Annotated in this window: 421 protein-coding genes, 2 tRNA genes, 1 other RNA gene and 3 pseudogenes (2 of these 427 running past the window's edge); 172 read left to right on the top strand and 255 right to left on the bottom strand. The window is 60.4% G+C overall.

All coding sequences use genetic code 11. The features are described 5' to 3' along the window. Nucleotides 1–1,772: the 5' portion of a DNA topoisomerase IV subunit A gene (gene parC / locus ACJO2E_RS11920; RefSeq protein WP_406964094.1), read on the bottom strand. It extends 526 nt beyond the left edge of the window; only the first 1,772 of its 2,298 coding nucleotides appear in the window; the start codon lies at nt 1,770–1,772; the stop codon falls past the left edge of the window. A 252-nt stretch (nt 1,773–2,024) separates the two neighbouring features. Here parC and ACJO2E_RS11915 point away from each other — a divergent pair, with 252 nt between their 5' ends. Next, nucleotides 2,025–2,255: a hypothetical protein gene (locus ACJO2E_RS11915; RefSeq protein WP_406964093.1), complete on the top strand. Its 231-nt coding sequence runs from the start codon at nt 2,025–2,027 to the stop codon at nt 2,253–2,255. Nucleotides 2,256–2,287: 32 nt separating this feature from the next. Here ACJO2E_RS11915 and ACJO2E_RS11910 read toward each other — a convergent pair whose 3' ends face one another. Then, nucleotides 2,288–2,872 (bottom strand): YceI family protein, encoded by a 585-nt coding sequence (locus ACJO2E_RS11910; protein WP_406964092.1) that lies wholly within the window; start codon nt 2,870–2,872, stop codon nt 2,288–2,290. A gap of 47 nt (nt 2,873–2,919) precedes the next feature. After that, complete coding sequence (locus tag ACJO2E_RS11905; protein WP_406964091.1) at nt 2,920–3,480, bottom strand: cytochrome b; 561 nt, start codon at nt 3,478–3,480, stop codon at nt 2,920–2,922. A gap of 515 nt (nt 3,481–3,995) precedes the next feature. On the opposite strand from ACJO2E_RS11905, the gene ACJO2E_RS11900 reads away from it, so the two are divergent. Beyond that, nucleotides 3,996–5,282 (top strand): EAL domain-containing protein, encoded by a 1,287-nt coding sequence (locus tag ACJO2E_RS11900; protein ID WP_406964090.1) that lies wholly within the window; start codon nt 3,996–3,998, stop codon nt 5,280–5,282. 19 nt (nt 5,283–5,301) lie between these two features. Here ACJO2E_RS11900 and parE read toward each other — a convergent pair whose 3' ends face one another. From parE to ACJO2E_RS11880, 4 genes are all read right to left on the bottom strand, one after another. Beyond that, nucleotides 5,302–7,197 (bottom strand): DNA topoisomerase IV subunit B, encoded by a 1,896-nt coding sequence (gene parE, locus ACJO2E_RS11895; RefSeq protein WP_406964089.1) that lies wholly within the window; start codon nt 7,195–7,197, stop codon nt 5,302–5,304. A 103-nt stretch (nt 7,198–7,300) separates the two neighbouring features. Further along, on the bottom strand, nt 7,301–7,792 hold the full coding sequence (locus tag ACJO2E_RS11890; protein WP_406964088.1) for a protease complex subunit PrcB family protein: 492 nt from the start codon (nt 7,790–7,792) through the stop codon (nt 7,301–7,303). A gap of 23 nt (nt 7,793–7,815) precedes the next feature. Continuing rightward, complete coding sequence (locus ACJO2E_RS11885) at nt 7,816–10,347, bottom strand: S8 family serine peptidase (RefSeq protein WP_406964087.1); 2,532 nt, start codon at nt 10,345–10,347, stop codon at nt 7,816–7,818. A gap of 355 nt (nt 10,348–10,702) precedes the next feature. Continuing rightward, nucleotides 10,703–11,689, bottom strand: a complete 987-nt coding sequence (locus ACJO2E_RS11880; protein WP_406964086.1) for an NADPH:quinone oxidoreductase family protein — start codon at nt 11,687–11,689, stop codon at nt 10,703–10,705. A gap of 251 nt (nt 11,690–11,940) precedes the next feature. Here ACJO2E_RS11880 and ACJO2E_RS11875 point away from each other — a divergent pair, with 251 nt between their 5' ends. From ACJO2E_RS11875 to ACJO2E_RS11855, 5 genes are all read left to right on the top strand, one after another. Next, the gene (locus ACJO2E_RS11875; RefSeq protein WP_406964085.1) at nt 11,941–12,555 is read left to right on the top strand and encodes a trimeric intracellular cation channel family protein; all 615 of its coding nucleotides are present in this window, start codon (nt 11,941–11,943) and stop codon (nt 12,553–12,555) included. A 98-nt stretch (nt 12,556–12,653) separates the two neighbouring features. Then, entirely contained in the window at nt 12,654–13,949 is a 1,296-nt protein-coding gene (locus ACJO2E_RS11870; protein ID WP_406964084.1) for an NCS2 family permease, read from the top strand. 22 nt (nt 13,950–13,971) lie between these two features. Beyond that, nucleotides 13,972–14,514 (top strand): adenine phosphoribosyltransferase, encoded by a 543-nt coding sequence (locus ACJO2E_RS11865; RefSeq protein WP_406964083.1) that lies wholly within the window; start codon nt 13,972–13,974, stop codon nt 14,512–14,514. A 49-nt stretch (nt 14,515–14,563) separates the two neighbouring features. After that, complete coding sequence (locus tag ACJO2E_RS11860; RefSeq protein WP_406964082.1) at nt 14,564–15,226, top strand: fumarylacetoacetate hydrolase family protein; 663 nt, start codon at nt 14,564–14,566, stop codon at nt 15,224–15,226. Nucleotides 15,227–15,277: 51 nt separating this feature from the next. Beyond that, a complete protein-coding gene (locus ACJO2E_RS11855) occupies nt 15,278–16,579 on the top strand; it encodes an ABC1 kinase family protein (protein WP_406964081.1) in 1,302 nt (433 codons plus the stop codon). 16 nt (nt 16,580–16,595) lie between these two features. Here the strand turns inward: ACJO2E_RS11855 and ACJO2E_RS11850 are convergent, their stop codons facing one another. From ACJO2E_RS11850 to ACJO2E_RS11840, 3 genes are all read right to left on the bottom strand, one after another. Next, a complete protein-coding gene (locus ACJO2E_RS11850) occupies nt 16,596–17,129 on the bottom strand; it encodes a hypothetical protein (RefSeq protein WP_406964080.1) in 534 nt (177 codons plus the stop codon). A gap of 150 nt (nt 17,130–17,279) precedes the next feature. Further along, nucleotides 17,280–17,963 carry an SIR2 family NAD-dependent protein deacylase gene (locus tag ACJO2E_RS11845; protein ID WP_406964079.1) on the bottom strand — a complete coding sequence of 228 codons (684 nt, stop codon included), beginning with the start codon at nt 17,961–17,963 and terminating at the stop codon, nt 17,280–17,282. Nucleotides 17,964–18,018: 55 nt separating this feature from the next. Then, nucleotides 18,019–19,416, bottom strand: coding sequence for a D-2-hydroxyglutarate dehydrogenase (locus ACJO2E_RS11840; protein ID WP_406964078.1), 1,398 nt, complete (start codon nt 19,414–19,416; stop codon nt 18,019–18,021). Nucleotides 19,417–19,643: 227 nt separating this feature from the next. Here ACJO2E_RS11840 and serA point away from each other — a divergent pair, with 227 nt between their 5' ends. Beyond that, a complete protein-coding gene (gene serA, locus ACJO2E_RS11835; protein ID WP_406964077.1) occupies nt 19,644–20,873 on the top strand; it encodes a phosphoglycerate dehydrogenase in 1,230 nt (409 codons plus the stop codon). 72 nt (nt 20,874–20,945) lie between these two features. Here the strand turns inward: serA and ACJO2E_RS11830 are convergent, their stop codons facing one another. From ACJO2E_RS11830 to ACJO2E_RS11805, 6 genes are all read right to left on the bottom strand, one after another. Further along, a complete protein-coding gene (locus ACJO2E_RS11830; protein WP_406964076.1) occupies nt 20,946–21,605 on the bottom strand; it encodes a YiaD family glycine zipper/OmpA-like lipoprotein in 660 nt (219 codons plus the stop codon). Nucleotides 21,606–21,607: 2 nt separating this feature from the next. Then, nucleotides 21,608–22,657, bottom strand: a complete 1,050-nt coding sequence (locus tag ACJO2E_RS11825) for an alpha/beta hydrolase (protein WP_406964075.1) — start codon at nt 22,655–22,657, stop codon at nt 21,608–21,610. 93 nt (nt 22,658–22,750) lie between these two features. After that, on the bottom strand, nt 22,751–23,041 hold the full coding sequence (locus ACJO2E_RS11820) for a GIY-YIG nuclease family protein (protein WP_406964074.1): 291 nt from the start codon (nt 23,039–23,041) through the stop codon (nt 22,751–22,753). Beyond that, nucleotides 23,034–23,942, bottom strand: coding sequence for a DMT family transporter (locus ACJO2E_RS11815; protein ID WP_406964073.1), 909 nt, complete (start codon nt 23,940–23,942; stop codon nt 23,034–23,036). Before ACJO2E_RS11815 ends, ACJO2E_RS11820 begins: the two co-directional genes overlap by 8 nt. Further along, nucleotides 23,939–25,321, bottom strand: a complete 1,383-nt coding sequence (locus ACJO2E_RS11810) for a sigma-54-dependent transcriptional regulator (protein WP_406964072.1) — start codon at nt 25,319–25,321, stop codon at nt 23,939–23,941. The genes ACJO2E_RS11815 and ACJO2E_RS11810 overlap by 4 nt, the downstream gene beginning before the upstream one ends. After that, a complete protein-coding gene (locus ACJO2E_RS11805; RefSeq protein WP_406964071.1) occupies nt 25,318–26,814 on the bottom strand; it encodes a sensor histidine kinase in 1,497 nt (498 codons plus the stop codon). Before ACJO2E_RS11805 ends, ACJO2E_RS11810 begins: the two co-directional genes overlap by 4 nt. A 237-nt stretch (nt 26,815–27,051) precedes the next feature. Here ACJO2E_RS11805 and ACJO2E_RS11800 point away from each other — a divergent pair, with 237 nt between their 5' ends. The 3 genes from ACJO2E_RS11800 (at nt 27,052) to ACJO2E_RS11790 (ending at nt 30,059) form a co-directional block, all read left to right on the top strand. After that, complete coding sequence (locus ACJO2E_RS11800) at nt 27,052–27,450, top strand: DUF4168 domain-containing protein (protein WP_406964070.1); 399 nt, start codon at nt 27,052–27,054, stop codon at nt 27,448–27,450. A 171-nt stretch (nt 27,451–27,621) separates the two neighbouring features. Further along, entirely contained in the window at nt 27,622–28,680 is a 1,059-nt protein-coding gene (dctP, locus tag ACJO2E_RS11795) for a TRAP transporter substrate-binding protein DctP (protein ID WP_406964069.1), read from the top strand. A gap of 68 nt (nt 28,681–28,748) precedes the next feature. After that, nucleotides 28,749–30,059 (top strand): MFS transporter, encoded by a 1,311-nt coding sequence (locus tag ACJO2E_RS11790; protein ID WP_406964068.1) that lies wholly within the window; start codon nt 28,749–28,751, stop codon nt 30,057–30,059. A gap of 68 nt (nt 30,060–30,127) precedes the next feature. On the opposite strand, the gene ACJO2E_RS11785 is transcribed toward ACJO2E_RS11790, so the two are convergent. The 4 genes from ACJO2E_RS11785 to ACJO2E_RS11770 form a co-directional block, all read right to left on the bottom strand. Next, entirely contained in the window at nt 30,128–30,490 is a 363-nt protein-coding gene (locus ACJO2E_RS11785) for a DUF4870 family protein (RefSeq protein WP_406964067.1), read from the bottom strand. Nucleotides 30,491–30,608: 118 nt separating this feature from the next. Continuing rightward, nucleotides 30,609–32,255 (bottom strand): methyl-accepting chemotaxis protein, encoded by a 1,647-nt coding sequence (locus ACJO2E_RS11780; protein WP_406964066.1) that lies wholly within the window; start codon nt 32,253–32,255, stop codon nt 30,609–30,611. A 179-nt stretch (nt 32,256–32,434) separates the two neighbouring features. Next, nucleotides 32,435–32,728, bottom strand: coding sequence for a hypothetical protein (locus ACJO2E_RS11775; RefSeq protein WP_406964065.1), 294 nt, complete (start codon nt 32,726–32,728; stop codon nt 32,435–32,437). A 133-nt stretch (nt 32,729–32,861) separates the two neighbouring features. After that, entirely contained in the window at nt 32,862–33,104 is a 243-nt protein-coding gene (locus tag ACJO2E_RS11770) for a hypothetical protein (RefSeq protein ID WP_406964064.1), read from the bottom strand. Between the two features lie 238 nt (nt 33,105–33,342). Between ACJO2E_RS11770 and ACJO2E_RS11765 the strand changes: the two genes are divergently transcribed. Then, on the top strand, nt 33,343–34,140 hold the full coding sequence (locus ACJO2E_RS11765) for an undecaprenyl-diphosphate phosphatase (protein ID WP_406964063.1): 798 nt from the start codon (nt 33,343–33,345) through the stop codon (nt 34,138–34,140). Nucleotides 34,141–34,150: 10 nt separating this feature from the next. On the opposite strand, the gene ACJO2E_RS11760 is transcribed toward ACJO2E_RS11765, so the two are convergent. After that, nucleotides 34,151–35,257, bottom strand: a complete 1,107-nt coding sequence (locus ACJO2E_RS11760; protein ID WP_406964062.1) for an acyl-CoA dehydrogenase C-terminal domain-containing protein — start codon at nt 35,255–35,257, stop codon at nt 34,151–34,153. 212 nt (nt 35,258–35,469) lie between these two features. Here ACJO2E_RS11760 and ACJO2E_RS11755 point away from each other — a divergent pair, with 212 nt between their 5' ends. Then, on the top strand, nt 35,470–38,352 hold the full coding sequence (locus ACJO2E_RS11755; protein ID WP_406964061.1) for an HD domain-containing phosphohydrolase: 2,883 nt from the start codon (nt 35,470–35,472) through the stop codon (nt 38,350–38,352). Nucleotides 38,353–38,365: 13 nt separating this feature from the next. Here ACJO2E_RS11755 and cfa read toward each other — a convergent pair whose 3' ends face one another. Then, complete coding sequence (gene cfa / locus ACJO2E_RS11750) at nt 38,366–39,520, bottom strand: cyclopropane fatty acyl phospholipid synthase (protein WP_406964060.1); 1,155 nt, start codon at nt 39,518–39,520, stop codon at nt 38,366–38,368. Between the two features lie 188 nt (nt 39,521–39,708). Further along, nucleotides 39,709–40,101 (bottom strand): hypothetical protein, encoded by a 393-nt coding sequence (locus ACJO2E_RS11745; protein WP_406964059.1) that lies wholly within the window; start codon nt 40,099–40,101, stop codon nt 39,709–39,711. Nucleotides 40,102–40,519: 418 nt separating this feature from the next. Between ACJO2E_RS11745 and ACJO2E_RS11740 the strand changes: the two genes are divergently transcribed. Together ACJO2E_RS11740 and ACJO2E_RS11735 are read left to right on the top strand one after the other, a co-directional pair. Continuing rightward, entirely contained in the window at nt 40,520–41,461 is a 942-nt protein-coding gene (locus tag ACJO2E_RS11740) for a hypothetical protein (RefSeq protein WP_406964058.1), read from the top strand. Continuing rightward, nucleotides 41,461–43,239 (top strand): GMC family oxidoreductase N-terminal domain-containing protein, encoded by a 1,779-nt coding sequence (locus tag ACJO2E_RS11735; protein ID WP_406964057.1) that lies wholly within the window; start codon nt 41,461–41,463, stop codon nt 43,237–43,239. Before ACJO2E_RS11740 ends, ACJO2E_RS11735 begins: the two co-directional genes overlap by 1 nt. Nucleotides 43,240–43,417: 178 nt before the next feature. Here ACJO2E_RS11735 and ACJO2E_RS11730 read toward each other — a convergent pair whose 3' ends face one another. Then, nucleotides 43,418–44,284, bottom strand: coding sequence for an NAD-dependent protein deacetylase (locus ACJO2E_RS11730; RefSeq protein ID WP_406964140.1), 867 nt, complete (start codon nt 44,282–44,284; stop codon nt 43,418–43,420). A gap of 35 nt (nt 44,285–44,319) precedes the next feature. Next, nucleotides 44,320–45,225, bottom strand: a complete 906-nt coding sequence (locus ACJO2E_RS11725; protein ID WP_406964056.1) for a LysR family transcriptional regulator — start codon at nt 45,223–45,225, stop codon at nt 44,320–44,322. A gap of 197 nt (nt 45,226–45,422) precedes the next feature. Between ACJO2E_RS11725 and ACJO2E_RS11720 the strand changes: the two genes are divergently transcribed. Both ACJO2E_RS11720 and ACJO2E_RS11715 read left to right on the top strand, forming a co-directional pair. After that, the gene (locus ACJO2E_RS11720; RefSeq protein WP_406964055.1) at nt 45,423–45,605 is read left to right on the top strand and encodes a hypothetical protein; all 183 of its coding nucleotides are present in this window, start codon (nt 45,423–45,425) and stop codon (nt 45,603–45,605) included. 137 nt (nt 45,606–45,742) lie between these two features. After that, nucleotides 45,743–46,021 carry a peptidylprolyl isomerase gene (locus ACJO2E_RS11715; protein WP_406964054.1) on the top strand — a complete coding sequence of 93 codons (279 nt, stop codon included), beginning with the start codon at nt 45,743–45,745 and terminating at the stop codon, nt 46,019–46,021. Nucleotides 46,022–46,045: 24 nt separating this feature from the next. Here the strand turns inward: ACJO2E_RS11715 and alkB are convergent, their stop codons facing one another. Further along, on the bottom strand, nt 46,046–46,711 hold the full coding sequence (alkB, locus tag ACJO2E_RS11710) for a DNA oxidative demethylase AlkB (protein ID WP_406964053.1): 666 nt from the start codon (nt 46,709–46,711) through the stop codon (nt 46,046–46,048). Nucleotides 46,712–46,932: 221 nt separating this feature from the next. Here alkB and ACJO2E_RS11705 point away from each other — a divergent pair, with 221 nt between their 5' ends. The 6 genes from ACJO2E_RS11705 to ACJO2E_RS11680 all read left to right on the top strand — a co-directional run bounded on the left by ACJO2E_RS11705 (nt 46,933) and on the right by ACJO2E_RS11680 (nt 52,518). Then, complete coding sequence (locus ACJO2E_RS11705; protein WP_328185820.1) at nt 46,933–47,103, top strand: hypothetical protein; 171 nt, start codon at nt 46,933–46,935, stop codon at nt 47,101–47,103. Nucleotides 47,104–47,188: 85 nt separating this feature from the next. Continuing rightward, complete coding sequence (locus ACJO2E_RS11700) at nt 47,189–47,953, top strand: DUF3750 domain-containing protein (RefSeq protein WP_406964052.1); 765 nt, start codon at nt 47,189–47,191, stop codon at nt 47,951–47,953. A 383-nt stretch (nt 47,954–48,336) separates the two neighbouring features. Beyond that, complete coding sequence (locus ACJO2E_RS11695; RefSeq protein ID WP_406964051.1) at nt 48,337–49,269, top strand: hypothetical protein; 933 nt, start codon at nt 48,337–48,339, stop codon at nt 49,267–49,269. Beyond that, nucleotides 49,262–51,040, top strand: coding sequence for a GMC oxidoreductase (locus ACJO2E_RS11690; RefSeq protein ID WP_406964050.1), 1,779 nt, complete (start codon nt 49,262–49,264; stop codon nt 51,038–51,040). The genes ACJO2E_RS11695 and ACJO2E_RS11690 overlap by 8 nt, the downstream gene beginning before the upstream one ends. Before the next feature lie 331 nt (nt 51,041–51,371). Further along, the gene (locus ACJO2E_RS11685) at nt 51,372–51,926 is read left to right on the top strand and encodes a porin family protein (RefSeq protein WP_406964049.1); all 555 of its coding nucleotides are present in this window, start codon (nt 51,372–51,374) and stop codon (nt 51,924–51,926) included. Nucleotides 51,927–52,065: 139 nt separating this feature from the next. Beyond that, nucleotides 52,066–52,518 (top strand): MgtC/SapB family protein, encoded by a 453-nt coding sequence (locus ACJO2E_RS11680; RefSeq protein ID WP_406964048.1) that lies wholly within the window; start codon nt 52,066–52,068, stop codon nt 52,516–52,518. 6 nt (nt 52,519–52,524) lie between these two features. Here ACJO2E_RS11680 and mtgA read toward each other — a convergent pair whose 3' ends face one another. The 10 genes from mtgA to gabT all read right to left on the bottom strand — a co-directional run bounded on the left by mtgA (nt 52,525) and on the right by gabT (nt 63,022). Then, on the bottom strand, nt 52,525–53,217 hold the full coding sequence (gene mtgA, locus ACJO2E_RS11675; protein WP_406964047.1) for a monofunctional biosynthetic peptidoglycan transglycosylase: 693 nt from the start codon (nt 53,215–53,217) through the stop codon (nt 52,525–52,527). After that, entirely contained in the window at nt 53,214–54,038 is an 825-nt protein-coding gene (locus ACJO2E_RS11670; RefSeq protein WP_406964046.1) for a DUF2059 domain-containing protein, read from the bottom strand. The genes mtgA and ACJO2E_RS11670 overlap by 4 nt, the downstream gene beginning before the upstream one ends. Before the next feature lie 113 nt (nt 54,039–54,151). Then, entirely contained in the window at nt 54,152–54,949 is a 798-nt protein-coding gene (locus ACJO2E_RS11665) for a thioesterase family protein (RefSeq protein ID WP_406964045.1), read from the bottom strand. A 100-nt stretch (nt 54,950–55,049) separates the two neighbouring features. Beyond that, nucleotides 55,050–56,477, bottom strand: coding sequence for a gamma-aminobutyraldehyde dehydrogenase (locus ACJO2E_RS11660; RefSeq protein ID WP_406964139.1), 1,428 nt, complete (start codon nt 56,475–56,477; stop codon nt 55,050–55,052). A 68-nt stretch (nt 56,478–56,545) separates the two neighbouring features. Then, nucleotides 56,546–57,364, bottom strand: a complete 819-nt coding sequence (locus tag ACJO2E_RS11655) for an ABC transporter permease (RefSeq protein WP_406964044.1) — start codon at nt 57,362–57,364, stop codon at nt 56,546–56,548. Further along, nucleotides 57,354–58,301, bottom strand: coding sequence for an ABC transporter permease (locus ACJO2E_RS11650; RefSeq protein ID WP_406964138.1), 948 nt, complete (start codon nt 58,299–58,301; stop codon nt 57,354–57,356). The genes ACJO2E_RS11655 and ACJO2E_RS11650 overlap by 11 nt, the downstream gene beginning before the upstream one ends. After that, nucleotides 58,301–59,353: an ABC transporter ATP-binding protein gene (locus ACJO2E_RS11645; protein WP_406964137.1), complete on the bottom strand. Its 1,053-nt coding sequence runs from the start codon at nt 59,351–59,353 to the stop codon at nt 58,301–58,303. Before ACJO2E_RS11645 ends, ACJO2E_RS11650 begins: the two co-directional genes overlap by 1 nt. Before the next feature lie 86 nt (nt 59,354–59,439). Then, nucleotides 59,440–60,594 (bottom strand): ABC transporter substrate-binding protein, encoded by a 1,155-nt coding sequence (locus ACJO2E_RS11640; protein ID WP_406964043.1) that lies wholly within the window; start codon nt 60,592–60,594, stop codon nt 59,440–59,442. A 220-nt stretch (nt 60,595–60,814) separates the two neighbouring features. Then, nucleotides 60,815–61,720, bottom strand: a complete 906-nt coding sequence (locus tag ACJO2E_RS11635; protein ID WP_406964042.1) for a LysR family transcriptional regulator — start codon at nt 61,718–61,720, stop codon at nt 60,815–60,817. Between the two features lie 27 nt (nt 61,721–61,747). After that, a complete protein-coding gene (gabT, locus tag ACJO2E_RS11630; protein ID WP_406964041.1) occupies nt 61,748–63,022 on the bottom strand; it encodes a 4-aminobutyrate--2-oxoglutarate transaminase in 1,275 nt (424 codons plus the stop codon). A 253-nt stretch (nt 63,023–63,275) separates the two neighbouring features. Here gabT and ACJO2E_RS11625 point away from each other — a divergent pair, with 253 nt between their 5' ends. Continuing rightward, a complete protein-coding gene (locus ACJO2E_RS11625) occupies nt 63,276–64,493 on the top strand; it encodes an acyl-CoA dehydrogenase family protein (protein ID WP_406964040.1) in 1,218 nt (405 codons plus the stop codon). A 256-nt stretch (nt 64,494–64,749) separates the two neighbouring features. Continuing rightward, nucleotides 64,750–65,577 (top strand): hypothetical protein, encoded by an 828-nt coding sequence (locus ACJO2E_RS11620; protein ID WP_406964039.1) that lies wholly within the window; start codon nt 64,750–64,752, stop codon nt 65,575–65,577. Nucleotides 65,578–65,600: 23 nt separating this feature from the next. Here ACJO2E_RS11620 and ACJO2E_RS11615 read toward each other — a convergent pair whose 3' ends face one another. Then, on the bottom strand, nt 65,601–66,470 hold the full coding sequence (locus tag ACJO2E_RS11615) for a diacylglycerol/lipid kinase family protein (protein ID WP_406964038.1): 870 nt from the start codon (nt 66,468–66,470) through the stop codon (nt 65,601–65,603). Nucleotides 66,471–66,629: 159 nt separating this feature from the next. Beyond that, a complete protein-coding gene (locus ACJO2E_RS11610) occupies nt 66,630–67,484 on the bottom strand; it encodes a response regulator (RefSeq protein WP_406964037.1) in 855 nt (284 codons plus the stop codon). Nucleotides 67,485–68,018: 534 nt separating this feature from the next. Here ACJO2E_RS11610 and ACJO2E_RS11605 point away from each other — a divergent pair. Then, the gene (locus ACJO2E_RS11605) at nt 68,019–68,684 is read left to right on the top strand and encodes an AbiTii domain-containing protein (protein WP_406964036.1); all 666 of its coding nucleotides are present in this window, start codon (nt 68,019–68,021) and stop codon (nt 68,682–68,684) included. A gap of 75 nt (nt 68,685–68,759) precedes the next feature. On the opposite strand, the gene ACJO2E_RS11600 is transcribed toward ACJO2E_RS11605, so the two are convergent. After that, nucleotides 68,760–69,974, bottom strand: a complete 1,215-nt coding sequence (locus tag ACJO2E_RS11600) for a serine hydrolase domain-containing protein (RefSeq protein WP_406964035.1) — start codon at nt 69,972–69,974, stop codon at nt 68,760–68,762. Between the two features lie 120 nt (nt 69,975–70,094). On the opposite strand from ACJO2E_RS11600, the gene ACJO2E_RS11595 reads away from it, so the two are divergent. Beyond that, nucleotides 70,095–70,367: a hypothetical protein gene (locus tag ACJO2E_RS11595; protein WP_406964034.1), complete on the top strand. Its 273-nt coding sequence runs from the start codon at nt 70,095–70,097 to the stop codon at nt 70,365–70,367. 73 nt (nt 70,368–70,440) lie between these two features. Beyond that, entirely contained in the window at nt 70,441–71,502 is a 1,062-nt protein-coding gene (locus ACJO2E_RS11590; RefSeq protein WP_406964033.1) for a PA0069 family radical SAM protein, read from the top strand. Between the two features lie 48 nt (nt 71,503–71,550). On the opposite strand, the gene ACJO2E_RS11585 is transcribed toward ACJO2E_RS11590, so the two are convergent. Together ACJO2E_RS11585 and ACJO2E_RS11580 are read right to left on the bottom strand one after the other, a co-directional pair. Then, entirely contained in the window at nt 71,551–73,596 is a 2,046-nt protein-coding gene (locus tag ACJO2E_RS11585) for a TonB-dependent siderophore receptor (protein ID WP_406964032.1), read from the bottom strand. Between the two features lie 167 nt (nt 73,597–73,763). Continuing rightward, nucleotides 73,764–74,537 carry a TSUP family transporter gene (locus ACJO2E_RS11580; RefSeq protein ID WP_406964031.1) on the bottom strand — a complete coding sequence of 258 codons (774 nt, stop codon included), beginning with the start codon at nt 74,535–74,537 and terminating at the stop codon, nt 73,764–73,766. 184 nt (nt 74,538–74,721) lie between these two features. On the opposite strand from ACJO2E_RS11580, the gene ACJO2E_RS11575 reads away from it, so the two are divergent. The 4 genes from ACJO2E_RS11575 (at nt 74,722) to ACJO2E_RS11560 (ending at nt 76,957) form a co-directional block, all read left to right on the top strand. Continuing rightward, nucleotides 74,722–75,159 carry an ankyrin repeat domain-containing protein gene (locus ACJO2E_RS11575; RefSeq protein ID WP_406964030.1) on the top strand — a complete coding sequence of 146 codons (438 nt, stop codon included), beginning with the start codon at nt 74,722–74,724 and terminating at the stop codon, nt 75,157–75,159. Between the two features lie 200 nt (nt 75,160–75,359). Next, the gene (locus ACJO2E_RS11570) at nt 75,360–75,788 is read left to right on the top strand and encodes an organic hydroperoxide resistance protein (RefSeq protein ID WP_406964029.1); all 429 of its coding nucleotides are present in this window, start codon (nt 75,360–75,362) and stop codon (nt 75,786–75,788) included. A 126-nt stretch (nt 75,789–75,914) separates the two neighbouring features. Beyond that, entirely contained in the window at nt 75,915–76,343 is a 429-nt protein-coding gene (locus ACJO2E_RS11565) for a hypothetical protein (protein WP_406964028.1), read from the top strand. After that, a complete protein-coding gene (locus ACJO2E_RS11560; protein ID WP_406964027.1) occupies nt 76,340–76,957 on the top strand; it encodes a LysE family translocator in 618 nt (205 codons plus the stop codon). The genes ACJO2E_RS11565 and ACJO2E_RS11560 overlap by 4 nt, the downstream gene beginning before the upstream one ends. A gap of 9 nt (nt 76,958–76,966) precedes the next feature. Here ACJO2E_RS11560 and ACJO2E_RS11555 read toward each other — a convergent pair whose 3' ends face one another. Together ACJO2E_RS11555 and ACJO2E_RS11550 are read right to left on the bottom strand one after the other, a co-directional pair. After that, nucleotides 76,967–77,314: a DUF488 domain-containing protein gene (locus ACJO2E_RS11555; RefSeq protein WP_406964026.1), complete on the bottom strand. Its 348-nt coding sequence runs from the start codon at nt 77,312–77,314 to the stop codon at nt 76,967–76,969. Nucleotides 77,315–77,327: 13 nt separating this feature from the next. Further along, on the bottom strand, nt 77,328–78,080 hold the full coding sequence (locus ACJO2E_RS11550; protein ID WP_406964025.1) for a spermidine synthase: 753 nt from the start codon (nt 78,078–78,080) through the stop codon (nt 77,328–77,330). Between the two features lie 198 nt (nt 78,081–78,278). Between ACJO2E_RS11550 and ACJO2E_RS11545 the strand changes: the two genes are divergently transcribed. The 3 genes from ACJO2E_RS11545 (at nt 78,279) to ACJO2E_RS11535 (ending at nt 80,421) form a co-directional block, all read left to right on the top strand. Next, nucleotides 78,279–78,437 (top strand): YqaE/Pmp3 family membrane protein, encoded by a 159-nt coding sequence (locus ACJO2E_RS11545; RefSeq protein ID WP_328185865.1) that lies wholly within the window; start codon nt 78,279–78,281, stop codon nt 78,435–78,437. Nucleotides 78,438–78,593: 156 nt separating this feature from the next. Next, nucleotides 78,594–79,250 (top strand): DsbA family oxidoreductase, encoded by a 657-nt coding sequence (locus ACJO2E_RS11540; protein ID WP_406964024.1) that lies wholly within the window; start codon nt 78,594–78,596, stop codon nt 79,248–79,250. A 175-nt stretch (nt 79,251–79,425) separates the two neighbouring features. After that, on the top strand, nt 79,426–80,421 hold the full coding sequence (locus tag ACJO2E_RS11535) for an NAD(P)H-dependent flavin oxidoreductase (RefSeq protein WP_406964023.1): 996 nt from the start codon (nt 79,426–79,428) through the stop codon (nt 80,419–80,421). 115 nt (nt 80,422–80,536) lie between these two features. On the opposite strand, the gene ACJO2E_RS11530 is transcribed toward ACJO2E_RS11535, so the two are convergent. Then, nucleotides 80,537–81,079, bottom strand: coding sequence for a PadR family transcriptional regulator (locus ACJO2E_RS11530; RefSeq protein WP_406964022.1), 543 nt, complete (start codon nt 81,077–81,079; stop codon nt 80,537–80,539). Nucleotides 81,080–81,599: 520 nt separating this feature from the next. Here ACJO2E_RS11530 and ACJO2E_RS11525 point away from each other — a divergent pair. Further along, a complete protein-coding gene (locus ACJO2E_RS11525) occupies nt 81,600–82,466 on the top strand; it encodes a helix-turn-helix domain-containing protein (RefSeq protein ID WP_406964021.1) in 867 nt (288 codons plus the stop codon). A 72-nt stretch (nt 82,467–82,538) separates the two neighbouring features. Here ACJO2E_RS11525 and ACJO2E_RS11520 read toward each other — a convergent pair whose 3' ends face one another. Then, entirely contained in the window at nt 82,539–83,201 is a 663-nt protein-coding gene (locus tag ACJO2E_RS11520) for an SDR family oxidoreductase (RefSeq protein ID WP_406964020.1), read from the bottom strand. A 59-nt stretch (nt 83,202–83,260) separates the two neighbouring features. Here ACJO2E_RS11520 and nfi point away from each other — a divergent pair, with 59 nt between their 5' ends. Continuing rightward, on the top strand, nt 83,261–83,968 hold the full coding sequence (gene nfi, locus ACJO2E_RS11515; RefSeq protein WP_406964019.1) for a deoxyribonuclease V: 708 nt from the start codon (nt 83,261–83,263) through the stop codon (nt 83,966–83,968). A gap of 3 nt (nt 83,969–83,971) precedes the next feature. Here the strand turns inward: nfi and ACJO2E_RS11510 are convergent, their stop codons facing one another. Further along, on the bottom strand, nt 83,972–84,460 hold the full coding sequence (locus ACJO2E_RS11510; protein ID WP_406964018.1) for an acyl-CoA thioesterase: 489 nt from the start codon (nt 84,458–84,460) through the stop codon (nt 83,972–83,974). A 312-nt stretch (nt 84,461–84,772) separates the two neighbouring features. Between ACJO2E_RS11510 and ACJO2E_RS11505 the strand changes: the two genes are divergently transcribed. Then, complete coding sequence (locus ACJO2E_RS11505) at nt 84,773–85,696, top strand: alpha/beta hydrolase family protein (protein ID WP_406964017.1); 924 nt, start codon at nt 84,773–84,775, stop codon at nt 85,694–85,696. Nucleotides 85,697–86,065: 369 nt separating this feature from the next. Further along, nucleotides 86,066–87,007 (top strand): alpha/beta hydrolase family protein, encoded by a 942-nt coding sequence (locus ACJO2E_RS11500; protein ID WP_406964016.1) that lies wholly within the window; start codon nt 86,066–86,068, stop codon nt 87,005–87,007. A gap of 112 nt (nt 87,008–87,119) precedes the next feature. Here ACJO2E_RS11500 and ACJO2E_RS11495 read toward each other — a convergent pair whose 3' ends face one another. Further along, nucleotides 87,120–87,866, bottom strand: coding sequence for an NAD(P)H-dependent oxidoreductase (locus ACJO2E_RS11495; RefSeq protein ID WP_406964015.1), 747 nt, complete (start codon nt 87,864–87,866; stop codon nt 87,120–87,122). 613 nt (nt 87,867–88,479) lie between these two features. Here ACJO2E_RS11495 and ACJO2E_RS11490 point away from each other — a divergent pair. Continuing rightward, nucleotides 88,480–89,190 carry a DUF4114 domain-containing protein gene (locus tag ACJO2E_RS11490; RefSeq protein ID WP_406964014.1) on the top strand — a complete coding sequence of 237 codons (711 nt, stop codon included), beginning with the start codon at nt 88,480–88,482 and terminating at the stop codon, nt 89,188–89,190. A 264-nt stretch (nt 89,191–89,454) separates the two neighbouring features. Then, on the top strand, nt 89,455–90,543 hold the full coding sequence (locus ACJO2E_RS11485; RefSeq protein ID WP_406964013.1) for a BamA/TamA family outer membrane protein: 1,089 nt from the start codon (nt 89,455–89,457) through the stop codon (nt 90,541–90,543). On the opposite strand, the gene ACJO2E_RS11480 is transcribed toward ACJO2E_RS11485, so the two are convergent. Beyond that, on the bottom strand, nt 90,540–91,649 hold the full coding sequence (locus ACJO2E_RS11480; protein WP_406964012.1) for a mechanosensitive ion channel family protein: 1,110 nt from the start codon (nt 91,647–91,649) through the stop codon (nt 90,540–90,542). The genes ACJO2E_RS11485 and ACJO2E_RS11480 overlap by 4 nt on opposite strands. 275 nt (nt 91,650–91,924) lie before the next feature. Between ACJO2E_RS11480 and sodN the strand changes: the two genes are divergently transcribed. The 6 genes from sodN to ACJO2E_RS11450 all read left to right on the top strand — a co-directional run bounded on the left by sodN (nt 91,925) and on the right by ACJO2E_RS11450 (nt 95,832). Further along, on the top strand, nt 91,925–92,425 hold the full coding sequence (sodN, locus tag ACJO2E_RS11475) for a superoxide dismutase, Ni (protein ID WP_406964011.1): 501 nt from the start codon (nt 91,925–91,927) through the stop codon (nt 92,423–92,425). Further along, nucleotides 92,425–92,754 carry a S24/S26 family peptidase gene (locus tag ACJO2E_RS11470; RefSeq protein ID WP_406964010.1) on the top strand — a complete coding sequence of 110 codons (330 nt, stop codon included), beginning with the start codon at nt 92,425–92,427 and terminating at the stop codon, nt 92,752–92,754. The genes sodN and ACJO2E_RS11470 overlap by 1 nt, the downstream gene beginning before the upstream one ends. A 66-nt stretch (nt 92,755–92,820) precedes the next feature. Beyond that, nucleotides 92,821–93,393: a HupE/UreJ family protein gene (locus ACJO2E_RS11465; protein WP_406964009.1), complete on the top strand. Its 573-nt coding sequence runs from the start codon at nt 92,821–92,823 to the stop codon at nt 93,391–93,393. Between the two features lie 218 nt (nt 93,394–93,611). Further along, complete coding sequence (locus ACJO2E_RS11460) at nt 93,612–93,995, top strand: encapsulin-associated ferritin-like protein (RefSeq protein ID WP_406964008.1); 384 nt, start codon at nt 93,612–93,614, stop codon at nt 93,993–93,995. 5 nt (nt 93,996–94,000) lie between these two features. Continuing rightward, complete coding sequence (locus ACJO2E_RS11455) at nt 94,001–94,807, top strand: family 1 encapsulin nanocompartment shell protein (RefSeq protein WP_406964007.1); 807 nt, start codon at nt 94,001–94,003, stop codon at nt 94,805–94,807. A 5-nt stretch (nt 94,808–94,812) separates the two neighbouring features. Next, on the top strand, nt 94,813–95,832 hold the full coding sequence (locus ACJO2E_RS11450; protein WP_406964006.1) for an FAD-binding oxidoreductase: 1,020 nt from the start codon (nt 94,813–94,815) through the stop codon (nt 95,830–95,832). A gap of 17 nt (nt 95,833–95,849) precedes the next feature. Here ACJO2E_RS11450 and dgt read toward each other — a convergent pair whose 3' ends face one another. Beyond that, nucleotides 95,850–97,376, bottom strand: coding sequence for a dGTPase (dgt, locus tag ACJO2E_RS11445; protein ID WP_406964005.1), 1,527 nt, complete (start codon nt 97,374–97,376; stop codon nt 95,850–95,852). Between the two features lie 145 nt (nt 97,377–97,521). Beyond that, nucleotides 97,522–97,662 carry a hypothetical protein gene (locus tag ACJO2E_RS11440; RefSeq protein ID WP_406964004.1) on the bottom strand — a complete coding sequence of 47 codons (141 nt, stop codon included), beginning with the start codon at nt 97,660–97,662 and terminating at the stop codon, nt 97,522–97,524. Between the two features lie 307 nt (nt 97,663–97,969). Between ACJO2E_RS11440 and ACJO2E_RS11435 the strand changes: the two genes are divergently transcribed. After that, a complete protein-coding gene (locus ACJO2E_RS11435) occupies nt 97,970–98,533 on the top strand; it encodes an NADPH-dependent FMN reductase (protein WP_406964003.1) in 564 nt (187 codons plus the stop codon). Nucleotides 98,534–98,577: 44 nt separating this feature from the next. Here ACJO2E_RS11435 and ACJO2E_RS11430 read toward each other — a convergent pair whose 3' ends face one another. Both ACJO2E_RS11430 and ACJO2E_RS11425 read right to left on the bottom strand, forming a co-directional pair. Continuing rightward, nucleotides 98,578–98,892 (bottom strand): AzlD family protein, encoded by a 315-nt coding sequence (locus ACJO2E_RS11430; RefSeq protein ID WP_406964002.1) that lies wholly within the window; start codon nt 98,890–98,892, stop codon nt 98,578–98,580. Next, on the bottom strand, nt 98,889–99,629 hold the full coding sequence (locus ACJO2E_RS11425) for an AzlC family ABC transporter permease (protein WP_406964001.1): 741 nt from the start codon (nt 99,627–99,629) through the stop codon (nt 98,889–98,891). The genes ACJO2E_RS11430 and ACJO2E_RS11425 overlap by 4 nt, the downstream gene beginning before the upstream one ends. Nucleotides 99,630–99,800: 171 nt before the next feature. Here ACJO2E_RS11425 and ACJO2E_RS11420 point away from each other — a divergent pair, with 171 nt between their 5' ends. Both ACJO2E_RS11420 and ACJO2E_RS11415 read left to right on the top strand, forming a co-directional pair. After that, nucleotides 99,801–100,256, top strand: a complete 456-nt coding sequence (locus ACJO2E_RS11420; protein WP_406964000.1) for an aminoacyl-tRNA deacylase — start codon at nt 99,801–99,803, stop codon at nt 100,254–100,256. A gap of 175 nt (nt 100,257–100,431) precedes the next feature. Beyond that, entirely contained in the window at nt 100,432–101,793 is a 1,362-nt protein-coding gene (locus ACJO2E_RS11415; RefSeq protein WP_406963999.1) for an MBL fold metallo-hydrolase RNA specificity domain-containing protein, read from the top strand. A 3-nt stretch (nt 101,794–101,796) separates the two neighbouring features. Here the strand turns inward: ACJO2E_RS11415 and ACJO2E_RS11410 are convergent, their stop codons facing one another. The 3 genes from ACJO2E_RS11410 to ACJO2E_RS11400 form a co-directional block, all read right to left on the bottom strand. Beyond that, nucleotides 101,797–103,407, bottom strand: coding sequence for a BCCT family transporter (locus tag ACJO2E_RS11410; RefSeq protein WP_406963998.1), 1,611 nt, complete (start codon nt 103,405–103,407; stop codon nt 101,797–101,799). Between the two features lie 106 nt (nt 103,408–103,513). Further along, the gene (locus tag ACJO2E_RS11405; RefSeq protein WP_406963997.1) at nt 103,514–104,614 is read right to left on the bottom strand and encodes an ABC transporter substrate-binding protein; all 1,101 of its coding nucleotides are present in this window, start codon (nt 104,612–104,614) and stop codon (nt 103,514–103,516) included. Next, on the bottom strand, nt 104,601–106,331 hold the full coding sequence (locus tag ACJO2E_RS11400) for a chloride channel protein (protein ID WP_406963996.1): 1,731 nt from the start codon (nt 106,329–106,331) through the stop codon (nt 104,601–104,603). The genes ACJO2E_RS11405 and ACJO2E_RS11400 overlap by 14 nt, the downstream gene beginning before the upstream one ends. Before the next feature lie 269 nt (nt 106,332–106,600). On the opposite strand from ACJO2E_RS11400, the gene ACJO2E_RS11395 reads away from it, so the two are divergent. Both ACJO2E_RS11395 and ACJO2E_RS11390 read left to right on the top strand, forming a co-directional pair. Beyond that, nucleotides 106,601–107,014: a MarR family winged helix-turn-helix transcriptional regulator gene (locus ACJO2E_RS11395; RefSeq protein WP_406963995.1), complete on the top strand. Its 414-nt coding sequence runs from the start codon at nt 106,601–106,603 to the stop codon at nt 107,012–107,014. A 21-nt stretch (nt 107,015–107,035) separates the two neighbouring features. After that, nucleotides 107,036–107,914, top strand: a complete 879-nt coding sequence (locus ACJO2E_RS11390; protein ID WP_406963994.1) for an alpha/beta hydrolase family protein — start codon at nt 107,036–107,038, stop codon at nt 107,912–107,914. Nucleotides 107,915–107,918: 4 nt separating this feature from the next. Here ACJO2E_RS11390 and ACJO2E_RS11385 read toward each other — a convergent pair whose 3' ends face one another. Then, the gene (locus ACJO2E_RS11385) at nt 107,919–108,815 is read right to left on the bottom strand and encodes a DMT family transporter (protein WP_406963993.1); all 897 of its coding nucleotides are present in this window, start codon (nt 108,813–108,815) and stop codon (nt 107,919–107,921) included. Between the two features lie 130 nt (nt 108,816–108,945). Between ACJO2E_RS11385 and ACJO2E_RS11380 the strand changes: the two genes are divergently transcribed. Further along, nucleotides 108,946–109,830, top strand: coding sequence for a LysR family transcriptional regulator (locus tag ACJO2E_RS11380; protein WP_406963992.1), 885 nt, complete (start codon nt 108,946–108,948; stop codon nt 109,828–109,830). Nucleotides 109,831–109,983: 153 nt separating this feature from the next. Beyond that, complete coding sequence (locus ACJO2E_RS11375) at nt 109,984–110,619, top strand: nitroreductase family protein (protein WP_406963991.1); 636 nt, start codon at nt 109,984–109,986, stop codon at nt 110,617–110,619. A 12-nt stretch (nt 110,620–110,631) separates the two neighbouring features. On the opposite strand, the gene ACJO2E_RS11370 is transcribed toward ACJO2E_RS11375, so the two are convergent. Further along, complete coding sequence (locus ACJO2E_RS11370; RefSeq protein WP_406963990.1) at nt 110,632–111,528, bottom strand: LysR family transcriptional regulator; 897 nt, start codon at nt 111,526–111,528, stop codon at nt 110,632–110,634. A gap of 155 nt (nt 111,529–111,683) precedes the next feature. Between ACJO2E_RS11370 and fghA the strand changes: the two genes are divergently transcribed. Both fghA and ACJO2E_RS11360 read left to right on the top strand, forming a co-directional pair. Further along, nucleotides 111,684–112,538, top strand: coding sequence for an S-formylglutathione hydrolase (gene fghA / locus ACJO2E_RS11365; protein WP_406963989.1), 855 nt, complete (start codon nt 111,684–111,686; stop codon nt 112,536–112,538). Nucleotides 112,539–112,552: 14 nt separating this feature from the next. Then, nucleotides 112,553–113,665, top strand: a complete 1,113-nt coding sequence (locus tag ACJO2E_RS11360; RefSeq protein ID WP_406963988.1) for an S-(hydroxymethyl)glutathione dehydrogenase/class III alcohol dehydrogenase — start codon at nt 112,553–112,555, stop codon at nt 113,663–113,665. Nucleotides 113,666–113,736: 71 nt separating this feature from the next. Here ACJO2E_RS11360 and ACJO2E_RS11355 read toward each other — a convergent pair whose 3' ends face one another. From ACJO2E_RS11355 to cysP, 7 genes are all read right to left on the bottom strand, one after another. Beyond that, nucleotides 113,737–115,740, bottom strand: coding sequence for a TRAP transporter permease (locus tag ACJO2E_RS11355; RefSeq protein WP_406963987.1), 2,004 nt, complete (start codon nt 115,738–115,740; stop codon nt 113,737–113,739). A gap of 124 nt (nt 115,741–115,864) precedes the next feature. Beyond that, nucleotides 115,865–117,019 carry a TAXI family TRAP transporter solute-binding subunit gene (locus ACJO2E_RS11350; protein ID WP_406963986.1) on the bottom strand — a complete coding sequence of 385 codons (1,155 nt, stop codon included), beginning with the start codon at nt 117,017–117,019 and terminating at the stop codon, nt 115,865–115,867. 145 nt (nt 117,020–117,164) lie between these two features. After that, complete coding sequence (locus ACJO2E_RS11345; protein WP_406963985.1) at nt 117,165–117,677, bottom strand: shikimate kinase; 513 nt, start codon at nt 117,675–117,677, stop codon at nt 117,165–117,167. Nucleotides 117,678–117,680: 3 nt separating this feature from the next. Further along, the gene (locus ACJO2E_RS11340) at nt 117,681–118,772 is read right to left on the bottom strand and encodes a sulfate/molybdate ABC transporter ATP-binding protein (protein ID WP_406963984.1); all 1,092 of its coding nucleotides are present in this window, start codon (nt 118,770–118,772) and stop codon (nt 117,681–117,683) included. Nucleotides 118,773–118,781: 9 nt separating this feature from the next. After that, complete coding sequence (gene cysW / locus ACJO2E_RS11335; protein WP_406963983.1) at nt 118,782–119,609, bottom strand: sulfate ABC transporter permease subunit CysW; 828 nt, start codon at nt 119,607–119,609, stop codon at nt 118,782–118,784. A 3-nt stretch (nt 119,610–119,612) separates the two neighbouring features. Next, a complete protein-coding gene (gene cysT, locus ACJO2E_RS11330) occupies nt 119,613–120,485 on the bottom strand; it encodes a sulfate/thiosulfate ABC transporter permease CysT (protein ID WP_406963982.1) in 873 nt (290 codons plus the stop codon). Nucleotides 120,486–120,502: 17 nt separating this feature from the next. Continuing rightward, nucleotides 120,503–121,546 carry a thiosulfate ABC transporter substrate-binding protein CysP gene (cysP, locus tag ACJO2E_RS11325; RefSeq protein ID WP_406963981.1) on the bottom strand — a complete coding sequence of 348 codons (1,044 nt, stop codon included), beginning with the start codon at nt 121,544–121,546 and terminating at the stop codon, nt 120,503–120,505. A 341-nt stretch (nt 121,547–121,887) separates the two neighbouring features. Between cysP and ACJO2E_RS11320 the strand changes: the two genes are divergently transcribed. After that, complete coding sequence (locus ACJO2E_RS11320) at nt 121,888–123,183, top strand: MHYT domain-containing protein (protein ID WP_406963980.1); 1,296 nt, start codon at nt 121,888–121,890, stop codon at nt 123,181–123,183. A 35-nt stretch (nt 123,184–123,218) separates the two neighbouring features. Here the strand turns inward: ACJO2E_RS11320 and ACJO2E_RS11315 are convergent, their stop codons facing one another. Together ACJO2E_RS11315 and ACJO2E_RS11310 are read right to left on the bottom strand one after the other, a co-directional pair. Next, complete coding sequence (locus ACJO2E_RS11315; protein ID WP_406963979.1) at nt 123,219–125,180, bottom strand: aconitate hydratase; 1,962 nt, start codon at nt 125,178–125,180, stop codon at nt 123,219–123,221. 158 nt (nt 125,181–125,338) lie between these two features. Further along, the gene (locus ACJO2E_RS11310; protein ID WP_406963978.1) at nt 125,339–126,691 is read right to left on the bottom strand and encodes an aminotransferase-like domain-containing protein; all 1,353 of its coding nucleotides are present in this window, start codon (nt 126,689–126,691) and stop codon (nt 125,339–125,341) included. 189 nt (nt 126,692–126,880) lie between these two features. Between ACJO2E_RS11310 and ACJO2E_RS11305 the strand changes: the two genes are divergently transcribed. From ACJO2E_RS11305 to ACJO2E_RS11285, 5 genes are read left to right on the top strand one after another with little or no spacing between them, the layout of a single operon-like run. Then, complete coding sequence (locus ACJO2E_RS11305) at nt 126,881–127,609, top strand: serine O-acetyltransferase (protein ID WP_406963977.1); 729 nt, start codon at nt 126,881–126,883, stop codon at nt 127,607–127,609. A gap of 10 nt (nt 127,610–127,619) precedes the next feature. After that, entirely contained in the window at nt 127,620–128,390 is a 771-nt protein-coding gene (locus ACJO2E_RS11300; protein ID WP_406963976.1) for an alanyl-tRNA editing protein, read from the top strand. Further along, nucleotides 128,387–129,610 carry an MFS transporter gene (locus ACJO2E_RS11295; protein WP_406963975.1) on the top strand — a complete coding sequence of 408 codons (1,224 nt, stop codon included), beginning with the start codon at nt 128,387–128,389 and terminating at the stop codon, nt 129,608–129,610. Before ACJO2E_RS11300 ends, ACJO2E_RS11295 begins: the two co-directional genes overlap by 4 nt. Further along, complete coding sequence (locus tag ACJO2E_RS11290; protein WP_406963974.1) at nt 129,607–130,515, top strand: PLP-dependent cysteine synthase family protein; 909 nt, start codon at nt 129,607–129,609, stop codon at nt 130,513–130,515. The genes ACJO2E_RS11295 and ACJO2E_RS11290 overlap by 4 nt, the downstream gene beginning before the upstream one ends. A 15-nt stretch (nt 130,516–130,530) precedes the next feature. Then, nucleotides 130,531–131,997 carry a DUF3336 domain-containing protein gene (locus ACJO2E_RS11285; RefSeq protein WP_406963973.1) on the top strand — a complete coding sequence of 489 codons (1,467 nt, stop codon included), beginning with the start codon at nt 130,531–130,533 and terminating at the stop codon, nt 131,995–131,997. Nucleotides 131,998–132,141: 144 nt separating this feature from the next. Here ACJO2E_RS11285 and ACJO2E_RS11280 read toward each other — a convergent pair whose 3' ends face one another. Both ACJO2E_RS11280 and ACJO2E_RS11275 read right to left on the bottom strand, forming a co-directional pair. Further along, nucleotides 132,142–133,041 (bottom strand): sigma-70 family RNA polymerase sigma factor, encoded by a 900-nt coding sequence (locus ACJO2E_RS11280; protein WP_406963972.1) that lies wholly within the window; start codon nt 133,039–133,041, stop codon nt 132,142–132,144. Between the two features lie 26 nt (nt 133,042–133,067). Beyond that, nucleotides 133,068–133,526 carry a carboxymuconolactone decarboxylase family protein gene (locus ACJO2E_RS11275; RefSeq protein WP_406963971.1) on the bottom strand — a complete coding sequence of 153 codons (459 nt, stop codon included), beginning with the start codon at nt 133,524–133,526 and terminating at the stop codon, nt 133,068–133,070. Nucleotides 133,527–133,990: 464 nt separating this feature from the next. Between ACJO2E_RS11275 and choxAB the strand changes: the two genes are divergently transcribed. The 8 genes from choxAB to ACJO2E_RS11235 all read left to right on the top strand — a co-directional run bounded on the left by choxAB (nt 133,991) and on the right by ACJO2E_RS11235 (nt 146,230). Continuing rightward, nucleotides 133,991–135,691 carry a cholesterol oxidase gene (choxAB, locus tag ACJO2E_RS11270; RefSeq protein ID WP_406963970.1) on the top strand — a complete coding sequence of 567 codons (1,701 nt, stop codon included), beginning with the start codon at nt 133,991–133,993 and terminating at the stop codon, nt 135,689–135,691. After that, nucleotides 135,688–137,415, top strand: coding sequence for an aldehyde dehydrogenase family protein (locus ACJO2E_RS11265; RefSeq protein WP_406963969.1), 1,728 nt, complete (start codon nt 135,688–135,690; stop codon nt 137,413–137,415). Before choxAB ends, ACJO2E_RS11265 begins: the two co-directional genes overlap by 4 nt. Before the next feature lie 66 nt (nt 137,416–137,481). Then, nucleotides 137,482–138,096, top strand: a complete 615-nt coding sequence (locus tag ACJO2E_RS11260; protein WP_406963968.1) for a TetR/AcrR family transcriptional regulator — start codon at nt 137,482–137,484, stop codon at nt 138,094–138,096. A gap of 57 nt (nt 138,097–138,153) precedes the next feature. Beyond that, nucleotides 138,154–140,136 carry an alkyl/aryl-sulfatase gene (locus ACJO2E_RS11255; RefSeq protein ID WP_406963967.1) on the top strand — a complete coding sequence of 661 codons (1,983 nt, stop codon included), beginning with the start codon at nt 138,154–138,156 and terminating at the stop codon, nt 140,134–140,136. Between the two features lie 219 nt (nt 140,137–140,355). After that, nucleotides 140,356–142,737, top strand: coding sequence for a putative bifunctional diguanylate cyclase/phosphodiesterase (locus tag ACJO2E_RS11250; protein ID WP_406963966.1), 2,382 nt, complete (start codon nt 140,356–140,358; stop codon nt 142,735–142,737). Nucleotides 142,738–142,785: 48 nt separating this feature from the next. Next, the gene (locus ACJO2E_RS11245) at nt 142,786–143,790 is read left to right on the top strand and encodes a CobW family GTP-binding protein (protein ID WP_406963965.1); all 1,005 of its coding nucleotides are present in this window, start codon (nt 142,786–142,788) and stop codon (nt 143,788–143,790) included. A gap of 245 nt (nt 143,791–144,035) precedes the next feature. Further along, on the top strand, nt 144,036–144,635 hold the full coding sequence (locus ACJO2E_RS11240) for a DUF6436 domain-containing protein (RefSeq protein ID WP_406963964.1): 600 nt from the start codon (nt 144,036–144,038) through the stop codon (nt 144,633–144,635). Between the two features lie 26 nt (nt 144,636–144,661). Beyond that, the gene (locus tag ACJO2E_RS11235) at nt 144,662–146,230 is read left to right on the top strand and encodes a methyl-accepting chemotaxis protein (protein ID WP_406963963.1); all 1,569 of its coding nucleotides are present in this window, start codon (nt 144,662–144,664) and stop codon (nt 146,228–146,230) included. 123 nt (nt 146,231–146,353) lie between these two features. Here ACJO2E_RS11235 and ACJO2E_RS11230 read toward each other — a convergent pair whose 3' ends face one another. Continuing rightward, nucleotides 146,354–147,220: an OmpA family protein gene (locus tag ACJO2E_RS11230; protein WP_406963962.1), complete on the bottom strand. Its 867-nt coding sequence runs from the start codon at nt 147,218–147,220 to the stop codon at nt 146,354–146,356. Then, nucleotides 147,217–147,618 (bottom strand): DUF4398 domain-containing protein, encoded by a 402-nt coding sequence (locus ACJO2E_RS11225; RefSeq protein WP_406963961.1) that lies wholly within the window; start codon nt 147,616–147,618, stop codon nt 147,217–147,219. The genes ACJO2E_RS11230 and ACJO2E_RS11225 overlap by 4 nt, the downstream gene beginning before the upstream one ends. 313 nt (nt 147,619–147,931) lie before the next feature. Here ACJO2E_RS11225 and ACJO2E_RS11220 point away from each other — a divergent pair, with 313 nt between their 5' ends. The 8 genes from ACJO2E_RS11220 (at nt 147,932) to ACJO2E_RS11185 (ending at nt 155,093) form a co-directional block, all read left to right on the top strand. Continuing rightward, nucleotides 147,932–148,636 (top strand): Crp/Fnr family transcriptional regulator, encoded by a 705-nt coding sequence (locus ACJO2E_RS11220; protein ID WP_406963960.1) that lies wholly within the window; start codon nt 147,932–147,934, stop codon nt 148,634–148,636. 124 nt (nt 148,637–148,760) lie between these two features. Next, on the top strand, nt 148,761–149,480 hold the full coding sequence (locus ACJO2E_RS11215; RefSeq protein WP_406963959.1) for a Crp/Fnr family transcriptional regulator: 720 nt from the start codon (nt 148,761–148,763) through the stop codon (nt 149,478–149,480). 80 nt (nt 149,481–149,560) lie between these two features. Further along, nucleotides 149,561–150,127, top strand: coding sequence for an MgtC/SapB family protein (locus tag ACJO2E_RS11210; protein WP_406963958.1), 567 nt, complete (start codon nt 149,561–149,563; stop codon nt 150,125–150,127). A gap of 85 nt (nt 150,128–150,212) precedes the next feature. After that, the gene (locus ACJO2E_RS11205) at nt 150,213–151,298 is read left to right on the top strand and encodes a diguanylate cyclase domain-containing protein (protein WP_406963957.1); all 1,086 of its coding nucleotides are present in this window, start codon (nt 150,213–150,215) and stop codon (nt 151,296–151,298) included. A 115-nt stretch (nt 151,299–151,413) separates the two neighbouring features. Beyond that, nucleotides 151,414–152,259 carry a DUF72 domain-containing protein gene (locus ACJO2E_RS11200; RefSeq protein WP_406963956.1) on the top strand — a complete coding sequence of 282 codons (846 nt, stop codon included), beginning with the start codon at nt 151,414–151,416 and terminating at the stop codon, nt 152,257–152,259. 200 nt (nt 152,260–152,459) lie between these two features. After that, on the top strand, nt 152,460–152,975 hold the full coding sequence (locus ACJO2E_RS11195; RefSeq protein ID WP_406963955.1) for a MarR family transcriptional regulator: 516 nt from the start codon (nt 152,460–152,462) through the stop codon (nt 152,973–152,975). After that, nucleotides 152,972–154,036, top strand: a complete 1,065-nt coding sequence (locus tag ACJO2E_RS11190) for an HlyD family secretion protein (RefSeq protein ID WP_406963954.1) — start codon at nt 152,972–152,974, stop codon at nt 154,034–154,036. Before ACJO2E_RS11195 ends, ACJO2E_RS11190 begins: the two co-directional genes overlap by 4 nt. Nucleotides 154,037–154,043: 7 nt before the next feature. After that, nucleotides 154,044–155,093 (top strand): DUF2955 domain-containing protein, encoded by a 1,050-nt coding sequence (locus ACJO2E_RS11185; protein ID WP_406963953.1) that lies wholly within the window; start codon nt 154,044–154,046, stop codon nt 155,091–155,093. Nucleotides 155,094–155,199: 106 nt separating this feature from the next. On the opposite strand, the gene ACJO2E_RS11180 is transcribed toward ACJO2E_RS11185, so the two are convergent. From ACJO2E_RS11180 to ACJO2E_RS11145, 8 genes are all read right to left on the bottom strand, one after another. Beyond that, nucleotides 155,200–155,799, bottom strand: coding sequence for a hypothetical protein (locus ACJO2E_RS11180; protein ID WP_406963952.1), 600 nt, complete (start codon nt 155,797–155,799; stop codon nt 155,200–155,202). A 333-nt stretch (nt 155,800–156,132) separates the two neighbouring features. Beyond that, nucleotides 156,133–156,516, bottom strand: coding sequence for a DUF2750 domain-containing protein (locus tag ACJO2E_RS11175; protein ID WP_406963951.1), 384 nt, complete (start codon nt 156,514–156,516; stop codon nt 156,133–156,135). A gap of 103 nt (nt 156,517–156,619) precedes the next feature. After that, nucleotides 156,620–158,233, bottom strand: coding sequence for an ABC-F family ATP-binding cassette domain-containing protein (locus ACJO2E_RS11170; protein WP_406963950.1), 1,614 nt, complete (start codon nt 158,231–158,233; stop codon nt 156,620–156,622). A 225-nt stretch (nt 158,234–158,458) separates the two neighbouring features. Beyond that, nucleotides 158,459–158,890, bottom strand: coding sequence for a DUF3010 family protein (locus ACJO2E_RS11165; RefSeq protein WP_406963949.1), 432 nt, complete (start codon nt 158,888–158,890; stop codon nt 158,459–158,461). Between the two features lie 19 nt (nt 158,891–158,909). Then, nucleotides 158,910–159,254: a PBPRA1643 family SWIM/SEC-C metal-binding motif protein gene (locus tag ACJO2E_RS11160; protein ID WP_406963948.1), complete on the bottom strand. Its 345-nt coding sequence runs from the start codon at nt 159,252–159,254 to the stop codon at nt 158,910–158,912. 122 nt (nt 159,255–159,376) lie between these two features. Then, entirely contained in the window at nt 159,377–160,273 is an 897-nt protein-coding gene (locus tag ACJO2E_RS11155) for a DMT family transporter (RefSeq protein WP_406963947.1), read from the bottom strand. Between the two features lie 114 nt (nt 160,274–160,387). Beyond that, complete coding sequence (locus ACJO2E_RS11150) at nt 160,388–160,798, bottom strand: hypothetical protein (protein ID WP_406963946.1); 411 nt, start codon at nt 160,796–160,798, stop codon at nt 160,388–160,390. A 59-nt stretch (nt 160,799–160,857) separates the two neighbouring features. Next, nucleotides 160,858–161,280, bottom strand: coding sequence for an Rrf2 family transcriptional regulator (locus tag ACJO2E_RS11145; protein WP_406963945.1), 423 nt, complete (start codon nt 161,278–161,280; stop codon nt 160,858–160,860). Nucleotides 161,281–161,420: 140 nt separating this feature from the next. Between ACJO2E_RS11145 and ACJO2E_RS11140 the strand changes: the two genes are divergently transcribed. The 3 genes from ACJO2E_RS11140 to tenA all read left to right on the top strand — a co-directional run bounded on the left by ACJO2E_RS11140 (nt 161,421) and on the right by tenA (nt 163,425). After that, nucleotides 161,421–162,320 (top strand): NAD(P)/FAD-dependent oxidoreductase, encoded by a 900-nt coding sequence (locus tag ACJO2E_RS11140; RefSeq protein WP_406963944.1) that lies wholly within the window; start codon nt 161,421–161,423, stop codon nt 162,318–162,320. A 191-nt stretch (nt 162,321–162,511) separates the two neighbouring features. Then, nucleotides 162,512–162,724, top strand: coding sequence for a penicillin-binding protein (locus ACJO2E_RS11135; RefSeq protein ID WP_406963943.1), 213 nt, complete (start codon nt 162,512–162,514; stop codon nt 162,722–162,724). A 32-nt stretch (nt 162,725–162,756) separates the two neighbouring features. Continuing rightward, nucleotides 162,757–163,425, top strand: coding sequence for a thiaminase II (gene tenA, locus ACJO2E_RS11130; RefSeq protein ID WP_406963942.1), 669 nt, complete (start codon nt 162,757–162,759; stop codon nt 163,423–163,425). Nucleotides 163,426–163,443: 18 nt separating this feature from the next. Here tenA and ACJO2E_RS11125 read toward each other — a convergent pair whose 3' ends face one another. Both ACJO2E_RS11125 and ACJO2E_RS11120 read right to left on the bottom strand, forming a co-directional pair. Then, complete coding sequence (locus ACJO2E_RS11125; RefSeq protein WP_406963941.1) at nt 163,444–164,052, bottom strand: class I SAM-dependent methyltransferase; 609 nt, start codon at nt 164,050–164,052, stop codon at nt 163,444–163,446. Nucleotides 164,053–164,601: 549 nt separating this feature from the next. Next, nucleotides 164,602–164,805, bottom strand: a complete 204-nt coding sequence (locus ACJO2E_RS11120) for a CsbD family protein (protein WP_406963940.1) — start codon at nt 164,803–164,805, stop codon at nt 164,602–164,604. 284 nt (nt 164,806–165,089) lie between these two features. Here ACJO2E_RS11120 and ACJO2E_RS11115 point away from each other — a divergent pair, with 284 nt between their 5' ends. Next, nucleotides 165,090–165,296, top strand: coding sequence for a hypothetical protein (locus tag ACJO2E_RS11115; protein ID WP_406963939.1), 207 nt, complete (start codon nt 165,090–165,092; stop codon nt 165,294–165,296). Nucleotides 165,297–165,745: 449 nt separating this feature from the next. Next, nucleotides 165,746–166,201, top strand: coding sequence for a GatB/YqeY domain-containing protein (locus tag ACJO2E_RS11110; protein WP_406963938.1), 456 nt, complete (start codon nt 165,746–165,748; stop codon nt 166,199–166,201). Between the two features lie 132 nt (nt 166,202–166,333). On the opposite strand, the gene ACJO2E_RS11105 is transcribed toward ACJO2E_RS11110, so the two are convergent. The 4 genes from ACJO2E_RS11105 to ACJO2E_RS11090 form a co-directional block, all read right to left on the bottom strand. Then, nucleotides 166,334–166,675, bottom strand: a complete 342-nt coding sequence (locus tag ACJO2E_RS11105; protein WP_406963937.1) for a zinc ribbon domain-containing protein YjdM — start codon at nt 166,673–166,675, stop codon at nt 166,334–166,336. 126 nt (nt 166,676–166,801) lie between these two features. Beyond that, nucleotides 166,802–166,999 (bottom strand): hypothetical protein, encoded by a 198-nt coding sequence (locus ACJO2E_RS11100; protein WP_406963936.1) that lies wholly within the window; start codon nt 166,997–166,999, stop codon nt 166,802–166,804. Nucleotides 167,000–167,081: 82 nt separating this feature from the next. After that, entirely contained in the window at nt 167,082–167,858 is a 777-nt protein-coding gene (locus tag ACJO2E_RS11095; protein ID WP_406963935.1) for a hypothetical protein, read from the bottom strand. Between the two features lie 13 nt (nt 167,859–167,871). Then, entirely contained in the window at nt 167,872–168,462 is a 591-nt protein-coding gene (locus tag ACJO2E_RS11090; protein ID WP_406963934.1) for a glycoside hydrolase family protein, read from the bottom strand. Nucleotides 168,463–169,123: 661 nt separating this feature from the next. Here ACJO2E_RS11090 and ACJO2E_RS11085 point away from each other — a divergent pair. Together ACJO2E_RS11085 and ACJO2E_RS11080 are read left to right on the top strand one after the other, a co-directional pair. After that, the gene (locus tag ACJO2E_RS11085; RefSeq protein ID WP_406963933.1) at nt 169,124–169,975 is read left to right on the top strand and encodes a protein NO VEIN domain-containing protein; all 852 of its coding nucleotides are present in this window, start codon (nt 169,124–169,126) and stop codon (nt 169,973–169,975) included. A gap of 201 nt (nt 169,976–170,176) precedes the next feature. Then, entirely contained in the window at nt 170,177–170,620 is a 444-nt protein-coding gene (locus ACJO2E_RS11080; RefSeq protein WP_406963932.1) for a lysozyme inhibitor LprI family protein, read from the top strand. A gap of 40 nt (nt 170,621–170,660) precedes the next feature. Here the strand turns inward: ACJO2E_RS11080 and ACJO2E_RS11075 are convergent, their stop codons facing one another. From ACJO2E_RS11075 to ACJO2E_RS11055, 5 genes are all read right to left on the bottom strand, one after another. Beyond that, nucleotides 170,661–171,146, bottom strand: coding sequence for a DUF6644 family protein (locus tag ACJO2E_RS11075; RefSeq protein ID WP_406963931.1), 486 nt, complete (start codon nt 171,144–171,146; stop codon nt 170,661–170,663). An 8-nt stretch (nt 171,147–171,154) separates the two neighbouring features. Next, a complete protein-coding gene (locus tag ACJO2E_RS11070) occupies nt 171,155–171,535 on the bottom strand; it encodes a DUF6152 family protein (RefSeq protein ID WP_406963930.1) in 381 nt (126 codons plus the stop codon). Between the two features lie 206 nt (nt 171,536–171,741). Next, entirely contained in the window at nt 171,742–172,197 is a 456-nt protein-coding gene (locus tag ACJO2E_RS11065; protein WP_406963929.1) for a CopD family protein, read from the bottom strand. Nucleotides 172,198–172,287: 90 nt separating this feature from the next. Next, nucleotides 172,288–172,743, bottom strand: coding sequence for a metallophosphoesterase family protein (locus ACJO2E_RS11060; RefSeq protein ID WP_406963928.1), 456 nt, complete (start codon nt 172,741–172,743; stop codon nt 172,288–172,290). A gap of 3 nt (nt 172,744–172,746) precedes the next feature. Then, nucleotides 172,747–173,529, bottom strand: coding sequence for a helix-turn-helix domain-containing protein (locus tag ACJO2E_RS11055; RefSeq protein ID WP_406963927.1), 783 nt, complete (start codon nt 173,527–173,529; stop codon nt 172,747–172,749). Between the two features lie 150 nt (nt 173,530–173,679). Between ACJO2E_RS11055 and ACJO2E_RS11050 the strand changes: the two genes are divergently transcribed. After that, complete coding sequence (locus ACJO2E_RS11050) at nt 173,680–174,087, top strand: hypothetical protein (protein WP_406963926.1); 408 nt, start codon at nt 173,680–173,682, stop codon at nt 174,085–174,087. Nucleotides 174,088–174,189: 102 nt separating this feature from the next. Here the strand turns inward: ACJO2E_RS11050 and ACJO2E_RS11045 are convergent, their stop codons facing one another. The 4 genes from ACJO2E_RS11045 to ACJO2E_RS11030 all read right to left on the bottom strand — a co-directional run bounded on the left by ACJO2E_RS11045 (nt 174,190) and on the right by ACJO2E_RS11030 (nt 178,640). After that, nucleotides 174,190–176,922 (bottom strand): AAA domain-containing protein, encoded by a 2,733-nt coding sequence (locus tag ACJO2E_RS11045; RefSeq protein ID WP_406963925.1) that lies wholly within the window; start codon nt 176,920–176,922, stop codon nt 174,190–174,192. A 42-nt stretch (nt 176,923–176,964) separates the two neighbouring features. Beyond that, a complete protein-coding gene (locus ACJO2E_RS11040) occupies nt 176,965–177,393 on the bottom strand; it encodes a hypothetical protein (RefSeq protein ID WP_406963924.1) in 429 nt (142 codons plus the stop codon). After that, on the bottom strand, nt 177,386–177,988 hold the full coding sequence (locus tag ACJO2E_RS11035; RefSeq protein ID WP_406963923.1) for a transcriptional regulator: 603 nt from the start codon (nt 177,986–177,988) through the stop codon (nt 177,386–177,388). Before ACJO2E_RS11035 ends, ACJO2E_RS11040 begins: the two co-directional genes overlap by 8 nt. A 172-nt stretch (nt 177,989–178,160) precedes the next feature. Next, nucleotides 178,161–178,640 (bottom strand): FKBP-type peptidyl-prolyl cis-trans isomerase, encoded by a 480-nt coding sequence (locus ACJO2E_RS11030; protein ID WP_406963922.1) that lies wholly within the window; start codon nt 178,638–178,640, stop codon nt 178,161–178,163. A gap of 418 nt (nt 178,641–179,058) precedes the next feature. On the opposite strand from ACJO2E_RS11030, the gene ACJO2E_RS11025 reads away from it, so the two are divergent. Next, nucleotides 179,059–179,829 carry an isochorismatase family protein gene (locus ACJO2E_RS11025; RefSeq protein WP_406963921.1) on the top strand — a complete coding sequence of 257 codons (771 nt, stop codon included), beginning with the start codon at nt 179,059–179,061 and terminating at the stop codon, nt 179,827–179,829. A gap of 209 nt (nt 179,830–180,038) precedes the next feature. On the opposite strand, the gene ACJO2E_RS11020 is transcribed toward ACJO2E_RS11025, so the two are convergent. Then, entirely contained in the window at nt 180,039–180,434 is a 396-nt protein-coding gene (locus tag ACJO2E_RS11020) for a glutaredoxin family protein (protein WP_406963920.1), read from the bottom strand. A gap of 199 nt (nt 180,435–180,633) precedes the next feature. Beyond that, nucleotides 180,634–181,629: an NADP-dependent oxidoreductase gene (locus ACJO2E_RS11015; RefSeq protein ID WP_406963919.1), complete on the bottom strand. Its 996-nt coding sequence runs from the start codon at nt 181,627–181,629 to the stop codon at nt 180,634–180,636. On the opposite strand from ACJO2E_RS11015, the gene ACJO2E_RS11010 reads away from it, so the two are divergent. Continuing rightward, nucleotides 181,622–181,957 (top strand): hypothetical protein, encoded by a 336-nt coding sequence (locus ACJO2E_RS11010; protein ID WP_406963918.1) that lies wholly within the window; start codon nt 181,622–181,624, stop codon nt 181,955–181,957. The two genes, ACJO2E_RS11015 and ACJO2E_RS11010, sit on opposite strands and share 8 nt — an antisense overlap. Before the next feature lie 428 nt (nt 181,958–182,385). On the opposite strand, the gene ACJO2E_RS11005 is transcribed toward ACJO2E_RS11010, so the two are convergent. The 20 genes from ACJO2E_RS11005 to urtA form a co-directional block, all read right to left on the bottom strand. After that, on the bottom strand, nt 182,386–182,952 hold the full coding sequence (locus ACJO2E_RS11005) for a hypothetical protein (RefSeq protein ID WP_406963917.1): 567 nt from the start codon (nt 182,950–182,952) through the stop codon (nt 182,386–182,388). Nucleotides 182,953–183,971: 1,019 nt separating this feature from the next. Next, nucleotides 183,972–184,694 (bottom strand): SLATT domain-containing protein, encoded by a 723-nt coding sequence (locus ACJO2E_RS11000; RefSeq protein ID WP_406963916.1) that lies wholly within the window; start codon nt 184,692–184,694, stop codon nt 183,972–183,974. A gap of 56 nt (nt 184,695–184,750) precedes the next feature. Beyond that, the gene (locus tag ACJO2E_RS10995; RefSeq protein ID WP_406963915.1) at nt 184,751–186,070 is read right to left on the bottom strand and encodes a hypothetical protein; all 1,320 of its coding nucleotides are present in this window, start codon (nt 186,068–186,070) and stop codon (nt 184,751–184,753) included. Beyond that, on the bottom strand, nt 186,063–187,088 hold the full coding sequence (locus ACJO2E_RS10990; RefSeq protein WP_406963914.1) for a hypothetical protein: 1,026 nt from the start codon (nt 187,086–187,088) through the stop codon (nt 186,063–186,065). Before ACJO2E_RS10990 ends, ACJO2E_RS10995 begins: the two co-directional genes overlap by 8 nt. 105 nt (nt 187,089–187,193) lie before the next feature. After that, the gene (locus ACJO2E_RS10985; protein WP_406963913.1) at nt 187,194–188,060 is read right to left on the bottom strand and encodes a hypothetical protein; all 867 of its coding nucleotides are present in this window, start codon (nt 188,058–188,060) and stop codon (nt 187,194–187,196) included. A gap of 135 nt (nt 188,061–188,195) precedes the next feature. After that, nucleotides 188,196–188,840, bottom strand: coding sequence for a nuclease-related domain-containing protein (locus ACJO2E_RS10980; RefSeq protein WP_406964136.1), 645 nt, complete (start codon nt 188,838–188,840; stop codon nt 188,196–188,198). Between the two features lie 336 nt (nt 188,841–189,176). Further along, the gene (locus tag ACJO2E_RS10975) at nt 189,177–190,070 is read right to left on the bottom strand and encodes a hypothetical protein (RefSeq protein WP_406963912.1); all 894 of its coding nucleotides are present in this window, start codon (nt 190,068–190,070) and stop codon (nt 189,177–189,179) included. Nucleotides 190,071–190,292: 222 nt separating this feature from the next. Further along, nucleotides 190,293–190,874 carry a HupE/UreJ family protein gene (locus tag ACJO2E_RS10970; RefSeq protein ID WP_406963911.1) on the bottom strand — a complete coding sequence of 194 codons (582 nt, stop codon included), beginning with the start codon at nt 190,872–190,874 and terminating at the stop codon, nt 190,293–190,295. Between the two features lie 40 nt (nt 190,875–190,914). Continuing rightward, on the bottom strand, nt 190,915–191,553 hold the full coding sequence (gene ureG / locus ACJO2E_RS10965) for an urease accessory protein UreG (RefSeq protein WP_406963910.1): 639 nt from the start codon (nt 191,551–191,553) through the stop codon (nt 190,915–190,917). A 171-nt stretch (nt 191,554–191,724) separates the two neighbouring features. Beyond that, nucleotides 191,725–192,432, bottom strand: coding sequence for an urease accessory protein UreF (locus tag ACJO2E_RS10960; protein ID WP_406963909.1), 708 nt, complete (start codon nt 192,430–192,432; stop codon nt 191,725–191,727). Next, nucleotides 192,404–192,931: an urease accessory protein UreE gene (gene ureE / locus ACJO2E_RS10955; protein WP_406963908.1), complete on the bottom strand. Its 528-nt coding sequence runs from the start codon at nt 192,929–192,931 to the stop codon at nt 192,404–192,406. Before ureE ends, ACJO2E_RS10960 begins: the two co-directional genes overlap by 29 nt. 11 nt (nt 192,932–192,942) lie before the next feature. After that, nucleotides 192,943–194,646, bottom strand: coding sequence for an urease subunit alpha (gene ureC, locus ACJO2E_RS10950; RefSeq protein WP_406963907.1), 1,704 nt, complete (start codon nt 194,644–194,646; stop codon nt 192,943–192,945). Between the two features lie 162 nt (nt 194,647–194,808). After that, complete coding sequence (locus tag ACJO2E_RS10945) at nt 194,809–195,114, bottom strand: urease subunit beta (RefSeq protein WP_406963906.1); 306 nt, start codon at nt 195,112–195,114, stop codon at nt 194,809–194,811. Nucleotides 195,115–195,124: 10 nt separating this feature from the next. Then, entirely contained in the window at nt 195,125–195,427 is a 303-nt protein-coding gene (gene ureA, locus ACJO2E_RS10940; RefSeq protein WP_406963905.1) for an urease subunit gamma, read from the bottom strand. Nucleotides 195,428–195,621: 194 nt separating this feature from the next. After that, nucleotides 195,622–196,518, bottom strand: coding sequence for an urease accessory protein UreD (locus ACJO2E_RS10935; RefSeq protein ID WP_406963904.1), 897 nt, complete (start codon nt 196,516–196,518; stop codon nt 195,622–195,624). Beyond that, entirely contained in the window at nt 196,515–197,213 is a 699-nt protein-coding gene (urtE, locus tag ACJO2E_RS10930; RefSeq protein WP_406963903.1) for an urea ABC transporter ATP-binding subunit UrtE, read from the bottom strand. Before urtE ends, ACJO2E_RS10935 begins: the two co-directional genes overlap by 4 nt. Continuing rightward, nucleotides 197,214–198,038 carry an urea ABC transporter ATP-binding protein UrtD gene (gene urtD / locus ACJO2E_RS10925; protein WP_406963902.1) on the bottom strand — a complete coding sequence of 275 codons (825 nt, stop codon included), beginning with the start codon at nt 198,036–198,038 and terminating at the stop codon, nt 197,214–197,216. Further along, entirely contained in the window at nt 198,035–199,162 is a 1,128-nt protein-coding gene (gene urtC / locus ACJO2E_RS10920) for an urea ABC transporter permease subunit UrtC (RefSeq protein WP_406963901.1), read from the bottom strand. Before urtC ends, urtD begins: the two co-directional genes overlap by 4 nt. A gap of 4 nt (nt 199,163–199,166) precedes the next feature. After that, complete coding sequence (urtB, locus tag ACJO2E_RS10915) at nt 199,167–200,768, bottom strand: urea ABC transporter permease subunit UrtB (RefSeq protein WP_406963900.1); 1,602 nt, start codon at nt 200,766–200,768, stop codon at nt 199,167–199,169. A gap of 84 nt (nt 200,769–200,852) precedes the next feature. After that, the gene (gene urtA / locus ACJO2E_RS10910; protein WP_406964135.1) at nt 200,853–202,103 is read right to left on the bottom strand and encodes an urea ABC transporter substrate-binding protein; all 1,251 of its coding nucleotides are present in this window, start codon (nt 202,101–202,103) and stop codon (nt 200,853–200,855) included. A gap of 713 nt (nt 202,104–202,816) precedes the next feature. Between urtA and ACJO2E_RS10905 the strand changes: the two genes are divergently transcribed. The 6 genes from ACJO2E_RS10905 to ACJO2E_RS10880 are packed head-to-tail and all read left to right on the top strand — an operon-like array spanning nt 202,817 to nt 208,635. Further along, nucleotides 202,817–205,624 (top strand): monovalent cation/H+ antiporter subunit A, encoded by a 2,808-nt coding sequence (locus ACJO2E_RS10905; RefSeq protein WP_406963899.1) that lies wholly within the window; start codon nt 202,817–202,819, stop codon nt 205,622–205,624. A gap of 3 nt (nt 205,625–205,627) precedes the next feature. Continuing rightward, nucleotides 205,628–206,005 (top strand): Na+/H+ antiporter subunit C, encoded by a 378-nt coding sequence (locus ACJO2E_RS10900; RefSeq protein ID WP_406963898.1) that lies wholly within the window; start codon nt 205,628–205,630, stop codon nt 206,003–206,005. Continuing rightward, entirely contained in the window at nt 206,002–207,522 is a 1,521-nt protein-coding gene (locus tag ACJO2E_RS10895; protein ID WP_406963897.1) for a monovalent cation/H+ antiporter subunit D, read from the top strand. Before ACJO2E_RS10900 ends, ACJO2E_RS10895 begins: the two co-directional genes overlap by 4 nt. Beyond that, entirely contained in the window at nt 207,519–208,010 is a 492-nt protein-coding gene (locus ACJO2E_RS10890; protein WP_406963896.1) for a Na+/H+ antiporter subunit E, read from the top strand. Before ACJO2E_RS10895 ends, ACJO2E_RS10890 begins: the two co-directional genes overlap by 4 nt. Next, entirely contained in the window at nt 208,007–208,276 is a 270-nt protein-coding gene (locus ACJO2E_RS10885) for a K+/H+ antiporter subunit F (RefSeq protein ID WP_406963895.1), read from the top strand. Before ACJO2E_RS10890 ends, ACJO2E_RS10885 begins: the two co-directional genes overlap by 4 nt. 26 nt (nt 208,277–208,302) lie before the next feature. Continuing rightward, a complete protein-coding gene (locus ACJO2E_RS10880) occupies nt 208,303–208,635 on the top strand; it encodes a Na+/H+ antiporter subunit G (protein ID WP_406964134.1) in 333 nt (110 codons plus the stop codon). Between the two features lie 178 nt (nt 208,636–208,813). On the opposite strand, the gene ACJO2E_RS10875 is transcribed toward ACJO2E_RS10880, so the two are convergent. The 6 genes from ACJO2E_RS10875 to ACJO2E_RS10850 all read right to left on the bottom strand — a co-directional run bounded on the left by ACJO2E_RS10875 (nt 208,814) and on the right by ACJO2E_RS10850 (nt 213,899). Further along, the gene (locus ACJO2E_RS10875) at nt 208,814–210,070 is read right to left on the bottom strand and encodes a D-amino acid dehydrogenase (protein WP_406963894.1); all 1,257 of its coding nucleotides are present in this window, start codon (nt 210,068–210,070) and stop codon (nt 208,814–208,816) included. A 91-nt stretch (nt 210,071–210,161) separates the two neighbouring features. Continuing rightward, the gene (locus ACJO2E_RS10870) at nt 210,162–210,518 is read right to left on the bottom strand and encodes a translation initiation factor Sui1 (protein WP_406963893.1); all 357 of its coding nucleotides are present in this window, start codon (nt 210,516–210,518) and stop codon (nt 210,162–210,164) included. Nucleotides 210,519–210,585: 67 nt separating this feature from the next. Then, nucleotides 210,586–211,125, bottom strand: coding sequence for a DUF4136 domain-containing protein (locus tag ACJO2E_RS10865; protein WP_406963892.1), 540 nt, complete (start codon nt 211,123–211,125; stop codon nt 210,586–210,588). Nucleotides 211,126–211,191: 66 nt separating this feature from the next. Beyond that, a complete protein-coding gene (locus ACJO2E_RS10860; protein WP_406963891.1) occupies nt 211,192–211,806 on the bottom strand; it encodes an IMPACT family protein in 615 nt (204 codons plus the stop codon). Beyond that, nucleotides 211,803–213,176: a sensor histidine kinase gene (locus ACJO2E_RS10855; protein ID WP_406963890.1), complete on the bottom strand. Its 1,374-nt coding sequence runs from the start codon at nt 213,174–213,176 to the stop codon at nt 211,803–211,805. Before ACJO2E_RS10855 ends, ACJO2E_RS10860 begins: the two co-directional genes overlap by 4 nt. 15 nt (nt 213,177–213,191) lie before the next feature. Then, complete coding sequence (locus ACJO2E_RS10850; RefSeq protein ID WP_406963889.1) at nt 213,192–213,899, bottom strand: response regulator transcription factor; 708 nt, start codon at nt 213,897–213,899, stop codon at nt 213,192–213,194. Between the two features lie 186 nt (nt 213,900–214,085). Here ACJO2E_RS10850 and ACJO2E_RS10845 point away from each other — a divergent pair, with 186 nt between their 5' ends. Together ACJO2E_RS10845 and ACJO2E_RS10840 are read left to right on the top strand one after the other, a co-directional pair. Next, nucleotides 214,086–214,424: a hypothetical protein gene (locus tag ACJO2E_RS10845; RefSeq protein WP_406963888.1), complete on the top strand. Its 339-nt coding sequence runs from the start codon at nt 214,086–214,088 to the stop codon at nt 214,422–214,424. An 82-nt stretch (nt 214,425–214,506) separates the two neighbouring features. Next, complete coding sequence (locus tag ACJO2E_RS10840) at nt 214,507–215,700, top strand: GNAT family N-acetyltransferase (RefSeq protein WP_406963887.1); 1,194 nt, start codon at nt 214,507–214,509, stop codon at nt 215,698–215,700. Here ACJO2E_RS10840 and ACJO2E_RS10835 read toward each other — a convergent pair. Next, nucleotides 215,688–217,079 carry a nicotinate phosphoribosyltransferase gene (locus tag ACJO2E_RS10835; RefSeq protein WP_406963886.1) on the bottom strand — a complete coding sequence of 464 codons (1,392 nt, stop codon included), beginning with the start codon at nt 217,077–217,079 and terminating at the stop codon, nt 215,688–215,690. The genes ACJO2E_RS10840 and ACJO2E_RS10835 overlap by 13 nt on opposite strands. A 79-nt stretch (nt 217,080–217,158) precedes the next feature. Next, entirely contained in the window at nt 217,159–217,713 is a 555-nt protein-coding gene (locus ACJO2E_RS10830) for an isochorismatase family protein (RefSeq protein WP_406963885.1), read from the bottom strand. 849 nt (nt 217,714–218,562) lie between these two features. Here ACJO2E_RS10830 and ACJO2E_RS10825 point away from each other — a divergent pair. From ACJO2E_RS10825 to ACJO2E_RS10800, 6 genes are all read left to right on the top strand, one after another. Then, nucleotides 218,563–218,859 (top strand): ComEA family DNA-binding protein, encoded by a 297-nt coding sequence (locus ACJO2E_RS10825; RefSeq protein WP_406963884.1) that lies wholly within the window; start codon nt 218,563–218,565, stop codon nt 218,857–218,859. A 161-nt stretch (nt 218,860–219,020) separates the two neighbouring features. After that, entirely contained in the window at nt 219,021–219,800 is a 780-nt protein-coding gene (locus tag ACJO2E_RS10820; RefSeq protein ID WP_406963883.1) for a (Fe-S)-binding protein, read from the top strand. Then, a complete protein-coding gene (locus tag ACJO2E_RS10815) occupies nt 219,797–221,227 on the top strand; it encodes a LutB/LldF family L-lactate oxidation iron-sulfur protein (protein WP_406963882.1) in 1,431 nt (476 codons plus the stop codon). Before ACJO2E_RS10820 ends, ACJO2E_RS10815 begins: the two co-directional genes overlap by 4 nt. Then, complete coding sequence (locus ACJO2E_RS10810; protein ID WP_406963881.1) at nt 221,224–221,874, top strand: LutC/YkgG family protein; 651 nt, start codon at nt 221,224–221,226, stop codon at nt 221,872–221,874. Before ACJO2E_RS10815 ends, ACJO2E_RS10810 begins: the two co-directional genes overlap by 4 nt. Then, the gene (locus ACJO2E_RS10805; protein WP_406963880.1) at nt 221,871–222,812 is read left to right on the top strand and encodes a DMT family transporter; all 942 of its coding nucleotides are present in this window, start codon (nt 221,871–221,873) and stop codon (nt 222,810–222,812) included. Before ACJO2E_RS10810 ends, ACJO2E_RS10805 begins: the two co-directional genes overlap by 4 nt. A gap of 2 nt (nt 222,813–222,814) precedes the next feature. Beyond that, complete coding sequence (locus ACJO2E_RS10800; protein ID WP_406963879.1) at nt 222,815–224,353, top strand: hypothetical protein; 1,539 nt, start codon at nt 222,815–222,817, stop codon at nt 224,351–224,353. A gap of 30 nt (nt 224,354–224,383) precedes the next feature. On the opposite strand, the gene gloA is transcribed toward ACJO2E_RS10800, so the two are convergent. Further along, nucleotides 224,384–224,932: a lactoylglutathione lyase gene (gloA, locus tag ACJO2E_RS10795; protein WP_406963878.1), complete on the bottom strand. Its 549-nt coding sequence runs from the start codon at nt 224,930–224,932 to the stop codon at nt 224,384–224,386. 214 nt (nt 224,933–225,146) lie between these two features. Here gloA and ACJO2E_RS10790 point away from each other — a divergent pair, with 214 nt between their 5' ends. The 4 genes from ACJO2E_RS10790 to ACJO2E_RS10775 all read left to right on the top strand — a co-directional run bounded on the left by ACJO2E_RS10790 (nt 225,147) and on the right by ACJO2E_RS10775 (nt 230,334). Next, nucleotides 225,147–226,187, top strand: a complete 1,041-nt coding sequence (locus tag ACJO2E_RS10790; protein ID WP_406963877.1) for a lysylphosphatidylglycerol synthase transmembrane domain-containing protein — start codon at nt 225,147–225,149, stop codon at nt 226,185–226,187. Then, a complete protein-coding gene (locus ACJO2E_RS10785; protein WP_406963876.1) occupies nt 226,184–228,433 on the top strand; it encodes a glycosyltransferase in 2,250 nt (749 codons plus the stop codon). Before ACJO2E_RS10790 ends, ACJO2E_RS10785 begins: the two co-directional genes overlap by 4 nt. 96 nt (nt 228,434–228,529) lie before the next feature. Continuing rightward, on the top strand, nt 228,530–229,465 hold the full coding sequence (locus ACJO2E_RS10780) for a YbgA family protein (protein ID WP_406963875.1): 936 nt from the start codon (nt 228,530–228,532) through the stop codon (nt 229,463–229,465). 155 nt (nt 229,466–229,620) lie between these two features. After that, nucleotides 229,621–230,334: a substrate-binding periplasmic protein gene (locus tag ACJO2E_RS10775; protein WP_406963874.1), complete on the top strand. Its 714-nt coding sequence runs from the start codon at nt 229,621–229,623 to the stop codon at nt 230,332–230,334. 28 nt (nt 230,335–230,362) lie between these two features. Here the strand turns inward: ACJO2E_RS10775 and ACJO2E_RS10770 are convergent, their stop codons facing one another. The 11 genes from ACJO2E_RS10770 to glnE all read right to left on the bottom strand — a co-directional run bounded on the left by ACJO2E_RS10770 (nt 230,363) and on the right by glnE (nt 243,529). Further along, nucleotides 230,363–231,094, bottom strand: a complete 732-nt coding sequence (locus ACJO2E_RS10770; protein WP_406963873.1) for a DUF481 domain-containing protein — start codon at nt 231,092–231,094, stop codon at nt 230,363–230,365. A gap of 95 nt (nt 231,095–231,189) precedes the next feature. Continuing rightward, nucleotides 231,190–232,188 (bottom strand): oxygen-dependent tRNA uridine(34) hydroxylase TrhO, encoded by a 999-nt coding sequence (trhO, locus tag ACJO2E_RS10765; RefSeq protein WP_406963872.1) that lies wholly within the window; start codon nt 232,186–232,188, stop codon nt 231,190–231,192. Nucleotides 232,189–232,338: 150 nt separating this feature from the next. Then, nucleotides 232,339–233,064, bottom strand: coding sequence for a DsbA family protein (locus tag ACJO2E_RS10760; RefSeq protein WP_406963871.1), 726 nt, complete (start codon nt 233,062–233,064; stop codon nt 232,339–232,341). Between the two features lie 135 nt (nt 233,065–233,199). Further along, nucleotides 233,200–234,672 carry a DUF5666 domain-containing protein gene (locus ACJO2E_RS10755; RefSeq protein WP_406963870.1) on the bottom strand — a complete coding sequence of 491 codons (1,473 nt, stop codon included), beginning with the start codon at nt 234,670–234,672 and terminating at the stop codon, nt 233,200–233,202. Between the two features lie 166 nt (nt 234,673–234,838). Next, nucleotides 234,839–235,699 carry a DUF6502 family protein gene (locus tag ACJO2E_RS10750; RefSeq protein WP_406963869.1) on the bottom strand — a complete coding sequence of 287 codons (861 nt, stop codon included), beginning with the start codon at nt 235,697–235,699 and terminating at the stop codon, nt 234,839–234,841. Nucleotides 235,700–235,775: 76 nt separating this feature from the next. Next, a complete protein-coding gene (locus tag ACJO2E_RS10745) occupies nt 235,776–237,254 on the bottom strand; it encodes a DUF5666 domain-containing protein (RefSeq protein WP_406963868.1) in 1,479 nt (492 codons plus the stop codon). A 390-nt stretch (nt 237,255–237,644) separates the two neighbouring features. Further along, a complete protein-coding gene (locus tag ACJO2E_RS10740; RefSeq protein ID WP_406963867.1) occupies nt 237,645–237,986 on the bottom strand; it encodes a chaperone modulator CbpM in 342 nt (113 codons plus the stop codon). Nucleotides 237,987–237,998: 12 nt separating this feature from the next. Next, the gene (locus tag ACJO2E_RS10735; RefSeq protein WP_406963866.1) at nt 237,999–238,949 is read right to left on the bottom strand and encodes a DnaJ C-terminal domain-containing protein; all 951 of its coding nucleotides are present in this window, start codon (nt 238,947–238,949) and stop codon (nt 237,999–238,001) included. Nucleotides 238,950–239,118: 169 nt separating this feature from the next. Beyond that, nucleotides 239,119–239,523 carry a DUF6165 family protein gene (locus ACJO2E_RS10730; RefSeq protein ID WP_406963865.1) on the bottom strand — a complete coding sequence of 135 codons (405 nt, stop codon included), beginning with the start codon at nt 239,521–239,523 and terminating at the stop codon, nt 239,119–239,121. A gap of 89 nt (nt 239,524–239,612) precedes the next feature. After that, complete coding sequence (locus ACJO2E_RS10725) at nt 239,613–240,539, bottom strand: branched-chain amino acid transaminase (protein ID WP_406963864.1); 927 nt, start codon at nt 240,537–240,539, stop codon at nt 239,613–239,615. A gap of 77 nt (nt 240,540–240,616) precedes the next feature. Then, the gene (gene glnE / locus ACJO2E_RS10720) at nt 240,617–243,529 is read right to left on the bottom strand and encodes a bifunctional [glutamate--ammonia ligase]-adenylyl-L-tyrosine phosphorylase/[glutamate--ammonia-ligase] adenylyltransferase (RefSeq protein ID WP_406963863.1); all 2,913 of its coding nucleotides are present in this window, start codon (nt 243,527–243,529) and stop codon (nt 240,617–240,619) included. Nucleotides 243,530–243,723: 194 nt separating this feature from the next. On the opposite strand from glnE, the gene ACJO2E_RS10715 reads away from it, so the two are divergent. Then, nucleotides 243,724–244,875 carry an ion channel gene (locus tag ACJO2E_RS10715; RefSeq protein ID WP_406963862.1) on the top strand — a complete coding sequence of 384 codons (1,152 nt, stop codon included), beginning with the start codon at nt 243,724–243,726 and terminating at the stop codon, nt 244,873–244,875. 66 nt (nt 244,876–244,941) lie between these two features. Next, a complete protein-coding gene (mgtE, locus tag ACJO2E_RS10710; RefSeq protein ID WP_406963861.1) occupies nt 244,942–246,300 on the top strand; it encodes a magnesium transporter in 1,359 nt (452 codons plus the stop codon). Here mgtE and ACJO2E_RS10705 read toward each other — a convergent pair. The 5 genes from ACJO2E_RS10705 to typA form a co-directional block, all read right to left on the bottom strand. Then, nucleotides 246,297–247,151 carry a CYTH domain-containing protein gene (locus tag ACJO2E_RS10705; RefSeq protein ID WP_406963860.1) on the bottom strand — a complete coding sequence of 285 codons (855 nt, stop codon included), beginning with the start codon at nt 247,149–247,151 and terminating at the stop codon, nt 246,297–246,299. The genes mgtE and ACJO2E_RS10705 overlap by 4 nt on opposite strands. Before the next feature lie 103 nt (nt 247,152–247,254). Then, nucleotides 247,255–248,235, bottom strand: a complete 981-nt coding sequence (locus tag ACJO2E_RS10700; RefSeq protein ID WP_406963859.1) for a porin — start codon at nt 248,233–248,235, stop codon at nt 247,255–247,257. A 495-nt stretch (nt 248,236–248,730) separates the two neighbouring features. Further along, nucleotides 248,731–249,174, bottom strand: coding sequence for a D-aminoacyl-tRNA deacylase (dtd, locus tag ACJO2E_RS10695; RefSeq protein ID WP_406963858.1), 444 nt, complete (start codon nt 249,172–249,174; stop codon nt 248,731–248,733). 128 nt (nt 249,175–249,302) lie between these two features. Next, the gene (gene pip / locus ACJO2E_RS10690) at nt 249,303–250,265 is read right to left on the bottom strand and encodes a prolyl aminopeptidase (protein ID WP_406963857.1); all 963 of its coding nucleotides are present in this window, start codon (nt 250,263–250,265) and stop codon (nt 249,303–249,305) included. Between the two features lie 119 nt (nt 250,266–250,384). Continuing rightward, nucleotides 250,385–252,199 carry a translational GTPase TypA gene (gene typA, locus ACJO2E_RS10685; protein WP_406963856.1) on the bottom strand — a complete coding sequence of 605 codons (1,815 nt, stop codon included), beginning with the start codon at nt 252,197–252,199 and terminating at the stop codon, nt 250,385–250,387. 547 nt (nt 252,200–252,746) lie between these two features. Between typA and glnA the strand changes: the two genes are divergently transcribed. The 4 genes from glnA (at nt 252,747) to ntrC (ending at nt 257,670) form a co-directional block, all read left to right on the top strand. After that, nucleotides 252,747–254,150, top strand: a complete 1,404-nt coding sequence (gene glnA / locus ACJO2E_RS10680) for a glutamate--ammonia ligase (RefSeq protein ID WP_406963855.1) — start codon at nt 252,747–252,749, stop codon at nt 254,148–254,150. A 157-nt stretch (nt 254,151–254,307) separates the two neighbouring features. Beyond that, entirely contained in the window at nt 254,308–254,832 is a 525-nt protein-coding gene (locus ACJO2E_RS10675) for a DUF4124 domain-containing protein (protein WP_406963854.1), read from the top strand. Between the two features lie 328 nt (nt 254,833–255,160). After that, the gene (gene glnL, locus ACJO2E_RS10670; RefSeq protein WP_406963853.1) at nt 255,161–256,246 is read left to right on the top strand and encodes a nitrogen regulation protein NR(II); all 1,086 of its coding nucleotides are present in this window, start codon (nt 255,161–255,163) and stop codon (nt 256,244–256,246) included. Beyond that, a complete protein-coding gene (gene ntrC / locus ACJO2E_RS10665) occupies nt 256,243–257,670 on the top strand; it encodes a nitrogen regulation protein NR(I) (protein WP_406963852.1) in 1,428 nt (475 codons plus the stop codon). Before glnL ends, ntrC begins: the two co-directional genes overlap by 4 nt. 28 nt (nt 257,671–257,698) lie before the next feature. Here ntrC and ACJO2E_RS10660 read toward each other — a convergent pair whose 3' ends face one another. From ACJO2E_RS10660 to ACJO2E_RS10570, 19 genes are all read right to left on the bottom strand, one after another. Next, entirely contained in the window at nt 257,699–261,343 is a 3,645-nt protein-coding gene (locus ACJO2E_RS10660) for a DUF6701 domain-containing protein (RefSeq protein ID WP_406963851.1), read from the bottom strand. A gap of 5 nt (nt 261,344–261,348) precedes the next feature. After that, nucleotides 261,349–261,771 (bottom strand): hypothetical protein, encoded by a 423-nt coding sequence (locus tag ACJO2E_RS10655; protein WP_406963850.1) that lies wholly within the window; start codon nt 261,769–261,771, stop codon nt 261,349–261,351. Then, the gene (locus ACJO2E_RS10650) at nt 261,761–262,540 is read right to left on the bottom strand and encodes a type II secretion system protein (protein WP_406963849.1); all 780 of its coding nucleotides are present in this window, start codon (nt 262,538–262,540) and stop codon (nt 261,761–261,763) included. Before ACJO2E_RS10650 ends, ACJO2E_RS10655 begins: the two co-directional genes overlap by 11 nt. Next, on the bottom strand, nt 262,540–263,052 hold the full coding sequence (locus tag ACJO2E_RS10645; RefSeq protein WP_406963848.1) for a type IV pilus modification PilV family protein: 513 nt from the start codon (nt 263,050–263,052) through the stop codon (nt 262,540–262,542). Before ACJO2E_RS10645 ends, ACJO2E_RS10650 begins: the two co-directional genes overlap by 1 nt. After that, complete coding sequence (locus ACJO2E_RS10640; protein WP_406963847.1) at nt 263,046–263,486, bottom strand: pilus assembly FimT family protein; 441 nt, start codon at nt 263,484–263,486, stop codon at nt 263,046–263,048. Before ACJO2E_RS10640 ends, ACJO2E_RS10645 begins: the two co-directional genes overlap by 7 nt. Before the next feature lie 84 nt (nt 263,487–263,570). After that, nucleotides 263,571–264,074 carry a prepilin-type N-terminal cleavage/methylation domain-containing protein gene (locus tag ACJO2E_RS10635; RefSeq protein WP_406963846.1) on the bottom strand — a complete coding sequence of 168 codons (504 nt, stop codon included), beginning with the start codon at nt 264,072–264,074 and terminating at the stop codon, nt 263,571–263,573. Nucleotides 264,075–264,122: 48 nt separating this feature from the next. After that, nucleotides 264,123–264,629 carry a prepilin-type N-terminal cleavage/methylation domain-containing protein gene (locus ACJO2E_RS10630; RefSeq protein ID WP_406963845.1) on the bottom strand — a complete coding sequence of 169 codons (507 nt, stop codon included), beginning with the start codon at nt 264,627–264,629 and terminating at the stop codon, nt 264,123–264,125. Nucleotides 264,630–264,690: 61 nt separating this feature from the next. Further along, nucleotides 264,691–265,203, bottom strand: coding sequence for a hypothetical protein (locus tag ACJO2E_RS10625; RefSeq protein WP_406963844.1), 513 nt, complete (start codon nt 265,201–265,203; stop codon nt 264,691–264,693). A gap of 27 nt (nt 265,204–265,230) precedes the next feature. Next, the gene (locus ACJO2E_RS10620; protein ID WP_406963843.1) at nt 265,231–266,460 is read right to left on the bottom strand and encodes a type II secretion system F family protein; all 1,230 of its coding nucleotides are present in this window, start codon (nt 266,458–266,460) and stop codon (nt 265,231–265,233) included. After that, a complete protein-coding gene (locus tag ACJO2E_RS10615; protein WP_406963842.1) occupies nt 266,460–268,247 on the bottom strand; it encodes a GspE/PulE family protein in 1,788 nt (595 codons plus the stop codon). Before ACJO2E_RS10615 ends, ACJO2E_RS10620 begins: the two co-directional genes overlap by 1 nt. A 1-nt stretch (nt 268,248) precedes the next feature. Further along, nucleotides 268,249–269,472, bottom strand: a complete 1,224-nt coding sequence (locus ACJO2E_RS10610) for a hypothetical protein (RefSeq protein ID WP_406963841.1) — start codon at nt 269,470–269,472, stop codon at nt 268,249–268,251. Continuing rightward, nucleotides 269,469–270,308, bottom strand: a complete 840-nt coding sequence (locus tag ACJO2E_RS10605; protein ID WP_406963840.1) for an ExeA family protein — start codon at nt 270,306–270,308, stop codon at nt 269,469–269,471. Before ACJO2E_RS10605 ends, ACJO2E_RS10610 begins: the two co-directional genes overlap by 4 nt. A 1-nt stretch (nt 270,309) precedes the next feature. After that, nucleotides 270,310–272,007, bottom strand: a complete 1,698-nt coding sequence (gene mshL / locus ACJO2E_RS10600; RefSeq protein WP_406963839.1) for a pilus (MSHA type) biogenesis protein MshL — start codon at nt 272,005–272,007, stop codon at nt 270,310–270,312. 16 nt (nt 272,008–272,023) lie between these two features. After that, nucleotides 272,024–272,311, bottom strand: coding sequence for a hypothetical protein (locus ACJO2E_RS10595; protein ID WP_406963838.1), 288 nt, complete (start codon nt 272,309–272,311; stop codon nt 272,024–272,026). 31 nt (nt 272,312–272,342) lie between these two features. Then, nucleotides 272,343–273,017: a type II secretion system protein GspM gene (locus ACJO2E_RS10590; protein ID WP_406963837.1), complete on the bottom strand. Its 675-nt coding sequence runs from the start codon at nt 273,015–273,017 to the stop codon at nt 272,343–272,345. Beyond that, the gene (locus ACJO2E_RS10585; RefSeq protein ID WP_406963836.1) at nt 273,014–273,616 is read right to left on the bottom strand and encodes a PilN domain-containing protein; all 603 of its coding nucleotides are present in this window, start codon (nt 273,614–273,616) and stop codon (nt 273,014–273,016) included. The genes ACJO2E_RS10590 and ACJO2E_RS10585 overlap by 4 nt, the downstream gene beginning before the upstream one ends. Further along, complete coding sequence (locus ACJO2E_RS10580; protein ID WP_406963835.1) at nt 273,613–274,518, bottom strand: biogenesis protein MshI; 906 nt, start codon at nt 274,516–274,518, stop codon at nt 273,613–273,615. The genes ACJO2E_RS10585 and ACJO2E_RS10580 overlap by 4 nt, the downstream gene beginning before the upstream one ends. Before the next feature lie 196 nt (nt 274,519–274,714). Continuing rightward, nucleotides 274,715–275,260, bottom strand: a complete 546-nt coding sequence (gene ssb / locus ACJO2E_RS10575; protein ID WP_406963834.1) for a single-stranded DNA-binding protein — start codon at nt 275,258–275,260, stop codon at nt 274,715–274,717. Then, nucleotides 275,244–276,524: an MFS transporter gene (locus ACJO2E_RS10570; protein WP_406963833.1), complete on the bottom strand. Its 1,281-nt coding sequence runs from the start codon at nt 276,522–276,524 to the stop codon at nt 275,244–275,246. The genes ssb and ACJO2E_RS10570 overlap by 17 nt, the downstream gene beginning before the upstream one ends. Nucleotides 276,525–276,723: 199 nt before the next feature. Here ACJO2E_RS10570 and pomA point away from each other — a divergent pair, with 199 nt between their 5' ends. From pomA to uvrA, 3 genes are all read left to right on the top strand, one after another. Next, nucleotides 276,724–277,488 carry a flagellar motor protein PomA gene (gene pomA, locus ACJO2E_RS10565; protein ID WP_406963832.1) on the top strand — a complete coding sequence of 255 codons (765 nt, stop codon included), beginning with the start codon at nt 276,724–276,726 and terminating at the stop codon, nt 277,486–277,488. Nucleotides 277,489–277,493: 5 nt separating this feature from the next. After that, a complete protein-coding gene (locus ACJO2E_RS10560; RefSeq protein WP_406963831.1) occupies nt 277,494–278,408 on the top strand; it encodes a MotB family protein in 915 nt (304 codons plus the stop codon). Nucleotides 278,409–278,502: 94 nt separating this feature from the next. Next, a complete protein-coding gene (gene uvrA, locus ACJO2E_RS10555; protein ID WP_406963830.1) occupies nt 278,503–281,322 on the top strand; it encodes an excinuclease ABC subunit UvrA in 2,820 nt (939 codons plus the stop codon). Between the two features lie 20 nt (nt 281,323–281,342). Here uvrA and ACJO2E_RS10550 read toward each other — a convergent pair whose 3' ends face one another. Both ACJO2E_RS10550 and ACJO2E_RS10545 read right to left on the bottom strand, forming a co-directional pair. Then, nucleotides 281,343–283,364, bottom strand: a complete 2,022-nt coding sequence (locus ACJO2E_RS10550; protein WP_406963829.1) for an LTA synthase family protein — start codon at nt 283,362–283,364, stop codon at nt 281,343–281,345. A 403-nt stretch (nt 283,365–283,767) separates the two neighbouring features. Further along, nucleotides 283,768–284,637: a tetratricopeptide repeat protein gene (locus ACJO2E_RS10545; RefSeq protein ID WP_406963828.1), complete on the bottom strand. Its 870-nt coding sequence runs from the start codon at nt 284,635–284,637 to the stop codon at nt 283,768–283,770. Nucleotides 284,638–284,834: 197 nt separating this feature from the next. On the opposite strand from ACJO2E_RS10545, the gene lon reads away from it, so the two are divergent. Next, entirely contained in the window at nt 284,835–287,279 is a 2,445-nt protein-coding gene (gene lon / locus ACJO2E_RS10540) for an endopeptidase La (protein ID WP_406964133.1), read from the top strand. 164 nt (nt 287,280–287,443) lie between these two features. On the opposite strand, the gene ACJO2E_RS10535 is transcribed toward lon, so the two are convergent. Both ACJO2E_RS10535 and ACJO2E_RS10530 read right to left on the bottom strand, forming a co-directional pair. Next, nucleotides 287,444–288,646, bottom strand: coding sequence for a flagellar assembly protein T N-terminal domain-containing protein (locus ACJO2E_RS10535; RefSeq protein WP_406963827.1), 1,203 nt, complete (start codon nt 288,644–288,646; stop codon nt 287,444–287,446). A gap of 11 nt (nt 288,647–288,657) precedes the next feature. Then, a complete protein-coding gene (locus ACJO2E_RS10530; protein ID WP_406963826.1) occupies nt 288,658–289,194 on the bottom strand; it encodes an LPP20 family lipoprotein in 537 nt (178 codons plus the stop codon). A gap of 270 nt (nt 289,195–289,464) precedes the next feature. Here ACJO2E_RS10530 and ACJO2E_RS10525 point away from each other — a divergent pair, with 270 nt between their 5' ends. The 3 genes from ACJO2E_RS10525 (at nt 289,465) to trmL (ending at nt 292,627) form a co-directional block, all read left to right on the top strand. After that, nucleotides 289,465–290,568 carry a tRNA nucleotidyltransferase/poly(A) polymerase-related protein gene (locus ACJO2E_RS10525; protein ID WP_406963825.1) on the top strand — a complete coding sequence of 368 codons (1,104 nt, stop codon included), beginning with the start codon at nt 289,465–289,467 and terminating at the stop codon, nt 290,566–290,568. Between the two features lie 416 nt (nt 290,569–290,984). Then, nucleotides 290,985–292,163 (top strand): acetyl-CoA C-acetyltransferase, encoded by a 1,179-nt coding sequence (locus tag ACJO2E_RS10520; protein ID WP_406963824.1) that lies wholly within the window; start codon nt 290,985–290,987, stop codon nt 292,161–292,163. Further along, nucleotides 292,163–292,627, top strand: coding sequence for a tRNA (uridine(34)/cytosine(34)/5-carboxymethylaminomethyluridine(34)-2'-O)-methyltransferase TrmL (gene trmL, locus ACJO2E_RS10515; RefSeq protein WP_406963823.1), 465 nt, complete (start codon nt 292,163–292,165; stop codon nt 292,625–292,627). The genes ACJO2E_RS10520 and trmL overlap by 1 nt, the downstream gene beginning before the upstream one ends. Here the strand turns inward: trmL and ACJO2E_RS10510 are convergent. The 8 genes from ACJO2E_RS10510 to ACJO2E_RS10475 form a co-directional block, all read right to left on the bottom strand. Next, nucleotides 292,585–293,409, bottom strand: a complete 825-nt coding sequence (locus ACJO2E_RS10510; RefSeq protein ID WP_406963822.1) for a heme ABC transporter ATP-binding protein — start codon at nt 293,407–293,409, stop codon at nt 292,585–292,587. The genes trmL and ACJO2E_RS10510 overlap by 43 nt on opposite strands. Then, complete coding sequence (locus tag ACJO2E_RS10505; RefSeq protein ID WP_406963821.1) at nt 293,409–294,446, bottom strand: FecCD family ABC transporter permease; 1,038 nt, start codon at nt 294,444–294,446, stop codon at nt 293,409–293,411. The genes ACJO2E_RS10510 and ACJO2E_RS10505 overlap by 1 nt, the downstream gene beginning before the upstream one ends. Continuing rightward, nucleotides 294,436–295,281 (bottom strand): heme/hemin ABC transporter substrate-binding protein, encoded by an 846-nt coding sequence (locus tag ACJO2E_RS10500; protein ID WP_406963820.1) that lies wholly within the window; start codon nt 295,279–295,281, stop codon nt 294,436–294,438. The genes ACJO2E_RS10505 and ACJO2E_RS10500 overlap by 11 nt, the downstream gene beginning before the upstream one ends. Continuing rightward, complete coding sequence (locus tag ACJO2E_RS10495; protein WP_406963819.1) at nt 295,272–296,354, bottom strand: hemin-degrading factor; 1,083 nt, start codon at nt 296,352–296,354, stop codon at nt 295,272–295,274. The genes ACJO2E_RS10500 and ACJO2E_RS10495 overlap by 10 nt, the downstream gene beginning before the upstream one ends. Further along, a complete protein-coding gene (locus ACJO2E_RS10490) occupies nt 296,354–297,484 on the bottom strand; it encodes an HmuY family protein (protein ID WP_406963818.1) in 1,131 nt (376 codons plus the stop codon). The genes ACJO2E_RS10495 and ACJO2E_RS10490 overlap by 1 nt, the downstream gene beginning before the upstream one ends. Nucleotides 297,485–297,528: 44 nt before the next feature. Then, nucleotides 297,529–299,490: a TonB-dependent receptor plug domain-containing protein gene (locus ACJO2E_RS10485; protein WP_406963817.1), complete on the bottom strand. Its 1,962-nt coding sequence runs from the start codon at nt 299,488–299,490 to the stop codon at nt 297,529–297,531. A 231-nt stretch (nt 299,491–299,721) separates the two neighbouring features. Continuing rightward, complete coding sequence (secB, locus tag ACJO2E_RS10480) at nt 299,722–300,243, bottom strand: protein-export chaperone SecB (RefSeq protein ID WP_406963816.1); 522 nt, start codon at nt 300,241–300,243, stop codon at nt 299,722–299,724. A gap of 40 nt (nt 300,244–300,283) precedes the next feature. After that, nucleotides 300,284–300,700: a rhodanese-like domain-containing protein gene (locus tag ACJO2E_RS10475; protein ID WP_406963815.1), complete on the bottom strand. Its 417-nt coding sequence runs from the start codon at nt 300,698–300,700 to the stop codon at nt 300,284–300,286. Nucleotides 300,701–300,888: 188 nt separating this feature from the next. Here ACJO2E_RS10475 and gpmI point away from each other — a divergent pair, with 188 nt between their 5' ends. The 4 genes from gpmI (at nt 300,889) to ACJO2E_RS10455 (ending at nt 305,925) form a co-directional block, all read left to right on the top strand. Beyond that, a complete protein-coding gene (gpmI, locus tag ACJO2E_RS10470; protein ID WP_406963814.1) occupies nt 300,889–302,442 on the top strand; it encodes a 2,3-bisphosphoglycerate-independent phosphoglycerate mutase in 1,554 nt (517 codons plus the stop codon). Nucleotides 302,443–302,465: 23 nt separating this feature from the next. After that, on the top strand, nt 302,466–303,644 hold the full coding sequence (locus ACJO2E_RS10465) for a murein hydrolase activator EnvC family protein (protein ID WP_406963813.1): 1,179 nt from the start codon (nt 302,466–302,468) through the stop codon (nt 303,642–303,644). A 92-nt stretch (nt 303,645–303,736) separates the two neighbouring features. Further along, on the top strand, nt 303,737–305,089 hold the full coding sequence (locus tag ACJO2E_RS10460; protein WP_406963812.1) for a S41 family peptidase: 1,353 nt from the start codon (nt 303,737–303,739) through the stop codon (nt 305,087–305,089). Further along, the gene (locus ACJO2E_RS10455) at nt 305,086–305,925 is read left to right on the top strand and encodes a divergent polysaccharide deacetylase family protein (RefSeq protein ID WP_406963811.1); all 840 of its coding nucleotides are present in this window, start codon (nt 305,086–305,088) and stop codon (nt 305,923–305,925) included. The genes ACJO2E_RS10460 and ACJO2E_RS10455 overlap by 4 nt, the downstream gene beginning before the upstream one ends. A 193-nt stretch (nt 305,926–306,118) precedes the next feature. Here the strand turns inward: ACJO2E_RS10455 and hisF are convergent, their stop codons facing one another. The 5 genes from hisF to ACJO2E_RS10430 all read right to left on the bottom strand — a co-directional run bounded on the left by hisF (nt 306,119) and on the right by ACJO2E_RS10430 (nt 309,690). After that, nucleotides 306,119–306,892 carry an imidazole glycerol phosphate synthase subunit HisF gene (hisF, locus tag ACJO2E_RS10450; protein WP_406963810.1) on the bottom strand — a complete coding sequence of 258 codons (774 nt, stop codon included), beginning with the start codon at nt 306,890–306,892 and terminating at the stop codon, nt 306,119–306,121. Nucleotides 306,893–306,902: 10 nt separating this feature from the next. Then, entirely contained in the window at nt 306,903–307,643 is a 741-nt protein-coding gene (gene hisA / locus ACJO2E_RS10445) for a 1-(5-phosphoribosyl)-5-[(5-phosphoribosylamino)methylideneamino]imidazole-4-carboxamide isomerase (protein ID WP_406963809.1), read from the bottom strand. Between the two features lie 197 nt (nt 307,644–307,840). Continuing rightward, complete coding sequence (gene hisH, locus ACJO2E_RS10440; RefSeq protein WP_406963808.1) at nt 307,841–308,479, bottom strand: imidazole glycerol phosphate synthase subunit HisH; 639 nt, start codon at nt 308,477–308,479, stop codon at nt 307,841–307,843. A gap of 37 nt (nt 308,480–308,516) precedes the next feature. Then, complete coding sequence (gene hisB / locus ACJO2E_RS10435) at nt 308,517–309,110, bottom strand: imidazoleglycerol-phosphate dehydratase HisB (protein WP_328190300.1); 594 nt, start codon at nt 309,108–309,110, stop codon at nt 308,517–308,519. 118 nt (nt 309,111–309,228) lie between these two features. Next, nucleotides 309,229–309,690: an SRPBCC family protein gene (locus tag ACJO2E_RS10430; RefSeq protein ID WP_406963807.1), complete on the bottom strand. Its 462-nt coding sequence runs from the start codon at nt 309,688–309,690 to the stop codon at nt 309,229–309,231. Between the two features lie 224 nt (nt 309,691–309,914). Here ACJO2E_RS10430 and ACJO2E_RS10425 point away from each other — a divergent pair, with 224 nt between their 5' ends. The 5 genes from ACJO2E_RS10425 (at nt 309,915) to ACJO2E_RS10405 (ending at nt 314,548) form a co-directional block, all read left to right on the top strand. Beyond that, a complete protein-coding gene (locus tag ACJO2E_RS10425; RefSeq protein ID WP_406963806.1) occupies nt 309,915–312,074 on the top strand; it encodes an AsmA family protein in 2,160 nt (719 codons plus the stop codon). Continuing rightward, nucleotides 312,071–313,135, top strand: coding sequence for an A/G-specific adenine glycosylase (gene mutY, locus ACJO2E_RS10420; RefSeq protein ID WP_406963805.1), 1,065 nt, complete (start codon nt 312,071–312,073; stop codon nt 313,133–313,135). Before ACJO2E_RS10425 ends, mutY begins: the two co-directional genes overlap by 4 nt. A 63-nt stretch (nt 313,136–313,198) precedes the next feature. Beyond that, a complete protein-coding gene (locus ACJO2E_RS10415) occupies nt 313,199–313,471 on the top strand; it encodes an oxidative damage protection protein (RefSeq protein WP_406963804.1) in 273 nt (90 codons plus the stop codon). Nucleotides 313,472–313,590: 119 nt separating this feature from the next. Beyond that, nucleotides 313,591–313,666 (top strand) — tRNA-Phe (locus ACJO2E_RS10410). Nucleotides 313,667–313,843: 177 nt separating this feature from the next. Beyond that, complete coding sequence (locus tag ACJO2E_RS10405; RefSeq protein WP_406963803.1) at nt 313,844–314,548, top strand: hypothetical protein; 705 nt, start codon at nt 313,844–313,846, stop codon at nt 314,546–314,548. A gap of 124 nt (nt 314,549–314,672) precedes the next feature. Here the strand turns inward: ACJO2E_RS10405 and ACJO2E_RS10400 are convergent, their stop codons facing one another. The 3 genes from ACJO2E_RS10400 to ACJO2E_RS10390 all read right to left on the bottom strand — a co-directional run bounded on the left by ACJO2E_RS10400 (nt 314,673) and on the right by ACJO2E_RS10390 (nt 316,638). Further along, nucleotides 314,673–315,527 (bottom strand): Nmad3 family putative nucleotide modification protein, encoded by an 855-nt coding sequence (locus ACJO2E_RS10400; RefSeq protein ID WP_406963802.1) that lies wholly within the window; start codon nt 315,525–315,527, stop codon nt 314,673–314,675. 4 nt (nt 315,528–315,531) lie between these two features. Then, nucleotides 315,532–315,921: a diacylglycerol kinase gene (locus ACJO2E_RS10395; RefSeq protein ID WP_406963801.1), complete on the bottom strand. Its 390-nt coding sequence runs from the start codon at nt 315,919–315,921 to the stop codon at nt 315,532–315,534. 123 nt (nt 315,922–316,044) lie between these two features. Then, nucleotides 316,045–316,638: a PEP-CTERM sorting domain-containing protein gene (locus ACJO2E_RS10390; RefSeq protein WP_406963800.1), complete on the bottom strand. Its 594-nt coding sequence runs from the start codon at nt 316,636–316,638 to the stop codon at nt 316,045–316,047. A 318-nt stretch (nt 316,639–316,956) separates the two neighbouring features. Between ACJO2E_RS10390 and ACJO2E_RS10385 the strand changes: the two genes are divergently transcribed. Continuing rightward, complete coding sequence (locus ACJO2E_RS10385; protein ID WP_406963799.1) at nt 316,957–317,838, top strand: hypothetical protein; 882 nt, start codon at nt 316,957–316,959, stop codon at nt 317,836–317,838. A 28-nt stretch (nt 317,839–317,866) separates the two neighbouring features. On the opposite strand, the gene ACJO2E_RS10380 is transcribed toward ACJO2E_RS10385, so the two are convergent. Then, nucleotides 317,867–318,022, bottom strand: a complete 156-nt coding sequence (locus ACJO2E_RS10380) for a hypothetical protein (RefSeq protein WP_328190315.1) — start codon at nt 318,020–318,022, stop codon at nt 317,867–317,869. Between the two features lie 71 nt (nt 318,023–318,093). Here ACJO2E_RS10380 and rhtB point away from each other — a divergent pair, with 71 nt between their 5' ends. Then, the gene (rhtB, locus tag ACJO2E_RS10375; RefSeq protein ID WP_406963798.1) at nt 318,094–318,714 is read left to right on the top strand and encodes a homoserine/homoserine lactone efflux protein; all 621 of its coding nucleotides are present in this window, start codon (nt 318,094–318,096) and stop codon (nt 318,712–318,714) included. A 106-nt stretch (nt 318,715–318,820) separates the two neighbouring features. Further along, complete coding sequence (locus ACJO2E_RS10370) at nt 318,821–319,912, top strand: alpha/beta hydrolase fold domain-containing protein (RefSeq protein WP_406963797.1); 1,092 nt, start codon at nt 318,821–318,823, stop codon at nt 319,910–319,912. Nucleotides 319,913–319,919: 7 nt separating this feature from the next. On the opposite strand, the gene ACJO2E_RS10365 is transcribed toward ACJO2E_RS10370, so the two are convergent. The 6 genes from ACJO2E_RS10365 to ACJO2E_RS10340 form a co-directional block, all read right to left on the bottom strand. Next, entirely contained in the window at nt 319,920–320,339 is a 420-nt protein-coding gene (locus tag ACJO2E_RS10365) for a DUF4124 domain-containing protein (protein ID WP_406963796.1), read from the bottom strand. Nucleotides 320,340–320,849: 510 nt separating this feature from the next. Beyond that, nucleotides 320,850–321,353 carry a hypothetical protein gene (locus ACJO2E_RS10360; protein ID WP_406963795.1) on the bottom strand — a complete coding sequence of 168 codons (504 nt, stop codon included), beginning with the start codon at nt 321,351–321,353 and terminating at the stop codon, nt 320,850–320,852. Between the two features lie 2 nt (nt 321,354–321,355). Next, nucleotides 321,356–321,661, bottom strand: a complete 306-nt coding sequence (locus tag ACJO2E_RS10355; protein WP_406963794.1) for an ElaB/YgaM/YqjD family protein — start codon at nt 321,659–321,661, stop codon at nt 321,356–321,358. Between the two features lie 91 nt (nt 321,662–321,752). Then, nucleotides 321,753–322,979: a glycolate oxidase subunit GlcF gene (glcF, locus tag ACJO2E_RS10350; RefSeq protein ID WP_406963793.1), complete on the bottom strand. Its 1,227-nt coding sequence runs from the start codon at nt 322,977–322,979 to the stop codon at nt 321,753–321,755. 1 nt (nt 322,980) lies between these two features. Continuing rightward, nucleotides 322,981–324,057 (bottom strand): glycolate oxidase subunit GlcE, encoded by a 1,077-nt coding sequence (glcE, locus tag ACJO2E_RS10345; RefSeq protein ID WP_406964132.1) that lies wholly within the window; start codon nt 324,055–324,057, stop codon nt 322,981–322,983. After that, nucleotides 324,050–325,585, bottom strand: coding sequence for an FAD-linked oxidase C-terminal domain-containing protein (locus ACJO2E_RS10340; RefSeq protein ID WP_406963792.1), 1,536 nt, complete (start codon nt 325,583–325,585; stop codon nt 324,050–324,052). Before ACJO2E_RS10340 ends, glcE begins: the two co-directional genes overlap by 8 nt. 223 nt (nt 325,586–325,808) lie before the next feature. On the opposite strand from ACJO2E_RS10340, the gene ACJO2E_RS10335 reads away from it, so the two are divergent. The 5 genes from ACJO2E_RS10335 to astE all read left to right on the top strand — a co-directional run bounded on the left by ACJO2E_RS10335 (nt 325,809) and on the right by astE (nt 329,931). Further along, on the top strand, nt 325,809–326,579 hold the full coding sequence (locus tag ACJO2E_RS10335) for an ABC transporter ATP-binding protein (RefSeq protein WP_406963791.1): 771 nt from the start codon (nt 325,809–325,811) through the stop codon (nt 326,577–326,579). Nucleotides 326,580–326,636: 57 nt separating this feature from the next. Continuing rightward, nucleotides 326,637–327,392 (top strand): transporter substrate-binding domain-containing protein, encoded by a 756-nt coding sequence (locus ACJO2E_RS10330; protein ID WP_406963790.1) that lies wholly within the window; start codon nt 326,637–326,639, stop codon nt 327,390–327,392. An 84-nt stretch (nt 327,393–327,476) separates the two neighbouring features. Then, the gene (locus ACJO2E_RS10325; RefSeq protein WP_406963789.1) at nt 327,477–328,184 is read left to right on the top strand and encodes an ABC transporter permease; all 708 of its coding nucleotides are present in this window, start codon (nt 327,477–327,479) and stop codon (nt 328,182–328,184) included. A 1-nt stretch (nt 328,185) separates the two neighbouring features. Beyond that, the gene (locus tag ACJO2E_RS10320; RefSeq protein WP_406963788.1) at nt 328,186–328,908 is read left to right on the top strand and encodes an ABC transporter permease; all 723 of its coding nucleotides are present in this window, start codon (nt 328,186–328,188) and stop codon (nt 328,906–328,908) included. 3 nt (nt 328,909–328,911) lie between these two features. Next, nucleotides 328,912–329,931, top strand: a complete 1,020-nt coding sequence (astE, locus tag ACJO2E_RS10315) for a succinylglutamate desuccinylase (protein WP_406963787.1) — start codon at nt 328,912–328,914, stop codon at nt 329,929–329,931. A 31-nt stretch (nt 329,932–329,962) separates the two neighbouring features. Here astE and astB read toward each other — a convergent pair whose 3' ends face one another. The 5 genes from astB to ACJO2E_RS10290 all read right to left on the bottom strand — a co-directional run bounded on the left by astB (nt 329,963) and on the right by ACJO2E_RS10290 (nt 337,009). Continuing rightward, nucleotides 329,963–331,345 carry an N-succinylarginine dihydrolase gene (gene astB / locus ACJO2E_RS10310; protein ID WP_406963786.1) on the bottom strand — a complete coding sequence of 461 codons (1,383 nt, stop codon included), beginning with the start codon at nt 331,343–331,345 and terminating at the stop codon, nt 329,963–329,965. 132 nt (nt 331,346–331,477) lie between these two features. Continuing rightward, nucleotides 331,478–332,950, bottom strand: coding sequence for a succinylglutamate-semialdehyde dehydrogenase (astD, locus tag ACJO2E_RS10305; protein ID WP_406963785.1), 1,473 nt, complete (start codon nt 332,948–332,950; stop codon nt 331,478–331,480). 61 nt (nt 332,951–333,011) lie between these two features. After that, nucleotides 333,012–334,055 (bottom strand): arginine N-succinyltransferase, encoded by a 1,044-nt coding sequence (gene astA / locus ACJO2E_RS10300; protein ID WP_406963784.1) that lies wholly within the window; start codon nt 334,053–334,055, stop codon nt 333,012–333,014. A gap of 174 nt (nt 334,056–334,229) precedes the next feature. Beyond that, the gene (locus ACJO2E_RS10295; protein WP_406963783.1) at nt 334,230–335,444 is read right to left on the bottom strand and encodes an aspartate aminotransferase family protein; all 1,215 of its coding nucleotides are present in this window, start codon (nt 335,442–335,444) and stop codon (nt 334,230–334,232) included. A gap of 86 nt (nt 335,445–335,530) precedes the next feature. Continuing rightward, nucleotides 335,531–337,009 carry an exonuclease domain-containing protein gene (locus tag ACJO2E_RS10290; protein WP_406963782.1) on the bottom strand — a complete coding sequence of 493 codons (1,479 nt, stop codon included), beginning with the start codon at nt 337,007–337,009 and terminating at the stop codon, nt 335,531–335,533. Nucleotides 337,010–337,254: 245 nt separating this feature from the next. Between ACJO2E_RS10290 and ACJO2E_RS10285 the strand changes: the two genes are divergently transcribed. Then, nucleotides 337,255–338,361 carry a DcaP family trimeric outer membrane transporter gene (locus ACJO2E_RS10285; RefSeq protein ID WP_406963781.1) on the top strand — a complete coding sequence of 369 codons (1,107 nt, stop codon included), beginning with the start codon at nt 337,255–337,257 and terminating at the stop codon, nt 338,359–338,361. A 79-nt stretch (nt 338,362–338,440) separates the two neighbouring features. On the opposite strand, the gene aceF is transcribed toward ACJO2E_RS10285, so the two are convergent. Beyond that, complete coding sequence (gene aceF / locus ACJO2E_RS10280; RefSeq protein WP_406963780.1) at nt 338,441–340,165, bottom strand: dihydrolipoyllysine-residue acetyltransferase; 1,725 nt, start codon at nt 340,163–340,165, stop codon at nt 338,441–338,443. A gap of 10 nt (nt 340,166–340,175) precedes the next feature. Beyond that, nucleotides 340,176–342,845, bottom strand: coding sequence for a pyruvate dehydrogenase (acetyl-transferring), homodimeric type (gene aceE / locus ACJO2E_RS10275; RefSeq protein ID WP_406963779.1), 2,670 nt, complete (start codon nt 342,843–342,845; stop codon nt 340,176–340,178). 590 nt (nt 342,846–343,435) lie between these two features. Between aceE and ACJO2E_RS10270 the strand changes: the two genes are divergently transcribed. Next, complete coding sequence (locus ACJO2E_RS10270; protein ID WP_406963778.1) at nt 343,436–344,800, top strand: KamA family radical SAM protein; 1,365 nt, start codon at nt 343,436–343,438, stop codon at nt 344,798–344,800. Nucleotides 344,801–344,930: 130 nt separating this feature from the next. On the opposite strand, the gene pnp is transcribed toward ACJO2E_RS10270, so the two are convergent. The 14 genes from pnp to rlmE form a co-directional block, all read right to left on the bottom strand. After that, nucleotides 344,931–347,048 carry a polyribonucleotide nucleotidyltransferase gene (gene pnp / locus ACJO2E_RS10265; protein WP_406963777.1) on the bottom strand — a complete coding sequence of 706 codons (2,118 nt, stop codon included), beginning with the start codon at nt 347,046–347,048 and terminating at the stop codon, nt 344,931–344,933. 306 nt (nt 347,049–347,354) lie between these two features. Beyond that, nucleotides 347,355–347,624 carry a 30S ribosomal protein S15 gene (gene rpsO / locus ACJO2E_RS10260; protein WP_406963776.1) on the bottom strand — a complete coding sequence of 90 codons (270 nt, stop codon included), beginning with the start codon at nt 347,622–347,624 and terminating at the stop codon, nt 347,355–347,357. 86 nt (nt 347,625–347,710) lie between these two features. Beyond that, the gene (gene truB, locus ACJO2E_RS10255; RefSeq protein ID WP_406963775.1) at nt 347,711–348,637 is read right to left on the bottom strand and encodes a tRNA pseudouridine(55) synthase TruB; all 927 of its coding nucleotides are present in this window, start codon (nt 348,635–348,637) and stop codon (nt 347,711–347,713) included. Nucleotides 348,638–348,640: 3 nt separating this feature from the next. Then, nucleotides 348,641–349,051, bottom strand: coding sequence for a 30S ribosome-binding factor RbfA (gene rbfA / locus ACJO2E_RS10250; RefSeq protein ID WP_406963774.1), 411 nt, complete (start codon nt 349,049–349,051; stop codon nt 348,641–348,643). Continuing rightward, nucleotides 349,052–351,628 (bottom strand): translation initiation factor IF-2, encoded by a 2,577-nt coding sequence (gene infB / locus ACJO2E_RS10245; protein WP_406963773.1) that lies wholly within the window; start codon nt 351,626–351,628, stop codon nt 349,052–349,054. 17 nt (nt 351,629–351,645) lie between these two features. Beyond that, on the bottom strand, nt 351,646–353,139 hold the full coding sequence (nusA, locus tag ACJO2E_RS10240; protein WP_406963772.1) for a transcription termination factor NusA: 1,494 nt from the start codon (nt 353,137–353,139) through the stop codon (nt 351,646–351,648). Between the two features lie 46 nt (nt 353,140–353,185). Then, nucleotides 353,186–353,647: a ribosome maturation factor RimP gene (rimP, locus tag ACJO2E_RS10235; RefSeq protein WP_406963771.1), complete on the bottom strand. Its 462-nt coding sequence runs from the start codon at nt 353,645–353,647 to the stop codon at nt 353,186–353,188. Between the two features lie 390 nt (nt 353,648–354,037). Further along, nucleotides 354,038–354,122 (bottom strand) — tRNA-Leu (locus ACJO2E_RS10230). Nucleotides 354,123–354,128: 6 nt separating this feature from the next. Beyond that, nucleotides 354,129–354,530 (bottom strand): preprotein translocase subunit SecG, encoded by a 402-nt coding sequence (gene secG, locus ACJO2E_RS10225; protein WP_406963770.1) that lies wholly within the window; start codon nt 354,528–354,530, stop codon nt 354,129–354,131. Between the two features lie 65 nt (nt 354,531–354,595). Further along, nucleotides 354,596–355,351, bottom strand: a complete 756-nt coding sequence (gene tpiA, locus ACJO2E_RS10220; protein ID WP_406963769.1) for a triose-phosphate isomerase — start codon at nt 355,349–355,351, stop codon at nt 354,596–354,598. 99 nt (nt 355,352–355,450) lie between these two features. Next, nucleotides 355,451–356,794: a phosphoglucosamine mutase gene (gene glmM / locus ACJO2E_RS10215; RefSeq protein WP_406964131.1), complete on the bottom strand. Its 1,344-nt coding sequence runs from the start codon at nt 356,792–356,794 to the stop codon at nt 355,451–355,453. A 68-nt stretch (nt 356,795–356,862) separates the two neighbouring features. Further along, nucleotides 356,863–357,702, bottom strand: coding sequence for a dihydropteroate synthase (folP, locus tag ACJO2E_RS10210; protein ID WP_406963768.1), 840 nt, complete (start codon nt 357,700–357,702; stop codon nt 356,863–356,865). Nucleotides 357,703–357,823: 121 nt separating this feature from the next. Further along, on the bottom strand, nt 357,824–359,767 hold the full coding sequence (gene ftsH / locus ACJO2E_RS10205; protein WP_406963767.1) for an ATP-dependent zinc metalloprotease FtsH: 1,944 nt from the start codon (nt 359,765–359,767) through the stop codon (nt 357,824–357,826). 101 nt (nt 359,768–359,868) lie between these two features. Continuing rightward, nucleotides 359,869–360,489 (bottom strand): 23S rRNA (uridine(2552)-2'-O)-methyltransferase RlmE, encoded by a 621-nt coding sequence (gene rlmE, locus ACJO2E_RS10200; RefSeq protein ID WP_406963766.1) that lies wholly within the window; start codon nt 360,487–360,489, stop codon nt 359,869–359,871. Between the two features lie 159 nt (nt 360,490–360,648). Here rlmE and yhbY point away from each other — a divergent pair, with 159 nt between their 5' ends. The 11 genes and pseudogenes from yhbY to ACJO2E_RS10145 all read left to right on the top strand — a co-directional run bounded on the left by yhbY (nt 360,649) and on the right by ACJO2E_RS10145 (nt 374,469). Beyond that, nucleotides 360,649–360,951 carry a ribosome assembly RNA-binding protein YhbY gene (gene yhbY / locus ACJO2E_RS10195; protein ID WP_406963765.1) on the top strand — a complete coding sequence of 101 codons (303 nt, stop codon included), beginning with the start codon at nt 360,649–360,651 and terminating at the stop codon, nt 360,949–360,951. A 188-nt stretch (nt 360,952–361,139) separates the two neighbouring features. Then, nucleotides 361,140–363,761: a tetratricopeptide repeat protein gene (locus ACJO2E_RS10190; protein WP_406963764.1), complete on the top strand. Its 2,622-nt coding sequence runs from the start codon at nt 361,140–361,142 to the stop codon at nt 363,759–363,761. A gap of 822 nt (nt 363,762–364,583) precedes the next feature. Then, a pseudogene (locus ACJO2E_RS10185) lies at nt 364,584–364,667 on the top strand (PEP-CTERM sorting domain-containing protein); the annotation flags it as partial. A 634-nt stretch (nt 364,668–365,301) separates the two neighbouring features. Beyond that, a pseudogene (locus tag ACJO2E_RS10180) lies at nt 365,302–365,385 on the top strand (PEP-CTERM sorting domain-containing protein); the annotation flags it as partial. A 159-nt stretch (nt 365,386–365,544) separates the two neighbouring features. After that, nucleotides 365,545–366,978 carry an exosortase/archaeosortase family protein gene (locus ACJO2E_RS10175; protein ID WP_406963763.1) on the top strand — a complete coding sequence of 478 codons (1,434 nt, stop codon included), beginning with the start codon at nt 365,545–365,547 and terminating at the stop codon, nt 366,976–366,978. Next, nucleotides 366,978–367,613 (top strand): GDSL-type esterase/lipase family protein, encoded by a 636-nt coding sequence (locus ACJO2E_RS10170; RefSeq protein ID WP_406963762.1) that lies wholly within the window; start codon nt 366,978–366,980, stop codon nt 367,611–367,613. Before ACJO2E_RS10175 ends, ACJO2E_RS10170 begins: the two co-directional genes overlap by 1 nt. Next, on the top strand, nt 367,607–368,758 hold the full coding sequence (locus tag ACJO2E_RS10165; protein ID WP_406963761.1) for an acyltransferase family protein: 1,152 nt from the start codon (nt 367,607–367,609) through the stop codon (nt 368,756–368,758). Before ACJO2E_RS10170 ends, ACJO2E_RS10165 begins: the two co-directional genes overlap by 7 nt. A gap of 115 nt (nt 368,759–368,873) precedes the next feature. Beyond that, nucleotides 368,874–371,492 (top strand): RIFT barrel domain-containing protein, encoded by a 2,619-nt coding sequence (locus ACJO2E_RS10160; RefSeq protein WP_406963760.1) that lies wholly within the window; start codon nt 368,874–368,876, stop codon nt 371,490–371,492. Next, nucleotides 371,489–372,124, top strand: a complete 636-nt coding sequence (locus ACJO2E_RS10155) for an acyltransferase (RefSeq protein WP_406963759.1) — start codon at nt 371,489–371,491, stop codon at nt 372,122–372,124. Before ACJO2E_RS10160 ends, ACJO2E_RS10155 begins: the two co-directional genes overlap by 4 nt. A 3-nt stretch (nt 372,125–372,127) precedes the next feature. Then, a complete protein-coding gene (locus tag ACJO2E_RS10150) occupies nt 372,128–373,507 on the top strand; it encodes a phenylacetate--CoA ligase family protein (protein ID WP_406963758.1) in 1,380 nt (459 codons plus the stop codon). Further along, complete coding sequence (locus tag ACJO2E_RS10145) at nt 373,495–374,469, top strand: glycosyltransferase (RefSeq protein WP_406963757.1); 975 nt, start codon at nt 373,495–373,497, stop codon at nt 374,467–374,469. The genes ACJO2E_RS10150 and ACJO2E_RS10145 overlap by 13 nt, the downstream gene beginning before the upstream one ends. Here the strand turns inward: ACJO2E_RS10145 and ACJO2E_RS10140 are convergent. The 7 genes from ACJO2E_RS10140 to ACJO2E_RS10110 form a co-directional block, all read right to left on the bottom strand. Then, on the bottom strand, nt 374,466–375,770 hold the full coding sequence (locus ACJO2E_RS10140) for an MBOAT family O-acyltransferase (RefSeq protein ID WP_406963756.1): 1,305 nt from the start codon (nt 375,768–375,770) through the stop codon (nt 374,466–374,468). The two genes, ACJO2E_RS10145 and ACJO2E_RS10140, sit on opposite strands and share 4 nt — an antisense overlap. Before the next feature lie 101 nt (nt 375,771–375,871). Beyond that, nucleotides 375,872–376,759: an SGNH/GDSL hydrolase family protein gene (locus ACJO2E_RS10135; protein WP_406963755.1), complete on the bottom strand. Its 888-nt coding sequence runs from the start codon at nt 376,757–376,759 to the stop codon at nt 375,872–375,874. A gap of 403 nt (nt 376,760–377,162) precedes the next feature. Continuing rightward, on the bottom strand, nt 377,163–378,323 hold the full coding sequence (locus ACJO2E_RS10130) for a hypothetical protein (protein ID WP_406963754.1): 1,161 nt from the start codon (nt 378,321–378,323) through the stop codon (nt 377,163–377,165). A gap of 146 nt (nt 378,324–378,469) precedes the next feature. Further along, nucleotides 378,470–380,428: a PA14 domain-containing protein gene (locus ACJO2E_RS10125; protein WP_406963753.1), complete on the bottom strand. Its 1,959-nt coding sequence runs from the start codon at nt 380,426–380,428 to the stop codon at nt 378,470–378,472. A gap of 133 nt (nt 380,429–380,561) precedes the next feature. Beyond that, nucleotides 380,562–381,794, bottom strand: coding sequence for a cytochrome-c peroxidase (locus ACJO2E_RS10120; protein ID WP_406963752.1), 1,233 nt, complete (start codon nt 381,792–381,794; stop codon nt 380,562–380,564). Continuing rightward, on the bottom strand, nt 381,794–382,240 hold the full coding sequence (locus ACJO2E_RS10115; RefSeq protein WP_406963751.1) for a FixH family protein: 447 nt from the start codon (nt 382,238–382,240) through the stop codon (nt 381,794–381,796). The genes ACJO2E_RS10120 and ACJO2E_RS10115 overlap by 1 nt, the downstream gene beginning before the upstream one ends. Before the next feature lie 55 nt (nt 382,241–382,295). Further along, nucleotides 382,296–390,941, bottom strand: coding sequence for a malectin domain-containing carbohydrate-binding protein (locus tag ACJO2E_RS10110; RefSeq protein WP_406963750.1), 8,646 nt, complete (start codon nt 390,939–390,941; stop codon nt 382,296–382,298). Between the two features lie 284 nt (nt 390,942–391,225). Here ACJO2E_RS10110 and ACJO2E_RS10105 point away from each other — a divergent pair, with 284 nt between their 5' ends. After that, a complete protein-coding gene (locus tag ACJO2E_RS10105) occupies nt 391,226–392,188 on the top strand; it encodes a glycosyltransferase family 2 protein (RefSeq protein ID WP_406963749.1) in 963 nt (320 codons plus the stop codon). A gap of 82 nt (nt 392,189–392,270) precedes the next feature. After that, nucleotides 392,271–393,758, top strand: a complete 1,488-nt coding sequence (locus tag ACJO2E_RS10100) for an oligosaccharide flippase family protein (RefSeq protein WP_406963748.1) — start codon at nt 392,271–392,273, stop codon at nt 393,756–393,758. Between the two features lie 13 nt (nt 393,759–393,771). Here the strand turns inward: ACJO2E_RS10100 and ACJO2E_RS10095 are convergent, their stop codons facing one another. The 19 genes from ACJO2E_RS10095 to ACJO2E_RS10005 form a co-directional block, all read right to left on the bottom strand. Further along, nucleotides 393,772–395,160 carry a glycosyltransferase gene (locus ACJO2E_RS10095; RefSeq protein ID WP_406963747.1) on the bottom strand — a complete coding sequence of 463 codons (1,389 nt, stop codon included), beginning with the start codon at nt 395,158–395,160 and terminating at the stop codon, nt 393,772–393,774. Between the two features lie 140 nt (nt 395,161–395,300). Beyond that, nucleotides 395,301–396,188, bottom strand: a complete 888-nt coding sequence (locus tag ACJO2E_RS10090; RefSeq protein WP_406963746.1) for a glycosyltransferase family A protein — start codon at nt 396,186–396,188, stop codon at nt 395,301–395,303. Continuing rightward, the gene (locus ACJO2E_RS10085) at nt 396,182–397,336 is read right to left on the bottom strand and encodes a glycosyltransferase family 4 protein (protein ID WP_406963745.1); all 1,155 of its coding nucleotides are present in this window, start codon (nt 397,334–397,336) and stop codon (nt 396,182–396,184) included. The genes ACJO2E_RS10090 and ACJO2E_RS10085 overlap by 7 nt, the downstream gene beginning before the upstream one ends. Next, nucleotides 397,333–398,466, bottom strand: coding sequence for a glycosyltransferase (locus ACJO2E_RS10080; RefSeq protein WP_406963744.1), 1,134 nt, complete (start codon nt 398,464–398,466; stop codon nt 397,333–397,335). The genes ACJO2E_RS10085 and ACJO2E_RS10080 overlap by 4 nt, the downstream gene beginning before the upstream one ends. A gap of 19 nt (nt 398,467–398,485) precedes the next feature. Next, on the bottom strand, nt 398,486–399,349 hold the full coding sequence (locus tag ACJO2E_RS10075) for a hypothetical protein (RefSeq protein ID WP_406963743.1): 864 nt from the start codon (nt 399,347–399,349) through the stop codon (nt 398,486–398,488). 30 nt (nt 399,350–399,379) lie between these two features. Next, complete coding sequence (locus ACJO2E_RS10070; protein WP_406963742.1) at nt 399,380–400,372, bottom strand: acyltransferase family protein; 993 nt, start codon at nt 400,370–400,372, stop codon at nt 399,380–399,382. 23 nt (nt 400,373–400,395) lie between these two features. After that, complete coding sequence (asnB, locus tag ACJO2E_RS10065) at nt 400,396–402,288, bottom strand: asparagine synthase (glutamine-hydrolyzing) (RefSeq protein ID WP_406964130.1); 1,893 nt, start codon at nt 402,286–402,288, stop codon at nt 400,396–400,398. A gap of 1 nt (nt 402,289) precedes the next feature. Further along, complete coding sequence (locus tag ACJO2E_RS10060) at nt 402,290–403,444, bottom strand: glycosyltransferase family 4 protein (protein ID WP_406963741.1); 1,155 nt, start codon at nt 403,442–403,444, stop codon at nt 402,290–402,292. A 1-nt stretch (nt 403,445) separates the two neighbouring features. Then, nucleotides 403,446–404,795 (bottom strand): O-antigen ligase family protein, encoded by a 1,350-nt coding sequence (locus ACJO2E_RS10055; RefSeq protein WP_406963740.1) that lies wholly within the window; start codon nt 404,793–404,795, stop codon nt 403,446–403,448. After that, a complete protein-coding gene (locus ACJO2E_RS10050) occupies nt 404,795–405,967 on the bottom strand; it encodes a glycosyltransferase family 2 protein (RefSeq protein ID WP_406963739.1) in 1,173 nt (390 codons plus the stop codon). Before ACJO2E_RS10050 ends, ACJO2E_RS10055 begins: the two co-directional genes overlap by 1 nt. Continuing rightward, nucleotides 405,964–407,037 (bottom strand): FemAB family XrtA/PEP-CTERM system-associated protein, encoded by a 1,074-nt coding sequence (locus tag ACJO2E_RS10045; protein WP_406963738.1) that lies wholly within the window; start codon nt 407,035–407,037, stop codon nt 405,964–405,966. Before ACJO2E_RS10045 ends, ACJO2E_RS10050 begins: the two co-directional genes overlap by 4 nt. Before the next feature lie 10 nt (nt 407,038–407,047). Then, complete coding sequence (locus ACJO2E_RS10040; protein ID WP_406963737.1) at nt 407,048–408,175, bottom strand: GNAT family N-acetyltransferase; 1,128 nt, start codon at nt 408,173–408,175, stop codon at nt 407,048–407,050. Between the two features lie 30 nt (nt 408,176–408,205). Beyond that, the gene (locus ACJO2E_RS10035) at nt 408,206–410,032 is read right to left on the bottom strand and encodes a carbamoyltransferase family protein (protein WP_406963736.1); all 1,827 of its coding nucleotides are present in this window, start codon (nt 410,030–410,032) and stop codon (nt 408,206–408,208) included. Further along, nucleotides 410,029–411,024 (bottom strand): polysaccharide deacetylase family protein, encoded by a 996-nt coding sequence (locus ACJO2E_RS10030; RefSeq protein WP_406963735.1) that lies wholly within the window; start codon nt 411,022–411,024, stop codon nt 410,029–410,031. The genes ACJO2E_RS10035 and ACJO2E_RS10030 overlap by 4 nt, the downstream gene beginning before the upstream one ends. A gap of 39 nt (nt 411,025–411,063) precedes the next feature. Beyond that, nucleotides 411,064–412,389, bottom strand: coding sequence for a hypothetical protein (locus tag ACJO2E_RS10025; RefSeq protein ID WP_406963734.1), 1,326 nt, complete (start codon nt 412,387–412,389; stop codon nt 411,064–411,066). Between the two features lie 8 nt (nt 412,390–412,397). Then, complete coding sequence (locus ACJO2E_RS10020) at nt 412,398–413,345, bottom strand: P-loop NTPase family protein (RefSeq protein ID WP_406963733.1); 948 nt, start codon at nt 413,343–413,345, stop codon at nt 412,398–412,400. 5 nt (nt 413,346–413,350) lie between these two features. Next, nucleotides 413,351–414,922: an XrtA system polysaccharide chain length determinant gene (locus ACJO2E_RS10015; protein ID WP_406963732.1), complete on the bottom strand. Its 1,572-nt coding sequence runs from the start codon at nt 414,920–414,922 to the stop codon at nt 413,351–413,353. After that, nucleotides 414,922–415,572: an XrtA/PEP-CTERM system exopolysaccharide export protein gene (locus ACJO2E_RS10010; protein WP_406963731.1), complete on the bottom strand. Its 651-nt coding sequence runs from the start codon at nt 415,570–415,572 to the stop codon at nt 414,922–414,924. The genes ACJO2E_RS10015 and ACJO2E_RS10010 overlap by 1 nt, the downstream gene beginning before the upstream one ends. A gap of 5 nt (nt 415,573–415,577) precedes the next feature. Continuing rightward, nucleotides 415,578–416,993 (bottom strand): TIGR03013 family XrtA/PEP-CTERM system glycosyltransferase, encoded by a 1,416-nt coding sequence (locus ACJO2E_RS10005; protein WP_406963730.1) that lies wholly within the window; start codon nt 416,991–416,993, stop codon nt 415,578–415,580. Nucleotides 416,994–417,322: 329 nt separating this feature from the next. Here ACJO2E_RS10005 and ACJO2E_RS10000 point away from each other — a divergent pair, with 329 nt between their 5' ends. Together ACJO2E_RS10000 and ACJO2E_RS09995 are read left to right on the top strand one after the other, a co-directional pair. Beyond that, the gene (locus ACJO2E_RS10000) at nt 417,323–418,258 is read left to right on the top strand and encodes an XrtA system polysaccharide deacetylase (protein WP_406963729.1); all 936 of its coding nucleotides are present in this window, start codon (nt 417,323–417,325) and stop codon (nt 418,256–418,258) included. An 18-nt stretch (nt 418,259–418,276) separates the two neighbouring features. Further along, nucleotides 418,277–419,326 carry an ExeA family protein gene (locus ACJO2E_RS09995; protein ID WP_406963728.1) on the top strand — a complete coding sequence of 350 codons (1,050 nt, stop codon included), beginning with the start codon at nt 418,277–418,279 and terminating at the stop codon, nt 419,324–419,326. Nucleotides 419,327–419,438: 112 nt separating this feature from the next. Here ACJO2E_RS09995 and greA read toward each other — a convergent pair whose 3' ends face one another. From greA to grpE, 7 genes are all read right to left on the bottom strand, one after another. Next, entirely contained in the window at nt 419,439–419,918 is a 480-nt protein-coding gene (greA, locus tag ACJO2E_RS09990; protein ID WP_406963727.1) for a transcription elongation factor GreA, read from the bottom strand. Nucleotides 419,919–419,920: 2 nt separating this feature from the next. Further along, nucleotides 419,921–423,136, bottom strand: coding sequence for a carbamoyl-phosphate synthase large subunit (gene carB, locus ACJO2E_RS09985; protein WP_406963726.1), 3,216 nt, complete (start codon nt 423,134–423,136; stop codon nt 419,921–419,923). A 69-nt stretch (nt 423,137–423,205) separates the two neighbouring features. Next, nucleotides 423,206–424,336, bottom strand: a complete 1,131-nt coding sequence (gene carA, locus ACJO2E_RS09980; protein ID WP_406963725.1) for a glutamine-hydrolyzing carbamoyl-phosphate synthase small subunit — start codon at nt 424,334–424,336, stop codon at nt 423,206–423,208. A 214-nt stretch (nt 424,337–424,550) separates the two neighbouring features. Further along, nucleotides 424,551–425,357, bottom strand: a complete 807-nt coding sequence (dapB, locus tag ACJO2E_RS09975) for a 4-hydroxy-tetrahydrodipicolinate reductase (protein WP_406963724.1) — start codon at nt 425,355–425,357, stop codon at nt 424,551–424,553. Nucleotides 425,358–425,365: 8 nt separating this feature from the next. Next, complete coding sequence (gene dnaJ / locus ACJO2E_RS09970) at nt 425,366–426,493, bottom strand: molecular chaperone DnaJ (RefSeq protein ID WP_406963723.1); 1,128 nt, start codon at nt 426,491–426,493, stop codon at nt 425,366–425,368. A 133-nt stretch (nt 426,494–426,626) separates the two neighbouring features. Beyond that, the gene (dnaK, locus tag ACJO2E_RS09965) at nt 426,627–428,549 is read right to left on the bottom strand and encodes a molecular chaperone DnaK (RefSeq protein ID WP_406963722.1); all 1,923 of its coding nucleotides are present in this window, start codon (nt 428,547–428,549) and stop codon (nt 426,627–426,629) included. Between the two features lie 125 nt (nt 428,550–428,674). Beyond that, nucleotides 428,675–429,277, bottom strand: a complete 603-nt coding sequence (grpE, locus tag ACJO2E_RS09960; protein ID WP_406963721.1) for a nucleotide exchange factor GrpE — start codon at nt 429,275–429,277, stop codon at nt 428,675–428,677. A 211-nt stretch (nt 429,278–429,488) separates the two neighbouring features. On the opposite strand from grpE, the gene recN reads away from it, so the two are divergent. Continuing rightward, complete coding sequence (recN, locus tag ACJO2E_RS09955; RefSeq protein ID WP_406963720.1) at nt 429,489–431,165, top strand: DNA repair protein RecN; 1,677 nt, start codon at nt 429,489–429,491, stop codon at nt 431,163–431,165. A 160-nt stretch (nt 431,166–431,325) separates the two neighbouring features. Here recN and fur read toward each other — a convergent pair whose 3' ends face one another. Then, on the bottom strand, nt 431,326–431,739 hold the full coding sequence (gene fur, locus ACJO2E_RS09950; protein WP_328184861.1) for a ferric iron uptake transcriptional regulator: 414 nt from the start codon (nt 431,737–431,739) through the stop codon (nt 431,326–431,328). 102 nt (nt 431,740–431,841) lie between these two features. Between fur and ACJO2E_RS09945 the strand changes: the two genes are divergently transcribed. Further along, entirely contained in the window at nt 431,842–432,177 is a 336-nt protein-coding gene (locus tag ACJO2E_RS09945; RefSeq protein WP_406963719.1) for an outer membrane protein assembly factor BamE, read from the top strand. 11 nt (nt 432,178–432,188) lie between these two features. Here ACJO2E_RS09945 and ACJO2E_RS09940 read toward each other — a convergent pair whose 3' ends face one another. From ACJO2E_RS09940 to ACJO2E_RS09930, 3 genes are all read right to left on the bottom strand, one after another. After that, complete coding sequence (locus ACJO2E_RS09940; RefSeq protein WP_406963718.1) at nt 432,189–432,473, bottom strand: RnfH family protein; 285 nt, start codon at nt 432,471–432,473, stop codon at nt 432,189–432,191. Then, nucleotides 432,473–432,922 (bottom strand): type II toxin-antitoxin system RatA family toxin, encoded by a 450-nt coding sequence (locus ACJO2E_RS09935; protein WP_406963717.1) that lies wholly within the window; start codon nt 432,920–432,922, stop codon nt 432,473–432,475. Before ACJO2E_RS09935 ends, ACJO2E_RS09940 begins: the two co-directional genes overlap by 1 nt. A gap of 75 nt (nt 432,923–432,997) precedes the next feature. Further along, nucleotides 432,998–434,509, bottom strand: coding sequence for a sodium-dependent transporter (locus ACJO2E_RS09930; protein WP_406963716.1), 1,512 nt, complete (start codon nt 434,507–434,509; stop codon nt 432,998–433,000). Between the two features lie 159 nt (nt 434,510–434,668). On the opposite strand from ACJO2E_RS09930, the gene smpB reads away from it, so the two are divergent. The 3 genes from smpB (at nt 434,669) to ACJO2E_RS09915 (ending at nt 437,709) form a co-directional block, all read left to right on the top strand. After that, the gene (gene smpB / locus ACJO2E_RS09925; RefSeq protein ID WP_406963715.1) at nt 434,669–435,151 is read left to right on the top strand and encodes an SsrA-binding protein SmpB; all 483 of its coding nucleotides are present in this window, start codon (nt 434,669–434,671) and stop codon (nt 435,149–435,151) included. Nucleotides 435,152–435,208: 57 nt separating this feature from the next. After that, nucleotides 435,209–435,567, top strand: a transfer-messenger RNA (tmRNA) gene (gene ssrA / locus ACJO2E_RS09920). Between the two features lie 258 nt (nt 435,568–435,825). After that, nucleotides 435,826–437,709 (top strand): methyl-accepting chemotaxis protein, encoded by a 1,884-nt coding sequence (locus ACJO2E_RS09915; protein ID WP_406964129.1) that lies wholly within the window; start codon nt 435,826–435,828, stop codon nt 437,707–437,709. Nucleotides 437,710–437,733: 24 nt separating this feature from the next. Here ACJO2E_RS09915 and ACJO2E_RS09910 read toward each other — a convergent pair whose 3' ends face one another. From ACJO2E_RS09910 to mqo, 3 genes are all read right to left on the bottom strand, one after another. Then, complete coding sequence (locus ACJO2E_RS09910) at nt 437,734–439,713, bottom strand: hypothetical protein (RefSeq protein WP_406964128.1); 1,980 nt, start codon at nt 439,711–439,713, stop codon at nt 437,734–437,736. Nucleotides 439,714–439,812: 99 nt separating this feature from the next. Continuing rightward, on the bottom strand, nt 439,813–441,051 hold the full coding sequence (locus ACJO2E_RS09905) for an ATP-grasp domain-containing protein (protein ID WP_406963714.1): 1,239 nt from the start codon (nt 441,049–441,051) through the stop codon (nt 439,813–439,815). Between the two features lie 243 nt (nt 441,052–441,294). Then, nucleotides 441,295–442,782 (bottom strand): malate dehydrogenase (quinone), encoded by a 1,488-nt coding sequence (gene mqo / locus ACJO2E_RS09900; RefSeq protein ID WP_406963713.1) that lies wholly within the window; start codon nt 442,780–442,782, stop codon nt 441,295–441,297. A 535-nt stretch (nt 442,783–443,317) separates the two neighbouring features. On the opposite strand from mqo, the gene ACJO2E_RS09895 reads away from it, so the two are divergent. Further along, complete coding sequence (locus tag ACJO2E_RS09895; protein WP_406963712.1) at nt 443,318–444,319, top strand: calcium/sodium antiporter; 1,002 nt, start codon at nt 443,318–443,320, stop codon at nt 444,317–444,319. Nucleotides 444,320–444,334: 15 nt separating this feature from the next. Here the strand turns inward: ACJO2E_RS09895 and ACJO2E_RS09890 are convergent, their stop codons facing one another. Beyond that, nucleotides 444,335–445,099: a lysophospholipid acyltransferase family protein gene (locus ACJO2E_RS09890; RefSeq protein WP_406963711.1), complete on the bottom strand. Its 765-nt coding sequence runs from the start codon at nt 445,097–445,099 to the stop codon at nt 444,335–444,337. A 204-nt stretch (nt 445,100–445,303) separates the two neighbouring features. Here ACJO2E_RS09890 and sorT point away from each other — a divergent pair, with 204 nt between their 5' ends. Both sorT and sorU read left to right on the top strand, forming a co-directional pair. Continuing rightward, nucleotides 445,304–446,533, top strand: a complete 1,230-nt coding sequence (gene sorT / locus ACJO2E_RS09885; RefSeq protein ID WP_406963710.1) for a SorT family sulfite dehydrogenase catalytic subunit — start codon at nt 445,304–445,306, stop codon at nt 446,531–446,533. 1 nt (nt 446,534) lies between these two features. Continuing rightward, nucleotides 446,535–446,849, top strand: a complete 315-nt coding sequence (sorU, locus tag ACJO2E_RS09880; RefSeq protein WP_406963709.1) for a SorU family sulfite dehydrogenase c-type cytochrome subunit — start codon at nt 446,535–446,537, stop codon at nt 446,847–446,849. A 10-nt stretch (nt 446,850–446,859) separates the two neighbouring features. Here sorU and msrB read toward each other — a convergent pair whose 3' ends face one another. The 3 genes from msrB to chrA all read right to left on the bottom strand — a co-directional run bounded on the left by msrB (nt 446,860) and on the right by chrA (nt 449,301). Then, nucleotides 446,860–447,282, bottom strand: coding sequence for a peptide-methionine (R)-S-oxide reductase MsrB (gene msrB, locus ACJO2E_RS09875; RefSeq protein WP_406963708.1), 423 nt, complete (start codon nt 447,280–447,282; stop codon nt 446,860–446,862). Between the two features lie 56 nt (nt 447,283–447,338). Then, nucleotides 447,339–447,965 carry a peptide-methionine (S)-S-oxide reductase MsrA gene (gene msrA / locus ACJO2E_RS09870; protein WP_406963707.1) on the bottom strand — a complete coding sequence of 209 codons (627 nt, stop codon included), beginning with the start codon at nt 447,963–447,965 and terminating at the stop codon, nt 447,339–447,341. A gap of 181 nt (nt 447,966–448,146) precedes the next feature. Further along, the gene (chrA, locus tag ACJO2E_RS09865) at nt 448,147–449,301 is read right to left on the bottom strand and encodes a chromate efflux transporter (RefSeq protein ID WP_406964127.1); all 1,155 of its coding nucleotides are present in this window, start codon (nt 449,299–449,301) and stop codon (nt 448,147–448,149) included. Between the two features lie 125 nt (nt 449,302–449,426). Between chrA and ACJO2E_RS09860 the strand changes: the two genes are divergently transcribed. After that, the gene (locus tag ACJO2E_RS09860; RefSeq protein ID WP_406963706.1) at nt 449,427–450,398 is read left to right on the top strand and encodes a metallophosphoesterase; all 972 of its coding nucleotides are present in this window, start codon (nt 449,427–449,429) and stop codon (nt 450,396–450,398) included. 73 nt (nt 450,399–450,471) lie between these two features. On the opposite strand, the gene ACJO2E_RS09855 is transcribed toward ACJO2E_RS09860, so the two are convergent. From ACJO2E_RS09855 to ACJO2E_RS09845, 3 genes are all read right to left on the bottom strand, one after another. Continuing rightward, nucleotides 450,472–450,951 carry a CDP-archaeol synthase gene (locus ACJO2E_RS09855; RefSeq protein WP_406963705.1) on the bottom strand — a complete coding sequence of 160 codons (480 nt, stop codon included), beginning with the start codon at nt 450,949–450,951 and terminating at the stop codon, nt 450,472–450,474. A 132-nt stretch (nt 450,952–451,083) separates the two neighbouring features. Then, complete coding sequence (locus ACJO2E_RS09850; RefSeq protein WP_406963704.1) at nt 451,084–452,457, bottom strand: class II fumarate hydratase; 1,374 nt, start codon at nt 452,455–452,457, stop codon at nt 451,084–451,086. A gap of 173 nt (nt 452,458–452,630) precedes the next feature. Then, on the bottom strand, nt 452,631–454,073 hold the full coding sequence (locus ACJO2E_RS09845) for a WSD1 family O-acyltransferase (RefSeq protein WP_406963703.1): 1,443 nt from the start codon (nt 454,071–454,073) through the stop codon (nt 452,631–452,633). Between the two features lie 213 nt (nt 454,074–454,286). On the opposite strand from ACJO2E_RS09845, the gene ACJO2E_RS09840 reads away from it, so the two are divergent. Next, nucleotides 454,287–455,225: an alpha/beta fold hydrolase gene (locus tag ACJO2E_RS09840; RefSeq protein ID WP_406963702.1), complete on the top strand. Its 939-nt coding sequence runs from the start codon at nt 454,287–454,289 to the stop codon at nt 455,223–455,225. 15 nt (nt 455,226–455,240) lie between these two features. On the opposite strand, the gene ACJO2E_RS09835 is transcribed toward ACJO2E_RS09840, so the two are convergent. Continuing rightward, entirely contained in the window at nt 455,241–455,516 is a 276-nt protein-coding gene (locus ACJO2E_RS09835; RefSeq protein WP_406963701.1) for a polyhydroxyalkanoic acid system family protein, read from the bottom strand. Between the two features lie 210 nt (nt 455,517–455,726). On the opposite strand from ACJO2E_RS09835, the gene ubiE reads away from it, so the two are divergent. The 9 genes and pseudogenes from ubiE to ACJO2E_RS09790 all read left to right on the top strand — a co-directional run. Next, nucleotides 455,727–456,518, top strand: coding sequence for a bifunctional demethylmenaquinone methyltransferase/2-methoxy-6-polyprenyl-1,4-benzoquinol methylase UbiE (ubiE, locus tag ACJO2E_RS09830; protein ID WP_406963700.1), 792 nt, complete (start codon nt 455,727–455,729; stop codon nt 456,516–456,518). Beyond that, nucleotides 456,518–457,162, top strand: a complete 645-nt coding sequence (locus ACJO2E_RS09825) for a ubiquinone biosynthesis accessory factor UbiJ (protein WP_406963699.1) — start codon at nt 456,518–456,520, stop codon at nt 457,160–457,162. Before ubiE ends, ACJO2E_RS09825 begins: the two co-directional genes overlap by 1 nt. Next, complete coding sequence (ubiB, locus tag ACJO2E_RS09820; RefSeq protein ID WP_406963698.1) at nt 457,159–458,802, top strand: ubiquinone biosynthesis regulatory protein kinase UbiB; 1,644 nt, start codon at nt 457,159–457,161, stop codon at nt 458,800–458,802. The genes ACJO2E_RS09825 and ubiB overlap by 4 nt, the downstream gene beginning before the upstream one ends. Before the next feature lie 26 nt (nt 458,803–458,828). Continuing rightward, nucleotides 458,829–459,260 (top strand): phosphoribosyl-AMP cyclohydrolase, encoded by a 432-nt coding sequence (gene hisI / locus ACJO2E_RS09815; protein WP_406963697.1) that lies wholly within the window; start codon nt 458,829–458,831, stop codon nt 459,258–459,260. Then, nucleotides 459,253–459,585 (top strand): phosphoribosyl-ATP diphosphatase, encoded by a 333-nt coding sequence (locus ACJO2E_RS09810; protein WP_406963696.1) that lies wholly within the window; start codon nt 459,253–459,255, stop codon nt 459,583–459,585. Before hisI ends, ACJO2E_RS09810 begins: the two co-directional genes overlap by 8 nt. 114 nt (nt 459,586–459,699) lie before the next feature. Further along, nucleotides 459,700–459,945: a Sec-independent protein translocase subunit TatA gene (tatA, locus tag ACJO2E_RS09805; RefSeq protein ID WP_406963695.1), complete on the top strand. Its 246-nt coding sequence runs from the start codon at nt 459,700–459,702 to the stop codon at nt 459,943–459,945. A gap of 11 nt (nt 459,946–459,956) precedes the next feature. Continuing rightward, nucleotides 459,957–460,232, top strand: a pseudogene (tatB, locus tag ACJO2E_RS09800) (Sec-independent protein translocase protein TatB); the annotation flags it as partial. 326 nt (nt 460,233–460,558) lie between these two features. Beyond that, a complete protein-coding gene (tatC, locus tag ACJO2E_RS09795; protein WP_406963694.1) occupies nt 460,559–461,335 on the top strand; it encodes a twin-arginine translocase subunit TatC in 777 nt (258 codons plus the stop codon). Then, nucleotides 461,332–461,373, top strand: the 5' end (the start) of a protein-coding gene (locus ACJO2E_RS09790) for a 16S rRNA (uracil(1498)-N(3))-methyltransferase (protein ID WP_406963693.1). Its footprint extends 678 nt past the window's final position; the window shows 42 of its 720 coding nt (coding positions 1–42); its start codon is at nt 461,332–461,334; its stop codon lies off the right edge, out of view. The genes tatC and ACJO2E_RS09790 overlap by 4 nt, the downstream gene beginning before the upstream one ends.

The raw sequence follows: 461,373 nt of genomic DNA, 5'->3' as shown, positions 1-461,373 counted from the left end.
AGGCCCGCGAAGGTGGCTCCGGAGGGCGGGTTGATGCGGCCGGTGAGCGGCTCCCCCTGCCCCCGGGCCGACGGCAGGCTGTGGGCCATCAGGGAATAGGCCCGACCGGTGGAATCCAGGAACACCGCATTCTGGTTGTTGCGGCCTTTCGAGGCCAGGGCGAATTTGTCACCGGCCTTGTAGTTTAGCCCGGCAGGGTCGATGTCGTGCCCCTTCGCGGCCCGTACCCAGCCTTTCTCGGACAGCACCACGGTGACCGGGTCGTTGGAGACCAGATCGGCCTCGGAGAAGGCCCGGGCCTCCTCCCGTTCCACAATGGGGGAACACCGGTCGTCGCCGTAAGTTTCGGCGTCCGCCTGCAGTTCCTGCTTGATCAGCTCCCGCAGCCGGTCCTCCGACCCCAGGATGGACTGGAGCTCGTCCCGTTCGGCGGACAGCTCGTCCTGCTCGCCGCGGATCTTCATTTCCTCCAGCTTGGCCAGGTGGCGCAGTTTCAGCTCAAGGATGGCTTCCGCCTGCTCGGCGGACAGTCCGAACCGCTTGATCAGCTCCGCCTTGGGCTCGTCCTCGTAACGGATGATGTTGATCACCTCGTCAATGTTGAGATAAGCAATCAACAGGCCTTCGAGGATATGCAGGCGCGCCAGTACCTTGTCCAGGCGGTACTGGAGCCGACGGGTAACGGTGGTCCGGCGGTAAGCCAGCCACTCGGTGAGCATGGTATGCAGGTTCTTCACCGCCGGGCGACCATCGTTGCCGATGACATTGAGGTTGACCCGGTAGGTCTTCTCCAGGTCGGTACTGGCGAACAGGTGGGCCATCAGGCCATCCACATCCACCCGGGAGGAACGGGGCACGATCACCAGGCGAGTGGGGTTCTCGTGGTCCGACTCGTCCCGCAGGTCCGCCACCATGGGCAGCTTGCGGGTCTGCATCTGATGGGCAATCTGCTCCAGTACCCGGTTGCCGGACACCTGGTGCGGCAGGTCGGTGATTACCACCTCGCCGTTCTCACGAATCCAGCGGGCCCGCATGCGCAGGCTGCCGCGACCGGTGTGGTACATCTGCCGCAGGTCCCGGCGGGGCGTGATGACCTCGGCGCCGGTGGGAAAATCCGGTCCCTTGATGTGTTCGCAGAGTTCGTCAACGTCGGTATCCGGTTTGTCCAGCAGCCGGATGCAGGCGGCGGTGACCTCACGCACGTTGTGGGGCGGAATGTCCGTCGCCATGCCCACGGCGATACCGGTAGTACCATTGAGCAGCACGTGGGGCAGTCGCGCCGGCAGGGTGGAAGGCTCGTCCATGGTGCCGTCGAAGTTCGGCACCCAGTCAACGGTGCCCTGCCCCAGCTCGCTGAGCAGGACCTCAGAGAATTTCGACAACCGCGACTCGGTATACCGCATGGCGGCGAAAGACTTGGGATCATCCGGTGACCCCCAGTTACCCTGGCCGTCCACCAGCGGGTAGCGGTAAGAGAAGGGCTGGGCCATGAGCACCATGGCCTCGTAACAGGCACTGTCACCATGGGGATGGAACTTGCCGAGCACGTCGCCAACGGTGCGGGCGGACTTCTTGTACTTGCTGGTGGACTTCAGCCCCAGCTCGGACATGGCGTAGATAATACGCCGCTGGACCGGCTTTAGCCCGTCTCCCACATTGGGCAGGGCCCGGTCGAGAATGACGTACATGGAATAATCCAGGTAGGCCTTCTCGGTGTAGTCCCGCAATGAAACCCGCTCAAAGCCCTCGTCGGTCGTTTCAAACTCTGGCATGGATGCCCCTTGCTCCAGGAATGTATTCACACGAATCCCCTGCCCGGGGGAATTCAAGACTGCTGTAAGGCTGGGACATTATATGGAGGGAGGGCGCAATAGACCAATGCCGCGGAAGAAATCCCCGGAGGATTTTTCCAATAGCGGAATTCCCGCATGTTTCCACAAACCCGCGCACCGTATTCTGCTTCCCGTTCAAGGAACCAAAGACAGTCCTCAAGGATTTCCGGGTTTCCAATCAGAGCGAACATTATGAAACTGACTCTCAAGGCGTGCCGTCAGGCGGTTTTCACCGCACTGATCAACGGTGCACTCGCCCTGGCGCTGATGCTCCTGGTGGAGTTCTCGCTCAGTGGCAGCCTGGCGATGACAAGGCCGTTCCTGATAGCTGGCCTGCTGGTAGCACTGGTAATTTTCGTGGCCCAGTTCTTTCGCCAGCTCAGACTCTGTCGTTGTAACGAAAACGGGGCCGCCAACAAATAGGGGCCCGCTTTCGTTCTTCCTTCCGCCGCTGGTTACTGGCGAATACCTTCCACGGAAATTTCCAGCTTCACAGTCTCCGAGGCCTTGCCCAGATTGGTGGGAATGCCAAAGTCCGCCAACCTGATCTCGGTTTCCGCATCAAAGCCCATGCGGTAGCCGCCCCAGGGGTCCTCACCGTGCCCCTGCATCTCGACATCAAGGGTCACTTCACGGGTGACACCGCGCAGGGTCAGCTCACCAACCACATCGGCTTCGTCGCCATCGTCATCCAGCTCAACACGGGTGCTCTTGAAGATTGCCTCGGGATACTCATCCACGTACAGGAAGTCTTCGCTGCGCAGGTGCTTGTCGCGCTCGGCGTGGTTGGTATCGACACTGGAGGTATCAATGGTGACTTCAACACTGCTGTTCTCTGGATTTTCCTCATCGAACACAAACTGGCCATCGAAGTCGTTGAAACGCCCGAAAAGCGTGCTGTAGCCCAAATGGGAGATCTCGAAGGTGATGAACTGGTGCGAGCCCTCGGTATCGAACGCATAGGTGCCGCCGTGCTGGTCTGCCTGAACCGCGCCAGCCATGGCCAGGGATACCGCTGAGGCAATGATCGTCTTCTTCATGTGGTCTGTCTCCTTGCTTGATGATCACATCTTCGGATGGGTGGGAATCACCGGTGTTTCAGCCGCACGGGAAGCATGCGGCGAAGCGTATCGTCACGGTCAATGAGGTGGTGCTTGATGGCCGCCAGGCCGTGGAGGGCAGCCAGGACCACCAGGGCCCAGGTCACCCAGTAATGCACGTCTCCGGCAACGTCCTCCATGCCCCGGATCCGCCCGGTCACCGACGGCACCTCGAACCAGTCGAACACCTGGATGGCCGAGCCGTCTGCCGTGGAAATCAGGTACCCGCTGACCATGGCGGTCAGCATCAGCAGATACAGCAGCCAGTGAGCAGCATGGGCTGACCGTACCTCGAAACGGGAATGGGTGGACAGTGGTGACGGCGCCAGCTCAACGACTCGCCAGAGCAGCCGCAGCACCACCGCTATCAACAGCAGTATGCCGATGCTCCGGTGGATATGGGGCACCAGCCGGTACCACTGATCATAGTAGCTCAGGTCGACCATGTAGTAGCCAAGCCCGAACAGGCCAAACACCGCCAATGCCACCAGCCAGTGCAGGCCGGCACTCACCGCGCCATAGCGCCCCCTGGAATTCCTCAACTGCATGTGCACCGCGCTCCCTGACTGTCACCAACGTCTGTGCCGTGAGAGTAAGCCGTTATGGGTATCAGGCCAACCGCAATATTCTGCTCACCCTGTTCAGTTTTTCTGATGATGACCTATCGCTCCCGGACCTACCCTGAGCCATTGGTCGAATACGGGTATTACGGATTCAGGAAAACCATCAGATCCATATAATTGCTCTATAACTTTTCAGGCTGACCGCCGTAACCCCAGGGAGCAGAACCATGGAACTCGAATTCGACGAATCCGTTGTCGTACCCAGTAATAACTGAGTCAGGACCAAGATATTACCTGCCTCACACCATATGTAGCCGGAGATACCAGATCACCGTTTAATGACATCACTCAGGTCACCAGGTAACAAAGTTTGACATAAGCGACTGGCACCGCCTAAAAAGTTCTGGCATGCTCCGGTTCATACACCCGTTTATGACCGCAACTTAATGGTTTGCGAGGCAGTCTTCCGGGTTCTTGTCAGCAGTCAGAATTGCGGATCCATGACCTATCTGTCAGACCACCTTACGGGCGCCGACCTGGAACTACTTGATCCCCTGCTCCACCGGCAGGATGATCAGTGGACGGGCCTGTTCCACGGCCTGACCCTGAAGACCGCGCTTCAACCCATCTTTTCAATTTCCCACAAACGCATTATTGGCTACGAAGCCCTGATTCGCGCATTCGATCCCGATAATGCCAGTGTACCCCCTTACCAGCTTTTTGCACTGCCGGACTCGGAACAGGAGAACGTACTGCTGGACCGCCTGTGCCGGCTGCTGCATATACGCAACTACGCCGGCTTCCAGGACGAGGTGAACTGGCTGTTCCTGAACGTGTCCCCCCAGGTGGTGGCCTCCGGCTACCGCTGCGATTCCTTCTTCGGTGAGCTGCTACGCCAGACCGGGCTACCGCCCCACCGCATCGTGGTGGAAATTGTCGAGCAGCCCACGGACGACTCCGAACGCCTGCGGGAAACCGTGAACTACTACAAGGACCTGGGATGCCTGACCGCCATCGACGACTTCGGTGCCGGCCATTCCAATTTCGAACGGATCTGGAACCTGTCCCCGGACATCGTCAAGCTGGACCGGACCCTCACCCTGCGGGCCGGCAAAGACCCCAAGGCCCGCCAGATCCTCAACGGCATTGTCACCCTGCTGCACCAGTCGAGCTGCCTGGTATTGCTGGAAGGGGTGGAAACCCATGACCAGGCCATGATCGCCATTGATGCCGGTGTGGACTTTGTGCAGGGGTATTATTTCTGCCACCCCAGGGTGGAACTCGGCTGCATCCAGCGGGACGCGCCGGACTTCGAGACCCTGCTGTCGGACTACAAGAACCGCAACCGCATCCGGCTGGACCCCACCCAGCAACTGGCGGAGTTCTTCACCAGTCACTTCCAGCGGGCGATCCAGCGACTGCAGGACGACAACCACCTGAGGGAAGCCTGCGCCGAGATCATGGCCCACCACACGGTGTCCCGGTGTTACCTGATCGACCAGCGGGGGGTGCAGATCGACGACACCCAGGTATCCGCCACCGGCGCCATCCAGCTCGACCCCCGGTACAGGCCGCTGGAGAACACCAGCAGCGCCGACTGGTACCGGCAGCATTACCTCAAGCAGGCCCTGGCCCAGCCCAATCGTATGCAGGTGACCAGTCCCTACCTCTCCATTACCGGGGTCTACATGTGCGTGACCCTGTCACTGGGTTTCCGATTCCGGGGTGAATTGCGGGTGCTCTGTTGCGATATCCTGGCGGAACAGGGGCCACTGGCCAGCGCCTAGGGCCCGTGTTCCGTTCCAGTCAGACGGCGACGTCGGCCATATTGCCGTAGGTCTCCAGCCAGTTCCGGCGGTCCCCCGCCCGCTTCTTGCCCAGTAGCATGTCCATCCGTTCGATAGTGTCGTCCCCGTCCTCCAGGGTCAGCATCACCAGGCGACGGGTGTCCGGAGCCATGGTGGTCTCCCGGAGCTGCAGCGGGTTCATCTCACCCAGCCCCTTGAAGCGGGTGACCTGAATCTTGCCCTTGCGCTTCTCGGCGGCGATCCGGTCGATGATGCCCTGTTTCTCGTGTTCGTCGAGGGCGTAGAAGGTCTCCTTGCCCAGATCCACCCGGTACAGCGGAGGCATGGCCACGAACACGTGCCCCGCCTGCACCACGGGGCGGAAGTGCTGGACAAACAGCGCACACAGCAGGGTCGCGATATGCAGGCCATCGGAGTCCGCATCCGCCAGGATACAGACCTTGTTGTAGCGCAGGCCGTCCAGCCTGTCGGAACCAGGGTCCACGCCGATGGCCACTGCGATGTCATGCACTTCCTGGGATGCCAGAATTTCGGACGAATCCACTTCCCAGGTATTGAGGATCTTGCCCCGCAGCGGCATCACCGCCTGGAACTCCCGGTCACGGGCCTGCTTGGCGGAACCGCCCGCCGAGTCCCCTTCCACCAGGAACAGTTCGGAGCGACTGGCGTCGGCACCGGAACAGTCCGCCAGCTTGCCCGGCAGGGCCGGGCCGGAGGTTACCTTCTTGCGGGCCACCTTGCGGCTCGCCCGCAGGCGGCGCTGGGCGTTGCTGATAAACACATCCGCCAGGGCTTCCGCCACGCTGGTATGCTGGTTCAGCCAAAGGCTGAACGCGTCCTTGACCACCCCGGAGATAAACGCCGCCGCCTCGCGGGACGACAGGCGCTCCTTGGTCTGACCGGAGAACTGGGGGTCCTGCATCTTGAACGAGAGCACGTAGGCGCAGCGCTCCCAGATATCCTCCGGCGTCAGCTTCACACCCCGGGGCAGCAGGTTGCGGAACTCGCAGAACTCCCGCATGGCCTCCAGCAGCCCGGTGCGGAACCCGTTGACGTGGGTGCCCCCCTGGACGGTGGGGATCAGGTTCACGTAGCTTTCGGTGACCGACTCACCACCTTCCGGCAGCCACTGTACCGCCCAGTCCACTTCCTCGCTGTTGCCGGCAAAGCGACCGGTGAAGGGCTCCAGGGGCACGGCTTCCAGGTCCGCCAGCTCACTGCGCAGGTAGTCCCGCAGGCCGTCCTCGTAGAACCACTCGTCCTTCTCGCCGGAGGCTTCCTGCAGGAAGGTCACGTTCAGCCCCGGACACAGTACCGCCTTGGCCCGCAGGTTGTGGCGCAGGCGGCTGACGGAGAACTTGGGGGAATCAAAGTACTTCGGGTCCGGCATGAAATGCAGGCGGGTACCGGTATTGCGCTTGCCCACGGTGTCCACCACGGCCAGATCACTGGCCTTCTCACCATCGGCGAAGGTCATGCGGTAGAGGTTGCCGTCCCGTTTGATGGTCACTTCCAGGTGGGTGGACAGGGCGTTCACCACCGATACCCCCACCCCGTGCAGGCCACCGGAGAAACTGTAGTTGCCCTGGGAGAACTTGCCCCCGGCATGCAGCCGGCTGAGGATCAACTCCACCCCGGACAGACCTTCCTCCTTGTGCATGTCCACCGGCATACCACGACCGTCGTCCTCCACCGACAGGGAACCGTCGGCATGCAGGATGACGTCCATACGCCGGGCGTGGCCGGCCAGCGCCTCATCCACGCTGTTGTCGATGACTTCCTGGGCCAGATGGTTGGGCCGACTGGTGTCGGTGTACATACCCGGACGCTTACGCACCGGGTCCAGACCGCTGAGGACTTCAATGGAGTCGGCGTTGTAGGTTTTCTGGCTCATAGGGAGGGTACAGCTCCGGATCTGCGGGGATGGGTTGTGGCCCCATAGCTTAGGGAATCTGGTGCAAAGATCAATGTCCCGACGGCGCTGAATGCGCGGCAGGTCACCGCTGGAACGACAGTTCGTCGAACCCGGGGCCGGACACCGTCGCCCGGCTCCAGCCCTCGGCGGTGACCGCCAGCAGGGCGCAGGGGCTGGTCAGGGCCATGGTCACCGCCTGGTCGGGGGCCGGGCTGCGCACCTGCACGGTGATCGCCAGCACGCCTTCGCGGATACGGGACTCCTCCAGGGCGACGCCATAGCCACCACTGGGCTTGCGGCCTGCGGCCACCAGCAGCAGGTGCTCCCGCTCGAAGTCATGGTTCTCCACCGCCACCAGATTCACCCCACGGGCCTCAGACAGGGCGTCCAGGCGCTCCCGGGAATCCATGTAGACCAGCCCAGGAGCGGTGAAGCCACACTGGCCGGAGGCGGTGATCTGCCGGGCCAGGGGCGCACCGTCGGAGGTGGTGTCACGGTTCATGGCACAGGCGGACAACACCGACAACAGGAGGACGCCGGCGACAACGGAACATCGGTGTTTCCAGAACCCCATGGGACTCTCCTCAGGTTACCGTACTACTTCAACTGCCGGTCCACGGACGTATCGCCCGTGGACCGATCGGGCACGGGGTACCCCTCGAACCCGTAACGCGGCAGCCCCATCTCGGCGATGGTCGGCCGCCGGAAGCTGGTGGTCATATCCAGCCGCAGCGTCTCACCCTCACTGATGGAGATCACCTCACGGGAACCGGCACTGGGGTACTCGGCGCAGGCTTCGCCGTTTTCGCAGATAAAGCCGTTGCTGTCCAGGTCGGTACCGGCCACCAGGATGTAGTCACCCGGTGTCACACCGTCCATAGAGTACTCATACTCGCCGTTGTCTTCCCGGGCAACCACCTGCATGGATCGGGACGAGTTGAAATCGTCGGCATCCAGCAGCAGGACATAGTGACGCCCGGCACTGCGATCTTCCTGCTCGTCCGTGGACTGGACGTAGACCGGAACGATCAATGTACGAGTGCTGCCGTTTTCGGCGGTGTGTTCTATCTCGATATTTCCGGAAACCTCCCGGCTGGGGGGCAAGGCGTCCGGATCAACGCGAATGCGCAACGACTCCGGAATCGGATCATTATTGCCAATAGCTTGACCGTCACCATCCGTCATCTCAAAGGAGTCGGGTATCATGGGCTCACCGCTGACGACCGGGACGTTCTCGGCGTCATCCTTCAGGATCTCCAGCAACACGGTCGACTCGTTACCGGATGAACTGATCTCCAGAACCCGGGGCCAGGCGCTGACTACCGTGGGGAAAGCTGTCGGGTCCTGGAGCGCCGCATCAGCATCCAGCAGCCCTGCACCATGAGAAGCATAGCTGTAGTTAACAGCCTCACTGTTATAGGTATACATCATTGTCGTCAGGTTCCTGGCAATCATCTGGGCCCGGAACTGGTCCGGGGTCAGGCCAGGGTTGACGCCCTTCACCAGGGCATACACCCCACTCAGGTGCGGCACAGCCATGGACGTGCCAGCCAGGTAGCCGTAGATCTCACCGTCGACTTCCCCATAGGCGTTCAGGATACCGTCATCCAGTGCCCCGCCAGGGGCCAGCAGGTCAACGGACTGTCCGTAGTTGGAGTAACTCGCCAGTTCCCCGCTACGGTTGGTGGCACCAACACCCACCACACGTCGGTTGGCAGCCGGGTAGACAGCGGACGCATCGCCACTATTACCGCCAGCGGCCACCACCAGGATGCCATCATCGTACGCCCGGTCGGTGGCTGTCTGCACCGGGAGCAGCGGCGGCAGCCCCCCGAGGCTGAGGTTGATCACATCCACATCGTCACCACCCTCGGCATTACCGTTTCGATCCACCGCATTGTTGATCGCATCAATCAGGTCGGATACGGCCCCTGTGCCGTCATCGCCGGTCACCGGATCCACCCCCAGTACCCGGTAGGGCAGGATGGTAGCTTGATGGGCAATCCCGACGGTACCCAGTGAGTTGTCCTCAGCAGCGACTATTCCGGCTACATGAGTGCCGTGGTAGCTGGTGCTCTCCGCCCCGGGTGTCGGCGGCGTGGCGGGGTTACCGTCACGACCAGTATCGTCATCCACGTCATAGTCAGCGCTGACGAAATCCAGCAAGCCACCCTCAACCACGACATTGGCGGCCAAGTCCTCGTGCCAACTGCCATAATTGTCCATATCGGTGCTGTACAAGCCGGTATCCATAATGGCAACGCCCACGTCTTGGCCCCAGGTTCCAATCTGAGTCCACGCCGTGTCCACCTTAATCTGCTTGAGATTCCAGTTGTCATCCAGACCGGTATCATCATTGGTAGTGTTGTAATAAGGATCGTTTCCAGGAACCGTCGCAGTGTTAAGCAGATAGTTCGGGTCCACCTCCAGCCCGAAATCCTCCCGCATGCCCCGGATCCACTCGATGGTCTCCGCCCGGGGATCGCTGGCGCCGGTGGACCGGGCCGACAGGGCATTGACGCCCTCGTCCCGGCGCACATGCCAGGTATCCGGCCCGATGGAGCGTCCCACTTCCATCACGGAACTGGCCCGGAGGCCGGAGGAAGACAGGGTGCTGGCGAAGGCCACGGGGCCGGTCACAATGGCCTCATCCACTCGCAGGTCTGGCTCCGGCCAGCGCACATCGAAGGTACTCAGGGAGCCCTGGGGAACAATGGTCAGCACATAGCGCAGGGGGCCACTGTCACTGTTGGTGGACACCGTGACCTGGACATTTCCGCTTCCGCCGTCATAGATGCCTCCGGAGCCGCAGGCATCTGAATTGTCGTCAGTGCCGTCCAGCGCCAGGGTCACATCCAGTCCGTCCTCGTCCAGGCCAAGGGACGAAAAGCATTGGAGTACGTAGCGGTCACCGTTCACCATCGGAGCCACGTAGGTGTCGGTATTGTCTTCCGGGTAAAGGCGTCCCGAGCTATCGGATCCACTGGCATGGCTCAGGTAGCCGCCCACGGTGGCGGGCACCGGCAACGTGACAATACCGTCACTGCCGGCTGGCCAGTTACCGTCGTTTACCCGCCACAGGTCGGCATAATCCCGGTCCACCCGGCTGCCGGCGGCGATATCAATCACGCCCTGGATCCCCGTTGAGCCGCGACCAAGGTCGTCGTCTCCGGAGCCTCCACCACCGCCGCCGCAGCTTGCAAGCAGACCACTCAGTGCCAACGTGATGAAGGAAAGTGTGCTTTTCCGACCGAAAGACAATCTGGTATCCATATAGCCTGATATCTCTATCGTTCAGCACCGGCATTAACCGGTGACGGCCTATACACCCGATGCACCTGCGTCCTGTGACCGGCGAACCGATGAAAAGTTACTGCTTATTACGGAAGGGTAGCAGGTAGGGATCGTAAAAAACGAGAAACGGAGCGCCAAAGTGGCGCTCCGTACTCAGGAAGGACAGGTTTTTATCCGCAATAACCGGGACTCAGTCGCCGACCTTCAGCACCACCTTGCCGGTGGCGGTCCGTCCGGTGAGGGCGTCGAGGGCCTTCACATAGTCCTCGAAGGCGAATACTTCGCTGACCTTGGGCTTGATCTTGCCTTCCGCGTGCATCTGGAACAGCTCTTTCATGTTCTGCACGTGGTTCTGCGGCTCTTTCTGGGTGAAGGCACCCCAGAACACACCGACCACGGAACAGCTCTTGAGCAGGGTCAGGTTGGCGGGAATCTTGGGGATGTCGCCGGCGGCGAAGCCGATGATCAGGTGGCGGCCGTTCCAGGCCATGGCCCGCAGCGACTGCTCGGTGAAGTCGCCGCCCACGGGATCGTAGATCACGTCGACGCCCTTGCCGCCGGTCATTTCCTTGATCACGTCCTTCAGGGGCTTGTCGGTGTTGCTGTAGTTGAGCAGTTCGTCGGCACCGGCTTCCTTCGCCACCTGCAGCTTGGCATCGGTGCTGGCCGCCGCGATCACATGGGCGCCCATGGCCTTGCCCAGTTCCACCGCCGCCAGGCCCACGCCGCCACTGGCGCCCAGTACCAGCAGGGTCTCGCCCGGCTGGATGTCGGCCCGCTGCTTGAGGGCGTGGTAGGAGGTGCCGTACACCATGGTGAACGCCGCGCCTTCCTCGTTGCTCATGCCCTCGGCCAGGGGCAGCAGGCGGTTCTCGTCCACCAGCATTTCCTCGGCAAAGGCGCCGTAACCGGTCATGCCGATCACCCGGTCACCGGGCTTGAAGCGGCTGACCTTGTCGCCCACGGATACCACCTCGCCAGCCATTTCGCCACCGGGGGAGAACGGCATCTCGGGCTTGATCTGGTACTTGCCTTCAATGATCAGGGTATCCGGGAAGTTCAGCCCCGCGGCCTTGACGCGAACCTTGACCTGGCCGCCGGTGGGCTCCGGGCATTCGATATCCTCGATCACCAGCTTTTCCGCCGGGCCGTACTCCTTGCAGAGAATTGCACGCATTCTGTTGCTCCGATCCTGTATCAGGGTATTGATGTTGTTGATGGGTCCCCGTGGCCAGCTTCCCTCGGCGGGACGCCGGGACGGGGACACCCGGGATAACGGTTCAAGCTAACCCGACGCAAGTCATGAATCAAATAAGGATAGCTTATGGATTGGCATCACTGTTATTGATCAGCCTTCACCTTCGGATGATACCGGCCCGGAAATCGGCTATCCTTCGCGCACCGTTCACAGCCTGCCTGACCTGCCCTATGCCTGACATCATCTATGTGCTGGAAATGATCGGCGTGGTCGCCTTTGCGATTTCCGGCATGATCGTCGCCCAGCAGAAAAACATGGACCCGGTGGGGGTGTTCACCATCGGTTTTGTCACCGCCCTGGGCGGCGGTACGTTGCGTGACCTGATGATGGACAATCACCCCCTGTACTGGATCAAGCACCAGGAGCAGCCTATCCTGATCCTGGCCATGGCGGTGGTGTTCAGCTATGCCGGACTGGGGCGCCGTATCCGGGAATCCCGTATCGTGTTTCCGGATGCCATCGGGCTGGGGATCTTCTCCATCCTGGGCGCACAACTGGCCCTGGACCTGGGGCATTCCTGGTTTATCGCCTCGCTTCTGGGGGTGATGACCGGCACCTTCGGGGGTGCCCTGCGGGATACCCTCTGCAATGAGGTGCCCTTTATCTTTCGCAAGGACCAGATCTACGCGTCCATCTCCTTTGCCGGCTGCTGGCTCTACTTTGCCTGCCAGTGGCTGCTGGAGAGCGAAACCCTGGCCCTGACCATCGGCCTGCTTTTTATCGTCATCGTCAGGATGGCCGCCGTGCGATTTGATATCCGGTTGCAACGGGACAGCCACCACTGACAGGCTTGGCACTGTCATGGTCTGGCTCCGTCGCCTGAGGTATCATTACGCCCCTTTAACGTTTGCCCACAATCCGAACGCATCGAGGCTTCCCCCCCATGCTCGAAAAGCTCTTCCAGTTGCAGGCCCATGGCACCACTGTCAAACGTGAGGTCATCGCCGGCATTACCACCTTCCTGACCATGGCCTACATCGTGGTGGTCAACCCGTCCATCCTCTCTGCCACCGGTATGGATTTCGGGGCCGTGTTCGTGGCCACGTGCATTGCCGCCGTCATCGGCACCCTGATCATGGGCCTGTGGGCCAACTACCCCATCGCCCTGGCCCCGGGCATGGGCCTGAACGCCTTCTTCTCGTTCACCGTGGTGGGCAACATGGGCTATAGCTGGCAAGTGGCCCTGGGCGCAGTGTTCATGTCGGGCCTGATCTTCTTCCTGCTGAGCATTTTCAAGGTGCGGGAATGGATCATCAACAGCATCCCCCTGTCCCTGCGCTTCGGCATCTCCGCCGGTATCGGCTTCTTCCTGGCCTTCATCGCCCTCAAGAACGCCGGCATCGTGGTGGACAACCCCGCCACCCTGGTGACCATGGGCGACATCAAGACACCGGAGGCCCTGCTGTTCTTTGCCGGTTTCGCCGCCATCTGTGCCATGGCCTATCGCCGCGTTACCGGCGCGGTGATGATCGGCATCCTGGCCATCACCGGCATCGCCATGGCCATGGGACTGGTGGAATACGAAGGGCTGGTCTCCGCCCCGCCCAGCCTGGCACCCACCTTCCTGGAGCTGGACATTGCCGGCGCCCTGAACGTGGGCATGATCTCGGTGATCTTCGCGTTCCTGTTCGTGGACCTGTTTGATACCTCCGGCACCCTGATCGGCGCCGCCCAGCGTGGCGGCCTGCTGGACAAGGACGGCAAGCTGCCGCGACTGGGCCGGGCGCTGATGTCCGACTCCGTGGCCACCATGTCCGGGGCTGCCCTGGGCACCTCCACCACCACCAGCTATGTGGAGTCCACCGCCGGTATCACCGCCGGCGGCCGTACCGGCCTGACCGCCGTGGTGGTGGCCGCGCTGTTCCTGGCCTGCCTGCTGTTCGCCCCCATTGCCAGCGTGATCCCGGCCTACGCCACCGCCCCCGCCCTGCTCTACGTGGCGGTGCTGATGACCAGCGGCCTCAAGCTGATCGACTGGGAGGACGTGACCGACGCCGCGCCCGCCGTCGCCACCGCACTGATCATGCCGCTGACCTTCTCCATTGCCGATGGCATCGCCGCCGGCTTTATCACCTATGCCGCCCTCAAGGCCCTGAGCGGTCGCTGGTCAGACCTGAACCCCAGCGTGGCGATCATTGCCATCGTGTTCGTACTCAAGTTCATTTTCCTCGACGCCTGACCGGCACCGGAGAACCAACGCCATGGACTACTTTGCCGACAGCATCAAGAAAGCCATTCGTACGGTCCCGGACTGGCCCAAACCCGGCGTGGCTTTCCGTGACATCACCACCGTACTGCAGGACCGCACTTCCTTCCGCAAGCTGGTGGACGCCTTTGTCCACCGCTACCACGACCAGCAGATCGACGTTGTTGCCGCCATCGATGCCCGGGGTTTCATCATCGGCTCGCCCCTGGCCTACGAACTGAACGCCGGCCTGGTACTGGTGCGCAAGAAGGGCAAGCTCCCCTTCGACACCCTGGTGGAAGACTATGAACTGGAGTACGGCACCGCCTCCGTGGAGTTGCACAAGGATGCCTTCAGACCGGGGGACAAGGTGGTGCTGGTGGATGATCTCATCGCCACCGGCGGCACCATGCTGGCCGCCAGCCGCCTGATCCGTCAGATCGGCGCGGAAATCGTGGAGGTGTCCGCCATGATCGATCTGCCGGACCTGGGCGGCTCCCGCAAGCTGCGCGACGAAGGATTGAACGTCTATACTGTGTGCGAGTTCGAAGGCAACTAGTGTGCCTGTAACGGTAAACCAGCGTTGAAGGGATAATCGGGGGGTAACCATGAACTATCGGCACCAGTGGCAGGATGGCCGTCCCATTGACTGGCCCCTTGGCAAGGTGGTCTGCGTGGGCCGCAACTACGCCCAGCACGCGGCCGAGCTCAACAACCCGATTCCCGAGCAGCCGCTGCTGTTCATGAAGCCAGCCACAGCCGTGGTACCGCTGACCGACCCCATACGCCTGCCCACGGACCAGGGCGAGGTGCACTACGAGGCGGAACTGGCCGTGCTGATCGGCGCCCCCCTGCGACACGCCAGCGAGAGCGAGGTCCGGGAAGCCAGCGTGGGCATCGGCCTGGCCCTGGACCTGACCCTGCGGGAGCTGCAGTCGGAACTCAAGGCCAAGGGCCATCCATGGGAACGCGCCAAGGCTTTCGATGGCGCCTGCCCGTTGTCGTCCTTCATACCGCTGCACCAGGGGGATAACTTCGGCAACCTGTCGTTTTCCCTGGCCATCGATGGCAACATCCGACAGCGGGGCGACACCAGCGACATGATTACCCCGGTACTCACCCTTATTGCCTACGCCTCCGAAACCTTCACTCTCCTGCCCGGGGATGTGGTTCTCACCGGCACCCCCGCGGGCGTGGGTGAATTGTCCCCCGGACAGCGCCTGGAGCTGGAGCTGGACGGTAGGCTTCACGTGGAAACCAGCGTAGAGTAGGCAACCAACATTCTTCTGGTGCCGCTCACCCTGGTGTCCCTTAACACAAATATGGCCAAGAAACCCGTAACCTCCCGCAGCGGACGCTTCCTGAAACTCGCCGGCATGACCGCCTCCGTGGCCGGTCAGTTCGCCGGCCACCGGGCCCGCCGTTTCCTGGGCCGTGAATCGGATGAGGAACGCTCCCTCCAGTATGCCCGCATGGCGGACGAAATCGTCGACACCCTGGGGGAACTCAAGGGTGCGGTGATGAAGGTGGGCCAGGTTGCCTCCCAGACCCAGGATTTCCTGCCCAAGGAGTTCTCCCAGGCCCTGCAGCGACTGCAGAAGGAAGCTCCGCCCATGCCCTTCGAGGTGATCCGCCAGCAGGTGGAAGCGGAGTTGGGTGCTTCGGTGGACGAACTGTTTGACGAGCTCCAGGAAAAACCCTACGCCGCCGCGTCCATCGGCCAGGTCCACCGGGCCCGGCTGAAGGACGGCACCGAGGTCATCGTGAAGGTCCAGTATCCGGGGGTCGATGAATCCTGCGATTCGGACCTGAAACAGCTTCGCATGGCGCTACGGCTGGGTGGACTGCTGCGGATGCCCAAGGAAAGCGCCGACCGGCTGTTCGAGGAGATCCGGGTACGCCTGAAGGAAGAACTGGACTACGAGAACGAGGCCACCAATATCCGCCGGTTCCGGGACTATCACCAGCGCCACCCCTGGGTGCTGATCCCCCGGGTCATCGACAGCCACTCCACCCGGCATATCCTGACCCTGGAGCTGGCCGAGGGCGATCACCTGCAACAGATCACACCGGACCGGTACAGTCAGGCGACCATCAACCGTCTGGGCGAACACCTGTTCATTACCATGGCCGATGAGCTGTTCGACTTCCAGTGCATCCATGGCGACCCCCATGCCGGCAACTTTGCCTTCCGGCCGGACGGTACGCTGATCCTCTATGATTTCGGCTGTGTCAAGTCACTGCGCCCGTCGGTGGTGGCCTACTACCGACAGGCACTGATAGCGGCACTGGACGAGGATTACGAGGCCCTGGACCGGCACCTGATTGACCTGGGGGCAAGGGTGGCGGAAAAACCGGCCATCAATCCGGATTACTACGCCATGTGGCGCAACATGCTGATCGAGCCCTTCGATGGCGACGAACCCTACGATTTCGGCCGGTCAGATCTGCACCGGCAGATTGCGGCCCGAACCCACACCGTATTCCGCTACCTGGACCGTTTCCAGCCAGCCGTGGACAGCATGTTCATCGACCGCATGGTGGCGGGGCACTACTGGATACTGAAGCAGCTTGGTGTGCAGGCAGCCTTCCGGGGCAACCTGGACAGCTACTTGCGGGACTAGCGCCGCAAACGGTGCGCTAAAAACTCCGCACCGTATGAATATGACGGGCTTTCAGATAACGCTGTGCCTCACCGACCTGGTCCCGGTCGCGGGCATGTATGGTAACCATGTAGTGGCCCTTGTCCAGCGCTGACGCCGAACGGGAGACATACACCGTATGGTCTGGACGCAGGGTGTAGACCCCGCCGAGCAGCAGGCCTGCCACACCGCCGAATACCGCAAACAGGGCACCGGCCCAGATCAGGTTCTGGGCCACGAAGGGCAGGCCCGCGGCCGCCAGTACCGAGAACAGCAACAGCCCCCCGGCAACGCCCGCCAACCCCAGCCATATGTGGGACCGGATGGCCGTGTGCATGATGCCCTGATCCTCGGGCTCCAGCTTCGACCCCTTATGGTCATCGCCAGGGTGGATAATTCGAACCTGCCCCCGACTCAGGCTGGTCGCCGTGCACAGGTCATCGGCAATCTTCTCCGCCTCCGTAGCAGTGCCACACCTGGCGGCCAGCTTGTGGTCCAGGGTTTCTCCGGATACATGCATGGTCATCTTCATTTCAGCCTCCCCGAGCCACTACCCTTACTAGTGGATGTAGGCCAGTCTAGCCAAGTACAACCGGCTCTGTCCGGGGACTAACAATGTTTAATGTCACGGCCATGAAAGCCGGACGGAAGGACGATCAAACATCCTTGTCAGGCGACAGTCTCAACCCCCAGTCAGCGCCCTTACCCACCGGGGGACTCCAACGCTGGCAGGTTCCCGGAGCACCCGGGCCCGGGTCATGGCCGGCACCTCGCCGGGATCGATCACCGTCACCGGCACATCGAAGCCGGCCAGCTCCACCAGCCCGGCCGCCGGATAGACCTGCAGGGACGTGCCCACGATCAGCAGGTGATCCGCCATGGGAACGATTTCGGCGGCCGCCTCGATCATCGGCACCGCCTCACCGAACCAGACCACATGGGGACGAAGCTGGCTGCCCTGCTCGCAGGTGTCGCCCAGGCGAATCTCATCGTAGCCAAGGTGGTAGATCAGTTCCGGCACTTTCGAACTACGCACCTTGGTCAGTTCGCCGTGCAGGTGCACCACATTGCTGGAGCCGGCCCGTTCGTGCAGGTCATCCACATTCTGGGTGATCACGGTGACCTGGTGCGTCTGCTCCAGCTCCGCAAGGGCGCGATGGGCGGCATTGGGTTCAACGCTGCCCAACTGCCTGCGACGCTGATTGTAGAAATCCAGTACCCGTTCCGGGTTGCGGGCAAAGGCCTCCGGGGTGGCCACCTCCTCGATGCTATGCTTTTCCCAGAGACCGCCGCTGTCACGGAAGGTGGACAGGCCACTTTCGGCACTGATGCCGGCCCCTGTCAGTACGACCACGTGGTCTTTCATGGCACCTCCTGCCACTCGGGTGGTGTCTGGTGTCCGGTCTGGTTCATTCGCAGCCCTACTGCGGGTCGAAGATCTTGCCGGGATTCATAATGCCGTTGGGATCGAAAACCTGCTTGATGCCCCGGAGGTAGGCGATCTCCGTGGGCGAACGGGTATATTGCAGGTAGTCCTTCTTGACCAGGCCCACCCCGTGTTCGGCGGAGACACTGCCCCGGTGCCGCTGCACGATATCGAACACCCATTTGTTCACCTGCTGGCACTTGTCGAAGAACTCCTCCTTCGCCATGTCTTCGGGCTTGAGGATGTTCAGGTGCAGGTTGCCGTCACCGATATGGCCGAACCAGATGATCTCGAAGTCCGGGTAGTGCTCGGTTACCACCTGGTCGATTTCGGTGAGGAATTCCGGCACCTTGGAGACCACCACGGAAATATCGTTCTTGTAGGGGGTACGCGGGGCGATAGACTCGGAAATCCGCTCACGCAGTTGCCACAGGTTGCTGGCCTGGGTCTCACTCTGACTGATCACACCATCCAGCACCCAGCCATTCTCGACACACTGTTCGAACAGTGCCATGGCATCGTCCATGACCTGGTCGGAGACCGCCTCGAATTCCAGCAGGGCATAGTAAGGCGCTTCCGTTTCGAACGGCGCCTGCACCTGGCCGTGGGCCAGCACATGCCCCATGGCCTGGTAGGAGAAGAACTCGTAGGCGGTCAGGTCCACCGTCTTCAGGAACGTCTGCAGCACATCCATGGTGTTGGTGAGGTCCGCCAGGCCCAGCACCATCACCGTCAGGTTGGTGGGCTGCCGGGTCAGTTTCATGGTGGCCTCGGTGATAAAGCCCAGGGTGCCCTCGGCACCGATAAACAGGTGGCGCAGGTCGTAGCCGGTGTTGTTCTTCTCCAGGTCCAGGTTCAGCTCAAGGATATCACCCTTGCCGGTAACCACCTTGAGGCCGGCCACCCAGTCACGGCTCATGCCGTAGCGGATGACCTTGATGCCACCTGCGTTGGTGGACAGGTTGCCGCCAAGCTGGCTGGAGCCCGCCGACGCGAAATCCACGGGATAGAACAGGCCGTTGTCGTCGGCGAAGGTCTGCAACTGTTCGGTCACCACCCCGGCCTGGCAACGGACCGTGCGGTCACTGGGGCTGAAGTCCAGGATCCGGTTCATGTTGTCAAACGCCACCACGACTTCGCCGTTGGCGGCCACCGCACCGGCACTGAGCCCGGTGCGCCCGCCGGAGGGCACCAGCGCCACCTGGTTGTCGTTGGCAAACCGCACCACCGCCTGTACCTGTTCGGTGGTCTTGGGCAGCACAATCGCCAGCGGGCGGGGTGCATACTGCCTGGTCCAGTCCTTGCCGTAGGCGTCCAGGTCGGCCGGTTCCGTCAGGACCTTGCCATCATCCACCAGGGTTTTCAGGGACGCGATGATCTGTTCCGGGTTCATGGGTCGCGGGATCTCTCGGATAGTGGGGCCCGCCCCCGACACGGGTTGATTCAGGTTAACGGGCCGGCTGTGAAAATTTGCCGTTATGGTATCATACCGCCCCTGTTCTGTGAGCCCGCGCCAGAACCGGTCGCGGAAGGCCCCGGGCTTGCAGGTGTTTTCTGGTCCAGGGAGCCCGGACACCCCGGCGCTTCACACCACGCAATAGAAGGTCTGGAAGCTTACCCATGTCAGAAACGTCTCTTGAAAAGAGCAAGATCCGCATCCTGCTGCTGGAAGGGGTTCACCAGTCTGCGCTGGATACCCTGCACGCAGCCGGTTACACCAACATCGAATACCTCACACACTCCCTGGCGGAGGATGAGCTGATCGAGAAGATTGCCGACGCCCATTTCATCGGCATCCGCTCCCGTACCCAGCTCACCGAGAAGGTGTTCGAAGCCGCGAAAAAGCTGGTTGCGGTAGGCTGTTTCTGCATCGGTACCAACCAGGTGGACCTGCAGGCGGCCACCCGCCGCGGTGTCGCCGTGTTCAACGCCCCCTTCTCCAATACCCGCAGCGTGGCGGAACTGGTGCTGGCCCAGGCCATCCTGCTGCTGCGCGGCATTCCCGAGAAGAACGCCCGCGCCCATCGCGGCGGCTGGCTGAAGTCCGCCAAGGACAGCTACGAGATTCGTGGCAAGAAGCTGGGCATCATCGGTTACGGCAACATCGGTACCCAGTTCTCGGTACTGGCGGAATCCCTGGGTATGGAAGTCTATTTCTATGACGTGGTTTCCAAGCTGCCCATCGGCAACGCCAGGCAGGTAGGCTCCCTGAAGGAACTGCTGAACCTGGCGGACGTGGTCAGCCTCCATGTGCCGGCAACCCAGGCGACCCACTACATGTTCGGCGCCGAACAGTTCGCCCAGATGAAACCGGGCAGCATCCTGATGAATGCCTCCCGTGGCACCGTGGTGGATATCGACGCCCTGGCCGAGGCCATCAGCAGTGGCAAGCTGCTGGGTGCCGCCATCGACGTGTTCCCGGTGGAGCCCAAGTCCAACGACGAGGAATTCGTGTCTCCGCTGCGGGAGTTCGACAATGTGATCCTGACCCCGCACGTCGGTGGCTCCACCATGGAAGCCCAGGAGAACATCGGCAAGGAAGTGGCCGAGAAGCTGGCCATGTACAGCGACAACGGCACCTCCGTGTCCTCCGTCAACTTCCCGGAGGTGGCACTGCCGTCCCACCCCAACCAGCACCGCCTGCTGCATATCCACGAGAATGTGCCGGGGGTGATGTCGGAGATCAACCAGGTCTTCTCCGAGAACGGCATCAACGTCTGCGGCCAGTACCTGCAGACCAAGGAGGAGATCGGCTACGTGGTGATCGACGTGGACAAGGCCTATGGCGAGCTGGCGCTGGAGAAACTGCGCAAGGTCAAGGGCACCATCCGCTGCCGCGTGCTGTTCTGATCCGTCGTCATGACGTAACGAAAAAAGGGGTGCCGGCCGGCACCCCTTTTTTGTGGCTGGATATCCGTCCCGTTACTGCTGGGTGGGCACCAGTGTCAGCTCCACGCGGCGGTTCTGCTCGCGGCCGGCGGGGGTGTCGTTGGTGGCCACCGGGTAGCGCTCGCCATAACCGGTGGCGCGGGTGCGCGCTGGCGCAATGCCCTGGTTGAGCAGGAAATCCCGTACCGAGCTGGCACGGCGTTCCGAGAGCATCTGGTTGTAGCTGTCGGAACCGGTGCTGTCGGTATGGCCGTCGATCTGGATAACGGTCTTGTCGAACTCCTGCAGCACCAGCCCCACGGACTCCAGCACGCCGGTGAAGGACGACTTGATGGAGGCCTGGTCAGTATCGAAGGTGATATTGCCGGGCATGATCAGTTCGATCTGGTCGCCGTTACGTACCACCCGCACGCCGGTGCCTTCCAGCTTGCGGCGCAGTTCCGCCTCCTGCTTGTCCATGTAATAACCGATACCACCACCAACGGCAGCACCACCGGCGGCCCCGATCAGGGCGCCCTTGCCACGGTCACTGTCACTGGAGGTGGCGGCACCGATTGCGGCACCGCCGATCGCCCCGATGATGCTGCCCTTGGTAGCGTTGGAGGTTTTCTCCTCGCCGGTGTAGGGGTCATAGGTCATACAGCCTGACAGGCCGACTGAGGCCACGGTGATTGCCATCAGAGTTTTTTTCACGGTCAGATCTCCTGTGTTGGTAACCGTTTTTGTCGATGCCGGGCAACCCCGTCTTCAGTGACGGCGCGATCAAAGGTATCGATGATGCCATTGAACACGATTGCCTGCAGATCCTGTGCTTCGTTGACCAGATGATGCCGCCCGGTGGGCAGCCTGATCTCGTCCACCGAAGAAAACTTGTTCCTGATAATGCGAAGGTTGTGCCGCCAGTCCACCGTCTGGTCCTTTTCCCCCTGGATCACCGTCACCGGGAAATCCACCGGGCGGGCGGCTTCAATGTGCGGCACCCACTGACGCAATGCCGATACCCAGTCCACATGCACGGCCCTGGCCTGCAACGGGTCATGTTCCCGCAGGAACTCCAGAAAGCGGGTGTTGGTACTGTTGGCGGTAAAGGCCCGTTTCCAGCGTTTCAGAAAGGGCTTCGCCACACTGTGCAGCGCCCGGGCACCCAACCAGCCCACCGGGCGCACCAGTGGCGCCAGAAGCACTACGGAGCGGAAGGCGGAGGTGTTCACGCTATGGTGGTTGGACAGCAGGTAATCGATCAGTATGCCGCTGCCGGTGCTCTGCCCCACGGCGTGCCAGGGCCCGGGGGCATGACGACGGACCCTGGCCATCAGGTCGCTCAGTACGGCCTGATATTCCATGAAACTGCCGATGGCAGCCGGTGCACCACTGGACAGGCCATGGCCGGGCTGATCCCACGCCAGCACGTGATAACCGGCAGACAGGCAGCGTTCAATCAACTGGCTGTAGAGTCCGACGTGGTCGAAATAGCCGTGCAGGATGAAAACGGTGCCCTTGGTGTGCCGTTGCTCGGGCAGCCGATAGAAGTGCACCGCCACCTGGTGCCCCCCGGCTTCCACCAGGCCCGGTGAATAGCGCACCTCCGGGTACTCCACCCAGAGATCCAGGCCATAGTAGCGACAGTAGGCCTGCATGTCCGGGCTCAGGTCCTGCCCCTCTTGCGGGGAAAACGGCCTGAGGTCACCCCGGACCGCGTCGCTCTCCCACTGGGGAATACCGATCTTGTCTTTTTTCCAGTACACGTATACCTACACGTCTGTTTATTGGATCGCGTTCCATCGGGAACACCGCGAGAATAACACAGTCATTTTCGCCATCCGCCCCCGGAGCGGAATTTACGGCTTCTTTACCTGGCAAAGCGGTGGAATGACACGATCGCCACGGATCAGCGCATCCTTGTGCCGTCGGGGCCATCGCTTGATGTGCCACTCCAGGCTCAGGGCCCTGGACCGGTCCCCCACCGGATGACTGAACACCAGCTCCAGGGGCCCCCTGCCCCGCAGGCTTCGGGCACATCGGGGACCACCTGACTGATGTTCGGACAGGCGCCGCTGCACATCCGTGGTCACGCCGGTATAGAGACTGCCACTGGCCGTCCGGAGGATGTACAGGTGCCAGTCAGCCATGGCCGTCGGTTTCCCCGGCGGACGGTCGGGCGCCCACCTGTTGCAGCCACAGCCCGGCCACGATCAGCACCAGCCCGACCCAGGTGGAAGCCAGTATCACCTCCCCGAGGATCAGGTAGATGAAGACCAGGGACAGGAAGGGCGAAATGAAGATCAGGTTGCTGACCCGCGAGGTATTGGTGGCCAGCTTCATGGCCCGTGACCAGAGCACGAAGGCCAGCCCCATCTCGAACACGCCCACATAGAGACTGCCGGCAAAGCCACCACTGGTCAGGGACGGCAGGCCGTCCTGCCACCAGGTCAGCAGGGCGATGAACGGCAGCGCGAACAGAAAGTTGAGCAACAATCCGGTCACCGGCTCCCTGCGGTCACGGGTGGCCAGTATCCAGTAGCTGGCCCAGACCAGGGTACTGGCGATGGCCAGCGTGACCCCGAGCGGATCCGAGAATGACAGATCGGCAAAGTTGCCACGGGTAGCGATCACCACCACCCCGCCATAACAGACCAGCCCCGCCAGGATATCCATGCCCCGCAGCCGATGCCCCAGGAAGGGCACCGACAGGTAGGCAAGGACCAGGGCCCAGGTGTAGTTGATGGGCTGGGCCTCCTGGGCCGGCAGGCGGTCGAATGCCCCGAACAGCAGCAGGTAGTACAGGCACGGGTTGATCAGGCCCAGCCCCAGGGATTGCAGGTACTGCCAGCGGGAAAGCTGCAGCACCCCACCCAGTCGACCCTGGAATGCCAGCAGCACGGCCATGACCACAACCGAGGTGAGGCTGGCCATCAGCATCATCTGCAGGGGGGTGTAGTGTTGCAGGGTCAGCTTGAACGCGGTGGCCACGGTGGACCAGAGCAGGACGGCACCCAGCCCGGACAACATGGCAAGGCGCTGGTTCTTCATTCGTTTCCTCCCGTACTGTCGAGCCACCGGTAGAGCGTGCGCCGGTTGATCCCCAGGATCTGGGCAGCACGGCGCTTGTTTCCGCCGACGGCCTTCATCACCTTGCCGACATAGTCCTGCTGAAGGGCATCCAGTGTCGGCCAGTGGGCGATACTGCCATCATCCGCTTCACTCTCCACGGGCGAGGTCATGCCCCCCGCCTGGCGTTTGCGGATGCGGGCCGGCAAATGTTCCGGCTGGACCACATCCCCCTCGCAGAAGGTCACCGCCCGCTCCATGGCACTGGACAGCTCACGGACGTTGCCGGGAAACGGATAGTCCCCCAGAGTCTGCAGGGTCGCCTCCCCCAGCCGCAGGAAACCCCTGCCGTGGCGATCCGCTGACTGCCGCAGGAAGTGCATGGCCAGCAGCTCCACGTCATCCCCCCTTTGCCGCAGGGGCGGCACCGACAGCGCCAGGGTTTCCAGGCGATAGTAGAGGTCTTCGCGGAATTCCCCCCGTGCCACGGCGTCCAGCAGGTCCACATGGGTTGCGGCAATCACCCGCACATCCACCGCTTCTTCCCGCTCGGCGCCCACCGGCTTGACCCGGCCTTCCTGCAGCACCCGCAACAGTTTGGCCTGGAGCGCCAGGGGCATCTCCCCCACCTCGTCCAACAACAGGGTGCCGCCACTGGCCTCGGCGAACAGCCCCTTGCGGGACTGGCGGGCGCCAGTGAAGGCGCCGGCCTCATGACCAAAGAACTCGCTTTCCATCAGCTCATGGGGAATACCGGCGCAGTTCACCGGAATGAATGGCTGGTCCCGGCGCCCGCTTTCCTGGTGTATGGCCCTGGCCACCAGTTCCTTGCCGGTGCCGCTTTCACCGTTGACGAGCACCGCCGCCTGGCTGCGGGCCACCTGGCGTATTTCCTGTCGCAGCCGGTCCATGGCCGCACTCTCTCCCACCAGCCCCAGGTTGGCGGGCTGGCCCGAGGTGGACCGATAGCGGGCCAGCTCGTGGCTCAGGGCGGCATGGGCCAGCAGCCGCTTCACTTTCAGGCGCAGGTGTTCGGTGGACAGGGGTTTGGTGAGGAAGTCGTCCGCTCCGGCCTGGAGGGCATCCACCGCCTGATCCACGGTGCCAAAGGCGGTGATGATGACAAAAGGCACCATGCGGCCTTCCGCCTGGAGTTTTCGCAACACATCCAGCCCATCCCCGTCCGGCAGTCGAAGGTCGGATATCACCAGATCCGGCGACCGCTCCAGGACCATGGCCATGCCCTCCGCCGAGGTGGAAGCGACCAGCACCCGATAGCCGTCCAGGGCCAGTTCCTCCTGTAACAGGGTTCTCAGGCTGGCGTCGTCCTCGATCAACAGCAGTGTTTCCCGGGTTGTCATACCGTTTGCTCCTGTCCTTCAGCCGGTGGCGAAGCAACGGGCCAGAACAGGCCCATGCGACAGCCACCCAGGGGACTGTCCGTCACCGTCAGGCGGCCCCGATGCTCCTTGATCACACTCTTGACCATGGCCAGGCCAAGGCCCGTCCCCTCGCCGGCGGGTCGTGTACTGAAAAAGGGCTCGAAGATCCGCTCCCGCTGCGCTTCCGGGATGCCCGGCCCGTCGTCGTCCACCCGAACCTGCCAGTAGTCCCCGGACGGTTCGACGGTTACCGTCACCTGATCGTGGCCGGCCTCACAGGCATTGCGAATAACGTTGACACAGGCCAGCTCCAGTCGCGTCGGCTCGGCCTCGACAAAGACCGGCTCATCCGGCATGGACAGTGTTATCGATTTGCCGCTGGCCGAGGATTCCTCACCCACCTGGGCCACCAGTTCCCGCAGGAGGGGGGCCAGGTCCACCGGGCGGCGGGCATCCGGCACATGCCGGAAACAGTCCAGCAACTGCTCAATAATCCGTGTCATACGCTGCACCTGGTGACGGATATCGTCCAGTTGCCGGAGTTCCTCCGGCCCCAGCTCCCCCCGGGCCAGGATCGATGCCCTGCCCTGGATAACGTTCAGGGGTGCCCCCAGTTCGTGGGCCACCCCGCCCGCCACGCGGCCAATCATGGCCACCTTTTCCTGGTACTCAAGCTGTTCCCCCAGTTCCTGTTCCCGCTGGACCCGCTGGCGGATTTCCTCCTCCGCCTGGGCCATGCGGTCCCCCAGGTGACACAGGCCTTCATGTAACTGCCGTATCTCCCGGGGGCCGGAGGCGTCGGACCGGATCTGCCAGTGCCCCGGGGCCATCCCGCCCATGGCCTCCAGCAGCCGGTTGACGTATCGGCCCACCGCCCCGTAATGCCCCAGCACCACCACCAGGCTGACCACCACCAGGACCAGGCACCACAGGGCCACCGCCCAGGTCCGGGCCGATGCCACCTGGCGATGGAAATCGCTGCGCTTGCGGGTCACCTGCAGCAATCCGATGATACGGCCATCCCCGGACACCAGGGGGGTGAACTGGGAGAACACCGGCACGCCATCCACCCGGCGGAAGGTTCCGCCCCGTTCCCCGCTCTGGATCACCTCGTTGGCACTGCGACTGGTGCGCACGCTGGTGTCCGCCACCCCCAGGCTGGCGACCTGGGTTCCATCGGCATCGAAAATCGACGCGCCATAGACACGACCGATACGGAAAATCGACTTGAGGGCCTGATCCAGCACGATTTCGTTGCCATCCTCCACGGCCCGGGCTAATGGGCCACTGGCGGCACGGGCCACCAGTTCCAGGTCTTCCCGGAGCCGCTGATCGAGGTTGTCCTCAATCGCATTGACCGCCAGCACAATACCGGCACCCACCACCAGCATCAGCGGTACCACGATACTTAGGAACAGGGTCAGCCTTACGGAATGGAAGACCTGGCCGGCACTACCGAGAAGTCGGCTCATGGTTGATATCCTGAACAGAGTGAGTCACAGGTGGATGAAAGGCCTATGGGTGTTGACCGACATAAATGTCACAGCAGGATGTCACATGTGGCATATTGCCTCAATCCAGATTACCGTTTCGTCACCGAGAAGCTATCATAACCGATTGATTAAATTGAACTTTATTAAAATCTTAGCATTGGCACGACAATTGACTCACTGGCCAGTGAACCGTAAACAAGCACGAGGACTTCAACCATGAAACACCTTCTGACTTCCGCCGCCGTTGCCATCACACTGGTCGCCGGTGCACCGGCTGTGTTCGCGCAGTCCCAGGCCCAGGAGCCCACGCAGACCGACCAGGGCAGCTACAGCAATCCATCCGCCGCCGGTGAGGCAAAGACCGACTACAACGACGAGGAACTGCGCAAGTTTGTCGAGGCCCAGGACGGCATCAACGATATCCGCGACGAGTACATGGCCAAGATCGAGGAAGCCGGTTCCCAGGACGAAGCCCGTGAACTCCAGATGGAAGCCAACGACGAGATGGTGACTGTCATTGAGGACGCCGGACTGGACATCCCCACCTACAACGCCATTGCCACGGCTTACAACAGCGAGCCCAGCGTCCGGAACCGGGTCGATGCCCTGATGTAAACGTTGTCACGATAGCTCCTGCCTCAGCTTGCCCCGTCTCATGACGGGGCTTTTTTTTTATCCGGTGGTCTCCCCGGGGCCGGGGCCGGTACCGCATTCGGGCCAACTCGTCTAGGATAGGGCTTTTGGGATACGATCCGCCGCTATTTGTGCAAGGAGATATCACCACCCATGAAAGCCAGGCAAAACGGCGCCCTGGTACTGGCCATGGTCAGTTGCCTTTTTCTTTCCGCCTGCAGCGACAATGACGATACGGTAACCGGGCTGTTCCCGAACGAACCGGAGCCGGAGATCTGGCGGTTTGCCCTGGAGGAAATCGGTGGCAGCGTTCAGGATGCCTGGGCCCAGGAATTCCGCCGCCGCATCAGCGAGCTTTCCGAGGGCCAGGTGCAGGTGGAAATCTACCCCTACGGCTCCATCGGCACCTCACCTCAGCTCACCCGACTGGTGGAGGACGGCCGGGTACACTTGGCGTTCGCCTCCCCAGGGCATGTTGCCGATGACATTCCGGAAGCCGGCATTTTCCTGCTGCCGTTCCTGTTTCCCGAGTCCGACGAGGCCAATCGCCGGATACTGGCGGACAGCGAACTGCTGGCGCTGTTGCAATCGGGCTGGCAGGACGCCGGCCTGCAGTTGCTGGACCTGGTGCCCGAAGGCTGGATGATCTGGACCGCGGACAGACCCATCCATTCCCCGGAAGATTTCGCCGGCTTGCGTATGCGTACCATGACGGCCCCCCTGCAGGCGGAGGTATTCCGGGCCTGGGGCGCCGAACCGGTCCCCATGCCCTACTCGAAGGTATACGACGCCCTGCAACTGGGTCAGGTGGATGGTCAGAGCAACCCGGCCTTCGCTATTGCCGAGATGAACTTCCATGAAGTCCAGTCCGTCATGACGATGCCGCAGGCCACACGCTTCGTGGCCAGTGTGGTCAGCAACCGGGACTGGTACCGGAACCTCGACGACAACCAGCGCCAATGGCTGAACGCCGCCCGGGCGGGCATGCCGGAGTTTATCAACGAGGTACAGCGGAACTACAACCGTCGACGCCTGCAACAGATCCGGGAATCGGGGCGTATTACCATGGAACGCCTGACGGACGAACAGCGGGAGCGGTTCCGGGAGGCTAGCCTGCCGGCCCGGGACAACTTCCTCGAGCGGGCCGGGGAACGTGGGGAACGCATCCTGCAACGGGTGCAGTCCCTGTCCCTGGATACGGGAGCAGACTGACCCCAATCCCGGACCCCGTCTACCTGCTACCGTCAACCTTCCTCCCCAGCCAACCGGAGTACCGCCCCTTGCCTGAAAGCCGGAGCCTGAACGACACAGCCGAACACCTCTACAGCCTGATTGCCAATGAGGAAGATGCCCGGGTCTGCACCGATCTGCCGGATGAAGCCTGCCAGGAGGTGCCCCGCAATTTCTTCCTGATCCTGGCCAGTAACGTGCTCACCAAACTTGGCGACCTGCTGATCAGTCCCAAGACGGTACTGGCCTGGCTGCTGAATGCGGTAGGGGCGCCCGCCCTGGTGGCCTGGCTGGTGCCGATCCGGGAATCCGGCTCCATGCTGCCGCAGATGGTGATCGGTGCCTGGGTGCGGCGAAAGCCGGTGCGCAAGTGGTTCTGGACCCTGGGTGCACTGGGCCAAGCGGTCAGTGTGACCGGCATGGCCGCCAGCGTGTGGTTCCTGGATGGCTATGCCGCCGGTGGCGGGGTGGTGGCCGCGCTGGTGGTCTTTTCCCTGGCCAGGGGGTTCTGCTCCGTGTCCATGAAGGACGTACAGGGCAAGTGCATCCCCAAGGGCCGCCGTGGCCGCCTGTCAGGCCTGGCCACGACCCTGGGCGGCAGCGCCACGGCCATCCTGACCGTGCTGCTCTTCTGGGACCGGGGCGAGCCCTCGATGTTGTTCTACACCCTGCTGCTGTTACTGGCCGCCGGTTTCTGGGTGGTGGCCGGAATGCTGTTCGCCAGTGTTGACGAGTATGACGGGGAAACCAGCGGCGGCGGCAATGCGCTCAGGGACGCCTTCAACAACCTGGGACTGCTGCGAACGGATCCACCGTTCCGTCATTTCGTGATCACCCGCGCTCTGCTGCTGTGCTCTGCCCTGGCCTCTCCCTACTTCGTGCTGCTGGCCCAGAAACAGGAAGACTCCGCCTGGCTGCTGGGCGTGTTCCTGCTGGCCAGCAGCCTGGCCAGTTCCATCAGCGCCAGCGTCTGGGGCTGGATGGCGGACGTCAGCAGTCGGCGGGTGATGATCCGCGGCGCCATCATCGCCAGCGGCACCTGCCTGGTGGTGGGGGCCGCCGGTCTGTTCCTCGGGGAACAGGTTGGTGGCCGCTGGTTCTACCCACTGGCGTTCTTCATCCTCAGCATCGCTCACGCCGGGGTTCGCCTGGGGCGCAAGACCTACCTGGTGGATATGGCCGGCGGCAACAAGCGCACGGACTACACCTCAGTCAGCAACTCGGTGATCGGACTGCTCCTGCTGGTCACCGGGGGGCTGACCGCCCTGGTGTCCCTGATTTCCGATACCGCCGTTATCCTGTTCCTCGGTTTCATGGGCCTGGCGGGCACCGTCAGCGCCCTGCGGCTGAAAGAGGTCTGACCACCACCGCGCCTTGCTTTCCAGATTCTCAGGGCGTCAGTAAGTCAGTGAATTAACCAAACCGTGCACTAGGGCACGCGGCCATCGTTAAGGGCCAGGGCGCCCCGTACCACCCGGTAGATGTACCAGATGGCCAGCCCCAGCAGGATGAACCAGCCGATCAGCAGGAAGGTGGTCACCGTGCCAATGACGCCCCAGAGCAAGCCAATCCAGAAGGTGCGGATCTGCCAGCGGAAATGGGGCTCAAGCGGGCTGTTGCGGGCCTCGTCCTGCTTGAGGTAATTGATGATCACACCGGCGACGGCCATCAGGCCGCTGGTGGGAATGGCCAGAGCCTGCAACAGATAGACCGCCACCACCACCTTCCATAGCGGGTCTTCCGTGTACCGGTGGCTGGTGCGGCCTGTGGGAATCAGTTCCGGATCAGTCAAGGGGCGATTCCTGTGTCTGGTGTTGCGTTCGGTCAGCCCGGTAACCGGACGAATCGGGTATCGGCACCCAGTATAGGACGTACAGCAGGCCTTCGACCATCCGGCGGGCCGCTGCCGGCTAACCCGTGCCGACGGCCGGTCGGTAGCCCAGCCGCAGCCCGCCCCAGTGGCGCCCCTTCACAAAAATAGGCACCGACAGGTCGTGCATGATCTCGCCGGTGTCCCGGCGGTAGGTCTGCAGCAACATGGTGTCCGTGTGGCTGCCGCAACGGGCCCCGGTACGGTCGTTGAACAACCGCTTGCTGCGACTGCGCACCAGGTCCTGCTCGGGGTTACCGGTGGGCTCATGGGAAAAGGCCCGGTTATGGGTCGGCACGTAACCATCCGGCGCCGTGGCAATGGCGAATACCAGGGCATCGTGGGACTGGACCACCGGTTCCTGGATATCCGGCAGCACCCGGTCGGTGAATTCATCAAAGCCGCTGTGGTACTTGGTGGGCGAGGTGTCCGGTATCGGCGTCCGCTGCTGGTCGAATAATTGTGACTCGGTAAGCTCCCCGCGTGACAGGGCCTGTTCGAAGCGTTTGCCAATGGTATCGGCGGCCCGGGCGGCCTGTTCATAGAAGAACCGGTGGTAACTCTCGCGGCTACTGGCGGCGAACGCCGCATTGGCCTGCTCCGCGATATCCATCAGGCGTGCCGCCTGGGTCGCCAGTTCCCCGACGCCCCGGTCACTGTCCGCCATCTGGTCACGAAGGGTTTCCACCCCCTGAAGGACCTGCGCCAGGTTGCGTTCGTTTTCCAGGTCGCTGTCGGCGATGGCGGACACCTCGCCAGCCAACTGGTCAGCTTCGTTGCCAATATGTTCCAGGTTGCCGGACACGGATTCCACGGACTCCAGCCCCCGTTCCACGGAACGGGACAGGCTCTCCACTCCCTCCAGGATGCTGGCGGTGGCCTGGCGTATCCCTGCCAGTACCCCCGCCACTTCGGAGGTAGCGTCGGTAGTCCGGGAGGCCAGGCTGCGAACTTCGTCCGCCACCACCGCAAACCCGCGCCCCTGTTCGCCAGCCCGGGCCGCCTCGATCGCCGCGTTCAACGCCAACAGGTTGGTCTGTTCGGCAATGCCCTCGATTACCGAGGTCACACCCTGGATCCGGTCCGACTTGTCATTCAGGTCGCGGATCAGCGACAGGTTCTGTTCCGACTGCTGGTGCACCTCCCGGATATCGCCGATGGCCGCGCCCAGGGCCTGACGCCCCTCACCACTCAGGTGGCTGGCGCCCCGCGCCCGCTCGGACGCCTCACCGGCCTGCCGGGCGCTGTGCTGGACGGTTTCCGTCACCTGCCTGGCATAATCCGCCATCTGCCCGATTTCACTCACCTGCTGATCCAGGCGCTGCTTAAGCTGGTCCGCGGCCCAGGACACTTCAGCCGCGGAGACCGCATTCTGGTCCGCGGACGAAGACAGGGTTTCCACCAACGCCCGTCCGGCGGCGGCCTGTTCCAGCAGGGGTTCCAGTCGGGAATACCAGGGGTGACGCTGGTTCATCTCGCCACGGGCAAGCCTGTCTGCGGTGGAGACCAGAGGCGCCATTGACAGCCGCCACCAGAGCACCGCGACCACCATGGCCGCCACCGTGGTGGACACTGCCACCAGCAGGGGGTGCGACCCACTGGCCATGTCGGCCAGGCCGGCAACACAACCAACAATCAGGACTGCAATCAGCCCGGCCAATACGGCAAACCGGCTTGATGTCCCCATTGAGACCTCTCGTTATGCTTGTTTTGTTCATATTGTAGTCAAACCAAGCATACGTGATCCGTCTGCCGGAGAAACTCCGACTTTAGTGAGATGAGGGCAGGGAGTGGGAAGTCGGATGACAGACCATAAAAAAGGCAGGCGCTGACGCCTGCCTTTGTACTCAGAAAACCAGGACCGGGTTACTGGGTCATGTCGTCCGCGGTCTCTTCCATTTCCTCACCGGCCTCTTCCATCTCATCGCCCATCTCTTCGGTCGCTTCGGAGGTGGATTCCGCGGCCTGCTCCATTGGATCTTCCTGGGTGCCGGTTGCATCCTCAAAGGTTTCCTCGGTGGCGTCGGCTGCATCTTCCGCCATTTCCTCAACATTCTCTGCAGCCTGCTCCATATCTGCGCCTTCTTCAGTGTCGTCGCTGCAGGCAGCGAGGCCCAGAACCAACATCAGTGTGAAGAAACTCAGCGTCAGTTTTTTCATCGGTCATCCCTTTTGGTTAGTGAGAACACGGCCAACCTCGTGTGAACCGAGACCAGGTTCACGCCGCCGTGTAGTCACCCCCGATACTAGGGCACGTCATGTAATGTTTGCATTGCCATGAGGTTACCGCATTTCAATAACCGTTCAGATTGTAACCGTCGATAATCAGGATGTGATCCACCGCCAGCAGTACACCCTTGTCCAGGGCGACAAAATCGCCCCCGGGGCGCGTAAAAAGGTCCCGTATACGTGAATGTACGACCTGCACCTGGCCAGAGGCGTCACGGTAGACCAGTTCAACAATCTGCTGCCGAAGAATGTAATGGGTCAGTTTTGACCTGAGGGACGTTTCCAGTAAGGGCCTTGCGTTAGCCATATCCTTGCCTGTGATAAGCGGAACCCTGATGGGGCACTGGATGGTCCGCTGATTGATTAGTATCGGGCACCAGCAAAAGTCTGGATCACATTGCCGGCATTTTCCAGAAACCGTTGTTTGGCCCGGGCCTGTCAGGCCATTTCCCTGACCTGCCTGTTCCCTGCCCGGCGTTTTGTTTAGAATAGCCCCGTTTCAACAGGTTACCAAACCTTCCACTTTACCCGAGACAGGATGCCCCATGGACTGGCTTCAGGTTGTGATCCTTGCCCTGGTACAGGGAATTACCGAGTTCCTGCCGGTATCGTCCTCCGCCCACTTGATCCTGGTACCGGTGCTCACCAACTGGCAGGACCAGGGGCTGGCTTTTGATGTGGCGCTACACCTGGGCAGCCTGCTGGCGGTGGTGCTGTATTTCCGCCGGGACCTGACAGCCATGACCATCAGTTGGGGCCGCTCCCTGCGAACCCGCCGCCCCGATGCCGACGCCAGGCTGGCCTGGGCGGTACTGCTGGGAACCATCCCGGTGGGGCTGGCCGGACTGGCCTTCAAGGACACCATAGAGACCGTGCTCCGGTCGCCGCTATACCTGGCTGCCGGCCTGATCGTGTTCGGTGTGGTGCTGGCCTGGGCGGACTTGCGTCACCGGGGCAGCCGCACCGAACACCAGATGACCTGGAAAGATGTACTGGTGATCGGCTGCGCCCAGGCAGTGGCCCTGTTTCCGGGCACCTCCCGCTCAGGTATCACCATCACGGCCGCCCTGTTCATGGGCATGAACCGGGAGGCGGCGTCCCGCTTTTCGTTCCTGCTGTCCATCCCGGTCATCGTGCTGGCCTGCGGCCTGCTGATCAAGGACCTGATCGAGACCCCGGAACCAATCCAATGGGGGTTCATGGCGATGGGCGTCCTGCTGTCCGGGGTTTCCGCCTACCTGTGCATCCACTATTTCCTGGCCTTTATCAAACGCATCGGGATGATGCCTTTCGTGGCCTACCGCATCGTGCTGGGGATTATCCTGATCGGTATCTTTGCCTGATCCCTCGGAATCAGAACCAGCCGGCCCGCATATCCAGGCCAGTAGTGTCCTGGTTCTGTAGCAGGACCAGGTCCTGGGCGACTTCCGGCAGGGTCCAGTGGAAGAAGTACCGGGCCGCCTGCAACTTGCCCCGGTAGAACCCCTCATCGCCGGCTTCCGCACTGGCCAGCCCCCTGGCCGCCGCGTTGGCCTGGCGCAACCACATCCAGCCGGCGAGTATTTCGCCGAACAGATGGAGGTAACGGGCGGCATTGGCCAGTACCCGGTCCCGGGAGCCGGCCTGCAACCCCTGCCCCAGGCCCTGGGTCACTTTCACCGCCCGTTGCAGGGTTTCACTCAGGGACAGTGCCCATTGCTGGGTATCCTGGGTGGTGGCTGCCTCCAGATCCTTCTGTAATGCCTGCAGGAAAAGCTGCAGTCCGTGACTCTGGTGTTGCCATACGCGCTGCCCCAGGAAATCCCTGGCGTAATCACTGACCTCAGCGGGATCCGGCGCCGGGGCGGCGCTGTTCCCCAGACTCACCGACGTTTGCCACGCGGCATAATGGGGCCACCAGGCAATCAGTGGCTGGAGGAAGGCCAGCAGGCGCTCGCATGCCTCATGGCGCTCCGGATCCGGATGGCTCTGGGTATCCTCCACCAGCGATGCGCCATACAGGCACATGGACAGGGCCGCCTCACAGCGGCTCTTCGCGGCCAGCAGACGCCCCCTCAGGTCTGCCGCGTCGGCGCTATCCAGGGCATCGGCGGACAGTGGCTCCAGGGCTTCACGGTAACCCTGCCAGGCCGCCAGGGAGGCGGCCATGGGGCTGGCCACCAGTTCCTCGGAGCGGGTGCGGAACAGTCGTGATGGCTGACCGGCGGCCTCGTAGAGACCATTGCCAAGCGTCAGGATCACTTCCGGCACGACTCCCACGGCCCCTTCCGCGAGGGCTTGTGCATGGTCATCGCCGGCGCCGCTGCGCCCTGCGGACAGCCGGCTGAAGGTTTCCACCACGGTTCTGAGGGACATATCCGAGTGCCCCTGGTAGCGGTCGCGGGAGACCAGCGTGCCGGTATCGAGGATATCGAAAAGCTGAAACAGGAATTCCCGGGACTCCACCTGACTGGCAACCATGATCTTTCACTCTCATATAACAGGACACTGGGAAGCAACCGTACGCGCCAGACACGCCTGCCGGGGCACACAGCGCAGAGGCAACAGCCTCGCACAGGGCGGGGAACAGTTCCATAGCGCAACGCAAATCCCTGATATCCGGACTATCCTGAAGACGGGATCCACCCATCACTCACCGACCAGACCATTCCCAACGAAAGGACCGTTGCCGTATGGGGCACCCTCGTAAACAGTTCTCCCTGGGTTTCCTGACCGCCGCCGTTATTTCCCTGTCTCTGGTGTTACTGGCCAGCATCCTCATTGCAACAGGGTACCGGAGCATGTCCGGGGCCCTGGTCACTGCGGCAACGGACTACACACATCAGCTCAGCACCACTCTGAACGCCCGCGTGAAAGCCATACTGGGCAAGCCGGAGACCGACCTGCAGTGGCTGCGATACCACCCGGTCACCGGGGCAGATTCACTCGATGAGCGCCTGCGTCACCTCCCCGTGTTACTGGACTGGCTCCAGGACAGCGAACTGGTCAGTGCGGTTTACCTGGGCTATGCCGACGGGGATTTCCTGCTGCTCCGGGACCTGGCCGGGGCACCGGAGCAGGATCCACTGGCCGGTCCGCCGGGAAGCCGCTATCTGCTGCAATCCGTGGAACGTGGGGAAGATGGCGACTCAGTCACCGGCCGATGGCGGTTCTACGACGATAACCTAGCGCTTCTGTCCGAACGCGCGATGCCGGACTATCGCTTTGATCCCCGTAACCGCCCCTGGTTCTCGCGGGCCCGTGATACCACGGACACCGTGGTTACCGCCCCCTACGTGTTCTTCACCACCCGTGAGATCGGCGTCACCATGGCACGCCGCAGTCCGGGCACCGGCACCATCCTGGGGCTGGATGCCACACTGACCGACCTGGGGGGACAACTGCATGGCCTGCGCCTGACGCCGGGCACGGAACTGGCCATCGTGAATAAACAGCAGCAACTACTGGCCCACCCGGACCGGGACAGAATGCGCCTGACCGGGGATGGAGCCACCCTGCAACTGCGCACACTGATGCCGGGGCGGCCTGGTAACCGGCCCGCTGAGGATGCCCTGGCCACTGCCGCCGGGTTGCCCCAGGGGGGAGAGGTGAAATCACTGGAGTACGACGGCGACCGATGGTTCGGGGTGAACCTTCCGTTAACGGGACTACCCACGGAAGCGCTCAACCTGGTGGTCGCCATACCAGAGGACGAACTGCTGGCGGACGCCCGCACCACCCTGGTTAACCAGACACTGGTTTCCATCGGCATACTGGCCCTGTTCGTGGTTGTCGGGTGGCTGCTGGGGCACCGCATTGCCACCCCTTTCCACCGGCTTACGGACCATATCCGGTCCCTTGCCCGTTTCGACTTCCAACGCCAGCCGCCCTCTGACAGCCGGGTGCGAGAGGCCGCCCAGTTGGGGCGCACCCTCTCCGGCATGAGCAACGCCATTCGCGGCTTCGAGACCCTGTCCCTGACCCTGAACCGGGAGCGTCAACTCGACCGGATGCTGTCCGGCGTGCTGGACCAGTTGCTCCGGATTCTGGGCGAGCGCTCGGGGGGCATCTACCTGTTCGAGCCCGACGACAACCAGCTGACACTGGCTCGTTCGGCCAATTCTCCGGGCCTGCCGGCCTTCTTCGCCAACATCCGGAATCGCCAGAGCGATGCGGAAATCATTGCCACCCTGCGTACCACCCTGCCCGGCAATACCGTGGTCTCCGTTCTCCGGGACCGGAACCAGCACCTCACCGGTGTGCTGGTGATCGAGCTGGAGGACGGTGCCGACCGCCCCGCCGATGAGCTGGTGGATTTCATCACGCGGATATCCGGTGCCGCCGCCGTTGCCATCGAGACCCGGCAACTGATCGAAAGCCAGCAGGCCCTGCTCGACGGCATTATCCGGCTGGTGGCGGATGCCATTGACGCCAAGTCTCCCTACACCAGCGGTCACTGCGAACGGGTCCCGATACTGGCCCGGATGATCCTGGATAAGGCCATGGCCAGTCGCGAGGGGCCGTTCAGGCGCTTTACCCTGAGTGAACCGGAATTACAGGAGTTCCACATCGCCGCCTGGCTCCATGACTGCGGCAAGATCACCACACCGGAGTATGTGGTGGACAAGGCCACCAAGCTGGAAACCCTCTACAACCGCATCCACGAGATCCGTACACGCTTCGAGGTGCTGCACCGGGACGCCGAGCTGGATTACCTGGAGGCCTTGCTACGGGGCGACGACAAGACACAGGCCCGCCAACAACGGGACCGGCGCCAACAGCAGTTGCAGCAGGATTTCGCGCTGGTCGCGCGCTGTAACCAGGGCGGTGAGTTCCTGGCCCCGGAAACACTGGCGGAACTGGACAGGATCAGCCGGGAAACCTGGCAAAGGCACTTCAGTGACCGCCTGGGGCTGTCCCACGACGAGGCGTTGCGCCTCCGGGCGGTACCGGAGCCCTCCCTGCCGGTGACCGAGCCACTGCTGGCGGACCGCCCGGAACACCGGATTCCCTGGGGAGAGCGCAAACCACCGGTGCAGCGGGATGATCCGGACAACCGCTGGGGCTTCGACATGACCCTGCCGACCCATTCCTTCAACCTGGGGGAGCTCCACAACCTGTCGGTGGCCAGGGGCACACTGACCGATGAGGAGCGGTTCCATATCAACAACCATATCGTGCAGACCGTCCGGCTATTGTCGGGCCTGCCCCTGCCGGCAGGGCTCAAGCAGGTGCCCCGGCTCGCCGGCACCCACCATGAGCGGATGGATGGGGAAGGGTATCCGTTCCGGCTGCACGGCGAGGACATGAGCGTTCCGGAAAAAATCATGGCCATTGCCGACGTGTTCGAGGCCCTGACCGCTGCCGACCGCCCCTACAAGGATGGCAAGCCACTGAGCATGACCCTGGCCATCATGGCGGATATGGTGGCCGGTGGTCACCTGGATGGCGATACCTTTGGCTTCTTCGTACGCTCCGGTGTCTGGCAGGACTACGCCAGACACCACCTGGACAGTAGCCAGGTGGATCCAATCGACGAGGATGCCCTGCTGACCCGGGCTGGGCTGTATGCCTGACCCCCGGAAAACGTCAGGTTACACGGGGATAGACATCCTGAGTGCCCCCTTTGGACAACACCCACTGCCAGAGCTGGAGGTCCCGGGCACGGAAGGCTCCCGCGCAGGACAACAGATAGAACCGCCACATACGGAAGAAGCGTTCCCCGAGCTCCTCGGCGAAGCGGGGCCAAGCCTCCTCAAAGTTACGGTACCAGGCCATCAGGGTCCTGTCGTAATCCGGACCGAAGTTGTGCAAATCCTCCACTACGAACAGGTCGTCCACCGCATCACCAATCTGGCCCACGGAGGGTAGTTCACCGTTGGGAAAGATGTACTTGTCAATCCAGGGGTCACTGCCATGGGAGCGATGGTTCGAGCCGATGGTATGCAACAGGAACAGCCCCCCATCCCTCAGGCAGCGCTGAGCCACTTCCATATAGGTGCGGTAGTTTTTGTCACCCACATGCTCGAACATACCTATGCTGACAATACGGTCGAAGGTTTCGTCCACCTCCCGGTAATCCTGCAGCCGGAATTCCAGCGGCAGGTCCGGGTATTTGCGACGGGCATACTCCGCCTGCTGCCGGGAAATAGTAATCCCCACGCATTCCACCCCGTAATGCTCGGCGGCGTAGGCCATGAAACTGCCCCAGCCACAACCAATATCCAGCACCCGCATGCCGGGCTCCAGCTGCAGCTTGCGACAGATCAGGTCGAGCTTGGCTTCCTGGGCCTCGTCCAGGTTGCTGGCATTCTTCCAGTAACCGCAGGTATAGGTCATGCGGGCATCCAGCATGGCGCCATAGAATTCATTGCCCAGATCATAGTGTCTTTCGCCTACCTCCCGGGCCCGGGACACGGTCTGCCGGTTGAGCAGGCGGGCTTTCAGGTAGTGCAGCAGCACCCGGGTCGGGCGCACCTGCCGGGCCAGCCGGGCGCGCAGTACCCGGTGAATGAATTCATCCAGTGACTGAACTTCCCAGTCGCCATCCATATAGCTCTCGCCCAGCCCCAGACTGCCGCCGGTAAAGATCCGCTCCGCTACCACGGGCGTATTGAGCTGCATATCCCAGGGGCGGTCGCCCCCCAGGGTAATGTCGGCTTTCTCCAGCAGTTCACGAAGATAATCCTGGAGGGACGATCGCCCCGAGAGTGATGCCTTTCCAGACTGTTTTGACAGCTCCATGTAAACTCCCCCTACCAAGACGCTTGGGCAGAAAACCGTAAGATCTCTCCATTTAAAAATAGACCCGGTTTGCCCATTTTTTAAATTGGCGTGCTCAATAGGCTGGAAAGCCGGTTCCTATGACGCCGGCAATGACAGGGTAAGAGCCAGGCGTCCGACCTCCCTGTCCGCCGGAAACCCCTTGTTGTCTATCGGTTCCAGATCAGGACACCCTGCCGGTCATCGCCGATACCGATAACGATGCTGCGATCCTGGTGGTAGTGCCGGCGGTCCCGGTGGTCGTGCCTACTTCTGTCTCTATGGCCGCCATGATAGCGGTGATCTCGTCTGTCGTGACCACGCCAGTGGTGCCCGTGGCGACCCGGGTGATGGTCGCGGTAACGACCATGGCCGCGATGGTGGTGGTGCTTGTGGCGGTCCCTGACCCTCATCCTCAGATGTCCTTCGTGTCTGTCATGCTCCCTGTTCCAGCCCGATCCCCGATCACGGTCCCGGTCCCAATCGCGATCCCGGTCCGCCATGGCAGACGGGGCGGAAGCCAGCATGGCCATACCCAGTAGGGCAATCAGCAGTTTTTTCATAGGGTTCTCCCTTGCGAAACCTTGCGCGGATACACCGCACACGCCGTTGAGGCTGTGGTTCCACCCTACCGCGTGATATGTAAAGCCATGTTTGGAACCGGGTAAAGATCCTGTAAAGCCCAGGACCGAAACGACAGGCCCGCATCATGTTGTGAGCCACACCATGGCATAACCCTCCATTTTTCAACATAAAACGCAAACCAGGTCTCATTACGAAAGGTTTCATGTAACACATGTCATATTTTTCGAGACATTTACTGGTTTTGTCTTAATTAACCATTAGCCTTGCTATACAGGTTCCGGTTAAAAACCGGCAATCCAATATGGGAGGAACGGGAGTTTCTCCAATAAAAACAGGGCCCGGTGGCCGGCACAGCCACCTCCAGTGGGCCCGAGAAGTGATGAGAGGGAGGTGCCTGTGTCTGAAGACAAACCGACCAATGTCCCCATCAGCTCGGGGAGGCGTCAGTTGCTGATCGGCTCTGGCCTGCTCGGCGCAGCAGCGGCGGTCAATCCCGGAATGGCCTTTGCCCACTGGGGCAGGGGCGGCTGGGGATGGTGGAACCCGGATGAGAACGTCGAGCCTGTCGACTGGACCGTCGACCAGTTGCGCACGGCACTCACTGCACTCAGGGATGACACATTCTTTGCCATGATCGCTTTCGGTGTTCCCGGCAACGATCCCTATTCCGAATACCAGGGTGTCAGCACACCCTACCCCGGCGGCATCACCACCCGGGCCGACCTGTACCTGTCCGGCGGTACCGATCTGCTGGTCCCCATGCCCCCGGAATTCATGGACCAGATGCTGGCTTCCATTGCCACCTATCTGAAACTGTCCCCCATGGACATTCCCGAAATGGCCGCTGAAGACGTGGGCGAGAACGGCGAATACATCCTGGAGAACCTGGACAGCACCTTCACCGAGTTGCTGGAAGGTGAAGTCTCCAATTCGGTACTGGTGGCACTACTACTCAACCTGGCCGCCACCCGCGTCTCCGGCTCCATTGACGGCCCCTTCCCGTCACCCTTTGCCAACCTGACCTGGGAGCAGAAAGCCAAGGTATTCGAGGAACTGGAGAACGAACACTCCTGGCTCAAGCGGGCCATTACCTGGGCCATCCCCAACCGGGATTACCGGGAAGCCGCCCCGGGCGTACTCAACCTGATGATTGCGTTCATGATGCGCATCTCCGGTTTTGGCAGCTACTGCGAGTTCGCCGTGTTCAACCCCGCCACCCGTGAAGTGGCCCAGCGCCCGCTGGGTTGGGTTCTGAGCCAGTATGCGCCCGATGCGCCGCCCAGCGGTATCGGTAGTGACGACTTTATCGGTTATTTCCAGGGTCGGAGGAGTGTTTGATGCGTGATGTCATTGTTGTTGGCGCTGGCGGCGGTGGTCCTGTCGTAGCCAAAGAGCTGGCCGAACGTGGCCTGGATGTACTGGTTCTCGAGGCAGGCGCACGCCATGCCAACCCGGAGCAGGAATGGTCCGCCCTTGAGAACCACATGAACAGTTCCCTGACCGGCAAGCTGCGCTTTGGTCCGTCGGACCCGGCCAAGCCGGCCTGGTTCCGTGAAAACGCAACACCCGGTACTTTTTCACAGGTAGCCGGGGTCGGCGGTACCACACTCCACTACTACGGCAACAGCCCCCGGGCCATGCCTGGTGTCTTTGCCGGCTACCGGGGGCGTGACAGTCGCCTGTACGACCACCGGCACCGCTTCCCGTTCAGCTACGACGAGATGCGTCGCTACTATGAATGGACCGAGGCGACCCTGCCGGTTCAGACAGCAGCCATGGGCACCAAGGAAAAGGCGTTCTTCGACGCTGCCGCAGCCTCGGGCCTGCAGCCCATTACCGGCAAGGACATTACCCACGCCGGTTTCCGCCCCCAGGAGAATGCCATCCTGCAACCCGGCGGTACCGCGGGCAAGACCAGCGATGCGTCACAGCTGAACTATCCCAACGCCACCGGCTGTACCCTGTGCGGTCACTGTTTCCAGGGTTGCATGCTGCCCAAGGGCGCACCCCGAAACCTGAAGGCCCGTCGCTCCACGGACAACAGCTACACGCCCATGGCGCTGACGGCTGACCTGTGGAAGCCCGGCGGCAAGGCCATCACCCTGATCAGTGATGCCTACGTAACCCGCATCCTGTCTGATCGTCGCTGGGGTCGTCGCATGCAGAAGGCCACCGGGGTCGAGTGGCGTGACGTCAACACCGGCGAGGTTCATAGCGAAGACGCCAAGGTCGTGGTCATGGCCGGCGGCTGTATCGAGAACCCGCGCCTGTGGATGAACAGCGATCTTCCCGATCCCAACGGCTGGGTTGGCCGTGGTCTGACCGATCACGCCCTGGACTGGGTGACCGGCATCTTCGATCACGATGTGGGTGGGGCCAGGGGTACCTCCTGTTCCTCCCGTGCCGACTTCCCGGGTTACGGCGCGATCCAGAATACGGCGAATACGCCTGGCGTCGCTGCCAACAACCTGGCGGCCAGCGACAGTGGCATCCGTGGTGCCTATACCAACGGCGCCGGTGGCCAGGGCGCCTGGGACGGCCAGCCGGGGCGCGTCTTCGGCACCGAACTCAAGGAGATGATGTCCGACATCAATCGCCAGATGAGCATCCTGGTGCTGACCGATGACGACGTAGAGCACCAGAACAAGGTAGACGTGTCCCGCGTGTTCGAGGACGACCATGGTCCGGTGGCCCGGGTCAGCATCGACAAGCGACGCCGCTCACGCCGTACCAAACGCAACCGTGACTTCCTGGCCAACAAGTGCGCGGAAATCCTTCGTGCCGCTGGCGCGACGAAGATCGTACGTACCGACTGGACGCCGGTGCTGCTGCACCTGCAATCCTCCATGCGCATGGGCGATAACCACCGCAACTCCGTGCTGGACGAGAACTGTGAAGCACGGGCCGTGGAAGGGTTGTTCATTGCCGACAACTCGGCGCTGCCGAACTCCCTGGGCGGGCCCAACCCGACCCTGAGCACCCAGGCGCTGGCCACCCGTACTGCCGAGAAGATCTTCCAGCAGTACTTTGGCGGCGATACCTGGGTCGGCAACGAAAGCCCGATCTGCTCCATTGATGACGTGGTCACACAGGCCGTTATCAACCGGGGTATCTAAAAGCCACTTTGCCGGTTGGCATCACAGGCTGACCGGCCCATAACACCAGCGCCGCCAGGGAACGGCGGCACCAGCCGGAAGGACTCCGGGAACGTTTGGGGGTAACACTCTGCTTGCAGAGTGTCGTTTGGCCCGGCAGTTTCTGCCGGGCCTTTTTTATGCCTGACCGGCCGCGCCCCTATGCAGAGAGGGATCGGAGACACTGGGACAGGGTCTCGGTGATCCTGGCGTTGATGCGCAGATCCAGCATTCCGTCGGCCCGGGTGCGCCCCAGGTTGAGGGCGGCCATGGGCTTGCCCCACTCCCTGGCGTAGCGACAGAAACGCAACCCCGAATACACCATCAGTGACGACCCCACCACCAGCAGGCCGTCCGCCTCCCGCAGATAATCCAGGCCCTGGCTGACCCGTTCCTTCGGCACGAAATCACCGAAGAACACCACGTCGGGCTTGAGTATCCCACCACAGTGCGGGCAGTCGGCCACCCGGAACCCGCTGAAATCCACTTCCAGGTCGGCGTCGCCATCGGGGGCGGGGGCGGCACCCGCACTCAGATCCAGGAAACCCGGATTCAGTTCGGCACAGCGGATATGCACCTGATCCCGCTCACACCGGTACCCGCATGCCATGCAGACCACCTGGTCGGCCCGACCGTGCAGATCGATCACCGTGCGGCTACCGGCCTTCTGGTGCAACCGGTCCACGTTCTGTGTCACCAGCAGGTCGGTATATCCCCGGGCTTCCAGGGCCGCCAGATGGTGATGCGCCTGGTTGGGCGTGGCATTACGGATAACCGGCCAGCCCAGCAGGCTCCGCCCCCAGTACCGCTGGCGCAGTGATACATCCGACATAAAGGCCTGGTGCTGTACCGGCTGGCGACGCTTCCAGGCCCCGGCGGCATCCCGGTAGTCGGGAATACCGGAGTCAGTGCTCACGCCCGCCCCGGTCAACACCAACAGGCGGGGATGCCGATGGATAAACTCCGCCAGCCTGGATGCCGCCTCCGGGGGCGCCATTTCCTCGGGTTCCGGTCCGGAGCGGGACATGGGCACTGAACGTGTGGTGGGGCGCATGGATGCCATCAATTGCCTCCGGTAGTTGCCTGACCCTCCAGCCACGGCTGCCGGGTCATCAGTCGTTCCGTCAGGAAATCCTGGGCCACCCGGACCCGGGCCATCCGGCGCTGATCCTGATGGGCCAGCAGCCAGAGATCAATGCTTTCCCCCTCAAGCGGTCCGGACAGCCGCTCCAGGTCGTCGGCGCGGTCCCCCAGATAACAGGGTAATACACCCAAACCACTGCCCGAACGAATCAGGCTGAACATGCCGTACAGACTATTGCACCTCAGTGTGGCCCCGGCGCGACGCAGGTTCTTCCGGTACCACTTGCCCGTGGCCAGGTGCACAAAACTCTCATCCGGTACTACCCATACGTGGTCACCGGGCAGCTCGGATTCATTAAACGGATGTTGGCCGAGGTAGGTACGGCTGCCGTAGATGGCCGACTCGATACAGCCAATCCGGGACCCCACCATTGTCTGCTGGGGCTGGTTGGTGGGTCGCAGTACCAGATCCGCGTCCCGCTGGGTCAGCCCGGCCACGTCGGTGCTGGAAATAGCTTCCACCTCAATGCCCGGATGGGCTGCCACCAGCTCCGCCAGCAAGGGTGCCAACAACCCGTTGAGCAGACTGTCGGTGGTGGCCAGGCGGACCCGGCCCTCCGGCTGGGCTTCCTGCCCCACCAGACGACGCTCCAGGTTTTCCATGTCCACCGACAGCCGGTCCGCCTCCTGGAAGGCCAGCTCGCCGGCGGGCGTCAGGGCCAGGCCGTCGCGGTTCCGGTCGAAGAGCTGGACGCCCAGTTCCTCTTCCATCTGGTCCAGCCGCCGGAGCACTGTGGTCTGGTGGACACCCAGAAGCTCCCCGGCCCTGGCGAGGGTGCCCCCATTGGCGAGGGCGTGTACGTATCTCAGGTAATCCCAATCCATTCAACTTTCCAATCGATTAATAACTGCAAATCTGCAACGGAACTATGGAGTTTAACGTATTTAAACTGCAAAAAAGACCGGTCAGAATATAACCATCCTGACGGGCAGGACGTTTGAAGGCTTGCTTCCTCGCAGCCTGACCTCCCGTCGGGAGGGACCTGATCATGCAATTAACCCAACCTGAGGAGGTAAGACGTATGCAAGATCGTGTAATGGTAACCCCCGTCCCCTCCACCGTGCTGCACAACGCCGTTGAGCTTCGCCGGGCCTATACCCGCGCAGCCGCACGGAAAGCTGTGAAGACGGTGGCTCGCTGGATTCACACCGCCCAACACCGGATCGCGGTCTACTTCCGGCCCAACCGTCCGGCGGCCGGATAAGCGACGCAACAGCGACCAACAGCAAGATACCGGGTAGATCCGGGGCATAGCCAGGAACCGGCGGGCGCAAAAAGACTTGCCACGGACAGATACGGCAGGCAGCATTCCGGTTCCACACACAGAACAGGACACTGACCATGACACAGGCTACCGCCCGCCACATTCTTGTTGAAACCGAAGCCAAGTGCGACGAACTCAAGCAGGCCATCGAGAACGGACAGGATTTCGCCGAGGTTGCCCGCGAACACTCCCGCTGCCCCTCCGGTCGCAACGGTGGTGATCTCGGCTCCTTCGGGCCGGGCCAGATGGTACCGGAATTCGACAAGGCCGTGTTCAACGGCGAGCTGAACACGGTGATCGGACCGATCCGCACCCAGTTCGGCTACCACCTGCTGGAAGTCACCAGCCGCTCCTGACAGCGCCCGGCAACCCGACATCCGTCACCGGGACTCCCGGGCCCGGCGAAACGTCAGGTTGTAGCGCACATGGCCGGTGGCCTCACACCGGTCATCCGGGACCGGCGCGATACCATGGTATCGAAGCCGGTCTTCCCCTCCCCATACCAGTACATCCCCATGTTCCAGCCTCAGCCGTGCCGGTGATCCGCCCCGTTTCAGGCCACCCCAGAGGAATACTGCCGGCAGCCCCAGGGAAACCGACACCACTGGCCAGCGGAAATCCTCCTCGTCCCGGTCCTGGTGGAGACCCATGCGGGCACCGGGCTCATAGCGGTTGATCAGGCAGACATCCGGCTCGAATCCCGGGAAGCCAGCCTGCGCGGATACCTCCCGGGCCAGGCTGGCCATGACAGGCGGCATGGACGGCCAGGCCCTGCCGGTTTCCGGGTCCATGTCAGCGTAGCGATAGCCCTTGCGATCGGTCACCCAGCAGCGCTCACCGCAACCGGTCATGGCCGCCGACATCCGGCGCCCCCCCGGTGTCATCATCCGACGGAACGGTGACACCGACGATACCGCCCAGATGGCTTCCAGCAACTGCTCCGCCACCGGCAACGCATACTGGCGGAACAGGAAGGCACCAGGGGCCAGTTTTTCCGGTTCGCCGGGGACGTTGAGCACGTCCTGACCTGTAAACAAATCCGGCACCTATCGCCTCCCTTTTTACAACCCGCGTTGACGCTGAGCGTCACTATACAACGCTTCCCGGCGCTTTTCCGACCGGGTAGCGGTATCCGGCGCTACCTCTGTCACGGCAGGAACGCTCCAACACTCATCCTGGCGCCCTTGGCCTGGATTATGCTGCATTCCCCGTAGACGCCAGTTTACCGGCAGTTCGTAAAATAAGCTGACATCACTGGGGATTCGTCATGACCGTTGTCACTTCCAGCCAGCAGGCGGACCTTCTCCACCGGCTGTACGCAAACAAGCAGAAGCAACTTAACGCCGCGAGCAAACAGGGTAATTCGCTCCTCTACCGGGTCCTGGAAGCCGAGGCCCGCGCCATCAGCGACGCCCTGAATTCCGCAGACCGACGTTGAACGACGCCCGACCAGGGCCCGCCCTGTCGATGCGATCAGGAGTATGCTACAAAGGACTGTTGTTCACAGACCTGTCCTGATGCCCATGTCCAGACCCGTTAAATGGGGCCTCCGGGTCCTTGTTTTTCTCGCCATCCTGCTATCCGGCCCCGTATTTATGGTCGCCTGCTCCAATATGGATACCAGTGCCAACTGGCGGGACGCCGATCGTTCCAGTGCCGGGTTGGCTCCCCTGGTCACCGAATCCCCCCAGGCCCTGGTACAGGTCTACGGTGCAAGGGCGTTCAGTTGGCGCGGTTACTTTGCCATCCACACCTGGATCGCCACCAAGCCGGAAGGCGCCGACAGCTACACCGTCCATGAGGTGACCGGCTGGGGAAGCAACAAGGTCCGGTCCTACCGGGCCCTGCCAGACCGAGCCTGGTACGGAGCTCCGCCGGCGCTGCTGGCCAGCATATCCGGAGAAACCGCTGCACGCCTGATCCCGGATATCGAACAGGCCGTTGCCGACTACCCCTACCCCCACACCTACGAGGCCTGGCCCGGCCCCAACAGCAATACCTTCGTGGCCTGGATTATCCGCCAGGTGCCCGGCCTGGAGGTCAACCTGCCCAATACCGCCATCGGTAAGGATTACCTGGGCAACGGCTATGTTGCCGAGACGCCGTCAGGAGCCGGCTACCAGCTGTCCGCCGGCGGTTACATCGGCATCCTGGCCGGTGTCCGGGAGGGCCTGGAACTGAATGTTCTCGGGCTTTCCCTGGGTGTTGATCCCCGTCACCTGGCCATCAAGCTCCCCGGCGTGGGCTCCCTGGGCCTGTTGGATCCCTGGCCGCAAACCCTTCCCTGAATTACCCGAGATTCACTTAATCCCGCAAATAGGCAGGTCGCTCACGATTCGCCTGACAGTTCGGTGAGACACTTAACACAATAGTCTCAAAGCAAAGGCATAATGAACCTGACATCCCAGTGTCCCCTGACATCGGTCAGTTGCTTATAACACGGTACGCATCTGCCTGTTTTCAGGGGGTATTTATTTTAAGGACCCGTTAAATAGCCCCCTGATAGCGGCATGTCACTGTCGTCGCCAGGGCCAACAAGAACAGGGCCACCTCCGGTCGTTCACACTGCACCTTGCCCGCTGTATCGCAATCCGATTGCAGGAGACAGGAAAGGCTCCGTACGAAGGTGGTGTCCAAGCCACCCAACTCGAAGCATGCCAAGGAGGCATTTGTGAAACGAGAGAGAGAAGCACCTCAACCCCTGCTCAATGAGGGCCGCCGCAGGTTATTGGTGGGTTCCGGCATACTGGGCGCCGCTGCGGCGGTAGCGCCAGGATTGCTGGTTCCCGGCAAGGCCTACGCTGATCTCAGCGGTGACGTCCAGTGGACCGCGGAGCAACTCCAGGCCGCGCTGGAGGCCCTGCGCAACGATACCTTCTTCGGGCTGATCGCCTTTGCCGTGCCCGGAGATGACCCCTACTCCCAGAACCAGGGCGTCAGTTCACCGGTTCCCGGTGGCATCGGTACCCGGGCAGACCTTTACCTGGCGGGCGGCATCGACCGTCTCGTGCCCCTGCCGCCGCAGTTCATGAACCAGTTGCTGGACGGTATCGGCGCGTACCTGAATGCCGCCCCGCTGTCCATTCCCGACGAGGCGGCTGCCTCCCTGGGAGAGAATGGCGAGTGGATCCTGGAAAACCTGGACGCCACCCTGAGCCAGTACCTTGAAGGGGACGTAGCCAATTCCATCATGCTGACCCTGCTACTGAACCTGGTGGCCAACCAGGTCATTGACGAGCCCGGCACCGGACCATTCGTCGCACCCTTCTCCAACCTGACCTGGGAACAGAAAGGCCGGGTCATGGCGGCCCTGGATGGCAGTGACTCCTGGCTCAAGAATGCCCTGCAATGGACCATTCCCGATGCCACCTTCCGCGAGGCGGCGCCGGGAGTCCTTCAGACATTCATTTCAGCCGTGATCCGCGTTGCCAGCTTTGCCAGTTACAACGAATTCGCGGTGTTCGATCCGGAGAACCTCACCGTGACACAGCGCCCCCTGGGTTGGGTTATCAGTGGCTACGAGCCGGATGCGCCCCCTCTACCGGACGGTGGCGACGATGTTATTGGTTATTACCAGGGACGGAGGAGTGTAGACAATGCGTGATGTCATCGTGATCGGCGCCGGGGGCGGTGGCCCTGTCGTCGCCAAGGAACTGGCCGAACGTGGCCTGGATGTCATGGTACTTGAGGGTGGCGCCCGCCACGCCAATCCGGAACAGGAATGGTCCTACCTCGAAAACCACATGAACAGCACCCTGACCGGCAAGTTCCGGGTAGGCCCCTCCGATCCCTCCAAACCCGCCTGGTTCAGGGAACTCACCAATCCCTCCACCATTTCCCAGGTAGCCGGGGTCGGCGGCACCACCCTGCACTACTACGGCAACAGCCCCCGGGCCATGCCAGGCATCTTCGCCGGTTATAACGGAGCCGACCGGAACCTTTACGACAACGACTACCGCTTCCCCTTCACCTATGAGGAAATGCGGCCGTACTATGAGTGGACTGAAGCCACCCTTCCGGTGCAGACCGCTGCCATGGGCAAAAAGGAAAAGGCCTTCTTTGACAGTGCCGAGGCGGCGGGTCTGTCTCCGATTACCAGCAAGGATGTCACCCGGGCGGGCTTCCGGCCACAGGAGAACGCGATCCTGCAACCGGGGGGCAATGCCGGCAAGACCCGGGACAGCTCACAACTGCGATACCCGGATGCCACCGGCTGCACACACTGTGGCCACTGCTTCCAGGGCTGCCAGTTGCCCAAGGGTGCACCACGTAACCTGAAGGCTCGCCGGTCCACGGACAACAGCTATATTCCCATGGCGTTGACCGCCGACCTGTACAAGCCCGGCGGCAAGGCCATCACCCTGATCACCGACGCCTATGTCACCCGTGTTATCAGTGATCGCCCCTGGTACAGCCGGACTCGGGTCGCCAGAGGCGTGGAATGGCGGGACACCAATACCGGCGAAACCCACAGCGAGGAAGCCCGGGTTGTGATCATGGCCGGCGGCTGCATCGAAAACCCGCGGCTGTGGCACAACAGCGATCTGCCGGACTTCAATGGCTGGGTCGGCCGTGGACTGACCGACCACGCCCTGGACTGGGTAGTCGGCCAGTTCCCCCACGATGTCGGCGGCACCGGGGGGCCCTCATCGTCCTCTCGGGCCGATTTCCCTGGCTATGGGTCCCTGGAGAACGCCTCCAGTATGCCTGCCATTCACGCCAACAACCTTACCGACAGCAACACGGGCATCCGTTCGCTTTACGATAACGGCCTGTCCAACACCGGCGCCTGGGATGGCAAGTCCGGTCGGGTGTACGGCAACGAACTCAAGGACATGATGTCCGATGCCAATCGCCTGATGCCGATTCTGATTCTCACGGACGATGATGTTGAATATCAGAACCGTGTCGATGTCTCCCAGGCCTTCACCGACGAGCATGGTCCCGTTGCCCGCATACGCATGGAGAAGCGCAACCGCTCCCGTCGCACCGTGCGTAACCGGGACTACCTGTGCAACCGCGCAGCGGAAATACTGCGCGCCGGTGGGGCTTCGAAGATCGTGCGCCTGGACTGGAACCCGGTGCTGCTGCACATGCAGTCGTCCATGCGGATGGGTGACAGCTCACGGAACTCGGTACTGGATGAGAACTGCGAGGCCCGTGCGGTGGAAGGTCTCTATATCGCGGATCATTCGGCATTGCCCAACGCCATCGGTGGGCCCAACCCCACCCTGACGTCCCAGGCACTGGCGACCCGAACCGCCGAAAAGATCTTCCAGAAGTACTTTGGCGGTGATCCCTGGGTGGGGCAGGAGAACCCGATCTGCTCCATAGACGATGTGGTGACCCAGGCCGTCATTGATCGGGGAATCTGACGTTCCCCAGCAGTAACAGCCCGGCATTGCCGGGCTGTCCCCTTCCTCCTCATTGCCGGCCCCGGACTGCGGGCCGGCCTTTTCCTCCTTCCGGCCTCGCGCGGCGCATCAGGAAAAACCTTTCCGGCAGGTTCTTAAATAATATTTTTCAATGAGTTAACGAGTTACAGGCCAATTACCAAAGCGTACTTCGACTTTAACTTGGAACCTACCCAATTTGATTTAGGCTGGGAATCGCGTGATCGAGCCCACAGTCTCGACCCGCAGCAGTGACATTATCTGATGACCCAGGGAGGTCTGAATTATGCGAATGACATCCGGTATTGCGTATATGACTGTTATCACAACCGCCGTCCTGGCAACCCCCGCCGTTATGGCACAGGGCAAGGCGGAACGGGATTCATCCGGTTTCTTCGTTAGCGGTAGCTACGGTGGCTACAAATCCCATGGTGGGGAGTTTGATGACAAGCGCGACCTGTACGGCGTCTCCGCCGGCTACCAGTTCAACCCCTTCTTTGCCCTGGAAGCGGACTACATCGACTTCGGCAAGTTCGGTGAGGATGACGTCCGCTCTGACCTCAAGGGTCTGTCCCTCTCCGCCAAGGGCCGCATTCCGGTTACCCAGGCCTTCGGCGTCTACGGCAAGGTCGGGGCCTTCGCGTCCGATATGGAAGTGAGCGCCTTTGACGAGAAGGAGACCTACGACGAGGTAAGCCCGTTTGTGGGGGCCGGTGTCGATTTCATGGTCACTCCATCATTGACCGCCTTCGCCGAGTACAACCGCTACAACGTGGATGATGTTGACGAAGACGACTTCAATGGTCAGGTCACCAACGACGGACCCGAGTTCGACACCGCCCGGGTTGGCCTGCAATACATGTTCTGACCGGATGCTCTGTCGCCGGCAGGCAGGCGACCAAACCGGCGTCTATCCTTGCAATAGACCTGCAACTCAGGTTCCCGGGCCCGTAGCCCTGCTGCGGGCCCGCTTTTGTGTCCACCACCTCCCGGGGAGACTGACGCCCATGAATCAATCCGAGCTACCGTTCCTCGACATGCTGATTCGCCTGTCCATTGCGACAGGATTCGGCTTCCTGCTTGGGCTTGAAAGGGAATTGCGCGGCAAACCGGCGGGGCTGCGCTCCCATATGCTGGTGTCGATGGGGGCCGCCGCCTTCGTGATGGTGGGTATGCAGATCCTGTTTGACACGGCCACCGGGGATCCTTCCGCCAGGATAGATCCAACCCGCATTGTGGAAGGCGTGATCGGGGGCATTGGTTTTCTCGGCGCCGGTTCCATTATCCAGGCCAGGGGCAGTGTACAGGGCATCACCACCGGCGCCTCCATCTGGATTGCCGGTGCCGTCGGTGTTGCCAGTGGCGTCGGTAACCTGCCCCTGGCGGGACTGCTGTCGGCCTTCGCCCTGATCACCATGACGGTGCTGGGGCGTTTCGAGCGGGAAGTGCTCAGCGGCTGAGTGGCATCAGTAGAAGTCCCCCACCAGCGCGGTACCACCGAGTTGTGACATCTGCTGGCGAATCCAGGACACCCGCTCCCACACATAGGGCGTCGGCGCGCCGGCATCAAATATCCGGGGATTGGGCAGCACCGCGGCCAGGCGAGCGGCCTGGGTGGCCGTCAACTGCTCTGCTGACACGCCGAAATGCACCTGGCTGGCCGCCTCGACCCCGTAGATTCCCGGACCGAATTCCGCGACATTGAGGTACACCTCCATGATCCGGCGCTTGGGCCAGAGCCCGTCCATCCCCAATGCCAGCATCGCCTCCACACCCTTGCGCAGGAAGCTTCGCCCACCCCATAGGAACAGGTTCTTGCTGGTCTGCTGAGTGATGGTACTGGCTCCCCGGAGGCCGTCACCGTCCTGGAAGGCATTGACTGCGGTGGCAATGGCCCCCAGGTCGAGGCCCCAGTGGTTCAGGAAGCGCTGGTCCTCACTGGCGATCACCGCCAGCGGCATCCAGGGCGAGATCTCCTCAAGGGGGACCCAGGTCTGGCGGACGCCGGATAAGCTACCGGTCTCCGCCTGGTAGGCCATGATAAAGGCCGTGGTGGGTGGATTGACAAAACGGAACAGCAACAGCAACAGGAGTGCCAGGGCAATAACCGATAGTATCAGGAGGAAAAGCCACCGCAGGGTGATCCTCAACCACTTCATCGGCCACCCGCCCCCAGCATACGCACCAGTTGATTGCCGACACTGCTGACGGGCTCCATGATGGCATCATGGACCGCATCCCTCGCACTGACGGTATACGCCCGCCCGGCCGGAGATTCCAGGAACGTCAGGTAGGTGTCGAGATCCTTGTCCGGGAACGCCTCGTACATGGACAGGAAGGCCAGGTACACCTGCTCGCCCACCCGGCGTTCAATCGCAGGGCGATTATCCTCGATCTGGGCTCGCACGGATTCCACGGTATCTCCCTCACTGAGCGACGCCAGTGAATCTGCCAGTTCAAGTTGTACCGCCATGGCGGTTTCAACCGCCGTATACGTAGCACCCGTGGCCCGATCATAACGGTCGAACAGCCGCTGGCGCGCCGTGCCCTCGAATCGTTCCCGCAGGGCCGGCCCGGCTGCCTGGATGGCCTCCCAGCTTGAGGGCGCCGCCGCTTGCGACTCCGCCCGGGCCAACTGCTGCCCCAGGGGCGAATCGTACCAGTCCTTCACCGCTTCCAACTGGGCGTTGCCCAGATCGTCCGCCAGGGCCGTGGCCAGTTGCGAACGTACCCGCTGCGGGCTGAAGGCCCGGCTGCCGATGCCGGCGATGGTTTCCGCCAGGAACGGGTCCACCTGTCCGGTGCCCACCAGCCCATCACGGATGCCTGTCCTCAACATGGCCGGAGACTGGTCCGCAATGGCCCCGAGGGGAGACGCCTCAACCACCGACTCCGCCAGAGGGGAGGCATGAACCGCCTGGGAGGCAATGAAGCCAATGATAAGCAAGGGGACCAACACCCCGGAAACTGTCTGACGCATGGAAATGCCCCACCGATGAATGTCAGGCCCGTTTATGCCATGGTCGACGGGGTCCGGCAAGGTAAAGTGATGGCCTTTCAATGACGGTTTGGTCAGGGTCCGGTAACAGGTCCTCAGGCCTGCCGGGCCCGCACCAGCAGATTCTGCTGAGCGGTGCCAATACGGCCCTGTTCGTCATAGATTTCCGAACGGACCAGGCCGATACCATTGGGTTCGATAACCGTACGGCTATCCAGGGCAACCCACTCGGTCCTCGGATGGCGATGCAGGTACACGGTCAGGTCCGTATTCACAAAGGTGTACTCGTCAACGGGAAGAATCCAGCTGAGGCCGTTTCCGAAATCCGATGCGGCCACCGCCCGCATGGCCGCGGACACGCTCTCTCCGCCAACCAGCGGATACTGCATGCGGAACCAGCCTGCGGCCGGGCCTGGGCCCATGGTCTGGCCGTGGGCCACACGGATATCCATGGCGGTGTAGTGGAACGAGGTCATCTGCTCCATACCCGGAATCACGAAGGGTTCCTGGCACCGGTCGGGGCCCGGTAGCGGGTGTCCGCCCAGCCGGGCTTCGATGTCCAGGGGTTCGGCACGCAGGAACAGCGCCACGGCCCGGGCTACCACGGTATCGCCGCTGGTCAGGGTCATTTCCACCCGCCGGACCGAGCGCCCCTTCCCCATACTTGCCTGGATGGCCAGCGGCGCCATGGGAACCGGGCGTACCAGTTCCATGGTCAGCCGCGACAACAGCATGTCCGGGTCTCCCACCTGCTCCTCGGCATAGCCCGCCAACAACGACGCCGGAGCGCCCCCGTGGAGCGCGTCCGGGCTCCAGGGGCCGCGCCCCAGTTCCGTCGGCACAAAAACGTCGCCCTCGCGGAAAAACACAGCTTCGTGACCGGTCTCTGACATATCCTGAATTCCAAGTGTCCTCGGGATCAAAAGGTTTGAACTTGATCCCGAGAATACCGTACCTGTACAGGAAATCCACTGCCTGTGTTCATTACGGCGACTAGCCGTGCCGGATCATGACATGGCGGACAGTGGTGTAATCTTCAAGAGAGTACGACGACATGTCTTTTCCGTATCCTGACTGCTTCATGCCCCCGTGGGGCATTTCGTTCACCAGCATGAAGTGGCAGTTCACCCAGGTGCAGCCATACTGCAAGCGTGACGAGACATCCATGGCCCTGGAAATGTCCCTGGTCCACACCGATGACGACAGGCCATATTCTGACTGGTTGGCCCAGGAGACAACATCGTCATCATCCGTGAACCGGGTAACGGATACCACCGGACCAAACACTTCCCGACGGACAATCTCATCATCCTGTCGCGCCCCGGTGATCAGTGTGGGCTCATAGTAAAAACCGTTTCCATCGGGCATACGACCACCCACGGCCACCTCCATGTGAGACTGTTCCGCCGCCCTTTCAACAAAACTGGCTACCCGGTCCCGCTGCCGCTCGGAAATCAGGGGAGGAATCTCGTTGTCATCGTCATTGCCCTGGTTGTAGCGGATGGTGGAAACCGCATCGGTCAGCTTCTCCACCAGTCTGTCGTGGATCCCCGCTCCGGCGTATATCCGGCAAGCCGCCGTGCAATCCTGTCCGGCGTTGAAGTAACCGAACGTGCGGATGCCTTCGACTACTTCGTCCAGATCGGCGTCATCAAATACGAGTACCGGGGCCTTGCCACCCAGCTCAAGGTGGGTCCGTTTCACGCTCTTGGCGGCATTGGTGAGGATCTTCTTGCCGGTGGCGATATCCCCTGTCAGCGAGATCATGTCCACATCCGGATGGCAGACCAGGGATGTACCCACACTTTCCCCCCGACCGGTGATCACATTGAGCACACCGGCAGGCAATACTTCAGCGGCGACCCGTGCCAGCAGCAGGCTGGTCAGGGGTGTCTGCTCGGACGGCTTGATCACAACGGTATTGCCCGCCGCCAGGGCCGGGCTGATTTTCCAGGCCGCCATCATCAGCGGGTAGTTCCATGGTGCAATGGAGCCGACCACGCCCACCGGGTCGCGACGGATCATTGAGGTGTGACCCGCCATGTACTCCCCTGCCGCGCTTCCCTGCATGCACCGGGCGGCGCCGGCAAAGTACCTCAGGCAGTCCACGACCGCCGGGATCTCCTCCGCCAGCACGATATGGAACGGTTTTCCGCAGTTCAGTGCCTCCAGCCGGGCAAAGGTTTCGCCGTGCTGCTCAATCCGGTCCGCCAGCCGCAGCAACAGCAGCGAACGCTCCCCCGGCGTGGTTCTCGACCAGCCCTGGAAAGCCTTGCGGGCCGCGGCAACCGCCTGGTTAACCTGATCATCGGAGGCCTCGGGCAGACCAATGATCTTCCCGGCGGTACGCGGATTGAGTATGGGTTCCTCCGGCCCGTTTCCGGCCACCAGGTCTCCACCAATCAATAAACGGGTATCCAGGGCCTGGGCACCACTTGCATTACCTGTCTGGGACATGGGGAAATCTCCTTGTTAGCCTGAATTGCCTGTCACTTACCCTGCCCGGCGGTCGCTTCGCCGCCGCGGGTGAAGTAATAAGCCATGAGAATGGGCAGGAAGGTGATAATTACCACGAACACGGCCACCACGTTGGTCACCGGTCGCTGCCTGGGACGTACCAGCTCGCTGAGCATCCAGATGGGCAGGGTCGTTTGTTGTCCTGCGGTGAAGGTAGTCACGATGACCTCGTCAAAGGACAGGGCAAAGGCCAGCATGCCGCCCGCCAGCAGTGCGGTGGCAAGATTGGGTAGCAGCACATGCCGGAAAGTCTGAAAACCATTCGCCCCCAGATCCAGCGAGGCCTCCAGCAGGGAGGGCGATGTACGCCGGAGCCTCGCCACCGCGTTGTTGTAGACCACCACCACACAGAAGGTCGCGTGACCGAGCACAATGGTCCAGAAGGAAAACGGAATATCGGCGATATCGAAGGCCGAGCGCAACGCAATACCGGTTACCACCCCGGGAAGCGCGATGGGCAGGATAATCAGCAGTGACACGGTTTCACGGCCGAAGAACCGGGTGCGGGCAACCGCCCCCGCAGCCAGGGTGCCCAGCACGATGGCCGCGCCGGTGGCGATCAGCGCGATCTTCAGGGACAGGCCGAACGCATCCCAGATGTCCTGCCGGTCCCAGACCACCGCAAACCATTTCAACGTATAGTCCGGGGGCGGAAACTGGTAACTCTTTTCCTCGGTGGTGAAGGCATACAGAAATATCAGCAACAGAGGCAGGTGCAGGAACAGTAAACCGGCGACCGCTCCGATTTTCAGCTTCAGCGACGCGCCCGAACGGCTCTTCCTAAAGCGCATTGAAGGCCCCCATCTTTTTCGCAATCCAGAGGTAAATGGCCATGACCACGATGGGCACCATGGAAAAGGCTGCTGCCATCGGAAGATTGCCGGCGGTGCCCTGGTGCATGTAAACCGCCTGGCCAATGAACAGTCGCGAGGAACCCACGATCTGGGGCGCGATATAGTCCCCCAGGGTCAGCGAGAAAGTGAAAATGGAGCCGGCCACGATACCGGGCAGGGCCAGCGGGAAGATCACCTTGCGGAAGGTCTGCCCGGGCCGGGCCCCCAGGTCGTCCGAGGCCTCCAGCATGGACCCCGGCACCCGCTCCAGCGCCGCCTGGATCGGCAGGATCATGAACGGCAGCCACAGGTAGACGAATACCAGAAAGGTGCCGATATAACTGAACGACAACGAGGGCCCGCCAATCACCGGCATGGATAACAGCGCATCCACCAGCGGGGTGAGCCCCACCCGCTCGACGCTCCAGTTGAGCACGCCCTCATTGGCAAGGATCAGTTTCCAGGCATAGACCCTCACCAGGTAACTGGACCAGAGCGGCAGCATGACGGCGATGAAGAACAGCCCCTTGATCCACCCACGGGCGAAACGGGCGGCATAGAACGCGATGGGAAACGCTATGAGTGCGGATGCCAGGGTCACCGACGCGGCCATCAGTACCGTGCGCAACACGATATCGAGGTTTGAGGGACGCAACAGTTCCGCGTAGGTCTTGAGCGTGAATTCCCGGACGATACGACCTGAGAACTCGTCAATCGAATAGAAACTCTGCACCAGCAATGCCACCAGCGACCCGACATAGACCACGCCAATCCAGATCAGCGGCGGCCCCAGCAGGATTGTCAGCAACAGCCCCGGTCGCCGGAACAGCAGGTCGGATACCCGGCCCAGTACACCGTCGGCCGGCTGGTTGATTGCCATGCCGTCGTCAGACATCACGGCACCATCCTGTGCATGTCGTCCAGATTCCAGCGGGCATAGACCGACTGCCCGGTAGCCAGTCCACCCACCGCAGAGGGAACCGACAGGGACAGCGAGTGCCCCGCCACGGACAGCACGCACCGCCGCACCGAACCCTGGTACTGCACGTGACTGATGGTGGCGGACACGGTGATTACACCATCTTCCCGGGACACCGACTGGTCGGCCAGGTGGATTTTCTCCGGGCGCAGACTCCACAACCCCTCGGGAGCACCGATACGCTGGCAGAGCTCCGGCTCCAGTATGTTGGAGGAACCGACGAAATCCGCCACGAAACGATGCTCGGGCCGCTCGTAGATGTCTTCCGGGGTACCCACCTGAACCACCTGCCCCTGATTGAAGACCGCCACCCGGTCACTCATGGACAGGGCCTCGCCCTGGTCATGGGTCACGAACACAAAGGTGATGCCCAGTTCCCGCTGCAGGGACTTGAGTTCCACCTGCATCTGTTCCCTCAGCTTCAGGTCAAGGGCCCCCAGGGGCTCGTCCAGCAGCAACACCTTGGGCTTTCCTATCAGGGCCCGGGCCAGGGCAACTCGCTGGCGTTGCCCGCCGGACAATTGCGCGGGCTGGCGTTTCGCAAACCCGCCCAGGCGTACCAGTTCAAGCATCTCCATGGCCTGACGATGCCGTTGACGGCGACCTACCCCGCGCACCGTCAGCGCATAGGCCACGTTATCGATCACATTCATGTGGGGGAACAGGGCATAGTCCTGGAAGACCGTGTTAACGGCGCGGCGATAGGGCGGAAGGCCATCCACCGTGTCACCAAAGATCTTCAGGTGGCCGGCTGTGGGCTGCTCGAACCCCGCGATCAGCCTCAGGCAGGTTGTCTTGCCGGAACCGGACGGCCCCAGCATTCCAAAGAACTCCCCCTCGGGGATATCGAGGTTCACCTGGTCCACCGCCTTAACGGTGCCAAAATGCCGGCTGATCCCCGACAGTTCCACCGCACTGACCCGTTCAGCCGGGTCGGGGCTCACCTCGTCTTTTTCCGTGTCGTACATGGGCTTCCGGACCGTGGTTGGCATGAAACTCTCCTGATGCGTATCGCCCCACCCGGCAAAGTGGGGCGATGGAACTCTCGACTGGCTTACCGGCCACCCAGGATGGCGATGTAGTCGGTTACCCAGCGGTAGTAGGGCACGCATTGTTTGCCTTCCCCACAGGATGAAACCGGGGTACGCCAGAAACTGATACGCTCAAAATTCTCCATGCCATTGGTCTCGCAGCCTTTCTCACCCAGCAGTTCGTTGCCTTCACAGGCGGCCGGCACCACCGGCACTGAACCAAACCAGGAAGCAAGATCCCCCTGCAGCCGGGTGTTAAGCGAGTGCTCCATCCACTTGTAGGCGCAGTTGGGATGGGGGGCCTCCACGTGCATCATGGTGGTATCTGCCCAGCCGGTAGCACCCTCATCCGGTATGACCGTGGCGACAGGTTGCCCCTGAGCTTTCAGGATGTTGGCCTGGAACGGCCAGGCGGAAGATGCGACAACACCCTCGTTGGTGAAATCATCAATCTGCACAAAGGCGTCATGCCAGTACCGCCCCACGATCTTCCGTTGCTCCCGCAACAGGTCCAGAGCCACCTGATATTGCTCCTGGGTCAGTTCGTACGGATCCTCGATACCCAGTTCCGGCTGATGTTCTTTTAGATACAGGGCGGCATCGGCAATGTAGATTGGCCCATCAAACGCCTGGACCCGCCCCTTGTTGGACTTACCGTCCGGAAGGGTCATTTCCTTGAACACCACCCGCCAACTCTTTGGCGGCTGGTCCCCGAACACCTCGGTGTTGTACATCAGCACATTCGCCCCCCACTGGTAGGGAACGCCATAGTGAACGCCATCCACGGTGTGCCAGGGCGCATCCTTGAGCCGATCATCAATGGTGCTCCAACTGGGAATCAGGTCCGTGTTCACCGGCTGTACCCGGTCGCCGTATATAATCCGCAGGGAGGCATCACCGGAGGCCGTCACCAGGTCAAAGCCACCCTCGTTCATCAGGGCAACCATCTCGTCCGAGGTGTTGGCCGTCTTCACCCTTACCTCACATCCGGTTTCCTCCTCGAATCCGGTCACCCAGTCATAGTTCTCGTCGGTTTCACCACGCTCGATGTAGCCGGGCCAGGCCACGATATCCACCGCACCCTCGCCTGCGCCGACAGATTTTTTCATATCCGCTGCCGAGGCAAGCGTGGCAACACAGAATGTGGTGGTCAGCATCGACACCATTATCTTTTTCATGATTCCTCTCCCGAACTGTGTGGGCTCACCATGTCTTTCATGGCGACATGAATGCGGATGGTCATTTCGAGTATAGAAATCACTTCAGCTATCGCCATAAATAAAATCAGAAAACATATATCGGTTATTCCGATATTTATAGGTGGAATCACGTAGTGGGATGTAATGCAAAACAGGAGGGTATTGAGTGATCGGGTTTTCCGAAAGGACGCTTGGGTGGTCAGCGATGGCGGAGGGCCGGTTCCTCCAGGGCCAGATCAATAAACGCTCGGGCGGCATCAGAAGGCTTGGCACCACGGCGCCAGGCCAGCCCAACCTCCACCGGTGGTAGCGGAGACGCCACGTTGACGCTGGCAATGCGGTCTCCTTCCAGGGACCAGGGGCGATAGACAAGGTCCGGCAGCACGGAGACACCGGCTCCGGTCGCTACCAGGCTTCTCACCGCTTCCACCGACGACGTTCGCATGGCCATGCGGGGATTTCGGCGCGCCCGCTGCCACAGGTCTGCAGTTGCCAGTCGGATCTCGTCAGTGTTTAGCAGGATGAAGCGGTCTTCCAGCAGAACGTCGCGGTCAATTTCCGGCGCGTTGGCCAGGCGATGCCCCATGGGTAACCAGGCCCGGAAGGGTGATGTTTCCATCACTGCCGTGTTGAGGGCAGAGCGTTCCTGAAGGGCAGAGAGGATCAGTATGGCGACATCCAGTTCGCCATTGAGCAGGTAGTGTTCAAGGTATTCCGGGGCGTCTTCCACCACCTGGACGCCGGTTCCACTAAAAGCCCGCCGGTAGCGTGCCAGGAGATCCGGCAGGGCGTAGCCCGCCACGATCGACGTGACCCCGACATGCAGGGTTCCGGTTACCTGCTCCTGTTCCGAAAACACCCCCCTGGCGTAACTGACTTCCGCCAGAATCCGGTTGGCATGGCGCAGGAACGCATGCCCCTTGTGGGTCAGCCCCATACCCCGGGCATGACGTTCCAGCAGGACCACCCCGAGATCGCTTTCCAGCTCCTTGATGGCTTCCGTAACAGTGGATTGGGATACGGCGAGATCCCGTGCGGCACCGGAGACCGAACCGATCTCCGATACCGCCACGAAATACCGCAACTGTCTGAAGGAAAAACTCACTGGCAGGAGCCTGACCGTCGTCCGGGATCAGCCGATGGATGCCAACGCGTCCTCAACAATCTGCAGGCCTTCCTCGAGCACCTCATCCTCAATGGTCACCGGCATCAGGAAGCGGATGGTGTTGCCGTACATGCCGCAACTGAGCAGGATCAGGCCGTGCTCCTTGGCGTAACCGGTGACCTTGGCGGCCAGGTCGGCACGGGGTTCGCAGTCATGCTTGTCGGTGACCAGTTCGATGGCGGCCATGGGGCCGAGGTTGCGCACATTGTCCACATGGTCAAACTTCTCCTGCCACTGGGCAAAGCGCTTGGCGAGCCTGTTCCCCAGAACCTGGCTCTTGCCGAGGATATCCTCTTCCTCGAACACTTCCATGACCGCCAGGGCCGCGGCGCAGGCCGTAGGACTGCCGGTGTAGGTGCCCCCCAGGGAATTGGGGCCGGAAGCGTCCATCACCTTGTCGGTACCGACAATGGCGGAAATGGGCATGCCGTCGGCCATGCTCTTGGCCATGGTCATGATGTCCGGCTCGACACCGCTGTGTTCGATGGCAAACAGCTTGCCGGTCCGGCCAAAGCCACTCTGCACTTCGTCCACGATCATCAGCATGCCGTGTTCGTCGCAGATCTCGCGGATCTTCTTCAGGAAGCTCGGCGGCGCCGGGTAGAAACCGCCCTCCCCCAGGACCGGCTCAATCACGATGGCTGCCGTGTCCCTGGGGTTGGCATCGGTCTTCAGGACCATTTTCAGGCCACGGAGCGCCTCATCCTCGGATACACCGTGGTAGGGCACCGGATAGGGGGCGCGGAACACCGTGCCGGGCATGGGGCCGAAATCGGACGCATAGGGGGCCACCTTGCCGTTCATGGCCATGGTCATGAAGGTCCGGCCATGATAGCCGCCATCAAAACAGATCACGTTGGTCTTGCCGGTCGCCGCGCGGGCTATCTTGAGCGCATTTTCCAGGGCCTCGGCGCCGGAGTTGGCGAGCATCACCTTGGCATGGCCGCGGACCGGCGCCACCTGGCTGAGCTTCTCTGCCACCTTCACATAACCTTCATACGGCATGACGGTCTGGCAGGTATGCATCAGCTTGTCCAACTGGGCCTTGACCGCTTCCACCACCTTCGGATGACGATGGCCGATATTGAGCACACCGATACCGCCAGCGAAATCGATCATCCGCTTGCCGTCGGCATCCCACAGTTCAGCGTTACGGGCGTGGTCCGCAAACTGCTCGTTGGGGCTGGCTGCACCGGCCGCCACATACCGCTCTTTCAGCTGCTGCAATTCTTTGTTGGTCATGCGTCGCCTCTGATCTGTTCAGGATAGATTGGATGTTGTCTCAGTATGGTCGAAGGAAGCCCCCCCTTGCCACCCCGGCGGACGGAATTGACTGCCCGCACCTCAATTAATAAGCAGAACTTATACTATTCAATCAGAATAATTCAGTTGATTCATTCAGCACCCCACTCCATAGTGATCCCACTGAACAGACGCCGAACAGCTTCCGCTGCTCAGGCCCACCGATCACTGTTAGATGCCCAGGAGGCAGATCATGGATTTCCAGTATTCCGACAAGGTCAAGGAACTGCGCCAGCAACTGCTGACGTTCATGGACGACTATATCTACCCCAACGAGGAAACCTACAAGCAGCAGAAGGCCGCCAACAAAGAACGTGGCCGCGCGTATGCCAAAGTCCCCATCGTTGACGAGTTGAAGGAAAAGGCCAAGGCACAGGGCCTGTGGAACCTGTTCCTGCCGGAGGAAGAATATGGTCCCGGTCTGACCAACCTGGAATACGCCCCCCTGGCCGAGATCATGGGCCGGGTCCTGTGGAGCTCCGAGGTTTTCAACTGCGCTGCCCCGGACACCGGTAATATGGAGGTACTGGCCCGCTACGGCAGCGAGGAGCAGAAGGAGACCTGGCTGAACCCCCTGCTGAACGGTGAGATCCGCTCCTCCTTCGCCATGACCGAGCCGGCAGTGGCCTCCAGTGATGCCACCAACATTGAAACCCGTATCCAGCGGGATGGCGACGACTATGTCGTCAACGGTCGTAAGTGGTTTATCACCGGCGGCTGTGGTGAGGAAACCAGATTCTTCATCGTGATGGGCAAGTCCGACCCGGATAATGCCGACCGCCACAAGCAGCAATCCATGATCATCGTGCCCAAGGACACCCCGGGGGTCACCATTGTCCGGGATATGCCGGTGTATGGTTACTACCACGCCCCCAAGGGCCACCCGGAGATCCAGTTCGATAATGTCCGCGTGCCCGCCAGCAACCTGATCCTGGGCGAGGGCCGGGGCTTCGAGATTGCCCAGGGGCGCCTGGGGCCGGGCCGGATCCATCACTGCATGCGGGTGATCGGTCAGGCCGAACGGGCCTTCGACATCATGTGCCAGCGCCTGACTTCACGGGTCGCCTTCCACAAGACCCTGGCCGACCAGGGCGTGTGGCGCGAGCGCATCGCCGACTGCCGTATCGCCATTGACCAGACCCGCCTGATGGTCCTGCAGGCCGCCCAGATGATGGACCTGGTGGGCAACAAGGTCGCCAAACAGCAGATCGCCATGATCAAGGTGGCCGCCCCGGACATGGCCCTGAAGGTGATCGACTGGGCCATCCAGGCCCATGGCGCCGGTGGCTACACCGAGGACTTCCCCCTGGCCGATATGTGGGTGTATGCCCGCCACCTGCGCACGGCGGATGGTCCGGACGAGGTTCACCGTAACGCCATCGCCAAGGAAGTGCTCAAGAACTACCGATAAGCGACCACAAAGCCCGACCGTTCTGCGGTCGGGCCATCATTATCCCCTTCATCTCCTCCTCGCGCCTAAACATCCATCGCCAAACACTCCATATTTTGCAAGATAGCCGCTTTTCCTGACTTTATCTCGGTACTTCCCTACACACGACGCGCATTCCGGGACACAAAGCGTTACTCGCTGTTACGGCATAGCCACTGAGGATTAACTACAATTCACTATAATTCGGTGTAATCCCACAAGACGGAGGACGACGCCCATGCCAGCCGGCGCCGACCCCATTCCCTGTAATGACCTGCAGACGCTGTTTGACCTGTGTAACGAACGGTACTTCAACGGCACCCTCCGTTCCCGTGAGGGCTTCACCGTTCGCTACAATACCGCCGAGCGGCAGTTGGGACGCTTTCGCTATTGCCCGGAAACCTGCCAGCCCCTGGCGATCGAGCTATCTTCCCGGCTTCGGGACCACCCCTGGGCCCTGCGCAGCGCCATGGTACGGGAGATGATCCCGATGCTGGCACTGCAAAGTTATCTTGATACCGGTGACGAGATGTTCCTGGACCGGGAGCCCCTTCATGGACACCTGTTTATCGAACCGGGCATCGGTGCCTTCTTCCTGGCCCAGCTCGAACACCTGAATCTGCAATTCCCGGAGCTGTGCCTGACCATCAAGCCCCGCTTCGGCAGTGGTTCCCTGTTCGACCAGAGCCGGATTCCGACCGCCCGACTGGTGGTCATCCCGGCGGACCCGGCCAACAATGCCGGCGTTATCTACCGGCTGCACGACAAAGCCCCGACCCAGTGGAAACAGCTCCGGGAAATGGCGTGGCTCAATCACGGGGCACTCACGATCAGCCTGCTGCGGGTCTGCGGTGCGCTGGCGGAAGAATTCCCGGTGTTACGCAAGGACAACCAGCCCCGAGCCAATACCCGTGTTCGTATGGAACCGGATTTCGACCTGGTGGTGCAGGAGATACGGGACCACCGCCTGACCGCCGAACTGGTCGCACCGGAGGCCCAGCCAGAACCGCAAGCCATGGGTGAGACCTTTGCCGGCTGGCACCCCGAGGCCTATTCAGGGTACTGATAGCCACCCCCAGAGGCACGAAACTACTCAGGGGAATTCCGGATCACCCGCAATTCGCCTGGCCGGCAGGTCATCTCAAGGGGAGTCTTCCCCACCACATCCCCGTCCACGGTGACGGTCCTGGGCCGGCGGGTGGTTATCCGACACCAGGGGCAGGCCAGCTCCACCACCGTTTTCGTATCTCTGGGCGTTCGCCTCAGCAGCCGGGTCATGATGAACGCCCCCACCAGGCTGACCATGGATGCCGGCCGGACCGCGATCACCACCAGTCTGCCATTATCCACGGCCGCCCCGGGCACCTCAGTGCCACCGCCGAACCAGGCCCCATTGGCAATGGCAATGGACAGCCACCGGCCCGTCACCGTTGCCGTGTCCGTCGCGATGGTGGCCCGGAAGCCTCGTTGGGAGAACAGGCGCCCCAGCAAGGACACCAGGTAGCTGAACTGGCCAAGCCATTTCTTACGGTTGCCATTGGCGTTGGCATCCCGGGCCGGCAGCGTGCCCAGGCCGACATGGGCCACATTAAGGCATACCCCCCGGTCAAACCGGCCCACATCCACCGGATGCTGATGGCATTCCATCAGCGCCCGGCAGATGGCCTCCGGATCGGGGTTGATGCCCAGGTTGCGAAAGAAGTCGTTGGCGGTGCCAGAGGGCAGGACCGCGAGGCAGGCCCCGGTTTCCAGACAGATGGCCGCCGCCTGGTTGACCGACCCATCCCCACCGGCCGCCAGGATGCGATCGCCGCTGCACACCTCCCGGACCCAGTCGAGATTGTCCAGGTCGCAGGCCCTGACATTTTCCAACCCGACCCGTGCCAGGTGATCCCGCCAGAAATCCGCATTGCGTTCACCGTCCCCCGCATGGGGATTTGCCAGCAGCCAGTCGGTCATCATCACTCCTCCCGTCGGCGTACCCTGGAATCCATGGACATCCCCCTTCACACCGACACCCTTGAAGTGCCGGTGCCGACATTGCTCAGTCAGGTTACCTGATGTTCCGGCATCCGGAATGACAAATGCGTAACGGGCCAGGCAGGGCTATGGGACGACTCAGGAGGCGTTCGTGGTGGAGGTGGTAAACCTGCGTTCCAGGATATTATCGGGGTTCTCGGCGACCCGTTGCCGGATATAGAAGTCCACCAGCTTTTCAATCACGAAGCGGCGCACGGGTTTGTGGTAGCAGGCCTGCATGCCGGACTTCAGGCACCGTTCGCGGAACTCGGGCGTATCGTTGGTGGTAATCCCGATGATGGGGATATCGGCGGGCAGAAGCTCCCTCAGACGAATTTCCAGGGATGTCTCGGGCCCGTCAAGGCGTGGCATCTGGCCGTCCATCAGGATCATGTCCCAGTGTCCCCGCTGCACGGTATCCAGTGCTTCCATGCCGTCTGCTGCACTCACCGGCTCCACATTCAGCCTCAACAACTGTTTGCGCAGGATCATGCGGTTGATGGGGTCATCGTCCACCACCAGCACCCGGGGCCTGTCGTCCGGGGCAACGGCAGGGTCCGGGGATTCCGTATAGGTCCGGGCAAACGACTTCCCGGGGTCAATGGACGAGGCCGGCTGCTGCGACTTACGCCGCCGCTGTACCCGCTCGTTGCCGAACTGCAACATCTTGACCCAGAGAATCAGCGCCACTTCCAGCACCAGGATACCGCCGATGAGCACAATGGGGCCGTGGAAGGGTAATGCCGGCTCGCTCCAGGTATCACCGGGCATGCTGAGGCTGTTCCAGACCAGCGCCGGCATCACGGCCGCCAGGACGACCACCGAGTAGCTGACCAGCCGAAACCCCCGGACTCCCCGGACCCACGGGAGGCGACGAAACAGCCCCCTGAGGTGCTGCAGCGTCAATAGCTGGCGCTGGGTGCCTGGCTCGGATTTTCTGCGGGCAATACCCATCATCGTCCTCCAGGCCAATCAATGAGTACGACAGACGGTGAGCGTACCCCGACGACCTCGCTAGAAGGAGGTGTTAGCTGTACCGGAGACTGGCGATGCTCTCCTGGACAGGTAACGTGTCCAAACCATGAGCTGTGTTCCACGCAAGCTATTACCGTGATATGGATTGTGGCGACAGCTTTCGTGCTTCTCCTTTCCAGATTATGGACTGCCTGTAATAGATAGTGGAAGAGGAACCCTACAGAATTATGAAACCAGTGGATATGTCGCCCAAAAAGTACAACGCCAATGACGACATGTTTTCACTCGTCGTTACGTCCAACATCACGCCGGACCCGCCACAACTGCCCCCCTAAACCTGATGTGACATTATCGAAAGCTATTGGCGCCCCAGGTCACATTCGTGTATACAAAGTGTTACCTGGTCATTACTTTTATCAAACAGACGTGAGACGAGACTACGTCTACTTTTCACCCATATACAACAACAATAGGCCGGAAACGACGATTATCCGGTACGGGAGTAAGTCACACATGCCAGCACCTGTCGATCATCTTCAGGAGCGCGTTGTCGATGCCAGCGAACACCTGGCCGACATCATGCCTTCAGCCATTACCCTCGCAATGATGCTTCGCCACAGGAACACCGCCGCCTGGCTCCGGGCGGAATTCGAAGGATACGACAAAACGGCGGAATTGCCCGCCTACCGCCACGACGTCAATGGCCATATTGTCGCCAGGTCGCCGCAGTACGGCTGGATACCGGCGCCCATCGACCAGCAGCAGGTGCGTCAGTTTGGCCACCTGGACCTGCGGGATGACGTCACCAACCTGGAACAGGCCTGTCTGAACTGCAAGAAGGGCAACGGCCACCGCATCGCCCTGCCGGGAGACCAGTTACTGGACCTGCAACAGAAGATCAACCTGTCGGCGGAGCTTGCCATCAACATCAGCCGCAGCACCTATTGCGAGGTGCTGAAAACCATCCGCGGCAGCCTGTACCTGTGGACCCGGGCGATCCTGGACTCCGGCCTGACCGGCGACCACAACACCTTTACCCGGGAGGAAAAGGAAAAGGTCGCCTGCCTGGACAATCCGGTCCGGTTCTGGCGCGAGGCCATGGACTCCCTGGAGTCCCTGCCGGTTCCCAATGTCCGTGAGGCAGGATTCCTGGAGAGGATGTTCGGGCGCACCGGCTAAGACGTTCCTGGCTGTCCCGTCTGGATCATTCGCCGCGCAGTGGCCAGCGAACGATCCAGACGGCACACCGGGCCGCTACACCAGCGCCCCGTTGATCATCGCCCTCAACTCCTCCCGTATCGGATAGGAGGATGAGGGGATCAACTGGGTCATGAACACCATGACCATCTCCTCCACCGGATCCACGAAGAAGTTGGTGCTGGCCAGACCGCCCCAGCCATATTCCCCGACGGAACCATTGGTGCGGGACTTGGCCACATCGGTCTTCACCGAGAAGCCAAGGCCGAAGCCGTTCCCTTCGTAGGGCGTTTCACTGAAGGCACCAATGGAGAGGCCAGGCAGGTCCTGGTTGTCGGGCAGGTGGTTGGTGCGCATGAACTCCAGGGTCTTGCGACCGATAATCCGCTGCCCATCGAGGGCCCCGCCCTGGCACAGGGCCTGGGCAAACCGAAAATAGTCATCCACCGTGGACACCAGCCCCGCCCCGCCGGAGAGGAAGCTGGCCGGTTGCCGGTAGCGGGAGGTTTCCGGGTCATCCTGCAGTTTCATGGTACCGCCGGGCTGGTACAGGTAGCAGGCCGCGAAACGGTCGACCTGGTCATCCCGCACCCGGAAACCGGTATCCGACATCCCCAGCGGCCCGAAGATATGTTCCCGGAAATAGTCGTCCAGGGGCTGGCCCGACAGTTTCTGGACCAGGTAGCCCAGCACGTCAGTGGCCACCGAATAGTTCCAGGCGGTACCCGGGTCGAACTCCAGGGGCATCTCCGCCAGGTGCTCCACCAGCCTGTCCAGGGTCAGGTCCTTGCCACCATCCAGCTTCAGGGCCCGGTAAGCTGCGTCCACATTGCTGCGGAACAGGAACCCGTAGGTCAGCCCGGACATGTGGGTGAACAGGTCACGGATGGTCATGGTAGTGACCGCCGGGCGGGTGACGAAGTTCGGATAGATGCCACTGTCGTAGACACCCAGGTGCTTCCAGGAAGGAATGTACTTGTGCACCGGATCATCCAGCAGGAATCGCCCCTGCTCGTAGAGCTGCATCATGGCGATAGAGGTCACCGGCTTGGTCATGGAGTAGATCCGGAACAGGGTGTCGCGCCTGGCTGGTTTGTTCCGTTCCACATCCATCATTCCCTGGGCATTGACCCAGGCCACCTCGCCCTTGCGGGCAACCAGCGTCACCGCTCCGGGGAGTTTGCCGGGGCGAATGTAGTTTTCGTCCAGGTGGCGACTGATATTTTCCAGGCGGTCCAGCGAGAGGCCTGCTACAACATTTGATTCTGCCATGAACGGTTCCTGTTCTTGTTGGGATGACTTTGAAGGAAAGGCGGCGTTGAACCGGCCCGGGGCCGCCACCATGTTCAGATTAACGGCAGCTTATTCCATACCACCTGACAGGAGAAGCCCTTGCGCGTTGTTCTCACCCTGCTTTTGCTGGTCGTCACCCTGGGTGCCGCCGGCTACGCCCACTGGCAACTGTCCCGCCAGGTGCCCTCTCCCCGGCGCTGGATCGGCCATGGACTGCTGGTTCTGGTGGCGGTGGCCTTTGGCTGGGTGGTGTCCGGGGTCTACATGGGCGCGGAGGAAGGCGGTGGCCTGGCGGCCTTTCTGACCGTCGTTGGCGTGGCCCATATGCCACCTGCGATCGTGTTGTTCCTGAAGCAGAAGCAAAACGAATAACGTCAGCATTGCAGGGGAGCGGCCCCGCACGTACTATCGAATACTGTATATGCAGACAGTATCAGGTGCTCCCATGAAAACCCGCGGCACGGCCCTCAACCCCCACAACCGTTTCCAGCCTCTGGTCTCCGACAGGGCCCGTGACGAAGACTGGTACCGGGATCCGGAGGATGATCTGAATCCGGACTCCCTGGCCACCGAGGTCAGGGACGAACAGGTCCGCACCATCATCAGCCGCAACCAGTCGCCGGATATACCGTTTGACCGTTCCATCAATCCCTACCGGGGCTGTGAACATGCCTGCATCTACTGTTTTGCCCGACCCACCCACGCCTACTGGGACATGTCACCGGGGCTGGATTTCGAGACCCGGCTGATCGCCAAGCCCAACGCCGCCCGGCAGCTACGGCGCGAGCTGGATAAGCCCGGCTACACGCCCTCGCCAATCGCGCTGGGCATTAACACCGATGCCTATCAACCAGTGGAACGGGAGCGGCGGATTACGCGCGACCTGCTGGAGGTCCTGCTGGAATACCGGCACCCGGTGTCCATCATCACCAAGGGGGCGCTGATACTGCGGGACCTGGACCTGCTCACCGAACTTGCAAAGCTGGGGCTGTGCTCGGTCCGGGTGAGCCTGACCACCCTGGATAATCAGCTCAAACGGGTCATGGAACCCCGCACCGCCGCGCCCGCCACCCGGCTGAAGATGCTGCGGGAACTGTCCGCGGCCGGCATTCCCACCGGGATCATCATGGGGCCGGTGATCCCCTTCATAAACGATCACGAACTGGAACACATTCTGGCATCGGCAGCGGACGCCGGGGCGACCCGGGCAAGCTGGGTCATGCTGCGACTCCCCCTGGAGCTGGACGAACTGTTCCAGGACTGGCTGCAACGGCACTTTCCACAACGGGCGGAACACGTCATGAACCGCATCCGCGACCTGCGGGAGGGTAAGGTGTACCAGAGCGGGTTTGGCAAGCGCATGACCGGAACCGGGCCCTACGCGGACCTGATCCGCCAGCGGTTCAATCGGCAGGCGCGGGCCGTCGGGCTTAACCAGGAAGCGGAAGCCGCCCTGAGGACCGACCTTTTCCGTCGGCCATCGGGGGAGCAGATGGGATTGTTCTGAAACACCTCCCGGCAAGGGGGCTGGCCGGGAGGTCTGTTGGGGCGGGATTTACCAGCGGTAACTCAGGCTACCGATAACGCTGCGGGATTCGCCGTAGTAGCACCAGTACTCGCAACTGGCGATGTATTCCTTGTCGGTAACGTTGTTGACGTTCACCTGCATCCGCCAGTTCTGGTCAAAGTCATAGCGCGCCATCAGGTCCGCCACGGTGAAGGACGGTACGGTGGTATCGCCATCCCTGGTTTCACCATTGTAGCGGAGACCACCGCCCACCTTCAGGCCGGGCAGGAGCTGGCTCAGGTCATAGTCTGTCCAGAACGACGCCATGTGGCGGGGAATCAACGGCGCCCGGGCCTCGGTGTTGGCGAAATCGTTTCGGACTTCGGTATCCATGTAGGTATAGGCGGCTGTCACCTGCCAGAGATCCGTCAGGTATACGTTGCCTTCAAGCTCAAACCCTCGGGATTCCTTCTCACCCAACTGGACCTGGGAGGCGCCACCGAACACCAGACCGTTCTCTTCCTCGATCCTGAAGGCGGCCGCGGAAACGTAGCCATCCATCCACAGGGGCGCGTACTTCACGCCTGCTTCCAGTTGCTCACCATGCAGCGGCTCGTACAGGTCACCATTCGCATCGGTACCGACCTGAGGCTCGAAGGACTCGCTGTAGCTGATATAAGGAGACAGGCCGTTATCCGCCAGGTACATGATGCCCGCCGACACCGTCAGTTCCTCATCATCGGATTCCTGGGGAGCGCCACCGGTCACTACCTCGGTGTTGGCCCAGTCCTGGCGCAGGCTGGCCAGGAGAACCCAGCGGTCATCCACCCGCAACTGGTTCTGCAGGTAAAGGCCCACCTGACGCTTGTAACTCTCGCTTTCGGTCAGGTCGGCATCGGTAACGGGCGTAAAGTTGCCATAGGTCGGATCAAACATATCGACCGTGCCGAATGGCGGGGTAAAGTACACGCCATTGTTGAAATCATAGGATGGAAATACATCGTACTCGTCGCCCTCGGCGGTCAACCGCTGGTAGTCGAGCCCGACCAGCAACGTATTCTCCAGGCGATCCGTAAAGAACTGGCCCATCAGCCGGTTGTCCATGGTCCAGCCATCGGTGGTGCCATCCCGGTAGACCAGGCCCTGGTCCGCCACACGGGGATCCGTGGGGTTCTGGGCGCCGGCGTAGCTACTGCGCAATTCAAGGTCCAGCCGGTTATAACGCACGTTCTGCATGAATGACCAGGTCTCATCCATGGTGTGTTCCAGCTCGTAGCCGATGGCGGTCTGGGTACGATCATTCTTGTCGTAACCGGGTTGCCCCAGGTTGGTGGAACGATCCACCTTGCCATAGGGCGTATCGTCGATGGTGCCGTACGGGAGCTTGAAGCCATTGACCGGAACACCATCATCCTTCTGGAAGCTCGACAGTACGGTCAGGCGTGTCTGATCCCCCAGATCGATGGCAACGCTGGGGGCCAGGTAATAGCGCTCGTTGTCGGTATGGTCCAGATCCCCTTCCCGGTCCTTGTAGACCGCCACCAGCCGGTAACTGGCGGTGTCGGTAAGAGCACCGGTGGTGTCGAGGTTCAGTTGGCGGTGCTCACGGTTGCCAACCTGCAATTCAATGATCCCGGATTTCTCGTCGGAGGGGCGCTTGCTGACCGCGTTGATGATGCCGCCCGGAGGCGCCTCACCATAGAGGATGGACGCCGGCCCCTTGAGCACCTCCACCCGTTCCAGGCCGAAGGGTTCGGGCAACCACTGGAAATAGCCCTCACGGTAGATCCGCAGGCTGTCCTGGTAGGTGGACTGGTCAAAACCACGAACCTTGAACCAGTCGGTGTCGTTGTCGGCGCCATAGTGGCCGGATACCACACCAGCGCGGTAACGGAAGCTCTCGTCCAGGGACTGGACATTGCGGTCATCCAGTTCCTCCCGGTCCACCACGGAAGCCGGGCGCGGCGATTCCGCCAGCGGCACATCCACCTTCAGCACACTGCCGGTCACCTGGAGGGCCTGCAGCTCGCCGGGTTCCTGCTCTTCTCCAGTCGATTGCGCCATCGCCACGGGCGCCAGGCCCGCCAACATCATTCCCAATCCCGTGAGACGAACAATCCCCTTCAGCCGAAAACGACCGCCAGCCTGATCAGGCAACATATGACTTCTCCAGATGGTGAACTACCGGGACGGAACCCGCCCGTACTGAAAATCGTGAACAGATATTAATGAGAATTACTATCTTCTGCAACGATTGCGGATCACAGGAACGCCTGGACCAGGCCCACCAGGCTGACCACCAGCAGGACCGTGCCCAGCACCCGAAAGAACACCGGGGTTTCCGCCTGCAGCATCCGCTGATGGATCCACAGCCCGATGACATGGCCCACAGCCGCACAGGGCAGCAACCACAGATGATGGATGAGCTGCAGGTCGACATCGGCCAGGATAAAGGCCACCAGTTTGATGAGAACGAGGATGAACCAGAGGGCGAACAGCGTGTCCCGTAGCTTGGTCTTCGGCAGGTGCTGGGCCGCCACGGCGATGATCAGCGGCGCCCCTATCAGCGACGTGCCACTGATATAGCCACCCACCATCAGGAACACCAACTCCACCACCCGGCTGCCACTGCGGAAGGGTCGGTTGAAGATATAGGAGAGCGAGTAGACCGACACAATCACGAAGATAATGGCACTGAGTACCTGTGACGGCAGCGTGATCAGCCCGAACACCCCGATCAGCTTGGGCACGATCATCACCGCCAGCAGATACCCCAGGTATCGCCAGTCCACGGTGCTCTCCACCGGGACGCCCTCGCCTCCACCCCCACGGTTATTCATCCAGATGGTCAGGGACGAGAACACCAGCAGATGAACCGCGATGATGGGCAGGAACACCAGTGGCTCGTTGTGCACCAGCAACAGGAACGGCAGTGACAGGACCGCGCCGCCAAACCCCAGCCCCGAGCGGACAAACCCGCTCCAGACAAAGATCAGGGCGATCAGCACATACTGGTAGACTTCAAGGGACGACATCGGTCACGGCTCCCTGGACTCTGATAAGTCAGACTCTGGTAAAATGGCCCGCAATCATACAGATAATCCGTACCGCTTTCAGGCTGTCCCACGGTCGCGACAGGCCAGCGGCTTCTCCGAAAGCGGTCGCCAGTGGACGGAAACCGATAACCATCATCACCCGTACAGGGTCTTGGGAGACGCCATGAGCGAAGGCAAACCAGCCGGTCCCCGGCAACCGGAAAACGAACAGGACAAGGACGCCATAGCCTTTGCCCAGGGCATCTTCGATCTTGCCAGGAATGGCGGCACGGGCATGCTCTCCCCTCTGCTGGAGGCGGGCGTTCCGGTCAATATGCGCACCAGCGAGGGCGACACCCTGTTGATGCTCGCCACCCGCAACGGCCACCTGGACACGGCCCGCCTGCTGCTGGTCAAGGGTGCTGACCCTGACCGGCCCGACAACCACCAGCGGACGCCGCTGATGCAGGCAGCGATGGATAACCAGGCGGACATCACTGATCTTCTCCTGGGCTGTGGCGCCAACCCGGCGTTGACCGACGCCGAAGGCGACACCGCCCTGGACCTGGCCAGGACCCATAACGCCAGCGAGGTCATTCCCATTCTCGAACCCCTGTCCTGAGCGCACGCGAGGGCATCGTGTTAATCTTTCTGTCATTTAAATTGTGCACAACATAGTTGCCAGCAATCAATTTGCGGCGTATGGTGCCTTGTGATGTACAGCGGGCCGGTCACCCCGGCCCCGGCAACCAAGGTTCCCGGACTCATTCCCCATCAGATCGGCCCGGGACCCATCCGACAATCCTCAGAAGGAGAAACACCATGTCCCTGGAAAAGGTACTCTATACCGCATCCGCAGAAGCCACCGGTGGCCGTGACGGCCGCGCCATTTCATCCGATGGCGTGCTGGATGTCGCCCTGGCCACTCCCAAGGCACTCGGCGGTGCCGGTGGCGAAGGCACCAATCCGGAACAACTGTTTGCCGCCGGCTATTCCGCCTGTTTCATTGGTGCGATGAAAGCAGTGGCCGGCAAGGCCAAGCTGCCCATGCCGGAAGACGCCTCCATCGAAGGCATGGTGGGTATTGGCCCGGTCGGTAACGCCTTTGGTATCCAGGTGGAACTGCGCATCTCACTGCCCGGCATGGATGACGAGCAGGCGCAACAACTGATCGAGCTGGCTCACCAGGTATGCCCCTACTCCAACGCCACCCGTGGCAACATCGATGTGACCCTGACCCGGGTAGACTGATTGCCGTTGCCTTACCGTTGTAATGACCCTGGCCCAGCCAGGGTCATTCGTCCCGCCTTACCCCATCGCCAGCAAACCGCTACACTCCATGAACCCGTCAATAGCTCGCTTGGAGGTGCATACCCCATGTCATGGATCAAGGCATTTATCAGCGGTTTCCTGGCCACCCTGATCTTTCACCAGGGATTGTTCGGCCTGTTCTACCTGGCGGGGGTTGTCCCGGTCGGGCCCTTCAACCTGAGCCCGGCGCCACCACTGGGGGTGCCTGCCGTGGTATCATTGGCATTTTTCGGCGGGCTCTGGGGCGTCTTGCTCTGGGCACTTCTGGGGCACCTGAAACCCCCTGCCTTCTGGTGCCTGATGATCGTTCTGGGGGCCATCGGTCCCACCGCTGTCGCCATGCTGGTGGTCTTTCCCCTCAAGGGGATGGAGGTGTCAGCACAGAGCTGGTTTGGCGGCCTGATACTGAACGGCTTCTGGGGACTGGGTGTGGCGGTATTCCTGCCCCTGCTGGGAGCCCGTCAAACGAGGACAACTAACGGAAACCTGCAATGACCCTGACCACCTGGCTGACTGTTGTCACCATCTGCGCCCTCGGGGCCATGTCCCCCGGCCCGTCACTGGCACTGGTCCTCAGGCAGACCGTGTCCGGGGGCCGACGAAACGGCATGACCGCCGCAGTGACCCACGGCCTGGGCATCGGCCTGTATGCCTTCCTGAGCATTATGGGCCTGGCGGCCATCATCATCGCCTCGCCGCTCCTGTTTACCGGCCTGCAGTGGCTCGGGGCCGCCTACCTGGCATGGCTCGGCGTGAGGGGGCTGATGGCAAAGCGGTCACAGCATGACGAGCTGCCGGAGGTTCCGACCACCACCAGCGCGGCGCGGGATGGATTCATGCTGGCCTTCCTCAACCCCAAGGTGGCGGTGTTCTTCATCGCCCTGTTCAGCCAGGTGGTGGGGCCGGAAACCCCGACATTGGCGAAACTGGGTTACGCGGCAACGGCCATGGTGATCGATACCGTCTGGTATCTCACGGTGGCCTGGCTGTTCTCCAACCGCCGGCTCCTCGGCGGACTCCAGCGCAATGTGGTATGGCTGGAACGGTTTTTCGGCGTCCTGCTCATCGCCCTTGCCGGGCGGCTGGCCGTCGGCATCCTCAAGGCCTGAGTCCCCGGATCATCCCAGCATGGCCAGATACTGGCGCAATACCACCGCGTTATTGCGATCCCGGTCCTTCGCGCTGAACAACAGGGTGACCGTTTCCCCGGACGCCCGTTCGGCCAGCGGCCTCAGTTTGTCCCGCTGTTGCTTCAGTTCCCCGAGATAACCACGACGGAACTCGTCCCAGGAAAGCCGGCCCTTGTGAAAGTCCTTGCGGAGGTCGTCGGAGGGGGCGACCTCCCGCAGCCACTCATCCGCCTGCAGTTTCTCCTTTGGGATACCCCTGGGCCACAGCCGGTCCACCAGTACCCGATAGCCATCTTGACCCAACGGGTCATAGGCGCGCTTCAACTGGATAGACATCGCGTCGCTCCTTTCACAGTCCCTCTCTGACCTTTGCCATCAGCTTAGGCCAGGCAATAGGCAGTGTCTTCTCAAGATCCCTGAATATTGGCTCCCTACCGGGCAACAGCGGGACCCGCTGCCTCGACGCCAGCAACACCGTGTTGTTGGATTTGCTGGTGTAGCTGAACAGGCTGGCAAACTGCTGCCGCAACTGCCGGGAAAGACGTCCCTCCGGATCCGGCGGGCGATGATAGTTCACCGCCAGCCAGCCTCGATCCGACAGGACCCGGTGGCACAATTCGACAAAATGCCGGCGGGACTGGGCCGGGCTCATGCGGTCCGCACCATAGAGATCCGCCAGGATCAGGTCGGCACTGCCTTCCGGCATATCGTCCAACACCTGGCGCGCTTCCGCAATGGTGACCCGGACCCGTTCGGTCTGCGGCAGGCTGAAGAAATCCCGGGCCACCTGAACGACCTCACGGCGAAGATCCACTGCATGGATATGACAGTCAGGCAGCAGGTGGTGCAATGCCCCCACCAGTGTCCCACCACCAACACCAAGCACCACGGCCCGGGAAGGCCGCTGCCAGGCTACGGGCAACAGCATCGCCCGGTTGTATTCGTGCACGGGCAGCCAGGGCCGGCGGCGGTCGATCTTGCTCTGTTCGAACACGGAATCGAACGTCAGCACCCGGTGGCGGCGATAGTCGATTACCATGATCGGCCCGATACGATCCCGGGTATGGTGAACCAGCTCGCCCGACAGCGATGATCTCAACATGTCCGGTGTCGCCCGTCATGATGGTTGAAAAGGCCGGTACCGGCGTCTGCATTGCCCAACTTTAATTCGTCCTCCGGCTTTTATTGCTAATCTTCATCACAAGACTGGATAGCACGCTGGGTGCCCGGAAGTCCTGGCAGCAGACCCACGGAACCGGCCCACCCAACCATCCGACACAGGCCGTTAAAGGAGTTGTCCATGGACCTGATCCGAATCCTCATCGCTATCATCCTGCCACCGCTTGGCGTTTTCCTCCAGGTCGGTATCGGCAAGCATTTCTGGATCAATATCCTCCTGACCCTGCTGGGGTACATTCCCGGCATCGTCCATGCGGTGTGGGTAATCGCCAAAAAGTAGCCCCTCCCCCGAAGATGGTTCAACAGGGGCGGGCGCCCGGCGCGGCCCCGCCCTCCCCTTGCGATACCACAGGCATCGGCAATCGGTGCGCTCTCGTATACAGTGACGTTATAGCATCCCGACCGGGACCACCCATTAACGTCAGCGAGAGCTCCCATGACCAACCTCCAGATCGATATCGTCTCCGACATCGCCTGCCCCTGGTGCGCCATTGGCTACGCACGGTTACAGCAGGCCATGGACAGGCTGGCCAGCGACATCAGCTTCCAGATCCAGTGGCAGGCCTTCGAACTGAACCCGGATGCCTCCGGCGACGGCGAACCCATCCTCCAGGCCCTGTCGAGGAAGTACGGCCGAAGCCCCCAGGAGATGGAAGCCGCCCAGGCCGACATGATGCGCATTGCCGAAGAACTGGGGCTGAATTTCTCCCGCATGCAGGAACGCCATACCCAAAACACCTTCGACGGCCACCGATTGGTGAAGTGGGCGGGCGAATCCGGTCTGCAGACCGAGATGAAGATGGCCCTGTTCGACGCCTACTTCGGACACGCGGCCAATATTGCCGACCACGACGTACTCCGTGCACAGGCCGAAGGCATCGGCCTGGACGGCGACCAGGCCCGGGAACTGCTCGCCTCCGACCGCTATGCCGACCAGGTCCGCCAGGAGGAAGCCTACTGGCAGCAGGCCGGTGTCACCGGTGTCCCGGCCTTCATTGTCAACCAGCGATACATGATTTCCGGCGCCCAGGAACCGGATACTCTGGTGGCCGCCCTGCGCAAGGTTGCCTCAGAAGCCACGGACAGCCCGTAACTGGGTGATGGGTGCAGTTATGAAACCAGTTGCACAAAAAATCGGTCACTGGTAATTTTGTGCAACTGGTTGCACCAAGTAGAGCCAACCGACTCCTGGTGGAACTGTCAGTCATGTGCCAAACCCTCCACCGCCAGCACCTGTGACCTGGCGGTGGCCTGACTCAGGAGCTGTCATGTCGTTACCCGATAACCTGAAGAGCCTGTCGCTGCCGGCGGTGGCTTCTCCGCTGTTCATCATCTCCAATCCGGATCTGGTCATCGCCCAGTGCAAGGCCGGTATCGTGGGATCCTTCCCGGCCCTGAATGCCCGCCCTGCCCACGTGCTCGAGGAATGGCTGGACCGGATCACCACCGAACTGGCGGAATACAACGCGCAGAACCCGGACAAGCCGGCGGCGCCCTTTGCCGTCAACCAGATCGTGCATCGGTCCAACGACCGCCTGGAGCACGACCTGGACCTGTGCGCCAAGTACAAGGTACCCATCATCATCACCTCCCTGGGCGCCCGGGAAGACCTGAACCAGAAGGTCCACGAATGGGGAGGTATCACCCTCCACGACGTTATCAACAACCGCTTTGCGAAGAAGGCCATTGAGAAAGGCGCTGACGGCCTGATCGCCGTGGCAGCCGGTGCCGGCGGCCATGCCGGTACCCAGTCACCGTTTGCCCTGGTCCAGGAAATCCGCGAGTGGTTCGACGGCCCGCTGCTGCTGTCCGGCTCTATCGCCAATGGCAACGCGGTACTGGCGGCCCAGGCGGCCGGCGCCGACCTGGCCTACATCGGGTCCGCCTTCATTGCCACCCGCGAGGCCAACGCCGACGAAGCCTACAAGCAGATGATCGTCGACAGTGGCGCCGAGGATATCGTCTACTCCAACCTGTTCACCGGCGTGCATGGCAACTACCTGAAGAAGAGCATCGAGAACGCCGGAATGGACCCCAATGCCCTGCCGGAATCCGACCCGTCGAAGATGAATTTCGGTTCAGGCGGTGAGTCCAAGAGCAAGGCCTGGAAGGATATCTGGGGTGCCGGTCAGGGCGTGGGTGCGGTCAAGGATGTTGGCGACGTGGACACCCTGGTGACCCGTCTGATCCGCGAGTATGGCCAGGCCCGCCAACGCCTGGGGCTGACGGAAGCTGACACGGCTCCCGTTGCCGAACCCGCCTGATGAATTTCACCGGGGGCATCCCAGGCCCCCGGTTCAGACCTGCCAGGCGCTGTACGGCACCTGCCAGGCGGGCAAGTCCCCAGTGTATCCCCCGCCGGATCCATCCTGACGCCCTTCAGGCCGGGGCCAGTTCCGACAACAGCGGCAGGGTGCCCCGGGCCCACTGAAGCCAGTCTTCCTCGGAGGAAATGCCCTTGAGCAAGACCCGGTGCTGGAGACGCTGCCCCCTGGTCAGGTCCGGCCCCGAAAAATCCCGGGCCTCGATCGCCCGGTAGTTGGCCAGCCGTTCCTGATGCCAATCAATCAGCCGCTCAAGTTCCTGCCGCACCCCAAGGGGGCCCAGTACCGCCTCTGCACGGATCTTCACCATCAGGGCCTCATTACTCTCACCGGAGCTGCCGGGCTCCGACGCCCAGCGCACCAGTTCATCCCGGCCATCGGGGAGCACATGATAGACCTTGCGTTTTCGACTGCCATCATCCCCCTTTTCCTCCACCTCGACCCAGCCCGACGACGCCATACGGCGCAGCTCCCGGTAGATCTGCTGATGGGTGGCCTGCCAGAAATGACCGATCGAGCGGTCAAAGCGCCGGGCGAGCTGAAAGCCGGTGGACGGTTTCTCGAGGAGTGAGGTCAAAAGGGCATGTTGAATCGACATGAGGGTGATTCTATCCACTACCGACCGGCTCGCCAATCCGGAAATCATCCGTTGCCCTGGTGCCGCAGTTTCCAGCTTCACCGGGTAACCCCAGTGTCGAAATCACGGCCCTAACGGAATCTGACCACACTTCAACCAACCATTTTTTGTGATGCAGGCCCGAATGAGTGCCAATTCGTGAAAGCCCTCTTCCCATTGCTGAACTACAGTTTTCGCCTACGAAAGAACCGCAAAACCAATAAAAACAAACAGTTAAATAACAACTTCCGGTGGCAACCACAAGCAGTGCAGGAAACCTATGGGGCGTTTGGCTAAAGGAATCTTTCCAGAATGGGAAGCTTCAGGAATTGTGAACTGCATTGCTCAATCGGAGGCACCATCACCGCAACCTACTGCTATTACTTAACAGGGTGGCGCGGTTGGATCTACGACATTCGTTCCCGTAACGGGATACCAACCACGGCAGCCACTGGGAACGTAGAGGGTTTCCCGCTGGTCGGCATTCAGCAGGGCAGAAAACATGACTAACAAGAACAATCGCATTCCATGCACGACTCCGAGGTTACTGGTATGGAGTCACGACGTGCTGTTCCTGGGCACCTGTCCCAGCCGCCAGGAGCCCTATCGGACCACCCAGGAGCTCATGGTGGTCTGCCTCGAGGGCAGCCTGACCATCTGGCCCGGGAGCAACGCCCCGGTATCCACCCGTAGCTGCCTGATACCACCAGGCACCTGGCTGGACAGGACGCTTATCGAAGGACACAAACCGGTGCTGGGCATCTATTTCCTGTCACCGTTCTCCCAGGACTACCCCGCCCTCGCCAGCCGGATGACTCATCTGGGCGACGGCCTGTACTGCCACCACCAGGACGAAACCGCCGTTATCCGGGCCATGACCGACGCCAGGAACCGACCGGTCATCACACCGCACGAAGCCCGCACACTGGTTCGGGACATCCTGATTCCCCCGGCCCTTCAGGGCCTGACTTTCCGGGAATACGACCCCCGCGCCCTTACCGTTGCCAGACGCATTCGGGAAGACCTGCACGACGCACCCAGTCTCCCCACCCTGGCGAACGAGGTAAACCTGTCCGAATCGCGACTGGAAAAACTGTTCAAAGAACAGGCGGGCCTGCCCATTACCCAGTACCGGGTTCGCTATCGGGTCTTTATCAGCACCATTATCATGGCGCTGGGCTATTCCATCACCGAGGCGGCCCTGCTTGCCGGGTTCTCCAATTCCGCCCACCTGTCCCGCTGTTATCGCCAGGTCAACGGTGTCACTCCGTCGTCCACCTTTCTGAACAAACCCTATCTGGACTCGGTGCTCGACAAGTCGGCCAAGGCATTGGTCTCCCCGTTCCTTGAAGGCCAGGCCACGGTCTGAAAGTGCACTTTGGCGCCATACTCACGACATGCCGCATTTCCATGAAGCGCGGCAGCTGTGGCGCACAGCCCCTTACCAGGGCAGTTCATCACCGTTGCTGTGCCAGAAGCCCCCGGTATTCTCCAGGTTCAGGGCATCGATACGGTCTGCCAGTCCCCGAGCAGCCTCCTCCGGGGAGATCAGGCCGCCAAAATTGACCATGCGGGTCTTCACGTAGCCCGGGTGGAGCTGTGCCACGGCAATACCCCGGGGTTTGAGGTCCACCGACAGAGACTTGCCGAAGGCATTCAGAGCCGCCTTGGAGGCACGGTAGCCGTAGCGACCACCGGAGTCGTTATCAGCAATGGAACCCATACGACTGGTGATGTTGGCGACCTTGCCGCCCTCCGGGATCAGATCCACCAGGGCCTCCACCACCCGTAGCGGGCCGTAGGCGTTGACTTCCATCTGGGTGCGGATGGAGTCAAGGTCGATGGTGCCCAGTTGCTCATCCTGCAGCAACCCGGCGTTGTTGATCAGCAGGTGGATCTGCTCGCCGGCCAGGGCCTGTTTCAGCTCCAGCACGTCCGCCTCCCGGGTTATGTCGATGCGGTCGATGACTCGGGCGGCCACCGCCTCCAGCTCGGAGGATGTCTGGCGGCAGACGCCAATGACCTGCCAGCCATTAGCCGCATACAGGCGGGCCAGTTCCAGCCCGATACCCCGGTTGGCACCGGTGATCAGTACCTGATTCATGATGTCGCCTCCTGTGTAGTGTATCGTTAAACCTTCACGGCGCAGGATAAGGGAGCCCGATGCACGATCCAACCGCTGACTGGCAGGGCCTGACGCCTCAACAGGCCATCAGACTCCAGCGACAGGCCGCTGGAGAGGTCATTACCCGGGACGATCTGCCCACGGTTACCACGGTGGCCGGCGTGGACGTGGGTTTCGAGGGTCGGGACATCGCCCGGGCGGCCATCGTGGTCCTGCGGCTGTCGGACCTCAAACCCATGGATCATGCCATCGCCCGCCAGCCGGTGCCCATGCCCTACATCCCCGGCCTGCTGTCGTTCCGGGAATGCCCGGTGATCCTCGAAGCCCTTGGCAAACTCAGTCGCAAACCGGACCTGCTGCTCTGTGACGGCCAGGGTATTGCTCATCCCCGACGGCTGGGCGTGGCTTCCCACACTGGCATCCTCACCGGCCTGCCCACCATCGGTGTGGGCAAGAGCCGGCTGACCGGTCGTCACGGCCCAGTGCCGGAGGAGAAAGGGGGCTGGACCGTGCTTGAGGACCGGGGCGACACCATTGGTGCGGTCCTGCGTACCCGCCAGGGTGTCAAACCGCTCTATATATCACCGGGACACCGGATCAGCCTGCCCACGGCCATCCATTATGTAATGGCCTGCGTCACCCGCTACCGGTTGCCGGAAACCACCCGCTGGGCTGACGGCATTGCCTCCGGTCGTGGCCAACGCTGGCTGGACCAGTTACCGGAAAGACCACAGTGGACGGAGTGATGGTTACCGGGACAACCTCTCCCGGGTGGCCAGCCGGCCTTCCCGGCGAATCTCGGCGTTATCATAGCGGCGCTGCTGGTCATCGGTTTCCGGAATGACCGCCGGCACATCCACCGGCTTGCCATGGTCATCCAGGGCCACGAAGGTAAAGAACGCCGACAGAATATGCCGTACCTCGCCGGTATAACTGTTCTCTGCCTCGACCCTCGCGCCGATTTCCATGGATGACCCCCAGCTCCGGTTCAGTGACAGGCTGAACAGCAGGGTATCATTGCCCTTGGCCGGGGCCCGGAAATGGATGGAGTCCACTGCGGCCGTGACACAGACCCGGGCCGAATGCCGCTCGGCCACCACCAGGGCCAGGCGATCGCATTTGGCCATGATCATGCCACCGAACACCGTGTCCTGAGCGTTCATGTCGTTCGGGAAGACCTTGTAGACGTGTTTGTCGATGGCCGATGCGGCCACCGTCCTCTGATTCTTTTGGGGCATCTCGGAATCGACTCCAGATATCGGGATTGGAACAGGCATGGTCCTACTATAACCCAGCATGTCCGGACACTGCCGAAAACCAAAAAGCCATTTCCGTTTCGACACAACATCGGGAAGACAGTACCCGAGACCCTCCTCATTTGTTCGACCTGGCTTCTCGTGTTCAAACGAAATTCGCTTCCCGTGATAAATGCACGTTTAAGTGCCAGATCGTAAAAGCACGCTCCCTGTTGGAGGGAATACCGTCTGTCGCGGGGGATATGGTTCCCCGACAACAAATCCAACAAAGTACTGCAAACAGGGACAACAACTATGTTTAAACTCTATGCCAACAACCCGCTGCGGTCACTGATCGCAGCCGGCTCCCTCCTGCTGTCCGCATCTGCCTTTGCCGCCGGCGGTGGCGGTGACGATGGCGGTGATGACTGCACCAGCGATTGCGGTTACCAGCGCGGCCCGGACCCCACAGTATCCTTCCTGGAGGCCTCCAGTGGCCCCTATTCCGTACGGACCGACAACGTGTCCAGCTTTGTGGGCGGCTTCGGTGGTGGTACCGTGCACTATCCCACAGGCACCACGGGCACCATGGCCGCGGTCGTGGTTATCCCGGGCTTCGTGTCCGCCGAGTCCTCCATCGACTGGTGGGGCCCGAAACTGGCCTCCTATGGTTTCGTGGTGATGACCATCGACACCAACAGCGGCTTCGACCAGCCACCCAGCCGTGCGACTCAGATCAACAACGCGCTGGACTACCTGATTGAGGAAAACGACAGCAGCACCAGCCCCTACAGCGGCATGATCGACACCAACCGACTGGGCGTTATCGGCTGGTCCATGGGCGGTGGCGGCACCCTGCGGGTAGCGGCGGAAGGCCGGATCCAGGCAGCCATTCCCCTGGCACCCTGGGATACGTCCAGCTTCCGGTTCCGCAATATCCAGACACCGACACTGATCTTCGCCTGTGAGTCCGACATCGTCGCCCCGGTGGGCAGCCATTCCGATCCCTTCTACGAGGCGATCCCGGATTCCACCGACAAGGCCTTCTTCGAGCTGAACAACGGCAGCCACTATTGCGGTAATGGTGACAACAGCTACAACGACGAGCTCGGTCGGCTCGGTGTCTCCTGGATGAAGCTGCATCTGGACCAGGACCAGCGCTACAACCAGTTCCTCTGCGGGCCTGACCACGAGTCCGAATACCGGATTTCCGAGTATCGCGGCACCTGCCCCTACTGAGCAGGGACGTACCGAAAACCTAGTCATATAGGACTGATCGTATCCGGCTGGTTTTCCCTGCCAGCCTCAACGGGTCATGGTTCGCCATGGCCCGTTTTTGTGCGTATCCCCCTGATCGTTGCCACCGACGATCAGCGAACAATAAGTCCGCCACGACTCGACACCCCACGAAAAAGAGCGAGCGCTCGAAACGCCAAATTCCGAGCCATCTCGAAACACAGGTCTCCCGCACCAGGAAGAACGTGACGGGTGCCCCGAAGGGTGCCATTTCGTGAAAGCTGCCCCCTGTCCACCCGGCTACTGTTCATGACCGGGGACGCAGCTCCCTGCCAACAATGCACAACATAACAACACCAAAGGGAAATCATTATGTTCAAGCAGATCGGAAAGAAATCAGCCTTGTCGCTGCTCGCGGCGGGTAGTCTGATGTTCTCGGCTACAGCCCTCGCTGTCGGTGGTGGCGGCGACGATGGCGGTGGTGGTGGCGGTTGCGAGAGCGACTGCGGCTACGAGCGCGGCCCGGATCCCTCCGAATCCTTCCTGGAGGCCTCCAGTGGACCCTACAGCGTGCGCACCAGCAGCGTGTCGAGCTTCGTCAGCGGCTTTGGCGGCGGCACCATCCACTATCCTACCGGCACCACGGGGACCATGGCCGCGATCGTTGTGATTCCGGGCTTTGTGTCTCCTGAGTCCTCTATCGCCTGGTGGGGCCCGAAACTCGCCTCCCACGGTTTTGTGGTCATGACCATCGCCACCAACAGCGGCTATGACCAGCCGGGTAGCCGGGCAACCCAGCTCAACAATGCCCTGGACTACCTGATTGAGCAGAACGACAACAGTCGTAGCCCGATCAACGGCATGATTGATACGGCACGCCTGGGTGTTATGGGCTGGTCCATGGGCGGCGGCGGTACCCTCCGCGTTGCCACCGAGGGCCGGGTCAGCGCAGCCATTCCGCTGGCACCGTGGGACAGCTCAAGCCTGCAGTTCCGCAGCATTGAAACCCCCACCCTCATCTTTGCCTGTGAAAACGACGCAGTTGCATCGGTCAGGAGCCATGCCGATCCGTTCTATGAGGCGATTCCAGACTCCACCGCCAAGGCCTTCGTTGAACTGGATGGTGGCAGTCACACCTGCGCCAACGGCAACAGTGGCTTCGGCGGCACCTACAACGACGTGCTGAGCCGCCTGGGCGTGTCCTGGATGAAGCTGCACCTGGACAAGGACCAGCGCTACAATCAGTTCGTCTGCGGCCCCAACCACGAGTCCGACCGGAACATCTCCGAATACCGGGGCACCTGTCCCTACTAAGGGCATGTTCCTGAAGATTGCAGTGCTGGACCAGGCAACGTGAGGGTCCGATCCGGGCTACGGCAGATCCGTAGCCCGGTTTTTGGTTTCGGGCCACGTCTGTCCACCGACCTTACAGCCGCCACCGCTGCGGATGTTGCTGTCTCAGCATTCCCTGTTCATCCCAGTCATCCCAGCCGGTAAAGGGAATGGCCCTTTCTCCGTCCAACCCTGCCAGGCGGGCACCCCAGTCACTCTTGCCCTGTTCCAAGTGGTCAAGGAACACGGACTCATCCTGATAACGGATACCACCCCCCTGGACCCCGTAGGTGACCTGGGGCGGTAACACGTCATACCCCACATAATACAGTGAAGAGTGAACCGGCCAGAGCCACTCCACCATGTTGCCCGCACGACCGTATGGCATGAACGCCTGCTCCGGTGAGCCGGCAGTCACGGAGCAGATCGCCCGTTTGCCCCGGAAGTGCCCCCGGTCATACCGACGCTGGCCGGAATAGAGCCCGCCATAAACCAGCACCCGGTCGAACCAGCCCTTCAGAATGGCAGGCTGGGCGTGCCACCAGAGCGGAAACTGGAGGATCAGCAGGTCCGCCCACTCCAGCCGTCTGATTTCCCGTCGGACATCCTCGGGCAAGGCGTCCTTTTCATAGTGGCGGCGCTGCTCGGTGAGGGGGGCAAAGTAATCCGCCTCACGCCGGGGGTAGAAATCCGGACGCTCCACCGGGTCAAATCCTTCCCCGTACAGGTCGTCCAGCAGCACCTCATGCCCCTGCTCCCGCAGAGTGGCCGCAGCTACATCCGCCAGACCGCCATTAAAGGACTGCCGCTCCGGGTGGGCCAGTACGATCAATACGTTCATGCCGCGCTCTCCTTTATATGTCCACTGGAGAACAGGCTAGCCTGTCTGATTGAGAACAGGTATTCCCAAAACCTGACAAGTATCTTTTCAAAAATGAACAACCTGAATGCTGCGTCAGGGCTATTGACCACGAATTGATTCGTCAGGTCTCCCGGTGGCTCCGAAAACAAACACCTGCCCTCAAAACAAACAAGAATTTAAAAAATACATGTCGATGAGCTTTCCAAGCATCGGCAATATGCATCTGTCACTAGTAAAAACGTTAGATAATTGTTTTTATTCAATTTTTATAACCTCATCAGTCGACTAACTCTATAACCCCCCCGATAGCGTTGACACTTTATGGCCTAATTCTGGACCTTCGCTGTCGAAGTGCTTTGCGCCGCTTTCGGCTCCATGAGCCCGCAACCCAATGTTTATAAAACATTTTTAATACAGGCACGATTATCGCTTAAAAAATTAACAGATGGCCTTTATCCCCTCTGGTCATTACACCCAGCCCACCTCATCGGGTTGCCAGACAAAGCCAAGGATCTCTGAACTACGGACATTGAGACAGTCTGGTTGTGAAATAAAGCTAATGGATAACATGCTTAACAACTGGAGAATTGCCATGAAAATGAAACTGATCGCCGCGGCAGTAGCGCTGTCGGCCTGGACAGGCGCCACCAGCGCTGTCGTAGTCGAATCCACCGGGAACGATCTTCAAGTACGCCTGGACATTCTTGGTGCATCGGTTGATGCCAATGCAGACCAGCTTCACGACTCGTTTGACACCCACTGGAACATCCTCGGGGGCGGCGCCACAACCACCTTCGTCCTTGAGTTGGCCGGGAAAAAAGGCTCCAACACCTTCGGAATCTACGACAAGGGTAATCCGGCCACCTATGTCGAACTCTTCGCCGGTTCGGACACAGCCGCTGATCAGATCGAACTGACCATTGCCGGCGACGGCTCCGTCCTCAAGGGAGGGATCGACACCCTGATTGATTTTACCGGAGACCAGTTCGGGTTCTATCTGGGTCGCGCAGCGCCGCTGTTCTTTTCAGACAGCACGCTCAATGCCGGTGGCGCTGATCAGATGGCAGCATTCAAGGGCAACGGTACTGATGTGCTGAACCTGCCTGGGCTCGGTGCAACCCTCTGGGAGGAAGACGACTACATCATCTCCTGGGAAGACCTTCCCTACGCCAACTCTGACAAGGATGTAAACGACCTGGCCGTCTACATTCAATCCGTTGCTCACGTGCCGGAACCGGGCACTCTGGCACTGCTGGGACTCGGCCTTGTCGGCCTGGGCGCTGCCCGTCGCCAGAAGCCCTGAAACGCCAACAGAGTTTCCTGGTACATACCAAAGCCATAGGGCAGCCGCCCTATGGCTTTTCTGGTCAGTAGCCAGCTCCGGTAAATCCCCGCCACCGATCTACGGACAATAGCGGCCCCCATCTGGCCCGAGAGCAGCCATTCCTGATTTCCAGCCAATCCCGACATGTCTGTTTCCCGCCGGTGTTCTATCCTGCAATGGGTAGAAGGTAGGGCCACCACACGAAGACACTGGCATAATACCGCTGACGCTGGAGATCAGGATGTGAAGGGACAACAAAAGGTATGGGTGTTGGCGGGCATCCTCTGGGGATTATCGGTGTCGGCGTTTGCTCAACCCGACACCCCGGTGAGTGAAACGGAATTACCGGACGAGAGCGCAGCGCCATCCCCCTGGCTACTCGTCCCAAAGGTGAGCAGCACCCCCAAAGTGGGTACATCCGCCGGCTTCCTGGCCGGTTACCTGTTCAGCCTCGACCAGGATTCCACCTCCTCCATGGTCGGCGCGGTCGGCAGCTACAGCAATACGGACTCGTTCCTGGGAGGGCTGTTTGCCCGGACCTTCTGGAACGGCGACAGCAGGCGCCTGCAGGTCTTTGCCGGTGGCGGCCGGATCAACAACGACTATTCGGATTTCCTGGGTTCGGGGCTGCCGGCCGCCACAACCGACGAGATGAAGGCCTTCTTCACCAGGTATCTCCATGAAATCGATAACCAGTGGTTCGTCGGTGTCCAGGGCGTCTACACCAACTACCTGATTGCGGGTGACGACTTCCGGACCCAGGAAATCCTCAAGTTAGCCGGCCTGAACGGCGTGGACTCCGGAGCCCTCGGCCTGGTCCTGATGTACGACAGCCGCAACAACCAGAATGCGCCTGTCTCGGGTATCCATTTTACCGCCAACAACTTCGCGTACCGGGAGGCCCTGGGAGGTGAGGAAAACTTTGACAGTCTCAATCTCGACTTCCGGCAGTACCTGCCCCACGGTGATGGGCACGTGCTGGCCTACCACGTCAGCGGGCGCTGGACCCATGATGCGCCCAACAGCGGCTATTCCAGCGTAACCCTCAGGGGCTATACCCGGGGGCAATACCTGGCGCCACACAGCACCAGTGTTGAAGTTGAGGAACGCCTGCATGTCCGGGACCGTATCAGCATCAACCTGTTTGCGGGCGTTGCCTGCCTGTATGGTGACGACAAAGAATGCGGAGACAGTGACAACCTCTATCCCAGCTACGGACTGGGCGGGCAGTATGTCATCAAACCCTCCGAGAATATGGTGGTTACCATGGACTACGCCAAGGGTGAAGGCGACAACAGCGGTTTCTACCTGCGATTCGGCCAGGCCTTCTAGCCATGGGGTGACCTGGCCCGCTCATCCGAAGAGTCATCCGATTCACCCTCCTCAGGCGCGGTGTCCACCAGGCGCGCGCGCAACCGGGGCAATTGCGAGGGATAGTGCTGCTGGATGAACGTCACCAGTCCTTCCCGGATGGCGCATCGCAGATCCCAGTTCTGGCTGGAATCCGGCGCACTCATCAGGAAGCGGATCTGCATGGCCTGGTCACTGGAATCGGTGACCTGAACCGTCGCCACCTGCCCATCCCACTGTTTCGCGATGCCCAAAAGCCGTAAGAATTCCTCACGCAACGGCTCGACGGGCATGGTGTAGTCCACCCAGATAAAGACCGTGCCCAGCATATCCGCGGTGTTGCGGGACCAGTTCTGGAACGGGTTTTCAATGAACCACTGCAACGGCACGATCAGACGTCGCAGGTCCCATACCCGCAGGACCACATAGGTGGCGGTCACTTCCTCGACCCAACACCACTCACCCTGGACATGGAGCACATCGTCGATACGGAAAGGCTGGGTAAGCGCTATCTGCATACCCGCCAGCAGGTTGCTGAGCACCGGTCGGGCGGCAAAGCCCAGTATGATACCGCCAACCCCGGCGGAAGCCAGCAGGCTGGCACCCACCTGCCGTACCGATTCAAAAGTCATCAGCGCGGCGCCAATGCCTACGATGATGATAAGGATGTTCAGGCAGCGAACCAGGAAACGGGTCTGGGTTTCCACTTTCCGGGCCCGCCTCCACTGCCCTTCCAGCACCGGATTGAGCAGTACGATCACCTCGCCGATCACTGATGTCAGGCGAACCGCCGCCCAGGTCAGGGACAGGATCAGCAACAGTGTGGTCGCCTGTTGCACGGCAGAAAGGAGTGGCAGGTCATCCGGTGACGCATTGAGCATGCCCTGGAGTACCAACAGGCAGGAGACCACGCCCAGTGCCCGGGCGGCCGCGTCCAGGAACAGGCGTGGTACCGTTCTGCGTTCGGTGAAACGCCGGATCAGGGCCAGCGACACCTTGTACACGAGGTAGGTGGCGATCACGGCAAACAGCGCCGACAGGCCCGGTATCAACCACGCCTGCAGATCCGCTTCCACAGCTTGCAGCATCACTGCCTCCATCCCAGTCCAGTATCGATAAACCTACGCGATACACTGCGGAAACGCCAAACCGGCGCCCCCGGGACGCCAACAATCATGAAGTAACGAACATCTTACTGGCGACCGCATCGACTACATTGAGTTTTTAAGGGTTCGATAACACCGGTTCTGACAAACACCCTTGGCATACTTCCCCAGGTTTCTATAGACTTTAAATGCTATTGATTTTCATTTGTCTTTAATTGTATTTAACAGACCGCCCAGCGTAACAGAAGGAGCGCCTCATGATACGCAAGCTACTGACATGGTATGACCGCAAGGTTGGCGTGGAAACCGTCGCCGCCCACTGCGATATACCCTGCAAGATCTACGACCCCATCAGCGCCCAGATCGCGGCTCTGAGTGTTCTCCGGTTCATGGACCTGATTGCTGACCTGGACACCAAGGATTTGCTGACGGTGGCCGACCAGGCCCAACTCAGCCGCCTGGTGCGGGAAAAGGAAGATCACGCCGAAAAGGCCAAGCACGAGGTGCGGGTGATCTGGGGCGACTACTTCAAGCAACCCCAGTTCGACAAGTACCCGGATGCCAGCGAGCTGGTACACAACATCATGCTCGCGGGCTCTGCCTGCAAGCAGGGCATCGAACGGGACAAGGGCGAAAAGCTGTTGGCCCTGGTCAATGAATTCGCCGAGGCTTTCTGGACTACCAAGGATGTGGGCACCTTCCGGGCCACCTGCCCGTATCCGCCCCAGGAAACCGTGGTCTACCCGAAGCTGGACTGATGCAACTGAAACTCTACCGGGTAATCGGTGACAGCATGCTGCCGGACCTCGCCGCGGGTTCCTTCGTCGTGACCCTGAGGCATCGCGCTCAGACCCTGCGGGTAAACGATGTCGTCGTTGTGGAGCACGCCATTCACGGGCGCATGATCAAGCGCGTGATAGGCATTGGACAGGCCGGAGCCCTGTCGCTGGCGGGTGACAATGCCGCCCGGAGTACCAGCACAGAAGCCCTGGGGCCCATCCCCCCGGAACGGGTGCTCGGAAGGGTGATCTGGCGTATCCCCGGCATCACCGGGAGCACGCCCCGCACCCCGTCCTCCCTGCCCTGATCAGGGCTGTTGGCGACCCGCGGCATTAAAGGAATTCAACAGATCCAAACAGGTTGGAGACACACCATGAAACCAAGTCAGAAAATCCTGATCACTATCGCCCTGATGCTGACCACCACCACCGCCATGGCACACCCCGGACATGCCGAAGGCGGCTTCCTCAGTGGCCTGCTGCACCCCCTGATGGGCCTGGACCACCTGCTGGCCATGGCGGCCATCGGCTTGTGGAGCATACGCCAGTCCACTGTCATGAAACGCGGCACGCCCCTGTTCGTCATCGGCGGCATGCTGCTGGGTGCGGTGATGGCCTTCGGCGGCCTTAACCTGCCCTTTGCGGAGATGGGCATCACCCTGTCCGTGCTGATCGCAGGCATCCTGATTGCCTCCCTGGCAAAGCTGCCCACGCTGGTCGGCGCCACGCTGGTGGGGGCCTTCATGGTCTGCCATGGCTTCGCCCATGGCGCGGAAATGCCGGCGGGCGCCACCCTGGCCGCCTACATGGCCGGTTTCTCCATCTCGACACTGGGCATCACCCTGGCGGGAAGTGGCCTGGGCGCCCTGCTGATGAAGGCCGACAACCGCATCACCCGCGGCATTGGCACCGCCCTGGCGGTGACCGGCGCCGTGCTGGCCTCCTGAAACCGGACCCGAACGGCAAAAGGCCGACTTCGGCCCTTCAGAGCCCCGGCCCACCCGGGGCTCTGTCATTCAAGGCGCCGCGAAAACGCCCGATTTATTGCACCTCGGCAACATCAGACCTGTCCACCTTGAAATCACACCTTCCCGGCATAAGCTCAATAGGTACGCGCAACATCTTTCCACCATGAATTCACCGCGCATTCATTACGGAGAGCAACATGGCAGGTGCAAGCGACAGTTACCATGAGCCCATTGAACAACTGACCGACAGGACCCGGGACATGCATCGCGCCCTGGTCTCCGTACAGGAGGAGCTGGAGGCCGTCGACTGGTACCAGCAGCGGGCGGATGCCACCACCGACGAGGAGCTCAAGGGCCTGTTGCTCCACAACATGCGGGAGGAGATCGAACACGCCTGCATGGTGCTTGAGTGGCTGCGACGCAACCATCCGGATTTCTCCGCCCAGATGGACATCTACCTCTACACCACCAAGCCGATCCTTGAGGCGGAGGAAGAGGACGCCAACCTCAGCGGCGCAAGCCAGGACACCTCCACCAGGTCGCTGAACAAATTCACCATCGGCTCCATGAAGGGTGAGTAAACGCCATGAACTATCTCAACCGGGAAAATGCCTGTTTTTCGAAAGAGATCTGGGAACGGATTGACGAGGCCGCCATTGGCGCGGCACGGGAGGTTCTTACCGGGCGCCGCTTCCTGGAAGTGGACGGCCCCTACGGCGTGGGCCTGACCGCCATTGAAGTGGGGGAAGAAGACTACTGCCGCCAGCCTGCGCCGGAAGAAGCCGGCGCAGTGCTCAGTCGCGCCAGCGCCATCCCCATGCTGCGCAAGAGCTTTGGCCTGAGCGTCCGCCGGATCGAGGGCTACGAGTCCATGGGCCAGCCCCTGGACCTGCGCTCCGTGGAAGACGCTGCCGAGGCGGTGGCCCGCCGGGAAGAGGAATTCATCTACTATGGTCAGCCGGATTTCGGACTGGAAGGCCTGCTTACCGCCAAGGGCCGCAACGAGGTCAAGTGCGACGACTGGAGCAAGGTGGAACAGGCCCTTAACAATGTGCTCGCTGCGGTTAACCACCTGGACGAGAATGGCTTCCACGGCCCTTACGCCCTGGCCCTGTCTCCCTCCTGGTACAACCTGCTGTTCCGCCGGTACGAGGGGACCGATATGCTGCAGCTCGAACACCTGAAGCGGCTGTGTGAGGTGGGTGTCTTCAAGGCGGAAATCGAAGGTGGGGTACTGCTGGATCCCCGGGTTGGCCGCATCATCATCGGCCAGGACCTGATGACCGGCTATTCCTCCAACGATGGCATCCATCACCAGATGTTTGCCAGCGAGAGCCTGGTCATGCGGGTGGAGGAACCCGGTGCCATCTGTACCCTGATCCGGAAGAAATAGCCACCATGACCACGGAGTCAGACCTTTTCCGGGCACGCCAGGCTACCCGACAGGCGATGACGGAGGTGGAGAGACTGGACCAACGCCAGTTCCGGTGCGGTGACGAAGCCCTGCGCTCGACCCTGCACAACATTGGCCAGCGCAAGTCGGAACAGACCTGGCGAATGCTGGCGTGGTTACAACACCATGAACAGCACAGCATTCCGATATCGGCTCCGGATCCGGGCCAGCCCGACATGTCAGGGCACGAGTCAGATACCGGACAGCCGGACACTCCGGCCCCGGACGCCCGGCATTCCGATCAAGGTGAATGGCCACCGTCTGGTAACGGTGATGTCGTACCGGTGATAGAACGACGGCAGGTCACCCCGGACCTGATCGTGTTCAGGGTCTCCCGTCCGGCAGGGTTTGAGTTTTCGCCGGGCCAGTCGGTCAAGGTGGGCCTGGGCGACCTGCGACGGTCCTACTCCATCGTCTCCGCCCCCCATGAGCCGTTCCTGGAACTCTTCGTGGAACTCACCCCCGGTGGCCGGATGTCCGAACGGCTACGAGGCCTTCAGGTAGGTGATTCTCTGGCCCTGGGCACGCCCAAGGGCGGTTTGCGGTTCGATAACGGAGTGCGGAACCACCTGATGATTGCCACGGTTACCGGTATTAACCCGTTCATCAGCATGGTGCGGGATTACCTCCATCGCGGGAAACAGGGCCATCAAATGCTGCTGATGCATGGCGCCAGTTACCAGGATGAATTCGGCTACCGGGAGGAACTGGAGACCCTGGCGGATGCACACCCCGACCTGCTGACCTACCTGCCCACCGTCAGCCGGCCGGACGAGCCCCGGAATCAGGGGTGGACAGGGCACACCGGTCGTGTCGACTCTCTGGTGGACGATGTCCTGGAACACCACGGCCTGGGCCCCCGGGACACGCGGGTCTATGCCTGTGGCCATTCCGGCATGCTGGAAGCGGTCGCCGGGCAAGTGCAGCCACGAGGTTTCCGGCTGGAAACCGAGAGCTACGACTGAGCGATTCCCATAACCCGCTACAGGGTTTCCACTACGGAGAGGGTCCGGAATTCATCCAGCGCGAACTGGTCCGTCATACCGCTGACCATGTCCTGCATCAGGCGACAACGGCAGTAGCGTTCCCACAGCTCGTCGCTGGCATCATCCGGGGTATTTCCCCTCAGCGTCAGGTAGGCCCTGACGTGTTTGTCGGGAAGGCGTTTGAACAGCCGGCTCTCCACCAGCAGCCCCTTGCGACCGCCCTCCACCAGCCGGTCAAAATCCGCCTTTGACAGCACCAGCAGGGGGCGGTAGTGCTCCAGCAGACCGGAAATGATGCGGTACCCCTGCAATTCCAGGGTTTCCACCTCCGGCACCGAAAACACCTTCTGTACCGCCACCTGCTTCAGGGTATCAATGACGCTGTGACAGGGAGAATCATCCTCCAGGAGCGCCTGGTTCAGGCGGCCGTGGAAGATATCCTCAATGTTGTCGATAAACGCGCCCGCGGCATGGTCCACCAGCGGATGGATCAGGTTGACCCGCAACCAGACAAAGAACTCGTGGTCGGCATTGATGGGTTCCGCCCTGGCCATTCTCAAGGCGCCGTCCACCAGTTCCGCAAAGGACCGGTCCTTTTTCGGGCCCCGGAAGTGGCGTTCCTGGTGATCCTCCGGTCGCTGTTCGGCAAACGCCGACATCAGTGCCTCCGCCATGGCCGGAAACGTCATGATGCCCTTGTCGACACTGTCCTCCAGGTCCGCCAGGCAATAGGAGATGTCGTCCGCCGCCTCCATGATGTAGGCCAGTGGATGACGATGCCCGGGCTCCATACCCAGGGCCTGTTGCATGTCCGAGATGAACCCGGCTTCCGAAAAATAGTAGCCTGGCTTCTTTCGCAGGTAATGAAGCGGTTCCCCCTTTCCCGGTTTGGGTTCCGTCGCCTCACGGGTGTATTTGAAGATGCTGGCGGCCTGGACATAGGTCAGGTTGAGCTTCTGCAGGTGGCTGATCAGCCGCATCGCCTGGGCATTGCCTTCAAAGCAGGACAACTCCCGGAACAACGGCTGCCTGAGTGGACCGCTGCCGGCATCCCCGGCGAACGGCTCCAGATCCGGGAGGTTGTCCGAAAACCAGCGGGAAATGGCCGCCTCACCGAAGTGACCAAAGGGCGGATTGCCCACGTCGTGCATCAGGCAGGCCATTTCCACCAGGCTTTCCACGGCACGATCCAGCCCCTGCAGGCCATAGCGTTCCGCATCCCGCCCCAGTCGCTTGAACACCGTACGGGCAATGTACCGCCCGGTCTGCTGCACCTCCAGGGAATGGGTCAGGCGGCTGCGCACCGCCGCATTGCGCTCCAGGGGGAACACCTGGGTTTTCTGCTGCAGCCGCCGCACCGCCGCCGAATTGATGATCCGCCCCCGGTCGCTCTCCAACTGGTTCTCCAGCTTCCCGATACCACAGACCTTCAGGCTGAACCCGGACGGGTCTTCCTCCCTCGCTCTGCGGTTGTAGGGTCGCTCCAGGGAAAACCGGGGGGCAAAATCAATGGCATTGGTCATGCAGAGGCTCCGTGACGGCTTCAACAAATCGCGGTAGGGATCTACCAGCTCGCCTCCTTCATACTGCAACCGCAGGCCAAGGTCAAAGTCGTCGCACAACCAACAGTTCCAGCCCCATCATGCCAGCAAGGAAGTGTTCCCTGGCTTAGCCGAGATCGCGTTCATCCCAATGCCAGACGTAGGGGTCAAGGTCCTCAAAGGCGATAAGCGTGGCCCGGGTGGGGGTGGCAAGAATGGTCAGCAGGCAGAGTATTCCGATAGCTACCCAGAGTGTTGCGGCTTTCATGGCTCTCTCCTTCCTGAAGAAAGCTGATCATTTACTGATCGACCAGCGCGTCAACGTCAGTATACGTGACAGGTCAGCTTGCGATAAATATCGCCAGAAAGGTCAGGCATTAACTGGTTGTCATAATGCATGCCACTACACCACGCTATGGTCGGTCGGTGAAAACCGGATGTTCAATCCGATTGATTAAATCAGGCGGATATCTCCGTTATCACTCCGGGAAGCCACTGGGCTATAGTCAAACAAGTTACCCGGCTTCCCCCCAGGGAAGCCCCGTTCGCTAACCATTATGAAAGGAAGCCCAACCATGACACTGAAACTCCAGACCATTATCTGCAGCACCCGTCCCGGCCGTATCGGCCCACCCATCGGTCAGTGGTTCAACAACTACGCCAATCAACAGGGACAGTTCGAAAGCACCCTGGTGGATGTGGCGGACTTCAACCTGCCGGTGCTCGATGAGCCCAACCACCCGGCGATGCAGAAGTACGAACACGAACATACCCTGAAGTGGTCGGAGACGATCGCGGACGCCGATGCCTATGTGTTCGTCATTCCCGAATACAACTATTGCCCGCCACCCTCCTTCGTCAATGCCGTTGACTACCTCTACAAGGAGTGGAACTACAAGCCCTGTGGTTTTGTGAGCTACGGGGGAGCCTCCGGGGGTATCCGCTCGGCCCAGTTGGCCAAACAGCAGGTCACGACGGTGCGTATGATGCCGATGGTGGAAGGGGTCATGGTGCAGATGGCCTGGAATCTTCTCGACGACAAGGGCTTCCAGGCCCAGGACGTTCACACCAGTTCTGCAGCGTCCATGCTGGAAGAACTGAAGAAATGGGCCACTGCCCTGAAGCCCATGCGTCAATAATGGGCAGGAGCGGCCGGTGGGCAACCGGTCGCGCCCTCCTCCTTCTATCCCAGCAGAAACCGTATCAATGCCGCAGCGGCAATGCCCGCACCAATGGCCGGCAAGGCCCGTTGCGAGACCAGCATGATCACCGCTGTCGTCACCAGGGCGACAATCGCTCCCGCATCACCGCTGAACGCCATGGGCACGATGATGGCGATGAGCACGGAGCTGGCCATGGTGTTGATAAAGCTTTCGATACGGGGATTGATACGAACGAACGACATGATGAACACGCCACCCCAGCGGGTGGCCAGGGTCACCAGCGCCATCAGTGCGATAATGATCAGTATGCCGGTGGTGGTGGTTTCCAGTGTCATTGCGCCTGGCCCTCCGCGTCATGGTCACCGGTCCGGCGAGGTTCCAGCCAGAAGAACCCGATCACACCGCCGGCCAGCGCCCCCACCACCACATGGGTGTTCGGCGGCAACCAGTACCAGGCGGCCAGCGATGCCAGGGCCGCCACCGCCCAGGCCACCAGGGTCCTTGGCGTTTTCCGTCCGCCCAGGGCCATGGCCAGCAGGAAACAGCCCAGCACCATATCCAGTCCCAGGCTGTGGGGGTCCCTGAGCAGACCACCAAAATAGACCCCAAGACCGGTGCCCAGCACCCAGGCAAGCCACAGGGCCAGGCCGCCGCCCACAATGACCTCCAGGTTGCGACGGCCGTTCTGGTATTCCTGCGCCGATACCGCCCAGTTGGCATCGGTGAGCAGCAGAAGCAACGCATACCGTCGCCCGGGGGACATGTCCCGCAGCATGGGATACAGGGAGGCCCCCATCAGCAGATGCCTGGAGTTGATGGCAAAGACCACCGCCATCATGGGTACCAGCGACACCTCGGCGCCCCACATATCCACCGCCGCAAACTGGGACGCGCCGGCAAACACCACCGTACTCATCAGCAATGCCTGCAGGGGTTCCAGCCCTTCCTGCGTCGCCGCCAGCCCGAATGCCGCCCCGAAGGCGATGACAAACAGGGAGATGGGCAACAAGCGGAAGAATTCTGCTCGTACCCGGGGCGGCTGCAGGTGGTAGGAATAGCTGGAGGTAGTCATGTTAGGAATCTAACAGAGTTTTCAGGAATGGGCAGCGGGTGTACGTACATGCCGCAGCCAGCGCCTGTGCGCGCCTTTACAGGCTGCCGCTAACGGTACAGCAACATGCATGCTAAACTGAAAAAGTGCACAAATCATGGACTTTGTCACCTGAGTGAGGAGGGTAACACCATGATTAACCAGAAACTTCGGGATTTTCTCGACAGCAACGCCGTGAAGTACGAGGTGGAGGTCCACGAACCGACCATCGATGCCTCGCGGACCGCCCAGGCGGCCCACGTACCGGGCCGTGAATTTGCCAAGACCGTTATCGTCAAGGCCGATGGCAAGCTGTTCATGACGGTACTGCCATCCACGGATCAGGTACATCTGGATCAGTTGAAGCAGTCTATGGGCGCCAGGCAGCTGGAACTGGCGGACGAGGACGAGCTCCACACCGCCTTTCCCGATTGTGAAACCGGCGCCATGCCACCCTTCGGCAATCTCTACAACATGGACGTGTTTGTCAGCGAGCATCTGCGCGAGGACGACCACATCGTATTCAATGCCGGCAACCACAGCGATGTGTTGCGGATGAGCTACCAGGATTACGACCGTCTGGTGCATCCACAGGTGCTTCACTTCTGAAGCCTGTACGACCAGCCCTCCAACAGGCGGGCTGGTCGTGCCCGGCACAGTCACCCGGTACCGGGCACCTGGCGCGGGTTTATCCGATTTTGCCTGAAACCTGCCCGGGATCAATATCGGCCACGGGGAAACGATCCATAGTACCCAGGTACGTGACCGGCAATGGAGTATCAGGATGAAACTACGCTTTCTTGGGGGTGTGGGCACGGTAACGGGCTCGCGGTACCTGCTCAGCGATGACAGGCACCGGGTTCTGGTGGATTGTGGCATGTACCAGGGAGTGAAGACGCTCCGACGTCGTAACTGGGCACCGTTCCAGGTGGATCCCCGCACTATCAGCGCCGTGATACTGACACATGCCCACATCGACCACACCGGCTACCTGCCGGCGCTGGTCAAACAGGGATTTCGAGGCAGCATCTACTGCACCAGGGCCACCCACGAACTGTGCAAGGTATTGCTGCCCGATGCCGGCTTCCTCCAGGAGGAAGATGCCAGGTACGCCCATCGCAAGAAATTCTCCAAACACGAGAACCCGGAACCCCTGTTTACCGAGAAAGACGCCTATGAGGCCCTGAAGTATTTCGAGTCACGTCACTACCACGAACCCTTCGAATCCATACCCGGGTTCAGCGTAACCTTTACCCCGGCCGGACATATCCTGGGCTCCGCCTGTCTCCATGTCACCCACACCGACCATGACCGTACCGTGGTATTCAGTGGCGATGTGGGGCGGCAGGATGACCTTGTCATGCGACCTCCGGAGCCCATCGATCACGCCGATGTGCTGGTGTGCGAATCCACCTATGGTGACCGCCGCCACGCCGACACGGATCCAGAACAGGCGCTGACCGACATCATCAGCCAGACAGCCGGCCGGGGTGGTGTCGTGCTGATGCCGGCATTTGCCGTCGGCCGCGCACAAATGCTCCTTTACCTGGTGCATAAACTGATGGCCGAGGGCCGGATTCCTAAGCTTCCCGTCTACCTCAACAGCCCCATGGCCATTCGCGCCACCGAGATCTTCTGCCGTCACCACAGGGAACACCGGCTGAGCCAGACGCAGTGCGAACTGATTGATGAGAACACCCGGTTCGTGCGCTCGGTGGAAGAATCCATAGAACTGACCGGGAGAACATTCCCCTCAGTGATTATTTCCGCCAGTGGCATGGCCAGTGGCGGCCGGGTCCTGCACCACCTGAAGACCCTGCTGCCCAATCCCCGTAACAGCATTGTCTTTGCCGGCTTCCAGGCGCCAGGCACCCGGGGCGACGCCATGGTTAACGGTGCGGAGGCAGTCAAGATCCACGGCGAATACTGGCCGGTCAAGGCACAGATCCATAATCTGGATTCCCTGTCCGCTCACGGCGACTATGAGGAAATCCTCACCTGGCTGGAACAGGGCTTGCTGAAACCGGAGCGGGTGTACGTTACCCACGGCGAAATGGTCGCCGCGGATGTAATGCGCAAACACATCCGCGAGCGTCTGGGCTGGACCTCAGAGGTACCGGAGCTGTTTGAAGAAGTGGACATCTGAGTCCTACAACTCCTCGGGCTCGGGTGGTCGCCCCACCTGGATTCCGGTCAGGTTCTCCTTCGACAGCCCCCGAAACAGGGCAACCATCATCGTGAACACCAGGATGAACATGGGCAGGCCAACCACGGTGATGACCTGCTGCAGGGCGGTCAGTCCCGCCTCACCGGCCAGCACGATCAGCATGGCCGCCAGGGCCCCCTCGGAGACGCCCCAGAAAACCCGCTGATGCCACGGTCCCGGGTCCGGCGTGCCTGTGCACAACATGTCCACCACCAGCGACGCGGAGTCCGATGACGTGGCAAAGAAGATCGCCACAATCACCACCGCCAGCCCCTGGATCAGGGTGGCTGCCGGGAAGTTATCGAAGAACGCAAACATGGCCAGGGGAATGCTTTCCTGCACCGCGGCGGACAGGGACCCCGCCTGGGCGCCCAGGGCGGCCCGGGCCTCCGCACCAATGCCGTCGATTTCCATGGCCGACCAGCCGAAGATGGCGAACCAGATCAGCGTGAAGATGGACGGCGCAAAGAGCACCCCCAGGACAAACTCACGGATCGTGCGCCCCCGGGATATCCGCGCCACGAAAATACCAATAAAGGGCGACCAGGTGACCGTCCAGGCCCAGTAGAACACCGTCCAGCTTCCCTGCCAGCCCCATCCGCCCTCTTCATGGGTGTATTCCGCCAGGGCATCGTTCCAGAAGGCCATGGGCAGGATGTTGGAAATGTAGAGGCCGAAGGTTTCCACAATCGCACGCAGCAGGAACACCGTCGATCCGGCCAGGAGCACGAAGATCATCAGCCCCACCGCCATGCCGATATTGATGTTGGACAGCAGCTTCACACCCTTGTCCAGGCCGGCCACAATCGAACAGACCGCTACCGTGGTAAGTACCACAATGATGACAACCTTGCTGGTCACGGAATCCGGTACCCCCAGCAACTCGTTCAGGCCGGCATTGATCTGCTGGGTACCCAGGCCGATCGACACCGCCACGCCGAACAGGGTGCCGAGGATGGCAAAGATATCCAGGGTCTTTCCGATCGGGCCATAGATACGATCACCGATCAGGGAGTAGAACACCGAACTGAAACGCATCGGCAGGTCATAACGGTAGATAAAGTAGGCGAACGCCAGTCCGGGCAGCGTGAAGATGGCCCAGGTGTGCAGCCCCAGGTGGTAGATGGAGAAACCCATGGCGTCATCGGCGGCCTGCACGGTGAAGGGATCGACGTCGGGTCTGGGTGGATTGGCGAAATGCGAGATTGGCTCCGCCACGCCCCAGAACATGAGCACGGTACCGATGCCCCCCGCAAACAGCATGGTGAACCAGGAGATATTGCCGTAGTCAGGCCGGGCATCGTTGCCACCCAGTCGGATGGAACCATAGCGGCTGATGGCCACCCACAACAGGAACACAACCCAACTGGTCACCCCGAAGATAAAGAACCATCCCAGGTTGGTCACGATCCAGGCCCGGCCTGCCCCGAAGGCGTCACCGATAGGCCCGGGAGCCACCAGCAGGGCAACCAGGAAGGCCACCATGATGCCGGCGGACACGAAGAAAATGGTCGGATTGGTCCTGAGCCCGAGCTTTCTCGCCAGTGCTTCCATCACCTGCCCTCCCCTTTTTTGTTACAGGCTCTTTGCTGAAAGGTAGGAGGCATGGAGCCGATAGGCCAACTAATGAGTGAAAATTCATCTTCCCGGTGACTGGAACTCACCGGTCTCCTGCATCCCCCTTACCTTCAAGCCACTCCCGAAACCACTGTTCACGGAGGTTGACAGTCTGGGAATACCAGCGATGGTCACGGATAACCGCCTCGTCCATATGATCTGGCGCGGTGGGCATATGGGCCCGCATGGGGATGCCCGCCTCCACATGGAGCCCAACGCGACGCCGGGCCGAGTGGCGGGCGGGACCGTAGCTGATCCGGTTGGCCTGGGCGGCCATGTTCTCCGTACGCGTGGCAAAACCGATAAACTGCCGGGCCAGGTCCGCCTGGTCCGTGCCCCGGGGGATGGCCCAGCTATTGAACCCCACCAGTTGTCCGTCCCAGATCACGGAAATGGGTGCACCCTCCATCACCTGGGCCTGGAAGAAGCGCCCGTTGTAGCCGGAGGCCATGGCCACTTTGCCACTGGTCAACAGTTCCACCGGCTCGTCACCCCGGGTCCACCAGACAATCTCCGGACGAATCCCGTCCAGGCGCCGGAACGCCAGGTCCAGCCCCCGTCGTGTGCTGAGCAGGTCATAGAGTTGCTCCCGGGGCACCGACAGGGACAGCAACGCCCACTCCAACAGGCCCACGGGGGCCCGCCGCAAGGCCCGCTTGCCGGGAAAAGTCTCCAGGTCGAAGAAATCCTCCACACGACGGGGCTTTACCCCGGGAAAGGCCCGGTCGTCGTAGGCAATGACGGTTGAAAACACGATCTGGGTGATAAAGCAGGGATCGATGGCACCGTCCATGAAGTCCTGCTCCGGTGCCGTGCCATCGGGGGCCGGTTCCAGGATGTCCGGGGAAATCGGATCCAGTAATCCTTCATCGCAGGCGGCCCGGGCATCCGACTGGATCATGTCGATGACATCCCATTCCACCTGGCCGCTGGCAAGATGGTCACGAAGCACCTGCAGGCCACCGTCGTAGGCCACGGTACGCACCTCGATACCGGTCTGCTCGGTGAACGGTTCAAAGTAGGCCTCCCGCTGGCTGCCCTCGTAAGCCCCGCCCCAGGTGGCCACGGTCAGTACCCGATCTTCATCGGCCACCCCCAGGGCAGGCAGGAACAGCAGCGTGAACAGCAACCTAGGCAGCCTCATTCTCCTCCTCCCGCAGGTCATGGACGATTTCCAGGTAGGCCCGGATCACGGCTTCCTCCGGTACCACGCCAATCAGGCGGCCATCGTTTCCCGTCAATGGCACCGCCTCGCCCAGGAATCCCCGCAGCAGCTCCATGGAGCGCCAGACGGTGGTGTCCTCCTGGAATCGCGTCACATCGGTCATGACGCGAGGGTCTATGGCGGTGTCGGCGGTTGCGGATACCAGTTGTTGGAGCCTGACCATCCCCCGGAACAGACCATCGCTGTCCAGCACCATGGCCTCGGTACGGTTATCGTCCACCAGCCGCTGCCGTACCGTTGCCACCGTCTCGCCCAGGCGTGCGGTGGTGAAGGCGCGGGTGTGGTAGTCCCGGATCGGATGACTTTCCAGGATTGCCTTGTCGCGCCCCAGGGACAGGTCAAAACCACGGGCCTGGAGCTGGAGGTCAAACAGCGAGCGCCCCATTACCCGGTAGGAGATCAGGTTGGAGAACACCACCGCCACCATGGCGGCAATGGTCAGGTCATAACTGCGGGTCAGCTCGAATACGATCAGGATAGTGGTGAGCGGCGCCCCGATCACCGAGCTGGCCAGGGCCATCATGCCGCAGATGGCATAGACCTCCAGTCCGGAATACGGCAAAGGCAGCAGGTACGGCAGCACCAGGCCGTAGAAGGCGCCGAACAGGATGCCGATCAGCAGGGCCGGGCTGAACACGCCTCCCACAAAACCGAAACCGATACACAGGGCGGTCACCAGTAGTTTGGCGGCAATGATCAAGGCCAGCTCCCCCACCCCGAAGGCCCCCTCAATGGTGGCGAAGCGCAGGGTTTCCTGGCCAATGCCCAGTACCTCCGGTATCCACAGGGCCACCAGCCCCAGTATCGCGCCTGCCGTTGCCGGCTTCAGCCACGACGGCACCGGGTAGCGCCCGGCCAGGGAGGCACTGGCCCTCAACACCAGCATGAAGGTGACGGCCAGGCCCGCGCACAGTACCCCCTCCAGGGCGAACAGCACAAACTCGTAGCTGTGTTCCACCCGCTCGAAACTGACCAGGAACAGGGCCGGACGGTCGAAGATCACATTGGCAATGATGTAGCCCGTCGCCGAGGCCACGGTCACCGGGGCAAAGGCCCGCAGGGAGTAGTGCCGCAGGATCACCTCATGGGCGAACACCAGCCCGGCGATGGGGGCGTTGAAGGCCGTGGCAATGGCCGCCGCCACCCCGCAGGCAATGGCAATGGAACGTTGGTGACGCAGATTGAGCCGGATCCGGCCAGCAACGTTGCCGAACATGGCCCCCAGGTACACCAGAGGACCATACTGCCCCACCGAGGCCCCACACCCCAGGGACACCAGCGCCGCCAGGGTCGAGGCCAGGCCGCTGCGGAACGAGGGGGCGGGACGGCGGGTCTGGGCCGCGAGGATGGCATCCGGTGGTGCCAGCGCCCGGCGCTCCTGCACCAGCCAGCGGACTATCAGCCCCACCAGCAGCCCCCCGACCGCCGGTACCGCAACCGTCGCGGCCACCACCAGCAGGTGATGGTCCTCCGCCTGGATGCGGGCATAGGGCGATACCAGCAGGGCATCGTTCAGCCACAGTACGGCATCCACGAATCCGATGGCGGCCAGCGACGCGATACTGCCCACCACCACCGCGACCACCGTCACCATGGCGATCTGATAGACCGTTCTCTGAACGTCCTGCCTGTCCATCGTACCGACCCAGTCCTGGTGTGCCGTTGGTTAATTCGCTGACCTACTGCGTGACGCCGGGCCCTCTGGCCAAGGCGCCAGTCCGCCGGTGTGGTTTCCACATCAAGGATTGGCGGCACTGTCATTTCAATGTAGCAACGGCAGACGGGCAGGACCACACGGCTCCGGAGGACGTCGGAAAAGCGGATGAACCTTTACCCCACGGGTAATTGCGGCCATGTCCATGCCTGTAGTATATTTACTTCACATGTGAACTACATTGGAAAACCATGGATAAACGCCTTTTCTACCTGCTCAACATGGCCCGTCACCGGGTCTACCGGGTGGCGGACCAGCAGTGCGAGGAAACCCTGGATGTGTCCGTCACCCAGCTTGGCGCCCTGCTGGTGGTCGCCGCCAATGAAGGCTGTCAGCTCAAGGAAGTGGCGCAAAGCCTGAACCTCAACAACTCGGCCCTCACCGGCCTGGCCGGTCGCATGGAACAGCGCGGCCTGCTGGAGCGCCGGGCCTGCGAGGAAGATGGCCGATCCAGCCGCCTGCACCTGACCGACCTGGGGCGACAGAAGATTGATAGTGCCAAACCCATGATCCAGGCGTTGAACGACCACATGACCGAAGGATTCAGCAACGACGAGATCACCGTGATCCTGCGTTTTCTCAACCGTCTCGTCGAAGAATTCTGATGACCACACAGGAGTCCAACAATGAGCGCACAGGAATCCGCCCTGCAGGACGTTGTCCGGCAGGATGTCACGCTGACCACCGACGGTGGCCACCAGCTCAGCGTCCGGGTATTCCCGGCACAGGAGGCCCACTCCGTGGTTGTGGTTGCCGGCGCCATGGGCGTGGGCCAGCATTGTTACGAGAAGTTCGCCCGCTTCCTGGCTGGCCGGGGGTTCACCGCCATCACCTTTGACTACTTCGGTAGCGGCGTCTCCCTGACCACCCCCATGAAAGACTGCCCGGTACGCCTTACCGAGTGGGCGACGGAGGACTGCCAGGCGGTAATCCGGTTTGCCCGTGACCAATACCCTGGCCAGCGTCTGCACTGGATCGGCCACAGCGTCGGGGGCCAGCTGCTGGGCCTGACCCCCAACGCCAACGACCTGGACAACATCGTCACCATCGCCTGTGGCAGTGGGTACTGGCGCGAGAACGCGGCGCCCACCCGGCGCGTGGCCTGGTTACTGTGGTACTTCCTGGCACCGGTCAGCCTGCGGCTGCTGGGCTACTTCCCGGGCAAGCGGCTGAACATCGTTGGTGATCTGCCCCCCAATGTCATACGCCAATGGCGGCGCTGGTGCCTCAACCGGGAGTACTCGGTGGGTGCCGAGGGTCCGTCGGTCCGCCAGCAATATGCAGAAGTGCGGGTTCCCATTACCACGGTGGCCTTTACCGACGACGAGATGATGTCCCGGCGCAATACCGAATCCCTCCACGGGTTCTTCAGCAACGCGCCGGTGACCCTGCGTTTCATCGATCCGGCCGACATCGGCGAGACACACATCGGCCATCTGGGCTGGTTCCGGGAGCGATACCGGGATTCGCTATGGCGGGAGCACTTGCTCCCGCTGTTGCAGTAGGGAGTCACGGCTTCCAGTTCGCCAGCAGTACCCCGGCCATCAGGACGCCAACGCCCAGCCAGATTTCCAGGCCAAAGCGTTCACCGAAGAACACATAGCCCAGGAGCAGGCCCGCCGGTGCGATCACGAATCCGATCTGACTGAGGAACACCGGCGACGAGCGGCGCTGGAGCTCAAAGAACCCCAGATAGGCCAGCGCCGACAGCACGGCCTGGGCGACGAGCACCGGCACAACCTCCCACCCGGGAACCAGAACATCACCGGCACGCCCGGAGGCCACCAGCACCACGCCCACCAGCAACGCGCCGCTGAGCAGCATACCCGGCGCCAGGTCACGGGCCCCCGCCCCCACCGGCCAGGCCACGGTGCGATAGACATTGCCGATGGCCAGGGACAGCGGCACCAGCAGGCCAAACAGCATCCATGGCAGGGCGTCCACACTGATGCCGTTGCTGTCCGGAACCAGGATCCGAACGCATCCCAGCACCCCCAGCAACAGGCCTGCCAGACGGAGCACACTGACCCGATCCAGGCGGATCATCACCGACAAGGCGTAGGTAATAAGTGACGGCAGTGCGTAGAGGGTGGAAGTAAGCCCCGAACCTACCTGTGCCACCACCAGGAAAGCGATGGCATTGGGAATGGCAATCGCGGTCAGGCCGCTGACGAGGAAATACCGATAGCTGCCCGCAGGCAGGCTGCCTGGTGTTGGCCGGCGCCACAGCCACAGCAGGGCGCCGCCGCCAAGGGCCTGCCAGAAGGCATAGGCCATGGCGGACATGCCGGCCTCCATGGCGATACTCGCCAGAGGCAGCATCAGGGCGATCAGGAAGCCGACGGCGACCAGCAGCAGGTAGGCCAGGGGATCCCTTCGGGGTGCGGCGATGGCGTTGGCCTGCATGACAATAACTCCGGAACAGGTGAGAGAGTCCCCATTGTCATCGGCATAGCATCGGACATCGCCCCGTTTTTTGGAAAAACACTTTTTACCTGTGTCAGACTTGTCGTCTCCCACCACAGCAGGCATAGCCATGGACCGACTCAAGGGCATCGAGTACTTCAAGCGTATTGTGGAGCTGGGCTCCTTCACGGCGGTGGCCGAAGAGTTCGGCTGCTCCAATGCGGTGATCTCCAAGTACGTGCGCTTCCTGGAGGACTGGACCGGCACCCGCCTGGTCAACCGCAACACCCGCACCATCCGCATGACTGAGGAAGGCCTGGCGTTCTACGATTACTGTGTACAGGTGCTGACCGGCACCACGCAGATGCTGGATTCGCTGAACGAGCAGGACACGCTTGACGGCACCCTGGTGGTGGCCTGCCCCGTCTCCCTGTCGGTCCGGATCCTCGCACCGGCCCTGTTCCGCTTCCAGCAGAAGCACCCGGAACTGGTGGTCCGGCTGCGACTCAGCGATGAAATGACCAACCTCATCGCCGAGGGCGTGGACCTGGCGGTCCGCGGGACCGGCACCCTCGACGACTCCGCCCTGATCGCCACCAGGGTAGGCGATATGCCCCGCTGCCTGGTGGCGTCCCCGGATTACCTGGCCTGCCACGGTACACCGCAGTCGGTCCAGGAACTGGCCACGCACCGGTGCCTGATCTTCAGCCTCAGCCAGGACAGCCAGCAATGGGAGTTTGGCGACGGCCGGGAGCGCCAGACGGTTGCCGTCAACGGGCCCATCATCGCCGACAATTCACTGATGCTGGTCGAGGCCGCCAGGGCCGGACTGGGCATTGCTCTGGTTCCCAGCGGCTATGTGCAGTCGGAGTTGCTCGCTGGCGACCTAACCACAATCGACCTGACCCCGGCACCTGCCCCAAGGACCATCTACGCGGTCTACCCGGCCCGCCAGCACCTGCCACGCCGGGCCCGGCTGTTTGTCGATCACCTGAAGGAAGAACTGGCGACCTGATTCCGCCAGGCGTTTCGTGAAAAGTCCTTTTCCGGATCAGGCCTGTATCCAAGTCCTGGAAACCGTCAGTCTGGCTCCCGATCTCGCCGCTTCCCGAACCGTGTTCACCATGGGAAAGCGGCCCACCCAGACCAAACCGGACAGGAGACTCCCATGCAACTGATCGACGCACTGAACTGGCGCTATGCCGCCAAGCGAATGAATGGCCAGGCCGTACCCGACGAGACGGTGGACACCATCGTGGAGGCCGCCCGGCTGGCACCATCCTCCTATGGCCTGCAGCCCTACACCGTGCAGGTGGTGAAGGACCCGGCGCTGCGGGCCGCCATCCAGCAGAAGGCGGCTCCCCAGCCGCAGCTTACCGAAGGCTCCCACTTGCTGGTATTTGCCGCCTGGAACCGGATCACCGACCGGGAAGTGGATAGGTTCATCGAACTGATTGCCCGGGAGCGGAACCAGTCCAGGGATGAACTGAAGGGGTATGCCGACACCATCAAGGGTACCGTCAACGGCCTTGCCACCGACACGGAGAAAGGTCACTGGGCTGCCCGCCAGGCCTACCTTGGCCTGGGCATGGCACTTGCCGCCGCGGCCATGGCCCGGGTCGACGCCACCCCCATGGAAGGCTTCGATCCCCATGCCCTGGACCAGGTGCTGGGCCTCCCGGAACAGGGGTTGCACAGTGTGGTCATCGCCACCCTGGGCTACCGGGATACGGTACAGGATACCCTGGCCACCGCGAAGAAAGTCCGCTGGCCCCTGGCGCAGTTCCGCCAGCAGGTCGGGTGAGAATACCCGGACTCAGGCCGACGCCCCTGCCGGAGAAAAGGCATCAAATCGTTCTGCCAGGAAATCAATCAGCGCATTGAGCCGACGGGGGCGGAACCGGGTATTGGGATAGACCATCCAGACGCCACTGTAGGGATCGTGGAACTCATCCATCACCGACACCAGTTGGCCGCTGTCCAGGGCGTCAGTCAGATAGTAGTCCGGGAGCTGGACCAACCCCAGCCCCCGGATGGCGGCGTCCAGCAACACATATCCTGAATTGGCCCGGAAGCTCCCGGAGACCGGGAGTCGTTTCCGGTCTCCCCCTTCGTACACGTTCCAGAAATCATTGGTGCCCCGCAGGCAATTGTGTCGGGCCAGGTCCTCCAGGGAAGTCGGCACCGGGTGACGACGGAAATAGTCGGGGCTACCACAGATAAACTCGCTGCGGTCGCACAGCCGACGGGACAGCATGGACGAATCCTCCAGCTTGCCCATGCGGATGCCCAGGTCGAAGCCTTCTTCAATCAGGTCTACATTACGATTGGTGAGGAACAGGTCGATTTCGATACCCGGGTGCCGGGCTGCAAACTCATTGATAAAAGGCCCCAGGAACTTCTGCCCGAAGGAGGTCGCGCAGGTGATCCGAATCTGTCCCGTCAGGCGACCGTGCTCCTGGTTCAGGGTGCCTTCCGCCGCACGTATTCGCTCCAGGGCGGCGGCACATTCCGCGTAGAATGGTTCCGCCTCCCGCCGCAACCTGACTGTGCGAGTGGTGCGGAACAGCAGGTTGACGCCCAGTTCCTTCTCCAGGGTGGCTATCTGGCGGCTGATATGGGAGGCCGATACCCTCAGTTTTGCGGCGGCGGCGCTGAAGCTGCCCTTCTGGACAACCGCCACGAAGGCTTCGATGGATTCCAGGTGTTTCATGGTACGACTGCCATTGACTGCAAACAGGGGATTATTGTCGCTGAGCAATAATGATAAAGATAGGCGCACCACCGTGAAAAATACCGCTGTTATTCTTGGCGCCGTGATCTGGCCATGAAAGCCAGCCAGACAACCATTTCCCGGGAGTCGTTTTCATGCAGCAACTCGAACAGATTGCCCAGAACAGGGTGTTTGATGGCGTGGTAACACGCTACCGGCATCCGTCTGCCTCGACGAAGACAGACATGACCTTCTCGATCTTCCTGCCGCCCCAGGCCGAACACCAAGAGGTACCGGTGCTCTACTGGCTGTCGGGGCTGACCTGCACCGACGAGAACTTCGTGCAGAAGGCCGGGGCCTTCCGCCTTGCCAGTCAGCTCGGGCTGGCCATCGTCTGCCCGGACACCAGCCCCCGGGGAACCGACCTGCCCGGCGAGCATGACAGCTATGACTTCGGCTCCGGGGCCGGTTTCTACGTGAACGCCACCCAGGCCCCCTGGAGCGAGCACTACCGGATGTACGACTACGTGCTGGAAGAACTGCCGGCGATGATCAACGAGCACTTCCCGGTCAACGGCAAGCGCTCCATCAGCGGCCACTCCATGGGCGGCCATGGTGCCCTGGTGTGCGCCCTGCGCAATCCCGGCGCCTTCGAATCCGTTTCCGCCTTTGCCCCCATCGCCAACCCGAGCCAGTGCCCCTGGGGCCAGAAGGCCCTGGGCGCCTACCTGGGACCGGACCGTGACGACTGGCGGGAATGGGACGCCAGCAGCCTGATCCGCCAGGGCACCAGCAAACTGCCCCTGCTGGTGGATCAGGGCACCGCGGATCAGTTCCTGGAGGAACAACTGCTGCCATCCGCCCTGCAGGCCGCCTGTGCCGAGGCGGAACATCCGTTGGACCTGCGGATGCGTGAAGGCTACGACCACAGCTATTTCTTCGTATCCACCTTCATGGACGACCACTTGCGCTATCATTCCAGGGCACTGGGCCTGGATATTTCTGAATAACGAGGAGACATTCCATGATCAAATCCCGCGCTGCTGTCGCTTTCGGGCCCAACAAGCCCCTGGAAATCGTCGAAGTGGACGTCGAGCCCCCCAAGGCCGGCGAGGTGCTGGTGCGCATCGTCGCCACCGGCGTCTGCCACACCGACGCCTACACCCTGTCCGGCGCCGACCCGGAAGGCCTCTTCCCCACCATCCTCGGGCACGAGGGCGGCGGTATCGTGGCTGCCGTGGGTGATGGCGTCACGTCCGTGGAAGTGGGTGACCACGTGATTCCGCTGTACACCGCCGAATGTGGCGAGTGCAAGTTCTGCACCTCCGGCAAGACCAACCTGTGCGGCTCGGTCCGGGCCACCCAGGGCAAGGGCGTGATGCCGGACGGCACCAGCCGCTTCAGCTATAACGGCGAGCCGCTGTACCACTACATGGGCACGTCCACCTTCTCCGAATACACTGTGCTGCCGGAAGTCTCCCTGGCGAAGATCCCCAAGGAAGCCCCCCTGGACAAGGTGTGCCTGCTGGGCTGCGGCGTGACCACCGGCATCGGTGCCGTGCTCAATACCGCCAAGGTGGAGGAAGGCGCCACCGTGGCCATCTTCGGCCTGGGCGGCATCGGCCTGGCGGCGATTATCGGCGCGAAGATGGCCAAGGCCGGCCGCATCATCGCCATCGACATCAACCCGGCCAAGTTCCAGATCGCAGAAGAGTTGGGCGCCACCGATTTCGTGAACCCCAAGGACTACGACAAGCCGATCCAGGAAGTGATCGTGGAGATGACCGACGGCGGCGTGGACTACTCCTTCGAGTGCGTGGGCAACGTCCAGCTGATGCGTTCCGCCCTGGAGTGCTGCCACAAGGGCTGGGGCGAGTCCATCATCATCGGCGTGGCCGGAGCTGGCGAGGAGATCAGCACCCGCCCGTTCCAACTGGTCACCGGCCGGGTCTGGAAAGGCTCCGCCTTCGGCGGCGTCAAGGGCCGTACCGAGCTGCCGGAATACGTCAGGAAAGCGGAAAGCGGCGAGATCCCGCTGGACACCTTCATCACCCACAACATGAAGCTGGAAGACATCAACGAGGCCTTCGAGCTGATGCATGAGGGCAAGAGTATCCGGACGGTGATCCACTACTGATCCAACGGTACCGAAAAAGCCGCCGGGCACTCCACCCGGCGGCTTTTCTGGTTTGCCAGCGTCCCTTCTGATCAGTTCGCTGTTCGACTGCCTGCCGTCTCAAGCCCGCGACGATGGAAGATCAGCGCTACCGCAATCGCCGGAACAATCAGTACCGCACTGATCGCCGACAGTTGCAGGTTGCTGAGGGGCACCGGCCCACCGCCGGGCACCGCCAGCAGCAGACCACCCACGATCAGGGCCAGCCGGACCGGCCATTGCAGCACACCGCTGGCCGCCAGGTTACCCACCCCCAGCAACCAGCCCTGCATGGACCCGGCAATCAGCACCACGCCGGCCAATGCCTGCAGGATGACCACCAGCACCTCGTTCCAGCTACCCTGGAAGATCAGCGCCGGATTCAGCACAAACAGGAACGGGATAAAGTAGATCACGCTGCCCAGACGCATGGCCTGGATGCCCGTCTCCATGGCGCGGGCTCCCGCCACCGTGGCGGCGGCAAAGGCCCCCAGGGCCACCGGCGGCGTGATAAAGCTGAGCATGCCCCAGTAGAGGATAAACAGGTGCACCGCCAGCGGATCCATACCGCCGCCGTTCACCAGCGCCGGCGCCAGGGCCACGGCCAGGAAGATGTAGGCAGCGGTCACCGTCATGCCGATGCCAAGGATGAAGCTGGTCAGCGCCCCCATCATCAGCAATACCAGCGTGTTGCCCCCGGCCAGGTAGATCAGGTCGTTGGCAATGGTGCCCGACAGACCGGTCACCGACAGTGCCCCCACCAGTAGCCCGACCCCCGCCAGGATCGCAATCAGCTCAGCGAATAGCTTGCCCGCATCGAAGAAGAAATCCTCCACGTCCTGCCAGGCCCAGCGCTGGTACGGCAGCACCTGGTTGATCACCAGCAGCAATGCCGTGGCATAAAACGGGGCGGTGGCTTCCTGACGCAGGAAGAACAGCATCCAGATCAACAGCACGAACACGAAGATGAAGTACCACCCTTCCTTCAGGGTCTCCTTCAGGGACGGCAGTTCCTCCGCCGCCAGGCCCTTGAGGTCATGGCGGGCGGCGTAGGCGTCAATCTGGATAAACAGGCCGAGGAAATACAGCACCGAGGGCACCACGGCGGCCAGCGCAATGGTGCCGTAGGGAATGTTCAGGAACGCCGCCATGATAAAGGCGGTGGCTCCCATCACCGGTGGCATCAGCACGCCCCCGGTGGAGGCGCAGGCTTCCACCCCCGCTGCGTAGGATTTACCGAACCCCACCCGGCGCATGGCGGGAATGGACATGACCCCGGTGGTCATCACATTGGTAATGACACTGCCGCTCATGGAACCCATCAGCCCACTGGAGAACACTGCCACCTTGGCGGGACCACCACGGACATGGCCCAGCAGCGAGAAGGCCAGGTTGATGAAAAATTTGCCACCACCGGTCTTCTGCAGGGCAACCCCAAACAGCAGGAAGCCGATGACCAGGTTGGCAAAGGCCTGCAGGGGAATCCCCATGATGCCCTCACGGCTCATGGCCAGGTAGATGGCGGTCTGCTCCGGTGACGACGGGAAGCCCTGTATCGGCCCCGGCACCACGTCCGCGAAGATCGGATAGAGACTCGCCAGCCCCACGATAATGGCGATGGGCAGCCCCCCGGCCCGGCGAATCGCCTCCACTACCGTGACCCAGAACAGGAAACTCATCACCACCGCATACTGGGGCGCGGCGTATTCCCAGCCCTGGTCGAGGATCGGTTCCGCATTGACCACGAAGAACCCGCAGATGCCCGCCGACGCCACGAACAGCATGATGTCATACCAGGGGACGCGATCCCGGGCCGCATAGCGGTTCATTGGCCACAGCAGGAATACCAGCGGCAGCATCAGCGCCACCACCGTGTAGAAGAACTGGCTCTCCACCTGCGTGACCACATTGATCAGTTGCAGGTTGAACAGGTAATCGATGGTAAACAGTGTCAGCGCCAGGGTGAAAAGGCGCGGAACCCACGGCCAGAAGCCGCCCGGTCGCCGGATACCGGAGACGTTGTCCCGGTCCGGGGAGGTTGCGGGTGCTTGGGTCATAATGCAGCAACTCCTTGGAGGAAACCCGGCGGGAGACCATCAGGTCCCCCGCCACCAGGAAGGACATCGCAGGTCAGGGGCCGGATTCACCCCCACCCGCGACACCGGTCAACCGCCGGAGAACTCAGCGGAAGATCGGATTCATCCCGGCTTCCTCCAGTGCCGCGGCCCGGGCCTCCATCCAGGCGCTGCGGAAGGCTTCCTCGTCATCCGGCGTATCGCCAGCGGTGAAGGAATCCCAGGTGTCCAGCAGGATCTGCTGGCGCTGTACCAGCCTGTCCTGATGCGCCTGCATCTCGTCGGTCCAGTGACCGATGTCCTTGTAGTACTCCACCACCGCATCGTGGAACGGGATCACCCACTGCATGTTCTGGTTTTCCAGGGCGTAGCCCTCATTACCCGGGGCGGCGTCCTTGTACTTGTCGTAGTCCTCAGTGAAGACTTTCACCATGCTCTCGACCAGCGTGTTGTCGGCATCGGCGTTGGCCACCACGATAGGGTAGGGATAGCTGGAGCCGATCCACGGATCATCCTTGCTGATGCCGGCACCGGAGGTCACCTTGTGGGGCTGGAAGTAAGGGGCAACCTCCTTCAGCCGTGCCCAGCCTTCCTTGTCTTCCGGATCCAGGGTCAGCCAGGTGATACCACGGGGACTGGCCGCCAGTTGCTGGGGCCCGCCGGCCACGGAAACCGAGAACGCGGTATCGGTCTGGTCGGCGACAATACCCTCGAAGGAGCGGCCATAGCCGGGAAACTCCACCCGTTCCACGTCATCCCAGGTCAGGTCGCCAAAGGCCAGCATGGCTTCGGTGCCCAGGTTGAGGGCATCATCACCGCGAATGTAGGACACCCGCTTGCCCTTGAGGTCGTAGGGGGTTTCCACACCGATATCGCCGGCCACGGCAATACTCAGGCCAAAGCTGGCGATGGAGGTGGTCACCACCCGGATCGGCTGCGGTCCCCAGTTCTCATCCGCGAACAGCAACACGCCCTCGGCACCGTAGAAGGCGGCAATCCCGCAGGCACACAGGGGCACACGACCCATCTTGAGGGGAGTCATCCGGGAGACATCGTTCTCACCCGGCAGGATGCGCATGGACACGCCGTACTCGTTCTTCAGCAGGTTGCCAATGGAAACCATCTGGCTGTAGCCGGCGGAACCGGTTCCATAGGCGGTCATTCCAAGAGTGTTGGGCAACTCGACACCGTCGGCGCTGAAAGCCAGGGTCGGGGCTGCCGCCAGGGCAAAGGCGAGCAGATGCCGCTTGATGGTAGGCATGGTTAGTATCCTCTTGTTTGTTGTATTTGTGATTAGAGTTTTCGCAGAGCGAAATGCCATTTTGTTAGGCCAAATTCACTTTAGGACGTAATTGGACAAACTTCAATTCGGGAATGGCAGGGCCCCGACGGGGACGCCACCTGTGTCAGGGGATTTCCAGGGCCTCGACAATGGCCTCACACACCGCCTCCTGATTTCTTCCCGAGGCCTGGACCGTGACGTCGGCATAGTGGCGATAAAGCGCCAGGCGTTCATCAAACAAATCCGGGAAGGACTGATCCGGCCGCCGGGATATCCCGCGTTTGCCATGGTCACCGATGCGTCGCATGACCTCGTCCAGAGGAATATCCAGAAAAACAACCTTGCCGTTTCTGGCGAGATGGTCCATGGCCGCCTTGCTGTAGACAGCGCTACCACCGGTTGACACCACCTGGCGCTGAACGTCCATCTGCAACAGGACATCCTCTTCCACCTGTCTCAGCGCCTGGTACCCGTCGGCATCCACAATGTCCTGCAGGGTGGCCCCCGCATGCTGCTGGATCAGCAGGTCGGTATCCACAAACCCCAGGCCAAGCCGCTTGGCGAGCAGCACGCCAACGGTACTCTTGCCGCTTCCCGGCATGCCGATGAGAATAATGTTGGTTTTCGTCGCAGTCATTCGTCAGGCCCAGTTCAGGGTCTTCGGCTCGTCCAGATGCTCGCAGAACAGGTGCCCCACTTCCGGCACCGCGTAGTAACGGTCACCGCGCTGAGGCCGACGGGCATTGAATTCAGTATGGCTGATTCCCACCTCCCACAGCTCCTCGCAGGCCCAGCCGTCGGGCTTGAGCTCGATGCGGACTTCCGCGCCGATCACATTGATGGCCTCGATGCGGAACGGCAGGTGGGCCTCGCTGGTCGGCTGCTGGGTCAGGCGCACTTCGTGGGGACGCAGGTAGAGCTGGGCGTCGTCGTCATCGCAGCCCTGGGGCAGGTTGACCCAGGCATCCCCCTGGCGGATGGCGCCATCGGTGATCCGGCCCGAAAGCACGTTGACCTGGCCCAGGAAATCAAACACGAAACGGCTGTCCGGGCGGGCGTAGAGTTCCAGCGGCGAATCCACCTGCTCGATATGGCCATTGCTCATCACCACCACCTGATCGGACAACTCCAGGGCCTCTTCCTGGTCGTGGGTCACGAACACGCTGGTAAAGTGCAGCTCATCGTGCAGACTACGCAGCCAGCGTCGCAGTTCCTTGCGCACCTTGGCATCCAGCGCCCCGAAGGGCTCATCCAGCAGCAGGATTTCCGGACGCGTGGCCATGGCCCGTGCCAGGGCAATACGCTGTTTCTGACCGCCGGAAAGCTGCGTCGGATAGCGGTTGGCCAGGTGATCCAACTGGACCATCTCCAGCAGGTTCCCGACCCGTTGCCGGATCTCCCGCTTGCCGGGGCGTTCGTTGCGGGGCAGCACATCCAGACCGAAGGCCACGTTCTGGGCCACGGTCATGTGCCGGAACAACGCGTAGTGCTGGAACACAAAACCGACGCGACGGTCACGCACATGCAATCCGGTCACGTCGCGGCCACTGAACAGGATGCGCCCCTGCTCCGCGTTCTCCAGGCCCGCGATAATCCGCAGCAGGGTGGTCTTGCCGGAGCCGGACGGCCCCAGCAGCGCCGTAAGCTGGCCGTCCGGGATCGTCAGGTTGATGTCGTGCAGCGCCTGGAAGCTGCCGAAGAACTTGTTGATGCCCTGGATTTCAATACTCATGGATAATCCTCAGATGCGACTCTGGCGCCATTCCGCAATGGCCTTGACCGCCAGGGTGACCAGTGCAATGCCCGCCAGCAGCGACGAGGCGGCAAAGGCCCCGACGGCGTTGTAGTCCTGGTACAGCAATTCCACGTGCAGGGGCAGCGTGTTGGTCTCGCCACGGATATTGCCGGACACCACCGACACCGCGCCGAACTCCCCCACCGCCCGGGCATTGGTGAGAATCACGCCATACAGCAGGGCCCAGCGGATATTGGGCAGGGTGACGCGCCGGAACAGTTGCCAGCCGGAAGCCCCCAGCACCACGCCGGCTTCTTCCTCTTCCCGCCCCTGCTGCTGCATCAGCGGGATCAGCTCCCGGGCCACAAACGGACAGGTCACGAACACCGTCACCATCACGATGCCGGGCCAGGAGAACATCAACTGGATGTCGTACTGCCCCAGCCACTGCCCGATCCAGCCATTGTTGCCATAGAGCAGCAGGTATAACAGGCCAGCCACCACCGGTGAAACGGCGAACGGAATATCAATCAGCGTGGTCAACACCTTGCGCCCCGGGAAGCGGAAACGGGTCACCAGCCAGGCCAGAAACACCCCGAACACCATATTCAGCGGCACCGTCAGCAGCGCCACGAACAGGGTCAGGCCGATGGCATGGAGGGTGTACTTATCCAGGATATTACCCACATAGCCGGCCCAGCCGTCCGCCAGCGCCTGCACGAAGATCAGCACCAGCGGCATGAACAGCAACAGCACGGTCAGCACAACGGCCAGGCCGATAAGCGAGCGGCGGACCAGGGGGCTGTCGCCCACGCGACGATGTCTCGGCGTCATACCCTACCCTCCATGCAGGCGCTTGAGATAGCGCCCCTGCCAGACGTTGATGGCCAGCAGCAACAGCAGCGACACGCCCATCACCACCGCCGCGATGGCGCTGGCGGCCGGGAAGTCATACTCCTCCAGGCGCACGAAGATCATCAGGCTGATCACCTCGCTGACATAGGGCGAGTTGCCGGCAATAAAGATCACCGCGCCATACTCACCCAGGCTGCGGGCAAAAGACAACGCGCCCCCGGTAACCACTGCCGGCCACAGCGTGGGAAACAGGATGCGGCGGAACACCGTCCAGTCCGAGGCGCCCAGGCTGACCGCGGCCTCCTCGTCTTCCGGTGCCAGTTCCTCAAGCACCGGCTGCACCGTACGCACCACGAAGGGCACGCTGGTGAAGGCCATTGCCACCACAATCCCCAGCGGCGTATAGGCCACCTCGATACCCACTTGAGCCAGCATCTGACCGTACCAGCCGTTCTCCGAGAACAGGGTGGCCAGGGTAATGCCTGCTACTGCCGTGGGCAGGGCAAAGGGCAGGTCCATGATGGCATCCAGCAGGCGTTTCCCGGGGAAGTCATAACGCACCAACACCCAGGCCATCAGCAGGCCGAACACGCAGTTGAACAGCGAGGCCGCCAGCGCCGCCAGAGCGGTCACCTTGTACGAAGCCACCACCCGTGGGTCGGAGATAACGAACCAGAACTGCTCCCAGCCCATGCCCGCAGCGCGGATCACCAGGCCACTGATGGGAAGCAGCAGGACCAGGCTGATAAAGAACAGCGAAATGCCGAGGCTCAGGCCGAACCCCGGCAGTACGCGTTTGGAAACAGGCGCGCCCAGCCGTCTGGCCGGGCGCGCTGTCAGATCAGATGAGGCCATGGGTCAGGCAGGCACTCCTAGCGGCGTTGCAGTTGATCAAGCTTACCGCCGCTGGAGAAGTGGGTCTCCATGGCGTTTTCCCAGCTTCCGGCAATCTCCTGGATGGGCATCAGTTTCAACTCAGGGAATTTGTCCGCCACCTCGGCCTTCACGGTCTCGTTGTGGACCCGGTAGTTGAAGCCGGCCAGCATGCGCTGGGCTTCCTCGGAGTAGAGGTATTCCAGGTAGGCCCTGGCCAGGTCCTCTGTCCCCTTCTTCTCGATGTTCGCATCGATCCAGGTGACCGGGAATTCCGCCAGGAAGCTGACCTTCGGCACCACCACCTCATAGTTCCCTTCCGGGTTCAGTTCCGGAATGTTGTTGACCTCGGATTCGAACGTCAGCAGCACATCCCCCAGGCCACGCTCCACAAAGGTGGTGGTGGCGCCGCGACCGCCGGAGTCGAACACCTTCACATGGCCGAGCAGGTCACTCAGGAAGGCATCGATCTTCTCCTGGTCATCACCAAACTCCTCCTGGGCGTAGCCGAGGGCCGCCAGGTAGGTGTAACGACCATTACCGGAGGTCTTCGGGTTGGGCATGATCAACTCAACGTCGTCCCGCACCAGATCGTCCCAGTTCTCGATGTTTTTGGGATTCCCCTCCCGCACCAGGAACGCCATGGTGGAATAGTACGGCGAGCTGTTGTTGGGCAGACGTGACGCCCAGTCCTCGGGGATCAGTTTGCCACGCTCAGCCAGGATGTTGACGTCGGTCACCTGGTTATAGGTCACCACGTCGGCGCCAAGACCCTGAAGGATGGCCCGGGCCTGCTTGGAGGAACCGGCGTGGGACTGCTGGATATTGACGGTCTCGCCGGTCTTCTCCTGCCAGTGCTCGGTGAACAGCTCGTTGTACTCAGCGAACAGCTCACGGGCGATATCGTAGGAGGAGTTCAGCAGCTCCCGCTCCTGGGCGGACGCCGGGCCGGACAGGGAAAAAACCAGCGCCAGGGTACCGAACCACAGGCCCTTGTTTCTGACAGCTGGTAGTAGGGCATTCAATGTAGTGCCATTCAACATAGTGCTCAGGGCTCCTGTTAATCCAGATCCCCATATTCGAATGAAGAATAATGGGAGTACTTATTTAGAACGGAACGATAAGACACGGCGCACAAAACAGCAATGCCCCGGCTAGATGATTTCCGCCTTTTGTTGGAACCGCCGGTTATATGAGTAGCTTGCTTACCAGAGTCGTATGTGAGTGACCACTACTGCCTGGGTACCTTTCACCGCTGAATACATTCACTGCATAAGATTTTGCAATCTTCTACAAAACTGACGAAACCGTTTTACACGCCATCCGTATCCTGCCTTCGACCTGTTCCCATTTTCCGGAACAACGCTACCAAAGGGAGTGTTAGATGACCGGGCATTACGACTACGGGCTTGTACTGGTTTCCTATCTGGTTGCCGTGCTGGCCGGATACAGCGCGCTATACTTCGGTGCCCAGATGACCCATGCAGTCTCGGGACGCCGGCTTTGGCTGGGCCTGGGCGCCTTTACTATGGGCACCGGCGTCTGGACCATGCATTTCGTGGGCATGCAAGCCCATAAGATGGAGATGGTCCAGAGTTATGATCTGGGGCTGACAGTCCTGTCCTGGTTTGCCGCCGTCATCGCCTCAGGGCTCGCCCTCAACCGCATCGGCCTGCCCCGCATCTCAGCACTTCAGATTGCCGTCAGCAGTCTGTTCATGGCCTCGGGCATTGTCGTTATGCACTATGTGGGGATGGAGGCCATGCGGCTGTCACCGGGCCTGGTCTACAACTGGCCATGGGTGACCGTCTCCGTAGTGATTGCGCTGGCCGCGTCGGCGGGGGCGATGATCCTCAGCCGGCAGCTTGCCGATGCCGAGGGAGCCCGGGCGCGGGTGCTGCACGCGGTGGCAGCGCTGATTATGGGTGCCGCCATCAGCGGCATGCACTATACCGGGATGTTCGCCGTCAGCTATCCAACAGGAGCCATGCCGCATCCGGACAACCTGGTCACCGGCGGCTGGATGGGCGTGCCACTGGCCATCACCATCGGTCTGCTGCTGATTCTGGCCATCGTGGTCATCATACTGGATCGTCGCGCCACCCGGCTGGCCGCTGAACAGGCGGAAGCCGACCGCAAGCGGGTCTCGCAGATGGCCTTCCGGGATTCCGAGACCGGCCTACCCAACCGTTCCGCGCTCGACCAGCAACTGCTGGACCGCATCGTGAAATCACAGCGGGACGGCAGCACCTTCGCCCTGCTTTACCTGAACATCCGTAACTTCCGGGAACTGGCGCCGGTAAAGGGAGCCCGTGAGACTCCGGAATGGGTACCGGGTGTCGCCCGAAATCTCAGCAACCTGGTCCGCGAGAATGCCAGGGGTATCTGGCTTTGCCGATACTCCGAGAGTGCTTTTGCGGTGATTGTGGACGATCCACTGGCCGCTCACCAACGGGCACTTTTCAGACGCATCCAGGAACTGGTCACCAATGACCGGTCGCTGGGTGACAACCTCGAATGGGACGCTGGCCAGAGCCTGTTTCCGGACAGCGGCTCCTCCAGCCGCTCACTGGTCAGGGCGGCCATGATCATCCGTAATCCCGGGGAATTCGGGGACATTCCGAAAGAGACCACAGGCAGCGACAGCCGCACAGATACTGAGGAGGCGGTTGGCGCCTGACCTGTCGCATCAGTGCTGCCTGAACCAGCCTGAGGTCAGGCAGCCAGCGACTCCCGCATCATATTCAGCAGACCACCCTTGAGCACCATGCGAACCTGACGGCCGCTGAGGTCGTGGGTCAGCGGGTAGGTCCTGCCACTGCGCTGATTCTTCGCCGCTATGGCGTTGCCGGTTTCCAGTGCCGTGGACAGGTCGTCCAGTGCCAGTATGTCACTCTGCTCGATGTCGTCGTAATCCTCCGGCACTTCGAAGCGCAGCGGCAATACCCCGAAGTTACACAGGTTCTGCCAGTGGATGCGGGAATAGCTCTTGGCAATCACAGCCCGTACGCCCAGGTAACGCGGCGCCAGGGCGGCGTGTTCGCGGCTTGAACCCTGGCCATAGTTGTCGCCGCCCACAATCAGGGAGCCCCTGTCCTGGTAGTCCATGGCCCGCCGGGGGTAGGACGGATCCACCCGGATGTAGGTGAACTCGCTGATCTTCGGGATATTGCTGCGATAGGGCAGGATCTCCGAGCCGGCGGGCAGGATTTCATCGGTGGAGATGTTATCACCCACCTTGAGCAGCACCGGGCCTTCCAGGCTGTCCGGCAGGCCGCCGAAGTCCGGCAACGTACTGATGTTCGGCCCCTTCTCCACCACGGTCAGTTCCGGGTGCCGGGCCGGTGGCCGGATGTTGCGGTCATCCACATGGTAGGCCTGGCTGTCATCAAAGGCCGGGTAGTCCATGTCCAGGTCCCGGGGATCGGTGATCACCCCGGTCAGTGCGGACGCGGTGGCCGTCTCAGGGCTGCACAGGCAGACCTTGTCCTCCGGGGTACCGGAGCGGCCGACGAAGTTGCGGGGCACGGTGCGCAGGCTGATCTGGTCCGTGGCCGGTGCCTGGCCCATACCGATACAACCATTGCAGCCGGTCTGGTGCAGGCGGGCGCCGGCCCCGAGCAGGTCCGTCAGGTAGCCGAGCCCGGCCAGGTTCTCCAGCACCTGTCGTGACGTGGGGTTGATGTCGAAAGATACCCGTTCCTGGACCTGTTGCCCCCGGACCATCATCGCAGGCACCACAAAATCCCGCAGGCCGGGGTTGGCGGAGGAGCCAATGTAGGCCTGGTAGATGGGCTCACCTGCCACCTCCCGCACCGGCACCACCTTGCCAGGACTGCTGGGCAGCGCGATCAGGGGCTCCAGCTTGCCCAGGTCGATCTCCTCGTACTCGTCGTAGGAGGCGCCGGCATCGGCCTCCAGGGACTCGAAGTCACCTTCCCGCTCCTGTTGCCGCAGGAAGGTGCGCACAGCCTCATCCGCCGGGAAGACGGTGGCGGTGTGGCCCATCTCCTGCCCCATGTTGGCGATCACGTGGCGATCCATGGCGGACAGGTGCTTCAGGCCCGGACCATAGTACTCAATCACCTTGCCGGCGCCGCCCTTGACGTCGTGGCGGCGCAGCATTTCCAGGATCACGTCCTTGGCGCTGACCCAGTCCGGCAGTTTGCCGGTCAGCTTGACGCCCATCACGCTGGGCATGTTCAGGTGGAAGGGTTCGCCACAAATGGCCAGGGCTACCGCAAGACCCCCGGCACCCATGGCCAGCATGCCCATGGAACCGGCGGCACAGGTATGGCTGTCGGACCCCAGCAGTGTCTTGCCGGGTTTGCCAAAACGCTCCATATGGACCGCATGGCTCACCCCGGAACCCGGCGGGCTGAACCAGAGGCCGAACTTCTCGCAGGCACTGCGCAGGAACAGGTGGTCGTCGGGGTTGCGGCTATCCGTCTGCAGGAGGTTGTGGTCGACGTACTGGGCAGACAGCTCGGTGCGGGCACGATCCAGGCCCATGGCCTCCAGTTCCAGCATCACCAGCGTACCGGTGGCGTCCTGGGTGAGGGTCTGGTCGATCTTCAGGCCGATCTCCTGACCCGCCTTCATCTCGCCGGATACAAGGTGTGACCCGAACAGTTTCTGGGTCACATTACGTGGCTGGGTCCTGGTCTGTTTCGTCATGGGCTTACCTCCCGGCGCGAATCAGATGGCTACGACACAAGCCTGCTTGTGAATACTACCTCCTGACAATATGTGGGACGAATCCGTTCCGGACAACCCCTGCCGCCATCGCGGCCATACACCGCCGTGAACGCGGGGATCCCGGCGCGCCCACCCGCTCAGACCCGGAACAGCGGCACAAGTTCGGGCGAGAAATGGGACACGTTGACCCGCAGGCAGTCATCCGAACCCCGGTTCACACTGAACGAGCTGCCCGGCATCAACAACACATTCCGGTCGGCCAATCGCTGTATAAAGGGGTTCAGGTCGTCCATCGAAGGGTGGCGGACCCACAGGAACATGCCACCCACCGGCTCTATTTCAAAACGCCAGCCAAGGTCCCGGAGTGCCTGCTGCGTCACTTCCTGCTGCACCATGAGCTTACGCTGGATGGACTGCATGTGTTTGAGGTAGGAACCATCCGTCATGATGGTATTGACGAATCGCTCGCAGAAACCGGGCACCGCCACGGACGTGAGCAGTTTCAGCTCCAGCAGCCCCGCGATGAGGTTGAGGTTGCAGGCCAGGTAGCCAATACGCAGGGAGGCTGACAGGGACTTGGAGAAACTGCCGATGTAGATCACCCGCTCCAGCCCGTCCAGCTCCGCGAAGCTCTGGTGGGCACCGGCGGCAAAGTCGCCGTAGACATCGTCCTCCACGATCATGAAATCATGCTCGATGGCCAGTCGCAGCACATCGAACGCCACCCGGGCGCTGACACAGCCGCCGGTCGGATTATGGAAGGTGCTATTGCAGTAAAAGGCCTTGATCCGGTGCTGCTCCGCCAGCCTGCCAAGCTCGGCGACATCCGGACCATCCAGTCCACGGGGTACGCCGATCACCTTACCCCCCGCCATGTTGATCAGTTTGATCAGGTTGCCATTACCGGGCTCGTCCACCAGCACCACATCCCCCGGTTTGACCAGTAAACGGGTCACCAGGTCCAGCGCCTGGGTTGCTCCCAGGGTGGTCAGTATCTGCATCGGCGATACATGGAGCCGGATCTTATTGTTCAGGTGCTGGCACAACTGCAGCCGCAGGGGGCGATAACCCTGAATATCGCCGTATTCCACCAGTGAACGGCGCTCCAGGCGGGCGGTACGCCGGATGGAACGGGTCAGTATATCGGTGTCCCGCCACTTGGTGGGCAGCCAGCCGCAGCCGAGCTTGACCGCATCGGGATGCCCCTGCAGCAGGCGAAACAGTGGGTCGCTGGACATCTCCATGGATGAGGAGAACGGCATCATCACCGCGGAGCCGTCACTGCCGGAGCGGGTGACGAAGTAGCCGCGCCCCTGCTGGGCCTCAATGTATCCCTCTGCCACCAGCCGTTCGTAGAGCTTTACCACGGTGTGGTGACTGGCCCCCTCGGACGTCACTACCTGGCGAATGGATGGTATGCGCTGCCCCAGCTTCCAGTCGCCGTTATCCAACCGCGTTCTGAACTTGTCATAGAGCGCCTGAGTATCCATGTCACTGCCTCTTCCATGCCAGGAGTACACGCAACAGCCCATCGCGTGGACTGCCGGCCCCAACGTTAACTGTTCGCGGATTTATCCTAACAGTTGGCGGAAGATTTAGACCACTGTGCGCCTGAAAGGACGATAAAGCTGTCACGCTATAAGCTCGAAGTCAGAACAACAATCAAAGGAAGATGATGCATGGCGAGCCCTGAACAACTCAGTTATTCCAGTCACCTTGGATTTACCAACCGGAACCCGGAGGGAGTTGAACTGAAATGGGAACAGGCAGTTAGCGTTGTCGAGCGGCTGATCATGGCGGCACTGATGGAGTGCTGTTCAAGCAGGCTGTATCACTCACTTAAGTACGCGGAGATCATCCATGATCTGACGTCCACGTGTACCCATGATCTGATCACGTTTTCCACCAAGGACCCCTCGGCGGGCAGTGAAATCGAGGTACTGGCCAGGGCCTCCACATCCTTCACTGCGGTCCTTCACTACCGGATTGCCAACTGGATCCACAGGAACCTGCAGGAACCCGAGAAAACCATGCTCGCCGCCCTGCTGTCACGGCGGGGCAAGCTCCTGTCGGGGGCCGAGATCCACTACAAGTGCTCCATCGGCCAGCGCTTTGTACTGGACCACGGCTACGGCACCGTGATCGGCGAAACCGCCCGGATCGGCAACGACTGCTACATCCTCGGAGGCGTCACCCTGGGCAGCCGCGAGATTGCCGACAACCTCCCCACCCCCAGGCATCCGCAACTGGGGGATCGGGTCCAGGTAGGCATGAACGCCACCCTGCTGGGTCCTATCGAGATTGGTGATGACGCCTTTATCGGCACCGGATGCCTGGTGTCACGGGATGTGCCCCCGGGCCACAGGGTCACGTTACGGCGCGAACAGAACATCACCGTCATGAAGTAAGGAACGAATCATGAGAACAACGCAGAAACTTTACTACAAAGACCAGTATCTTACGGAGTGTCAGGCCAACATCAGCCGGCTCTACACCGAGGCCGTCGAACTGGACCGGACGGTGGCCTTTCCCGAAGGCGGCGGACAGGAAGCGGACCACGGCATCATCCATACCCCGGTCGGTATGCTGCGGTTCGAACAGGTCAAGCGGATGTATGGCACGCCCTGCCACATTGAAGGCTTCAAGGGTGTTAAAACCGGCGGGGTCATCCTGCACCTGATCAACACGGACGACCTGCCCCTGCTGGCCAAGCTGCAGGTGGGCATGCCCGTCACTGTCCGCATCAACGCCCTGCGCCGCGCCAGGCTGACCCTGTCCCACTCCGCCAGCCATTTCCTCTATGCCGCCGCCATGAACCATGACTACGAGCTGGAAGAGCGGACCATCGGCTGTCATATCAAGGAAGACTCGGCGCGATTCGATTTTCTCTCGGATGAGAAGTTCGACGGTGACAGCATCCAGAAGATCGAGTCGGTGGCCAACTCGCTGATCGAACAGAACCTGCCCATCAAACTGGGGAGTCTTCCGGATTGCCCCGATGCCCGCTACTGGCGATACGGCGGCCTGGAAATCCCCTGCGGCGGCACCCATCTGGAACGCCCGGGCGCCATCGGTTCCCTGAGGGTACGCCGCAAGAATGTGGGCAAAGGCAAGGAACGACTGATCTGTGAGTTTCCGGAGGCCTGTCCGGATGTCTGGAGGTATCACCAGGGAATGATCACCGCATGACAGAACGACTTCCGATTAAAACCTATCTGTTCTTCGCCGCCCAGTCCATCAACCTGACCACGGCGGTCATGTCGGTGGCCATGGCGGCGGTGGTGGGGTCGCTGCTCACCGACGACCCGGCCATGGCCACCATACCCTACGGCTTCCAGTTCCTGTTCGTGATGCTGGTGACCTACCCGGCTTCCTGGTTCATGAGCCGGTTCGGGCGCAAGGCCGGGTTCATGCTGGGCAACCTTTGCCTGGCCGTTGCGGGGGTGCTTGGCTTCCTGAGCATCCAGAAGGATGCATTCTACCTGCTGGTGGCCGCCCATAGCGCACTGGGGGCCTTTATCGCCTTCGCCAACTTCTACCGTTTTGCCGCCGCCGATGGTATTCCGGCCTCGCTCAAGCCCCGGGCCATATCCCTGGTAGTGGCGGGGGGCGTGCTGGCCGCCTTCATCGGGCCGATGTTGTCCGACAATCTCCGGTCGGTGGTGGGCTATCAGGACTTTGCCATCAGCTATGCCTTCTTTGTGGTCCTGGCGCTGATTTCCATGAGCATTGTGCTGATGATTCCCAGCGATCCTGGCCCCAGCGGAGATGCACAGCGTGGGGCCAACAGCCGGATTTCCGCCTCATCCCTGGCCGGTCTGCTGGGGCAGCGGCAGATCGTCCTGGCCATTGCCCTGTCCGCCCTGGGCTACGGCATCATGAACCTGCTGATGGTCCAGGCATCGCTGCATATGAAGACCATCTGCTCCGACTTCAGTGACGTCGGCCAGGCCATCCAGTGGCATGTGGTGGCCATGTTCGCCCCCTCGTTCTTTACCGGCAAGCTGATTCGCCTGCTGGGAAATCATGCCGTGCTCTACATGGGGCTACTCCTGCTGGTGCTCAGTAGTGGCGCCAACCTGCTGAGCCAGGGCTATCCCATGACCGTGACCGGGCTGATCCTGCTCGGCCTGGGCTGGAACTTCACTTATGTCGGCGGCGGCGCCTTGCTGACCACACTCACCGGCTCCCACCCGGATGCCGTGAAGATACAGGGCATCAACGATGTCTGTATTTCGGTGATGGCCACCATTGGGGCCTTCCTGCCATCGCTGCTCCAGTACAGCATCGGCTGGACGGGCACCAATACTCTCAGTATGGCCCTGTGCCTCCTGGCGCTGGTGGTATCGGTGCCCCTCCTTTCCCTGGGCAACCGCAATCAAATGGTGACCGAGGTATCGCGCTCATGACGGAACTTGCAAGGTACAACGACCGCCTCTTTACCAAACTCGAACTGAACAACCTGGGCGGCAGCCATAAATTCCGGGCCGCCCGCCATATCGTGCGCCAGGCCATAGAACGGGGCGATATCATCCCGGGACGAACCACGGTGATCGAAAAAACCGGTGGTAACTTCGGCTTCGGCCTGCTGGCCGCCTGTTACCAGTACGACGTCAAGGTTGACCTGGCGGTTGGCCTGTCATTCAGTCCCCTGAAAAGAAAACTGCTGGAGTGCTTCGGCGCCCGGCTTATCGGCAAGGACATGCTGCGGGAGGGGGCAACGCCCCGCGAGGTCGTGGAGCACTACCTTCACCACCAGCGCGAACTGGGCAGGCATTACTATTACACCGACCAGTTCAACAACCTGGATGGCGTGGAAGCCCACCGCATGGGAACCGGCCCCGAGCTTGCCACCCAATTGCTTGAGCAGGGCGTGGGCAAACGCCTGTTGTTCGTTGGCTGCGCCGGCACCGGTGCGAGCTTTACCGGTATCACCCAGGCATTGATCGATCATGGGTTCGATGTGGAGACAGTCCTCGTTGAGCCTGCCGAGTGTGACACTCGCAAGGGCATCTTCGGGGATCACCGGTTGGAAGGCATGGCCGTGGGTGTGACACCGCCCTTTCTGGACTGGTCTCTGGTGCATGATGTCTACGGGGTAGGCCTGAAAGAAACCCTGGAGGCCCAGCGCCACTTCTACATGCACAACGGCATCCACATCGGCAATACCGCCGCCGCCTGCTTTGCCGTGGCAAGACAGTTACTGGAACGCAGCGAGTTCCGGAACCGGGTACTGGTGACCATGGCCTACGATTCCGGGCTCTGGTATGCGGACATGATCGAGGAGACGCGGGAGAAACGGGTATCCATTTGAGCTATGGTATTGCCCATGGATACCAATGCCAGACTTCGCAAACAGCTCAACCGCCAACTCTCCGAAGCGACATCATTCGAGCAGTGGTATGACATTGCCTGGAAGCTGGACGAGCTCGACGGCAACCTCCGGTGGCGTGAGGACGGCCATACGGACATGCTGCACGAACCGCTGATCCGGGAACATATCCGGCTGATGCACCGGTACCGGCGCCAGGGCCGGCCCGCCGCCCTGACCCGGGTGCTCCAGGAGAGCCTTTACCGGCACCTGGGCGAGCTGTCCAACCCGGATCTCTACGCCGTGGCCCGCACCGGCACCAAGCAGATCGTGAGCGAGTTCCTGGACGAAGTCCGGCGGGGCATGAACTACATCTGCGACAAACCACAGGCAGATCTGCCCCTGGAGCAGAAACTGGCACTGTTCCGGCGGGCGGAGAAGGTGTTCGGCCGCCCGGCGCTCATGCTTAGCGGCGGCGCCTCCTTTGGCATCTACCACTTCGGTGTCACCCGGGCGCTGTGGCGCCGGAACCTGCTACCGGACGTGATCGCCGGCTCCAGCATGGGCTCGATCGTGGCCGCCGCCGTGTGCTGCCGCGACGACCGGGAACTGGATACCCTGTTCAACAACCCCGGGCAGGTTCACCGCCACGCCCTGCGCTGGCTGAAACCTGGCGACATCTGGCGCCGGGGCCATGCCATGGACCAGTCCCAGCTACACGATCACATCCGCACCAATATCGGCACCCTGAGCTTTCGCGAGGCCTTTGAACACAGCGGCCGGGCCATGAATATCTCCGTCTCCCCCACCCGCACCCGGCAGAAACCCCGCCTGCTGAATGAACTGACATCGCCGGATGTCACCATCGATTCTGCGGTATTGGCATCCTGCGCCGTGCCGGGCATCTATCCGTCCGTCACCCTGCAGGCCCGGGACCTGTCCGGCGAGGACAGCGACGAGATCCCCTACATGCCTACGGAGAAATGGATCGACGGCAGTGTCCATGGCGACCTGCCCCACCTGCGGATGGCGCGCCTGCACAATATCAACCGGACCATCGTGAGCCAGGCCAACCCCCACGTCCTGCCCTTTATCAGCCATCGCTTCGAGCGAGGGCTGGGAGCGTCGGTCAGGCAGGCCGCCTCGTCACTGATCCATGCCCATGTCTCGACCCTGCTGGAGCTGACCCGCAACACCTGGTCGTCGTCCATGGTCCGCCCCCTGATCGAACAGGCCCACTCCATGGCCACCCAGTCCTACCTGGGGGACATCAATGTACAGTTCCCCTTCCGGCCGCGGCTCTACCGAAAGGTCCTCGCCAACCCCGATGCCGATGACCTGGCCATGTACATTCGCATCGGCGAACACGCCACCTGGCCAATGATGGCCATGATTGAGGACCAGACCCTGGTCAGCCGTACCTTCCGGGAGTGCATTGATCGCCTGAAACAGCGGGCCGGAGCGGAGCGACGGAAGATTGCCTGAAGCTGGCGCAATAGATCACGATCTTGATCCCGGTACCAGGCACCCCTCCTCCAGGCCACCGGCCGATCTTTCATTGCACCATCGTGCCGCTGTAACCGGCTGCCTCACGTCCCCTGCCACTCTGCTGCCGGATTGTCAGCCAAGTCAGTGAATCCTGTGCCCCGAAGGCAGATGGTCCACCAGATGACCGAGCTTATCCGGGTTACGGATGATGTACACAGCCTGGATATACCCGCCATCAATATCCACCATCGTGACCTGGGGAAGACCATCCTCCTCAATGGTCAGCCAGCCCGGCAAGCCGTTCACGTTAACCCGTTTGACCCAGGGTGGGTCGACCGATTCCGCCCTGCGGGCTACGGCCGAGAAGAGCCGGCAGATTCTATCGACACCCTCCAACAGTCGCAGGGCGGCGATCCGCTTGCCACCGCCATCCGCGTGCAGGGTGGCGCCCTCACTCAATAGCGCTTGCAGGGCGTCCACATCGCCGGTGCGCGCCGCCATGAAAAAGCGGTCCGCCACTTCCCCATGCTCGTCCGGGGTAACCCGATAGCGTGGACGCCCGGCCTGCACGCGCTTGCGGGCCCGGCTGGCAAGCTGACGGCAGGTCGCCTCGCTACGGTCCAGGCTGGCAGCAACCTGGCCGAAGTCCAGTCCGAAAACATCGTGCAACAGGAAGGCCACGCGCTCCAGTGGTGAGAGTCGCTCCAGCGCCAGCATCAGGGCAAAGGACACATCGCTGGCCAGGGCTTCCACCTCCATCGGTGTGTCCGGACTTTCCACCAGCGGCTCCGGCAGCCAGGGGCCGACGTAGGTTTCCCGCTGGTGACGGGCCGAGCGAAGGCGGTCCAGGCACAGGCGGCTGGCGACCGTGGTCAGGTAGGCCCGCGCATCCTCCACCGCCCCATGATCCGTGTTGTGCCAACGCAGGTAGGCGTCCTGCACCACGTCCTCCGCCTCGCTCACCGAACCCAGCATGCGGTAGGCAACGCCGGTCAGGTAGCGTCGCCATTGTTCGAACTGTTGTGTGGATTCATCCGTCATGATAATGGGCTCCCATCCAGCCTGCATCAACGATTATGGGCTTTATCATTCGGATGCACGACACGAAACCCCACACTGATCCGGTTCCACACGTTGATGACACCAATCAGCAGCGTCAGGTTGACGAACTCCTGTTCCGTGAAATGTGCCAGCCCCTGTTCATAATCCGGTGTGGGTGCTCCGGTGTCCGCCAACCGTGTCAGCGATTCGGTCCAGGCCAGCGCAGCCCGTTCCCGGGGGGTGTAGAGCGCAGACTCACGCCAGGCGGAGAGCAGGTACAACCGGGCTTCGCTTTCTCCCGCCGCGCGGGCATCACTGGTGTGCATGTGCAGGCAATTGGCGCAGCCGTTGATCTGCGATGCCCGGGTCTTCACCAGCTCAACCAGGCTGTATTCCAGCCCACAGTCGCGGACATAGTCTTCCAGTTTGACCATGGCGGCAATGGCGTCCGGGGCGGCCTGGTAGGGGTTCAGTCGTTTTTCCATGGTGTTGCTCCTCTGTGTCGGTTGGGTGTTTCTGCCGGGTAAGACGACGCAGCCTTCCGGAATGTGACATAGACCATAAAAATCTTCCCCCAACTCAAATCACGTCCTTTGTCATGAGGCACCCAGCCCTTCCAATCCCTTAGGACAACCCAATGACGGGCCATGAGGATAGCCCGGCACCATGTCTGAGCGAATAACGGAGAAACCCCGTAATACACTGATAATTTGGACCATTTCCACACAGTCAAGTTAACAGGACAATTTTATTGGACAGTTGTCCAGTAAAAGTGATTAACTGAATACACAGTACAAAAACAAAGGGACTATTCGCCAACATCGCACCGACAGTAGTGATGGGGCGCCACCAGCACCCAAGGCGGAAAGCCAGGGATCTGGACCCGGATTCACCGCTGGCGCGGCGAGGTCCGAGGCTACCAACAACAATGATTCGATGAGCCTTCCCTATGAAACATGAACAACATGATTTTGATTACGTGGTCGTTGGTTCCGGCTTTGGCGGCAGCGTCTCGGCATACCGTCTGAGCCAGAAGGGCTATCGCGTCCTGGTGCTCGAACAGGGCCGCCGCTGGACACCGGAGAACCTGCCGAAGACCAACTGGAAAGCCTGGGATTACCTCTGGCGCCCGTTCCTCGGCCTGAAGGGGTTCCTGAGCCTTCGCCTGTTCCGACACGTCATGATCCTCCATGGCAATGCCGTCGGTGGCGGCTCCATCACCTACGCCCAGACCCTGCTGGTCCCCAAGAACAGCGTGTGGGAGGAAGGCAACTGGGCCGGCCTGGACGACTGGACGGCCACCATGCCCGCCCATTACGACACCGCCAAGCAGATGCTCGGGGTCAACGAAAACCGTCGCCCGGGGCCCGCCGACGACAAACTCCGGGAGATGGCGGTCGCGGCCAACGTAGAGGACAGCTTCTACTACACGGACGTGGGTGTGTTTTTCGGCAATGAGGGCGATCCGCAGGGCACCGAATATCCGGACCCCTACTTCGGCGGAGAAGGCCCGGCGCGAAATTCCTGCATCGGCTGCGGCGGCTGCATGGTGGGCTGCCGCTACAACGCCAAGAACACCCTGGACAAGAATTATCTGTACCTCGCCGAAAGGCTGGGCACGGAAGTCCGCGCGGAAACGGAGTGCGTGGATGTCCGCCCCTTGGGCAATGCGGGCGGCTCAGAGGGTTACGAGGTCATCACGGCCCCGGCCTTCAAGCGCTTCAACCGCCCCAAGACCCGCATCACGGCCAAGAGCGTCGTGTTTTCCGCCTCGTCCCTGGGTACCCAGCAACTCCTGTTCAAGCTGAAGGACTCCGGTTCGCTGCCTAACGTATCCGACGATCTGGGCAAGCGGGTCCGCACCAATTCCGAGTCGATCCTCGGGGTTCGCTACCCTGGCGCCAAGGAGGACATGTCCCGTGGGGTTGCCATTGGTTCCGGCATCTACATCGACGACCACACCCACATCGAGGCTGTCCGCTACCCGGAGGGCTCCAACCTGATGAGCAGCCTGCTGACGGTGCTGACCGGCGGCCGGCCGGGGCCGACCCGGATACTGAGCTGGATGGGCGCACTCACCAAACTGGTCGCCACCCGTGGTATCAACGGGATCCGCAGTGTCCTGCCCTACCGGTGGTCCTCGGAAACGGTGATTTTCCTGGTCATGCAAACCATCGATGGCCATATCAACATGCGCTGGAAGCGGGCCTGGTACTGGCCGTTCGGCAAGCAACTGGCGACCGAGGGCGACCGTATTCCCACGTTCATCCCCGAGGCCAACACCTTCACGGAAAAAGCGGCCCGGGCCACCGGTGGCGTCGGCCTCAGCTCCATGAGCGAGATCCTGTTTAACGTACCCATGACCGCCCACTGCATGGGCGGCTGCGCCATGGCGGACTCGCCGGACAAGGGCGTGATCGACGCGCAGAACCGGGTGTTCAACTACCAGAACCTGTATGTAGTGGACGGCTCCATGCTGTCCGCCAACCTGGGCGTGAACCCCAGCCTGACCATCACCGCCCTCGCGGAACGAGCCATGTCGTTCATTCCGGAAAAGACCGACACCCTGGACAAACGGTCACATCAGCCGACCGACGCGCCGGCAACACAGCAGATCCAACCTGAATCGACTGAAAAGGCCCGGATATGACCAACAGCGCCCCCCAAGAGAACGATGTTTTCACTGGTCTCGAGAACGACCTCAACGCCCTCGCCAACGCCCGTGACAACTGGGCCAGGACACCGGTGTCGGAACGCATCCAGATACTCCAGGAAATCAAGGATGCCCTGCTGTCCGCATCCGATGGCTGGGTCCGGGATGCCGCCCGGGCCAAGGGCCTGTCTGCGGATTCACCCCTGGCCGGCGAGGAATGGCTGTCAGGCCCGTATGCGGTGATGTCTGGCTGCAACGGCCTGATGCAGACACTCTCGGAGCTGGAGGGCAAGGCCTTCCTTAGGCATATCCCCTTTCGCACGCTGCCGTCCGGACAGACCGCCGCGCGGGTAACACCCCATGGCATCTGGGACCGCCTGCTGCTGTCGGGCGTGAAGGCCGATGTCTGGATGAAACCGGGCGTTAACGAGGGCAACATCGCCGAACACGCCGCAACCGCCTATGATGTGCCGCCCGAACAGAGAACCGGTCGCGTTGCCCTGGTTCTCGGCGCTGGCAACATCGCTGCCATCGCGCCGCTCGATGCCTTTCAGAAACTGTTCCTGGAACACCAGGTGGTGGTCCTCAAGATGAACCCGGTCAACGATTACCTGACCGAACACCTGGAGGCCGCCCTGCGCCCCTTGATTGAACGCGACGCCCTGCGCATCGTGAAGGGAGGCGGTGACGTGGGCGCCTGGCTGACCGAGCACCCAACGGTGGAGGAAATCCACATCACCGGTGCCGAATCGACCCATGATGCCATCATCTGGGGCCGGGGTGATGAAGGCCAACGTAACCGGGAGGCCGGCACCCCCCGGTTGGACAAGCGCATCACCTCCGAACTGGGCGCGGTCTGCCCAACCATCGTGGTACCGGGTAACTGGTCAGGCGCCGACATCCGCTTCCAGGCGGAACAGATCGCCACCCAGAAGCTCCACAACTCCGGTTTCAACTGCGTGGCCTGCCAGGCACTGCTGATGCCAGAGGGCTGGGATCAGGCCAATGAACTGCTGAACGAGATCCGCGGGGTCATGGGCCGCTCCACGCGCCCGGCCTACTATCCGGGCGCCGAGGATCGCCTGGAAACCTTCCGCCAGAAGTCTGCAGAGGTGACATCGGTCAGCCGGGACACAGCTCCCGACCTGCTGATCAACCAGCTTGAAGACGACGACTGGTTCCGCAGCAATGAAATCTTTGCCCCGGCGCTTTCCACTCACTCCCTGGAGGCACCGGATGCGGAACAATACCTGCGCAATGCCATCGACTTCGCCAACAGCAAGCTCCACGGCACGCTGGGCGCCAACATCGTTATCCACCCGGACACCATCCGCTCCATCGGACGCGACCGGTTCGAGGCACTGCTGACGGATCTCCGCTACGGCACCATCGCCATCAATACCTGGACCGGACTGGGTTTCCTGAATACCGCCTGCCCGTGGGGCGCCTTCCCGGGTCACACCCTGGACGATGTCCAGAGCGGTATTGGTACCGTCCACAACACCTTCATGTTCGATGCAGTGGAGCGTGCAGTCGTGGAAGCGCCCTTCCGGCCCTTCCCCCGATCGGTACTGTCCGGCGAATGGAGCCTGCTGCCACGGCCGCCCTGGTTTATCACCAACCGCCGCCAGCACCGACTTGGGCGCCTGCTCACCCGTTTCCAGCATAGCCCCGGCTGGCATCGTATTCCCCGCATTTTCGCCAATGCGCTCTTGGGGTAAGGTTGACGCCCGAATCGGGGCGCACCCGCGCCCCATGGCTGTGTCATCCATTTGAGGACAGGTTGTATGAGTTCCGCCGCACCCGACAAGTTACTGGCCCGTGCCGAACGCAAGAACCGCAAGCGCCAGGAAAAGAAGGACCAGATTGCCAGCAGCGCCCTGCAGGCACTGCAGGAACTGGGCTATGCCAATACCAGCCTGCGGGACATCGCCGAGAAGGCCGGGCTGTCACTGGGCATGCTGCACTACTACTTCGAGGACCGGACGGCGCTGATCCTGCATTGTGTGACCGCCTATAAGACAACGTTCATCTCGTTGCTCCGTGAGGCGGTGGGCAACGCGGACGGCCGTGAAGCCATCATGGACGCCCTGGCGAAAGGTCTGGCAACCACCATTGTCGAGGATGCCTCTACCCACCGGCTGTGGTACGACCTGCGCAGCCAGGCCCTGTTTGACCCAACGTTCCGACCCGCAGTCAGGGATATCGAACAGGCGCTGATCGAGATTGTCGCCATGGCCGCAACCCGGGCCGGCAAAGCTGACGAAGTCGACGCCTCACTCGGCTATGCCGTGCTGGATGGCGTCTTCCGCTACCAGATGCAAAACCAGGTCACGGGCACTCCCCGGGACCAAGAATCGCTCGCCATGGAAATGCGGGCCGTACTGGAAACCTTCCTCTAGGGCCACGATCAACGGACACCAGTCGCTGCAGCCCAGAACGTCGCAACAGGAGTACACATGACAATAACAATACCCCTAAAAAAGATGGCTGTTCCGATGATGGCCTCGCTGGCCCTGCTGGCGCCAACGACCCATGCACAGGACGCGACCGTACATACCGCCGAAGCCAACCGTGCCGTACTGGACAGCCTGCCCTTCGATGACCGCTCCGATTTCGAGCGGGCCACACGCGGGCTGATCGCCACACCGGAACAGAACGAGATCACCGATGCCAACGGAAAGGTTGTCTACGACCTAGACCAGTTCGAGTTCCTTGAAGGCACGGAGGCCCCGGACACGGCCAACCCCAGTCTCTGGCGTCAGGGCCACCTCAACCAGCTTTCCGGGTTGTTCGAGGTAACCGACGATATCTACCAGATCCGGGGATACGACCTCTCGGTGATGAGCTTCATCCGGGGTGACGAGGGCTGGATCGTGATTGACCCGCTGCTGTCCGTTGATACCGCCAGGGCCGGTTTCAAGCTTCTGCGTGACAACGTCGAGGACCTGCCGGTGAGCGCGGTTATCTTCACCCACAGCCACGCGGACCACTTCGGTGGTGTAAAAGGCATCATTTCCGAACAGGAAGTGGAAGAACGGAACGTACCCATCATCGCGCCGGAAGGCTTCTACGAGGAATCCGTGGGCGAGAACCTGATAGCCGGCAACGCCATGAGCCGCCGGGCCAGCTATATGTTCGGCAACCTGCTGCCCACGGGGCCCGAGGGTTCCATCGGTGCCGGCCTCGGGCCGATGACATCTGCGGGCAACATCACCATCATGCGGCCGACCCGCACCATTTCCGGCCCCCCGGGTGAGCCGATTGAAACCACCGTTGATGGCGTCAACATGACCTTCCTCAACACCCCCGGTGCCGAGGCACCGGCGGAACTGATGTTCTACCTGCCGGACTCCAGGGCCCTTATGCAGGCGGAAATCATCAACCACAACCTCCATAACCTCTACACCCTGCGGGGTGCCAAGGTTCGCAGCGGTGACCAGTGGGCCAAGTACATCAACAAGGTGATCAACCTGTACGGCGAGGAGGTCGAAATCAGTTTCGGCAGCCACCACTGGCCGGTGTGGGGCAACGAGGAAATCAACGAGTTCTGGCGCAAGCAGCGGGACACCTACCGTTATATCCACGATGAAACCCTGCGCCTGGCCAACAAGGGCCAGACCATGGATGAAATCGCGGAAAACGTGACACTGCCGGAAACCCTGTCCAGTGATTTTGCCAACCGCGGTTACTACGGCACCGTGAGTCACAACGTCAAGGCACAGTATCAGTTGTACTTCGGCTGGTTCAGCGGTAATCCGTCGGAGCTCAACCCACTGCCCCCGGTCGAGGAAGGCCGCAAGTTCGTCGAGTACGCAGGCGGTGCCGATGCCCTGATCAGCAAGGCCCGGGACGACTATGAGGCCGGCAACTACCGCTGGGCGGCCACCGCCCTGAATCATCTGGTCTTCGCCGAGCCGGACAATGAGGCCGCCAAAGGCCTGCTGGCCGACACGCTGACCCAGATGGGCTACCAGTCCGAAAGTGGGCCCTGGCGCAACTTCTACCTCACCGGTGCCAAGGAACTGCGTGACGGCGTCAATTCCGATATAGCCCCGAATGCCGCCTCCGCCGACATCATCCTCGGTCTGCCGCTGGACAAGTACCTGGATTACCTGGCCATGCGCCTGGATCACCCCAGGGCCGCCAAGGCGGGTGTCGACGTGACCCTGAACCTTGTGATGCCGGATGCTGGCGACGAGGTGATACTGAACATTGCCAATGGAGTGATGAACTACACCATGGACGCCCAGACCGATGATGCCGACGCCACTGTCACCATGGACCGCGCCGTGCTGGACGCCATCAACCTGCAGCAGCGCACCTTCCCGGACGCCATGAAGTCAGGAGACGTGCAGATCGAAGGCGACCAGAGGGCCTTCCTGACCTTCCTGGGTCTGCTGGACAACTTCGAGTTCGGGTTCAACATCGTTACTCCCTGACCCTCAACTGCCAGGGACGATAATCCCACAATCTGCTGGAGCCATGGAGGGTACCAGTTGCTCCAGTCAGCCTTATCACACCGGCCTCTGGCTTCCCCAACCTGTCAAACAGTGCAAAAACGATCGCACGCGGTCGACTTTCCGCTCCTCCCTGCTAGATTTATAAACAGTTAGCAAGCTCTAGCTGTTCGACACATCTCAACGGGATACCGACGCGACATGGGAGTCAGGGAACAGCAACCCAACCTGCGGAGAAAACTGACCCTACTGGTGACAGGACTCGGCCTTACGATTGTCCTGACGGTGGGATTCATGGTCGCCGTGGTGCAGATACAGTCCGCCATTACCGCCTACACCTTCGGAGAGAGTGTCTGGTCGAGGGCACAGGTTGACGCTGTCCGGCACTTCCACCGTTTCGGGGAAACCGGGCGCTTCCGGGAACTGGCCCAGGCCCGGCAATCACTGATGGTCCCCATCGGCGACCTGCACGCGCGCCTGGCCATGACCGCCTCGGAACTGGACTGGGCCCGGGCCAGGAAAGGCCTTGAACAGGGCGGCATCCACCCCGACGACTTCACCCGCATGATCCTGCTGGTCCGTTATCTGTCATGGCTTGAGCCCATGGAAACGGCCATTAACGCCTGGCAAGCCACCGATGATCTGCTGATGGAGATGGACCAGATCGGTAACGCCATGGAGCGGGAATGGCTCAGCGAGTCTCCCGACCGGAGCCATCTTCAGGACCTGGAGCAACGCCTGTCCACACTGGACGACCAACTGCGTTCACGAGCCCTGGTGTTCAGGCTGGCCATGGGAGAGGCCGCACGCTGGGCCGCCGGATTCCTCTCCTGGGTCAGCGCCGGGTTCCTGGCGCTGGTGACGTTGCTGTCCTGGTTCCTCGCAGTCCAACTGGTCAAGCTGCTGCAACGGAGCGAACAGAGCTTTCGCTCCATCTTCGAGCAGTCCGCCATCGGCATTGTCCAGATCGATCCCGCCGGTCGGATCGTCAACGCCAACCAGGCCACGTGCGACATCCTGGGCTATTCCCGCGAGGAACTGGTACCGCACTCCTACCGTGCGCTGATCCATCCGGAAGACTGGGAGATCGAAAAGGAGGCCAGGGTTGCCATCAACCGCGGCGATATCGACAACTACACGACGGAACACCGGCTGGTCCGCAAAAGCGGGGAACTGCTGTGGGCCCGCCTGACCATCTCCCGCGTGTGGGACGCCGCCAGCCACTCTTTCTACTTTACGACCGTACTGGAGGACATCTCCGAATCCCATCGGCTATCCACCGAACTGAGCTACCTGGCCACCCATGACAGCCTGACTGACCTGATCAACCGGCGCGCCTTCGAACAACAGCTTGCCAGCCATCTCGGGCGTGTACGTAACGGAGGCGAACAGCATGCCCTCTGTTTTATCGACCTTGACCAGTTCAAGGTGGCGAATGACACCTCAGGCCACGATGCCGGTGACCAACTGTTGCGACAGGTGGCCAGCATCATCCAGAAGAACCTCCGCGACACCGATATCCTGGCCAGGCTCGGCGGTGACGAATTCGGCCTTATCCTGCAACACTGCGACCTGGATATCGCCCATCGGCTGGCGGAAAAAGTGCGGGCATCCCTGGACCATCTGGTTTTCACCTGGCGGGGAACCAGCCATACCATCAGTTGCAGTATCGGGGTGGTACCGATCACGGCGGAAACCACCGGCATCAGTGCACTGATGAGGGCCGCGGACATCGCCTGCTATACCGCGAAGGACGGAGGCAGGAATCGCGTTTGCCTGATGGCACTGGACGACGAACAACTTGCAACCCAACGCGGCGAAATGGAATGGCTTAGCCGCATCCAGACAGCGTTTCAGGAGGATCGGTTCTTCCTCGAAGGCCAGGTCATTGCACCATCCCGTCATTCCAACCGGGGGCTGCGTTACGAAGTGCTGATTCGCCTGCGGGCGCCGGACGGTAAGGTTGTCCCCCCAAACGCCTTCCTGCCCCCCGCGGAGCGGTTCGGCGTGGCCGGCAGGATTGACCGATGGGTCATCACCCACGTCCTGGAAGCCCTGTCCCGGGCACCACAACACCTGGAGAGGCTCGACGCCTGTCACATCAACCTGTCCGGCCGCTCATTCGACCAGAGCGGCTTTGCGGATTTCGTGGTGTCACAGTTCACCCGCTACCAGATTCCCCCGCATAAAATCTGCTTTGAAATCACAGAAACCGCCGCTGTTCACAATCTGCTCGAAGCGGAAGCCTTCATGAAACGACTCGGTGACATGGGCTGCCAGTTCGCCCTGGATGACTTCGGTTCGGGACTGTCGTCGTTCGGCTACCTGCGTCAGTTACCCGTTACCTGCCTGAAAATAGACGGCATGTTCGTCCGTGACATTCTCACCAACGACACCGACCTGGCCATGGTCAGGGCCATCCACGATATTGGCCATACCATGCACATGACCACGGTCGCTGAATACGTGGAATCGGAGCAAGCCGCGGCCCTGCTGACCGATATCGGCGTTGACCTGCTCCAGGGCTACTGGGTGCACCGACCGTGCCCGCTGGAGGACATCCTGAACATGGATGACGTATAATGTTATAATATAACACACCTCGCAATATACGATCAGGCACTCCGATCCATGAACCATAACCAGATCAAGGCAGTTCCCACCAACGTCATCACCGGCTTCCTGGGCGTGGGCAAGACCACCGCCATCCTTCACCTGCTACAGCACAAACCCGACAACGAACGCTGGGCGGTTCTGGTCAACGAGTTTGGAGAAATCGGTGTGGATGGCAGCCTGCTCCAGGGCGTACATGCCGAAGCGGCCGGCGTCTTTGTGCGCGAGGTACCCGGTGGCTGCATGTGCTGCACCGCCGGCCTGCCCATGCAGATCGCCCTGAACCAGCTACTGGCGAAGGCCAGGCCCGATCGCCTGCTGATTGAACCCACCGGTCTGGGCCATCCACTTGAAGTATTGCAGAGCCTTTCCGCCGAGCATTACCGGGACGTGCTCTCGATCCGCAAAACCGTGACCCTGGTGGACGCCCGCAAGCTCACGGATGCCCGGTATACCGGACACACCACCTTCAACCAGCAGATTGCCATGGCCGATGTGGTGGTGGGTAACAAGCAGGATATGTACGGGCCGGAGGACAAGTCACGGCTGGAGACCTACGTGCGTGACCATGGCGCCCCCGGAGCGACCGTTACGTTCACCGAGCAGGGAGCGCTGGAGCCGGCATGGCTGGAAGGCCCCTCTGCGTCCCTGTCAGATGGCCATCACCACCATCACCATGCGCGCCCCCCGGAAGCACCGGCCGGAACCGGCCCCCTTCCCGACAGCAGCTTCCTCAGGGCAACCAATGAGGGTGAAGGCTATGAAAGCGTCGGCTGGCGCTTTGACGCCAATCGCATCTTCGATCACCAGACACTGTTCGCCTTCCTGAGCGGGCTGGACGCCGAACGCATGAAAGCGGTCTTCATCACCGACAACGGCGTCTTCGGGTACAACCTGACCAGTGACAGCCTCACCGAGATACCCCTGGATGACGCTCTGGAGAGCCGGATTGAGATCCTCGCACCGAAGGTTGATCCGGACTGGGAGAGGCAGTTGCTGGAGGCCATGGGGCCCGGAAGCTGAACCGGAATCCTGCGGGACAGAACCTGGCGCCCAGCCGGCCCGGCGCACCTGCTTGACGCTGTACATCACGGTATCGGCGCGGGCCAGTAACGCCTTTATGAAAGCGTCGGCTGGCGCTGTGGCGCCGAGCGCATGAATGGACATCCATGTGTAACACTTTCTATACAAATTTCGCCAGACAAAACCGGCTTAGCTGCTAGCTTTAACACTATCGGCCATTCAAACAGCTGTTTGCCTGGAGTGTTATGGAGCAGTATAGACGCCTGGGCGCGATTGCCCTGATGATCGGCTGGCTGCTGGTGACGGCCCTTGGTTACTGGTTGTATCAGGACAAGGTCACCCGTCCCTACACCACTATCGACAGCCCCATCGGGCATGGGGAACTGAAACGGCACCTGGAAAGCGCCTGGACAACACTCCCCGGGCAGGGTGAGGCGTTTTCCTCCGGGCCAACGCTGATCCATTTTTCCACCCCCCAATGCCACTGCGACCAGCAGAGCCGGCAACACGTCAGCGACCTGTACGATATCTTTGACGGGACCGCCCTCACCCTTGTGCAGGCAACGCAATCCTATGACGCCACCAGCACAGCGATGCCCAGGGCGCAGACGATAGCGCTACCCGAACTATGGGCGATCGTTCCGGCAGTTCCTTCGGCGGCACTGTTTGATGCCAGCGGCACCCTGCTCTACTTCGGCCCCTACTCCAGTGGCCCCATCTGCGGTGCGGGCATCAACTTTGTCGAAGACCTGCTGACCAGGCTGGATAAAGGGCAGCCCCCCTCACCCTGGATCAACGACATGGCCGTCGGCTGTTTCTGTAAAACCGGCACGTACTCAACCTGATCACCGAGCCCCAGGAGCATTTCAGCATGGATATGCCCGCAACAACGATAGGAACACCCCGCATCCTCCCCCACCACAGGCAGCCCGGGCAAAAAGCAGGGCAGTTGTTCAGCCTGGCACAGCAACAACGAGGTGCCGACCGGCTGATGGTGGGGGTCACCTGGCTCCTGCTCGCATACGCCGTGGTGCTGGCGTCCTGGCACGATACCTGGGCCGCCGTTCTCTGGTTCGGACTTCCGGCCGCCATCATCCCGACGGTTATCGCGGTCATGGTGCCGGCAACCCGCACTGCCAGGCTGGGTTTCGGGGCCAGCTTCATGATCCTGTCGGCCCTGCATATCCACCAGGCCCACGGCATGATCGAGATGCACTTCGGCATCTTCATGCTGTTGGCTTTCCTGCTCTACTATCGGGACTGGGCACCTGTCGTCTTTGCTGCGGGGGTTATCGCAATCCACCACCTGGTGTTCAACTACCTGCAGGTTGCCACTGCCGTGCCCGTCTTTGTCTTCGAGGCCAACACCGGCCTGGAAATCGTCTTCCTGCATGCCGCCTACGTGGTTTTTGAAACCATCATTCTTGTACTGATGGCCATCAAGCTCCACCGCGAGGCCCTGGAAACCCAGGATATCCATTCTGCCGTGGGCTCGCTCCTGGAGGGCGGCGACCGGATCGACCTGCGGGGCACCGACCGGAAACCGGCCAGCCGCGTTGGCAAGGCCCTGCAGGACGTAATGGCACGCACCCGGGAAGTCATGAGCGAAACCCGGGACGTCACCCGGCAGCTCGACGAGACCAGCTCGGAGATGGCGACTCTCGCGGACGACTTTGCCAAAACTTTCCGCGCCGAGGAAACCGACACCCAGGAAGCGGCCACCGCCGTCAGTCAGGCAACCGCCGCCGTCCGACAGGTGTCTTCCAGCGCCAGCGAGGCGGCGGAAGCCGCTGGCAGGGTTGACGATGCCGCCCGGGAAGGTACCCGCGCCCTCGCCGACAGCAAGCCAGTGATTGACCGCCTTTCCGGCAGTATTCATGGGGGGAGCCAACTGGTCAGCCGCCTGACAAAAGACAGCGAATCCATCGGGACGGTACTGGACGTTATCCATAGTGTGGCGGAGCAGACCAACCTGCTGGCACTGAACGCGGCCATTGAGGCCGCCCGTGCCGGTGAGCATGGTCAGGGGTTTGCGGTGGTTGCGGATGAAGTACGTACCCTGGCCACCAAGACCCAGGAGTCGGCTCATGAGATCCAGTCAATGATCAACGAGCTACAGCAGGCAGCCCGGGACGCGGATGACGCCATGACCGAAAGCCAGTCGGCAACGGAGGAAACCGTCCAGGTGTTTGAATGCCTGGCGGCACACCTTGAGACCATCGCCACCGGCGTTGACAAGATCAACATCGCAAATGCCCAGACAGCGGAAGCCGCCAATCATCAACGTCAGGTCATGGAGACCGGCGACAGCAGCGTGCAGGCCATCAGCCGGGACATTGTCGCCAGCAATGCCGAGGTACATCACCTGGCGGACGTTGGCGGCAGACTTCGGCAGCTATCCGAGAAGCTGACCCGGCAGGCCAGTCATTTTGACCTGTAGGGAAGCGCTCAGGCTTGCCAGCCTCCGCGCAAGGCCCTTCGGAATTATACTCCACGCTCGCTTTAGCGGGCTTGGCCCAGGGCCGGTCCGTCCCTGAACGGGGGACGGATCGCGAACATCCGTTCACTGCGCATTTGCCGACGCCACCGGCGGGTTGTCGATAATGATCTCGACCCGACGGTTGCTTTGCCGGCCGGCTGCGGAGTCGTTGCTGGCCAGCGGCTGGTTCTGCCCCAGACCGATGGCGGTCAGACGCTGTGCCGCTATCCCCTGCTGCACCAGGTAAGACCGGACGGCCTCGGCCCTGCGCTGAGACAACTCACGGTTGTAGTCCATATTGCCCACGTTATCGGTATGGCCCTCTATCGCCGCATTGCGTTCCGGATACTCCGTAAGGAAGGCCACGAGTCTTGTGAGGTGGGAGGTATTTCCCGCTTTCAGTTCCGAGCTGTCAAACTCGAACAGCAGATCGCCCAGTGTCAGCACCAGTCCCCGCTCAGTCGCTTCCGCCTCCAGTTCATCGATCTGCCGCTGCAGGTCGGCGGCCCTGGCGGCTGACAATGCCTGTGCCTGTTCCCCTTCCTGTTGCATGCGGTCGGCGTCCGCCCGCGCCCGGTCAGCCTCAAGTGTGCGGGCGTCCAGGCGGGAGGTGGCCCTCTGTTCAGCCAACTGTGCGCGTTCTTCCTCTGCCTGGCGAGTGGATGCCTTCGCCATGGCAATCTCCACCTGACGATCAGCCACATATACGCGGTGCGCGCCTAACACCTGATTCTGCCCGCTATCGGACAATGGTTGCTCCGCCAGGCGAACTGCCCTTTCAGCCGCTTCGAGTGCTGTTGGTGCCTTGTTGGCCAGTACCGGATCGGACTGCAGACGGTTCAGTTTTTCGCGGGCAAGGTCCGCGCCCTGGGGGCTTTGTGGCGTGGAAGCACACCCCGCCAGCAGGACCGACCCGAGCATTAACCCGCCAAGTAAACGATGCGTGTTCATTGTTGTGCTCCTGTGCGGTTCATTTCTTCGGTCAAGGCCTCTGCACCGCGTTGCATTTCAGCATTGATCGCCGCCGCCTTGGCGGCCTCGGTCTTTGCGTATGCCAGCTCGGCCTCTACTCTGGCCTCCACAGCCAGCCTCTCGGCGTCGTCCATTCGCTCCTCTCGTACAGCCGTATCCGCCTGCGCCAGCTTTTCCCGGGCATCACCCAGTTCGGAGGCGGCGAATCGGCCAGCGTTGTATTGTTCGGCACTGACAACCGCGGTACGCGCATCATCCAGCAAGGTGGTCGGTGCCGGAGGCGAGGATGCGCAACCGGTGATCAGCAACCCGCTGGTTACTAGCGCCAGCAGAAAAAGGCGTAATGAGCCGGCGTATGGGAGTGGTATGAGTGTCATGTCAGGTTCTCCTTCTGTAAGGACGGGATTGAACACTTCTACTTGATCGCATGTCGTGACTCCCTGACATGATCCTTCTCTCACCCGTGTGATGAGATCGATCTTCATCATGGGGCCTGGCGACGGTGTCGTCTGTGCGCCGACATACACAGAGCCACCGCCCTGAAGGGGTACACCAGGATCGAGGGGTGCTTGGGTGCTTGAGTGCGTCAACGCACAGACCCTGCCGATGCAAGAGCACAGCGTGCTAAGGGGATTCTGCCGATCCACGTTGCAGAACCTTCAGCGGCTGGAAAGCCGCAGGGAGACCATCATGCCTGAGGAGAGCAAACAAGCGACGAACGCCATCGTGGCAGCACTGCCGACCAGGGAAGGCCGACGATTTGCTGCCCTGTGTCAACCCACTCCACTCAAACGGGGCGACATTCTGTGCCAGCCGAATCAAAGCCTGGAAAAGGCATACTTCCCGACATCCGGGGTCATGTCACTGGCCATGGTCCTTGGTAGCCGACCGCCCCTCGAGCTGGGCCTGATCGGCCGCGACGGTATGCTGGGGGCAACGTTGTCACTGGATATTCTGGCGGCACCCATGCGCGCTGTGGTGCAGGTAGAAGGCACCGCCCTGGTGATGCCCTCAGCTCAACTGCACCAGGAGCTACGTGCCAGCCAGCGCCTGCGGGACGCGGTACACCACTACCAGTACCGGTTAATGATGCAAACCCTGCAGACCGCCGCCTGCCTGCATTTTCACGAGATCGAGCCACGTCTGGCACGCTGGCTGCTGCTGGTCCAGGAGCTTAGCCTGACCGACAACATTCATTTTACGCACACGTTGCTTTCCCATGCCCTGGGCGTGCGCCGAAGCGGGGTAACGATCGCGGCAGGCTCTCTGCAGCGCCGGGGCCTGATCAGCTATAACCGGGGCGAGATACGCATTATCGACCGGGCCGGACTTGAGATCGCCGCCTGTGAATGCCATACCGCCCTGAACAACAAGTATCGTGCGTTGTTCGGGTAGGATTCCGGGTATGCGCCGGTGGCATCCAAGGGAATGTTTGACTGTGTTCGATACCGAACCGAACGGTTACCCGATTGTGATATGGTGAATGACCACGTATGTCCGTGGGCAATTTGGAGCAACCATGCTGAAAGCCGTCGCTTCCCCCGAGGACAACTGTTTAATCGCGGCATTGCCACAGGCCGCCCGGGACCGCCTGATTCCCAACCTTGAACTGGTAAACTTCCCACTCGGCAAGGTGCTGTATGAGTCGGGTGATACCGAGCATTACGTATACTTTCCCACCGACTGCATCGTATCCCTGCTTTACCTGATGAGCAACGGCGCCTCTGCGGAGATCTCCGTGGTGGGACGGGAAGGCATTGTCGGGGTCGCCGTATTCATGGGAGGGGAGAGCACGACCAGCCGGGCCATCGTCCAGAGTGCCGGCAACGCATTCCGACTGCCAAGGCAACATCTCAAGGATGAGTTCAACCGCCACAGCGACCTTATGGATCTGATGCTGCGCTACACCCAGTCACTGATCACCCAGATGGCGCAGACTGCAGTCTGCAACCGCCACCACTCCATTGACCAGCAGCTGTGCCGATGGCTGCTACTGTCACTGGACCGCCTGCCCGGTGACGAGTTGACCATGACCCAGGAACTGATCGCCAACATGCTCGGGGTCCGCCGGGAGGGTGTGACGGAAGCCGCAGGCAAACTGGACAGGCTGGGCGTGATCCATTACAAGCGCGGCCACATCCGTGTGCTTGATCGCCCGGAACTTGAGCGGCTGAGTTGTGAGTGCTATGGGGTGGTCAAGAAGGAGTGTGACAGACTGTTACCCTCGTCTTTGTCCTGAAACCCTGTCCTGTAAAAGAAGACGCGGCATGATGGAAGGATCTGCTAAGCTGGTTCACCTTCATCACGGGCCTTGCAGCCATGAATGAAATAATGGCACTGGTTGGCGATACAATTGTCGCGGAATTTTCGGACCTCAACGATCTGGGTGATTTTGTCATTGTGGTAACCAGGTTACTGGTCGCCGCACTTCTTGGTGGTCTGCTTGGGCTTGAGCGTCAGCAACGGGGCAAGGCTGCCGGAATACGTACCCACATGCTGGTCTGCATGGGTGCAGCCTTATTCATCCTGATTCCACAACAGACCGGAATCACGGATTCCGAAATGAGCCGAGTTATCCAGGGGGTGATTGCGGGCATCGGTTTCCTTTGCGCGGGAACCATTATCACGGGTAAAGGCCAACAGGATGCCAGCGGCCTTACCACAGCGGCCGGAATCTGGTTTACGGCGGCCATCGGCATTGCCGTCGGCCTTGGGCGTGAGCAGACGGCTATCCTGTGCACTGTCCTGGCCTGGCTGGTACTTTTTGTAGTGCCCCTGTTCTCACACTCAGTACGCAAGGACAGTGCCCCGGATTCAGGTTCCAGAACCGACGCCGAAGAGAAACCGGCGACACAGGCCCCCCACAGTCCCGAGGAACGCCCCTGACTCCAGTGGCTTAGTGCGGTTCCGAACAGACCGGGCTCCCCCACCTGACTAATCTCCTCAGGACAATAATGACTGGGAGCCCCCAATGCCTATTACCTTCTTACCCGCTGATAGTGCCAATACCTACGGCCCCGAATCCACCTGCCCCCATTGCAGGGCCAGACCAGAAAGCGCCAATGCCGCTCTCTACGGGCCCTTAACGGATATTTCATTCGCCAATATGGCACAGATCACCCTTGACGCCATAGGTGACGCCGTACTGGTGGTCGACCCATGGGGGAAACTTCTCTATCTCAACAAAGTGGCCGAAACCATGACCGGCTGGTCACGGGAGGAGGCGCTTGGGCGTCCAGTCGAGCAGGTGTTTTTCGTTTTCGACGGCACAACCCGGGAACGGGTGAGAAGCCCCGCTCAACAGGCAATCGACGAGGACCAGAATGTGGCGCTCGCCCTTGGCAGCGTCCTTGTCCGTCGTGACGGTGCCGACCTTACCATTGAGGATTCCGCAGCCCCCATCCACGATCATCACGGCAGGATCGTGGGAGCGGTGATTGTCTTTCACGACGCCCGCCAGGCAGGCTCCGTGATCCAGAAAATGAGTCATCAGGCCCAGCACGACTTTCTCACCGACCTGCCCAACCGGATGCTTCTTCTGGAACGGCTTACCCAGGCCATTGGCATGGCCAATCGACACCAGAAGCAGATGGCCCTGCTTTTCCTGGATCTGGACCATTTCAAACAGGTTAACGACTCCCTGGGCCATGCCATGGGAGACCACTTACTACGCGACGTGGCAGCGGAGATCAGCAACTGTGTACGCGCCACGGATACCGTCAGCCGCCACGGCGGTGATGAATTCGTTATCCTGTTGACCGAAATCGAAAAACGGAGCGACGCCGCACAGATTGCCGAAAAAGTGCTGGCCAGGTTCTCCACGCCGCGCATGGTCGATGGCCGCCAGCTTCAGGTGACCATGAGCATGGGTATTGCTGTCTATCCGGAAAACGGCATGGACGCCGACACCCTGATGCGCAACGCTGACAGCGCCATGTATACCGCCAAGAAAAGTGGTCGAAACAGTTACCACTTCTGCGAGCAGAAAATGCAGGGCAAAACAGGCGTTTCCGTGAGAACCGGATCGAAACGACCTGCCAGCCAGACATCACAATGATCAGGGTGCCGTCTGATCTGTGACTGTTACCCAAGGTGGGGCAATAAACCCGGGGACTGGCTTGCTATACTTGGCGCGCATTCAGGACAACTGACAGGCTCACAGCGACCGCCCCATGCCCCATCCCTACTTCCTTGGCTGCCCACAGTGGCAGCACCCGGACTGGAACCGGGTATTGCCACCAGGGCAGAGCCCTCTCGCCTGTTATAGCCAGGTTTGCAACAGCGTGGAGGGCAACACCACTTTCTATGCCACCCCGTCACCCAGTCAGTGTGAACGGTGGCGATCCCAGGTGCCGGACTCTTTCCGTTTCCTGTTCAAGCTCCCCCGCCAGATCACCCACGACCGGATGCTTGCCGGGGTCGACCAGCCGTTGCGGGCGTTCCTGACCTTGCTGGACCCACTCCAGGATGTGCTGGGGCCTTTGCTACTCCAGCTCCCCCCGGCCTTCGGGCCGGAGCACCTGAATAACCTCTGGTATTTCATCGATACACTGCCATCCCCACTCACCTGTGCCGTGGAAGTCCGACACCCGGCTTTCTTCGACAAGGGCAGTGCGGAGCGAGAGTTGAACCGGGGGCTGCGTGAACGGGCCCTTGCCCGTGTCTGTTTTGACACCCGCGCCCTTTTTGCGGCCCCTGCTACGGACGAAGCAACCCGCGATGCCCAGCGCAAAAAACCGAGGCTCCCCCTCCACCTGCTGCCTGCCGACGCGCCACCCGTCATCCGCTACATCGGTCACCCGGACCTGGAGGCCAACCGCCCCTTCCTCCAACCCTGGGTTGACCGGGTAGCTGAATGGATCACTCAGGATAAGTATCCGTACATCTTCATGCACATGCCTGACAGTGGTGACGCCCTGGCATTGGCCAGGTTTTGGAATGAACTCCTGGGTCAGCGAGTGCCCACTGCGGACTTCCCCGACCTGAGGCAGGAAGAGCCCCAGATAGGGCTGTTCTGAAGGCCAAACTGCGCCAAGCCAAGGAAGGTTCATTGCTATAGGCGCCCCCTTCCTGATCTCCCAGTGCCATCCGTAAGCCCTATCCACTATTTATGTTAGCTTGCTAAATTAAACTTCCGTCGATATTATTGTTAGCACGCTAATCAAGTTATTCGCTCCATTGCGGCCATCAACGCCACCGGAGCCATGAGATCCCGACCATGCCCATTCATGCACAAACGGGCGCCCTGCCGTCCGATACCGCCACACAAACTGCCCACCACAAACTCAAGCCGTCCGTCGGTGGCGCCCTTGGGCGCGTCCACCGGTTGTGGCGTCAGGCCATTACCCATGCGGTATCACCGCTGGAACTGACGGAAAGCCGCTGGGCGGTGCTGGTGCACCTGGACCACCTGGGGGAAGGCAACACCCAGCAGGCCCTGGCCCGTGCCCTGGCCATCGAGATGCCGTCCCTTACCCGCACCCTCAACCAGCTTGAACAACAGAAACTGATCGAGCGCCGAGCCGCCCCCAATGATCGCCGTGCCCATACTCTCTGGTTCACCGCACAAGGCCGCCACCTCATGACCGACCTGGAAGAGCGCATCCAGGCCGTGCGAACCGCCATCTACGGCAACCTGGACGACCAACAGCTGGATCAGCTCGCCCGCATCATCTGCGCCATGGAGACCAACCTCCACCAGTACCTGGATACCCACAAGGAGGACCGTCAATGACACCGGATCAGGCCTTTGCCCGCTGGGTGCGGTTATCGCTGATCGCCTTTGTGGTGGTGTTTATCTATTTCCTGGTGGCCGACCTGTGGATGCCGCTGACACCCCAGGGCCGGGTAATGCACAGCGTGGTGCAGGTGGCGCCGCAGGTCAGCGGTCAGGTGGCCGAGATGCATGTGCGCAACAACCAGCATGTGGAAGCCGGCGACCTGCTGTTTACCCTGGACCAGCGCCCGTTCCAGCTTGCCATCGAAAAAGCCGAACTGGCCCTGGAGGCGGCCAGTGTCCAGAACGACCAGTACGATGCCGGCCTGGCCAACGCCGACGCCGCCCTGGCGGCCGCAAAGGCGAAGGAGGCCCAACTGGCCCGGGATGATGCCCGCATGCAACGGCTGAAGGCGAATGGCGGCGTATCCCGCCAGCAGGCGGACCAGATCGCTGCCGAACACGAGGCCGCCCAGGCCAACGTACGGGCGGCGCAGGCCAAGGTGCATCAACTATCGGTGCAGCGGGGGCTGACGGACGAACAGAACCTGCGCTTGCGCCAGGCCCGTAATGACCTGGCCCAGGCGCAACTGGACCTGGCCTACACCGAGATCCGCGCCGAACAGGATGGCACTCTCTCCAACCTGCAGGTGCAGGCGGGCACCTACGCCCGGGCGGGAGCCTCCCTGGCGGCCCTGGTGGGTGACCGGGCGGATGTGGTGGCGGATTTCCGGGAGAAGTCCCTGGCCTATGTGCATCCCGGCGACCAGGCCGCCGTCGTGTTCGATGCCATTCCCGGGGAAGTGTTCCATGCCAGCGTCGGCACCATTGATGCCGGCACACGCCAGGGCCAACTGCTGGCGGACGGCACCCTGGCCGCCCCCACCAGCACCGACCGCTGGGTACGGGATGCCCAGCGCGAGCGCCTGCACCTGGATCTGCGGGAACACCGGGAGTTGCTGCAACGCCTGCCCTCCGGCGCCCGCGCCACAGTACAACTGTTACCGGCATCCGGGCCGGCTGCCTGGCTCGGGGAACTGCAAATCAAGGCCATCAGCCTGATCCACTACATCTACTGAGGCCACCATGGCACGCTTCAAGCCAATACTGCTGATCCGCAAGCCGTCGATGAACGCCAACGACCTGCGCCAGTGCCTGCGAATTGCCTTTGGCGGGATCCTTGGGTTCCTCTTCTGCAAGATCGCCGGCACCAACTATGGTGCGTTCTACACCGTGACCCCCATGCTGCTCCTGGGCATGGTCCCGGTCCTGAATCCCCATGTGATGAGGCAGTTCCTGGCCGGCGCCGCCCTGGTAACGGTTATGGTGCTGGTGGTACAGGGGCTGTTTGGTGACAAACCCGTGCCCCTTATCCTGATCGTGGCCGGGCTGTTTGCATTGCTGTTCCGCGCCATGACCCGCGGCCCTAACTTCCTGTTTGGCGCCACCAGCATTGTCAACCTGTCGATGTTGCTGCACTTCGCCAGCTACCCTAGCGCCGACGTGCTGGGCATGGTGACCACCTTCCTGGAGGCGGTCCTCGTCAGCCTGGCCATTGTAGTATTGATGCACTGGCTGTTTCCCGAGGTGGAACCCCGGCCACCGCGACAGATACCGCCCAAGCCCGTCAGCAACCAGCGCCATGAGGTGATCCTGGCTACCACGGTAGCAACGCTGTCATTCATCGCCTTCCAGGTACTGGATCTGCGGGGATCCCTGTCCGCCCAGGTGGCCACCATACTGGTGCTGTTTCCCCTCAACTGGAAAGGCGCCGGGCCGGCGGGATGGAACCGGGCCATCGGCACTTTCGTGGGCTGCAACGCCGGGCTGGTCCTCCAACTGTTTCTGCTCAACCACTTCGACGTGCTGCCTTTCATCACCTTCGGCCTGTGGCTGAGCCTGATGGTCTTCGCCCGTTACCACATGCTGGAGGGTAGAATCTCCGGCGCGGGTTTCGCGGCACTGACCACCATGGCCATCCTCTTCGGCCAGTACCTGACACCCAGTACCGACCTGGTCTATAGCGACCTTTACCGCTTCAGCTCCCTGACCGTTGCGGTCCTGGTGTCGCTAATGGCGGTCTATGTCATGCACCATGTATTAAACCGGTTTACCAGCACCCGGTTGGTGGAATGAGGGAGTGGAGATCGGATGGTATGGCAGATTGCGGTGAAAGCGGGCCTGACGCGACCCTGGACACCTGGGCCGCGTATCGCGACGGATGACGTCGCATTCAGGCCGGTCAGTTCGCCTGGGCGCGCCTTACCCGAGGGGTAAGTAACAGGTTATCTGGCTTAAGCCGATCCTTCAGTGTTGGTAGCGAAAAGCCTACCTTGACGTCACAGGGAGCAGGTCCGGGTTCCTCTGGCAGGGACGCCACCCAAAGCTCCTTCCCATCAGTGTGGAACCCGTTGACGGACCGAATGTCGGGGCAGGTTACCCCCTGGCTGGCGGCCTGCTCTTCACGTTCCTGAAGCAACTCGCGGATCGCGGCCTCCTGGAATCGCTCATAGGCATACCGGTCCCTGAATTGTGAATCCAGATCGATCTCGGCCCCATCTTCTGCCAGGTCCAGGTTCAGGAAACCAGACACACGTTCCGGGGACGGCATGGAGGCACACATCCAGGAGGCCTCGTACGCCATGCTGAGAACGCCGTTACCGAGGTGGATCTCCCGGGTATGAAACGCAATATCCCCCATGCCATCGCAACGGAACTGGTCAACCAGTTCCGAGATCCGCTCATTGGCGGCATCCGCCACCGATGGGTGGCTGCTGGACAGCACTTCAGGATAAACCCGGGTTATTTCCCAGTAACCAAACGGAAACCGATCGTCCTGCATGGAGGTTTCCTCGGTCCGGAGTTGATACTCGAATTGCCCCTCCAGCTCGGCGCGGTTGCGCGTCTCCTCCTTTGTGTCACCAGGATTGAGCGAGGAGTCATCGGCACTGGCCGAGGAATCGCAGGCTGTCAGCAGGACGCTATTGGCGAGTATTCCAGTTACGAGAACAGTTTTTAGAAAATCCATTTATCGAACTTTGTTTCCAGGGGGACGATGATCTGTCCCGAACCAGTTTAGTGTGGCCGCTATTATCCACATCCATGGCACATATGAACACCTACATGGTCTCGCCCGATACCGACAGGCACCCGGCAACCATCAGAAAACAGTGCACTAGAACCCCGACATCACCTCCTGCAGGTCATTTTTCAGCTCTTCCGGCCCGGAGATCCAGAGTTCACTGTCCACGCCGGGGAAAACCCCGATCTCCAGTCCGTCTCTGGTCAATCCTGGCACCCACTTCCTGAAGAAATCCGGCAGGGAAATAGCTTTCGGAGACAGATCGCCCGCCCCCTTGGCGTACTCGCTTGCGAACGCCTCACCTGGCCAGACCGGCAGATACGCCACGCCGTCTTCCTCGGAGACAATCTTCAGGAAGTGGTTATCGGCATTGACCAGAATCCAGATCTCGCGTTCCTCGGCGACCTCATCCAGAAAATAGTCGTATCGTTCCTCGCCATCCATCTCCAGTACCTGGGTTAACGGGGTGTCGCTCATAATCGGTCCACTGCGCTATTGGGGGTGTGATGTGGAGTCTAACGTAAATCGGGAGGGAGTGGATTCCCAATTCCTCTCTCACCCAGCCCCACATCCGTTGCCCTCAACAGGGCTCCAATGACCAACCCTGCCCAGTGGCCAGTATGCGATCGGTCAGCCCGAGGTTTTCCAGAAAGGCATCGTCATGGGATACCACCACCAAGGCGCCATGGTATTGACGTAACATGCTTTCCAACGCCTGTGAGGAGGGCAGATCAAGATGGTTGCCGGGCTCATCCAGCAACAGGAGTTCCGGAGGCGAGTCCGCATAGAGTATGCAGGCCAGTGCCGCCTTCAGCCGTTCTCCTCCGCTCAGCAACCCGCTGGGTGTCATGATCTTCCGTTCGTCCAGTCCCAGTTGGGCCAGCCGCATCCGCAGATCCCCTTCGCTGGCCGTGCGGTTGGCCTTCTGTAACTCCTGGAGCGCCGTTTTCTCAGGATTCAGATTCTCCAGACGCTGGTCGAGATAGGCGCACCCGGACGTCACCTTACAGCCCCCATCGAGAGGGGTTAGCCGACCGGCGAGCACACGTAGCAACGTGGATTTACCGCAACCGTTCGGGCCAATCACACCAATACGCTGCTGCCCATACAAGGTCAGGCTGATGGTACGGGTAGCACCTGCCACGAAAGGTAAAGTCACCCCATCCAGTTCCGCCACCCGGCGCTTTGCCGCCTGCATGACCGGTACCGTGTGCAGGGTAACTTGTGCCTCATCGTCAACCCGCTGCGCCGCATCCCGTACACGCTGGTCAAGCTGTGCCCGGCTGGCAGCCTGTTTCTGGTTCAACGCGCCTGCCGAGTTCTCGCTACGCTCTTTCTGACGATCCAGCAGAATCTTGGCCTGGTTGGCCTGCTTGCCGTGCCGATTTCCACGTGCCTGACGCCGCTGCTGACGCTCATGCTGTTTACGCATGGCCCGTTCCTCGCGTTGGCGTTCCAGCTTGCGTTGATCAAGCTGCTGGATGGCATTCTCCCGTTCCCGGGCTTTGTGTTCGGCATAGAAGGTATAGTTGCCGCCGTAGCTACGAAGTCCCTGCGACGACAGTTCCACGATACGCTCCATGGCTTCAAGCAATTGCCTGTCATGGCTGACAACGATCAAACCACGGGGCCAACGTGCCAGTTGTTCGATCAATGCCTGGCGGTTCGGTCGATCAAGATGGTTGGTCGGCTCATCAAGAATCAGGAAGTCCGCATCTGATAACATCGCGCCGATCAGAGCTACCCGCATGACCTCCCCACCACTCAGATTGCTGGCGGATGTCATCGCGTCAAGATGCCCCAGGCCACTACGTTCGAGTTCGTGGCAAAGCCGCTGGGGCATGTCCCATTGGTCACCCACGGCATCGAAATCCTCCGGTGCCGTGCTACCAGACTCGATACGTGCCAGCGCATCCAGCGTGTGCTGCACACCCGCCAACTTGGCCACGGTGGCCCTCTCGGGACACGTCACCTGCTGGGCCAGATAATGCACGCTGCCGGACCCGAGGCACTGCCCGCTGGTAGGCTGCAACTGTCCAGCCAGGATAAGCGCCAGCACCGTCTTGCCCACGCCGTTACGCCCGACCAGGCCGGTAGCGCGATGGTCGAACTGTTCATGAAGATCGGAGAACAACGTTCTGCCATCCGGCAAAACCTGTGTTACGCCTTTCAGTGCGAGGTAGGTATTTGTCATGCTGTATTCCAAAGATGCCAAGAACTCCCCCTGCTCTCGGGGGCTGGTGGAGACTGGCCGTCATCACAACGGCGGCATCAATGGCGCATTGGACAAATACCTCTTTGCTGGGGGGAAGAATGCCTATTTTACTGCCCCTGCCGATAGGAGTTCCACCCCGTTTAAGGCTAGACTGGCACTTCCCACACGACTGGACTGGCAATGGTCGGATTAGGGCGGGATCGCCTATCTCGCCATATGCCCCACATAGGCGGCGGTAAAGGCGGTTTCCTGGAAAGCCTTCAGCCCGGTTTCCGCAAACGGGATCGGCAGTGGATTGGCAGCCAGTGTGGACTTGATCAGCGCTGTCGGGAGCAACCTGACCTCCAGCTCGGGGCTTACGATCAACTGGATGGTCGCCTCCAGCTTGAAGCTGATCGCGCCCCCGGCAAATTTGCCTTTCGGCATCCGCTCCTTGATGACAACGCTGTCTACCCTGTGTTCGGCCATCAAGCCGGCAAAAGCCGCCTGGAACTGCTTCAGGTCTTCCCGGGTGTGGTTCTTGCTCAGCGACAGCTTGCGCACCTTGCACTCCGGCAAGCTGAACTGCCCCCGGTCCAAGTTCAGCAGGCACACCACCGCATCGCTGCCGGTCAGTTCAACGCCACAAATAATCATAGCCTTCCCCTGATGGCATTCAGCCACAGCACTTCTTGAATTTAACACCACTGCCACAGCTACATGGGTCATTACGGGATGGGAGTTTCGTTGTGGTCACCGTCGTCCCCTTGTTCAGCAGTACGGTCAGTTCGGCGATGGATTCAACCGCGCCCGCCTGGGTATCCACTGTAATATCCGCGTGCAGATTGGCTGCGGCCACCTGGGCTTCGATCTCCTGCCTGCGCGCCTCACTGGTGACCACCAGCGTGAGCGGGTACTTCCTGCTGCCCGCCTTCTGACTGGCCTTGGTCTTAAAGCCGCCATGGGCGGTATGGTGCTGGCGCGCGTCCTGGCGGCCCTTGTAGAAAAATTTGTCTGACATGCTGGTGTCCTGGTGAACGGAAGAGTGCCCGGGCGCCCAAGGAATGAGCCTGCCGCCGGGCGGAAAACGTTTTAGCATGCTTGTGGGGTTGGTGATATAGGCAGATGTGGAAATATCCGGACTTACGCTGGTCTCTGTTCCGGTATCCCCTGAACACCTGACGATACACTGAGCACCGTCACCATCACCAATATCAGACCCATGCCAAAGAACTGCAGACCGGCCAGGCTTTCATCAAACACCACCAGACCGAACAGCGAGGCGGTGACCGGCTCTACCATCGCCAGGACCGAAGCAACGGCCGGCGCGGTATGGTTCAGTCCAACCACATAGAGAATGAAGGAAAGTCCTGCCCCCAAAACGCCCAGCCCCAGAAACAATGGCCAATCCGACGACACGGGAACGGACAGGGTCTGGCCGATGTCGCCAAACCAGATGAGGGTGGCCGTCAATACTGCAAACGCAATGGAAAGGACCGCCTGGGGGCTACCCTCCGGCGCCGCGTACTTGAACCCGAAGATGAACAGCGCATAGGACAACCCCGACAGCAAACCCGCGCCCACGCCAAGCATCGTCAGACCACTGCTGCCGATATCATAGACCTGCGTCAGCAACACGATGCCCACCATGACCACCGCGATGGCGATCCATTTCAGGGTGGTGGGGGTTTCGAGTTTGAGGGCAAAGGAGACAAGGTAGACAAACACCGGGGCGCAGTACATCAGCGTGGCGGCAACCGCGATGCTGCCCTCGGAGATGCTCACGAAGTAAAAGGCAAAGTTTCCCGCCACACCGAGCCCGGCCAACACGGACCAGAACCACAATCGGCGATTGGCCAGTCCACTGCGTTGCGGACTCAGGGCCAGCCAGATAAGGACGAACACCAGCCCGACCAGCCCCCGATAAAGGGATACCACAAACGGGTCCCAACCATGGGTCAGGAGTATGCCGCCGATCCCGCCGGACACCCCCCAGCAAAAGGCTGCCAGCGCCACGAATACTGTACTCGCGAACACCATAGGAAACCCACCCGGTGCCGGAAAATGTATACAGCCTGGCGGGGAGTATTGCACGTACGGGGCCCAGGGGTATCTACCGGGTTCCCGAAACGGCATGAGCATAGGAAACGAATCTTATTCAATAGGTTTCAGTGCCCCGGGGCGGGTAAGTGCCGTGCCCAAAACCAGAACAAACGCCGCCAGCACGAACACCTTATTTACAAACCAGTTGGTGCGCCAGATGGACCATTCCGGGTCCGCCAGGAATCCGATGAGCAGGCTGACGATGATCGCAATCTCAGCCACCGACATACCAACAGCCAGCAGGCGGGTATACCGAGGCCGCGCCAGCAACGCCCAGGCCAGCCAGAGGTGGGCCACCGGCCACAGGTCCCAGTAGATGTAGGTGGTCCATGGCTCGCCACTGACCAGCGCAAAGCCGATCGGGAACAGGTATTTGATAAACACGGTCCAGGCCACGAGGATCAGGAAAAGGTGCGCGAGAAAGGTGATCCAGGGGCTCCGGGGTTTGTCAGTCGATGTCATTGTGTGGGTCCTGGCGTGTTACCGGTTGCACACCCTGATATTGAGTTAGCCTTCCTGATTCAGATCGAAGCGCTCCGTGATCCGAATTGTAGCTGATCCAGGGTGACTTCCCTGAAGCGATCCAGCAGCAGGGATTCAGCCTCCTCAAGCACATCATTGATGGAGGTATTTACGGCGGCCTCAATGGGGCAATTGGTGTGCTCATCCGTCAGCCCAATGGTGAAAACCGAGCTGTCTCCGAGGGCCCGGTGGACATCGTAAAGTGTGATGTCCTCCAGTCGTTTGGCCAGGGACCAGCCGCCGCCGTGGCCTTTGACAGAAGTGACATATCCCTGCTCCTTCAGAAGCGCCATGGTTCGGCGCACAACCACCGGGTTGGTATTCAACATGCCGGCGATAGTGTCGGAGGTGGCGGGGCCCTCCAGTTGGTCCATATGGATCAGCACATGGAGAACGCGGGAAAGGCGGCTGTCTTTTCTCATGGATTCGCTCACACAGGCAATCGTGTATCAATGCTGGCTGCATCCTATCATGTAACTTTTAATGTTTCATGTGTTGCGCCCGCCTCGAAAATCACGTAACAATTAACGTTACTTGATACAGATTTTCGGGAGGGTGACCTATGAGTTCGGATGTGATTGTGATTGGCGGGAGCTTTGCGGGCTTTTCAGCGGCTATGCAGCTTGCCCGTGGACAGCGGAACGTTATCGTGATTGATGCTGGCAAGCCCAGGAACCGGTTTTCGGAGGCCTCCCACGGCTTCTTTTGCCTGGACGGTTTTTCCCCCAGTGAAATCCGCAGGAGAGCGGCCAGGCAACTGGCGAAATATCCCACAGCCCGGGTTATCGAGGGGCTCGTGAATAGCGCCAAACGGGAAGGCGACGGGTTTTCCGTAATAGTGGATAGTGGCGAGACCTACACTGCCGCCAAGCTGATACTGGCCACCGGCCTACGCGACGAGCTACCGGATCTCCCCGGTCTGGCCGAGCGCTGGGGAAAGACCGTCATCCATTGCCCCTATTGCCATGGCTACGAGCTGCGCAACCGCCAGCTTGGCGTGATGGCGACAGGCCCATTGTCGACCCACCAGGCGGCCATTATCCCGGATTGGGGGCCAACCACCTACTTTACCCAGGATCAGCAGTCGCCCGACCCCGAGCAGACGCACCTGCTTACCAGCCGCGGGGTTGTGATCGAGACATCGGCCGTTGTCGAGATCATGGGTGAGACGCCATCGATCACTGGCGTGCGCCTTGCCGATGGCCGCACGATCCCACTGGAAGGCCTCTATGTCGGCCCCAAAGCCCGCATGGCCAGTCCGCTGGCGCAGCAGTTAGGCTGTGAGTTCGAAGAAGGGCCGATGGGCCCGGTGGTAAAGGTCGACGACCTCAAACGCACCAGCGTGGCTGGGGTTTTTGCGGCAGGAGACATGTCCAACAAGTGGCAGAACGCGACCCTTGCATCGGCGTCCGGCGTAATGGCGGGCACAGCGGCCCATCGTGCCCTGATGTTTGGGGAATAGGCGACCTTTCGACCATGACTGGGCGGACTCGCCGACCGTGCGAACAAATTGATGACGGTTGCAGGACAGAGTGTGAACCACGCGGATAGCAGCACCACTGGCGATAGCCCATAGCACCATGATTTACCGACGTATTCCGCGTATCCTCCCAGGTAACCATGAACCCAACGAACTCGCGAGGTACATGCCCAATGGCTGACGAAGACACCCTCAACGCCCTGAAAACCGCCTTCACGTTCATGCCCCAGCCGATGGAAATCAACCGGTTTGAATACGGCGACGATGCTGACAGGATCCTTGCCCAGGTGAATTTTGTACGGGAGGTCCTGATCAGCCACGGCATTGACCCGGACGAAGTGTCCGGAGAAATCAACCCGGACTCGTCACCGAATTCCTGCTACTGATCCGGACCGGAAGCGACGACTCAGGAGACCCAATGCCCTACCAGTTCGAAGACCTCAAACGCAGCTGCCAGACCCAATGGCGCGCCTACATAGAACATGACTTCGTGCAGCAACTGGGCGATGCATCCCTGGCACCGGAAGCGTTCCAGCACTACCTGAAGCAGGACTACCTGTTCCTGATCCAGTTTGCCCGGGCCTTTGCCCTGGCCGCCTATAAAAGTCCCACCCTGGCCGACCTGCGCCAGGCAAAGGAGGGGCTGCAGGCCATAGTGGATGTTGAGCTGGGCCTGCACATCGATTACTGCCGGGAATGGGGCATAACAGAAGAAGAGCTTGCCAGCCTGCCGGAGGCCCGCGCCACCCTGGCCTACACCCGTTACGTGCTGGACACCGGCAACCGCGGCGACCTGCTGGACCTGCACGTGGCGCTGTCACCCTGCATGGTGGGCTATGGCGAAATCGCCAACTGGCTGAACAGCCGGGCGGAAACCGTTCGCGGTGAAAAGAACCCCTACGATGCCTGGATCGCCATGTATGAAAGCGACGAGTTCCAGCAGGCCATGCAGGCGGAAATCCGCTGGCTGGATGAACGACTCGCGGACGTCTCTCCCGCCCGTTTCAAGCAGCTCACCCGCATCTTCAGCGACGCGACCCGCCTTGAGATTGATTTCTGGGAGATGGGGCTGAAGCTGAGCGATTGATCCAGGACCCCGGAACGGTCAGCCAGCAGCCTTGCACCAGCGATAAACCCGCATCGGGGGAATATTCCGCAGCTCCAGTGTACAGCTGTCATGTGGCCCCATGATGGGGTCGGTGATCCGGGCCACGTCGCTGCGGAACTGGTAGGCAATGAAGCGCCCACCCTCGGCAAGGTTGTCGTTCACCGCCTGCGCAACCCGAGAGCCAACGTCTTCCGGCATTTTTGAGAAGGGGATGCCGGAGATCACCACATCTGCCTTGTCCAACTGGTGCGATGCCAGGATCTCTGCCAGGTCTTCCGCGCTGCCCAGGTGATTGATAAAACGCGAGTCGGCGATGTCGCCGAGCAACTCATGGAAGTGTGGGCTCAATTCGATGGAAAGCAGGCGCGCGTCCTGGCCGAGGTTCTGGAGAAAGGTCCGCGTGGTACCGCCCGTGCCAGGCCCCAGTTCGACAACCCGCCTGACCCGCGACAGCTCTGATGCATCAAGAATCCGGCGCTCCAGGTACCGCGAACTGGGAATGACCGACCCCACCTGACGGGGCTCGCGCAGGAATCCACGGAAGAAAGCGCCCGGGCTCGTTCTCCGGTCTGAATTGTCTTCCGGGCCAATACTTTCCCCGCCCATACTGCTCCCTCTATCTGATCATCTGGTTTATCAAACAGTCTTAACCATGAGACCTGTGCCCACTGCCGTCAATCATTACCCGCCTAAAAAGAGCATTTAAGTCAGCTATACTGGCCGGTCGACCGGCGGGACTCCCAACGGACAGACTACTGACCAGGCAGGCCCCCCGGGCCGCCTGGGCAGTTCGTTAATCTGCTGAGGCACGGAGGGCCTTGAGAACAAGGCGCGGTGGCGAAGGTTCACGAATTAACCCAGACGGTGCACTAGGCCGGCTTGTGTTCGGGCTCGGGGCCCTCCTTTCTACCTTCCTCGCGAGGAGGACGGGGGCTCTGGTGCGGAGTCTTGCCATCGACTGGCTTACCGTACTCCGCAAACGGGCCGTTAACGGCGGAATGATCCCGTACCTGGATAAGCTCCATGGGTTCCGAAACGGACTTCCCGGGCATTAACTTGAACATACAGAAACCTCTCTCAATATATGGCACTTACCTGTGGGCAAGTAGCCAGATCAGCGCCAACGACCGTAACTGGCGCTGCTCGAACCAGCTTTTACTTCCTGGACTGTTTTTCAAACTCCCCGATCTGCCTTTCGGCCTCATCGCGGCTGATGCCATAACTTTCCTGTATATGCCCGGCGAGCTTTTCCCTCTCGCCGGCGATAACGTCCAGCTGGTCATCGGTGAGCTTGCCCCACCGTGACCGGATATCACCCCTGAATTGCTTCCAGTTACCTTTGATGGTGTCCCAGTTCATAGCCGTTTCCTTATGGTCACTTGCGGACAGTTGTCCGGCCTCGGGTACCGCCTCGGCGGTTGCCAGGCCAATGATGGAATAATGGCGAAAGGGGCGTCTGTGCGGTGGAACACAGTGGCTTTCTGGAGCAGGCCTAACTCATCACTTGAAATGATAAAAAGGATACGGTTAAACAATTTTTGTGAGCGTCACAACTCCTCAATAATACAACCATAGAGATCAGCAAAGCCGATGAGTTTCTGATCCACCAGCAAGATCCAATGATCACTTTGAGGAGCTAAACCATGCGTTCAATCAATACAAACCTGAAGAAAACCGCTGCTATCGCCACCATCGTCATTGCCAGCTTCGCCGGTGCTTCCAATGCCGCCGCTCAGCAGGTATGGATGGAAGAAGTCATGGCTCAGCAGGAGCAGCAAGTGCATGACGCAACAACTGAAGCCACTGCTGAGAGCAAGTCTGATGAAAGCGTGAAAAACAGCGCTTCATGAGGTGCTGAAAGGGCCCTGAGCTATTGCGGCAGGGCCCTGGTTTTTCTTGAGAGATTTGACCATCACAGCCAAATGGCCGCTGACTCTTCCCCTCGGCGCCACGGTGACCGTGTCCATCACGACCGACACCCTGACCCGGACCTTCCAGGAACCGGGCACCGATCCGGACCGTCGGACCTTCCAACCCACATGCGTCTCAGACTCCCATCTACTCGCTGACGGGGTGTTTGCACGACGCGTGTCCGAAGGCCTCCTGTACCTGGAGCCATCATCCGGCGTAGGCGGAATGCCCCCCAACTTGTGGCTACTGCTCGACGCTCAGGAATAAACCTCAATCACAAAGGCCGATTGAGGCTTTTAAAATTGAACCTGCCCCAGCTTTTCGTTCAATATCTTCCCTTGCAGGAGTTGAAGCCAGTTCTATTAGCCGAGAGAGCGGGAGGTCGACCATGGCAGAAGAATCACTCAAGGACCAACTGAGCAACGCCGTGAAGAACGCGATGCGGAACAAGGACAGAACCCGGCTTGGCACGCTGCGTATGGCCCAGTCCGCCATCAAACAGATCGAGATTGATGAACGCCGCGACCTGGATGACGAAGACGTCCTGAAAGTGCTGGACAAAATGCTCAAACAGCGCCGCGATGCTGCCGCTCAATACGACGACGCCGGCCGACAGGAGTTGGGCGACAAGGAAAGGGCGGAAATGGTCGTCATCGAGGAATTCATGCCCAGCGCCCTGTCCGAAGATGACCTGGATGCCCTTATCCGCACCACCATCAGCTCAACCGGAGCCCAGGGCATGCAGGACATGGGGCGCGTGATGAACGAGCTGAAGCCGCAGGTGCTCGGACGGGTTGATATGGGGCATTTGAGCAAGAAGGTGCGGGAGGTGTTGGCTGGCTGACCTCGGTTACTGCGGAGTATCATGCCGCCAGCTTCCTATATAGTCACTCAGTCCCAGCCCGTACCCTGACGCTATCGATCAGTGCCCAGGATCCAGAGAAGTCCGGCTCGCTTTCAGGCCGGACGTAAGGTATCAAGCCTTTTTGACGAATTCGGACTTCAGTTTCATGGAGCCTATGCCGTCAATCTTGCAATCGATGTCGTGGTCACCGTCCACCAGACGGATATTCTTGACCTTGGTGCCAACCTTGACCACCAGTGAGGACCCTTTTACCTTCAGGTCCTTGATAACGGTTACCGTGTCGCCATCTGCCAGAGTATTGCCGTTCGCATCCCTGATTGCAGGTCCGTCCGACGCTTCGGTGGGCTCGTTGCCGGCTTTCCATTCGTGGCCGCACTCGGGGCAGACAAAAAACTCGCCGTCTTCATAGGTAAATTCAGACTGGCATTCGGGACAACCGGGTAAACCGCTCATAGAAGATCTCTCAGCAAGAAACGACAAAAGCGCCGGGGGAGCCATACTCGCTGACCCTGGCCGCTCAGCATCCAACGCCTTGGAAAGCATCTATTCTACCGGATTGGGAGGCACCATGGGGGCAGGTCATGATAGCCGAATGGCCACCGTATCAGGCTTTCCAAAATTATCTTTGAGGGCAGCGGCAGCACTCTGAGTATCCGAAAAATCGATTTCCACATCATCAATCTGAAAGACAGGTCCATCTGCCTGCTGCACCTCCAGAACACTGCCCTCCTCTTGTTCGGAACTTGGAGTGAAGTCGATATCGTAGAAAGACGCCATGTCCTGGCAGCTCCAGGAAGCCCCCAAGGCATCTTCCATACCTTCTTTAGTAGTGGGGTAAACCTGAGCCTCTTACTGAGACCTACCGAGACGGATATTGACCATCAACTACCCACTCTCCCGACTCCGTTACCGATAGAACGAACAAGCGCAGATCATAATAACTACCGCCTTCAACAGTATCCTGAACGCTGACGAGAACATCCTCGTCACCATCACCATTAAAATCACCACGGCCATGTATCGACAGGGTCTGCTGTCCGGAATCCAGGTGATAGACCACTCGATGCTCTGACATGCGATCCATTTTGGTGATGTCGTTAACATCACCCCAGCTGGAGATCGCCGGATCGGTCATGATGCGCTGGGCTTCACTCTCTGATGTGATCAAAGCAAGAGACTTAGGAAGCCTTTCTGGCAATTCCTCTGTGAGCGGTTGGGCCGGAATAGCGGACTGGGCAGAAGCAGTAGCCTCAACAAACAACCGAGTCGACTCACACATAACGACCAGTTCCAGAAAAGCGCTACTTTCCTGCCCGCGACTAACGCGAAGGTTCTCCCCTTTAACTGAAAAATAGTCATTACAACTCGCGATTGCCTCAGGGGCCCTGGCATCACCCTTGATAACATCAATGCTTGCATACCAGGGGCGTCCGAGCAGGTTACGCAGGTCTTCTTGTGAACTGATTGACGGCTCCCCTTCAACCAGGTTCGACATGGAAAACTCGTCTGTCCATTTAACGGGATAGTTCACAACCGCTGACTCGCCTTGGCTGGCGTTGCCAGAACAGGCAGCGATACTGAATGCCAGGAGCATAGGAACGACAAGATGCACTTTACCAGCGACATATTTCGACATCGGTTTTCCTCGTCTACGGAGTGAGAGCCTGCGCCGCGCTATTTTTGGCGGCAGTTTCGAGCAGGTTTCTTACGTATCTATTCCTCTCGGCTGAGATCGGCGCAGCACGGCTGGACTCGTCCGCTGCTGTTTGCCAGTCCTTTGCCTGAATCGCCGCGTTGAATTTCGGCCAGTTATTATTCAAGTCCGTCATCCCTAAATTAAATATAAGATCAAAGAGCGCCAGCCGGACCTCAGAGGGAAAATTCTCAAATCCGGAGTAAATGCGCTTTAACTCACTTTCGAATGTCAGTATGTGCTTGTCGGTAAGTTTATCAATTTCAACATCAGGCAGTATGAGACTGGTAAACTTCTTATAAAATGAGGCAACGCGATTGGCAGGCTGCTTTTTAACTGAGTCATAATCTGACTTGATTTCAGCGCCACTGGCGGGAACATTTCTTGTGGTTTTAAAAGCCAGTTTCTGAGCCTCGGTAACATTGGCTATCAGGTGGCCAATGCCCACAGTTACAAAGCCTCTGGAGTCCAGGTACATGTGACTGACCTTACCTTCGTACTTTTCAAGATTGGCACGAAGAACTTGCTTTTCCGTAGACGTGATCATGGCTCCATCCTAAATATAATCAAATAACCTTCATTAGACTTAAATCAACCCCAGTCAAACAGAAAACGAGTTTCTGTCCGGCACCACCGAATGCAACACTGAAACACCAGAACCTGTAGCGGTATCAACGGCGTTCACATCAACACCGTTTTCCAGAAAATGTTTCAGTAACTTTCCGGGGACGTATTGGGAAGTTTTAGGAGAAGACACCTGTCTCGCCAATCACCACCAGGAATAGCAGAACAAGGAAAAATGAAAGCCGCTCCCTGAACGGGGGGACTGAGCGAAACATTAATTATGCGAATGACTCCTTTCATCGCTGGGACTTCCGTCCATCTGGAAGCCGTTGATTGGGCGTTGCGCAATGGCCAGGCCGCCAAGCGCACAGCGGAGATTAGCAGGAGCCAGATAGTGGTTCAACGACTTGGGTCACTGAATAGTACTAACTCAGCCTGCCCGCTCCGTTTCAGACGCCACACAGTGCAAAAGTTCACCACGCGGCTGCCCTCAACACCAATAATCCAACGGGAACGCGCCTCGGAACAGGAAGTGGATATGGAGGCAGATTCCCAATAGGAACCAACAGGATACCCGCTTGGCTCCATGCCGGTTTGCCTCTATCCTGGACTATGACAACAACGACCCGGATGGACAATGCAGTATGGCAAGTGGGGAAAGCTGGAACGACCTGGAGATAGCGGCAACCGTGGCCGACTATATGAAAATGCTGACCCTTCACCTGACCGGTCAGCATTACAACAAGAGCGCCCACAGACGAGCCTTGATGGAACAATTGGATGGCCGCAGTGAGGGCGCGATCGAGCTCAAGCACCAGAACATCAGCGCGGTACTCCGTGACCTGCATTGCATCTGGATTCCCGGCTACAAGCCACGTGGGAACTATCAGACGTCCCTGGCCAGGTACGTGGAGGAATGGATCAACACCCACCCCGAATTCGACCAAGCATCCCAGGCCGCCGTTGAGCAACCCGCCATCGTACCGAGTGACGTCGACTATCACCGCCTGGTCGTCGAACCACCTGTGATATCCCACAAAGCTCAGGAATCCCCAGCAACCTATGCCCCCACCCGGCAGGCCTCAAAAAGGGACTATGTGGCTCGCGAGGCCCGCAATACTGCCCTGGGCAACGCCGGCGAACTTCTGGTCATGCACTATGAAGAGTTTCGACTCCGCCAAGCCGGTAAAACCACACTGGCAGAGCGAATCGAACATGTCTCAACTACCCAGGGCGATGGCCTTGGCTACGACATCCTCTCGTTCGACGCTTCCGGACAGGAACGGTTTATCGAGGTGAAGACCACCGCGTTCGCCAAGGAGACGCCTTTCTTCGCATCGAGGAACGAAGTCTCCCTCTCTTCCGAGGCACGCAATCAGTTTCATCTGTACCGGCTGTTTGAGTTTCGGAGATCGCCGAAGCTGTTCACGCTTGCCGGGCGGATTGATGATTACTGTGAGCTGGATCCTGTGAGTTATGTTTGTCATTTTCGGTAAGCAATGGAAGGCAGTCTGCGACGGCAATGGCAGCCACTCAATTGTGATCGTGCCTTCAGAAAGCGCCTACTTTCGCGTTACAGCACGCTATGCATGGATTCCGCCCAAACACTGATCCGGACAGATGTCATGAAGCACGCAGGCTTATCTGGCCCTACTGGCAACCTTGGGATGTCTTTGTTCACCAAAGGATTGAATCAATTGCCCGGCTTTCTCCGCCCTTTCGCCTTACTGACCATCGCCTTGACCTCGGTGGCATGCCAGGCCATCGATAACCCGGATGCCCCCCATTATCTGGAAGATTTCCGGTCCGAGGTGTCTTCCCATGAGCAAGCTGTCTACGAGGACGCACAGACCACGTCGGATTCGATGGAGGCGTATCGCGACTACATTGCCTTCCTTGAGGAAGAGCTATCGGCCGCGACGTCCGCACTGGAGGGTGAGTTTTCCGGTTCTGAGGGGGAGGCGTTCGCTGAGTCTCAACGCGCCTGGGAAGCCTACCAGGAAGCGGAGAAGGCCTTTGTCTCGAGTGTATGGACACCACGGAACTTTGGTAGCTCGTCGGCCTTCTCACGGCTGGCCTTCTACGCTGACGTTCTCCGTTCACGCATTGAGCTGTTGCTTAAGTACCGGAAGCAGTTCTAGGGAGGGCGAAAGCGAGATGCACATTGGCGGGAATACCGACTCAGAAGTACCCCAACAGCCGGCCAAGGATCAGCACACTGATCCAGACGATCAAAGACAACGCGGCCCCGGCCCTCACAGATGACGGCATGCGGGCCTCCATCGGGAGGTTCTGGATACCCTGGCGCTTCAACACCCGCCCGAGAATCAAGGCGTTCAACACACCCAACAGGACAAGTACCATCTTCGCCTGGAAGAGCGTCGACCCGGCGTAATCCACGGCCGCCGTGGCGAACAGAAGTGCACCGCAGACAACCGCCAACCCCAACCCCATCGCCGCTGTAACCCGAAGCACATCGACAAACACCATCACGGGGTAGTGGCGCCAGAGCCCCAGCAAACGCAGATCCAGCGGTACAATGCCGCCAACCAGCATCGACACCCCGAGAATATGTCCGGCGTTTACCAGCGGGTACATGAATGTGGAGTTGCGCAGGGCCGAGACAACGGCCAACTCCTCGACGAAGACCTGCACCTGTTCAATCATCCCCAGGCTCAGGACGTACGACCGGGATACAAATCGTAGTCCTGCCCGTCGATCACAACCCGCTCAGCCTTGACCAGCCGTTCGCCCTCCTTGGCAGAGCGATGACCATGCACGGTAATCTCCCGACCCTGGCTCAACATCTCTTTGGTGAGCCCAACACGGTCGTTACGCCAGGGCTGCCCCACTTCCACAACCCATGCCTCGCCATCCACGGTTATGGTGACCTCACCATGGGGGTTGCCAAGGCGCACAGACTGGATAACACCGGTGATTTCAAATTCCTCGTCCGTTGCCCAGGCCCAACCGTGATGGGCCTGCGCGGCGGAGGTAGCGAGAAAAGCAGCAAGAACAGCAAAACAGAGTAGGTAAGCAAAACGAAGCTGAGGCATAGCCAATCCTCTTATCGCGATGTGGTCCGGGCAATCACTCAAGCACTCTTCAATGCCCGTGGACATCCAGGAGATTTCCATCACTCCAGATTAGGATAGGTCAGCCAAAGATGCATGCCTCCACGATAACGGCAGACCAGGCACGCCAACACGAGTGGCGGCGCCGGCCGAATTCTTCAAACCGGCAGTTCGATGATGCGACAAGCTTACAGATACCGGCCGCCGGCACCAATCACCACCACGATCAGCCCGAGAATCAGGTTGGTGCCCACCAGCTTGCGGATCTGTCCCACCTGGCGGCCGCCTTCCTGGGGATCCTGGTTGGCAACGGCCTGTTTCAGCCTTCGGAAGGGGGCAAAATAGACGTGACCATAAAGCAGCATCATCACAATCCCCAGCCCCTGCATGACGTGGATATGCCAGCCGGCACCAGCCATACCACCGAACACGCTGAAGAGCATCCAGTAACCGGTTACCAGCAACAGGACCACGGCCGCCCATACCCACCGGAAAAACCGGGACAGAGTGTGACACCAGAGTACGCCCCTCTGCGACGCATCAATCACCTCAACCACCGCCGGACGCATGGCCATGTAGGCGAAAAACATGCCGCCAACCCAGATCACGGCAGAGAGAACGTGTAGTGCGATAGCCAGACTCATTAAGCGACTCCCGGACCAGAAATGTGTGTGATGAGCATAAGCCTCACATGACTCAAAACCAACTGCTTCAGCGGGCGCGGACCGAATGAATCAAACCGGCAGTTCGATGATGTCACCCGCCACACGGTCTTCGCTCACCTCCAGCCGCCCTACCGTGATCGGCAGAGTAAAGCGCCGGGGCCCCGCGCCACCCGGATTGAAGTAGAGCACGTCGCCGATCCACTCGTTACGGGGTTTGTGGGAATGGCCAGCGATCACCACGCGATAGCGGCCTTGTGGATCCATGTCGAGGGTTTTGACGTCGTGGAGCATGTAGAACGTGTGGCCGAGGAATTCCAGATCCTGAACATCGGGCAGATCCGCTGCCCGGCCCGTTTTGTCGATATTGCCACGAATCGCCACCACCGGCGCGATCGCCTCCAGCGCTTCCAGAACCTCATCCCGCCCGACGTCACCGGCATGAAGGATCACGTCAGAGCCTTCCAATACCTCCAGGGCCTCGGGGCGCATTTTGCTGTGAGTGTCTGCGATGACGCCGATTTGCATGTTTCAACCTTGCCAATAAGCCTTGCTGTGCTCATCCATCGGAAAGAAATGCTCGATCCGCAAATTCTGGGCGGTGACATCGAGGGGCGTGCCGATGGTTGCGATGGTGGAAAAGATCCTGAGCTGCTGGTCCCCAAGGTTCAGGGTAAAGGGAATCGCCGGGTAGTCCAGGTGTTCCACCACGTGGCTTTTCCAGTGTTGCGGGACGCCGGGCACCGTCAGTGCCTGCTCCAGCAATCGATTGGGCTGATCCCGGAAGGGCCCGGCAAGATGCTCATGGTAGACACGTTGCAGCAAGTGGCAGGCGATATTCTCCCAGTCGTCTACGAAGGGTTTGATGCCCTGGCTGTCCAGCAGCGACAGCAGGAAGTTTGGCCGGGCCGGAAACTGAGCGCCCAGCTCCACCATGGTTGCCATCATCTGCTGCATGGCCTGGTTGGCCATCACCAGATAGTACTCGTGGTCGAACACCACCGCCGGGTATGGAAGGTGCCCCTGCAACAGGTGCTCAAGCGCCTCCCTGATCATGGCCATGCCGGGTGCGCTCAAATCCTGGTCGGAATAGACCTGGCTGTAACCCGCGGACGACAACAGGCGGTTGGTTCCGGCCAGGTCCGCCTGCAGCATCTGCGCTAAATGCAGAACCATGCCCTTGCTTGGCCTGCTGCGGCCGGTTTCCAGAAAGCTGATGTGTTTTGCCGACACCTCGCACGCCAGGGCGAAATCCATCTGGCTCAGGCGTTTACCCTGCCGCATTTCTCTGAACAGCGTACCGAAGGCGCTCATTGGGTTTCCTGTGAATTCGAAATGTTCATCCAGTATCCCGACCGAGGGTAGGCTGCACCATTACCTCACAGGTAATTGAGACAATCACCGCCCGGGTAGAAGCTTTGTAGTGTAGTCCAACCCATTGCGAAACCCGATTGAGGTGATGCTATGAAAAACTTTGTCCGTCAATTCAGTGTGAAACAAATCCTCCTGAGCGATGTCTTCCTCTCCATGCCCCTGGCCCTCGCTCTCATTCTGGCCTCCGGGCCGATTGCCCAGTGGGCGGGAGGTCCCGGCGCCACCTTCTACCTGGTGGTCGGCATCGTGATGCTGCTGTGGTGCGTCGACATGGTCGCGGTGGCCATCAATGAACGGTGGCAGGAGAAGTTCCTCAACGTGATGATTGCTGCCGATGTCACCTGGAGCCTGCTGGCCCTTGCCCTGATGATGTGGTTTGCCCCGAGCCTGCAACCCTTGGGCTGGGTACTGTTCGCCCTGAACGTGCTGGTTCCGCTGGACATGGCGTGGATGAAGCGGGTGGCTGGCAGTAAGCCGCAACAGCCTGCATTCAGTTAACGACTCACTCGACAAGCTGAAAGTGTGTGGCTGGGCTTATACCGCCAGCCACACACACTGGCACCGTTGCCTAACAGAGTTATCCCGTTTTTTTCAGCGAGATTAATTCGCGGACCGCGTTCCCTCTCCAGTCACTTCGGCGAGAAAATTCTCCACCTTTTCTTCAATATGGCTTTCGACCGTCTTCAGACGAAGCAAGGGCAGACCGCCTTTGTGGAGGATTCTGTTCTTCAGGGCATCCCATTTCTTCTGTTGGGGTTTATCGTGCTCACCTCCGTCCACCTCAATGACTGCCAACGGTTTCTTGCCGACGTTGAAGTAGAGCACGAAATCACAACAGCTTCGGCCTTTCATAAAACCGAGCTCATTTGCAGTCAACATCTCATTGCCAGGCGACACCAACTGATTCAAGGCTATCTGTGTATGGAAGGTAATCGCCTGATTGAACGAGAGCGAAAGGCGTTCGCGTAGTATCTGAGCCACGATCTGTTCTGACTTAAATTGCGAGTCGCTCGGTCTTAGACGAGACCGTAGTTTTTCCAACGACTGGTCATACTCGTTGTAGAGCAAATCGAAAGCCGAAACCACGGGCGAACGATGGATCCTATCTGTTTCATTCGCGTAATACTCGATGTAGCGAATCAACGCCGCAACCGGTCCATTCGATCCAACAAATACGTCTTCACCTGTCACCAGAGTAAACTGCTTTTTGGCCCTGGAGACCGCCACATTGATCAAGTGGGGATCATCCACGAATGACAGGTTGCTCTGGTTACTGGCCTTCTTGTCCAGGACCGTTGAGAAAACAATCTCATCACACTCCCTGCCCTGGAACTTATGGGTCGTATCCTTGACGAAACTAGCTGGCAGATGCGAATGCGACAAGGCCACTTGTGCGTTGTATGGCGCAATGAATCCTCGTTTGGCGGCCTCATCCCACTGATTGCTTTCCCCCCGTTCCAGCACATGGAGCAAGGAATCCAGCTCACGCTGATTTTTGTACCATCGGGCGTGATTTCCTCTGGCGGTGACAATCAGTTGCAGGGCCTCTTCACCTGCATCCTGTGTCATGGGAATAAGCTGGCCGTTATAGAATTGTTGATTGCAGAACTGGATGATTCTTGGGTGGCACCGGTAATGCTCTTTCAGCAGGGTCACTGGAATGGTATCGCCGAAAACATGAAGGCATGAATCCAGCAGACTGTGTCTCTCGCAGTCATACCTTTCATCGGGGGCTGTGATGCCGATCTCCTCGAAAACCGGGGGTAACTGTTTTCTATCGCCAACGATGACAAGGTTCCGAGCGCAGCCCAACGCCAGTATTCCCGGAACAATATCCTGCAGGGACGCTTCATCAATGATGGCGTAATCCAGAATCGTACCTGATTTAAGGGAGTTGATAATGGAATGCGTACCGCTGCCAATGATCGGGTAGCGTTTCAAGAACTCATCGATATCTTTACGATAATCTTCAGCAGCAAAGGAACCTACGGGCCATTTTCGTCGCTGGAGATGATCTTTCAGATAGGCCATGGATGACTTGGTCGTGCCCGCCAATAGCGCCTCGAAATCACCATTCCTCAAAGTCTCCTGGCAGGAAGCGAGGTCGGCTTCTTTTTTCTGCAATGCCTCATCGTAGTAGCGCAATTGCAAAGCATGGATCGTCGCGTTGCGCTTATCCAAAGTATTAAAAGGTTTGATGCGCAAGATCCGGAAATTCAGCCACAGCTCTATCCTGTTCCTTAAGCTCAGGCGCTCGTCATTGAGCATGGTGAGATAAGCCATCAAGTCCGTGATCTTTTTTTTGGATAACCGGTATTTTTCCAGCGGATAAGTCCTGGAGACGTGCGGATCGTTTTCCAGGTTGTCCTGCCGCCATTGCAGTAGATGTTTGCGCTCAATCTTCAGCTCATCGACCTCAGCTTGCAGTTTCGCCACTTCGTTCCGAGCGCGCAAAAAGGCCTTCAATCGCTCTATCTGGCCCTCAATGTCCTCTAGCGGCGGTGCAGGCGGAGACTCGCCGGAGGGAACTGTGGGCGTGTTGGCAAAGAAATTTTTACGATTATCCTTGTTGCCAAGTTTGGCAACAAGAAAATCCAACCCTTCCTTCTCCAGCTTCTCGTAGACATTTTCAACGGCAGAATTGTTGTTGGAAAGGACAGCAACGGTTTCATTCCGCAAAACAATGTTCGCCAGGATATTCAGGATCGTCTGGGTCTTGCCTGTACCGGGTGGGCCTTCAATAACGCTAACCTGTGAGGAAAAAACACCGGCCACGGCCTTGAGCTGGCTTTCGTTGATTCCGAAAGGAAAAATCAGGTTTTCCGCTTTTTCTCGTGGCCGACTGGATCCTGTGCAGTAGGCATTCAATACCACCTCTGGGTTTGGAGGCAGAGCATTCAGTTGGCGCAGCACATTGTCAGAAATGACTTCACTTTCCTTAGAACTTGCCTTCGCTCTTTCCAACCTGGCCTCAGCCACAGAAAGGAAGTAACGAAAGATATCGCCATCCTTGAACTCTGTTTTCTTAACAAGCCGGATGTTATCCATATTCATCACGTAGGATTTAGCACCCGATGAATACTGAACAACCGCTTGCTTATTACCGAAAACCACCGCTCTATCCACGTGGCTGAATGCACTTCCCTTTTTCTTTACAAGAAGCACGTCTTCCATCACCTCAGTGGGAGTGATCTCACACTCACTGAGCGGACGACTGTAGGCTCTTCCTGAAGGGAAATAGCAGGTTAGTTCCAGGCCTTGGCGAGAGTTCCGTATTCTCCAATCGGTGATCTGCCCAGTCTTGTCCTGGCCGTTTACATGTATGGTGGTCATAGCAATCTACCCATATTGGGTATTTTTACCCATTTTGGGTAGTCAAGAGGTTTCCCCGGTCGTTAGTGCAACCACGGCTCGTCTGATTTCTTCTGTGATCTCCACGAGACTTGTCACCATCGCTTCATCTACGTCGATATCGCCTTCATACTCTGCCAAATTTCGCTTGCGATGGGCCTGATCAAGAACCCGCCATTTTGCTGGTGACAAGTCGAGTGTGTGCTGCAGGCACTGGAAGACCAGATATCGATTGTCAGACCGATAGCCAAAATGACGCAGTGCGGCCAACGAGAGCGCGTGCGCTGCGTTGTAAGACAAGTCAAAGCGGCTCTCCAGGCTAAGTGCCTCTAAGCCTGCGTCCTTCAATCGGACGTTACCGGATTGGATGAGCCCCTGAACCTCGCTGGCGTCCGCTGACTCATGGTGGAGCTTGTGAATACGGACTAGGTTTTCCAGTGCTTCCTTATTCATTGACGCTTCCTTTCAACAAGATGCAGGGTCCTTCCAGGACTTTCCTCAAAAACGGGTTTTTGTTCGCTCGACGTTTTTCAAACTCTTCCCGCTTGTAGAGGGTTGGGTTAATGGTCCGGGAAAGGTTAATCTCAGCAGCCCCCAACGCTTCGAAGACTTCCGCCAGACTAAGGGTATCTGAAACCAGCATGAGGTCGATATCGCTATTGGCGTGATCCGTCCTCTTGGCCACCGAACCATAAATCAGGGCCAGATCGATTCTATCGATAATTGGCTTGAGGGCATCTTCAACTTCTTGTTCCGGACCGAGCAACTTGGAGACAAGAGAAGACAATTCGGGATAAACAGGCGAGTCCGGGTTGGCTTTATAGCGTTTCTGACGCCCCTGCTGAGTAACCTGCACCAGCCCACTATCGACCAAACGAGCGAGTTCGCGCTGTACAGCACCCGAACCGGCCTCTGCCTGCTCGATGAGTTCTTTGATCGAAAATTCCCTTTCCTGCTGTGTAAAAAACAGGCGCAAGACCTTCTGGCGGGTAGCGGAGAACAGGGCATCCGCTAACCCAGTACGGTTTAATGTTGTTACTGCGGACATATTATCGGCGCTTCCAAAACCCATTTTGGGTAACTTTATACCCAAAATGGGTAAAATAAAACCGCAGAACATGTTGGAGCAAACCCTCAAGCCGCCTTACCGTAACAGGCGGAGTATAGCGCCGGAGCCCGACGTCACCGGCACGAAGATTCAGTTTCGAGCCTTTAACCCCTCAATGATGCCCGCCAGGCCCATGGGCGTGGCCGTGGGCTAACTCTTCCGCATCGGCAGCGCGTACTTCAACAATGTCGATATCGAAGGTCAGGGTTCTACCGGCCATGGGATGGTTGGTGTCCACATCCGCAAACTTGTGGCCGACCTTGGCGACGACCACATGGCGCGGGCCCTGCTCGGTTTGCACCTGGGCGATCATGCCCGCTTTCCAGCGCCTGGCCCCCATCAGATGCTTGATCGGCACGCGCTGCACGGCATCGGGCTTGCGTGGGCCATAGGCCTTTTCCGGAGAGACGGTCACAGTAAAGCTCTCGCCGGCCTCGCGACCTTCCAGGGCGTCTTCCAGGCCCCGGATAATACCGCCGTGGCCATGCAGGTAGGCGTTCGGCTCGCCATCACGGGAGTCTTCAACAACGTTGCCCTGTTCATCACTGACGCTGTAATGGAACAGGACCACTTGATTCTTTTCGATGGGCATAGGGTTTCCCTGTGACAGTTCAAAGACCGCCATTATAACCAGCGATGGCATTGGCTGCAGTGGCCCCTGCAGTCAGGGATTTTTCCTGGCTAAGGAGGCGTCCATATATGTCCTTGATTGCCATGCATGCTGGGAATGGACAGATTCGATAGCCGGTTCAAGGTGACCTCTCTTTGGCACCGTTGGCTATCTGACAAAGGCAAGTGTTGGGTCTTTCGCGATGGCCTCATTTCATCCCCGGGCAATCGATTTAATCCATAACTGAACACCGGCACTGACTGGCACTAATAGCGTTGATGCACTAGACGTGTAGAAGGTGTCATGCCAAAAATTTCCTCCTGGGTCCAGTAGATCTGGTAGGGACAACGGCACGCATTGCCTGATCTGAAACGCATGCACTCTGAAAAAGGACAATCCAATGAAACCCTCACGACCACTCCCAGCAGTTTCCTTCCTGAAGAAAGTCGCCTTCGTTATTTCACTGTGCGCGACTCTCATCGCGCCCTTGGCCTATGCGCAGGAAGGCGACATCCCCGGCATCACGAAACAGCCGAGCGAAGCGGCGGCGGACGCACTTATCGACCCTAATGATGTTGTCGTTCTGTTACTGGACCACCAAACCGGCTTATTCCAGACCGTCAAAGACGTCCCGGTCGATGATTTGAGACGCAACACAATCGCGCTAGCCAAGATCGCTAAACAGATTGATGCTCCGATTATCCTGACCGCATCAGAGCCCAATGGTCCTAATGGTCCACTGATGTCGGAATTCGACGAAGTGATACCCGATGCAACCTACGTTGCGCGACAAGGCGAAGTAAGCGCCTGGGACAATGCCGACTTTGTGGAGGCTGTAGAAGCCACCGGCCGTAAGACGTTAGTAATGGCAGGTGTGTGGACCAGCGTGTGCGTTGCGTTCCCGGCATTACAGGCCCACGCGGATGGCTACAAGGTTTACGCCGTGATGGACGCATCAGGTGATCCCAGCGAAATGGCGTCGCGCGCTACCCTCGCACGTTTCACACAGGCTGGTATTATTCCAGTAACCACCAATGTCATGCTGAGCGGGCTCCACCGTACCTGGAACAGGGACGATGCAGCGGAATGGGGTGAGCTGTACAACGAGTTGGTCCCCCATTATCACGCGGTTAGCGAAAGCTATCAGCGTGCCCAAGAGGCCGCTAAATGACTCACGGCCGCGCGGACCTTACCGTCCGCGTTGTAAGATCTCAGTTGTGTTAACCATCCCTTCGCTGCTCGCCGCGTGTGCGGTAGAGCAGCGACAGGGTCAGGCTGAGGCGGATCTGATTGTGACCAGTATCCAAGTGTTCACCATGAATCCGCCGCAGTCCGATCTTGAAGCGGTCCGGACTCGTCCTGAAAACCGCCAAATTGAGCTTATTGGGCCGGCTCGAATCGTTCCTGCAGCCACGCCTTGATCTCGGCAGACTCGTACAGCCATTGCTCACTGCCATCATCCTGACGAATCTTCAGGCAAGGCACCTTGATGCGACCGCCGCCAGCCTCCAGCGCTGCACGATGCTGCGGGTCATGCTGGGCATTGCGGGTTTCAATGTTCAGACCCAACCGGGCAATTTCCTTGCGTACCTTGATGCAGAACGGGCAGGCCGTGAACTGGTACAGAGCCAGATCTTTGCTGGCCTCGTCGACGCGGGCCTGATCTTCAGCGGTGCGGGTCATACCCCTGGGCGTGCTGAGCTTCTCACTGAGCAGCATGAAGGGTGTCAGGACCAGGCGCAGGGTGCGGAAAAAATAGCGAATAATAACTCTCATGGGTAAGGCTCAAACTCCGGATTGAAGGTGACCTGCCGGGTGTCGGCATTCAGGCTGGATTTGTGTACTTGATAGCGGTGCGTGAGGATATCACTTCATCCGGTTGATCAGGTACCAACCGGGACCAGATTGGCCACCGACGGTGACCAGGAAAAGACACCTTGCCCATCGCCACAAGGGACGATGGGCAACCCAACGCTTAGAGCTTTACCATCAACTTGCCTTTGTTCTCACCTGTCAGGAACATGGCGAGACCGCCCATGGCAGACTCCAGCCCCTCCAGTACGTGTGCCCGATATTTAATCTGGCCCTTCTGAACGTAGGGGGTGAGCTTGGCCTGCAGCTCTTTGGTCTTGTGGCGATGATCCGGCATGGTGAACCCCTGGATCGACAGGCGCTTCTTGACGATGCGCATCCAGTTGGGACCAGGGCGCGGAGTCTCGGCGGTGTAGTCGGCAATCATGCCGCACACCACAATACGACCGTGCGCGTTCATCCGCTCGAACACCGCGTCCTGGGTCGGACCACCGGTGTTCTCGAAGTAGACATCGATGCCTTCCGGTGCCAGTTCATCGAGCTTCGCACCCAGGTCATCGCTCTTGTAGTTCACCGCGCCATCAAAGCCCAGTTCATTGACGATCCAGTCGGCCTTTTCATCGCTGCCAACCACACCGATAACCCGCAGACCATCGGCCTTCGCCAGCTGGCCGACGATAGAACCAACAGACCCGGCGGCACCGGATACCACCAGAGTTTCACCCGCCTTGGGATCGCCGTAGCCATACAACCCCTGGGTCGCCGTCAGTCCCGGCAGCGCGAAGACCGACAGTGCCATTTCCGCCGGCAGGTCTTTATCGATCCTGTTCACGCCCGTGCCATCTGTCAGGAACATCTCCTGCCAGCCAAACATGCCCATGACCTGGTCACCCACGGCAAAGTCAGGATGGTTGGAGGCAACGACCTCACCAATGCCCGACGATCGCATCACATCGCCCAGCTCGACACGTGGGATATAGCTGTCAGTGTCGGAACTCATCCAGCCCATCATGGCCGGATCCAGGGACATGTAGGTCTGTTTGATCAACAGTTCGCCGTCTGCGGGTTCCGGGACGGTTTTTTCCACTACTTCGAACAGCTCGGGACCGATATTCCCGTCAGGCCGTTTTACCAGATTAATGGCTTTATAAGTGCTCATAGACAATGCCCTCCAGACACACAGTGAGCAGCTCTTCCTGAAGCAGTTTCCCCTACCCCTGAAACCACTGCTGAACTTCGAGGGAGCGGTCAGGAACGAGCCGCAACGGGGTATCCTGTTCAGCCTCAACGATTACCTGGAACTGGCGGACTTTACCGGGCGGATCATCCGTCCCAACAAGCGGGGCCATATACCGGAGAACCAGCCACCGATCCTGACAAGGCTGGGGCTGACTACTGAAGAGTGGCTTACCGAAGCGACCGAGTTTGAAGATCGGTATCAGGCCAATCGCCGCGATCATCTGGATCGACGACGATCGGCGGCCTAACCTCAGCACTACTCCCCCACACGAACCTCTCAGTGGCCTCCCCCGCCAGGCCCTGACTCGCTCTGAAAACCGGCTAGTAGACCGATTTTGGACTATTTTGCCTGTTGTGAGGCATTTGGCCGCCCCTAGACGGATTAGCCAGCGCTCTCAGGCAGCCTGCAGCGGTGAAAGAAGATGTTCTTCTCTAGCAGTGCCTGTCCTTACTTGCCCTTTACTTGCCACCCAATTAACTCCCTTCATTGGCGACCGCCAGGGCCAGACTCGGCCTGAAAACCACTGAATTGAGCTTTATGGACCGGATTGGCCGCCCGTCGGGCTATTGGCCCTCACCAGACGGGCAATTCAGTTTCGCCGGGATTCTTTGGCCGACGGATCAAACGGTCTTTCCTCTAGGGTGTCTGTCCCTGATTGATCTTTTCTGTGGGCGGCTAGGGAGCCAGGTCGAAAATCTCCCTGAGCGCTGATGCATGTTCTCGGGGCCGGACGACCATCAGCATGTGCCACCTGCCATCGAGCTTCTCAAGCGTATCTTCTACCACCTGTTCATTGCCATTGTGATGCAGCTCGTATCTCACCACTGCGCTGTCATCGCCTTGAAGCTCTACCGACATGTTGTCGATGTTGTCCACATTAATGGAGTCCAATATGTATGGCAGATAGGAGGTGAGTGCTTGATCGAACGCCGCCCGTACTTCGAGGTTTGAGGCTTCCCCAGTGTCTTCCAAGGGTATCGTGTCGAAGAAGGATTCCAGAATAGGATGTCCCTTATGCCGAGATGTTCGCCTTGCCTCAATAAGAACGGGCAGAGCGAACTCCCGGAACGCGTCTACATCCCTTGGGTGTAGATAGCCAGCAGCGTCCAGGAACCTGGATTCTGAAAATGCTTGCCGGTATTCCTCAAAGATCATGGTAATCTCAACCACCTCTTTGTCCTCGGCTGAGGCGGGACTAATAAGCGCAAGTGATATCAATACAGCGGCGAGGAATCGGGTCATCCTGTCTTTCCTTGATCAGTGGGGCGGTGCTTAGGCGGCCTCCTGCCTTGGTGGGGTATTCTGCTGGAAAACCATAGGCTGATCAATTGTGTTTTCCTCTCCGGGGTCTGTCCATGATGGCAGAAGCAGTTTCCCCTGCCCCTAAAGCCACTGCTGAACTTTGAGGGCGCTGTCAGGAATGAGGCCCAACGAGGTATCCTGTTCAGCCTAAGCTGATTACCTGGAGCTGGTGGACTACACGGGGCGGCTTGTCCGTCCTGACAAGCGGGGTCATATACCAGCTAAAGCGGCCGCCGATCCTGAAACGGCTTGGCCTGACAGCCGAAGAATGGCTTGTCGAAGCCACCGAGTTTGAGGACCGGTATCAAGCCAACCGACGGGATCATCTGGACCGACGAGGATCAGCGGCCTGACCTGGACCCGACTCCCCCACCCGAACCTATCAGTGGCATCCCCGCCGGGGCCAGCCTCGTTCTGAAACCCGCAAAAGCGATCACTATGGGCCCGATTTGCCTGTTGCCGGGCGTTTGGACTCCGCCAGCCAGGCTAGTGACCTCTCTATGCCAGTCTGCATCAATGGACGAAGCTGTTCTTCTCTAGCAGTGCCTGTCCTTCAGTTCCTAGTATCAGGCCAATCGCCGCGATCATCTGGATCGACGACGATCGGCGGCCTGACCTCAGCACTACTCCCCCACACGAACCTCTCAGTGGCCTCCCCCGCCAGGCCCTGACTCGCTCTGAAAACCGGCTAGTAGACCGATTTTGGACTATTTTGCCTGTTGTGAGGCATTTGGCCGCCCCTCGACGGATTAGTCAGCGCTCTCAGGCAGCCTCCAGCGGTGAAAGAAGCTGTTCTTCTCTAGCAGTGCCTGTCCTTCAGTTCCACCGGATCTCATCAAGGCGCGGGGCGCGGCATCAAGACGCCCCAGGAACGACGCCGGATATATGTCCGTGAACCACTTGCTTCATCGACAGGCAGACTTGACCCCGGGGAGGCGTCCATATATGTCCTTTATGATTCATTTAACCGACAGTTCTTTAAGATATTTCCGATAATCAGACCTGCGAATGAGCCTTATTTTTAACAAAATAACTGCCGTGCAAAACCTTAACTGCTTAAAGACTGCCTTATGTAAAGGAAGAACTACAGCCTTCTTCCTCCAAACATTAGATTCCAAATTTAAAGTATCTTTCTCAAAAGCCGAGATCTTAGCTTTGATAGCTGTGCGTCTAAGCGCATTCATCTTCATCGCCTTATGAGAATCAGCGTCGTTTGTGGGACATGACTCCCCCTCTTTGTTAACCTCCAAATACTTATGAAGCAAATTGTCGTAGTCTTCCATTATCGTTTTGTCATCCCTACTTCCCACCGAATTAAGTAGCGACCTCGCTTTCCTAGCAATCTCGATGTATTCATTACCAACATACCGATGCTGTGCTGTTTGTTTTTCTAACCCAAGAAAACCAATTACTGCGGTGGAAATACCAACCAACAACGGAAGCAACCTAGATAATACCTGGCTCCAACTCTCCCAGTGACCACTAGCGGAGGAGTAAGAGCCAACAAGATTGACAGCATTTTCGTTAATTCCAGAAGAGATGGCAGCCGACCCGATTACAGCAAATAACCCCAAGAATATCCTAAGCCTATTCTTTCTATCAGCAGCGATAAAATGCCTATCTTTTCCTATCTTACAATCAACTTCTAGATTTGCTATCTCAACTAGCTTTTTACCATCCATTTAGAAACCTAATATCCGGGTAGAAAATTTTTATATCAACGGTATTTTACAGATTATTATGTATTTTTACCGTAGTAATCCTTAAGTAGCTTCTTCGCTGATGATAAAATTCGAGAATCATTCTTATTCTTCGTAGCAGAAATCAAAAGTCCAACAGACTTATTCTTTATTGTCAGCTCAGCTAGACCGTAGCCATGAACGACATTGATCCAATTTTCTCGTGGCTTCCCTATCAAAATCTTTTCGAGAATCCTTGTGTCACCGGGCAGCACATTATTAATATAATATGACCATCTCTCACCAGTAATTTGCTTTAATATTCTTGATGCCTCTGGCCCTGCGGACCAAGCTACGCCATATGAATTACCTAGCACCACCGAAAGAAGAGCCGTTAAGCACGCGGGCAACGCAGGAGTCGGTATTGTACTACCCAATTTCCCCAATTCTTTGACAGGAGCTTCTTCATTATAAAAATTATTCATCCCATCATGTGCTCTGAGTATAGCTGTGGCAGCCTTAACGAAGGTATCGCTTCGAAGATTCTCTGGAACATAGTCAAATCCACGGACCTTTGAAAGCGCGCTCTTTAAGCCAGAGACAGTGGATGTCTTACCACTGGAATAGGTCTCAGCATATGTATGACCAACTTGCCACTTCTCTGAGTCTCTCAACTGCGGCCATACAACAGGCAAAAGTACATTAATGTTTGCCAACACGTGCTCTAGGTTAGCCCCGGTGTTCTTCTTCGCAGCACTCATCAAAACGCTTATTGTAAGCTTTAAGAAGAAATAGGGAGAGCTAGTTAACATTTCGACTCTTTTATCAAATTCGTTTAAAGTTTCCCCTTCAAGCGCCTCCCTAAACTCTACAAATTTCTTTGCAACTTCAACTTTAGGTCTGCCTAGCACTGATTTTACACAGACTTTTAGTGATGCTAATGCCTCTGACTCGTCAATATCCTCTGAATCTGACTCATCAATTTCTAACTGAGAAAAATGTGTGATAAGTTCATGTGTATGACGCAGTCTCATAGCATCTGTGCGTGAAACTATTCCTAGTTCTTCAGCCAGTTTAATGGCATCCTTCGCAGTTAATATACTCTCTACGTCATCATCTTCATTCAAGTTAGGACGATCAAGCATTTCACCTAGCAGAGTGATGCCAACTGTTGAAAGCTCCTTTTTCAGCGCAGTTATTGTTTTACCCCATAAATAGCTAATCGCCATTTCAAAATGTTCGGACTCAAACGCCGAAACAATTTGCTTTCGATCTTTTTTCGAAAGCTGAGCGGCATAGTCTGAAATTTCTGCGGGTGACTTTGCAGTTGTTGGTAAAATGTCAGTTGAGTCCTGCTGCCACAGCACGATATCAGTCATAAGTCTCCCCAGAATAATCGGACCAACCATCTTGTGATTGAATAAAAACTGATCGCAACCCTCTACCAATCTTACTTTTCAAAGTCAAAAATGCCCTTTTCCTCGCACCACCACCTGCTCCCATTGCTTCTTGGCTTGTCTTCACAAAACAGTTATATCCTAGAATTCTTGCGGAGTTATCAAAAAGAAGAACTCCATCAGAGTTTAACATGCCTCTCAAGAGGCTCGCCTTACTCTCTAAATAGGACGAAGGAATATCTCCCCGTTTTAGTGAACGTATTAAGCTAGGAAAATCGATAGCTTCATCCAGAATGACGCCATCGTTTGATAGGAACTTAGGAGGCCTATTCATACTTGTCACGGCAATTAGGCATCCATGCGACTGCCTCAAACTCTCAAACAGAAGTCTTTTTAAAAAGCTAATACAGGGCTCTTTTTGCTCTGGCAATGCTCTAAAACATATGCTGTTAACTAGGGCATCCAAATAGTGCAACGGCGGACTTGCACTCTCCTTTCTATGATCTAAATATATATAATTACAGTCACCATTATTAGATCTTACTTCTACGCACTCGTCTCCGACTTGGAAAACTTTGACTACACTCAAATCTTCATCAGGAGTCATAACAACATCATCGACGAGCACAGATATTGGATTTTCAGGACCTCTAAATAAGCCATATTCAATAGTCGAAGCACTATTTTTTATATATACCAGCCAACCATCAGTTGCTAAAGGAGCACATTTTTTTAAAGCCTCTTTTATGCCATTGACATCTGCGCTAGAACAACCGATCTTCAGTGATTCACCGCCTGGCAACAGCGTTACTACCCTTTCAATCTTATTACAAAGATAAACCTTCGGACACAACTTAACACCTTCCTCTTGATATCTAGCTAACTTCACTATTAGCTCTACCAAGTTAAGCGTGTCACTTAGGATGGGCAAATCTGTCGAGTGACAGAAATCAGCTACACCACCAACTAACTGAGCCCTAAAGGTTATATTCTTTGTCATACATCATCCAATTACCTAACGTCAATTTATTTATCAGACATAGTGATAGAGCGTATGCTAAATTCCCTACTCGGCAATGATCTAGAGCTTTATCCACGCTCCCAGCTATACATTAAGATTTTGCTGTGGAATTGAGCAGTCAATTACATGGTAAGCGATGACGCCTCCTTGCAGTCGCTTATGATCAACAATAGGCCGAACAACAAAGATCACGCCCTCAGTATCCACAATTTTTTGCATTTTCTTTCTAATTGCATCGTCCCATGTTACTGGAAATTTCTCTCCTCCAGATACTATCGTCCCTCGATGAGATGAAAATGCAACCATATCCAATCTTCCGTTTACACGGATCTCTCCAGTTAACTCTTCTTTATTTTGACCAAGGATCACTCGCTCATCAGGGGTTAATCGAACTGCACTATCCCGAGATCCAAATTCTGCGTACGCTATACCTTTTCCTTCAATTCCAGATACAAGTCTATCGGCTGGAAATTTTGTAACTTGCGCGGCCCACAAGATCTTAGCGTCGTTTATTCTTACATCGCCATTTTCCGAGTTCGCTATAATATTTTTTGACCCTATATTGATATTGTTAGTTATTATAATATTCGCCGGGATGCCTTTCTCGACAAGTTCAGCCACTTGCTTTCGGAGATTAATAGCATCGCCAAACAATCTAGTAATTGTCCCCGCAAGCTGGTAGCCACCATCCGCAGCCAGTGAACCAACAATCTCTTTGTGCGTGAAAACGAAATCTATCAATAACTCAATCGAACCCTGATTTATCCTAGCCTGGTAATCAATCTGCTTCCTTATCGAAGGCGTGAGCTGCCTACGTCCCAACTGGACAGCAATTAACCGGTCAGTAATAGATCGATAGTTCGAAATGAGCAGCTCCACTGACCTTAGGTCATATAATCCATCTTCGAAAGCGGATCCTTTGGCATATATTCTTAAGTCACTTTTCCTCATCTCCATACTTTCCCTTATTCTTTTCAAATACCATACCCAGAAAAACGAGATAGATCTGTTTTTTAATCCATTTCAGTCTTCTGAGTCAGGACTACCAGCCCCAAAAGGGATAACCATTCCGCTCAGCTACCAGTCCTACTTCTCCTCAACAATCCCCTGCACATGCTTCACGTGGTCTCGGTGCGTCCGCCAGGTAGGCCTCAGCCGGCCATGGGCAATATCCTCAACCAGCGTCTTCACCTGCACAGTCGTGAGCACCACACTGGTGTGGGATTTGATGAACCGTATAAACCCAAGCCCCTGGGTCACGTTATCCGGCATCGGCGTCTTGAAAGTGCTGTCGCCGACGAAGACCACCAACGAACAGACCTGGTCGTCTGTCAGGCCCAACCGGCTCTGCACCGTTTTCAGGTGCTTGTAGTTCTGGTGAAGCGGATTCTGGAATTTCTGGGTGTACCGATAGATCTTCTGCGTCCAATACCGCTGCCGCTCCCCACCGAAAATCCACCCCTTCATATTCTTGGTCTCCACCACAAACACCCCATACGGAGACACAATCAAATGATCAATCTGGGTAGTCCCATCCTCAGTCGGCAGGGTCACGTTACGGATCAGATGGTAGGTCTTGCGGTCAAGCAGGAAGTGAGCCGACAGGTTAACAATCGCCTCACCCACCCAGCCCTTGAATCGGGCAGACTTGAGGACAGCAACCAGCAGGAAGAGGGGAATGAGAAACCAGAGGTGTTCCAGCATCGGTTGCAGGGTGACGGTCAAGTCCATTTTCTCGTCCAAGTCGGGATTATTACTTATAGTTCAGCCCACTCTAGAGCATGCCGCCACGTCTGTCTGAAAAAATTTGTAAAACAACAATCCATTTATTGCTTCAGGACTAGGAAAGACCCGTCCCAGCAGTGTCAGGACGGACAGAATCGAAAACAAGCTTGTCCCGGCGACCTACCAAACACCTGAAATCCTCAAACCCGCCTAGGCCAGCCTCGACATTGGGGGGCAGAACGCTCGTCTGTCTTAACAGATCCATTGTGAATACAAGACTATGCCACCCCAAAATCTGCCGGGATCAGACGTTAAGATAAATTTCAGCGCCTCATTGAGGCATCAACCTTCGATACGAAGGCTTCCTTCAGGTGTGGTTTCAAGCTTTTTCAGAAGCTGGATTTCCAGGATTTCATTGGCCATCAACTCTTCCTTAAGAATGATCAATGAGTCGTGGGCAAAAACGTTGAGACCTTCAAGGTCCTTCGTCAGAACCTTTTCTTTTAAGCTTCCAAGCAGCGAAGCGTTTTTTTCTTTTGACTGCTCAACGGGAGGTAATTCCTGGCGCGCCTTTACCTGCAAGTCATACGGGATGTAGCTAAGGAAATCCGACTTTCTGCCCTCAACACCAAACGTACGCATCAACTCAGCTTTGACTTCTTCTTCGTGGTACTCGGGAACGACACCGTCTTGAAGTACTGACACGTAGAATATGTTTAGCTCTTTGATCGTTTCAGCAAGGCTGGTCAATTGATGGAGCAAGTAGCCAGGAAACCTGAGATCCTTGTTTCTCTTTAGATGATTGGTGACCGCAATCATATCGTATTGCAATGCGTAGGATATTCCGCGATCAATTCCAGTTCTCAGGCGGTGACTATCCACAAAGTAGTTGATTGAGTTTGACAGGAACAGAATCTCATTCTGGCCTTTAATAATATCAAGGTCGTCAGTTATTTTTTGGCTGATCACCTTGAACTGATTTTCCCTGAAACTTAAAGGCAGACTCAGGCCATTTTTCACAATATCCAGATCCTTGTTCAGTTGGACATGCTTACCGACTTGTGGCCTTTCATCACCCTCATCCAACAGCGAAACAGCGATCTGGGAGGCCTTTCGAGACATAGGTTTTGCGATCTCAATGATCTGCTTACCTTTAGTCATCAATTTTCTTCCAGTATCGGTCTGACTAAACCTCTGGATTGCTTCTTCCGCTAGCTGAGCCAACAACGGGTTCATTATTCTCTCCATCACTAGTACCAAGTTCATGTTTCAGGAAGGCCAGTCCTAGACACCGCCTGTGCCTGATATCATATAGTTGCACCACTTTAGGCCATGTATTCATTCGAGTCTGAAAAAAATTGTAAAACGGCAATCGATTTATAGCTTTAGCACCACAAAAAAACCCGCCCCAGCAAAGCCAGGACGGGCCAAAACCTCTAAACCGGTTTTCCCAGGCGATCACCCCACCATCAGATAACCACCCACAGCAGCCAGGCCAGCACCCACACCACGGGCAACCCGGTTATCCGCCTTCATCAGCAGAGCCCCCAGGCCACGACCCGCAAAGGTAATGCCCAGAGTGGCGATGGAGAACCCCGCCAGATAGGCCGCCAACATCGCGCCAGAAGGCATTTCCGTACCATGGGCATAGCCATGGAACACCATAAAGGCCATCACCAGTGCCGCGCCTACGGCGGTGGGCAGTTTGGCCATGGCCGCAATCAGGATGCCGGCGACGATGACGGACAGGACGATACCGGTCTCAACGCCCGGCAGGGCGATGCCGGCGAAGGCGATGCCGGCGCCCAGGATCATGCCGCCCACCACGAACAGCGGGGTGGCGTTTTTCATGACGTTGCCCTGGCGGACGCTCCAGAAGCCGATGGCGGCCATGGCCAGCAGGTGGTCCAGGCCCAGCAGCGGGTGCAGCAGACCGCTTGTGAAGCCGCTGGTGCCGTGGTCGTGGCCCGGGTGGGCGACGGCGGCGGTGGCGGTCAGCAGCAGGGCGGCGGTGGTGAGCAGTTTGGTGGTCAGTTTCATGGTTTACTCCTGGTTATCTGAATTCGTGTCCCGGTTTCGCTTATGCGCTTTCGGCCTGCTTGTTGGGACGTCTCTCGGGCAACATGCCTCGCTCCAGAATGAAGCTGATGATGGTTTCCAGCCCTACCCCGTCGTACAGGTTGGTGAAGACGAAGGGGCGTTCGCCGCGCATTTTCTTGCTGTCGCGGTCCATAACGTCGAGGGAGGCGTGGACCTGTTCGGCGATGTCGATTTTGTTGATGATGAGCATGTCGGATTTGGTGATGCCGGGGCCGCCTTTGCGGGGGATCTTGTCGCCGGCAGAGACGTCGATGACGTACAGGGTGAGGTCGCTCAGTTCGGGGCTGAAGGTGGCGCTGAGGTTGTCGCCGCCGGATTCGACCAGGACGAGTTCGAGGTTTGGGTGGCGGCTCTGGAGGTCGTCGATGGCCGCGAGGTTCATGGAGGCGTCCTCGCGGATGGCGGTGTGGGGGCAGCCGCCGGTTTCTACGCCCAGGATTCGGTCGGCTGACAGGGCCTCGTGTTTCAGGAGGAAGTCGGCGTCTTCTCTGGTGTAGATGTCGTTGGTGACGACGGCGATGTCGTAGTGATCACGCAGGGCGAGGCACAGTTGGCGCAGCAGTGCGGTTTTACCGGAGCCTACCGGGCCCCCTACTCCTACTCTCAGGCAATGTTTCATTTCAATATCCTCATCGGTTCAAACTCCGAGGGAAGGCGCATGATCGGGGACGCTTTCCGGGACACGCCGTGAATCCGTCCATGGAGGCTCTTCAAAAACGTCCCTGTTTTTGAAGGTCCCGGAAAGCGTCCCCGACCACGCGCCGCCATCTGCGGAGTTGTAGTCATGTGATTAACTCCGAAATAACCGGGAGTACTGTGTTTCGTGTAAGGCACTGGCCAGGGCCAGGCCCGGTAATATCGGTCCGAGTTCGTCGTCGGTTCGCGCCAGGGCGTTGTCGACGGCGTTGACCAGTTGCGGCCGTAGCTGTTCGGTCAGGCGTTGGGCCGCTGTGTGGCCTAGCGGCAGGGCCTTGCAGGCGACGGCGAGCTGGTTTTCCAGCCAGGCCCAGGCGAAGCCGAGCAGGGTCTGGCGGACCGGGACGTTTCGTTTGTGGGCGCACCAGGCGAACAGGGTGACGTAGCCCGGGGTGGCCGGCAGCAGGTCCCGTTCCGGGGCCAGTTCCAGGTTGCGCAGCAGGGTTAGCAGCGCGGTGCCCAGGCGGGTGTCTTCGTCCACCAGTTCGGCGGTTTCCCGGGTGGCGTGCAGCCACTGGTTCCAGTGGTTAATAGTCGCCGTGTCTTCTTCGGCCCAGGCCTGTTGCAGTCGGGTCAGCAGGGGCAGTTCACAGCGGCTGAGGCCGTCGTCGAGGACGCCTTCCAGCCAGTCGCCCAGTTCTGTCTCGTTGTTGACCCAGCCCAGTTCGAAGGCGCTTTCCAGGCCCTGGGACCAGGCGAAGGCGCCGATGGGCAAAGCCGGGCTGACCAGTTGCATCAGGCCCAGCAGGGCCAGGTCGGCCTGTGGGTCGGTCTCAGTGTGCATGGCTATGGCCGTGTTCATGGCTGTGGTCGTGGTTATGGCCGTGGCTGTGTCCATGGTTGTGGCCGTCGCGGCCCGCCTTGTCGTAGGCGCCGGGTTCGGGGTCGAAGGGGGCCTGGTGGTGTTCCAGTTTCGCGCCCAGGCGTTCGGCCAGTTCTTCCAGTACGTGGTCCGGTGGGAAGCGGACCCAGCCTTTGCCGTCGCCCTCCACACCGATGGCCAGTTGCACGTGGCGGTTGCCCAGGTGGTAGCAGAGTTTGGCCAGGGGCAGGCCCGCGTCGATGTGAGCGGTTACTACCGGCTCGTCCGCTGCTTTGACGCGGATGATTTCACCGGTGTCGGCTTGCAGGCAGTCGCCGCTGCGCAGGACCGGGCCGCGGTCGAGGAACAGGCCGACGTCGTGGCCGGTGTCGGTGGTGGCCCGTAGGCGGCCACGGATGCGTAGTTCCAGCGGCAGCGTGAGGGTGTCGTGGATTTCCGCCTGTTCCATGGGTTCGATGCGTTGTGTCAGTTCCAGCATGGTGTCATTCCTCAGAACAGGTGGTAGCGCTGGGCCAGGGGCAGTTCGGTGGCGGGCTCGCAGGTGAGCAGTTCGCCATCGGCGTGCACTTCGTAGGTCTGCGGATCCACGGTCAGGTGCGGGCAGGCGTCGTTGAGTTTGAGGTCGCCCTTGCGCACGGTGCGGACGTTTTTGCAGGCGGAGAGCATACTGCGCAGGCCCAGTTCCTTGCCGATGCCGGCATCAAAAGCGGCCTGGCTGACGAAGCTGAGCCGGGTCTGGCTGGCGGCGCGGCCGAAAGCGCCGAACATGGGGCGATAGTGGACCGGTTGCGGTGTGGGGATGGAGGCGTTGGGGTCGCCCATCGGTGCCGCCGCGATCATGCCGCCCTTGATGATGGTGGACGGTTTGGTGCCGAAGAAGGCGGGCTTCCACAGTACCAGGTCCGCCAGTTTGCCCACTTCGATGGAGCCTACGTCGTGGGCGATGCCGTGGGTGATGGCCGGGTTGATGGTGTACTTGGCGATGTAGCGTTTGGCGCGGAAGTTGTCGGCGCCCCGCTCTTCGTCCTCCGGCAGCAGGCCGCGCTGGACTTTCATTTTGTGGGCGGTCTGCCAGGTGCGGCACACCACTTCGCCCACCCGGCCCATGGCCTGGGAGTCGGAGGCGATCATGGAGATCACGCCCATGTCCTGCAGGATGTCTTCGGCGGCGATGGTTTCGCGGCGGATGCGGCTGTCGGCGAAGGCCACGTCTTCCGGAATGTTGGGATCCAGGTGGTGGCAGACCATGAGCATGTCCAGGTGCTCGTCGATGGTGTTGACGGTGTAGGGCCGTGTGGGGTTGGTGGACGACGGCAGTACGTAGTCCTTGGCGCACGCGGTGATGATGTCCGGTGCGTGGCCGCCGCCGGCGCCTTCGGTGTGGTAGGTGTGGATGCAGCGTTCCTTGAAGGCGGCCAGGGTGTCTTCCACGAAGCCGGACTCGTTAAGGGTGTCGGTGTGGATGGCGATCTGGACGTCGTATTTGTCCGCCACGGTCAGGCAGTTGTCGATGGACGCGGGGGTGGTGCCCCAGTCTTCGTGGAGCTTGAGGCCCATGGCGCCGTACTTGAGCTGCAACTCCAGGGACTCGGGCAGGCTGGCGTTGCCCTTGCCGAGGAAGCCAATGTTCATGGGCATGTCGTCGACGGCCTGGAGCATTTTGCCGATGTGCCAGGGGCCGGGGGTGCAGGTGGTGGCGTTGGTGCCGGTGGCCGGGCCGGTGCCACCGCCGAGCATGGTGGTGATGCCGCTCATCAGGGCTTCGTCGATCTGCTGGGGGCAGATGAAGTGGATGTGGGCGTCGATGCCGCCGGCGGTGAGGATTTTGCCTTCACCGGCGATGACTTCGGTGCCGGGGCCGATGACGATCTGGACGTCGGGCTGGGTGTCGGGGTTGCCGGCCTTGCCGATGGCGGCGATGCGGCCCTGCTGGATGCCGACGTCGGCTTTGACGATGCCCCACCAATCGAGGATCAGGGCGTTGGTGATGACCGTGTCCATGACGGTTTCATCGGCCCGCTGGCTCTGGCCCATGCCATCCCGGATGACTTTGCCGCCGCCGAATTTCACTTCGTCGCCGTAGTGGGTGGCGTCGCTTTCGACTTCGATCCACAGTTCGGTGTCGCCCAGGCGGATGCGGTCCCCGGTGGTGGGGCCGTACATGTCGGCGTAGGCCTGTCTGCTGATTTTCATGTTAATGCCTCGCTTTCTGGATTCCGGGGGAAGGAGCCGATCGGGTAAGGCTTTCCGGGACACGCCGTGGATACGTCCCTGTAGGCTCTTCGAAAACGTCCATATTTTCGAAGGTCCCGGAAAGCCTTACCCGACCGTCTCCCCTGAATTTGGTTGCAAGCCTCACAGCTTTCCCATTACGTCGCCTCGGAAACCGTAAATAGTGCGATCGCCGGAGTATGGGATAAGCGTCACTTCGCGAGTCTGGCCGGGTTCAAACCGGATGGCGGTGCCGGCGGCTACGTCGAGGCGATAGCCTTTGGCCTTGTCGCGATCAAACCGGAGCGCCGGGTTGGTTTCGGCGAAGTGGTAGTGGGAGCCGACCTGGATCGGGCGGTCGCCGGTGTTGGCGACGTCGACGGTGATGCGTTCGCGGCCGGCACAGAGTTCGATGTCGCGGTCTTTGAGTTGGTATTCGCCGGGTATCATCTGCGTCTCCTTAAACGATCGGGTTATGGACCGTGACCAGTTTGGTGCCGTCCGGGAAGGTGGCTTCCACCTGCACTTCGTCCACCATTTCCGCCACGCCTTCCATCACGTCGTCACGGGTGAGCACTTCGCGGCCGGCGCTCATCATGTCGGCGACGCTGCGGCCTTCCCGGGCGCCTTCCATGATTTCGGCGCTGATGAGGGCGACGGCTTCCGGGTAGTTGAGTTTCAGGCCCTTAGCCTTGCGTCGTTCCGCCAGCAGGGCGGCGGTGAAGAGCAGTAGCTTGTCTTTGTCTCTGGGTGTCAGTTCCATCGTTTTGCTCCGATGATTGCAATGTTCTTTGTTTACTCCCTCTCCCCTGGAGGGAGAGGGTTGGGGAGAGGGGGAGACTCCCACTCCGGAGTTGGCTATCTTGGGCGCCTTTGGCGCCTCCCCCTCTCCCTGGCCCTCTCCCTCGTTGGGGAGAGGGGATGGTGTTTCAGACGCTCTGCCATGCCCGCTACCTGCTATGTCAGCCAGATTCTTGGCACATGGGCTGGCTGGCCGGTCAGTTTTGGTCTTAGTATTTCCCAGGCCTGTTGGCAGATGGCCCAGGCTTCGTTGCGTTCGTTGCCCAGGTAGCGCAATAGCAGCACTCCGCCGCGCCGGGTGACGGCCCAGCGGGGGTTGTCCGGGAGTTCTTCCCGCAGGTGTTCGATGGCGTTCGCCTCGTCTTCCAGCCCTACGGTCCACAGGGTGGCCTGGACGGTATGGCCGCCCTGGCCCCATTTGCCTTTGAAGCGGCGGTGTTTGGGGTCGAGGGTCTGGCGTTCCTGCCAGACGGGCACGCCGTCGCGGGTCAGGTGGAAGCGTTGTTCCAGTTGGCCGGTGGCGAAGGGCAGTTCGCTGGCCGGGCGGCCGAGGGCCAGGATTTCCCAGCCGATGCATTGGCTGCGGGAGCCCATCTCGATGGTGGTGGTCTGGGTGCCCCGGGAGCCGTCGAAGGCGAGGGTTTCCTGGGGCAGGTATTCCAGGGTGCCGCCGTCTTCCACCGTCAGTTTTGTGTGCTGGGCCCAGGCGACGCCGTTGCGGTCGGCCTTGTAGAGTTTGGCGGCGGCCGGTGTGGTCAGCAGGGCGTGGGCGCCGGTGCCGACGATGGCGTTGATGTGCAGGGCGTCGCCGCTGACCAGTCCGCCCGGGGGGTGTAGCAGGTAGACGTGGCAGCAGCCGTGGCGCCCCTCCGGGTAGAAGGGGCGCTGCACCCGCAGCGGGCCGCTGTGTCTTGCCGTGGCCATGCGGGTGACCGGGCGGCCGTCCTGTTGCCGGCCTTCGAAGCCCAGTTCCAGGCGGGCAGCCCAGAGGCGGCCCTGGTCGAAGCGGTGGCCGGAGTCGGCCTGTTCTGGCATCGGCTGGTAGATGGTCATACCGTCAGGTATTGCTTGATGAGTTCGTCGGACAGCTCGCCGATCTCGCCTTCGGCCATGCGGCGGCCCCGGTCGAGGATGGCGAAGCGGTCGGCGTATTTGCGGGCGAAGGGCAGTTTCTGCTCCACCAGCAGGACGGTCAGGCCGTCTTCCGCGATCAGTTTGCGGATGACCTCGCCGATCTGGGCGACGATGTTGGGCTGGATGCCCTCCCCCGGTTCGTCCAGGATCAGCAGCCTTGGCTCGATGACCAGGGCGCGGCCGATGGCCAGCTGCTGTTGCTGGCCGCCGGAGAGGTCACCGCCGCGGCGGTTTTTCATTTCCTTGAGCACCGGGAACAGTTCGTAGATGCGCTCGGGGATGGCTTTCTGGCCGTCACCCCGGGCGGCGAGGCCGGTGCGCAGGTTTTCTTCCACGGTGAGCAGCGGGAAGATCTGCCGGCCCTGGGGTACGTAGCCGATGCCCAGGCGGGCCCGCTGTTCCAGGGGTTGTTTGATAAGGTCCAGTTCATCAGCAAAGCGGATGCTGCCGCTCTCCACTTTTTCCTCACCCATGATGCATTTCATCAGGGTGGTCTTGCCCACGCCATTGCGGCCCATCACGCAGGTGCACTGGCCCTGGGGGACGTCCAGGTCCAGGTCCCAGAGGGTGTGGCTTTCGCCGTAGTACTGGTTCAGTTTCTCGATCTGCAACATTCAGGCTTCCTCCCCCAGGTAGACCTTGATCACTTCCGGGTCGTTGGAGACCTGGTCCATGGTGCCTTCCGCCAGCACGCTGCCCTGGTGCAGTACGGTCACCTTGCGGGCGATGGAGCGGACAAAGCCCATGTCATGTTCAACGACCACCACGGACTGTTTGCCCGCCAGGCTGGTGAGCAGGTCGGCGGTGCGTTCCATTTCCTGTTCGGTCATGCCGGCCACGGGCTCGTCCACCAGCAGCAGGCGCGGGCGCTGCATCAGCAGCATGCCGATTTCCAGCCACTGTTTCTGGCCGTGGGATAGGATGCCGGCGGGCTGGTTGCGCAGGTCCTGCAGGTGGATGGTTTCCAGCACTTCGTCGATGCGCTCCCGGTGTTCCGGTTTCATGGTGGCGGTCAGGGTCGGAAACACCCGCTTGTCTGCCGCCATGGCCAGTTCCAGGTTCTCGAATACGGTCAGCGCCTCGAATACCGTGGGCTTCTGGAACTTGCGGCCGATGCCCAGACTGGCGATGTCCGGCTCGTTCATGTGCAGCAGGTTGTGGCGGCTGCCGAACCAGACGGAGCCGGTGTCAGGCCGGGTCTTGCCGGTGATGATGTCCATCATGGTGGTCTTGCCGGCGCCGTTGGGGCCGATGATGCAGCGCAGCTCGCCGTCGTCGATGGTCAGGTTGAGGTTGTTGATGGCCCTGAAGCCGTCAAAGCTGACGTTGACGTCTTCCATATACAGGATCGGGCCGTGGCGCACGTCCACCGGGGAGTCGGTGGGCGTGAGGAAGGTGAAGACCTGATCCCGGTTGGCCAGTTCGGTCATGATGCTCATGCGGTGACCTCCGCCGTGGAATCGTTTGAAGGTGTGTCGTCAGCCTTGCGCCGGCGCTTTTTCAGCAGCCCGGCAATGCCCTGGGGCAGGAACACGGTGACCAGTACAAACAGCGCGCCGAGGGCGAACAGCCAGGCGTCGGGCATGATGCCGGTGAACACGGTCTTGGCGTAGTTCACCAGGATGGCACCGATAACCGCGCCGTAGAGGGTGGCGCGTCCGCCCAGGGCGACCCATACCACGATCTCGATGGAGAACAGGGGCGAGAATTCGCTGGGGTTGATGATGCCCACCTGGGGCACGTACAGCGCCCCGGCCACGCCCGCCAGCATGGCGGAGACCACGAACACGAACAGTTGCACCCGCTCCACCCGGTAACCCAGGAAGCGGGTGCGGGCCTCAGCGTCGCGGCAAGCCACGCTGACCCGGCCCAGTTTGCTGGTGACGATGCCCCGGCACACCAGGTAACCGATGGCCAGGGCGATACCGGTAGCGATGAACAGGCCCAGCCGGGCCGCATCGGTGCGCAGGTTGAAGCCGAGGATGTCGCGGAAGTCGGTCAGGCCGTTGTTGCCGCCGAAGCCCATCTCGTTACGGAAGAAGGCCAGCATCAGGGCGAAGGTGAGTGCCTGGGTGATGATCGACAGGTACACGCCGGTCACCCGGGAGCGGAACGCCAGCCAGCCGAATACCAGGGCCAGGGCACCCGGCACCAGCAGCACCATGGCGAAGGCGAACCAGGCCATGTCGAAGCCGTACCAGTACCAGGGCAGCTCCTGCCAGTTCAGGAACACCATGAAGTCCGGCAGGATGGGATCGCCGTAGGTGCCCCGGTCGCCGATCTGGCGCATCAGGTACATGCCCATGGCGTAGCCGCCCAGGGCAAAGAAGGCGCCATGGCCCAGGCTGAGGATACCCAGGTAGCCCCATACCAGGTCCACGGCCACCGCCAGCAGGGCGTAACAAAGGTACTTGCCCAGCAGGGTGACGGTGTAGGCGCTGACGTGCAGCGCGTGCCCTTCCGGCAGGGCCAGGTGCAGCACGCTCACCACCAGCAGTGCCATGAAGAGGATTCCGAGGAACAGCTGCGTCGAGCGTTCCTGCAGAGGTCTGGTTAGCCACATGATATTACGCCTCTGCCGCGCGGCCCTTTTGAGGGAACAATCCCTTCGGCCGTTTCTGGATAAACAGGATGATGAACACCAGCACGATGATCTTGGCCAGGACGGCGCCCGCCCACGGCTCCAGCAACTGGTTGATGGTGCCCAGTGACAGGCCCGCGACCAGGGTGCCCCACAGGTTGCCGACACCGCCGAACACCACCACCATGAACGAGTCGATGATGTAGTTCTGGCCCAGGTTGGGGCCCACGTTGGTGAGCTGTGACAGGGCCACGCCCGCCAGCCCGGCCACGCCGGAGCCCAGGGCGAAGGTCATGATGTCGACGCGGGTGGCCTTGATGCCCATGGAGCGGGCCATGGCCCGGTTCTGGGTGACGGCGCGCACTTCCAGCCCCAGGCGGGTGCGGCGCATGATCAGCATCAGCGCGGCGAACACCACCAGGGCGAAGCCCAGCACATACATGCGGTTGAGGGTCAGCGACAGGGCGTCGTTGATCACCAGAGAGCCGCTCATCCATTCCGGGCTGACCACGGTGCGGTTCTGGGGGGAGATCGCAGTACGCACCAGTTGCTGCAGGATCAGGCTGATGCCGAAGGTGGCCAGCAGGGTTTCCAGCGGACGGCCCTTGAGGAACTGGATAACGCTGCGCTCGATGGCGATACCCGCCAGCGCGGCGACAAGGAAGCCGGCCGGGATGGACAGGATCAGCGCCAGGCCAGGCTGACCCGGCAGCAGTTGCTGCATGCCCCAGGTGGTGTAGGCACCCAGCATAATGAGTTCGCCGTGGGCCATGTTGATCACGCCCATCACACCGAAGGTGATGGCCAGGCCGATGGCGGCGAGGACAAGGACGGAACCCAGGGACAGGCCGAAGTAGAGGGTTTCGGCGGCCTTGTTCATCTTCAGTTTCTGCTCGATAGAGCCCAGGGCCTTTTCCGCCGGGGCCCTGAGTGCGGGATTTTCCGAGGCGACGGCGCTATTGAGCGCGGCCCGGGAGCGGGGGTGCAGGCTACCGGCCAGCACGTCGACCGCTGCCACACTGCCCTGCTCTTCCACCTGGTAGATGGCCACGGCCTGTTCCAGGCGGTTGCGGATGTCGACGTTCGGTTCCTCGTCAATACGGGCGGTGACGGCTTCCACGATAGCGTCATCCACCTTGCCCAGCAGGTCCTGGGCGGCGGTTTCACGAGTCTCCACATTGTTGGCGTACAGGTCCATCATCGCCATGACGCCTTCCAGTTGCTGGCGGATGGCGTTATTGACGGCGATCCGGTCCAGATCCCGACGGGACATTTCCCCCAGGTTCTCGCCAGTGACGGCGTCGGCCACTTCCCAGTCACGGCCACGGTTGTTGAGTACGATCACGATTTGGCCGGTGTCTTCCACCCGGCTCAGGCGATTGTTGCCGTAGGCGTCCAGCCAGTCGCGGGCCCGCTCATGGCCGCTGGTGGCGATGGCCTTGATGACGGCCTCGGTCTCGCGGGGGGAGGCATCGGCCAGCTGCTCCAGCAGCGCCTCGGCGGAGGTGTCCTGCTGGGCCGAGGCGGTTACCGCCGGCAGGGTCAGCAGGACGATAAGGAGGAGTGTGAGCCATCGGGGGATGCTCATGGTGTCTTCCTGTCTGGTGTCTGGGTGAATGGAAGGTCGGGAAAGGTGAACCGGGGCGGCAGGCCCGCCCCGGCCGGGTACCGATTACTCGGCAGCCATGGCCTGCTCGCCGGCAGACGCACCACACTTGCCTTCCTTCACGTTGTAGTTGCCGCAGCGCATGGGGGCGCGCCAGTCGGCAATCAGGTCACGGGAACCGGGCAGGAAGTCGGACCAGGCATCACCGGCGACGGTGGCCGGGGTTTCCCAGACGATGGAGAACTGGCCGTTGTCCTGGATCTCGCCGATCAGCACCGGCTTGGTGATGTGGTGGTTCGGCATCATGGTGGCGTAGCCGCCGGTCAGGTTGGGCACGGTGACACCGATGATGGCGTCCTTGACCGCGTCCACCTCGGTGGTTTCCGCTTTCTCAACCGCCTTCACCCACATGTTGAAACCGATGTAGTGGGCTTCCATGGGATCGTTGGTGACCGCTTCCTCGTCGCCGGTGTATTCGATCCACTGGTCGATGAAGTCGTAGTTGGCGTCGGAATCCACGCTCATGAAGTAGTTCCAGGCGGCCAGGTGACCCACCAGCGGGCCGGTGTCGATACCGGAGAGTTCCTGCTCGCCGACAGAGAAGGCGACAACGGGAATGTCGGTGGCGGAGATGCCCTGGTTGCCCAGCTCGCGGTAGAAGGGCACGTTGGCATCACCGTTGATGGTGGACACCACGGCGGTCTTCTTGCCGGCGGAGCCGAAGGTCTTGATGTCGGAGACGATGTTCTGCCAGTCGGAGTGGCCGAACGGGGTGTAGTTGATCATGATGTCTTCAGCGGCGACACCACTGTCCTTGAGGTAGGTCTCGAGGATTTTGTTGGTGGTGCGCGGGTACACGTAGTCGGTGCCTGCCAGTACCCAGCGCTCAACGCCAAGCTCGTTCTTCAGGTAGTCCACCGCCGGAATCGCCTGCTGGTTGGGGGCGGCGCCGGTGTAGAAGACGTTTTCGGAAGATTCCTCACCTTCATACTGCACCGGGTAGAACAGCAGGCCGTTCAGTTCCTCGACCACCGGCAGGACGGATTTCCGGGAGACGGAGGTCCAGTTGCCGAAGATCACGTCCACCTCTTCCTGGGCCAGCAGCTCACGGGCCTTTTCCGCGAACAGCGGCCAGTTGGAGGCCGGGTCGACCACCACGGCTTCCAGTTCACGTCCCAGCAGGCCGCCGTTGGCGTTCTGCTCTTCGATCAGCATTTCCACGGTGTCCTTCAGGACTGTCTCGCTGATGGCCATGGTGCCGGACAGGGAGTGCAGGATGCCCACCTTGATAGTGTCTTCCTGGGCCTGGACGGCCATTGCGCCGGAACCCAGAGCCGCCGCCACTACAACGCTGGCCAGTTGTTTCTTGAATGTTGTCACGTGCATATCCTCGCTTTCTCAGATGTTTGTGCGCTTCTTTGGCGCGGGGCGACTATCATTCGTTCGCCTTGTGCACTGAGAATTGCAAGCGGTGTGCCATACTGAGGCCGGCATTTTTTATTGTTAAATTTCAGCGAATTACAAATGACAAACCGACCGTTGGAAAATCAAGGGTTTCAGATTTGGTGCATTGCGCCCGGAAGATCGCACCGTGATGAAGCACAAAACAGCAACAGGGCTCATACTTGGTGCGCCAGATTATCCAGCGCCCCAATTCGACGCAGGGCATGTCTCGGCCACCATCCGGTCCCTCTATGATGACGATAGATGCCCCGATAACTTGACCTGCGTCAGGTGCCACGTATGATCTGATCCGTGCCTTTATAAGGAGTCTCAATGATTCTTCAGCCCCGTTCTGCCCAATACCGGCCAATGCCAGGCATGAACCCGGCCCTGTCGCACGTGCCTGCTGTACACCTCAGCGGCCGCCTGCCCTATTTTCCCGACCCACCCACTGGTCGGCGGTAAGCCCGTTGGTGCCGTGGCACCATGCCTGCAATACTGACGCCGGGGCATCGTAGGGACATGAGGGAGCAGCGCGACTGCCGCGCCCCGACAATAAATCAGAAGAACGGAATAACGAGGTTGCGATGACACTGTCGCTGGTGGTGTTACTACCATTTCTCGGGGCCATTGCCGCGCCCCTGTTCGCCCAGGCCGGGCGAACGGCCATTGCCATAGCCTCCTCGGTGCCGGCACTGCTGGCACTGGCCACGCTGTTCCCCATGTGGAGCACACTGGCGGAGGGCGGCACCGTCGTTCAGACCCTGGAGTGGCTGCCACAGTTGGGGATCAACTTCAGCTTCCGGCTGGATGGCCTGTCGCTGATGTTTGCACTGCTGATCCTGGTGATCGGCCTGCTGATCATCCTCTATGCCCGCTACTACCTGAAGCCACAGGAGAACGTGGGCAAGTTCTACGCCATGCTGCTGTGCTTCAAGGGCTCCATGCTGGGTATCGTGCTGTCCAGCAACCTGCTGCTGATGATGGTGTTCTGGGAGCTGACCAGCCTGACGTCGTTCCTGCTGATCAGCTTCTGGAACCAGAAGCAGGACGCCCGCCGCGGCGCCCGCATGGCCCTGGCGATCACCGGCGGGGGCGGGCTGGCGCTGCTGGCCGGCATCCTGCTGATTGGCCGCATTGTCGGCTCCTTCGAACTGGACGACGTGCTGGCTGCCGGCGACCAGATCAAGGCCCATGCCCTCTACCCCTATGCCCTGACGCTGGTGCTGCTGGGGGCGTTCACCAAGTCCGCCCAGTTCCCGTTCCATTTCTGGCTGCCCCATGCCATGCAGGCACCCACGCCGGTGTCCGCCTACCTGCACTCCGCCACCATGGTGAAGGCCGGTATCTTCCTGATGGCGCGGCTGTACCCGGCCCTGGCGGGCACCGAGCAGTGGTTCTACATGGTGACCTTCACCGGTATGGTCACCCTGCTGATCGGCGCCTATGTGGCGCTGTTCAAGCATGACCTGAAGGGCCTGCTGGCCCACTCCACGGTCAGTCACCTGGGCCTGATCACCCTGCTGCTGGGCATGGGCACGGAACTGGCGGCGGTGGCCGCGCTGTTTCACATCATCAACCATGCCACCTTCAAGGCCTCCCTGTTTATGGCCGCCGGCATCATTGACCATGAAACCGGCTCCCGGGACATGCGGCAAATCAACGGCCTGTGGAAGTACATGCCCCACACCGCCACCCTGGCGATGGTGGCGGCGGCCTCCATGGCGGGGGTGCCGTTGCTGAACGGTTTCCTGTCCAAGGAGATGTTCTTCGCCGAGGCCCTGAGCCTGAACCTGCCCGGCATCTGGGCGTGGATTCCGCCCATTGTGGCTACCCTGGCGGGCATCTTCGCGGTGGCCTATTCGGCCCGTTTTATCCACGACGTGTTCTTTAATGGCGCACCCCGCAACCTGCCCATCTTCCCGCCCCACGAGCCGCCCCGGTACATGAAGATTCCGGTGGAGATCCTGGTGGTGGCCTGCGTGCTGGTGGGGCTGTTTCCGGCGTTCTCGGTAGGGCCGCTGCTCCACGCCGCCGCCTCGGCCACCCTGGGCGGCCAGGTGCCGGACTACGGCCTGGCGGTGTGGCACGGCTTCAACCTGCCGCTGATGATGAGCTTCGCGGCGTTCATCGGTGGTCTGATCATGTACCACTACCGTCAGACGTTCTTTGATTTCCACGATCGCTTCCGGGAGATCGACGAGAAGGCGGTGTTCGAGGCGGTGGTGTCCTGGCTGGTGGAACGGGCCCGCACCCTGACGGCGAAACTGGAGAACGGCTCGCTGCAGCGCTACGCCATGCTGCTGGTGGTCAGTGCGGTAGTGGTGGCCATCGTGCCGCTGTCGGGCATGGACCTGATCGGCAGCAATGGCCTGACCCCCATCGACGTGCCAACCGCCATTGGTGCCGCCATCCTGATCTTCTGCACCTTCGCCACGGTCTACATCCGCCGGGAGCGGCTAACATCGCTGATCATGCTGAGTGTGGTGGGGCTGTTCGTGTCCCTGACCTTTGCCCGCCTGTCCGCACCGGATCTGGCCATGACCCAGATCTCGGTGGAAGTGGTGACCATCGTGCTGCTGATGCTGGCGCTGTTCTACCTGCCACCCTGGACGCCGTCCGAGGGATCGAAGGGCCGGCACGCCCGCGACCTGGCCATCGCGGGCGTAGCGGGCCTGGGCATGACGGCGGTCACCCTGGCGATGCTCACCAGCCCGTTCAGTTCCATTTCCGACTACTTTCTCGAAAACAGCAAGCCCGGCGGTGGCGGCACCAATGTGGTGAACGTGATCCTGGTGGACTTCCGGGGCTTCGATACCCTGGGTGAGATCACCGTGCTGGCAATCGCCGCCCTGGGCATCTACGCCATGCTACGAGGTCGCGAGTTGCAGGCGCCGCCCACCGACGGCCTGGGTCACCCGTGGGCGCTGGATGCCCATCCCACCATGTTGCGGCAGATGTCGCGGCCACTGCTGCCGCTGGCGCTGATGGTGTCGGCGTACATCTTCCTGCGCGGGCATAACCTGCCGGGCGGTGGCTTTATCGCCGGCCTGATCACGGCCATTGCCCTGCTGATCCAGTACATTGCCAGCGGCGACAACTGGACCCAGGCGCGGGTGAATGTCCGTTACCACAATATCCTGGCGCTGGGCCTGTTCTTCGCCACCGTCGCCGGTGCCGCCAGCCTGGTGTTCGACTACCCGTTCCTGACCTCCACCTTCACCTATCTCAAGTGGCCGGTGGTGGGCAAGTTCGAGGTGGCCTCGGCGCTGGTGTTCGACCTCGGGGTCTACCTGACGGTGGTGGGCGCCACCCTGCTGGCCCTGGTCAGCCTCGGCAAACTGACCCCTGCGGGCCGGCCCATGACCCGAACCGAAGCACGGGAGGAGTCGTAACCCATGGAGATTACGTTTGCACTGATCATCGGGTCGCTGACCTTCGCCGGGGTGTACCTGGTGCTTCGCGCCCGCACCTTTCCGGTGGTGGTGGGGCTGACCCTGCTGTCCTACGGGGTGAACCTGTTCCTGTTCTCCACCGGACGCCTGATGACCGGCGGCCAGCCGATCATCGGCAGCACGGACACCTATTCGGACCCCCTGCCCCAGGCGCTGGTACTGACCGCGATTGTCATCGGCTTTGCCATGACCGCCTTCGTGGTGGTGCTGGCCCTGCGGTCCAAGGCGGACACCGGAGATGACCACGTGGACGGCACCCACCGTACCGACCTGCCCGACGAGGCCACCATTGACCAGCCCCGGGAGGAGACCGGCCAATGAACCACTGGCTTATCGCGCCCATCCTGATTCCTCTGATTGGCGGTTTCCTGCAGGTATTCGTGGGCTATGCCCCCCTGAGCCTGCGCCGTACCCTGGGGCTGGTGACCTCCGGCCTGTTGCTGGTCAGCGCCTTCTTCCTGCTGATGCTGGCCGACGACGGCAGTTACCGGGTCTACGCCTTTGGTAACTGGGCGCCGCCGTTCGGCATCGTGCTGGTGCTGGACCGGCTGTCGGCATTGATGGTGTTTGTCACCGCGCTGCTGGGGCTGTTCTGCCACCTGTATTCCCTGGGTCGCACGGATGTGGGCAGCCGACAGTTCCATGCCCTGTTCCTGTTCCAGTTGTTGGGGCTGAACATTGCCTTCCTCACCGGTGACCTGTTTAACCTGTTCGTGGCTTTTGAGGTGCTGCTGATTGCCTCCTATGGCCTGTTGCTTCACGGCGACGGCACCAAACGTACCGTGCCCGGTTTCCACTACGTGGTACTCAACCTGATCGGTTCGGCCATGTTCCTGATTGCCGTGGGCATGATCTACAGCGTGACCGGCACCCTCAACATGGCGGACCTGGCGGTGATCGTTCCCACCCTGGCGGCGGAGAACCTGCCCCTGGTGAAGGCCGGCGGCATGATCCTGCTGGTGGTGTTCGCCCTCAAGGCCGCGCTGCTGCCGCTGACCTTCTGGCTGCCCAGGGCCTATGCCAGCGCCACGGCGCCGGTGGCCGCCCTGTTTGCGGTGATGACCAAGGTGGGCGTGTACGCCATCATCCGCGTGTACACCCTGATTTTCGGCGAGGATGCGGGTGCCCTGGCCCACCTGGGTATGGACTGGGTGTTCCCCCTGGCCCTGCTGACCATGGTGCTGGGCGTTGTCGGCATGATCGGCTCCGGCGGGCTGCGGACCCTGGTCGCCTGGCAGGTGGTGGTGTCGGTGGGCACTATCCTGGCGGCCTTCTCGCTGCTTAACGAGGCCGGCCTGTCATCGGCCCTGTTCTATATGGTGCACACTACCTGGGTGGCCGCCGGCCTGTTCCTGGTGGTGGACATGATCGCCGCCCAGCGGGGTGCCGCCAGCGACCAGATCGTCACCGCCCCGCGCATGCCCAACCGGACCTTTATCAGCGTGATGTTCATGCTGGGTGCGGTGTCCGCGGCGGGGCTGCCACCGCTGAGCGGGTTCTTCGCCAAGCTACTGATCATGAACGCCGCCACGCCCGGTGTGGACATGGCGGCCCTGTGGTCGGTGATCCTGCTGGCCGGCTTCATGTCGCTGGTGGCCTACAGCCGGGCGGGCAGTATCGTTTTCTGGCGCAACGTGCAGGGGCACATCGACAATCCGGAGAAGCTGACCTTCCCCCACACCGTGGGCGCCGGCGCGCTGATTGCCCTGAGCATCGCCATCGTGGTGGTGGCCGGTCCACTCAGTGAGTACACCGATGCCACCGCCGAACAGCTGCGGGATACTTCCGCCTATACCAGTATTCTGGACGCGAAAATGGTCGGGGAGGATGAATCATGACGGCTGAACGTCTGGGCTTTCCGCAGCCCTGGCTGAGTGTTGCCCTGTTCGTGGTCTGGCAATTCCTGGCGGACGGGGTCTCCGGGGCGAGCGTGGTGATGGGTATTATCCTGGCCGTGATCATTCCCCAGATTACCCACCGCTTCTGGCCGGACAGCCCGAAAATACGCAAACCCTGGGTGCTGATCCGCTATCTGGTGGTGGTCATCTACGACATCATCGTGGCCAGCATTACCGTGGCGATCCTGATCCTGAATCCCCGCCGCCCACGACCGGCGTTCGTGTCCTATCCCCTGACGCTGGACCATCCGCTGGCCATTACCATGCTGGCGAGCACTATTTCGCTGACGCCAGGTACGGTGAGTGCGGATGTGAGCGACGACGGCGAGCTGCTGCTGATTCACGCCCTCGACGTTGATGACAACGAGGAGCTGATCCGTGCGATCCACCAGCGCTATGAGAAGCCCCTGATGGAGATGTTCCAATGATGACCATCGCGCTCCATATCACCCTGGCCATGGTGGCCATTGCGGCCCTGCTTAACCTGTACCGGCTGGTTCAGGGCCCCGACGCACCGGACCGGATCCTCGCGCTGGACACCCTGTACATCAACGGCATTGCGTTGATTATCCTGCTGGACCTGGTTGTGGGGTCGCGCCTCTATCTTGAGGCCGCCATGCTGATGGCCATCATGGGCTTTGTCGGCACGGTGGCCCTGGCAAAATACCTGAAACGCGGCAGCGTTATCGAATAAGGAGCGACACCGTGGAGACCATGAGCATGCATCCCGTTGCCGAGGTGATTATCAGCGTTCTGCTGCTGACCGGTGGCTTCTTTACGCTGGTCGGCGCGATAGGCCTTGTTCGATTGCCGGACCTGTACGCGCGCCTGCACGCGCCCACCAAGGCGACGACCCTGGGCGTCGGCAGTGTGGTGATTGCCTCGATGATCTATTTCTCGCTGCACACCGGAGAGATTGCGGTGACCGAGTTGCTGATCACTGCGTTCCTGTTTCTGACCGCCCCGGTCAGTGCCAACTTCATAGCCAAGGCGGCCATGCATCTGAGGGTGGAGCGGTCTGAGGAGACTCGGGGGCATCCCTGGGATCAGTGACCTTCGTTTATTAGGTAGGACTGCCGGCTTGGGTGCCTGGCTGGGGAACCAGGGGGAGCTTTTCTTCGCCGCAATTCACGGTCCATCCCTGGACCGACCTTGCTCCGCGACATCCTGTCGCTGCTACGAAAAACTCCCCCAGGTCCCCCATCCGTCAGACTGATTTTCTGGTCGCACATCAAAGCCCGGTAAAATCGAAATCCAATTCAGGAGTCCGGCCAGAAACCACGTCGGCCAAAGCCGCAGCAGACCCACAGGAATGGGTCCACCCAAGGGTCCCATGCCCGGTATTCAGATACAGGTTGGTCAGTGGGCTCTTGCCAATATAGGGCACGTTGGAAGGAGTAGCAGGCCGCAACCCGGTCCAGAACTCGCACTGATCCCAGTAGGCCCCCTCCGGCATGATCTCCGCAGCCCGGCGCACAATCGCCTGGCAGCGCACCAGACTCAGGTCCCGATCATAGCCGCCCAACTCGGCCGTACCCGCAATCCGTAAACGGTCACCAAGGCGGGAATAGACCAGCTTGTACTCATCGTCCGTCAGACTTACCTGGAACGCAGCTTCCTCGTTCTTCACCGGTGCGGTGATGGAGTACCCCTTGGCCGGATAGATATTCAGGAAGAAACCCAGCTTGCGGGCGAAATGGGCGCTGTAGCTGCCCATGCTCAGCACATAGCTGTCCATGCGCAGGGTGCGGTGACAGCCATCCGGACCAATGACACCGACGCCCAGTATCCGGTCGCGAGTGTTTTCGAAGCCCACCACCTCGGTGTCGTAGAGGAATTCCACCCCGGCCTCTTCCGCTTTCTTTGCCAGTTCCTGGGTGAACTTGCGGGCGTCGCCGGATTCATCCTCTTTCGTGTAGGTGGCACCGGCGATCCGGCTGGCAATGGGTTTGAGTGCGGGCTCCAGCTCCAGGGCCTGGTCGGCACCAATCACCTGCCGGTCACAGCCCAGGTCCTGCATGATGCGGGTGGGCTCCCGGGCGGCGTCGAATTCCTTATCGTTGGTATAGAAATGCAGGATGCCCTTTTCCAGGTGATCGTAGTCCAGGCCCACGTCCTTGCGCAGGGCCTGCAGTTGGGTCCGGCTGTAGGTGCCCAGGTTCACCATCTGGCGGATGTTCCAGGCCGCGCGTTTGGAGGTGCACTGGGTGAGGAATTTCAGGCCCCAGATCCACTGGGCCGGGTCCAGCTTGAGCTTGAACAGCAGCGGCGCGTCCGGCTGGCTCAGCCACTTGAGCACCTTTAGCGGGGCCGATGGGTTGGCCCAGGGTTCGGCATGGGACACGGAGATCTGGCCACCATTGGCGTAACTGGTCTCGATACCGGCTCTCGGCTGACGGTCCACCACCGTTACCTCATGACCTGCCTGCTTCAGATACCAGGCCGTGGTCACACCAACCACACCGGCGCCCATCACCAGTACGTGCATATCCAATCCCCTGTCTGTTCTGGAAGTGTGGGCACCGTAGCCTGTAGCGGCTGCTACAGGCTACGGTGCCCTGGAAGATGAGCCTGTTTCGCTATCCGCCGGACCGCTTCACGGTCCAGCCCTGGTCCTGCAGGATCGGGACCAGGATATCCCGCTGGTCGCCCTGGATCTCAACGACGTTGTCCTTGACGGTGCCACCGGTGCCGCACTTGGCCTTGAGCTTCTTGGCAAAGTCCTTGAGGTCCTTGCCCGCCAGTGGAATGCCGGTCACCAGCGTGACGCCCTTGCCCTTGCGGCCCTTGGTTTCGCGGCTGACTCGCACCACACCGTCACCAGCCGGTGCGGCCTGCTCCCCGCAGGTGCATTCATCCACCGGGTTGCGACATTCCGGACACATACGGCCCTGTTCGGTGGAAAATACCAGGCCGCCGGCTCCGCGTTTCTTCACAGTCTCTCCTGTCATCAATCAGCGATCCGCCCGGGGGCTGCACACCGGGCGGGACGTCGGGTTCAGGTCAGTTGCCCGGAGGATAACGGCTGAACATATCCGCGACCACCTCGTTGATCAACTTCTCGCGGGTTTCGGGGGACTGGTTCTGGTTGAGGTAGCGCTTGCTGGTACCACGCCAGACCACTTTGTTGGTATCGGTATCCACCAGATCAACAATGAGCTGGCCTTCCTTCACTTCCCGCACCGGGGGCGCTGTGGAGATCCCCCAGCCGAAGTTACCGCGCCCGAAACCAAGGCCGTAGGAGAACCCGGAGGTATCCAGGCGGTCGACATCGTCAATATGGTAGGTGACCAGCAGGTCGGCCGAGTCGGCATCCGTCCGGGTCATGCCTTCGACTGCCAGCGCCTTGCTGACTGCATCCTCCACCCGGGAGCCATCCAGCGAGGTGTAACGGTTGTCCGCGCTGGAACCAAATGCCCAGGTCTGGTAGCTGTCGTAGGCCGCACCGGCGTCGTAGTCCGTCACCACATTGGATGCGCAGCCGGTTATCAGGACGGCCATGGCCACAATCACCAATGCCGGGCTTGCCAGTACTCGTTTCATTGCAGACCTCCGGTTCATGAATTCTCCAAACCTTCCCTTATGGTAGCCGTCCCGGGCGGAAACGGATCATCCGGCCCTGTCCGGGTAATGGTAATCCAGTTGATTGGCCTCACAAAATGAGACCAGGGATTCCTTCGCGGGTTCAGGCAGATACACCGTCATGGTGACCCCGTCGCCATAGACGGCCTCCGCCGGATCCGCGTCGTGTTGCTCACACCAGTGCCGCAGGGGCTGCTCCAGGGCGAAGGGAAGCGACACCACCACTTCCTCCATGGGCCGGTTAACCTTTCGCTCCACAGCGGACAGTACCGATTCCGCCGCCCCCGCATAGGCCCGCACGAGGCCACCGGCCCCCAGCTTGATGCCGCCGAAATAGCGGATCACGATCACCGCCACATCGCCCATGTCCTTGTGCTGGATGACATTCAGGATCGGCTTGCCAGCCGTTCCGGAGGGCTCGCCGTCGTCGTTCATCGCCGCCTCCGCCGCCGAGCCGGGCTGGCCGATCTGGTAGGCCCAACAGACATGGCGGGCATCCGGATGGTCCTGCCAGGCCAGATGCACCAGCGCCTTGACCTGTTCACGGTCGTGGACCGGGGCGACCCTGGCGATAAAGCGGCTCTTGCGGATTTCCGTCTCTTTTTCCAGAACGCCCGCCGGTATCGGGTAACCGACGCTCACGGGCGCCTCCGGGTGGCCCCTTCACCCAGACCGGGGTCGTCGGCGCTGGTGAAGACCGGCAGCCGGATATGAACCTGCAGGCCGCCATCGGCCACATTACGGGCCTCGATCTGGCCGTCGTGGGAGGCGATGATGTCACGGGCAATGGCCAGGCCCAGCCCCCAGCCCTTGCCACTACGGGCCCGATCAGCCCGGTAGAAGGGTTCAAACAGCTGGGAGAGCATTTCTTCCGGCGCGCCGGGGCCCTGGTCGGTAATGGTGCATGATAGTGTGCCACCCTCGCGGGCCAGCCTGACGGTCACGGTTTTGCCCGGTGGCGTGTAGTCGAGGGCATTCTGGAGGATATTGTCCAGCCCCCGGCGCAACAGTTCGCCGTTGGCCAGCACCGTCACCTGCTGGCAGTCGGCACCCGCCTCGAAATGGCAGTCCACCCGCTGGTGTTCGGCGTAGTCGGCGGCGTCCCGGAGCACATCGTTGATGGCCCGCACCATGTTCACCGGTTCCCGCTCCAGACCATCGCCACCGCCGGACACCCGGTACAGGGTGAGGATCTGGCCGGTCATTTCTTCCAGGCGTTCGTTCTGGCGCCGGATGCTGGCCAGCAGTTCCGGTTCCATACCCCCGCTGTCCGCCGCCAGCTCGATGGCGACCCGCTGGCGAGCCAGCGGTGTGCGAAGATCGTGAGAGATATCCCGCATCAACTGTTGCTGTCGGTCCAGCAGGTCACAGAGGCGTTCCGTCATGGCGTTAAAGGCCCGGGCGGTGAGGCCGATCTCGTCCCGACGGCGGGCAATGCGTTGGTTGACCCGCAGGCTCAGGTCGCCACCGGCAATAGCCTGGGCAGTGCTTTCCATATGGCGCAACGGACGGGAGACCAGGCGTGCGATCCACCAGCAGGCAAAGGTCAGCAGGATAACCCCCAGGGACAGTTCCAGGGTCCGGGCCACGCCGGGGGAGATGCGCCCCTTGCGGTCCGACCTGGGCCAGGCCACCAGCCGCTGAGTCTCGTTGACCTCAATCACCGCCGGCTTGCGGTGGTACCAGGAACGCATGCGCTCCTGCACGGAATCCGGCAGCTCGTCGCGGGCCTGGTCCGTATCCACCAGCATCAGATGCAGGTCCAGTTCATGGCCTTTTTCACGGAGGTATCCCCAGAAGGCGCCCCGGTCAGTGCCCCGATCCAGTCTGGCCGCCTCGACCGCTATGTCACGCAGGCTTTCCAGGTCCTCGATGGCCTCCCGCTCACGCTCCAGGAGTTCTCGCGTCACCAGATTACTGAGCACGATGGCGGACGCCAGCGCCAGCCAGATCAGCAGGAAGATCCGCCAGAACAGCGGAAACATGAAGGGACGCTTGCCGTGGGTGTTCAAGGAAACTCCTGAAAGTCAGTTGGTCGCCGTCGGGTCGGGGTTGGTGACCCGATAGCTGTAGCCCAGACCGCGTACGGTTTCAATACGGGACGGGTCTTCCGGTCCCAGCTTGCGACGCAGGTTACTGATGTGCATGTCGAGGGTACGGTCGTAGGCGGCCAGGCGACGGCCCAGGGCCCACTGCATCAGATCGGTCTTGCGCACCACGCTGCCGGCGTGGGCCAACAGTACCTGCAGCACCTCGTACTCGGTGGCGGTCAGGTCCACGGCCTCACCCCGCAGCAGTACCCGCCGCTGCTCCGGCTCCACCCTCAGGTCGCCGAATACCCGGTCAGCATTCACGTCCGCCTGATGGTCCCAGGCTACCCGGCGCAACACGGCCTGGATACGGGCCACCAGTTCCCTGGGGTTGCAGGGCTTGGGAATATAATCGTCGGCGCCCACCTCGAAACCCACAATGCGGTCGGTCTCGTCACCCCGGGCGGTCAACAGCAGTACCGGCAGGTGATTGCGGGCCCGCAGTTCGCGCAGCACATCCAGCCCGGAAATGTCCGGCAGCATGATGTCCAGTACCACAATATCGGTCAGGCCTTCCGCCGCCAGCGTCAGGCCATCGCTGCCCGTTTCCGCTTCGCGTACCTCAAACCCCTGCCCCGTCAGGTAGCGGGCCAGCAGGGTGCGCAGCTCCTCGTCGTCTTCAACCAGTAGTACCCGGTTCTGCATCCGGTATTCCCCTTTTTGTTCCGGTACAAACCATACCACCCCACTCCCCACCGGCGCAGCCCCGCCGGGGCATTTACAGATTTTTTACCACCGTCTGACAGGAGCTTACACCCGGTTTCCTATCATGCTCATGCAACTTGCGTGATACACCCTCACGCCCAATGACGATGAAACAGGAGTGATTCCATGAAAACACTGAAAACCGGTCTGTTCACCTCCGCCCTGATCTCAGCCGCCCTGCTGGCCAGCCCCCTGGCCATGGCCGACCACCATGGTGACCGGGATGGCCACCACGGCAAGCGACACGGCGACTTCTGCGAGAAAATGGAGAGTGGCGACTGGCAGGAAAAGCGCGATGAAATGCGCGAAAAGGCCGACGAACGCCACGAGGACATGGCCGAGCGCCTGCAACTGACCGCCGAACAGCGGGAAATCTGGGACGAGATGCGTGACGAGCGCCGGGAGAAGTTCGAAGAGCGGGTCGAACACATGAAGGAACGTTGCGAAAACCGCGACGGGGAGTGATCAGCCCCCGAATTATATCGTAAAGTATCCCGGACATTCTCATTCTCACGGCCTCCCCGGAGGCCGTTTTTCCGGGAACCTCATGACCGAGCACACCACCGCCCCGTCCGGGCTCGATATTGTGACAGTGGACAGCATCACCGACATCGGTCGCGACCACTGGAACCGGTTCGCTGGCACCGACAACCCTCTGGTCAGCTACGACTTCCTGGAGGCACTGGAGGCCAGCGGCTCGGTATCCCGGGACACCGGCTGGCAGCCCTGCCACCTGACATTCCACCTGGACGGCCACTGGATTGGCGTGGCGCCCGCCTACCGCAAGTTCCACTCCATGGGAGAGTATGTGTTCGACTGGGCCTGGGCCGATGCCTGGCAGCGCCATGGCCAGCCCTACTATCCCAAGCTGGTGGTGGCGGTTCCCTTTACCCCCTGCCAGGGGCCCAGACTGCTGATCCCGGGGCCGGCCCGGGCAGACCTGGCACCGGAACAACTGCACCAGGCACTGGACCACCTGATGGCCCGGGAGGGCCTGCATTCCTGGCACCTGTTGTTCCCGGACAGCGACGACCAGGCCCTGCTGGCAAGCCCCGGCACCCTTCACCGGCAGGGCTGCCAGTTCCACTGGTTCAACCGGGGTTATCAGACCTTCGACGACTTCCTGGCGCAGCTCACCTCCCGCAAGCGCAAGTCCATTCGCAAGGAACGCCGGCAGGTGGCGGAACAGGGCATTACCTTCGAGCATTGGAGCGGCGATGCCCTGCCCGACGATGTGCTGGACGACTTTTTCCTGTTCTACAACGCCACCTACCTCAAGCGGGGCATGCAGCCGTACCTGAACCGGACATTCTTCCAGTTGCTGGCGCAGCGCCTGGGCAAGGGGCTGAGAATTATCACCGCGTCACGGGAAGGCCAGCGCATCGCGGCGGCTCTGTTCATTATGGGAGAAGACACCCTGTTCGGGCGCTATTGGGGCTGCCTGGACGACTACAACCACCTGCATTTCGAGACCTGTTACTACCAGGGTATCGAGCTGGCCATCAACGAAAGGCTGGCGCGCTTCGATGCCGGCGCCCAGGGGGAGCACAAGCTGGTGCGGGGCTTTGAGCCGGTGACCACCCACTCCTGGCACAACGTGGCGCAACCAGGTTTCCGGGATGCCGTGGCCCACTTCTGCCAGGAGGAAGCGGAGGACGTGGCCCGCTACCGCGAGGCAGCACTGGAGGCCCTGCCCTACCGGCAGGAGCCCCAGGAGTCTGCGGGACGCTATTCGTCCTGATCGCTGTAGTGCCATTCCTGCAGGTGGGCAATACGCTCCAGGGTGCGGACCTGCTGCTGTTTCAAGGACTCGCTGAAGCGGACCGGGTAGGCCTCCCGTGCTGGCACCAGGTGCTTCTGTTCCGGTGGCAGTGCCGCCACCGACTCACGGGCATGGGTCACCTGATCTTCCAGGCTGGCAATGGCGCCTTCCACCAGCCGGCCATCGGCCATCAGCGGCTGTAAAAGCGGCGTTCCATCCCCCTGTTCATGGGCTTCGGCAATCAGGTCCCCCTGCATGTGGCCGTTGGCGTCCAACTGCCGGAAGACCTGCTTGGGGCAGGGCCAGGAGCGCTTTCCGGTGGATTTCTTCATGCGGGGTTCGCCCCCGTAGGCGGTCAGCTTGTAGGCCAGTTCGATGGCCGGGGCGTCGTTGGCCACGCCGATGGCGGTGCCCACGCCGAAGCCATCAATGGGCGCGCCGGATGAGACCAGCGCCTCGATCTGGTATTCGTCCAACCCCCCGCTGGCCATGATGCGGATCCGGTCCAGACCCGCCTCGTCCAGCAGCCGGCGGCACGCCCGGGCCTCGTCCCCGAGGTTGCCGGAATCCAGCCGGATACCGCCGATGTCCACCTCCGGGTTTTCCCTCAGCCAGCGGATGATGTTCCGCACCGCTCCGTGGGTGTCGTAGGTATCCACCAGCAACGTGGTGCCGGGATAGAGTTCGGCATACAGGCGGAAGGCGGCCATCTCGTCCTCGCAGGCCTGCACGAAACTATGGGCCATGGTGCCCTTGACCGGCAGGCCGAAATCGAGCCCGGCCTGGATGTTACTGGTACCCGCCAGCCCCGCAATTCGGTAGGCCCGGACGCCGCGCCAGGCGGAATCCAGCCCGTGCATGCGCCGCATGCCGAAGTCCACCACCGGGCGCCCCTCCGCCGCCAGCACATGCCGCACCGCCTTGGAGGCCAGGGTGGATTCCAGGTGCACATAGTTCATCACCAGGCTTTCCAGGATCTGGGCCTCGATCACCGGGGCGCGGACTTCCAGCAGGGGTTCCTGGGGAAACACCGGGGTGCCCTCGGGCACTGCCTGCACGCTGCCGGTGAACCGCCAATGGCGGAGCCAGTCCAGGAAGCGGTCATCGAAGCGTTCCAGTTGTCGCAACCGGTGGATATGGTCATCAGTAAACCGCAGCGACTGGATAACCCGTGCCACCTGCTGCTGACCGCAGGCCAGGATGAAGTTACGGTGCTCCGGCAGCTTGCGGAAGAACAGGCTGAAGACGGCCTCGCCGTCCATGCCGGAACGCCAGTAGGCCTGGGCCATGGCCAGTTCATACAGGTCGACAAACAGGGGCAGGTCCTGCTCCCTGGGCATCAGTGGCTGCTCAGCCATTCAGTCACTCCTTTACAGGGGGTGGACACCGGCGCCCGCTCCCCGGAAGCCGGGCGCCTGGCGAACGGGGAGTCCGGTACTACTCCCGGATCAGGCGAACGCCGTCGTCTTCCAGAGTCTGCAGTACCGTGGGGCCTTCGGCCTTGTCCACGGCACGGGTGCCGTCCACCAGCAGGTCCACGTCGAACCCCAGCTTGCGGGCGTCACGCACGCTCGCCTGCACGCAGACATCCAGGGCCAGGCCCGCCACCACAAGCTTCTGGATGCCATGGCGGCGGAAGTAGTGCTCCAGTTCGGTGCCGTCGAAGGCGGAGTAGGCATCGGTTTCAAAGGAGGTGCCCTTGCTCACCCGGATGGTCTCGGGCGGCAACTGCATATGGGGATGGAAGTCGGCGCCATGGGTATCCTGGACACAGTGTTCCGGCCAAGGCCCACCACGGGACTCAAAGCTGCAGTGCTCCCGCGGGTGCCAGTCACGGCTGGCGACTATCGGCCAGCCACGACCATGGGCCAGCGCGATCCACTGGTTAACGGTATCGAAGATGGCGTTACTGTCCGGCACCGCCAGGCTTCCACCCTCGCAGAAGTCGTTCTGGATATCCACCAGTAACAGCGCAGTATCGTGCTCACTCATGGCAACCTCCTTTTCCATATCAAACCGTATGGCAAGGATGTATTACCTAGAATGAGGGTGAATCATCCAATGCTCAACCCCCTGCAGGTTTCCTGGATCCCTGGGCCGGACAAACGTCCCTGGAACCGTTTTTTGCAGGGTGCAATCCGTTTTCCGGATATTTCCGGTTACCAACGTGAATTCTCTACTATATTGTTTTAAATGGATATTTTATGGAAATGACGTTGCTTTTACGCTCCCTTACAGCCGGCCCGGCCCGATGCTTACAGATCTGTAAGCTTTTTCCTACACGCCACGGCGGGGATGTCTTATTTGACGAAACCGGTCGATGCGTAGAATAGATCCTGTACACGGAAGTCACCAAGGGAATGCAAGGGACTGACCGACGTAGGGAAAGCGTAGTCAAGGAGTGAGGGCTACTGCAGGGAGTGTAGCAGCGGATTGAGCAGGGAACCGCTTACCGCCGGCCAGGATGGCCAGCGTAGCATGGATGCTCAAGGGATTGCCGACAGGGACTGTCGCCCAAGGATTTGGGCAATGCCGAAGGAACCGGCATCGGGTCTGGTCGCGGACAGGGGGCACAGGGAGCGTGGCCCCAGCCGTGGACCGGCTTTTTCCTTCCCCATATCCGCCATGGCAGCCGCAAAACAGGGCGCCGCAGGTAGTTGCACGTTTTTCCCGTCAGGCCATAACCCCGCCATCCGAGGCGGACGGCCCAGATTCGTAGTACATGGTTGGCAATCTTTATAAGTGGTGGTTTGTCGTGGTTCCGTGATGATGCAGCCCGGGAGCGCTCTCCGTCGGTCAGTCCGGCGTTCGAAACCATAACCAATCGACACAATGCGAACCATGAAACAGACACAACGACTTTTTGCATCACTGGTACTGATTTTCAGCCTTTTCGCCATGCAGGCACCGGCCTGGGCCGAGGAGCCTGCCGAAACCCAGGCCCCCGTGGTGAACATCAACACCGCCACGGCCACCGAGCTGACCACGCTGGATGGCATCGGCGAAACCAAGGCACTGGCCATTGTCGCCGACCGCGACACCAATGGCCCCTTCGAATCCGGGGACGATCTCACCCGAGTGCGTGGCATTGGTGATGTCACGGTGGAGAAAAACGCCACCCGCATCACCACACGCTGATCCTTTTGCCCCGCCTTCCGGCGGGGCTTTTTTCATCCCTCTGAAATACCAATCATCTGGCCCACCCCGGCGAATCACACGCCTTCGCCCAAAGTCGCCTGGACAGAGCCATGGGGTACCCCTATCGTTGTCATCAACGATTCACCGTCAGATGTTCCGCCATGGCCGACACCCTCAAGTTGTATCCAAGCAAGCCCGACAAGGTCTATTTCTACGGTACCTGCCTGGTGGACCTGTTCTATCCGGAAGCCGGCATGGCCGGTATCCGCCTGCTGGAGCGGGAGGGCATCGAGGTGATCTTTCCCCAGGACCAGACCTGCTGCGGCCAGCCCGCCTGGACCTCCGGCTACCATGACGAAGCCCGTGCCGTGGCCCGGCGGCAACTGGAGCTGTTCCCGGAGGACTACCCCATCGTGGTGCCCTCGGGCTCCTGCGGCGGCATGATGCGGCAGCACTACCCGCAACTGTTCCGGGATACCCCGGAACTTGAGACCGCCAAAGAGGTAGCCGGTCGGGTCTGGGAGCTGACGGATTTCCTGCTGAATGTCTGCCATATCCAGCTGCAGGACCTGGGCGAGCCGGTGACCGTGGCCATGCATACATCCTGCTCCGCCCGCCGGGAGCTAGGCCTTGGAGGCACCGGTCCGGCCCTGCTGTCACAACTGGAAAAGGTCACGGTGGTGGAACAGGCCCGGGCCGAGGAGTGCTGCGGCTTTGGTGGCACCTTCGCAGTGCGGCACCCGGAAATCTCCGGGGCGATGGTGTCCGAGAAGGTGGCCACCATCACCGACACCGGAGCCCGTGAGTTCGTCACCACCGACTGCGGCTGCCTGATGAATATCGACGGTTACGCGGAAAAACAGGGTGCGCCCCTGAAAGGGCAGCATATCCTCAGTTTCCTGTGGCAACGCACGTCCGGCGAGGACGGGGGGCCGGCATGAGTGAGCAGCCCCCCCACAACCCGGATGTGCAGGAATTCCACCCCCGCGCCCGGGCCGCCATCAATAACCCCCAGATCCGCCAGAACTTCCGTCGCGCCATGGACGGACTGATGGGCAAGCGCAAAACCGCCTTTGAGGGCTGGGACCTGGAAGCGCTGAGAACGCTGGGGGCCGATGTACGCCGGAATGCCCTCGCCAACCTGCCGGATCTGCTGGAACAGCTTGAGGAAAATCTCACCGCCAATGGCGTTCGCGTGCACTGGGCGCTGGATGGCGAGGAGGCCTGCCGGATTGTCACCGACATCTGCCGGGCCCGGGATGCCCGCAGCGCGATCAAGGGCAAGTCCATGGTGAGCGAGGAAATGCACCTCAACCACCACCTGGAGCAGCATGGCATCGAAGCCCTGGAATCCGACCTGGGGGAGTACATCGTCCAGTTGGCCGGGGAAACGCCCTCCCACATCATCATGCCCGCCATCCACAAGAACACCGGCGAGATTTCCGAGCTGATGCACGAGCGCACCGGCACCGAACGCTCCACGGATGTGGAGTACCTCACCGCCAGTGCCCGCCAGCAACTACGGGAGAAGTTCATGCGGGCGGACGTGGGCATTTCCGGCGTCAACTTCGCGGTGGCGGAAACCGGTACCCTGTGCCTGGTGGAGAACGAGGGCAATGGCCGCATGACCACTACAGTGCCCCCCTGCCATATCGCCGTCACCGGTATCGAGAAGGTAGTGCCGTCGCTGGAGGACATGTCCGCCCTGCTGGCCCTGCTGACCCGCTCGGCGACCGGCCAGCACATCACCACCTACATCAACATGATTTCCGGCCCGCGCCGGGGTGAGGAACTGGACGGCCCGGAAGAGGTCCACCTGGTTCTGGTGGACAATGGCCGCTCCGGCATCTACCAGGATGACGAACTGGTGGATACCCTGCGGTGCATCCGCTGCGGCGCCTGCATGAACCATTGCCCGGTGTACACGCGGGTGGGCGGCCACACCTACGGCACTACTTACCCGGGCCCCATCGGCAAGATCCTGATGCCCCACCTGGTGGGCCTGGACGAAGGTCGACACCTACCCAGCGCCTCCAGCCTGTGTGGCGCCTGTGGCGAGGTATGCCCGGTGAAGATCCCGATACCGGACTTGCTGGTACGGCTACGCCAGGAATCTGTGGATGGCGACCGGTTGCACCCGGCAGTGGTCGACGGCCATGGCGCCAAACGGAACACCGCCGAGGCCCTGGCCTGGAAGACCTGGCAGTTCGTCCACGCTCACCCCCTGGCCTACCGCGTCGGGGCCGCTGTGGGCAGCCAGCTCAGGGCCCTGCAACCCTCCCGCCTCGGCGCCTGGACCCGCTACCGCACGGCCCCGAAACTGGCCGCCCGCACCCTGCACCAGCAATTGAAGGACCGACAGTCATGAGCGCCCGGGACACCATCCTCCAGCGTCTGCGCAACCGGTCCGGTGATACGTTGCCAACAGCAGAGCGGGATTTTTCTGCCATGGAGCGGCCAGACTGGGGCACTGACGAGAAACTGACCCGGTTCCGTCAGGCCATGGAACCGGTACATGGGGAAATCCACGACTGTCGAAAAGGCAACTGGGTGGCAACCTTGTCCACTTTGCTGGCCGAACGTCGGGTTTCCCTGATGCTGGTCGGCAATGGCGCAGAGCCACTGGCCACCCTGAAGGCGTCGCGGCAGGACCTGCCGGAACTGCTGATCTACGACGAACCGGTGGGAAGCTGGCAGGAGCACCTGTTCAACCAGGTGGGCGCAGGCCTGACCACCACCCGTGGTGGCATTGCGGAGACCGGATCACTGATCCTCTGGCCTTCGGCGGAGGAGCCCCGGCTTACCAGCCTGGTGCCCCCGATACACGTTGCCCTGCTGCGAGCTTCCGGCCTATACGGCACCCTGCGGGATGCCATGGCGGCACAGGACTGGTCCGGCGGCATGCCCACCAACGCCCTGCTGGTGTCCGGACCGTCCAAGACCGCCGACATTGAGCAGACACTCGCCTACGGGGTCCACGGTCCCCGGGAACTGATCGTACTGGTAGTAGAATGATACGAGGAGCCCTGCTCATTGCCTTTACCTCACTGCTGTGGGGTACCACCAGCATTGTTGCCAAATTCCTGTTTGCCGACACGGACCTGCAGCCCCTGACCCTGGGGCTGCTGCGGCTGGTGGTGGCCCTGCCCTTCTTCTGGCTGCTGATGAAGGGGGAGCTGGACCGGGAAGCCGCCGCTACCAACGGTCGCAAACGTCTGTGGCCATCCCTGACCACCAAGGGCCTGCTGGTACTGGCCAGCCTGGGCCTGTTCCAGGCCTTCTACCAGGGCAGCTACCTGATGGCGGTGGACATGATAGGCGCCGGCATCGCCACGCTGATTGCCCTGTGCCTGCCGCCGGTGATGGTGGCCATCCTGGCGGCACCCTTGCTGGGGGAGAAACCCCGGCTGGTGACGGTGATCGCCCTGGTGGCCGCCATTGCCGGCACCGGCATGCTGGTGGCCAGTGATATCGACACCGCCGGCAGCTTCCGGCTGGCGGGCATCCTGATGGCCCTGCTGGCCGCCACCGTCTATACCGGCTTTAACATGACCAGCCGCTATAATTCGGCGGGTACGCCGGTGTTCACCACCGCCTTTGTCTGCTTCCTGGTGGCCGCACTCCTGCTGTTGCCACCGGTGTGGCTGAGTGGCGGATTTGCCGACCTGGCCAGCCTGGGGCTGAAAGAATGGCTGATGGTCATCTATATTGGTGTGGTACCCACGTGCCTGGGATATGTCTGTTTCTTTACCGGGATGAAGACCACGCCGGCCACCCTGGCGAGCATTATCGTCACCCTGGAGCCACTATTCGTGGCCCTGCTGGCGTGGCTGATCCTGGGTGAGATCCTGGGCGTTATCGGCATTGCCGGTGCCGTTATCCTGACCCTGGCGGTGATCGTTGCCTCCGCCAGCAGTCGTACCGCATCAACGGGAAAGGAGGACACCAACTGACCATGCAGTCCGGACCAGAGCAGGACCCTGAAGGCATCGCCTTCCCCCGGGACCCATCCAGTGGCCGCCGCAGCACGTCCGAGGCGTCGCGGCATATCCTTGCGGCGGCGGCCGGCGCCGTATCGGATGAGGCTGCCGAGGCTATCCGGCAGACCCGGAACTGGCGCAAGGGTTATGTGGATCATTTCCGTCGTCTGGTGGAGCTGGGCCTGACCAGCCCCGAGGCGGCGGTCGCCATTGCCCGGGCGGCACTGGACGCCACCCGGCGGGAGTTCGTCTTCCATAGTGCCGACGGTGATCTGGGTATCAATGCCGCCGTGGCTCAGCCACAGGATGAACTGACAACCCTGACCATTGACGGACGCAGCACCGAGGGGCCAGCCCCGTGGGCCGTGCCGGTGGATGGCGAGTGGCTGTCCGGCGACCGCCTGCGGGTACAACTGGAACGCTGGGTATTCCGGGGCGTGATGGAACCGTCCGCCGCCGATGCCCTGCACCGGTGCCTGGACAACCCGGACTGGTTTGACCTGTCGGACCGTACCTTTGCCCTGCTCGGGGCCGCTTCCGAGGCGGGCCCCCTGGGCTGGCTGGCCCGCTGGCGGGCGCGCCTGGTGGCTATTGATGTGCCCGCTGCCGGGCCCTGGAACCGTATCCTGCGGAAAGTCCGCCAGGGCAACGGCGTACTCCACGCCCCCGTCGCCGCCAACGCCAGGGTGAGAGCACAGGACCTGCACGATAGCTGGCAGGAGGGCCTCGGGGCCAACCTGCTGACCCAGGCCCCGGCCATCACCCGCTGGCTGGCCGGCTTCGGGACGCCGCTGGATGTGGGTTGCCTGGCCTACCTGGATGGCGAGAAGCACACCCGGGTATCAGTGGCCATGGATACCATTGCCGATGCGCTACAGCGGGACAACCCTGATACCACCATTGCCTATATGGCCACGCCGACAGACAGCTTCGCGGTGCCGGACTCCGTGGCGGGCCGGGTCATGACCGCCTGGCAGGAACGCTCCGTACTGAAAAAGGCCGTGCAATGGCCCCTGGGTCGCCACGCCTTTGCTCCGGGCATCACCCGGAAGTACGAGTGCAGCAACGGTAAGCGCTACGGCATTGTCGACAGCACCATCACCCAGCAGGGGCCCAACTACGCCCTGGCGAAACGGCTCCAGCAATGGCGGGCCACGGTGTCCCGTGCCGACGGGCGTCATGCGGTGATGAATATCGCGCCGTCCACCACCACCCGCTCCGTGACCAGCAACCCCGCCCTGGCGGCGGGCTTTGCGGGAGCAGACCTGTTCAATGTGGAAGTCTTCGCGCCGGAAACCACCAATGCCCTGATGGCGGCGCTGTGGGTGCATGAGCTGAGGTACGGGAAGGCGGCGTCCAGGCCGGAAACCACCCTGGACCATCCGTTCGAACTGTTCATGGACAACGCCATCCATGGCGGCCTGTGGTCGGTGCCCTACCTGCCGCGCACGGTGCTGCCCTTCGCGGCGGCGGCCGGATTCATGCGACAGCACCTGCCGGGCCACAAGCGATAAGGGCGACGGCGAAGGGGCTCCTGGCGCGGTTCAGCTGCCCTTGCGCTGGCGCTCCATCATGTCCGGTTGCAGGATCTCGATCCAGTAGCCATCCGGGTCCCGGATGAAGGCGAGGCCCTTCATCTTGCCGTCGTCCGGACGCTTGACGAAATCAACCCCCAGCTTCTCGAAGCGCTCACAGGCGGCATAGACATCCGGCACGGCGACGCCAATGTGGCCAAAGCCCTGGGGCTCGTCATTGCCGTTGTGATAACGGAAGTCATCGTCGTCCTCGGTACCCCAGTTGTGGGTCAGCTCCAGCATCGCCTCGCGGCCAAAGGTGAAGGTGGTCCGGTGACCGTCGTCCCCCGGCACCATCTGTGCCTGGCGGTCATCCAGGTAACCCAGGAAGTACAGCGTGAACTCCATTTCCGGAAAATCCAGCTTCCGCACCAGGCGCATGCCCATGACACGGGTGTAGAAATCCATCGACGCTTCGGGGTTGCGGATGCGCATCATGGTCTGGTTGAAGACATAGCCTTCGGTCTCCGGTACCAGCTCGTCGTGCAGACCGGGCGCCTGTTCAAAATGTCGGGGCATGGGTGGCTCCAATTGGGCGGTGGGTTTCAGTTATCCATTATACCTGCGTTTGCAACCGGCGGATTTCAAGGGCGCCGGGCTGATTCGCTGGCCACTGCCATCCAGGCAAGGCTACACTGTGCGCTGTTTTTTTCGATGGAACCGCTGACAGGGTCGCAGGCCCGGGCTGTCGCCCGCAGGATGATCCCAGCGACTCCCCAATGGATCCGGAACCATGGCGAACCCACAACAACCTTCCACCTCCGGCCGGCGCCTGCTTGTCTTTTCCGTACTGTTCCTGGCACTGACCGGCGTGGGACTGCGGGTGGTCTACCAGCAGTTCGCCGACCGCAGCCTGACCTTTGACTGGCGGCTGTTCTCTCCCTGGACCCTGGCCACGGTAGGGGGCCTGTTGCTGGTCTACTTCGCCAGCGACGGCCTGCGCCTCTATTTTACCCTGCGGGCCCTGGGCTACCGGGTCCGCATAAGGGCCATCGCCCGCCTGGTGTTTATCAACATCTTCTTTTCCAACGTCACGCCCATGGCCACCGGCGGGGGCTTTGCCCAGATCTGGTACCTGCAACGGGAGGGCGTGCCCCTGGGCTTTGCCACGGCGGCGACCACCATACGCACGGTGCTGGCGGTCGCGTTCATTTTCTCACTGGCGCCGGTTTTCCTGATGACCCTGCCGGCCCTGAAGCACCAGCCCCTGCTGGGCCAGATCAGTTGGATACTGTCGCTGCTGATCGTGCTCTACCTGGGGTTCTTCGCGGTGGTGCTGTTCCGCACCCGCTGGCTGATCCGGCCACTGACCGGGGCACTGAGTCTGCTGGACCGGTGGCACCTGATCAGCCCGGCCAGGCATCGGCGCTGGCAGTTCAGGGCCCGGCGGGAAATGATGCGTTTCTCCCGGAGCTTCGGTTACTACCTGAAGGGAGACCGTCGCTGGGTCTGGCTGTCGGTGCTGTGCACCGCGGTGTTCCTGCTGAGCCTGTTCAGTTTCCCCTGGCTGCTGATGACCGGGCTGGACTACGATGTGTCGTGGTTGAACTCTCTGGGCCTGCTGGTGGTCACCACCTTTATCATGTATTTCTCACCCACGCCGGGGGCATCGGGCATCTCGGAGGGGGTATTCGGCAGCTTCTTCCGGGATATTCTCAGCGGTAATCACCTGGTACTGGTGACTATCGCCTGGCGGGTGGTCACCATCTACCTGGGCATGCTGATCGGACTGGTGCTGTTGCAGAGGGATCTGGCGAGGAGTCACAGGAAATGATCCGCAATCCACTGAAGTGGCTGTTCTACCTCAATATCACGGTGGTGGCTCTGCTGCTGGGGTACAAGGCCTACCTGAACTACTTCCTGCCGGAATTCGAGGGGGTCCACACCCAGCAACTGGAAGCCATCCACCGCGCCGTTGACGACAGTGACCGGTTCCGGGTCGCGGTGGTGGGCAACATCAATAACTCCGTCGGCATGTTTGAGAAGCGCATCATTCCGCGCATCAACACCAGTGACGCCAGTTTCCTGATCTCAGCCGGCAACGCCGTGAACAACGGTGGCGAGGACAAGTACCAGGCGCTCTATGGCACCCTGGGACAACTGGAGATCCCCTACCTGCTGACCTTTGGCGAGAATGAACACAGCACCTTTGGCAGCTACCGGTTCTACGAACATTTCGGCCCCCACTATTTCAGCTTCCGGGTGGCCGACACCCGGTTCATTTTCCTGGACAGCACCGGCAAGACGCCCTGGCGCTGGCAGGTACGCTGGCTGACGGACCTGCTGGAGGAGGACAGCTCGAAACACCGGATGGTGTTCGTGGGCCACCCGCTGTTCCAGGTGGACGACACCCTGCTGTTCGATGACGAGGATGACTACCTGCACCCGGAAGCCTTCCGGGAGGCCCTGCTGGATCTGTTCCGCAAACACCGGGTGGATACGGTGTTCTCGGCCAACATCGCCACCTGGTCCGAAACCGAGGTGGACGGCACCCGCTTTATCACCACCGGCGGTGCCGGCGGCCTGGTGCTCAACACCGACAACAGCTTCTACCACTACCTGATGGTGACCGTGTCGGATGAGGGGGTCAGCACCGAACTGGAGTTGATCGATACCCGCCAGCACCCGCTGCTGAAGCACCTGGAGGGGATCTGGTTCTTTATCTATTCCCTGTTCTACACCGGCTTCCTGAATTTCGTGCTGATTGTCAGCGTGCTGACGATCCTCGCCATCAAGCTCTACACAGTGGTGTTCCGGGGTCGGGACTACTACCCCAACTATGACCTGGACCCGACCCCGTTCCTGGACAGGCCGCTGAAGGTCACCATGTTCACCAACAACTACCTGCCGTTTATTGGTGGCGTTCCCATTTCCATCGACCGCCTGCGTCGCGGCCTGACCACCCTGGGAGATAAGGTGCAGGTGGTGGCGCCCGCCTACCAGGACCAGCCGGACCAGGAAGAACGGGTGCTGCGGGTACCGTCACTCCTGTCCATGGGGGCGCGCAGCGAGTTCCGCATGGCCAATATCTTTCTGGCGCGGATCCGTCGGGGGGTGCGCGAATTCCGGCCGGACGTGATCCACCTGCACCACCCCTTCTGGCTGGGTTCCCTTGGCCTGTTCATGGCCCGTGTGCTCAACGTGCCGGCGGTATACACCTACCACACGCGCCTGGAGCATTACGCCCACTTTGTACCACTACCGGGCCTGCTGTTCCGCAACCTGATTTCCCATGCGCTGATCAAGCGCTTTGCCAGCCGCTGTGACGGGGTAATCGTGCCCACCTACTCCACCGAGGAATACCTCCGCATGATCGGGGTGAAGACCCCGACCTATGTCCAGCCCACCGGTATCGAGTACGACCGGTTCCGGCAGGTGGGCCCGGAGGACATCGACGCCCTCCGGCAGCGGCTTGAACTGCCTGCGGAGACGAAGATCTTTATCAGCGTGGCCCGGCTGTCCAACGAGAAGAACATCGATTTCATGATCGATGCCCTGGCCGGGCTGCGCCAGCAGTCCGATACGCCCTTCCACTTCCTGATGATTGGCGACGGCCACCAGCGTGACCGTCTGCAGGAACGTATCCGGGAGCTGGATATGGATGACTGCATCACCCTGGTGGGCGCCGTGCCGCCGGACGAGATGGCGGTCTGGTACCGGCTGGGGGATGCCTTCCTGTTTGCCTCCAAATCGGAGACCCAGGGCATGGTTATCCTGGAGGCCATGGCCGCCGGCCTGCCGGTGGTGGCGGTACGGTCCAGTGGTATCGACGATGTCATCCAGCACGGTTTCAACGGCTACAAGACCCCGGAACGTCATGACCTCTGGTGTGAGCGGGTCAGGCAACTGCTGGACGATGATGACCTCAGGCAGACACTCTCCGACAATGCCCTGGCCTTTGCCCGGGACTATTCGGTGGAGAATTTCGCCGGCAACGTCCGGGAAATCTACGCCACCCTGCTGGCCACCCGGCTCGACCAGGATAAACAGCGACGATTCCGTCGCGGATCCGGGGCCTGACAAAGGCTGACTCTGGCGCAGTGGTGATCGACCCGCGGTCGGTGCTCGTATATCGTTGGATATAGGTGATCCCATGATTCCGCAGAGCGCGTAGATATGAGCAAGATTCCCGTCGGCATCAGCACCTGTCTGCTTGGCAGGGAGGTCCGCCATGATGGCGGTCACAAGCATTCCCGCTACTGCACCCAGGTGCTGTCACGCTACTTTGATTTCCGTTCCATCTGCCCCGAGCTGGAAGCCGGTCTGGGAGTCCCCCGCCCCGCCATCCACCTGCGGGAAGTCGATGACGGCCTGAAGCTGGTGGAGGTGAAGGGCGGTGAAGACCATACCGCGGCCGTGCGTGCCTTTATCGATCAGGTCATGCCCGCCCTGGGGGACCTGAGGGGCTATATCCTGATGGCCAAGTCTCCCTCCTGCGGCATGGAGCGAATCAAGGTTCACAACGCCGACGGCAATGTCACCCGCCGGGATGGTCGTGGTATGTTCGCGGAAGCCCTGATCCGGGAATATCCGCTGATGCCGGTGGAGGAAGAGGGCCGCCTCAACGACGACCAGCTGCGGGAGAATTTCATTGAACGGGTCTTCGCTTACGATGACTGGATGCAGAACGTGGCCGGTGACCGGCTGACGCCACAGGCGCTGATCGAATTCCATACCCGTCATAAGTTCCAGTTACTGGCCCACTCCGAGAAGATCTACCGCCAGCTTGGCCCCATGCTGGGGGACCTGAAATCCGAGCCCCTGGTGGATATTGCAGGTCGCTACATCCACCGGTTCATGGCGGCCATGACCCAACGGGTCAGCCGGGGTTCCCATGTGAATGCCATGCAGCACCTGATGGGCTACCTGAGGGACGTGGAACGCAGGGTGCTGCTGGAGCAGATCGATGCCTACCACCGGGGAGAAGTGCCCCTTATCGTGCCCATGACCCTGTTGCGCATGGCCCAGCGCCGGGAACCCATCGATTACCTCAGCCGCCAGCATTACCTGTCGCCATACCCGGATGACCTTGGCCTGAGGAACCGAATCTAGGACAACTCTGGTGGCAGAGAGCCCCGCCTGGGCTATAGTGCAAGAATCGGGATGTGAGTGACACACCCCATTGAGCACACCCGGTCATCCCCCAAACCAATAACAAGGCTCCAGTACCAACCATGCGCCACTGTGTCATTGTCCTCATGTTACTGATGTGGGCACACACCGCTGTCAGTGACGACGTCCCGGACAAGCTGACCTTTAACATCAGCACCGGGGGGTACCCGCCCTTCACCATTGTCCACGAGAACGGCACTGTCTCGGGTATCTTCTGGGACGCTCTTGTAATCATCACCCAACGGCTGGACATACGGCTGGATTCGATCGAGATACCGCCCAAACGCAGTGACAACCTGCTTCGGGAAGGCTACTCGGACGTCACCATGCGGGCCATCGAGTGGACCACCAACCCGGATGAGTTTGTCTTCTCCGACCCGGTGATGATGACCCGTGATGCCATTTTCGTGCATGACGAGAGTCCCCACACCATTAAGGACATCAGCGACCTGCAGGGCACGTTACTGACCCGCCTGGGCTTCAGATACCCCTGGCTGACAGAACGCCTGGACACAGGCGAGGTGACAACCATACCAGTGCAGAAACAGCGCCCCCTGTTCAAGCGCCTGTACCACGGCGGCAACCGCTTCACGGGGGCCATCAGCAACGCGCACGCCGGCTACTGGGTGCTGAAGAACCATCCCTCCTGGGACGATCACATCAGCGAGGCGCCCATTCGCCTGGACGAGGTTGCCTACCGCCTGATGTTCCCACCCCGCCACGCGGAGCTGGTTCCCCTCGTCAACCGAGAGCTGGCCAGGATGCGTGAGTCCGGGGAGCTGGCGGAGATTATCGAGACCTATCAGTGAGGCAATCGGAATCGGGAGGAATCCGGACTCAGAACCCGTAAAGAATGGAAACAGACGTCTCGGTATCGGTGCTCTCGGAATCCTGTGGCGGATCAGACACATGAGTGACACGGTAGGCGATTTTCAGGGACAGGTCCCCAACCACACTGGCCTGAACAGAGGTTTCCGATTCGGTGATCGCGTTATTGTGCTTGAGACCAAACTCGGTACTGAGTTTCTGACGGAACAGAGCATTCTCTGACAGGGAGAAATCAAGCTGCCCGGCCAGTCGGCCAATCACCTCATCCTCGTACTGTTCGCCATCCTCATCCGGCTCGGCAAGCCGGTTGTAACGGTAACCAGCACCCGCAGACAGGTCCAGGAAAGACAACTCGTCCAGTTGCCAGACCCGATGACCATAACCGGCGGTAGACGAGGAACGGAAATCATAGCCTGAAAACCGGTCATCCTCGTAATACCCGCGCAGGAAAAAGAAGCTGTTTTCCGAGAACTTGAGGTTGGTTTCCGCCTCGCCCCGATACCGCTCAGCGGTGGTTTCATCCTCGGCTTCGGTATACGCCGAACGCACCTCAATCAAATTGCGCCAGCGTTCACCGTCCTCCTTGAGCGCCAGCCGGCCTTTGAGGTTGGTTTCCTCGGTATTGCCCGTGGTGACAAGCACTCCGAGTTCCGCCTCACCTTCCCAGCCTGCTTCCTGGCCGAAAGCGACCAGGGGGACTGTCGCCAGGGTCAGGATGCTTACCCCTCTGATCAGCTTCATGAATGCTCCGTTTCAGGATTGTGTGCCTGCCGGCGCAACTCGGCTCTCAACGCTCTCAGTGGCTCAGTAGATCAGCGAATTAACCGCACGGTACACTAGGCCTCCCCCTGCATACTGAGGGCGGCTTGACGCTCACGCTCCGCCCTCTTGCGGGCCTTGCGCTCGGCAATGGTGCGCGCGGCTTCGCCGCCAACATGGGCCTCACCACGTTCCCGGGCCAGTTGAATCTGCCGTTCACGTTCGGCAAAGCGGGCCCGCTGCTCATCGGTCAGGCTATCAATGCACTGGTGGCAGCTTACGCCCTGCTCGTATTCCGGCCGCTGCTTATCCTGCTCTGTAATCGGGCGACGGCAGGCATGGCACTGGTCATACTCGCCCCGTTCAAGACGGTGATTGACGGTGACCCGGTCATCAAAGACAAAGCACTCCCCTTGCCACAGGCTGTTCTCTTCCGGCACTTCCTCCAGGTATTTCAGGATGCCGCCCTTGAGGTGGTAGACCTCTTCGAACCCCTGCTCCTTGAGGAAGGCCGTGGATTTCTCGCAACGGATACCGCCGGTACAGAACATGGCCACCTTGCGGTGCTTTTCCGGGTCCAGGTTCTGCTTTACATAGTCGGGAAACTCCCGAAAGGTATCGGTGGCGGGATTGACTGCATTGCGGAAGGTGCCGATTTCCACCTCGTACTGGTTGCGGGTGTCGATCAGCAGTACCTCCGGGTCGGCAATCAGATCATTCCACTGATCCGGTTCCACGTAGGTCCCCACAGTGCGCCTGGGATCGATGCCTTCAACACCCATGGTGACGATCTCTTTCTTGAGCTTCACCTTGGTGCGTTTGAAGGGCTGGATGTCCACGAATGACTCCTTGTAATCGATACCATCAAAACGCGAGTCCTTTTCCAGCCACGCCTTGATGGCGTCAATGCCGTCCCGGCTACCGGCTATGGTGCCATTTATGCCTTCACGGGCCAGCAGCAGGGTGCCGTGTACGTCTTTCTCCAGCATCCGATCCAGCAATGGCTGGCGGAGCTGGCGGTAATCGTTCAGGACTGCGAACTTGTAGAGTGCGCAGACAACAACAGTCTGGGTCATGGTTTCTCCTTGCGGGCCGGAGCGTAAATCCGGAGCAATAAACAACAACGAGACCAGGGCCGGGCCCCGGTCTCGTCAACGGCGGGCAAATTCTAACCAATCGCGAAATGAAGGCCAACGGCCATGGAGCAATGGTAATTCAGTGCTCACTCAGTCCTCGCCCAGCTCCCGCTCCACCACGGCGGACAACTGGCCCCAGTGCGGGCGGTTCAGGGGGATATTATCCACCAGTACCGTGGGCGTACTGGCAATCTTCAGTTGCATGGCCACCTGCCGGCTGTCCTCGATGGCTTCCCGGTGCAGGTCCGACTCCAGGCAGCGGCCAAAGCGGCGGGTATCCAGCCCTATGTCGCTGGCGTATCCAGAGAACATCTCACCGGGGTTGTCGCTGGTTTCCCAACGGGTCTGCTCCGCAAACAGGCGGTCGTGCATGGCCCAGTACTGGTCCTGGTCGCCGGCACAGCGGGCCGCCATGGCCGCCTTTACCGAATGGGTGTGCTGCGGCAGCGGCAGATCGAAGAACACAAACCGTACCTGGCCAGACTCGACGTACTGCTCTTTCAGCTTCTGGCTGGCTTCGGCAAAACGGGCACAGGCCGGGCACTGATAGTCGGCAAACTCCCGCACCACCACGTCGGCATCTTCCGGACCAACGGCGATACCAAAACGGTCCAGTTCAGCCGGAAATGGCGGGGTATCCTCCGACACCTGCGGCAGGCTGTCCGAGTCCGGCGTCGGCGGTTGTGTCAGTTGATACAGTGCAGCAACCACGGCCACCACGATGATCAACAGCCCAACATATATAACGGGTTTGCTGGAACGTTTCCGGGGCGACGATGATGCCCCACTCCCCTGACGGCGCTTGGCTTCACCCATGGGCGACCTCCTGATATCGGTAGCAGACGAACGGTGAGTTGTTCAGAAGCGCTATTGTGAGGCGTTTGGCAAAGGCGAACAACAGTCCTTTACCAGGCTCCTCACGGAAAACGCACCAGTCGCCAACGGCGATCCTCAGTCGTCGTTATCGCTTTCCGTGTCATCCTCACTCTCGCTTTCAATTTCCTCCGCAATATACTCGCCATTCACTTCCCTATATTCCACTTCGACCCTTTCGCCCTCCAGGTCTTCAAAGGCAAGGCCTTCAAACCCGGTACTGGCATCAACCCGGATCACGACTCCCAGCACGGTCAGACTTCTGGCACCGGGCTCATCAGTCAGCGCGGTGATCCGGCCTTCAAGCTCATATCCGGAGTCATCCGCCCCGCTCTCGCACTCGATTTCCAGTGCCTCCAGATAACCTCCGTCTGTAGAGCGCTGGATACCTGCGACTTCCAACTGGATACGGCCAACGTGTTCGGGCCCGAACCGGACCGGACAGGCCTCATCATCCTCATCGCCTCCACGGATGGTGAAGGGGGTCAGGCGAATCTCGATTCCGCCTGCCTGGAGCACATCACTGTCGATGCCATCGAGTCGCCCCTCGAATTCCGCATCCGCGTCCCGGTACTCGATGTCATCGGCCCTCAGCGTGAGCACGCCATTGTCATTGATATAGTCGCCCTCTACCTGCAGCAGTACACCCTGATTGATGTCCGATGGCATCAGATCACCAAACTCCGTGCCTGCGTGGGTAGCAACCGGAATACCGTTCAGGGCGAAGCTTCCACTATCACGTTCCCCGGCAGCAAAGGCCCGGGTCACCACACCGGCGATCTGCACATCTTCATTCAGCGATACGTCCAGGAAGGCCGTTGCGCCACCGTTACAGATACGATTCACGGTGAACGGGGCTCCGCTGACATACTCACCCTCCACATCCACTGGCGCTCCGTCAGCAAGCTGCAGTTGGTCACAGACCGCGCCCGACAGGATCTGTAATTCCAGTCCACCCACAAAGAAACGTTGATTGGGCTCTTCGCCGGTGACAGAAAGGCTGCCCTCGAGCTCCGCTCCGGTGTCCTCCGCTGCAACAGGCCCCACATAACTTGCCCGGAAACGACCATCGGCCTGCAACCAGCCACTGATACGCAGAGTCTGGCCAACGCTGACCATTGCCAGGTCCGCCAGCGTGGTCTGTGTCAATGCATCAAGATTCACCTCGAAACCCATGACCTCAATGCGCCCCTGCCGGGTTGTCTCGTCCCAGGGCTGAGGAATCCCTGTTACCGGCCCGCGCAGCGTGTCGTCGTAGCGGACGGACTCAGCTTCACCTTCGCCGTCATCCTGCCATTCACCACGGATCTGCAGGATCATGCCTCTTTCCAGGTCGCCTTCGGTGGAGACACCGGCTTCTCCCAGGAAGTCGTCCATGCCCAGGTTCTCCGTCACAAACCGGATACCGTTGACAATAACGCTACCAAAACCGGACACCGGCCCGACACTCGAACCGGTTCCGCGGATACCGCCGTCGGCGATGCTTCCACCGCCCCCACCCGCGCCGCCACAACTGGCCAACAACACCGTCAGCGACAGCAGTAACATCATGGAAACTCTTGCAAGCAAACGACCAGTCATGGGTTCCTGTCCTTGTTTGTACCCCGGCTGACGCTTTCCGGGGGATATCAGTATGGCAACGCCAGAAAACACCGTCGGGGCCGATGTCGACCACCGTCGTTGCGACGGACCATCAACGAAACCAACGGTTTCGTGTTCATGATGGTACCTCTCCGTCCGGTTCATTCTGGATAGGATCTTCAAAATAGAACACACTGATGCCGGTACGCACGGACGTCAGCTCCTCCCCGTGCCGACCACTCACATCCCGGTCACGAGGCCCCAGCCAGCCATCAAGCTGCTCCAGGAACTGCTGGGCTTCATGGCCCGCCAACTTGCGCCACTGCGCGATGAACTCCGGTGGAACATTGTTATAACTCAGCGTCCGCTGGAAAAGCGGTGATCGTCCCTGCCTGGCACTCACCAGGTTGTAATCGATGGTTGATATCAGATCGGATACATCTTCGCCGAAGATATGGAGCATCTCGGCATCATCCCCTGCAGGTACATAGGCGCGCTTGCGAAGTACCAGTTCTGCAGGGCCCCCGGCACTCTGGCTGACCACCCCCACCCGCAACAACTCATCCAGGACGGCCTTTGGTGTCATATCACCGCTGTACAGACGCACCAGTTCACTGAAACTGGCGCCCCCCTCGAACGGCAGTACTGCCGGGCCGCCTTCCACGTCCTGAAAACGGGTATCGTGCACCCAGCCGGCAACCACCCGGGAGGCTCGATTGCCCTGGCGACTCTCCCTCGGCTGCAGTGGCCGGCCGGAAAGCATTTCCCGCTGCCGTTTAACCTCCTTGCGGGTCAGGCCGGTGAGTACCGCAGCCCGGGAGTCGGTCATTTTCCTGCGCTGGTCCCTGAAATCTTCCAATGCGGCCTCCACATACGCCCGGCGCATCAGCTCGGCAAAATCGCCAAACGGAATACCATTACGAAGAAGCAGACGGGCCAGTGGCCGGAGGATCCGGTATAGGGCCCGGTGCAGGGGAGTCGGGGTATGATCGGTCATATTTGGGATTGTATTCCCATGGCAGGGGGGACTACCAGTGAGGGGCCGTGACCGGCCCCTCAATTACCCGCTTACCTCAGTCGTCATCGTCATCTTCGATGTCGATCTCAGTGATGACGTAGCTGTCGACGGATCCCTCGAAGTCGATCTCGACCAGGGTACCCACGGAGATCCCACTAAAGCTGGCATTCCCCCGGTTCAGGGTTAGGCCCATGATGCTGAGGGTGTCGCTGGAAATCCCGTCCACCCGGCCTTTCACTTCGAAGTCGCTGTCGTCGTCATCATCACGCTCGATCTTGAAGGCTTCCAGGAAACTACCGGAGCCGTCAGACTGCTGGCGCCCTTCGATTTCCACATACTGTCCCTGCACCAGGGACTCAAGGTCCTGGGTGCGTCTGCGGGCATCATCGTCATCATCGTCTTTAATCAGGGAATTGGCGGTGATGGCCACGGTCACACCGGACACCTGCATCCTGTCCTCCGCGAGATTGACGGAATCAATCACACCCTCCAGTTCCGCATCGCCGTCCCGGGGCTCAATTTCTTCGGCCTCAAGCAGGCCACCGCGATACTTGCCCTCCACCTTCACAAACAGGCCATCGGCCAGTTGGCTCTCGCGGAGACCATCGTCAAACTCGGTATCGCCAGTAACCTGAACGGTCACACCATTGAGCGTAAACCGACGGGCGCTCGCATCGTAATCACCCGCAATCGCGCCGGACACTTCCACATCATCATCGTCTTCGAACCCGTCGTCGTCCCCTTCGATCTCCCGGGCCATCAACACGCCTTCACTAAGGTAGCCCTCGACTTCCACGATCAGGCCGTTGCGAAGATCGTCAGCCCCGTCCAGGTCGTCATCAAATTCAGCCAACCCATAGTCCACCTGTAAACCATTGATGGTGAAGGTGCGGGTATCACGGTCCAGATCAGCGATGACACCCTCGACCTCTGTCTCGAGCTCATCATCGTCGGTGAAACGGTCGCCGATCGGGCGGATACCCACGAAGCTTGCCCGGAAACTGCCGTCCCCCTGACGCCAGGCGCTGACACGGACGCGGTAGTTCCCCGGTGCCCCGGACACGGTGGCGAGATCAGCGCCACTCCTGATCACGGTACGCCCATCCAGAACCACGGTCTGGCCAGCCACGGTCAACGACCCGGTATTCTCGACATCGTCCCAGCTAAACGTCGTCAGGGCACCGCGAAGGGTGTCGTCGTACTCCACACTGCGGGCCCGACCTTCATTCCGGTCATCGTCCCAGTCAGCCTTCACCAGAAGGATCATGCCTTTTTCCAGTTCGTTTTCCAGGGTGAGGCCGTCATCGCTGGTAATGCTGCCGCCGAGGTCGTCGGTATTGAAATAGGTACCGTTGACGTAAACGCTGCCAAAACCGGATACCGGCCCTACGCTGGTGCCACTGGCCGAAGCGCTGTCATCACCGGAGCCACTGCCCGAACCGGATCCACCCCCTCCGCCGCAGGCGGCCAGAGAGCCCGCGAGCGCTCCGATCATCAGGGCCTTTACTGCCATTGTCAGCTTGTTGCGTTCCATGACTCTCTCCACCGGTCTCAAGGTTTTTTTGCCTACCAGGCAGTACCGCCGAACCCGCCTCACATGTTGGGATTATTTTCCCAGACTTTATTGGGATTTTATTCCCAAAAACCAAGATGTCCAGCCATGAACATGAACCTTTTGTGAATCTGGTATTCCCGGCGCTGTAACGTACTGAACACACAAACCATCGGACAGAACGACGCTGGGACTGCTGAAAGCCGGTCGAGAAAAACAGAGAAAGGCGAGAGCACTCACCAGGGCCCGGAGACCCAGAGGAGAGGAATTGACGGGGCACTCGATGCCACGGAAGAAAGAGGAGAATGCTATAGACAGATACAGGTACTGGAGAACAACTGACGGGGCCCACACCGGGCCCCGGGGCATCGGTCAGTGCGACACAAAGCCGTGCAACAGGCGATTCAGACGGTCCACTTCCCGGCGCATGTCCTGGAGTTCGTCCAGCAGATCCAGTGACATGGCAAGCCCGGGCAGGTTGATCTTCAGGTCCCGCTGCAGCCGCTGGGCCTTGCGCAGACGGGCCAAAGCCTGCAGATCAAAGGCCCAGTCACGGGCATCGCGACTTTCCTCCACCGGCGCGATGATGCCGTAACTCACCAGCTTGATCACGAACTCGGCATGGCATTCGCCACGCTCGCAGAATTCCCGCAGGGTGAAGGTGCCTTCCGCATCTTCAAGCTCAACGCTCACAATCGTTTCCGTGGTGTTCATCCTGCCCCCCTGTCACACGTGCAGTTTCTGGCGTGGATTGAAGTGGCTCTCCACTTCGGCCAACTGCTCATACAGTGACCGCGCTTCAGCACTGTGTTGCTCTGGCATGACCACCTGCAGCACCACAATCTGGTCCCCCGGATGCTTGCCGGGCAGGCCCTTGCCCTTGAGCCGCAGCTTACGCCCGCTGTTTGAGCCCTGTGGAACCTTGAGACTTACCTTGCCACCAACCGTAGGCACGGTCACCGTGGCACCAAGTGCGGCTTCCCATGGTGCCACCGGCACGGTGATGACCAGGTCCCGACCCTCCACGGTAAAGTGCGGGTGAGGTGCCAGTTCCACCTCAATAAACAGGTCGCCATCCGGACCACCACCGATGCCGGGCGAGCCCTGCCCCTTGAGCCGGATATGCTGGCCATCCTTCACCCCCGCCGGGATCTTCACCTTCAGGTTTTTCGGGCGGGCCACCACCCGACCGTGATCATCCAGTTCATGGACAGTATATCGCAGCTGCTTTTCACAGCCATGGAAGGCTTCCTCCAGAAACAGTGCCATCCGGGCATGGACATCTTCCCCCCGGCTGCGCATGGTCTGTTGGAAGCCACCGCCGAAGCCACGATTACCTCCGAAGATTTCCTCGAAGAAGTCACTGAACTGTCGGGCATCGGCGTCGGTGTAACCACCCCCACCGAAGCCGGATGCACTCTGCCAGCCGGGCGGTGGCTCAAAGGACCCGTCGCCCCGGGCGCCGACCTTGCGCAGCTCGTCGTATTCGGCCCGTTTTTCCGGATCCTTGAGCACTTCGTAGGCTTCGCCCACGTCCTTGAACCTGGCGTCCGCATCCGATTCCTTGCTGACATCCGGGTGATACTTCCGGGCCAGCTTACGGTAGGCCTTCTTGATGTCCTCCGGGGTGGCAGACTCACTTACCCCGAGTACGGCATAGTAGTCCTTGAAGTCCATGTAACCCCTCGCTTGTGGTCAGATACGGTTTCCACAGTTCTATATTTGACGCAAACGGAGAAATTACAAGGCGGTACAGGAAGGGAAATTGACGGGGATCAGGTCCGCCCATGGACAGGGCGAAGGCCCCTTGCCGGCGACGGGACATGGGCAAGGGGCAAAAGGTGCATTACTTCCTGGCGGTGTAGTCCTGGTAGGACTTCTCTTCCACGAAACGGGAACCCAGGGCCAGGTTGACGTCCTTTTTGATAGCGGCGCGTTTGTCGTTGGTCACATAGACCGCACGGGCCAGTTCAATAAAACGGTCACCGAAGTCCTGCGCCGCCTCCTGGTCGCGGATATCATCCTCGATCTCCCAGAGCTGCTCATTCACCGACTTGAGCTGGGCGCGCAGATCAGCAATGGCGGACTGGTCCGGCACCGCTTCATTCCAGGTGGCGGCCAGCTCGTCCAGTTCCAGCCGCACGTTCCTGACCTTGGCCTCATCCTGGATACGTTCGGATTTGATTTCCAGGATGGTGATCTTGTCCAGCACTTCCCCGAAGGACACGGGAACCTTGATAACGTCTGCCATGATGATTTTCCTGTCGAATCAGGTTGGAAACCATAAAGCCGCCGCGCTGTTGACCAGCAGACGGCGGCTTGTGTGTCACGCTGGCGCGATCAGCCTTCGACGGGTGTCAGCCAGTCACTGTGCTCTGGCAGCTTGCCCTTGACGGCATCGAAGTACCGGCTCTGCAGCTTCTCGGTCAGCGGACCGCGCTTGCCTTCGCCGATGACCCGGCCGTCCAGTTCGCGGATAGGCAATACTTCCGCCGCGGTGCCGGTGAAGAAGGCTTCCTCGGCGATGTAGACTTCATCCCGGGTGATGCGACGCTCCTTCACCGGAATGCCCTCATCCTTGCAGAAGTCGAGGATGGTCTGCCGGGTGATGCCTTCCAGGCATGACGTCAGTTCCGGAGTGTGCAGCACACCATCACGGTAGATGAAGATGTTCTCGCCGGAGCCTTCCGCCACGTAGCCTTCGTTATCCAGTAGCAGGGCTTCTTCCGCGCCGCCGGAAATGGCTTCGTTCAGGGCCAGCATGGAATTGATGTAGTTGCCGTTGGCCTTCGCCTTGCACATGGTGATGTTGACGTGGTGCCGGGTGTAGGACGACGTGCGTACCTTGATACCCAGTTCCTTGGCCTCCGGCGACATGTAGGAGGGCCAGCTCCAGGCGGCCACCATCACGTGCACCTGCAGATTGTCGGCACGCAGACCCATGCCTTCGGAACCCAGGAACACCATCGGACGGATATAGGCCTCGTCCAGGTTGTTTTCCCGCACTGCGCGGCGCTGGGCTTCGTTGAGCTGCGCCTTGGTGAAGGGCATCTTCATGTTCAGGATATGGGCGGAGCGGAACAGGCGATCGGTGTGCTCCTCCAGCCGGAAAATGGCGGGCCCCCGGTCAGTGCTGTAGGCGCGCACGCCCTCGAAACAGCCCAGACCATAGTGGAGGGTATGGGTGAGGACATGGGTCTTGGCATCGCGCCAGGGAACCATCTCTCCATCCAGCCAGATCAGGCCATCACGATCTGCCATCGACATTGTTGCTGCTCCTGGAAAAGGTTTTTCGGAAAAACGGCAGTTTATCAGGAAAAATCCCCGAACAGAAGTGTAGGATGCTAACCATAACAGCCATCCAGCATCACCTGCTGCCACATGTGCCGCACATAGTCCCGCTCCTGCGGGAACGCATCCCCCGCCACCTGACTGTTGAGATTCTGCAGGGCCCGCCGGTGGATGGTGGAACGCAGGGTAATGAAGGTTTCCCGCAATTTTTCGGTATCTTCCCCTGGCAGGACGCCGGCACGGCCCAGCTCTTCAAGCTGGCGGATATTATCGGACCACTGGGTCAGTTCCGGATGGGCCTCGCTGCAGGCCAGCATCAGGTACTGCACCAGAAACTCTATATCCACCAGGCCACCGGTGTCGTGCTTGATGTGAAAAACGTCGTTCCGTTTCGATTCCGGGGTGCCCAGGCTGGTCCGCATCTTTTCACGCATCTCCACCACATCGTTGCGCAACCGGTCCTGGTCACGGTGCTGGCAGAGGATGTCGTGGCGCAGACTTTCGAAGGCCTCCAGCGTGCGCGGGCAACCGGCTACGCCCCGGGCCCGGGCCAGGGCCTGGTGCTCCCAGGTCCAGGCGTCGTTGCGCTGGTATTTCTCGAAGGCCGGCAGGGTACTCACCAGCAGGCCCGAGTTGCCGGATGGCCGCAGGCGCATGTCCACCTCGTAGAGCTGCCCGGAGGGCGTCTGGGTGTTGAGGATATGCACAATCCGCTGCCCCAGGCGGGTGTAGAACACGGCATTGTCGATGGGCTTGTCGCCATCGGTGGACAGCTCCGGATCGGCATCGTGCACGAACACCAGGTCCAGGTCCGAGGTATAGCCCAGCTCGAGCCCGCCCAGCTTGCCATAGCCAATAATGGCAAAATCCTTGTCGCAGGCGGAACCATCCGACCGCAACGGGTAACCGTGACGGCTCACCAGGTTGGCGAAGGCCACATCCACCACATGGTCGAGCACCACCTCGGCAATCCACGTCAGGTAATCACTCACTTTCATCAGCGGCAGGGTACCGCGCAGCTCCGAAGCCGCCACCCGCAGGATATGGGCTTTCTTGAAATGCCGCAGGGATTCCATCTGCTCTTCCAGGTCCTCATAGGGAATCCGCAGCATCTGCTGGCGCAGGTCATCCTCCAGTTCCGCCTTGGCCGGCGGGTGGTAGAGGCTTTCCGCGTTCAGCAGCTCGTCCAGCAGCAGCGGTGTTTCCGCGAGCTGGCGGGCAATCCAGGGGCTTTCGCTGCACAGGCGTACCAGTTGGGCCCGGGCTCCGGGGTTTTCCAGTAGCAGCACCATGTAGGCGGTACGACGCAGGATGGCTTCCACCAGTTGCAGCACCCGGGACAGGGTTTCCGACGGCTGTTCCACATGGCCAAGGGCCTCCAGCAGTACCGGCATGAACTGGTTGAGGCGCCGCCGCCCCTGGGTTTGCATGATCTGGACGGTGCGACTGTCGCGCAGCTCGTCCAGCAGGGCGAGACTGGCCTTAGGGTCCTCGAACTGGTGGCTGTCGAGCCACTGAATGGCGGCCTGTTCGTCCATTTCCGCCAACCAGAGTTCGTGCCAGCCCTCGTCCAGGTCGGAGGCTTCCTCGTCGTCCTCGTCCAGGGCAATGATATCCGCGAAATGGCGGGAGACCCGGGCCCGGTGCTGGTCGAGGGCCTCCAGGCACGATGCCCAGTCCGTAAAGCCCATGATCAGTGCCACCCGGGCCTGCCCCAGCTCATCGTCCGGCAGTAGCTGGGTCTGCTTGTCCTCCATGCCCTGGAGGGCATGCTCCAGGTTTCGCAGGAACACATAGGCCTCCCGCAGCTCAGCCACCACCGGCGAGGGCAGCAGTTCCAGTGCCTCCAGTTCCCGGAGGATGGCCAGCAGTTCCCGCTGCTGCAGCTCCCGGTCACGACCACCACGGATGAGCTGGAACGCCTGCACCACGAACTCGATCTCGCGGATACCACCGCCACCCAGCTTGATGTTGTTCTCCAGCCCCTGGCGCCGAACCTCGCGGTTGATCATGGCCTTCATGGAGCGCAGCGATTCGAAGGCGCTGAAGTCGATGTACTTGCGGTAGACAAAGGGGCGCAGGCTCTCCATCAGCACCCTGCCCGCGTCGGAATCGCCGGCCACCACCCGGGCCTTGACCATGGCATAACGCTCCCACTCACGGCCCTGATCCTGGTAGTAGGTCTCCAGGGCGGCAAAACTCAGGGCCAGGGCGCCACTCTGGCCATAGGGGCGCAGGCGCATATCCACCCGGAACACGAAGCCATCGGCGGTGATCTGGTCCAGGGCCTGGATCAGCTTCTGCCCCAGGCGGATAAAGAACTGCTGGTTGTCCAGGGAGCGACGCCCCCCCCGGGTCTCCCCCTTGCCCGGGAAGGCAAAGATCAGGTCGATGTCCGAGGAGATATTGAGCTCATGTCCGCCCAGCTTACCCATCCCCAGCACGATCAGGGGCTGCGGCGCTTCCTCGCCGGTCACCGGGTCGACGCCATAGGGGGTGCCCAGTTCCTCGCAGGCGCGGGGATACAGCCAGTCCAGCGCCGCCTGGATACCGATATCGGCAAAGTCACTGGCCGCCGCCACGGTTTCGTGATAGTCCGCCAGCTTCATGGCGTCCCGCCAGATCATGCGGAACTGGCTTTCCCGACGGAAACGCCGCAGGGCCCGATGCAACGAGGGCTCGTCGGTGACGTCGGCCAGGTATTGCTGCCAGCGTTGCCGCAGGCTGTCCTCCGTGGTCGGCTGGTTCAGGGGGTGCGCTTCCACCGCTTCGCGGACCAGATCACCGTGGCGTTGCAGGGTCTCCCTCAGGAACGGGCTGCGGGCCATGGCCCCGGCCAGGTCCGACTCCCCCAGGCCGACGGACTCGTCGGCCCAGGCAGGCACGCCCTCTGGAAACACATGCCGCCAGGCGCCGGACACCTCGTCCGCCAGTATCGCCGGCAGACCGCTCCACGGCTCTGTCATAACGCAACCCCCTGTATCTCTGTTATATTCACTGACGAGTCCCTGAATAACCCCTGACAGCCAATGACCGGCCAGGGCTTATCCAGGGGCTCCTTTACTGTATACGGAAGGAGCCCTCGCACAACCCCCGGTTCCGGGGACGATAACAGGGTCCTTGTGTCCATCCCACAGGAGCTGCCGGGAATCCATCCAGAATGCTGCCCAATCGCCGCCCGCTGAACCCGGAACACCAACTGACCCACCTGCCGATGTCGGGCATTATCCGTAGTCGTCTGAAGCGGCTTTTCCTGTTCCTGATCGGACTGATTGTGATCCACAGCCTGATTCTCTGGGCGGCGGAACCACTGAGCCTGCCGGAATCCTTCTGGCTGGCCATGACCACACTCGCCACCGTCGGCTATGGCGACCTGGCCCCGGCAACCGTGGTGGGACGCATCAGCACCGTTGTCCTGATGTATATCACCGCCATTACACTTCTGACACTGATCATCAGTGACTATATCGAGTACCGTTTCTACCGACGGGAACGCATCCTGACCGGCCGCTGGAGATACGACATGAAAAACCACGTACTGATCATCAACACACCCCGCCGTGGCGGCGAACAGTATTTCATGCGGATCGCCACCCAGTTACGGGCGGTTCCCGGCTACGAGAGCGTGCCGATCATGATCCTCACCCAGAAGTACCCCACCGGCCTGCCATCGGAACTGCAGGACATCGGCCTGGTCCACTACCACGGCACCGGCGCCAGCGAAGAGGATCTCAAGGCAGCCCATGCCGGACAGGCCAGGCACATTCTGCTACTGGCACTGGATGAGACCGATCCCTCCTCCGACAGCTATACCTTTGACATCGCCCACCGGCTCAGCGAACTGAACCTGGCCGGCAACACCACCGTGGAATGCGTCAGTGATACCAACCGGCAGCGGTTTCGCGCCATTGGCATCCGCTCGGTGATCCGACCGGTCCGGACCTATCCGGAGATCATGGTACGGGCGGTGGTGGCCCCGGGCACCGAAAAGGTGCTGGAGGATATGTTCAATTACGAGCAGGATCATCCACATAGGTATAACCTGACACTGGACGACCTGACCTGGTCTGATATAGTCAGCGCGCTGATCCGCCATGGTATCGGCACCGCGCTGGCCTACATCGACGACAACGACAATGTGATCTGCCACCCGGAGCCGGATCTTGAGGTGGAGGGCCGGGGCCTGATTGTCCTGGTCAAGTCCAGCGAAACGCCCGACCTATCCGTTGTAGAGGAAGCCCTGGAGCGCTACCGTCAGTTCCTCGAAAAATGGCAGGCAATGCACGAACACCCCGAGGAGCCCGCGCGATAGATATCTGGCCGGGCCCTTGACCTGATCCCGGACGGCGCCCATAGGCATTAACGACGAGGCTGCAGCGTGTCATTCCTTGATTCCGAGTTCTTCCAACCGCTCTACGAAGCCCTGGAAAACGACCAGACGGACGAGATCCAGGCGGCGGTCTCGGCCTTCAATGCCGCTGACCTCGCGGAATTCATCGAACACACCACCGGTGAGGACGACGACACCGGCCTGCGCGTGCTGCGTAGCCTGCCGGTGGAGCAGCAGGCCAAGATCTTCGGCTACATAAGCCCGGAGATCCAGCTCACGTTTGCCCGACTCATCCCCAAGCGGGAACTGGCCGGCATCGTTACCGACATGTCGGCGGACGAACGGGCCGACTTTTTCAACATTCTCGACGAAAACCAGCAGCACGCCCTGTTCCAGTCCCTGGCCAGCCGTGAGCGGGAGGACCTGCGGCGCCTGGCCAGCTTTGAGGAGGGTACCGCCGGTGCCCTGATGACCTCCGACTATGCCGTGGTCAGTGCCGGTATGACCGTGGCCTCGGCCCTGGCCCTGCTGCGTAATACCGCACCGGACAAGGAAACCATCTACCAGGCCTATGTGGTGGACAGGGATCACCGGCTGCAGGGGGCCATATCCCTGCGTAACCTGATCACCAGCGCCCCCGGCGCCATGGTGGACTCCCTGATGGCAACCGGCCTGGTATCCGCCCACACCCAGACCGAGCAGGAAGAGGTGGCCCGGCTGATCTCCCGCTATGACCTGCTGGCCCTGCCCATCGTGGATGACGACGGCCGCCTGGTGGGCATTGTCACCTACGACGACGCCATGGACGTGGCCGAGGCCGAGGCTACCGAGGACATGCACAAGGGTGCGACGGTTGGCCGCCTGGAGACCGGCCTGAAGACCGCGTCACCGTTTTCCCTGTATCGCTCGCGGGTGCAGTGGCTGGTAATCCTGGTGTTTGCCAACATCTTCACCGGTGCCAGTATCGATCACTTCCAGCAGACCATCTCCACCCACATCGCCCTGCTGTTCTTCATGCCGTTGCTGATTGCCAGCGGCGGTAACGCCGGCGCGCAGTCCGCCACCCTGATGGTGCGGGGCCTTGCCACAGGTGATGTCACCGCAAAGGACTGGGGCATGCTACTGGGCAAGGACATCCTGGTGGCCACGGGGCTGGGTCTGACCATGGCGGCGGCAGTCTCCGTTGTCGGGTTATACAAGGCAGGACCGGATATCACGACCGTGGTCGCCATCTCCATGCTGGTGGTGGTGCTCATGGGCAGCATTGTTGGCATGCTGCTGCCCTTCGTGCTGGACAAGCTGAAGTTCGACCCGGCCACGGCCAGCATGCCACTGATCACTACCATCGCGGACGTCAGCGGGGTGCTGATCTATTTCACTATTGCCTCGGTGGTGCTGGGCCTTTAAACCAGCAGCGACAACTGAAGCTGACCCAGCCTGGTCGAACCGGCCGCCAGTTCAGCGATGGTTTCACCCGAGTCCAGACGCTCCCGCAGCCAGGCCAGCTCATTGGCCTGTGCTGCCGGCACACTGTTCTGCTGCCGCAGACTGTCCAGATCCTCAACCAGCGTCACGTCAACGGTGCCGGACAACCAGGCACGGGACAAGCCATGAAACATCCGATTGACCAATGGCTCGCTGTCGTCCAGCGGTACCGGCCGATGCAGGCCGGCCAGGGCGTACCCCTGCTCTGCCTTGCTGATCAGGTTCAGGAACACCGGCACTTGGGCTGCCAACGCCCGCGACCAGTCCAGTAGGGTGTCCGGGGCGCCCTGTTTTAGTTCAAGCTCCAGTTCGCACAGATCCCTGCGCCTGCCTCCGGCGATAATGCTGCCCTGATCAAGGGCGCACTCGATGGTCGCCCTGGGCCCCTCCAGCATCAGGATCCGCCGCAGGAAATTGGTCTCAAACACCGGTGCCAGGTCGGCCAGATTCACACCCTGCCCCACCGGCGTATCGTCAATCAGGCCGATGTTGAGATCTGCCCCCAGCAGCGGCCACTCCCATTCCTGCCGGCGATGGGCGCCATCCACAAACTCCCCCTGGGTTTTCAGGGTCTGGATGTACCGATCACCCGCCTGGCGCACCCGCAGGGCCACTTTCTGCCGGTTCAGGTCACCGGCCGGGGTATCGTAGTAACGATTGACCAACGTCTTCTCCGCCCCCGCCGTCACGCCCGCCTGCGTCGACAGCCAGGCATGGGCCTGTGCCAAAGCGCCCGGGGTGAGACTCAGCTTGATTTCCAGTTCTTCCGCCATGGGGCCTCCAGGTTTGTCTCTACCGATACCATAAACGAAAAAACCGGCAGCCCGAAGGCTGCCGGTTTCCTGTACTGCTTCTTTAAATCAGCTGGTTAGCTGATCAGAAGTAGTAAACCGCACCGAGTGCTGCAACAGAGCGCTCGTCAGACTGCGGGTTGGTCGGGTCTTGGGTGTCGTATACGTCGTCACCGCCACCCAGGTAGCCTTCAACATACACGTACATGTTGTCGGACAGGTTGTGCAGAGCCTGAACGGTGATGGTGTCACGCTTCAGGTCATCGCCACCGTCTTCTTCCTGCAGCTCATAGGACAGAGCGAAGCGGTTGGCACCCAGGGTGTAGATACCCATCAGGCCGAACTTGTCGTAGTTGTCGCTACGAGTGTGGTATTCAGCGGTCAGGGACAGAGCGTCCAGGTTCGCGGTACCACGCAGGCCGTAGGTGTTCTCGTTGTCACCGTCGCCGTTGTCGTTGGAGTCCATGGCCAGGGCCAGCTCAACCATATCGGCAGAGTAGACAGCGGCCAGCTGGTACGGGAACTCGTTGTCGTCGGACGGGTTGGTGGCATCGCCGTCACCCTTGACCTGTACAGCGCCCCACAGGGACAGGCCGCCGAAGGACGGAGACATGTACTGGACCAGGTCGCCTTCACCAGTGGTGTAGCCGGCGTCCAGGCTCAGGTCAGCGGCTTCGTAGTACTGGGCGATAATGTCGACAGAGCGCTCGTAGGTGGAGTCATCACTACCGATCCAGACCTGACCGAAGCTGTCACCCTTAACACCGATGTAGGCTTCGTCCAGGGAGTCGATACCGTCGCTGCCTTCCTTGTCGTCAGCGCCGATACCTTCAAGCTCAATCTTGAAGAAACCGGTGATACCCGGAGCCAGAGCATGCTCGTGCTTGATACCCAGGGTGGAACCGTTGTCACGGTGCTCGAAGGAGTTGGGGCCGTCTTTGGTGTCGTCCCAGACAGCGGCGTACTGGATGTTACCGTAAACGGTCGGCAGGTTGCTTTCCTGCGCCAGCGCGGAGCCGGAGAAGGTAGCAGCGGCGATCGCAGAAGCGATAAGAGTCTTTTTCATCTTGCATCTTCCTTTTGAGTTAACTCAGGTTTTTAGCGACGGGCCTGACCCGCCTGTCAGTCTCAGTACACCCGCTCCCGCCAGCAAGTGCTGTGGCAACGGGGTGATGACGTCGAGCCTCTTCTTGCCGGAGCCCTTCACAGTCAATCACTTACAAAGCTTATTTAAAGCTCTATCTAAGTAGACCTTGTTTTAATATAAGAACAAGAGATTTGCAAATTTTTAACCCGAATTTTCTTAGGTTTTTTTTGCCTATGCCCACAATGCTTATAGCTTGCGGCTTCACCTCTAGGAACAAATTCAGGGCCAGGTAAAAAACAAAACTTACAAATCAGTAAGTTGTAAAACCATAAAGCCTGAACCACCCTACTCATCGAACCCGGATGGCACCACAAAAGTGCATTATTCAATACGCGGCCAAGTTGCTGCACCGCTGCCGGGCACTCTCCTGTTGCCGATCGGTAGCACCGTATCAGCCTTTTATGACACTTTTATTCAAACCGTCAATAAAAATGTCACCGGTCCGTCATTCACCAGTGATACCTTCATATCGGCGCCAAACCGCCCCTTCCCCACGCGATCCTCACCAAGTATCCCGACCGCCCGACGCACGAATTCGTCCACCAGATTACTGGCGACGTCCGGGGTGGCGGCATCGGAAAATCCGGGACGGGTACCGGAACCGGTATCAGCGGCGAGGGTAAACTGGGGAACGATCAGAAGCGCGCCACCACAGTCCTCAAGACTGCAGTTCATTCGCCCCTGGTCATCAGAAAAGACGCGGTAGCGGGAAATCTTGTGGACCAGGGCGTCCACTTCAGTGATGGTGTCCTTGCGCTCTATACCGAGCAACAGCAGAAGGCCGCGATCAATACTGGCGATGGTGTCATCATCCACCGACACACTGGCCTCCGTGACCCTCTGGATCAGTCCTTTCATAGCGTCCCTGAAATACAATTTATCTGGAAACGAGGCGAATTCTATCGGCGGAATGTCCGGGGCGCAAGTCAGGTTACATTTAGATACATGATTTTAAAGCCTGTATGACAGCCTCCTCGGCCCGAGCCTCATGCCAGACGGGGCTCCGTCTGCCGGGAGACGGTTTCCACCGCCCGCATCAGGGCATCAATAATGGGAGGCTCAGAGGCGGAGTGGCCAGCGTCCCGAATGATTCGTAACTCCACCTGGGGCCAGGCCTCACTGAGGGCAAAGGCATTATCCAGGGGGCAGACCATGTCGTATCGGCCATGAACGATCACACCAGGGATGTCCGCCATCCTGTGGGCATTGTCCAGAAGCTGCCGCGGCTCAAGGAAAGCGTTGTTCATGAAGTAATGGCATTCGATACGGGCCAGGGCGATGGCGGTATGGGGGTGGGCGAAATGCTCCACCACCCGGGGATTCGGGTGGAGCGTGGCACAACGGCCTTCCCAGACCGACCAGGCCTTGGCCGCCTGAATCTGCTCCAGCTCATTGTCGCTGGTCAGTCGCCGGTAATAGGCGGCCACCATATTGTCCCGCTCCGGTTCCGGGATCGTGGCCAGGTAGTCCTGCCAGTAGTCGGGAAACACCCGCCCTGCCCCGTGCTGGTAGAACCAGTGAATGTCCTCCGGGCGACACAGGAAAATGCCCCGCAGTACCAGGCCGAGCACCCGGTCGGGATGTTCCTGGGCATAGGCAAGGCTGAGGGTCGACCCCCAACTGCCGCCAAAAAGCATCCAGCGATCAACACCCAGGAATGCCCGCACCTTCTCCAGGTCGTCCACCAGGGCCTGGGTGTGGTTGCCTCCCAGCTCCGCCAGCGGTGTCGAGCGCCCAGCCCCCCTCTGGTCCAGCAGGATAATGCGGAAACGCTCGGCATCGAAGAACTGGCGATACCAGTCCTCACACCCGCCGCCGGGACCTCCGTGGATCACAATCACCGGTATGCCGTCCGGGTTGCCGGACTCTTCCAGGTACAGCTCGTGGGGTGGGTCCACCGCCAGGCGGTGACGGGCGTAAGGCTCGATTTCCGGGTAGAGGGTCAGCATTGCGGGCTCCTTTTGGCAATAAAAGGAGTCTAGCTGAGATCGATGGGGGGATTCACGTTTAAAAACCCTCCCCCTTGGAGGGAGAGGGGATCTACGCGGCGGAGCCTGGCAGAGTGGCCTTAGCTCTTCTTACCGGCCCGCTTGCGGTCGTTTTCGGTCAGCAGCTTCTTGCGCAGCCGGATCGACTTGGGCGTGACTTCCACCAGCTCGTCGTCGTCGATGAACTCCAGGGCCTGCTCCAGCGTGTGCTTGATCGGCGGCACCAGGCCGATGACCTCATCCTTGCCGGAGGCACGCATGTTGTCGAGCTTCTTGGCCTTGGTGGGGTTGACCACGATGTCGTTATCACGGCTGTGAATACCACACAGCTGACCTTCGTAGATCTCGTCACCCGGCGCCAGGAAGAGCTTGCCACGGCTTTGCAGGGTTTCCAGCGAGTAGGTCATCGCCGTACCCTTGGCCATGGAGATCAGCACACCGTTCTGACGACTGCCCATGGCACCCTCTTTTACCGGGCCATAATGACTGAATGTGGAGGTCAGGATGCCGCTGCCGGAGGTCATGGTCAGGAAGGTGTTACGGAAGCCGATCAGGCCACGGGCCGGAATCACGTATTCCACACGCATGCGGCCCTTACCGTCCGGGATCATGTTGGTCATATCGCCTTTGCGCAGACCCAACTGCTCCATCACCGGCCCCTGGTGCTGCTCTTCAATGTCCACGATGACGTTTTCGTAGGGCTCCTGCTTGACACCGTCGATTTCACGAATCACCACTTCCGGGCGACCTACCGCCAGCTCGAAGTTCTCCCGGCGCATGTTCTCGATCAGCACCGACAGGTGCAGCTCACCACGACCTGAAACCTTGAACTTGTCAGCGGACTCACCATCCTCGACCCGCAGGGCCACGTTGTGCAGCAGTTCCTTCTCCAGACGCTCCTTGATGTTGCGGCTGGTGATGTACTTGCCTTCCTTGCCGGCAAACGGAGAATCGTTGACCTGGAAGGTCATGGACACGGTGGGCTCATCCACGGTCAGGGCCGGCAGGGCCTCAACCGCGTTCTGATCGCACAGAGTGTCGGAGATGAACAGTTGGTCCAGGCCACTGATACAGACAATATCGCCAGCCTGCGCCTCGTCCACTTCCACCCGCTGGAGACCGGAGTGGCCCATGATCTTGAGGATACGACCATTGCGCTTATTGCCATCGGCGCCAATCGCGGTCACCGGCGTATTGGTTTTCACCTTGCCGCGCGTGATACGACCGATACCAATGACACCCAGGAAGCTGCTGTAGTCCAACTGGGAGATCTGCATCTGGAAGGTGCCCTCGGGGTCCACCGCCGGCGCGGGCACATGATCGACAATGGCCTGGAATACGGCATCCATGTTGTCGTCCATGGCTTCGTGCTCCATGCCGGCGATGCCGTTCAGGGCACTGGCGTAGACCACCGGGAAGTCGAGCTGATCTTCGGTGGCACCCAGGTTGTCGAACAGGTCGAAGACCTGATCCACCACCCAGTCCGGACGGGCACCGGGACGGTCAATCTTGTTGACCACCACGATGGGACGAAGGCCGGCATCGAAAGCCTTCTGGGTCACGAAACGGGTCTGGGGCATGGGGCCGTCGATGGAATCCACCACCAGCAGCACACTGTCTACCATGCTCATGACCCGTTCGACTTCACCGCCAAAATCGGCGTGACCCGGGGTGTCTACGATGTTGATGTTGTAATCGTGCCACTTCAGGGCCGTGTTCTTGGCCAGGATGGTGATACCGCGTTCCTTTTCCTGGTCATTGGAGTCCATGACCCGCTCGTTCTCGAGTTCCTTGCGGTCCAGGGTGCCGGACTGGCGCAATAACTGGTCTACGAGGGTGGTCTTCCCATGGTCAACGTGGGCAATAATGGCAACATTTCTTAGCTTATCAATCACAACAGGTTTCCTGAGGCATGTCGGGCGACCTGAGAGGGTCCACAATGCGCGCCCGACCTGTCGGCCGGCCCACATACCGTCTCAAATCCGGAAAATGAATACTTGTCACCGGCAGTGAGGCCGGTATCCTGCACTTGGAGTCTTTAGCAGGCGCGCGAAGTATATAGGAAACAGGGTGTCGTTAATATGAAGAAAAACGCCTATTCTGTTTCGGTGCACCCCATACGCCCAATGCACCATAAATGACCACAGCAACCCTTGGGCGCACCAAGAAGGTGCACTGCAGAAGCCTTTAGGCCAGACTTTGCCCCAGCGGAGAGCGTAAAGAGTCCTCCCAAAGGCCGTGGTTGCGCTTTTCTGGCGCGCCAACAAAAAACTGGCAAGCAGTTTGCTTTAAATTACGCAGCCGACTATCAGGGCGGTGCGGCCCCGTATGGAACCGCTGACACTGCTGATACCAACGATCGGACCGCAGCAACGCTGAACGATCCGGCACGACGAACACCGAAATCGCCCGCAACCCGGGTTAACTTACGGAGTAAGCACAATGTCCAAAACGATTGATCTGATCAAAGAACACGAAGTCAAATGGGTCGACCTGCGATTCACTGACAGCCGCGGTAAAGAGCAGCACGTCACCCTGCCCGCCACTGAAGTGGACGACGATTTCTTCAGCGATGGCAAGATGTTCGATGGTTCTTCAATTTCCGGCTGGAAGGGCATTAACGAGTCCGACATGATTCTGATGCCGGACGACGAGACCTCCGTACTGGATCCGTTCACCGAAGAAACCACCATCAACATTACCTGCGACATCGTGGAACCGACCACCATGCAGGGTTATGAGCGCGATCCCCGTTCCGTGGCCAAGCGTGCCGAGGAATACCTGAAGTCCACCGGCATCGCCGAGGGCGCCCTGTTCGGTCCTGAGCCCGAGTTCTTCGTGTTCGATTCCGCCAAGTGGAAAGTGGACATGCAAGGCGCCATGTACGAGCTGTACTCCGAGGAAGCCGCCTGGGTTTCCGGTGAAGACTTCGAGCGCAACAACATTGGTCACCGTCCTGGCGTCAAAGGCGGTTACTTCCCGGTTCCCCCGGTAGACAGCCTGCATGATCTGCGTGGCGCCATGTGTGCCGCCATGGAATCCATGGGTCTGGAAATCGAGGTTCACCACCACGAAGTGGGCACCGCCGGCCAGTGCGAGATCGGTGTTGGTGCCAACACCCTGACCCGTAAGGCTGACGAGGTTCAGATCCTCAAGTACTGCGTACACAACGTAGCCCACGCCTACGGCAAGACCGCCACCTTCATGCCCAAGCCGGTGGTAGGTGACAACGGTTCTGGCATGCACGTTCACATGTCCCTGAACAAGGACGGCAAGAACCTGTTCGCCGGTGACGGCTACGCAGGCCTGAGCGAAATGGCACTGTACTACATTGGCGGCATCATCAAGCACTCCAAGTCCATCAACGCGTTTACCAACAGCTCCACCAACAGCTACAAGCGTCTGGTGCCGGGCTTCGAGGCGCCGGTCATGCTGGCCTACTCTGCCCGTAACCGCTCCGCCTCCATCCGGATTCCGTACGTAAGCAGCCCCAAGGGCCGTCGTATCGAAGTACGCTTCCCGGATCCGTCCGCCAACCCGTATCTGGCCTTCGCAGCCCTGATGATGGCTGGCCTCGACGGCATCCAGAACAAGATCCACCCGGGCGATGCCATGGACAAGGACCTGTACGATCTGCCGAAGGAAGAAGCCCTGAACATCCCGACCGTTGCCGAGACTTTCCAGGAAGCCCTGGACAGCCTGGAAGCGGACCACGAGTTCCTGACCCGTGGCGGCGTGTTCACCGAAGACATGATCGCCGGCTACATTGACCTGAAGCGCGGTGAAGTGGAAAAGCTGAACATGACCACCCATCCGGTCGAGTTCGAGATGTACTACTCTGTCTGATCCGCGTCCGCGGAACGACTGAGTCAGAGAAAGCCCCGCCTCGGCGGGGCTTTTTTGTGACTTTCACCTCACCGTAACCCGAGGCGACGTATAGCACATTGCATTGCCTCTGGGCTCTGTCGATAATCCCGTTATGGTCCATCACAAGGTTCTGCCCATGAAAGCATCGTTCCTGATTGCCGCCGCCACGTCGGCATTGATCGCCCTTCCCGTCCAGGCCGAGATCTACCGGCAGGTAGACGCCGACGGCAACGTGACCTTTACCGACGAGCCGGACGGCAACGCCGAGCGCGTCAACGTAAAACCGGCCACCACCATCACCATGCCAAAGCCGAAAACCGTCGAGGAACAGCTTGAGGAAGAGGACGAGGGCATCGGTGATCAGGATGCCTACGAGTCCGTCAGCTTCACCTCTCCGGCGGATGACGAGGCATTTCACAGTGGCAGCGGCGACGTTGAGTTCCGGGTAACCAGCGACCCGGGCCTGCGTCAGGGGCACAAGTTCGAAATCACCCTGGACGGCCAGCCGGTGGGGCAGACCAATTCCGGCTCTGTCACCGTCAACAACGTCTTTCGGGGCACTCACAAAGCTGGTGTCAACGTGATCAACCAGGAAGGCAAGCGCATCTACACTGGCGACCAGATCAGCTTTACGGTGCATCGCCCCTCCGTACAGAATTGAAGAGTTCCTGAGTAACTTTCTGACCCTACCCGTCTGGCTCGCTCTGCCACGCGCGAGCCAGGCCTGACACAGCCCCCGGTCTTGCCCCTCACAAGCTGCACCATTTTAGTGCGCTCGCACCAATAAACAGCCATACTCTGTTCCGACAGGGGGCGTTTCCAATTCCCAATAGCAACAGTCCGTTCCCGTCCGCACCAGGCTACAGCGGACAGAGAGCAGTCTGGCAGCAGTGCTGCCCGCAAATGGCGCATCACCGAAAGAAATCGCGACGCGATCTCAATTCTGGATCGGTTTTTGCAGCAGCCAGGCCATCAACCGAGGGAGATTCATGTCAGCCGTTACGGAATACAAGAGCATACTCGACAGCCTGACCACCGCCGTGATCGTTGTGGACAAGAACCTGCGAATCGACTACCTGAATCCCGCCGCCGAGAGCATGCTGGAGACCAGCCTCTCCCGGGTTCACCGCGTCCGGCTGGCTGGCCTTCTGCTCGAGACCAACCAGACTCTGGATACCCTCCAGGCCGCTGCGGAAACCGGTCAGACCTACACCCGCCGTGAGGCGGAATTCCTGCTGGCCGCCGGCAACCGGTTGACCGTGGACTACTCGGTGACCAGCTTTGGCGCAGATGGCAGCCGCCTGCTGCTGGAAATCCAGCCCCGGGACCGCCTGCTGCGCATCAGCCGGGAAGAGGACCTGCTGACCCAGCAGGAGACTACCCGCATCCTGGTCCGGGGCATGGCCCACGAGATCAAGAATCCCCTCGGAGGCATCCGGGGTGCCGCGCAACTGCTGGACCGGGAACTGTCCGACGACAGCCAGAAGGAGTACACCCAGGTCATTATTGACGAGGCGGACCGGCTTCGCGGCCTGGTGGATCGCATGTTGGGCCCCAACCGGGCACTGAAGTTGGCCGCCACCAACGTCCACGAGGTCCTGGAGCGGGTGCGCACGCTGCTGGAGGCGGAAAGCCGGGGCCGGCTCAACTTCCGCCGCGACTACGATGTCAGCCTGCCGGAATTCCCCGGCGACAAGGAACAGCTTATCCAGGCCTTTCTGAACATCGCCCGCAATGCCATGGAGGCCGCCTTTGAGTACCGTGACGGGCCCTGTAGCGCCGAGCCTCCCACCATTACCTTCCGCACCCGGGTACTGCGCCAGTTCACCATTGGCCAGAAGCGCCATCGACTGGTGTGCCGGGTGGATATTATCGACAACGGGCCGGGTATCCCCCCGGACCTGTTACAGAACATCTTCTATCCCATGATCAGCGGTCGCGCCAATGGCACCGGCCTGGGGCTGTCCATCACCCAGAGCATTATCGGACAGCACCACGGCCTGGTGGAGTGTGAGAGCGAGCCGGGCTCGACCGACTTTATTATCTTTCTGCCGCTGGAGGAGACCACGCGATGAGTCAACCGGCAAACGTCTGGATCATTGATGATGACCGCAGCATACGATGGGTGCTGGAACGTGCCCTGACCCAGGCCGGCATGGAGCCCCGGGTGTTCGAGAACGGCGACAATGTCATGATGCGCCTGGAACACGAGGAGCCGGATGCCATCATCAGCGACATCCGCATGCCAGGTATCGACGGCATTGCCCTGCTCTCCCGGGTGGTGGAGGATCACCCGGATGTGCCGGTGATCATCATGACCGCCCATTCCGACCTGGAGAGTGCCGTCACCAGTTACCAGAGCGGCGCCTTCGAATACCTGCCCAAGCCGTTTGACGTGGACGACGCCGTGGCCCTGGTCAAGCGCGCCGTGGCCCACAGCCATGAACGCCGGGCCAGTGCTGAACCCAGCACCGAGTCACCCCACCGCAACGCCGAGATCATCGGCGAGGCACCGGCCATGCAGGAGGTCTTCCGGGCCATCGGCCGGCTGTCCCACTCCAATATCACGGTACTGATCAACGGCGAAAGCGGTACCGGCAAGGAACTGGTGGCCCAGGCCCTGCACAACCACAGCCCCCGGGCCAGCCATCCGTTCATTGCCCTGAACATGGCCGCCATCCCCAAGGACCTGATTGAATCGGAACTTTTCGGCCACGAGAAGGGTGCCTTCACCGGCGCCGGCGCGGCCCGCCAGGGTCGATTCGAGCAGGCCAACGGCGGCACCCTGTTCCTGGATGAGATCGGGGATATGCCGGCAGATACCCAGACCCGCCTGCTGCGGGTGCTGGCGGATGGCGAGTTCTACCGGGTGGGCGGCACGACCCCCATCAAGGTGGATGTGCGTATCATCGCCGCAACGCATCAGGATCTGGAAAAACTGGTGGATGCCGGTAACTTCCGGGAAGACCTCTTCCACCGCCTCAACGTCATCCGAGTGCACCTGCCCAAACTGGCGGAGCGCCGGGAGGACATTCCCCGCCTGATGCAGCACTTCCTGAAGCGGGCGGCCAAGGAACTGGCGGTGGAACCCAAGGTATTGCGCCCTGAGTCGGAGGAATACCTCACCACCCTGCCCTGGCCGGGTAACGTGCGCCAGCTTGAGAACACCTGCCGCTGGCTGACCGTGATGGCCAGCGGCCGCGAGGTCCATATCGACGACCTGCCGCCGGAACTGATGCAGCAGGCGGAAGCCCCGGCCACCGGCCAGACCTGGCAGGAAGGCCTGCGCAACTGGGCCGAGCAGGAGCTGCGCCGGGGCAAGAAGGGCATCCTGGATACGGCGGTACCGGAGTTCGAGAAGATCATGATCGAGACCGCCCTGAAGCAGACCGGCGGTCGACGGCGGGATGCGTCCATCCTGCTGGGCTGGGGGCGCAATACCCTGACGCGGAAGATCAACGAATTGGGCATGGATCATGAGGAGGTGGAGGAGCACTGAGCGCTTCCACCTTCCTCATACCAGACGTCTAGTTCTCGACTTCGCGCCAGTAGATGATACGGTCGCTGCCTCGGTAGACGCCGAAGGTGGCTAGACCGGAGGGATCCTCAAGCACACCATCGTCATCGTAGTCCCCGGTTAGCCATATCGGCACGGGAAAGGTCACCCGGACGTCCCCCCGGTTCCCTTCGCCAGGGGCCGTCAGGACTATCTCACTGCCAGTTGCCGGAGCTCCCGCCACTAAGGTGTCAGACGCGGCTATTACCGATGTACTGCCTCCGCTCAATCCGGATTGGTCCAGGACGACATCGTCGGTACTGTACGCCCAGCAACTGTCCGCCGTGTTCTGCACAAAGCCCTCTTCGGTGTAATAGTCCACCCGGAAGGGCATTACAAGGTCTGACGTTTCGGGACCATAGACGTTTTCCAGCTGCAACCTGCCGTACCTCATCTCAAAATCGAAATCCGGCTCAATGGCAATGGGCAACTGGGGCGATGATACGTTGTCGGCGTCTTCCAGCCGGGTCAACTCGATGCGGTAGTCAGGCGTAAAGGGAGCCACACGGGTTTGTGGTGTTTTGTCATAGGTTATCTCATCAGATGACGAGAATCGGTATTCCAGCCGCCCCGGCCCTACGACCGGCAGGGTTGGCGTATCCAGGTTGGCAGTGACCGGGAACAGATCTCCGAGGGCATCCACTGCCGACAGGTCGGTATCACCGGGAGTCCTGGACACACCGCCGATAGACAGCCGCTGGAAGCTGCCTATCGTGTAATTCTGCGTCAGGCCACCGTTGGCGTTCAACGCTTCCAGTATCAGCAGTGGCTCCGTACCAGCCCGCCAACTGAGGGCCTGACCGGTGTAGGCAAAGGCCGTGGAGACCGCGCAATAAGATTCAACTTCCCCATGTTCCGCAACGGTTACACCGAACCGGGCCGGAATGAAACGCCCAACGTGACTGATGGCGTTCCCTGTCACATCGTCGGAGCCGAGATAGCTGGCGCTGGACAGCGTCGGCGTCATACGGATGATGCCAACCTCCGGCCACTCAAACCAACCGCAGGCCGTTCCGCCAGGGGCTGAAGCCCCGCTGCAATCTTCCCCGAACGGGCCAAACGCTCCGGTCAAGGGGGGCGCACTGCCACCGCTTGGCGCGACCAGAGACGCATCAACGGACACGGATTCAGCGGGTGTTTCCCGGCCGAAATTCGGCGTGACATTACCACTGGCGTTGATGGCAGACACACCAACCTCAAACTCCTCGCCTGCGGCAACGAACACATTGTCATCCTGTACCGCTGTCGCTCCTGGATTGCCGGGAATATCCAACTCAAAATGATCCGGTCTGGCCACAAACGCCCCATCCCCCACCATGATCAGACCGGCGTCCTCTCCAGAGCCGTCATACCGGGCGTTAAGACGGACACGACCGACATCGGGGTAGCGTATGTCGACGGTGGCAACGCCGTCTCCATCAAAACTCAGCGATGTTGTCGCTCCCGCCGATGAGGGCATTGGATTGCCCTCGAGAAACAGGCTCCTGGTGCCTGAGGATGGATTCACATAGGTGGACCAGAGCGCTACCGGCTTGGTTTCGTTATCAAAGCCGGGCACACACTTTTCGGACGTGTCGTCCTTGCGAACGGCGGCGATACGTGCAGGGACCTCGGTATCGGCAATATGATCGGGTATCGATATATCGAAACCCGAGTCGACGAAGATGAGATCACATTGGTCGGCCGCCAGAACGCCGCTACCGTCATCACACAGGGTCTGCGAGAAGGCAACAGTCCCCGGGTCCGATTCAGGCACGCCCAGTGTCACCGTTCCCGGGGTGGTAATTGCCAGCGAGCGGGTGGCGACACCATCCGTGATGGTGAACGTATCACCACCCAACCAGCCGGAGGGTGCCAGGGTCACCTCGACCGGATCGGGAAAGGTCTCACTGCAGTCATCATTCTTACAGGCACGGATGACAATCTCTTCCGGACGGCAGGTCAGTGCAGTACCGCTGTGCTCAATCTCGAAGTGATCCACACGCGCCTGCACCTCACCCGTTTTTTCAGCGCAGATCTGAAGGTTGTCCAGTTCGTGGATGTTGGTTGATCCGCCCGTGGACGCTGTCAGCGACAGCAGGAGATTCTCCGGAATGTCGGGCTGGCTGCTGAGTGTTTCCTGGACCACCGTCTGGAACCGGTTGCCAGTGCCCCGACCATTCCTCTCGACGGTTATCACCGGTACCTGTCCGCCCCTGGAATCAATCGTTATCCGATAGCGGTACGGATTACTGTCATTGTTGGAATCAATACCGGGGGACAACTCTCCCGAGTCTGCAATGTAGGCATAGTCCGGCGCGGCGCCACGCAGGGCAACCGAGTCCTGGGTCCGGTCATTGTTGCCACCCACCCGGCCTTCGCTGTCGTGGGAAAAATTGCCGTACTCATCCAGGCCGACACCCAGCCAGCCTCCGGCAAACCCGCCACTGCCATCAGGCTCCTGCGCATAGCCGAGGGAACCACCATAGCCCCCCGCCTGTGGGGTGACAGCAGCATCGGAAAACACCACCGCCAGCCCATCGGCACCTGAGCCACCATAGGCGTAGTAATCAAACTCAACCTGAATGAGATTGTCTGCACCAGGGAACAGTCCCTGGTAGCTTGCAGCCGTCGCCTGATCTCCTACGTTCTGGGTCATGCGCAGGCGTCCATTGACGACCTGGGGCGTGAAAGAGCCCCGGGACACCGAGGTAGCCCAGTCTTCGGACAGGCTGCCAGTACTGAACTCGTCGTTCATGCAAATCAGGGGCTCAGGGCTGTCGCAGTCCCGAGTGTCAAGGGCCAGGTCACGGAGCTCATCCTCGTCCAACCAGTCGTCGTGAATCCGCACCTCGTCCAGTGTGCCGTCAAGGAAATTAACCGGTGAGCCAGAGCCATAGCGGACACCACCAAGAACCAACCGGCCATCGAGCGGCTTGGCAGTGTGATAGTCATCGTCGAACAGGTAATACATGGCTTCGTCTTCTTCATCAAGAAGATTGCCATTCGCATCTCTCAGGGCAACCCGGGCACTGCCGGAAACCGAGTATATCGGGCGTACCTGTGCCTCAAAAAAATACCAGCGGTTGGCCGCCATGGGTTCACTATCAAGCGAAACGGTCTCCCCTCCCCCATATCGATTCCACAGGGTCAACTGCAATGTGCCATTATCCACGGTCACGTTATATTCCTGTGACGCACCGCCTTCGCCCTTGTGTACCAGTGTCTGAGTGCCACTGGTCGAGTTCAGCTTCACCCAGCCACTGATCGTCATATCCCGATCGCCGAGCTGCGGTGAAAGCTCCGGGGCATCGGGAACATCCACATAGTGCTGGGCATCGGTGTATACACCATCCTCGACGAAACCCTGCCCCCGGAAGCGCCCCCCACGGCAAACCTTGGCGTCTTCAGTATCAGGCAGGGAGTTACTGCCACCCGCCGTACGGGCCGTGCCGTTATTACCATTTCCGCTGCTGTCGATCACCTCGCCACTGGTGCCGGTCCACCCGGATTCGTCCATCTGCCAGTGGGCGGCGGGATCCTGTGCGGACACCTTTACGGGAAAAGCTATCAGCAACAAAAAAGGCAGGCCGAACCACAGCCTGGCCGACTTCTGGAACAGATACTGTGTCAACAACAAGCCTATTCCTCCCGGACCATGACTTCGACGGTACGATTGGCCTCATCCGGGGCCCCTGCACCGCACTGGCCATCGCTGGTGATACGTACCGCCACGTAATTGTTCCCCTCAATGTCGTAGTCAGGGTCACTACATCGAATAGTGGCGGAGCATCCCGACAGCCCGGATTCGGTAAAAGACACCGTAGCCGGAACATTGGAGCAATAGTCGTTATTGGTCGCCAGCACCTGCCCCACAGCCACCTGGGCGCCGCTTTCTGCCGCAAAAAACGCCCGCTGGGACTGGATTTGCAGGCTGATTGCCTCCCCGGACGACTGCTGCAACTGGGCCATGCCCAGCACCAGAAACGCCAGTACGGTGATGATAAACAGCGCCACCGGCAACCCGGCTCCACGCTGGTGAGTGGACCTTCGGTCAGGGTACATTGCGGATCTGCACCTCCTGACTGACATCAAGGGTTTCCGTGCTGCCGGGGGTGCCCAGTTCAAAGGAAAAGTGGACTACCGCCGCCCGTCTCAGGGTGGCAGGCACGAAGGTGAACTGCGCGTTACCGACCAGGTTTGCCGCCAGGATATCCCGGCGACCATCGGTATACGGATCACCGACATCATAGTTCTGGTAAAGGACCAGAACGCCAGTCTCGGAACACAGGGCCTTGGGACGGGATACCACAAACAGCCGTCGTGTCGGTGAAGTACTGTCAAAACGATGGGCCGACGACAGCGTGACCAAGGCGGGCACGGTAGTGTTGTCAAGATTGGCAATGGTCGGTGAAATGGGCCCCGGGTTCACCACCGGAGCGTTGTAGAAGCGATTGGCTGCTCCTCCGTAGCCATATACCACGGCGCGCAGCCCCGCCCCTCCGGGCACCCGACTGAACGGGATCGCCTCAATGGTGGTATCGCCCGCGGACGGAAGGCTGGTGTAGGTTGTCGCGCCGGCAATTGGCAGCCACTCCAGGCAGTTACTGGTGGGCCCCGTCACCCGAACGGAGAGGGGGAAAGCCTCACGCAGCATGCGGGTAATCTGCTCACCCACCACCACGGCCTTCAGCGACCGTTGCTGACGGTCGCCGGTATCAATCGCCCCGCGGGTGGACAAGGCCACGAACTGCACGGAGATGGTCGCTACAATACCGAGCAGCACAATGACCATCACCAGTTCCACCAGCGTGAATCCGTCGGTACGCCGCATCAGAAATTCACCCTGTAAGCAGCGAAGATATAGTCGTTGCCCGAAGGATCAGTGATAGTGATCCGAATACGCTTGGCGTCCACATCCGAGTTCAGTTCGGACGGCGGGTCAGCCACACAATCCACGTCCACCGAGACCGAGAACTGGTCATAGCCCGGCTCGGCGTTTGCCGGCCCGGCCCAGTACGCCGACGGAGTTTCACCGTTGATGGCATCGTAGTCATCCACGTCTTCGTAGCTGTCCCGATCACGACCGGCAACAACCGTCTTGCGACACCCCCCGGCATAGGATTCGCCCGCCGGAGCATCCTCGTCAAAGGGTCGGGCCAGGATCTCGTCCATATACCGCTGGGCCAGGGCTACCGCCCGGGTCTGGTTGAGTGGGTCGGCACTGCGCCCGGCAATCAGAGAGAAGGCCCCCACCACGCCGGCAATGGCGATGCTGATAATGACGATGGTCATTACCAGTTCCACCAGGGTGGTGCCTTTCTGGGGTAACGGTCGCACTAGCACCGGTAGACCGCTCCCAGGGGGCTCAGGCAAATGCTATAGGTGGACTCACCGGAAAAGGTGAAGCGGACGGTATTACCACCCGTCACAGGACGCCCGAAGTGATCGAAGGTGATGGGAAAAGTAGCACCAACAACGTTCAGGGTGGTGCCGCCATCTTCGATGGTGAAGGGGTCCCTCGTGCCCACCGTGAACCGGAACTCCCCCGCCACATTGGTCACGGACAGACTGTCCTGATCGGAGTTTCCCGCCAGCGCTGCCTGCTGGGCAAGCAGCGTGGCGGATTCCAGTTGCTGGGTGGCCAGCATGGGGGAGAACGAGGAGCTTCGGGCGAATAGGCCGATGCCAAGCGCCGATAACGCGCCGATCAGGACGATAACCATGACTAACTCAACGAGAGTAAATCCTGTTGAGCTTGAGGGGAGAACCCATTTCATACGGATCCCTCAATAAGCCTCATTATCAAGCGTCCATCCAGATTCAACCTACCGGAGATTCCTAACTATGACTCAGGTTGCTTCTCAACACCCGGACACATCAGCAGTGACTACCGGAGCGGCCGTAATCGGTGCCGTGTTCTCTGTATCCGCATCGGCAGCCGTATAGGTCACTTGGCAGGTACCCCCGGTGTAGCCAACGATGGTGAAGGTTGCGGTCGTACCTCCGGCATCAGCGTTACCTGTTACTGCATAGTCATTTGTTGTATCAATATCCGCAGCGGCAATGATTCCGTTCGTGTTAGCGGTCGGGTAACCGTTCACCATTTCGACTGTCTGACCATCCAGGTTAACGCTCTCACCAAGTCCGGCCCCATCAGCCACCTGACGGGCATGGGCTATGGAGGATGCAGATTTCATTGCACCAGCCAGACCCTGAATCGAGGCCTCGCGGGCGTCGCCGCCAAAGTCCGCAAACCGCGGCAAAGCAAAGGCCGCGAGGATGCCCAGAATCACAATCACCATGACCAGTTCGATCAGGGTGAAGCCTTTTTCTTTCTTAGAGGCGATTGCATTAATAGCTGTCATGGTATTACTCCGGTTTTTCAGTGACTGATCCAAGTTTTCAGTTTTTGGTTATGGACTAATCGTTGTGACGATTTCGCCGTTGTCGGCGTTGTAAGTAATGGTGCTGCCCTCGCCGTCAAGCTGGTACGTGTAGGTACAAATGGTGGTTCCCGCTGACGCTGAATAATCGGTATCCGTACCCGTGCTTACTGTCGGCGCATTCGATTGTAAAAGCGCATTCCACACTTCCACACACCGGTCGTTGGTCATCGTTGTGCTGTTGGCGTCAGATCCCGCACTGATGGGCCAACCGTCATCACTGACGTCGACATCGTCATCACCGAAGCCAACCACATCCGTAGTGGCAGTCGTTGTTCCATTGGCGACCCACTGAGCTTTGACCAAGGCAACCCCCGCACTCAGGGCACCCGCCGTCCCCTGAATACTGGATGCATGGGCCTGCTCAGAAAGCGATGTAAATCTCGGCAAGGCAAATGCCGCCAGGATCGCCAGAATGGCGATAACCACCACCAGCTCTATAAGGGTGAAACCCCACTCCTGTTTTTTAAAGCTCATCTGTCGGCCCTCTTTGTTGCGACATTTCATTAATTGTCTCATGCATGCACTTTAGTGCGTTCTAGTCAGTTTCGCTTACCTGATCGCTGTCAATCTCTACCAGCTTGAGACCAATGACCCGTTTTCCCGTGTTTTTACCGTTTTTTGCAGTTCCGGCGTAATCCAGCCGGACCTGCCAGATAAATCGCCCCCCTGGCTCCCTGCGACGCCCCTCCACCACCAGTGACTGTGCCGGCTGGTAGACGAGCCAGCGACGTTCAGTGTCGAAGCACCACCCCCTGTCATCCGGCGCCAATGCCGTACAGCGTTGCTGGGGCCACGGCTCGTCCTTGTCCTGCTGCAACAGGGACAGCGGATTCAGCCCCTCCAGCGATGCCAGGGTCTCGTCCCTGACCAGCGCGGCCTCTGCCCCCCTGACCACCAGGGCGCTACGCATCTGGTTCAGCATCAGCCTGACCGATTGCCGCTCTGCCCTTGCCGTGGTTTCTTCCAGGGCGTCGAGCAAGAACCAGACCGCCACGCCCAGCACCGTTAGTGCCACCAGCCACCGGAAGCGGCGGCGATTGTCGGCCATGACCCGGCCCTCGGCACCCAACTGTGGCTACCCCCGCCCCATGGCGGCCGCCCCCAGGTCCCAGATGGGCAGGAACACCCCCAGGGCCAGGATCAGGACCAGCACCCCCATGGCGACAATCAATATGGGCTCGATGGATTCCGCCAGACGCTTGAGTCCGAAATCCACATCCTCATCGTAGAAATCCGCCACGTTGTTCAGCATCTCGTCCACGGCACCGGTCTCCTCCCCCACGGCAATCATCTGCAGGATCAGCGGGGTGAACATGCCACTGTTACGGGCGGTACGAAGCAGACTCTCCCCCCGTTCAATGCCCTGTCTCATGTCCCGGATATGGGTAGCGATCCAGGCATTGTCGGTGGCGTCCGACACCACCGTCAGGGCATGGGTAACGGGCATACCCGCTGCCAGCATGGTGGCGAAGTTCCTGGAAAAGCGGCTCAGGGTGATCAGTTCCAACAGCGGCCCGATAATGGGAAGCTTGAGTTTGTACCGGTCCCAGGTCAGCCGGCCCTGTTCGGTCTGCTTCCATTGCCTTACCAGCAGCCCGATGACAGCGACGACAAACAGCAGGACATACCAGTAGCCGATCAGGAAATTGGAGGTGCCCACAAGCACCTGGGTCAGGAACGGCAGGTCCGCCCCCAGCTTGTTGAACACGGCTGCGAATTTGGGAATCACCAGGAAGTTCACCACCATCAGGGCGGCCAACAGCGCCACCACAACAAACATCGGGTAACGCATGGCCTGCTTGAGCCGGCGTCTGGTGTCCCGCTCCAGTTCGAGGATGTTGGACAGCCGCTTGAAGGCATCGTCCAGCATCCCGGTGTTCTCACCCACATGGATCATGGCGATGAACAGGTCGGAAAAGACCGACGGGTGGGCCTGCATGGCCGTGGCCATGTTGGCGCCGCCTTCCAGCCGATCAGTGACGTCATCCAGGGTCTCCGACAGCACCGGCGAACGGGTGGTTTCCGCCAGTCCGCGCATGGTACGGATCAGGGGAATGCCGGCACGGGTCAGGGCATGCATCTGGCGGCAGAACACTATCAACTCGTCCAGGGTGATGCGGCGGCGGAACAGGGGGATCCGCTCCAGATGCTCCGACAGGGAGGTGCTCTCCTGCTGTTCTTCAATGGCCAGGGGCGTAATACCACGGCGCATCAGCTCGCCAGCGGCGGCATCCGGGGTTGGTGCCGTCAGGCTGCCCTGCTGCACAGAGCCGGAACTGTCCTTGCCCCGGTAACGAAACAGCATCACTGCCCCTCCGTCTTATCGACGGCATCCTGTACCGCCTTTTCAGCCACGATGACATCACTATCCTCCAGAGAGACGTCGGCTTCGGAGGTGGCCGCCACCCGGGCCACCTCGGCCAGGCTGGTGATACCGCGCAGTGCGTAGTCCATGGCACACAGCCCCAGCGGGCGGTACAACCGGCTTGCCCTGGCGGCCCGGGTAAACCCGGATACGTCCTGTCGGCGCAGGGCATCCAGCATGGCTTCGTTCATCTCCAGCATCTCGTAGACACCGATACGGCCCTTGTAGCCGGTGTTACTGCACTGGTAGCAGCCACGGCCATGGACAAAACCCGCCTCCAGGTCCAGCGGGTCCAGGTCGAACGTATCCAGCCAGACCCGCTCCTGGTCCGTGGGTTGGTAGGGTTCGCGGCAGTTGTCACAGACCTTGCGCACCAGTCGCTGGGCCACCACCCCAAGCAGCGAGCTGGCAACCAGGAACGGCTTGGCCCCCATGTCGATCAGGCGCATGGCACTGGAGATGGAGTCGTTGGTGTGCAGGGTGGACAGGACCAGGTGACCGGTCATGGCCGCCCGCAGACCGATTTCCACGGTCTCGTGGTCCCGCATCTCGCCCACAAGGATCACGTCCGGGTCCTGGCGCAGGGCGGAGCGCAACACATTGGCAAACTCAAGGCCAATACGGGGGTTCACCTGTACCTGGGTAATCCTGGGCAGACGGTACTCCACCGGATCCTCGGCGGTGATGATCTTTACTTCCGGGCGGTTCAGTTCAGTCAATGCGCCATACAGCGTGGTGGTCTTACCGCTACCGGTGGGGCCTGTCACCAGGATCATGCCATGGGGCTTGTGGATCATGCGGCGAAAGTTGGTCAGGAGGTGTTCCGGCATACCGGTGGCGTTCAGGTCCAGGATGCCACTGCTCTGGTCCAGCAGACGCATGACCACCGACTCGCCGTACTGCACCGGCATGGTGGACACCCGCACATCGATACTCCGCCCCTTCACCCGAACGTTGAAGCGGCCATCCTGGGGCAGCCGCTTCTCGGAGATGTTGAGGCCGGCCATCAGCTTGAGGCGCAGGACGAGGGCGGCATTGACCCGCTTCTCCTTCATCACCTGTTCCTGCAGGACACCGTCCACCCGCTGGCGGATGCGGACCACGGTTTCGTCAGGCTCGATATGGATATCGGAACTGCGGGCCTGCACGGCGTCCTCAAACAGGGTCTTGAGCAGCTTGACGACCGGGGCTTCCTCGCTCTCGGATTCCGCCGACAGGTCCGCCAGGTCGAAAGCGTCGTCACCCAGCTCGTCTTCCAGTTCCTCAGCCAGGGAGGCGATTTCCTCGGTGCGCCGATAGACCAGGTCCAGGGTGTTAAGCAGTTCGCTCTCCCGCACCACCGCCTGCTTGACCGGCTGGCGCAGCACCCGCACCAGCTCGTCGTAGGCAAAGATATCCAGCGGATCGGCCATGCCCACCAGCAGCTCACCCCCCTGCTCCGCCAGCACAATGGAGCGGAACCGCCGCGCCTGGGCTTCCGGCAGTCTTTTTACCAGGCTCTGGTCGAACTGGTAGTTACGCAGTTGGACGAAAGGCACCTCCAACTGGCGGGACAGGATATTGAGCAGGCTGTCCTCGTCCACGTAGCCCAGGTCGATCAGCGTACGCCCCAGCTTGCGCCCGGTGCTCTTCTGTTCCTTCAGGGCGGTCTGGAGTTGCTGGTCGGTGATGACCTCGTTCTGGACCAGCAGGTCACCAATCCGGATCTTGCGTCTCGGCTCGGCCATGCTATCCGGCTCCCAATGTCTGAAGACGCTGACGCACGTAATCCGCCAGCGATGGCGCCAACCCCGGCAGGGCGACAGCCTGTCGGTACGCACGGCGGGCGGCGGGGACGTCACCGCGCCCCTCCAGCGCAATAGCCAGGCCCACCCACCAGGGGGCCCGGCTGTTATCCCAGGCGATCAGCTCCGCCCAGTGATTGGCGGCCTGGTTGCTTTGGCCCTGCTGCTGCAACAGGGTGGCCAGGGTTACCCGGTATTCCACATTGTCCGCTACCGACGGCACGCCGGATTGCAGGGTCGTCACGGCCTGGTCCAGGTCGCCATCGGCCAGTATCGCCCGGGCCCGGATCAGCCTGAGGGTAGGATTCCGGGCCGCCAGGTCTTCCGGCACCCAGGACAGCGCCCGCTGGGTATCGCCACGGGCCAGCACACTCCGGGCAAACGCATAGCGGCTTTGGGGCGCGACCTGCGTGTCGGTGATATTGGCAAGGATGGATTCGGCGGCATTCAGGTCCCCTCCGGCCACCAGGGCCCTGATCTCCTTGCTGGCGGACAGGTCCCGCTGTGCCGGTGTCTGCCGGGTCTGCTTGATGTCCGCGCTTGCCGTTACCGGTTCTGAGCTCATCTCATTCGCTGCCTGGCTGACCACAGGCTCCCGTGGCCCGCTGGCGGTGACTTCGGGGGTTCGGGCAACCGCCTCTTTTGCTGGTGCCTGTTCCGTCGCCGGCTCGACATCCGGTTCCTGCTTCCCGGCGGTTTTTGGCTCCGCCGCGGAATCCTCCATGGATTCCGTGGACCGGTCTTCCCGATCAGCGACCGGAACCAGTGGCTTCGGCTCCCACGCTACCGGCGCACCGATATCCTCCTCCAGACCCGAAACCATGACCGCTGTCCCACCGGTTGCCCGGTCCGGTTGACCGGACGCGTCCGGCGTGGCCGATTCCGACGGTGGTTGTACCGGTGATATGGACGCCGTTCCCGCCGGCACAGCCTGATCCAGGGACGCGCCCCTGGCTTCCCCGGCGGAAGGAATGTTGGGGACCGTCGCAAACTGCCAGCCGGCATAACCAACCAGGCCCACGATTACCGTCAAACCGATACCACCGAGGATACTACGGGCCCAGGAGCGACGGGGCTGGGTACCGTTCGCCTGGCCAATATAGGCGGACGGCGCCGGCTTTGCCTGGCGCTGCTCGGCGGCTTTGAGGGCATCGTTCAGCAGACTCATATCCACCTCGCCAGCAGGCCCGGTTGACGGGCGCTTTCGGTATCCCTGACGGCACTGAGGACGTGTCCGCGCTCCACCTGCCGGTCCCCCCTTCCCCAGGCGGCGAGCATGGCCTTGTGGGCCAGCACGTTGACCAGCCGGGGAATGCCGCCGGAGGCGCGGGTGATCACTTTCAGGGCGCCGGGGCGGAACACTTCGGCACCGTTGTAACCGGCCAGGGCAAGGCGATGGCGCAGATACTGGGCCACCGACTCCCGGTCCAGCGGTTCCAGGCGGTAGTGGAAGGTAATGCGCTGCTTGAGCTGCCTCAGGCTGTCCCGGCTAAGCAACACGTCCAGTTCGGGTTGGCCGAACAGAACCACCTGCAGGAGACGGGTACTCTCGGTCTCCAGATTGGTCAGCAGCCTCAAGGCCTCAATGGTGGCTTCGGGCATGGCCTGAGCCTCGTCGATGACCAGCACCGCCGGCGTCTGATCAACGGCCAGCGCAATCAGGCGTTCATTCAGGGACTTCAGCACCTGGTGGGTGTTGGCTCCGGGCTGGATCCGGGCACCCAGCTCCTCGGCCACGGCCTCGTAAAGGGCCTCGGGCGCCAGGTGCGGGTTGGGGATATAGGCGGTACTGGCTTCACCCTCAATCTCGTTCAGCAACAGCCGGCACAATAGGGTCTTGCCGGTGCCCACCTCACCAGTGATCTTGATGAAACCCTCGCGCTGGCGCAGGGCCACCACCAGCAGCTCCAGCGCATCACCATGGCTGGGTGCCCGCAGGAAGTAGCGGGTGTTGGGCGTCAATGCGAACGGTGCTTCCTGCAGTCCGAAGTGGGTTTCGTACATATCAGCGCGGCCCGCCCTCCGGTTCGGGCTTCGGCGATTCGGACGACTGCAACAGCTCCTGCAGAACCTGCATTCGCTCGCGGCTGGCGGAGATATCGGCGCTCATGGTGTCGGCACCGACCACGATCGGGCGGATCAGGATCACCAGCTCACTCTTGCGGGACTGGAAGTTACGCTGGCGGAAGGCCTCACCCAGAAACGGAATCTCGCTGAAGAATGGCACGGCGGCGTTGTCGTCCTCGCTGATGTTCTGGATCAGGCCGCCGATCACCACAATCTGGCCGCTTTCCGCGCGGATAACACTGTCGGTCTCGCGCACGGTGCTCAGCGCCAGGGGCAGCGTCACGTCCTGGTCGCCAATGGTGATGACCTTGTTCTGGTCATTGACCTCACTCACCGAGGGGTGCACATGCAGGGTGACGGAATCGTCTTCGGAAATCTGGGGCGTCACATCCAGGGAGATACCCGAAAAGAACGGTGTCAGTTCCACCGAGGTAGTGACCCGGTCAGTGGCCGTCACGGAATCGTTCTCGTCGAAATCGATATCGGTGACGAAGAACTCATCGGTCCCCACCTTGATCACCGCCTTCTGGTTGTTCACCGTAGCGATGCGCGGGCTGGACAGGGTTTGCACATTGCCCTGTTCACCCAGTAACTGGATCAGGCCGCTGAAATCGCCGGCCCGGATAGTGGCTGAAAACAGCCCACCGATATCCGACGGACGAATGCTCTGGCCACCCAGTGACTGGGCGGTAAAATAATCCTGCCGACCGGCGGAGCTCTGCACGTCAGACCAGTTGATACCCTGTTGGTAACCTTCATTGAGGGCCACCTCAAGCACCTTGGCCTCCAGTACCACCTGGCGCTGCATGATCAGCTCGGTGCGCTCCAGGTAGTCCCGGACCTGACGCAGGGTCTCACCATTGGCCCGTACCATCACCAGGCCGGCGCCGGGATTGGTGATCACCTGATGGTTATCGGCCGAGCCGACAATCATGGTCAGCGACTCCTTCAGGTCACTCCAGAAATCCGATTCGGTTTCCGTGGAAATTCGGGTACCAACCAGATTACGGGAGCTGCCGGCGTTGCGTTCCGCCCGGTTGCCGCCGCCGTCAAAATCGTCATTGCTGCGGGCACTACTGACCTGACCGGAACTGACCCGGGTCTCGGAACCACCGCTGCGTTTGACGCTCAGGTAGTTGATGGGAAACAGCCGGGTCTGTACCCGATCCGTATCCACCTGGAACAGGCGGCCCTTGCGTTGGATCGACAGGGCATAGACGTCCCCGGCGATGTCCATGACTTCAGGCACGGTCACATCCGTCAACCGCAGGTCGATGGAGGCACTGACCCCAGGGTGCACCACCACGTTGTAGCCAGTGCCTTCCACCAGCGCCTGGAAAAAGCTCCTGGCCTCCACATCACGGGCGTTGACGTCAAACCGCTGCTCCGTCTCCTGCGCTTGCTCCAACGGCGGCAACAGCGCGGCACCAACGTCTTCCGGCATGGCCGGTGTTTCGGCCTGACGGGCTTTTTCTTCCTCTTCCCGGGCCTGCTGTTCCGCCTCTTCCAGGGTCTCGTCGATGGCACGGGCGGATTCCGTGGACGTCGCCTGCCCGGTTCGCATCAACGGATTGCTGGCACAGGCCGTCAATGTCAACGCCAGTATTGCCAGGGTACCGTGTCTTGTCAGTGTCATAGCCACTCGCTGTCGGTTACTTGGAAGTCCGGATTGCCGGTGGTGACGCCAGGCGCACTTCACGCACCTGGCCCTGCACCACCAGCTCCACCCGACCGGGATAGATACGCCGCACGCGAACCCCATCGAACGTTTCACCTTCTCTTCTTGGCACACCGTTAATCACCGCCACCCTGCGCTCCGGCCCGTATAGTATCGAGGCCAGTGCAAGCTGCCGCGGTTCCGCCGCCGGTGGTGGAGGCACCTGTTGTCCGGGTGGCCGGGTCGGATCCTGCAACGCCATGGCGGCCAAAGGCGCAGTCATCAGTACGATCACAATCAGCAAACGTCCCACATCACACCCCCAGCCACGCAGGTTCCAGACTCAGGGTCCGCACCCGGATGCGGGCAGAGCCACTGGGCCACTCGGACGCGTCATACTCCACCATGACCCAGCCCAGGCGCTCGTCCATCGCCTCCAGCCGTTCCAGGTACCTCAGTGTCTCAAGGTAGCCACCGGACACCAGGATATCGACCTCATGGGCGTACAGCAGTGTCTCTGGTTGAGCTCCCCCCGACTCGGGTGACTCCTGTGCAACAACCGGCTTCGGGGCCAGCAACTCGACACCGTCCAGAGACAATCCCTTCTCGGTGGACAGCATGTCCTGCAGCATGATGACCATGTCCCGGGGCGGGATAAGCTGCCCGGTGGTGTCGGTGATCTGCTGGTCGATCTGTTCCAGGCGACGCTGCCGGGCCTGCAACGTCTGCCGCAACAGTGCCGATGGATCCCGGGCCAGTTGCTGCTCCAGCTCCGCCTGGGTGGCCAGTAGCTGGTGGCGTTCGGAGCGAATATCGTTCAGTTGCGCCTGGTGACGCCCGGCCCGTTCCAGTGATGGGCCAATCCAGAACTGCCAGCCAGCCAGCAGGATCAGCACCGCGACGGTCAGCAGGATCAGCGCCCGCTCGCGCACCGGTCGCTCGTCATACCAGGTGGACACCTGATGCCAGGGGTTACGGGCATCACTCATCGGGAGCCCTCCTCGTCGCGAGGGGTGGACACCCGGAATTCAATCCAGGGGTGGTCTTCGGAACGGGCCAGTTCGAACCGGCCAAAGACCTGTCCGGTGAAGGCCGGCTCTTCCCCGAGACGCTCCAGATAGACTGGCACCAGGGTGCCGGCACGGGTCCGACCTTCCAGCGTGACATGGTTCTGGCGCAGTTGCAGGCCGGTGAGCCAGAGCTCCTGGGGCACCTGCCGGGCAAGCGCGGCCATGGGTGCGGCGAACCCGTCGGAGCGATTGTCGGCCAGGCGCTCGACCCGCTCCAGCAACTGCTGACGCCGGGACAGGGTGTCGGTCACCCGCTCCACCGCCCGTTCCAGTTGCGAGTCCGGTTGACGGCCCTGGATTTCCGATGTCAGGCGCTCAATGGCCTGCTGTATCTGTTCATTACCGGATCGCTCCGCTTCCAGGGCCTGCGCCAGCCCGCTAGCCCGCTGGTGGGACCAGCCACCCGCCAGCAATACCAGCGCCAGCAGAACCACCGCCAGCAAGGCCACATTGGTGGCGGTCATCCATTGTCGGCGGGGGCGGAAATCCGGCTTGTACAGGTTGACCTGCTGGATCATGCGTCTCCCTCCGGCAGACTGAGACCGGCACTCCAGGCCACCAGGCATCGGCTGTCCAGTTCCTCTTCCAGGCCCAGCGCCGCCCAGTCCAGGTTGCACGCACTGGCGGCCAGGTAGGAACCGAGCATGGAGGTCAGGGGCAGCATGCTGTCCCGGGCCACCAGGTTGATCACCGGCGGCGGCACCTGGCCCAGTTGGCTTTCGTAGTAGTCCAGCGAACGCTGCATTTCCAGTGCCAGGGACTGGACTGCAGCCTCCTGACTGGATACGTCCCGCAGTTCATCGGAGGTCACATCCAGGCGCCGGGAAAGATAGAGGGTGTCGCCCTGGCAGATCACCATATGACCATACCGGTCCCTCAGGTGCACCAGTGCCGCCCCGCGACCGGAGTCGTCCAGACGGCTGACCAGGCGACGCAGGGCCAGCTCGGCGATATCGATCCGCTGCAGATCCAGATCGGCCTCCAGGGCCAGGGAAACCAGGTCCGTGATCAGGGTCCGGCGCACCGCCACCACATTGACCAGGTCACCGCGACCACGGGCCGCATCCCGCGGAAAGGGGAAGACATCGCAGACAGCGTCCGATGGACTGAAGTCCAGGAAATCCTTGAGCTTCCACTTCAGCGCATCACCCAACTCCTCATCCTCGATGCCTTCCGGACGGTCAAGCTGGAATACCTGGTACTGGTCCAGGGGCAGGATAATGGTGGTTTCCGCCCCCCCATGGCGACCAGACGAAACAATCCCCCGCAGGGCTGCCAACCGCTTTGCCGGCGTACACTCGACAAATCCGGACTGCGAACCGCCGGCCCAGGCAATACCATCCGGCCGGATCTCCAGGGAGAGCCGTGGACGACTGGAAGAGGAACTGAAAAGTTTCTTGAATCGATCAGCCAGAGACACGCATACCCTGCTTGGTCACTAATTGGAATATGTCTTTTATGGCTAACATTCTAGTTAAAGAACCGCATATGGAAATATGACATTCAGCATTATTTGACAGGCTTTTGCACTTCCGTAACAAAAAAGCCCCCATATATGGAGGCTTTATACGCACATTTATTAACGCGCCATTTGTTTGGCTCGATATCCGTTATCTTCAGAACGGAATATCGTCATCAAAATCATCCACCGGTTCCGGCATGCTGCCCTGACCGCCACCGGGCTGGCTGTAACCGCCGCCCTGATTGCCCGCAGGTGCCCCGTAGTTGCCCTGAGGGTTACCCTGGGCCGCCGGCTGCGGTTGTGACTGCGGCCGCCCCTGAGGGGCACCCTGGTTCATTCCGCTGTTGTCACCACCCCGGCTGTCCAGCATCTGCATCTGGCCATTAATGTCCACCACCACTTCCGTGGTATAGCGGTCCTGGCCGTCCTGACCCTGCCATTTGCGGGTCTGCAGCTTGCCTTCGATATAGACCTTGGAGCCCTTGCGAAGGTACTGACCGGCTATTTCCGCGATCTTGCCGAACATGACAATCCGGTGCCATTCGGTCTTGGGGACCAGTTGACCGGTCTGCCGGTCCTTGTAGCTCTCGTCGGTGGCCAGGTTCAGATTGACCACCGCGTTGCCGTTTGGCGTATAACGGGTTTCGGGGTCCTGCCCCAGGTTCCCGATCAGAATGACCTTGTTAACACCTCGTGCCATGATTCACCCCTGCTCTGTCGTTGTTCATCTCTGACGCTCCATCGCCAGCATCGTATTCCTGCAACTCTACCACGAATTCATCCCCGTCCCGATCCCGGTAGCGCGGGGTCGACATGGTACCAGCCACCACCAGCCATGCTAGCAGCACCAGCACCATCAGGCCGAATACACCGTCGACACCGGCCCAGCCAGCCATGGCGCCACCCGCGGCACCCCCGAGGAAGGCACCAAAGAACTGTGACGTGGAATAGACGCCCATGGCGCTACCCTTGGCGCCTGCCGGCGATTCCTTGCTGATCAGCGATGGCAGGCTGGCCTCCAGCAGGTTGAACGCCATAAAAAAGAAGAACAGCCCGAACCACGCCGCCGTCAGGGTAACGGCCCATTGCCACAGGGCCATGCTGGCCAGTGCCAGCAGCGCCACCGCACCACAGAGAACGGCTTTCATCTGGCGTTTCTTTTCACCCAGGATAATGAACGGCACCATGGCGAAGAAGGAGGTTACCATTACGGTCAGGTAGAACCACCACATGTCGTCCATCGCCAGCCCGAGCCCGTCGGACAGCATCACCGGCACCTGGATAAACAGGGCCGTCAGGGCCAGGTGCAGGGCAAAGATACCGAAATCCAACCGCAGCAGCCGCTGGTCCCGCAACACCTGCCCCAGCATTTCCCGGGCCGGCAGGTGCTCGCCTTCAGTCACCATGGCCGGGGGATCCGGCACCAGCTTCCAGACGATCACCATGGCCACCAGGGCCAGCACCGCCGTGAGGTAGAAGAGCCCCGCCAGGCCCGCGAACTCACTCAGCAAAGGCCCCAGGATGAGTGACAATGAGAAAGACAGCCCGATGGTCACACCGATGCTTGCCATCGCCTTGGTGCGCTGTTCCGCCCGGGTAAGGTCGCTGACCAGCGCCATCAGCACGCTGGCAATGGCCCCTGCCCCCTGCAGGGCGCGGCCGAGGATAACCCCGAAGATATGATCGGACGACCCGGCCACCAGGCTGCCAAGCGCAAAGATAACCAGGCCTAGGTAAATGAGGCGCTTGCGGCCGAACCGATCCGACATGGCCCCGAAAGGAACCTGCAGGCACGCCTGACTGAGCCCGTAGACACCGATGGCCATACCCACCAGCATGGGGGTGGCACCCACCAGTTCCGGCCCCAGCAGGGCGAAGACCGGCAGCACCATGAACAGGCCCAGCATGCGCATGGAGTAGACGGAAGCAAGGGCAGCCACGGCCCGACGTTCAGAATCGTTCATCAAAATGTCGCAGCGTGAGAATGAAAGCCGCCAGTCTACCAGATGAACCCGGCAAATTTGCGCATCTGGTCATGGGCTGGGTCAACGTTGCGATACCAGGACCATCTTTCTAAGCTTGTCACGTCGTCCGACCTTTTATCTGTTCAAGGCGGGCGCCCCTGATTACAATTCGCACACATTTCTCATCGGGTAGTACATTGTGGATCTAGCAACCTTGATAGGCCTCGTCGGAGGCGCCGTCATCATTGGTATGGCAATCATTCTCGGCGCTTCTCCAGGTGTGTTCATGAACGCTCCCTCGGTACTGATCGTGGTACTTGGAAGCCTCTCGGTGGTGCTGGCCAAGTTCAGCTTCAGGCAATATTTCGGCGCCCTTAAGGCGGCCGGGCGGGCCTTCTCGTTCAAGCTGCCGGACACCCAGGACCTGATCGAGGAACTGGTGGATATCGCCAATGTCGCCCGCAAGCAGGGCGTACTGAACCTGGAAGGCCGCGAGGCCAGTTCGGAGTACCTGCAGCAGGGCATCCAGCTCCTGGTGGACGGCCAGGCCGCCGATACCATCAGGGAACTGCTCAACAAGGAACGCGTGCTCACCATGGACCGCAATCGGTTTGGCGCCAAGGTCTTCCGGGCCCTGGCGGATGTGGCGCCAGCCATGGGCATGATCGGCACCATTGTCGGCCTGGTGCAGATGCTGTCGAACATGGAAGACCCCAAGAGCATCGGTCCGGCCATGGCGGTAGCCCTGCTGACCACGCTGTACGGCGCCATGATCGCCACCATGATCGCGAACCCCATCGCCGACAAGCTGGAGCTCCGTCTGACGGAGGAAGCCCGGATGCAGTCCCTGGTCTCGGATGCCCTGGTGGCCATCCAGAACGGCCAGAACCCGAGGGTGATCGAGCAGTTGTTGTCCAGCTACCTGCCACCGGCAAAGCGTGACACGGCTGAATCCGGAGCCTGACCCCCATGGACGATCTACCCGAAGAGGAAAAACCGGGCATCCCGGCCTGGGTGGTGACCTTTGCCGACCTGATGTCGCTGCTAATGTGTTTTTTTGTGCTGCTGCTCTCCTTCTCGGAGATCGACGCCATGAAGTTCAAGCAGATCGCTCAGGAAATGTCGAACGCATTCGGCGTGCAGCGGGAGGTGGCGGCGGTGGACATCCCGCAGGGTACCAGCCCCGTGTTCCAGCACTTCACCCCCGGAAAGCCCGAGCCCACCGATCTGGATGAGGTCCGACAGAGCACCACCGAAACGGACCCGTTCCTGGATCGTGAACCGGGCACCCAGCCCGGGGAGCAGGCAAAAGGGCAGGCTACCGCCTCGGCCATGACGTTTGCCAACGACCTGGCAGAGGTGCTGGAACAGGAAATCACGGCGGGCCAGCTCGACGTGCAGGCAGACCCGGGCAAGCGTCAGATCATTATGCGGATTGAGGAACGGGGGTCTTTCGCCTCCGGATCCGCGGAGCTGACCTACTCAATGGTTGATCTGCTCTATCGCATGAGCAAGGTACTGGTGGACATACCAGGGGATCTGACCGTGGAAGGCCATACGGATGACGTGCCCATCGGCAGTGGTGGCCGCTATGAGTCAAACTGGAACCTGTCCGCCGACCGGGCAGCGGCGGTGGCGAATGCGCTGATTGAGGCGGGGCCACTGGATGAACGACGCTTCCGGGTCATGGGGCTGGCCTCCACCGAGCCCCGCCGGCCCAATTCGTCGCCGGAGAACCGCGCCCTCAATCGTCGTGTGGAGATCATCATCGACCTGTCGGATGATCCCGGCGAAACCCCGACCACCCTGGACGAACTGCCGCCGGACATCCTGGTGGAACCGGACCGCACACCCGCCCCGTCAGGGGAAACACTGACCTGGTAACCGACACCGGATCACCCCGGACGCTTGGCCAGAGACCTGAAGCCGGTATACTGGCGTATTCCCTTGCTGAGAATCGAATCGCCAGAGGAGCATTATGGAGTCCATCCAGGTCAAAGGCGCACGCACGCATAACCTGAAGAACATCGATGTTGAGCTACCCCGGGACAAGCTGATCGTGATCACCGGGCTGTCCGGGTCGGGCAAGTCCTCCCTGGCATTCGACACCCTCTACGCGGAAGGCCAGCGTCGGTACGTGGAATCTCTCTCCACCTATGCGCGGCAGTTCCTGTCGATGATGGAGAAGCCGGACGTGGACCACATCGAGGGGTTGTCTCCGGCCATCTCCATTGAGCAGAAGTCCACCTCCCACAACCCCCGCTCCACCGTGGGCACTATCACCGAGATCTACGACTATCTGCGCCTGCTGTTCGCCCGCGCCGGCGAACCCCGGTGCCCGGACCACGGCCAGCCGCTGGAGGCCCAGACCGTCAGCCAGATGGTGGACCAGGTGCTGGCCATGCCGGAGGGCAGCAAACTGATGATCGTGGCGCCAGTGATCCGCGATCGCAAGGGCGAACACCTGCAGGTCATCGACACCATGCGCAGCCAGGGGTTCATCCGCATGCGGGTGGATGGCTACGTCTACGACATTGACGACGTGCCGCCCCTGGACAAGAAAAAGAAGCACTCGATTGATGTGGTGGTTGACCGCTTCCGGGTGAAAGAAGGGCTGGAGCAGCGCCTGGCGGAAAGCTTCGAGACCGCCCTGGAACTGGCAGACGGCATCGCCCTGGTGGCCGACATGGACAGCAAGCAGGAGGACGTTACCTTCTCCGCCCGCTATGCCTGTACCCAGTGCGGCTATTCCCTGAGCGAACTGGAACCGAAGATCTTCTCCTTTAACAACCCCGCCGGAGCCTGCCCCACCTGCGACGGCCTCGGCGTGCGCCAGTTCTTCGATCCCGAGAAAGTGGTGTACAACCCCGGTGCCACCCTGGCAGCAGGCGCGATCCGGGGATGGGACCGTCGGGCGGTCTACTATTTCCAGATGCTCACCAGCGTGGCCGAGCACTATGGCATCGATATGGATACCCCTTTTGCGGATCTTCCTGAAGACTTCCAGACGGTGGTCCTGCACGGTTCCGGCAAGGAGGAAATCCCTTTCCGCTATGTAAACTCCCGTGGCCATATCATGGAGAAGGAGCACCCGTTCGAAGGGGTGCTGCCCAACCTGGAGCGCCGCTACCGGGAAACCGAATCCCAGAGCATGCGCGAGGAGCTCGCCCGGCACCTGAGCACCCAGCCCTGCAAGGACTGTGGCGGTTCAAGGTTGCGCCGTGGTGCCCGCCATGTCTTCATTGATGAACACAACCTGCCGGACATCACCCATCTGCCGGTGGGGGATGCCCACAGCTATTTCCATGACCTGACGCTGCCCGGCACCAAGGGCGAGATCGCCGAGAAGATCCTCAAGGAAGTACGGCAACGACTCCAGTTCCTGGTCAATGTGGGGCTGGAATACCTGACCCTGGAGCGTAGCGCCGACACGCTTTCGGGCGGCGAGGCCCAGCGCATCCGCCTGGCCAGCCAGATTGGCGCCGGCCTGGTGGGCGTCATGTACATCCTCGACGAGCCGTCCATCGGCCTGCACCAGCGTGACAATGACCGGCTACTGGCCACCCTCACCCACCTGCGGGACCTGGGGAACACCGTCATTGTGGTGGAGCACGACGAGGATGCCATTCGCGCCGCCGACCATGTGCTGGATGTGGGCCCCGGTGCCGGCGTTCATGGCGGCCATGTGGTGGCCCAGGGCACACCGGACGACATCATCGCCAACGACAACTCCCTCACCGGGCAGTACCTCAAGGGCACCCGGGAAATCGCAGTGCCCGCCACCCGCAACAAGGGCAACGGCAAGACCCTGACCCTGACCGGGGCCAGCGGCAACAACCTCAAGGATGTGACCCTGGAGCTGCCCCTGGGGGTGATGACCTGCATCACCGGCGTGTCTGGCTCCGGCAAGTCCACCCTGATCAACAGCACCCTGTACCCTGTGGCGGCTACCAAACTGAACAAGGCCACCAGCCTGACCCACGGGCCTTACAAGTCCCTCCAGGGCCTGGATAACCTGGACAAGGTCATCGACATTGACCAGAGCCCCATCGGCCGCACGCCCCGGTCCAATCCAGCCACCTACACCGGCATCTTCACACCGGTGCGGGAGCTGTTTGCCGGCACCCAGGAAGCCCGCAGCCGGGGCTATAAGCCGGGCCGCTTCAGCTTCAATGTGAAAGGGGGACGCTGCGAGGCCTGCCAGGGCGACGGCATGATCAAGGTGGAAATGCACTTCCTGCCGGATATCTACGTACCCTGCGATGTGTGCAAGGGCAAACGCTACAACCGCGAGACCCTGGAGGTGCGCTACAAGGGCAAGAACATCCACGAGGTGCTGGAAATGACCGTGGAGGAGGCCCGGGAATTCTTCGACCCGGTGCCATTCCTGGCCCGCAAGCTGCAGACCCTGGTGGACGTGGGCCTGTCCTACATCCGCCTGGGCCAGAGCGCCATCACCCTGTCCGGCGGCGAGGCCCAGCGGGTCAAGCTGTCACGGGAACTGTCCAAACGGGACACCGGCAAGACCCTGTACATCCTCGACGAGCCCACCACCGGCCTGCACTTCTACGACATCCAGCAGCTACTGACGGTCCTCCAGCGGCTACGGGACCACGGCAACACGGTGGTGGTAATCGAGCACAACCTGGATGTCATCAAGACCGCCGACTGGATCATCGACCTGGGGCCGGAAGGTGGCTCCGGTGGTGGTGAGATCATTGCCGAAGGGACGCCCGAGGACGTGGCGCACAACAAGCGTTCCCATACCGGGCGGTATCTGAAGTCACTGGTTGGCTGAAAGCCGGTGCCCAGGGCTGTTTACCGGGCAGCCCTGAGTCCTTGCTGAGCCATCGGCAGTACCTGGGAACGCAGATAGTAATCCTGCAGGCGGTGATACTCCTCGGCCCAGCGGGTGCTGAATGGCACCTGCGCCTCCGGCTCTGGCCCGCTGTACAGCGGATTGTCCTTTACCCATGGGTAATACCATTCCGCCCCACGACTGAACGCGCCATACTGATTAATGACGCGTTCCGCATTATAACCGATGTTACTGACCCCCTCCGTGGCAAGCAGGTTTTCCCCACCCAGAGTAATGTAGTCCTGATCCGACAGGCTGAAATGATACAGGGTCGGAAACATATCGCGGTGGGAGCCAATCCGCATGGGGTCATAGCGGTACGTTGTATTGCTCAGGATCGGCTCCGGTATGCTCAGGTAAAAGGGCACGGCGTACGCCAGGCCATATTCCGTTGGCTCTTCGGTACTGACGTGACGCACACGGTGGTCGCCAGTCACCGCTATTACGGTATTGTCCTTCAGTTGCTCCGACCGCTTGATACGATCAATAAACTGCCCCAGAGCATCGGAGGCGTACTGGTAGGTAGTAAGCACCACTTCCGCCTGTTTCTCCTCAAACCCCATCAACGAAGACAGGCGTTTGCTGACGGCTACCGGCTTGGCGTCGTAATAAGCCGGTACTTTATAGGGCGAGTGATTGGTCACCGTCATGATAAACAGCAGGGTCGGTTCTTCCGCGCTTTCCAGAATCCTGTTCGCGAACCGAAACAGGTAACCATCAGGCACGCCCCAGGTGCCGGAGTACTGCGCCGCCTCTGGGAAGACCTCGAGAATGTCGTTCTCATCGTAGACGCGATCAAATCCCTGTACTGGCAGGTAGTTAGACAGATTTCGCCACATACCGTTACCGCCATACAGGAATGCCACGCGGTACCCTGCCCGCTTATAGGGCAGAATCGCGGAGCCCCGCAGCGCCTTGTTCTGAACCGATGAGTGACTGATGGTCGCCACCGGACTATGGAACAGGGTCATGACGATACTGTCGATGGTCCCCGAAGTGCCCGCCATAAAACGCCTGAACAGGAAACCTTGCTCCAGGTGTGGCCGGAGACTGCCCAGCAGGTCGTTTTCCGGCAGACGGTCTTCCACCATGATGTTCATCCCCATGCCTTCCATCATTGCCATGACAACGTGGGGAGGGTGCTGCTCCAGATAGGCATTGTTAGGGGTGTGATAAACCGGGGTTGGCTGACCGAGTATTTTTTCCATCTGCGCGGTCAGTTCGTTTTCGGAGACGGGCTCAAACCGGCGTTGTTCCTTGTAGTCGGAGGTGGCCCAATCCAGTGCCATGAACACGTTCGGCGTGATCATATTCAGCGGCCTGTATTGGGAGACACTCGCGTGGTAACGCTTCAGCGGATGGCTATCCAAAGTTCCACGCGCCACGACAAAGGTCACCAGCACCATCGACAGTACCGCCAGGGACGTAACACCCCAATGCCAGTATGCCCTTGGGTTTACAAGCCCCAAAGCACCGCGCAAAAACCACCGGGAAGACAGATACGCCAGTAGCCCAACAGCCATCGCTAACAACAAGCCGCGGATAACCGGATAATCCTGCCATATATTGATCAGTACAGCTTTAGAGTCATCTTCCCATAAACCGAAGACAAACAGATCCACGTAACTGCCGTAGGTCTGATAGTAATAATAGTTACAGACACAGCCGACCACATACAGACTGGCAATCACAACGTGATAACCAACCGCAAACTTCAGCCACCGCTGATAAGCCCGGTGAAAGGCAGCAACCATAAGACCGCTGAGCAGTAGAGGGGAGTAGGCTATCGCCGTTACCTTGGCATCAAAACGACCACCAACAAAGAATGCCCGCCATATATCATCACCAATGCCCTGCTCTGGCAGCGAGCCCTGCACACTGATAAAAAACAGATAACGGGAAATCAATAAAATACTGAATGAGAAAACAAAGAACTGCAGTAACAGCAGGGATAGCTGACGAAAGCGGGATTGGTACTTCATTGCACGGCTGATCCTGACAAAAGTAATATCTGGTCGTTATTGCACTAACGCACCAGACGTATATCAGCACCACGGATCTCGGGAGGTATCATGGATATCCAACGAATCAAGAGTTCATATTGCTCAAAGGCCTGAGCACCGGAATCCTGATACGCGACTGATAGTTCCCGGTGAACAACAACCAGCGTATACAGCGCGGGGCATTCGGAGGGGGTCAGGAGCGTCAAGGTTAGCAGGTCGCTATTATAGCACCACGGTCATGTAGCTGTCACATACATATGTTCGCAGGCAGGTGAGTCATGGCTGCCACCCGCAACTCTGGCTCAAGACGTCTCGCCACCTGCCTGCCCTCCTCATGCAGGAGGGGATTGGCCAGGATCAAAAAGACTACGGCAAAGCGTGTTCAATGCATCAGGGTATACAGCTTTCGCCGATAAGTCCGCACATCCGGGTTGTTGTTACCCAACTTCTCGAACAGCTCCACCAGTGTTGTCTTGGCGATGCCGTCCTTGTAGTGGGGATCGGTCTGCATCAGGCGGATCAGCAGGTCCATGGCCTCGGCATTGCGGTCGTTCAGGGCGTACTGCATGGATAGCTGGTGCAGGGCGTCCGGGTCTTTCGGGTCCTGCTCCAGGGCCATTTCCAGATCCTTGATGGGGGGCAGTTCACCGGCCTGGCGCAGGATATTCAGCCGGGCCGCCAACTGCTTGGCCTTGGGCTGCAGCTTCTCTTCCGGCGGCAGGCTTTCCAGCACCTGCTCGGCGGTATCCAGGTCGCCCTGCTCCGCCTTGATCTGGGCCAGGTCGATCAGCACCTTGAGGTCGTCCGGGTTCTGCTGGTTGAGCTGGCCGAAGATGGCCAGGGCGCCGTCCAGGTCGCCCTCTTCCCATAACCGGTGAGCCTTGTCGTAGGGCGCCTCCTGCTCCTCGGCCTTTTCCACATGCTGCTCAAGGAGCTTGCGCACCTCGCCTTCCGGCAGGGCGCTGTTGAAACCGTCCACCGCCTGGCCGTTCTTCACCAGGATCACCGTGGGCAGGCTGCGAACCCCCAGGCTGGCGGTAAGCTGTTGCTGCTCATCGGCATTCACCTTGGCCAGCAGGAAGCCGCCATTGTACTCGTCCGCCAGCTTTTCCAGGATCGGCATGATCTGCTTGCAGGGCGCACACCAATCCGCCCAGACATCCACCAGGATCGGGGTGGATTGAGAGGCGTCCATGACCTTCTCCTGGAAGTTGTCCATGGTGGCTTCGAAGATAAACGGCGAATTGCTCATGGCAAGAGTCCTGTCTGGTCCGGTAAGTGGTTACGAAAACTATCCTGTACATGGTGTCATTGGTACTGAATTCAAGCCAGGCCGCATCCATTGCCAACCTTGAATTCCCATACCTTGCCGCTACATAGCAGGAGAGACCCATGATCAGGCCGGGCCCGTCGCCCGGTAATCCCATTCGCGAGGACATGAGGAAGACAATGGCCGACGACCAGCAGCACGACCAACCGGAAGACGACATCACTGAATACATTGGCCGCGACGAGAACACCGGCACCAGCCTGGTTCTGCCTGGCGAGGCCCGCCCGCGCCGCATGTACGTCATTCCGGTGTCCAACCGGCCCTTCTTCCCCGCCCAGGTGCAGCCGGTGATGGTCAACCAGGACCCCTGGCACGAGACCCTCAAGCGGGTGGGCGATACCGAACACCACATGATGGGCATCTGCTTTGTTGAGGATCCGGACCCGGAGCGCAGCATTCCCGCGAGCGAGGAACTGGAGACCATCGGCTGCGCGGTCCGCGTTCACCACGCCCAGCAGGAAAGCGGCAAGGTCCAGTTCATTGCCCAGGGTCTGACCCGTTTCCGCATTACCCAGTGGTTGCGCCGCAAACCACCCTACCTGGTGGAAGTGGAATACCCGGACGAGCCCGAGGAGCAGGCTGACGAGCTGAAGGCCTACACCCTGGCCATTATCAGCGCCATCAAGGAACTGCTGCGCTCCAATCCGCTCTATGGCGAGGACGTGAAGCAGTATCTGTCACGCTTCGGGCCGGACGACAGTTCACCCCTGGCGGACTTCGGCGCCTCCATGACCAGTGCCCCCGGACGTGATCTGCAGGATGTGCTGAACACCGTACCACTGTTGCGCCGGATGGAGAAGGTGCTGGTGCTGATGCGCAAGGAACAGGAGGTGGCGCGCCTGCAGGCTGAGATCAACGAGGAAGTGAACGACAAGGTGCAGAAGCACCAGCGGGAATTTTTCCTGCGGGAACAGCTCAAGGTTATCCAGCGGGAGCTGGGTGTTGCCAAGGACGACAAGACCGCCGATATCGAACGCTTCCGGGCCCGCATGGACAAACTGGAACCCAACGAGGATGTGCAGTCCCGGTTCGACGAGGAAGTCCAGAAGCTCCAGGTGCTGGAACAGGGCTCCCCGGAATACGGCGTCACCCGCAACTATCTGGACTGGATCACCCAGGTGCCCTGGGGCATTACCTCCCAAGACCATTTTGACCTGGGCCATGCCCGCAGGGTGCTGGACCGGGACCACGACGGCCTGACCGACGTGAAGGACCGGATCGTGGAATTCCTGGCGGAAGGCACCTTCAAGGGGGAGATCTCCGGCTCTATCCTGTTGCTGGTAGGGCCGCCCGGTGTGGGCAAGACCTCCATCGGCCGCTCGGTGGCGGAAGCCCTGGGCCGGGAGTTCTACCGTTTCAGCCTGGGTGGTATGCGTGACGAAGCCGAGATCAAGGGCCACCGCCGCACCTACATCGGCGCCATGCCGGGCAAGTTCGTGCAGGCCCTGAAGGACGCCAAGGTGTCCAACCCGGTGATCATGCTGGACGAAATCGACAAGATCGGCACCTCGTTCCAGGGCGACCCGGCCTCGGCCCTGCTGGAAACCCTGGACCCGGAGCAGAACCGGGACTTCCTGGACCATTACCTGGACGTACGCCTGGACCTATCCAAGGTGCTGTTCATCTGCACCGCCAACCAGCTGGACACCATTCCCCGGCCGCTGCTGGACCGGATGGACACCATCCGCCTGTCCGGTTACATCACCGAGGAAAAGCTGGCCATTGCCAAGCACCACCTGTTGCCCCGGCTGCTCAAGCGGGCGGGACTGCTGAAGAAACAGCTCAACATCACCGATGCCGCCATGCGTCAGGTGATCGAGGGCTACGCCCGGGAATCCGGCGTGCGGAACCTGGAAAAGCAGCTCCACAAGATTATCCGCAAGGGCATCGTCAGACTGCTGGAAAATCCGGACCAACCGGTGAAGGTGGGTGTTTCCGACCTGGAGGGTTTCCTGGGCCAGCCGGCCTTCCGCAAGGAGAAAGCCCTGAAGGGCGTCGGCGTGGTCACCGGCCTGGCCTGGACCGCGATGGGCGGTGCCACCCTGAGCATCGAGGCGTCCCGTATCCACACCAACCAGCGGGGCTTCCGTATGACCGGCCAGTTGGGTGACGTGATGAAGGAGTCCGCGGACATCGCCTACAGCTATGTGTCGTCGAACCTGAAACGGCTAAAGGCGGACCCGGCCTTCTTCGACAAGTCCTTCGTGCACCTGCACGTTCCCGAGGGTGCCACGCCTAAGGATGGTCCCAGTGCCGGGGTCACCATGGCCACGGCACTGCTCTCCATTGCCCGCCGGGAGACCCCGGCACAGGGCATCGCCATGACCGGCGAGCTGACCCTGACGGGGCAGGTGCTACCCGTGGGCGGTATCCGCGAGAAAGTGATCGCCGCCCGGCGTCAGAAGATCAACACGCTGATATTGCCGGAAGCCAACCGTGGCGATTACGAGGAGTTGCCGGACTACCTGCGGGAAGGCCTGACGGTACACTTTGCCAGGCACTACAACGATGTGTATCAGGTGTGCTTTGGTAACAAACCCAAAAAGGGCGCAAGCGTTCACTAAAGCAGTCGCGCCCAGCACGAGCCCCGGGGGTGGGGAGGCCTTTCAGAGCAGGGCCATGGATGGCCCGGTAGCAAGGTCGGTCCAGGGATGGGCCGTGAATTGCGGCGGCGAAAGGCCTCCCCACCTCCGGGGCGTCCCCGCTATATTGCCAGCCTTCGATCGACCTACCAGATAATCGCGATATCCCCGCGCTGGATATTCTCCAGCGCACCGTACTGCGGAATCACGCCATTGGCGTATTCCGGGAACACATTATCCAGGGTAACTTCGATATCCGCTTCCAGCAGTTCCGGCGTGGCATCCGGGCTGTCGAAATGGGAGTAGCTGCGATACAGCGCCAGGGTATCACCCGGACGCAGACCGGCCGTGGCGCCGGAGGCGAGGGTCACCTTGGTGCCCTCCACCCGGGTAATGCGGGTCATGAAGGGCTGACAGGCCAGTGCGCCCTGGATATCATTGCGCATCTGCGTCACCAGGTCCGCCACCGCCTGACCGTAGGGGGTTTCCAGGAAACCCGCCGAAGCAAAACCGGAGGACTGGCCCTTGCCGGCATCCCAACGCCCCCGAGTCTGGAAGCGCTTCTGGTAGACCGGGGAACCGCTGAAGCCGTCGAAAATCATCATATCGGCGATAAAACGTCGCTCGGTATTGGTGGCACCCAGGCCCCGACCGATACTGTGCAGCACCGAAGTGTTCCAGGCGGAGGGGTCCTCCACGCCGATATCCCGGATCACACCCGCCACTACGAACTGCGCCCCCAGTTCCCGGGACACGTTGATCACATTGGTCAGCCGGTTATCGAACTGCTGGCTGGTAGGAGCATTCATGACATCCGGATACAGCTGGGTACCGGACGCTTTCAGCACCTGCAGGTTGCCCTGGGCCTGTAATCCAGACTGCAGCCACTGCGGCAACATCTGGCCGGCATCGTCCAGGCCGCCCAGGCGCGCCTGTTCCGGTTGCTGGAGGGTAAATCCGGTCACCGCCACCCGCTTCTTAAGGCCGGATGCATTACCCGCCTGGCAACTGTTCTCACGGTCTGACACCTGGGCGCGGACGGTCACCCGAAGGGCGTTACCCACCCGGCGTTCATCCACCACCTCGACATGACTGATCTGCGCCCGGGATGAGACGGTCAACTGTGAGTCGGTAATCCGGCCATTGAGCACCGTCTCCTCACTGCTGACTCGAACGTCCTGTTGAAGGGCTACATCCCGGATGGCCGCCTCACGGGCTTCCGCCCGGGCAGCGTCCAGGTCGCCACCATGGATAGTGGCAATACCTGTGCCTTCCAGGGTCCCGGCACCGGAGGCGAAGCTGATTCCCAGCAGCACAGCCAGGGTGATTGTGCGGATCGTCAGTGTCATGGACATCGCCATCAATCCAGATAGTACAGGGAGTCAGAGCCGTTGCTGACCACATCGCCCGTGGCCCCGTCACCGGTGGGGAGGGGGTCTGGGCAATAGCCTGAAACATCGCGGTCGCTGACCCGGGACACACACTCCCGGAAGCGCCGCTCCAGTTTCAGTTCCATCACGGTTTCGATCACGCCGTCATCGTGTTCCTGGATATCCACCAGCTTGGCACCGCGAAGATAGCTGTCCACATAGGTGCGGAACATGTCGCTGTGGGCAACAAAGTCACTGACGGTGGAGCTGCCATAGATCACCGTGCCGTAGACCCGCTCGGCCAGGTTACGATAGGCGTCCAGTTGCGAAGCCCGCCTGGCCATCAGGCGCTTGCGGGGGTTGGGCCGATCGGTGGCCACGTGTTCATAGGTGCCATACCCGCTGACACGGACGATGATCGGCTCGAAGTTATCCGAACCGTTCTGCGACTGCCCTTCATACTGACTGTTACTGGCGCAGCCGGACAACGCCACGATTAACAGCAGGGCAATACAGGATGACTTCATGGGCGACTCCGGTTGTCATTCAGGGCAAAACACTGCATGTTCCCATGAAAAATCCGGGCCATGTATCCCAATGCACTGTTTTAACAGTAGTTATAGGATCAGACCACTCTTCCAGGCACCCCCGGCGGCAAACCTTCGCCGCCCTTCCCTGTCTCCCTATGACCACCGATGTACCACCAGCCTTTGCAGCCAGATTGATCACAACTTTGCCTGACACGCGGTGGATCCGCATAATCGTGGCTTTGCGGTTGGATAACGGGCCCCCGGTTCATGGAAATCTATCTGGTTGGTGGTGCGGTAAGAGACAGGCTCCTGGACATTCCGGTCAAGGATCGGGACTGGGTGGTGGTGGGCGCCACGCCGGACGACATGCTGTTCCTGGGCTACAGGCAGGTGGGCGCCGACTTTCCGGTATTCCTGCACCCGCAAACCCACGAGGAATACGCCCTCGCCCGGACCGAACGCAAGCAGGGGCGAGGCTACCATGGCTTCTCCGTCTACAGTGCTCCGGATGTCACTCTGGAGGACGACCTGCGCCGCCGGGACCTGACCATCAACGCCATGGCGATGTCGGAGGATGGTGCCCTGGTGGACCCTTTCCACGGCCATGAAGACCTCCAGAACCACCGCCTGCGCCATGTCTCCGAGGCCTTCGCGGAGGACCCGCTACGCATCCTGAGGACCGCCCGGTTCGCGGCACGATTCCACCACCTGGGTTTCGAGGTGGCGGACGATACCATGGCGCTGATGCGGCAGATGGTTACGGACGGCGAGGTGCAGCACCTGGTGCCGGAAAGAGTCTGGCAGGAGATCCAGCGGGCGCTTCATGAGGTGACGCCGACCACCTTCTTCGAGGTACTCAGGGATGCCGGTGCCCTGGACTATCTGATACCGGAACTGGCGAACGATGGCGTGGTGTTCCGGAATGCCATGGCAGCACTGTCGAACACAGCCAATCGAGATCTGGCGACGGAGTGCCGCTGTGCCGCGCTTCTGCATGGGTTGTCGGTAGACCAGGTCACAGACCGGACGGCGGCGCTGAAGACCCCGAATGACTGTCGGGACCTGTCGCGGTTGGTGGTGGCGCTGGCACCGCTGGCTCTCGGGCGAACCCTGACCGCAGAGTCTGTGCTTGACCTGTTCAACCAGGCCGATGCCTGGCGGCGGCCAGAGCGGTTTGATTTACTGCTGGCGACATTGACCTGCCTGCCAGATGGCCTGGATTCGGACACCCGGCGGCGGTTTCAGGATGCCCTGGAGGGAGCCCGCTCTGTGGACGCCCGGTCTTTGATGGCTCAGGGTTTCAAGGGCAAGGAGCTTGGTGAGGCTATTGGTCGGGAGCGTTTGCAGGTCGTTGGTCGTTTTTTCGGTTGAGCTTTCTTTGCCGGCTGGGCTTGGGGGTGAGGCGTTGGGTGATGGGCTTTTCTCCACCGCAATTCACGGTCCATCCCTGGACCGACCTTGCTCCGCGTCATCCTGACGCTGTTACGAAAAGCCCATCCCCCAACACCTCCATCGAGATTCGGGAAGTCTCGTGTTTGGTGCCCCGGTCTGATTATGCCCACTCTCTGAATTTCGATAGAATCAACCTTCCCTTAATGCGGATAGCACATTACTCGATCCGGTATCCGGCAGGGGGTCTTTCGTAGCAGGACCATGGATGGTCCGGTGCAAGGTCGGTCCATGGACGGGCCGTGAATTGCAGCGGAGAAAGGCCCCCTGCCGGGTACCGCGCCCCCCAAGGTCAGCATACGATGGGGGGGAACTTAAAAAAACCGGAGACCCCCAACATGCAAGATGTAGTCATCGCAGCGGCCAAACGCACCGCCATCGGAACCTTTGGTGGTTCCCTCGCCAGCCTGAAGGCCGACCAGCTCGGCACCGCCGTGATCAAGGCCCTGCTGGAAGAAACCGGCGTCGCCGCTGACCAGATCAACGAGGTTATCCTCGGCCAGGTCCTCACCGCTGGCTGCGGCCAGAACCCGGCCCGCCAGGCCGCCATCAACGCCGGCATTCCCGCTTCCGTTCCGGGCATGACCATCAACAAGGTCTGCGGCTCCGGCCTCAAGGCCGTGCACATGGCCGTGCAGGCCATCCAGTGTGGCGACGCCGACATGATCCTCGCCGGCGGCCAGGAGAGCATGAGCCAGTCGCCCCACGTGGTGCCCAACAGCCGCAACGGCCAGCGCATGGGTAACTGGACCATGATTGATACCATGGTCAATGATGGCCTGATGGACGCCTTCAACGACTACCACATGGGCGTGACCGCCGAGAACATCGTGGAAAAGTACGGCATCAGTCGTGAGGAACAGGACGAGTTTGCGGCTGCCTCCCAGCAGAAAGCAGCCGCAGCTCGCGCCGCTGGCTATTTTGACGGCCAGATCGTCCCCATCACCATCCCCCAGCGCAAGGGTGACCCGATTGTGGTGGACAAGGACGAAGGCCCCCGTGATGGCACCACCGCCGAAGGCCTGAGCAAGCTCAAACCCGCCTTCAAGAAAGACGGCACCGTGACCGCCGGTAACGCCTCCTCCCTGAATGACGGTGCCGCTGCCGTGCTGGTGTGCAGCGCCGCCAAGGCGAAGGAACTGGGCCTGACACCGCTGGCGGTGATCAAGGGCTATGCCAACGCCGGCGTGGACCCGAGCATCATGGGCACCGGTCCGATTCCCGCCAGCCAGCGCTGCCTGCAGCGTGCCGGCTGGACCGTGGACGACCTGGATCTGGTGGAAGCCAACGAAGCCTTTGCCGCCCAGGCCATCTCCGTCAACAGGGACCTGGGCTGGGATACCGGCAAGGTGAATGTGAACGGTGGCGCCATCGCCCTGGGTCATCCCATCGGTGCCTCCGGCTGCCGTATCCTGGTCACCTTGCTGCACGAGATGCAGCGCCGTGACGCCAAGAAAGGCCTGGCCACCCTCTGCATCGGTGGCGGCATGGGCGTGGCGCTCGCCGTCGAGCGTTAATGTTCCACATTGTTCTCTACGAGCCGGAGATTCCGCCCAACACGGGCAATATCATCCGGCTCTGCGCCAACACCGGCTGCCGGCTGCACCTGATCGAGCCCCTGGGTTTCACCCTTGAGGACAAGCAGATGCGGCGGGCCGGGCTGGATTACAGTGAGTACGCCAGCGTGACGGTCCACGCCAGCTATCAGGCCTTCCTGGAGGCCGAGCAGCCGCAACGGCTGTTCGGCCTGACCACCAAGGGCAGCCACCCCTACTATGAGGTGAGCTTCCAGGCCGGGGACTACCTGATGTTTGGCCCGGAGACCCGGGGACTGCCTGACAATGTGCGAAACGGGCTTGCGCCGGACCGGCGACTGCGCATCCCCATGCTCCCCCACAGCCGAAGCCTGAACCTGTCCAATTCCGCCGCCGTGGTGCTCTACGAAGCCTGGCGGCAACTGGCATTTGAAGGGGCGGTCTGACGCTCCACGGCGAAATCGTCCGTGGGCACCACCATCGGAAAACCTTCCGGCAGCATCATAATGCGGGCCTTCAGGTCGTATACCTCCCTCAGGTTCCGTGCCGTCAACGCCCGCTCGGGGATATCGTCGCAGTGGGTGGCGCCATCCCGGAGTAACAGCAACCGGTCGCCGTAACGGGCCGCCAGGTTGAGGTCGTGGACCACCGCCAGGATGGCGAAGTTCCGCTCCCGGGACAGGCGCTTCAGCAGGCCGAATACCTGTTGCTGATGGTTGGGGTCCAGCGCGGAGGTACACTCATCCAGCAGCAGGACCACCGGGCCGGGACTGTCCCAGATCTGGGCCAGAACCCGCGCCAGTTGTACGCGTTGCTGCTCCCCCCCGGACAGGCCCGGTACCCGCCGGTGCCGTAGATGGGCAATATCCAGCCGTTGCAGCAGGTCCTTGATGATGGGGGCGGATTGCGCCTGCGGTTCGGGAGGGCGCCCCAGCATCAGCACGTCTTCCACCGTCAGCGGGAAGTTCACGTCGACACGCTGGGGCATGACCGCCCGGTGCCTGGCCAACTGTGCCGGGCGCCAGTCCCGCATCGGCTGGCCCGCGATCTCGATACGCCCCCTGGCCACCTCCCGCTCCCCCGCCAGGACACTCAGCAGGGTCGACTTGCCGGCACCGTTGGGCCCCAGCAGGATCACAAGCTCCCCGTTATCCACCCCAAGGCTCACCTCCCGCACCACGGCACGGCCAGCGATCTCCACGGAAACTCCTTCCACCCGCAGGCTCATCAGATCATTCTCCGTTTTATCAGCAGGGCCAGGAAGAAGGGACCGCCAATCAGCGACATCATCAGCCCGATGGGAAGTTCTGCCGGGGCCACGATGACCCGCGCCAGACAATCAGCGCCCACCAGGAGGGTACCCCCAAGCAACGCGCTGAGGGGCAACAGTGTCCTGTGGCTGGCACCCTGTACCTGACGCACCAGGTGTGGCACCACCAGCCCCACAAAGGCGATCAGGCCACTGACGGCGACAGCGGCCCCTACGCCCAGCCCTGTCACCAGGATGGCGCCGCGCTTGATCCAGTCGGTCCGGTAGCCCAGGTGGCCCACCACCTGCTCGCCCAGCAGGAAGGCATCCAGTGGCCGTGCCAGGAACGGGGCCGCCACCAGCGCCAACAATAGCCACGGCCCGGCGACCAGAAGGTCTTCCCAGGTGGCATGGCCCAGGCTGCCCATGGTCCAGAAGGTGAGCGAGCGCAGTTCCTCGTCGCTGGAGTAAAAGGTCAGCAGCCCAGTGCCGGCGCCGGCAATGGCGTTGATGGCAATACCCGCCAGCAGCAGGGTCGCCACGGAGGTTTCACCGGCCCGGCGGGCAATCCGCCAGGCCAGGAAGACGGTGCCGCTACCCCCGGCAAAAGCGGCGATGGGCAGCGCCCAGTTCCCGGCCAGGGCGGCCCAGCCACCGAGCCAGGTGCCACCCAGCACGATAACGCCGATGGCCGCCAGGGAGGCCCCCGCCGATACACCGATCAGGCCCGGATCGGCCAGGGGGTTGCGAAACAGCCCCTGGAGGACGGCTCCGGAAACCGCCAGCACCGCCCCTACCAGGAAGCCCAGCAGGAAACGGGGCATTCGCACATCCACCAGCACCAGACGCGACACCTGATCCGCTTCGCCGGGGCCGGCGATGACTGAGAGAATATCCCCCAGTGACAGGGGATAGGCGCCGGTGGTCAGCGACAGCCAGGCGATAGTCAGCGCGGCCGCCGCCAGGCCGGTCAGCGCAATCCCGGGGGCCAGCCGACCTGCTTCGTCACGAATCATGCTGACTGACTTTCGCCTCCGCAGGCAGCGCCTTGCTGATGGTGGCCAGCGCCTCCGCCAGGCGGGGGCCGAAGCCCAGCAACAGCATGCTGTCGGCAGCCACATGGTGCCCCTGCTGCCATGCAGGCAGCGATCCCAGCTCCGGCCAGTCCGCAATGTCGAACTGGCCCGGCCGGGTTTCCGCGATCACGATGGCGTCGGGGCGGGTTGCCAGTAATGCCTCACGGCCCGCCGGCTTGAAACCCTCAATGCCTTCAACGGCGTTCTCCGCCCCCAGGGCGTCAAGCATGGCCTGGGCCGCGGTGTTGTCGCCGGCGACCATGACACCATGCGAGCCCGCCGCCAGCAGGAACAACACCCTGGGTGTGGGCGCGCCGGCCCGGGCCTCAATCACGGCGGCCACCTTCTGTTCCATGTCACGGGCCAGTTGGTCGGCGGATTGCCGTTTGCCCATCACGTCGCCAACACCGCGAATCCGCTCGGCGGTGGCCTCCAGTGTGCGGGCCACCGGCAGTTGGTGGATGGTGACACCAGCCTGGCTCAGGCGGTCCAGGGTCTCGTCCGGTGCCGCCTCATCCGTGGTAATCAGTACATCCGGACTCATCGCCAGTACGCCCTCGAACGGCAGGGTCCGCAGGTAACCAACCTTGGGGAGTTCACCCACGGCAGCCGGGTACCGGCTGGTGGTGTCCACGGCCACCAATTGATCCTCCGCACCAATGGCGTAGATGATCTCGGTGATGGCACCGTCCGCACTGACCACCCGGTGTTCTTCCGCCAGCCCGTTCAGTGGCAGGACAAGCGCAACCATGGCTACGACAACGGTCAAACGCATAGGGAGTCCTCCAGCTTCCGGATTTCCTCACGCCAGAGGGGCAGTTCCGGCTGCCCGGGTTTGCGCTCGCCAAACACGGTGAGCACGATATAACCGCTGCCATTGTAGGCTTCCAGCGAGGTGACCACGCCGTCAGCGGTTGGCTTGCGCACCACGAACCAGTCTGTCATCCCCGAGGTGTTGGCGTGCAGGTTGAAGCCCTTGTCCAGCACATTCATCCAGGGCCCCATGCGCCTGGGGTTGTCCACGCGGCCGGTATGGATCTGGACAATTCCGGGGTTACCCACGAAGAACATGAGCGGGCAGCCACTGATACGGGCGTTTTCCAGCAGCACATCCAGGGGCGAGGTCTCATCCCCTGGGCTGGCAGGCAGCCGGGTGACCCACTGACTCCCCACCTGTTCCAGCGCTGTCAGCCGGTCCACTCCGTGGCGCTTCAGCATGGCGTTGAAATGGTGCACGTCCTTGAGCGCTGCCCAGTCATCCTGAAGCGCCTTCACGTCCAGTGCGTCCACATTCGCACGCTGGAGTGGCGGGCGCGGACCGCAATCCTCCACCGGCGGAAATGCGGGAGCACGGTACCTATCCACCAGTGCGTTCCAGGCGTCACCGTCGGTATCGTCCACCCGGTAGATCTTCTGGATCGCCACACCATGGCGGTCGAAGAACTGCAGGCTTTCCCGATTGCCCGAGCGCACCTGCTCACGCACGTGGAATCCATGAGCCCACTGGCCGAAGAACACCCGGACATCAATGTCACCAACCGCCAGCCCCATGGTCCCGGAACCACCGACCGTGAAATCGCCGAAGGTTGCAGTAACCTCGTGCACCACCTGATCATTACGGGCCAGGATCATGACGGGCCCGACGGATGTCATCTCCTGCATCAGCCCGGCGAAATCCGGCGTCAGTGGGGCCAGTTCTTGTGACGGGCGCAGGCGAACCAGATCCATTTCGCTGACGCCCAACTGGTCCGCCGCCTGACGGATACGCATGCCAGGGTTATCTGCGAGAAGGGTCTGCCAACGTTCACGAAGGCCCCGGTTGCCCCTTTCGGTTATCACGGCGCCCATCAGTTCTCACCTCCGCTCAGCGTCACCGCTTTCCAGCGGATAACCGGCTGCCCGCTGTTACCGTCCTCGCCGTAGTAGTTGATAACCTGGACGGCGTACACCGTCGATGTGTCACCGGTGGTGTCGGTATTCACCAGGTACACGCGATAGTTGGGCCAGAGCTTGTGAGCTCCCTCAAGGTTATAGGCATACCAGCTGCTGTCGGAGAAAATGCCGGCGGTCTGGTCCGGCGTATAGGCCCGCTCAAGGGACGTGCCACTGGTGTCGGTGGTCGCGCTGGTGTAGGTGGAGAGATCGCTCCATGCCACCGGTCCGAGGACGGCGCCGTCCCCGTCTCCGTTCGGGCCGCTGTTACTGACCAGCGACAGGGCACGGGGCTGCAGATCGAGTTTCAGATCCCAGGTTGTACCCGTGCAGGGGATGGCCTGATCGATATCGAAGTCATAGCAGGCTTCACCGCCGGACGCCGGGATAGTACCGCTGAATGTCTGGTCGGTGGTCAACTGGGTGGTATCCGCCGCCTGTACTGTCAGGTCAATCCGGAAGGTGATGGGATCCGCCGAGTAGTCCAGGCCGGTCACCCTGACCCGGGCATAGCTGTTACCTTCACCTGAACGCACCAGCCAGCCATTGTCCGGGTTCGGGCTGATGATATGGGTGGTAAAGTCATAGATGTACCAGTCGCTGCCAAAGGCCGTGGTGGCTGCATCCGGCTGCCATTCATCGGGCTCGGGAAAACTGTCCGCCAGGTGCTCCAGCTCCGAACTGGCCGTGGCATTCAGGAACACATTGACGTCGGGTTCACCGGCCGCCGTGTAAAAGTCATCCTGCGCCACCGCAAGCGCCCCGGCGACATTGCCACTGCCGGAACCTCCACCATTGAGCTGGATGTTGGTGCGGCTGAATGCCATATGCCACTCCCCGCTCTCCGCCACTGTCTCTCCGGTGTCAAGATTCAGGTAGGTGTAGGTGCCGCTGGTCTGGGCATCAATCACCTGTTCCTCGTAGCTCGCCGCTTCCGGCGTTTCCGAATCGTCGTCAATGTCGTTGCTGCTACCACCGCTGCCACCACAGGCTGCCAGCGCGAACGTTACCGGCATCAGCCAGACGTTATGCTTGAACTTTTTCATGACAGGTTCCTTTCTCTCTGTTGAATAGTGGGGAGGTCGGGCTTTCAGAGCCCTTCAAAGTCCACGGAAAAGCCGAGATAGACATAACGGCCGCCAACGGGTCTGAAGTCTTCACTCGCGTTATCAAAGTCCCGCTGAACATCGGTGACGTTGTCGACACCGCCATACAAACTCAGCCAGTCGGACGCGAGATAATTGAGTTTCATGTCGACGGTGGTATAGCCGGGCGATTCCATGTCCAGCCCCGCATCAACGTATTCGGAGCTTTGCCCGCGAACCCGCGCCAGCCAGGAAAGGCCGTCTATCCAGGTCTGCCCGTCCAGGGCGAGGTTGGCCTGATGTTCAGGGCGACGATTCAGGTCCAGGCCCGTGGCCTGGTCTTCAGTCTGCATCCAGGTATAGCCGGCGGTCAGGCTCCAGCCTTCCGCAAACTCCCAGCCCGCCGTGGTTTCGAGCCCCCAGGTCCGGGCCTCGTTGACGTTGGCGTAGCTGTAGACCGCCACGCCGTTGTCCGTGCCCGTATACTCGGTGGCAATCAGGTCATCGATGTCATTGAAGAAAGCGTTGCCCTCCACCCAGAGCCGCTTGTCGCGGTGGACGCCCAGCCCCAACTGGTAACTGACACTCTCCTCCGCCTGCACATCGGGATTGCCGTACACCACATACCCCAATTGACTGTGATCGAAGACATAGAAACGCTCCTTCAGATTGGGAACCCGGTATCCGGCCCCCACTCCGGCGCGTACGAAACCGTCCCAGCCGATACCGTCTCCGACATCGAATCGGGCATTGATCTTGGGAGCAACATGATTGCCGAAGTCCGAATCGTTCTGGCCACGGATGCCGGTCACCACCTCCAGGCTGTCCGTCGGCATCCAGGTATGCTGTCCCCAGAGTTCGTAGCTTTCCCGCTCACCATCCACTTCCGCGGCGCCATCCTTGAGTTGTTCCAGGGTGTCCCGGCGTACATCCACCCCCCCCTGCAGCCGCTGGCTATCACCCAGCCAGGTTCCCAGTTCCCCGGAAACCTGGGACAGGGTCATGCTGGCATCGCGATCGTCGTAATAGGCGCTGGGGGTGTATTTGATGGTGTCGTCGGTCAGGTCCTCATGGACCGCGAACCAGCTTCCCTCCAGCGACCCCGCCAGGTTATGGTCGCCGGCCAGCGACACCCGCCAGCGGTCCACATCCTCATCTTTGCCATTGCGCTGGCCGGTGCTCATGAAGCGGGCAATGGAGGTTTCAGTGAATTTCTGTCCCTCCAGGGTGACCCGATGGTTATCTCCCGGTGTCCACTGCAACCGGGCATGGATGTCGTCGCGGGTGATTTCGTTGCCGGGGCGTGTCCAGGTCTCCGGTTCCGGGTCGATGCCATAGGTATGGCGCGTCTCGCCCGCTATTCTCAGCCCCCAGGTCCCGTTTCCGGTTTCCCCCATGGCGGAGGCGTTGTAGCGGGACGGATCGTAACGCTCGCCGGAGGGGTTGTCGGAGCCATAGGATCCCGTATCGGCGTCCAGGGACGCTTTCCAGCCCGGCTCAATGGGCCGGGTAATGACATTGACCACGCCGCCCATGCCGGAGCTGCCGTACTGGGCGGACACAGCGCCCTTCACAATCTCGATCCGGTCAATCTCCAGGACGGACAACTGGCTGACATCCACGGATGAACCGGTGGTGGCATTCAGCGGCATGCCGTCCACCAGCACCAGGGTCTGGTCCGCGGTAAAACCCTGCAGCCACACCTCATAGCCGGATTTGCCATGCACTTCCTTCAACTGCAACCCGGCAACATTGAGCAAGGCCTCCCGCAGGTCCCGGGCGTGGGTCTTCCTGATTTCCTCCGACGTCACTACCTCGGTACGGACCGGGGTCTCCAGAACGGTCCGCTCGCTACGAGTCCCGGTCACCACTATCTCGTCCAGGTAGCGCTTCTCCGCCGTCACCTCGCCCGCCAGGGAACCGAGAAGCGCAATCGCCAGCACACTTCGACTTGTTTGATTGAACACTTACCGTCTCCGCTCGACAAAAACGATAACGATTCTCATTCAATAATTCTCATATGTCAATTTTAAATACAACGATTTGTATTTTTATTATCGTTTAAATGAAAAAATCTGGTCGGCAAGATAGTTCGGATGAACTGAATGGTGATGCAGGGCGGGCCGTGGCTTGGCAAACAGACACAAAAAAACCGGCCGAAGCCGGTTGCGTGATTCAGGAGAGTATCGAGGTCGACGTCAGTGCGTCTGCTGACCTTCCGGGGCTTCCGCACCCTGCTGTTCCTGCTCCTGCTGCTTGCGCTTCACCGCCTGGGCGAAGATGGCGTCGAAGTTCACCGGCGCCAGCATCAGGGCCGGGAAGCTACCCTTGGTGACGATGTTGTCGATGGTTTCCCGGGCGTAGGGGAACAACAGGTTCGGGCAGTACGCGCCCAGCATCGGCGGTACCTGCTGCTCCGGGAAGCCGTTGAGCAGGAACACCCCCGCCTGCTGGATTTCCACGATGTAAGCGACCTTCTCGTCCACCTTGGCAGTGATGGTGATGGACAGCACCACTTCGTACTGGGTGTCGCTGACCTTCTTGTGGGAGGTGTTCAGGTCCATGTTGACGGACGGTTTCCACTGCTGCTGGAACATGTCCGGGGCGTTCGGGGATTCGAACGACAGGTCCTTTACGTAAATACGTTGCAGCGCAAACTGGGGCTGGTTCTGGTTTGCGTTATCGCCGCCGCCGGCAGCCTGCTGATTGTTCTCAGCCATGATCTTTCCTTATTTGCGTTCAGTGTGTCAGTCGATATTCTTATTTCTTTACCAGGGGAAGGTTCGAGGCCTTCCAGTCACCGATACCGCCGTTCAGACGAACCACATTGGTGTAGCCCTCGCCATTGAGCTGCTTCACCGCCATGGCGGCATGCTGCCCCATCTTGTCCACCACGATCACCGTCTTGTCCTGGTGTTTCTTCAATTCCGAGGCTCGCTCCTTGATGGCGTTGAGCGGGATATGGATGGAACCGGTAATGCGCCCTTCATTGAATTCCTTACGATCCCGAATGTCCACCACCACGGCCTCATCCCGGTTGATCAGGTTCACAGCTTCCTGCGCCGACACCTTCTTGCCACCACGACGGCTTTCCAGGAAAAACAGCGCCAGCAGCAGGGCCACAAAGATGGATACCAGAATGTAGTGATTTACGACGAACTCAAACAACCGTTCCATGAACCTGTCCCGAAGTAATAATTTGGGCGGATTATACACACCCTCCGCCGGCGACAGAAGGCAGCTTCCATAGCCCGTCACACCCTATTCGGGTTAGAATTCAGCTTCAAATTCTCAGGCGACGCTGATGCCGGCCTGCCACGGGCCCGAGATGCACCAGCGCACCCACAACCACACCGGAAAGCGTAATGACCAGCACTCGCAAGACGACGGCACTGATCATACTGGACGGCTGGGGCCACCGTGACCCGGCTGAAGACAACGCCATCAGCAAGGCCGACACCCCGTTCTGGGACAAGGCCTGGGCGGAATTTCCCAAGACGCTGATCAACACCTCAGGGATGTTCGTTGGGTTGCCCCAGGGGCAGATGGGCAACTCGGAAGTCGGCCATATGAACCTCGGTGCCGGCCGGGTGGTTTACCAGAGCCTGACACGCATCGACAAGGACCTGGAGGACGGCACCTTCAATGAGAACCCGGCGCTCCTGGCCGCCATCGACAAGGCGGTCACCAACGATGGCGCGGTCCATCTCATGGGGCTGATGTCTCCGGGCGGCGTCCATGCCCACGAAGATCACATCCTGGCCGCCGCCGAACTGGCGGCGCAAAAGGGCGCCACTCGGGTCTACATCCACGCCTTCCTGGACGGTCGTGACATGCCGCCCCGCAGTGCCCGCCCGTCCCTGGAAAAGGCCGCCAACAAGATGAAGGCCCTGGGCGTCGGCCGTGTCGCCTCCATTGTCGGTCGTTACTTCGCCATGGACCGGGACAATCGCTGGGACCGTGTCGAACAGGCCTACAACCTGCTGACCCTGGGCGACGCGGAGTTCACCGCGCCGGACCCGCTGACCGCCATCGACGAAGCCTACGAACGCGGCGAGAACGACGAGTTCGTCAAGGCCACCCGTATCCAGGGCGACGACGATCCGGACGCCACCATCAACGACGGCGACGCGGTACTGTTCATGAACTTCCGCGCCGACCGTGCCCGGGAGATGACCCGCACCTTCGTGGAGGATGATTTCGACGGTTTCCAGCGCCGCAAGCACCCGAAGCTGTCAGATTTCGTGATGCTCACGGAGTACGCTGCCGACATCAGGACCTCCTGCGCCTATCCGCCGGAACAGCTCAAGAACGGTCTGGGCGAGTATGTGGCCAACCTGGGCAAGACCCAGCTCCGCATTGCCGAAACCGAGAAGTACGCCCATGTCACCTTCTTCTTCAACGGCGGCCTGGAAACACCTTTCGAGGGCGAGGATCGCATCCTGGTGCCCTCCCCCAAGGTGGCCACCTACGACCTGCAGCCGGAAATGAGCGCCCCTGAGGTGACCGACAAGCTGGTGGAAGCCATCCGCAGCGGCAAGTACGACCTGGTGGTATGCAACTACGCAAACGGCGACATGGTGGGCCATACCGGTAAGCTGGACGCCGCCATCAAGGCCGCCGAATGCGTCGACCGGTGCATCGCCCGTATCGCCGATGCCCTGGACGAGGTCGGGGGCGAGGCCCTGATCACCGCCGACCACGGCAACTGCGAGCAGATGACCGACCCCGCCTCCGGCCAGGTCCATACCGCCCACACCACCGGCCCGGTGCCGCTGGTGTATGTCGGCCATCGCAAGGTCAGCCTGAAGGACGATGGCAGCCTTAGTGATGTGGCGCCCTCCCTGCTCGCAATGATGGGCCTGGAGCAACCCGGAGACATGACCGGCCACAGCCTGGTCACCCTCAGCCAGGACTGACCGGCACACCGATGCGACACCCCATGGCCAGGAACGCCGGACATCGCCCGCTGACAAGCGCCACCGGACAACTCCGGCTGGCGCTTGTTGCGTTTCTGCTGACTGCCGGCAGCATGGGCCATGGTCAGGACCAGGTCACTCCTGCCCAGGTTGAAGCCCTCAAGGAAGAGATCGCGGAGATCGACGAGTGGCTGGCCGACGCCGAGGAAGACCGCAGCGAACTGGAACAGACCCTGGCAAATGCCGAACGGGAAATCAGCCGCCTGACCCGCGAACGCCGGGAACTGCAGGAGCAACGCCGACAACAGGCCCGGGAACTGGAACAGCTTGAGAGTGAGGAAAAGGAACTGGATCAGAGCCTGCGGGAGCAACGCTCCGCCCTGAAGCGACAGCTCCGGGGCGCCTGGATGGAGGGCAAAGCCCCAGCCATCAAGGTCCTGCTCAACGAGGCCGATCCGGAAGAGATCGCCCGCACCATGACCTACTACGAATACCTCAGCGGCGACAACCTCCAGCGCCTGGAAACCTTCAACGAGACCCTGACCGAACTACAGGCCACCCGCCAGCAAAAGCTGCAGGCCCAGGCCGAGGTGATCCGGCTGGAGGAGCAGGTCAGTGAGCGACAGCAATCCCTGCAAACACAGAAGGCCAATCGGGAACAGACCCTGGCGGCGCTCAAACAGGACATCAGCGAGCGCAAGGACGAGCGCAGCACCCTGGAAGCCGACCGGAACCGGCTGGAAAAGCTGTTGCGGGAGGTGGAAGAAGCCATTGCCAGCATTCCCTCCCCCACCGAGACCGAACCCTTCAACCAGCGCCAGGGTAAGCTGGACTGGCCGGCCCAGGGGCGCCTGGTGGCAGCCTTCGGCGGCTCCATGGCCCAGGGGCACCTGCGTCGCAATGGCATCCTGCTGAACACTGAAGAAGAGGCGGAAGTACGCTCGGTCCATTACGGTCGCGTGGTCTTCTCCAACTGGCTGCGGGGTTTTGGCATGCTCACCATTGTCGACCATGGCGAGGGCTACATGACCCTGTACGGCCATAGCTCCAGCCTGCTGGCCAGCCCCGGGGACTGGGTGCGGGCCGGGGAGACCATTGCCCTGGCCGGTCGCACCGGAGGCACCCAGGACCCGGCGGTGTACTTTGAACTGCGTCACAACGGTAAGCCACAGAACCCGATGCGCTGGCTGGAGCGCCAGTAATTCCAGGAGCCCCCGTCCCAGCCATGGCTGACAAAAGGAACCGGGGACGCCATACTGACAGCCGTATCCATGAATCCGAACAGGGACACTGAATGAAACCGGTTATCCATAGCTGTAAAACCACACTCCTTGGCGGTTTACTGGCAGCCACCTGCCTCTACGGTGTAACCGCCACGGCCCAGGAATCGCAGCCTGCGGAGGCAGTCTCGCCGCACGCTGACACCATGGGTAGCGAGGAAGGGGCCCTGCCCCTGGATGACCTGCGCAAATTCACGGAAGTGTTCAGTCGTATCAAGGATGCCTACGTTGAGGACGTTTCCGATAAGGAGCTCCTGGAAAATGCCATCAAGGGCATGCTTTCCGGGCTGGACCCCCACTCCGCCTACCTGGAGCCCGAGGCCTACACCGAGCTGGAGGAAACCACCACCGGCGAATTCGGCGGCCTGGGCATTGAGGTCGGCATGGAAGACGGCTTCGTGAAAGTGATCGCACCCATCGATGACACCCCCGCCCAGAAGGCCGGCGTCCAGGCCGGCGACCTGATCATCAAGCTGGGCGACGAACCGGTGAAGGGCATGTCACTGCAGGATGCGGTAACCCGCATGCGGGGCGAACCCGGCACCACGCTGACCCTGACCATCATGCGGGACGGCGAAAGCGCTCCCATCGAGATTGACGTGGAGCGGGCCGTTATCAAGGTCACCAGCATCAAGTCCCGTACGCTGGAGCCCGGCTATGGCTATATACGCATCACCCAGTTCCAGGATGAAACCGGCGACCAGTTCATCGACGCCATTGAGACACTCATGTCGGAGAACGACGGCGACCTCGACGGCCTGATTATCGACGTGCGCAACAACCCCGGCGGCATTCTTCAGGCGGCCGTGGCCACCTCCGATGCACTGCTGGATGAGGGACTGATCGTCTACACCGAGGGCCGTATCCAGAGCTCCCGGCTGCGGTTCAACGCCGAGCCCGGTGATGTCTCCAACGGCACCCCGGTTGTGGTACTGATCAACGGCGGCTCCGCTTCCGCCTCCGAGATCCTGGCCGGGGCCCTGCAGGACCACGAGCGCGCGGTCGTCATGGGCACCCGTTCCTTCGGCAAGGGCTCGGTGCAGACTGTTATCCCGCTGGATGAGACCCACGCCATCAAGATGACCACCGCCCGCTACTTTACCCCGGATGGTCGCTCCATCCAGGCCCGCGGTATCGAACCGGACATTACCGTGCGTCCGGCCACCCTGACCGAGCTGGAAGGTGGCCCCTTCTTCAGCGAGGCCAGCCTGAGCGGGCATCTGGAAAACGGCGAAGGGGACATCAAGCCGGAAGACCGTAACGCCCCGAGCAACTCGGAAATCGACCGGGATTATCAACTTCGCTCAGCCCTGAATCTGCTCAAGGGCATGGGGATCCTCAGCAGGAAGGGAGCCAGCCAGGAGTGAAACCGGGCGCCATCGCAGCCACGCTGGCACTGCTCGCGGCTTTCCCCCTGGCCACATGGGGCGACAAGCCCTCCCTTCCCGCCCGTGCGGATGAAGGGGTTCAGCCCACCATTGCCATCATCATCGATGACATGGGGGCCAATGCCGTTGAGGGCAAACGGCTGATCCGGTTGGAGCAGCCCCTGACCCTGGCTTTCCTGCCCTATCGTCGCCATACCCGGGAACTGGCCACCAGCGCCCATCGACACCACAAGGAAGTGATGCTGCACGCCCCCATGGACAACACCCGGCATATTGGCCTGGGTGCCGGCGGCCTGACCGCCGACATGGACCGGCCCACCATCACTGCCACTCTCCGCCAGTCGCTGCGGGCCGTCCCCTATGCAAAAGGCGTCAATAACCACATGGGCAGCCTGCTGACCCAGCTCCCTGGGCCTATGACCTGGGTCATGGAGGAACTCCGCGACCACCCGCTGTACTTCGTGGACAGCCGCACCATTGCCTCAACGATAGCGGGCCGGACGGCGGCGGAAAACGACGTTCCCACCCTCACCCGCGATGTCTTCCTGGACCATGAGCAGACTGAAGAGTTTGTTCACCAGCAGTTCCAGCTACTGATCCGAAAAGCCCGGGAGAACGGCACCGCCATCGCCATAGGCCATCCCCACACTGTCACCGTCGACTATCTGGAAAAGGTCCTGCCCACGCTTGATGAACAGGGTATCGCTGTGGCCACGGTCAGTGCTGTGTGGGCTATTCGGAACGGGAATCGGCGGATGTTTGCGGAAGAGCAAAAGCCGGAGATCGTTCCCGCAGTGGCGAGACAGCCAGAGTAAGGATTGATCTAGGTTTAAGCCAAGGCAGCTTAAGGCATTTGCATATCCTTGGCCCCGCCAGGTTGAAGGGTTTTCCGGGACCTTCAAAAACAGGGACGTTTTTGAAGAGCCTCCAGGGATGGATTTACGGCGTGTCCCGGAAAACCCTTCAATCTGGCGAGGCATGCACCATGCCTATCAGGCAAGTTACGAACTATTCCCGGACTTCGATCCCCTGCCCCTTCATAAAGGCCTTGGCCTCGGGAATGGTGTGCTGGCCGAAATGGAAGATGGAGGCCGCCAGCACGGCATCAGCTCCGCCCTTGGTGACGCCATCCGCCAGGTGCTGTAGTTCGCCCACCCCACCGGAGGCAATCACCGGCACCACGACGGCATCGCTGATGGCCCGGGTCAGGCCGATGTCGAAGCCGATCTTGGTACCGTCCCGGTCCATGCTGGTGAGCAGCAGCTCCCCAGCGCCCATGGCGACCATCTTGCGGGCCCATTCCACGGCATCCAGGCCGGTGGGCTTACGGCCGCCGTGGGTGAAGATTTCCCAGCGTGGTTCTTCACCTTCGTCACTGACCCGCTTGGCGTCGATGGCGACAACGATGCACTGGCTCCCGAAGCGCTCGGCGGCTTCCCTGACAAACTCGGGGTTGAAGACCGCAGCGGTGTTGATGGAGACCTTGTCGGCACCGGCATTGAGCAGTTTGCGGATGTCGTCGACGGTGCGTACGCCGCCGCCCACGGTCAGGGGAATGAAGACTTCCGCCGCCATGCGTTCCACGGTTTCGTAGGTAGTGTCGCGGCTTTCGTGGCTGGCGGTAATATCCAGGAAGGTGATTTCGTCGGCGCCCTGCTCATTGTATTTGCGGGCTACCTCCACCGGGTCGCCGGCATCGCGGATATCCACGAAGTTGACGCCTTTGACCACGCGGCCCTTGTCCACGTCCAGGCAGGGGATGATGCGTTTTGCCAGTGCCATGTCGATCTCCTCAGACAGTTCCCAGGCTGTCGCAATAGGCCTGGGCTTCGGTGACGTCGAGGGTGCCTTCGTAGATGGCGCGACCGGTGATGGCCCCCAGGATGCCTTTGTCGGCGACGGTGGCCAGGCGTTTGAGGTCGTCCATGTTGGTAACGCCGCCGGAGGCGATGACGGGGATGCCGCCCTCTTCCGCCAGTGCGGCGGTGGCTTCGACGTTGACGCCCTGCATCATGCCGTCGCGGCTGATGTCGGTGTAGACGATGGCGTCGACGCCGTCGTTGGCAAAGCGTTTAGCCAGGTCGGTAGCCATGACTTCGGAGACTTCGGCCCAGCCGTCGGTGGCCACGCGGCCGTCCTTGGCATCAAGGCCGACGATGATGTGGCCGGGAAACCGTTTGCACATGTCGGTAACGAACCCGGGCTCTTTGACGGCCTTGGTGCCGATGATGACCCACTGTACGCCGGCCTTGAGGTAGGCTTCGATGGTTTCCGCGGAGCGGATGCCGCCGCCAATCTGGATGGGCAGGTCCGGATAACGTTTGGCGATGGCGCGGACGATCTCACCGTTGACGGGTTCGCCAGCGAAGGCGCCATTGAGGTCGACCAGGTGCAGGCGGCGGGCGCCGGCTTCCACCCAGCGGGTGGCCATGTCGACCGGGTCGTCACCGTATTGGGTGGATTCGTCCATCCGGCCCTGTTTCAGGCGAACGCATTTGCCGTCTTTCAGGTCAATCGCGGGGATTATCAGCATCGGTTGTGTGTCCTTTGGCTTTGGCCAATTGGCCTTGGGGCTCGCCGCCCGTGCTCTGGCAGGTGGGAACCCTTTTCGGGATACGCCGTGAATACATCCCTGTAGGCTCTTCAAAAACGTCCATGTTTTTGAAGGTCCCGGAAAGGGTTCCCACCCACCAGATCACTACCTTGGGCAGTGCCCGCCTGGTGATCGGATCAGTTTCCGGACCAGTTGGTAAAGTTCTTCAAAAGCTGCAGCCCCGCCCGTGCACTTTTTTCCGGGTGGAACTGCGCCGCAAAAATGTTATCTCTCGCCACCGCCGCCGCCAGGTCGACACCGTAGTGGGTGCGGCCGGCAATATCGTGGTTGCCGGTGGATTCGACATAGTAGCTGTGGACAAAGTAGAAACGGTCGCCGTCATCAATACCGTGCCACAGTGGGTGATCCTGGGTCTGCCAGACCTGGTTCCAGCCCATGTGGGGTACTTTCAGGCGTTCACCATTCTCAGTGAGGTTTTCACCGAAAAAGCGCACCTGGGAGTCGAACAGGTTGATGCAATCGACGCCGCCGTTTTCCTCGCTGCGGGACATGATGGCCTGCATGCCGACGCAGATGCCGAGGAACGGACGGTCCGCAGAGACTTCGCGCACCAGTGTATCCACACCCAGGCGGCGGATTTCCGCCATGCAGTCACGGATAGCGCCGACGCCGGGCAGGATGACGCGGTCTGCCTCGCGGATCCGGTCGGCCTTGTCGGTGACCAGCACGGTGGCGTCCGGGGCGACGTGCTCCACGGCCTTGCGGGCGGAATGGAGGTTGCCCATGCCGTAGTCAATAATGGCAACGGTATTCATGATCGGGGAACAGTCCTGAAAAAGTGTCCGGGGCGGTTTACAGCGACCCTTTGGTGGACGGTGTGATACCGGCCATCCGTTCATCCATTTCAATAGCCATGCGCAGGGCGCGGCCGAAGGCCTTGAACACGGTTTCAATCTGGTGATGCGTGTTCTTGCCCTTCAGGTTGTCGATGTGCAGCGTAACCATGGAGTGGTTGACGAAGCCCTGAAAGAACTCCGCGAACAGATCGACGTCAAAGCCGCCTACCGAGGCACGGGTGTAGGGCACGTCCATCAGCAGCCCGGGACGGCCGGACAGGTCGATGACGACCCGTGACAGGGCTTCGTCCAGAGGCACGTAGGCGTGGCCGTAGCGGCGGATGCCCTTCTTGTCGCCCACGGCCTGCTTGAAGGCCTGGCCCAGGGTGATACCGATGTCTTCCACGGTGTGGTGATCGTCGATATGGAGATCGCCGGTGGACTTGATGGTCAGGTCAACCAGGCCATGACGGGCGATCTGGTCCATCATGTGTTCCAGGAAAGGCACGCCAGTATCAAAGCTGGATTTGCCGGTACCGTCCAGGTCGATCTCGACGGTAATCTGGGTTTCAAGGGTATTACGCTCTACCCGTGCCTTGCGATCGGCCATGGGAACTCCGGAGTTTTACAAAACTGGCAATGAATCAGGCGCCAATTATACCTTCTCGCGGCGCCTGCGTCCTGCTTTCACCGCTATTGTGGCAATAGCTTCACATCAGACCGGGGATTCAGGACGCCTTCTTCAGGTTGTTCATGTAGGTATCCACCAGTCCGTTGAATTCGTGCTTGACCACCGGGCTGATGGCCAGCTTGAGCAGCCCGGGCAGCGGCAGCGTCAACTCCGCCGAGGTCTGGAAGCGTGCCCGGGTGCGGTTGTCATCAATGGCGGTCAGTGTCCAACTGCCCCGGACCACACCATTACCCACGCCCTTTACTGGTTCCCAGGTGATCTTGCCGGAGTCCTTGTCCGACCGGTACTTGCAGGCATAGGCGGTCTGGATGGAGTACTTGTCGATGCCGATCTTCTCCATCTCCCACCGGTAGGTGTTGTCGCCCAGGTCCACCAGTTGGTCGATCTTGGGGAAATAGCTGACGGAACGGGGCACATCAGACAACAACTCAAAGGCCTCATCGTAGGAAGCGGCCAGCTCAATCTCGCGGTTCAACTCTATGGATACGGTAAAAGCCACGCCTGTCTCCTCAAGTTATACAGCGCCCCGTTTAGGTGATATTGACGGAGTACTGGTATCCGGCCAGGTTTGTTGCGCCAGTAAACTGCCTATTGTGGCGAAACCCTGCCATTTTGTCATACTTGGGGCGCTTTTATTTTGTAATCTGTGCGTTAGGCTTGAAAGGAGAGCCGGTCGCACGGCCCTCAACCCATTGGAAGTCACCCAGAAAGGATCCTCCCACCATGAAAGCTGTACGCTACATTGTTCTGGCCATAGTCGGTCTGATCGTGCTGGCTGTTATCGCCATTGCGGTGGCCATGTTCGTTATCGATCCGAACACCTACAAGCCGCAGATTGAACGGCTGGTGGAGAACAGGACCAACCTGGACCTGGACCTGTCCGGCGATATCGACTGGTCCCTGTTCCCGTTGGGGCTGGAGGTAAACGAAGTGGAGGCTTCCCTGGAAGGTGAGCGTTTCATGGCCCTGCAGCAGCTTGTTGCTGAACTGGACCTCTGGTCACTGATCTCCATGTCTCCGCAGGTGCAGAGGTTTGTGCTGGATGGCCTGGATGCACGACTGGTGGTGGACGAGAACGGGAACGGCAACTGGACCCGGATCATGCCGGAGGGCGAAGCGACCGCAACCGATGAAACGGAGCAGACAGCACCGGAAGCCACCGCCGACACCGAAGGCTCCGGGGACCCACTGACCTTCGCGGTGGAGGAAGTCCAGATTACCAATGCCAGCGTGCAATATGAGGACCTGGGCACAGGCCAGACCATCGTGCTGCAGGATTTCCGTGTACTCGCCAGTCAGATCGCCCTGGGGTCCGAGTTCCCACTGGAAGTCGGCTTCCTGGTGAACACCACCCAGCCGGATATGGGCGTCAACGGCGACATAACCATGCGCATCACCGCCAATGAGGCCCTGGACCAGTTTTCCGTCAGCGGCCTGGATGCAAAATTCGGCCTGTCCGGCGAGCCGTTCGGCGACCGCACACTGCAAGCCCGCATCACCGGCAACGCCGGTGCCAACCTGGAGAATGAGACCGCCAGCCTTGAGGACTTCCGGGCGACCCTGGCTAACCTGGAACTCACCACCAACCTGGATGTGGAAGGGTTTGGCGCGACGCCTAAGGTCACCGGTGATCTGGCGGTGGCGGAATTCTCCCTGCGGGAACTGCTCAACACCCTGGGTGCGGGGGACATTGAAACCACCGATCCGGATGTGTTGAACCGGCTGGCATTCAGCACCAAACTCAGCGGTCCGGCCGGCGTCGCAGAGCTGTCGGAACTGAAGATGATCCTGGATGACACCACATTTACCGGCGGTGCCCGCTACAACATCGAATCCGGCGCCCTGGCGTTCCAACTGGACGGCGACGCCCTCAACGCCGACCGCTACCTGCCACCACCGGCGGAAGGCGGTGATGGCAACCAGGCCACGACTGGCGGCTCCGCGCCTGCATCCGGCGGCAGCGAAAGCGACCTGCTGCCCCTGGACACGATTCGCGGACTGGAGCTGGACATTGACCTGGGCCTTGGTGAACTGATCATCAGCAACCTGACCATCACCGATATCCAGACCGCGATTGATGCCTCGGGAGGACAGCTTGGGCTGAGCAACTTCAGCGGCAAACTCTACGAAGGCGGCTTCCAGTCCAACATCGGCATTGATGCCCGCACCGATAACCCCAACTGGACCCTGCGCGCTGACGTGACCGGCGTAAAAACCCAGCCGCTGCTGCAGGATCTGGCGGAAATGGACATGCTGGCCGGTGCCGCCAACATCAACATCAATGCGAACACCAACGGCAACCGGATTTCCGCCCTGCGTCAGAACGCCGATGGCAAAGTGACATTCAACCTCGCCGAGGGCCAGTTCACCCGCATGAACCTGACACGCATGGCCTGCACCGGCATCGCACTGGCAAACCAGGAACAACTCACCACCACGGACTGGGGCAAAACCACCCCATTCAACGACATGCGCGGTGAGCTGGACATCAATGGCAACATCCTGAACAACACCAGCCTGGTGGCGGCCCTGGCCGGCATGCGACTGGAAGGTAACGGCGAGGTGGACATGGCCGCATCGGAGATCGACTATGAGGCCGGTCTTCGCATCGTGGGCGAAATCCACCGTGATGAGGCCTGCCGGGTCACCGAGTACGTGGAGAACGTGGTCATTCCGGTAGAGTGCCGTGGCAACTTCCAGGAGGACCCGGCCGGCATGTGCTCCTTCGACGGCTCACGCTTCCGGGATACCCTGAAGGACATGGCCGCCAATGCCGCCCGGTCCAAGGCAGAGGACGAGATCAGCGAGAGGATCAACGAAAAGCTCGGTGAGGAAACCGGCGGCAAGGTCAAGGACGCCCTGGAGGGTCTGTTCAATCGATGAGTGATCATTTCGCCGACCGCCTGCTGCGCTGGTACGACCAGCATGGCAGGCACGCCCTGCCCTGGCACCAGGATCGTAACGCTTACCGGGTCTGGGTCTCGGAGATCATGCTCCAGCAGACCCAGGTGACCACCGTCATCCCCTACTTCCAGGCCTTTATGGAACGCTTCCCAACGGTACGGGACCTGGCGCAGGCGCCGGTGGATGACGTGCTCGGGCACTGGTCCGGCCTGGGCTACTACGCCCGCGCCCGCAACCTGCAGAAGGCGGCCATCCAGGTGGTGGAGGACCATGGTGGCGAGTTCCCCCGGGACCAGGAGGCCCTGGAAGCCCTGCCCGGCATTGGCCGCTCCACCGCCGCCGCAATTATCGCCCAGGCCTGGAACCAGCGGGCGGTGATTCTCGACGGTAACGTCAAACGGGTGCTGGCCCGCTACCACGCCACTCCCGGCTGGCCCGGACAGACCGCTACACTGAACACCCTGTGGCAGCACGCCGAAGACCATACACCGGACACCCGGCCACGAGACTATACCCAGGCCATCATGGACCTGGGCGCCCTGGTCTGTACCCGTAGCCGACCGGATTGCGAGCATTGTCCGGTGAGTGAAGGCTGTATGGCCTACGCCAATGGCGAGATCCACCTTTACCCGGGCCGCAAACCCAAAAAGGAGAAACCGGAGAAGACCACCTGGATGGTTATCCTGGAAGACCATAGCGGTCGCATCCTGCTGGAACGCCGCCCGCCCAGCGGCATCTGGGGCGGCCTCTGGAGCCTGCCGGAACTGGACCCGGCCTACGGCCCCGACGAACTACAGGACGCCTGCGAGCGCCAGTTCGGGCTCGACTGCAGCGCGCCGGACCTGATCAGCGGCTTCCGCCACACCTTCAGCCATTACCACCTGCACATCCAGCCGGCCAGGTTACAGGTATCGCCATCCAGTCAGGTCCGGGATATGGCCGACCATCGCTGGATCCACCGGGAAGAAGCGCTCGAACTCGGGCTGCCCGCCCCTATCCGCAGCCTGCTCACTACACCGGAACAGGCCACCTTGCTCTGATCTGTTATCATCCCCCGGATCAGACATTCAGGCACCTTAACCAAGGCAATCACAGGAGCCCTCATGAGCCGCACCGTATTCTGCCGCAAGTACCAGAAAGAAATGGAAGGCCTCCAGTTTCCGCCCATGCCCGGCGCCAAGGGCCAGGACATCTACGAGAACATCTCCAAACAGGCCTGGGAGGAATGGCAGGCCCAGCAGACCATGCTCATCAACGAGAAGCACCTGAGCCTGATGGACCCGAACACCCGCAAGTACCTGCAGGCGCAGATGGACCGCTTCTTCAACAACGAGCCCTTCGACAAGGCCGAAGGCTACGTGCCACCGGAAAAATAACGCTTGCTGATCAAGGTTTAGCCACAGGAAAAGCGCCCTGGAATTTTTTGACCGACGGCCTTGACTCAACCATCCTAAACCGGTTTAATAGCGCCCCGTTGCACGGTGAGTGCAGCAAAGCCCGGATAGCTCAGTCGGTAGAGCAGGGGATTGAAAATCCCCGTGTCGGTGGTTCGATTCCGCCTCCGGGCACCATTAGAATTCCAAAGCCCTTCGGAGAAATCCGAGGGGCTTTTTGTTTGAAGAGCTTCTACGCACTCCGGTGGGGTGGAAACTTTGCCTATGCAGGTGAGCCGGTCTACGCTGAGAGTTCTTCGAAAAGAAATTTCTGCAGTATTTCTTTTTTCATACACTCAATTCAGGTGATGAAAAATGAATACACGCACCGCCCTCCTATTACCGCTCCGAGTCATACTGTTTTCGATTATATCTCTTGAGGCAAACAGTGTACTGATCGACTTCAATGATCTCCCTACCCAGGTTGATCCCAGCCAACGGTGCGCCGATTGGTTTGCAGGCTCTAACTGTGTGGACGACCAATATCTGGATCTTGGCGTGCGCTTTGAGGGATTGATGGTCTATGAACCCATCGACGCGTTCCCGTTCACCCCTACGGCTTCATCCAACGCAGTCGTGAACTGGGCAGGCCCGACCGTCCGGTTTATTTTTTCCGATGATGCAAGACCAGATTATGTCAGTTTTGATGCGTGGACTCGTAATCTTGGGGGTGTTTTTGCCTGGGCCTACAACAGCGACGATGAACTTATTGCCGAAGTCCACGCAAAACCCGAAAACCCTAACCCACCAGATCCGGACAACCCGCCTCCCATCGACAAACCAAACGATGACTGGCAGTACCCTCTGTCCCCCACCACCATCTCTCTGACGGCAAAAGACATCCAATGGGTGAAAGTTGAGGGGCGTATGAATCGTCGGAGTAATCTCCACATGGACAATGTCTACTTCGGTGACACTCCCCCTGTCGACGTATCGGAACCGTCAATGCCGGCTCTTCTGGTTATCATGGGCTTAGCGCTACTTTGCCGTTCAGGGCCCCGATCCCTGCCGGGCACTTAGCACCGGAATTCAGGAGGTGAGCTACGAGCCCGCATCATTGCGAACGTATACTGATGCTCTCGGCGCGTCCACGTCACTAAGTTTTCAAGGACCTTGTGGTTTCCGGGCCAGTTATCCTGTGCCCTCATCCATCAGCGTTAAACAACCCAGCCAACCAGCTTGTCACACCTGGGTATGCCTCAAGGTCCAGCACAAACTCCTGCCCCCTGGCCGCGCTTTTTAGTCGGCATTTGCCTTCCCCTGCCCGTTGCCAGCGGTCCCGGTTGTGGTGGTAACTGAGGGGTTCCCGGCCTCCGGTTGGGAAGAAGTCTTCCGGCAGAAGCCAGTCGGTTACTCCCCGGGCATCCGGTGCCGTCAGGCGGTGGCTTTTCTTTAGGCGACCGAATATGCCGGCTCCTGACACCCCATCACCAACCCCGGGAAGATCCAGGCCTTCCGCCGACAGGTACAGGGTATTGTGCACACCCCGTTGGCCCGACAGATGGGGATGGTAGGCCGCCCAGGCCGGCACCTTGTGGTTACCGTCCAGCGGCAACACCTCTCCCGCCTGGAGCCAGCCCCACAGGGCATGGAATGGCCTGGTGCCCGGCACGAACCGCCACTGCCGACGGTGGCGCTCCACCTCACGGAACAGGGCAAAGAACAGGAACAGATCGCCGGCACACACGCCCTGTCTCATCAGGTGAGACTGGGCCTGGCCATGCTGCCCCAGGATGGGCCGCCAGCCGTCTTCCCTGGGATAGGAATCCGCTATCACGTCGGGGTCCAGGTGGGCTCCGTGGTTTGCCTTTACCTTGCCGGAGGTCAAGTGAGTGACCAGAGGACCGACGCCCTGGCCCTGGTGGGTGACTCTCCCATAACGGATCGGCGATTGGCTGTCCGGGATCGGTAACGCCAGGGCGGAACCGTCCGGAAAGACCGGGTTGGGGCATCCACCCGATGAACTGTCGAATCCCTTCCGGCTGAGGATCAGGCGCATGGCATCAGATGAGGATGGCGGCCCAACAGACGGCGATGATGACCAACCCCATAAACTGCGCGGCGCTGCCCATATCCTTGGCCGACTTGGACAGTGGGTGCAGCTCCAGGGAAATCCGGTCCACCACGTGTTCAATGGACGAGTTGATCAGTTCAATGGTCAGAGAGAGTAATGGGGTCACCAGCAGGATGGCCCGTTCCGCCGGTGACACATCCACCCAGAGGGCGATGGGCAACAGGATAACGTTCAGTAGTGCCAGTTGGCGGAAGGCCGGTTCGGTACGAAAAGCCGTGCGGAAACCGTTCATGGAGTATCCGGCGGCATTGATGATTCGGCGGATACCGGTACCGCCCTTGAGCTCACGGGCCGTCTTTGGGTCGGATAGATCAGTCATGGAAGTTGCTATCTGCCTGAAAACCAGCCGACATTATGGCAGTTGTGAACGTCCGTGTCCCGGTCCCGCCAACACCGACTCCCGGTCTGGAATCGGTATCGACGGCCATGGGAAAAAACGATCTCAGCCGCGATAGCGGCGCCACGCCAGGAGCAGTCCGCCCAGGGCAAACAGCGGGAGGGAAGACGGCGCTGGCACATCTGCGACTTCCGCCAGGCTTTGTAGCACATTGACGGGAGCATCCAGGGTAAAGTGCGTTGTCACCGGAGCATTCAACCAGTGGCCGTCGCCACGGCTCTCGGAAGGCACATGGAGGGTTGACCAGATGTCCTCCGGGAAGTGGGCATCCAGCTTGTCGGCAAAGCCGTCCCCTTGCACCGGCGGCCAGAGCAGGAACATCAGTTCCAGGGTTCCGGCTTCACCGGTCATTTCGTCCGTGCCATTAACGAGGCCACCGCTCACCACGTTGGCATTGTAGTATTCACCGACCTGGGTCAGTGCCTGCGGGGAGCCATCAGACCAGGAAAAGACAAACTCATCACAAACCAGTTGCCCCCCGACAACGGCATTCAGGTCGGTGTCGGCAAGGATGAAACCGTTACCGCTCACGGAGTGCTCGGGATCGTATGACTCGAAGTTCAGGTCGTAATGCAACAGGCCTGCATTGGCCAGGGAGGGTGTAATAAAGGCAATTGCCCAAAAGAACCTGCGAAACATGGTGCATCCTTTTCATTTGTTGTCCTGATGATCGGCTATGCACAAGCAAAGACTGGGCCTACAACCAGATATCAACAGGTTATCAGCGACAACATTGGTAGGAGTTAAATAAATGGACGGCAATTTATACCCATTTCGACGACACCAAGAGCCAGGCTTCGGTCCTTTCCCCTGGATTATTGATGCCTGAATCCCGGCGGTTCAACGATTTCCCCGCCCGAACGTCCCAATCTCTGATACCCCGGGTAGTTCAAAAAGCGGGATGATGGCGTTACGATTTGCCATCGTTTAAATCATCGACATCATTCTGGACCCTACATGACAGTGCATAAATACCTGGCCTTACCCTTCCTGGCCCACATCCTGGCCCTGACAGGCTGTGGCAGCCCCGAAACACCCCAGGAAGTCACCCGTGAGTTCTGGTCCGCGGTGCTGGACGGTGATGCCGAAACCGCCGCAGAACTATCGACGCTGGTGGACGAGTCCGGCTTCGACGGCTATTCCCTGGACTGGGACGGTGCCGAGGTGAGCTGGGGACGGGTCACCGTGGAAGGCCAGGAAGCGCAGATTGACACCGTGTTCAGCGACCTGCCCGACATGAAGGGAGGCGAGCTGGAAACCACCACCTACCTGGTCCGCATCAACGACCAGTGGCAGGTGGACTATCATCGTACCGGCGACGAAATCAGCACGGATGTCCGTATCGGCAGCCTGATGGGGAGCGTCCGCGATTTCGGGGACAGCCTGCGCTCACGCCTGGCGGATGAGTCGGACCGGGCAAACCAGGAGCTGGACCGTCTGATCGATGACTTTTCGGCCTTCTCAGAGGATACGCAGGAAGAAATGTCCGCCCTGTTCGAACAGTACGGTGACAGTCTGGAAAAACGGATGGAGGAACTGTCCCGTTCGCTGGACGAGGCCCTGGAGCAAGCCCCCTCCGCGAGCGAGGAGGAACGCGAGACCATCGAACAGGCCCAGGAAGGATTGGAGCGCCAGCAGGATGCCCTGGACGGCGGCGAACCCGAGACCATTGCCGAGGTCAGCAAGGAGTTGGCCCGCATTCAGGAGCAGCTATCAGAGCTCTCCGACCAGTCCTTCGCGCGCCTCAAGGAAGAACTCCAGCGCTGGTCCCAGGCGTTGAACCGGGAACTGGAGCAGTTGAACCGGGATGCCCGGATGAAGGAACAGCACAGTATCTGACCGGCCAGAGGACTTTCGTAAGGACGCCTCAGGCAGCCTTGCGGAAGTCCTCTGACCTGACCCTGTTGTCGCGACTGCGCTTGTACTTGGTCTTGTCCTCTACCACCCGCATCTGGAACTTGGGTGTTCTCAGGTCACGCTGGACCGCGCTATGATTGGTGGGCCTTGCCCGTCGTTTAGCCATGACAATCTCCTTGCTGGCGTGTGAGTTACGCGGCGGATTATAGCATCCGGAATTTCAGGTGAGCATAAGCAATGTCACTCTCTGTCTGGCTGACCTTTGTGGTGGCCGCCATCCTCATATCCGTGTCCCCCGGCGCCGGGGCCGTCAACACCATGAGCAACGGGCTGCAGTACGGTGTACGCCGGTCCATGCCCGCGATCCTGGGCCTGCAACTGGGCTATGGCGCCCAGATACTGCTGGTGGGTGCCGGGCTGGGGGCCGTGATTGCCTCATCCAACATCGCCCTGTCGGTCATCAAGTGGCTTGGGGTGGCCTATCTGGTCTGGCTGGGCATACAGAAATGGCGCGAACCGGCGGTGGCGCATTCTTCCGACGGACAGGCGGAGGTCAGCGATGGTCGCCGTTTCTGGCGGGCGACGGTCGTAAACCTGACCAACCCCAAGGCCACGGTGTTCCTGATCGCCCTGTTTCCCCAGTTCCTGGTGGCGGAAGCCCCCCATGCGCCACAACTTGCCACCATGGGCATTACGCTGATCATCGTGGATTGCATGGTGATGCTTGGCTATGCCCTGCTTGCCAGCCAGCTGTTCCGCTTCATGACCACACCCCGGCGCCAGAAACGCATGAACCAAGTGTTTGGCGGCCTGTTCGTGGTGGCCGCTGTTGCCCTGGCAAGCTTCCGGCGCGCCTGAGCGACAACCGGGGTGACGCCGGCTAGAAGAATGATTATCCTTGCCCCGGCACGGATTCCCTCCGTGCGCCAGCCATCCGTCAGACCCTATCAGACAGGAGCCACACTTGACGTTCAGGACGATACTCATTGCCCTCCTGGTGATCGCCGGGTCCACCAGCCCCGTCTTTGCCAGGGGGATACCGCCGGTGGACGTGACCGTATCCGGTGAGGCCTCGCCGGAACTGCTGGCCGATTTCCGCCAGGCGCTGAACCGCATGGCCAACCGGCAGACCAACGGCGCTCAGCCCCCATCACCAGCCCGGGATGAGGGACTCATCGACCTGGAGCAGTTCTGGAAAGTCGAGCAGGACGTACCCTACGCCATCGGCGGGGACAGCCCTCGTCAGCGGCTCAACATCACCTACCCGTTTGAAGGCGAGCCGCCCTACCGGTTTATCGTGCATTTCCACGGTGGCGACTGGGCGACCGGAAGCAGACAGTCCGCCGCCAACGCTCCCGCCTACTGGGCCATCTACCAGGGCTATGCCGTAGTGGATGTGGGTTACCGCCTGGCGGATAAGGCCCAGTGGCCCGCCCAGCTCCACGATGCCAAGGCCGCCATTCGTTTCCTCCGCGCCAACGCCGACCAGTACCAACTGGATGCCGAGCGCATTGTTGTTATGGGCAGCGGCGCCGGCGGACACCTGGCCCAGATGCTGGCCGCCACCAACGGGGATTCCGCCGCCCAGGACCCGGACATGGGTTATGGTGATGCCTCCCCGGAGGTGCAGGGCGTTGTTTCCTGGTCCGGCGTATCCGATATCACCACCATGGGGGAACAGGGTCGTACAGCGGCGGACCGGCTAATGGGGTATCCCGCCTACCAGAGCGAACTGGCCCTGGAGGCCAGCCCGGTGGCCCGGGTGCATGAGAATTTCCCGCCCATCCTGCTGCTCCACGGCACCAACGACCGCTGGGCACCCTTTGAACAGTCCGCCCGTATGGCGATTCGGGTCAATGCCGCAACCGGCCGGTCCACGGCCACCCTGGATCTATTGATCAATGCCCGCCACCAGGACCCGCGTATCGGGACAAAAGAGATAATGTCGAAGAGTCTCAATTTCGTGGACAGGATACTGTTTCCCGACGACGGCAATCCCCACCGGTCCACCTTCTATCCTGGCATCCAGACCACGGGGACTTCAGAGCAACCCTGATCCACCATTACCCAAGGATGCACTCACGCCCCAGGCGACCACTGAGCACCCGGCGCCTGGCCCGGAGCCGGTTCCCCTCGGCATTGCCATAACCGGCCCGTAGCCGGCTCTGGATATTATCCAGTTCCTGCCGGTACTGCTCACACTGTCGGCGCTGCCGGTCAGCGGCCTCCCGCCCCCCGTCGAATTCACCCCGCCTGCTGGAGGGGGAAGTGGCGACCGTCTCATCAATGGCGGAGGCCGCGTCCAGATTCTCCTTCATGGGCACCAGGACCGGCTGGTCCAGTTCCAGCTGCCGGCTCTGGCCGTGGGCCGGGGCCTGGTCCGAGAAATGAGTTACCCCGTGTTCATCGGTCCAGGTATGGATACCGTCAGCGCAGGCGTCGTGGGAATAGACTGAGAGGGGAGACACTGTGATACACAGCATCGGGAGCCATCCTGGCTTCATGCAACATCCTTATTGGTCGGTTGGGAAAGTCGCATCCAGCGACAACCATCCTATTATCCACACCTCGGGAAACGGGCGACACTGTTCACATTATAAACACATGCACCCACGGCGGGGATGGATTACCTGCCCGTTACGGGATTTTTGATCTATGCTGGTCTATTGATAAATATCAACAACAAAAAAAGAGATAAGTCCATGAAGACTGTCAAGCGTAGCGATATGGTTATCCCGGCCTGGCTGATGATCCTTACGGGGTCCGGAGCATTCCTCTATTGCGCCTATGCCGGCCTGCTGTCCGGCTGACACCCTGGTGTCCCTTAACATAAGTTCGCAGCATTTCAGGGGCTGTGTCAGACAGTACTACAAGGCGCGTTCCGCCGGGAATAGTGGCTCTATTGCCAAGGGACGCACCATTCCCGGCGAGCCGCGCCTCGCCAGGGGCTTTGTATGGCACGCTGAAACGCTGCGAACTTATGTTAAGGGACACTAGGGCTCGCCGCCCACGGATTCGCCCTCGCCTGCTTCATCGTTGGCGGCATTATCTTCCTGACTGCCTGAGCGGCTGTCCGCCCTGGCCTGCCTCATAAACGCCATGCCGCTCTGCAGCACCATGGCCCGGAAGCGGGCATCCGCCTGACCGAAAATACCGAGGGCAAAGGCGCCCAGAGCGGCTTCCAGGGGGTTTTCGCGGATGGTGTTTTCCAGCCGATCACGAAGGGAAAGGCCCGGCTCGCCACCGCTGCCCGAGGTCGCCCGGGCACTGAGCAGGCGCCAGAAAAACAGCCCCAGCAACAGGAAACAGAGCCCACCGGAAATGGCCAACGCCCCCGCCTGACCGACTAGCGGGCTGAGCCCCGCCGTGGTAGCCCACAGCAGCAGCACCAGCCCGGCAATCAGCAGGGCGGACAACAGGGCAACGGTTAACAACACCCCGACCAGGGCGGCGACCGCCTTACGTGCCAGCCCTTCCATTTCCTGTTTTGACAGCATGGTTACCGGTCTAGCAACTTGCCGACCACAAGGCCTGCCAGGAACAGGATCAGTACAGTAAGGAACGGGCGCTGGGTGATACGCTCCTCAACGTCGTGAATCGCCTTCTCACCGGCTCCACGGGCTGAGTTCAACGCCTCCTGTCCTTCCCGACGCAACTCTTCGCGGAAACTGTTAAAACTGTCTTTCTGACCATCGGCAACGCTACGGCTGAGCTTGGCAAAATCCTCCCTGAGCGCCTTCAGGTCAGCCTTGACCTGTTCGTACTCGGCGTTCTGCTTCTTCGCATCCTGGGATTGGGCTTCCATAGTAGCCTCCTTGGTTGGACCAATGGATATTCAGGTCTAGCTCTCTCAAGGTAGCACAGAGCCTGTGGCCCATGCAGACATTGCCGAAATGTCACTGGTTTATCGATGGCCCCCGATCAAGCAACTCGATCCAGTGGCGTACTGGCACCGTTGACCGGGTTTCCAGATGGAGTTGGCAGCCCACATTGGCCGTCACAATCTCATCGGGCTGCTCCACCGTCAGCGCCTGCAGCTTATTGATGAGCAGGCGCTGGCTCAGTTCCGGCTGCAACACGGAATAGGTGCCAGCGGAACCGCAACAGAGATGCCTGTCCGTGGTGGTCGCAAGTTCCACACCGGCCTTCTCCAGCACCTCCTCCACAACGCCCCCCTGTTTCATGGCATGTTGCAGGGTACAGGGACAATGGAATGCCACCTTGCCCCTGGCACCGGAGCGCTGCAGGGGGCCAAGGTCCTGTTGCAGCAGAAAGGCCCCCAGGTCCATGGTCAGCTCGCTGACCCTGCGCGCCCTGTCGGCGTAGGCCGGATCACCCTTCAGCAGGTGCCCGTAATCCTGGACCATGGCACCACAACCGGACGCGGTCATAACGATCGCCTCCGCACCGTTCTCGATGGCGGGCCACCAGGCATCGATATTGCGCCGCATGTGATCGAGGCCGTCTTCATGGTCACCCAGGTGATAGTTCACCGCACCGCAGCAGCCCGCCTGCGGCGCCTCCATCAGGGTAATGCCCAGACGGTCCAGTACTCGGGCAGCCGCTGCATTGGTGTTGGGCGTTGCCGAGGGCTGGACACAACCGGCCAGAGCCAGCACCTTGCGATCATGGGTGCCTACAGGCCAGGCATGCGCGGTTTTCTTCGGCGGAATCTTGCTGCGCAAGGGTTCCGGCACCAGCGGACGGGCGATTTGCCCCAGTCGCAGCAGGCTGCCGAACAACCGGCGGCTGGGGAGCACCCGGGTCAGCCCCCAGCGTAGCCATTTCTCATGCCGTGGCCGCTCCAGGCGTTCCTCCATAAACCCCCGGCTGATATCCAGCAGGCGGCCATATTGCACGCCCGACGGGCAGGTGGTCTCGCAGGACCGGCAGCTCAGGCACCGGTCCAGGTGCTCGCGGGTCCGTTCCGTGGTTTCCTGCCCTTCCAGGAACATCTTCATCAGGTAGATCCGGCCCCGGGGGCCGTCCCGCTCGTCCCCCAGTTCCTGATAGGTGGGACAGGTGGCGGTGCAGAAGCCACAATGGACGCAGCTACGGAGGATGTCCTCGGCTTCCTGGCCTTCCGGCTTGTTGGCGAATTCCTGAACGAGGTTGGTCTGCATACTAAACCCAGCTGTACAGATGTCCGGGATTGAAAATCCCATGGGGATCGAAAGCAGCTTTCAGTCGCTGCTGAATTGCTCGCAAGGGCGCGGGTTGTGGATGCATCACTTCACCCGTGCGGTCGCCGTGGCGGAACAGCGATGCCTGCCCACCCGCACGACCAGCCCGTTCGGCCATGGCGGACAAGGTCTCGTCCTGGCGGCCCCAGCGCTGTGCCCCGCCCCAGTCGATCAGGGCATCTGTGTCGATATCCTCCATAACGGCGGTCGGATTCACCGAGAATCGCCACAGGGGACGATCACCGTCAAAGAAGGACAACCGCTGGTCGCGAAGCTGGCGCCAGAACTCATCGCCATTTTCCAGACTTTCCATCTGCCCCACGCTGTCTGCCCGCCAGGCTTCAGCGGTCGCCTCAACAGCGGGTTGTGATCCGGATAGCCGGAGATACAGACTGCCCTCGAACCAGCAGGCGGCGGACAGAGGCTTGGCCTGGCCGGCAAGCCGGTTCATCAGGGCGATGGCTTGCGGTGCTTCCATTTCCTGCACCAGCGTCTGCTCCACAGCCGGCTTTGGCAACACTTTCAGTGACACTTCGGTGATCACCCCCAGCGTGCCCAGGGCGCCGGCCTGAAGCCGGGACGCGTCATAACCGGCCACATTCTTCATCACCTGCCCCCCGAACCTGAGGTGCTCACCACGACCATTGATCAACCGCAGCCCCAGTACATGGTCACGAACCGATCCCTGCCACGGACGGCCAGGGCCGGACAGGTTGGCCGCCAGCACGCCGCCAATGGTGTCCGCGTCGCCAAACCGGGGTGGCTCGAACGCAAGACGCTGACCGTGTTCCGCCAACGCGGTTTCAATGTCGGTGATACGGGTACCGGCCCGCACCGTCAGCACCAGTTCCACGGGTTCGTAGCTGACAATACCGGTGTGGTCGCCAATGTTCAGGGGCTCACCGTGCAGGCCGCGCCCCAGGAAAGGCTTGCTGCCACCGCCGGTGATAGCCAGCGGCGTCCGGCTGGCAACCGCCTGGCGCACCTGTTCCTGCAACTGTGTACTGATATCACCCATGGTCTGCACTTCCTTCACCCGTCGCAGCAGGCGTCTGTAACGGGCCAATGGCCCGGTATTCCTGGCACTGCCGCAGGGTGGGCACGCCCTTGCCCGGGTTGAGGATGCCCCGGGTGTCGAAGGCCTGCTTGATGGCATGGAACTGGCTGACCTCCAGGTTGCCGAACTGGTTGGGCATCTGGCGGATTTTCTCCATGCCCACGCCATGCTCTCCGGTAATGCTGCCACCCACCTCCACGCAGAGGTTGAGGATATCGCCCCCGAAGGCCTCGGTGCGCTCGAACTCGCCGGGTACATTGGCATCGAACAGGATCAGGGGGTGCAGGTTGCCATCGCCGGCATGGAAGACGTTGGCCACCCGCAGACCGTACTGCTCGGACAGTTTCTGCATCTGGGTGAGCACGTGGGCCAGTTGGCTGCGGGGAATGGTGCCATCCATGCAGTAGTAGTCCGGGGAGATCCTGCCCACCGCCGGGAAGGCGGATTTGCGCCCCTTCCAGAGCAGCGCCCGTTCGGCTTCACTGCCGGAGGTGCGGACGGAGGTGGCGCCCAGCTCCCGGAACAGGTCCTCCGCCTGGTGGATATGATCCTGGACTTCCTCGCGGGTGCCGTCCACCTCACACAGCAACAGTGCCTGTGCGTCCGTGGGGTAACCGGCCTGGGCGAAATCCTCCGCCGCCTGGATCGCGAAGCCGTCCATCATTTCCAGGCCGCCGGGAATAATGCCCCGGCCGATGATGCCCGCTACCGCGTCGCCGGCCTGCTGGATGGAATCGAACCCCGCCATGACCACCTGGGCCACTTCCGGCTTGGGCAGGAGTTTCACCTGCACCTCCGTGACAATGCCCAGCAGCCCTTCCGACCCGGTCACCAGGGCGAGCAGGTCCATACCGCAACTGTCGTAGCCGTCGCTGCCGATAGTCACCCGATCCCCCTCGGCGGTAACCACCTCAACACTCAGCAGGTTGTGGACGGTCAGGCCATATTTCAGGCAGTGCACACCGCCGGAATTCTCCGCCACATTACCCCCGATGGTGCAGGCAATCTGGGAGGAAGGATCGGGGCCGTAGTAGAGGCCATGTTTTGCGGCGGCCTCGCTGATGGCCAGGTTGCGGACACCCGGCTGCAGCCTGGCGGACCGGGCGACCGGGTCAATCGACAGGATGCGGTCGAATTTCGCCAGCGACAGCACCACACCGCCGGCATGGGGCATGGCCCCGGCGCTAAGTCCGGTGCCGGCGCCACGAGCCACCACCGGCACTTCCTCGGCGTGGCACAGGCGCATGATCTGCTGCACCTGCTCCACCGTCTCCGGCAACAACACCATTTGCGGCATTTCACAGTACATGGAAAGACCGTCGCATTCGTAGGGGCGAATGGTCTCGTCGTCGGTGATCACCGAATCCGGCTTCAGGAATCGCCGGAACTTTTCCGCCAGGGCGTGACGGTCCACCGGCGGGAACTCGGTCCGGCCATCGAGGGGACTATCGCTGCCGGCCAGCCTATCTTGTTGTTTTACCGCTGACATTTTGAGGCCTGTTATAACTCTCTACATTATGTGTTTCCATCATAGGAAAGCCGACCACCGAGTACCACCAGACTTTGGTGGATCCAATCGCCCGGGGACTATTGATTTTGTGTGCCGCAATCCGTAAAAAGTGCGCCTTCTGAAACATATCGGTTCATGATGCCGGCCAATTCGTGTATTTTTCAGGCATCACAGCATTGTCATCAACAGCCGGAGTAAGGCCATGGCGGACAACGCCCCCCTGATCTGCAGGGATATCCACAAAACCTTTGACCAGAACGAGGTTCTCAAGGGCGTGTCCCTGGAAACCCGCAAGGGCGACGTGGTCTCCATGATCGGCAGTTCGGGCTCCGGCAAGAGTACCTTCCTGCGCTGTATCAACCTGTTGGAAACACCGACCTCCGGCGACATTATCGTGCACGGAGACCCAATCCGCTTCAAAACGAACCGCAAGGGTGAGCGGATACCGGCGGACAACAGGCAGGTTGAGCAGATCCGTGCACGGCTTTCCATGGTCTTCCAGGGGTTCAACCTCTGGTCCCACATGACGGTGCTGGAAAACGTGATTGAAGCGCCGGTCCATGTGCTCAAAGTGCCTAAAAAGGAGGCAATCGAGCGCGCCGAGGCCTATCTTGAAAAGGTCGGGATCTATGAGCGCAAGGACTATTACCCTGCCCAGATGTCCGGCGGGCAGCAGCAGCGGGCGGCCATTGCCCGCGCCCTGGCCATGGAGCCGGAGGTGATGCTGTTTGACGAACCGACATCCGCCCTCGATCCTGAACTGGTGGGTGAGGTACTGAAAGTCATGCAGGGCCTGGCTGACGAAGGCCGCACCATGATCGTGGTCACCCACGAGATGGCCTTCGCCCGGGACGTGTCGTCCCAGGTCCTGTTTTTGCATCAGGGTGTGATCGAAGAACAGGGAACCCCTGACAAAGTCTTCGACAACCCGGATTCGGAGCGCATACAGCAATTCCTTGCGCCCCGGTTCTGATCCTGAGAATCGTCATCCGACAACCCCCAGAAATCGCAACACACTGGAGAAACTCAAATGAAAAAACTGATTGTTGCAGCGGGATGCGCCCTGGCCATGATGGCCGGCACAACACTGGCCCAGGACGGGGAAACCATTCGCATCGCTTTCGATGTGCCCTACGAGCCCTTCGAGTACCGCGATGACGACGGCAACCTGACCGGCTTTGAGGTGGAACTGGCGGAAGCCATGTGTGAAGAGATGAACGCCAACTGTGAGTTCGTCATCCAGGCGTGGGACGGCATGATCCCGGGGCTGCTGGCGCGCAAGTTCGACGCCATCATGTCCTCCATGTCCATCACTCCCGAACGGGCCGAACGGGTGCTGTTCTCCGAGCCTTACTACAACACCCCGGGTGGCTGGTTTGCCCGTGAAGACTTCAACACCGACGTGACCGACGAATCCGCGATGGAAGGCAAGACCGTGGGCGTTCAGCGGGGCACCACCATGGACACCTACGTCACTGAAAACCTGGGTGGCGTGGTGACCATCAAGCGTTACACCACCGCCGATGACATGGTCCTGGACCTGGAAGGCCAGCGCCTGGACGTGGTCTTCGTGGACTACCCGGTGGGCGAGCAAACCGTCCTCAGCAAGGACGGCTTCAAGGAAGTGGGTGAGCCGGTCAAACTGGGCGAAGGCGTTGGCGTTGCCATGCGCAAGCGTGACCGGGAACTGGCCGAGAAGATCAATGCTGCCCTGGAAACGCTGAAGAACGATGGCACTTACGACGCCATCATGGAGAAGTACTTCAACTACGATATCAAGATGTAAGCCATCTGCGGCGGCCGGGGCCGGGTATCTGTTGTCGAGCATGCCACAGATACCTGACCGGCCTCCGATACCTGGATTCCCTGCATGATTGATCTGAAAGGCTACGGCCCCCAACTCGCCGAGGGCGCCGTTGTCACTGTAGAGCTGGCCCTGTTGTCCCTGCTCCTGGCCCTGTTCCTGGGGCTGACCGGGGCTGCTGCCAAACTGTCCGCCAGCCGCGTCGCCAGGACCATCGCTACCGTCTATACCACCATTGTCCGTGGGGTCCCCGACCTGGTCATGATGCTGCTGCTCTATTACGGCGGTCAGGTCATGGTCAACAACCTCTCCGACTGGCTCTACAAGCAGTACGACATTGACTGGTTCTTCCAGTTCGACCCTTTTATCTCCGGCACCCTGACCATCGGCCTGATCTTCGGGGCCTACATGGCGGAGACCTTCCGCGGAGCCTTCCTGGCGGTGGAAACGGGGCAGATAGAAGCCGCCCGGGCCTACGGTTTCACCCAATGGCACACCTTCCGCCGGATAATGGTGCCGCAGATGATGCGCCACGCCCTCCCGGGTATCGGCAATAACTGGCAGGTACTGCTCAAAACCACCGCCCTGGTGTCCATCATCGGGCTCACCGATATGGTGCGGGTGGCGGAAGAGGCCGCCAAGGCCGAGCGTTCGCCGTTCCTGTTCTTTATTCCGGTGGCGGCGGTCTACCTGGCCCTGACAGCGGTTTCCGAACTGTTCATCAAGTGGCTCAACCGGCGGGCCAACGTCGGCGTTGCCCAGGGGGAGGGCTGACATGCCGGAGTTCATCACCGCCTGGCTTGACCAGAACGAGATCTTCACTGCCATGACTCTGCTGGAATACTGGCAGGGCCTGGTGAGTACAGTCCAGCTCGTGTTCCTGTCCCTGGTCATCGGCCTGGCCGTGGCCATCCCCCTGGCCATCCTCCGTAACAGCCCCCGCTGGTGGATATCCGGCCCGGTATGGATCTACACCTATCTGTTCCGGGGCACGCCGCTGCTGATCCAGCTCTACATCATCTACTATGGCCTGGCACAGATTCCCGGCATCCAGGACACCTTCTGGTGGAACATATTCCGGGAACCCTTCTACCCGGCACTGCTGGCGTTCACCCTGAACACGGCGGCCTACACCACGGAAATCTTCCGTGGCGCCATCGCCGCCACGCCCCAGGGTGAAATCGAGGCGGCCAAAGCCTATGGCATGTCATGGTTCCTGCGGCTGCGCCGTATCGTCCTGCCCAGCGCGGCCCGTCGCGCGGTGCAGGCCTATTCCAACGAAGTGATCTTCATGCTCCACGCCAGTGCCATCGCCAGCGTGGTCACCATTGTTGACCTGACCGGCGCGGCGCGGAACATCTACTCCCGCTTTTATGCTCCCTTCGATGCCTTTATTGCGGTGGCGCTGATCTACATGGCCCTGACCTTCCTGCTGGTGTTTGCCTTTCGCAAGCTGGAGAACCACTTGCTGAAGCACCAGAGACCGGCGGGGGGCTGACCCATGGACCGGGGGGTACTGTTTGACGGCCAGCCTGACTGGCTGGCCCATACCCTCGCCACGGCTGATCAGTCCTGCGCCGAAGCGAGCACCACCCTGCCCGGTGGCAGGCTTATACGGCCGGGTACCGGGCTGCTTCAGTTCGAGCCAAGTCAGCCGCTCAATGGCGCGCCTGCCCTGCTGCTGTCCGCCGGCGTCCATGGTAACGAAACCGCCCCCATCGAGTTGCTGAACCGGCTGGTGGATAACATCACCAACGGCGTCGTCCGACCCCGTATCCCACTGTTATTCATGCTCGGCAACCCGCCCGCCATGGTGGCGGCGCAGCGCTTCGTCGAGCATAACCTGAACCGGCTTTTCCGGGGCGCCTGGAAGGGCTACCCGGACGGCGGCGAAACCCGACGCGCCGCCCAACTGGAAACCACCTGCCAGGCCTTCCGGGACCGGCACCCTGGCCCACTGCGCCACTACGACCTGCACACGGCCATCCGCCCGTCCCGGCGGGAGAAGTTTGCCCTCTATCCATTTGTGGAGGGGCGGCAAGTGCCGGACGATGAGCTGGATTTCCTGGCGGCGGCGGATATCGGCACCCTGCTGCTCCAGCATCAACCGGCGACCACCTTTTCCGCCTTCAGCGCTGAAACACTCGGGGCAGAGAGCTTCACGCTGGAGCTGGGCAAGGTGCATCCCTTTGGGCACAACGACCTGGGTCGCCTTACGGCCCTGAACAAGGCCTTGATGGCACTGATGGAACAGCGGTCATTACCGGATCTGGATCATCGACGGTCGCCGGCGGTGTTTCGGGTGGTCCATGAAATCCTGAACACCGGCGAGCATTTCCGCTTCCACATTGCCGACGATGTGGCCAACTTTACCGAGTACCCAACGGGCACCGTGATCTGGGAGGACGATACCACCGAGTATCGGGTCGGCCCCGAACCGGAGGCCATTATCTTTCCTAATCCGAAGGTTCCGGTGGGGCATCGTGTAGGGCTGATGGTCCGGCAATGTTCCGGAGAGTGACCAAGAAGCCTCAGCCCCCTGGCAAGCGATACTATACTTCGTGCTGGAAATCATAAATCGACCCCAGCCCGAGAATCCCCGTTAGCTCATCCAGCGCATGGCGACTTTCCTCCAACAGCGACGGATCCGCCAGGTCCCCGGGCAGCAATTCCTCCCGATAATGGCCCTGCACCCAAGCCACCAGGCGTTCGTAGAGTTCGTCCGTGAGTAGTACACCCTGGTTCATGGCGGACACCGCGTCGTCGTCCAGGGCCACCCTCAGGCGCAGGCAGGCCGGGCCGCCGCCGTTGCGCATGGACTGGCGCAGGTCGAAGGTCTCGATGGCCCTGACCGCATTGTCCCCCGCCAGCACCTCATCCAGGTAGCGGCTGACGGACGGCACCTCACGGCATTCCCCGGGCACCACCAGCAACATGCCGCCGTCCACTGACAGCAACTGACTGTTGAACAGGTAGGAGGCCACCGCATCCTCCAGCGGCACCTGATCCGACGCCACCCGCAGAGTCTCCAGTGGCGTGTTGCCCAACTTCTCCCGCAGCTCCGCCAATAGCGGCTCCTCGTTCAGGAACGCCAGTTCGTGATAGAACAGCAGGTTCTCGTTGCCCACCGCGATGACGTCGTTGTGGAACACGCCGGCATCGATGGCCGCCGGATTCTGCTGGGCGAACACCACCCGCTCCGGCTTCAGGCCATGCAACCGGGCCACCGCCCGCGATGCCTCCAGGGTCTGCCGGGCCGGGAATCGCTGGGGCATGGCCGCCCGGCTGTCGAAGGCCATCTGCCCGTAGACAAACAGTTCGACCCCGGGCTTGCCGTGGGACGGACATAACCGGGTATGGTTGGCCGCGCCCTCATCGCCAAACTGGGATACTGGCGGTAATGGCGGATGATGGGCAAACCAGGCATCGTCGGTAAAAATCGACCGCAGGATTCGCCCCGTCTCACTGGCTTCCAGCGACCGATGGAAACTCGACGCCAGGTTTGCCGGTGTGAAATGCACCCGGTGGTCCACTGTATCCGCCGCTGGCGAGACGGTGGCCGCGTTAGCTGTCCACATGGACGAGGCGGAACTGACCGCCGACAGCAATTCCGGCGACTCCTGACTGACCCGGGCCAGGATTTTTTCCTCTGTCCCTGTGAATCCCAGTCGCCTCAGCGTCGGCATATGGGGGCGTTCCTGGGGCGGCAGCACGCCTTGCAACAGCCCCTTGTCCGCCAGCGCCTTCATCTTCGCCAGCCCTTGCAACGCCGCCTCCTGCGGGCTGGATACCTGGTTGGCATTGGAACTGGAGGCCAGGTTGCCCCGAGCCAGCCCCGCATAGTTGTGGGTGGGGCCAACGAGGCCGTCCAGGTTCAGCTCGCGGCAGGGGCCTGGGTTAGATTTGCCGCCGTTTCGCGGATTATAGGTATCCATAGATGGCTCACTTTTCAGAAAGCTTTTGAGGCTCTCATAGATGGACTGGTACTTCGCTCCGGTGCCGGTCCCCACAGGTCGATAAGGCTTTCCGGGACACGCCGTAAATCCATCCATGGAGGCTCTTAAGAATCAAAGCTTCATACCAGGAGCCAAAGATTCGGGCAGAGACACCCGCTCCGACTCCAGGGAAGCCACAGGCCAGGCACAATAATCCGCCGCGTAGTAGGCACTGGGCCGATGGTTACCGGAATCCCCGACGCCCCCAAACGGCGCCGCACTGCTGGCCCCGGTCAACGGCCTGTTCCAGTTCACAATGCCGGCCCGGGCCTCCACCAGCAGCCGGTCATAAAGCTCCCGCCTGTCCGACAGGATGCCGGCGGCCAGCCCGAACCGCGTATCATTGGCCAACGCCAGGGCCTCATCAAAATCCCCATAGCGATACACACTCAACAGCGGCCCGAAATGCTCCTGGTCCGGTGCATCGACCCTGGTTAGGTCCACGATACCCGGCGTCAGGAGCCCTGTCCCTTGCTTGTGGGACATTTCCAGCAAGGATTGACCGCCGTCCGAGACCAGCTTCTGCCAGGTATCCATTAACCGGGCCGCCGCCTCCGGCGAAATCACTGCCCCCATGAATGGCTGGGGGTCTTCGTCAAACTGGCCAACAGACAGCTTACCGGCCGCTTTCACCAATTCATCCAGGAACGCATCACCATCCTTTCCAGAGGGCACCAGCAGCCGCCGGGCACAGGTACACCGCTGTCCCGCCGACAGGAAAGCGGACTGCAGGGTGTGGTGAACCGCTGCCCGGGTGTCCTCCACGTCCTGCACGATCAACGGGTTGTTGCCACCCATCTCCAGGGCCAGGATCTTCTGGGGCTGCCCGCCGAACTGTTCGTGCAGCAGGTGACCAACCGTGGAACTGCCGGTAAAGAACAGCCCGTCAATCTGGTCATGCCCCGCCAGGGCCCGGCCGGTATCCACCTCGCCCTGGATCAGGTTCAGGACGCCGTCTGGCAACCCCGCGAGCTGCCAGAGCCGCACTGTCATTTCCGCCACTCCCGGTGCCAGTTCACTGGGTTTGAAGACCACGGCATTGCCCGCCAGCAACGCCGGCACGATATGGCCATTGGGCAGGTGACCGGGGAAGTTATAGGGGCCGAATACTGCCACCACGCCATGGGGTTTATGCCGCAGGACCGCCCGGCCTCCAGGCACATCGCTCTCACGGAAGCCGGCCCGTTCGTCCCGGGCCCGTATCGAGATATCGATCTTGCCGATCATGGCCGACACTTCCGTTCGTGACTCCCACAGCGGCTTGCCGGTTTCACGGCCAATCTGGTGAGCCAGCGTTTCCCGATGCTCCTCAAGCAATTCGCCGAAACGGCGAACCACCGCCTCACGCTCACCGGCGGATATCCGGGACCAGACCACGAATGCCTGGCGGGCTTCATTCACCGCCGCATGGACATCGTCCATCCCGGCTCCCGAGCCCTGCCAGACGGTTTCCCCGGTGACCGGGTGCAGGGACTCCAGCGCCTCGCCATGGGCCGAGGCCCACAGACCATTGATAAACAGTTCACCGGTCAGCGTCAGGTTCATGAAGCACCTCCTGGGTCGACGAAAGGGCGGGGAAAAAACCTTCTACCCCTACAGGTATTGGTCAGAACAACGTTTCTTTCAAGGAGGCAATACGTACCTGATCGCCCTCACTGATGCCAAGCACCTCCATGATCGGCGCCGGCACCTGTACTTCGTCATCGCGTACGGCCTCCCTGGGAAGCGTGCCGACCCGGAAATCGTCGAAGGAGCGGTTGGAGATCATGACCTTGTCGCTGGCGGACAGGTTGTCCAGCAGCGGCCGGTCCACCCGTTTGACGGGGCGCAGGATGCTCTGGCGGATGGTGCGGATGTTGTGGAGGAAAGCTTCCACCACCGGGCCGCCATCGAAGATGTCCACCAGGCCGTTGAAGTTGAAACCCTCCGCCTGGAGCATGTTCAGGGCTGGTTCGGTATTGCGGTGGACTTTGCCAATCACGTCGGAGGCGCTTTCCGGCAGCAGTGACAGGTATATCGGAAACCGGGGCATGAGTTCGGCGATGAAAGATTTGTTGCCCCGGGCGGAGAGGCGGTCGGCCTCGACGAATTCCATGTCGAAGAAGCGTCGCCCAAGGGCGTCCCAGAGGGGGCTCTGGCCCTGGTCGTCGGAGACGCCCCGCATTTCGGCGAAGATCTTGTCGGAGAAGTGTTCGCGGAACTCGTCCAGGTACAGGAATCTCGCCCGGGAGAGCAGCAGGCCGTTACCGCCGCCCCGGTGGCTGTCCGCCAGCAGCAGGGAGCCGATTTCGGTGGCGTCGGTCATGTCGTTGGTGAGGTAGAGCGTGGGGGTGCGGACGTGGACGTCGAGTTCGCGGCTGTCGCTGACGGTGATGCTGAGGCGGTAGTTGTAGAACACTTCGTCCAGGCCCACCCTGGCCTGGATGCCGCTGATGCCGGCGCAGCATTGTTGTTCGGTGTCTTCCAGGGCGAACAGGTAGAGGCCGGCGTCGGGGGAGCGGCGGCCCTCGAAGGTGTCCCGGGCTTTCTGGATCTTGCGTTGGAGGAGTTCGCGTTCCGGCGGGAGGGTGGTCATGCCGTTGCCGGCGGAGGCGGCCATGGCGTAGAGGTCATCCAGATCTGTTTGCTGAAGTGGCCGGATGATCAGCATAAGCCCTCCAAGACTTCAGGTTTGGGTGCTGGGTCGGCGATCTGGTACTGCTTTCCGGGACACGCCGTGAATACCTCCCTGTAGGCTCTTCGAAAACGTCCCTGTTTTCGAAGGTCCCGGAAAGCAGTACCAGACCACCCACCGCGACATCCTGCAATTCGCCACAGGATTCTTCTACTTGGTCAGTGTAGCCACCGCTTTCTCAAAGCGCTCAAGCCCTTCCTCGATATCCTGATCCGGAATGATCAGGGACGGAGCCAGGCGGACCACGTCGGCGCCGGCGACCAGGATCATAAGACCCTCCGCCTGGGCCGCCGCCAGGAATTCCTTGGCCTTACCCTTCCACTGGTCGGTCAGGACACAGCCCAGCAACAGGCCTTCTCCGCGCACATGGCTGAAGATGTCGTATTTCTCGCCGATGGCCATCATGCCCTTGCGCAATTTTTCGGAACGGACCTTCACGCCCTTGAGGATGTCCGGCTGACTGATGGTGTCGACAACCTTCTGGGCCACGGCACAGGCCAGCGGGTTGCCGCCGTAGGTGCTGCCGTGGGTGCCGACGCCCAGGCTTTCTGCCACTTTCGCGGTGGTCAGCATGGCCGCCACCGGGAAGCCGCCGCCCAGGCCCTTGGCGCTGGTCAGGATGTCGGGGGTGACACCGTAGTGCTGGTAGGCGTAGAGGTGGCCGGTGCGTCCGGCGCCGCTCTGGACTTCGTCGAACACCAGCAGGGCATCGTGGTCATCGCACAGTTTCCGCAGGCCTTCCAGGAATTCCGGTTCAGCCGGCATGACGCCGCCCTCGCCCTGGATGGGTTCGACCACCACGGCACAGGTCTTTTCCTTCGAGATCAGTTCCTTGACCGAATTCAGGTCGTTGTAGGTGGCGTGGTGGATGCCGCCGGGGGCCGGTTCGAAACCTTCCAGGTACTTGGGCTGGCCGCCGACGCTGACGGTGAACAGGGTACGACCGTGGAAGGAGTTGGTGAACGCGATGATTTCGTGTTTTTCCGGGCCTTGGTGCTGCCAGCCATAGCGACGGGCGAGTTTGAAGGCGGCTTCGTTGGCTTCCCCGCCGGAGTTGGCGAAGAACACACGCTCGGCGAAGGTGAGTTCGCACAGGGTGCGGGCCAGGCGCAGGGCCGGTTCGTTGGTGAGTACGTTGGAGACATGCCAGAGCTTTTCTGCCTGTTCATACAGGGCGCCGATCAGACCCGGGTGGGCGTGTCCCAGGCTGTTGACGGCGATGCCGCCGGCGAAGTCGACGTACTCTCGGTCGTCCTGGTCCCAGACCCGTGACCCCTCGCCTCGCACGGGAATCATGGCGCCGGGGGCGTAGTTGGGTACCATGACATCGTTGAAGAGTTCGCGGGTGACGGGTTCTCTGTTCATAAGTTCCTCTCTGACCTTCCCGGGACCGGCCAACGGACCGGCGTGTAAAGCCCTATCATACGCCAGAGGGGCAGGTGCAGGAAAACTCAGGAGGTCCCGGGCTCCACTCCAAGGATGTCAGGCTTACCCACTGGCGGAAGTTCCAGGATTGTCAGGCCCTTTACCCCCTTCCCGGAGAGTGCCTTGACCACCAGTTTGTAGGAATCCATATCGAAGGTGACGGCGGTGCCGCGAAGGCTGAGGTCCTCCAGTTCTTCGTCAGAGCGCAGGGTGACCACATGCATCCAGTTGTAGATCACCAGGATCTCCGTTCGCCCGGTACCGGGGTTGTGTTCCCGCACGCCCACCGGCCCCTGCCAGGGCCAGGTTTTCAGTCGCAGACTGTGGAAGGCGATCTGTACCCGCAGGTTGTAGCGGATGACATCCTCAAGGCCTTCGCAGGCGCCCTTGCATCGGCCCAGGGTACGCTGGAAGCAGGGTCCTTCCTGATCCGGGGGTTCCAGATCCAGCAGGCGGTTGCACAGTTCGTTCTTGCCGGCAATGCCGGTTAGCGCCCTCTGGGCGTCGCGTTTGCTGCGAAACAGGCCGTAGTAGTCCCCGAGCCGGTGGGGTTCGACCTGCTGTACCAGGCGCGCCTGCAGATAGCCCTGGGCATTTTCGGTCAACTCGATGCTCCAGAGCGTCTTGGCGGGACGGGAACGGCGGTTGTACATCGGCCGCAGGGCCTTGATCTGGCGCAGCTCCAGTAACAGTGCGCCCAGTTCACCGGCGGTTTCCGTCCAGTCCACACGGCGCATGCTCTCGGACAGCCTCACGCCCTTGCTGGAGTTGTGGTCACCTGAGAAATGGGAGGCGACCCTCTGGGCGATGTTCGTGCTCTTGCCCACGTACAGCAGTACGTCGTTCTCGCCGTAGAAACGGTAGACGCCGGGCACCGACGGTATGTCGTCGAGCACATCCGGTGGCATGTGGGAAGGCACGCTGGGGCGCTGGAGCAGGGTGCGGACCGCCTGCTCTACGGCATCCACACCCTTGTCTTCCAGGGCGTGGGTAAAGAAGTCAACCATCGCGGAAACATCCCCCATGGCCCGGTGTCGCTGCACCTGGGCCAGGCCGTGGCGCTGGATCAGGGCGTCCATGTTGTGGCGACGATGTTCAGGATAGAGCCGCCGGGACAGCTTGACCGTACACAGCACCCGGGCCGAGAACGGTTGCACCAGGCGACGGAACTCCGCCTTGATAAAGCCATAGTCGAAGCGGGCGTTATGGGCAACGAAGATACAGCCCTCCAGGCGTTCCCGGAGTTCATCCGCAATGGCCCCGAACATCGGTGCATCGGCAACCATGTCATTGGTGATACCGGTGAAACGCTCGATATAGGCGGGAATCCTGGTCTGGGGGTTGACCAGGGTCTGCCATTCACCCACCACCTCACCATCACGCCAGAAGCGGATGCCGACTTCCGTGATCCGGTCGTGGCCGGCAGATCCACCGGTGGTTTCCAGATCCAGAAAGGCAAGGGTTGCGGAGCCCAGGAAGGCTTTCAAAGGGGTGCCGTCGTTCATCCCTGCATTATACGGAGGGCGAGACCAACTTCGTTAATGCAGCTTTCGAATACATACTGAGAGCTCTCCACAATTCGTCTAAAAAATCATTCATATTCGCCTATCAACATTGCAGTTTCGTTACTTGTTTGCCACGTTAGTGGGGTGTTCTACCGAAGAAGCGGAGAAATAACGGCAAACTACACATGTAACGCAACAGAGAGAGGACGAACATGAAGAAGAATGTACTCGCCAAGGCAATTGGCTTGACATCCGCTGCAATGGCACTGGGCATCGCGTCCGGTCAGGCAGCCGCCGTCGAGTTCGAAGCAGGTGACGTCATGCTCGACGTGTACGGCTACGCTCAACTGAATGCGGTTTACGACATTGATCAGGACATCGGCCTGGATACTCAGGCTGGTCACTTCCCTTACCTGTTTGACAACGACGATGGCCGGGATGGCCATTTTGATGCCGACGCGCAGCAGTCCCGGCTCGGTGTCACCGCCACCCACGCCAGTGGCGTCAGCGTAACCGTTGAAGGCGACTTCCGCGGTGGCGACTTCCGCCTGCTACGCGCCTACGGTGAATATGGCAACTGGATGGCCGGTCGCAACTGGTCTAACTACACCAGTTTCGTGGGCTGGACACCTACCCTGGACTTTGACGGCCTGGCCGGCCTTGCTGGGATACAGGACCGCGCAGCACAAGTTCGCTACTCTAACGGCCCCTGGTCGTTCTCGGTGGAAGACCCTAACTTTCAGAGAATCGCGGATACCGATGACGAAAAGCAGAGTGCTCCCGTGGTTACCGCTCGCTATGAAGACGCTCTCACTTCCAATGTGATGTTCAGCGCTGGCGCTTTGCTGCAATACCTGTCCTATGACGAAGGCGATGCCGGTGACGACGACAATGCCGTTGGCATGGCTGGCTATGTTGCCGCTGATATCTCACTGACCGACGCCCTCACCCTGCACGGCGTACTGAATGCCTCAGATGGCGCCAACGGCTACCTCTACCGTTCCGGTGATAGTGGCTTTGGCGGGAACGATGCCTATCTTGATGGCAGCAGCCTGGAAACCATCTCCGGTTATGGCGGCACAATCGGTGCGTCTGCCGATGTCGGAGCAGGCACTCTGAACGCAGGCTACGGCTTGGTCGAGATGGACTGGGACGACTATGAAAGCGATGTGGGCGCCGCAGCGGCGGATGCCCGGGTTGAAACCAACAGCAACGCCTTCGTGAACTATCAGTGGAATCCCATTGAGCACGTGATGCTGGGCGTTGAATACGGTTACTTCAAGTCCGAGCTCTACAGTGGCGATAGCGAAGACGCCCAACGGGTCATGTTCGCATCCCGCTACAGCTTCTGATAATCCCACCTGAAATCGGCGTCCCCCGCTCCGGGGGACGCCTCTTCTTCCTACCGACCTTCGCCGATCAGGCTACCCGCTAAAGCAGCAACTGCCGGATATCCCCCAACACCTGCGCCAGGTAGTTGGTGAACCGCGCCGCATCGGCGCCATTCACCGCCCGGTGGTCGTAGGACAGGGACAGCGGCAGCATCAGCCGGGGCTGGAAGGCCTCGCCATCCCACACCGGTTTCATCGCCGCCTTGGACACCCCGAGGATCGCCACTTCCGGCGTGTTCACAATGGGCGTGAAGGCGGTGCCACCGATGCCACCCAGGCTGGTGATGGAGAAGCAGGCACCCTGCATCTCTGCCGGCTTGAGCTTCTTGTCCCGGGCCTTGTCCGCCAGTTCCTGGGCTTCCGCCGCCAGTTGCCAGAGGCCCTTCTGGTCCACGTCCCGGATCACTGGGACCATCAGCCCATGGGGCGTGTCCACAGCGATGCCGATGTGGATGTACTTCTTGCGCACCACCTCCTTGCGCTCCATGTCCAGAGACACGTTGAACTGGGGCAGCGCTTCCAGGGCGGCGGCGCAGGCCTTGAGGATAAACGGCAGCGGCGTGAGCTTGACGCCCTTTTTCTCGCCCGCCTGTTTCTGGCCCTTGCGGAAGGCCTCCATCTCGGTGATGTCGGCATCGTCGAACTGGGTCACGTGGGGCACGTTGAGCCAGCTCTTCTGCATGTTGGTGGCGGTAGCCGTCATCATGCGGGACATGGCTTCCCGTTCCACCTCGCCGAACTGGCTGAAGTCCGGCAGCTTGATGCCCGGGATGCCCGCACCTTCCACGGAACCACCCTCCTGGACCTTCTTCAGGTTCTGGCGGATGTAGGCTTCCACATCCTCCTTGAGGATGCGGTGCTTCGGGCCACTCGGTTTGACCTTGGTGAGATCAGCCCCCAGTTCCCGGGCCACCTTGCGCACCGCCGGACCTGCATGGACCTTGCTGCCGGGCGTCGGCGGTTGATAGGTGCTGTCGCCCTGCCCTTCATCCGGGGCGGACGCTTCCTCCTTGCCAGCATCCTTTTCACCCCTGGCCGGTTTGCGCTCCTTGTCACTGCGAGGCTCTTCGGACTTGCCGGTGTCGTTCGCGTCATCGGCTTCGTCACCGCCAGCCTCTTCGACGGTCATCTCCAGCAGGTCATCGCCTTCGGAGAGCTTGTCCCCTTCCTTCACCAGGATCTTCCCGACCTTGCCGGCATAGGGGGACGGGATTTCCATGGTGGCCTTGTCGGATTCGACGGTGACCAGCGGATCTTCCTCGGAGACGGTATCGCCTTCGCTGACATTGATCTCGATGACCGGCACATTCTCGAAGCCGTCCAGGGGCGGGACCTTGACGGTCTCCTTGCGACTACCGCCCTTCTTTCCTGAGCTTTTCTGCTTGTCGGTCTCGCTGTCGTCTTTCGACGCCTTTTCCTTGTCACCGTCCGAGTCGGCATCCTTTTCCTTCGACTCGTCCGTGTCCTTCTCGGCTTTTTCCGGTTCGTCGTCTTCGTCGTTGTCCTCGCTGCTGTCACCACCGGCACCATCAGCATCGATGGTGCCGACCACATCGCCCTCGCTGAGCTTGTCGCCCACCTTGACGGACAGCTTGGTGATCTTGCCGGCATAGGGAGCCGGCAGCTCGACGGAAGCCTTGTCGGACTCCACGGTCAGGATGGGATCCTCCTCCTCAACCGTGTCACCCTCGCTGACCAGCACTTCGATCACCTCAACCTCGTCCGCGCCGCCGAGGTCGGGAACCTTGATCTCCTGTTCACTCATGGTTACCTCCTCAGCTCAGCACCGGATTGGGTTTGTTACGGTCGATGCCGTACGTGCGCATGGCCTCCAGCACCTGGTCGTTCTTGACCTCGCCGTCTTTCGCCAACGCGGACAGGGCACTGATCGTCACGTAGTACCGGTCCACCTCGAAGAAGTGGCGCAGTTTCTCGCGGGTATCACTGCGACCGAAGCCGTCGGTGCCCAGGGTGAAGTAGGTCTTGGGAATGTAGGCCCGCAGTTGTTCGGAGTGCAGCTTGATGTAGTCAGTGGCCGAGACCACCGGGCCCTGCTGCTTCTCCAGGCACTGGGTGACGTAGGCCTTTTTCTGGGTGTCGTCCGGATGCAGGTGGTTCCAGCGCTCCACGTGCATGCCGTCCCGGGCCAGTTCGTTGTAGCTGGTGACGCTCCAGACGTCGCTGGCCACGCCCCAGTCATCCTTCAATAGCTGTGCCGCTGCCCGGACCTCGTTGAGGATGGCGCCAGAGCCCAGCAACTGAACCCGGGGAGTCTTCTTGCGGCCCTTGGTTTCAACCGATTCGAACTTGTACATGCCCTTGATGATTTTCTCGGCCAGGCCCTTGGTCTTGGGCATGGCGGGCTGGTGGTAGTTCTCGTTCTCGATGGTGAGGTAGTAGAAGACGTGGCGGTTGTCCTCGAACATCTCCTTGATGCCATGCTGCACCACCACGGCCATTTCGTAGCCGAAGGCCGGGTCGTAGCTGCGGCAGTTAGGCACGACGTTGAACAGCACGTGGCTGTGGCCATCCTGGTGCTGCAGGCCTTCGCCGTTCAGCGTGGTGCGGCCGGCGGTGCCGCCGATCAGGAAGCCCTTGGCCTGCATGTCGCCGGAGGCCCAGACCAGGTCCCCCACCCGCTGGTAACCAAACATGGAGTAGAAGATATAGAACGGGATCAACGGGAAGTTATTGTGGCTGTAGGAGGTGGCGGCAGCCATCCAGGCGGCCATGGAACCGTCCTCGTTGATGCCTTCCTGCATGATCTGGCCTTTCTTGTCCTCCCGGTAGTACATGATCTGGTCCCGGTCCTGGGGCACGTACTTCTGGCCTTCGGAGGTGTAGATACCCAACTGGCGGAACATGCCTTCCATGCCGAAGGTTCTTGCCTCGTCGGGGACGATGGGCACCACCCGCTTGCCGACACGCTTGTCCTTCACCAGGGCGTTGAGCAGGCGCACGAAGGTCATGGTGGAAGACACTTCCCGGTCACCGGAGCCGTCCAGCACGGATTTGAAGATATCCAGCTCGGGCACCTTCAGGGGCTGGCTGTCCTTGCGCCGCTTGGGATAGAAGCCGCCCAGTTCCTGCCGGCGCTTGTTCATGTAGACGATTTCCGGGCTGTCAGGCGCCGGACGATAGTAGGGCACGTCCTCCAGTTCGTCGTCCTTCAGGGGGATGCCGAAGCGGTCCCGGAAAGCCTTGAGGGCGTCCTTGTCCAGCTTCTTGAGGGAGTGGGCGGTGTTCTGGGCCTCGCCTGCCGCGCCAAAGCCGTAGCCCTTGATGGTGTGGGCCAGGATCACGGTCGGTCGGCCGTTGGCCTCGGTGGCCGCTTTCTGGTAGGCCGCGTAGACCTTGTAGGGGTCGTGGCCACCGCGGTTGAGCTTCTTGATGTCCTCATCGGACAGGTCTTCGGCGAGCTTGGCCAGCTCCGGGTACTTGCCGAAGAATTCCTTGCGGGTGTAAGCCGGGCCCTGGCTGATGTAGTTCTGCAATTCGCCGTCAACCGCCTCATCCATGGCCCGTTGCATGACACCGTCCTCGTCCTTCTCGAACAGCGGGTCCCACATGCGGCCCCAGACCACCTTGATGACGTTCCAGTCGGCACCCCGGAAGATGCCTTCCAGTTCCTGGATGATCTTGCCGTTACCCCGTACCGGGCCGTCCAGGCGCTGCAGGTTGCAGTTCACCACGAAAATGAGGTTGTCCAGCTTCTCGCGACCGGCCTTGGAGATGGAGCCCAGAGTCTCAGGTTCGTCGCACTCGCCATCGCCCACGAAGCACCAGACCTTGCGATCGCCCATGTCGATCAGCTCACGACTGTGCAGGTACTTCATGACGTGGGCCTGGTAGATGGCCTGGATCGGACCCAGGCCCATGGACACGGTGGGGAACTGCCAGTAGTCCGGCATCAGCCAGGGGTGCGGGTAGGAGGACAGGCCATTGCCGTCCACCTCTTCCCGGTACTTGTCCAGTTGTTCCTCGTCAAATCGACCTTCCAGGTAGGAGCGGGCATAAATGCCCGGGGAGGCATGGCCCTGGAAGTAGATCAGGTCGCCCTCACGCTTTTCATCACCACCGTGAAAGAAGTAGTTGAAGCCCACGTCGTACAGGGTGGCGGCGGACGAGAACGTGGACACGTGCCCGCCCAGCTCCCCGGGACGCTTATTGGCCCGTAGCACCATGGCTAGCGCGTTCCAGCGGATCAGCGAGCGGATACGCCGTTCCATGAACAGGTCCCCCGGCATGCGGGCCTCGTCCCTGAGCGGGATGGTGTTGCGGAACGGCGTGGTGATGGAGTAAGGCAGTTCCGTGCCTTCCCGGCTGGCCCGTTCGGACAATCGCTCAAGGATGTACTTCGCCCGCTCGACACCCTCGTTCTCGATCAGGGATTCCAGTGCGTCCAGCCATTCGCTGGTTTCAGTGGGGTCTTCATCCTGGTACATCGAACCCTCCCATGTTTTGTATGGTGCGGCCAGGGCGCCGCGCGAAGGGGTGTTTCAAGGCTGTGCAAACACACCCGAAGAGAAGAGTGGCCACCACAAGCATAGAACAGCCCCACCGAATTCACCGGTATCGGGACAGGTTTGTGGTGATAACCGGGGGCGCCATTGCCGCCGGGATTTTTCAGAGGAACTTCAAGACTATAGTCAACGCGGGACAATGACCACAACCCAACCAAGGTCGAAGGCGGATACGGGAGCACATAGGGGATGTACGTATTACCCCGAGGTCAGGATGCCTCCATCTCCCCGGGGCCACAAAGCTTTTCACACTAAAGATCTCCAGCGAACCGTCCGCCCCTCAAATATTGCAGTTAAAAGTCGTTATTTTTACCAAAGACGCAGATAAATCACATAATCTCCTGAAATCTCATAAAAATAGCCAGAAGAAAACCAGGGTAGGCGGGGATTCTTTTAATTAGACCTGAAAATGTTGTCCCTTTCCGGTATACTTGCCTGCCCGTTTTTTGACCAGTGGTGACTGATACGATCCGGTCAGTCACCGGCCATTTCACTCAGACAGAGGGCGATTCATGAATTCCATCGTCACCTTTCCGAACCGGATTCCGACCGTCGAGTTTGAAGAGCGTCGTTTTCAGGTTTACACCGATCGCCAGCTCGACAAGATTGAGGTTATCCAGAATCTCCCGGAAGAAACCCTGTTCGAAATGAAAGTGGTGGCCAGTGTGCTACCGTTCCGGGTCAACGAATACGTGATCAACGAACTGATCGACTGGAACAAGGTTCCCAATGACCCGCTTTACCAGCTCGTATTCCCGCAGAAGGGAATGCTGAAGGACGAGCACTACGAGCGCATGGCCAGGCTGCACCGGGAAGGCGCGGACAAGAAGCTGATCCAGTCCGTGGCGAAGGAAATCCGCGACGAACTGAACCCGCACCCGGCGGGCCAGATGGAAATGAACCAGCCCATGCTGGACGGCGAGCCCCTGGAAGGCCTGCAACACAAGTACCGGGAAACCGTGCTGTTCTTCCCCGCCCAGGGGCAGACCTGCCACTCCTACTGCACCTTCTGTTTCCGCTGGGCGCAGTTTGTCGGTGACAAGGACCTGAAGATGGCCAGCACCGACGCCGAGAAACTGCACGGCTACCTGAAGGAGCACACCGAGGTCAGCGACCTGCTGATGACCGGCGGCGACCCCATGGTCATGAAGACCAAGAACCTGGTGCAGTACCTGGAGCCCCTGCTGGGGCCGGAGTTTGACCATATCCAGACCATCCGCATCGGCACCAAGGCGCTGACCTTCTGGCCGTACCGCTTTGTCACTGACAAGGACGCCGACGAGCTGATCGAGCTGTTCGCCAGGCTGGTGGATGCCGGCAAGCACGTAGCCCTGATGGCCCATTACAACCACTGGCAGGAGATCACCACCGATATCGCGGAAGAGGCCATTCGCCGCATCCGTGCCACCGGTGCCGAGATCCGCGCCCAGGGCCCACTGATCAAGCACGTCAACGACGACGCCGATGCCTGGGCCAGGCTGTGGAAGAAGCAGGTGAAGCTGGGCATCATCCCCTACTACATGTTTGTGGAGCGGGACACCGGCGCCAAGAACTACTTCGAGGTGCCCCTGGCAAAAGCCTACGAGGTCTATCGGGAAGCCATGAAGCAGGTATCCGGCCTGGGCCGTACCGCCCGCGGCCCCAGCATGAGTGCCGGCCCCGGCAAAGTGGAGATCCAGGGCATCGCCGAGATCAAGGGCGAGAAGGTGTTCGTTCTGCGCTTCCTGCAGGGCCGCAACCCGGACTGGGTGCAGCGCCCCTTCTTTGCCAAGTACAGCGACACCGCCACCTGGCTGCATGAGCTGGAGCCGGCGTTCGGCGAGGAGAAGTTCTTCTTCGAGGACGAGTACGAGCAGATGCGCAAGGGTAACGGCTGATAAAGCCCCCCGTGACGCCGAGAAGGGCAGCCCGCGGGCTGCCCTTTTTTGTGGGCCGGGATTTTATCGGACCCATAACGCAGAAAGCCGCCCCGGTCTCCCGGGACGGCTTTCAGGTACAGCGTAATGCTTAGCTGAAGTCGGTCGGCTGCTCGCCTTCCTTCACTTCCTTCATGGACAGCTTCACGCGGCCACGGTTGTCCACATCCAGCACCTTGACGGTGACTACCTGACCTTCGCTGAGCACGTCGGTGACGTTCTCGACGCGCTGGTCGGAAATCTGGGAGATGTGCACCAGGCCGTCCTTGCCGGGCAGGATGTTGACGAAGGCACCGAATTCCATGATGCGCTCGACCTTGCCCTTATAGATGGCACCGACTTCGATCTCCGCAGTGATTTCCTTTACCCGGTTGACCGCTGCCTGAGCTGCAATCTGGGTGTCGGCGTAGATCTTCACGTTGCCGTCATCGTCCAGGTCGATGGAGGCGCCGGTCTCGTCACAGATTGAGCGGATGGTGGCGCCGCCCTTGCCGATCACGTCACGGATCTTGTCCGGATGGATCTTGATGGTGGTGATGCTCGGCGCACGCTCGGACAGCTCGGCCCGGGGCTTGGCAATGACCTTGGCCATTTCACCCAGGATGTGCTGGCGGGCTTCGTGGGCCTGCTCCAGGGCAAGCTCCATGATCTCGTCGGTGATGCCGTTGATCTTGATGTCCATCTGCAGGGCGGTAACGCCTTCAGAGGTACCGGCCACCTTGAAGTCCATGTCACCCAGGTGATCCTCGTCACCCAGGATATCGGTCAGTACCGCAAACTTCTCGCCTTCCTTCACCAGGCCCATGGCGATACCGGCTACCGGTGCCTTGATGGGCACACCCGCGTCCATCAGCGCCAGGGAAGAGCCACACACGGAGGCCATGGAGCTGGAACCGTTGGACTCGGTGATCTCGGATACGGCGCGGATGGTGTACGGGAATTCCTCAATCGTCGGCATAACAGCCGCAACGCCACGCTTCGCCAGACGACCGTGACCTACCTCGCGACGACCCGGCGTACCAACACGACCGGCCTCACCCACGGAATAGGGAGGGAAGTTGTAGTGGAACAGGAACGGGTCCTTTCGCTCACCTTCCAGGGCATCGATGATCTGCATGTCCCGGGCGGTGCCCAGGGTAGTGGTCACGATGGCCTGGGTCTCGCCACGGGTGAACAGGGCGGAGCCGTGGGTGCTGGGCAGCACGCCAACCTCGATGTTGATCGGGCGAACGGTCTTGTTGTCGCGACCATCGATACGGGGCTTGCCTTCGATGACCTGCTGGCGAACCACGTTCTTCTCAACCTTGCCGAAGTACTTCTTGACCTCTTCTTCAGAGGGCTGGCCCTCTTCTTCGCCGGCCAGCTTCTCGACGGCGGCGTCCTTGATTTCCTTCAGCTTCGCATACCGCTCCATCTTGTCACGGATAGCGTAGGCTTCAGCGATATCACCGCCGAAACCTTCCTTGATGGCATTCAGCAGATCCGTATTTTCCGGCTCCGGCTGCCAGTCCCAGCGAGGTTTACCGACTTCCGCAGCAAACTCCTTGATGGCGGCAACCGCGGACTGCATCTCCTGATGGGCAAACAGCACGCCGCCCAGCATCTGGTCTTCGGTCAGGCCCTTGGCTTCGGATTCAACCATCAGCACGGCATCTTCAGTACCGGCAACCACCATGTCCAGCAGCGAGGTTTCCAGCTCTTCGAAGGTCGGGTTCAGGAAGTAGCCACGCTCATTGGTGAACGCCACACGGGAGGCACCAATGGGGCCATCAAACGGAATACCGGAGATGGACAGGGCAGCGGAAGCGGCCAGCATGGCGGCAATGTCCGGATCCTGGGTCTTGCTGGAAGACATGACCGTCAGGATGACCTGGGTTTCGTTCATGTACCCGTTGGGAAACAGGGGACGAATCGGACGGTCGATCAGGCGGGAGGTCAGGGTTTCCTTCTCGGAAGGACGCCCCTCACGCTTGAAGAAACCACCGGGAATCTTGCCCACGGCGTAAGTCTTCTCGAAATAGTTGACGGTCAGCGGGAAAAAAGGCTGACCGGGTTTGGCCTCTTTTGCACCAACCACCGTACCCAGTACGGAAATATCGTCGATGGTCACCAGCACCGAGCCGGTGGCCTGGCGGGCAATACGGCCCGTTTCGAGGGTGACGGTCTTACCGCCGAGCTCGAAGGTTTTCTTGGTTGCTTGTGGAATCACAATAGCTCCTGATTTCGCTTGAGTGTCCAATGCACCAGACCAGGATGACGCGGTCCCGAAACCCTGCTACCGGAAAGCGAACAGGCTGTTGCAAAACCCCGGAGCACAAAGCCCGGGCCTTTCAACAACCTGCTATCGGCGCTCTCGGTCATGACAGCAGAAGCACTTCGGTAGTGGCGTAACAACCGGTTCTGGTACCGGTTAGGGTGGAAAAGCATACCCCGATGACAGGCACGGACCGAAACCCGTCCCAGCCATCGGAGCACAGGCCGGCACCAGGATGGCACCGGCCGGCAGGTCGTCCGCTTAGCGACGCAGACCCAGACGCTGGATCAGTTCCAGGTAACGGTCGGCGTTTTTGCGCTTCAGGTAGTCCAGCAGCTTACGACGCTGGTTAACCATGCGAATCAGGCCGCGGCGGGAATGGTGATCCTGCTTGTTGGCCTTGAAGTGGTCCTGCAGCTTGTCGATGTTAGCGCTCAGCAGGGCAACCTGTACTTCAGGAGAACCTGTGTCGCTATCGCCTTGCTGGTAGTCCTTGACGATCTGTGCTTTTTCCTCGGCTGAAAGTGCCATAAATCACCTCATTGTATGCGATGCCTGAAATCATCCGGCCGAACCGCGCATCTCTGCAGCCCGGCTAGGCAGCGGTTTCCCGAAGGCTACCGACTGCTTGAAACCAGACGACGTGGCACGATCTTGATCGCGTCATCGCCATCCGGCTGCCCTTCTCCGAGACCGACGAAAAGGCTGTCACCGTAGAGCCTGACCGGTCCGGAGAAAGACTGACCCGATATTCTAACGGGTTGTCCGTTCAATATCGACCGTAAATTTTGCCCCTCCAGAGCCAGTTCCGGGAACATGGTCAGGGCCTTGTCCGGGGCCACCAGCAGGCCATCCAGGGACTCGCCCTGCTCCCGCATCTGCTCAAGATCCGCGACCTGGTGAACATCGTCCAGCGTGAATCCCGACGCCAGTGTGCGGCGCAATGCGGACACATGGGCACCGCAGCCAAGAGCTTCGCCGATGTCTTCCACCAGGTTGCGGACGTAGGTGCCCTTGGTGCAATGCACCGCCAAGTCCAACTCTCCGTCGCGAACCGCCAGAAGCGTCAATTCATGGATGGTCACCGGGCGCGCGGGCCGCTCCACCTCAATGCCTTCCCGGGCGTATTCATAGAGGGGCCGCCCCTGGTGCTTGAGGGCCGAGTACATGGATGGCACCTGCTCGATATCACCCCGGAAATCCGTCAACACTGATTCGATATCACTTTCGGTCAATCCGGGCGGTACCGGACGCTCCGCCACCACAGCTCCCTCGCTGTCGGCGGTTTCTGTACGGATACCCAGGCGGGCGGTGGTGACATAGGCCTTGTCACTGTCGAGCATCAACTGGGAGAACTTGGTGGCCTCGCCAAAACACAATGGCAGCACACCGGTAGCCAGGGGATCCAGCGCCCCGGTGTGTCCCGCCTTGGCGGCACCATAGAGACGCTTGACCTGCTGGAGGACACCGTTGGACGTCACCCCCGCCGGCTTGTCGATGACCAGGATGCCGTTGACGTCACGGCCCTTTCGTCTGCGAGCCAAGCGTCAGGTCTCCTCGCCGGCATCGTCATCCCGACCCACCGCAGGCTTCTTGCCAACGGCCTGGTTGATCAGGCTGTCGATGTGACGGCTCTGGCCCTGCAGGGTGTCGAAGTGGAAACGAAGCTGCGGAATCACCCGCAGCTTCATGGCGCGACCGAGCTGCCCCCGGAGGAATCCGGAGGCATTGCGCAGCACTTTCAGGGAGTCCTGCACCTCGCCGGACTCCTCCGTCAGCTCCTCGGTACTCAGCAGGGAGACGTAGATATCGGCATAGCCGAGGTCCCGGCTGACACGCACCGCATTGATGGTCACCATACCCACGCGGGGGTCCTTGACCTCCCGCATGATCAGATGGGACAGCTCCTTCTGGATCTGGTCACCAATGCGGTCGAGACGACTGAACTCTCTTGGCATTTATGATCCCGTGGATTCCAGCTTGCGTTCGACACGAACCCGATCAAACACCTCGATCTGGTCGCCTACTTTCACATCGTAGCCCTTAACGCCGATACCACACTCCATGCCGTTGCGTACTTCCGGCACGTCATCCTTGAAGCGGCGCAGGGATTCCAGCTCACCCTCGAAGATCACCACATTGTCACGCAGCACGCGGATCGGCTTATTCCGGTAGACGGTACCTTCCACCACCATACAGCCGGCCACCTGGCCGAACTTCGGTGAGCGGAACACGTCCCGCACCTCGGCGATACCTACGATATCTTCCCGGAATTCGGGCGCCAGCATGCCGGTCAGGGCCGCCTTCACATCGTCGATCAGGTTGTAGATGATGCTGTAGTAGCGAAGATCGACACCTTCCTGCTCCACCAGGCGCTTGGCCGAGGTATCTGCACGGACGTTAAAGCCGAAGACCACCGCGTTGGACGCCACTGCCAGACTGATATCGGTCTCGGCGATACCACCCACGCCGGAGGACACAATCTTCACCTGGACCTCGTCATTCCCCAGGTCCAGCAGCGCCTTGGTGATGGCTTCCAGGGAACCACGAACGTCGGTCTTGAGTACCACGTTGAGGGTCTTGACCTCGTCCTTGCCCATATTCTCGAACAGGTTCTCCAGCTTGGCCGCCTGCTGACGCTGCAGCCGCTGCTCACGCTCACGGGTCTGTCGGAACTCGGCCAGTTCCTTCGCCTTACGCTCATCGGCCACGGCGAAGAACTCGTCACCGGCGTCCGGGGTACCGTTGAGACCCAGGATCTCCACGGGAATAGACGGCCCCGCTTCCTTAACCTGCTTGCCGGCTTCATCGGTCATGGCACGGACCTTACCGTACCAGGCGCCTGCAACGACCATCTCACCCTGACGAAGCGTGCCGTTCTGGACCAGCACAGTAGCGACAGAACCACGACCACGTTCCAGGGAGGATTCCACCACCACGCCCTTGGCCGGCGCATCCCTGACTGCTTCCAGCTCAAGAATCTCCGCCTGCAGCAGTACCGCTTCAAGCAGGTTCTCGATGCCATCGCCGGTATGAGCGGATACCGGCACGAACTGTACGTCGCCGCCCCACTCTTCGGGAATCACGTCCATGCCGGCCAGTTCGTTCTTGATGCGGTCCGGGTCGGCCTCTTCCTTGTCCATCTTGTTGATGGCAATGACCAGGGGCACGCCGGCTGAACGCGCATGGTCCACAGCTTCCTTGGTCTGTGGCATGACACCGTCGTCGGCGGCCACCACCAGGATGACGATATCGGTACACTGAGCACCACGGGCACGCATGGCGGTAAACGCCGCGTGGCCCGGGGTATCCAGGAAGGACACCATGCCGTGATCGGTTTCCACGTGGTAGGCGCCGATATGCTGGGTAATACCACCGGACTCGCCTGACGCAACCTTGGTGCGACGGATATAGTCCAGCAGTGAGGTCTTGCCATGGTCAACGTGACCCATAACACTGACCACCGGCGCGCGACGGGATTTTTCGCCTCCGCTCTCGGCGGCGATCTCGCTGATCACCTCTTCTTCAAAGGCATCCTCACTGACCGTCTTGGGCTTGTGTCCCAGTTCCTCGGTGACCAGCACAGCGGTTTCCTGGTCCAGGGCCTGGTTAATAGTGGCCATCACACCCATACCCATCAGGGTCTTGATCACATCGGCTGCCTTGACGGCCATGCGCTGGGCGAGATCACCAACGGTAATCGTTTCGGGGATTTCGACTTCTCTGACCATTGGTTTGGTTGGCTTCTCGAAGCCATGCCTTTTCTCTTTGGGTTTCTTTTTCGCCCGCAACGGCTTGCGCAGGGTGGTGTCCTCTTCTTCTTCGGACATCACGATGGGCTCTTCCACCGGGCGACTACGAGGTCCGCGATGACCGGCGGACTTCTTCTTCGGCTTGCCTTCTTCCACCTCGTCGGAGCGCTCACGGGCCTTCTCTTTCTTCTTCTTGGCCTTGCGCTCCTTGTCCTTCGCGGTTTCAGGGTCCGGCGGCGGCATCGGCATATCGTCTTCCGCTGCCGTGTTGGCTGGCTTCACCGCCTTGTTGGTTTCCTCTTTCGCACCTTCCTCGCCAACGGCAATGGGGCCGGTTTCCGGGGTCGGCTCCGGCTTGGCCGGCTCTGACTCCTGGGAGGGCTGCTCCGGTGCCGCCTCAGCGGTCGGCTGCGGCTGTGGCGCTGATTCCGCCTTCTCTTCCACCGGGGCTTCCGGCTGCTCCGCCTCTGCCTCTGGCTGCAGTTCCGTGCGCTTCACGTAGGTACGACGCTTGCGCACTTCGACGTTGACGGTCTTGCCGCGGTTGCCACCACCAGTCTTCAGGGTCGTGGTTGTCTTCCGCTTGAGGGTTATCTTGCTCGGTTCGGCGGCGGCCTCACCGTGGTTCTTGCGCAGATACGTCAGCAACTGCTGTTTCTCATCGCTGGTCACGGAATCATTTTCGGAACGGGCCTCAAGGCCGGCTTCCACGATCTGACGCAGCAAACGATCCACGGGAGCGCCTACATCATCGGCCAGTTGTTTAACGGTTACTTCTGCCATACTGGTCCTCCTCCCGGTTAAGCCTGGTCTTCAAACCAGGGTGCACGCGCCGTCATGATCAACTGACCAGCACGCTCTTCATCCATACCTTCGATGTCGAGCAGGTCATCAACAGACTGCTCGGCGAGGTCCTCCATGGTACGAACCCCCATACCCGCAAGCTTGAACGCGAGGGTACGGTCCATACCGTCCATGCCCAGGAGGTCTTCTTCCGGTTCGTTGCCCTCCAGGGCTTCTTCACTGGCCAGGGCCTTGTTCAGCAGGACATCCTTCGCCCGGCGGCGCAATTCGGTGACGGTTTCCTCATCAAAGCCTTCGATGGCAAGCATCTCCTCCATGGGGACATAGGCCACTTCCTCCAGGGAAGTGAACCCCTCTTCAATCAGGACGCCGGCAAACTCCTCGTCCACGTCCAGGTTTTCCATAAAGTGGTTCAGCAGGCGATTGTACTCCTGCTCCTGGCGCTCGCCCGCCTCCTCTTCGGTCATCACGTTCAACGTCCAGCCGGTGAGGTCACTGGCAAGGCGGACGTTCTGGCCGTTACGGCCAATGGCCTGGGCCAGGTTGTCCTCGGCCACGGCCACTTCCATGGTGTGACTGTCTTCGTCCATGACGATGGACGCCACTTCCGCCGGCGCCATGGCGTTGATCACCAGCTGTGCCGGGTTGTCGTCCCACAGCACAATATCGACACGCTCACCAGCCAGTTCGTTGGACACGGCCTGAACACGGGAACCACGCATACCGACACAGGCCCCGACCGGGTCGATTCGACGATCGTTGGTCTTGACCGCAATCTTGGCGCGGGAGCCGGGATCGCGGGCGGCACCGCGGATCTCAATCAGGTCCTCGGCGATTTCCGGTACTTCGATACGGAACAGCTCGATCAGCATCTGCGGGTCGGTGCGGCTGAGCATAAGCTGCGGGCCGCGGTGATCGGTGCGGATGTCCTGAAGCAGCGAGCGAACCCGATCGCCCATGCGGAAGGTTTCCCGGGGAATCAGCTGATCCCGGGGCAGCAGGGCTTCGGCGTTATTCCCCAGGTCGATGATGACATTGTCCCGTGTCACCTTCTTGACCGTACCGGAGATCAACTCGCCCACGCGGTCGCGGTAGCTGTCAACGATACGCATGCGCTCGGCTTCGCGCACCTTCTGGAAGATAATCTGTTTGGCGGCCTGGGCACCGATCCGACCAAAGCTCTCGGACTCGGTCTTCTCTTCGTAGATATCGCCGGGCTTGAGGCCAGGGTCGATCTCTTCCGCCTCCTGCAAGGTCAGCTCGGTACCCAGTGCGGGGACGGCGTCGTTGTCCACCACCAGCCAGCGGCGGAAGGTCTCGTACTCACCGGTGCGACGGTCGATGGCAACCCGGATATCCGCTTCTTCTTCTTCAAAGCGCTTCTTGGCTGCGGTTGCCAGTGCCAGCTCGATGGCCTCGAAAATGACGTCTTTCTCAACGCCCTTCTCGTTGGAAACGGCCTCAACCACCATCAGGATTTCTTTACTCATTGAAATGCCCTGCCCTTAAAATTCTCAGACTTGCAGTCACCCGGCCTTACTCGAAAACCGGCACAATGTTGGCTTTATCAATACTTTCGAACGGCAGCAGGTACTCGTGGTCATCCACCACAACCACCACGTCACCACCTTCGGTGCCCTTCAGGACGCCCTGGAACCTGCGCCGGCCCTCAAAGGCCATCCGCAGCCGGATATTGACCTGGTGTCCCGCCCAGTCATTGAACTGGTCCAGATAGAACAGGGGCCGGTCCATCCCCGGTGACGACACTTCCAGGGTGTACTCGTTTGCGATTGGATCCTCGACATCCAGCACACCGCTGACCTGCCGACTGACCTTCTCGCAATCCTCGACGCTGATGCCATCCTGCGGATCATCAATAAACAGTCGCAGTAACGAGTGGCGACCCTGGGAGCGGAATTCAATCCCCCAGAGTTCGTAACCAAGCCCCTCGACCACCGGCCGGAGGATTTCATCCAGTTTGTTCAGCTTCGCAGACAAGTCCGTTGAGACTCCTGTTGTAGGCCACCTGCCCCAGGCGGCACGGATTTTCAGACCACAAAAACAAAAAAAGGGCTGTCTGGCAGCCCTTTCATGCACCAGGGCCCGACGCGCCAGGCCCCTTAATCAAAAAGCCCCGCCTGCTCAGACAGTCCGTGCGCCTTGCACCGGAACTACCTGCCTGTGGGGCTTTTTGTTGCAAGTAATCGCGGAAACCACAGCGGCGTTCCGCCGACAGACACCTGGCCTGTCACCACGACCTGACGGGAACAAAACCCTACGCGCCAGACCGCTTCAATAATCGCCGGAGTATAAGGATCCGCGCGACCATGGTCAAGGACTGACCAAAAAAAACGGCTTGGGGCACACGACTCCAAGCCGTTTCTTGTATGGTGCCGAAGGCCGGACTCGAACCGGCACGGCTTACGCCACTACCCCCTCAAGATAGCGTGTCTACCAGTTCCACCACTTCGGCAATAACTCACTCGAGCTCGGGGATGGCATCGCCATCACCGCTCTCTTCTTCGCTGAGGCTCGGGGCAGCGCCCTCACCGTCACTTTCTTCACCGGCAGCGGACTCAGCGGGCGCAGACTCCTGCACCTGCTCGACGACGGGAACACCGGCCTGACCGGCGACTTCCGCACGCTGCTTGGCGAAGATCGCCAGCGAAAAACTCGTCACAAAGAATACCAGCGCCAGAATACTGGTCATCCGGGTCAGGAAGCTGCCGCTGCCCTGACTACCGAAGACCGTCTGGGAAGCACCGCCACCAAAGGCTGCGCCCGCATCAGCACCCTTGCCCTGCTGGATCAGAATCAGACCCACCAGTGCCACGGCAATCACCACGTGCACGACGACAACCAGTGTTTCCATCCAGTCCATAAATGCTCTCTGTCACCTTGCACAGCCAACAACTGACTGCGGTATTCATATGATCCTGCCTGGTCTTATGCCTTTGCTGCCTGGCAAATCGCGATAAAATCGTTTGCTTTCAATGACGCACCACCAATCAGGCCGCCGTCGATATCCGGCTGGGCAAACAGCGCGCCCGCATTATCCGGTTTTACACTGCCGCCGTAAAGCAGTGACATCTCATCTGCGGCAAAACCCAGCACCGAGAGCCTTGCCCTCAAAGTCCGATGCATGGCCTGGGCATCGTCGGAGGTCGCGGTCTTTCCGGTGCCGATAGCCCATACCGGCTCGTAGGCAACCACAATGCGTTCGGCGCACTCTGCCGCAACACCTGCCAGGGCGACCTCAGCCTGCCGACAGACCACCGCTTCGGCGTCACCGGCTTCACGCTCTTCCAGGGTTTCGCCCACACAGAGCATCACCTTCAGACCGCCCTCCAGGGCTCGAGCCACCTTTTCAGCAATGACCTCATCGGTCTCACCGAAAAGCTGCCGACGCTCGGAGTGCCCTACCAGGGCGTAATCACAACCGACATCCACCGCCATACTGGCAGACACTTCGCCGGTGTAGGCACCGCCCTGCCAGCGGGCAATGTTCTGGATACCGAGGGACAGACCGGAGCCCGAAAGCTCACCTTTCACCCCGCCCAGGTACAGCGAGGGAGGCATAATAACAACCTCGACGGCATTATCAAGCGCTACCGCAGATTCCCTGATGGCCGGCACCAGCTCCTGAACCAGCTCACTTGAGCCGTTCATCTTCCAGTTAGCTGCAACGATCTGTCTGCGCATGGCATTCCATTATCGAAGTTGCGGTACCGGGGGTCATCCAGAAACGAGCGCGAACTATACAGCAGGGAAAACGGCCGCACAAGTGCCTGGTGACGGGGATTAATCCGGCTTCGAGCCCTGCACCACCTCCGCCAGTTCCTCGGCGACGAGGGCAATGGCATCGGCATCCTCCCCTTCCGCCATCACACGGATCAGCGGCTCGGTTCCGGACGCCCGCAACAGGATGCGGCCCGCCGCTCCCAAGTGGTCCTCCGCCTTGCGCACAGCCCTGGCGATATCGGCACGCCCCATCGGATCGAAACGCTCGGCCACCCGCACATTGATCATGGTCTGGGGCAGCTTGGTCATGCCCTGGCGCAGCTCGCCGATGGACTGATCCGCCCGCCAGCAGGCCAGCAAGACCTGGAGCGCGGAAACGATACCGTCACCGGTGGTAGTGCAGTCGCGAATCACCAGGTGTCCGGAGCCTTCACCGCCAAGCAGCCAGCCCCGTTGCAGAAGACGCTCCATGACATAGCGATCCCCGACCTTGGCCCGCTCAAAGGGAATCCCCCGATCCTGCAGGGCCAGCTCAACACCCAGGTTGGTCATCAGGGTGCCCACAACCCCCCCATGAAGGGTACCGGATTTCTTGCGCTGGGAAGCGATCATGTAAATCAGCTCGTCGCCATCAATCTCTGTGCCGTCGCGGTCCACCATCAGTACACGGTCACCATCGCCGTCGAAGGCAATCCCCAGATCCGCATGCCGGTGTAGAACAGCCTCCTTCAGGGCCTCCAGGTGCGTGGAGCCGACACCGAGGTTGATATTCAGGCCGTCCGGATCGCCGCCAATCACGGACACCCGCGCGCCCAACTCCCGGAACACCTTGGGCGCCACATGGTAGGTGGCACCATGGGCGCAATCCAGCACGATATGCATGCCATCGAGTACAAACTCGTTGGGTACCGTGCTCTTGCAGAATTCCACATAACGGCCCGGCGCATCATCCACCCGGGTGGCCTTGCCCAGATCGGCGGACTCGCAGACGGACACCGGCTGCTCCAGCCAACGCTCGATCTCGGCCTCCAGGCTGTCATCCAGTTTGGTGCCGTCACCGGAGAAGAACTTGATGCCGTTGTCGTAGTGGGGATTGTGGGAAGCGCTGATCACGATACCGGCGCAGGCCCGGAAGGTCCGGGTCAGGTAGGCAATCGCTGGCGTGGGCATAGGGCCCAGCAGCTTGACATCGACGCCGGCGGCGGACAGGCCCGCCTCCAGCGCGGATTCGAACATATAACCTGACAGGCGGGTATCCTTGCCGATAATCACACTATTGGGCTGGCCATCCCGCTTGAAGGCCTGCCCGGCCGCCCACCCAAGTCGCAGCATGAAATCCGGGGTGATCGGCGCTTCACCCACACGCCCGCGAATCCCATCGGTGCCAAAGTACCTGCGCCCCACCGGCGACTTGCTATCCGTCATTGAAATGCTGCTCCTTTGAGATCTCTTGTTGTCTGCGGGCTTTCGGTTCAGATCCCCGGTACCGCTCGGTTCATCGCCTCGACCACCCTGACCGCATCCACCGTTTCCCGCACGTCATGTACCCGTATCACCGATACACCCTTCTGGGCGGATATTGTGGCGGCCGCCAGGCTCGCCGGCAAGCGCTCACTGACCTCCCTGCCGGTGATCTCGCCAAGCATGGTCTTTCGCGACATGCCGACCAGTAAAGGGTAACCCAGCACCCGGAGCTGCTCCAGTGCCGCCAGCAGTTGCAGGTTGTGCTCCAGAGTCTTGCCGAACCCGAACCCCGGGTCCAGCAGGATATCCCCCGCCCCAATTCCGGCGGCTTCGCAGGCACGCACCCGATCCATAAGATAAGCGGCAACGTCACGGACCACGTGGCGATAGGCCGGATCGTCCTGCATGGTTCCGGGCGCCCCCTTCATATGCATCAGGCAGACGGGGAGCCCGGCTTCCATGACCGCCCCGACAGCCCCTTCCCGCTCCAGCGCCCGGACGTCGTTAATCAGCCCCGCCCCCAGGCGGGCGGCCTCACGCATGACAGACGGGGTACTGGTATCCACCGATATAATGGCATCGACTTCCCGGGCGATGGCCTCCACCACCGGGCCCACCCGATCCAGCTCCTCCTGCTCCGACACCGGATCGGCGCCGGGGCGGGTGGACTCCCCGCCAACATCCACGAAGGCGGCACCGTCTGCCACCATCTGCCTGGCCCGCTGCACGGCCAGGTCCAAGGTGTTGTACCGCCCACCATCGGAGAAGGAGTCCGGGGTGACATTCACAATACCCATGACATGGGCACGCCCCATGTCCAGCTCACGTCCCGCAAACGTCATTCGCATTGCAAACCTGCCTGACAAAGAATGTTCGGAAAGGGAAGATAGGGACAATCATGCACCAGAGGCAAACAAAAACGCCGCCCTTGCGGGCGGCGCTTCAGGCTACAGCCTCAAACTGCGGCAATCAGTGCTCACCGGCCGGCTGGCCAGCGGCATCACTGTCACGACCATCATGATCGGACAGGGTACCGGTTTCCGGCTGATCGATGGTGACGCCACCACCGGAGCTGCCGTCACCACCCCAGCCCTTGGGCGGACGAGGCGCACGGCCTTCCATGATGTCGTCAATCTGGAAGCGGTCGATGGTTTCATACTTCATCAACGCTTCCGCCATCAGATCCAGCTTGTCACGGTTCTCGACCAGGATCTGCCGGGCCTTCTCGTAACAGGTGTCGATAATATTGCGAACTTCCTCATCGATACGCTGGGCGGTCTCCGGCGAATATACCGTATGACTCTGACCCGCGCTGCGGCCCAGGAAGGGCTCCTCGCTTTCGGTGTCATACTGCAGCGGACCCAGCTTCTCCGACAGCCCCCACTTCGTGACCATGTTGCGAGCCAATTGCGTGGCACGCTCGATGTCGTTGGAGGCGCCGGTAGTCACACCCTCGAAGCCCAGGGTCAGCTCCTCGGCAATACGACCGCCAAACAGGCTGCAGATGGAACTGATCAGGAAGCGTTTGGAGTGACTGTACTTGTCCTCTTCCGGCAGGAACATGGTCACGCCCAGGGCCCGGCCACGGGGAATGATACTCACCTTGTAGACCGGGTCATGCTCAGGCATCAGCCGGCCAACAATAGCGTGGCCCGACTCATGGTACGCCGTATTGAGCTTTTCCTTCTCGTTCATGACCATGGACTTGCGCTCGGCGCCCATCATGATCTTGTCCTTGGCCAGCTCCAGCTCTTCCATGGTGACCAGGCGCTGGTTGCGACGGGCGGCGAACAGGGCGGCCTCGTTCACCAGGTTGGCCAGGTCGGCACCGGAGAAGCCGGGGGTGCCACGGGCAATGACGCCCGGATCGATGCCATCGGCCAGGGGCACCTTCTTAAGGTGCACCTTGAGAATCTGCTCACGGCCGATGATATCGGGCAGGCTGACCACCACCTGGCGGTCGAAGCGACCCGGGCGCAGCAGCGCCGGATCCAGCACGTCCGGACGGTTGGTGGCGGCGATGACGATAACGCCTTCGTTACCCTCGAAGCCATCCATTTCCACCAGCAACTGGTTCAGGGTCTGCTCACGCTCATCGTGGCCGCCGCCCATGCCGGCACCACGATGACGACCAACGGCGTCGATTTCGTCGATGAAGATGATGCAGGGGCTCTGCTTCTTAGCCTGTTCGAACATGTCCCGTACCCGGGAGGCACCAACACCCACGAACATTTCCACGAAATCGGAGCCGGAAATGGTGAAAAACGGCACCTTGGCTTCACCGGCGATCGCCTTGGCGAGCAGGGTTTTACCGGTACCCGGCGGGCCCACCATCAGCACGCCCTTGGGGATACGGCCACCAAGACGCTGGAACTTGCTGGGATCCCGCAGGAAATCCACCAGCTCCTTGACGTCTTCCTTGGCCTCATCGCAACCGGCAACGTCACCAAAGGTGGTCTTGACCTGGTCCTCGCTCATCAGGCGGGCCTTGGACTTGCCAAAGGACATGGGGCCCTTGCCGCCACCGCCACCCTGCATCTGTCGCATGAAGAACACGAACAGGGCGATGATAATGAGGATCGGGAAGGCCGCCACCAGCAACTGCGTCCACAGGCTCTGGCGCTCCGGCTCCTTACCGATGATTTCCACGTTGTTCTGAAACAGGTCATCCATCAGACGGTTGTCGGGAATCGGCGGACGCACCGTCTCGAACCGGGAGCCATCGCTCTGCTGCCCCTGAATGTTCAGCCCATCAATGGTGACCTGGCGCACCTGGCCATTCTCCACCATCTGGACGAATTCGGTATAGTTGACCTGCTGACCTGTGGTGGTCGGAGAGAAATTCTGGAACACCATCAGCAGTACGGCTGCAATAATCAGCCACAAAACCAGATTTTTAGCCATATCGTTCAAGGATCATCACCTGTGAATTGCAGGGTAACCGGAGTGCGCACCCTCGGCGGCCTGTTACCCGTAACCTTACACTAATTGTACGCCCGACCACCAGAAACCGCTCATCCGCGAAAACCCTTGCACACCTGGTAGATTTCCCTCGAACGGGCACGTGAAGAATCCGGCTTGCGACTGACGACGGACGAGAACGACCGCTTCATGTCCGCCAGCAATGCATCAAACCCTTCCCCCTGGAACACCTTGGTGACCAGGGCGCCTCCCGGACGCAGCACCTGCTGCGACATATCCAGCGCCAGTTCCACCAGGGCCATGGCCCGGGGAATATCCGTGGCGGGGTTACCACTCATATTGGGGGCCATATCGGAAATCACAATGTCTACCGGGCGCCCCTCCAGTACCGCCATGAGTTCATCAAACACCGACTGTTCGGTGAAATCCCCCTGCACGAACGCCACACCCGCTACCGGATCCATGGGCAGGATGTCACTGGCAACAACAACGCCCTTGCCCCCCACCTTTTCTACCGCCACCTGGGTCCACCCGCCAGGAGCGGCACCCAGATCGACCACAGTCTGGCCAGGCCTGAACAGCCGATCCTTGCGATCCAGCTCGATCAGCTTGTAGCTGGCCCGGGAGCGGTAACCGTCCTGCTGTGACTTCCTGACCCATACATCATCAAAATGTTCCTTCAGCCAGCGATCACTGGATTTCGAGCGTGCCAACGTGCCTCCCGGATAAAACTGTACGTGCAATCGCCCATCCAACCGACAGGCTTCTCTGTTATCATGCCGCGATTATACGGCCTGGCGATCGTAATTTCTCCCGACCTTCGCCGCATACGCCCTACTATCTTTTAATAGCACCGATCAAGAGATTTCATCATGAGCCTTTCCGCCGCCCAGCGTCGCGAATACCGGGCCATTGCCCACAACCTGAAACCGATCATCATTATAGGCGACAAGGGGCTGTCCGATGGCCTGGTGCAGGAACTTGAGAGGGCCCTGGACGACCATGAACTGATCAAGGTGAAAGTAGCCAGCAATGATCGTGATGCCCGCGGCGAAGTCATTGATGCACTCTGCCAGCAGTCCGGCGCCGAACTGGTCCAGACCATCGGCAAGATTGCGATCATCCTGCGCCGGGCGAAGCAGCCGAACCCGAAGCTGAGCAATCTGTCGAAGTAACAACGCCCCGTTTCCGAGCACACCCTCACTCCGCCCTCTCCCGCCAGATGGAGAGGGCAAGACGATCTCCCATTGAAACGCGACACGTACCAAATACCACCCAATCCCCAAAAACCCGCTATCCATCACGTTTCAATGGCGCTAGGATACGGCTAAAAACCAAACTGCTTGTTCGAAGGACCGATACGATGAACACCGCACTCAGGCTCCTTGCCATATCCGCCGCCTCGTCCCTGATCCTGCTTGCTGCGGGTTGCAGCAGTTCGGACGACGCCAGTTCAGAGGCTGCGGGCCATATCACCCGGGCCGAAACCTACGCCGACCAGGGCCAGTACCGGTCGGCCATGCTTGAAGTACGCAACGCCGTTCAGAAAGAACCAGGCAACGTGGAGCACGTAATCCTGCTTGCCGGCATCTACAACGATATCGGAGCAGGCGAGCAGGCCACTGAACTGCTGTCGCCATGGCTGGAGGACCAGCGCCAGCAGGTGGCACTTCCCCTTGCACGGGGTTACATCCTCCAGAACAAGCACCTTTCCGCCCGTGAGGCACTGGAGGGGTTCACCCCGCAATCCGATACCGAAGAACGCCAATTCCAGCTCCTGCTTGCGGAAAGCAAGCGCTTGGCGGGCAACACCGGCGAAGCCATCAGCGACCTGCGCTCCCTGCAACAGTCCGCTCCCGACAACCCGGAGGTGACCGCCGCCCTGGGCAAGGCGCTGCTGGCTGCTGGTGAGAATAATGCGGCGCTCAATGAACTGACCCAGTGGACCTCAGAGCATGGCGAAAACGCCGACATCCTCTACCTGACCGGCCTGGCCCACTATCGCCAGGGCAAGGTAGACGAGACGACAGAAACCCTCACCAGGGCCACCTCCAGCGTTCCCACCTCCGATATTTTCCTGCCGGTACGGCAGCAGATCCTGACCCTGCTGTCCCGGAGCCTGACCGAACAGGGACGCATCACCGAAGCCCAGGTCTACAACAAGATCCTGGCCGAGAACACCAACTCGGAAACCCGGGAACGGGCGGAATCCGCCATCGAAGCCATCAACAGCGGTGATCTCGATACCGCCCGCACCACCCTGGAAGAACTGCTCCAGCAGAACCCGGACAATGAACGGGTGGCCATGATGCTGGGTGCGCTCAGCCTGCACGAAGGCCGTGCCGACGACGCCCAGTCGCTACTGGTGGAGAACATCGACGCAGAGACCACACCGACACCACTGCTGCGTGCGGCCACCATCGCCCAGATCGACACCGGTAAACGCGAGGATGCCATCAGGACCCTGTCCCGGGCCATAGAGGCACGCCCCAACGATGCGGAGCTGCTGGCCCTCCACGGCCTGCTGGCCCTTGCCCTTCCTGACCGGGCGGATGAGGGCGTGGCAAGCCTGAGCAAGGCACTGGAGCTGGATCGGTCGCGCTCACGCCTGAGACTGGCCCTGGCCCGCCATTACATGAAGCAAGGCCAGGCTGAGCAGGCCCTTGCCCAGATGCGGGTGGCGTTCACCGAAACCCCCACGGACTGGTCGGTTACACAGTACTACCTCGCCCTGCTACTGCGCACCGACCGGGAAAAGGAAGCCCGGGAAGTCACTGAGTCGCTGCTGAATGGCTTTGCCGATGAGCCCCGGGCAGTAACGCTTGCCGCGATGACCGAACACCACCTGGGAGACACCGACTCTGGGCAGGCTCGCCTGGAGGAACAGGTCAGCGAACGACCGGACGACCTGCTGGCCCTGGTGGCGCTGGGCACGGTGTACCAGGACAAGGACATGAACGAAAAAGCGGTTGATACCTTCCTGGACGCCGCCCGGGTACAACCGGCGAATACACGCCTGTTGCAGGCAGCCGGGCAGATCTACGCCCGGGACCACGACCCTGACGCGGTAGCAGACTGGCTGACCCGGATCGGAGAAGACAACGACACCATGTCTCCCAGTGCCTACACCCTGGCTGCCCAGATCCGTATTCAACAGGGCCGCCTCGACGAGGCACGACAGACCCTGGACCGGATCCCGGAGGCGGAACAGACCGACCAGTCGCAGACGATCAGGGGACAATTGCTGGTCGCCGAAGCTGAACGGGCCGCCGGGCAGGAAGACTGGCCCACCGCCCGGGCCAAGGCAGCGCAAGCCGCCTCCTTGCGTCCGGATAACCTGGCGTTCGCCCTGATCCCGGTGCGTGTATCCGCCGCCGAAGGCAATTTCCAGGAAGCCCGAACCAGCCTGGATGAACTGGAAGGCACCTTCGGCGAACAGAGTGCCATCGATATGGCCCGGGCAAGGCTGATCACAGCGACGGATGGCGAGAAAGCCGCCTTTGATTACCTGCAACAACGCTGGCAGGACACGGCCAACGCGGAACTGCTCCCCCCCGTGGTGGGACTGGCCAAACAGCATGCGCCGGATAGTCTGGAAGAACTGACGGAGGCCTGGGTGGAGGCCAGCCCGGACAGCACCGCCGCGCAACTGACCCGGGCCGAACATCTGATGACCAGCGGCGACGATCAGGCAGCTATCGCCAGCTATGAGATCGCCCTGGGACTGCGCCCCGACAACCCCATTGCCATGAACAACCTGGCCTGGCTGTTGCGGGAACGCGATCAGGAGCGGGCACTGGTCCTTGCGCGAAACGCCCGGGACCTGGCCCCGGAGAACCCCGCCATACTGGATACCTACGGCTGGCTGCTGCACCTTTCCGGCAATCACCAACAAGCCAAAGCCGTTATGGAAGAGGCCCTGGCTCTGGCACCGGAAAACCAGGAAATCAAGGACCACCTGGAGAGCATCAACCAGGAACTGTGACCCATCGTGGCTTGATCAAAAAGCAAACGTCAGATCCTTTGACACATATTTCCCGCCTCTGAACGGCAACCACCGCTCCCGACCGGTGGTTGCCCGGCTCTCGGCAGACTGAGCTGTCGGAACAATTTACACCCGCCAATCACAGAAACCATATCTCTTTGTTTTTATTGATAGTTCAGAACTGGCCCGATTTTCGCTTGGCATATGAAGTAATGACAGGGCAATCGCCCCGTCAGCCGTTACATTTGGCGAGTGAAAGCGGTACACATAGTCGCACCACCCGTTCCAACCCGGGATGGATGATGCGTAAAGGAATTCATCGGATTGAGATACGGAGAGAACTACATGAATCATGCAATCAAGATTCTGGCAGGCTCGGTTTTACTGACCCTGTCCTCCCTGAGCTTTGCGGTGCCCACTACGGGCGGTGCCAGCTTTTCCACCTACGGCACCGGTGCGGGGTTTGACGACGACGAAGTCTGGTTCGGCACGGGATTTGACGCAACAGCACCGGAGAAAAACGCTCTGGTGACAGATGTTTCAGACGATTTTGCCAACTACTTTACCGCCGGTGACAAAGTTGAATTCACCGACTTCCTCTATGACCCGCTCAGCTCACCGCAACTGGTGTGGAGTGGTACCGGCTCCAGCTCCGGTGAAACGCTGTCCTTCTTCCTGGAAACCATCACGGGCGTTGATTACCAGGGCAACAGCCTGAAGCTTGATGGGGTCGGGTACATCACGGACGGCACCGATTCCTCGGAGCTGACCTGGGTTTACACCGGTAATACCTCTAGCGGAACCTTCAGCTGGTCTGCCTCGTCATCCGTACCCGAGCCCGGCACCATTGCCCTGCTCGGCCTGGGCCTGCTTGGCCTGGGCGCCGCACGCCGTCGCCAGGCGTAACAGCGATCATGCCCGGACCTTCCGGGCAGCAAGCAAAGCCGGGAGCTTAACCGCTTTCGGCTTTTTTCATGTCAACAAACTTTACACAAACTGACCCCGCCGTTCTCGCCCTCCTCACAACTCATTGATAATAATTAACTTAAAAAAGTGGCCCGATCCCTGCTTATCCAGATACTGCTGGACCCAACCCAACTGAAAAAAAGGAAGTGCAGTAATGATCAACAAACTTGGACTGACTCTTGCCACGGCACTGCTCTGGGCATCAACGGCCTCCGCCGGAGTGATCGTTGATACCGTTGAACAGAGCGTCAAGCTGAGCACCTGGCAATCTCACAGCTATAGCCACAACATCAACGACGATGGCTTCGTTCTCGGCACCGCAGTCAGCGGCACCCTGGAGATCGGCATCAAGGACGATCGGGAAGGCTGGGACGAACTCCTGCCTGAGTGGATTGTCTTCACCATTGAAGACTTCGACTTTGACACCGGAACCTTCACCTTCGGTGACGACTTCAGCAATGACCTGGAAGTGGAAGCTCTCGCAGCCCTCAACGCCGACGGCCTCCTTAACGTCAAGGTAACTTCACTGGCTGGTGACTTCTACGTGAAAGACTCCGTCCTGACCGTGATCACCGAAGACGTCCCCGAGCCCGGCACCCTGGCTCTTCTGGGCCTTGGCCTGGTCGGTCTGGGAGCAGCACGCCGCCGCGCAGCCTGATTATCCATCGGCTACAGGCGAAATGACCGGGCCCCTGGGTCCGGTCTTCCTTTCTGGAGCGCCCTGATTCTGCTTGTGGAATAACCCGCGCACCCCTTCCTGTTTTTCGATACACTCATCATCGAACATGTCTTAATCCCAACGAGAAGTCTGGCGCCGATGTTAAGGAAAACATTCCAGCAATTCCCGCTCGCCCGCCCATACCTGATAGCAACCGCCGTCTGCATTCTGCTGTTCTGGCCCACGTGGTTCCGGCTCATCCAGGAATGGCTGAAGTGGGAACAAGTGCTAACTCATGGCCTGCCGACCTTTATTATTTTCCTGGGACTGCTTATCGTTCATCCGCCCCGCCCCCGGACACCCGAGGCCCGGGGTATTCCGGTGGTGGGGGGCTGTCTGTTGTTACTGGCGGTGACCGGCTGGGCGCTGCTGGAACTGGTACGGATCGACACCCTGGCCTACCTGATGCTCCCTGCCGGCCTGTTACTGGTGTGCTGGACCCTGTATGGGTTAAGGGCCGCGGTCTCATTCCTGCCCCATGTCCTGTTGCTTTCCCTGTCGCTACCCATCTGGGCGGACATGGTGCCATTCCTCGTCGAGTTGGCGTCCGTTGTGGTGGGCGACCTGGTTGGCCTCCTGGGTATCACGGCCCTGATCGAAGGTGCGAACATCACCCTGCCCTACGGTCGACTGGTCATCGCGGACGGTTGCTCCGGCATTCGCTACCTGGCGATCTCCATCCTGCTTGGAATGATGACCGCCATCCTCAATGACTTTCGCTGGAAGGGCTGGTTGGCCGCAATCGCAGCCAGCGTGCTGCTGGCCCTGATAGTAAACTGGGTTCGCATTACCGCCCTCGTCCTGATTGCCTATTACTCGAATATGGAAAGTGACCTGGTCCGGGAGCATGAAACCTTTGGCTGGCTGGTATTTGCCGCGTTCGTCATTCCCGTCATGCTGCTGGCCCCGGTGCACCGGCGGATACCGGAACCCGTGGATGCCGCCATGCCCACGTCCGGAAAACCCTTTATCTTCATTGTCGCCGGCCTGCTGATCGGCCCTCTCGGCATCAGCATCGCACACTCCGCAGCAACCCAGTCGCCTCCCTGGGCCCCCTCTCATGGCGATCTGACGACAAAGGACCCAGGCCAACTGCCACTGGCGGTTCACTTGCCAACCCACATGGACCATGAAGTGTGGCGTACCACGGATGGCCATTGGATTTCACTGGCCCAAAGTGTCCGTTCAGCATCGGATGAAAAACTGGTGCCCTATCTGCCCAGGCCGCTCGATACCGGTAACTGGTTTCTGGCAGATGAGCACCAGCAGCCGCCGATCCGGATCTATCAGAACCTGTCGTCCCGACAGCAGGTCGCCGTTTACCAGCACTACCTTGTGGGCCGCTATCGCGCGAACAGCTACTGGGTCGCAAAACTCCTGCAGATACCGGCCACGCTACAGGGCCAGGGACGCTTTGCCTTCCTGACTCTACAGGCGCCCTGCGAGCCCCGTGATTGCACAGACGCCATTAGCCGACTGACACAGCAGATTGACAGTGGAATCGTCACCATAGACGCTCAGAAGGCCAACTGATGCTCGCTGCCTCCAGAAAGCTCATCCTGAAAATCCTGCTGCTTTTCACTCTGACACTCATCCTGGTCCTGGGGGGCGCCTATGCCTGGTCGGATTTCTTCCGGTACTGGGTTCATGACCTGACCGGGCATAACAGAATCGACGCCGTTGCTATGGGCAGCAGCTCCATCCTGTCGCTCCCCAGGGACTATTTCACGGAATGCCAGACCCTGGCCCGCCGGGGTTTCGGCAGCGGCACGCTGGGCCACCTGTCCAGATACCTGGACTACAGCCCCCTGCCGGATTCGTTGTCGCTGGTGGTGGTCTATGCCGGCGAGAATGACCTGGTGTATGGGAACTCTGTCCCCCAGATCATGGACAGGTTTGACACCCTGGCGGATCGCCTGTCACAACGCTTTCCCCAAGCGGAGATCTACATCCTCAAGGCCAAACTGGCGCCGGCCCGGTCCGACTATCACGAGGGAATGACCGCCCTGAACCAGGCCCTCGACACACTGGACTCGATACCCCGGGTAACGGTGGTTGGGTCGACGCTGTCACGGCAGGTAAGCCCACGGTATTATCTCCCGGACGGCGTTCACCTGAACCGGAAAGGCTACGACCTGTTCCTTGAAGGGGTGCCCAGGTCATGCTGAATAATGGTCGCATTTACTACCTGGATTCCATGAGGGCCATCCTCATGATCCTGGGCATCCTGCTGCATACCGCCAATATCTACAGCCCCAGCCATTTCTGGCTGGTGTCCGGCAACGAGACGAGCATTCTCTTTGCCATGATCTCCGACTTCATCAACCTGTTTCGGATGCCGGCATTCTTCATGGTATCCGGCTTCTTTTTCGTCTACATCTACCGGAAGCGCCAGCGCATCGATATCGTCGACCGCGTGTTCCGACTGGTCATTCCCCTTGTGTTCACTGCCCTGACCCTGAACGTGATCCAGGAATTCCTGGTCAAGGCCCACTATGACCAGCCCCTGGACTTCGCCCGGTTTTTCACCGCGGGCGGTTGGGTGTCCCATCTCTGGTTCCTGGTCAACCTGACGGTCTACAACCTGGTGGTCTGGGGCCTTTTCCTGCTGAAGCCCGCACATCCGCTGTTACAACGGACCAGCGACTGGCTTGCCGGTCGATACGTGTACCCGCTCGCCATCCTGGCGTTTCCCCTGATGATCTCGGGAATCTACGGGATGAACAGGATGATGGACATCTATTCCAGTTTCTATGGCGTAACCAGCCCCTTCCTCCTGCTCTATTATTTTCAGTTCTTCGCCCTTGGGCTGCTCTTCGGGTACAGCGCCCGACTGCTGGACCGCTTCTCACAGCCCGGCAAAGTGGAACTCCTGACCTTCGCCCTTGCCTATATCGGCTCTTATGTGGTCCAGGACCGGACAGCGACGGATAGCTTTCTGCATGATGTATCCGGCGCCTACAATCACTCTCTCGTGATCCTGTTCCTGTCGTCGATGTGCTTCTTCCTGTTCCGGCGGTTCCTGGATTTCAGGAACCGGGCACTCGGCCTGATCTCGGATTCAGCCTATTCGATCTACCTGCTCCACCATATCCTGGTTGTGAGCCTCGGCATCCTGTTCGTCGACGCCTCGGTCAACATGTACCTGGCCTACCCGGTTATCGTGGTACTGACATTCACACTGACCATGCTGGCTCACCAGGGCATAGCCCGCTCACAGTGGCTGTCGTTCCTGCTGAATGGCGTCCGGCCGACCAAATTCCGGAAATCATCCCGGAACAGCCATCGCACTGAAGCCGGCGCCCGGCAGTAAACCAGATAGCCAGGGGTATTCGGGGGCTGAAAAATACCGCGACCGGCCTCCAAGTGTTACTTTATGTTACCCGGAAAAGGTCGTATGCTATCGCGTACAGGAGTTGGCAGTAGGCATGATCATGGACCCCATCGCCATTTATCTCAGGGAAGACGCTGGCATCATCCGACAGGATGAGCCGGTCACGGTTGGCGTTCCCCTCAATCAGGGTGCCCTCCCCCCCGGGCAGGTTCCCCAGGTTCGCCTTGTTGATCCGGCGACGGGGCACGCCATACCCTGCCAACCCACCCCCCTTGCACACTGGCATGACGGCAGCGTGCGCTGGCTGTCCGTCCAGTTCCTGGCAAGCCTTCCCGCCAATGACAGCCTGGAGCTCAGGCTTGAGGCAACGCCAGCGTCATCATCGATCCCTGAACCATCACCTGAAGTGTCTCAGTTGCCGGACGGCACCCTGACCGTATCCACGGACACCATGAGCCTGCATTTCATGCCGGACCGGGCTGAATGGACACGGACCAACCACCACAACGACGGGATGGCCGATAGCACATCGGTCGTCCGACATCTGTTGCGATACGAAGATGCCCAAGGCCAGCCTTGTACCCTGGCGATGGACGAACCGTGGCAGGTCGTCAGCCGGGGCAATGTCAGCGTTACCCTTGAGTGCCATGGTCAGTGGCTGACGCCGGATCAGGCCCCCCTGGGGAGACTGCGATGTCAGCTTGAGGTATACCGTGGCAGTGGCCACGTCAAAGTGGACGTGTGCCTGCACAACCCCAACCGGGCCCGTCACTCAGGCGGACTCTGGGATCTGGGTGATCCCGGCTCGCTGCATTTCAGGTCACTGGAACTGGGGATCACATTGCCACAAGCAGGAACCGGCTGGCTCCGGACTGAAACGGATTGCCAGCCGATCACCGCCGATGGGGGGCAACAACTCCACCTATACCAGGATTCCAGTGGTGGTGACGCCTGGCAGAGCCCCAATCATATGAATGCCGACGGGCAACCGATCCCCCGTTTTCGGGGATACCGGCTCACCTCCGAGGGACAGGAACTCACCTCCGGCAACCGGGCACAGCCGAGCGCAGGTATCCGCATAGGCAATCATGGGTTGCAGGCAACACTCTGTGCTTTCTGGCAAAACTTCCCGTCATCCATCGGCGCAGGCAACAACAGCCTGACCGTGGGGTTTTTCCCCGGTGATGCCGCCGAGCCCTACGAACTGCAAGGCGGTGAACGCAAGACACAAACCCTATGGCTAACCGGTTCAGCGGATCCGGAAGCGCTCGCCTGGGTATCCCACCCGCTACGCCCAACCCTCTCCCCGGACCAGTACCAGCAAGCGCAGGCCTTTCCCTGGTTCCAGGCGGACGCGGAACCCGGCCCCCTGGAGGCACTGATCCAGGAGGGCCTGGAAGGACAGAGCAACTTCTTCGCCAAGCGGGAAACAATCGACGAATACGGGTGGCGCAATTTCGGCGATATCTTCGCCGACCATGAGACCCTCTACCAGGCACCGGGAGAAGCCCCCCTGATCTCCCACTACAACAACCAGTACGACGCCATCTACGGCTTCGCCCGACAGTACGCCCTGACCGGTGACAGGCGCTGGTTCGAGTTGATGGATGACCTGGCCCGGCATGTGGTGGATATCGACATCTACCACACCACCGAGGACCGGAGCGAGTATAACAACGGCCTGTTCTGGCACACCGACCATTACCTGCCGGCCCATACCGCCACCCACCGGACGTTCAGCCGGCACAACAGCACCAGTTCGACACCCGGGCAGACGGGAGGCGGGCCGGCCTCCGAGCATTGCTACACCACCGGGCTGCTATACCACTACTACCTGACCGGTGCGGAATCGTCCCGTCAGGCGGTACTCCAGCTTGCCGACTGGATGAAAGCCATGCATGAGGGACAGGGCGGCCTGCTGGAACAACTGCTGGCCTTGAAAAAACAGGACCTGCCCAAGGCCCGTGCCCTGATCCGGGGGGAGCGCCCATCCCGCCATACCTATCCGTTCACCCGGGGGACCGGCAACTACCTGAACACCCTGCTGGATGCCTGGCAACTGCAACCGGACGAGGACTGGCTGAGGCTGGCCGAGGATGTCATCCGCCAGACGATCCATCCGGCCGATGATATCGGGCAGCGCCAACTGCTGGACGTGGAAACCGGCTGGTCCTACCTGGTGCTGCTGACCAGCATCAACCGTTACCTGTGGTTGAAGTCAGCCTACCATCAGGTCGATGAGAACTACCGCTATGCCCGGAACGCCCTCATCCAGTACACCCGCTGGATGCTCAGACACGAGCGCCTTTTCCTGGAGGACCGGGAGCAGCTGGAGTTCCCCAACGACACCTGGACAGCCCAGGATCTCCGCAAGGTGACGCTGCTTCGTATGGCCGCCGGCATCGACCCCGAAAAAGCTGACGACTATTTGCACCAGTCCGATCTCTGGCTAAAGGCAATCTGTCACAGGCTTGCCGCCAGCGACGAGCGCCACTATGCCCGGGTCCAGATTATCCTGCTGCAGAATCATGGCCCTCACCAGTCGGTCTTTCAGGCGCTTGAGGCATACCCCCTATCGGACCTGCCTGAAACACCGAAACTGACATGGAGCACATTGACGGCAAGGGTCATAAAACGGCTGGCACGGGCATTGGCAACCTTTCGCCCGGCCCGGGAGCGCGCCTGGCTCAACGCAAGGCTGGACCGGCCATGACAACCAGACAGGTGATCAAGAGAACCATCAAAATGGTATTCCTGATACTGGCAGCCCCCCTGTACCTGCTGTTTCTCGGACTGGCCGCCATTACCCAGGAGGACTCAACCTTCCAGGGCTTCTCCCAGGCACTCAGCCTGATACCCAGCAAGATCGGCACCTACCTGCGGGCGGCCTTCTATCGCCTGGCCTGCCCGGACACATCCGATGACATTTCCGTGGGTTTCCTGACCCTGCTATCGCACCGGGATACGACGATCAAACGGGGCGTCTACATCGGCCCCCAGTGCAATATTGGCAAGTGCACCATTGGAGAAAATACACTGGTTGGTAGCGGGGTGCATATCCTGAGTGGCAGTCGGCAGCACGCGTTTGATGATATTGATCGCCCTATCCAGGAGCAGGGGGGGCACTTTGAAAAAATCCACATTGGCGATGATTGTTGGTTAGGCAATGGGGCGGTTGTACTGGCCCCCATTGGCAACCAGGCAATTGTCGCTGCGGGCACGGTGGTCTCCAAACCTGTACGGGAGGGCGAAGTGGTTGCCGGCAACCCCGCCAGACTCATCCGTAACCGACTTGAGACCGCCTCAGCAACAGAGCCAACGTCTGATCCGGTCGAGGCAAGATAAGTTATGGGAAGCTCTGCTGAACAGCTCTACAACCTTTCTCCAGCCTGGCTACAGAACGTCCTGGTGAGTGCCTACGGGTACCGCCTGTACCGTAAGCGTTATGGGGGGGATTTCCGGAAGATCCTCGACCAGGTACGGGCATCACGCCAGTGGAGCGATGAAGAAATACAGGCATATCAGGACGAAAAGCTGTTCGAGATGGTTCGGCACTGTCGCCAGCACGTGCCCTACTATCAAAGGCTCTTTGCCGAGCACGGGCTCCACGAGAAGGACATCACGTCAACCTCGGATTTGCACAAACTTCCCATCCTGACCAAACAGGAACTGCGCACTGACCCGGAGTCCTTCAAGGCCCCAGGCTTTCCCGGCTTTATGACCCAGCACACCAGCGGAAGCACCGGCACACCGCTGGTACTTGAGGTGAACGCACTCACCTACAGGCTGGCAATGGCCCTGGTCGTCGAACATGAGGAGCACCACGGCGTTCCCTTTGGTGCCCGCCGCGCGACCTTTGCCGGCCGCATGGTACAGCCGTCCACCGACATGAAGCCGCCTTTCGCACGCATGAACAGGGCGGAGAACCAGAAGCTATTTTCTTCCTACCACCTTAACGCAGAGACGTTTCCCTGGTACCGGCGTGAACTGGACCGTTTCCAGCCCAAAGAGTTGATTGGCTATCCTTCCGCAATCTGCGATTTGGCAAACCACTATCGCACCGGCCAAGTCACACCTGAGTTCAAGCCAACAGCTATCATCACGAATTCGGAGACATTGCTCGACTGGCAACGGGATATCATTGAGCAAGTTTTTCGGTGCCCGATATGGGACTACTACGGCACAGCGGAATATGTTTTGTTTGCAGGACAGGAAACCAGCGGTTACCGTGTGAATCCAATTATTGGCGTGACAGAGCTACTAAGAGGCGAAGATCATTCTGAACCACTAGGGCAACTGATTGCAACGTCGCTCACAAACACTTCCATGCCATTGTTGCGTTATGAAATTGGAGACCAGGCCGAACCTTATAACTCCACAGACTCGGACCACTCGATTATCAATCAGCTTGGCAGAATCGCCGGCCGCCTCGATGACTACATAGAGACCCCTGATGGACGAAAGATTGGTCGGATTGACCATATATTCAAAGGTCTTGAAAATATATCCGAAGCACAGATCATTCAAGATGCACCCGATCATTGTACGATTCTCATACAGCAGTCAACGATAAGGCCCGGAGCAGACCAAGAAAAGCAACTCATTGAGAACTTCAAGGCTCGAACAGCAAACCGTATTGGTGTACAAATCCAATACACATCAATGATTCCCCGAGGAGCCAATGGTAAGTTCAAGGCAGTGGTGCGGCAGACTTCATGCGTAAAGTAAAATTTTCAATAGTGCTGCCAGTGTTCAACGAAGAGGAACACATTGACACTTGTCTCAAGTCAATCCTATCCTCCAGCCTGCCAAACGATCAATATGAAGTAATAGCTGTCGACAACGGCTCTCAGGATCGATCAGCTGAGATCATCAAATATCACAACGACGTTATCTATATATCTGCACCTAACTGTAACGTTGGCAGGGTAAGAAACCTTGGTGCCAGAGCCGCTTCCGGAGATTATCTGATATTTCTAGACAGTGATTGCACTATAGGAAGTGCTTGGCTGGAGCAAAAACTCGAGCTAATTAGAGAGCATCCAGAAACAGTATTCGGGGGAGGCATCTTGTTACCCGATAGACCGACCTGGATCGAACGATTCTGGACCCTTCAATCCGAAGATCGCTCAGAACTGCCCAAGAGGCTAATTGGAGCCTCAATTCTAACTCCCAAAAGAACCTTTTTTTTAGCGGGCGAGTTCAATGAGACTGTTACCTCCGGCGAGGACAGCGAATTCCATGGTCGCCTGACAGATCTTAAAATTACAGTCAATTTGACCAATGATATGGATGTAACTCACCTTGGAAATGCAAAAACGGCAACCAACTTTGTAAGGCGACAAGTTTGGCATTCAGAGAACTACATACAAGACATTCGCTCTTCTATAAAAGACCCGATATTTATCTTAACAGCAACATTTGTACTATTATTCTTTAGCTTAGCCATATCAGTCATTACATCTGGGTCGAAAACAAAGATAGCAGCGATAATCGTTATGCTTCTGATTGTGCCAGCCATACTAACTTTCAAGCGCATTCACAGAGCTCGAAGCTATAAGCTTAGGTTCATAGACCTTCCAAAGCTATATATCATCGACCTTCTGTATCTCGTTGGGAGGGGAATAGGCTTACTGTCTTCGGTTTTTATAACAGCACAAAAGAGCAAGCAACCTGACCCCCATTACTAGAATTGGAAGTACAAAAACTCGGGAGTGTCGAAAGATAAGCCTGAAAATACAACCAACAGCAAAGAGTATCCTACTGCTTGAAAGGGCACAGGCAAGTTCAGGTAGAAGGCCCTGAGCCGCTCCCTTAGAACACGCTGAGGAATAAAGTGCCAAACATAGGCCACTATCAGCAATGCATAGCAGTACCACGACAATACTGTCCAGTCGAAATCGAACTTGAGAAAGCCAGCCACGAACTCGGTAAACGTTTGCATATCCTGAACCCTGAACAGTAACCAGCCAAAAAGTATCAGATGGAATGTCAGCACGATCAGAAGAACTGACCTTATCCCTGTCGCATTGGCTGTGACTGACCGAAAAGGCAGGAACAACATCAGTATCAAGCCATGAAACGCTCCCCACAAGATGAAGTTCATGGACGCGCCGTGCCAAAGACCTCCGAGCAGCATGGTGATGAACAGGTTTCGCTTAGTAATCAGCGGCCCTCGCCTATTCCCTCCCAGAGATATATACAAATAGTCACGAAGCCATGTCGATAATGAAATATGCCACCGGGTCCAGAATTCGCTAGGATCCTTTGCCAGATAAGGCCTGTTGAAGTTGATAGGCAACCTAAACCCAAGCATCAACGCAACACCAATTGCGATGTCAGAATATCCTGAGAAATCACAGTATATTTGCAGCGCATAGGCGTAAAGTGCTATCAACAGGTCCAAGGAAGAAAAAGCTTCCGGATTCTCGAAGATGTCATCAATAGCTAATAAAGCCAGGGAGTCGGCAATAAGAATTTTCTTCACAAGACCGCAGAAGATCAGGAAGAGCCCCGCGTTAACCATAGCTGAATCAATTTTTATTTTTTTGTGTAGCTGCGGGAGGAAGTCGGAGGCTCGCACGATTGGCCCAGCCACTAGCTGAGGAAAAAAGGAAACAAAAACGGCAAACTTAAGAAATGACCGTTCGGGTTTTATATTTCCCCGATAGACATCAATTGTGTAACTGAGTGTTTGGAAGGTATAAAACGAAATACCGACAGGTAATAGAAATTCATGACGGATAGCATCAACCTGAAACCCAAAAACAGATAACGCATCAACGCCAACTTCGGAAAAGAAGTTAAAATATTTAAATATAGAGAGAAGACCGAGATTAAAAATCAGGCTAAAGGCAAGCAACATCTTTCTATGCCCTTTTCTGGCCTCGTCGGCCATCCTGATTCCCACAAAATAGTCAACCAGGGTGGAACTCAAGATAAGGAACGAATATTCCCAGTACCACGCACCATAGAAAACATAGCTTGCCACCAGAAGAAATCCGTCGCGAGCACGCTCATTCCGATATACAAACCCGTAGATAAAGAGAACTATCGAGAAAAAAACAAGAAACTCAATCGAATTAAATACCATTACCTGACAATTCCCTTTAGCTCTTCCGCTATCATCCCCGCAACCTGCTGATGCCCGGACCTTGAGAAATGAACGAAGTCGTCAAAGTGACCCTGTCGCTCCTCTGAAGCCCAGATTCCATCTAAATCGATGACTTCAACTCCATGCTGACGACCTACTTCACGAATCAATGTGTTGTACTCAGACACCAGACGGTTGACTGTGGTGGGGCTGTATCCCTCGAAATAACGCATTAACCAGGTCTTATACATCCAGCTTATTTCGTCCGGGGAATCTCCATGTGCCGAAACGAATGTCATGAGGATAGGCGTCGATCCTATTCCCTCAACTTCGTGAATAAAACGGATCAGACGGTCACGAAACTCCACCTTTTCAGAATCTGGAAGATCCGATAGTAAAGGAGTGGATAGCAAGAAAGCACTACCCAGATAATTTCGGGAGTAATTCCTGAGAATCGTACTCCTCAGCATCTCGTCAATTCGAAGGCTATTTTTCACTCGATCAGCTACCCGAGGTTCAGCCTGTGGAGTATCAAGCGTGTCTACCTCCGGTGCAGAAGTGGGTGCAGATTTCGCCGAATAATGAATGTCGAGATAAGCCTGATATAGAAGGACGTAATCAGGTTTCCAGTCTGCCCCATTTTCCTTGAGAAACTCGATATTATCCTCTAGCAAGACCCCTGGGGTTGAGGCATTCAATACGTAGCAGTTCGTATTCTTTAGAAAATCACAGAGAAGGTTTGCAAATTGATTTTCTGGACCATGATGATCCGCTGCGTGGGATGCAGAAGAGACCCAAAGCTTCAGCTCGTGGTCCTGATATCCCTTTATCGATACAGGGCGACTGGTAAATGGGAAAGGGACCGCCTCAACAGAGGCCTGTTTCATAGTTCCTTCTTCTTCAGGCTGTTCAGCCCCGAAGAGAGCCTGACCTTTTAGGACCGTTCTCAGGGTATCGAGACTAAACTCGCCCAGAAACAGAAAAACAAGTATGAGAATCCCACAGCCAAGACTTCGAAAATACGAGACCATATCCTTCCCTAGTATGACCGAAAAGCAAAGCCAGCACACTTAATCCCTTAAAAATACTAGCATTATTTCACGCCAGCTTTTAGCTTCCCTGATTAACTCAAAATCCCTTCCTATTATTTGGTAAAAATACCAACAATGCAACACGCTCACCGAGCCGGGACACTACTGATAGCATGCGAACCATCCACCCAAAAAAAATGGGCAGATTCCTGAGGAATCTGCCCATTGGTCATTTTTCTAAACACGCGTTTTTGGAGAGTTAACCTCCATCAGCAGTGACGCCTGATGGCGGATTTGGGCGGCTGACGGCCCCATCGTCAGAACCACCGCTGATAACATCGTCAGGAATCTCGGTAGCCATATACACATCATCAATCGAATACCATTCTTCACGCATTTGGCTATTCGGATATGCTTGCCAGTTGTCATTTCCTCCAATGGCCACCATATTCCATTGCACCATCCGGTTATCAGGATTATCCTTGACCCAACGAATGGTTCTATTGACATAGACTTGTTCGTCGTTAATCCATTGAATTAATTCGCCGTCGTTAGCACCTGGTTCCGAATTCATTTTCAGGAAGAAGGCCACTTTAGTCCAATTCTCTGGTCGTCCAAATAACTGAGCATGCTTGACCGTCTGATTCAGGTTATCTGACAGATATCCCCCATTCACTTGGTCTGGAATTTTCGGAGTACCTCCATCGGCGGCCATTCCAACCGTATCTTGGGTGTAGTTCAACGAAAACGATCCCAAATTATTAACCCCCCTTGGAGTATCATAGATGTCCTCGCTGGTCATCTGATAATAGCTGCCCTCAGGAGGCCCCCCCCTATATGCATGGACATTTCTCACACCATAGTTGTTTTCGTTGTAATCCCACAAGAAGATGGGACCGGAGTTTCCATCATCGAAGAACTGGAATGGGCTACCTTCACCATTCCAGTAATAGGCGCGAAAAAACTTGCTTTGCCCACCAGGCGTCCAGTTCTCCTCAAATCGAATGTAAAAACTGACGTATAGCTGGCTAACACCCTGATCCAATTTCTTTGCCAGGATGCCGTCGCTATTCCATCGTTGCCACCCTGGATCATAGGACTCCCGCCACGCAACAAATGACTTTCCTGTACCACCACGTGCTTTATCCGCATTAGATTCCAGGATTTCAAATGCATCGTGTTTATCTGGGTATCCGTTACTTGGTGACCAGTTTACTTCTCCGTTCCTTCGATGATCCCATCCTTCGAGGTCCAGTTCTTCAGAGCTGGTGTAGTCAGGTAAGTCATCAAAAGACTCCTCGAAAAGCACACGGGACTCAACGACAGCCGGAACCATTAGCGAAACAATAATCGATACGACTAACGGGTTGCGTGCTACTTTTCGTTTACTGCTTACGGGGTGAAGACTTTTAACTTTCATCTGACAGCCTCAATGCTCAGGGTCATTATCGTTTTACCGGCAACCGATATCTTCTGTATCGATCAAGGCTAGATCTTACGCTACCTCTTTGCCGGACTAACATCTCATTCCTGCAATTCATAACAAACCGTAACGCTGGCCCCTGTTTAAGGAACGCTGTGTGTTACGACTTCCGACGGTTCACTAACTAGGCCGCTGGTGTCCACCACCTGGACAGTGAAGTGCCAGGTTCCGGATTCCAGGTTACTGAACTGATAACTGGTATCGGCACTATCCACTTCGACCTGTTGATCAAGGGCCCCCTCCTGCTGGCCGTAGCGCACGATGTAGGAGTCGATTTCGCTCAACGAGATTGATTCCCCATCCACCCGGGTTGAAGGCGCTGTCCAGGTCAGCAGGACACTGCCCTCACCGGTCGCGGGCTCTTCCTCATCCGGAAGGACGCCCGGCTCTCCGGCCGCGGGCTCCAGGGTTCGCGGTGCCAGTCCGCTGGCGTAGGCCTCCAGGTTGGTGACTTCCTGATCATTGAGCACCTCTCCCCCATCAGCTACCCAGGCGTTGGTCCCATTCGCCAGTTCCCAGGTGTCCGGTATACCGTCGCCATCGGTGTCTACCGACGATGTGGTTGTCGGATCCGGCGCCCGGAACGTTTCTGTCAGGTTAACACTTGTCCCTTCGGCCAGATCCGTCACGTCCATTTCAATAATGGCATCGTACCGTCCCTCGAAGTACTCAAGGGTCACCGCCACGGGCTCTCCCGCGGCCAGGGAGGCCGTATGGGTAAAGGTGGTCACGGACTGTCCCTGCCATTCATCGATAACCAGATCGCCGTCCAGGTAGAGTCGGGCCCCATCGTCGGTCCTTACCGTAAACCGGTAGTCACGGGTGCCGGAGCCATGGGGCGGAACGAACTCGCTGAACCAGCGGACACTGAAATTGTCCTCCGGAAGACTTTCCGGGGCTCCACTCCTGCCCCAGTCAAAGTCAACGGTGTTGTCCGTCCGGACGTACACCAACTCATCAAACCCGGTACCATTGAAATACTGGCCGACAAAACCGGACACAAAGGTGGTTTCCGGCTCTTCCGGCCTGTCGTCCGCTGACCGGATGTCGGTGCCGGCCTGGTATTCCTGGAGGTTGGTATAGCCATCGCCGTCGAGATCCTCCTGGGCATCCGCCGGGTCGAGCGGGTCCAGTTCCATGGCAAACTCCTCGCCATCGGGAATACCATCACCGTCGGTGTCGGGGTTACCTTCCTCGGTGCCCAGGAAGAACTCCTGGGAGGCGCTCAGGAAATCACCGTCCGGGTCTGACCTGGCGTCGTCGGGGTTGTTCGGGTCCAGGCCGTGGACCACTTCCCAGTTGTCGTAGATGCCATCTCCGTCATCATCCCTGGGGGGATACTCCGGGTTGAAGTCTAACCCTTCCTTGCCGTCGAGATAGCCTACACGATAGCCCAGATTGTAGGCCTCGCCTGATGCCAGGCCGGTGCCGTCATCTATTTCGGATGGCGGCGCCCAGGAGTGGAGAGCGGACCCGGGTACCGTACTGCGGGCGAACCCTGGGCCTTCCCAGGCCACAATAAAGTGGTCACCGCTCCAACGTTCCTTGAACAGGATTTCAAAGTAGTAGCGCTTGTCCGCTTCCAGGTCGATAACCCCGGATGCCTGGGAAGCATATTTGTCGAATTCCCCGACGTTGCTCCAGCCCGTCACGGCAGCAATCAGTTCCTTGTTATCCTCACTGATATTGGAGCTGAGATAGAACTCGGACTGGTCATCACTGCTTATAAAGAAACGGTATTCGCCCGCCAGAGGCGGTTCGATAAACCCCCTGACCCTGGCACCGTATTGACTCCCCCGATCCCTGGGACCATCCAGACTATTGATGGGTACGGTTTCATCAGGATCATCCGGATAGCGGGGGGAACTGGTCAGATCGGAAACACTGACGCCCTCGATGTTATCCCAGTAGTCGACATAAACGACCCCGGGCTCACTCACCGCTGCCGTGGGTTCTTTTTCATCCAGATCATCACGCCAGACCTGACATCCAGTAAGAGTGACAGCCAATAACATCAATGCCGATATCTTTGTGACGGACATAATCCACCTGTATCCATTGATTAGAGACTGTCTTTAAGTATTGGATCTGTCCGCAGCAAACGCTAGCCGGGGTATAAATCGTTTTGGCATGTTATCCATTCTATTATGCCCCGATCACATGTGATCCACTTTGCTAGTTCAACATCTTTAAAAATGCAACCAGGGCATTCCGTTCTTTTTCGGTCAGATCCATATCCTGTAGTTCATGCATCCTGTTCGGACCACTGTCTGGAGGGTCCTGGTAATAGTTGATTACCGCCTCCAGGGAACTGAACCGGCCATCATGAAAATAGGGACCCGTTTGCTCAAGGTATCGCAACGTGGGGGTCTTGAAGGCTCCATGCAGGCTCTGGTGGACATCCTGTGATACATGATTGAGAGCATTGCACTGGTCGGCGCTGGCGTCACTGTAATCCCCCAGACAGTTGAACTCATCCATAAGCACGGCCTGCAGGCCGAACACCCGCCCGAAATCCATGTTCTCCCCTGAAAACCTGCCCGTGCCGATATTGTGGAAGCCACCATTACTGAACATCGGGCCATTGTGACAACGAAGGCACTGAGTGCGCCGGTCATCGGTATACAGTTTGATGCCAGCCAGCTCCTGCTCGGTCACCAGTTCATTGGCCTGCGCCATATTGCCCTGGTTCAGTGCCGACACAAAGCGGTCAAACCGGGTCTCCGGGGGATGAAGGGTGCGCTGGAACGCTTCCAGGGTCTTGCCGATGTTGGCGAATACGGCATTTATCTTCCGCTGGACCGGACGAGACAGGCGGTACCACGCATTCTGCTTTTGCACTTCACCAATGGGAGTTGCCTGCTCCGGCAAGGTATCCCAGTCCAGATCCGGCGGCGCGCCAAACAGTGCCTGATAGGCTTCCCGGTACTCAGGATCGGAAAGCACGCGATGTACGACGAACACCCTGCTGCCCCCCATTTCACTGGGTGCTTCGAAAGGTATCAGCGCCTGGGACCAGAGCGAGTCCCTACGACCGTCCCAGTAGAGCCAGTCGAGGTAGGCGGCGCCATACAGGGTGGGGGTGTTGCGAGCCGTGCGCCCCACACCCTCTGCCAGGGGTTTGCCGTCGGTATACGCCTTTTCCGGTTGATGGCAACTGGCACAGGAAAGGGAGCCGTCCAGGCTGAGGGAGGTATCAAAGAACAGGCCCTTTCCCAGGGCCGCGGCCCGCTGGCTGTCCGCCACCCGGTTTGACGGACTGGGGGGAACGGGGCCCAGCTCGGCCAGGCTCAGGGACTGGAGGATGCGAAGGTCACGATCCGTGAGTCCGCCCGGCCGTTCCGCCAATGCGGCGGGGGACGGCGCCATGAGGATCAGTAGCAGGATAAGGGCGCGACGGACAACCATCAGTAATCCAGGGTCAGTTCCAGGTCCGCGACATCCTGGACCCCCTGCCTGACCAGATGGAAACGCAGTGTCCAGTCGCCATGCATATTGAACAGGACCCCAGTCAGCCGGTAACGCCCTTCCCCCAGGTACTCCGAAACCCTGGGCTGGCTGGGCAGCCCGTGGCCATGGCCAGGCATGCCTCCGGTCACGGACAGCCCGTCCAGTTTCACCGGGTTGTTGTTGGCGTCCCACACGTCCAGGATCCAGTCATGATGGTTCCGGAGCGGCACCTCCCCTTCAGCCGGGGCGACGGAGATCCGGAAGTGTCCGTCCCTGGTGACAGCCTCGCAACCGCTAGTGCAGTCCCCGGCGATAGCGATGGCCGGGAACACCATGACAGCAATCAGGCACCCGATTTTCAATCGCTCCAGGCACCTGACCAGAACACCATGGGTGTATCGCACGTCTGCTTCCTTCTTTTATCGTTTTCTTCCATTTCGATGGGGACGACCGCATCCATCACGGTCGTCCGGCATCACTCTCCAGCAGGTAGAACTCCAGTTCCACCGCTTCCTGTTCCGTCACAGTAAGGTTGTCATGGGCCAGTATGGCCTCTGCGATACTCAGCGCAGCCCCGTTGTGCAGGTAGGGCGCGGTCGCCCAGAGGAAATCCAGGGTGGGCGTATCGATGCCGTACACCGGACCCTGACTGCTGGAGCCCGTGGCATCCGTCAGTGTGCCGATATCGTGCACCACGCCGGAGGCTGAATCCGTGCGGCGATCCCCGCTATGGCAACCGGCGCAGTTTTCCCGCTGGTACACCGCCTGCCCCGCCGTTGCGGCCGTTGACAGGCTGCCGTCATTGAAGGGTGAGGCCGGATGCCCGTCAAGCGATGCCAGGTAACTGGCGAGGGCATCCAGGTCCGTACTGAGCCCGGCACGATCCGTTGACAGCGGGTCGTCACCCAGATCGAATTCACTGTCGTCGACCAGGCCGGTGCCACCCGCCAGAAGGCGGATCTGGGATTCGAAGTCCTGGACCTCGTCGAAGTTACCGGTCCAGTGGATGCGGCCATGGCCCACGCCCTTGCCGGTCAGGTCAATGGTATTGCGCACGCCCTCGCCCAGGCTGGTCAGATCCCAGACCCGTCCATCGTGGCCACCGTCGTTATGGCAGGACGCACAGCTCATGTAGTTGTCCCTGGCCAGCCGATCATCCGCGGCGTCGTAGAAGAGCTGTTTACCCAAGAGCACGTCCGGCGCCAGGGCTTCGCTGGACACCAGATCCACCACGTGCAATGCACTGGCCTGCGGCAGGTTATCCAGCAGGATCGGGGCCAGGTCGTAGCTCTGCAGGCTGCGATCCATGAAGTTGTGGATCAGCAGTCGCTCACCATCGGCGCTCAGGGCCAGCCCCTGTGGCGCAATGCCGGTGGCCAGTCTGGTGAGCTGGTAGCCCTGCTCCAGGTTGTAGACCGCCACTTCACGGCTGGTTTCCAGGGCGACGAACAGGTACCGGCCATCCGCCGTTACCACCGCACCCGTCGCCATACTGGCGTTGTCGTGGTCGATGCGCGCCCCCGGGTTCTCACTGCCGGACACCAGGTCCACCCTCGATGTCACGGCCCGCACGGTCTGGTCAAAGGTCATTCCGGGACCACCACGGGCCGCGCCGGCCAGGATGTTGTCCTGCTTCGACGGCACATAGGCCCAGTCGCCGTCGGGTCCGAGGACCGGGGCATTGAGGTAGTTCGGCATCCCCGGGCCGGTGCTTTCGGACACACCCCGGTTCCGGTAACCCAGTTGAATGGTGTCCACCACCGACAGGCTCTGGGCATCCACCACCCACAACTCACCACCACCGGCCGCGACGTCCGGTGCCAGGCCGTCCTCTCCCGGCAGGGGCGGCGTAACAAAGTTGGTGACGTAGACGGTGCTGCCATCCTCGCTGATCGCCAGATGGCGGGGCCGTCCGCCCAGGGCTCCGGTGGCATTGACCTGACCGGTGTCGGTATCCACCCGAACCAGTTGCGCCGTAGCCTCCAGCACCACCAGCAGATCGTCACTGCCAGGCACGCGTACCAGGCCGTGGGAACGACTGTCCGCTGGCAGGTCAATGGTATCCACGACGACCTGGCTTGTGGTGTCAATGGCGCTGACAGTGGCGTCGGCCTTACTGGTCACCCAGGCCAGGGAACCGTCCGCCGCCAATGTGATGGACGATGGCTTGCCACCCACGGAAACTTCGGCAACCCGCAGATCGTCCACCACCAGTGAGACCGTGTCGTTATCCGGGTTGGCAACCCACACCCGATCCTCACTGGTCGAGCTTTCCACGGCCAGGGTGGTGGAGTTGAGTACCGGCAGCGGCGGCCTGGCGTAGAGGGACGGATTCGCCGGATAGAAGTCCGCATTATCTCCCACACCGTCACCATCGCTGTCAGCCCACTCGGTGGCATCGTCGGGGAACGGATCGCTGTTATCCCCCACCCCGTCGCCATCGGAATCCACCGATTCGTCCGGGTCGTTCGGGAAGCTGTCGGCATTGTCACCGACGCCGTCGCCATCGCTGTCGATGACCTCCCCTGAGTTTTCAGGGAAGGCATCCTCGTCGTCGATGACACCGTCGTTGTCGGTATCCGCCGGTGCCACCCGGGGGACGAGTCCCATCACTTCCTGGCTGGCCAGTTCGGTGTTGCCGTCACGGCCTGTCACGATGAACAGCTCATCACCAAAACCGGCGCCACCGGGGGCATTGCGACCTGAAATCAGGCTGGGCAGCTCCCGCCAGCTTCCGGTGCGGACATCCAGCGCTTCCACGTCCGTGTGGTCACCGGCTGGGCTCTCACCCGCTGCCACCACCAGTTCCGGCCCGTGCTTGATCAGGGCCACACCGGCACGGGGGGTGGGAATGTCGTTCTCCAGGGTTGTCCACTGGCCGGTGTCGAAATCGTAGACATCCACGCTCGCTTCGGTATCACCGATGGCGTTACCCAGATTGACGCTGGAGCGGCGTCCAGCCACCACGTAAAGCTTGCCATCCACCACCGAGGCGCGGTGGTGGTCACGGGCATGGGGCGCATCAGGCAATGGGGTCCATGTCTTCGCCACCGGGTCGTAGACGTCGAACCAGGATACCCAACCGGCGTTATGGCCCTCGGTATTGCCACCGACCACGTAGATCTTGCCGCCATAGTTAACCGCCGCGGCGGCACCACGACGGCGGTCTTCAGGAATCACCGCTTCTTCACGCCATTGTGCCGGCTCACTGGGATCAAAGCTGTAGATCTCCGCCACCGGGGTCTCCGACGGGAAGCCGCCACGGAGGGCACCGACGATGTACACCCGGCCGCCCACTTCCACGCTCTGGAAGTGGTGCAGCTGTAGCTCGTTGAAAGCGCCGTCCCTGGGTACGCCACGGTCGGACCAGCTATTGGTGAGGGCGTTGTAGACGTTTACCGCCCGGCTGTCCCGGCCACCGATCAGGTACATGCTGTTTTCCACAGCGATGTAGTCTCCCTCGTGACGGGCATCCGGTGTGCCGAAATCGGGCTGGCGGACAGACCATTGGGTCGCGCCGTCGCCCCACTGGTTCGGATCATTCGGATAGACATCGGCATTGTCACCCACCCCGTCGCCATCGCTGTCGGTCCATTCGGTCGGGTCGCCGGGGAAGGCATCCTGTTCATTCGGGTAACCGTCGCCGTCCCGGTCCGGGTCGCTGTTGTCGCCAATGCCGTCGCCATCGGTATCGGCCCACTCGTTGGGATCGTTCGGGTAAACATCCCCGTTGTCGCCCACGCCGTCGCCATCAGTGTCGGTCCATTCAGTCGGGTCGTTCGGGAAGGCGTCCTCGGTATCGACAACGCCATCGCCATCGGTATCCAGGCCGTCGCCCTCACGTACCACCTGGATGGCAAAGCCCTCCGACGGCACGCCTTCGTCATTGACGGCAAACAGCCAGTAGTACCCCGGAATCATCACGTTCGGGTTGGGATTGACCTCAACCGAATAGGAGCCGCTGCCGCCGTCGAAGGCCAGGGGCACGAAGCGCTGATCCGTGTTGATGGAGTGGGTGGTTCCCTGCAGGCGAATCATGTTGAACTCGGCGATCGCCTCGCTGGTGTTGATCGTCATCTGGGCGCCGGCGATAACCTGCTGTGGTGCCTGGAGGATCTCGGGGCGGCTGGCCAGGGAGCCATCCGCGTTGAACAGGTAGTCCGGCGAGTAGAACTGGGCATCCTGATGGTTGGCATCACAGGCGCCACAGGCGCCACCACCACCGGTGAAGACCCGGCCATCTTTCATAAGCAGCGCGGTCGAATGGTAATTGCGGGGCACGGTCAGGCTGTTGACCGGTGTCCACTCCCCGGTGTCCGGGTTCCAGATCTCCGGTTGCAGGATGCTGCCCTCATCATTCCACAGTTTTGCGACCGTGGTGCCACCGATCACCATCACACGACCATCCGGCAGCACTACGGAATCCTGGAAGGTACGCCTGTGTTGCATGGGTGTGGTTTCCTGGATGACCGGGGCAGCGCCGTTCAGGTCCACGGTGATGGCCTTGTTGGAAGAAGGCTCTTCCTGGGAGGCATCGTTGCCGCCGGTAATCAGGATCTTGCCAATGTCGTACATCACCGCGGAGCCGAACATCCTGGCCTGGTCACCGCCCAGGCGGGCACCGATTTGCTCGATATCCCCCTGTCCGGCGGTATCGAACCAGTGCATGGTCTGCATGGGGCCGGACTGGAACACCCGGCCATTGGGCGCCACATGCATGAAGGCATACCATTGCATGTCGGTGCTGCCATTACCGGACTGGTTGCTGTTGATCAGGTTCTGCTCGTCCACCAGGCTCTGCATGGTCGCTCCCGGGGTATCCAGCCATTGCTGCTGCCCGGTGGCGTAGATTTCAGAGGTGTTACCCGCCCCTTCCGCAAACGCCGTGAAAATGCGGTTGTCCGGCATGGTCAGGGTGGTCGGGTACCAGCGGGGATAGCTCATCTCGTCCAGGGTGACCCACGACATGGTTTCGATATCGAAACGGCTGGTCTTCTTGGTGGTGGGGTTACCGCCGGAGTTGAAGATGGACCCATCCTCCATCTGGGCGATACCGGAACAGAACTGGTTATGGGTGGCGTGGTCCTTCGCCAGGAACGTTCCAGTCTCCGGATCATAGATGCTCGCGGTGGACTTGTTGCCGGTATCGGTAATCTCGGTACCACCGACCCAGGTCAGCAGCTTGCCATCCGGCAATTGCGCGGCGGACACGGGGATTTCCGCCCACTGGACCACATCACTCCACTGCCCGCCGATGTGGCTGGCAAACTCCGTCGGCGGTGTCAGGATGGCGTCCACACGGTCGGTGATCGCCGCCATATCCTCGACACCGGAGAAGTAGAAGTCATTCTCCGAGCCCCTGGCGGCGGCCAGTTCGATAACCGCTCCCCCCGAGGCCTCGAAGTACAGGATTTCCACCTGCTTCATACCCGCCTCAAGATAGACGGTGGCGTCCGCATTGTTGACCGGGTGAGGCTCGTCATCATTGATCACGACCTGCCCATCGATGGTCAGGCGCACGCCATCATCACTGCGGGTCAGGAAGGTGTATTCCCCATCCTCGGGAATAAAGACCGAGCGCGTGGCGACCATGGCGAAATGATTGTCAAAGGGGAACGCCGCGGAGTCGGCAAAGATGCCGGTGTTGCCCTCGCTGCCGTCACTGAAGCTGATGATGTCCGAGCTCATGGAGACGGTCTGGTACTGGTCCTGATTGTCGATCAGTGCCTGGGCCTTGGCCATGGTATTGATCGTTTCCGTGCCCTTGACGAACAGCACCTGGAAGGGCTCGCTCAGCAGCCAGCGGCTGGCGTCATTCGGATGGGCGTCGGAATTGTCACCGTAGCCGTCGCCGTCGCTGTCCACCCACTCGGTGGGGTCCTGGGGAAAGGCGTCCTCGGCATTGTTGTAGCCGTCACCGTCGGAATCCAGGGCCGGGTCACTGTTGTCCCCGATGCCATTGTTGTTGGTGTCTTCCCAGTTATCGGGATCGTCCGGGAACAGGTCAATATCGTTGGCATAGCCGTCGCCGTCCCGGTCCGCATCGGTGTTGTCGCCGATACCGTCACCGTCCAGGTCGGACCACTCCGCAGGATCCAGCGGGAAGGCGTCGTCTTCATTCAGGTGACCATCGCCGTCGATGTCCGGGTCGGAATTGTCGCCGATACCGTCGCCATCGGTGTCAGCCCATTCGCTGTCATCCGAGGGGAAGGCGTCGGCGTTGTCACCAATACCGTCACCATCGGTGTCCTGCCACTCCGTCGGATCGTTCGGGAAGGCGTCGTTGTTGTCGGGAATGCCATCGCCGTCGAAGTCGCCGTTGCTGTCATAGACGCACAGGGCCGACAGCTTGGGAGCGTCGGTAATGCTGCCAAAGCTGACCTGGACACTACCGTCATCCACTTCCGCCAGGTAACGCTCAACGATGGCCGTCTGACTACCGACCTCGGCAAGAATATCAAACCCAGCGTGAACCAGCTCACCCTCAATGTAGACATCAAATACCCTCGAGCCCGGCCCGCCGGACGAGCTGGCCGCCTGGAAGTATATCTCGGCGAACATCAGCGCCACATTGTAGGGGCCATTGTCAGGTACAGGGATGCTGTAGCTGAAGTTGCCCCAGCGTTCGCTGTGGTAGAGCGTGTCGTCGTCGGTGTCGGCTATCTCGACTTCATAACTGGCGGACCGGCCTCCGGAATAGTGCTGGTCCGCCAGGTAATCAACACCACCGGTACTGGTGTAGGCCTGACCACCCACGTTAATACACATCTCAAAGTTGTTCACCGGCTCGTTGGGGGTCGGGTCGGCATTGTCACCGATGCCATCCCCGTCGCTGTCGAGCCATTCTTCCGGATCATTGGGGAAGGCATCGTCGTCATTGGGGTAACCGTCGCCGTCCCGGTCGGTATCGGTATTGTCGCCAATACCGTCTCCGTCCAGATCGGACCATTCGTCCGGATTATTGGGGAAGGCATCGGCATTATTGCCAATGCCATCACCGTCGCTGTCCTGCCATTCGGCGGCATCCAGCGGGAACTGGTCACTGGTGTCCGCCACGCCGTCACCGTCGGCGTCGCCATAGCTCTGATGCAGGCAGACGGCAGAGAGCTTGGGCTGGTCCGATTGGCCAACAAAGCTCACCTTAAGGGAATCGTCACTGACCGGCACCACGTAATTCCGGGACAGTGCGGTCTTGCTGGGCACCTCAGCCAGGATATCGAAGCCCTGCTCGACCAGGGCGTCTTCCAGATAAATATCGAACACCCGGCTGCCCGGACCTCCGGCACTGGTCGATGCCTGGAAATGCACCTCGGCAAAATGAAGGGTGGCGATGTAGTCGCTTGCCTGGGGAACCGGAATCTCGTATACAAAGCTACCCCAGCGCTCGGTCTGGTACAGGGGGTCGTCCTCGGTTCCGGCGATGTCATGGGTATGAACGCTGGCGGTGCCGCCGGAGTAATACTGGTCTGCCTGGTACGTCAAGCCACTGGCGGAGACCAGCTCCCCGCCACCCACGTTGACACAGTAACCCCAGTCAGAGCCCGGCTGGGGTGGCTCTTCCTCCCAGCGCTCCGGATCATTCGGGTACACATCGTCTTCGTTGGCAACGCCATCACCGTCGCGGTCCGGATCGCTGTTGTCGCCAACACCATCGCCGTCCAGATCAGCCCACTCGTCCGCATCATTGGGGAAGGTATCCGCGTTATCGCCAACACCGTCGCTGTCGCTGTCCGCCCATTCGTCCCCATCAAAGGGGAACACATCCTCGTTGTCGGCGACCCCGTCACCGTCGGTGTCACCGAGGCTTTCCCGCACACAGAGTGCCGACAGTTTTGGCCAGTCCTGAATAACACCAAAGCCGATGTCCACCATGCCGTCGTCGACCGTGGTCATATGGATCAGGGTCAGGGCGGTGGTACTGGGCACCTGGGTCAGGATGTCAAAATTATCGGCAATCAGTTCGTCTTCCACGAAGACGTCAAAAACCCGGGTACCCGGACCGCCACTGCTGGACGTGGCCTGGTAATAGATCTCGGCGAACTCCAGCTCGATGGTGTAGGTGCCGGGCTCCGGCACGGGAATTGAGTAACCAAAGGCCCGCCAGCGCTCCGACTGGTAGATCAGGTCGTCGTCGGTATTGGCAATATCATGAGCATGGGTGCTGGTGCGGCCACTGGAGTAATAGCCGTCCGCCTGGTATTCGGTGCCATCGACGGCGGTGTAGGCAGGCCCGCCGGCGTTGATGCACATCTCATAGGCGGAGACTGCCAGCAGTGGGGTCGGATCCGAGTTATCACCGATGCCATCGTCGTCGCTGTCCAGCCACTCGTCCGGATCATCCGGGAAGGCGTCCTCGTCGTTAAGGTGGCCATCACCGTCGCGGTCGGTGTCACTGTTGTCGCCGACGCCATCGTTATCAAGGTCCGCCCATTCCGACGGGTCGTTGGGGAACACATCGGCATTATCGCCGACGCCATCGCCATCCGAATCGGCCCATTCCTCAGGGTCCAGGGGGAACAGATCGTTGGTATCACTGTAACCGTCACCGTCGGAATCGCCGGTGCTAAGGTGGACGCACAACCCCGAAAGCTTTGGATAATCAGCCACCCGGGAAAAACTGATCTTCAGGTCGTCATCTTCAACGGTGGTCGCATAGGTACGTGACAGGGCCGTCTTGCTGGGCACATTGGCAAGGATGTCAAAATTGTCGTCAACCAGCTGGTCTTCCAGAAAAATATCGAACACCCGACTGCCAGGCCCTCCGCTGGAGCTGGTCGCCTGGTAATAGATCTCGGCAAAGTACAACGTCACAAAATAGTTATCGGGGCTTAACGGGATGGAATAGTTGAAGCCGCCCCAACGTTCGCTCTGGAACAGGAGGTCGTCGGTCGTCTGCTCAATATCGTGAGCATGGAAGCTGGTACGCCCTCCCGAATACAGGACATCAGCCTCAAACGTGACATCGTTGGCGTCAACGAATTCGTCACCACCCGCATTGATACAGATCAGTGCATTATCGCTGGACAGGGTTTCCGACGCCGCCAGCGGGGCGATCAGAAGGGATGCCACTCCCAGGAATACAGACCAATACCGTCCCTGATTCATACCTGTTGCCTCTGCACTCTTACATATCGATTAAAGCAGCAGCAAATAATGAACCAAGCATTGATAACTTATTAAAATTCGGAAACAAACGCGCTCTCAGCAACGCATGTAACCTCTGTTTAACACTAATCGTGTAAAGGAAGCCGACATCCACATGCCGACAATTGCCCGAGGACTCGGGTAAGGCAATCCCAAATCCTTGACTTGGTTGCAGGAACTCCATTAATTTCCACTGTAAGGATTCGTTTACAGGAAACTTCGCCAGGAATGGTGGCAGGTGAGGAATGGCCAAAGTCAGTGTGGTGGTACCGGTTTTCAACGCCGAGGAATGTCTGGATGAAACACTGACCAGCCTTTGTCGTCAAACACTGGATGATATTGACGTTATCTGCGTGGATGACGGTTCTACGGATCGATCCCGGGATATTCTCCGGGCAGTGGCTGACAGGGATCCCAGGTTCCGGGTGATCGAAAAGACGAACGGCGGTGTCGGCTCTGCCAGAAATCTCGGCATCGAAAGCGCCACCGGCGAGTACCTGTCATTTATTGACTCGGACGATGTTGTCAGCGACGACTACCTGGAAGAACTCTATTCCAGCACTTCTCCCGAAAAACCCGATATCGTGGTAACCGGGAACGTGCTGGAGTACTGGCCCGATGGTCGTAAAAACTCCCGCAATGTCGGTGTTACCGGCGACGCCCTGCTCACCACCCCCGACGAAAAGGCTCCCCTGATCACCTCCACCGGGCTCACCCAGAACAAGCTCTACAGGTCCGCGTTCATCCATGGGATTGGGTTGAGGCACTACACCGGCAAGAGCGTATCGGAAGACAACTACTTCACCATCTGCGCCGTTGCCCTGGCGGAATCCATCAAGACCGTACGCAAGGGCACCTATCTCTATCGCCAGCGCCCCCAGTCCATTACCAAGTCCAGAAAACGGCCGGACGACGTGTCCATGTATGATGTCTATGAACAGGCAAGGGCCTTTGTTTCAGCAGCGACGGGTAGCGAGAAGTTTGCCAGCGAATGGGAGCCGATCATCCGCACACGACAGCAGACGGATCTGACCAACTATCACTTTGAACTGGCCCCGCCCGACCGGGCCGGATTCCGGGAACAGGCCGTGCGCCTGACGGGGGGCAGGATCCGGATTCCCAGGCCTGACAACGAGCGCCTCGCCATTATAAAGTTCCATATAAAAAGTGCGCTGACATCGATCGGGTTATATCATCCCTCCCGGTAGCCGGAGGATCTGACACTCCCAGATCATGACTCGTTGATCACATTGCCGTGATCGCCACTCTCTCAACCATTGACCGCCATCCATGTCGACGACCGCCAACCGGGTGCTCAAGAGTTCCGCATTTCTCCTGATGGCAAAGGGCGTCCAGCGATCCATCGGGTTGGTCAGCATTCTGGTGCTCGCCAGGATACTGACCCCCGACGACTTCAGCATCGTCGCCATTTCAGCCCTCCTGCTGTACTTCTGCGAGACACTGGCCGCCACCGGTAGCGAGTCCTATATTATTCACAAAGACGATGTCGCCTCCTCGGACTTGTCCACCGCCTGGACGATCGACCTGATCATCAAGTCGGCCATCTTCCTGCTGCTGGTGATCGCGATTCCCTTTATCGCTGACTTTTACGAGGACCAGCGCCTGGTCCCCGTACTCTATGCCACCTCGTCGATTCTGCTGATCAACGCCCTGAAAAGCCCGGGGCTTATTGCCCTCAAACGGCAACTGGACTATCGCCGGATCTTCTTCGTCATGATCACCCAGAAGGTCTGTGCCTTCACGGTCACCCTGTCCATTGCCCTCACCACTGAATCCTACTGGGCCCTCATCATTGGCGATATTACCTCCGCCAGCGTGCTCTGCCTGGGTTCCTATCTGATCCACCCGTTTCGTCCACGGCCCTGCCTGGCCAACTGGCGCAACCAGTGGCGCTTTTCGAAATGGATACTGTTTCGGGCAAGCGTGGGATTCAGCAAATCGCAGATGGACTCGCTGCTGATCTCAAAGTTCTTCTCGGCACAGGAGTTGGGGGCGTTCTACATGACCAAGAATCTCTCGGTGCTCCCCAGCACGGACATCATCGGCCCCGCCGTGGAACCCCTGCTGGCATCACTGTCCCGGGTCCGGGACGACCTCCAGGAGTTCAACCAGCAGTTATCAAAGGCGATTTTCGTGATCACATCGATAATCATGCCGATCGTGGTCTTCATGTGGTGGTTCCCTGATCACATCATCAACTTCTTTTTCGGGCCAGAGTGGGCCATCGCCTATCCGATGCTACCACCGTTGGCGGTCGTGCTTGCGACGATCGCATTTGGCCAGATAATCAATCAGGCCATTATGTCGCTGGGGCGAGTCAAGGCGCTCTTCATTTTCGAGATCATTGGCCTTGTGATGCTGACAACTGCCCTCTTTCTGTCACGCAACCTGGAAATTCGGCACTTCATAGAGGTACGCTCACTGTTCGCAGTAGGCCTTGTCTTAGGCATAATTGCCTTTCTACGGTACTGCACGGGAATCCGGATTCTTCGCCTCGCGGCCCTGATTTCACCAACTATCCTGCTGGCGATACTGGCTGCGTGGTTGACTGGGGAAGTAGAAACCCGACTAGCCATAGAGCTCAACAGTTTTTCTGTCTTTCCAGTAGCCGTGCTTTACTTTGGCCTGTTCATTCCCGCATTCCTACTGATATTGGTTACGGTATACCAACGTTATGATGAAGGGGCATTTGCCCTGAAAACATTGGGCAATATAGTGAGAGGGCTCTGGGCGCGAATACTCCACAAATCGGGATAGAGGTACAAGAGCGTTATATCGGCTGGTGTTCCGGTGGCACCATACGCGATGCGTCAGAAGAACGATCCCCTGTGGCCAGAACATCGTTAACAAAACGAACAACATGCTCATCGCCGCTTTCGGCTTTGAGTTCCTCCGACAATCGCCTTGCATTGGCCACAAAGCCCATATTGGATAAAACGTCAGAAATGACCTCATGGAGATCATTATCACTGATCCGGAATGTCCGAATCATACGCCCAACGCCCAGGGATTCCGCCGCCCACGCGCAATAGAACTGGTCCCACAGCAACGGGATACCCAGCACCGGCTTGCCAAACCACAACGCTTCCCGGTAACTGGTTGCCCCCATGTGGCTAATAAATACAGTAACCTTTGGACTGGCCAATACCGACGCCTGGGGAGCCCAATCCACCCAACGAACACTGTCATCTTCCCATTTTCGTCTTGTTCCTTCAGAACGGGTTCCGGCAGCCACCAATACACGCTTTCCCAATAGCCGTATGTGATTAATGATCCTGTGCACGAGTCGGTCTGGCGGCGAGGCCAGAGTACCAAAGGAAAGATAAACCACGCTGTTGTCTTCACAACCACTAAGCCAATCCATCACACTCTGACCGGCGCCCCAGTCTGACTCCGGATCCAGGGAGCCAAGTCTGAGGAATGGATCCGAGTTCTGGGCTCCACCAAACAGGTACTTGTTTTCGATGTTAGCCGTCCCCGTCGTTATTCTATGGACTGCACCTGGCCTGGCCCGGGAATAGGACGCCCTGTGCTCATTAACGAACCGGCTCATATCGCCCCAGGCCTTGAACCGGCGTCTGCGAAATACCTTGTTAAAGCGATAGTGCCAGGCCGGCATGAATTGCAACGCGAATCGTTCCAACAACTCGCCACTCCATGAGCGTTTTTCCAAGTGAGCCCGCCGGTCCTGCAACCGGTAGAGCGTTCCCGTGGCCTCATGGACAATGAGGGGGACCTTCAGCACCGTCGCCATCAGGCCATACTCCTCGAGAAAGATATGGGGATCACAGAGGAGTGCGTCGCAGCCTAACCCCTTCAGTTTTTCCATGATGTATCGCCGATGCTGCAATCCGTTATAGGTCAGCGTAAGAAAGTAGCGTTTCTGCGCTTCCAGATGTGTAAAGAACACATGCTTCCATCTTCCGGACCGAGACAGAACCTGCAAAAACTGGCGCCCATCTTCCGGCACTACCGGGCCAATCAACTCATAGGGAAAACCAAAACTTCGTGCCTGGATCTCCGCTTCATCAGGCACCAGAACGTAAATCTCGGCGCCAGCATCCTCCAGGTTCTTCAGGATGAGAAATAGACTTTTCAGGTGACCTGCGTCAGGTATCAGGCTGACCATTACAATGCGCTTGCCTTTCAGACTGCCCACTCCAACCTCACTGAATACTGCCTTTGAAATAGACTACTAGAGGCTTACAGTTCATCCGACACATGGTAATGATGGCTGGTTATCTGAATTAGTACCAATGACCATCACTCCAATACGCGGAGGCATCCCGGATGAAACGACTAAGCCTGGCTAACATCTTGCAGACGGCTTATTAATCCGTAGCGGGAAAACACCGCAGCCACCTGCCGATCATTATGACCCAGCGTATTATTGACATGATGCAGTGACTGATCTTCCGCCTGGCTGCCCCAGGTACGCGGGAAATCCTGGTGCCTTTCAGTAATCTTCACATGGGGCACGCCGTTGTAGAGCGCCATGGCCTTGAACCACACGTCATCTGCAGTCGGGGACAGCTCCATGAAAGCATCCCGGTTATGGACTTCGGGATGAAGGGAGCCAGGGGGGTACAGTATGCCCTCGCACCCCTGGGCAAACAGCAGATAGCTGGGTTTATTGCGTTCCGTGAACTCCGGCCACTGGATGTACGGCGCCAGGCTACCCCGTTGCACCAGCATTCTGGTCCCCCGGTAACACACAACCGCTTCGGGATGGTCACTGTGAGCGGCCAGCAGCTTTTCAAGCCAATTACCGGGGTAAAGCGTGTCGTCATCCACGGTGATGATAATGGCGTCCGGGTAGCGTTCCAGCGACGGCAGCAGCTTCCGGTAGGAGCGAATGTCATCGACAAACGCGATCTCAATCCCCTTGCGCTGCATCCGGCGAAGGTTTGCCGGCAGGTTTTCGGGGTCGATGACCTTCTCCCCCTTCTGATTGTATTCCGACAGCCAGAGGACAACCCGGTCCGGGCGCACCGTTTGCCAGAGCAGGCTCATGAGAACCGCATGCAGCTTTTCGAAGCGCCAGGGGATGGAGGTCATGCTGACCACCACTTCCCTGTCCAGGTCATGGGAGCGCCCCCGTTTGAGCCCTGGCAGGTGACTCAGGAAACCGTAGAAGCCCTCCAGTGACAGAAACTCGTGTTTGATCTTCCTGAGTGTTCCTAACATGTCCTTCCCCTTTCATCCGAAACAAGCTCCAGGTAGCGAATGGCGATCTGCTCCCAGGAGAATCTGTCCCTCACCAGGGCCGACAGCCGATCCCGGTACCCGGTATCCGCGCCCGGCTCACCAATCCGGCGAATGGCGGCCACCCAGTCGTCCAGGTCCAGGCCCCGGACGACTTCACCCGCCTGGTTGCCGCCGATGACGTCGATACCACCCGCAGTGGCGGTTGTCACGCAAGGCACGCCGAAATAGAGAGCCTCCAGCAATACCATGCCGTAGATCTCGTAGTCGCTGGGCAACAGGAACACGTCGCTATGGCGGTAAATGGCTGGTAACTCCTCCTGCCCCAGGGCCCCGGTCATGATCACATTGTCGAGCCCCTGTTCAGCCACGCGCTGACGGACCGCCTCTTCCATCGGCCCGTTGCCCACCAGGATCAGCGCGGTGTCATCACGCATGGCGGCGGCTATATCAACCAGCAGCATCGGATTGCGTCGCTGCTCCAGCCTGCCCACGTACAGCAGGATCCGGGAATAACGGGATCTCAGTTCCTGCAACATTCCTTCATGGGGAGAGGACTCGGTCATGGCTTCAAACCGGGTGGTATCCAGCCCCACGGGCAATACCTGTACGTCGTTGATCCCCCGGGACCGGAGGAAGTCGCGGGCGGTGGTGGTCTTGGCCAGGAAGGCGCGGACGTTGCGGCGGATGGCCGGCGCCAGCAGATACCCATGCAGCCGGTCATACCAGGTTCTGGCGCGACCGGAGGGCACCACGTACATGCCGTGGTAGATCACATAGGGAATGCCCAGTCGGCGGCAATTAAACGCCACCATGGTGGCGGCGGGGTTGTTCTCCTCACTGACATGAACGAGATCGTACTGCCCCTTGCGCAGCAGCTTCCAGAGGCCCGTGAGGACACCGTATTCCAGCACGGGAATGCGGCGGTAGCCGGTGCGGATAATGGTAATGGGGCTGCCTGATTGACTGTCGATCACTTCCACCGGAGGATTGTCCGAACCTCCCCCGGCGGTAATGATGTTGACGGTATGGCCCTGGCTGGTCAGGCCCCGTGCGAGCCCGATCTCCTGGCTGTTGTATTGACGATGGTCAACGTCGCTGCCATCGGTCCTGAGGATCGCTATTTTCATGCCCGGCTACCCGCCACATTGTTATAAAGCCTGTTGTATTCCCCAACCATCGTGGCCACCGAAAAACGGGCCTCGAAAGCCTCACGGGCCTCACGGGCCATACGGTCAATCTGATCGGGCCGTTCCAGCAATCCGGCAAGCGCCTCAACCAGGGCCGGCTGATCATCGTTGGGCACCAGGCAGCCGCTCTTTCCATGCTCGATGATCTCGGGGTTGCCGCCCACATCGGTGGCCACCGGCGCAACTCCCAGGCTCATGGCCTCCAGCAGGGTCATGGAGGTGCCTTCCGAGTACGAGGTCAACAGATACAGGTCCGACAGGGCCATGTACTTCTCAGGGGACGCCGAATACCCCACCAGACGAACCCGCTCCGACAGGCCCAGTTCCCTGACCTGCTCTTCGATGGCGGCACGTTCGGGGCCATCCCCCACAATCACCAGGACCAGGTTGTCGAGCCGGTCGCACAGGGCCTGAAAGGCCCGCAAGGCCAGGCTGTGGTTCTTGATCGGATCCAGCCTCGACACCATGCACAACACCCGAGCCCCCTTGGGCAAGGACAGCTCGCCGGCAAGGGATCGCTTCTGGTCTTCGGTTACCGTCTTGCCCTGGATGCCGTTGTAGATGACTTGGATCCGGCGCCTCGGCATGAACTCATACTCCGCCAGGGCATCGGCCGTGGCCCGGGAAATGGCTACCAGCGCCGCGGTTGTCCGGGCCATCCACCGGTTCAGCCATTTGGCCTTGGTCCGATACCGGTCCGGGTGGAACCGGCCATGTTCGGTGAAGACCACCAAGGCCCGGGTCATCCGGGCCGCCAGCCAGCCGTAGAAGTAAGGGGTGTACTGGTGACAATGCACGATGTGGATATCCCCCTCGCGGATCCGCCGGCGCAGGTCCCGGGCCAGTCTCAGGTCAATACCCGGTCGCCGGCGCAAAGCCGACACTTTGATTCCCTGGTTTGCCAGCCGCTGCCCCATCGGACCGACCTCCCCATCAATGCAAAGTACCTCCTGACGGAACCGCTGGGGATCGCCGTTCTCGACCAGCTGGGTAATAACCTGCTCCGTCCCACCAACGCCCATATTGAAGGTGACATGGAGGATATTGAGCTTTGACACAAAATTGCCCATAAAACGATCAGTCCAGTAATCAGGGCTTTGGGGCGCGACGGCGCCACAGGAAATAAATACCGGAAAAAGCCAGCAGGGCCAACGGCAGGAGCCATTTCAGGATATAGCTGACTTCTTCAAAGATGTAGCGTTTGGTCATGAAATGGTAGGTGTCGTCGAATATGGCAAAACGGGATTCATAGGCCTTGAACAGATAGTCCACCTCGTCAGGTGGATAGCCAGCTTCAGAGTAGTGCTTCCTGAATCTGTCCGGATCTCGAACCAGTTGCTCCAGATTACCTTCAAGTTCAACACCAAAGTCCGGATCTGCCAGGTAACGATTTCCTTCCTTGTCCTCATACTCAACGATGACATGGCCATGGAAGGATACAATACGATTTTCAATTCCATGGTTATCGAGAATACTGGACAGCACCGTGGATGCATCACCACAGATTCCTATGCCCCGTCGGATATTGCGCTTGTAATTGGCATAGTGGTAGCGCTCAAACTGGGGCAGACCAGAAAACTTGCCAATGCCCCACAGGAAGTAGTTCTCCCATATTGGGACCAGTTGTCGGTACTCTTTCGGATCGACATCTACCCAGTCGATATGGATAAGACTCTGGTTAACAACACGATTAGCTTGACCGACCAGGCTCCTCGTCGACCCTCCCCCCAACTGGTCAATAGCTTCCAGGCTTTGTTCGTAAGACCAGACCTCCTCTGGAATAAATCTCAACTGGTCATGGTCGTTGATCCCCAGACCCGGTTTCCGTATCGGCTGGGTCAAGCCGTAAGCATTGATGAGCATCAACGCCATACCCGCCAACGCCAATAACAGGAAAAAAGCGTCCAGGAAGACTTTCTTTACCGACCTTGGTGTACTGGTGCGAGCCGTCATGTCACTCTTTGCCTCATCCTTTCCGCAAGCTCAAGTTGCCAGCCGGACCTTGGATCTCATATTCATGAAGGGTAGCTCCACCGCCCTGTACAATGCCTCGGCGGCTAATGCCGACAGCACAAGCACCAACGACAGGTAAACGACAAACGGCAGCTCAATGGGCAGCCTGTTAGCAATGGCAATAGCATCAGGATGCAGCAGGTAAATAGCATAGGACCTGGTGGCCACGTAATTTGCCCCGGGGAAATATAGGTTCCAGCTTACCTTCGGGCTGGAATTCGCATACACCACCCAAGCTCCAAACATCAAAGCCCTGGCAACGAACCCCGGCTCGTCGAGCCAACTCAGCGGAAAAAAGCGCTGATAGAAGTAAAGTATGAAGAAGCCCGTTGCCAGTAGTGCCATGTGCCCGGAATACTTCAGCATCTGATTCCAGATTGTCCGGTGCTGGTATTTAAGGCAAGCCAGAAGCACCCCCATAATACAACAGTCGAGTCGAACATGAGTCTCGGAGGTGGTTCCGTACCATTCGAAATACCGAAATACGGACGGCAGGATGAAGATCAACAGTAACATTGCCAACCGTGTATTCGGGCGAAAATAAATCGTAAATGCAAGGAATGGTGCAATGAATAGGTAGAACTGCTCTTCGACTGCGAGAGACCAACTGACTGAAAATATCTCAAGTGGATAATCGTAATTCTGGAGGAAGAAAAAATACGTCCAGGGTGTCGCTGGAGACTCTTTCGTAAGCACTTGCTGCGCCATGGTGTACAGGAGCACCACATAATAGGCCGGCAGTGTCCGCATCCAGCGCCGGATCCAGAACCGCTGGACGTTTATCTCACCACTCTCCATTTCCTTGAAAAGCTGGCTTCCTAAAAGCCAGCCCGACAGGACGAAGAACAGATCCACCCCCATGCCTCCGAGCTGGAAAGGCGCAAGAAGCGGCGGCGAACCGAACCCAAGAATCGAGTGCGCAAACACCACGATCAGGATGGCGACGCTTCTCAGGGTATCCATTGAGCGGATACGGCCTCGGCTTCCTAGCATGGCGCATACCTCTGCCACCAAAGACCAAAGACCACCATACTCCAAAGCTCCTGAGTATAGCGATCATCCCCGTTAATATGAGCCTGCCAGAGTTCTGCGACCCGGGACATTTTGAAACAGTAGGACAACCCACCATCCTGGTCCGTCAAAAGGCGATTTGCCACCGGATACAGCTCATGCCTCAACCAACTGGCCAACGGCACCGAGAACCCCATTTTTTTTCGGTAAAGGATGTCATCCGGAAGCATTCGTGAGAATGCCTTCTTCAGGATGTACTTCTTTTCCTTCTGCCGGAGCTTTAGGGCTGACGGAATGGTGGCGGCATACTCAACCACCCGATAATCCAGCAACGGCGCCCGGGTTTCCAGGGAATTCGCCATACTCATGCGATCAACCTTCACCAGGATGTCGCCGGGCAGGTAAGTCTTGATATCAGTATAGAGAATTCGGGACAAGTGATCCTCGGTATCCGCAGCCTCAAAATGGCGCCGAGTGGTATCCGCAGGATCATAGTCATCAGTCGACTTTCGGAAGCTGTCGTTGACCAGTTGATCCCATAGCCATGGCCTGAAGAAACAGTTGGTCAGGTAGAAGCCTTCATCAGCGGGTCTCATCAGTGTCTGACACAAAGTCTGGGCCTTGCCCCCAAGCCGCCCGGGAACCCCCGCTGCCACTGATGCCAACATTGGGAACAAAGAGCGTCTTATCGGAAGAGGGAAAAGCGAGCGTAAACGGTTCTCAACGGCATCTGTTCGATACTTGCTGTAACCCGCAAAGTTCTCATCACCACCATCGCCCGCAAGAGCGACCGTAACTTCCTGACGGGCTAGTTGCGACACGAAAAACGTTGGCACGAATGAGGGATCGGCAAACGGCTCGTCAAAGAAACGGGCGATATATGGAAGGCTGTCCGCCACCCGCTCCTTTACCGTGAACTCGTAATGGCTGGTTTGAAACTGACTGGCTACCTGGCGAGCGTACTGAACCTCATCAAATTTTTTCGAATCGAACCCGATTGCGCAGGTGGTTACGGCCTGATCCGCATGCGATGCCATCAAACCCACGACAGCGCTCGAGTCGACTCCGCCGCTCAGGAAGGCTCCCAGCGGCACATCGCTCACCATTCGCAGATGGACAGCATCATCAATCAGACCATAAAGTTCATCCTCAATCTGACCCTGGGAACGCGAGCTGATATTGCTAAAAGACACATCCCAGTACTTGGCCACTTGAACACTGGTACCATCCGTCTTGAGCCAATGGCCCGGTTCCAGCTTATAGGTATTCTGGTAGATGGTTTTCGGATCAGGTATGTACTGATAGGCGAAGAAATCCTTGACAGCATCCGGTCGAATTTCTCGCTTAACCAGCGGCATTTCTATCAATGCCTTGAGCTCAGAGGCGAATACGAACTGCCCATCGGCATGGTAATAGTAAAGCGGTTTCTTGCCTAAACGATCTCTTGCCAGGAAAAGCGCACGCTCCTCCCTGTCCCAGATGGCAACCGCAAACATGCCATTTAACTCATGCAGGCACTCAGCCCCCTGCTTCTCGAACAGAGCGAGCAGCACTTCAGTATCACTGCGACTGTGAAAACGAACACCCTCCGATTCGAGCTCCATGCGCAGTGACTGAAAGTTGTAGATCTCGCCATTGAACACAATCACATATCGACCCGATGCAGAAACCATGGGTTGATTACCTTCATCGCTCAGATCCAGGATGCTGAGCCGGCGATGCGCCAGGGCAACGCCTTCATCCAGAAACACAGCCCCGGCATCCGGTCCGCGATGGCGAATGGATTCGCCCATTGCTGTCACCCAGGCGCGATGGGCATCTGGGTACAAGGTTTTTGCAGTTCGACAAAATCCCGCTATTCCGCACATATCAGCCTGCCCCGTCCGCAGATCGCACTGATGCAACAGAATTTCGACCTGTCAGGTGCGCAAACAACGACTGGTATTCAGAGGCCATACGTCGAGATGAGTAGGTACTTTCAATCTTTTCCCTGGCTGCCTTTACCAGCTTTCCAGCCAACTCTGGATCTTCAAGCAGTCGTCGGCAGCAGTCCTTCAGAGCCCTCTGATCGCCCAAGGGGGCAAGCAGTCCAGTCACCTCGTGTTCAATCAATTGATCGACCCCCGGGATATCGTAGGCTGCCACAGGAACGCCCAAGGCCATGGCCTCCATCAGGCAGCGCGGGATGCCCTCCAGGGTCGAGGTCATCACAAACAGGCTGAACCGGGACACCAGTTCCAGTCGATCTGGCCTGAAGCCAAGGAAGTCGATGGCATCGGCACTTGGCATCGCCGCCGCCTGAGCTTCAAGTTCTGCACGTTGACGACCATCCCCCAGAATCTGGAGCTTAAGTGCAGGATCATCCCGATGAAGCCCGTCAAACACCTCCAGCAGCTCCGAAATGCCTTTACGGGGGATCAATTGGCCCACAAAGCCGACCACCCTGTCATCAGCTACAACCGAAGGTGGCGCCTCACTCCCCATGTCCCGGCTAAGTTCAATCTCATTCAGATCCACGCCATTGCGGATAAAATGGACTTTTCGAGCCGGCACCTTGAAATCGGCCATATTATCGACCAATTCCTCGGACAAGGGCGCAACCGCATCGAAATAGCGCAGCATAAAGGTACCCATGCGGATAAATGCCTTCAGTTTGAAGCCAACATCGCCAGAGAATCCATGAGGAGTGCTGAGGCATTTAACTCCTGCCCTACGAGCGGCTATTAATCCAAGGATGTCGGATTTGTATCCATGGGTGTGCACGATCTCGATCTGGCGGTCCTTGATAACCTTCACCAGACTGTCCACCACCTGAATGTCAAACCTTCCCGACATGGACAGATAGTGAACTTCCCCTGCTTCTCTTGGGTAAAGCTCGGCAACCGTCAGATCCTGTTTATCGCTCTCCTGTGTCACAGCCAAATCGCAAATGATATTGTCTTGATCAATATTATTCGCCAGTGCAAGAACCCAGCGCTCAGCACCGTAGAATCCTGAGGGTGTAATAAACTGAAGTATGCGCATCTTACCCACTTGAACCACCCCCAATCACGCGTCCTTTCGTTCGCAACATGTCACCTCTAGCTTCTTGGAACTTAAGATAAAAAACGTTAGATGAAATCATCACAAAAAGGATGGCCCACCAGAAAGCCTCAGCCCTGATCCGATCAATAAAGGTCGCAGCTATAAAGTAGGATATAAGGCCACATTCGATAGCCAATATCTTAAAATAATGGTTATGATTTTCCTGGCTTAACACATATTTTTTGGCTTTCCTGGACGTTGATGCGAGGCTTACAAACAAGAAAAAGAAAACAACAACACCAGGCCAACCAACGTCCGACAACAACTGGAACCAGCTTGAGTGAACCGATCGCGACGTCATATCCCCCATAAATTCGGGAGGTATATAAGTCCTACTCAGTACGTTATAACCGGATATGCCCATTCCAAACGGGTTGTCCCCGACCATATCAAACGTGGCCCACCAAAATTGCATCCTATAAGCACCGCTGGTTCGCCCCTCGTCTTCCTCGAAAGACTTGAGTGTCCCCATTCGTTCCCAGAACAAATCATCGGTCACATAAAGAGCACCTGCCGCACTTACAACGATTACAAACACGGCTGCTGCGCGCTGGCCCTTTTGCTGCCATTTGGAGAAGATCATGAAGCAGGTGAAAATTCCGGCACTCAATGCAACTGCAAGAAAGGCTCCCCGACTGTTAATCAGCACCAACGCATTGGCGATCAGCGCTCCACAGAATACAGACAGCAATTTGAGCTTCTTTGATCCTTGCCAGAAGTAGTAGAGCAAGAGAACCAAGGGCGGAGCTAAGACAGCAGCGACGCCATTACCATCGGTTCCATCAGCAAATCCGATACCTTCCACCCTGCCACTGGCATTCCGCCCCGTCCCCCAAATAAGATAGGACACATAAGTGGAGCCAATACAATACACCCACAGCGAAATATCCAGCTTTTTTTCATCATTAATCAGCTTATAAGCAACAAAAAATATGACGATCAGCTTGATGAAGTTAACGAGGAAAATCCGGTGTGTATTGGGAGCAAGTGCATAACCCAAAGCCACAACATATAGAAGAAGAAGAATGACAATCCATTTGAACGACGGATGACGAGACCAAGGGCTAACCGACGTCAACGACCGATAGTTGAGCATCATAACGAATAGCATTAACGCCGAGGCAACGAAGGAATAAGGCAATCCAGGAATGGCCGCCGCCCACCAACGGTCATCCGGATTTAACAGATAGACGAGCTGGTATAACCAAAATGCGGCAGCGCTACTGAAAAACAAAGCCGCAAAGATGCCACCAAAGAATATCAACAGGAACAACAGCGCAAACTTCGACATCAGTCCTGCTCCCGCCCCGGCCTGGCACTGTTCCAGGTCACCTGGGTTTCACCCCGAAGGGCTTTCACAATTCCCCGCAGGGCATACAGGTTCACCATCACGAAGTAGTAGGGCACCGAGATAAACAGCGGCAGGGCATTCCTGTCGGAGGCAAGGTGCCCCACTCCGGCCAGTAACAGCACCAGCAGGACGCCGGCGGCGATCAACTGGAACACCCCGTAACCCGCCAGCGCAAGTAACAGGCTGCCAATGGCGCCCACTAGAAGGAAAAGAGGAATCAGCCAACGCAGCAGCTTGTGGGAAACCACCTCCCAGGCAAAGAGGCCCACCCGGAAGGGGTTCATCACGCTCTTGACCCGCATCAGCCCGCGAATGCTGCGATTGACGATCCGCTCCTTGCGGGCGATTTCCCGCCCGAAATCACCAGCGGTTTCCTCGTAGCAGCGGGCTTCCGGATCAAAAATGCCCCGGTATCCCCTGGCGATGATCTGCAGCGGATTGACGAAGTCGTTGATGTCCTTCTGCTGGAGCGGTTCCCACAGATGCGAGCGAATGGCATAGATGGCCCCGTCGCCGCCCACCACGGAATGCAGGCGGGACTCCATGGCCTTGATGGCCAGTTCATACCGCCAGTAGAGGTTCTCGTTGTGGGCACTGGCGCCACTGTCGCTATCGGTGTAGAGCGCTGCACCCACCACGTACCCCACCTGCTCGTCGGCAAAGTTGCGGACCAGCTTGCGAATCGCATCGGGGGCGTACATGGCGTTGGCATCACTGAACACGGTGATCTCCGAGGACAACTGCTCCATGGCCAGGTTCAGCCCCATGGTCTTGCCCAGCCGGCCTTCCTGCCGGATCAGTTTGACACCGATCAGGGCGTACTCCCGGACGATGTCGTCGGTGCCGTCATCGGAGCCGTCGGATACCACCACAATGGTCAGCTTGTCCCGGGGATAATCCAGCTCCAGGGCATTTTCGAGCTTGTCGCGGATGACGTCGGCTTCGTTGTAGCAGGAAATCACCAGTGCCACCGTTGGCCGGGTTTCCCAGACACGATGGTTTGGCCCGGTGCGCCCCAGGGTCAGCAACCACAGGGCACATGGGTAGCCCGCATAAACGTAGGCGGGGATCAGCAGGCTGGTCACCGTCACCAGCAACATCAGGGTCGTCATAGGCTGATGTACTTCCTTACCGGTGGCCCCAGAAGGTTTGCCACGGATAACGGCATTCGCTGCCAGAGGGATTCAACCGTGGCCCGCAACCTGCCGGCCTGGCCCGACGATACGGTTTCAGGGCTCGGGCGGCCATCCGGCGTCATGTCGAGCCAACGCAGTTCGTGGGGCCTGGCGCCCCATTGTTTCTTGAAGCGGTAGGTGCCCTCGCCGGGGGTGGAACGGCCAAAATCGAAAACCCGGCAGCCGGCGTCGGTCACATCGGCCAGCAGTGCCCAGTACAGAAGCATGTTGGGTGCCAGCCGGTTGTACTCGGCCAGGGTGGAGGCCCAGGGAATGCTGGCCCTGACGCCGTTCACGAGAACAACCCCGGCACCGACGACCCTGTCGTCCAGGAACACCAGCCCCACCTTCATACGATCCCCGAATGCCGCCTGCAGGTCGAGGAACCAGCGCAGGCTGTGTACCGGCGACCCCAGGCGGTGCATATTGATGGCAAACACACGATAGAACTGACGGATAGCCTCCGGACCGGATTGCACCTCCGCCCGCAGGCCGTTCTTTTCGGCCTTGCGGATCTGGCTTCGCAGTTTGGGCTTGTAACTGCTGAACAGGGCCTCACTGGTTTCCGGCAAATCACAGAGCATGCTGACTTTCGCCAGAGCCTCTTCCTCATGCCCTTCAACAACGGCTCCCGGTAAGCGAAGCTGCAGGCCCTTTCCGCCACGTTGCTGAACCAGCTCCTGGGCCCGGTCACGCAACGCGGTCTCGGCCGTCTGGCTGCTGGCAAGCGGCCCTCCCAGGTCACAATAGGGCAAGGACACCCAGCGAGCCCCCAGCAACGGCACCCGAAACTCGCAAATGGGCATCACCCCAGACAGGTTACCCCCCGGAGACAGCGCCACCAGACACCAGGGGCGATGACCATAGGCCGAGGCGATGCTCTCCAGCCACGCCAGGTGGTGGTAGCCGGTGCCGTCCGGGTGCCGACTGACATAGTCGTCCCATCCCGCGGCCCGGGCCTCCCTGAGACCTGTCGAGACGACCTCAACATCGTCCGTGCCCGACATCATTTTCTCCTCAACGCCCATAGCCCGCTCCCGGCTCCCCGAGCCAGTGGTTCCTGGCTTCCCGGAGCGCGTTCTCAAGCTTCAGCTTGAAGCGAGGCCGCTGGAGGGCAATCTGGACCAGTTGACGATGACACTGACCAAGGTTCGACTTATAGCGTTCATCCCCGCCCATGAAATCGTAGTAGTGAAAACCGTGCTGGCGGTAGTCTTCGATACACAGACTGTGCCCGAGCAGCCCGGGTTTCAGTTTGTTGTCCGACTCCGTCATCATGCCACCGAGATAGAAGTACACCACTTGGTTGTGAAGCAGGTTATAAAAGGATGCGATGACATCATCCCCGGCCCGTACCGACACCAGATCCACGCCCCCCTCGGCCCATTGGCTGCGGATCAGTGACCGGTGGAAGCGGACAAAATCCGGATTGGCAAAGCCACTCTGGTCCGGACCGCTGCCCCAGCGCTCCAGGTGACGGGGGCCGATACTGTCGAACACCGCAAGCGCTTCCTCAACGCTGTCCGGCCGGACCAGCTCTACGTCGCCCCGTTTTTCGTACAGCCGGTGTGCCCGGTTGATCTGATACCGGGTATTGCGGGACAGCGTATCCAGGTAATGCTGTCCACCACGGCGCAGGGCATTCAGGTTGACGCCATAGCAGGGCGCCTCCCACCGGATGTGCTTGTGCAACCCCATGGTCCGGGCGTAGAAATCGGCCTCGTCGGCATCGATCGCCCCAACCACGAACTCGTCCCACATATCCCGCTGACGTTCCAGGAACGCCAGGCATGCGGCAGAAACATCACGATCACGGCCATGTTCCGCCAGGAAGCCGTTGTACTCGATCCAGATCTGGTCGAGGACCCTGTGCCCGGTCTGGTGTAGACGCAGGCAGCGGGATCGCAACACACCATGGCGGCGCTCATCCGATGTCACGACCATCCCCAGGCCAATCAGCCTGCCTCCTTCCAGAACCCGCAACACCCGTACATCGGGCTGGTACACCTCAAGCCAGTGCCCCAGCCACTGCCACGACAGGAAAACCGTGGGAGCCGACCGGCTTTCCAGGTCTTCCCACTCTTCCCGTAGCTGCTCCGGGGTGACGACTGGCTCCTGACTAACTTCCAGCTTGTCTGCTGTCATCAGCGCCGTGCTCCGCCCGCTGTAAATAGGTCAGTGGACCGGATTGGGCTGCTTGACCAGGAACGGTCCAATAGCCAGATAATCCAGCGCGCCCTGCACAAAAGCCCTGATCGCATCCGACGGCGAACTCACGATGGGCTCTTCGTGCATGTTGAAACTGGTGTTGATCAGGCTGGGAACGCCGCTGATCTTCTCGTACTCCTTGAGGATATCGTAGTACCCCGGGTTCACCTCCCGGCGCACCAGTTGCGGTCGGGCGGTGCCGTCCACATGAACTGCTGCCGGACAGTTCTCCCGCATGAAATCGGTGCAGTCGAAGGTGATGGTCATGAATTCCGCGCTGTGCTCGGCACCGCGAATCCCGTGGTAGCACTTTTCCCGGGCTTCATAGAGGGTTACCGGGGCAAATGGCATGAATTCGGTGCGCCCGAGACGCTTGTTCAGCCACTGGTTCACTTCCGGCTCACTGGCATGGTAGAGAATCGAACGGTTACCCAGGGCCCTGGGGCCGTATTCCATGCGTCCGTCAAAGCGGGCAACCACCTCGCCGCTGTGGATCAGCGCCGCCACTTCCGCTGCCAGGTTGTTGGGCCGGGTATACGACAGTCCCTCCGCCTCCAGGGCGGCCTCAATTTCTCGATCGCTGTAGTCGGGTCCGAAGTAGGCGCTGGTGATGGAATCCTTCACGCCCCCCGGCCAGCTGTGATAGAGGGCGGCCCCCGTGCCGCAACCGCCATCGCCCATGTTCGGGTACACGAAGATGTGGTTGACCCCTTCAAGCTCGAAAATACGCTGGTTCAGCTTGACGTTGGCGGTGACGCCACCAGACAGCACCACGGTATCGATGCCGGTCTTTTCCACCCAGTAGCGAACATAGTTGGTGGCCACCACTTCCAGGGCATGCTGGTAGGCGGCCGCCACATCGATCTTCGGGAACTTGGACGCCAGGTAACGGGAGAAATAGACGTTGTTGGCCTCATAGATCCGGTAGTCCCCGGGTTCCTGCTGGATACGATCCAACAGGATATCGCCCAGGATGGCCGGGTCACCGTAGGACGCCAGGCCGACGATCTTGCCTTCGTGACGACTGGGCTTGAAGCCAAGGCTGGAGGTCACATGCTCGTAGAGCGTCCCCAGGGAATTGGGATAGCTGATACCGTGCAGCCGATGGATCTTGCCGTCCCGCGCCTCGCTGGCGGAACCGGCCAGGCCCGATCCATAGCCGTCCAGTGTGATGCACAGAGCACGGTCGAAACCACTGCACAGGTAGCTGTTGGCCGCGTGGGAAAGGTGGTGTTCCATCCGCTTGACCGGCTTGTCCCAGCCCATTCGCTGCAATCCGCTCTCCAGGGCCTTTTCCCACTTCTGGAAGGACGCCGTTGCCTCCTCCCCCCAGTGTCGGGAGCCTTTCAGGGCGGCATTATTGGAAGCAATGCGCTGGGCGCCTGCCATGGAGTAATACGAGCTGTGCAGGAAGCCCTTTTCCATGATGGCGTTCGGGTGTTCCAGGCCATGGATCGGTTCGTTGCGATCCGGCACCCGGGTCAGCGCTTCCTTGACCTGACGGTTGAGGTCGGCGGGCTCGAACCTGCGGATAAACTCGCGTTCGTCCTCCAGGTTCTGCGTGAAAAGCTTGGCCTCATTCTCCCAGCTCAGGAACGGGTAACACACCAGGTCAAAATCACTCATCTTACTGCCGGTGTACTCCAGGGCCTTCTCAAGGGCAAGCTGCGGGAAACCATCCTGCTGCTTTACCCGGGAGAATCGCTCCTCGCCAGCGGCAAACAGGATCTGGCCATCTTCGACAACCGAGACCGTGGCGTCCTTGTCCAGTGGCGAAATACCAAGCACTTTCATGCAAACTTCTCCATCAGCGTCTTTAGCCGGGTGGGAGACGAAGCCTCCCCACCCAATTCGTTAAAAAAGAAATCGAAGAACTGCCGGAATGAGTCCAGAAACTCCTGGAGCTGCTGCTCATCCTGCACGTAACTGGTATGGCCCGGAACCACACTGGGACTGTGGAAGCTCCAGGTAAAGGTGCGTACCCCTCGACGATAAAGGTCGCGGGTCAGCTTAATGTGCTCGGACGACCGGAACCCTTCCGGCGACAGCATCAACCGGTCGACAATCCCGAGCCGTGACAGGATGCCCGGTGCCTTCAATTTGCGGAACGCCATGGCCAGATCAAAAACGGGGGGTGATAACCCACCAGCCACCCCGACAAAGCCGCCAGTCACCGGCAGCTCCAAAACCCGATTGTCCTCCGGCCCGTACCAGAACGGCCAGGCGTTTTCGTAACGGTAGTCCGGTCCGCCATCCCCCCTGGCATCCAGTGGTGGACAGATGGACAGATCAATGTCGAAACCCAGGTCATTGAGGATGGCCGTGGTGTTCGGACCATAGCCGTAGCGACCCGCCTTATAGATGTGGGGCGGTGCCCCGAAGGCATCCGCAATGGTATCCCGCAGCTCCGTCAGCTTCCGGCGTTCCAGGCTCTCGGGCAGGTTGCCCGGGTACATGTTGGAGCGGGACAGCGATTCCTCCACCGGCGGATTGACCCAGGGATGCAGATGGGCACCGATTTCACACTGGCCGGCCTCAAGGAAAGACTTCAGGGGTGCTATGCTGCGTTCCTGGCTGGCAATGGAGTAATCCACCACGTAGCAGGGCGCAATGCCATACTCGTTGAAAATATCCTGCGCCCGATGGATATGGTCCATTGCGGTGACCGCGGTAGCCTTCGGATCCGGATCTGCGTTCCAGTCGAACTCCTCCTCCGTATCAATGACCACCATGAGCTGGGGAGGCGTATCCGCGGGGAGTTGTATGGTCTTTCGATTCTCAAACACAGCGTCTTCCCTGTTCGTCCTGCAATGATGCCTGTCTGGCTACCACGCCGATTCCATGCCGTCCCAGCCGAGCGTGACAAAGACCTTTGCCCGGTACTCTTCCTCATCCGTGAACCCCCGGGTAACCGCGGTTTCAAACGAGGTTCCCCAGGTGGCCAGCTCGGTCAACTGGTGCCGATAGGTCACACTGAACCGGTGGAGTGCGTCATCAATCTCTCCCCGCTCCTCCAGGGCGTCCGCCTGCCAGCGATAGTCGAAGTCCAGCGTTTTCAACTCAGCCACCTCGAAGCCCACTCCCAGCCCGGCAAGGTACTGCCAGGTCTCATCGCTGGTGGCAACCTCTTCCTCCTGTGCCGCCTGGGCGATCACCCTGACCGTGCAAAGGTCGCAAAACCGACTGGAACTGTGGGCGAAGGTCACCTGATCCCGAACCGTAACGCCCTGGTAACGGATGGAGAATTCATCCTCAAAGCCCGGTCCGGCGATGGGGCCCAGGGCCAGGTCCAGCAGGGTACTGCTCTGGGTGCGGTCGTAACTGAAACGGGTACTGGTGAGGTCCGTTGACCAGACGCGCGCAAGGGACCCGATAATCGCCTCGTTCTCAAAACCATTGCTTTCGGCCCGGGAAAGGCCCACAGACAGGTTAAACGACCCATCCTCCAGCAGCGATTGCAGACCGACAGACACGGAGTCAAGGGTGATATCATTGGTGTCTTCCTGTTCCTCCCATGCCCTCGTGGCCATGAGAAAAACGGAGCTCAGCTCCGACACCTGGCGGGTCAGGGTGGCGTTCGCACTGACGGACTCCCCGTCTGGCACGTCCCCTTCTTCCCAGGTTTTGCCACCCTGGCCAGACACCCGGAAGGTGGTCAGGTCACCGGGATAGAAATTGACACCGGCACCGGCGCTGACCGCATTCTGGGTATCGTAGTCAAAGTTATCCACGGCAAAACCGGTGTCATTACGCACGGAGCGTATGGTATGGCCGGCATTGAAGTCGAAACGGCTGCCGGGTTCGAAGTAGTTGTAACTTGATGAGCCACGCAGCCAGAAATTGTCGTCGTCACTCCTGCCGAGACTACTGCGTTCCGTTTCGAGGCTCGCACCGTAACGGCCAATCAAGCTGTGCGGTCCCGACGAAAACTCCGCGCCGACATCGCCACTGATCCCGGCCCCGGCACGGGTGTCGCTATCATTTTCGTATCTGGTGTGGGTGAGATCCGAGAACAGAGTGGTCGTCGCGGTGTAGCGACTCTCGGGCAGACCGTCTTCCGCAGCGTAGGACACCGAAGCCTGCCCCATCAGCAACACCAGTGTCGCCACAACATGGCCTTCGGGCCACAGCTTGCGGAAAGCGCGCTCCATGCCATACCTCATTGCTGGAAAACCAGGCCGGAAAATTTCTCTGACCCGAGAGTTTCAACAGAGCTGACAATGTCGTCCGGGGTAACCTCGCCGAAAGGAACGCCAAGCACCACCTGGTTCGCATACCGCACCAGGATGTGGGCCTCGGTGCTGGCCTTGAGTGGTGGCGCATTGATGATCAGGAAACGATCCGGGTAACGGCTTCTCAGTTCCCCCATCAGGTCACGCATCCTGACGGCGGAGAACAGTTCGACGGCGGAAGCGGACTGGGTGCCGGCGGGCACCACACTGAGACGATCCACACCACTTGGGTAAATGATGTCCTTCACCTTAAGGGATTTGTCAGCCACGAAATCCGTGACGCCCAGGTTCATGGGGGAGGAAACAAGATGCCCAAGATCACTGTCCCAGGGATTGCAGTCCACCAGCAGCGCGGAACTCTGGGCATCCATGGCAAACGTGGCCGCCAGGTTAAACGCAGTCAGTACCGAATTGTCATTCTTTCCCAGGGACGAGATCAGCACCGAAAAGTTGACGGCGCCAGCCCTGTCACGCAGTTTGATACGAATCTCGCGGAACGCATCCAGTATGGCCTTGTTGGCCATACCGGGGTAGATAATCTTGCGCTCCCTGAGATCGTCCAGGCTCCAGGGGCGTGGATTGTCGATCAGGTCCAGGGATACTGACGAGTCATAGACCGACGGCGCGCGCCGTTCCCGCCTTTCCTCCACCAGGGTCCAGTTGGGGCCGGGCTCGGCAAAAGGTCGCTCCGCCCGCGCGGGGTCCTCGGACCGGCCGTGCCTGATATAGGCCGGCTCCGACGAGGTGTTGTTCTCCGCACTTTCCTGTCCGGAGTCTTCGGAAACCTCATCCATCTCTGCCGCCTGAGCAGCCCGTTCCGCACGATGACGTTCCTGGGTTTTCAGCAGAGCATTGTAGAGCTTATTGTTGTCCATGAATTCTAACCGCCCTGACCGGTGCCGGACCCGGTAATCGTGTCCATGATCTGTGCCGGCGTCACACCGAGGATGCTGAATACCATTATGGCCAGGTACACGCCCATGAACACCACCAGGATACCGACGATGAATATCACATCCTTGCGAAGCAAACGTTCCTTCCAGGTACTCGAGTAATGCGGAACGGAAGCCAGCACGGGGATGTCTTCCGGAAGCTGCGTCAGCAACGTCCGGCTGGAACGGACCCGGTTATCGAACATGACCAGGGCCACCAACAGCCCCAGAACCATGGTTCCGCCCAGGAACGGGCCCGCCATGCCAACCTCGTACAACTGCAATCCATCCCAGTGGGTGGGATAGGAGGCGGGCTCCTGAATACGATAACTCACACCCTGCCCTTGCACATCCAGCGTCATGGACAGACGGGCTTTTTCGCGGCGCTGCAACATGTCCTCATACACGCCTTTCGTTACATCGTAGTCACGGGTCAGTTCGGACAGTTCCGCCTGATTGGCCGCCACACGTTCGGCCCGCTCAAAGGCTTCTTCCAGGAGATTCTCCAGGGATGTAAGTCGCTTGCGCTGAACCTCAAGGTCTGTCTGGGCGTCGGTCAGTTTCAGGCGTAACTGTTCGTAAACCGGGTTCTCGATAACCTCGCTGGATCCCACACTCCGTTGACCGACATCGCCCCTTGCCTTACGGGCCCGCAAATCCTCAAGCTGTCCAAGCACGGAGGAAACGTCCGGATGGGTGTCGTGGTATTTGAGCCTCAGGTCGGATAGCGACTGCTCAAGCTGGGCAATCTTCCGGTCCACTTCCGATAACCCGCCACCGGTACTGACCGACCGGTATGGCCGCTCTTCCTGAAGCTGGGAAGTGGTCAGTTCAACTTCCTGTTCACTCTGCTGAATTTCCAGCTTGAGATTCTCAATATCACTTCTGAGACTTTCGATCCTGGCCTGTACGCTGGACTGCGTTCCATCCTGGTTGCTGCCCCGGAACTCCTTCAACCGGGCTTCCGCTTCTTCCAATTGCCTCTTGTAGCTCTTGACCTGGGCGTCGATAAACTCATAGGCGCCCTCGCTCTCTGATCGCTTCTTGCTGGAGGTGCGCTCGATGAAGCGGTTCAGAGCTGCGCTCAGCACGCGGAACGACTGGTCCGGATCGCCACTCCGGTAACTGAGCTCAAGGAAATTGCGGTTCGACACCCGCATATTGAGGGTATCCCGGAGCTGGCCGGTAACACCGTTCTTCTCCACATCCGTTTCACCGCCAAGAAGCAGCCCGGAGTCGAAGGCCACCTGCTCCAGGTAAGAGCGGCTTTGCAGCATTTCACGGGCCTCGTTGACCCGATCAATGGGGGTCACTTCCGCGCTGCCACGAAGCAATGGCTCGAGGATCGTTGAGGAATCCGCGTACAGCAACGCCTCGGAGGTGTAGGTTTTGGGCGTCACGTACCCCAGTCCCAGGACCCCGGCCGTCACGCACATGAAGATGATGGCGGCCAGCACCCGATAACGGTAAAGCTCCAGCTTGACCGCGTTGATCATATCGAGAATGTACCGCCAGTCCATCAGAGTTCTCCGCGCAGCAGGGTCTTGCGTGGGACACTGACCACGTCACCCGGCTGGATGGTGTAATTGGTTCTCATATCACCATCTTCCAGGATGGCTTCCAGGTCCAGGCCAAAGCTCTCATACTCTTCGCCGGTATGGCGATGCATAACCGCCCGGTCCCCTGCCGCGAACGGGGTCAGACCGCCGGCTTCCAGTACCAGGTCAAGCACGGTCATACCCTGCCGGTAGGCCACGGAAATCGGCTGCCCCACCTGGCCGGTGATACGCACGCGATTGCGGTATTCCGCGCTGACCGGACTGTTGACCATCACGGTCACTTCCGGGCTGCGAATGACTTCGCTCAGCCCCGCGCTGATTTCATCCGCCAGGTCCTCCGGCCTCAGCCCCTCGGCTTCCACATCCCCCATCAGGGGCATGGAGATATGGCCATCAGGCCGGACCACAATGCTCTGGGTCAGCTCAGGGTTCCGCCATACGTGGATCGACACGGTGTCGCCCACCCCAATGCGGTAGGGTTCCGGCTCCGTGGCCGTCACGGGCGGGCTAGGGTTATTACCACCTTCCGGCACGCCGGCACAGGCGGCCAGAAAGCCGGCCAGCATGACCATGACGGCCGTCTGCAGCGCTGTTATCCGCTTGGTATCCATATCGTTTATCGCACCCCTTTGCCCAGTAACACCACTTCAACGGTCTGGATCATGATCAGGAAATCCATCACGATGCTGTGGTTCTTCGAGTAATACAGGTCGTATTCCAGCTTTCCCCGGGCGTCCTCAATGGATGCGCCGTAGGGGTAATTCAGCTGGGCCCACCCCATAAGTCCCGGCTTCACGTAATGCCGGGTGTTATAGAATGGCACCTGCTCCTTTAACTGTTCGACAAATTCCGGCCTCTCCGGACGGGGGCCGACGAAACTCATCTCCCCCTTGATCACGTTCCACAACTGGGGCAGCTCGTCCAGCCGCGTATTGCGAATGAAGGCGCCGACCCGGGTCACACGACTGTCGTTCTGGGAAGCCCAGCGGGCCTTGCCGTCCTTTTCCGCGTCCTGGCGCATGCTGCGGAACTTGTAGATCCGGAAGGTTCTGCCCCGTGCGCCGACACGGTTCTGGCTATAGAGGATAGGTCGTCCACTTTCCAGCACGACGGCCAGGGCGGTCAATACCATGAATGGCGCCAGCACCACGGTGAGCAAAAGACTGATAACCAGGTCCACCACCCTTTTGGTCATATCCCGTGACTTGGAGGCCTTGAAACCGTCGGAAAACAGGATCCAGGATGGATGAACCAGCTCCAGCCGGGCCTTTTTCAGCTCACGCTCGTAAAAGGCCACGGCGTCGGTCACCTCGACGCCACGAAGCTTGCACTCCATCAATGACTCCACCGGAAGCTGCCCTCCCTCATTACGGCGGCGCTCCTGCTGGGCAATGACGATCTCCGAGATCCTGTTCTGCTGGCAGAATTCAAAGAAATCCGTGGGCGCAGGCAGATGGTGACGGCGGTCAACCCTGGGGTCGGCGGAGTCGGGGATGCACCCCATAATACGGATACCCGAGGCCTTCAGGTTGGTCTGGTAATCCGTCATCAGCGACTCGGCGAACTCGCCACCGCCATAGATCACCACACGCCGGGCCAGTTGGTCGGAATCCACAACCTTGAGGAAAAGCTGCCGGATCACAGTGACCAGCAGGATCGCCAGCAATACGGCCAGGAAAAGCTTGTCACTGCCGGGGCTGACATTGGGCAGGACCATATAGAGAATCGTGAGGGCAAGCCCGCCCAGGAAACAGAAGGCCACCAGGGTGCGGAAGAACATGGAGGCAAAACCTTCCCGTACCATGGCGAAATACACGCCCATGGCCAGGGTGCCGCAGCTCATGACGAGGGCAAACAGCAGGGCGGAACCCGCACCGGTGTCAAACCCCGAACCATATCCGCCCAACTGGTCCAGCACGAACCCCAGCAGGTACAACGTTCCGAAAAGTACCGCAAATTCCAGGGCGCCAAGCACCAGGTATGGAAGATGCAGGTAATGTTTTCTGATGCGTATATAGGACACACCAAACATCCTTGTCGTCTCTATAAAACTCGATGGGCCGGCACTGTCAAGAAGTGAGACGGTACCAGGTCAGCCCGCAGCTAACCGAATCTGTCAGACGACGCGTGAGAGCTTTATTTCCTGAAGTTCATTTTGCGCCCGACATATGACAATCTCAAGGTGCCATGTATCAATCTGTAACGGAATTTTACAACTATTTACGTTGTCATGCGACAATGTTCGGAAGTCGGCCCCGAATGGCGATGACAAGTGGGTCCGTTAAGGCTACTATTTGAACGGATTCGGGGTCTGGACAGATCCCGTTGTGGTTTGTAGGGAGACGGAGAACGGAGCCTCCTATGACGGAACCAGTTCAATCGACCGCCCGCGAGGACGGTCACCGCGCAAGGACACTGCATGCGCTGAGTGTTGATGTGGAGGACTACTTTCACGTTGCCGCCCTGTCCGGTGTGATTGCCCCCAAAGACTGGGAAACACTCCCGTCCCGCGTGGAACAGAACACGGAGCGACTGCTGGAGCTGTTCGACCGTCGCCAGGTCAAGTGCACCTTCTTCGTGCTGGGGTGGGTAGCCGAACGCTATCCGGCCCTGATCCGCAAGCTGGCCGACCACGGGCACGAAATAGCCTCCCACGGTTACAGCCACCAACTGGTCTACAACCAGACCCCGGCGGTGTTCGCCGAGGAAACCCGCAAATCCAAGGCGATACTGGAAGACATCATCCAGCAGCCGGTCACGGGTTACCGGGCAGCCAGCTACTCCATTACCCGGGAATCCCTATGGGCCCTGGACATCCTGGCCGAACTTGGCTTCACCTGGGATTCCAGCATTTTCCCCATTCACCATGACCGGTATGGCATACCGGATTCTCCCAGGACGCCGTATACCATCCAGACCAGTACGGGCACCGCCTTGCGGGAGTTTCCGCTGGCCACGGCGAAGCTATTCCGCATGAGCATTCCGGCTGCGGGGGGAGGCTATTTCCGGCAGTTCCCCTACCCGCTGTTCCGGCACCTGTTCCGAATGGCCAGCGCCGGGGACACCCAACCACAGATGTTTTACCTGCACCCGTGGGAAATCGACCCGGATCAGCCCAGGTATGACAATGCCAGCTGGTTCTCCCGTTTTCGTCACTACACCAACCTGGATAAATGTTACGGTCGACTGGAACGCTTGCTGGGGGACTTTCGCTTTGGCACGGTAAGTCAGAGCTACGAGGAATATAAGCCGGATCGAATCAAGCTTCACCAGAACGAGATGATTCGCCTGGCCTGACCACGACGGACGACCAACATGTACCTGGAACACTTCGGATTACGCCGACACCCCTTCCGGATGACCCCGGAAGATGATTTTGTCTATATGAGCCAGCAGCACTCCCGGGCGTTCGTGTACATGAACTCCGCTATCTGGAGTCCGGAAGGGTTTGTGGTTATCAGTGGTGAAATCGGCTCGGGCAAGACCACCCTGCTCAAGAAGACCATCCGCAGCCTGGACGGCAACCTGAAACTGTTGCACGTCTCCTACACCAACCTGAAATCCGACGATTTCTTCCGCCTGCTGATCCACCAGGCGGGCATCAAGACCGAAATGGACAGCAAGGTCACCATGCTGTTCGCCATCATGGACTACCTGCAGATGATGGCGGATCGCGGGACGCCGGTAGTACTGGCGGTGGACGAAGCCCAGAACCTGACCAAGGAAAATCTCGAGGATATCCGTATGCTGGCGGGCCTGGAGGGCCTGGGCGGTCCCGCCATGCGGGTGATCCTCCTGGGCCAGCCGGAACTCAAGGATCACATCCACAAGATCCAGCAGCTTTCCCAACGGGTGAAGCTGTTCTTCCACCTGGAAGGACTGTCCGAGAAGGAAACCGGCGAGTACATCGACTATCGCCTGCTGGTAGCCGGCCACAAGGGTGCCCCGCTGTTCGACGAAGCCATGATCCACGATATCTTTACCATGAGCGCCGGCATCCCACGGGTCATCAACAAGCTCTGTGACGGACTGATGATGTGTGCCTATTCCGATGAGCGGGATGTGCTGGACCGGCGTGATCTCAAGGAAATCCGCAAGGATCTGTTGGGCGATGCCCCCGATCCGGACAGGAAACCTTCCATCCCCACCAGCACCAGTTCAGCGGACTTTGAACCACCGGCGGCGGCATCAACACCGCTGAGCGGCAGCAGTGAACTGGGCAATACCCTCTCTCGCATTGCCGATGCCCTTGAGGGCATTGACCGCAAGATCGGCATGCTACTGCACGACAAGGCGGAAACCCCACCGCCCCAGGACTCGGGCAACGTCAAACCCCTGTCGCCGGGCCGGCACCGGAGTAACTGAACACCAAGGGCCTTCGCCATCGCCAATCCGGGTCCGCACTCCATAAACAAAGCCCTTCCCCCTGACGGGAGAAGGGCTTCATATAAAGCGCGCCGGCAACGTTGGCGGAGCTTCAGATATGCTCCACTTCCTCAATTTCGTATTCCACCGTACCGGAAGGCACACGGATCGCCACCACGTCGCCTTCGCTCTTGCCCACCAGAGCTCGGGCGATGGGAGATGAAATGGAGATCTTGCCCCCCTTGATGTCGGCCTCGTCCTCGCCAACGATCTGGTAGACCACCTGTTCGTCCGTCTCCACATTGAGCAGGTGGACGGTGGTGCCGAAAATCACCTTGCCGGTGTTCTCAATGGTGGTGACATCGATCACCTGGGCGGCGGCCAGCTTGCTTTCGATCTCCTGGATTCGCCCCTCGATAAAGCCCTGCTGCTCCCGGGCGGCATGGTACTCGGCGTTTTCCTTGAGATCGCCGTGCTCACGAGCGTCGGCGATGGCCTCGATCACCTTGGGGCGCTCGACAGACTTGAGCTGCTGAAGCTCTTCCCGCAGGCGTGCTTCACCATAGATGGTCATGGGTACTCGAGTCGTCATAGTCACTTTCCTGAATGCAGTTCCTGCAGACGGCGCACCGTCCGCTCGGGTCCGAATTTGATCGCGCGGCAGAAGGCTTCGCCCCCTGCCAGCGTGGTTGTATAGGTCACTTTGTGCTGGAGGGCCGACTGGCGAATCTGGGCGGAATCAGCAATGGCCTTGCGCCCCTCCGTGGTATTGATGATCAGTTGCACCTGGCCATTCTTGATGGCATCAACAATGTGCGGACGGCCTTCGCCCACCTTGTTGACCCGTTCGACATCCATCCCGGCCTCACTGATAACCCGGGCGGTGCCGGTGGTGGCCACCAGACTGAAACCGGCGTCCACCAGGTCACGGGCCAGCTTGACCACACCGGCCTTGTCCACTTCACGCACGGAGATAAACGCCGTGCCCTTGGCCGGCAACCGCTCCCCGGCGGCCAGGGCCGCCTTGGCGAAGGCTTCGTCAAAGCTGTCGCCAATGCCCATCACCTCACCGGTGGACTTCATTTCCGGCCCGAGGATCGGGTCCACCGCCGGGAACTTATTGAACGGGAAGACGGATTCCTTCACCGAGTAGTGGGTCGGTACGATTTCAGTGGTAAAACCCTGCTCCTTCAGGCTGCGACCAGCCATGCAACGGGCGGCCACCTTGGCCAGGGAGACGCCCACCGCCTTGGAGACGAATGGCACCGTCCGGGACGCACGGGGGTTCACCTCGATTACGTAGATCTCGCCGTCCTGCCAAGCCAACTGCACGTTCATCAGGCCCACGACATCCAGTTCCAGGGCCATTTTCCTGACCGCCTCGCGCATCTCGTCCTGCACGTCTTTCGGCAGGGTATAGGGCGGCAGGGAGCAGGCGGAATCGCCCGAGTGAACGCCGGCCTGCTCGATATGCTGCATGATGCCGCCGATCACCACGTCTTCGCCGTCACAGATGGCGTCGATGTCCACCTCGATGGCAGCATTGAGGAAGTGGTCCAGCAGCACCGGGCTGTCATTGGAGACCAGCACGGCGTCGCGCATGTAGCGCACCAGCTCTTCCTCGTTATAGACGATCTCCATGGCACGGCCACCCAGAACGTAGGACGGGCGGACCACCAGCGGGTAGCCAATCTCCCGGGCCACCAGGATGCCCTCCTCATGGCTGCGCACCGTGGCGTTTTCCGGCTGCTTCAGGCCCAGGCGGGTGATCATCTGCTGGAAACGCTCCCGGTCCTCGGCACGGTCGATGGCGTCCGGCGAGGTGCCGATAATGGGCACACCGGCAGCCTCAAGGCCACGGGACAGCTTCAGCGGTGTCTGGCCGCCGTACTGGACGATGACCCCCTTGGGCTTCTCCTTGTAGACAATCTCCAGCACGTCTTCCAGGGTGATGGGCTCAAAATAGAGCCGGTCACTGGTGTCGTAGTCGGTGGAGACGGTCTCCGGGTTGCAGTTGATCATGATGGTTTCATAACCGTCCTCGCGCATCGCCAGGGCGGCATGGACACAGCAGTAATCGAACTCGATACCCTGGCCGATACGGTTGGGGCCACCACCGATGACCACGATTTTTTCCCGGTCGGATATGTCTGCCTCGCACTCCTCCTCATAGGTGGAGTACATGTAGGCGGTGGAGGAGGCAAACTCGGCGGCACAGGTGTCCACCCGCTTGTACACCGGGCGTACGTCCAGTTCATGGCGCAGCTTGCGCAGCGACACCTCGGAGATACCAAGCAGTTTCGCCAGCCGGCCATCGGAGAAGCCCTTGCGCTTCAGGCGGAACAGGGTATCCCGATCGATGTCGGAGGTGCCGGCCGTTTTCAGCGATGCCTCTTCCAGGATGAGGTCTTCAATCTGCACCAGGTACCAGGGATCCACTTTCGTGTGACGGAAGACTTCGTCAACCGTCATACCGGCACGGAAAGCCTCGCCGATGTACCAGATACGCTCCGCACCCGGCACATTCAACTCCTTGATCAGCGTTTCGCGACCGCTGGTGCTATCCAGGTCCACCTTTTCCTCGAACCCTTCCGAGCCCACTTCCAGGCCGCGGAGGGCTTTCTGCATGGACTCCTGGAAGGTGCGGCCGATGGCCATCACCTCACCCACCGACTTCATCTGGGTGGTCAGGCGAGCGTCCGCCTGGGGGAACTTCTCGAAGGTGAAGCGGGGAATCTTGGTGACCACATAGTCGATACTCGGCTCGAAAGACGCCGGCGTTATGCCGCCGGTGATGTCGTTCTGCAGCTCGTCCAGGGTGTAACCAACGGCCAGTTTCGCAGCCACCTTGGCGATGGGGAAACCGGTGGCCTTGGAGGCCAGAGCCGAGGAGCGGGACACCCGGGGATTCATCTCGATGACCACCATGCGCCCGTTATCCGGGTTGACACCGAACTGCACGTTGGAACCACCGGTTTCCACACCGATCTCACGCAGCACCGCCAGCGAGGCGTTCCGCATGATCTGGTATTCCTTGTCGGTGAGGGTCTGGGCCGGGGCCACGGTGATGGAGTCACCGGTGTGCACGCCCATGGCGTCGAAGTTCTCGATGGCACAGACGATGATGCAGTTGTCGTTCCTGTCGCGAACGACTTCCATCTCGTATTCCTTCCAGCCGATCAGGGACTCGTCGATCAGCAGTTCGTTGGTGGGGGACAGATCCAGCCCCCGGGTGCAGATTTCCTCGAACTCCTCCCGGTTATAGGCGATGCCACCGCCGGAGCCACCCATGGTGAAGGATGGGCGGATAATACAGGGGAAACCGATGTCATCAGCTACCTGCCACGCTTCTGCCATGGAATGGGCGATGGTCGCCTTGGGGCACTCCAGGCCGATTTTCTTCATCGCCTTGTCGAAGCGGTCGCGGTCCTCGGCCTTGTCGATAGTGTCGGCATTGGCACCGATCATCTCGACGCCATGCTTGTCCAGGATACCGTGTTTTTCCAGATCCAGGGCGCAGTTCAGGGCCGTCTGGCCACCCATGGTGGGCAGCAGGGCGTCCGGTTGCTCTTTCTCAATGATCTTCTCGACCGTGCGCCAGGTGATGGGCTCGATGTAGGTGGCATCCGCCATGGCCGGGTCGGTCATGATGGTGGCGGGATTGGAGTTCACCAGGATCACCCGGTACCCCTCTTCCCGCAGGGCCTTGCAGGCCTGTGCGCCGGAATAGTCAAACTCACACGCCTGGCCAATCACAATGGGGCCAGCGCCCAGGATCAGGATGCTCTTGATGTCGGTCCGCTTTGGCATTTCTCAGTCAACCTGTCAGCAAAATTCAGATTCGTAGGGCCTTTCGGCAACGCTGTGTCGGGCGTCCGCTTACGCGGACCGTGCTTCCATCAGCCGGATAAACTCGTCAAACAACGGAGCCATATCGTGGGGCCCCGGGCTGGCTTCCGGGTGTCCCTGGAAGCTGAACGCCGGCTTGTCCGTGCGTCGGATGCCCTGGAGCGTGCCGTCGAACAGGGACTTATGGGTCGCCTCGACGTTGTCGGGCAGCGTGGTCTCGTCCACCGCGAACCCGTGGTTCTGGCTGGTGATCATCACCGTACCATCCCTGAGGCTCTGTACCGGGTGGTTGGCACCGTGATGGCCATGGCCCATCTTCACGGACTTGGCGCCACTGGCCAGGGCCAGCAACTGGTGTCCCAGACAGATGCCGAAGACCGGAACATCAGTTTCCAGCACCTCGCCAATCGCCTTGATGGCATAGTCGCAAGGCTCAGGATCGCCGGGGCCATTGGAGAGGAACACCCCGTCCGGTTTCATGGCCAGCACTTCCGACGCGGGGGTCTGGGCCGGCACGATGGTCAGGTCACAGCCACGGCTGGCCAGCATACGCAGGATGTTCTTCTTCACACCATAGTCCCAGGCGACGACCTTGAAACGGCTTTCAGTGCGCTTGCCATAGCCCTCACCCAGTACCCATTCGGTTTCGTCCCAGGTCCGGGTATCCTTGCGGCACACTTCCTTGGCGAGGTCCATGCCCTTGAGCCCCGGGAAGGCCTTGGCCAGCTCCAGGGCACGCTCGGCTGTCACACCTTCGCCCGCCACAATGGCACCATCCTGAGAGCCTTTGTCCCGCAGGATCCGGGTCAGGCGCCGGGTATCGATGCCGGCGATGCCGATGCGGTTGTTTTCCTTCAGGTAGTCGGACAGTGTCTTCTGGCTGCGCCAGTTGCTGGCCAGCAGCGGCAGGTCGCGGATAATCAGACCCGCAGCGTGGAGGTCGTCGGATTCCACATCCTCGTCATTGATGCCGGTATTACCAATATGAGGATAGGTCAGGGTCACTATCTGACGGGCGTAGGACGGGTCCGTGAGGATCTCCTGGTAGCCGGTCATGGCGGTGTTGAAAACCACCTCACCACTGGTTTCGCCGTCGGCGCCGATGGCGACTCCGTGAAACAGGCTTCCGTCTGCGAGTGCAAGGATGGCTGGTGTACTCAAGGCGTGTATCCTCAATCGGGTTCGTTTGGGCAAACGGGAACGCAAGCGCAAATTCAGGTCGCAAAAAAGCGAGAGGGGGTGTTGCCCCGTCCCGCTCTTGTATCCGCCCTCGGAAATCATCCGGACTTCCGGGCGGGCTTTGTCTTCAGGCTACGCTTGGTGCAGTTAAATCGCCTTATTGTAGGAAATATGACGATCTGTGTCCATCAGAAGCTCAGTCTTTCAGGGACAGCACATCCTGCATATCGTACAGACCGGCGGGCCTGCCCTGTAGCCAGTGGGCTGCACGAATGGCGCCCTTGGCAAACGTCATGCGGCTGCTGGCCTTGTGGGTAATCTCGATGCGCTCACCCATGGTGGCAAACAGCACGGTGTGGTCGCCCACCACATCCCCGGCCCGGATGGTCTCGAAACCAATCTCCCTCTGGGGGCGCTCGCCGGTGAACCCTTCGCGGCCGTAGACAGCACACTCCTTCAGATCCCGCCCGAGGGCGTCAGCCACGGCCTCACCCAGACGCAGGGCAGTACCAGAGGGAGCATCCTTCTTGTGGCGGTGATGAGTCTCGATGATCTCGACATCGTAGTCGTCACCCAGAACGGACGCGGCCGTCTGAAGCAGGTTTAGCACCACATTGATACCCACGCTCATGTTGGGCGCAAAGACCACGGGCACCCGGTCAGCCGCCACCTTGACCTGCTCCTTCTCCGCATCCGTCATGCCGGTGGTGCCGATAATCACCGCCTTGCCGTTCTGGCTGCAGAACTCCAGGTTCTCCAGTGTCAGGTCCGGGAAGGTGAAATCGATCAGGACGTCAAAGGCATCCTTCACATCGGCGATGCTTCCGGCCAGTGCCACGCCATTCTTGCCAATGCCGGCCATTTCACCGGCATCCGCGCCCACCAGCGAGCTTTCCGGATGGACGATGGCGGCACCCAGGGACAGATCATCCGCCTCATCGATGGCTTCGATCAGCACCTTGCCCATTCGACCGGCCGCGCCGGTTACCGCAATCCTTGTCATGGCAGACCTCAGAATTTCATTTCGTCGAAGAAGCTCTTCACACCCTCAAACCAGGAGGTTTTCCGGGGCGCGTGATTGTTACCGTTGTTGCCGTCCAGGGTTTCCTGGAACTGCTCCATCAGATCCTTCTGCTTTTTGGTCAGATTGACCGGCGTTTCCACCATGACCCGGCACAGCAAATCACCCGCAGGACCGCCACGGACCGGAGAAACGCCCTTGTTCCGCAAGCGGAACAGCTTGCCGGTCTGGGTCTCCGGGGGAATTTTCAGTTTCACGCGGCCATCGAGTGTCGGCACTTCCAGCTCACCGCCGAGGGCGGCGTCCACGATACTGATGGGCACCTCGCAATAGAGGTTACGACCGTCCCGGGTGAAGATGGAATGTTCACGGACCGCGATCTGCACGTACAGGTCGCCTGCCGGTGCGCCATCAACGCCCATCTCACCTTCTCCGGACAAGCGGATCCGATCGCCGGTATCAACACCTGGAGGAACCTTGACGGACAGGGTCTTCTCTTCCTGGAGGCGCCCGGCACCATGACACTTGCTGCACGGATCCTTGATCACCTTGCCGTTACCGCGACAGGTGGGACACGCCTGCTGGACCGTGAAAAAGCCCTGCTGCATGCGAACCTGCCCCATGCCCTTACAGGTGCCACAGGTTTCCGGCCTGGAGCCCTTGGCGGCACCGCTGCCCTCGCACAGGTCGCATTCCACATGGCCAGGCACGCGAATCTTCACCGTGGTGCCGTGAACAGCCTCCTCCAGGTCAAGCTCCAGGGTATAGCGCAGGTCGGCCCCCCGGTTGCTGCGGCCCCGGCCGCCGCCACCAAAGATATCACCGAACACATCCCCGAAGATGTCGGAGAAACTGGCACCACCGCCGCCAAAGCCGCCGCCTCCGGCCTGGCCATCCACTCCGGCATGGCCGAACTGGTCGTAGGCGGCGCGCTTGTTGGCATCCATCAGCACGTCGTAGGCTTCCGTGGCCTCCTTGAACTTCGCCTCGGCTTCGGCGTCGTCCGGGTTACGGTCCGGATGGTACTTCATGGCGAGCTTGCGGTAGGCTCGCTTGATCTCCTTCTCGTCCGTATCCCGGGATACCCCGAGAACGTCGTAGTAGTCACGTTTGGCCATTCTGGAAAACCTTGTTGAAAAACCTGTCTGTGCTAATCAAATTCGGGCCCGGGTATCCGGAAACCCGCCATTCTCTAACGCAGAAAACGCGGGGGCGATCACCCCCGCGTTCTTGCCGGACCGAACGAAACGCTTAGCGCTTGTCGTCGTCCTTGACTTCCTCGAACTCAGCGTCGACGGCGTCATCGGGGCTGCCGCTGGACTGCTCTTCGCCGCCGGCCTGCTGGGCCTGTTCGCCCTGGTCGGCATACATTTTCTGGGCCAGCTCACCGGACACTTCGGTCAGCTTCTGGGTCTTGGCTTCGATGTCGTCCTTGTCGGAGCCTTCCAGCGCTTCCTCAAGGTCCTTGATGGCTGACTCGATGTTCTCCTTCTCGCTGTCGGTGACCTTGTCGCCGGCATCGTTCAGGGTCTTGCGCACGGTGTGAACCATGGCGTCGCCCTGGTTACGGGCCTGGACCAGTTCCTCGAACTTGCGATCTTCCTCGGCATTGGCCTCGGCGTCGCTGACCATCTTCTCGATTTCGTCATCGTTGAGACCGGAAGAGGCCTTGATCACGATGGACTGTTCCTTGCCGGTCGCCTTGTCCTTGGCGGACACATTCAGGATGCCGTTGGCGTCGATATCGAAGGTCACCTCGATCTGCGGCACACCACGGGGCGCCGGCGGGATATCCGCCAGGTCGAACCGTCCCAGGGACTTATTCTGGGTCGCCTGCTTGCGCTCACCCTGGACCACGTGAATGGTCACGGCGGTCTGGTTGTCTTCCGCCGTGGAGAACGTCTGGGACTTCTTGGTCGGAATCGTGGTGTTCTTCTCGATCAGCGGCGTGGCCACACCACCCATGGTTTCGATACCCAGGGTCAGCGGGGTCACGTCCAGCAGCAGAACGTCCTTCACGTCGCCTGACAGAACCGCGCCCTGGATGGCCGCGCCAATGGCAACCGCTTCATCCGGGTTCACGTCTTTGCGGGCTTCCTTGCCGAAGAAGTTCTTCACCTTTTCCTGCACCATCGGCATACGGGTCTGACCGCCCACCAGGATCACCTCGTCAACCTCGTTGGCGGACAGGCCGGCATCCTTCAGGGCCACCTTACAGGGCTCCAGGCTGCGCTCCACCAGCTCTTCCACCAGCGCCTCGAGCTTGGCCCGGGTCAGCTTGACGTTCATGTGCTTGGGACCGCTCTGATCCGCCGTGATGTACGGCAGGTTGACGTCGGTCTGCTGGCTGCTGGACAGCTCGATCTTGGCCTTCTCGCCGGCTTCCTTAAGGCGCTGCATGGCCAGGGAGTCACCGCGCAGGTCGATGCCGCTGTCCTTCTTGAACTGGTCCGCCAGGTACTCGATGATCTTCAGGTCGAAGTCTTCACCACCCAGGAAGGTATCGCCGTTGGTGGCCAGAACCTCGAACTGGTGCTCACCATCCACATCGGCAATCTCGATGATGGACAGGTCAAAGGTACCACCACCCAGGTCATAGACAGCCACGGTGCGGTCACCGCTCTGTTTGTCCATCCCATAGGCCAGTGCGGCGGCAGTCGGCTCGTTGATGATCCGCTTCACTTCCAGGCCGGCGATTTTACCAGCGTCCTTGGTGGCCTGACGCTGACTGTCGTTGAAGTAGGCCGGTACGGTGATAACCGCTTCGGTTACCTTCTCGCCCAGGTAGTCCTCGGCGGTCTTCTTCATCTTTTTCAGGACTTCCGCGGACACCTGCGGCGGCGCCATCTTCTCGCCTTTCACCTCAACCCAGGCGTCGCCATTGTCCGCCTTGGTGATGGTGTAGGGCACCATCTTGATGTCCTTCTGAACCACATCGTCCTCGAAACGACGACCGATCAGACGCTTGATGGCGTACAGCGTGTTATGGGGGTTGGTCACCGCCTGACGCTTGGCGGACTGGCCAACCAGCGTTTCACCATCGTCGGTGTACGCGATGATGGAAGGCGTGGTGCGATCGCCCTCTGCGTTCTCGATCACCTTGACCTTGTCACCATCCATGATGGCAACACAGGAGTTGGTCGTGCCCAGGTCGATACCGATAATCTTGCTCATGAAATCACTCCAGTTAGCTATTCAGTCCGGATGCTGCCTGATCCGGATTTACCTGATTCTTTTCCGGCCCACCAGGGACCGCGTCTTGACTGTTACCTGCCTATATTGGCTCCGACGCCGACTTTTCAAGCCTGCTCATCGATTTTTGGCGCATCTTCGGCCTTGGCGACCACCACCATGGCCGGACGCACCAGACGCTCGTTCAGCGTGTAACCCTTCTGCACCACGGCCACCACGGAATTGGGCTCGGCGTCCGGCGCCGGCACCATGGACATGGCCTCGTGCAATTGCGGGTCAAAGGGTTCGCCCACGGGGTTCAACTGCTGCACGTTGAACTTGCCCAGACTCTTCAGGAACAGGTCCAGGGTCATTTCCACCCCTTCCCGGATGGACGTGACAACGTCATCGGAATCCTGCTGTCCCTCTGTGCTCTCAACGGCCTTTTCAAGGCTGTCGGCCACCGGCAGCAGCTCCTTGACGAACTTTTCAAGGGCAAACTTATGGGCCTTCTCCACGTCGATCTCCGCCCGGCGGCGCACGTTCTGCATTTCCGCCTGACTCCTGAGCACCTGGTCCTTCAGCTCCTGGACGCGGGTCTCCATGGAATCGGCGTCCTCCTCCGGTGAGGAGGTCTCACCCGGCTGCTGCTCGGACACCGGCTCACCGGCCCGCTCCTCCGCTTTCAGCTCTTCATCGACATTTTCATTGCGATTTTCGTCAGCGCTCATCAGCTACTCCCGGTTATGCCTGTGCGCGGCTCGCCGCGCCTTTATCCAATGATGGTAAAAACTTGCCATCGGATATGGGGCCCAAATAAGCGCTTTCAACCATGAGCATTTCACAGAATTCGCCACACTGGATTTGCATACAGCAATTTTGCTGTATATATTCACAGTCACTGTATGCCTAAACAGTGTTCGTGACTCAGGGAGACACCACATGCTGACTCAACTCACGGTTTCCAATTACGCCATTGCCGAACGCGTCGAACTCCAGTTCCAGAAGGGCATGACCGCCCTCACCGGAGAGACCGGCGCCGGCAAGTCCATTGTGCTGGACGCACTCGGGCTGGCCATGGGAGGCCGTGGCGATGCCAGTGCTGTTCGCCATGGCGCCAAGCGGGCGGATATTACCGCCACCTTCGACATCGCCCGGATCCCTGAAGCCCGGGAATGGCTGGAGGAACAGGACCTGGATGACGGCAACGACTGCATCCTGCGGCGGGTGATCGGCCGGGATGGCCGTTCCCGCGCCTACATCAACGGCCAGCCCTGCCCGCTGAACCAGTTGAAGGACCTGGGCGCCACGCTAATGGATATCCACAGCCAGCACCAGCACCAGTCTCTCCTGAAGAAGGACACCCACCGTCGCCTGCTGGACGAATTCTCCGGCTCCGAAGACCTTGCCATCAAGACCCGCCTGGCCTGGAAACAGTGGCACCAGGCCCGGGAACGGCTGACCAGCCGTCAACAGAATGCGGATGAAACCGAGGCCCGGTTGCAGCTCCTGCGCTACCAGGTCGAAGAACTGGACCGCCTGGCCCTCGAGGAAGACGAGCAGACGCGCCTTGAGCAGGAACAGGAACAGCTCAGCCACGCGGAAACCGTCCGCCAGCACAGCCACCATGCCGCCATGTTGTGCTCCGAGGATGAAACCAGCGCCGCCGACATGGTTCGCCAGGCCCTGCAGCAACTTGAGCAACTGCCGGTCCAGGTACCGGCCCTGGCTGACACCATCCAGATGCTCAATGAAGCCCAGATCCAGTTGTCGGAGGCCGGCAACAACCTGGTCCATTTCGTGGAGGATTACGAGGCGGATCCGGAGCGCCTGCAGGAAGTGGAGGATCGCCTCAGCGCTATTTACCAACTGGCCCGGAAGCACCGCATCCAACCGGAGGAACTGCCGGAGCTGCACCAGCGACTGGGAGAGGAACTGGCCGAACTTGATGGCAGCGAAGGCAGCCTGGAACAACTGGAGGCCGATGTGGAGAACTATCGCAAGGCCTACCAGACGGTGGCCGACAAACTGTCCAAGGCCCGGCGCGAGGGGGCGGCCACACTGGACCAGCGCGTGGGCCAGGAACTGGCGGAGCTGGGCATGCCCACCATGCAGTTCACCAGCCAGCTTGATACCCGGAACCAGGAGCCCAGCCCGGCGGGCAACGAAGACATCGAATTCCTGATCAGTGCCAACCCCGGCCAGCCCGCACGCCCCCTGGCCAAAGTGGCATCTGGTGGCGAGCTGTCCCGCATCAGCCTGGCCATCCAGGTAGTAGTGGCTCAGACGTCCACCACACCCACCCTGGTGTTCGATGAGGTGGACGTAGGCATTGGCGGCGGCACGGCGGAAGTCGTGGGTCGGCTGCTGCGCTCACTGGGTGAAAGTGGTCAGATCATCTGCGTGACCCACCTGCCCCAGGTGGCGGCGCAAAGCCACCAGCACCTGTTTGTCAGCAAGTTCACCGAAGCGGATACCACCTTCTCGAAGATCGAAACACTGAATGATCAAGGCCGTATCAGCGAAGTGGCCAGGATGCTGGGTGGCGTGGATATGACCGAGCAGACTCTGGCCCACGCCCGCGAGATGTACACCAAGGGGCAAGCGACCCACCATTGAACTGAACGTTGATTTTCAAGTTGCTCTCATCGACTCCCTTCTCACCAGAGAGCTTTTCGAGCGCCGCCCCGGCGCTCTTTTTTTGGCAGGATTTCTGAACAGACGAAGGGATGATGGGCAGCGGTCACGGGTTGCGACCGCTACAGGGCAGGCTGGCGTATCAGGACTTCTTGATCGGCTTAACGTAGAGGATCAGGCTATGGTCCACGATTTCATAGCCGTGCTCTTCCGCGATCTTTTTCTGACGCTCTTCAATCACCTCGTCCACGAACTCGATGACTTCACCAGTCTGGGTACAGACCATGTGGTCATGGTGATCGTCCCCGGCCATTTCAAAGACCGCGTGGCCACCCTCAAAGTTATGACGCAGCACCAGTCCCGCTGCCTCAAACTGGGTCAGCACCCGGTAAACCGTCGCGAGCCCAACGTCGTCACCCTGGTCCAGCAACTTCTTGTAGACATCCTCAGCGCTCAGGTGGTGCTCTTCCGACGTCTCCAGGATATTGAAGATCTTCACTCGTGGCAGAGTGACTTTCAGGCCCACCTTGCGCAGTTCGGCGTTTTCAGATGACATAATGCTCTTCGCTCTTTGGTGTGTTCAGTGCTTCCGGTATTATACCGCCATATTTTGACTCATAAACCGTTTCATTTCCGGCTATAAGGACTTCTGTTCCTGATGCACCCGATCCGTAAAGTTGTACCCATCCTCCTGCTGACCCTGCTTGCCGGCTGCGTATTTCCCGGCGTCTACAAGATCAATGTCCAGCAGGGCAATATCGTCACCGACGAGGAAATCGCCCAGCTTGAACCGGGCATGTCACGCTCCCAGGTGCATTCCGCCCTTGGCACTCCCCTGACCCTGAATGCTGCGGACACGTCCGTCGAGTATTACATCTATACGTTCCAGGAGGCTGGTGGAAAAATACGGAAACAGAAAGTGACCGTCCACTATGACGACGATAGGTTCACCCGCCTTGACAAGGAAATGCTTGAGGACCTACCTGCCTACTGACAGCGACAACCTCAGCCTTCTTTCTTCTTACGGGCCCGGTTCATCCGGGCCTGCTTGGGATCGATCCTGAGCGGCCGATAGAGCTCGATACGATCGCCTTCCCGCAGTATATGCCCGGCTGGCGTTTTTACCACCTTGCCGAAGATCCCCATATCCACCGCCTCGGGATCAAGGCCTGGAAACAGGTCTTCAATTCCGGAACGGCGAACGGCATCCAGCATGGTCGCCCCTTCCTCCACCTTCACCGGCACGATCTCCTGGCGCTCCGGCGTTGCATAAGCCACTTCCACCCACATCAGCGACTCACCACCTCAGCGTAGACTTCGTTCGCCCGACGGCAAAATGCCTCCACCATGCTATTGGCAGCCTGGTTGAATACCGGACCGAAGGTCATCCGGGACAGGGACCCGGAAAACTCGAAGTCCAGTTGCAGGGTAACCTTACAGGCCTGACTGTCGAGGGGTGTGAAGTACCAGTTCCCCTTAAGGTTCCGGAACGGTCCGTCCACCAGGGACATCTCGATACGTTCCGGCGAGGCAAGCTCATTGCGGGTGGTCAGGCGATGCCGGATGCCACCCTTGGCCACGTCGATGGAGGCCAGGACCTGGGAGTCAGTGCGTTCATGCACTTGGGCTCCGGCGCACCAGGGCAGGAAATCCGGATAACTGACAATATCGTCAACCAGCGTAAACATACGCTCTGCCGAGTGCATCACCAGGGCACTCTTGTCTATCTGATGGGCCATGAAAACTGAGAATCCTGTGGGTTGGTTCAAGCGCCAATCATATCCGATTTGGCCGGATTTTTCGGCCCACCTCCATCAGAAATCGGCGGCCCGGCCAGGCCCGCGGGAACGCTGGTCACCGGCGCCGGAATCGCCAGCCCCGCTCTCCGAACCGGATGTTACGTCATGGGTCGACTGCGCACACCAGCTCAGATCGGCGCGCTCGCACACCGGATGCAGCGACGCCGCGGAATAGCTCAGCCCCACCGCCACCACGACTAACGGCAGCAGGTAGCGCAAGGCAAGGTGCCAGAGTCGGGCCAGCCATTCATGGGGCGCCCCCAACAGCTCGGCCAAGTAACCGACTGGTGCCAGCCAGCCCAGGAATACGGCCAGGGCGGCGGCCACAAAGGGTATCAACAGACCGCTGGTGATCAATTCGATCCAGCGGAAAGGCGTCAGCCCCGCAAACTGGACGTCAGACCAGATATTGAATGAAAACAGCGTGATCAGCCCCAGCAACCAGGCAAACACCAGCACCAGTAGCACTGATGCCGGACGGGGCGACACCAGCCACTCCCGCAACCAGGCAACAACTGCCTCCACCAGAACAAGGGCCGATGTCCAGGCCACCAGCAGGATCACGGCAAACACCGCCGTTGAAAGGAGCTGGTGGTACTCGAAACCACCCAGCCCCACAGGCAACGCAATGAAAACCAGCCCGAAGCCACGGGCATCACTGACGTCCACCATCGACTGGGCGATGGCGTAGACGACAACGCCCGCCATAACACCCACCGCGGTATCCAGCAACGCCACCATGAATACAGATCGCTTCAGCGGCGCCCCCGGGGCCATCAACGCCCCCAGTACCGCCCAGACACCGAGACCAATTCCCAGCGTATAGAAGGCATGGGACAGGGCAAACCACACACTCCGGAAGCCCACATCCTGCCAGCGGAATCCCACGACCGCCTCCAGGGAGCCGCTCGCCAGGCCCTGCCACTGACTCCAGCCCACCAGCAGCATCAGCAGGATCAGAACGACGGGCACGACCAGCCGGAAGGCGCGCTCAACCGACACCTGTCGTACTGCAACCACACCGACCAGGGCAATAAAAAAGAGGTGCCACGCCATGAAACCGCGATACTCGTGGGGATTCTCCACCAGCTGACCCAGCAGGCCGGTCATGGAAGCCGGCGTGGCGTCCGCGAACCAGCCCAAAGCCCCATAGAACACATAGGCAAGGCAGATGGAGCCAATGACCAGCGTAATGGACAACACCAGGAACCCGGAGAGCACGCTGATCCGGCCAACCCACCGCCAGCGGGGTGAAAGCCTGCGGGCCTTGGCCTCGGCCCCCATGGCAAGGGACATGTTATGGCGGGAGTGGCGCCCCAGGGCACTTTCCGCCAGCACCAGCGGCAGGGTCACCACCAGCAGGAACAACAGGTACATGAGGACGAAATAGCCGCCTCCGAACTGACTGGCCAGCCACGGAAAGTGCCAGAGGTTGCCCAGCCCGATCGTGGCTGCAGCGGCGCTCCAGAAAAACGTACTGCGCCCGGCCCATAGGCCCAGGGTGGCATTGGTCGATGGTGTCGGCATTCGATTCCCTGTTCAGAATGGATTCTCGATTGTAACTGATATCCGCCCCGGCTCGCCTGGCTGGTGACCCGATATCGGGACCTGGGTTACAATCCGCCTCTTGTCTGCGCCTGGACCAATCCCCATTAACAGACACCGAATGTCCAACGGATAGATTCAATGAGCAAAAAGAAACCGGCCAATTCCGGGGGCACCATTGCCCTCAACAAGAAAGCCCGGCACGAGTATCACATTGAAGAACGCCTGGAGGCGGGCGTCCAGTTACTGGGCTGGGAGGTCAAGTCCCTGCGTGCCGGCAAGGGCCAGATTACCGAGGCCTACGTGCTGTTCAGGGAGGGCGAAGCCTTCCTGTTCAACGCGCAGATTACCCCGCTTGATACGGCCTCCACCCATGTGATTGCGGACCCGACCCGCAACCGCAAGCTGCTGCTGCACGCCAAGGAAATCGCCAGGCTGATGGGCAAGGTCAATCAGACCGGCCACACCTGTGTGCCCCTGGCCCTTTACTGGAAAAAGAACAAGGTGAAGTGCGAAATCGCGCTGGTGAAAGGCAAGAAAATGTTCGACAAGCGGGCCACCGAGAAGGAACGCGACTGGAACCGGCAGAAGCAGCGCATCCTGCGCGAGCACAACACCGGCTGAGGTCGACGCATAAAAGCCTTGAAGTAGGCCGGACTGGCCCCATATACTTACCTGCAAGGGGACGACATGGCTTCGACGCCGGTGGCGAACCCTTGGGTGCATGTCGAGATGGCAGCGAATCTCGTTAATCCAAAGCTGCAAGCAATAGTCGCAAACGACGACAACTACGCACTGGCGGCGTAAGCCGCCGGTCGTCCTGACCCGGGTGCCTGTAAACGGGTATTTCAGGACGTCATAGCTTAACAGGCTGCTCCTTTGACCAGAGCTCACTGGTTAAAGGCTAAGATCCAAAGAGCTCGCCCCCTGCACCCTGACCTTCGGGTCGCTTGGGGTTAAACGAATAGAAGGACACTAAACATGTAGAGCTCAAGGCAGAGTACTGGCGGACGCGGGTTCAATTCCCGCCGTCTCCACCAAACAACCTCAAAAAAGCCCCTGATTTCAGGGGCTTTTTTGTTCATACCCCTGCCAGTATTAAGACACACCCACAACTTTTCGCCTCCCTGACGGCCTGCGCCAGCAGCTCCGGACGTGTGTCATCCAGGCACGCAGATCACCCCAACCAAAACACTTCGTTAACGAACTGTTTCAAGAAAATCCACTCCTTGCCGATAAGGTGTGCACTATAGTATTGCGAGCCCAAGAACAACATCAGGAGTAACCCCTTGAAACGCATGCTTTCCCTGTCATGGCGGCAGAAGTTCTGGCTGTTGATTGCGGCCACGTTTATCGGACTGGTGCTGGTTGCGCTGGCGGCCCTGCGTGGTCTGGATCAGGTGTCGGAGTCCTATGAGGCCCGGGCCACCGCGAACGCCTATGAGAACGCCTCCCTCACGCTCTGGAGCGAGTGGCTGAAGGTGGAAAACCTCAGTTCCTCACTGGATGCCGATGAGGTCGGGACCTATCAACAACTACTGGACGCACTGGGAGAACAGTCCAGCCAGTTGGTGTCGCTGACGGACAACATCGCCGATGACAGCATCCAGTCGACCGCCCGGCAGATCAGGGAGCGGATTACCGGCTATGTGGAACTTCGCCGAGACTGGCTTGAACAACGCCAGACCCTTGGGCTGAGTTCATCGGAAGGCATCCGGGGAGAACTGGCCAAGGCCATGGACGAGGGGCTCCGGGAAATCAGCATCTCGATCATGAACGATGATATCGAGCTGGCAATGACTACCTACGCGGACTATCTGAACAACTTCACCCCGGAATCCGCAGAGCAGACCCACAAGGCCATTGAGGGGATGCGGAAGGTTATTGCCGACATGGACTGGGAAGAGAACGACCTGGGGCTGGCCGTAAAGACGTTCGCGACAGCGTTCGAACGCGCCGAAACCCAGATCAACGCGATCCTCGACACCGAGCAACAGCTTGCCACCCTCGGTGGCGACCTGGAGGCCGTGATCGAACAGCAGAACCAGTCCCTGGAAAGCGGCCTCGTCGCCCAGACCACCGCCAGGGCGGAGCAGGCCCGCCAGGCGTCGGCGTGGCTGATCGTGATTGTTTCGGTCGTGGTCCTGGTGATCTTGGTGGTCACACTCACCCAGGCGTCCCGCACGCTGGTGAGTCGTCTGCGTGATGCCGCCGGACTGCTGTCACAGGTGGCCGCCGGTGACCTGAGCCAGCGCCTGCGTGTGGGGAGCAACCCCAATGATGAGTTCAATGCCCTGGGCAGTGCCTCCAACCAGATGGTGGACGATGTGTCCGGCGTCATCCAGGAGGTGCTCGACGGTAATCGCGACCTGTCCCGCTTGCAGGAAGAACTGCAACAACTGGTGAACCAGATGAGCGCCAGCAGCGAACAGGTGGAGGCCCAGACCGAGCAGGCCGCCGCCGCTGTGCAGGAAATCTCCCACACCGCGTCCGACATCGCCAAACTGACCAACACGGTCAACCAGTCCACCCAGGACGCCAACGAGGCCGCCCAGCATGGCGCCCAGGTGGTTCGCAACAATGGCGAGGTGATGCAGGACCTGTCCAGCAAGATCCGCCAGACCCACGGCCAGGTGGAAAGCCTGAGCAAGACCGGCGAGAAGGTGAACACCATTGTGGACACCATCAACGGGCTGGCCGAGCAGACCAACCTGCTGGCCCTCAATGCCGCGATCGAGGCGGCACGGGCGGGCGAAGCCGGCCGTGGCTTCTCGGTGGTCGCCGACGAGGTGCGCTCCCTGGCGGAGAAGACCGTGTCCGCCACCAGTGGCATCGCCGATATCGTCGACGCCCTGAACCGGGAAACCCGTGAAATCACCACCCTGATGGAGCAGGGCCTGAAGCAGGCCAGTGCCGGTGAAGAAGGCGCGGGTGAGGCGGTATCGGTGATCGAGCGCATCACCCAGTCCATCCAGTCCCTGGCCGGCGATATGGAGCAGGTGGTCACGTCCGTGGAAGGCATCTCCAGCACCACGGAGGAGATTGCCCAGAAAGTGGAGCATATTCACGGCCATACCCTGGAATCCCGCTCGGTCCGGGGTCACCTCGCCAACCATGCCCAGGCACTGGGACAGTGCTCCGATGGCCTGAACCAGGCGTCTTCGGGATTCAGGGTGTCCTGAGCCCGTTCCGGATCAGGGGACGGTTCAGACCGGCCCCTGATTCGCCTGCAACACCTCTCCACCAACCCTGTCTGCTCCCCAGCTACGATGGACCAGGGCAGTGATCCGTTCGATCTCTTCCGCTGATACCGCCTCGGGGTTTCCCCGTTCCAGGGGATCGAAATGGAAGATATACAAGCGGGAGGCAAAGGCCTCGAATAGCAGCGATGCTTCCCCGAAGCGTTCGCCGTTACCGGCGGTGCTGACGATGATATCATCGCCCCAGTTCTGGCCACTGTCATTGTTGGGGTTGAAGAAATAGATCCGCATCCGGTCCTGCTGATCCAGGGCCACCCGCAGGATGGTGATGGCATGCCAGCCAATAAAGCGGGCGGCGCTGTCGGTCACGGCGATGCCCGCCGGTTGCGGATGGATCAGCGGCTGGTTGCCGTTGTAGTAGGGGTGATAACTCACGTAGAAGTGGCGCAGGAACCCCTCCAGATCGTCCAGCTGACCAGTGTCCACATCCACGTTGATCCGGAACCCCCGGCCCGACCACCAGCCGTGGAACTCGGGGTTGACCCAGCGATGGGGGTCTCCCTCACGATCTGCACATAACCGCCCCATCTCGGCGTAGATGCGATCCAGGTGTGGCACCACCAGCAGGGAGACCGGATCCAGGTCCAGCGTGATCTCCTGTGCCACACCAGCCCCGCTCAGACGGGAAGACACCGGCTGACCTTCGAAGTGCATGATGATCTCGTCGTCCCGTGCCGCCCAGGCCACCATCTGCAACAGGTAGTCCGGATCGTTGTAGGCCCACATGGACAATGCCCGCGCCGACTGGCAGGTCGGGTTGTTGCCCTGCCCTACCCCCAGCGGCTGTCCCAGCATGGATAACACGCCCTGGATCAGCCAGGCCCGGGGATCCGGAGCCTCACCGTAGGCCAGACCGATCCGCTCACGGCTATAGGGGGACAGCGGAAGCTGCACCTGGCGCCACAGCGCCGGCGCCACCGGAGGCTGGTACAGGATACCCCGCTCCAGCGTCAACGCCAGCCCGTACAGCCCCTGGCAGGTCTGGGGGTAGATGCCCTGGTCGACCATGGCGTGTACCAGTTCCTGATAGCACAGCAGGCAATCACGCCCCGTACTGGAAAGCCCCAGGGCCTCGGACAGCAGCGACGGCGCATGTTCCTGCAGGTAGCGGACAAGCTCGCCATGGTAGGGGGATACCAGGCCGGTATCGTGCATAGCCCGGGCGCAACCGGTGGCCTCGCTCTGCAGGGCGACGCTGTCCATGGCGGCAAGCCGCTCCCGGTACACCTCAATGCCGGGATCCTCCCGGCAGGCCTGGGTCGGGCCGAACAGGCTGCTGATCAGCCGCTCGGCGCCCTGGCCACTGCTGCCGAGGTCGATATCCGGGTTATTACGGCAGACGGCGATCTGGGTAATCATCTGGTGCACACCCGCCACCTGGATCGGGCGCTGGTTCAGTACCCGCCAGATCTCGTCGATCAGGCGATCGATAATGTGCTCGTAACCAATACGATCCGCCAGGTGACGGATAACGCCACGACTGATGGTAGCCAGCCGGCCCTGCTGCTCCCGCTCGGCCTCCGTGGGCATCCCGAACAGGAGCTCAAGGTTGATGGCCAGTACCTGGGCCAGGTAGTGGTGAGCCTGTTCCATAGACAGATGGGGATGCTGATAGTCTCCCTTGGCAATAGCCAGCAGCCGTAGCTCGCTGAGGGCTTCGATCACCACGGTTTCCATTTGCGGACTGCGCAGGGAATGCGTGGTCAGGGACGGGAGCAGGATCTGGGGCTCGGCCCAGTCCGACCCCTCGAACACCCCACAACGCTCGATCACCCCGGCCCGGACCTCCACCGCTGCACAGCCGCCCTCCACCATCAGCACCTGGCGGGCGCTGTCAATCAGTTGAGGCATCTTCGACAGGCGTGAAAAGGCCGGACTGGCGGACACCCGTTCTATGGCATCGTCCAGGCGCCGGACCCTGACCATCAGCTTCTGTTCGATATTATTTCCCGACGCCTGTTCGTTGTTATTGGTCAAACCCGAAATCCTTAGGGCATTCTGCCCTGTACCAGTAATTCAGGTTGATTATACATAGAAGTCCAGTTCCTCCTGATGTTTCAGAAGGTCCCTCATGCGATAGGGGTCGTCCCCGAAGAAATAGACCAGCCCCCAATGGGTCCCGAAGGCAGTACGCTTGGTCACCGTTTCCTCCAGCGGAGAAGTCAGTTCGTGGGACTCGAAATACTCGTGATCCTCGGTTTCCTCCGGCATTTCCAGCTTGCTGACCACCCGACGGCGTGGATAGACGCCAAAGCAACCGGCGTACCCCTTCGCATCCACCACCTCTTTCGGGAAGAAGGCCTTGACCTCCTCTTCCGTGGTTTTCGGGTCAAACGTCATGATCAGGGCCTGGTAGGCGTTGAAACCATAGGCCCGCTCCAGCAGCTCAAACACCTTGAAGCCCGGCGGCCGGTAGGCCACCTCCCCAAAGTACATGGTGCTGTCGCTGGTCACGAAATACTCGGGGTGAATAAAACCAAAATCGATATCAAAGGTCTTGATCAGTTTTTCGATCTCGCCCCTGATCTGGTCCCGGTATTTCTCCAGATCCGGTGTGGCCGGCACAAAGACGGAATAACCCAGGGTCACGTACTCGGAGATATTCAGGAAGGCGATCTTGCCCTTGTGGATCCAGGCCTCGACGGCAAACTCCCAGCCGTCCAGGTGGGATTCCATCAGCACCGGAAATTCCTCCTCGGGGATGGTATCCACTTCATCAGGCGTCCGGATCACCCGGTGGCCCAGGCAACCGGCCTTGTCAAAAGCCTTCAGGTGGATCGGGTCGTTGGGGTCGCCATCCAGCTTCAGCAGGGTCTGATTCACCCGCTTGAGGAAACGGATAACGTCTCCCCGGTCGTGGGCTTCCTCAAAGATGCCTACCCGGATGCCCCCGAGCTGGGCCCGTCGCTTCATCAGGGCCTTGTCCCGCAGCAGCATGGCCTGACCAAACAGGCGGGGCTTGTCCATCAGCACCGAGTTGATGGCACCGGCCCACTCCACCGTTTCCTCGAACAACGGAATGGCCACGTCTACCCCCATTTCCTGCAGGGTTTGTGCTATCTCCACCGAACGGTCATTGAGCCGCTCGAAGTTCCAGGGTAGGTAGGGAATATCGTGTTCCTTGCAATAGGCCTCTGCCCAGTCCGGCGCAACAACCACATAACGACGGTCGAAGGACTCAGCCGCTTCCACGGCATTCAGGCTCCAGCCCAGAAAGGCCACGAAACCCTTGTCGGGATTAAAGTTCGATTTGCGCTCACTCATAACGGATTCCAGTCATTTGGGAAATAACGCCTTTATCAGGATAGACCAGAATTGGCCGTCCCACTTGGCTGATGAACGGCAGAAATCGGAAAAAACAAAGACTTATCAGACAACTAGCCCAGAAAGTTAAAAAACAGACTGGTTGGCTATAAAAACGTGGGGTGGATAACGGAAGGAGATATGGCGGCAAGGAGATGGATTGGCCCGGGCCGGCAAATCACCGACCCGGCACCGGACGAACGGTCAGTTTTCCCTTAGACGGAGGGTGTTCAGGGTACGCTCGCGCACACGGGTGAGCAGTTCCTCGTCGTCCACCAGGGACTGGCCGTAGGAGGGTATCAACTCCCGCAGGCGCGCCTGCCATTCCTCGGTCTGGACCCGCTCGGAGAAACAGCGGTGTATCACATCCAGCATCGCGTGGGCTGCGGTGGATGCGCCGGGAGAAGCCCCCAGCAGGGCCGCCAGGGTGCCATCCTTCGCGGCAACGATCTCGGTACCAAACTCCAGCTTACCGCCGCCGTCCTGGGTGCGCTTGATGATCTGCACCCGCTGGCCGGCGTCCTGCAGCTTCCAGTCCTCCTCCCGGGCATCCGGGAAGAAATTGCGCAGGGACGCCACACGGTCGCCATGGGACTGGAACACCTCGCCGATCAGGTAACGGGTCAGGTCCATATTGGTCCGGCTTACTGACAGCATGGGTCGCAGGTTGGTGGGTTTGACCGAGCCGAACAGGTCGAATACCGATCCCTTCTTCAGGAAGCGGGTGGTAAAGCCGGCAAACGGGCCAAACAGCAGTGCCGGTTCGCCATTGATAATACGCGTGTCCAGGTGAGGCACCGACATGGGAGGCGCACCGATGGGAGCCTTGCCGTAAACCTTCGCCCGATGCTGCTCGACGATATCGGGCTTCTGGCAGACCAGCCACTGGCCGCTGACCGGGAAGCCGCCGTAACCCTTGGCTTCGTCGATATCGGATTTCTGTAGCATGGGCAGGGCCCCGCCACCGGCCCCCAGGAACACGAAACCGGCCTCAACCTTCTTCTGTTCACCGGTCTTCTGGTCCTTCAGCTCCACCTTCCAACGCCCGTTCTTGCGCTTGCGAAGGTCGGTGACGGGGCTGCTGAGCATCAGCTCGAAATTAGGGGTGCTCTCCAGGTACGTCACCATGCTCCGGGTCAGGGAACCAAAGTCCACATCGGCACCATGGCCAATGCGAGTGGCTGCCACCTTCTGCATGGGGTCCCGGTTCTTGACCACCAGGGGCATCCACTGCTGGAGCACTTCCGGGGACTCGGTATATTCCATTTCGCGGAACAGGTGGTGGGCCTTGAGCTTTTCGTGGCGGCGCTTGAGGAAGCTGACGCCGTCGTCACCCCAGACAAAGCTCATATGCGGTGTGCGATTGATGAAGGACTTGGGATCCTGGAGTATCCCCTGCTCCACCAGCCAGGACCAGAGTTGGAGGGAAACCTCGAAGGAGGCATTGATGGTCAGTGCCCGGTCGATGGCCACATCACCGTCTTCGCCTTCAGGGGTGTAGTTCAGCTCACAGTAGCCGGCGTGGCCGGTCCCTGCATTATTCCATCCGTCTGTGCTCTCATGGGCTACGTGATCGAGACGTTCAACCATGACGATGTCCAGGGACGGATCAAGCTGCCTGAGCATCATGCCGAGAGTGGCGCTCATGACGCCACCGCCGACCAGCACTACGTCTGCCTGTCTTACAGCCATTTGCTAGTCACCTTAGCGAGTTGTCGAACCTGTCGGGGCCGCCACGATCAGCAGCGGTTCCCTGAAAAGGAGGTCATTATCCCCTTTTTGGGGAGGATAACAAAATACTGAGCATGACAATCATTTGCATAACGACAGACATGCCCTTGGGAATTCCGGTGTTGGCGCTATCATCCGTACTAATACGTACGGAGTCATCGCAACTTTAGTCGGATGGTCTGGGAAAACGCCAGACCCCGCCATAGGGGATTACCCCGGTGCTTACGTTTGACGCACTTTTGCGGTAACGTCTGCCACCAGTAACTACGACCGCAATAACCAGCCCGTTCAGTGGAATAGGAGTCTGCGCGGCAGAAAGTCCCGCCGCTGCGATCGCCCCACTTTGGCCCCTTTTGAGCGCTCATTTTCGTTACATAGAACCACTATGCGCCTCAAATGACCGTCAAAATGGCCTCAAAGTGGGACGATCTCGCCTGGCGCGATTTCCACCGCGCAGACTCCTAGGCGTGCTGAGCTTTCAACACAGGGAATATTGATGCTGCTTGCCTTGCTCACTATTGTCGCAGGCCTTGTCCTGCTGGTCTGGAGCGCGGACCGATTCGTGGAAGGGGCCGCTGCCACGGCCGCCCACCTGGGCATGTCACCACTGCTGATCGGCATGGTGGTCATCGGGTTCGGCACCTCCGCCCCGGAACTGGCCGTATCAGCCATTGCCGCCACCGACGGCAACCCCGGGCTGGCACTGGGCAACGCCTACGGTTCCAACATTACCAATATCGCCCTGATTGTCGGCCTGGTCGCCCTGGTCAGCCCGATCGAGGTTCACTCGCAGATACTCCGCAAGGAACTCCCCATCCTGATCGGCATCACCCTGCTTGCCGGCTGGCAGCTCCTGGACGGCCAGCTCACCCGGCTGGATGGCTGGGTACTGCTGGCGGTCTTCGCGGTGATCATGGGGTGGTCCATCGTCCAGGGCATCAAGGGCAAGGGCGACCCCCTCGGAGGCGAGGCCGAAACGGAGCTGGCCGCCCACCCCATGCCCCTGCCAAGGGCCCTGATGTGGCTGGTCATCGGGCTGATACTGTTGCTGGTGAGCTCGCGCATGCTGGTGTGGGGAGCGGTCTACGTGGCCCAGTCCCTTGGTGTCAGTGACCTGATCATCGGCCTGACCATTGTCGCCATCGGCACCTCGTTGCCGGAACTGGCTGCCGGCATTGCCTCCGTGCGCAAGAAAGAGCACGACCTGATCCTGGGCAACATCCTCGGCTCCGGGATCTTCAACACCCTAGCCGTCGTGGGAATAGCCGCCACCATTGAGCCCATGGCCGCAGAACCGGTGGTCCTCTACCGCGACTGGTCGGTGATGATGGCGGTCACGGTGGCGCTGTTCCTGATGGGGTACGGTGCCCTGGGCAGCCGGCGCATTATCCTGCGCTGGGAGGGGGCGGTGCTGATGGCGGCCTATATCGGTTACACCGGTTACCTGGCCTCCACCGTTGTCAGTGCGGCAAGGGCCACCGGGCTGCCGCCCCTGTAGCATCCCGTCGGGGCACTAGCAGGCCTCACCGTCACCCAGCAGGTCTTCAAGCTGGTTGCGGACCCGGGCCATCAGTTCCGGTAGCTGCTCCTTGGTCATCCCCGAGGTATCGATCGGTGTGCCGACCCGTACCTCCACCGGCTGGCCCAGGTTAATCTTCCAGCTTCGGGCCTGCAGGACCCGGTGGATGCCGCAGATCGCCATGGGCACGATCACCGCCTCGGTATCCAGCGCCAGGTGGAAGCATCCTTTCTTGAATGGCTTCAGGCGGGCGTCCGATGAACGGGTGCCTTCCGGCGCCGCCCACAGCACGATGCCACTCTCCATCATTGTCCTGGCCCTCGCCAGGTCCTGGACGGCTCGATTGCGCTGGTGGCGGTCAATGGAGGGAAACTCCGCTGCCCGCATGGCCGGTCCCAGCAGTGGAATACTGAAGAGTTCCTTCTTGGCCAGCATGCGAACCGAGCCTGGCATGGACACGAACGTTACCGGAATATCGTAGTGGCTGGCATGGGTGCTCATGATCATGTAGCGCCGCCCGTCACCGAACTCAGGCACCTCCCCCCGAACCGTCAGGCTGGCCCGGACCATGTGCAGCAGGGTGGCCGACCAGCCACGGGTATAGGCGTCCACCGTCTCCCGATCCAGCCGGCGAACGGCGGCGCGTCCCAGAACCAGCAGGCAGTAAAGGGCGGTCAGCCCGAAGGAACCGAGGATAACCGCGACACGGCGCAGGAGGGTGGCGGATTCAGTAAGGGGGTTGGATCTGAGTCGGATCATGACGGTTCCGGTGGCCGGGCTCCCTGGGTCCATGCTGAAAGGGCGGTGATTATAGCTCGCGGAAGCAACCGGGAGGCAAACCAGAACTGTTTATTCTTTGACCGCCCGCATAAATCGCACTAGACGTAATGATACCCGCCGTCCCATGGCCCTCCTTGGTTGACAGCTCTGGCGGATAACACAACATGGATTAAGGAACTGATCATGGATACCCAACGCTTCCCAGCCCCTTCTACCCTGGCACCCAGTGAGCAAATGGACAGCGGTCGACGACGGTTCCTGCTCGGAAGTGCTGGAGCCCTCGCGTCGGTACCGCTACTGGGCCTGATACCGATAGCCCGGGCCGATGAACCCAGGAGCCTGCCTGACTACGCCGCCTGGAAAGACCGCAGTGCATTGATTGTGCACAGCACCAACACCATGGAAACCCATCGGGATGCCATTGGCGCTGGCGTGGTAACTCCTTCTGACCGGTTATTCGTCAGGAACAACCTGCCCTCTCCCCCTGAGGATATCGTGACCAATGCGGACGCGTGGGAGGTGACCTTTGACGGCGTTCGCAACCCCCGCAGCCTCACCCTGGCCGAACTCAGGCAGATCGGCGTGGAGTCGGTGACCACGGTACTGCAGTGTTCCGGCAACGGACGCGCATTCTTTCCCCACGGCGCAGGCGGCACCCAGTGGAGCGTCGGGGCCGCAGGATGCGTGGTCTGGACGGGCGTTCCCCTGCGGGATGTGGTGCGCGAACTGGGTGGTGTCGAGGACGGCATGGCCTTCATCACCTGCACCGGCGGCGAAGAACTGCCCGCAGGCCTGGACCCGAAAACCGTGGTGGTGGAGCGCTCCGTACCCACCCGCGCGCTGGAGACCGCCATCCTGGCCTGGGGCCTGAACGACGAGCCCCTACCCATCACCCACGGAGGCCCGCTCCGCATGGTGGTGCCCGGCTACTACGGCGTCAACAACGTCAAATACGTCAAACGTGTGGCCTTCACCCCGGAAGAAACCGACGCCAAGATCCAGGCATCCGGCTACCGTATCCGCGACGTCGGCCAATCCGGCTCACCCGAGCAACCGTCTATGTGGGAGATGAACGTCAAGTCCTGGATAACCAGCCCCCTGGAATCCACCCACAAGGGTCGTAACCTGATCTACGGGGTGGCACTGGGTGGTTCGGAAGCCGTCGACAACGTGGAGGTTTCCATCAACGGGGGCAAGGACTGGCAACAGGCGCGCTTCGTGGGGCCGGATCTTGGCCCTTACGCCTGGCGCCCTTTCGTGTTAGCCGCCAACCTGGCTCCCGGTGAGGTCAGGATGGTCAGCAGGGCCACTTCCGTCAGTGGCACCACACAGCCGGAAGGACGAACCGATAACGAACGGGGTTATGGACACAACGGCTGGTCGGACCACGGAGTCACGGTACGGGTCGGCTGATATGAGCACCCGCCCGATCATGCTGCTGGCTGCTGTCATGCTGGCGGCATCGGCCCAGGCTGACCCATTGGCATCTCAGGGACGGGAGGTGTTCATCGAACAGGCCCAGCCCAGTTGCACCCTGTGTCACACGCTGGCCAATGCCGGGGCCAGCGGGACAATCGGACCGGACCTGGATAAGCTGGTCCCGTCCGAACAGCAGGTGAAAGCCGCTGTCAGCAGTGGCGTCGGGGTAATGCCGGCCTATGGGGACTCATTGACCAGCGAACAGATAACCGCTGTTGCCCGCTACGTGTCCAGCGTATCCGGCAAGTAGCCGTATTCGCTCACTCCGGGCGGAATTCCATGGCCACGGAATTGAGGCAGTAGCGCTGCCCGGTCGGGGGCGGGCCATCCGGAAAAACATGGCCCAGGTGACTGTCGCAGCGGGGGCAGCGGATTTCGGTACGGGTCATGCCCAGGCTGTTGTCCTCCAGGTAGCGGATATGATCCGCATCGAAAGGCTCGAAAAAACTGGGCCAGCCAGTGCCGGAATCGAACTTGGAGCGGGAGCTGAACAGCGGCAGGTCGCACAGACGGCAGTGGTAGACGCCGTTCTGCTTGTTATCCAGCAGGGTGCCGCAGAACGCCCTTTCCGTGCCGTGGTCCAGCAGGACGGAGCGTTCCTCTTCGGTCAGGTCGGCGGCGCGACGGTCAATCTGCCCGGGGGACAGGGGGGTCAGGTCGTATCCTGAAGCGGATGTGGTCATAGGTTCACCTCTGTTGGCAAGCCGGATGGCACCCCACCCTAGTCCAGGCTGCCGGATCAGGCCTGCTTGAGCCTGTCCGGGAAGACTTCCCTGACCTTCCTGAGCTTGGGTGCAGCCACCGCCATGATATAGGGCTGCTGGGGGTGCTTGCCGGCAAAGTTCTGATGATAGTCTTCCGCCGGGTAGAACCGGTCCAGCGGTTCCAGGGTCGTGGCCACCGGATCGGGGTACACGCCTGCCTCATCAATCCGGCGAATATAGTCCTCGGCGACCCGCTTTTCCTCCGGCGACGAGAAGAAAATGGCCGAGCGGTACTGGGGACCCCGGTCATTGCCCTGGCGATTCAACTGGGTCGGATCATGTGCCACGGAGAAAAAGACCCGTAACAACTCACCGTAGCTGATCACTGCCGGATCGTACTGGATTTTCACCGCTTCCGCATGTCCGGTCCTGCCGGTGCAGACCGCCTCGTAGTTGGCGGAGTCGGCGTCGCCACCGGCATAACCCGAGACAACGCCCTGAACCCCATCCAGGGCGAGGAAGACGGCCTCCACGCACCAGAAGCAGCCACCGGCGAACACCGTCGTGGCCAGGCCGTTGTCCGGCGATGGCAGGTCATGCTCAGGAACCGGGAAACGGCTCCTCGGAATGGTCAAGCCTGGAACGCTACAGGTCGTACTCATTGCCTGCTTCCTCCTATGCTCAGGGCCTTCGACAGCATGCCCTGTTCCGGGTTCCCGGGACGGGACTTGCTGCGCACCTCAGGTGACCATTCTGTAACCTTTATAGCCTTATGGCCAGTCTTATTACAGGGGTTGTGACCCGGTCGCGATCCTGCCTGACACCTGAACCACAATCCGCCACCTAAAACAGTACCACACCCGCCAATGCGCTGACCGGCGCAAGTATCCAGACCGGCACCCTGGCAATGGCCAATGCCCACCAGGTTGCCAGTATAAAGGCGACCCCCGCCGGTGAATGCACCGCGGACGTCCACACCGGATCGAACAGGGTCGCCAGCAGCAGGCCCACCACGCCAGCGTTGACGCCAGCCAGCACCGAGCGGGCCGTGTCATGGTGGCGCAGCCACTGCCACAGGGGCAACCCGGCAAACACCAGCAACACCCCCGGCAGGAACACCGCCAGCAGGGCCACAATAGCACCCCAAACACCGCCATTGACGCCCCCCAGGAAGGCGGAAAACGTAAACAGTGGCCCCGGCACCGCCTGCGCCACACCGTAGCCCGCCAGGAAGGTATCGGCAGGCACCTGACCGGAGGCGACAAAGCCTTCCTGCAACCAGGGCAGGACCACATGCCCGCCGCCAAACACCAGCGCCCCCGAGCGGTACATCTCGGCCGCCAGCCAGCCCGTGGAGCCCGGTTGCGATGGCAGGAACGACGCCAGCAGGAACAGACCGAACAGAACCACAAACACCATCGGATGCCGCCCCCTGACCGGCAGCGACAGGGAGGCCTGCTGCTGGCCCGATGGCACCCGAAGCACCCACCCCACCAGCCCCGCCATCGCCAGCGCCACCACCTGCATGGCCGCCGATCCCGCCACCAGCAGGACAATGGCCACCACCAACGCCAGACCCTGGCGCTTCCGATCCGGGCACAGTTTCCCGCCCATCTGCCACACCGCCTGGGCTACCACGGCAACCACAAACAGTTTCAGGCCGGCGACCCAGCCACCCTCGGCGGCATCCGGCCAGACCCCAAGCCCGAAGGCGAACATGGCCATCAGGATGGCTGACGGCAGGGTGAATGCCAGCCAGGCGGCCAGCGCTCCGACGTAGTGCCCCCTCAGAAACCCGATGGCGAGCCCCACCTGGCTGGACGCTGGTCCGGGCAGCAACTGGCAGAGGGCCACCAGTTCGGCATAGGCGCTCTCGCTCAGCCATTGCCGACGGCGGACAAACTCGTCGTGAAAGTAGCCCAGGTGAGCCGCTGGGCCACCGAAGGACGTCAGGCCAAGGCGAAGGAACACCAGGAACACGTCCCGGAATGTGGACATCACGTCAGTAGACCTCCTGCGATAATTCACGTTACGGTGAAGGCAACTCACATTGTCGGTTTATGGCTCAGGAACCATACTGTTTTCGAGACTCCTGTGAAACCGACGGAACCGGGCACTGATCCATGACTGCACAGGCTCCTGCCCCCACTGATGACGATCTACTGCGATACCGCCTCAGCCTCCGCCTGGGGCCGGTACACGCCCGCCAGCGGCTCAGCATAGAACAGGAGGCCGAACAGCGGGTGACTGGTCGCGACCGCCGCTCCTTCCATCTGGAAAACCTCTACTCCGCCCACGGTTTTATCCGTACCTGCCTCAAGCTATCCGGGTTGCTGGGGCGGGGGCAGAGCAACAGCCGTCGCCTGACCACCGTGGAGCACCCGTTCCGGATCGCCTCGCTGCCCGACGCCTTCGAGGGATTCCGCATTCTTCACCTCACCGATCTCCACGTGGATATGGACCCGGAGAACCTGGACGCGGTGCTCCGGCAGATCGAACCACTGGAGTATGACCTGTGTGTATTGACCGGTGATTACAGGAAGCTGACCTGGGGACCGGTCGATGCCGCCCTGGAGGGCATGGCACGACTGCGGGACGTCATCCGGGGCGAGGCCCTGGCCGTGCTGGGCAACCATGACAGCATTCGCATGGTGCCCGGTCTGGAGGACATGGGGTTCCGCCTGCTACTGAACGAACATCACTGCATTAGCAGGGGCGGCCAGTCCCTGTTCGTTGCGGGCGTGGACGATCCCCACTACTACAAGGTCCACAACCTGCAGCGGGCCGGCGATAACATTCCCGAAGGCGCCGTGTCGCTGCTACTCAGCCACAGCCCGGAGATCTGGCGCGAAGCCGCCCATGCCGGCTATGACGTGTTCCTCTGCGGCCACACCCACGGCGGCCAGATCTGCCTTCCCGGCGGCATCCCGGTCACCCTGGATGCCAACTGTCCCCGCGCCCTGGGCCGGGGCTACTGGCGGCATAACGGCATGCAGGGCTACACCTCCCCCGGCGCCGGTACCTCAGTGGTCAACGTCCGCCTGAACTGCCCCCCCGAGGTGACCATCCATGAGCTGACACGGGGACCGGAGTAACGCCGCTATCAAGGCTCTCAGTGGCTCCCGAAGGGCATCACGCAGTAGGTCAGCGAATTACTCAAACGGGGCACTAGTGCGGTCGCTTGCGGATACCCAGCCGAAACAGCAGCGGCGAGGACAGCATGTTTCCGGCCACGAACAGCAACACCACCCCGGTCGCCTGCCAGGCTGGCAGGTCCAGGGAGCCCCACGCATAGGCCACCGGCAGCACCGACTCCGGCAACTGGTCCAGGCCCGAGGCACGGGCACTGGCTTCAAGCCCCATACGGCGCTTGATAAAACTGCTCAGCAGGTCCCCCCCCAGGGCCAGGGCAGCGAAGATGGCCCCAAAGGCCAGGCCCAGCCCCACCACCGGGGCAAACGCCGTGCAAGTCACGAAACCGGCCGCCAGCCCCCGCCAGGTCTTGCTGGCGCCGAACACCGGCTGGCCGTCCCGCCACCGGCGACCACCATCCACGGCACCGGAGAAACGACGGCCCAACAGTCGGGCGGCCACCACGGGCGAGCCATTGGCGAGGATCAACAATACCAGTAACCAGACAATGATCATCCGCCGACGTTCTCCCTTGTCGTTGTTTTCCGGGCCTAAGAGTCCTGGTGTGCCGTTTGGTTAACTCGCTGGCCCTCTCGGCCCCCGAGAGCCTTGAGAGCCTTGAGAGCCTTGAGAGCAAGGTACGGCACACTAGAGGCCGCCCTTGGTCAGCGCCAGCGGGTTGAGCAGCTTTTCCAGCCGTTCCCGGCTCAGGCCGCTCTTCTCCTCGGCCACATCCATGATCGACCGTCCGCTGGCGTAGGCCTCCTTGGCGATCTCCGCGGCCTTCGCATAACCGATCTCCGGATTCAGCGCCGTTACCAGCACCGGATTCCGGCCCACGGCTTCATCCAGGGTTTCCTCGTTCACGGTAAAGCCGGCGATCACCCTGTCCCCCAGTAGTTTTGCGCTGCTGGCCAGCAACCGGCTCATGTCCAGCAGGTTGGCGCCCACCAGGGGCAACATCACGTTGAGCTGGAAGTTGCCGGACTGGCCGGCAATGGCAACCGCGCTGTCCAGCCCCATGACCTGGGCCGCCACCATGGCCACGGACTCCGGAATCACCGGATTGACCTTGCCCGGCATGATGGAACTGCCGGGCTGGAGTGCCGGCAGGCTGATTTCTGCCAGGCCGTGGATGGGGCCGCTGTTCATCCAGCGCAGGTCGTTGGCGATCTTCATCAGCACAATGGCCATGCCCCGCAACTGGGACGACAGGTGCACCGGCGCGTCGACGGCGCTCTGGCCCACGAACTTGTGCTCCATTTCCCGGAACCGGAAGCCGGTGAGGTCATGCATGATCCTGACGAATTCCCCGGCAAAGCGGGTATCGGCATTCACGCCGGTACCCACGGCGGTTCCCCCCTGGGGCACGGGTAGCAGGTCTTCGCCACAGTGTTCCAGGCGTCGGCTGACCCCTTCCAGCTGTTCCCGCCAGGTTCTCAGTTCCTGCCCCAGGGTGACCGGCATGGCGTCCATCAGGTGGGTACGCCCCGTCTTGACCTGGCCTTTGAGCAGGTTTTCCCGCTCATAGATGCAGCCTTCCAGGTGGGTCAGCGCCGGCAGCACCTGGTTCTGGAGTGCCTTGACGGCAGCCACGTGGATCGCCGTGGGAATAACGTCGTTGGAACTCTGGCTCATGTTGACGTGATCGTTGGGGTTCACCGCCAGCTCTTCAGTACTGGCCAGGTTAGCGATCACCTCATTGACATTCATATTGGTGCTGGTGCCGGACCCCGTCTGGTAACGGTCCACCGGGAACTGGTCCTCGAATCCCCCCTCGAGAATGCGGTCACAGGCGCCAACGATGGCCCGGTGACGATCGTCATCCAGGTGCTTGAGCCGGTGATTGGCCTCGGCCGCCGCCTTCTTGACCAGCACCACGGCCTCGATGAAGCCAGGGGGCATCGGCTGACCGCTGACCGGAAAGTTATCCACCGCCCGCTGGGTCTGTGCCCCCCAGAGGGCGTCGGCCGGTACCTGGACATCCCCCAGGCTGTCTCGTTCGACCCGTGTATCACTCATGCCGTTACCTCCTGTTGTCGCTGGTTTCCAACGGAATCCCTGAAGAAATCCTGGAGCGCCAGGCACTGCTCCCGGATACCCTCCCCGGGGCCAGGACTTTTGCAGGGATTCACCTACTGTTTAGTTGTAGGGGGACCGGAGAGCAATAACAACCATCCAGGATTATCCATCCGTCAAAGGGAGGGATGCTCAGTCAGCTTTTCCAGTTCGTCCAGACACCGGTCCAGGAAAAGGTCCGGGTCGGTCAGTACCGCTTCGTCCGCCACCACCCCGAACTGCACATTGCCGGCATAGCTGACGATACTCACTCCCAGCCCGATCTCCCCCGCCTGGGGCACCCAGAACATCTGCTCCCGCACCCGGTGGCCGGCCAGGTAGCGGGGCTCGCGGGTACCAGGCACGTTGGAGACCACGGCGCTGGCCTTGCGGAAGAACAGTTCGGAAATAGGCTGACGCAGGGGTGCCGGCAGCAATGACGCAAGGCCACTCAACCCCCATGCAATAACAGGTTGCCAGGTCCGCTTGAGGCGGCGTGTCTCGTGCTTGATGCGCCAGAGCCGCTCCAGGGCAAAGCCGCCATCCACCGGCAGGGGCACGAAGATGGTGCCAAAGTAGTTGCCGGGCATATGTTTTGCCGGCCTCAGGGCCTCCGGCAAGGCCCGGCGTATATCCACCGGCACTGCGGCGTGGACCACGGCCTGGTTAAGTTGTCGCTCCGGAACCGCCATGGCATCACGCATGGCCGCAGTCACACAGGCCAGCAGGACATCGTTGACACTGCAGCCATAACGGCGGGCCAGGGTCAGGAAACGCCTCGCCGACACCGGGGCAGACCAGCGGCAATGGCGGCGCCCCAGCAGGGGGCGCTTGAGGCCGGATGGGGTATCCTCCGGCTCGGTGACCATACCGCTCATCTCGTTCAGTGCCCGCAGACCGGCCATCGCGCCCTGCTCCAGGGCCCCGGCCTGATGGAACTCCGGCAGCTCGCCATCCTGCCGCCCGCCCGGCACACCCTCTCCCGTTCCCGAAGCCTTGCCCCACCAGCCTCTGAGGCCAGAGGAAACAGCGTCCCGGCAGGCCTGCATTACCTGGGGCCACCGGCGGGCGCTTTGATATTCCTGGCTTCCGAACGATTCGGGGCGCCCATCGGGGGATCGTGTGCAGATGCTGTCGAAAACATCCAGCAACGACATGCCATCGCCGTAGCAGTGGTGGATGCGGAACAGCAGCGCTGCCCCGCCTTCGGCGTTGGGCACCAGCCAGAAAGCCCAGCGCGGCCGGTTGCGGCGTAACGGCTGGTTCAACCGAGCGGACACCCACTGCTGCAGCCGGGCCTCATCCATGGCCTCGGGCACATGCACCAGGTGGTTGACCAGGTCGAAGTGCCGGTCACGCTCCCAGCACCAGCCACAGGCCTTCTCCACCGGCATCATGCGGAAGCGCTCCCAGGTCAGCCAGTAACGCTGCAGGAAGGCCCGCAGTTCGGTAAACGAGAGACCATCGACACGCATCAGCACCGTGATGGTCAACGGATTCTGCGGACTCTCCAGATTCAGCCACGCCGCGTCCATCGGCAGTAATCGCAGCGGCTCCCTGTCGTTGGCGGCGTCACTCAAGGTGTCGGGTCCCGGGTTGCCTGATCATTGTCATGATCATTGTGGTAAAGGTGTGAAAACACTGATCCGGCATTGTGACAGAGGCGAAAAACCTGCTCCACTCCCGATCATGGGAAATGCAGTACTGATATAGATTACGTCATGACAGGCAAGTCATCGTATACTCTGGAGCAGGGCGCCATAAGCCAGCCAGTGTGGCCCCGGAGGTGGCACATGAAAGCAAGCCATATACGCAAACTCATCAAGCCCATCGACATTGCCTATTCGGAAATGTTCTCCGGGCAGGTCTATCGCATCGGCCAGGGTGCGGTGTCGGTGCGCAACCATAGTGGCGAGGCCCTGCATACGGTCATCGGCGTTCACGGCTACCTGGAAAACCACTGCTACTTCACCCAGATCTACGATGCGCCCACCACCGAACTGATCCTGCTTACCTGCAGCAACTACCACATTCCGGTCAACGGCGTGACACCGGAGGACGCCGGCTGGCAGTCGGAGATCAACGAACTCGCCGGCACCATCGCCTACGACGCGGAACTGCTGATCCAGGCCATGGAGATTCTGCCCTCCTCCGACCACGTCCGGGTCCACGGCCACTCCCGCGGCGGGGCGGTGATCCTGGAGGCAGCCCGCCGGCGACCCGACCTGTTCCGCAACGTGGAGCTGCTGCTGGAAGCCCCGGCCCTGCCCCAGGGCCGCACCCACGCGCTGGTCACCATGATGCTGGAACCGGTCAGCCACGGCATGTGGCCCTGGCTGATCCGTCTGATCAACAGCGCGCCCTCTTCCGTCTATGGGCAGACCTTCTTCGGTCGCATGAATCCCCGCAAGAAAACCCTCCTCAGCAAACTGTTCTCGTCCACCCGCGACCATCTCACTATCGTGCGCAACCTGGAGGACGTACTGGACTGGATGGAGAGGACGCCCACGGACATCTACCGGAACATCAGCCACGGCATCTTCCTGATTCCCGGCACCGACCGGATCCTGGACAAGTCCGCCATGCTGGAAAGCGCCCGGGCCTGCGCCGCCATGACCATCCAGGAAACCGACGCCCCCAGTCACTTTATCGCCCTGGATGACCAGTCCCTGATCCCGGCACTGGATCACCCGCCGGGAAGTCCGGACGCAGGCCAGTCCGGCACAGCTTAGTGTCACCTGAGCCCTTCAGACGATGATGCGGTCCAGCTCGTTGTGGATCTCTTCCTCGACCCGCCCCTTGAAGGGCCTCAGCATAATGCCGAGTTCCAGGTGAACATGCAGCTCGCTGGGAGAGATATCCAGGTGCCCCTTGACCCCTGAGCGGTGAAACCTCAGCAGGTCGCCGTCCCACTCGTACTGCACGTCAAACTTCCGGGACAGGTCCCGGGCCAGGGATTCAGCCGCCTCACGGGCATGTTCCTGGTCCATGGAATGACTGCGGCGAACATCAATAGCAGACATGAACGATTTCCCTCTGAAAGTTGATTTGTCTCCAGTTTATGGGCAGCGACACGTCCAGACCAGCCTCCGATGATACATATTGCGGCAAAAAACTTTAGACTTGCCCGGAGGTTCCCTAGAATAGGGTCGCTTACGCCCGCCAAAACCGGACTCACGGGTCCGTCGGCGGGTTGCCCAGCGCCCCGATGCGACATTCCACAGGACGCCCCCATGAGCGAACAGCAGTCAGCCCCGGCTTCACATCAGAACCGCCCCGCCCAGGACGACACTACCGACTTCGGCTTCCGCAAGGTGGCCAAAAGCCAGAAAGCGGGCCAGGTGGCCGAGGTCTTCCACTCCGTGGCGAGCAAGTACGACCTGATGAACGACCTGATGTCCATGGGCATCCACCGCCTGTGGAAGCGCTTCACCATCGAACTCAGCGGCGTGCGCCCCGGCCACCAGGTGCTGGACATTGCCGGCGGCACCGGCGACCTGACCATGAAGTTCTCAGACCTGGTGGGCACCAATGGCAAGGTGGTATTGGCGGACATCAACGCCTCCATGCTGGAAGTGGGCCGTGACCGCCTGCTGGACCGGGGCTACGCCGGCAATATCGAATACGTACAGGCGGACGCTGAGCACCTGCCGTTTCCGGACAATACGTTCAACGTGGTCAGCATTGCCTTCGGCCTGCGCAACGTGACCGACAAGGACCAGGCCCTGCGGGACATGGCGCGCGCGCTGAAGCCCGGCGGCAAGGTGATGGTGCTGGAGTTTTCCAAACCCACCAATCCTCTGCTCAGCAAGGCCTACGACACCTACTCATTCAGCGCCCTGCCCCTGATGGGCCAGTTATTTGCGGGTGATTCGGAGAGCTATCGTTACCTGGCGGAGTCCATCCGCATGCACCCGGATCAGGATACCCTCAAGGGTATGATGGAGTCCGCCGGCCTGGTGAACTGCCGCTACTACAACATGACCGGCGGCATTGTGGCCCTGCACGTGGGAACCAAACCCTGATGTCACGGATTCCCACCCTGCACGCGGCCATCACCGGCACGCTTGAGCTGGCGCTGAACCGGGCCCTGGAACTGGACCCGCCCGGTCGCCGCGACCTGCTGCGTGCGCTGACCGGCCCGGTGTGTTTCGAGGTCAGCGAGCCGGTGGCCATGGCCATCTGCCTGCAGGGCACCCGTCGCGGGGTACGGGTATCGGGTCTGCGCCCGGACGATCCGGCTCTGGTGATCCGTGGCCGCCCGCTGGCCATGGCCGCCCTTGCCCTGGGCGATGACCAGGCCATCAGCGACGGTCGCCTGACCGTGGAAGGCGATACCGGCCTTGCCCACCAGTTCCAGCAGGCCCTGGCGCAACTGGCGCCGGACTGGGAGGCGGCCCTGGCCCGCTATACCGGCGACATCCCCGCCCACTTCATCGGTCGTCGAATTCGCGGCAGTGTTCGCTGGAGCCGCCAGGCCATGGCCTCGGTCACCGCCAGCCTGGAGGAGTATATCCACGAGGAAACCGGCACCCTGCCCGGTCGGCGTGAACTGGAGCCCACCTTCGAGGAGATCGACCAGCTCAACCTGCGCACCGAACGCCTGACCGCCCGCATTGAGCGGCTGGAGGCCCAAACCACCGGCGAGTCCGGATCGGAGACGCCGTGACTCGATTGCAACGCCTGTTCCGCATCGCCTGGGTTTTCTGCAAATACCGGCTGGACACCTTCCTGCCCATCGCCGAGCTGCCCGCCCCCCTGAAGCTGTTCTTCCTGTTCGCCCCCTGGCACCTGTTCCCCAAGGGCAAGCTGGATCGCGGTGACCGGCTGCGGCTGGCCCTGGAGGAACTGGGGCCGGTGTTCGTCAAGTTCGGCCAGATCCTCTCCACCCGGCGTGACCTGCTGCCGGATGACATGGCCGAATCCCTGCGCCGGCTGCAGGACAACGTACCGCCCTTCCCCAGTGACGCCGCGCGGGCCATTATCGAGGAATCCCTGGGGCAGCCGGTGGACGAGCTGTTTGCCGAATTCACCCGGGACCCCATGGCCTCCGCCTCCGTGGCCCAGGTGCATGCCGCCACCATGCCCGACGGCCGCCGCGTGGTGGTCAAGGTCATCCGCCCCGGCATCGAGCGGGTGATCCAGCAGGACCTGGCGCTGATGTACCTGATGGCACGGCTGCTGGAGCGGTATTGGTCCGAGGGCCGGCGCCTGCGCCCGGTAGACGTGGTGGAGGACTACGAGAACACCATCCACGACGAACTGGACCTGCAACGGGAAGCCGCCAACGCCAGCCAGCTGCGCCGCAACTTCGAAGGTTCGCCGCTGATCTACATCCCCACCATCGACTGGGACTACACCAGCCAGCGAGTGCTGGTGATGGAGCGGGTGTCGGGCATTCCCATCGCCGACATCAAGGCTCTGAACGCCGCCGGGGTGGATATGAAGGTGCTGGCCGAAAAGGGCGTGGAGATCTTCTTCACCCAGGTTTTCCGGGACAGCTTCTTCCACGCCGATATGCACCCGGGCAATATCTTCGTGGACGCCAGCAATCCGGCGGATCCCCGTTACATTGCCATTGATTTCGGCATCGTCGGCACCCTGGCGCCGGACGACCTCAGTTACCTGGCCCGCAACCTGCTGGCCTTCTTCCGCCGCGACTACCGGCAGGTGGCGGAACTGCATATCCAGTCCGGCTGGGTGCCGCCGGAAACCCGGGTCAATGAGTTCGAGGCCGCCATTCGCACCGTCTGCGAGCCCATTTTCGAGCGCCCCCTGAAGGACATTTCCTTCGGCCACTTCCTGCTACGCCTGTTCCAGACCGCGCGGCGCTTCAATATGGAAGTACAGCCGCAACTGGTATTGCTACAGAAAACCCTGTTGAATGTGGAGGGCCTCGGCCGCCAGCTGTACCCGGACCTGGACCTGTGGAGCACCGCCCAGCCGTTCCTGGAGACCTGGATGAAACGCCGTATCGGCCCCAGCGGCCTGTTCCAGACCCTGCAGTCACGACTGCCATCATGGCTGGAACAGTCTCCGGAGATGCCGCAACTGGTGCACGATACCCTGGTGCAGCTACGCAATTCCGGCAACCAGCCGGGGGCAAAACAGGATACACTGGCAGCCATCAGGGCCGGACAACGCCGTGCCGATCGCCGCTGGCGCCGCCTGGCTCTCGCGGCGGCCCTGGTAGCCGGCGCCTGGCTGGGCGTTCAGGGTGAACTGGAGCCCCTGGCCCGGGACATGCCCTGGTATGGCTGGGCCATGCTGGCCGGCGCCACCTGGCTGGTTGCCAGGGGCAGTCGCTAACCCAACAGACAAACCGTGTCATAAATATGCAAGAATCAACCTCTACCGTGTCCGGCACCGACTGGCTCGACAGCATCCGCTGGAATGCCGACGGCCTGGTTCCCGCCATCGCCCAGGACGCCGAGACCGGCGACATCCTGATGATGGCGTGGATGAACCGGGAATCCCTGGAACTCACCGCCCGGGAACAGCAGGCCATCTACTGGTCCCGCTCCCGGGGCAAGCTCTGGCGCAAGGGCGAGAGTTCCGGGCACGAGCAGCGTGTCAGGGAGATCCGAGTGGACTGCGACGACGACGTTATCCTGCTGAAAGTGGAACAGCGGGGCGGAATCGCCTGCCACACCGGACGTCGCAGCTGTTTCTACCGGGCGCTGGAAGACGGTAGCTGGGTCACCAAAGATCCGGTACTGAAGGACCCGGACGCCATCTACGGAGAGGGAGGCCATCACCATGAGTGACATACTGTCGCAACTCGCCCGCGTTCTGGAGGCCCGCAAGGCCGCCGACCCGGACAGTTCCTATGTGGCCAGCCTGCACGCCAAGGGTCTGAACAAGATCCTCGAGAAGGTGGGCGAGGAATGCACCGAGACGCTGATTGCCGCCAAGGATGCCGAGAACTCGGACAAGACCGACGACCTGGTCTACGAAACCGCCGACCTTTGGTTCCACACTCTGGTTATGCTGTCACGGTTTGGTCTTGGACCGGATGATATTCTTGAAGAATTGGGCCGTCGCTTCGACCTCTCGGGGCTGGAGGAAAAGGCAGCCCGCAACAAACCATAGCCGTCAACTGGACGAGGCACCCCTGGTGTCCGCGTCTCCCTCCATGGGTGTTCGGTTAACGCCAGGGTTGGCGTACAATAACATCAGGTAAGTAAACCAAAGGGGTCCTGAGAGATGGGAATTAGTATCTGGCAACTTCTGATTGTTCTGGGCATTGTGATCCTCCTGTTCGGAACCAAGAAGCTGCGCAATATCGGCACAGATCTGGGTGGTGCTATCCGGGGCTTCAAGAAGTCTATGAGCGACGAGGAAAGCCAGCAGGACAAGGACAAGACCGATGGGGACTCCATCGAGAATCAGGAAAAGTCCACGGTCCAGGAATCCAGCACCGAAAAGACCGAAGAAAAGACCCATAGCTGAGTCGCCCCCACATGTTCGATATCGGCTTTATTGAGCTGGTGATCTGTGCCGTCATCGCTCTGCTGGTCCTGGGACCGGAACGCCTGCCCTCGGCGGCCCGCACCGCCGGCCGCTGGGTGGGTGGTGCCCGGCGCATGGTCACCCAGTTCACCTCGGAACTGGACCGGGAGCTCAAGGCCGACGAACTGCGCAAGGAATTGCGCAAGGCCGGGGATATCGGCCTGGAAGACGTGGAGAAGAGTGTTCGCGGCGCGCTGGATGAAGCCAAACAGTACGAGGACATGATCCTCTCCGACGGCGACACCCGCAAGGCCAGACCCGCCCCGGCCACTCGCCGGGTTGCCGGTGAGCAGGAGAACACATCGGAGCCACCCGAACAGGGTGACCAGCCCCCGCCGGAAGATCCGACTCAGGGCGCCGACCATAGCCAACCCGATGACCATGAGAACCACCGGGATGACGACCGCCAGCGGTTCCGGGACTGGGAACCGCCGGAAAAACCCGGCTATGACCCCCACGCCATGATCCGCAAGGGCAGCCAGACCGCTGACACCACCGAAACCAGCGTCTCCGGTGCCCCGGAGACGCCCAAGGATAAACCGGAACGCGATTCATGAGTTCAGCTTCCCCGGGCAACCCTCCTCCCGAGCAGCAGGAAATGCCCCTGATCGAGCATCTGCTGGAGCTCCGCAACCGCCTGCTGAAGATGGTACTGGCGGTGCTGGTGTGCTTCGCGGTGATGTTCCCGTTCCGCAACGAGCTCTACCTGATCATGGCCGGCCCGCTGATGGAGCTGCTGCCGGTGGGCCAGAGCATGATTGCCACCGACATCACCGCCACCTTCTTCGCCCCCATGAAGCTCGCCCTGGTGCTGTCGGTGTTCGTGGCAATACCGGTCATCCTCTACCAGTTGTGGAGCTTTATCGCACCGGGGCTGTACGCCCATGAGAAGAAACTTGCCTTCCCGCTGCTGTTCTCCTCGATACTGCTCTTCTACCTGGGGGCGATATTCGCCTACTACGTGGTGTTTCCCCTGGTGTTCGGGTTCTTCACGGCCATTGGCCCGGAAGGCATCGTGGAACTGCCGGACATCACCAGTTACCTGAACTTCGTGCTGAAGATGTTCTTTGCCTTCGGGGTTGCCTTCGAAATTCCCATTGCCACCGTGCTGATGATCCTGTCCGGCGCCACCACTCCCCAGGACCTGGCGGCCAAGCGCCCCTACGTGGTGGTAGGGTGCTTTATCATTGGCATGCTGCTGACGCCCCCTGACCTGATCTCCCAGACCCTGCTGGCCGTGCCCATGTGGCTGCTGTTCGAGATTGGGGTGCTGTGTGGTCGCCTGGCAATCCGCCACCGGCCCGACGACGGCTATCCCGAAGACCTATGAACCTGGCCCTGCTGTCGCCACAGGACCTGCTGGACGAC

Origin of the sequence: Marinobacter shunpengi (assembly GCF_045449695.1) — a bacterium.
Classification (GTDB): Bacteria; Pseudomonadota; Gammaproteobacteria; order Pseudomonadales; family Oleiphilaceae; genus Marinobacter.
Note: the sequence above shows the minus strand (reverse complement) of the source record. Positions and strands in the feature narration are given on the sequence as shown.

Excerpts from the sequence above, each read along its gene's own strand:
- ACJO2E_RS11915 (WP_406964093.1), top strand. The coding sequence starts at position 2,025 with ATGAAACTGACTCTCAAGGCGTGCCGTCAGGCGGTTTTCACCGCACTG.
- ACJO2E_RS11910 (WP_406964092.1), bottom strand. The coding sequence starts at position 2,872 with ATGAAGAAGACGATCATTGCCTCAGCGGTATCCCTGGCCATGGCTGGC.
- ACJO2E_RS11905 (WP_406964091.1), bottom strand. The coding sequence starts at position 3,480 with ATGCAGTTGAGGAATTCCAGGGGGCGCTATGGCGCGGTGAGTGCCGGC.
- ACJO2E_RS11900 (WP_406964090.1), top strand. The coding sequence starts at position 3,996 with ATGACCTATCTGTCAGACCACCTTACGGGCGCCGACCTGGAACTACTT.
- parE (WP_406964089.1), bottom strand. The coding sequence starts at position 7,197 with ATGAGCCAGAAAACCTACAACGCCGACTCCATTGAAGTCCTCAGCGGT.
- ACJO2E_RS11890 (WP_406964088.1), bottom strand. The coding sequence starts at position 7,792 with ATGGGGTTCTGGAAACACCGATGTTCCGTTGTCGCCGGCGTCCTCCTG.
- ACJO2E_RS11880 (WP_406964086.1), bottom strand. The coding sequence starts at position 11,689 with ATGCGTGCAATTCTCTGCAAGGAGTACGGCCCGGCGGAAAAGCTGGTG.
- ACJO2E_RS11875 (WP_406964085.1), top strand. The coding sequence starts at position 11,941 with ATGCCTGACATCATCTATGTGCTGGAAATGATCGGCGTGGTCGCCTTT.
- ACJO2E_RS11870 (WP_406964084.1), top strand. The coding sequence starts at position 12,654 with ATGCTCGAAAAGCTCTTCCAGTTGCAGGCCCATGGCACCACTGTCAAA.
- ACJO2E_RS11865 (WP_406964083.1), top strand. The coding sequence starts at position 13,972 with ATGGACTACTTTGCCGACAGCATCAAGAAAGCCATTCGTACGGTCCCG.
- ACJO2E_RS11860 (WP_406964082.1), top strand. The coding sequence starts at position 14,564 with ATGAACTATCGGCACCAGTGGCAGGATGGCCGTCCCATTGACTGGCCC.
- ACJO2E_RS11855 (WP_406964081.1), top strand. The coding sequence starts at position 15,278 with ATGGCCAAGAAACCCGTAACCTCCCGCAGCGGACGCTTCCTGAAACTC.
- ACJO2E_RS11850 (WP_406964080.1), bottom strand. The coding sequence starts at position 17,129 with ATGAAGATGACCATGCATGTATCCGGAGAAACCCTGGACCACAAGCTG.
- ACJO2E_RS11845 (WP_406964079.1), bottom strand. The coding sequence starts at position 17,963 with ATGAAAGACCACGTGGTCGTACTGACAGGGGCCGGCATCAGTGCCGAA.
- ACJO2E_RS11840 (WP_406964078.1), bottom strand. The coding sequence starts at position 19,416 with ATGAACCCGGAACAGATCATCGCGTCCCTGAAAACCCTGGTGGATGAT.
- serA (WP_406964077.1), top strand. The coding sequence starts at position 19,644 with ATGTCAGAAACGTCTCTTGAAAAGAGCAAGATCCGCATCCTGCTGCTG.
- ACJO2E_RS11820 (WP_406964074.1), bottom strand. The coding sequence starts at position 23,041 with ATGGCTGACTGGCACCTGTACATCCTCCGGACGGCCAGTGGCAGTCTC.
- ACJO2E_RS11815 (WP_406964073.1), bottom strand. The coding sequence starts at position 23,942 with ATGAAGAACCAGCGCCTTGCCATGTTGTCCGGGCTGGGTGCCGTCCTG.
- ACJO2E_RS11810 (WP_406964072.1), bottom strand. The coding sequence starts at position 25,321 with ATGACAACCCGGGAAACACTGCTGTTGATCGAGGACGACGCCAGCCTG.
- ACJO2E_RS11805 (WP_406964071.1), bottom strand. The coding sequence starts at position 26,814 with ATGAGCCGACTTCTCGGTAGTGCCGGCCAGGTCTTCCATTCCGTAAGG.
- ACJO2E_RS11800 (WP_406964070.1), top strand. The coding sequence starts at position 27,052 with ATGAAACACCTTCTGACTTCCGCCGCCGTTGCCATCACACTGGTCGCC.
- dctP (WP_406964069.1), top strand. The coding sequence starts at position 27,622 with ATGAAAGCCAGGCAAAACGGCGCCCTGGTACTGGCCATGGTCAGTTGC.
- ACJO2E_RS11780 (WP_406964066.1), bottom strand. The coding sequence starts at position 32,255 with ATGGGGACATCAAGCCGGTTTGCCGTATTGGCCGGGCTGATTGCAGTC.
- ACJO2E_RS11775 (WP_406964065.1), bottom strand. The coding sequence starts at position 32,728 with ATGAAAAAACTGACGCTGAGTTTCTTCACACTGATGTTGGTTCTGGGC.
- ACJO2E_RS11770 (WP_406964064.1), bottom strand. The coding sequence starts at position 33,104 with ATGGCTAACGCAAGGCCCTTACTGGAAACGTCCCTCAGGTCAAAACTG.
- ACJO2E_RS11765 (WP_406964063.1), top strand. The coding sequence starts at position 33,343 with ATGGACTGGCTTCAGGTTGTGATCCTTGCCCTGGTACAGGGAATTACC.
- ACJO2E_RS11760 (WP_406964062.1), bottom strand. The coding sequence starts at position 35,257 with ATGGTTGCCAGTCAGGTGGAGTCCCGGGAATTCCTGTTTCAGCTTTTC.
- ACJO2E_RS11755 (WP_406964061.1), top strand. The coding sequence starts at position 35,470 with ATGGGGCACCCTCGTAAACAGTTCTCCCTGGGTTTCCTGACCGCCGCC.
- cfa (WP_406964060.1), bottom strand. The coding sequence starts at position 39,520 with ATGGAGCTGTCAAAACAGTCTGGAAAGGCATCACTCTCGGGGCGATCG.
- ACJO2E_RS11745 (WP_406964059.1), bottom strand. The coding sequence starts at position 40,101 with ATGAAAAAACTGCTGATTGCCCTACTGGGTATGGCCATGCTGGCTTCC.
- ACJO2E_RS11735 (WP_406964057.1), top strand. The coding sequence starts at position 41,461 with ATGCGTGATGTCATTGTTGTTGGCGCTGGCGGCGGTGGTCCTGTCGTA.
- ACJO2E_RS11730 (WP_406964140.1), bottom strand. The coding sequence starts at position 44,284 with ATGTCCCGCTCCGGACCGGAACCCGAGGAAATGGCGCCCCCGGAGGCG.
- ACJO2E_RS11725 (WP_406964056.1), bottom strand. The coding sequence starts at position 45,225 with ATGGATTGGGATTACCTGAGATACGTACACGCCCTCGCCAATGGGGGC.
- ACJO2E_RS11720 (WP_406964055.1), top strand. The coding sequence starts at position 45,423 with ATGCAAGATCGTGTAATGGTAACCCCCGTCCCCTCCACCGTGCTGCAC.
- ACJO2E_RS11715 (WP_406964054.1), top strand. The coding sequence starts at position 45,743 with ATGACACAGGCTACCGCCCGCCACATTCTTGTTGAAACCGAAGCCAAG.
- ACJO2E_RS11705 (WP_328185820.1), top strand. The coding sequence starts at position 46,933 with ATGACCGTTGTCACTTCCAGCCAGCAGGCGGACCTTCTCCACCGGCTG.
- ACJO2E_RS11700 (WP_406964052.1), top strand. The coding sequence starts at position 47,189 with ATGTCCAGACCCGTTAAATGGGGCCTCCGGGTCCTTGTTTTTCTCGCC.
- ACJO2E_RS11690 (WP_406964050.1), top strand. The coding sequence starts at position 49,262 with ATGCGTGATGTCATCGTGATCGGCGCCGGGGGCGGTGGCCCTGTCGTC.
- ACJO2E_RS11685 (WP_406964049.1), top strand. The coding sequence starts at position 51,372 with ATGACTGTTATCACAACCGCCGTCCTGGCAACCCCCGCCGTTATGGCA.
- ACJO2E_RS11680 (WP_406964048.1), top strand. The coding sequence starts at position 52,066 with ATGAATCAATCCGAGCTACCGTTCCTCGACATGCTGATTCGCCTGTCC.
- mtgA (WP_406964047.1), bottom strand. The coding sequence starts at position 53,217 with ATGAAGTGGTTGAGGATCACCCTGCGGTGGCTTTTCCTCCTGATACTA.
- ACJO2E_RS11670 (WP_406964046.1), bottom strand. The coding sequence starts at position 54,038 with ATGCGTCAGACAGTTTCCGGGGTGTTGGTCCCCTTGCTTATCATTGGC.
- ACJO2E_RS11665 (WP_406964045.1), bottom strand. The coding sequence starts at position 54,949 with ATGTCAGAGACCGGTCACGAAGCTGTGTTTTTCCGCGAGGGCGACGTT.
- ACJO2E_RS11655 (WP_406964044.1), bottom strand. The coding sequence starts at position 57,364 with ATGCGCTTTAGGAAGAGCCGTTCGGGCGCGTCGCTGAAGCTGAAAATC.
- ACJO2E_RS11650 (WP_406964138.1), bottom strand. The coding sequence starts at position 58,301 with ATGTCTGACGACGGCATGGCAATCAACCAGCCGGCCGACGGTGTACTG.
- ACJO2E_RS11645 (WP_406964137.1), bottom strand. The coding sequence starts at position 59,353 with ATGTACGACACGGAAAAAGACGAGGTGAGCCCCGACCCGGCTGAACGG.
- ACJO2E_RS11640 (WP_406964043.1), bottom strand. The coding sequence starts at position 60,594 with ATGAAAAAGATAATGGTGTCGATGCTGACCACCACATTCTGTGTTGCC.
- gabT (WP_406964041.1), bottom strand. The coding sequence starts at position 63,022 with ATGACCAACAAAGAATTGCAGCAGCTGAAAGAGCGGTATGTGGCGGCC.
- ACJO2E_RS11625 (WP_406964040.1), top strand. The coding sequence starts at position 63,276 with ATGGATTTCCAGTATTCCGACAAGGTCAAGGAACTGCGCCAGCAACTG.
- ACJO2E_RS11620 (WP_406964039.1), top strand. The coding sequence starts at position 64,750 with ATGCCAGCCGGCGCCGACCCCATTCCCTGTAATGACCTGCAGACGCTG.
- ACJO2E_RS11615 (WP_406964038.1), bottom strand. The coding sequence starts at position 66,470 with ATGACCGACTGGCTGCTGGCAAATCCCCATGCGGGGGACGGTGAACGC.
- ACJO2E_RS11610 (WP_406964037.1), bottom strand. The coding sequence starts at position 67,484 with ATGGGTATTGCCCGCAGAAAATCCGAGCCAGGCACCCAGCGCCAGCTA.
- ACJO2E_RS11605 (WP_406964036.1), top strand. The coding sequence starts at position 68,019 with ATGCCAGCACCTGTCGATCATCTTCAGGAGCGCGTTGTCGATGCCAGC.
- ACJO2E_RS11600 (WP_406964035.1), bottom strand. The coding sequence starts at position 69,974 with ATGGCAGAATCAAATGTTGTAGCAGGCCTCTCGCTGGACCGCCTGGAA.
- ACJO2E_RS11590 (WP_406964033.1), top strand. The coding sequence starts at position 70,441 with ATGAAAACCCGCGGCACGGCCCTCAACCCCCACAACCGTTTCCAGCCT.
- ACJO2E_RS11585 (WP_406964032.1), bottom strand. The coding sequence starts at position 73,596 with ATGATGTTGGCGGGCCTGGCGCCCGTGGCGATGGCGCAATCGACTGGA.
- ACJO2E_RS11580 (WP_406964031.1), bottom strand. The coding sequence starts at position 74,537 with ATGTCGTCCCTTGAAGTCTACCAGTATGTGCTGATCGCCCTGATCTTT.
- ACJO2E_RS11575 (WP_406964030.1), top strand. The coding sequence starts at position 74,722 with ATGAGCGAAGGCAAACCAGCCGGTCCCCGGCAACCGGAAAACGAACAG.
- ACJO2E_RS11570 (WP_406964029.1), top strand. The coding sequence starts at position 75,360 with ATGTCCCTGGAAAAGGTACTCTATACCGCATCCGCAGAAGCCACCGGT.
- ACJO2E_RS11565 (WP_406964028.1), top strand. The coding sequence starts at position 75,915 with ATGTCATGGATCAAGGCATTTATCAGCGGTTTCCTGGCCACCCTGATC.
- ACJO2E_RS11560 (WP_406964027.1), top strand. The coding sequence starts at position 76,340 with ATGACCCTGACCACCTGGCTGACTGTTGTCACCATCTGCGCCCTCGGG.
- ACJO2E_RS11555 (WP_406964026.1), bottom strand. The coding sequence starts at position 77,314 with ATGTCTATCCAGTTGAAGCGCGCCTATGACCCGTTGGGTCAAGATGGC.
- ACJO2E_RS11550 (WP_406964025.1), bottom strand. The coding sequence starts at position 78,080 with ATGTTGAGATCATCGCTGTCGGGCGAGCTGGTTCACCATACCCGGGAT.
- ACJO2E_RS11545 (WP_328185865.1), top strand. The coding sequence starts at position 78,279 with ATGGACCTGATCCGAATCCTCATCGCTATCATCCTGCCACCGCTTGGC.
- ACJO2E_RS11540 (WP_406964024.1), top strand. The coding sequence starts at position 78,594 with ATGACCAACCTCCAGATCGATATCGTCTCCGACATCGCCTGCCCCTGG.
- ACJO2E_RS11535 (WP_406964023.1), top strand. The coding sequence starts at position 79,426 with ATGTCGTTACCCGATAACCTGAAGAGCCTGTCGCTGCCGGCGGTGGCT.
- ACJO2E_RS11530 (WP_406964022.1), bottom strand. The coding sequence starts at position 81,079 with ATGTCGATTCAACATGCCCTTTTGACCTCACTCCTCGAGAAACCGTCC.
- ACJO2E_RS11525 (WP_406964021.1), top strand. The coding sequence starts at position 81,600 with ATGACTAACAAGAACAATCGCATTCCATGCACGACTCCGAGGTTACTG.
- ACJO2E_RS11520 (WP_406964020.1), bottom strand. The coding sequence starts at position 83,201 with ATGAATCAGGTACTGATCACCGGTGCCAACCGGGGTATCGGGCTGGAA.
- nfi (WP_406964019.1), top strand. The coding sequence starts at position 83,261 with ATGCACGATCCAACCGCTGACTGGCAGGGCCTGACGCCTCAACAGGCC.
- ACJO2E_RS11510 (WP_406964018.1), bottom strand. The coding sequence starts at position 84,460 with ATGCCCCAAAAGAATCAGAGGACGGTGGCCGCATCGGCCATCGACAAA.
- ACJO2E_RS11505 (WP_406964017.1), top strand. The coding sequence starts at position 84,773 with ATGTTTAAACTCTATGCCAACAACCCGCTGCGGTCACTGATCGCAGCC.
- ACJO2E_RS11500 (WP_406964016.1), top strand. The coding sequence starts at position 86,066 with ATGTTCAAGCAGATCGGAAAGAAATCAGCCTTGTCGCTGCTCGCGGCG.
- ACJO2E_RS11495 (WP_406964015.1), bottom strand. The coding sequence starts at position 87,866 with ATGAACGTATTGATCGTACTGGCCCACCCGGAGCGGCAGTCCTTTAAT.
- ACJO2E_RS11490 (WP_406964014.1), top strand. The coding sequence starts at position 88,480 with ATGAAAATGAAACTGATCGCCGCGGCAGTAGCGCTGTCGGCCTGGACA.
- ACJO2E_RS11480 (WP_406964012.1), bottom strand. The coding sequence starts at position 91,649 with ATGCTGCAAGCTGTGGAAGCGGATCTGCAGGCGTGGTTGATACCGGGC.
- sodN (WP_406964011.1), top strand. The coding sequence starts at position 91,925 with ATGATACGCAAGCTACTGACATGGTATGACCGCAAGGTTGGCGTGGAA.
- ACJO2E_RS11470 (WP_406964010.1), top strand. The coding sequence starts at position 92,425 with ATGCAACTGAAACTCTACCGGGTAATCGGTGACAGCATGCTGCCGGAC.
- ACJO2E_RS11465 (WP_406964009.1), top strand. The coding sequence starts at position 92,821 with ATGAAACCAAGTCAGAAAATCCTGATCACTATCGCCCTGATGCTGACC.
- ACJO2E_RS11460 (WP_406964008.1), top strand. The coding sequence starts at position 93,612 with ATGGCAGGTGCAAGCGACAGTTACCATGAGCCCATTGAACAACTGACC.
- ACJO2E_RS11455 (WP_406964007.1), top strand. The coding sequence starts at position 94,001 with ATGAACTATCTCAACCGGGAAAATGCCTGTTTTTCGAAAGAGATCTGG.
- ACJO2E_RS11450 (WP_406964006.1), top strand. The coding sequence starts at position 94,813 with ATGACCACGGAGTCAGACCTTTTCCGGGCACGCCAGGCTACCCGACAG.
- dgt (WP_406964005.1), bottom strand. The coding sequence starts at position 97,376 with ATGACCAATGCCATTGATTTTGCCCCCCGGTTTTCCCTGGAGCGACCC.
- ACJO2E_RS11440 (WP_406964004.1), bottom strand. The coding sequence starts at position 97,662 with ATGAAAGCCGCAACACTCTGGGTAGCTATCGGAATACTCTGCCTGCTG.
- ACJO2E_RS11435 (WP_406964003.1), top strand. The coding sequence starts at position 97,970 with ATGACACTGAAACTCCAGACCATTATCTGCAGCACCCGTCCCGGCCGT.
- ACJO2E_RS11430 (WP_406964002.1), bottom strand. The coding sequence starts at position 98,892 with ATGACACTGGAAACCACCACCACCGGCATACTGATCATTATCGCACTG.
- ACJO2E_RS11425 (WP_406964001.1), bottom strand. The coding sequence starts at position 99,629 with ATGACTACCTCCAGCTATTCCTACCACCTGCAGCCGCCCCGGGTACGA.
- ACJO2E_RS11420 (WP_406964000.1), top strand. The coding sequence starts at position 99,801 with ATGATTAACCAGAAACTTCGGGATTTTCTCGACAGCAACGCCGTGAAG.
- ACJO2E_RS11415 (WP_406963999.1), top strand. The coding sequence starts at position 100,432 with ATGAAACTACGCTTTCTTGGGGGTGTGGGCACGGTAACGGGCTCGCGG.
- ACJO2E_RS11410 (WP_406963998.1), bottom strand. The coding sequence starts at position 103,407 with ATGGAAGCACTGGCGAGAAAGCTCGGGCTCAGGACCAATCCGACCATT.
- ACJO2E_RS11405 (WP_406963997.1), bottom strand. The coding sequence starts at position 104,614 with ATGAGGCTGCCTAGGTTGCTGTTCACGCTGCTGTTCCTGCCTGCCCTG.
- ACJO2E_RS11400 (WP_406963996.1), bottom strand. The coding sequence starts at position 106,331 with ATGGACAGGCAGGACGTTCAGAGAACGGTCTATCAGATCGCCATGGTG.
- ACJO2E_RS11395 (WP_406963995.1), top strand. The coding sequence starts at position 106,601 with ATGGATAAACGCCTTTTCTACCTGCTCAACATGGCCCGTCACCGGGTC.
- ACJO2E_RS11390 (WP_406963994.1), top strand. The coding sequence starts at position 107,036 with ATGAGCGCACAGGAATCCGCCCTGCAGGACGTTGTCCGGCAGGATGTC.
- ACJO2E_RS11385 (WP_406963993.1), bottom strand. The coding sequence starts at position 108,815 with ATGCAGGCCAACGCCATCGCCGCACCCCGAAGGGATCCCCTGGCCTAC.
- ACJO2E_RS11380 (WP_406963992.1), top strand. The coding sequence starts at position 108,946 with ATGGACCGACTCAAGGGCATCGAGTACTTCAAGCGTATTGTGGAGCTG.
- ACJO2E_RS11375 (WP_406963991.1), top strand. The coding sequence starts at position 109,984 with ATGCAACTGATCGACGCACTGAACTGGCGCTATGCCGCCAAGCGAATG.
- ACJO2E_RS11370 (WP_406963990.1), bottom strand. The coding sequence starts at position 111,528 with ATGAAACACCTGGAATCCATCGAAGCCTTCGTGGCGGTTGTCCAGAAG.
- fghA (WP_406963989.1), top strand. The coding sequence starts at position 111,684 with ATGCAGCAACTCGAACAGATTGCCCAGAACAGGGTGTTTGATGGCGTG.
- ACJO2E_RS11360 (WP_406963988.1), top strand. The coding sequence starts at position 112,553 with ATGATCAAATCCCGCGCTGCTGTCGCTTTCGGGCCCAACAAGCCCCTG.
- ACJO2E_RS11355 (WP_406963987.1), bottom strand. The coding sequence starts at position 115,740 with ATGACCCAAGCACCCGCAACCTCCCCGGACCGGGACAACGTCTCCGGT.
- ACJO2E_RS11350 (WP_406963986.1), bottom strand. The coding sequence starts at position 117,019 with ATGCCTACCATCAAGCGGCATCTGCTCGCCTTTGCCCTGGCGGCAGCC.
- ACJO2E_RS11345 (WP_406963985.1), bottom strand. The coding sequence starts at position 117,677 with ATGACTGCGACGAAAACCAACATTATTCTCATCGGCATGCCGGGAAGC.
- ACJO2E_RS11340 (WP_406963984.1), bottom strand. The coding sequence starts at position 118,772 with ATGAGTATTGAAATCCAGGGCATCAACAAGTTCTTCGGCAGCTTCCAG.
- cysW (WP_406963983.1), bottom strand. The coding sequence starts at position 119,609 with ATGACGCCGAGACATCGTCGCGTGGGCGACAGCCCCCTGGTCCGCCGC.
- cysT (WP_406963982.1), bottom strand. The coding sequence starts at position 120,485 with ATGGCCTCATCTGATCTGACAGCGCGCCCGGCCAGACGGCTGGGCGCG.
- cysP (WP_406963981.1), bottom strand. The coding sequence starts at position 121,546 with ATGTTGAATGGCACTACATTGAATGCCCTACTACCAGCTGTCAGAAAC.
- ACJO2E_RS11320 (WP_406963980.1), top strand. The coding sequence starts at position 121,888 with ATGACCGGGCATTACGACTACGGGCTTGTACTGGTTTCCTATCTGGTT.
- ACJO2E_RS11315 (WP_406963979.1), bottom strand. The coding sequence starts at position 125,180 with ATGACGAAACAGACCAGGACCCAGCCACGTAATGTGACCCAGAAACTG.
- ACJO2E_RS11310 (WP_406963978.1), bottom strand. The coding sequence starts at position 126,691 with ATGGATACTCAGGCGCTCTATGACAAGTTCAGAACGCGGTTGGATAAC.
- ACJO2E_RS11305 (WP_406963977.1), top strand. The coding sequence starts at position 126,881 with ATGGCGAGCCCTGAACAACTCAGTTATTCCAGTCACCTTGGATTTACC.
- ACJO2E_RS11300 (WP_406963976.1), top strand. The coding sequence starts at position 127,620 with ATGAGAACAACGCAGAAACTTTACTACAAAGACCAGTATCTTACGGAG.
- ACJO2E_RS11295 (WP_406963975.1), top strand. The coding sequence starts at position 128,387 with ATGACAGAACGACTTCCGATTAAAACCTATCTGTTCTTCGCCGCCCAG.
- ACJO2E_RS11290 (WP_406963974.1), top strand. The coding sequence starts at position 129,607 with ATGACGGAACTTGCAAGGTACAACGACCGCCTCTTTACCAAACTCGAA.
- ACJO2E_RS11285 (WP_406963973.1), top strand. The coding sequence starts at position 130,531 with ATGGATACCAATGCCAGACTTCGCAAACAGCTCAACCGCCAACTCTCC.
- ACJO2E_RS11280 (WP_406963972.1), bottom strand. The coding sequence starts at position 133,041 with ATGACGGATGAATCCACACAACAGTTCGAACAATGGCGACGCTACCTG.
- ACJO2E_RS11275 (WP_406963971.1), bottom strand. The coding sequence starts at position 133,526 with ATGGAAAAACGACTGAACCCCTACCAGGCCGCCCCGGACGCCATTGCC.
- choxAB (WP_406963970.1), top strand. The coding sequence starts at position 133,991 with ATGAAACATGAACAACATGATTTTGATTACGTGGTCGTTGGTTCCGGC.
- ACJO2E_RS11265 (WP_406963969.1), top strand. The coding sequence starts at position 135,688 with ATGACCAACAGCGCCCCCCAAGAGAACGATGTTTTCACTGGTCTCGAG.
- ACJO2E_RS11260 (WP_406963968.1), top strand. The coding sequence starts at position 137,482 with ATGAGTTCCGCCGCACCCGACAAGTTACTGGCCCGTGCCGAACGCAAG.
- ACJO2E_RS11255 (WP_406963967.1), top strand. The coding sequence starts at position 138,154 with ATGACAATAACAATACCCCTAAAAAAGATGGCTGTTCCGATGATGGCC.
- ACJO2E_RS11250 (WP_406963966.1), top strand. The coding sequence starts at position 140,356 with ATGGGAGTCAGGGAACAGCAACCCAACCTGCGGAGAAAACTGACCCTA.
- ACJO2E_RS11245 (WP_406963965.1), top strand. The coding sequence starts at position 142,786 with ATGAACCATAACCAGATCAAGGCAGTTCCCACCAACGTCATCACCGGC.
- ACJO2E_RS11240 (WP_406963964.1), top strand. The coding sequence starts at position 144,036 with ATGGAGCAGTATAGACGCCTGGGCGCGATTGCCCTGATGATCGGCTGG.
- ACJO2E_RS11235 (WP_406963963.1), top strand. The coding sequence starts at position 144,662 with ATGGATATGCCCGCAACAACGATAGGAACACCCCGCATCCTCCCCCAC.
- ACJO2E_RS11230 (WP_406963962.1), bottom strand. The coding sequence starts at position 147,220 with ATGAACACGCATCGTTTACTTGGCGGGTTAATGCTCGGGTCGGTCCTG.
- ACJO2E_RS11225 (WP_406963961.1), bottom strand. The coding sequence starts at position 147,618 with ATGACACTCATACCACTCCCATACGCCGGCTCATTACGCCTTTTTCTG.
- ACJO2E_RS11220 (WP_406963960.1), top strand. The coding sequence starts at position 147,932 with ATGCCTGAGGAGAGCAAACAAGCGACGAACGCCATCGTGGCAGCACTG.
- ACJO2E_RS11215 (WP_406963959.1), top strand. The coding sequence starts at position 148,761 with ATGCTGAAAGCCGTCGCTTCCCCCGAGGACAACTGTTTAATCGCGGCA.
- ACJO2E_RS11210 (WP_406963958.1), top strand. The coding sequence starts at position 149,561 with ATGAATGAAATAATGGCACTGGTTGGCGATACAATTGTCGCGGAATTT.
- ACJO2E_RS11205 (WP_406963957.1), top strand. The coding sequence starts at position 150,213 with ATGCCTATTACCTTCTTACCCGCTGATAGTGCCAATACCTACGGCCCC.
- ACJO2E_RS11200 (WP_406963956.1), top strand. The coding sequence starts at position 151,414 with ATGCCCCATCCCTACTTCCTTGGCTGCCCACAGTGGCAGCACCCGGAC.
- ACJO2E_RS11195 (WP_406963955.1), top strand. The coding sequence starts at position 152,460 with ATGCCCATTCATGCACAAACGGGCGCCCTGCCGTCCGATACCGCCACA.
- ACJO2E_RS11190 (WP_406963954.1), top strand. The coding sequence starts at position 152,972 with ATGACACCGGATCAGGCCTTTGCCCGCTGGGTGCGGTTATCGCTGATC.
- ACJO2E_RS11185 (WP_406963953.1), top strand. The coding sequence starts at position 154,044 with ATGGCACGCTTCAAGCCAATACTGCTGATCCGCAAGCCGTCGATGAAC.
- ACJO2E_RS11180 (WP_406963952.1), bottom strand. The coding sequence starts at position 155,799 with ATGCAGGACGATCGGTTTCCGTTTGGTTACTGGGAAATAACCCGGGTT.
- ACJO2E_RS11175 (WP_406963951.1), bottom strand. The coding sequence starts at position 156,516 with ATGAGCGACACCCCGTTAACCCAGGTACTGGAGATGGATGGCGAGGAA.
- ACJO2E_RS11170 (WP_406963950.1), bottom strand. The coding sequence starts at position 158,233 with ATGACAAATACCTACCTCGCACTGAAAGGCGTAACACAGGTTTTGCCG.
- ACJO2E_RS11165 (WP_406963949.1), bottom strand. The coding sequence starts at position 158,890 with ATGATTATTTGTGGCGTTGAACTGACCGGCAGCGATGCGGTGGTGTGC.
- ACJO2E_RS11160 (WP_406963948.1), bottom strand. The coding sequence starts at position 159,254 with ATGTCAGACAAATTTTTCTACAAGGGCCGCCAGGACGCGCGCCAGCAC.
- ACJO2E_RS11155 (WP_406963947.1), bottom strand. The coding sequence starts at position 160,273 with ATGGTGTTCGCGAGTACAGTATTCGTGGCGCTGGCAGCCTTTTGCTGG.
- ACJO2E_RS11150 (WP_406963946.1), bottom strand. The coding sequence starts at position 160,798 with ATGACATCGACTGACAAACCCCGGAGCCCCTGGATCACCTTTCTCGCG.
- ACJO2E_RS11145 (WP_406963945.1), bottom strand. The coding sequence starts at position 161,280 with ATGAGAAAAGACAGCCGCCTTTCCCGCGTTCTCCATGTGCTGATCCAT.
- ACJO2E_RS11140 (WP_406963944.1), top strand. The coding sequence starts at position 161,421 with ATGAGTTCGGATGTGATTGTGATTGGCGGGAGCTTTGCGGGCTTTTCA.
- ACJO2E_RS11135 (WP_406963943.1), top strand. The coding sequence starts at position 162,512 with ATGGCTGACGAAGACACCCTCAACGCCCTGAAAACCGCCTTCACGTTC.
- tenA (WP_406963942.1), top strand. The coding sequence starts at position 162,757 with ATGCCCTACCAGTTCGAAGACCTCAAACGCAGCTGCCAGACCCAATGG.
- ACJO2E_RS11125 (WP_406963941.1), bottom strand. The coding sequence starts at position 164,052 with ATGGGCGGGGAAAGTATTGGCCCGGAAGACAATTCAGACCGGAGAACG.
- ACJO2E_RS11120 (WP_406963940.1), bottom strand. The coding sequence starts at position 164,805 with ATGAACTGGGACACCATCAAAGGTAACTGGAAGCAATTCAGGGGTGAT.
- ACJO2E_RS11115 (WP_406963939.1), top strand. The coding sequence starts at position 165,090 with ATGCGTTCAATCAATACAAACCTGAAGAAAACCGCTGCTATCGCCACC.
- ACJO2E_RS11110 (WP_406963938.1), top strand. The coding sequence starts at position 165,746 with ATGGCAGAAGAATCACTCAAGGACCAACTGAGCAACGCCGTGAAGAAC.
- ACJO2E_RS11105 (WP_406963937.1), bottom strand. The coding sequence starts at position 166,675 with ATGAGCGGTTTACCCGGTTGTCCCGAATGCCAGTCTGAATTTACCTAT.
- ACJO2E_RS11100 (WP_406963936.1), bottom strand. The coding sequence starts at position 166,999 with ATGGCGTCTTTCTACGATATCGACTTCACTCCAAGTTCCGAACAAGAG.
- ACJO2E_RS11095 (WP_406963935.1), bottom strand. The coding sequence starts at position 167,858 with ATGTCGAAATATGTCGCTGGTAAAGTGCATCTTGTCGTTCCTATGCTC.
- ACJO2E_RS11090 (WP_406963934.1), bottom strand. The coding sequence starts at position 168,462 with ATGATCACGTCTACGGAAAAGCAAGTTCTTCGTGCCAATCTTGAAAAG.
- ACJO2E_RS11085 (WP_406963933.1), top strand. The coding sequence starts at position 169,124 with ATGGCAAGTGGGGAAAGCTGGAACGACCTGGAGATAGCGGCAACCGTG.
- ACJO2E_RS11075 (WP_406963931.1), bottom strand. The coding sequence starts at position 171,146 with ATGATTGAACAGGTGCAGGTCTTCGTCGAGGAGTTGGCCGTTGTCTCG.
- ACJO2E_RS11070 (WP_406963930.1), bottom strand. The coding sequence starts at position 171,535 with ATGCCTCAGCTTCGTTTTGCTTACCTACTCTGTTTTGCTGTTCTTGCT.
- ACJO2E_RS11065 (WP_406963929.1), bottom strand. The coding sequence starts at position 172,197 with ATGAGTCTGGCTATCGCACTACACGTTCTCTCTGCCGTGATCTGGGTT.
- ACJO2E_RS11060 (WP_406963928.1), bottom strand. The coding sequence starts at position 172,743 with ATGCAAATCGGCGTCATCGCAGACACTCACAGCAAAATGCGCCCCGAG.
- ACJO2E_RS11055 (WP_406963927.1), bottom strand. The coding sequence starts at position 173,529 with ATGAGCGCCTTCGGTACGCTGTTCAGAGAAATGCGGCAGGGTAAACGC.
- ACJO2E_RS11050 (WP_406963926.1), top strand. The coding sequence starts at position 173,680 with ATGAAAAACTTTGTCCGTCAATTCAGTGTGAAACAAATCCTCCTGAGC.
- ACJO2E_RS11045 (WP_406963925.1), bottom strand. The coding sequence starts at position 176,922 with ATGACCACCATACATGTAAACGGCCAGGACAAGACTGGGCAGATCACC.
- ACJO2E_RS11040 (WP_406963924.1), bottom strand. The coding sequence starts at position 177,393 with ATGAATAAGGAAGCACTGGAAAACCTAGTCCGTATTCACAAGCTCCAC.
- ACJO2E_RS11035 (WP_406963923.1), bottom strand. The coding sequence starts at position 177,988 with ATGTCCGCAGTAACAACATTAAACCGTACTGGGTTAGCGGATGCCCTG.
- ACJO2E_RS11030 (WP_406963922.1), bottom strand. The coding sequence starts at position 178,640 with ATGCCCATCGAAAAGAATCAAGTGGTCCTGTTCCATTACAGCGTCAGT.
- ACJO2E_RS11025 (WP_406963921.1), top strand. The coding sequence starts at position 179,059 with ATGAAACCCTCACGACCACTCCCAGCAGTTTCCTTCCTGAAGAAAGTC.
- ACJO2E_RS11020 (WP_406963920.1), bottom strand. The coding sequence starts at position 180,434 with ATGAGAGTTATTATTCGCTATTTTTTCCGCACCCTGCGCCTGGTCCTG.
- ACJO2E_RS11015 (WP_406963919.1), bottom strand. The coding sequence starts at position 181,629 with ATGAGCACTTATAAAGCCATTAATCTGGTAAAACGGCCTGACGGGAAT.
- ACJO2E_RS11005 (WP_406963917.1), bottom strand. The coding sequence starts at position 182,952 with ATGACCCGATTCCTCGCCGCTGTATTGATATCACTTGCGCTTATTAGT.
- ACJO2E_RS11000 (WP_406963916.1), bottom strand. The coding sequence starts at position 184,694 with ATGGATGGTAAAAAGCTAGTTGAGATAGCAAATCTAGAAGTTGATTGT.
- ACJO2E_RS10995 (WP_406963915.1), bottom strand. The coding sequence starts at position 186,070 with ATGACTGATATCGTGCTGTGGCAGCAGGACTCAACTGACATTTTACCA.
- ACJO2E_RS10990 (WP_406963914.1), bottom strand. The coding sequence starts at position 187,088 with ATGACAAAGAATATAACCTTTAGGGCTCAGTTAGTTGGTGGTGTAGCT.
- ACJO2E_RS10985 (WP_406963913.1), bottom strand. The coding sequence starts at position 188,060 with ATGAGGAAAAGTGACTTAAGAATATATGCCAAAGGATCCGCTTTCGAA.
- ACJO2E_RS10980 (WP_406964136.1), bottom strand. The coding sequence starts at position 188,840 with ATGGACTTGACCGTCACCCTGCAACCGATGCTGGAACACCTCTGGTTT.
- ACJO2E_RS10975 (WP_406963912.1), bottom strand. The coding sequence starts at position 190,070 with ATGAACCCGTTGTTGGCTCAGCTAGCGGAAGAAGCAATCCAGAGGTTT.
- ACJO2E_RS10970 (WP_406963911.1), bottom strand. The coding sequence starts at position 190,874 with ATGAAACTGACCACCAAACTGCTCACCACCGCCGCCCTGCTGCTGACC.
- ureG (WP_406963910.1), bottom strand. The coding sequence starts at position 191,553 with ATGAAACATTGCCTGAGAGTAGGAGTAGGGGGCCCGGTAGGCTCCGGT.
- ACJO2E_RS10960 (WP_406963909.1), bottom strand. The coding sequence starts at position 192,432 with ATGAACACGGCCATAGCCATGCACACTGAGACCGACCCACAGGCCGAC.
- ureE (WP_406963908.1), bottom strand. The coding sequence starts at position 192,931 with ATGCTGGAACTGACACAACGCATCGAACCCATGGAACAGGCGGAAATC.
- ureC (WP_406963907.1), bottom strand. The coding sequence starts at position 194,646 with ATGAAAATCAGCAGACAGGCCTACGCCGACATGTACGGCCCCACCACC.
- ACJO2E_RS10945 (WP_406963906.1), bottom strand. The coding sequence starts at position 195,114 with ATGATACCCGGCGAATACCAACTCAAAGACCGCGACATCGAACTCTGT.
- ureA (WP_406963905.1), bottom strand. The coding sequence starts at position 195,427 with ATGGAACTGACACCCAGAGACAAAGACAAGCTACTGCTCTTCACCGCC.
- ACJO2E_RS10935 (WP_406963904.1), bottom strand. The coding sequence starts at position 196,518 with ATGACCATCTACCAGCCGATGCCAGAACAGGCCGACTCCGGCCACCGC.
- urtE (WP_406963903.1), bottom strand. The coding sequence starts at position 197,213 with ATGTTGCAGATCGAGAAACTGAACCAGTACTACGGCGAAAGCCACACC.
- urtD (WP_406963902.1), bottom strand. The coding sequence starts at position 198,038 with ATGAGCATCATGACCGAACTGGCCAACCGGGATCAGGTCTTCACCTTC.
- urtC (WP_406963901.1), bottom strand. The coding sequence starts at position 199,162 with ATGTGGCTAACCAGACCTCTGCAGGAACGCTCGACGCAGCTGTTCCTC.
- urtB (WP_406963900.1), bottom strand. The coding sequence starts at position 200,768 with ATGAGCATCCCCCGATGGCTCACACTCCTCCTTATCGTCCTGCTGACC.
- urtA (WP_406964135.1), bottom strand. The coding sequence starts at position 202,103 with ATGGCCGTCCAGGCCCAGGAAGACACTATCAAGGTGGGCATCCTGCAC.
- ACJO2E_RS10905 (WP_406963899.1), top strand. The coding sequence starts at position 202,817 with ATGACACTGTCGCTGGTGGTGTTACTACCATTTCTCGGGGCCATTGCC.
- ACJO2E_RS10900 (WP_406963898.1), top strand. The coding sequence starts at position 205,628 with ATGGAGATTACGTTTGCACTGATCATCGGGTCGCTGACCTTCGCCGGG.
- ACJO2E_RS10895 (WP_406963897.1), top strand. The coding sequence starts at position 206,002 with ATGAACCACTGGCTTATCGCGCCCATCCTGATTCCTCTGATTGGCGGT.
- ACJO2E_RS10890 (WP_406963896.1), top strand. The coding sequence starts at position 207,519 with ATGACGGCTGAACGTCTGGGCTTTCCGCAGCCCTGGCTGAGTGTTGCC.
- ACJO2E_RS10885 (WP_406963895.1), top strand. The coding sequence starts at position 208,007 with ATGATGACCATCGCGCTCCATATCACCCTGGCCATGGTGGCCATTGCG.
- ACJO2E_RS10880 (WP_406964134.1), top strand. The coding sequence starts at position 208,303 with ATGCATCCCGTTGCCGAGGTGATTATCAGCGTTCTGCTGCTGACCGGT.
- ACJO2E_RS10875 (WP_406963894.1), bottom strand. The coding sequence starts at position 210,070 with ATGCACGTACTGGTGATGGGCGCCGGTGTGGTTGGTGTGACCACGGCC.
- ACJO2E_RS10865 (WP_406963892.1), bottom strand. The coding sequence starts at position 211,125 with ATGAAACGAGTACTGGCAAGCCCGGCATTGGTGATTGTGGCCATGGCC.
- ACJO2E_RS10850 (WP_406963889.1), bottom strand. The coding sequence starts at position 213,899 with ATGCAGAACCGGGTACTACTGGTTGAAGACGACGAGGAGCTGCGCACC.
- ACJO2E_RS10845 (WP_406963888.1), top strand. The coding sequence starts at position 214,086 with ATGAAAACACTGAAAACCGGTCTGTTCACCTCCGCCCTGATCTCAGCC.
- ACJO2E_RS10840 (WP_406963887.1), top strand. The coding sequence starts at position 214,507 with ATGACCGAGCACACCACCGCCCCGTCCGGGCTCGATATTGTGACAGTG.
- ACJO2E_RS10835 (WP_406963886.1), bottom strand. The coding sequence starts at position 217,079 with ATGGCTGAGCAGCCACTGATGCCCAGGGAGCAGGACCTGCCCCTGTTT.
- ACJO2E_RS10830 (WP_406963885.1), bottom strand. The coding sequence starts at position 217,713 with ATGAGTGAGCACGATACTGCGCTGTTACTGGTGGATATCCAGAACGAC.
- ACJO2E_RS10825 (WP_406963884.1), top strand. The coding sequence starts at position 218,563 with ATGAAACAGACACAACGACTTTTTGCATCACTGGTACTGATTTTCAGC.
- ACJO2E_RS10820 (WP_406963883.1), top strand. The coding sequence starts at position 219,021 with ATGGCCGACACCCTCAAGTTGTATCCAAGCAAGCCCGACAAGGTCTAT.
- ACJO2E_RS10815 (WP_406963882.1), top strand. The coding sequence starts at position 219,797 with ATGAGTGAGCAGCCCCCCCACAACCCGGATGTGCAGGAATTCCACCCC.
- ACJO2E_RS10810 (WP_406963881.1), top strand. The coding sequence starts at position 221,224 with ATGAGCGCCCGGGACACCATCCTCCAGCGTCTGCGCAACCGGTCCGGT.
- ACJO2E_RS10805 (WP_406963880.1), top strand. The coding sequence starts at position 221,871 with ATGATACGAGGAGCCCTGCTCATTGCCTTTACCTCACTGCTGTGGGGT.
- ACJO2E_RS10800 (WP_406963879.1), top strand. The coding sequence starts at position 222,815 with ATGCAGTCCGGACCAGAGCAGGACCCTGAAGGCATCGCCTTCCCCCGG.
- gloA (WP_406963878.1), bottom strand. The coding sequence starts at position 224,932 with ATGCCCCGACATTTTGAACAGGCGCCCGGTCTGCACGACGAGCTGGTA.
- ACJO2E_RS10790 (WP_406963877.1), top strand. The coding sequence starts at position 225,147 with ATGGCGAACCCACAACAACCTTCCACCTCCGGCCGGCGCCTGCTTGTC.
- ACJO2E_RS10785 (WP_406963876.1), top strand. The coding sequence starts at position 226,184 with ATGATCCGCAATCCACTGAAGTGGCTGTTCTACCTCAATATCACGGTG.
- ACJO2E_RS10780 (WP_406963875.1), top strand. The coding sequence starts at position 228,530 with ATGAGCAAGATTCCCGTCGGCATCAGCACCTGTCTGCTTGGCAGGGAG.
- ACJO2E_RS10775 (WP_406963874.1), top strand. The coding sequence starts at position 229,621 with ATGTGGGCACACACCGCTGTCAGTGACGACGTCCCGGACAAGCTGACC.
- ACJO2E_RS10770 (WP_406963873.1), bottom strand. The coding sequence starts at position 231,094 with ATGAAGCTGATCAGAGGGGTAAGCATCCTGACCCTGGCGACAGTCCCC.
- trhO (WP_406963872.1), bottom strand. The coding sequence starts at position 232,188 with ATGACCCAGACTGTTGTTGTCTGCGCACTCTACAAGTTCGCAGTCCTG.
- ACJO2E_RS10760 (WP_406963871.1), bottom strand. The coding sequence starts at position 233,064 with ATGGGTGAAGCCAAGCGCCGTCAGGGGAGTGGGGCATCATCGTCGCCC.
- ACJO2E_RS10755 (WP_406963870.1), bottom strand. The coding sequence starts at position 234,672 with ATGATGTTACTGCTGTCGCTGACGGTGTTGTTGGCCAGTTGTGGCGGC.
- ACJO2E_RS10750 (WP_406963869.1), bottom strand. The coding sequence starts at position 235,699 with ATGACCGATCATACCCCGACTCCCCTGCACCGGGCCCTATACCGGATC.
- ACJO2E_RS10745 (WP_406963868.1), bottom strand. The coding sequence starts at position 237,254 with ATGGAACGCAACAAGCTGACAATGGCAGTAAAGGCCCTGATGATCGGA.
- ACJO2E_RS10740 (WP_406963867.1), bottom strand. The coding sequence starts at position 237,986 with ATGAACACCACGGAAACGATTGTGAGCGTTGAGCTTGAAGATGCGGAA.
- ACJO2E_RS10735 (WP_406963866.1), bottom strand. The coding sequence starts at position 238,949 with ATGGACTTCAAGGACTACTATGCCGTACTCGGGGTAAGTGAGTCTGCC.
- ACJO2E_RS10730 (WP_406963865.1), bottom strand. The coding sequence starts at position 239,523 with ATGGCAGACGTTATCAAGGTTCCCGTGTCCTTCGGGGAAGTGCTGGAC.
- ACJO2E_RS10725 (WP_406963864.1), bottom strand. The coding sequence starts at position 240,539 with ATGTCGATGGCAGATCGTGATGGCCTGATCTGGCTGGATGGAGAGATG.
- glnE (WP_406963863.1), bottom strand. The coding sequence starts at position 243,529 with ATGACAGAGCCGTGGAGCGGTCTGCCGGCGATACTGGCGGACGAGGTG.
- ACJO2E_RS10715 (WP_406963862.1), top strand. The coding sequence starts at position 243,724 with ATGCTGCCCAATCGCCGCCCGCTGAACCCGGAACACCAACTGACCCAC.
- ACJO2E_RS10705 (WP_406963860.1), bottom strand. The coding sequence starts at position 247,151 with ATGGCGGAAGAACTGGAAATCAAGCTGAGTCTCACCCCGGGCGCTTTG.
- ACJO2E_RS10700 (WP_406963859.1), bottom strand. The coding sequence starts at position 248,235 with ATGAAAAAGACTCTTATCGCTTCTGCGATCGCCGCTGCTACCTTCTCC.
- dtd (WP_406963858.1), bottom strand. The coding sequence starts at position 249,174 with ATGAAAGGACTGATCCAGAGGGTCACGGAGGCCAGTGTGTCGGTGGAT.
- pip (WP_406963857.1), bottom strand. The coding sequence starts at position 250,265 with ATGCTGACCCTCTACCCGGAAATCGAGCCTTACGCCCGTCACCGCCTG.
- glnA (WP_406963855.1), top strand. The coding sequence starts at position 252,747 with ATGTCCAAAACGATTGATCTGATCAAAGAACACGAAGTCAAATGGGTC.
- ACJO2E_RS10675 (WP_406963854.1), top strand. The coding sequence starts at position 254,308 with ATGAAAGCATCGTTCCTGATTGCCGCCGCCACGTCGGCATTGATCGCC.
- glnL (WP_406963853.1), top strand. The coding sequence starts at position 255,161 with ATGTCAGCCGTTACGGAATACAAGAGCATACTCGACAGCCTGACCACC.
- ntrC (WP_406963852.1), top strand. The coding sequence starts at position 256,243 with ATGAGTCAACCGGCAAACGTCTGGATCATTGATGATGACCGCAGCATA.
- ACJO2E_RS10655 (WP_406963850.1), bottom strand. The coding sequence starts at position 261,771 with ATGTACCCTGACCGAAGGTCCACTCACCAGCGTGGAGCCGGGTTGCCG.
- ACJO2E_RS10650 (WP_406963849.1), bottom strand. The coding sequence starts at position 262,540 with ATGCGGCGTACCGACGGATTCACGCTGGTGGAACTGGTGATGGTCATT.
- ACJO2E_RS10640 (WP_406963847.1), bottom strand. The coding sequence starts at position 263,486 with ATGAAATGGGTTCTCCCCTCAAGCTCAACAGGATTTACTCTCGTTGAG.
- ACJO2E_RS10635 (WP_406963846.1), bottom strand. The coding sequence starts at position 264,074 with ATGACAGCTATTAATGCAATCGCCTCTAAGAAAGAAAAAGGCTTCACC.
- ACJO2E_RS10630 (WP_406963845.1), bottom strand. The coding sequence starts at position 264,629 with ATGAGCTTTAAAAAACAGGAGTGGGGTTTCACCCTTATAGAGCTGGTG.
- ACJO2E_RS10625 (WP_406963844.1), bottom strand. The coding sequence starts at position 265,203 with ATGGCCGACAATCGCCGCCGCTTCCGGTGGCTGGTGGCACTAACGGTG.
- ACJO2E_RS10620 (WP_406963843.1), bottom strand. The coding sequence starts at position 266,460 with ATGCTGTTTCGTTACCGGGGCAAGGACAGTTCCGGCTCTGTGCAGCAG.
- ACJO2E_RS10615 (WP_406963842.1), bottom strand. The coding sequence starts at position 268,247 with ATGGCCGAGCCGAGACGCAAGATCCGGATTGGTGACCTGCTGGTCCAG.
- ACJO2E_RS10610 (WP_406963841.1), bottom strand. The coding sequence starts at position 269,472 with ATGAGTCTGCTGAACGATGCCCTCAAAGCCGCCGAGCAGCGCCAGGCA.
- ACJO2E_RS10605 (WP_406963840.1), bottom strand. The coding sequence starts at position 270,308 with ATGTACGAAACCCACTTCGGACTGCAGGAAGCACCGTTCGCATTGACG.
- mshL (WP_406963839.1), bottom strand. The coding sequence starts at position 272,007 with ATGACACTGACAAGACACGGTACCCTGGCAATACTGGCGTTGACATTG.
- ACJO2E_RS10595 (WP_406963838.1), bottom strand. The coding sequence starts at position 272,311 with ATGACTGCGCCTTTGGCCGCCATGGCGTTGCAGGATCCGACCCGGCCA.
- ACJO2E_RS10590 (WP_406963837.1), bottom strand. The coding sequence starts at position 273,017 with ATGAGTGATGCCCGTAACCCCTGGCATCAGGTGTCCACCTGGTATGAC.
- ACJO2E_RS10585 (WP_406963836.1), bottom strand. The coding sequence starts at position 273,616 with ATGATCCAGCAGGTCAACCTGTACAAGCCGGATTTCCGCCCCCGCCGA.
- ssb (WP_406963834.1), bottom strand. The coding sequence starts at position 275,260 with ATGGCACGAGGTGTTAACAAGGTCATTCTGATCGGGAACCTGGGGCAG.
- ACJO2E_RS10570 (WP_406963833.1), bottom strand. The coding sequence starts at position 276,524 with ATGAACGATTCTGAACGTCGGGCCGTGGCTGCCCTTGCTTCCGTCTAC.
- ACJO2E_RS10560 (WP_406963831.1), top strand. The coding sequence starts at position 277,494 with ATGGACGATCTACCCGAAGAGGAAAAACCGGGCATCCCGGCCTGGGTG.
- uvrA (WP_406963830.1), top strand. The coding sequence starts at position 278,503 with ATGGAGTCCATCCAGGTCAAAGGCGCACGCACGCATAACCTGAAGAAC.
- ACJO2E_RS10550 (WP_406963829.1), bottom strand. The coding sequence starts at position 283,364 with ATGAAGTACCAATCCCGCTTTCGTCAGCTATCCCTGCTGTTACTGCAG.
- ACJO2E_RS10545 (WP_406963828.1), bottom strand. The coding sequence starts at position 284,637 with ATGAGCAATTCGCCGTTTATCTTCGAAGCCACCATGGACAACTTCCAG.
- lon (WP_406964133.1), top strand. The coding sequence starts at position 284,835 with ATGGCCGACGACCAGCAGCACGACCAACCGGAAGACGACATCACTGAA.
- ACJO2E_RS10535 (WP_406963827.1), bottom strand. The coding sequence starts at position 288,646 with ATGACACTGACGATCCGCACAATCACCCTGGCTGTGCTGCTGGGAATC.
- ACJO2E_RS10530 (WP_406963826.1), bottom strand. The coding sequence starts at position 289,194 with ATGAAGTCATCCTGTATTGCCCTGCTGTTAATCGTGGCGTTGTCCGGC.
- ACJO2E_RS10525 (WP_406963825.1), top strand. The coding sequence starts at position 289,465 with ATGGAAATCTATCTGGTTGGTGGTGCGGTAAGAGACAGGCTCCTGGAC.
- ACJO2E_RS10520 (WP_406963824.1), top strand. The coding sequence starts at position 290,985 with ATGCAAGATGTAGTCATCGCAGCGGCCAAACGCACCGCCATCGGAACC.
- trmL (WP_406963823.1), top strand. The coding sequence starts at position 292,163 with ATGTTCCACATTGTTCTCTACGAGCCGGAGATTCCGCCCAACACGGGC.
- ACJO2E_RS10510 (WP_406963822.1), bottom strand. The coding sequence starts at position 293,409 with ATGAGCCTGCGGGTGGAAGGAGTTTCCGTGGAGATCGCTGGCCGTGCC.
- ACJO2E_RS10505 (WP_406963821.1), bottom strand. The coding sequence starts at position 294,446 with ATGATTCGTGACGAAGCAGGTCGGCTGGCCCCCGGGATTGCGCTGACC.
- ACJO2E_RS10500 (WP_406963820.1), bottom strand. The coding sequence starts at position 295,281 with ATGCGTTTGACCGTTGTCGTAGCCATGGTTGCGCTTGTCCTGCCACTG.
- ACJO2E_RS10495 (WP_406963819.1), bottom strand. The coding sequence starts at position 296,354 with ATGGGCGCCGTGATAACCGAAAGGGGCAACCGGGGCCTTCGTGAACGT.
- ACJO2E_RS10490 (WP_406963818.1), bottom strand. The coding sequence starts at position 297,484 with ATGAAAAAGTTCAAGCATAACGTCTGGCTGATGCCGGTAACGTTCGCG.
- secB (WP_406963816.1), bottom strand. The coding sequence starts at position 300,243 with ATGGCTGAGAACAATCAGCAGGCTGCCGGCGGCGGCGATAACGCAAAC.
- ACJO2E_RS10475 (WP_406963815.1), bottom strand. The coding sequence starts at position 300,700 with ATGGAACGGTTGTTTGAGTTCGTCGTAAATCACTACATTCTGGTATCC.
- gpmI (WP_406963814.1), top strand. The coding sequence starts at position 300,889 with ATGACCAGCACTCGCAAGACGACGGCACTGATCATACTGGACGGCTGG.
- ACJO2E_RS10465 (WP_406963813.1), top strand. The coding sequence starts at position 302,466 with ATGGCCAGGAACGCCGGACATCGCCCGCTGACAAGCGCCACCGGACAA.
- ACJO2E_RS10460 (WP_406963812.1), top strand. The coding sequence starts at position 303,737 with ATGAAACCGGTTATCCATAGCTGTAAAACCACACTCCTTGGCGGTTTA.
- hisF (WP_406963810.1), bottom strand. The coding sequence starts at position 306,892 with ATGGCACTGGCAAAACGCATCATCCCCTGCCTGGACGTGGACAAGGGC.
- hisA (WP_406963809.1), bottom strand. The coding sequence starts at position 307,643 with ATGCTGATAATCCCCGCGATTGACCTGAAAGACGGCAAATGCGTTCGC.
- hisH (WP_406963808.1), bottom strand. The coding sequence starts at position 308,479 with ATGAATACCGTTGCCATTATTGACTACGGCATGGGCAACCTCCATTCC.
- hisB (WP_328190300.1), bottom strand. The coding sequence starts at position 309,110 with ATGGCCGATCGCAAGGCACGGGTAGAGCGTAATACCCTTGAAACCCAG.
- ACJO2E_RS10425 (WP_406963806.1), top strand. The coding sequence starts at position 309,915 with ATGAAAGCTGTACGCTACATTGTTCTGGCCATAGTCGGTCTGATCGTG.
- mutY (WP_406963805.1), top strand. The coding sequence starts at position 312,071 with ATGAGTGATCATTTCGCCGACCGCCTGCTGCGCTGGTACGACCAGCAT.
- ACJO2E_RS10415 (WP_406963804.1), top strand. The coding sequence starts at position 313,199 with ATGAGCCGCACCGTATTCTGCCGCAAGTACCAGAAAGAAATGGAAGGC.
- ACJO2E_RS10405 (WP_406963803.1), top strand. The coding sequence starts at position 313,844 with ATGAATACACGCACCGCCCTCCTATTACCGCTCCGAGTCATACTGTTT.
- ACJO2E_RS10400 (WP_406963802.1), bottom strand. The coding sequence starts at position 315,527 with ATGCGCCTGATCCTCAGCCGGAAGGGATTCGACAGTTCATCGGGTGGA.
- ACJO2E_RS10395 (WP_406963801.1), bottom strand. The coding sequence starts at position 315,921 with ATGACTGATCTATCCGACCCAAAGACGGCCCGTGAGCTCAAGGGCGGT.
- ACJO2E_RS10390 (WP_406963800.1), bottom strand. The coding sequence starts at position 316,638 with ATGTTTCGCAGGTTCTTTTGGGCAATTGCCTTTATTACACCCTCCCTG.
- ACJO2E_RS10385 (WP_406963799.1), top strand. The coding sequence starts at position 316,957 with ATGACAGTGCATAAATACCTGGCCTTACCCTTCCTGGCCCACATCCTG.
- ACJO2E_RS10380 (WP_328190315.1), bottom strand. The coding sequence starts at position 318,022 with ATGGCTAAACGACGGGCAAGGCCCACCAATCATAGCGCGGTCCAGCGT.
- rhtB (WP_406963798.1), top strand. The coding sequence starts at position 318,094 with ATGTCACTCTCTGTCTGGCTGACCTTTGTGGTGGCCGCCATCCTCATA.
- ACJO2E_RS10365 (WP_406963796.1), bottom strand. The coding sequence starts at position 320,339 with ATGCTGTGTATCACAGTGTCTCCCCTCTCAGTCTATTCCCACGACGCC.
- ACJO2E_RS10360 (WP_406963795.1), bottom strand. The coding sequence starts at position 321,353 with ATGCTGTCAAAACAGGAAATGGAAGGGCTGGCACGTAAGGCGGTCGCC.
- ACJO2E_RS10355 (WP_406963794.1), bottom strand. The coding sequence starts at position 321,661 with ATGGAAGCCCAATCCCAGGATGCGAAGAAGCAGAACGCCGAGTACGAA.
- glcF (WP_406963793.1), bottom strand. The coding sequence starts at position 322,979 with ATGCAGACCAACCTCGTTCAGGAATTCGCCAACAAGCCGGAAGGCCAG.
- glcE (WP_406964132.1), bottom strand. The coding sequence starts at position 324,057 with ATGGGTGATATCAGTACACAGTTGCAGGAACAGGTGCGCCAGGCGGTT.
- ACJO2E_RS10340 (WP_406963792.1), bottom strand. The coding sequence starts at position 325,585 with ATGTCAGCGGTAAAACAACAAGATAGGCTGGCCGGCAGCGATAGTCCC.
- ACJO2E_RS10335 (WP_406963791.1), top strand. The coding sequence starts at position 325,809 with ATGGCGGACAACGCCCCCCTGATCTGCAGGGATATCCACAAAACCTTT.
- ACJO2E_RS10330 (WP_406963790.1), top strand. The coding sequence starts at position 326,637 with ATGAAAAAACTGATTGTTGCAGCGGGATGCGCCCTGGCCATGATGGCC.
- ACJO2E_RS10325 (WP_406963789.1), top strand. The coding sequence starts at position 327,477 with ATGATTGATCTGAAAGGCTACGGCCCCCAACTCGCCGAGGGCGCCGTT.
- ACJO2E_RS10320 (WP_406963788.1), top strand. The coding sequence starts at position 328,186 with ATGCCGGAGTTCATCACCGCCTGGCTTGACCAGAACGAGATCTTCACT.
- astE (WP_406963787.1), top strand. The coding sequence starts at position 328,912 with ATGGACCGGGGGGTACTGTTTGACGGCCAGCCTGACTGGCTGGCCCAT.
- astB (WP_406963786.1), bottom strand. The coding sequence starts at position 331,345 with ATGGATACCTATAATCCGCGAAACGGCGGCAAATCTAACCCAGGCCCC.
- astD (WP_406963785.1), bottom strand. The coding sequence starts at position 332,950 with ATGAACCTGACGCTGACCGGTGAACTGTTTATCAATGGTCTGTGGGCC.
- astA (WP_406963784.1), bottom strand. The coding sequence starts at position 334,055 with ATGCTGATCATCCGGCCACTTCAGCAAACAGATCTGGATGACCTCTAC.
- ACJO2E_RS10295 (WP_406963783.1), bottom strand. The coding sequence starts at position 335,444 with ATGAACAGAGAACCCGTCACCCGCGAACTCTTCAACGATGTCATGGTA.
- ACJO2E_RS10290 (WP_406963782.1), bottom strand. The coding sequence starts at position 337,009 with ATGAACGACGGCACCCCTTTGAAAGCCTTCCTGGGCTCCGCAACCCTT.
- aceF (WP_406963780.1), bottom strand. The coding sequence starts at position 340,165 with ATGAGTGAACAGGAGATCAAGGTTCCCGACCTCGGCGGCGCGGACGAG.
- aceE (WP_406963779.1), bottom strand. The coding sequence starts at position 342,845 with ATGTACCAGGATGAAGACCCCACTGAAACCAGCGAATGGCTGGACGCA.
- ACJO2E_RS10270 (WP_406963778.1), top strand. The coding sequence starts at position 343,436 with ATGAATTCCATCGTCACCTTTCCGAACCGGATTCCGACCGTCGAGTTT.
- rpsO (WP_406963776.1), bottom strand. The coding sequence starts at position 347,624 with ATGGCACTTTCAGCCGAGGAAAAAGCACAGATCGTCAAGGACTACCAG.
- rbfA (WP_406963774.1), bottom strand. The coding sequence starts at position 349,051 with ATGCCAAGAGAGTTCAGTCGTCTCGACCGCATTGGTGACCAGATCCAG.
- infB (WP_406963773.1), bottom strand. The coding sequence starts at position 351,628 with ATGGCAGAAGTAACCGTTAAACAACTGGCCGATGATGTAGGCGCTCCC.
- nusA (WP_406963772.1), bottom strand. The coding sequence starts at position 353,139 with ATGAGTAAAGAAATCCTGATGGTGGTTGAGGCCGTTTCCAACGAGAAG.
- secG (WP_406963770.1), bottom strand. The coding sequence starts at position 354,530 with ATGGACTGGATGGAAACACTGGTTGTCGTCGTGCACGTGGTGATTGCC.
- tpiA (WP_406963769.1), bottom strand. The coding sequence starts at position 355,351 with ATGCGCAGACAGATCGTTGCAGCTAACTGGAAGATGAACGGCTCAAGT.
- folP (WP_406963768.1), bottom strand. The coding sequence starts at position 357,702 with ATGCGAATGACGTTTGCGGGACGTGAGCTGGACATGGGGCGTGCCCAT.
- yhbY (WP_406963765.1), top strand. The coding sequence starts at position 360,649 with ATGAGCCTTTCCGCCGCCCAGCGTCGCGAATACCGGGCCATTGCCCAC.
- ACJO2E_RS10190 (WP_406963764.1), top strand. The coding sequence starts at position 361,140 with ATGAACACCGCACTCAGGCTCCTTGCCATATCCGCCGCCTCGTCCCTG.
- ACJO2E_RS10175 (WP_406963763.1), top strand. The coding sequence starts at position 365,545 with ATGTTAAGGAAAACATTCCAGCAATTCCCGCTCGCCCGCCCATACCTG.
- ACJO2E_RS10170 (WP_406963762.1), top strand. The coding sequence starts at position 366,978 with ATGCTCGCTGCCTCCAGAAAGCTCATCCTGAAAATCCTGCTGCTTTTC.
- ACJO2E_RS10165 (WP_406963761.1), top strand. The coding sequence starts at position 367,607 with ATGCTGAATAATGGTCGCATTTACTACCTGGATTCCATGAGGGCCATC.
- ACJO2E_RS10160 (WP_406963760.1), top strand. The coding sequence starts at position 368,874 with ATGATCATGGACCCCATCGCCATTTATCTCAGGGAAGACGCTGGCATC.
- ACJO2E_RS10155 (WP_406963759.1), top strand. The coding sequence starts at position 371,489 with ATGACAACCAGACAGGTGATCAAGAGAACCATCAAAATGGTATTCCTG.
- ACJO2E_RS10150 (WP_406963758.1), top strand. The coding sequence starts at position 372,128 with ATGGGAAGCTCTGCTGAACAGCTCTACAACCTTTCTCCAGCCTGGCTA.
- ACJO2E_RS10145 (WP_406963757.1), top strand. The coding sequence starts at position 373,495 with ATGCGTAAAGTAAAATTTTCAATAGTGCTGCCAGTGTTCAACGAAGAG.
- ACJO2E_RS10135 (WP_406963755.1), bottom strand. The coding sequence starts at position 376,759 with ATGAAACAGGCCTCTGTTGAGGCGGTCCCTTTCCCATTTACCAGTCGC.
- ACJO2E_RS10130 (WP_406963754.1), bottom strand. The coding sequence starts at position 378,323 with ATGAAAGTTAAAAGTCTTCACCCCGTAAGCAGTAAACGAAAAGTAGCA.
- ACJO2E_RS10125 (WP_406963753.1), bottom strand. The coding sequence starts at position 380,428 with ATGTCCGTCACAAAGATATCGGCATTGATGTTATTGGCTGTCACTCTT.
- ACJO2E_RS10120 (WP_406963752.1), bottom strand. The coding sequence starts at position 381,794 with ATGGTTGTCCGTCGCGCCCTTATCCTGCTACTGATCCTCATGGCGCCG.
- ACJO2E_RS10110 (WP_406963750.1), bottom strand. The coding sequence starts at position 390,941 with ATGAATCAGGGACGGTATTGGTCTGTATTCCTGGGAGTGGCATCCCTT.
- ACJO2E_RS10105 (WP_406963749.1), top strand. The coding sequence starts at position 391,226 with ATGGCCAAAGTCAGTGTGGTGGTACCGGTTTTCAACGCCGAGGAATGT.
- ACJO2E_RS10100 (WP_406963748.1), top strand. The coding sequence starts at position 392,271 with ATGTCGACGACCGCCAACCGGGTGCTCAAGAGTTCCGCATTTCTCCTG.
- ACJO2E_RS10090 (WP_406963746.1), bottom strand. The coding sequence starts at position 396,188 with ATGTTAGGAACACTCAGGAAGATCAAACACGAGTTTCTGTCACTGGAG.
- ACJO2E_RS10085 (WP_406963745.1), bottom strand. The coding sequence starts at position 397,336 with ATGAAAATAGCGATCCTCAGGACCGATGGCAGCGACGTTGACCATCGT.
- ACJO2E_RS10080 (WP_406963744.1), bottom strand. The coding sequence starts at position 398,466 with ATGGGCAATTTTGTGTCAAAGCTCAATATCCTCCATGTCACCTTCAAT.
- ACJO2E_RS10075 (WP_406963743.1), bottom strand. The coding sequence starts at position 399,349 with ATGACGGCTCGCACCAGTACACCAAGGTCGGTAAAGAAAGTCTTCCTG.
- ACJO2E_RS10070 (WP_406963742.1), bottom strand. The coding sequence starts at position 400,372 with ATGGATACCCTGAGAAGCGTCGCCATCCTGATCGTGGTGTTTGCGCAC.
- asnB (WP_406964130.1), bottom strand. The coding sequence starts at position 402,288 with ATGTGCGGAATAGCGGGATTTTGTCGAACTGCAAAAACCTTGTACCCA.
- ACJO2E_RS10060 (WP_406963741.1), bottom strand. The coding sequence starts at position 403,444 with ATGCGCATACTTCAGTTTATTACACCCTCAGGATTCTACGGTGCTGAG.
- ACJO2E_RS10055 (WP_406963740.1), bottom strand. The coding sequence starts at position 404,795 with ATGTCGAAGTTTGCGCTGTTGTTCCTGTTGATATTCTTTGGTGGCATC.
- ACJO2E_RS10050 (WP_406963739.1), bottom strand. The coding sequence starts at position 405,967 with ATGACGACCCTGATGTTGCTGGTGACGGTGACCAGCCTGCTGATCCCC.
- ACJO2E_RS10045 (WP_406963738.1), bottom strand. The coding sequence starts at position 407,037 with ATGTCGGGCACGGACGATGTTGAGGTCGTCTCGACAGGTCTCAGGGAG.
- ACJO2E_RS10040 (WP_406963737.1), bottom strand. The coding sequence starts at position 408,175 with ATGACAGCAGACAAGCTGGAAGTTAGTCAGGAGCCAGTCGTCACCCCG.
- ACJO2E_RS10035 (WP_406963736.1), bottom strand. The coding sequence starts at position 410,032 with ATGAAAGTGCTTGGTATTTCGCCACTGGACAAGGACGCCACGGTCTCG.
- ACJO2E_RS10025 (WP_406963734.1), bottom strand. The coding sequence starts at position 412,389 with ATGGAGCGCGCTTTCCGCAAGCTGTGGCCCGAAGGCCATGTTGTGGCG.
- ACJO2E_RS10020 (WP_406963733.1), bottom strand. The coding sequence starts at position 413,345 with ATGGACAACAATAAGCTCTACAATGCTCTGCTGAAAACCCAGGAACGT.
- ACJO2E_RS10015 (WP_406963732.1), bottom strand. The coding sequence starts at position 414,922 with ATGGACTGGCGGTACATTCTCGATATGATCAACGCGGTCAAGCTGGAG.
- ACJO2E_RS10010 (WP_406963731.1), bottom strand. The coding sequence starts at position 415,572 with ATGGATACCAAGCGGATAACAGCGCTGCAGACGGCCGTCATGGTCATG.
- ACJO2E_RS10005 (WP_406963730.1), bottom strand. The coding sequence starts at position 416,993 with ATGTTTGGTGTGTCCTATATACGCATCAGAAAACATTACCTGCATCTT.
- ACJO2E_RS10000 (WP_406963729.1), top strand. The coding sequence starts at position 417,323 with ATGACGGAACCAGTTCAATCGACCGCCCGCGAGGACGGTCACCGCGCA.
- ACJO2E_RS09995 (WP_406963728.1), top strand. The coding sequence starts at position 418,277 with ATGTACCTGGAACACTTCGGATTACGCCGACACCCCTTCCGGATGACC.
- greA (WP_406963727.1), bottom strand. The coding sequence starts at position 419,918 with ATGACGACTCGAGTACCCATGACCATCTATGGTGAAGCACGCCTGCGG.
- carB (WP_406963726.1), bottom strand. The coding sequence starts at position 423,136 with ATGCCAAAGCGGACCGACATCAAGAGCATCCTGATCCTGGGCGCTGGC.
- dapB (WP_406963724.1), bottom strand. The coding sequence starts at position 425,357 with ATGACAAGGATTGCGGTAACCGGCGCGGCCGGTCGAATGGGCAAGGTG.
- dnaJ (WP_406963723.1), bottom strand. The coding sequence starts at position 426,493 with ATGGCCAAACGTGACTACTACGACGTTCTCGGGGTATCCCGGGATACG.
- dnaK (WP_406963722.1), bottom strand. The coding sequence starts at position 428,549 with ATGAGCAAGATTATCGGTATCGACCTGGGCACGACCAACTCCTGTGTT.
- grpE (WP_406963721.1), bottom strand. The coding sequence starts at position 429,277 with ATGAGCGCTGACGAAAATCGCAATGAAAATGTCGATGAAGAGCTGAAA.
- recN (WP_406963720.1), top strand. The coding sequence starts at position 429,489 with ATGCTGACTCAACTCACGGTTTCCAATTACGCCATTGCCGAACGCGTC.
- fur (WP_328184861.1), bottom strand. The coding sequence starts at position 431,739 with ATGTCATCTGAAAACGCCGAACTGCGCAAGGTGGGCCTGAAAGTCACT.
- ACJO2E_RS09945 (WP_406963719.1), top strand. The coding sequence starts at position 431,842 with ATGCACCCGATCCGTAAAGTTGTACCCATCCTCCTGCTGACCCTGCTT.
- ACJO2E_RS09940 (WP_406963718.1), bottom strand. The coding sequence starts at position 432,473 with ATGTGGGTGGAAGTGGCTTATGCAACGCCGGAGCGCCAGGAGATCGTG.
- ACJO2E_RS09935 (WP_406963717.1), bottom strand. The coding sequence starts at position 432,922 with ATGGCCCATCAGATAGACAAGAGTGCCCTGGTGATGCACTCGGCAGAG.
- ACJO2E_RS09930 (WP_406963716.1), bottom strand. The coding sequence starts at position 434,509 with ATGCCGACACCATCGACCAATGCCACCCTGGGCCTATGGGCCGGGCGC.
- smpB (WP_406963715.1), top strand. The coding sequence starts at position 434,669 with ATGAGCAAAAAGAAACCGGCCAATTCCGGGGGCACCATTGCCCTCAAC.
- ACJO2E_RS09915 (WP_406964129.1), top strand. The coding sequence starts at position 435,826 with ATGCTTTCCCTGTCATGGCGGCAGAAGTTCTGGCTGTTGATTGCGGCC.
- ACJO2E_RS09910 (WP_406964128.1), bottom strand. The coding sequence starts at position 439,713 with ATGGTCAGGGTCCGGCGCCTGGACGATGCCATAGAACGGGTGTCCGCC.
- ACJO2E_RS09905 (WP_406963714.1), bottom strand. The coding sequence starts at position 441,051 with ATGAGTGAGCGCAAATCGAACTTTAATCCCGACAAGGGTTTCGTGGCC.
- mqo (WP_406963713.1), bottom strand. The coding sequence starts at position 442,782 with ATGGCTGTAAGACAGGCAGACGTAGTGCTGGTCGGCGGTGGCGTCATG.
- ACJO2E_RS09895 (WP_406963712.1), top strand. The coding sequence starts at position 443,318 with ATGCTGCTTGCCTTGCTCACTATTGTCGCAGGCCTTGTCCTGCTGGTC.
- ACJO2E_RS09890 (WP_406963711.1), bottom strand. The coding sequence starts at position 445,099 with ATGATCCGACTCAGATCCAACCCCCTTACTGAATCCGCCACCCTCCTG.
- sorT (WP_406963710.1), top strand. The coding sequence starts at position 445,304 with ATGGATACCCAACGCTTCCCAGCCCCTTCTACCCTGGCACCCAGTGAG.
- sorU (WP_406963709.1), top strand. The coding sequence starts at position 446,535 with ATGAGCACCCGCCCGATCATGCTGCTGGCTGCTGTCATGCTGGCGGCA.
- msrB (WP_406963708.1), bottom strand. The coding sequence starts at position 447,282 with ATGACCACATCCGCTTCAGGATACGACCTGACCCCCCTGTCCCCCGGG.
- msrA (WP_406963707.1), bottom strand. The coding sequence starts at position 447,965 with ATGAGTACGACCTGTAGCGTTCCAGGCTTGACCATTCCGAGGAGCCGT.
- chrA (WP_406964127.1), bottom strand. The coding sequence starts at position 449,301 with ATGTCCACATTCCGGGACGTGTTCCTGGTGTTCCTTCGCCTTGGCCTG.
- ACJO2E_RS09860 (WP_406963706.1), top strand. The coding sequence starts at position 449,427 with ATGACTGCACAGGCTCCTGCCCCCACTGATGACGATCTACTGCGATAC.
- ACJO2E_RS09855 (WP_406963705.1), bottom strand. The coding sequence starts at position 450,951 with ATGATCATTGTCTGGTTACTGGTATTGTTGATCCTCGCCAATGGCTCG.
- ACJO2E_RS09850 (WP_406963704.1), bottom strand. The coding sequence starts at position 452,457 with ATGAGTGATACACGGGTCGAACGAGACAGCCTGGGGGATGTCCAGGTA.
- ACJO2E_RS09840 (WP_406963702.1), top strand. The coding sequence starts at position 454,287 with ATGAAAGCAAGCCATATACGCAAACTCATCAAGCCCATCGACATTGCC.
- ACJO2E_RS09835 (WP_406963701.1), bottom strand. The coding sequence starts at position 455,516 with ATGTCTGCTATTGATGTTCGCCGCAGTCATTCCATGGACCAGGAACAT.
- ubiE (WP_406963700.1), top strand. The coding sequence starts at position 455,727 with ATGAGCGAACAGCAGTCAGCCCCGGCTTCACATCAGAACCGCCCCGCC.
- ACJO2E_RS09825 (WP_406963699.1), top strand. The coding sequence starts at position 456,518 with ATGTCACGGATTCCCACCCTGCACGCGGCCATCACCGGCACGCTTGAG.
- hisI (WP_406963697.1), top strand. The coding sequence starts at position 458,829 with ATGCAAGAATCAACCTCTACCGTGTCCGGCACCGACTGGCTCGACAGC.
- ACJO2E_RS09810 (WP_406963696.1), top strand. The coding sequence starts at position 459,253 with ATGAGTGACATACTGTCGCAACTCGCCCGCGTTCTGGAGGCCCGCAAG.
- tatA (WP_406963695.1), top strand. The coding sequence starts at position 459,700 with ATGGGAATTAGTATCTGGCAACTTCTGATTGTTCTGGGCATTGTGATC.
- tatC (WP_406963694.1), top strand. The coding sequence starts at position 460,559 with ATGAGTTCAGCTTCCCCGGGCAACCCTCCTCCCGAGCAGCAGGAAATG.